General features: G+C 43.8%; 435 protein-coding genes, 11 tRNA genes, 7 rRNA genes, 1 other RNA gene and 7 pseudogenes (1 of these 461 only partly in view). 188 read left to right on the top strand and 273 right to left on the bottom strand.

Features of this window, described 5'->3' with window-relative positions; all coding sequences use genetic code 11:
* From AC20MK_RS02305 to AC20MK_RS02280, 6 genes are all read right to left on the bottom strand, one after another.
* Positions 1-1,609, bottom strand: partial view of a phosphoadenosine phosphosulfate reductase domain-containing protein gene (locus tag AC20MK_RS02305; RefSeq protein ID WP_487356397.1) — the 5' portion only. It extends 395 nt beyond the left edge of the window; only the first 1,609 of its 2,004 coding nucleotides appear in the window; it begins with the start codon at positions 1,607-1,609; the stop codon falls past the left edge of the window.
* Positions 1,610-1,713: 104 nt separating this feature from the next.
* Entirely contained in the window at positions 1,714-3,081 is a 1,368-nt protein-coding gene (gene gltA / locus AC20MK_RS02300) for an NADPH-dependent glutamate synthase (protein WP_487356396.1), read from the bottom strand.
* Positions 3,072-3,923, bottom strand: coding sequence for a sulfide/dihydroorotate dehydrogenase-like FAD/NAD-binding protein (locus tag AC20MK_RS02295; protein WP_487356395.1), 852 nt, complete (start codon positions 3,921-3,923; stop codon positions 3,072-3,074). The genes gltA and AC20MK_RS02295 overlap by 10 nt, the downstream gene beginning before the upstream one ends.
* A gap of 225 nt (positions 3,924-4,148) precedes the next feature.
* Positions 4,149-4,221 (bottom strand) — tRNA-Asp (locus AC20MK_RS02290).
* Between the two features lie 83 nt (positions 4,222-4,304).
* Positions 4,305-4,413, bottom strand: a tRNA-Tyr gene (locus AC20MK_RS02285).
* 302 nt (positions 4,414-4,715) lie between these two features.
* Positions 4,716-5,921: a methionine adenosyltransferase gene (locus AC20MK_RS02280; protein WP_487356394.1), complete on the bottom strand. Its 1,206-nt coding sequence runs from the start codon at positions 5,919-5,921 to the stop codon at positions 4,716-4,718.
* Positions 5,922-6,218: 297 nt separating this feature from the next.
* Here AC20MK_RS02280 and hisG point away from each other — a divergent pair, with 297 nt between their 5' ends.
* From hisG to hisB, 3 genes are read left to right on the top strand one after another with little or no spacing between them, the layout of a single operon-like run.
* The gene (gene hisG, locus AC20MK_RS02275; protein WP_487356393.1) at positions 6,219-7,073 is read left to right on the top strand and encodes an ATP phosphoribosyltransferase; all 855 of its coding nucleotides are present in this window, start codon (positions 6,219-6,221) and stop codon (positions 7,071-7,073) included.
* Between the two features lie 10 nt (positions 7,074-7,083).
* Entirely contained in the window at positions 7,084-7,824 is a 741-nt protein-coding gene (gene hisA, locus AC20MK_RS02270; protein ID WP_487356392.1) for a 1-(5-phosphoribosyl)-5-[(5-phosphoribosylamino)methylideneamino]imidazole-4-carboxamide isomerase, read from the top strand.
* Positions 7,825-7,849: 25 nt separating this feature from the next.
* Positions 7,850-8,425 carry an imidazoleglycerol-phosphate dehydratase HisB gene (gene hisB, locus AC20MK_RS02265; protein WP_487356391.1) on the top strand — a complete coding sequence of 192 codons (576 nt, stop codon included), beginning with the start codon at positions 7,850-7,852 and terminating at the stop codon, positions 8,423-8,425.
* A gap of 38 nt (positions 8,426-8,463) precedes the next feature.
* On the opposite strand, the gene AC20MK_RS02260 is transcribed toward hisB, so the two are convergent.
* The 9 genes from AC20MK_RS02260 to argC form a co-directional block, all read right to left on the bottom strand.
* Positions 8,464-10,566 (bottom strand): helix-hairpin-helix domain-containing protein, encoded by a 2,103-nt coding sequence (locus tag AC20MK_RS02260; protein WP_487356390.1) that lies wholly within the window; start codon positions 10,564-10,566, stop codon positions 8,464-8,466.
* A gap of 14 nt (positions 10,567-10,580) precedes the next feature.
* Positions 10,581-11,414: a DUF4130 domain-containing protein gene (locus AC20MK_RS02255; RefSeq protein ID WP_487356389.1), complete on the bottom strand. Its 834-nt coding sequence runs from the start codon at positions 11,412-11,414 to the stop codon at positions 10,581-10,583.
* Positions 11,411-12,550, bottom strand: a complete 1,140-nt coding sequence (locus AC20MK_RS02250; protein WP_487356388.1) for a radical SAM protein — start codon at positions 12,548-12,550, stop codon at positions 11,411-11,413. The genes AC20MK_RS02255 and AC20MK_RS02250 overlap by 4 nt, the downstream gene beginning before the upstream one ends.
* Positions 12,551-12,711: 161 nt before the next feature.
* A complete protein-coding gene (locus tag AC20MK_RS02245) occupies positions 12,712-13,227 on the bottom strand; it encodes a helix-turn-helix domain-containing protein (protein WP_487356387.1) in 516 nt (171 codons plus the stop codon).
* A gap of 75 nt (positions 13,228-13,302) precedes the next feature.
* Positions 13,303-14,661, bottom strand: a complete 1,359-nt coding sequence (locus AC20MK_RS02240) for an ADP-dependent glucokinase/phosphofructokinase (protein WP_487356386.1) — start codon at positions 14,659-14,661, stop codon at positions 13,303-13,305.
* Between the two features lie 8 nt (positions 14,662-14,669).
* Positions 14,670-16,130 carry an ADP-specific phosphofructokinase gene (pfkC, locus tag AC20MK_RS02235; protein ID WP_487356385.1) on the bottom strand — a complete coding sequence of 487 codons (1,461 nt, stop codon included), beginning with the start codon at positions 16,128-16,130 and terminating at the stop codon, positions 14,670-14,672.
* Positions 16,131-16,168: 38 nt separating this feature from the next.
* Positions 16,169-17,353 carry a bifunctional ornithine acetyltransferase/N-acetylglutamate synthase gene (gene argJ, locus AC20MK_RS02230; protein ID WP_487356384.1) on the bottom strand — a complete coding sequence of 395 codons (1,185 nt, stop codon included), beginning with the start codon at positions 17,351-17,353 and terminating at the stop codon, positions 16,169-16,171.
* A gap of 9 nt (positions 17,354-17,362) precedes the next feature.
* A complete protein-coding gene (locus AC20MK_RS02225; protein ID WP_487356383.1) occupies positions 17,363-17,827 on the bottom strand; it encodes a CBS domain-containing protein in 465 nt (154 codons plus the stop codon).
* A 21-nt stretch (positions 17,828-17,848) separates the two neighbouring features.
* Complete coding sequence (gene argC, locus AC20MK_RS02220) at positions 17,849-18,862, bottom strand: N-acetyl-gamma-glutamyl-phosphate reductase (RefSeq protein WP_487357042.1); 1,014 nt, start codon at positions 18,860-18,862, stop codon at positions 17,849-17,851.
* Between the two features lie 120 nt (positions 18,863-18,982).
* On the opposite strand from argC, the gene AC20MK_RS02215 reads away from it, so the two are divergent.
* Positions 18,983-19,411: a nucleoside 2-deoxyribosyltransferase gene (locus tag AC20MK_RS02215; RefSeq protein ID WP_487356382.1), complete on the top strand. Its 429-nt coding sequence runs from the start codon at positions 18,983-18,985 to the stop codon at positions 19,409-19,411.
* A gap of 26 nt (positions 19,412-19,437) precedes the next feature.
* Here the strand turns inward: AC20MK_RS02215 and AC20MK_RS02210 are convergent, their stop codons facing one another.
* The 6 genes from AC20MK_RS02210 to AC20MK_RS02185 form a co-directional block, all read right to left on the bottom strand.
* Positions 19,438-20,040, bottom strand: coding sequence for a TIGR00296 family protein (locus AC20MK_RS02210; RefSeq protein WP_487356381.1), 603 nt, complete (start codon positions 20,038-20,040; stop codon positions 19,438-19,440).
* Between the two features lie 19 nt (positions 20,041-20,059).
* Positions 20,060-21,304, bottom strand: coding sequence for a phosphoglycerate kinase (locus AC20MK_RS02205; protein WP_487356380.1), 1,245 nt, complete (start codon positions 21,302-21,304; stop codon positions 20,060-20,062).
* 143 nt (positions 21,305-21,447) lie between these two features.
* A complete protein-coding gene (locus AC20MK_RS02200; RefSeq protein WP_487356379.1) occupies positions 21,448-22,515 on the bottom strand; it encodes a phosphotransacetylase family protein in 1,068 nt (355 codons plus the stop codon).
* Between the two features lie 45 nt (positions 22,516-22,560).
* Positions 22,561-24,651: an acetate--CoA ligase alpha subunit gene (gene acs, locus AC20MK_RS02195; RefSeq protein WP_487356378.1), complete on the bottom strand. Its 2,091-nt coding sequence runs from the start codon at positions 24,649-24,651 to the stop codon at positions 22,561-22,563.
* Positions 24,652-24,797: 146 nt separating this feature from the next.
* The gene (locus tag AC20MK_RS02190) at positions 24,798-25,322 is read right to left on the bottom strand and encodes a dihydrofolate reductase family protein (protein ID WP_487356377.1); all 525 of its coding nucleotides are present in this window, start codon (positions 25,320-25,322) and stop codon (positions 24,798-24,800) included.
* Positions 25,323-25,483: 161 nt separating this feature from the next.
* Positions 25,484-25,690 (bottom strand): hypothetical protein, encoded by a 207-nt coding sequence (locus AC20MK_RS02185; RefSeq protein ID WP_487356376.1) that lies wholly within the window; start codon positions 25,688-25,690, stop codon positions 25,484-25,486.
* Between the two features lie 354 nt (positions 25,691-26,044).
* Between AC20MK_RS02185 and AC20MK_RS02180 the strand changes: the two genes are divergently transcribed.
* From AC20MK_RS02180 to AC20MK_RS02155, 6 genes are all read left to right on the top strand, one after another.
* A complete protein-coding gene (locus AC20MK_RS02180) occupies positions 26,045-26,365 on the top strand; it encodes a PLDc N-terminal domain-containing protein (RefSeq protein ID WP_487357041.1) in 321 nt (106 codons plus the stop codon).
* Positions 26,362-26,730: a hypothetical protein gene (locus AC20MK_RS02175; protein WP_487356375.1), complete on the top strand. Its 369-nt coding sequence runs from the start codon at positions 26,362-26,364 to the stop codon at positions 26,728-26,730. Before AC20MK_RS02180 ends, AC20MK_RS02175 begins: the two co-directional genes overlap by 4 nt.
* Positions 26,731-26,749: 19 nt before the next feature.
* Positions 26,750-27,112 (top strand): potassium channel family protein, encoded by a 363-nt coding sequence (locus tag AC20MK_RS02170; RefSeq protein WP_487356374.1) that lies wholly within the window; start codon positions 26,750-26,752, stop codon positions 27,110-27,112.
* A complete protein-coding gene (locus AC20MK_RS02165; RefSeq protein WP_487356373.1) occupies positions 27,109-27,456 on the top strand; it encodes a hypothetical protein in 348 nt (115 codons plus the stop codon). The genes AC20MK_RS02170 and AC20MK_RS02165 overlap by 4 nt, the downstream gene beginning before the upstream one ends.
* A gap of 103 nt (positions 27,457-27,559) precedes the next feature.
* The gene (locus tag AC20MK_RS02160) at positions 27,560-28,117 is read left to right on the top strand and encodes a flavodoxin family protein (protein WP_487357040.1); all 558 of its coding nucleotides are present in this window, start codon (positions 27,560-27,562) and stop codon (positions 28,115-28,117) included.
* Positions 28,118-28,264: 147 nt separating this feature from the next.
* Positions 28,265-29,968 (top strand): chloride channel protein, encoded by a 1,704-nt coding sequence (locus tag AC20MK_RS02155; RefSeq protein ID WP_487356372.1) that lies wholly within the window; start codon positions 28,265-28,267, stop codon positions 29,966-29,968.
* 2 nt (positions 29,969-29,970) lie between these two features.
* Here the strand turns inward: AC20MK_RS02155 and AC20MK_RS02150 are convergent, their stop codons facing one another.
* From AC20MK_RS02150 to cgi121, 3 genes are all read right to left on the bottom strand, one after another.
* Positions 29,971-31,263, bottom strand: coding sequence for a tRNA (N(6)-L-threonylcarbamoyladenosine(37)-C(2))-methylthiotransferase (locus tag AC20MK_RS02150; RefSeq protein ID WP_487356371.1), 1,293 nt, complete (start codon positions 31,261-31,263; stop codon positions 29,971-29,973).
* Positions 31,264-31,275: 12 nt separating this feature from the next.
* A complete protein-coding gene (glpX, locus tag AC20MK_RS02145) occupies positions 31,276-32,364 on the bottom strand; it encodes a class II fructose-bisphosphatase (RefSeq protein ID WP_487356370.1) in 1,089 nt (362 codons plus the stop codon).
* Between the two features lie 112 nt (positions 32,365-32,476).
* On the bottom strand, positions 32,477-32,986 hold the full coding sequence (gene cgi121, locus AC20MK_RS02140) for a KEOPS complex subunit Cgi121 (protein ID WP_487356369.1): 510 nt from the start codon (positions 32,984-32,986) through the stop codon (positions 32,477-32,479).
* Positions 32,987-33,251: 265 nt separating this feature from the next.
* On the opposite strand from cgi121, the gene leuS reads away from it, so the two are divergent.
* Positions 33,252-36,140, top strand: coding sequence for a leucine--tRNA ligase (gene leuS, locus AC20MK_RS02135; RefSeq protein ID WP_487356368.1), 2,889 nt, complete (start codon positions 33,252-33,254; stop codon positions 36,138-36,140).
* Positions 36,141-36,186: 46 nt separating this feature from the next.
* On the opposite strand, the gene AC20MK_RS02130 is transcribed toward leuS, so the two are convergent.
* Positions 36,187-36,795, bottom strand: a complete 609-nt coding sequence (locus AC20MK_RS02130) for a hypothetical protein (protein WP_487356367.1) — start codon at positions 36,793-36,795, stop codon at positions 36,187-36,189.
* Between the two features lie 240 nt (positions 36,796-37,035).
* Here AC20MK_RS02130 and AC20MK_RS02125 point away from each other — a divergent pair, with 240 nt between their 5' ends.
* From AC20MK_RS02125 to AC20MK_RS02115, 3 genes are read left to right on the top strand one after another with little or no spacing between them, the layout of a single operon-like run.
* The gene (locus AC20MK_RS02125) at positions 37,036-37,545 is read left to right on the top strand and encodes an ArsR family transcriptional regulator (RefSeq protein ID WP_487356366.1); all 510 of its coding nucleotides are present in this window, start codon (positions 37,036-37,038) and stop codon (positions 37,543-37,545) included.
* Entirely contained in the window at positions 37,542-38,330 is a 789-nt protein-coding gene (locus AC20MK_RS02120; protein WP_305064192.1) for a DUF7839 domain-containing protein, read from the top strand. The genes AC20MK_RS02125 and AC20MK_RS02120 overlap by 4 nt, the downstream gene beginning before the upstream one ends.
* Before the next feature lie 30 nt (positions 38,331-38,360).
* A complete protein-coding gene (locus AC20MK_RS02115; protein WP_487356365.1) occupies positions 38,361-38,891 on the top strand; it encodes a metallophosphoesterase in 531 nt (176 codons plus the stop codon).
* A 186-nt stretch (positions 38,892-39,077) separates the two neighbouring features.
* On the opposite strand, the gene AC20MK_RS02110 is transcribed toward AC20MK_RS02115, so the two are convergent.
* From AC20MK_RS02110 to AC20MK_RS02055, 12 genes and pseudogenes are all read right to left on the bottom strand, one after another.
* The gene (locus AC20MK_RS02110; protein ID WP_487356364.1) at positions 39,078-39,644 is read right to left on the bottom strand and encodes an RPA family protein; all 567 of its coding nucleotides are present in this window, start codon (positions 39,642-39,644) and stop codon (positions 39,078-39,080) included.
* Positions 39,645-40,925 carry a replication protein A gene (locus tag AC20MK_RS02105; protein WP_487356363.1) on the bottom strand — a complete coding sequence of 427 codons (1,281 nt, stop codon included), beginning with the start codon at positions 40,923-40,925 and terminating at the stop codon, positions 39,645-39,647.
* 109 nt (positions 40,926-41,034) lie between these two features.
* Entirely contained in the window at positions 41,035-42,867 is a 1,833-nt protein-coding gene (locus tag AC20MK_RS02100) for a cation:proton antiporter domain-containing protein (RefSeq protein ID WP_487356362.1), read from the bottom strand.
* A gap of 190 nt (positions 42,868-43,057) precedes the next feature.
* Positions 43,058-44,461, bottom strand: a pseudogene (mtbB, locus tag AC20MK_RS02095) ([dimethylamine--corrinoid protein] Co-methyltransferase).
* Positions 44,462-44,476: 15 nt separating this feature from the next.
* Positions 44,477-45,148, bottom strand: coding sequence for a dimethylamine corrinoid protein MtbC (gene mtbC / locus AC20MK_RS02090; protein WP_487357039.1), 672 nt, complete (start codon positions 45,146-45,148; stop codon positions 44,477-44,479).
* A 125-nt stretch (positions 45,149-45,273) separates the two neighbouring features.
* Positions 45,274-45,432, bottom strand: a complete 159-nt coding sequence (locus AC20MK_RS02085; protein ID WP_487356361.1) for a hypothetical protein — start codon at positions 45,430-45,432, stop codon at positions 45,274-45,276.
* Positions 45,433-45,444: 12 nt separating this feature from the next.
* Positions 45,445-45,741 carry a hypothetical protein gene (locus AC20MK_RS02080; protein ID WP_487356360.1) on the bottom strand — a complete coding sequence of 99 codons (297 nt, stop codon included), beginning with the start codon at positions 45,739-45,741 and terminating at the stop codon, positions 45,445-45,447.
* Position 45,742: 1 nt separating this feature from the next.
* On the bottom strand, positions 45,743-46,789 hold the full coding sequence (locus AC20MK_RS02075; protein ID WP_487356359.1) for a DMT family transporter: 1,047 nt from the start codon (positions 46,787-46,789) through the stop codon (positions 45,743-45,745).
* Between the two features lie 125 nt (positions 46,790-46,914).
* The gene (locus AC20MK_RS02070) at positions 46,915-47,565 is read right to left on the bottom strand and encodes a corrinoid protein (RefSeq protein ID WP_487356358.1); all 651 of its coding nucleotides are present in this window, start codon (positions 47,563-47,565) and stop codon (positions 46,915-46,917) included.
* A 41-nt stretch (positions 47,566-47,606) separates the two neighbouring features.
* A pseudogene (gene mttB / locus AC20MK_RS02065) lies at positions 47,607-49,103 on the bottom strand ([trimethylamine--corrinoid protein] Co-methyltransferase).
* 809 nt (positions 49,104-49,912) lie between these two features.
* Complete coding sequence (locus AC20MK_RS02060) at positions 49,913-51,535, bottom strand: methylamine methyltransferase corrinoid protein reductive activase (RefSeq protein ID WP_487356357.1); 1,623 nt, start codon at positions 51,533-51,535, stop codon at positions 49,913-49,915.
* A gap of 169 nt (positions 51,536-51,704) precedes the next feature.
* On the bottom strand, positions 51,705-52,340 hold the full coding sequence (locus AC20MK_RS02055; RefSeq protein WP_487356356.1) for a hypothetical protein: 636 nt from the start codon (positions 52,338-52,340) through the stop codon (positions 51,705-51,707).
* A 276-nt stretch (positions 52,341-52,616) separates the two neighbouring features.
* On the opposite strand from AC20MK_RS02055, the gene AC20MK_RS02050 reads away from it, so the two are divergent.
* Positions 52,617-52,931: a DUF6951 family protein gene (locus tag AC20MK_RS02050; RefSeq protein WP_487356355.1), complete on the top strand. Its 315-nt coding sequence runs from the start codon at positions 52,617-52,619 to the stop codon at positions 52,929-52,931.
* Positions 52,932-53,021: 90 nt separating this feature from the next.
* Here AC20MK_RS02050 and AC20MK_RS02045 read toward each other — a convergent pair whose 3' ends face one another.
* Positions 53,022-53,885 carry an RPA family protein gene (locus tag AC20MK_RS02045; protein WP_487356354.1) on the bottom strand — a complete coding sequence of 288 codons (864 nt, stop codon included), beginning with the start codon at positions 53,883-53,885 and terminating at the stop codon, positions 53,022-53,024.
* Between the two features lie 4 nt (positions 53,886-53,889).
* Complete coding sequence (locus AC20MK_RS02040; protein ID WP_487356353.1) at positions 53,890-55,191, bottom strand: Single-stranded DNA binding protein; 1,302 nt, start codon at positions 55,189-55,191, stop codon at positions 53,890-53,892.
* A gap of 210 nt (positions 55,192-55,401) precedes the next feature.
* Between AC20MK_RS02040 and AC20MK_RS02035 the strand changes: the two genes are divergently transcribed.
* On the top strand, positions 55,402-55,623 hold the full coding sequence (locus AC20MK_RS02035) for a histone family protein (RefSeq protein WP_487356352.1): 222 nt from the start codon (positions 55,402-55,404) through the stop codon (positions 55,621-55,623).
* A gap of 15 nt (positions 55,624-55,638) precedes the next feature.
* Here AC20MK_RS02035 and AC20MK_RS02030 read toward each other — a convergent pair whose 3' ends face one another.
* The 11 genes from AC20MK_RS02030 to AC20MK_RS01980 all read right to left on the bottom strand — a co-directional run bounded on the left by AC20MK_RS02030 (position 55,639) and on the right by AC20MK_RS01980 (position 64,382).
* A complete protein-coding gene (locus AC20MK_RS02030; protein ID WP_487356351.1) occupies positions 55,639-56,145 on the bottom strand; it encodes a COG2426 family protein in 507 nt (168 codons plus the stop codon).
* Positions 56,146-56,148: 3 nt separating this feature from the next.
* Positions 56,149-57,105 (bottom strand): replication factor C small subunit, encoded by a 957-nt coding sequence (locus AC20MK_RS02025; RefSeq protein WP_487357038.1) that lies wholly within the window; start codon positions 57,103-57,105, stop codon positions 56,149-56,151.
* A gap of 162 nt (positions 57,106-57,267) precedes the next feature.
* On the bottom strand, positions 57,268-57,600 hold the full coding sequence (locus tag AC20MK_RS02020) for a DUF4870 domain-containing protein (RefSeq protein ID WP_487356350.1): 333 nt from the start codon (positions 57,598-57,600) through the stop codon (positions 57,268-57,270).
* A gap of 12 nt (positions 57,601-57,612) precedes the next feature.
* On the bottom strand, positions 57,613-58,410 hold the full coding sequence (locus AC20MK_RS02015) for a Fe-S cluster domain-containing protein (RefSeq protein ID WP_487356349.1): 798 nt from the start codon (positions 58,408-58,410) through the stop codon (positions 57,613-57,615).
* Positions 58,407-58,997, bottom strand: a complete 591-nt coding sequence (gene rnfA / locus AC20MK_RS02010; protein ID WP_487356348.1) for an Rnf electron transport complex subunit RnfA — start codon at positions 58,995-58,997, stop codon at positions 58,407-58,409. The genes AC20MK_RS02015 and rnfA overlap by 4 nt, the downstream gene beginning before the upstream one ends.
* A 1-nt stretch (position 58,998) precedes the next feature.
* Complete coding sequence (gene rnfE / locus AC20MK_RS02005; RefSeq protein WP_487356347.1) at positions 58,999-59,610, bottom strand: Rnf electron transport complex subunit RnfE; 612 nt, start codon at positions 59,608-59,610, stop codon at positions 58,999-59,001.
* A 14-nt stretch (positions 59,611-59,624) separates the two neighbouring features.
* Positions 59,625-60,197 (bottom strand): Rnf electron transport complex subunit RnfG, encoded by a 573-nt coding sequence (rnfG, locus tag AC20MK_RS02000; protein ID WP_487356346.1) that lies wholly within the window; start codon positions 60,195-60,197, stop codon positions 59,625-59,627.
* A complete protein-coding gene (gene rnfD, locus AC20MK_RS01995; protein ID WP_487356345.1) occupies positions 60,190-61,119 on the bottom strand; it encodes an Rnf electron transport complex subunit RnfD in 930 nt (309 codons plus the stop codon). The genes rnfG and rnfD overlap by 8 nt, the downstream gene beginning before the upstream one ends.
* Position 61,120: 1 nt before the next feature.
* Complete coding sequence (rnfC, locus tag AC20MK_RS01990) at positions 61,121-62,482, bottom strand: Rnf electron transport complex subunit RnfC (RefSeq protein WP_487356344.1); 1,362 nt, start codon at positions 62,480-62,482, stop codon at positions 61,121-61,123.
* 13 nt (positions 62,483-62,495) lie between these two features.
* Entirely contained in the window at positions 62,496-63,968 is a 1,473-nt protein-coding gene (mmcA, locus tag AC20MK_RS01985; protein WP_487356343.1) for a methanogenesis multiheme c-type cytochrome, read from the bottom strand.
* Between the two features lie 9 nt (positions 63,969-63,977).
* Complete coding sequence (locus AC20MK_RS01980; protein WP_487356342.1) at positions 63,978-64,382, bottom strand: hypothetical protein; 405 nt, start codon at positions 64,380-64,382, stop codon at positions 63,978-63,980.
* A 212-nt stretch (positions 64,383-64,594) separates the two neighbouring features.
* On the opposite strand from AC20MK_RS01980, the gene AC20MK_RS01975 reads away from it, so the two are divergent.
* Positions 64,595-65,536, top strand: coding sequence for an FAD:protein FMN transferase (locus AC20MK_RS01975; RefSeq protein ID WP_487356341.1), 942 nt, complete (start codon positions 64,595-64,597; stop codon positions 65,534-65,536).
* Positions 65,537-65,584: 48 nt separating this feature from the next.
* On the opposite strand, the gene thpR is transcribed toward AC20MK_RS01975, so the two are convergent.
* A complete protein-coding gene (thpR, locus tag AC20MK_RS01970) occupies positions 65,585-66,136 on the bottom strand; it encodes an RNA 2',3'-cyclic phosphodiesterase (protein WP_487356340.1) in 552 nt (183 codons plus the stop codon).
* A gap of 139 nt (positions 66,137-66,275) precedes the next feature.
* On the opposite strand from thpR, the gene AC20MK_RS01965 reads away from it, so the two are divergent.
* Positions 66,276-67,157, top strand: a complete 882-nt coding sequence (locus AC20MK_RS01965) for a DNA integrity scanning protein DisA nucleotide-binding domain protein (RefSeq protein ID WP_487356339.1) — start codon at positions 66,276-66,278, stop codon at positions 67,155-67,157.
* Positions 67,158-67,179: 22 nt separating this feature from the next.
* Here AC20MK_RS01965 and AC20MK_RS01960 read toward each other — a convergent pair whose 3' ends face one another.
* Both AC20MK_RS01960 and rqcH read right to left on the bottom strand, forming a co-directional pair.
* Positions 67,180-68,223: an mRNA surveillance protein pelota gene (locus tag AC20MK_RS01960; protein WP_487356338.1), complete on the bottom strand. Its 1,044-nt coding sequence runs from the start codon at positions 68,221-68,223 to the stop codon at positions 67,180-67,182.
* A 49-nt stretch (positions 68,224-68,272) separates the two neighbouring features.
* On the bottom strand, positions 68,273-70,264 hold the full coding sequence (rqcH, locus tag AC20MK_RS01955; protein WP_487356337.1) for a ribosome rescue protein RqcH: 1,992 nt from the start codon (positions 70,262-70,264) through the stop codon (positions 68,273-68,275).
* Positions 70,265-70,414: 150 nt separating this feature from the next.
* Between rqcH and priS the strand changes: the two genes are divergently transcribed.
* The 9 genes from priS to AC20MK_RS01910 all read left to right on the top strand — a co-directional run bounded on the left by priS (position 70,415) and on the right by AC20MK_RS01910 (position 75,943).
* Positions 70,415-71,587 carry a DNA primase catalytic subunit PriS gene (priS, locus tag AC20MK_RS01950; protein WP_487356336.1) on the top strand — a complete coding sequence of 391 codons (1,173 nt, stop codon included), beginning with the start codon at positions 70,415-70,417 and terminating at the stop codon, positions 71,585-71,587.
* The gene (locus AC20MK_RS01945; RefSeq protein WP_487356335.1) at positions 71,577-72,296 is read left to right on the top strand and encodes a hypothetical protein; all 720 of its coding nucleotides are present in this window, start codon (positions 71,577-71,579) and stop codon (positions 72,294-72,296) included. Before priS ends, AC20MK_RS01945 begins: the two co-directional genes overlap by 11 nt.
* A 15-nt stretch (positions 72,297-72,311) precedes the next feature.
* The gene (locus AC20MK_RS01940; protein ID WP_487356334.1) at positions 72,312-72,590 is read left to right on the top strand and encodes a 50S ribosomal protein L44e; all 279 of its coding nucleotides are present in this window, start codon (positions 72,312-72,314) and stop codon (positions 72,588-72,590) included.
* A complete protein-coding gene (locus AC20MK_RS01935; RefSeq protein ID WP_135609606.1) occupies positions 72,587-72,772 on the top strand; it encodes a 30S ribosomal protein S27e in 186 nt (61 codons plus the stop codon). The genes AC20MK_RS01940 and AC20MK_RS01935 overlap by 4 nt, the downstream gene beginning before the upstream one ends.
* 11 nt (positions 72,773-72,783) lie before the next feature.
* Positions 72,784-73,581, top strand: coding sequence for a translation initiation factor IF-2 subunit alpha (locus AC20MK_RS01930; protein ID WP_487356333.1), 798 nt, complete (start codon positions 72,784-72,786; stop codon positions 73,579-73,581).
* A gap of 6 nt (positions 73,582-73,587) precedes the next feature.
* Complete coding sequence (locus tag AC20MK_RS01925) at positions 73,588-73,758, top strand: RNA-protein complex protein Nop10 (protein WP_487356332.1); 171 nt, start codon at positions 73,588-73,590, stop codon at positions 73,756-73,758.
* A complete protein-coding gene (locus tag AC20MK_RS01920) occupies positions 73,751-74,536 on the top strand; it encodes a proteasome assembly chaperone family protein (RefSeq protein ID WP_487356331.1) in 786 nt (261 codons plus the stop codon). Before AC20MK_RS01925 ends, AC20MK_RS01920 begins: the two co-directional genes overlap by 8 nt.
* A 9-nt stretch (positions 74,537-74,545) precedes the next feature.
* Positions 74,546-75,775, top strand: coding sequence for a TIGR00375 family protein (locus AC20MK_RS01915; protein WP_487356330.1), 1,230 nt, complete (start codon positions 74,546-74,548; stop codon positions 75,773-75,775).
* A 50-nt stretch (positions 75,776-75,825) separates the two neighbouring features.
* A tRNA-Ser gene (locus AC20MK_RS01910) sits at positions 75,826-75,943 on the top strand.
* A gap of 145 nt (positions 75,944-76,088) precedes the next feature.
* Here AC20MK_RS01910 and AC20MK_RS01905 read toward each other — a convergent pair.
* Positions 76,089-76,919: a YihY/virulence factor BrkB family protein gene (locus AC20MK_RS01905; RefSeq protein ID WP_487356329.1), complete on the bottom strand. Its 831-nt coding sequence runs from the start codon at positions 76,917-76,919 to the stop codon at positions 76,089-76,091.
* A gap of 220 nt (positions 76,920-77,139) precedes the next feature.
* On the opposite strand from AC20MK_RS01905, the gene AC20MK_RS01900 reads away from it, so the two are divergent.
* Positions 77,140-77,334 (top strand): YegP family protein, encoded by a 195-nt coding sequence (locus AC20MK_RS01900; RefSeq protein WP_487356328.1) that lies wholly within the window; start codon positions 77,140-77,142, stop codon positions 77,332-77,334.
* A 337-nt stretch (positions 77,335-77,671) separates the two neighbouring features.
* Here AC20MK_RS01900 and AC20MK_RS01895 read toward each other — a convergent pair whose 3' ends face one another.
* The 6 genes from AC20MK_RS01895 to AC20MK_RS01870 all read right to left on the bottom strand — a co-directional run bounded on the left by AC20MK_RS01895 (position 77,672) and on the right by AC20MK_RS01870 (position 82,329).
* Positions 77,672-78,646, bottom strand: a complete 975-nt coding sequence (locus AC20MK_RS01895) for a DUF5305 domain-containing protein (RefSeq protein WP_487356327.1) — start codon at positions 78,644-78,646, stop codon at positions 77,672-77,674.
* Positions 78,647-78,850: 204 nt separating this feature from the next.
* A complete protein-coding gene (locus tag AC20MK_RS01890; protein ID WP_487356326.1) occupies positions 78,851-79,879 on the bottom strand; it encodes a signal peptidase I in 1,029 nt (342 codons plus the stop codon).
* Positions 79,876-80,340, bottom strand: coding sequence for a SipW-dependent-type signal peptide-containing protein (locus AC20MK_RS01885; RefSeq protein WP_487356325.1), 465 nt, complete (start codon positions 80,338-80,340; stop codon positions 79,876-79,878). The genes AC20MK_RS01890 and AC20MK_RS01885 overlap by 4 nt, the downstream gene beginning before the upstream one ends.
* 43 nt (positions 80,341-80,383) lie before the next feature.
* Positions 80,384-80,869, bottom strand: a complete 486-nt coding sequence (locus AC20MK_RS01880; protein ID WP_487356324.1) for a signal peptidase I — start codon at positions 80,867-80,869, stop codon at positions 80,384-80,386.
* 67 nt (positions 80,870-80,936) lie between these two features.
* Positions 80,937-81,533 (bottom strand): TasA family protein, encoded by a 597-nt coding sequence (locus AC20MK_RS01875; RefSeq protein WP_487356323.1) that lies wholly within the window; start codon positions 81,531-81,533, stop codon positions 80,937-80,939.
* 262 nt (positions 81,534-81,795) lie between these two features.
* Positions 81,796-82,329 (bottom strand): DUF7344 domain-containing protein, encoded by a 534-nt coding sequence (locus tag AC20MK_RS01870; protein ID WP_487356322.1) that lies wholly within the window; start codon positions 82,327-82,329, stop codon positions 81,796-81,798.
* A gap of 533 nt (positions 82,330-82,862) precedes the next feature.
* On the opposite strand from AC20MK_RS01870, the gene AC20MK_RS01865 reads away from it, so the two are divergent.
* Entirely contained in the window at positions 82,863-83,801 is a 939-nt protein-coding gene (locus AC20MK_RS01865; protein WP_487356321.1) for an ATP-grasp domain-containing protein, read from the top strand.
* A gap of 18 nt (positions 83,802-83,819) precedes the next feature.
* Here AC20MK_RS01865 and AC20MK_RS01860 read toward each other — a convergent pair whose 3' ends face one another.
* Complete coding sequence (locus tag AC20MK_RS01860) at positions 83,820-84,629, bottom strand: protease inhibitor I42 family protein (RefSeq protein WP_487356320.1); 810 nt, start codon at positions 84,627-84,629, stop codon at positions 83,820-83,822.
* Between the two features lie 329 nt (positions 84,630-84,958).
* Here AC20MK_RS01860 and AC20MK_RS01855 point away from each other — a divergent pair, with 329 nt between their 5' ends.
* Both AC20MK_RS01855 and AC20MK_RS01850 read left to right on the top strand, forming a co-directional pair.
* Complete coding sequence (locus AC20MK_RS01855; protein WP_487356319.1) at positions 84,959-86,008, top strand: hypothetical protein; 1,050 nt, start codon at positions 84,959-84,961, stop codon at positions 86,006-86,008.
* 12 nt (positions 86,009-86,020) lie between these two features.
* Positions 86,021-87,178, top strand: coding sequence for an ABC transporter permease (locus AC20MK_RS01850; RefSeq protein ID WP_487356318.1), 1,158 nt, complete (start codon positions 86,021-86,023; stop codon positions 87,176-87,178).
* A 921-nt stretch (positions 87,179-88,099) separates the two neighbouring features.
* Here AC20MK_RS01850 and cofD read toward each other — a convergent pair.
* On the bottom strand, positions 88,100-89,020 hold the full coding sequence (gene cofD, locus AC20MK_RS01845; RefSeq protein WP_487356317.1) for a 2-phospho-L-lactate transferase: 921 nt from the start codon (positions 89,018-89,020) through the stop codon (positions 88,100-88,102).
* Between the two features lie 65 nt (positions 89,021-89,085).
* Here cofD and AC20MK_RS01840 point away from each other — a divergent pair, with 65 nt between their 5' ends.
* The 8 genes from AC20MK_RS01840 (at position 89,086) to AC20MK_RS01805 (ending at position 93,119) form a co-directional block, all read left to right on the top strand.
* The gene (locus tag AC20MK_RS01840; RefSeq protein WP_487356316.1) at positions 89,086-90,288 is read left to right on the top strand and encodes an HD domain-containing protein; all 1,203 of its coding nucleotides are present in this window, start codon (positions 89,086-89,088) and stop codon (positions 90,286-90,288) included.
* Entirely contained in the window at positions 90,285-90,647 is a 363-nt protein-coding gene (gene lpdD, locus AC20MK_RS01835) for a prenylated flavin chaperone LpdD (protein ID WP_487356315.1), read from the top strand. The genes AC20MK_RS01840 and lpdD overlap by 4 nt, the downstream gene beginning before the upstream one ends.
* A 2-nt stretch (positions 90,648-90,649) precedes the next feature.
* Positions 90,650-91,201 carry a UbiX family flavin prenyltransferase gene (locus AC20MK_RS01830; protein ID WP_487356314.1) on the top strand — a complete coding sequence of 184 codons (552 nt, stop codon included), beginning with the start codon at positions 90,650-90,652 and terminating at the stop codon, positions 91,199-91,201.
* A 159-nt stretch (positions 91,202-91,360) separates the two neighbouring features.
* Positions 91,361-91,437: transfer RNA gene (locus AC20MK_RS01825), tRNA-Pro, on the top strand.
* Positions 91,438-91,723: 286 nt separating this feature from the next.
* Positions 91,724-92,008, top strand: a complete 285-nt coding sequence (locus AC20MK_RS01820; RefSeq protein ID WP_487356313.1) for a ubiquitin-like small modifier protein 1 — start codon at positions 91,724-91,726, stop codon at positions 92,006-92,008.
* Positions 92,009-92,047: 39 nt separating this feature from the next.
* Positions 92,048-92,422: a fluoride efflux transporter CrcB gene (gene crcB / locus AC20MK_RS01815; protein WP_487357037.1), complete on the top strand. Its 375-nt coding sequence runs from the start codon at positions 92,048-92,050 to the stop codon at positions 92,420-92,422.
* A gap of 1 nt (position 92,423) precedes the next feature.
* On the top strand, positions 92,424-92,789 hold the full coding sequence (gene crcB / locus AC20MK_RS01810; RefSeq protein WP_487356312.1) for a fluoride efflux transporter CrcB: 366 nt from the start codon (positions 92,424-92,426) through the stop codon (positions 92,787-92,789).
* Positions 92,790-92,810: 21 nt separating this feature from the next.
* Positions 92,811-93,119 (top strand): DUF190 domain-containing protein, encoded by a 309-nt coding sequence (locus AC20MK_RS01805; protein ID WP_487356311.1) that lies wholly within the window; start codon positions 92,811-92,813, stop codon positions 93,117-93,119.
* A 3-nt stretch (positions 93,120-93,122) separates the two neighbouring features.
* Here AC20MK_RS01805 and AC20MK_RS01800 read toward each other — a convergent pair whose 3' ends face one another.
* From AC20MK_RS01800 to AC20MK_RS01790, 3 genes are all read right to left on the bottom strand, one after another.
* On the bottom strand, positions 93,123-93,383 hold the full coding sequence (locus AC20MK_RS01800; protein ID WP_487356310.1) for a YhbY family RNA-binding protein: 261 nt from the start codon (positions 93,381-93,383) through the stop codon (positions 93,123-93,125).
* A gap of 89 nt (positions 93,384-93,472) precedes the next feature.
* Positions 93,473-94,174 carry an RAD55 family ATPase gene (locus AC20MK_RS01795; protein WP_487356309.1) on the bottom strand — a complete coding sequence of 234 codons (702 nt, stop codon included), beginning with the start codon at positions 94,172-94,174 and terminating at the stop codon, positions 93,473-93,475.
* A gap of 273 nt (positions 94,175-94,447) precedes the next feature.
* Complete coding sequence (locus tag AC20MK_RS01790; protein ID WP_487356308.1) at positions 94,448-94,981, bottom strand: MogA/MoaB family molybdenum cofactor biosynthesis protein; 534 nt, start codon at positions 94,979-94,981, stop codon at positions 94,448-94,450.
* 313 nt (positions 94,982-95,294) lie between these two features.
* Here AC20MK_RS01790 and AC20MK_RS01785 point away from each other — a divergent pair, with 313 nt between their 5' ends.
* The 6 genes from AC20MK_RS01785 (at position 95,295) to pheS (ending at position 100,909) form a co-directional block, all read left to right on the top strand.
* On the top strand, positions 95,295-95,813 hold the full coding sequence (locus tag AC20MK_RS01785) for a 50S ribosomal protein L16 (protein WP_487356307.1): 519 nt from the start codon (positions 95,295-95,297) through the stop codon (positions 95,811-95,813).
* Positions 95,814-95,841: 28 nt separating this feature from the next.
* Complete coding sequence (locus AC20MK_RS01780) at positions 95,842-96,450, top strand: translation initiation factor IF-2 subunit beta (RefSeq protein WP_487356306.1); 609 nt, start codon at positions 95,842-95,844, stop codon at positions 96,448-96,450.
* Between the two features lie 111 nt (positions 96,451-96,561).
* A complete protein-coding gene (locus AC20MK_RS01775) occupies positions 96,562-96,774 on the top strand; it encodes an ATPase domain-containing protein (RefSeq protein WP_487356305.1) in 213 nt (70 codons plus the stop codon).
* Positions 96,775-96,831: 57 nt separating this feature from the next.
* Complete coding sequence (locus tag AC20MK_RS01770; protein WP_487356304.1) at positions 96,832-98,043, top strand: radical SAM/SPASM domain-containing protein; 1,212 nt, start codon at positions 96,832-96,834, stop codon at positions 98,041-98,043.
* A 67-nt stretch (positions 98,044-98,110) separates the two neighbouring features.
* Complete coding sequence (locus AC20MK_RS01765; protein ID WP_487356303.1) at positions 98,111-99,409, top strand: tryptophan--tRNA ligase; 1,299 nt, start codon at positions 98,111-98,113, stop codon at positions 99,407-99,409.
* Between the two features lie 18 nt (positions 99,410-99,427).
* Positions 99,428-100,909, top strand: a complete 1,482-nt coding sequence (gene pheS, locus AC20MK_RS01760; RefSeq protein WP_487356302.1) for a phenylalanine--tRNA ligase subunit alpha — start codon at positions 99,428-99,430, stop codon at positions 100,907-100,909.
* Positions 100,910-100,931: 22 nt separating this feature from the next.
* Here the strand turns inward: pheS and AC20MK_RS01755 are convergent, their stop codons facing one another.
* Genes AC20MK_RS01755 through larE form a run of 4 tightly spaced genes read right to left on the bottom strand, consistent with a single transcriptional unit; the run spans position 100,932 to position 103,894 of the window.
* Positions 100,932-102,071, bottom strand: coding sequence for a DUF362 domain-containing protein (locus AC20MK_RS01755; RefSeq protein WP_487356301.1), 1,140 nt, complete (start codon positions 102,069-102,071; stop codon positions 100,932-100,934).
* 3 nt (positions 102,072-102,074) lie between these two features.
* Positions 102,075-102,632 (bottom strand): DUF531 family protein, encoded by a 558-nt coding sequence (locus AC20MK_RS01750; protein ID WP_487356300.1) that lies wholly within the window; start codon positions 102,630-102,632, stop codon positions 102,075-102,077.
* A 3-nt stretch (positions 102,633-102,635) separates the two neighbouring features.
* Positions 102,636-103,070 carry a GNAT family N-acetyltransferase gene (locus AC20MK_RS01745; protein ID WP_487356299.1) on the bottom strand — a complete coding sequence of 145 codons (435 nt, stop codon included), beginning with the start codon at positions 103,068-103,070 and terminating at the stop codon, positions 102,636-102,638.
* Between the two features lie 2 nt (positions 103,071-103,072).
* Complete coding sequence (larE, locus tag AC20MK_RS01740) at positions 103,073-103,894, bottom strand: ATP-dependent sacrificial sulfur transferase LarE (protein ID WP_487356298.1); 822 nt, start codon at positions 103,892-103,894, stop codon at positions 103,073-103,075.
* 177 nt (positions 103,895-104,071) lie between these two features.
* On the opposite strand from larE, the gene AC20MK_RS01735 reads away from it, so the two are divergent.
* The 10 genes from AC20MK_RS01735 to AC20MK_RS01690 all read left to right on the top strand — a co-directional run bounded on the left by AC20MK_RS01735 (position 104,072) and on the right by AC20MK_RS01690 (position 112,034).
* On the top strand, positions 104,072-104,476 hold the full coding sequence (locus tag AC20MK_RS01735) for a hypothetical protein (RefSeq protein WP_270096125.1): 405 nt from the start codon (positions 104,072-104,074) through the stop codon (positions 104,474-104,476).
* A gap of 38 nt (positions 104,477-104,514) precedes the next feature.
* On the top strand, positions 104,515-105,639 hold the full coding sequence (locus AC20MK_RS01730; RefSeq protein WP_487356297.1) for a magnesium chelatase ATPase subunit I: 1,125 nt from the start codon (positions 104,515-104,517) through the stop codon (positions 105,637-105,639).
* Positions 105,640-105,653: 14 nt separating this feature from the next.
* Positions 105,654-107,276, top strand: a complete 1,623-nt coding sequence (locus AC20MK_RS01725) for a VWA domain-containing protein (protein ID WP_487356296.1) — start codon at positions 105,654-105,656, stop codon at positions 107,274-107,276.
* A gap of 64 nt (positions 107,277-107,340) precedes the next feature.
* A complete protein-coding gene (gene hpt / locus AC20MK_RS01720) occupies positions 107,341-107,913 on the top strand; it encodes a hypoxanthine/guanine phosphoribosyltransferase (RefSeq protein ID WP_487356295.1) in 573 nt (190 codons plus the stop codon).
* Positions 107,900-108,895: a diphthamide biosynthesis enzyme Dph2 gene (gene dph2 / locus AC20MK_RS01715; protein ID WP_487356294.1), complete on the top strand. Its 996-nt coding sequence runs from the start codon at positions 107,900-107,902 to the stop codon at positions 108,893-108,895. Before hpt ends, dph2 begins: the two co-directional genes overlap by 14 nt.
* Before the next feature lie 6 nt (positions 108,896-108,901).
* Positions 108,902-109,513 (top strand): METTL5 family protein, encoded by a 612-nt coding sequence (locus tag AC20MK_RS01710; protein WP_487356293.1) that lies wholly within the window; start codon positions 108,902-108,904, stop codon positions 109,511-109,513.
* A 74-nt stretch (positions 109,514-109,587) separates the two neighbouring features.
* Positions 109,588-110,301 carry an exosome complex RNA-binding protein Csl4 gene (locus tag AC20MK_RS01705; protein ID WP_487356292.1) on the top strand — a complete coding sequence of 238 codons (714 nt, stop codon included), beginning with the start codon at positions 109,588-109,590 and terminating at the stop codon, positions 110,299-110,301.
* 24 nt (positions 110,302-110,325) lie between these two features.
* The gene (locus AC20MK_RS01700; RefSeq protein WP_487356291.1) at positions 110,326-110,601 is read left to right on the top strand and encodes a DNA-directed RNA polymerase subunit L; all 276 of its coding nucleotides are present in this window, start codon (positions 110,326-110,328) and stop codon (positions 110,599-110,601) included.
* Between the two features lie 78 nt (positions 110,602-110,679).
* Positions 110,680-111,843 carry an O-phospho-L-seryl-tRNA:Cys-tRNA synthase gene (gene pscS / locus AC20MK_RS01695; protein ID WP_487356290.1) on the top strand — a complete coding sequence of 388 codons (1,164 nt, stop codon included), beginning with the start codon at positions 110,680-110,682 and terminating at the stop codon, positions 111,841-111,843.
* Between the two features lie 120 nt (positions 111,844-111,963).
* Positions 111,964-112,034, top strand: a tRNA-Gly gene (locus AC20MK_RS01690).
* A 52-nt stretch (positions 112,035-112,086) separates the two neighbouring features.
* On the opposite strand, the gene AC20MK_RS01685 is transcribed toward AC20MK_RS01690, so the two are convergent.
* Together AC20MK_RS01685 and AC20MK_RS01680 are read right to left on the bottom strand one after the other, a co-directional pair.
* Positions 112,087-112,305: a type II toxin-antitoxin system HicA family toxin gene (locus AC20MK_RS01685; protein ID WP_487356289.1), complete on the bottom strand. Its 219-nt coding sequence runs from the start codon at positions 112,303-112,305 to the stop codon at positions 112,087-112,089.
* Positions 112,298-112,504 carry a type II toxin-antitoxin system HicB family antitoxin gene (locus AC20MK_RS01680; protein WP_250868851.1) on the bottom strand — a complete coding sequence of 69 codons (207 nt, stop codon included), beginning with the start codon at positions 112,502-112,504 and terminating at the stop codon, positions 112,298-112,300. Before AC20MK_RS01680 ends, AC20MK_RS01685 begins: the two co-directional genes overlap by 8 nt.
* A 550-nt stretch (positions 112,505-113,054) precedes the next feature.
* On the opposite strand from AC20MK_RS01680, the gene AC20MK_RS01675 reads away from it, so the two are divergent.
* The 6 genes from AC20MK_RS01675 to AC20MK_RS01650 all read left to right on the top strand — a co-directional run bounded on the left by AC20MK_RS01675 (position 113,055) and on the right by AC20MK_RS01650 (position 119,610).
* Positions 113,055-114,143 (top strand): adenine-specific methyltransferase EcoRI family protein, encoded by a 1,089-nt coding sequence (locus AC20MK_RS01675; RefSeq protein WP_487356288.1) that lies wholly within the window; start codon positions 113,055-113,057, stop codon positions 114,141-114,143.
* Positions 114,140-115,234, top strand: coding sequence for an HNH endonuclease family protein (locus tag AC20MK_RS01670; RefSeq protein ID WP_487356287.1), 1,095 nt, complete (start codon positions 114,140-114,142; stop codon positions 115,232-115,234). The genes AC20MK_RS01675 and AC20MK_RS01670 overlap by 4 nt, the downstream gene beginning before the upstream one ends.
* Before the next feature lie 554 nt (positions 115,235-115,788).
* On the top strand, positions 115,789-117,051 hold the full coding sequence (locus tag AC20MK_RS01665) for a sulfurtransferase (protein ID WP_487356286.1): 1,263 nt from the start codon (positions 115,789-115,791) through the stop codon (positions 117,049-117,051).
* Positions 117,048-118,010 carry an L-histidine N(alpha)-methyltransferase gene (gene egtD / locus AC20MK_RS01660; RefSeq protein ID WP_487356285.1) on the top strand — a complete coding sequence of 321 codons (963 nt, stop codon included), beginning with the start codon at positions 117,048-117,050 and terminating at the stop codon, positions 118,008-118,010. Before AC20MK_RS01665 ends, egtD begins: the two co-directional genes overlap by 4 nt.
* Entirely contained in the window at positions 118,007-119,188 is a 1,182-nt protein-coding gene (locus tag AC20MK_RS01655) for an aminotransferase class V-fold PLP-dependent enzyme (protein WP_487356284.1), read from the top strand. The genes egtD and AC20MK_RS01655 overlap by 4 nt, the downstream gene beginning before the upstream one ends.
* On the top strand, positions 119,185-119,610 hold the full coding sequence (locus AC20MK_RS01650) for a SufE family protein (RefSeq protein ID WP_487356283.1): 426 nt from the start codon (positions 119,185-119,187) through the stop codon (positions 119,608-119,610). The genes AC20MK_RS01655 and AC20MK_RS01650 overlap by 4 nt, the downstream gene beginning before the upstream one ends.
* 142 nt (positions 119,611-119,752) lie before the next feature.
* On the opposite strand, the gene AC20MK_RS01645 is transcribed toward AC20MK_RS01650, so the two are convergent.
* Complete coding sequence (locus AC20MK_RS01645) at positions 119,753-120,130, bottom strand: winged helix-turn-helix transcriptional regulator (protein ID WP_487356282.1); 378 nt, start codon at positions 120,128-120,130, stop codon at positions 119,753-119,755.
* 71 nt (positions 120,131-120,201) lie between these two features.
* Here AC20MK_RS01645 and fae point away from each other — a divergent pair, with 71 nt between their 5' ends.
* The 3 genes from fae (at position 120,202) to AC20MK_RS01630 (ending at position 121,924) form a co-directional block, all read left to right on the top strand.
* Complete coding sequence (fae, locus tag AC20MK_RS01640) at positions 120,202-120,819, top strand: formaldehyde-activating enzyme (protein ID WP_487356281.1); 618 nt, start codon at positions 120,202-120,204, stop codon at positions 120,817-120,819.
* 204 nt (positions 120,820-121,023) lie between these two features.
* A complete protein-coding gene (locus AC20MK_RS01635; protein WP_487356280.1) occupies positions 121,024-121,608 on the top strand; it encodes a metal-dependent hydrolase in 585 nt (194 codons plus the stop codon).
* Between the two features lie 136 nt (positions 121,609-121,744).
* Complete coding sequence (locus AC20MK_RS01630; RefSeq protein ID WP_487356279.1) at positions 121,745-121,924, top strand: hypothetical protein; 180 nt, start codon at positions 121,745-121,747, stop codon at positions 121,922-121,924.
* A gap of 42 nt (positions 121,925-121,966) precedes the next feature.
* Here the strand turns inward: AC20MK_RS01630 and AC20MK_RS01625 are convergent, their stop codons facing one another.
* Positions 121,967-122,431 carry a phosphate-starvation-inducible PsiE family protein gene (locus AC20MK_RS01625; protein WP_487356278.1) on the bottom strand — a complete coding sequence of 155 codons (465 nt, stop codon included), beginning with the start codon at positions 122,429-122,431 and terminating at the stop codon, positions 121,967-121,969.
* A 211-nt stretch (positions 122,432-122,642) separates the two neighbouring features.
* Here AC20MK_RS01625 and AC20MK_RS01620 point away from each other — a divergent pair, with 211 nt between their 5' ends.
* The gene (locus AC20MK_RS01620; protein ID WP_487356277.1) at positions 122,643-123,323 is read left to right on the top strand and encodes a class I SAM-dependent methyltransferase; all 681 of its coding nucleotides are present in this window, start codon (positions 122,643-122,645) and stop codon (positions 123,321-123,323) included.
* Positions 123,324-123,367: 44 nt separating this feature from the next.
* Here AC20MK_RS01620 and AC20MK_RS01615 read toward each other — a convergent pair whose 3' ends face one another.
* A complete protein-coding gene (locus AC20MK_RS01615; protein WP_487356276.1) occupies positions 123,368-123,964 on the bottom strand; it encodes an IMPACT family protein in 597 nt (198 codons plus the stop codon).
* Between the two features lie 119 nt (positions 123,965-124,083).
* On the opposite strand from AC20MK_RS01615, the gene AC20MK_RS01610 reads away from it, so the two are divergent.
* The 6 genes from AC20MK_RS01610 (at position 124,084) to comE (ending at position 132,026) form a co-directional block, all read left to right on the top strand.
* On the top strand, positions 124,084-125,223 hold the full coding sequence (locus AC20MK_RS01610; protein WP_487356275.1) for an aldo/keto reductase: 1,140 nt from the start codon (positions 124,084-124,086) through the stop codon (positions 125,221-125,223).
* A 95-nt stretch (positions 125,224-125,318) separates the two neighbouring features.
* Positions 125,319-129,200, top strand: a complete 3,882-nt coding sequence (locus AC20MK_RS01605; RefSeq protein ID WP_487356274.1) for a PAS domain-containing sensor histidine kinase — start codon at positions 125,319-125,321, stop codon at positions 129,198-129,200.
* Between the two features lie 47 nt (positions 129,201-129,247).
* Complete coding sequence (locus tag AC20MK_RS01600; protein ID WP_487356273.1) at positions 129,248-129,481, top strand: cytochrome b5 domain-containing protein; 234 nt, start codon at positions 129,248-129,250, stop codon at positions 129,479-129,481.
* A 189-nt stretch (positions 129,482-129,670) separates the two neighbouring features.
* Entirely contained in the window at positions 129,671-130,924 is a 1,254-nt protein-coding gene (locus AC20MK_RS01595) for a cysteate synthase (protein WP_487356272.1), read from the top strand.
* 38 nt (positions 130,925-130,962) lie between these two features.
* Complete coding sequence (comD, locus tag AC20MK_RS01590) at positions 130,963-131,460, top strand: sulfopyruvate decarboxylase subunit alpha (protein ID WP_487356271.1); 498 nt, start codon at positions 130,963-130,965, stop codon at positions 131,458-131,460.
* Complete coding sequence (comE, locus tag AC20MK_RS01585; protein WP_487356270.1) at positions 131,457-132,026, top strand: sulfopyruvate decarboxylase subunit beta; 570 nt, start codon at positions 131,457-131,459, stop codon at positions 132,024-132,026. The genes comD and comE overlap by 4 nt, the downstream gene beginning before the upstream one ends.
* On the opposite strand, the gene AC20MK_RS01580 is transcribed toward comE, so the two are convergent.
* The 6 genes from AC20MK_RS01580 to AC20MK_RS01555 all read right to left on the bottom strand — a co-directional run bounded on the left by AC20MK_RS01580 (position 131,989) and on the right by AC20MK_RS01555 (position 138,697).
* Positions 131,989-133,272 (bottom strand): methanogenesis marker 16 metalloprotein, encoded by a 1,284-nt coding sequence (locus AC20MK_RS01580; RefSeq protein ID WP_487356269.1) that lies wholly within the window; start codon positions 133,270-133,272, stop codon positions 131,989-131,991. The two genes, comE and AC20MK_RS01580, sit on opposite strands and share 38 nt — an antisense overlap.
* Positions 133,273-133,292: 20 nt before the next feature.
* Positions 133,293-135,281, bottom strand: a complete 1,989-nt coding sequence (locus AC20MK_RS01575) for a monovalent cation:proton antiporter family protein (RefSeq protein ID WP_487356268.1) — start codon at positions 135,279-135,281, stop codon at positions 133,293-133,295.
* A 124-nt stretch (positions 135,282-135,405) separates the two neighbouring features.
* Positions 135,406-136,542 (bottom strand): hypothetical protein, encoded by a 1,137-nt coding sequence (locus tag AC20MK_RS01570; RefSeq protein ID WP_487356267.1) that lies wholly within the window; start codon positions 136,540-136,542, stop codon positions 135,406-135,408.
* Between the two features lie 98 nt (positions 136,543-136,640).
* Entirely contained in the window at positions 136,641-137,594 is a 954-nt protein-coding gene (locus AC20MK_RS01565) for a tyrosine--tRNA ligase (protein ID WP_487356266.1), read from the bottom strand.
* A gap of 91 nt (positions 137,595-137,685) precedes the next feature.
* A complete protein-coding gene (locus AC20MK_RS01560) occupies positions 137,686-138,417 on the bottom strand; it encodes a tRNA(His) guanylyltransferase Thg1 family protein (protein ID WP_487356265.1) in 732 nt (243 codons plus the stop codon).
* Positions 138,418-138,424: 7 nt separating this feature from the next.
* Positions 138,425-138,697, bottom strand: a complete 273-nt coding sequence (locus tag AC20MK_RS01555; protein WP_487356264.1) for a PRC-barrel domain-containing protein — start codon at positions 138,695-138,697, stop codon at positions 138,425-138,427.
* Between the two features lie 152 nt (positions 138,698-138,849).
* Here AC20MK_RS01555 and AC20MK_RS01550 point away from each other — a divergent pair, with 152 nt between their 5' ends.
* The 3 genes from AC20MK_RS01550 (at position 138,850) to AC20MK_RS01540 (ending at position 142,421) form a co-directional block, all read left to right on the top strand.
* On the top strand, positions 138,850-139,611 hold the full coding sequence (locus AC20MK_RS01550) for a ribonuclease H-like domain-containing protein (RefSeq protein WP_487356263.1): 762 nt from the start codon (positions 138,850-138,852) through the stop codon (positions 139,609-139,611).
* Positions 139,612-139,658: 47 nt separating this feature from the next.
* Positions 139,659-141,479 (top strand): excinuclease ABC subunit UvrC, encoded by a 1,821-nt coding sequence (gene uvrC, locus AC20MK_RS01545; protein ID WP_487356262.1) that lies wholly within the window; start codon positions 139,659-139,661, stop codon positions 141,477-141,479.
* Between the two features lie 252 nt (positions 141,480-141,731).
* Positions 141,732-142,421, top strand: a complete 690-nt coding sequence (locus AC20MK_RS01540; RefSeq protein ID WP_487356261.1) for a YkgJ family cysteine cluster protein — start codon at positions 141,732-141,734, stop codon at positions 142,419-142,421.
* Positions 142,422-142,423: 2 nt separating this feature from the next.
* Here the strand turns inward: AC20MK_RS01540 and AC20MK_RS01535 are convergent, their stop codons facing one another.
* The 7 genes from AC20MK_RS01535 to AC20MK_RS01505 form a co-directional block, all read right to left on the bottom strand.
* A complete protein-coding gene (locus AC20MK_RS01535; RefSeq protein WP_487356260.1) occupies positions 142,424-143,530 on the bottom strand; it encodes a TIGR04013 family B12-binding domain/radical SAM domain-containing protein in 1,107 nt (368 codons plus the stop codon).
* Between the two features lie 11 nt (positions 143,531-143,541).
* Positions 143,542-144,651, bottom strand: a complete 1,110-nt coding sequence (locus tag AC20MK_RS01530) for a site-2 protease family protein (protein WP_487356259.1) — start codon at positions 144,649-144,651, stop codon at positions 143,542-143,544.
* 27 nt (positions 144,652-144,678) lie between these two features.
* Positions 144,679-145,092: a DUF126 domain-containing protein gene (locus AC20MK_RS01525; RefSeq protein WP_172368254.1), complete on the bottom strand. Its 414-nt coding sequence runs from the start codon at positions 145,090-145,092 to the stop codon at positions 144,679-144,681.
* Complete coding sequence (locus AC20MK_RS01520; protein ID WP_487356258.1) at positions 145,079-146,266, bottom strand: phosphomevalonate dehydratase large subunit; 1,188 nt, start codon at positions 146,264-146,266, stop codon at positions 145,079-145,081. Before AC20MK_RS01520 ends, AC20MK_RS01525 begins: the two co-directional genes overlap by 14 nt.
* Positions 146,267-146,284: 18 nt before the next feature.
* The gene (locus AC20MK_RS01515) at positions 146,285-147,550 is read right to left on the bottom strand and encodes an anhydromevalonate phosphate decarboxylase (protein ID WP_487356257.1); all 1,266 of its coding nucleotides are present in this window, start codon (positions 147,548-147,550) and stop codon (positions 146,285-146,287) included.
* Positions 147,551-147,865: 315 nt separating this feature from the next.
* Positions 147,866-148,327, bottom strand: coding sequence for a DUF5806 family protein (locus tag AC20MK_RS01510; protein ID WP_487356256.1), 462 nt, complete (start codon positions 148,325-148,327; stop codon positions 147,866-147,868).
* Positions 148,328-148,453: 126 nt separating this feature from the next.
* Positions 148,454-149,635, bottom strand: coding sequence for a nucleotidyl transferase family protein (locus AC20MK_RS01505; protein ID WP_487356255.1), 1,182 nt, complete (start codon positions 149,633-149,635; stop codon positions 148,454-148,456).
* A gap of 245 nt (positions 149,636-149,880) precedes the next feature.
* Between AC20MK_RS01505 and AC20MK_RS01500 the strand changes: the two genes are divergently transcribed.
* On the top strand, positions 149,881-150,198 hold the full coding sequence (locus AC20MK_RS01500) for a cupin domain-containing protein (RefSeq protein ID WP_487356254.1): 318 nt from the start codon (positions 149,881-149,883) through the stop codon (positions 150,196-150,198).
* A 19-nt stretch (positions 150,199-150,217) separates the two neighbouring features.
* Here AC20MK_RS01500 and AC20MK_RS01495 read toward each other — a convergent pair whose 3' ends face one another.
* From AC20MK_RS01495 to AC20MK_RS01455, 9 genes are all read right to left on the bottom strand, one after another.
* On the bottom strand, positions 150,218-150,865 hold the full coding sequence (locus AC20MK_RS01495; RefSeq protein ID WP_487356253.1) for a metal-dependent transcriptional regulator: 648 nt from the start codon (positions 150,863-150,865) through the stop codon (positions 150,218-150,220).
* Positions 150,862-151,026 (bottom strand): hypothetical protein, encoded by a 165-nt coding sequence (locus AC20MK_RS01490; protein WP_172367511.1) that lies wholly within the window; start codon positions 151,024-151,026, stop codon positions 150,862-150,864. Before AC20MK_RS01490 ends, AC20MK_RS01495 begins: the two co-directional genes overlap by 4 nt.
* Complete coding sequence (feoB, locus tag AC20MK_RS01485; protein WP_487356252.1) at positions 151,023-153,050, bottom strand: ferrous iron transport protein B; 2,028 nt, start codon at positions 153,048-153,050, stop codon at positions 151,023-151,025. Before feoB ends, AC20MK_RS01490 begins: the two co-directional genes overlap by 4 nt.
* 186 nt (positions 153,051-153,236) lie before the next feature.
* Entirely contained in the window at positions 153,237-153,740 is a 504-nt protein-coding gene (locus AC20MK_RS01480) for a metal-dependent transcriptional regulator (RefSeq protein ID WP_487356251.1), read from the bottom strand.
* 97 nt (positions 153,741-153,837) lie between these two features.
* Positions 153,838-154,809 carry a formylmethanofuran dehydrogenase gene (locus AC20MK_RS01475; protein WP_487356250.1) on the bottom strand — a complete coding sequence of 324 codons (972 nt, stop codon included), beginning with the start codon at positions 154,807-154,809 and terminating at the stop codon, positions 153,838-153,840.
* A gap of 9 nt (positions 154,810-154,818) precedes the next feature.
* The gene (locus AC20MK_RS01470) at positions 154,819-155,187 is read right to left on the bottom strand and encodes an ATP-binding protein (protein WP_487356249.1); all 369 of its coding nucleotides are present in this window, start codon (positions 155,185-155,187) and stop codon (positions 154,819-154,821) included.
* A gap of 14 nt (positions 155,188-155,201) precedes the next feature.
* Positions 155,202-155,516, bottom strand: a complete 315-nt coding sequence (locus AC20MK_RS01465; protein ID WP_487357036.1) for a CGGC domain-containing protein — start codon at positions 155,514-155,516, stop codon at positions 155,202-155,204.
* A gap of 52 nt (positions 155,517-155,568) precedes the next feature.
* A complete protein-coding gene (locus tag AC20MK_RS01460; RefSeq protein WP_487356248.1) occupies positions 155,569-156,321 on the bottom strand; it encodes a DUF166 domain-containing protein in 753 nt (250 codons plus the stop codon).
* A gap of 109 nt (positions 156,322-156,430) precedes the next feature.
* A complete protein-coding gene (locus AC20MK_RS01455) occupies positions 156,431-157,090 on the bottom strand; it encodes an NAD(P)/FAD-dependent oxidoreductase (RefSeq protein WP_487356247.1) in 660 nt (219 codons plus the stop codon).
* An 85-nt stretch (positions 157,091-157,175) separates the two neighbouring features.
* Between AC20MK_RS01455 and AC20MK_RS01450 the strand changes: the two genes are divergently transcribed.
* Positions 157,176-157,532, top strand: a complete 357-nt coding sequence (locus tag AC20MK_RS01450) for a winged helix-turn-helix transcriptional regulator (protein WP_487357035.1) — start codon at positions 157,176-157,178, stop codon at positions 157,530-157,532.
* A gap of 144 nt (positions 157,533-157,676) precedes the next feature.
* Here the strand turns inward: AC20MK_RS01450 and AC20MK_RS01445 are convergent, their stop codons facing one another.
* The 4 genes from AC20MK_RS01445 to AC20MK_RS01430 form a co-directional block, all read right to left on the bottom strand.
* Entirely contained in the window at positions 157,677-158,402 is a 726-nt protein-coding gene (locus AC20MK_RS01445) for a hypothetical protein (protein WP_487356246.1), read from the bottom strand.
* Between the two features lie 152 nt (positions 158,403-158,554).
* The gene (locus AC20MK_RS01440) at positions 158,555-158,980 is read right to left on the bottom strand and encodes a peptidylprolyl isomerase (RefSeq protein ID WP_487356245.1); all 426 of its coding nucleotides are present in this window, start codon (positions 158,978-158,980) and stop codon (positions 158,555-158,557) included.
* A gap of 92 nt (positions 158,981-159,072) precedes the next feature.
* A complete protein-coding gene (locus AC20MK_RS01435) occupies positions 159,073-160,521 on the bottom strand; it encodes a hypothetical protein (protein WP_487356244.1) in 1,449 nt (482 codons plus the stop codon).
* Positions 160,518-160,934: a type IV pilin N-terminal domain-containing protein gene (locus tag AC20MK_RS01430; protein ID WP_487356243.1), complete on the bottom strand. Its 417-nt coding sequence runs from the start codon at positions 160,932-160,934 to the stop codon at positions 160,518-160,520. The genes AC20MK_RS01435 and AC20MK_RS01430 overlap by 4 nt, the downstream gene beginning before the upstream one ends.
* A 173-nt stretch (positions 160,935-161,107) precedes the next feature.
* Between AC20MK_RS01430 and AC20MK_RS01425 the strand changes: the two genes are divergently transcribed.
* Genes AC20MK_RS01425 through AC20MK_RS01405 form a run of 5 tightly spaced genes read left to right on the top strand, consistent with a single transcriptional unit; the run spans position 161,108 to position 164,180 of the window.
* Complete coding sequence (locus AC20MK_RS01425) at positions 161,108-162,055, top strand: DUF7287 family protein (protein WP_487356242.1); 948 nt, start codon at positions 161,108-161,110, stop codon at positions 162,053-162,055.
* Positions 162,052-162,567: a DUF7288 family protein gene (locus AC20MK_RS01420; protein ID WP_487356241.1), complete on the top strand. Its 516-nt coding sequence runs from the start codon at positions 162,052-162,054 to the stop codon at positions 162,565-162,567. The genes AC20MK_RS01425 and AC20MK_RS01420 overlap by 4 nt, the downstream gene beginning before the upstream one ends.
* The gene (locus AC20MK_RS01415; RefSeq protein WP_487356240.1) at positions 162,555-163,013 is read left to right on the top strand and encodes a hypothetical protein; all 459 of its coding nucleotides are present in this window, start codon (positions 162,555-162,557) and stop codon (positions 163,011-163,013) included. The genes AC20MK_RS01420 and AC20MK_RS01415 overlap by 13 nt, the downstream gene beginning before the upstream one ends.
* Positions 163,010-163,456 (top strand): DUF7266 family protein, encoded by a 447-nt coding sequence (locus tag AC20MK_RS01410; RefSeq protein WP_487356239.1) that lies wholly within the window; start codon positions 163,010-163,012, stop codon positions 163,454-163,456. Before AC20MK_RS01415 ends, AC20MK_RS01410 begins: the two co-directional genes overlap by 4 nt.
* Positions 163,437-164,180, top strand: a complete 744-nt coding sequence (locus AC20MK_RS01405; RefSeq protein ID WP_487356238.1) for a DUF7289 family protein — start codon at positions 163,437-163,439, stop codon at positions 164,178-164,180. The genes AC20MK_RS01410 and AC20MK_RS01405 overlap by 20 nt, the downstream gene beginning before the upstream one ends.
* A 174-nt stretch (positions 164,181-164,354) precedes the next feature.
* On the opposite strand, the gene AC20MK_RS01400 is transcribed toward AC20MK_RS01405, so the two are convergent.
* Positions 164,355-170,219 (bottom strand): VWA domain-containing protein, encoded by a 5,865-nt coding sequence (locus AC20MK_RS01400; RefSeq protein WP_487356237.1) that lies wholly within the window; start codon positions 170,217-170,219, stop codon positions 164,355-164,357.
* A 273-nt stretch (positions 170,220-170,492) separates the two neighbouring features.
* On the opposite strand from AC20MK_RS01400, the gene AC20MK_RS01395 reads away from it, so the two are divergent.
* A complete protein-coding gene (locus AC20MK_RS01395; protein WP_487356236.1) occupies positions 170,493-170,753 on the top strand; it encodes a hypothetical protein in 261 nt (86 codons plus the stop codon).
* Positions 170,754-171,115: 362 nt separating this feature from the next.
* On the opposite strand, the gene thiC is transcribed toward AC20MK_RS01395, so the two are convergent.
* From thiC to AC20MK_RS01350, 9 genes are all read right to left on the bottom strand, one after another.
* The gene (gene thiC, locus AC20MK_RS01390) at positions 171,116-172,399 is read right to left on the bottom strand and encodes a phosphomethylpyrimidine synthase ThiC (protein WP_487356235.1); all 1,284 of its coding nucleotides are present in this window, start codon (positions 172,397-172,399) and stop codon (positions 171,116-171,118) included.
* 448 nt (positions 172,400-172,847) lie between these two features.
* Complete coding sequence (gene aglJ / locus AC20MK_RS01385; RefSeq protein ID WP_487356234.1) at positions 172,848-173,774, bottom strand: S-layer glycoprotein N-glycosyltransferase AglJ; 927 nt, start codon at positions 173,772-173,774, stop codon at positions 172,848-172,850.
* Entirely contained in the window at positions 173,775-174,326 is a 552-nt protein-coding gene (locus AC20MK_RS01380; RefSeq protein ID WP_487356233.1) for a TATA-box-binding protein, read from the bottom strand.
* A 106-nt stretch (positions 174,327-174,432) separates the two neighbouring features.
* Positions 174,433-175,536, bottom strand: a complete 1,104-nt coding sequence (gene scpB / locus AC20MK_RS01375; protein ID WP_487356232.1) for an SMC-Scp complex subunit ScpB — start codon at positions 175,534-175,536, stop codon at positions 174,433-174,435.
* Complete coding sequence (locus AC20MK_RS01370) at positions 175,537-176,394, bottom strand: segregation/condensation protein A (protein ID WP_487356231.1); 858 nt, start codon at positions 176,392-176,394, stop codon at positions 175,537-175,539.
* Entirely contained in the window at positions 176,391-179,915 is a 3,525-nt protein-coding gene (gene smc / locus AC20MK_RS01365) for a chromosome segregation protein SMC (RefSeq protein WP_487356230.1), read from the bottom strand. Before smc ends, AC20MK_RS01370 begins: the two co-directional genes overlap by 4 nt.
* Positions 179,916-179,934: 19 nt before the next feature.
* Positions 179,935-180,711 (bottom strand): hypothetical protein, encoded by a 777-nt coding sequence (locus AC20MK_RS01360; protein WP_487356229.1) that lies wholly within the window; start codon positions 180,709-180,711, stop codon positions 179,935-179,937.
* 106 nt (positions 180,712-180,817) lie between these two features.
* Positions 180,818-183,484, bottom strand: coding sequence for an AAA family ATPase (locus AC20MK_RS01355; protein ID WP_487356228.1), 2,667 nt, complete (start codon positions 183,482-183,484; stop codon positions 180,818-180,820).
* A complete protein-coding gene (locus AC20MK_RS01350; RefSeq protein WP_487356227.1) occupies positions 183,481-184,938 on the bottom strand; it encodes a metallophosphoesterase in 1,458 nt (485 codons plus the stop codon). Before AC20MK_RS01350 ends, AC20MK_RS01355 begins: the two co-directional genes overlap by 4 nt.
* A gap of 184 nt (positions 184,939-185,122) precedes the next feature.
* Between AC20MK_RS01350 and AC20MK_RS01345 the strand changes: the two genes are divergently transcribed.
* Together AC20MK_RS01345 and AC20MK_RS01340 are read left to right on the top strand one after the other, a co-directional pair.
* Positions 185,123-185,986, top strand: coding sequence for a glucose-6-phosphate isomerase family protein (locus AC20MK_RS01345; RefSeq protein WP_487356226.1), 864 nt, complete (start codon positions 185,123-185,125; stop codon positions 185,984-185,986).
* Between the two features lie 86 nt (positions 185,987-186,072).
* On the top strand, positions 186,073-186,831 hold the full coding sequence (locus AC20MK_RS01340) for a DUF128 domain-containing protein (protein ID WP_487356225.1): 759 nt from the start codon (positions 186,073-186,075) through the stop codon (positions 186,829-186,831).
* A gap of 3 nt (positions 186,832-186,834) precedes the next feature.
* On the opposite strand, the gene recJ is transcribed toward AC20MK_RS01340, so the two are convergent.
* The gene (gene recJ / locus AC20MK_RS01335) at positions 186,835-188,220 is read right to left on the bottom strand and encodes a RecJ family nuclease (protein WP_487356224.1); all 1,386 of its coding nucleotides are present in this window, start codon (positions 188,218-188,220) and stop codon (positions 186,835-186,837) included.
* 20 nt (positions 188,221-188,240) lie between these two features.
* Positions 188,241-188,741, bottom strand: coding sequence for a hypothetical protein (locus tag AC20MK_RS01330; RefSeq protein ID WP_487356223.1), 501 nt, complete (start codon positions 188,739-188,741; stop codon positions 188,241-188,243).
* A 102-nt stretch (positions 188,742-188,843) separates the two neighbouring features.
* Here AC20MK_RS01330 and AC20MK_RS01325 point away from each other — a divergent pair, with 102 nt between their 5' ends.
* Positions 188,844-189,023, top strand: a complete 180-nt coding sequence (locus tag AC20MK_RS01325; RefSeq protein WP_487356222.1) for a hypothetical protein — start codon at positions 188,844-188,846, stop codon at positions 189,021-189,023.
* Between the two features lie 249 nt (positions 189,024-189,272).
* Here the strand turns inward: AC20MK_RS01325 and AC20MK_RS01320 are convergent, their stop codons facing one another.
* The gene (locus AC20MK_RS01320; RefSeq protein WP_487356221.1) at positions 189,273-189,668 is read right to left on the bottom strand and encodes a DUF1699 family protein; all 396 of its coding nucleotides are present in this window, start codon (positions 189,666-189,668) and stop codon (positions 189,273-189,275) included.
* A 257-nt stretch (positions 189,669-189,925) separates the two neighbouring features.
* Between AC20MK_RS01320 and AC20MK_RS01315 the strand changes: the two genes are divergently transcribed.
* Together AC20MK_RS01315 and AC20MK_RS01310 are read left to right on the top strand one after the other, a co-directional pair.
* Positions 189,926-190,582, top strand: coding sequence for an MBL fold metallo-hydrolase (locus AC20MK_RS01315; RefSeq protein ID WP_487356220.1), 657 nt, complete (start codon positions 189,926-189,928; stop codon positions 190,580-190,582).
* Positions 190,583-190,617: 35 nt separating this feature from the next.
* The gene (locus tag AC20MK_RS01310; protein WP_487356219.1) at positions 190,618-190,938 is read left to right on the top strand and encodes a ribonuclease P protein component 4; all 321 of its coding nucleotides are present in this window, start codon (positions 190,618-190,620) and stop codon (positions 190,936-190,938) included.
* 5 nt (positions 190,939-190,943) lie between these two features.
* Here AC20MK_RS01310 and AC20MK_RS01305 read toward each other — a convergent pair whose 3' ends face one another.
* From AC20MK_RS01305 to ffs, 3 genes are all read right to left on the bottom strand, one after another.
* On the bottom strand, positions 190,944-191,213 hold the full coding sequence (locus AC20MK_RS01305; RefSeq protein ID WP_487356218.1) for a hypothetical protein: 270 nt from the start codon (positions 191,211-191,213) through the stop codon (positions 190,944-190,946).
* Between the two features lie 38 nt (positions 191,214-191,251).
* Positions 191,252-191,336: transfer RNA gene (locus AC20MK_RS01300), tRNA-Ser, on the bottom strand.
* A 78-nt stretch (positions 191,337-191,414) separates the two neighbouring features.
* Positions 191,415-191,729, bottom strand: an RNA gene (gene ffs, locus AC20MK_RS01295) — signal recognition particle sRNA.
* 117 nt (positions 191,730-191,846) lie between these two features.
* Between ffs and AC20MK_RS01290 the strand changes: the two genes are divergently transcribed.
* A complete protein-coding gene (locus AC20MK_RS01290) occupies positions 191,847-192,086 on the top strand; it encodes a transcriptional regulator (protein WP_487356217.1) in 240 nt (79 codons plus the stop codon).
* 51 nt (positions 192,087-192,137) lie between these two features.
* On the opposite strand, the gene AC20MK_RS01285 is transcribed toward AC20MK_RS01290, so the two are convergent.
* The 8 genes from AC20MK_RS01285 to glnA all read right to left on the bottom strand — a co-directional run bounded on the left by AC20MK_RS01285 (position 192,138) and on the right by glnA (position 201,049).
* A complete protein-coding gene (locus tag AC20MK_RS01285; RefSeq protein WP_487356216.1) occupies positions 192,138-193,517 on the bottom strand; it encodes an ATPase domain-containing protein in 1,380 nt (459 codons plus the stop codon).
* Between the two features lie 104 nt (positions 193,518-193,621).
* Positions 193,622-193,891: an exodeoxyribonuclease VII small subunit gene (locus AC20MK_RS01280; RefSeq protein ID WP_487356215.1), complete on the bottom strand. Its 270-nt coding sequence runs from the start codon at positions 193,889-193,891 to the stop codon at positions 193,622-193,624.
* Positions 193,892-193,895: 4 nt separating this feature from the next.
* Complete coding sequence (gene xseA, locus AC20MK_RS01275; RefSeq protein WP_487356214.1) at positions 193,896-195,119, bottom strand: exodeoxyribonuclease VII large subunit; 1,224 nt, start codon at positions 195,117-195,119, stop codon at positions 193,896-193,898.
* A gap of 175 nt (positions 195,120-195,294) precedes the next feature.
* Complete coding sequence (locus AC20MK_RS01270) at positions 195,295-196,314, bottom strand: Coenzyme F420 hydrogenase/dehydrogenase, beta subunit C-terminal domain (protein ID WP_487356213.1); 1,020 nt, start codon at positions 196,312-196,314, stop codon at positions 195,295-195,297.
* A gap of 4 nt (positions 196,315-196,318) precedes the next feature.
* Complete coding sequence (locus tag AC20MK_RS01265) at positions 196,319-197,062, bottom strand: GltB/FmdC/FwdC-like GXGXG domain-containing protein (RefSeq protein WP_487356212.1); 744 nt, start codon at positions 197,060-197,062, stop codon at positions 196,319-196,321.
* 3 nt (positions 197,063-197,065) lie between these two features.
* Complete coding sequence (locus tag AC20MK_RS01260) at positions 197,066-198,577, bottom strand: glutamate synthase-related protein (RefSeq protein WP_487356211.1); 1,512 nt, start codon at positions 198,575-198,577, stop codon at positions 197,066-197,068.
* Complete coding sequence (locus AC20MK_RS01255) at positions 198,574-199,626, bottom strand: class II glutamine amidotransferase (protein WP_487356210.1); 1,053 nt, start codon at positions 199,624-199,626, stop codon at positions 198,574-198,576. Before AC20MK_RS01255 ends, AC20MK_RS01260 begins: the two co-directional genes overlap by 4 nt.
* A gap of 73 nt (positions 199,627-199,699) precedes the next feature.
* Positions 199,700-201,049, bottom strand: coding sequence for a type I glutamate--ammonia ligase (gene glnA / locus AC20MK_RS01250; RefSeq protein WP_487356209.1), 1,350 nt, complete (start codon positions 201,047-201,049; stop codon positions 199,700-199,702).
* Between the two features lie 320 nt (positions 201,050-201,369).
* Here glnA and hdrC point away from each other — a divergent pair, with 320 nt between their 5' ends.
* Positions 201,370-201,864, top strand: a complete 495-nt coding sequence (gene hdrC / locus AC20MK_RS01245) for a CoB--CoM heterodisulfide reductase subunit C (RefSeq protein ID WP_487356208.1) — start codon at positions 201,370-201,372, stop codon at positions 201,862-201,864.
* Between the two features lie 22 nt (positions 201,865-201,886).
* A complete protein-coding gene (hdrB, locus tag AC20MK_RS01240; RefSeq protein WP_487357034.1) occupies positions 201,887-202,777 on the top strand; it encodes a CoB--CoM heterodisulfide reductase subunit B in 891 nt (296 codons plus the stop codon).
* 56 nt (positions 202,778-202,833) lie between these two features.
* Here the strand turns inward: hdrB and AC20MK_RS01235 are convergent, their stop codons facing one another.
* The 11 genes from AC20MK_RS01235 to AC20MK_RS01185 form a co-directional block, all read right to left on the bottom strand.
* Positions 202,834-204,288, bottom strand: coding sequence for a DUF4139 domain-containing protein (locus tag AC20MK_RS01235; RefSeq protein WP_487356207.1), 1,455 nt, complete (start codon positions 204,286-204,288; stop codon positions 202,834-202,836).
* A 455-nt stretch (positions 204,289-204,743) separates the two neighbouring features.
* The gene (gene mtrH, locus AC20MK_RS01230) at positions 204,744-205,700 is read right to left on the bottom strand and encodes a tetrahydromethanopterin S-methyltransferase subunit H (protein ID WP_487356206.1); all 957 of its coding nucleotides are present in this window, start codon (positions 205,698-205,700) and stop codon (positions 204,744-204,746) included.
* Between the two features lie 14 nt (positions 205,701-205,714).
* Positions 205,715-205,942, bottom strand: a complete 228-nt coding sequence (mtrG, locus tag AC20MK_RS01225) for a tetrahydromethanopterin S-methyltransferase subunit MtrG (protein WP_487356205.1) — start codon at positions 205,940-205,942, stop codon at positions 205,715-205,717.
* The gene (locus AC20MK_RS01220; RefSeq protein ID WP_487356204.1) at positions 205,939-206,178 is read right to left on the bottom strand and encodes a tetrahydromethanopterin S-methyltransferase subunit F; all 240 of its coding nucleotides are present in this window, start codon (positions 206,176-206,178) and stop codon (positions 205,939-205,941) included. Before AC20MK_RS01220 ends, mtrG begins: the two co-directional genes overlap by 4 nt.
* 5 nt (positions 206,179-206,183) lie before the next feature.
* Complete coding sequence (gene mtrA / locus AC20MK_RS01215; RefSeq protein ID WP_487356203.1) at positions 206,184-206,909, bottom strand: tetrahydromethanopterin S-methyltransferase subunit A; 726 nt, start codon at positions 206,907-206,909, stop codon at positions 206,184-206,186.
* Between the two features lies 1 nt (position 206,910).
* Positions 206,911-207,234: a tetrahydromethanopterin S-methyltransferase subunit B gene (locus tag AC20MK_RS01210; RefSeq protein WP_487356202.1), complete on the bottom strand. Its 324-nt coding sequence runs from the start codon at positions 207,232-207,234 to the stop codon at positions 206,911-206,913.
* Entirely contained in the window at positions 207,231-208,040 is an 810-nt protein-coding gene (gene mtrC, locus AC20MK_RS01205; RefSeq protein ID WP_487356201.1) for a tetrahydromethanopterin S-methyltransferase subunit MtrC, read from the bottom strand. Before mtrC ends, AC20MK_RS01210 begins: the two co-directional genes overlap by 4 nt.
* A gap of 1 nt (position 208,041) precedes the next feature.
* Positions 208,042-208,761, bottom strand: coding sequence for a tetrahydromethanopterin S-methyltransferase subunit D (gene mtrD / locus AC20MK_RS01200; protein ID WP_487356200.1), 720 nt, complete (start codon positions 208,759-208,761; stop codon positions 208,042-208,044).
* Positions 208,758-209,663, bottom strand: a complete 906-nt coding sequence (mtrE, locus tag AC20MK_RS01195) for a tetrahydromethanopterin S-methyltransferase subunit E (RefSeq protein WP_487356199.1) — start codon at positions 209,661-209,663, stop codon at positions 208,758-208,760. Before mtrE ends, mtrD begins: the two co-directional genes overlap by 4 nt.
* Before the next feature lie 187 nt (positions 209,664-209,850).
* Positions 209,851-210,237, bottom strand: a complete 387-nt coding sequence (locus tag AC20MK_RS01190) for a DUF5402 family protein (protein ID WP_487356198.1) — start codon at positions 210,235-210,237, stop codon at positions 209,851-209,853.
* Positions 210,234-211,268: a U32 family peptidase gene (locus AC20MK_RS01185; RefSeq protein ID WP_487356197.1), complete on the bottom strand. Its 1,035-nt coding sequence runs from the start codon at positions 211,266-211,268 to the stop codon at positions 210,234-210,236. The genes AC20MK_RS01190 and AC20MK_RS01185 overlap by 4 nt, the downstream gene beginning before the upstream one ends.
* Before the next feature lie 92 nt (positions 211,269-211,360).
* Between AC20MK_RS01185 and AC20MK_RS01180 the strand changes: the two genes are divergently transcribed.
* Complete coding sequence (locus AC20MK_RS01180) at positions 211,361-212,170, top strand: sugar phosphate isomerase/epimerase family protein (protein ID WP_487356196.1); 810 nt, start codon at positions 211,361-211,363, stop codon at positions 212,168-212,170.
* A 13-nt stretch (positions 212,171-212,183) separates the two neighbouring features.
* Here the strand turns inward: AC20MK_RS01180 and AC20MK_RS01175 are convergent, their stop codons facing one another.
* The 4 genes from AC20MK_RS01175 to AC20MK_RS01160 form a co-directional block, all read right to left on the bottom strand.
* The gene (locus tag AC20MK_RS01175) at positions 212,184-212,594 is read right to left on the bottom strand and encodes a universal stress protein (RefSeq protein WP_487356195.1); all 411 of its coding nucleotides are present in this window, start codon (positions 212,592-212,594) and stop codon (positions 212,184-212,186) included.
* Between the two features lie 161 nt (positions 212,595-212,755).
* Positions 212,756-213,235, bottom strand: coding sequence for a Fe-S-containing protein (locus AC20MK_RS01170; RefSeq protein ID WP_487356194.1), 480 nt, complete (start codon positions 213,233-213,235; stop codon positions 212,756-212,758).
* Between the two features lie 42 nt (positions 213,236-213,277).
* The gene (locus AC20MK_RS01165; protein ID WP_487356193.1) at positions 213,278-213,940 is read right to left on the bottom strand and encodes an ABC transporter ATP-binding protein; all 663 of its coding nucleotides are present in this window, start codon (positions 213,938-213,940) and stop codon (positions 213,278-213,280) included.
* Positions 213,933-215,102 (bottom strand): ABC transporter permease, encoded by a 1,170-nt coding sequence (locus AC20MK_RS01160; protein WP_487356192.1) that lies wholly within the window; start codon positions 215,100-215,102, stop codon positions 213,933-213,935. The genes AC20MK_RS01165 and AC20MK_RS01160 overlap by 8 nt, the downstream gene beginning before the upstream one ends.
* A 311-nt stretch (positions 215,103-215,413) precedes the next feature.
* Between AC20MK_RS01160 and AC20MK_RS01155 the strand changes: the two genes are divergently transcribed.
* The 5 genes from AC20MK_RS01155 (at position 215,414) to AC20MK_RS01135 (ending at position 222,654) form a co-directional block, all read left to right on the top strand.
* A complete protein-coding gene (locus AC20MK_RS01155) occupies positions 215,414-219,538 on the top strand; it encodes a DUF7286 family protein (protein WP_487356191.1) in 4,125 nt (1,374 codons plus the stop codon).
* The gene (locus AC20MK_RS01150; protein WP_487356190.1) at positions 219,535-220,131 is read left to right on the top strand and encodes a sarcinarray family MAST domain-containing protein; all 597 of its coding nucleotides are present in this window, start codon (positions 219,535-219,537) and stop codon (positions 220,129-220,131) included. The genes AC20MK_RS01155 and AC20MK_RS01150 overlap by 4 nt, the downstream gene beginning before the upstream one ends.
* 59 nt (positions 220,132-220,190) lie before the next feature.
* Complete coding sequence (locus AC20MK_RS01145; RefSeq protein WP_270096031.1) at positions 220,191-220,601, top strand: HIT family protein; 411 nt, start codon at positions 220,191-220,193, stop codon at positions 220,599-220,601.
* 218 nt (positions 220,602-220,819) lie between these two features.
* Positions 220,820-221,251 carry a very short patch repair endonuclease gene (locus tag AC20MK_RS01140; RefSeq protein ID WP_487356189.1) on the top strand — a complete coding sequence of 144 codons (432 nt, stop codon included), beginning with the start codon at positions 220,820-220,822 and terminating at the stop codon, positions 221,249-221,251.
* Positions 221,252-221,475: 224 nt separating this feature from the next.
* Entirely contained in the window at positions 221,476-222,654 is a 1,179-nt protein-coding gene (locus AC20MK_RS01135) for a restriction endonuclease (protein WP_487356188.1), read from the top strand.
* A gap of 675 nt (positions 222,655-223,329) precedes the next feature.
* Here the strand turns inward: AC20MK_RS01135 and AC20MK_RS01130 are convergent.
* Positions 223,330-224,955 carry a DNA cytosine methyltransferase gene (locus AC20MK_RS01130; RefSeq protein ID WP_487356187.1) on the bottom strand — a complete coding sequence of 542 codons (1,626 nt, stop codon included), beginning with the start codon at positions 224,953-224,955 and terminating at the stop codon, positions 223,330-223,332.
* A 104-nt stretch (positions 224,956-225,059) separates the two neighbouring features.
* Positions 225,060-226,406, bottom strand: coding sequence for a Sau3AI family type II restriction endonuclease (locus AC20MK_RS01125; protein WP_487356186.1), 1,347 nt, complete (start codon positions 226,404-226,406; stop codon positions 225,060-225,062).
* 390 nt (positions 226,407-226,796) lie between these two features.
* Here AC20MK_RS01125 and AC20MK_RS01120 point away from each other — a divergent pair, with 390 nt between their 5' ends.
* The gene (locus AC20MK_RS01120) at positions 226,797-227,039 is read left to right on the top strand and encodes a hypothetical protein (protein ID WP_487356185.1); all 243 of its coding nucleotides are present in this window, start codon (positions 226,797-226,799) and stop codon (positions 227,037-227,039) included.
* 226 nt (positions 227,040-227,265) lie between these two features.
* On the opposite strand, the gene AC20MK_RS01115 is transcribed toward AC20MK_RS01120, so the two are convergent.
* From AC20MK_RS01115 to AC20MK_RS01070, 10 genes and pseudogenes are all read right to left on the bottom strand, one after another.
* Complete coding sequence (locus AC20MK_RS01115) at positions 227,266-227,739, bottom strand: hypothetical protein (protein WP_487356184.1); 474 nt, start codon at positions 227,737-227,739, stop codon at positions 227,266-227,268.
* A gap of 498 nt (positions 227,740-228,237) precedes the next feature.
* The gene (locus AC20MK_RS01110; protein ID WP_487356183.1) at positions 228,238-228,897 is read right to left on the bottom strand and encodes a hypothetical protein; all 660 of its coding nucleotides are present in this window, start codon (positions 228,895-228,897) and stop codon (positions 228,238-228,240) included.
* 235 nt (positions 228,898-229,132) lie between these two features.
* Positions 229,133-230,089, bottom strand: coding sequence for a protein NO VEIN domain-containing protein (locus AC20MK_RS01105; protein ID WP_487356182.1), 957 nt, complete (start codon positions 230,087-230,089; stop codon positions 229,133-229,135).
* On the bottom strand, positions 230,064-232,031 hold the full coding sequence (locus tag AC20MK_RS01100) for a DEAD/DEAH box helicase (protein ID WP_487356181.1): 1,968 nt from the start codon (positions 232,029-232,031) through the stop codon (positions 230,064-230,066). Before AC20MK_RS01100 ends, AC20MK_RS01105 begins: the two co-directional genes overlap by 26 nt.
* Before the next feature lie 5 nt (positions 232,032-232,036).
* Entirely contained in the window at positions 232,037-233,332 is a 1,296-nt protein-coding gene (locus AC20MK_RS01095) for a hypothetical protein (RefSeq protein ID WP_487356180.1), read from the bottom strand.
* Positions 233,333-233,931: 599 nt separating this feature from the next.
* Positions 233,932-234,048: pseudogene (locus tag AC20MK_RS01090) on the bottom strand (ISNCY family transposase); the annotation flags it as partial.
* Between the two features lie 23 nt (positions 234,049-234,071).
* Positions 234,072-236,348 carry a carbamoyltransferase HypF gene (gene hypF / locus AC20MK_RS01085; RefSeq protein ID WP_487356179.1) on the bottom strand — a complete coding sequence of 759 codons (2,277 nt, stop codon included), beginning with the start codon at positions 236,346-236,348 and terminating at the stop codon, positions 234,072-234,074.
* A gap of 66 nt (positions 236,349-236,414) precedes the next feature.
* Complete coding sequence (locus AC20MK_RS01080) at positions 236,415-236,909, bottom strand: hydrogenase maturation protease (protein WP_487356178.1); 495 nt, start codon at positions 236,907-236,909, stop codon at positions 236,415-236,417.
* A gap of 45 nt (positions 236,910-236,954) precedes the next feature.
* Complete coding sequence (locus tag AC20MK_RS01075; RefSeq protein ID WP_487356177.1) at positions 236,955-238,742, bottom strand: nickel-dependent hydrogenase large subunit; 1,788 nt, start codon at positions 238,740-238,742, stop codon at positions 236,955-236,957.
* Positions 238,742-239,812 (bottom strand): hydrogenase small subunit, encoded by a 1,071-nt coding sequence (locus AC20MK_RS01070; protein ID WP_487356176.1) that lies wholly within the window; start codon positions 239,810-239,812, stop codon positions 238,742-238,744. The genes AC20MK_RS01075 and AC20MK_RS01070 overlap by 1 nt, the downstream gene beginning before the upstream one ends.
* 174 nt (positions 239,813-239,986) lie before the next feature.
* On the opposite strand from AC20MK_RS01070, the gene AC20MK_RS01065 reads away from it, so the two are divergent.
* From AC20MK_RS01065 to hypE, 5 genes are read left to right on the top strand one after another with little or no spacing between them, the layout of a single operon-like run.
* Positions 239,987-240,217, top strand: a complete 231-nt coding sequence (locus AC20MK_RS01065; protein ID WP_270096024.1) for a HypC/HybG/HupF family hydrogenase formation chaperone — start codon at positions 239,987-239,989, stop codon at positions 240,215-240,217.
* A 1-nt stretch (position 240,218) separates the two neighbouring features.
* A complete protein-coding gene (gene hypD / locus AC20MK_RS01060; RefSeq protein WP_487356175.1) occupies positions 240,219-241,310 on the top strand; it encodes a hydrogenase formation protein HypD in 1,092 nt (363 codons plus the stop codon).
* Position 241,311: 1 nt separating this feature from the next.
* Positions 241,312-241,695, top strand: coding sequence for a hydrogenase/urease maturation nickel metallochaperone HypA (locus AC20MK_RS01055; RefSeq protein ID WP_487356174.1), 384 nt, complete (start codon positions 241,312-241,314; stop codon positions 241,693-241,695).
* Between the two features lie 21 nt (positions 241,696-241,716).
* Complete coding sequence (gene hypB, locus AC20MK_RS01050; protein WP_487356173.1) at positions 241,717-242,370, top strand: hydrogenase nickel incorporation protein HypB; 654 nt, start codon at positions 241,717-241,719, stop codon at positions 242,368-242,370.
* Between the two features lie 29 nt (positions 242,371-242,399).
* Positions 242,400-243,461 carry a hydrogenase expression/formation protein HypE gene (gene hypE, locus AC20MK_RS01045; RefSeq protein ID WP_487356172.1) on the top strand — a complete coding sequence of 354 codons (1,062 nt, stop codon included), beginning with the start codon at positions 242,400-242,402 and terminating at the stop codon, positions 243,459-243,461.
* 138 nt (positions 243,462-243,599) lie between these two features.
* On the opposite strand, the gene AC20MK_RS01040 is transcribed toward hypE, so the two are convergent.
* The 5 genes from AC20MK_RS01040 to AC20MK_RS01020 all read right to left on the bottom strand — a co-directional run bounded on the left by AC20MK_RS01040 (position 243,600) and on the right by AC20MK_RS01020 (position 247,548).
* A tRNA-Gln gene (locus tag AC20MK_RS01040) sits at positions 243,600-243,672 on the bottom strand.
* A 49-nt stretch (positions 243,673-243,721) separates the two neighbouring features.
* A complete protein-coding gene (locus AC20MK_RS01035) occupies positions 243,722-244,813 on the bottom strand; it encodes an OBG GTPase family GTP-binding protein (RefSeq protein WP_487356171.1) in 1,092 nt (363 codons plus the stop codon).
* Positions 244,814-244,863: 50 nt separating this feature from the next.
* On the bottom strand, positions 244,864-246,081 hold the full coding sequence (locus tag AC20MK_RS01030; RefSeq protein WP_487356170.1) for a molybdopterin molybdotransferase MoeA: 1,218 nt from the start codon (positions 246,079-246,081) through the stop codon (positions 244,864-244,866).
* Positions 246,082-246,128: 47 nt separating this feature from the next.
* A complete protein-coding gene (gene ilvE, locus AC20MK_RS01025) occupies positions 246,129-247,007 on the bottom strand; it encodes a branched-chain-amino-acid transaminase (RefSeq protein WP_487356169.1) in 879 nt (292 codons plus the stop codon).
* Positions 247,008-247,134: 127 nt separating this feature from the next.
* Positions 247,135-247,548: a hypothetical protein gene (locus AC20MK_RS01020; protein WP_487356168.1), complete on the bottom strand. Its 414-nt coding sequence runs from the start codon at positions 247,546-247,548 to the stop codon at positions 247,135-247,137.
* 297 nt (positions 247,549-247,845) lie between these two features.
* Here AC20MK_RS01020 and AC20MK_RS01015 point away from each other — a divergent pair.
* The 9 genes from AC20MK_RS01015 to AC20MK_RS00975 all read left to right on the top strand — a co-directional run bounded on the left by AC20MK_RS01015 (position 247,846) and on the right by AC20MK_RS00975 (position 255,937).
* Positions 247,846-247,920: transfer RNA gene (locus AC20MK_RS01015), tRNA-Arg, on the top strand.
* Between the two features lie 431 nt (positions 247,921-248,351).
* Positions 248,352-248,666: an Sso10a family chromatin protein gene (gene sso10a / locus AC20MK_RS01010; protein WP_487356167.1), complete on the top strand. Its 315-nt coding sequence runs from the start codon at positions 248,352-248,354 to the stop codon at positions 248,664-248,666.
* 342 nt (positions 248,667-249,008) lie between these two features.
* Positions 249,009-249,203 (top strand): hypothetical protein, encoded by a 195-nt coding sequence (locus tag AC20MK_RS01005; protein ID WP_487356166.1) that lies wholly within the window; start codon positions 249,009-249,011, stop codon positions 249,201-249,203.
* Between the two features lie 154 nt (positions 249,204-249,357).
* Complete coding sequence (locus tag AC20MK_RS01000; protein WP_487356165.1) at positions 249,358-250,149, top strand: hypothetical protein; 792 nt, start codon at positions 249,358-249,360, stop codon at positions 250,147-250,149.
* Positions 250,150-250,164: 15 nt separating this feature from the next.
* Positions 250,165-251,145, top strand: coding sequence for a DUF7490 domain-containing protein (locus tag AC20MK_RS00995; protein ID WP_487356164.1), 981 nt, complete (start codon positions 250,165-250,167; stop codon positions 251,143-251,145).
* A gap of 11 nt (positions 251,146-251,156) precedes the next feature.
* Positions 251,157-251,468 (top strand): DUF8060 family membrane protein, encoded by a 312-nt coding sequence (locus tag AC20MK_RS00990; protein WP_487356163.1) that lies wholly within the window; start codon positions 251,157-251,159, stop codon positions 251,466-251,468.
* Between the two features lie 174 nt (positions 251,469-251,642).
* A complete protein-coding gene (locus AC20MK_RS00985; RefSeq protein WP_487356162.1) occupies positions 251,643-252,737 on the top strand; it encodes a radical SAM protein in 1,095 nt (364 codons plus the stop codon).
* A gap of 288 nt (positions 252,738-253,025) precedes the next feature.
* Positions 253,026-254,699 carry an acetate--CoA ligase gene (locus AC20MK_RS00980; RefSeq protein WP_487356161.1) on the top strand — a complete coding sequence of 558 codons (1,674 nt, stop codon included), beginning with the start codon at positions 253,026-253,028 and terminating at the stop codon, positions 254,697-254,699.
* A 104-nt stretch (positions 254,700-254,803) separates the two neighbouring features.
* Complete coding sequence (locus tag AC20MK_RS00975) at positions 254,804-255,937, top strand: Glu/Leu/Phe/Val family dehydrogenase (RefSeq protein ID WP_487356160.1); 1,134 nt, start codon at positions 254,804-254,806, stop codon at positions 255,935-255,937.
* A gap of 51 nt (positions 255,938-255,988) precedes the next feature.
* On the opposite strand, the gene AC20MK_RS00970 is transcribed toward AC20MK_RS00975, so the two are convergent.
* The 7 genes from AC20MK_RS00970 to AC20MK_RS00940 form a co-directional block, all read right to left on the bottom strand.
* On the bottom strand, positions 255,989-256,924 hold the full coding sequence (locus AC20MK_RS00970) for a thiamine pyrophosphate-dependent enzyme (RefSeq protein WP_487356159.1): 936 nt from the start codon (positions 256,922-256,924) through the stop codon (positions 255,989-255,991).
* A 4-nt stretch (positions 256,925-256,928) separates the two neighbouring features.
* Positions 256,929-258,149 carry a hypothetical protein gene (locus AC20MK_RS00965; protein WP_487356158.1) on the bottom strand — a complete coding sequence of 407 codons (1,221 nt, stop codon included), beginning with the start codon at positions 258,147-258,149 and terminating at the stop codon, positions 256,929-256,931.
* A complete protein-coding gene (locus AC20MK_RS00960) occupies positions 258,149-259,060 on the bottom strand; it encodes a 2-oxoacid:acceptor oxidoreductase family protein (RefSeq protein WP_487356157.1) in 912 nt (303 codons plus the stop codon). Before AC20MK_RS00960 ends, AC20MK_RS00965 begins: the two co-directional genes overlap by 1 nt.
* Positions 259,061-259,200: 140 nt before the next feature.
* Positions 259,201-260,301, bottom strand: a complete 1,101-nt coding sequence (locus tag AC20MK_RS00955; protein WP_487356156.1) for an ABC transporter ATP-binding protein — start codon at positions 260,299-260,301, stop codon at positions 259,201-259,203.
* A 9-nt stretch (positions 260,302-260,310) separates the two neighbouring features.
* Positions 260,311-260,979, bottom strand: coding sequence for a molybdate ABC transporter permease subunit (gene modB, locus AC20MK_RS00950; protein WP_487356155.1), 669 nt, complete (start codon positions 260,977-260,979; stop codon positions 260,311-260,313).
* Complete coding sequence (modA, locus tag AC20MK_RS00945; protein WP_487356154.1) at positions 260,979-261,794, bottom strand: molybdate ABC transporter substrate-binding protein; 816 nt, start codon at positions 261,792-261,794, stop codon at positions 260,979-260,981. Before modA ends, modB begins: the two co-directional genes overlap by 1 nt.
* Positions 261,795-261,905: 111 nt before the next feature.
* Positions 261,906-262,328 (bottom strand): hypothetical protein, encoded by a 423-nt coding sequence (locus AC20MK_RS00940; protein ID WP_487356153.1) that lies wholly within the window; start codon positions 262,326-262,328, stop codon positions 261,906-261,908.
* A gap of 372 nt (positions 262,329-262,700) precedes the next feature.
* Between AC20MK_RS00940 and AC20MK_RS00935 the strand changes: the two genes are divergently transcribed.
* On the top strand, positions 262,701-263,108 hold the full coding sequence (locus AC20MK_RS00935) for a PaaI family thioesterase (protein WP_487356152.1): 408 nt from the start codon (positions 262,701-262,703) through the stop codon (positions 263,106-263,108).
* On the opposite strand, the gene AC20MK_RS00930 is transcribed toward AC20MK_RS00935, so the two are convergent.
* Complete coding sequence (locus AC20MK_RS00930) at positions 263,094-263,792, bottom strand: HAD family hydrolase (protein ID WP_487356151.1); 699 nt, start codon at positions 263,790-263,792, stop codon at positions 263,094-263,096. The genes AC20MK_RS00935 and AC20MK_RS00930 overlap by 15 nt on opposite strands.
* A 111-nt stretch (positions 263,793-263,903) precedes the next feature.
* Positions 263,904-264,299, bottom strand: coding sequence for a response regulator (locus AC20MK_RS00925; RefSeq protein WP_487356150.1), 396 nt, complete (start codon positions 264,297-264,299; stop codon positions 263,904-263,906).
* Between the two features lie 447 nt (positions 264,300-264,746).
* On the opposite strand from AC20MK_RS00925, the gene AC20MK_RS00920 reads away from it, so the two are divergent.
* Entirely contained in the window at positions 264,747-265,019 is a 273-nt protein-coding gene (locus AC20MK_RS00920; RefSeq protein WP_487356149.1) for a hypothetical protein, read from the top strand.
* 6 nt (positions 265,020-265,025) lie between these two features.
* The gene (locus AC20MK_RS00915; RefSeq protein WP_487356148.1) at positions 265,026-265,376 is read left to right on the top strand and encodes a hypothetical protein; all 351 of its coding nucleotides are present in this window, start codon (positions 265,026-265,028) and stop codon (positions 265,374-265,376) included.
* Positions 265,377-265,382: 6 nt separating this feature from the next.
* Here the strand turns inward: AC20MK_RS00915 and AC20MK_RS00910 are convergent, their stop codons facing one another.
* The 9 genes from AC20MK_RS00910 to AC20MK_RS00870 form a co-directional block, all read right to left on the bottom strand.
* A complete protein-coding gene (locus AC20MK_RS00910; protein ID WP_487356147.1) occupies positions 265,383-265,808 on the bottom strand; it encodes a rhodanese-like domain-containing protein in 426 nt (141 codons plus the stop codon).
* Entirely contained in the window at positions 265,805-266,047 is a 243-nt protein-coding gene (locus AC20MK_RS00905) for a DUF2769 domain-containing protein (RefSeq protein WP_487356146.1), read from the bottom strand. The genes AC20MK_RS00910 and AC20MK_RS00905 overlap by 4 nt, the downstream gene beginning before the upstream one ends.
* A gap of 28 nt (positions 266,048-266,075) precedes the next feature.
* On the bottom strand, positions 266,076-266,768 hold the full coding sequence (locus tag AC20MK_RS00900) for a fibrillarin-like rRNA/tRNA 2'-O-methyltransferase (RefSeq protein WP_487356145.1): 693 nt from the start codon (positions 266,766-266,768) through the stop codon (positions 266,076-266,078).
* Complete coding sequence (locus tag AC20MK_RS00895) at positions 266,768-267,781, bottom strand: NOP5/NOP56 family protein (protein ID WP_487356144.1); 1,014 nt, start codon at positions 267,779-267,781, stop codon at positions 266,768-266,770. The genes AC20MK_RS00900 and AC20MK_RS00895 overlap by 1 nt, the downstream gene beginning before the upstream one ends.
* 1 nt (position 267,782) lies before the next feature.
* Positions 267,783-268,742 carry a beta-ribofuranosylaminobenzene 5'-phosphate synthase gene (locus AC20MK_RS00890; protein WP_487356143.1) on the bottom strand — a complete coding sequence of 320 codons (960 nt, stop codon included), beginning with the start codon at positions 268,740-268,742 and terminating at the stop codon, positions 267,783-267,785.
* 72 nt (positions 268,743-268,814) lie between these two features.
* A complete protein-coding gene (locus tag AC20MK_RS00885) occupies positions 268,815-269,516 on the bottom strand; it encodes a DUF2953 domain-containing protein (RefSeq protein WP_487356142.1) in 702 nt (233 codons plus the stop codon).
* Positions 269,517-269,548: 32 nt separating this feature from the next.
* The gene (locus tag AC20MK_RS00880; RefSeq protein WP_487356141.1) at positions 269,549-269,941 is read right to left on the bottom strand and encodes a GerW family sporulation protein; all 393 of its coding nucleotides are present in this window, start codon (positions 269,939-269,941) and stop codon (positions 269,549-269,551) included.
* Positions 269,942-270,063: 122 nt separating this feature from the next.
* Complete coding sequence (locus AC20MK_RS00875) at positions 270,064-272,244, bottom strand: ATP-dependent DNA helicase (protein WP_487356140.1); 2,181 nt, start codon at positions 272,242-272,244, stop codon at positions 270,064-270,066.
* Between the two features lie 45 nt (positions 272,245-272,289).
* Positions 272,290-272,919 carry a type IV pilin N-terminal domain-containing protein gene (locus AC20MK_RS00870; RefSeq protein WP_487356139.1) on the bottom strand — a complete coding sequence of 210 codons (630 nt, stop codon included), beginning with the start codon at positions 272,917-272,919 and terminating at the stop codon, positions 272,290-272,292.
* A gap of 309 nt (positions 272,920-273,228) precedes the next feature.
* Here AC20MK_RS00870 and AC20MK_RS00865 point away from each other — a divergent pair, with 309 nt between their 5' ends.
* From AC20MK_RS00865 to flaJ, 8 genes are all read left to right on the top strand, one after another.
* A complete protein-coding gene (locus AC20MK_RS00865; protein WP_487356138.1) occupies positions 273,229-273,405 on the top strand; it encodes a 4Fe-4S binding protein in 177 nt (58 codons plus the stop codon).
* Positions 273,406-273,545: 140 nt separating this feature from the next.
* Positions 273,546-274,250 (top strand): UMP kinase, encoded by a 705-nt coding sequence (gene pyrH, locus AC20MK_RS00860; protein WP_487356137.1) that lies wholly within the window; start codon positions 273,546-273,548, stop codon positions 274,248-274,250.
* Between the two features lie 208 nt (positions 274,251-274,458).
* Complete coding sequence (locus AC20MK_RS00855) at positions 274,459-275,754, top strand: FlaD/FlaE family flagellar protein (RefSeq protein ID WP_487356136.1); 1,296 nt, start codon at positions 274,459-274,461, stop codon at positions 275,752-275,754.
* The gene (arlF, locus tag AC20MK_RS00850; protein WP_487356135.1) at positions 275,744-276,181 is read left to right on the top strand and encodes an archaellum stator protein ArlF; all 438 of its coding nucleotides are present in this window, start codon (positions 275,744-275,746) and stop codon (positions 276,179-276,181) included. The genes AC20MK_RS00855 and arlF overlap by 11 nt, the downstream gene beginning before the upstream one ends.
* A gap of 49 nt (positions 276,182-276,230) precedes the next feature.
* Positions 276,231-276,734: an archaellum stator protein ArlG gene (gene arlG / locus AC20MK_RS00845; RefSeq protein ID WP_487356134.1), complete on the top strand. Its 504-nt coding sequence runs from the start codon at positions 276,231-276,233 to the stop codon at positions 276,732-276,734.
* A gap of 11 nt (positions 276,735-276,745) precedes the next feature.
* On the top strand, positions 276,746-277,441 hold the full coding sequence (gene arlH, locus AC20MK_RS00840) for an archaellum protein ArlH (RefSeq protein WP_487356133.1): 696 nt from the start codon (positions 276,746-276,748) through the stop codon (positions 277,439-277,441).
* Between the two features lie 23 nt (positions 277,442-277,464).
* Positions 277,465-279,114 carry a type II/IV secretion system ATPase subunit gene (locus AC20MK_RS00835; protein WP_487356132.1) on the top strand — a complete coding sequence of 550 codons (1,650 nt, stop codon included), beginning with the start codon at positions 277,465-277,467 and terminating at the stop codon, positions 279,112-279,114.
* A 9-nt stretch (positions 279,115-279,123) separates the two neighbouring features.
* Positions 279,124-280,779: an archaellar assembly protein FlaJ gene (flaJ, locus tag AC20MK_RS00830; protein ID WP_487356131.1), complete on the top strand. Its 1,656-nt coding sequence runs from the start codon at positions 279,124-279,126 to the stop codon at positions 280,777-280,779.
* A 56-nt stretch (positions 280,780-280,835) separates the two neighbouring features.
* On the opposite strand, the gene AC20MK_RS00825 is transcribed toward flaJ, so the two are convergent.
* From AC20MK_RS00825 to AC20MK_RS00800, 6 genes are all read right to left on the bottom strand, one after another.
* Entirely contained in the window at positions 280,836-281,831 is a 996-nt protein-coding gene (locus AC20MK_RS00825; RefSeq protein ID WP_487357033.1) for an isocitrate/isopropylmalate family dehydrogenase, read from the bottom strand.
* 16 nt (positions 281,832-281,847) lie between these two features.
* The gene (locus AC20MK_RS00820) at positions 281,848-282,708 is read right to left on the bottom strand and encodes a DUF7714 family protein (RefSeq protein ID WP_487356130.1); all 861 of its coding nucleotides are present in this window, start codon (positions 282,706-282,708) and stop codon (positions 281,848-281,850) included.
* A complete protein-coding gene (locus AC20MK_RS00815; protein ID WP_487356129.1) occupies positions 282,709-283,200 on the bottom strand; it encodes a LeuD/DmdB family oxidoreductase small subunit in 492 nt (163 codons plus the stop codon).
* 132 nt (positions 283,201-283,332) lie between these two features.
* A complete protein-coding gene (locus tag AC20MK_RS00810) occupies positions 283,333-283,509 on the bottom strand; it encodes a hypothetical protein (RefSeq protein ID WP_487356128.1) in 177 nt (58 codons plus the stop codon).
* On the bottom strand, positions 283,509-285,977 hold the full coding sequence (locus tag AC20MK_RS00805) for an oligosaccharyl transferase, archaeosortase A system-associated (protein ID WP_487356127.1): 2,469 nt from the start codon (positions 285,975-285,977) through the stop codon (positions 283,509-283,511). Before AC20MK_RS00805 ends, AC20MK_RS00810 begins: the two co-directional genes overlap by 1 nt.
* Positions 285,978-286,105: 128 nt before the next feature.
* A complete protein-coding gene (locus AC20MK_RS00800) occupies positions 286,106-287,239 on the bottom strand; it encodes a glycosyltransferase (protein ID WP_487356126.1) in 1,134 nt (377 codons plus the stop codon).
* Between the two features lie 226 nt (positions 287,240-287,465).
* Between AC20MK_RS00800 and AC20MK_RS00795 the strand changes: the two genes are divergently transcribed.
* Positions 287,466-288,446, top strand: a complete 981-nt coding sequence (locus AC20MK_RS00795; RefSeq protein ID WP_487356125.1) for a glycosyltransferase family 2 protein — start codon at positions 287,466-287,468, stop codon at positions 288,444-288,446.
* A 9-nt stretch (positions 288,447-288,455) separates the two neighbouring features.
* Here AC20MK_RS00795 and AC20MK_RS00790 read toward each other — a convergent pair.
* The 19 genes and pseudogenes from AC20MK_RS00790 to AC20MK_RS00700 form a co-directional block, all read right to left on the bottom strand.
* A pseudogene (locus AC20MK_RS00790) lies at positions 288,456-289,310 on the bottom strand (glycosyltransferase family 2 protein).
* A 25-nt stretch (positions 289,311-289,335) separates the two neighbouring features.
* Positions 289,336-290,280 carry a GDP-L-fucose synthase family protein gene (locus tag AC20MK_RS00785; protein ID WP_487356124.1) on the bottom strand — a complete coding sequence of 315 codons (945 nt, stop codon included), beginning with the start codon at positions 290,278-290,280 and terminating at the stop codon, positions 289,336-289,338.
* 1 nt (position 290,281) lies between these two features.
* Positions 290,282-291,466: a glycosyltransferase family 4 protein gene (locus AC20MK_RS00780; protein ID WP_487356123.1), complete on the bottom strand. Its 1,185-nt coding sequence runs from the start codon at positions 291,464-291,466 to the stop codon at positions 290,282-290,284.
* A gap of 50 nt (positions 291,467-291,516) precedes the next feature.
* Positions 291,517-292,737, bottom strand: a complete 1,221-nt coding sequence (locus AC20MK_RS00775) for a DegT/DnrJ/EryC1/StrS family aminotransferase (protein WP_487356122.1) — start codon at positions 292,735-292,737, stop codon at positions 291,517-291,519.
* A 15-nt stretch (positions 292,738-292,752) separates the two neighbouring features.
* Positions 292,753-293,682, bottom strand: coding sequence for a GDP-mannose 4,6-dehydratase (locus AC20MK_RS00770; RefSeq protein ID WP_487356121.1), 930 nt, complete (start codon positions 293,680-293,682; stop codon positions 292,753-292,755).
* A 93-nt stretch (positions 293,683-293,775) separates the two neighbouring features.
* Positions 293,776-294,555 (bottom strand): glycosyltransferase family 15 protein, encoded by a 780-nt coding sequence (locus tag AC20MK_RS00765; protein ID WP_487356120.1) that lies wholly within the window; start codon positions 294,553-294,555, stop codon positions 293,776-293,778.
* A gap of 199 nt (positions 294,556-294,754) precedes the next feature.
* On the bottom strand, positions 294,755-296,437 hold the full coding sequence (locus tag AC20MK_RS00760) for an FkbM family methyltransferase (RefSeq protein ID WP_487356119.1): 1,683 nt from the start codon (positions 296,435-296,437) through the stop codon (positions 294,755-294,757).
* A 112-nt stretch (positions 296,438-296,549) separates the two neighbouring features.
* The gene (locus AC20MK_RS00755; protein WP_487356118.1) at positions 296,550-297,596 is read right to left on the bottom strand and encodes a glycosyltransferase family 2 protein; all 1,047 of its coding nucleotides are present in this window, start codon (positions 297,594-297,596) and stop codon (positions 296,550-296,552) included.
* Between the two features lie 45 nt (positions 297,597-297,641).
* Positions 297,642-298,523, bottom strand: a complete 882-nt coding sequence (locus tag AC20MK_RS00750; protein ID WP_487356117.1) for a glycosyltransferase — start codon at positions 298,521-298,523, stop codon at positions 297,642-297,644.
* A gap of 21 nt (positions 298,524-298,544) precedes the next feature.
* The gene (gene rfbH, locus AC20MK_RS00745; RefSeq protein ID WP_487356116.1) at positions 298,545-299,858 is read right to left on the bottom strand and encodes a lipopolysaccharide biosynthesis protein RfbH; all 1,314 of its coding nucleotides are present in this window, start codon (positions 299,856-299,858) and stop codon (positions 298,545-298,547) included.
* Between the two features lie 23 nt (positions 299,859-299,881).
* Entirely contained in the window at positions 299,882-300,835 is a 954-nt protein-coding gene (locus AC20MK_RS00740; protein WP_487356115.1) for an NAD-dependent epimerase/dehydratase family protein, read from the bottom strand.
* Positions 300,836-300,839: 4 nt separating this feature from the next.
* Positions 300,840-302,642: a thiamine pyrophosphate-binding protein gene (locus AC20MK_RS00735; RefSeq protein ID WP_487356114.1), complete on the bottom strand. Its 1,803-nt coding sequence runs from the start codon at positions 302,640-302,642 to the stop codon at positions 300,840-300,842.
* Complete coding sequence (locus tag AC20MK_RS00730; RefSeq protein ID WP_487356113.1) at positions 302,642-303,847, bottom strand: pyridoxal phosphate-dependent aminotransferase; 1,206 nt, start codon at positions 303,845-303,847, stop codon at positions 302,642-302,644. Before AC20MK_RS00730 ends, AC20MK_RS00735 begins: the two co-directional genes overlap by 1 nt.
* 56 nt (positions 303,848-303,903) lie before the next feature.
* Positions 303,904-304,887, bottom strand: coding sequence for a GDP-mannose 4,6-dehydratase (locus AC20MK_RS00725; RefSeq protein WP_487356112.1), 984 nt, complete (start codon positions 304,885-304,887; stop codon positions 303,904-303,906).
* A 4-nt stretch (positions 304,888-304,891) separates the two neighbouring features.
* Entirely contained in the window at positions 304,892-305,662 is a 771-nt protein-coding gene (gene rfbF / locus AC20MK_RS00720) for a glucose-1-phosphate cytidylyltransferase (RefSeq protein WP_487356111.1), read from the bottom strand.
* A 46-nt stretch (positions 305,663-305,708) separates the two neighbouring features.
* A complete protein-coding gene (locus tag AC20MK_RS00715) occupies positions 305,709-307,154 on the bottom strand; it encodes a flippase (RefSeq protein ID WP_487356110.1) in 1,446 nt (481 codons plus the stop codon).
* Positions 307,155-307,305: 151 nt separating this feature from the next.
* Entirely contained in the window at positions 307,306-308,340 is a 1,035-nt protein-coding gene (gene gmd / locus AC20MK_RS00710) for a GDP-mannose 4,6-dehydratase (RefSeq protein ID WP_487356109.1), read from the bottom strand.
* Between the two features lie 139 nt (positions 308,341-308,479).
* Positions 308,480-309,847 (bottom strand): mannose-1-phosphate guanylyltransferase/mannose-6-phosphate isomerase, encoded by a 1,368-nt coding sequence (locus tag AC20MK_RS00705; protein WP_487357032.1) that lies wholly within the window; start codon positions 309,845-309,847, stop codon positions 308,480-308,482.
* A gap of 222 nt (positions 309,848-310,069) precedes the next feature.
* On the bottom strand, positions 310,070-310,465 hold the full coding sequence (locus AC20MK_RS00700; RefSeq protein ID WP_487356108.1) for a DUF5658 family protein: 396 nt from the start codon (positions 310,463-310,465) through the stop codon (positions 310,070-310,072).
* A gap of 166 nt (positions 310,466-310,631) precedes the next feature.
* Here AC20MK_RS00700 and AC20MK_RS00695 point away from each other — a divergent pair, with 166 nt between their 5' ends.
* From AC20MK_RS00695 to AC20MK_RS00675, 5 genes are all read left to right on the top strand, one after another.
* Positions 310,632-311,807 carry a M24 family metallopeptidase gene (locus AC20MK_RS00695; protein WP_487356107.1) on the top strand — a complete coding sequence of 392 codons (1,176 nt, stop codon included), beginning with the start codon at positions 310,632-310,634 and terminating at the stop codon, positions 311,805-311,807.
* 35 nt (positions 311,808-311,842) lie between these two features.
* A complete protein-coding gene (gene map / locus AC20MK_RS00690) occupies positions 311,843-312,736 on the top strand; it encodes a type II methionyl aminopeptidase (protein WP_487356106.1) in 894 nt (297 codons plus the stop codon).
* Between the two features lie 12 nt (positions 312,737-312,748).
* Positions 312,749-313,366 (top strand): hypothetical protein, encoded by a 618-nt coding sequence (locus AC20MK_RS00685; protein WP_487356105.1) that lies wholly within the window; start codon positions 312,749-312,751, stop codon positions 313,364-313,366.
* A gap of 95 nt (positions 313,367-313,461) precedes the next feature.
* Positions 313,462-313,749, top strand: coding sequence for a YunC family protein (locus tag AC20MK_RS00680; RefSeq protein WP_487356104.1), 288 nt, complete (start codon positions 313,462-313,464; stop codon positions 313,747-313,749).
* 9 nt (positions 313,750-313,758) lie between these two features.
* Positions 313,759-314,793: a THUMP domain-containing protein gene (locus AC20MK_RS00675; RefSeq protein ID WP_487356103.1), complete on the top strand. Its 1,035-nt coding sequence runs from the start codon at positions 313,759-313,761 to the stop codon at positions 314,791-314,793.
* Positions 314,794-314,819: 26 nt separating this feature from the next.
* Here AC20MK_RS00675 and AC20MK_RS00670 read toward each other — a convergent pair whose 3' ends face one another.
* Positions 314,820-315,383, bottom strand: coding sequence for a M48 metallopeptidase family protein (locus AC20MK_RS00670; protein WP_487356102.1), 564 nt, complete (start codon positions 315,381-315,383; stop codon positions 314,820-314,822).
* The gene (gene truA, locus AC20MK_RS00665; RefSeq protein ID WP_487356101.1) at positions 315,380-316,210 is read right to left on the bottom strand and encodes a tRNA pseudouridine(38-40) synthase TruA; all 831 of its coding nucleotides are present in this window, start codon (positions 316,208-316,210) and stop codon (positions 315,380-315,382) included. Before truA ends, AC20MK_RS00670 begins: the two co-directional genes overlap by 4 nt.
* A gap of 187 nt (positions 316,211-316,397) precedes the next feature.
* Here truA and AC20MK_RS00660 point away from each other — a divergent pair, with 187 nt between their 5' ends.
* Entirely contained in the window at positions 316,398-317,465 is a 1,068-nt protein-coding gene (locus AC20MK_RS00660; RefSeq protein WP_487356100.1) for a formate--phosphoribosylaminoimidazolecarboxamide ligase, read from the top strand.
* Positions 317,466-317,600: 135 nt separating this feature from the next.
* Here the strand turns inward: AC20MK_RS00660 and AC20MK_RS00655 are convergent, their stop codons facing one another.
* A complete protein-coding gene (locus tag AC20MK_RS00655) occupies positions 317,601-318,092 on the bottom strand; it encodes a hypothetical protein (RefSeq protein ID WP_487356099.1) in 492 nt (163 codons plus the stop codon).
* A gap of 44 nt (positions 318,093-318,136) precedes the next feature.
* Complete coding sequence (locus AC20MK_RS00650) at positions 318,137-318,742, bottom strand: hypothetical protein (protein ID WP_487356098.1); 606 nt, start codon at positions 318,740-318,742, stop codon at positions 318,137-318,139.
* Between the two features lie 49 nt (positions 318,743-318,791).
* Between AC20MK_RS00650 and AC20MK_RS00645 the strand changes: the two genes are divergently transcribed.
* From AC20MK_RS00645 to AC20MK_RS00615, 7 genes are all read left to right on the top strand, one after another.
* A complete protein-coding gene (locus AC20MK_RS00645; RefSeq protein ID WP_487356097.1) occupies positions 318,792-320,078 on the top strand; it encodes an ATP-binding protein in 1,287 nt (428 codons plus the stop codon).
* Positions 320,078-321,019, top strand: coding sequence for an aminopeptidase (locus AC20MK_RS00640; RefSeq protein ID WP_487356096.1), 942 nt, complete (start codon positions 320,078-320,080; stop codon positions 321,017-321,019). Before AC20MK_RS00645 ends, AC20MK_RS00640 begins: the two co-directional genes overlap by 1 nt.
* Before the next feature lie 122 nt (positions 321,020-321,141).
* Complete coding sequence (locus AC20MK_RS00635; protein WP_487356095.1) at positions 321,142-321,624, top strand: 3-isopropylmalate dehydratase small subunit; 483 nt, start codon at positions 321,142-321,144, stop codon at positions 321,622-321,624.
* Positions 321,625-321,726: 102 nt separating this feature from the next.
* On the top strand, positions 321,727-322,854 hold the full coding sequence (locus tag AC20MK_RS00630; protein ID WP_487356094.1) for an isocitrate/isopropylmalate dehydrogenase family protein: 1,128 nt from the start codon (positions 321,727-321,729) through the stop codon (positions 322,852-322,854).
* Between the two features lie 289 nt (positions 322,855-323,143).
* On the top strand, positions 323,144-324,715 hold the full coding sequence (gene ppcA / locus AC20MK_RS00625; protein WP_487356093.1) for a phosphoenolpyruvate carboxylase: 1,572 nt from the start codon (positions 323,144-323,146) through the stop codon (positions 324,713-324,715).
* 318 nt (positions 324,716-325,033) lie between these two features.
* Positions 325,034-326,389: an AAA family ATPase gene (locus AC20MK_RS00620; RefSeq protein WP_487356092.1), complete on the top strand. Its 1,356-nt coding sequence runs from the start codon at positions 325,034-325,036 to the stop codon at positions 326,387-326,389.
* Positions 326,379-327,224, top strand: a complete 846-nt coding sequence (locus AC20MK_RS00615; protein WP_487356091.1) for a DUF4435 domain-containing protein — start codon at positions 326,379-326,381, stop codon at positions 327,222-327,224. Before AC20MK_RS00620 ends, AC20MK_RS00615 begins: the two co-directional genes overlap by 11 nt.
* 6 nt (positions 327,225-327,230) lie before the next feature.
* Here the strand turns inward: AC20MK_RS00615 and AC20MK_RS00610 are convergent, their stop codons facing one another.
* The 10 genes from AC20MK_RS00610 to AC20MK_RS00565 all read right to left on the bottom strand — a co-directional run bounded on the left by AC20MK_RS00610 (position 327,231) and on the right by AC20MK_RS00565 (position 337,361).
* A complete protein-coding gene (locus tag AC20MK_RS00610) occupies positions 327,231-328,205 on the bottom strand; it encodes a DUF128 domain-containing protein (RefSeq protein ID WP_487356090.1) in 975 nt (324 codons plus the stop codon).
* A gap of 111 nt (positions 328,206-328,316) precedes the next feature.
* On the bottom strand, positions 328,317-329,996 hold the full coding sequence (locus tag AC20MK_RS00605; protein ID WP_487356089.1) for an ABC1 kinase family protein: 1,680 nt from the start codon (positions 329,994-329,996) through the stop codon (positions 328,317-328,319).
* 103 nt (positions 329,997-330,099) lie between these two features.
* Positions 330,100-330,399, bottom strand: a complete 300-nt coding sequence (locus AC20MK_RS00600; RefSeq protein WP_487356088.1) for a phasin family protein — start codon at positions 330,397-330,399, stop codon at positions 330,100-330,102.
* 106 nt (positions 330,400-330,505) lie between these two features.
* A complete protein-coding gene (locus AC20MK_RS00595) occupies positions 330,506-332,227 on the bottom strand; it encodes an ABC transporter ATP-binding protein (protein ID WP_487356087.1) in 1,722 nt (573 codons plus the stop codon).
* A gap of 37 nt (positions 332,228-332,264) precedes the next feature.
* Positions 332,265-333,008: a phosphoglycerol geranylgeranyltransferase gene (locus AC20MK_RS00590; protein WP_487356086.1), complete on the bottom strand. Its 744-nt coding sequence runs from the start codon at positions 333,006-333,008 to the stop codon at positions 332,265-332,267.
* Positions 333,009-333,016: 8 nt separating this feature from the next.
* On the bottom strand, positions 333,017-333,166 hold the full coding sequence (locus AC20MK_RS00585; RefSeq protein ID WP_172362231.1) for a 50S ribosomal protein L40e: 150 nt from the start codon (positions 333,164-333,166) through the stop codon (positions 333,017-333,019).
* A 523-nt stretch (positions 333,167-333,689) separates the two neighbouring features.
* The gene (gatB, locus tag AC20MK_RS00580; RefSeq protein ID WP_487356085.1) at positions 333,690-335,111 is read right to left on the bottom strand and encodes an Asp-tRNA(Asn)/Glu-tRNA(Gln) amidotransferase subunit GatB; all 1,422 of its coding nucleotides are present in this window, start codon (positions 335,109-335,111) and stop codon (positions 333,690-333,692) included.
* Positions 335,112-336,539, bottom strand: coding sequence for an Asp-tRNA(Asn)/Glu-tRNA(Gln) amidotransferase subunit GatA (gene gatA / locus AC20MK_RS00575; protein ID WP_487356084.1), 1,428 nt, complete (start codon positions 336,537-336,539; stop codon positions 335,112-335,114).
* An 8-nt stretch (positions 336,540-336,547) separates the two neighbouring features.
* A complete protein-coding gene (gene gatC / locus AC20MK_RS00570; protein ID WP_487356083.1) occupies positions 336,548-336,829 on the bottom strand; it encodes an Asp-tRNA(Asn)/Glu-tRNA(Gln) amidotransferase subunit GatC in 282 nt (93 codons plus the stop codon).
* Between the two features lie 256 nt (positions 336,830-337,085).
* Complete coding sequence (locus tag AC20MK_RS00565; protein WP_487356082.1) at positions 337,086-337,361, bottom strand: pyridoxamine 5'-phosphate oxidase family protein; 276 nt, start codon at positions 337,359-337,361, stop codon at positions 337,086-337,088.
* A gap of 127 nt (positions 337,362-337,488) precedes the next feature.
* Between AC20MK_RS00565 and AC20MK_RS00560 the strand changes: the two genes are divergently transcribed.
* Positions 337,489-338,250 (top strand): winged helix-turn-helix domain-containing protein, encoded by a 762-nt coding sequence (locus AC20MK_RS00560; protein WP_487356081.1) that lies wholly within the window; start codon positions 337,489-337,491, stop codon positions 338,248-338,250.
* 750 nt (positions 338,251-339,000) lie between these two features.
* Here the strand turns inward: AC20MK_RS00560 and AC20MK_RS00555 are convergent.
* Positions 339,001-339,168: a hypothetical protein gene (locus tag AC20MK_RS00555; RefSeq protein WP_487356080.1), complete on the bottom strand. Its 168-nt coding sequence runs from the start codon at positions 339,166-339,168 to the stop codon at positions 339,001-339,003.
* A gap of 219 nt (positions 339,169-339,387) precedes the next feature.
* Positions 339,388-340,233, bottom strand: a complete 846-nt coding sequence (locus AC20MK_RS00550) for a DMT family transporter (protein ID WP_487356079.1) — start codon at positions 340,231-340,233, stop codon at positions 339,388-339,390.
* 214 nt (positions 340,234-340,447) lie between these two features.
* Here AC20MK_RS00550 and hcp point away from each other — a divergent pair, with 214 nt between their 5' ends.
* The 7 genes from hcp to AC20MK_RS00515 all read left to right on the top strand — a co-directional run bounded on the left by hcp (position 340,448) and on the right by AC20MK_RS00515 (position 346,496).
* Positions 340,448-342,136 carry a hydroxylamine reductase gene (gene hcp, locus AC20MK_RS00545; protein WP_487356078.1) on the top strand — a complete coding sequence of 563 codons (1,689 nt, stop codon included), beginning with the start codon at positions 340,448-340,450 and terminating at the stop codon, positions 342,134-342,136.
* Between the two features lie 153 nt (positions 342,137-342,289).
* Positions 342,290-342,586 carry a hypothetical protein gene (locus tag AC20MK_RS00540; RefSeq protein ID WP_487356077.1) on the top strand — a complete coding sequence of 99 codons (297 nt, stop codon included), beginning with the start codon at positions 342,290-342,292 and terminating at the stop codon, positions 342,584-342,586.
* Positions 342,587-342,678: 92 nt separating this feature from the next.
* Positions 342,679-343,662 carry a radical SAM protein gene (locus AC20MK_RS00535; protein WP_487356076.1) on the top strand — a complete coding sequence of 328 codons (984 nt, stop codon included), beginning with the start codon at positions 342,679-342,681 and terminating at the stop codon, positions 343,660-343,662.
* Positions 343,663-343,675: 13 nt separating this feature from the next.
* Positions 343,676-344,005 carry a hypothetical protein gene (locus tag AC20MK_RS00530; RefSeq protein ID WP_487356075.1) on the top strand — a complete coding sequence of 110 codons (330 nt, stop codon included), beginning with the start codon at positions 343,676-343,678 and terminating at the stop codon, positions 344,003-344,005.
* 48 nt (positions 344,006-344,053) lie between these two features.
* Complete coding sequence (locus tag AC20MK_RS00525) at positions 344,054-344,263, top strand: hypothetical protein (RefSeq protein ID WP_487356074.1); 210 nt, start codon at positions 344,054-344,056, stop codon at positions 344,261-344,263.
* Positions 344,264-344,650: 387 nt separating this feature from the next.
* A complete protein-coding gene (gene trxA, locus AC20MK_RS00520; RefSeq protein ID WP_487356073.1) occupies positions 344,651-345,046 on the top strand; it encodes a thioredoxin in 396 nt (131 codons plus the stop codon).
* Between the two features lie 13 nt (positions 345,047-345,059).
* Positions 345,060-346,496, top strand: a complete 1,437-nt coding sequence (locus AC20MK_RS00515) for a methanogenesis marker 14 protein (RefSeq protein WP_487356072.1) — start codon at positions 345,060-345,062, stop codon at positions 346,494-346,496.
* Positions 346,497-346,543: 47 nt separating this feature from the next.
* On the opposite strand, the gene AC20MK_RS00510 is transcribed toward AC20MK_RS00515, so the two are convergent.
* The gene (locus tag AC20MK_RS00510; RefSeq protein WP_487356071.1) at positions 346,544-347,218 is read right to left on the bottom strand and encodes a DUF166 domain-containing protein; all 675 of its coding nucleotides are present in this window, start codon (positions 347,216-347,218) and stop codon (positions 346,544-346,546) included.
* Positions 347,219-347,469: 251 nt separating this feature from the next.
* On the opposite strand from AC20MK_RS00510, the gene tmk reads away from it, so the two are divergent.
* The gene (gene tmk / locus AC20MK_RS00505; protein ID WP_487356070.1) at positions 347,470-348,075 is read left to right on the top strand and encodes a dTMP kinase; all 606 of its coding nucleotides are present in this window, start codon (positions 347,470-347,472) and stop codon (positions 348,073-348,075) included.
* Here tmk and AC20MK_RS00500 read toward each other — a convergent pair.
* Together AC20MK_RS00500 and AC20MK_RS00495 are read right to left on the bottom strand one after the other, a co-directional pair.
* A complete protein-coding gene (locus AC20MK_RS00500; protein ID WP_157196784.1) occupies positions 348,072-348,263 on the bottom strand; it encodes a hypothetical protein in 192 nt (63 codons plus the stop codon). The two genes, tmk and AC20MK_RS00500, sit on opposite strands and share 4 nt — an antisense overlap.
* Positions 348,264-348,372: 109 nt before the next feature.
* Positions 348,373-349,080 (bottom strand): HisA/HisF-related TIM barrel protein, encoded by a 708-nt coding sequence (locus AC20MK_RS00495; RefSeq protein WP_487356069.1) that lies wholly within the window; start codon positions 349,078-349,080, stop codon positions 348,373-348,375.
* A gap of 45 nt (positions 349,081-349,125) precedes the next feature.
* On the opposite strand from AC20MK_RS00495, the gene AC20MK_RS00490 reads away from it, so the two are divergent.
* From AC20MK_RS00490 to AC20MK_RS00480, 3 genes are all read left to right on the top strand, one after another.
* Positions 349,126-349,818: a (5-formylfuran-3-yl)methyl phosphate synthase gene (locus AC20MK_RS00490; RefSeq protein ID WP_487356068.1), complete on the top strand. Its 693-nt coding sequence runs from the start codon at positions 349,126-349,128 to the stop codon at positions 349,816-349,818.
* Positions 349,819-349,957: 139 nt separating this feature from the next.
* Positions 349,958-352,165, top strand: coding sequence for a CDC48 family AAA ATPase (locus tag AC20MK_RS00485; RefSeq protein WP_487356067.1), 2,208 nt, complete (start codon positions 349,958-349,960; stop codon positions 352,163-352,165).
* A gap of 98 nt (positions 352,166-352,263) precedes the next feature.
* Positions 352,264-352,899, top strand: a complete 636-nt coding sequence (locus AC20MK_RS00480) for an RNA ligase partner protein (RefSeq protein WP_487357031.1) — start codon at positions 352,264-352,266, stop codon at positions 352,897-352,899.
* A gap of 5 nt (positions 352,900-352,904) precedes the next feature.
* Here AC20MK_RS00480 and AC20MK_RS00475 read toward each other — a convergent pair whose 3' ends face one another.
* The 3 genes from AC20MK_RS00475 to AC20MK_RS00465 form a co-directional block, all read right to left on the bottom strand.
* Positions 352,905-353,750, bottom strand: a complete 846-nt coding sequence (locus AC20MK_RS00475) for a geranylgeranylglycerol-phosphate geranylgeranyltransferase (RefSeq protein WP_487356066.1) — start codon at positions 353,748-353,750, stop codon at positions 352,905-352,907.
* A 16-nt stretch (positions 353,751-353,766) separates the two neighbouring features.
* A complete protein-coding gene (gene nadA, locus AC20MK_RS00470; RefSeq protein WP_487356065.1) occupies positions 353,767-354,687 on the bottom strand; it encodes a quinolinate synthase NadA in 921 nt (306 codons plus the stop codon).
* 97 nt (positions 354,688-354,784) lie between these two features.
* Positions 354,785-355,600: an aspartate dehydrogenase gene (locus AC20MK_RS00465; RefSeq protein WP_487356064.1), complete on the bottom strand. Its 816-nt coding sequence runs from the start codon at positions 355,598-355,600 to the stop codon at positions 354,785-354,787.
* A gap of 154 nt (positions 355,601-355,754) precedes the next feature.
* On the opposite strand from AC20MK_RS00465, the pseudogene nadC reads away from it, so the two are divergent.
* The 5 genes and pseudogenes from nadC to AC20MK_RS00440 all read left to right on the top strand — a co-directional run bounded on the left by nadC (position 355,755) and on the right by AC20MK_RS00440 (position 360,399).
* Positions 355,755-356,579, top strand: a pseudogene (nadC, locus tag AC20MK_RS00460) (carboxylating nicotinate-nucleotide diphosphorylase).
* Between the two features lie 101 nt (positions 356,580-356,680).
* Positions 356,681-357,943, top strand: a complete 1,263-nt coding sequence (locus AC20MK_RS00455; protein ID WP_487356063.1) for a COG1361 family protein — start codon at positions 356,681-356,683, stop codon at positions 357,941-357,943.
* 51 nt (positions 357,944-357,994) lie between these two features.
* Positions 357,995-359,101: an FtsZ/tubulin family protein gene (locus AC20MK_RS00450; protein WP_487356062.1), complete on the top strand. Its 1,107-nt coding sequence runs from the start codon at positions 357,995-357,997 to the stop codon at positions 359,099-359,101.
* Between the two features lie 138 nt (positions 359,102-359,239).
* Positions 359,240-359,929, top strand: coding sequence for an ABC transporter ATP-binding protein (locus AC20MK_RS00445; RefSeq protein WP_487356061.1), 690 nt, complete (start codon positions 359,240-359,242; stop codon positions 359,927-359,929).
* A gap of 26 nt (positions 359,930-359,955) precedes the next feature.
* Entirely contained in the window at positions 359,956-360,399 is a 444-nt protein-coding gene (locus AC20MK_RS00440) for a PPC domain-containing DNA-binding protein (protein WP_487356060.1), read from the top strand.
* Between the two features lie 70 nt (positions 360,400-360,469).
* On the opposite strand, the gene mreA is transcribed toward AC20MK_RS00440, so the two are convergent.
* Positions 360,470-360,835: an MreA family transcriptional regulator gene (gene mreA / locus AC20MK_RS00435; RefSeq protein ID WP_487356059.1), complete on the bottom strand. Its 366-nt coding sequence runs from the start codon at positions 360,833-360,835 to the stop codon at positions 360,470-360,472.
* Positions 360,836-361,006: 171 nt separating this feature from the next.
* On the opposite strand from mreA, the gene eno reads away from it, so the two are divergent.
* Complete coding sequence (gene eno / locus AC20MK_RS00430; protein ID WP_487356058.1) at positions 361,007-362,284, top strand: phosphopyruvate hydratase; 1,278 nt, start codon at positions 361,007-361,009, stop codon at positions 362,282-362,284.
* 27 nt (positions 362,285-362,311) lie between these two features.
* Here eno and AC20MK_RS00425 read toward each other — a convergent pair whose 3' ends face one another.
* The 5 genes and pseudogenes from AC20MK_RS00425 to AC20MK_RS00405 all read right to left on the bottom strand — a co-directional run.
* The gene (locus AC20MK_RS00425; protein WP_487356057.1) at positions 362,312-365,041 is read right to left on the bottom strand and encodes a DNA-directed DNA polymerase; all 2,730 of its coding nucleotides are present in this window, start codon (positions 365,039-365,041) and stop codon (positions 362,312-362,314) included.
* 87 nt (positions 365,042-365,128) lie between these two features.
* Positions 365,129-365,238: transfer RNA gene (locus tag AC20MK_RS00420), tRNA-Met, on the bottom strand.
* Between the two features lie 83 nt (positions 365,239-365,321).
* Positions 365,322-365,861 carry a hypothetical protein gene (locus AC20MK_RS00415; protein ID WP_487356056.1) on the bottom strand — a complete coding sequence of 180 codons (540 nt, stop codon included), beginning with the start codon at positions 365,859-365,861 and terminating at the stop codon, positions 365,322-365,324.
* A 130-nt stretch (positions 365,862-365,991) separates the two neighbouring features.
* Positions 365,992-368,067, bottom strand: coding sequence for an S-layer protein domain-containing protein (locus AC20MK_RS00410; protein WP_487356055.1), 2,076 nt, complete (start codon positions 368,065-368,067; stop codon positions 365,992-365,994).
* A 472-nt stretch (positions 368,068-368,539) separates the two neighbouring features.
* A pseudogene (locus AC20MK_RS00405) lies at positions 368,540-368,764 on the bottom strand (zinc ribbon domain-containing protein); the annotation flags it as partial.
* Positions 368,765-368,922: 158 nt separating this feature from the next.
* Between AC20MK_RS00405 and AC20MK_RS00400 the strand changes: the two are divergent.
* Positions 368,923-369,702 (top strand): ATPase domain-containing protein, encoded by a 780-nt coding sequence (locus AC20MK_RS00400; protein WP_487356054.1) that lies wholly within the window; start codon positions 368,923-368,925, stop codon positions 369,700-369,702.
* 252 nt (positions 369,703-369,954) lie between these two features.
* Here the strand turns inward: AC20MK_RS00400 and AC20MK_RS00395 are convergent, their stop codons facing one another.
* The gene (locus tag AC20MK_RS00395; protein WP_487356053.1) at positions 369,955-372,663 is read right to left on the bottom strand and encodes a cation-translocating P-type ATPase; all 2,709 of its coding nucleotides are present in this window, start codon (positions 372,661-372,663) and stop codon (positions 369,955-369,957) included.
* A 106-nt stretch (positions 372,664-372,769) separates the two neighbouring features.
* Between AC20MK_RS00395 and AC20MK_RS00390 the strand changes: the two genes are divergently transcribed.
* Positions 372,770-372,964 (top strand): pyridoxamine 5'-phosphate oxidase family protein, encoded by a 195-nt coding sequence (locus tag AC20MK_RS00390; RefSeq protein ID WP_487356052.1) that lies wholly within the window; start codon positions 372,770-372,772, stop codon positions 372,962-372,964.
* A gap of 81 nt (positions 372,965-373,045) precedes the next feature.
* Here AC20MK_RS00390 and AC20MK_RS00385 read toward each other — a convergent pair whose 3' ends face one another.
* From AC20MK_RS00385 to AC20MK_RS00320, 14 genes and pseudogenes are all read right to left on the bottom strand, one after another.
* Positions 373,046-374,341, bottom strand: a complete 1,296-nt coding sequence (locus AC20MK_RS00385; RefSeq protein ID WP_487356051.1) for a PAS domain-containing protein — start codon at positions 374,339-374,341, stop codon at positions 373,046-373,048.
* A gap of 56 nt (positions 374,342-374,397) precedes the next feature.
* The gene (locus AC20MK_RS00380) at positions 374,398-375,570 is read right to left on the bottom strand and encodes a cation:proton antiporter (RefSeq protein WP_487356050.1); all 1,173 of its coding nucleotides are present in this window, start codon (positions 375,568-375,570) and stop codon (positions 374,398-374,400) included.
* On the bottom strand, positions 375,571-376,062 hold the full coding sequence (locus tag AC20MK_RS00375) for a CBS domain-containing protein (RefSeq protein WP_487356049.1): 492 nt from the start codon (positions 376,060-376,062) through the stop codon (positions 375,571-375,573). It lies immediately after the preceding gene.
* A gap of 156 nt (positions 376,063-376,218) precedes the next feature.
* A complete protein-coding gene (locus AC20MK_RS00370; RefSeq protein WP_487356048.1) occupies positions 376,219-377,541 on the bottom strand; it encodes an energy-coupling factor ABC transporter ATP-binding protein in 1,323 nt (440 codons plus the stop codon).
* A gap of 19 nt (positions 377,542-377,560) precedes the next feature.
* Positions 377,561-378,343, bottom strand: a complete 783-nt coding sequence (gene cbiQ, locus AC20MK_RS00365; protein ID WP_487356047.1) for a cobalt ECF transporter T component CbiQ — start codon at positions 378,341-378,343, stop codon at positions 377,561-377,563.
* A gap of 106 nt (positions 378,344-378,449) precedes the next feature.
* Complete coding sequence (locus tag AC20MK_RS00360) at positions 378,450-378,749, bottom strand: energy-coupling factor ABC transporter substrate-binding protein (RefSeq protein WP_487356046.1); 300 nt, start codon at positions 378,747-378,749, stop codon at positions 378,450-378,452.
* Entirely contained in the window at positions 378,746-379,441 is a 696-nt protein-coding gene (locus tag AC20MK_RS00355; RefSeq protein ID WP_487356045.1) for an energy-coupling factor ABC transporter permease, read from the bottom strand. Before AC20MK_RS00355 ends, AC20MK_RS00360 begins: the two co-directional genes overlap by 4 nt.
* Positions 379,442-379,603: 162 nt before the next feature.
* The gene (locus tag AC20MK_RS00350; RefSeq protein WP_487356044.1) at positions 379,604-380,185 is read right to left on the bottom strand and encodes a cobalt-precorrin-7 (C(5))-methyltransferase; all 582 of its coding nucleotides are present in this window, start codon (positions 380,183-380,185) and stop codon (positions 379,604-379,606) included.
* Positions 380,182-381,198 (bottom strand): cobalt-precorrin-5B (C(1))-methyltransferase, encoded by a 1,017-nt coding sequence (locus tag AC20MK_RS00345; protein WP_487357030.1) that lies wholly within the window; start codon positions 381,196-381,198, stop codon positions 380,182-380,184. The genes AC20MK_RS00350 and AC20MK_RS00345 overlap by 4 nt, the downstream gene beginning before the upstream one ends.
* 61 nt (positions 381,199-381,259) lie before the next feature.
* Positions 381,260-383,071 carry a DNA mismatch repair endonuclease MutL gene (mutL, locus tag AC20MK_RS00340; RefSeq protein WP_487356043.1) on the bottom strand — a complete coding sequence of 604 codons (1,812 nt, stop codon included), beginning with the start codon at positions 383,069-383,071 and terminating at the stop codon, positions 381,260-381,262.
* Position 383,072: 1 nt separating this feature from the next.
* Complete coding sequence (mutS, locus tag AC20MK_RS00335) at positions 383,073-385,736, bottom strand: DNA mismatch repair protein MutS (protein WP_487356042.1); 2,664 nt, start codon at positions 385,734-385,736, stop codon at positions 383,073-383,075.
* A 100-nt stretch (positions 385,737-385,836) separates the two neighbouring features.
* Positions 385,837-386,223, bottom strand: a complete 387-nt coding sequence (locus AC20MK_RS00330) for a hypothetical protein (protein ID WP_487356041.1) — start codon at positions 386,221-386,223, stop codon at positions 385,837-385,839.
* A 309-nt stretch (positions 386,224-386,532) separates the two neighbouring features.
* Positions 386,533-387,702 (bottom strand): annotated as a pseudogene (locus tag AC20MK_RS00325) (PAS domain-containing sensor histidine kinase).
* 443 nt (positions 387,703-388,145) lie between these two features.
* The gene (locus AC20MK_RS00320; protein ID WP_487356040.1) at positions 388,146-392,357 is read right to left on the bottom strand and encodes an alpha-2-macroglobulin family protein; all 4,212 of its coding nucleotides are present in this window, start codon (positions 392,355-392,357) and stop codon (positions 388,146-388,148) included.
* Between the two features lie 95 nt (positions 392,358-392,452).
* On the opposite strand from AC20MK_RS00320, the gene AC20MK_RS00315 reads away from it, so the two are divergent.
* Positions 392,453-393,559, top strand: a complete 1,107-nt coding sequence (locus AC20MK_RS00315; RefSeq protein ID WP_487356039.1) for an RNA-guided endonuclease InsQ/TnpB family protein — start codon at positions 392,453-392,455, stop codon at positions 393,557-393,559.
* 221 nt (positions 393,560-393,780) lie between these two features.
* Here the strand turns inward: AC20MK_RS00315 and AC20MK_RS00310 are convergent, their stop codons facing one another.
* Positions 393,781-394,341, bottom strand: coding sequence for a flavodoxin family protein (locus AC20MK_RS00310; protein WP_487356038.1), 561 nt, complete (start codon positions 394,339-394,341; stop codon positions 393,781-393,783).
* A 767-nt stretch (positions 394,342-395,108) separates the two neighbouring features.
* Between AC20MK_RS00310 and AC20MK_RS00305 the strand changes: the two genes are divergently transcribed.
* A complete protein-coding gene (locus tag AC20MK_RS00305; RefSeq protein ID WP_487356037.1) occupies positions 395,109-395,285 on the top strand; it encodes a hypothetical protein in 177 nt (58 codons plus the stop codon).
* 9 nt (positions 395,286-395,294) lie between these two features.
* Here the strand turns inward: AC20MK_RS00305 and AC20MK_RS00300 are convergent, their stop codons facing one another.
* Both AC20MK_RS00300 and AC20MK_RS00295 read right to left on the bottom strand, forming a co-directional pair.
* Positions 395,295-396,086: an ABC transporter permease gene (locus tag AC20MK_RS00300; RefSeq protein ID WP_487356036.1), complete on the bottom strand. Its 792-nt coding sequence runs from the start codon at positions 396,084-396,086 to the stop codon at positions 395,295-395,297.
* 4 nt (positions 396,087-396,090) lie between these two features.
* A complete protein-coding gene (locus AC20MK_RS00295) occupies positions 396,091-396,987 on the bottom strand; it encodes an ABC transporter ATP-binding protein (protein ID WP_487357029.1) in 897 nt (298 codons plus the stop codon).
* Positions 396,988-397,175: 188 nt separating this feature from the next.
* Between AC20MK_RS00295 and AC20MK_RS00290 the strand changes: the two genes are divergently transcribed.
* Positions 397,176-398,891 (top strand): hypothetical protein, encoded by a 1,716-nt coding sequence (locus tag AC20MK_RS00290; protein WP_487356035.1) that lies wholly within the window; start codon positions 397,176-397,178, stop codon positions 398,889-398,891.
* Positions 398,892-399,170: 279 nt separating this feature from the next.
* Here AC20MK_RS00290 and AC20MK_RS00285 read toward each other — a convergent pair whose 3' ends face one another.
* From AC20MK_RS00285 to AC20MK_RS00265, 5 genes are all read right to left on the bottom strand, one after another.
* Positions 399,171-399,368 (bottom strand): helix-turn-helix transcriptional regulator, encoded by a 198-nt coding sequence (locus AC20MK_RS00285; protein ID WP_487356034.1) that lies wholly within the window; start codon positions 399,366-399,368, stop codon positions 399,171-399,173.
* A gap of 12 nt (positions 399,369-399,380) precedes the next feature.
* Positions 399,381-399,683: a DUF2178 domain-containing protein gene (locus AC20MK_RS00280; RefSeq protein WP_487356033.1), complete on the bottom strand. Its 303-nt coding sequence runs from the start codon at positions 399,681-399,683 to the stop codon at positions 399,381-399,383.
* A gap of 315 nt (positions 399,684-399,998) precedes the next feature.
* A tRNA-Pro gene (locus AC20MK_RS00275) sits at positions 399,999-400,073 on the bottom strand.
* 79 nt (positions 400,074-400,152) lie between these two features.
* The gene (gene ribB, locus AC20MK_RS00270) at positions 400,153-400,881 is read right to left on the bottom strand and encodes a 3,4-dihydroxy-2-butanone-4-phosphate synthase (RefSeq protein ID WP_487356032.1); all 729 of its coding nucleotides are present in this window, start codon (positions 400,879-400,881) and stop codon (positions 400,153-400,155) included.
* Complete coding sequence (locus AC20MK_RS00265) at positions 400,874-401,545, bottom strand: winged helix-turn-helix domain-containing protein/riboflavin kinase (protein ID WP_487356031.1); 672 nt, start codon at positions 401,543-401,545, stop codon at positions 400,874-400,876. Before AC20MK_RS00265 ends, ribB begins: the two co-directional genes overlap by 8 nt.
* A gap of 193 nt (positions 401,546-401,738) precedes the next feature.
* Between AC20MK_RS00265 and AC20MK_RS00260 the strand changes: the two genes are divergently transcribed.
* From AC20MK_RS00260 to AC20MK_RS00240, 5 genes are all read left to right on the top strand, one after another.
* Positions 401,739-402,617, top strand: coding sequence for an ion transporter (locus AC20MK_RS00260; protein WP_487356030.1), 879 nt, complete (start codon positions 401,739-401,741; stop codon positions 402,615-402,617).
* 31 nt (positions 402,618-402,648) lie between these two features.
* Entirely contained in the window at positions 402,649-404,229 is a 1,581-nt protein-coding gene (locus tag AC20MK_RS00255; protein ID WP_487356029.1) for a hypothetical protein, read from the top strand.
* 118 nt (positions 404,230-404,347) lie between these two features.
* Positions 404,348-404,794 (top strand): hypothetical protein, encoded by a 447-nt coding sequence (locus AC20MK_RS00250; protein ID WP_487356028.1) that lies wholly within the window; start codon positions 404,348-404,350, stop codon positions 404,792-404,794.
* A 313-nt stretch (positions 404,795-405,107) separates the two neighbouring features.
* Complete coding sequence (gene fhcD / locus AC20MK_RS00245) at positions 405,108-406,001, top strand: formylmethanofuran--tetrahydromethanopterin N-formyltransferase (protein ID WP_487356027.1); 894 nt, start codon at positions 405,108-405,110, stop codon at positions 405,999-406,001.
* Between the two features lie 100 nt (positions 406,002-406,101).
* On the top strand, positions 406,102-406,692 hold the full coding sequence (locus AC20MK_RS00240; protein WP_487356026.1) for a transglutaminase-like domain-containing protein: 591 nt from the start codon (positions 406,102-406,104) through the stop codon (positions 406,690-406,692).
* A 61-nt stretch (positions 406,693-406,753) separates the two neighbouring features.
* Here the strand turns inward: AC20MK_RS00240 and AC20MK_RS00235 are convergent, their stop codons facing one another.
* The 3 genes from AC20MK_RS00235 to mfnA all read right to left on the bottom strand — a co-directional run bounded on the left by AC20MK_RS00235 (position 406,754) and on the right by mfnA (position 410,672).
* On the bottom strand, positions 406,754-408,136 hold the full coding sequence (locus AC20MK_RS00235) for a TraB/GumN family protein (protein ID WP_487356025.1): 1,383 nt from the start codon (positions 408,134-408,136) through the stop codon (positions 406,754-406,756).
* Between the two features lie 8 nt (positions 408,137-408,144).
* Positions 408,145-409,248, bottom strand: a complete 1,104-nt coding sequence (locus tag AC20MK_RS00230; protein WP_487356024.1) for a CBS domain-containing protein — start codon at positions 409,246-409,248, stop codon at positions 408,145-408,147.
* A 284-nt stretch (positions 409,249-409,532) separates the two neighbouring features.
* A complete protein-coding gene (mfnA, locus tag AC20MK_RS00225) occupies positions 409,533-410,672 on the bottom strand; it encodes a tyrosine decarboxylase MfnA (protein WP_487356023.1) in 1,140 nt (379 codons plus the stop codon).
* A gap of 1,050 nt (positions 410,673-411,722) precedes the next feature.
* Between mfnA and AC20MK_RS00220 the strand changes: the two genes are divergently transcribed.
* Entirely contained in the window at positions 411,723-412,958 is a 1,236-nt protein-coding gene (locus tag AC20MK_RS00220; protein ID WP_487356022.1) for an ORC1-type DNA replication protein, read from the top strand.
* Between the two features lie 50 nt (positions 412,959-413,008).
* Here the strand turns inward: AC20MK_RS00220 and AC20MK_RS00215 are convergent, their stop codons facing one another.
* Complete coding sequence (locus tag AC20MK_RS00215; protein WP_487356021.1) at positions 413,009-413,563, bottom strand: signal peptidase I; 555 nt, start codon at positions 413,561-413,563, stop codon at positions 413,009-413,011.
* 200 nt (positions 413,564-413,763) lie between these two features.
* Between AC20MK_RS00215 and AC20MK_RS00210 the strand changes: the two genes are divergently transcribed.
* The 6 genes from AC20MK_RS00210 to AC20MK_RS00185 all read left to right on the top strand — a co-directional run bounded on the left by AC20MK_RS00210 (position 413,764) and on the right by AC20MK_RS00185 (position 420,349).
* The gene (locus tag AC20MK_RS00210; RefSeq protein WP_487356020.1) at positions 413,764-415,389 is read left to right on the top strand and encodes a DNA-directed DNA polymerase II small subunit; all 1,626 of its coding nucleotides are present in this window, start codon (positions 413,764-413,766) and stop codon (positions 415,387-415,389) included.
* Positions 415,390-415,477: 88 nt separating this feature from the next.
* Entirely contained in the window at positions 415,478-416,428 is a 951-nt protein-coding gene (gene twy1, locus AC20MK_RS00205) for a 4-demethylwyosine synthase TYW1 (protein WP_487356019.1), read from the top strand.
* Between the two features lie 165 nt (positions 416,429-416,593).
* Positions 416,594-417,838, top strand: a complete 1,245-nt coding sequence (prf1, locus tag AC20MK_RS00200) for a peptide chain release factor aRF-1 (protein ID WP_487356018.1) — start codon at positions 416,594-416,596, stop codon at positions 417,836-417,838.
* 22 nt (positions 417,839-417,860) lie between these two features.
* Entirely contained in the window at positions 417,861-419,564 is a 1,704-nt protein-coding gene (gene argS / locus AC20MK_RS00195) for an arginine--tRNA ligase (RefSeq protein ID WP_487356017.1), read from the top strand.
* 42 nt (positions 419,565-419,606) lie between these two features.
* Positions 419,607-419,888: a DUF1294 domain-containing protein gene (locus AC20MK_RS00190; protein ID WP_487356016.1), complete on the top strand. Its 282-nt coding sequence runs from the start codon at positions 419,607-419,609 to the stop codon at positions 419,886-419,888.
* A 50-nt stretch (positions 419,889-419,938) separates the two neighbouring features.
* Positions 419,939-420,349 (top strand): inorganic diphosphatase, encoded by a 411-nt coding sequence (locus tag AC20MK_RS00185; RefSeq protein WP_487356015.1) that lies wholly within the window; start codon positions 419,939-419,941, stop codon positions 420,347-420,349.
* A 92-nt stretch (positions 420,350-420,441) separates the two neighbouring features.
* On the opposite strand, the gene AC20MK_RS00180 is transcribed toward AC20MK_RS00185, so the two are convergent.
* A complete protein-coding gene (locus tag AC20MK_RS00180; protein WP_487357028.1) occupies positions 420,442-421,467 on the bottom strand; it encodes a CobW family GTP-binding protein in 1,026 nt (341 codons plus the stop codon).
* A 183-nt stretch (positions 421,468-421,650) separates the two neighbouring features.
* Here AC20MK_RS00180 and AC20MK_RS00175 point away from each other — a divergent pair, with 183 nt between their 5' ends.
* The 4 genes from AC20MK_RS00175 to AC20MK_RS00160 all read left to right on the top strand — a co-directional run bounded on the left by AC20MK_RS00175 (position 421,651) and on the right by AC20MK_RS00160 (position 424,605).
* A complete protein-coding gene (locus AC20MK_RS00175) occupies positions 421,651-422,691 on the top strand; it encodes a methionine synthase (protein WP_487356014.1) in 1,041 nt (346 codons plus the stop codon).
* Positions 422,692-422,926: 235 nt separating this feature from the next.
* The gene (locus AC20MK_RS00170; protein ID WP_487356013.1) at positions 422,927-423,670 is read left to right on the top strand and encodes an RAD55 family ATPase; all 744 of its coding nucleotides are present in this window, start codon (positions 422,927-422,929) and stop codon (positions 423,668-423,670) included.
* A gap of 12 nt (positions 423,671-423,682) precedes the next feature.
* Complete coding sequence (locus AC20MK_RS00165) at positions 423,683-424,165, top strand: hypothetical protein (protein WP_487356012.1); 483 nt, start codon at positions 423,683-423,685, stop codon at positions 424,163-424,165.
* A 20-nt stretch (positions 424,166-424,185) separates the two neighbouring features.
* Positions 424,186-424,605: a DUF3795 domain-containing protein gene (locus tag AC20MK_RS00160; RefSeq protein WP_487356011.1), complete on the top strand. Its 420-nt coding sequence runs from the start codon at positions 424,186-424,188 to the stop codon at positions 424,603-424,605.
* Between the two features lie 47 nt (positions 424,606-424,652).
* Here AC20MK_RS00160 and AC20MK_RS00155 read toward each other — a convergent pair whose 3' ends face one another.
* The 9 genes from AC20MK_RS00155 to AC20MK_RS00115 all read right to left on the bottom strand — a co-directional run bounded on the left by AC20MK_RS00155 (position 424,653) and on the right by AC20MK_RS00115 (position 432,408).
* A complete protein-coding gene (locus tag AC20MK_RS00155; protein WP_487356010.1) occupies positions 424,653-425,690 on the bottom strand; it encodes an EF-Tu/IF-2/RF-3 family GTPase in 1,038 nt (345 codons plus the stop codon).
* Between the two features lie 57 nt (positions 425,691-425,747).
* Entirely contained in the window at positions 425,748-426,704 is a 957-nt protein-coding gene (locus AC20MK_RS00150) for an RNA ligase (RefSeq protein ID WP_487357027.1), read from the bottom strand.
* Between the two features lie 24 nt (positions 426,705-426,728).
* Positions 426,729-426,917 (bottom strand): hypothetical protein, encoded by a 189-nt coding sequence (locus AC20MK_RS00145; RefSeq protein WP_487356009.1) that lies wholly within the window; start codon positions 426,915-426,917, stop codon positions 426,729-426,731.
* Between the two features lie 4 nt (positions 426,918-426,921).
* Complete coding sequence (locus AC20MK_RS00140; RefSeq protein WP_487356008.1) at positions 426,922-427,698, bottom strand: CBS domain-containing protein; 777 nt, start codon at positions 427,696-427,698, stop codon at positions 426,922-426,924.
* Between the two features lie 63 nt (positions 427,699-427,761).
* Complete coding sequence (locus AC20MK_RS00135) at positions 427,762-428,601, bottom strand: CBS domain-containing protein (protein WP_487356007.1); 840 nt, start codon at positions 428,599-428,601, stop codon at positions 427,762-427,764.
* Between the two features lie 45 nt (positions 428,602-428,646).
* Positions 428,647-429,594, bottom strand: a complete 948-nt coding sequence (locus AC20MK_RS00130) for a CBS domain-containing protein (RefSeq protein ID WP_487356006.1) — start codon at positions 429,592-429,594, stop codon at positions 428,647-428,649.
* Between the two features lie 178 nt (positions 429,595-429,772).
* Positions 429,773-430,549, bottom strand: coding sequence for a CBS domain-containing protein (locus tag AC20MK_RS00125; protein ID WP_487356005.1), 777 nt, complete (start codon positions 430,547-430,549; stop codon positions 429,773-429,775).
* Positions 430,550-430,600: 51 nt separating this feature from the next.
* A complete protein-coding gene (locus AC20MK_RS00120; protein ID WP_487356004.1) occupies positions 430,601-431,200 on the bottom strand; it encodes a CBS domain-containing protein in 600 nt (199 codons plus the stop codon).
* 86 nt (positions 431,201-431,286) lie between these two features.
* Positions 431,287-432,408 (bottom strand): OB-fold nucleic acid binding domain-containing protein, encoded by a 1,122-nt coding sequence (locus tag AC20MK_RS00115; RefSeq protein WP_487356003.1) that lies wholly within the window; start codon positions 432,406-432,408, stop codon positions 431,287-431,289.
* Between the two features lie 256 nt (positions 432,409-432,664).
* Here AC20MK_RS00115 and AC20MK_RS00110 point away from each other — a divergent pair, with 256 nt between their 5' ends.
* Complete coding sequence (locus AC20MK_RS00110; protein WP_487356002.1) at positions 432,665-433,294, top strand: RNA 2'-phosphotransferase; 630 nt, start codon at positions 432,665-432,667, stop codon at positions 433,292-433,294.
* 12 nt (positions 433,295-433,306) lie between these two features.
* Here the strand turns inward: AC20MK_RS00110 and rtcA are convergent, their stop codons facing one another.
* Together rtcA and AC20MK_RS00100 are read right to left on the bottom strand one after the other, a co-directional pair.
* The gene (gene rtcA, locus AC20MK_RS00105) at positions 433,307-434,302 is read right to left on the bottom strand and encodes an RNA 3'-terminal phosphate cyclase (RefSeq protein ID WP_487356001.1); all 996 of its coding nucleotides are present in this window, start codon (positions 434,300-434,302) and stop codon (positions 433,307-433,309) included.
* Positions 434,299-435,660 (bottom strand): NAD(P)/FAD-dependent oxidoreductase, encoded by a 1,362-nt coding sequence (locus AC20MK_RS00100; protein ID WP_487356000.1) that lies wholly within the window; start codon positions 435,658-435,660, stop codon positions 434,299-434,301. The genes rtcA and AC20MK_RS00100 overlap by 4 nt, the downstream gene beginning before the upstream one ends.
* A 1,020-nt stretch (positions 435,661-436,680) precedes the next feature.
* Between AC20MK_RS00100 and dnaG the strand changes: the two genes are divergently transcribed.
* Positions 436,681-438,186, top strand: coding sequence for a DNA primase DnaG (gene dnaG, locus AC20MK_RS00095; RefSeq protein ID WP_487355999.1), 1,506 nt, complete (start codon positions 436,681-436,683; stop codon positions 438,184-438,186).
* A gap of 197 nt (positions 438,187-438,383) precedes the next feature.
* Positions 438,384-438,671 carry a UPF0058 family protein gene (locus AC20MK_RS00090; RefSeq protein ID WP_487355998.1) on the top strand — a complete coding sequence of 96 codons (288 nt, stop codon included), beginning with the start codon at positions 438,384-438,386 and terminating at the stop codon, positions 438,669-438,671.
* On the opposite strand, the gene rimI is transcribed toward AC20MK_RS00090, so the two are convergent.
* Positions 438,668-439,189 carry a ribosomal protein S18-alanine N-acetyltransferase gene (gene rimI / locus AC20MK_RS00085; RefSeq protein ID WP_487355997.1) on the bottom strand — a complete coding sequence of 174 codons (522 nt, stop codon included), beginning with the start codon at positions 439,187-439,189 and terminating at the stop codon, positions 438,668-438,670. The genes AC20MK_RS00090 and rimI overlap by 4 nt on opposite strands.
* A gap of 90 nt (positions 439,190-439,279) precedes the next feature.
* Positions 439,280-441,127 (bottom strand): archaeosine synthase subunit alpha, encoded by a 1,848-nt coding sequence (gene arcS / locus AC20MK_RS00080; protein ID WP_487355996.1) that lies wholly within the window; start codon positions 441,125-441,127, stop codon positions 439,280-439,282.
* Between the two features lie 89 nt (positions 441,128-441,216).
* Here arcS and AC20MK_RS00075 point away from each other — a divergent pair, with 89 nt between their 5' ends.
* Together AC20MK_RS00075 and AC20MK_RS00070 are read left to right on the top strand one after the other, a co-directional pair.
* Positions 441,217-442,590, top strand: a complete 1,374-nt coding sequence (locus AC20MK_RS00075) for an FAD-binding oxidoreductase (RefSeq protein WP_487355995.1) — start codon at positions 441,217-441,219, stop codon at positions 442,588-442,590.
* Position 442,591: 1 nt separating this feature from the next.
* On the top strand, positions 442,592-443,662 hold the full coding sequence (locus tag AC20MK_RS00070; protein ID WP_487355994.1) for a (Fe-S)-binding protein: 1,071 nt from the start codon (positions 442,592-442,594) through the stop codon (positions 443,660-443,662).
* 6 nt (positions 443,663-443,668) lie between these two features.
* On the opposite strand, the gene AC20MK_RS00065 is transcribed toward AC20MK_RS00070, so the two are convergent.
* The 5 genes from AC20MK_RS00065 to AC20MK_RS00045 are packed head-to-tail and all read right to left on the bottom strand — an operon-like array spanning position 443,669 to position 450,048.
* Positions 443,669-445,198 (bottom strand): hybrid sensor histidine kinase/response regulator, encoded by a 1,530-nt coding sequence (locus tag AC20MK_RS00065; protein ID WP_487355993.1) that lies wholly within the window; start codon positions 445,196-445,198, stop codon positions 443,669-443,671.
* A 59-nt stretch (positions 445,199-445,257) separates the two neighbouring features.
* Positions 445,258-447,126: a YgiQ family radical SAM protein gene (locus AC20MK_RS00060; RefSeq protein ID WP_487355992.1), complete on the bottom strand. Its 1,869-nt coding sequence runs from the start codon at positions 447,124-447,126 to the stop codon at positions 445,258-445,260.
* Positions 447,127-447,137: 11 nt separating this feature from the next.
* The gene (locus AC20MK_RS00055; protein WP_487355991.1) at positions 447,138-447,773 is read right to left on the bottom strand and encodes an MBL fold metallo-hydrolase; all 636 of its coding nucleotides are present in this window, start codon (positions 447,771-447,773) and stop codon (positions 447,138-447,140) included.
* Positions 447,774-447,793: 20 nt separating this feature from the next.
* The gene (locus AC20MK_RS00050; protein WP_487355990.1) at positions 447,794-448,549 is read right to left on the bottom strand and encodes a TatD family hydrolase; all 756 of its coding nucleotides are present in this window, start codon (positions 448,547-448,549) and stop codon (positions 447,794-447,796) included.
* Between the two features lie 5 nt (positions 448,550-448,554).
* Positions 448,555-450,048: a 2-isopropylmalate synthase gene (locus AC20MK_RS00045; RefSeq protein WP_487357026.1), complete on the bottom strand. Its 1,494-nt coding sequence runs from the start codon at positions 450,046-450,048 to the stop codon at positions 448,555-448,557.
* Between the two features lie 786 nt (positions 450,049-450,834).
* Here AC20MK_RS00045 and AC20MK_RS00040 point away from each other — a divergent pair.
* The 8 genes from AC20MK_RS00040 to rrf (AC20MK_RS00005) all read left to right on the top strand — a co-directional run bounded on the left by AC20MK_RS00040 (position 450,835) and on the right by rrf (AC20MK_RS00005) (position 461,326).
* Positions 450,835-452,310 (top strand): 16S ribosomal RNA (locus AC20MK_RS00040).
* A gap of 211 nt (positions 452,311-452,521) precedes the next feature.
* Positions 452,522-455,447, top strand: a 23S ribosomal RNA gene (locus AC20MK_RS00035).
* 69 nt (positions 455,448-455,516) lie between these two features.
* Positions 455,517-455,637: ribosomal RNA gene (rrf, locus tag AC20MK_RS00030) — 5S ribosomal RNA — on the top strand.
* A 195-nt stretch (positions 455,638-455,832) separates the two neighbouring features.
* Positions 455,833-455,904 (top strand) — tRNA-Cys (locus AC20MK_RS00025).
* 123 nt (positions 455,905-456,027) lie between these two features.
* A 5S ribosomal RNA gene (gene rrf / locus AC20MK_RS00020) occupies positions 456,028-456,148 on the top strand.
* Between the two features lie 373 nt (positions 456,149-456,521).
* Positions 456,522-457,997, top strand: a 16S ribosomal RNA gene (locus AC20MK_RS00015).
* A gap of 211 nt (positions 457,998-458,208) precedes the next feature.
* Positions 458,209-461,136 (top strand): 23S ribosomal RNA (locus AC20MK_RS00010).
* A gap of 69 nt (positions 461,137-461,205) precedes the next feature.
* Positions 461,206-461,326, top strand: a 5S ribosomal RNA gene (gene rrf, locus AC20MK_RS00005).
* Together the 16S, 23S and 5S rRNA genes with 1 tRNA gene alongside form the textbook arrangement of a ribosomal RNA operon.
* The last annotated feature ends 47 nt before the right edge of the window (positions 461,327-461,373 follow it).

Raw genomic sequence — 461,373 nt, 5'->3', positions numbered from 1 at the left:
TTGCCTCCACAGTAAAGCCACCTTCCCTGCATGGTGAAAAGCCAGATGTCAACGTAATATTGAAATCGTCACTTACAATGGAAGGTTCGGTATCAATACCAAGTTCTCTTGCGAGCTTTAGCATTTTAGGAGGAAGTTCCTTCCACCGCCACATGCCGTGCCGCACATATTCATCAGATAGACCTTTGGACTTTGCCCATTTCAAAAGGAAACTGTTCCACCTGTCATAGATAGCAGGATGGAGGTCTTTCAGCCTTTCATACTCAGCAGACAGTTCCGCAGGGCAGAGGTAGCATCCCACACGTTCAAAACCAACATCATAGAGAGGATTATAATCGAGCTTCCTCCAATGGATATAAAGCCATACCTCAATGGCGCGCCAATCACGGATAGGGAAGATGTTCAACTGGTTCGGAACAAAGGGGTTCTTTTCACTGGCAGAGATGTTCGACCTGGAAAAGGATTCAAATTTACGCTTCCCATCGATGGTCAGACATACACCCTTATCCTCACTGCATTGATCAATGATAGCACCCGCAGGCCCAAGCTTACAGACCTTGCAGCACCAGCGGAAATCCTTTGCAGGAGGACCGAAGCTCTCAAGATTCTCCCAAAAGGCATCCTCGGCCTTTGATTCAATAAGTTCGATGCCCCTTTTTTCGCAATGGGAATGAACGAATTCCACGGTTTCCGGGAATTCTATACCAGTATTAAGGAAAAATGCCCTTACATCCCTGCCCTTAAGGGCACTTAGAGTAAGATCAAGAACAACAAGACTATCCTTCCCACCACTGAATGAGACATGCACCGGAAGTTTGCGGTGCTCTTTCTGGCTCGCAATTCCTTTGATGGTATTCATTGCATTCTTACCAATTTTACGCAAGTGAGGAAGATTAGCCGTAATGGCATCTTCGAGGGTTGCTACCCTGGAGCTTAACTTAAGGTCACTACTGGAGATCTTCCGGACCCTTAACACAGGACCATCTGCAGTTGCCATATTATCACTATCTACAAGTGAGATACCAGCTCCAACGAGATTACCGGACACAACTATCACAGGATCCCCTGCTTTTATATCATCGGTGAAACTTTCGATCAATTCAGAACTGACCTTTTTTCCATTCAGATGCATCTTGGTCTTTTTCAGAGTAACTTTCCTGCTTTTTACCAGACCATGGAATACTTGCGCCCCTGCTTCAGATATCTCGAAGCGGTGTTCCATCAGGTACATATCAAAAAGAAGAGTACCGATGTTCAGACCGTCCACTATGACCTGAGCAGTCTTATCCTCCCCGGAGATCTTGTTCAACAGAACCAGCCTTTCACCCAGAGGATCACAGCCAAATTCAGAAAGCAAAAGCTTGCCCAGGAGTTCACGTTCGTATGGGGAACAGAACCTTATGTCGCCAGGCCCGGATAACTTAATATCAAAGATCTCACCGTCGCAGACACCACACTTCTTATCAAGAAGAGGAACATTGCAATCCTTACACCAGTATATATGAGATGGCTCGTTAGATACTGGATTCCTTGAATGCTTCTTTTTGTCAACTACACCTTTTCTTGAAGGCATCTTATGAATTCGGGCATCGCTCTTTTTCAAATGCATTGAATTCAAGAATAGAACAGGGAGTTATTAAATACTTCCATATGGTCAGAGGCAAAAAACAAAAAAAATAGAGGGCAGATCAATATATCTGCCATTTATAGAACTTATTTTGAAAGGTATTTGTTGATGGTATCAGCAGCCAGCTTACCTGCACCCATTGCACTGATAACGGTTGCTGCACCGGTCACAGCATCCCCGCCTGCACAAACGCCTTCGATGGAGGACATACCTGACTCATCCACGACAATTGTGCCCCACGGAGTAACCTCGAGACCTTTGGAACCATCGAAGATGATAGGGTTCGGTGAAGTGCCTATGGCCATTATGACAATATCAGCATCGACTATGTGCTCGGAACCTTCTACTACCTCAGGCCGCCTGCGACCTGACTCATCAGGTTCGCCAAGCTCCATCCTGACACATTCGACACCATTGACAGACATGTTCTCGCCTTCGATGATACGCACAGGATTTGTCAATAAACGGAACACGATACCTTCTTCCTTTGCATGCTCGATCTCCTCGCGCCTTGCAGGAAGTTCCTCATCGCTGCGTCTGTATACAATGCTTACCTCATCTGCACCAAGTCTCAAAGCACTGCGTGCAGCATCCATTGCCACATTACCGCCACCTACAACAATAACATTGCTGCCTCGCTTTATTGGTGTGTCGAAACTATTATTGTATGCCTTCATCAGGTTCACACGGGTAAGGAACTCATTGGCGGAATAGACACCATTGAGGTTCTCGCCCTCGATACCCATGAACTTTGGCAGACCTGCGCCGGTTCCAAGGAAGACCGCATCGAATCTGTCAGTGAGCTGGTCAAGGGTCAGTATGCGACCGATAACGTAATCCATTTTGATATCAGCACCGAGCTTACGGATATAATCCACCTCTTCCTTTACAATGGCCTTTGGAAGCCTGAACTCAGGAATACCATATATCAGCACACCGCCTGCCTCATGCAGAGCTTCGAACACTGTGACTGAATGACCGGCCTTTGCAAGGTCGGAAGCTGCTGTCAGACCTGCAGGCCCTGAACCGACTATTGCTACGGCCTTACCAGTGGATGGTGCTACAACAGGGTCCTTTACGCCAACTTCCCGTTCACGGTCCGCACAGATCCTTTCGAGGCGACCAATAGCAATTGGCTCGCTCTTCTTGCCGAGGATACAGAGTTTCTCACACTGCTCTTCCTGCGGGCATACACGTCCGCATACAGCAGGGAGAGTATTAGTGGCCTTTATGATAGTGATAGCTTCCTGGAAGTCGCCTTCCTTGATCTTTGAGATAAAGCCTGGAATATCAATGTTAACAGGACAGCCTTCCACACATTTAGGGTTCTTACACTCGAGACAGCGTTCTGCTTCAAGTATAGCCTGCTCCTCAGTGTATCCTAAAGCGACCTCATCGAAGTTAGTGACACGCTCTTCAGGAGCTTGCTGCGGCATTTTAGGTCTTATTGACATTTGCAATCATCTCCGCAGCCTTTCTGGGACTTTGTGATAGCATCAGCTTCTTCTTTACGATAGAAGGACAGACGGCTCATCAACAGATTGAAGTCCACATCCTTTGCGTTGAACTCAGGGCCGTCCACACAAGCGAATTTGACCTCACCGCCAACATTGACACGGCAGCCACCGCACATGCCGGTACCATCGACCATTATTGGATTGAGGCTAACGAGAGTCTCAACATCATATGAGGCGGTAACACCTGCAACTGCGCGCATCATGATAGGAGGACCGATAGCTACTATCCTGTCGATATGTTCCTCACCATCAAGAAGCTGCTTGACAAGATCGGTCACGAACCCATGGTGGCCCTTTGAACCATCATCTGTGGCCACAAGGACCTCATCACTGGCAGCGATCATCTCATCTTCAAGTATGAGCATGTCCTTATTGCGTGCCCCAATGATGGAAATTACCTTGTTTCCAGCTGCACGATATTCTTTTGCCTGAGGATAGATAGGAGCGATACCAACACCCCCGCCAACAAGCACAACAGTACCGAGCTTTTCGATCTCGGACTCTTTGCCAAGAGGCCCTACAAAATCAAGAAGTTCCTCGCCGGCGCTCATCTTTGCGAGCTGTTTTGTCGTTTTTCCCATTTCCTGGAAGATAATGGTGACAGACCCTTCATCTGCGTTGTAGTCTGCAATTGTAAGAGGGATCCTCTCACCAGCTTCATCGATGCGAAGAATAATGAACTGACCTGCCTTTGCGGCCGCAGCCACATCGGGAGCCTGGATGTTCATCAGGTGCACATCCGGCACCAACTGACGTTTCTCTATTATTTTGTATGCCATGTGATCACTTTCATGCCTAGAGTCGGAAGTAAGTGTACTTTATAATATTATAATAATGTTTCTCGAAAACTGCCCATATTATATAAAAGTATCCTATAAACCAGAAAAACAAACCAGTAAGAAGTTCTAAGGTCTTGAACAAAAAAAAACAATGAGATAAATGTTAACTCAAAATTTACAAAAAAAGGATGGGGTCTACCGGCATTTTCAGCCGGTAAAATTGTACGCCCGAACCGGGATTCGAACCCGAGTCGGAGCCTCGACAGGGCTCCATGATAGGCCTCTACACTATTCGGACATTGCGTTTGATTGTTTGCTGTGTGAGCACACCCTTAATGCACTTCTTGGTATATATACCTTCCGCGAATTTAGGATGTTAAGTCCCGCCTCCCAGACTCGAACCGGGGACATCGCGGTGCCTGCGCGGTATGTGCGACAAGTCGCATATTCCATACTACAGCCGCGCACTCTACCACTGAGTTAAGGCGGGTCATACTGAGATCAGCATCATCCCATCCCACTAGTGTGAGATACAACCCCTCCATTACCACAATCATATTTAATCTTTTCGTCATATTGCCCATGGAAGAGAAAATATGGACATAATGACCCTCGAAATCGACAAAGAACAGATGGAATTACGGAAATTACGGGTGAAGTTGTGAAAGAAGAACAGATAGAATAGTAAAAAAATAACAAAAAGGACGGAACAAAAGAAAAAATGGGGCAGCTTGGATCGAAGATCGATCTTGCTGAGACCCACAATATCCAATATATACAGATATATCGGGATCAGAAAGTGTCAAGTTCGCCTTTGACCACCATATCAGTGATCTTGGTGATGTTCTCAAGCCAGTCGTCAATGACAACTTCCGCTTCAGACCTGATGGCAGCAAAGTTCGCACCATCTTCAGGGATGACCTGTGCACTTGCCACAAGAGGCTGATCGATAGGCATTCCGATCTGGGAGAGAAGCTTGATATGGACATCGCTCACTTCATCGACAGCACTGACAACATCCCTTGCCATCTGTGTAGAGAGCAGGTTGTAGATCTTACCAATGTGGTTGATAGGGTTCTTTCCGCTTGTTGCTTCCATGCTCATTGGCCTGCTTGGAGTTATAAGACCGTTGCTTCTGTTCCCACGACCTACTGAACCATCATCACCCATTTCAGCAGATGTACCTGTAACGGTAAGGAAAACGCAGTCACAGCCACCATCTACCTTATCAGCAGCATTGATGTGAGCTGAAACTGTCCTGTCGGTGTACTTGGTAGCAAGATCAAGGACGTATTCGGTCATCTCTTCCTTTGCATTTATGTAGTGGTCCATGTCATCGATGTGCCTGCCGACCATACCACAGCATATAGTAAGAGAGATATCATCGTTCTCCCTGAGACCCATGACCTTTATATCTTCCCCGATTCCAGGGATCTTCTTTTTCTTAAGGTCTGTCAAAAGCTGTCTCTCAGTGTTGTAGACGACCTGTTCAAGTTCAGAGAAAGGAGCATGGCCTACACCAAATGAGGTGTCGTTTGCCATTGGAATATGATCCCTGGTGAAAACATCCCTGAGATCAGAAGAACCTGTACCAAGCTTACAGTCAATGATCATATCACGCTCAAGGTCCATAGCTGGAATTGTATTACGGACATATTCACGTGCAGCCTGGAGGGCAACTGCCTCTGCAGGGATTTCCATACCATCGAATTCCATGGTAGCCCTTCCCACAAGAAGAGTGTAAATAGGCTTGAGGACCTCACCGCCTCCGAATTCAGGCCGGGACCTTCCTGCAACGATCTGAGTCTCATCTGTGTTGTGGTGAAGAATAGCTCCACACTTGTCAATGTATTCTTTACAAAGAGCACGGCTCACAGCTTCTGCGAGACCATCACTGATACTGTCCGGATGACCTATACCTTTCCTTTCAACAAGCTCGGTCTCCTGTTTTTCGATAGGAGTCTCATGGAGATGTTCCACTTTGATATTTCGGATCATATTTAGCCTCATTTGATAAGTTCGATAAATCAGATAGAAATGTGAAGATCACATGTCGGTTGGATTCAATCTATAAGATGAACAATTTATATATAATCATTACTACCCATGTGCACATTCATAACCTTCAGTAATAAGAGAAGATGATGAAAAAGGATGGAAATGGTTGCCAACATTCTCAATGCTACCATGCAATACTTATAAAGGATAAATGTGTTTCAAGACATAGACCCAAGAACAGTTCTATAATAGATAGAACAAAATACAACTAAACCCGTTCTGTGAGAAGGACTTCATATGATACGTATTGCAATACCTAACAAAGGAAGATTACACGAGCCCACCATACAGATGTTCAAGGAAGCAGGACTTCCCGTACTTGGTGGTTCCAACAGAAAGCTGTTTGCAAAAACAAATGATCCGGAGATCACATTCCTGTTCGCAAGAGCAGCAGACATTCCAGAATATGTCCAGGATGGGGCGGCTGATGTCGGTATCACCGGACTGGACCTTATCTCTGAGACCGAATCAGATGTAGAGATGCTCCTGGACCTCAAATATGGAGGAGCAGACCTTGTACTTGCAGTACCTGAAGAATCGGATATCTCATCGGCAAATGACCTTGAGGGAATGCGTGTGGCAACTGAATTCCCCGCCATCACTGCAAGATATTTCAAGAACCTCGGGATAAACATTGATGTGGTAAAGGTCAGCGGTGCATGTGAAATGACACCACATGTTGGCATTGCAGATGCCATTGTGGACATCTCCAGTTCAGGAACGACACTTGTGATGAACCATCTCAAGGTGATCGAAAAAGTGTTCTCATCATCCATATATCTCATTGCAAATCACGAAACGGCAAAAACGGAAGAAAAGATAGAACACATCAAAACAGCCCTTGAGAGCGTGATGCATGCAAAAGCAAAGCGATACTTGATGATGAACGCCCCGACTGCAGTGCTCGATGATGTAAAAGAAGTACTCCCAGGACTTGCCGGACCAACTATAATGAAGGTCGAATCCAAGGAAGATATAGTGGCAGTACATGCTGTCGTGGACGCAGACATCATCTTCGCCACCATTACAAAACTTAAGGCCGCAGGTGCTTTTGACATACTTGTAATGCCCATCGAGAGAATGATACCCTAAAGGTGACAAGATGAGCTTTGAAGTGATACCAGCAGTCGATATGAAAGGCGGCAAATGTGTGCAGCTCGTTCAGGGAGTCCCCGGAAGCGAGATGATATCCCTCGATGACCCCGTTAAGGTCGCCCTTGACTGGGTCTCCCAGGGTGCAAAGACACTACATCTTATCGATCTTGATGGTGCAATAGAAGGGAAAAGAACGAATGCACCCATTATAAAAAAGATAGTAGAGAAATGCAAACCACAGGGGATATACATCCAGGTGGGAGGAGGAATACGTTCCTTCGAGGATGCTGCAACATTACTTGATATTGGTATTGACAAGGTAATTCTTAGTACAGCTGCATTAAAGGATCCCGAACTTATCAAAAGGCTCTCCGATGAATTTGGAAGTGAACATATAAATGTGGCACTCGATTCAAAGAACGGAAAGATATCCATCGAAGGTTGGACAAAGGAATCAGAACATACAGCAGTGGAAATGGGAAGCCAGTTCGAAGAGAAGGGTGCTGGAAGCATCCTGTTCACGAACATTGACTCCGAAGGGCTGTTAAATGGAGTGGACCCAAAACCCACTGAAGAGCTTGTCAATGCTGTCACCATACCCGTGATCGCATCCGGCGGTGTGACCACCCTTGAAGATATTATCACACTGAAGAACACCGGTGCAGCAGGTGTTGTTGTGGGAAGCGCACTATACAAGAAAAAGTTCACATTGACAGAAGCAATAGATATCATCAGTGATGAAAATTGATCATCGAAACCGGCAGAGGAACAGCATGAGAAACGCAAAGATCGCACGCAAGACAAAAGAGACGGATATCCGGATGGAACTCGAGCTGGATGGCAAAGGTTCATCGAACATTGATACAGGCATCGGTTTTTTCGACCACATGCTTACCGCTTTTGCAAGACACGGAAATTTTGATCTGACCATCGAAGCCACCGGAGACCTTATCGTTGATGAACATCACCTGATAGAGGACACTGCAATAGTTCTTGGCCAGGCGCTCTCTGAAGCTCTCGGGGATAAGAACGGGATCGCCAGGTTCGGAGATGCACGCATCCCAATGGATGAGGCCCTTGCAGACGTTGTTCTCGACCTGGGAGGAAGGACCTACCTCGTGATGGATGCTGAGTTCGAATCCCCAAGGGTCGGTGAGATGAACACTCAACTTGTGAGACACTTCTTTGAATCCCTCACAGACAATTCAAAGATGAACCTGCACATAGCTGTCAAAGGTTACAATGACCACCACAAGATAGAGGCCCTTTTCAAGGCCTTTGCGTACGCCCTTCGCCGTGCTGTTAAGATCGAAGGCGAAGGTATCAAGAGCACGAAAGGTGTGCTTTAAAGCAACCTAACAAAACGGAAAAGCCGTATTATTACGGCTTACTTGAACTTTTTTTGCAATCTTTTATAGAAGTCCTGCTCCTGCCCATTTGACTTTCTTGACAAACGCTCTACTATGAGCTCAGGAGTGCTCTTTGCAACATAATTGTACCTTGGAGTCCTTTCAACCACAAGGTTCAGGTCCTTATCAAGCCCGCTTGCCTCAATGCCATCAACGCGTACATTGCATTCAGTGTTCTCAAGAATAAGTTCCGATAAATGGGACACAAAGATCGACATGCCGTCACCATTCTCAGAAAGCACCTCCAGTATTCCCGAGATTATCTTTGCAGAAGCTCCCGGCTCAGTAATGGATTCCAGTTCATCTGCCAGAACAAGCTTTGGAGAATCGTTTGCGACAACAGAGAAATCAATAAGCGTGGTCTCGAAAGCCCCTGCATCCAGAGTACCTTTGGATTTTCCAAAGTGATAGAACTCTTCCGTAAGACCGATCTCCATGTTCATTGCAGGAGTCGGGAAACCCATATGGGCAAGGATGACACACTGTGCCACCAATTCAAGCAGAGAGGTCTTTCCTCCTGAATTGACACCACTCAAAAGGACAACGCGGCTGCCATTCCCATCAGGGTCAGAGGAGGTATTGCCTACCGAATAATCGATGGGCACGACCGAACCATGGCGCGTCCTTATGAAAAGGTTCGATGCCGACTCAAGTGCAAGACCTGTTCCTTCAATGAACTCAGGAAGATGGAGGTCGAACTCCTTTGCAAAGCAACCTATCGAAAAGCCCACATCAAAATCAAGGGCCTTGTGAACCATTCTTTGTGCAACATCATGGAACTCTGAGAGCGTCTTCGCAATATTGCATTTGTGCCGAACCTTCAGTTTTTCCACTTGATTTGCGATCTGCTGCTTAAAGGAATACAGGCATTCAGGTTTCACTTCAAGGGGATGAGTGATCTCGTCCGAGAAAAAGGAATCAAGGGACAAGAGTTCATTCCTTTCAAGCTCCAGGTCCGCCACGATCTTCTCTTTTGCGGCCTTGACAACAGAACTGTAAGAATGGAACAGCTCTTTTTCGAGCAGGTCCTTGATCTCCATTTTCCCGTTCATCACCTTAAGCATATCCTGACCGCTAAGCGTGAGTTTGCTCTCCTCCAGACAGGAATTAAGAGTAACGTTAGCGGCATTGATGGCTTCTGAAACACAATTATCGACATTCCTGGAGATCATCATAAGACGATCGATACTGTTATCAGAACCCTCCCTGACATCCCCATCCTCATCTATAAGAGAAAGGGTCTGTTTTAATCTTTCAATATCATCGTCTGCAATATCTTCAAGGGAAGATATACCTGAACAGCGTAATATCTCGACCATCTTGATACAGCATTCGAGTGTGTTAAGGTTCCTCGCAAAGAAGTAGATCTCCTTCTCCGGCACTATCTGCCACATATTTGCTTTGCGAATATCAGGAATGAACTCAGGATCAACATCTTCAGGAAGGTCAAAGGACATGCACTTGTCATCGGCAGCAACAACATGCGAATAACCCCTGGCAGTATCAACGAACTCCCCCGCACCCTTCACGAACTGTACATCCAGAAGATCACCGAACATCTGCCGTGCAACCTCATACTGCTTGCTATCAGCGGTCAGAATTGCCCTGGACCTAACTTTAGGAGGATTGCATTTTACATCTAAGGCCTTTACGTTTGACAGAAGTGAGATAAGTTCTTCATTGTCCCCCAATACGCAAGCAGTCCTCATATACCCGGCAACATCCTCCCGAATATCCTCTATGAGTGCCTTTTTACTTGCAGGATAAGGGATATAGACATGAAGCTTATCCTTTGCATATCTGGTATGTGCGAACTGCTTGATGATATCCAGAAGCCTCTCATAGATATCCGAAGCTTCCTTTGTCTTAAGGAAATCTTCCATAGCAACGCCTTCGAACTGTGCACGCACTTCGTGCACCAGAGAAATAGCATACCTTTGCCCTACCCCTTCAACTTCGGAAATGCTTGCGATATCACCACTTAAAATAGCATCCATTGCCCTATCCTCCCCACCAAAATGCTCCTGAAAGCGTTTCGCCATTTTCTCACCAATACGCGGAATATCCTGTAACCCATTCATATTATCACCCATCTTCATGCAAAACTATCAAGGGTACAGCCGGCAATGCCCCTTTCAACCTTATAACGATCTCTTTTTGCCATCTTGCTCATTGAAGCAGAGCTCTTAGGCTGCATTTTCTTTGCAAGCCCATGATTTCTCCTTGAATCTATCATCTGGGAATTATAGTAGAGGTCCCAGAGCTCATCCACATCATCAGACCCTGATGTTGACCGAAGGCTTTCCACAAAGGATGCAGTGATCTTTGCAAACCTATCAAGTCCAATAAGATTGCCATTGCCCACCCACGCAGAATCATCTTTGATAACTGCCACGGGAACATCTGGATTCTTCCTGACAAGCCACCTGCAGAACATATCCGCGATATCGTGAGGAGTATCAATGACAACAGATAATATGCCGCCTTTAAGTTCCGGTCGTGCGAACATACACAACCTCTCATATGCCTTGCCCACCTCACGCATATAATTATAGTAGCGTTTTGCGATCTTGCCCTTCCCTGAATAAAGCCCATCAGTATCACCATTACAGGAAACCAGCAACCTCACAAGCCCGGCAGGATCACAATCCTTGTGCCTTAGAAGAAGATCTACATATCGCAGAGGATCGGGGTCGAACCTTGCCAGGCGAGGTTTCCTTTTTCCGAAGATCTCCCTGGATAAGAACTCTGACCCATAGGAAGGATCAAAGCCCACCATATTGATCTCACCCTCGATACCTGAAAGATCGAGTTTCCTCTTAAGCTCCCCCACATCGTTAGCAAATATCAGTTCAGAACCAGGATCATCTCTGAAAGCCAAACAAGCAAGCAACACTCCCTCCACACTGGACCTAAAAGCTATTATCATGAGCAGGCACCCATAAAAGAGGAAAGGTTCATCTGTCTCGAACCATTTATCGAAATGTAAGGTCTTGCACGGGAAACTACGACACCCACACGGGAAAGTTCCTGCTCGGAAACTATCGGACGGGCATGCAAGATCCGGTTGGCACTTATCGGCCCTATCCCGGGAACCAGAAGCAGATCGGACATTTCAGCGGAATTGATATCCACCGGAAAACGATCAGGCTGTGAGCGTGCAAGCACTTCCTTTGGGTCAGCATTTGAGAGATACCCATACTCATCGTAGATCTCATCAAAGTCGCTTGACCTGAGACCATAGTCCTTTAAAAGAAAGGACATCTGATACAACCTCTGCTCACGCCATTTAGGTGAAGGCGAGCCATTCTCTAGCGGAGTATCAGGCACAGGGTCAAAGCTCATAAAATAAGGTCTTCGCAATGCATACTTGTCCATGAACTTGTGAACCGTCTTCACGACCTCTTTGTCAGACTCAGGGACCGCACCCACCACGAATTGAGTGTCATTTGCACCAACAAGTTTTCCCATGCCGGAATATTCACTTCTTTTCTTCTCAATGAGGTCCCTTGTCCATTTCAGTCTCTGCAGAACATCGTTCTTATAATCGAAGTTCGGACATATCTCAGAATAATTAACAGAATTAGTGGTCTCAGCATTAACACCGAACTTATCAGCATGGTCTGCGATCTGCTCAAGCAGATATTTCGGAGTGCCGGGCATCACACGAATATTGATGTAACCTTTAAAACCCTGACCTCGCAACAGCTCCACCACCTCTAATTGCTTCTGCGAAGTATGCTCCGCATCCCCCATGATGCCGGAAGACAGGAACAGACCCTCGATGGCATTCCTTCTGTAAAATGACCAGGTGATCTTTGCAATTTCCTCAGGTTCAAGGGATGCTCTTTTGGTCTCACGCTCACAGCGATTCGGACAATAAGCACACTCCCCTGCACAGGAATTGGATAACAGTGTCTTATAGAGCTGTATGCACCTTCCATCAGGACCAAAAGCATGACAGACAGCACTCTGATTGCAACTGTCATATTTAGTACCCGCAGAGAGGATCTGCATTCTCTCAGATAAGGTCAGATGATGTTCGTTCTGTCTATAAGCACTCATTGGATGATAATTGGCACTTAATTATATAACCGACAGCCAAGCGAGGTGAAAGTGTTATTTAAATGAATGTCAACAAATCGTATAAAATAGAACAGTGCGAAATAATGTAATAATAGGCAGGAACAATGCAAAAAAGAAGAAAAATTGATAACGTTCAAAGATCATTTCTTGACATGAATATCAAGCTTGAGCTTAGTGACCGGTTCAAGTTTCTTCCATTCGATAGTTGTGTCCTCATCAAGCACACAGTTCTGAACTGATTTCTCAGAGAAGTCACCATTTATCTCATAAACATAAAGACCTTCTTCCCCATCTGTAGAGATAATAACTTCCCTATCGCCTTTCTTCTTCACCTTTATTGCAGCTACACCACGCAGCGCATCCAGAAGAGTAGTACCTTTTTCCACCTCAATGGACTTTGTCGGTGCAAAAGAGTTCATAGCAATATAGATATTATCCTTATTTGGTTTCAGCACATGAGTCTTCCCAAATATCCTGCGTTCAACAAGATCTGCAGCTTCCAATATCTTAACATGCTTCGCAGCAACCGGAACAGAGATCCCTAACGTCCTTGCCAACTCGGAGATGTGCATCTCCTCCCCACTAAGTAGCTCAAGCATTTTGATACGAGTATCACTCCCCAGTGCGCTAAAGACTTTGTTTTCCAATTGGCTCATACATGTAAATGGAAATATGACATATATAAGAATATCAGTCCCATTTTTAAGTACATACACAAAAAAATATTGGATTTAACTGTTCAAAAGTTCAACCCATCTCAAAAACGTAGCTGCCATGACCGTGTCCCCCAACCCGACAGTGGAGATAGGATCATCGCATATCAAAGTTGGCAGGATACAAACATTAAGGCCATCATATTTTCCACACGCCTCCGCACCTGACCCTATACAAGAGTTCACATGAGCACCAATAAGCGCTTGCACCCTCTCAACCTGCTCCACACCATATTCACTTCTGGAAAACTCACTTACGGAATCCTTAAGATCGGACCTAACCGGAAGTTTACCGGTAGCTGCAAAAAATGCAGCACACATGATCCCAAATTCCAGACTGTCCATCTCATGATGAAATGAAGATACTCCATCCCTAAAGACCGATACAATGAGATCACGCGTATGGACAACCATTTTCTTCAGGCCGGTTGCGCGAATACATTTCACACATGCTTCAACAATAATACTGGAATTGAGCTCCTGAAATCGATCTTCTGGAATACCATGGATCTCAAATAGCATACCTATTTCATCCTCGTTCATCCCAATACTGTCCACAACGCCCGAAAGTTCCGTAAATATGAAAACTGCCAGCTCAGAGATAGAAAAATGTCCAAGCTCGGCATGGACCAGCAGGTCCGGATTCAGTTGTTTCCAGCCCCTCATCAAAGACCGAGACTTATCAAACTTATCAACAGGACCAGAGCCATCAGGATAGACAGAACGAAGCTGATTAAAACCTGAGACCATCGCACCATTCGCAACTTTCACATATTCACGACTGTATTTTTCAAAAGCAGGAGATATATAGAGTTCAGTGTTCACATTATCATAAGTAGCAATGAACCTGTTCTCTCTCGGAACAGTGATATTCTTTCCGAAAAGCTCAAAAATAAGCCCTCTCTTAAAATCAAAGACAAAGTGGACGATCTTTTCCTTAGCACCTTTAACGGTACTTTTTATACCAACATCACTTTCTTCCGGAAAGACCACGCGCTTCCCCGACATCAACGGACGTATCGAACCAATATCTCCCACCGGATTAACGACAACCTCTTCTGCACCCATCTCGGACATAACGTTTGCCATGATAGCCATATTACCCCCAAGCCGTATCACCGCCCGCTCATAAAAATGCTCCATGAGAAAACTAAAAACTGACACATCCTGAATGAACCATTCCGCACCATTCCCTTCCTGCATACAGCCAACAAGACCTGCGAGAAGATCCGAGATCGAATTGATATCACCCGAAGATTTCTGAAGACTTTCGAATAGAACAGTGGGGTCCACTGATGCCAGCAATTCAGCGATATCTTCCCTGGTAATGGAATAGACAGCATCCAGGTTCATGTTGTAGCCGCAAAGGAACTTCATGCACCACCTCACTTAAGCTTTGAAAGAAATGCCACAAACGCAGTAGCTGATATCGCATCCCCTATTCCAACTGTGCCAACCGGTTCGCTTACGACCTTTGTAGGAATGACAAGCGCATCATAATATGGAGTGTAAATACATCCGTTCTCGAAGTCTTCCATGCTTGACATTCCACTTCTGACAAGGTGTTTCTCAAGCTTTAAAAGTTCCTTGTGACCTTCATCGGAAATGGGAACATTAAGACCTGCCTCCGTACTTTCAAGAGAGATTATCTCACCGAAAGATGCCTTTGCAGCTGCAACCGTTGATCCAAAAAGCAGGGCTGCTCGGTGTTCTTCAACAGATACAGGGCAGTCCTTCGATACAAGACATATGTAAAATCCAAGGGAATGGATGTGCACCCTTTCAAGTTCAAGCTCCCTCAAAAGTTTCACCGCACCTTCATAAAGTGAAATGATAGCATTCTCGCCCTTATTGATGACAGAATATGCAAGTTCCTCATAACCAAGAACGTTCAGGGCATTTGCAACCTCAACTGTATCAAGACCAAGGGAATGCACATGTTTCCGGACTATATGTTTGAGTATGGCCTTCCTGATGACCTTGTTCTGTATTGAAGTGAATTCCACATGTATACGTATGTCAGGATTCCCTTCCTTGAGCTCTTCGATGACATTTACAGCCTTCTCGACATAATCCATGTAAGTGGAACCGTCGTCATATTCTTCCCTTATCATCTGGTAACCTGCAAGTATAGCACCGTCAATATCCGCCTGCAACTGAGGTATCCTCTCGTAAAGCTCAGGATCCATCTCGATGCGGATCCACTTTGGTCGGGAAGAGATGATCAAACGATTATCCCTTGGGATCACGAAATGCTCTCCCGCAAACTTCACCTCCATTCCCTTTGAGAATTCCAGTATCCAGTTGACCTTTGGACTGTTATCAGGATCAAATGCCTCTTTAGGATGCTTGAGAACAAGCTTCCCGTCCTCCACCACAGGGAACAGCAGATTATCGGAATCAACAAAATACTCTGCCTGCTCCTCAGAAAGCCATGGTACATAGGTAATGACCTTTTCAATTCCCATGGATGCAAGAAGATTGGAGATAATTCCTGCCTGACCACCCATTCGTGCAGAATCAAAAACCAAATGATCAGTAAGCCAGTCATGGATGTCAGTCGTATTCGTCGGCACCTCTGCAGCCTTTCCATCACGCATAGCGATGATAAGTCTTGCAACAAGGTCAGAAGGAGAATCTACCTGGCGTGGATACTCAAAAACCTTCTCCCTAACCTCTGATATATCCACATTCATCAGCAGATGTTTAATATCCTCCGCACCTAAGTGCTTGATGGCATCGATATTACTGTTATAGGCAACAAATATTCCCCTGACATTTCCAATAGATGAAAGAATGTCCTCATAGGACTTACGATAAACAGATTCCCACTCCCCAATATCCATAAGATCACCTTCGATAAAAAACCGTCAAACCAGTCGTATCATGTAGTATATTCAGCATTGATCCTTACATAATCATACGTAAGATCACAACCCCATGCCTTCGCATTTGCACTGCCAAGGGCAAGGCCCACCATGATAATGACTTCCGAACTTCCCATTATAGATTCCAGCTTCTGCAGGTGTTCTTTATCTTCAGATAGGATCTTTCCCCCATCCACGAGATAAACGGTATCCGCACCATTGGAAAAAGCAAGAGATAACCTATCCTGATCCAGTTCAGCACCGGAATAGCCTGCCGCTGCGACCACTCTGCCCCAATTCGGATCCTTGCCGAAAATAGCAGATTTCACAAGCGGAGAACGTACGATGGCCTTTGCCACAAGGCGAGCATCCTCTTCGGAAACTGCACCGTTCACCTGTGCTTCGATAAGCCGGGTAGCACCTTCGCCGTCCTTTGCGATCTGTTTTGCAAGGTCCATGAGAACATGCTCAAGTCCTTCCTTAAATTCATTGATATCAGGAGAGAGACCTGTAGCTCCCGTAGCTGTCAGAAGCACCATATCATTGGTACTTGTGTCCCCGTCCACTACGACCATATTGAAGCTTCTGTCAACTGCCTCCTTGAGACATTCATCAAGCACATCCGATGAAAGGGCCGCATCGGTATAAACAAAACCAAGCATAGTTCCCATGTTAGGCTCGATCATGCCGGAACCCTTTGCGATCCCACCTATGCAGACACCACAATCAAGCTCTATCGCAGTCATCTTTGGGAACGTGTCAGTGGTCATTATAGCCCTTGCTGCCTGGCTGTTACCCTTAGGTGATGATACAAGACCGCTCATCACTTCATCGACATTATCACGTATCCAGTCAATATCGAGCTTCCTACCAATAACGCCGGTAGATGCCACTGCGACAAGGTCACTATCGACACCCAGTCTTTCAGAAAGGATAGAGGCCATTTCCCTTGCATCGGCGAGACCTTGTTCACCTGTAAAAGCATTGGCATTGCCACTATTTGCTATCACCGCTGCCAGTCTGCCGTTCTTACCAAGGGCTTCCCTTGTAACGATCAGGGGAGCAGCTATGACCTTGTTCCGCGTAAAAACACCCGCAGCATTCCCTTCAGCCACGATGATCGCAAGACCCATCTTTCCCGGCTTGATACCGAAGGCACGAACTCCTTTTACTGAACATAGACCGCTATCTTTCGCTTTCATAGCATCACTTTAAATACCTGCAAGACCGCGAATGATATCGCCGCGGGTTATAAGACCTACAAGTTCACCATTATCGACAACAGGAAGTCTGTTAATTTTGTGGCGGCTCATTGATCTGGAAGCATCCTCCACAGAACTTTCCGGACCTACCGTGAACACATCTTTTTCCATTATGTCGCTGACAGGTTTTGAACCAACATCAGAAAGCATCTTCTTGGTGTCTTCCCAGCTAATGAGCTCACGTATGGGTATCTCAATTATCTCGAAAGGACTTGGAAGCCAAAGCCCGCCATGTTCAGGGATGTTCAGCAATTTCAACAGGTCAACTTCGGAAACGATCCCTACGATCTTACCCTCATCAACAACAGGAACACCGCTAATGTTCTCTTTCTTCAACAACTGTGCAGTACTGCTAATAGTATCCTGCGGACTGCATACAATGACATTACTGCTCATAATATCTTTTACATTCATGATCATATCTCCTATCGTTATTTATGGGGATGTCGCTGCAATGCGAAGACCGGTGGTCTCATCAAAACCGCACATAAGGTTCATGTTCTGGATCGCCTGACCTGAAGCACCCTTTACCAGATTATCAATTGCTGAAACAACAACGATACGGCCGGTGTTGGCATCTACCTCAAAACCAATATCACAGAAGTTCGAGCCCTTTACAGCGCTAAGGGAAGGAATATCATCAACGACCCTTACAAAGGGCTTGTCCTTGTAGAATTCGTTATAAAGCTCACGTACATCCTCCAAAGACATCTTCTCCTTTGTGAAAAGATGTGCAGTGGTAAGGATACCGCGAATTGAAGGAACAACGTGCGGCGTGAAGTTCACATCATTAAAACCATTGTCTAACCGATTCAGTTCCTGAAGGATCTCTTCCCGATGCCTGTGAGTGGTCAGTTTATATGCCTGGACATTTTCTGCCATGTTAGGATAATGGGACGCCAGCGTAGGATTTATCCCTGCCCCGGAAATTCCGGATTTGGAATCGAATATGGCCATCTTGAGAAGTTTTGCAGCCGCAAGAGGAGCAGCTGACAGAGTTGCTCCTGTGGGATAACATCCCGGATTTGCAACGAAGGACTCATCCTTAACTTCAGGATGGAGTTCCACAAGACCGAAAACAGCATTCCTTGGATCAGCATGTTCCATGTTGTAGACCTGTTCGAAGACACTTGTCTTCAAGCGATAATCGGCACTAAGATCTATAACTTTAGTATCATCATCAATAAGCTCGGGAACTATGTTCATTGCGGTCCCATGGGGTACAGCTACGAAGACAACATCACATCTGCCCCTGATATCTTCAGGAGAAAGGTCCTCAAATTCAATATCCACCAGTCCGCGTAGATGTTTGTGAGTGTCACTTACCGCTTCACCTGACAAACGGCGTGACGTAGCCGTTTCAATATTGACATACGGATGGTTCAAAAGCAGACGCATCAGTTCACCGCCGGTATAACCGGAAGCGCCGACAATTCCTGCATTTATCATATCGGTCATGATGTTATGTATATTTCCAATACTAATTAAGGTTGTTATTTTCTAAATGAGAATAATTATCAACATTGACCAACATTACATCGAGGGCACTATTAGACTGAAGGAGATAAAATGAATATTACCAGAAAGATATATTTGGCAGCACCACTTTTTTCAGAAGCTGAACAGGATTTTAACAGGAAACTGGAAACTGCACTAAAAGGTCTCGGATTCGATGTCTTTGTGCCACAGGAAGATTCCAACGATACAGAAGCAGCAAGGGAAGAAATGGACTCCAACAAGATATTCCAGTTGAACCTTGATGCAATTGACAATTGCGATATAGTGGTAGCGGTCCTCGATGGTGGCAGTGATATCGATTCAGGTACAGCATGGGAGATAGGGTACGCATATTCAAAGAAGAAGACTATCATCGGCCTGAAAACCGATTTCAGGACACTGGGACCTGAAGGGCTTGTAAATCTCATGATCGGAGAATCCGCAAATGAGCTAGAGACGAATGTATCCGACCTTCTGGAAACCATGAAGAAATATAGATGAAAGCATTTCTTTCATCTACTCTATTTTCATTTACAACAGGAATTGAACTTCTCTTCCTCGATATCCCCACGGGACTCGACCTCTTTGAATATCTGTCCTTCGAACCAGTACATCTGTGCCCCGGAAAGCCATGCATCCTGTGGCAAGCCTGCCTTTAAACAGGTATGGTTTAAAAAGTCGATAGCATCAAAATCATTCTCCGGCGCGACCTGCGGAAGCAACAGACCCTGATACATCCCCATTTTCGCGATCAGACCATGACGACCGATTTCGATGACCTCAGGCAACTTCTCCGGAAGAACATCGATGAGTTCCGGTTGTGTCAGGACCGTGACCTCTACGATAATATCAGACATCTCGGAAATATCAACCATTGGAAAACGAGGGTCCCTTGTGGCCGCCGAGATCGCAGAATCTACAATAGCACTTCCCAAAACCGAATCCGCATAAGGATGACCGATGCACCCTCGCAGATCTCCTTTCTTCGTCAGCGTCACGAAAACACCACGTGATTCACCAAAAACCTCCGGCAGATCGATGACCTCTGACAACTCTCCATCTTTCAGAAATGACTCAATGGTATCCCTTGCAAGCCTTACGGCCTGTTCCCCTTCAGAAGCACTTAGCATATTAACCCCCACACAGATTTTATTCAAATTCCCTATATCTTTTTGCAGCAACCTTCAATGCCTCGATGCCAGGCAAAAGGTCCCCGGCAAGAAAATCAATACATGCCCCGCCGCCTGTGCTTATGTGTGAGAACATCTTCTCATACCCCATATTACGCACCTCGGCAGTAATGTGGCCACCGCCAGCAATTGAATAACCGGCTTGTGTTGCTGCCTTGATGATCTCAGAAGTACCTATCTCAAAGCCCTCTATCTCAGAAACGCCCGCAGGACCATTTAGAACAACGGTCTTCGCATTTTCGATCTCGCTTGAATAGGCCACAATGGTCTCAAGACCAATATCGTTTATTGGAAGGTTCGTCGAAGCCACATCATCGATATTTGCCTCGATACGTTCTCCATTATCATTAAGAGCAACATCCCTTGGAAAAACGAGCTTACCATCGAACTTTTCAAGTATATTTTTCGCCTTATCGATTTGGTCGAGATATCCCTGGGATTCGATGAACTTCATATTAGGTTCACCAATATCGACACCTGATGCAGCAAGCACTACATTTGCAACAACGCCTGTGACCAGCACCCTGTCGGCACCACCACTTGAAAGGACATGCTCAGCCACCTTGAGGGAATCATCGACCTTCGCACCGCCGAGAACAAATATGCACGGAGATTCAGAACCTTTAAGGCTCACATCCAGAGAAGTTATTTCCCTCTCCAAGAGACGGCCTGCCCCGGAAGGAAGAATTCCGGTAAAACCTGTGATCGAAAGCTGGGAGCGGTGGGATACCGCAAATGCATCGTTCAGGAAAATATCGAACAGAGGAGCAAGTTTTCGCACCATGTGGGTTCCCTGATGTTCATCAACAGGTCTTTTCAGGGTTTCCTCGGAATAGAAACGCACATTCTCAAGAAGGATAACATCCCCCTTTTCCATGGAAGCTATGTGCTCTCTGGCATGGGTACCAAAAATATCATCGACATAGGTAACCTTCCGACCCAGTGAACTGGACATCACATCAGCATGTAGTTGCATAGTAGTGAAATCGTTCTTTCCTGGTCGGCTCTGGTGAGCTAACAGCACTACCTTCGCATCCTCCAGGTCCCTAAGGGTCGGTATATGGCTTTTGATCCTCATATCATCAAGTATGCCACCGCCGGGGCTCATTGGAGAGTTCAGGTCCACCCTCACAAGAATTGTTCTATTCCCTATATCAAAATCGTCTATCGTGAGAAAATCTTTAGCAGTCAAGGTATTCATCACCGGTATTACTGATAATATAATCCTGATAATTTGAATTTGCAATTGAAATGAATGAGATGCACGACACTATAAACCAATCCATATTTATGTATATCCATCTGGGACCGTAATGGATGTTTTCAAATATATTAAAATGAAGAAGATCAAAGGCCGATCATTGACATCAGCTCTTTGACATCCACATTGTTATTGATAAGCTCTACCATGCGACCTAGCTTATGTTCACGCCTGAACCTTGCACGCCCTATTAGCCGCTCCATCCTTTCAATGGTCGACATCGTATCCCCTCGAACAAGGATCACAGGTATCTTTGCCTCATCCGCACTACCAAGCACAGCCGCACTTGGCTGAAGATTACCGGTCAGGACAAGACATTTCACGCGTGCCTCGATCGCAGCCATCTGAATATCAGACCGATCTCCCCCCGTGATCACAACAGAATTAGGAGTACGCCTAAAATACTTGATGGCGGAATTCACTTCCATTGCCCCCACAAGATAGTGATCCACAAGCACCTCGAGATTCTCAGAACCTGCGAGGACCTCTGCATGAAGGTCTTCAACTATCTCAGAGATAGGGACCGAACGAAGGGTAGTGTCCTTTGGAAGCACACCAATTACCTTGACCCCTTTATTTTCAAGGAAAGGTACCACCAGATCACGAACATGCTCAAGCTGGCCTTCATCCACTTCATTGAGAATGACACCTGCGAACATATCCGGGTCGTGTATCAGTTCAATATCAGAAAGGATGCGATCCACCGCATGTATGGATTCATATCGGGCGACCAGAAGGATCTTGGTCCCGATAATAGAAGCAACCTGCGGGTCGGACAGACCGTATATTGCCCCGCCACCGATGCCACCGGTACCTTCGATGAGAACGACATCCTTGTCCCTGGTGATCTCACCATAGGCGTCAATGATCGTCTTATCAAGATGCTTTTCGACACCTGCAAGTGCATCTTCCACAAGGTTGTCAGTAAGAAGGATAGGAGTGATGTTCTTAATATCATCTTTCAGGTCGAAGATCATACGCGCCTGTTCCGAATCCTCATCCGAGAGCACACCATTTACATCCACCAGCATATTACCCACCGGCTTCATGTAACCGACAGAGTATCCCTTGTCCTTAAGTATAATACCAATACCTGCACACAGGGAACTTTTTCCGGAATATTTCTCAGAAGAACTTATCAATATTGAAGCCACACTGCCCAACCTCCATTTCTTTTAATTTGAATAATGTCAGCATATTCATTCGCCTCCAAGTGTCAACCTTATGTCCATGGCAACACATCCCTGACCTTCAGGCAACACCATCAGAGGATTTATCTCAAATTCAAGTATATCAGGAAAATCCGTTACAAGCTGTGACACCCTGCAAAGAGTATCAACGATCGATGCGATATCAGAAGGACTTTCGCCCCTTACCCCTGTCAATATTGGATATGTTTTAATTGAAGATACCATCTTTTTGAGCACATCCACCCCAACAGGAGCAACGCTGAATGACACATCCTTAAGCACTTCCACGTATGTTCCGCCAAGACCGAACATAAGTAGTGGACCGAATTGCACATCCCTGTTCATACCAATGATGACCTCCTTACCACCAGTGATCATTTTCTGGACCTGTACACCGGAAACAACTGCGTGTGGCATGTAACGTCTCACATCCGACATCATCGTGAGGTATGCTCGCTCGACATCATCCGCATTCTCAAGCCCGATGCGAACACCCCCCACATCTGTCTTGTGTGAGATATCAGCAGAAAGTACTTTCATCACAACGGGATAGCCCATGCTCTCACATGCATCCAACGCTCCTTGCAATGTCTTCACATTGAGGGTTTCCACCACAGGTATGCCATAGGCCCTGAGAATATCAAAGGATTCGAGTCCGAGAGTACGTCTTCCATTTGAGATCGCATCGTTTAGCAGAGAAGATACGAATTCCTTATCGACATCGAAATTCTCAGGCAGAACAAATTCATGTTCCCTCATGATACCATAGTCACATAGAGCTGCCATGCTGACAACTGCTCTTTCAGGGAAAGGATAATTCGGAATATGATGATTGTTCAGGATAGCTTCACCCTCTTCGATCCGCGTACCGCCTACAAAACTGCACAAGATCGGCTTTTTCGTATTAGCACACTTCTCGGCAACCACTTCCGCAATGCTCTTAATTTCCGTCATTGCCTGCGGAGAAGTTAGAAGGATGACACCATCCACGTTCGGATCATCAAGGATCGTTTCAATTGCGAACCCGTAGATATCAGGACGAGCATCCCCCAAAACATCTACCGGATTATAAAGGCTGGCTGCAGGAGGAAGTTTACCCCGCAACTTAGCGATAGTGTCCTCATTAAATGATGAAAGGGAAAGCCCCGCGAACTGACAAGCATCTGCCGTCAGAATACCAAGCCCACCAGCATTTGTGATAATGGCAATGTTGCGCCCATCAGGTATTGGCTGGCTGGAAAAGGCACGTATGTGGTCCATTAGCTGTTCAACGGAATCGGCCCTGATAACATTGCTTTGGGAAAATGCAGCATTGTAAGCTTCATCTGAACCTGCGAGCGTACCGGTGTGAGAGGAAACCGCCCTTGAACCAACTGCGGTCCTGCCTGATTTTATTACAATGATAGGTTTCTTCCGCGAAACCTCGCGTGCGATCTCCATGAACTTCGGCCCATCCTTCACACCCTCAAGATAAGCAGCTATTACAGCAGTGTTTTCATCATCCTCCATTTCAAGCAGAAAATCGTTCTCGGACAGATCTGCCTTATTCCCAAGACTGATGAACTTCGAGAAACCCACCCCTCTTGCATCCGCCCAATCGAGGGTTGAAGTGCATATTGCACCTGACTGGGACATCATTGCGATGTTGCCCTTCTTGGCCATGGAGGCAGCAAAGGAAGCGTTCAGACCGGATGCCGTATCAATGATACCCAGACAGTTCGGCCCCACCATACGCATTCCGTGTCCTTTTACGATCTCAGCACACCTGCGTTCAAGCTTCGAGCCTTCGATACCTGCCTCCTTGAAACCTGCGGAAATAACAACTACGTTCTTTACTCCTGCCAGACCGCATTTATCAAGTGCATCAGGGACAAGCACAGCAGGAACAACAACGACTGCAAGCTCTGCTCCCCCGGGTACGTCCAGAATGGTTGGATAGCAGGGCAGACCGAGGATCTCATCGGCTTTGGGATTGATAGGGATTATCCTGCCACTGTAGCTTTCAAGCAGATTGTCAAGCACCGCCCGCCCCACTTTCCCCTCAGTTCGGGAGGCACCGATGACAGCCACAGAAGCCGGATCGAATAATTTTTCAAGCATTTTGGCACCTGTGAATTTCTAGATAATGTAAGCGATATAATGCCAGACCAGTATTTAATTGCTAATTAACTAACTAAATAATATTGAAAATACTGATAGATAATGTTTTTCTAAGAAAGAGCATTTATCGCATCAGTTAGAAAACTTTAGGCCAATGTTTCATAATGAAGCTGAACCATTCCTTTTTCATACTGTTTTACATCAAGTAGCTTCAGTTCGGTCTTATGTGCATATTCACGGAACAATGGAATCCCCTCGCCTAAAAGAATGGGCATTACCCCAATGATGATCTCATCGATGAGCTTGGAATCGAGAAACTCCCGGACAACTTCTCCGCCGCCCAGAATCCAGATGTCCTTTTCGGTTTCAGAGGATAGTTGTTCCACAAGCCCTTTAACAGAAATACTAGTAAATTTCACAAGGTCAGTATCCTCGAACTTATTGCTGTGAGTAAGAACATATGTTCGTGCGAACTTGTATGGCCATTCGATACCAAATGAGAGGATCATTTCATAGGACTTCCTACCCATCACAACAGCACCAATGTCCTCTATGAATCGGTCATAGAAATCATATCCGGGAATGTCGATAAGCCAATCCACGCTTCCTGACTTTGTTGCAATATATCCATCCAGGCTCATGGCAATGTATAGAATTTTCTTTTGAGACATTGGGTCAACTCCCATAACTTGTAAGGATAAATTATCTTCTCATTTAAATGTTAGGAACTTAAACAGTTCCTGAACTAACAAGACATGAAAATGAAAATGGGGTTCTCAAGCAATACAAAGTAGTGACAATGTTTTGCTGTATACTTTTTTGAGATATCCTTTTAGGGAAGACCATATGAAACACAAAGAATTGCAGAAACCGGAATAATATGTGTCGCCCCATGCTTTTCATCTTCCAATATAACATAATCTTCGTCTGCCCGAATTCTGCCTTTTCTAACTGCCCCCGTTAATAGGGTGACTTCTACAAACATTTCAAGATCAGATATATTATCAAGTTCTTCAATTATTGTCCATTTTGCACACATTCCCGATCATCCCCCAGCTTATATTATTCAGTTTTAGTACAGAACTATTGAGATCTTTTAAACTAATAGATTATTTGAATTATTCCTTTTTATATCTGCCCTATTATAAGCTTATTCGAATATAAGACATGTCAATGGGAAAACATATGCAATAATAGGCATAGTAGTGCTGTAGCCTTACAATTTTTTTACAGGCAAGTGAATATACTTTATCAGATTTTGGACATTATACCTATTTACACCGATCATTTTCATCTCAAAAACAACTGTTCTGTTTTTGTTGAATGACATATCCATAAAATTAATATAACGTTGAATTCTTTTAACTGTCAATCATATTGAATATATTTGACAATGGTAACTAGATTAATTGGAAGTGATGCGATTAATAAAATAAGATCAGAATGGACAGTCTCCGGACTTATTATATTCTTTACCATACTTGTTTTTACATTCTATGTGGGACAGCTATTGTGGGGAATAATTGCAATAGCGATTCTTTTCTGGATATTCATGTTATGTGACTGCCTCCAAAGGAACACAGAGGATTTTCCCCACAAAAGAGAGCATGAGAAATTGATCTGGTCGGTTGTGCTAATAGTCCTGAATTTCATAGGTGCAATTATGTATTATTTTCTGGTCAGAATGCAGAATAACCAGGAGAAAATAACATGAACAAAAAAACTGAAACAATATTTGGAATCGCCGGTGGCTCTATTGGAGTCATCATAGCAGCTGTCATATTTTATGTAGCCATAATCAATATCTGGCCAGGTGGAGGAACCATGATGTATGGCACTTCCGAAGTTTTCGGAATTTCGGATCCTTTCGTAGTAATGATGGGATTTGGCACAGTGACACTAATATTGGGATCGATGGGAATTGCCGGAGGAATTGTTGCTAAAACGGACAAGAAGAAAGGTGGGAAATTAATGTTAGCATCCGGCATACTTGGAATTGCTTTATTCTTCTGGATGTGGATCCTCCCGGGGCTATTACTTACGATTGGCGGAATAATAGCAATTCGAACCGGTGAATAAATGGTGTGAGAAATAACTAATGGAATCAAATCAAATGCACAGCAGTCCCTTTACGCGAGTTTTACATGAAAGTTTCCGAAAAATAGCCCTATTCCTATTTGCGCTTCTATGCCTGACAATAATATCAGGCGTTCTGATGTACTTTATCGAAGGGAGAACTGGCGGGTTTGCCAGCATACCAAATAGTATCTACTGGGCCATTACAACTCTTACAGCTACAGGATTTGGGGATATAGTTCCGCAAACAGGCATTGGAAGAGCAGTCCATTCGATCATTGCACTACTCGGATCAAGTATCATAATCGTACCGATCGTCATTGTAATTGCCGAAATTTACAACTCACTCTATAAAGCGATCTCAGGGGGAGCCGAAGAAAAATGAATCGAGACAAATACACTTCCGAACAAAAGGTATTCGAATCGCAAGCCCTAACAGATTCACGAATATGTCAGAAGGCGACCACATTTTTCGGCATATATTTTTTGATCGTGTTTGGTGGCATCGATGGAAAATATGAGAGTATCTTTTCCGCTGATCTCAATGGTAAAGCTGTGATCGTTGTTTATCCCGGAATATGTACTATTTCTAAAAATGATCAACTCCAGATCTCTGGAGAATGGCACAGTGGAAAGAAGATAGGAGTGGATGATCGTTATATTAAGGCCAGTCGGATAGAAAACATGAGTTTAGGAATTGTTTTTGTTGCAAATAAATCCATAATTTAAGATGCGACCAAGGATACACATAATCTTTGTAAAAATAGCTTGATCACATGATCAAAACCCAAAAGCTAATAATCCTACATTGCCTATGCAAATCAGTGATCATATGAAGATACTTGGAATATCAGGAAGTCCCAAACAAGAAGGTAACAATGAGACCATCATAAGAAACGTACTGGAAGTCGCAAAAAGCAAGGGTTTTGAGACTGACAGCATCATGATCTCACAGAAGAAAATAGCCCCATGTATTGCATGCGGAACGTGTGGACGCGGTGAGAAATGTCCAATCAATGATGATATGCAGGAAGTATATGGCAAACTTGCAGAAGCTGATGCAATAGTGATATCAACTCCGGTGTATTTCGGTGGCATGACAGCCCAGCTCAAGGCACTGTTCGACAGAAGTGTATTGCTCAGGCGTCAGGGTTTCCAGCTTCGTGGAAAGTTCGGTGCGGTAATGGCAGTAGGTGGCTCCAGAAATGGCGGTCAGGAAAAGACCATCCAGAACGTTCATGATTGCATGATGGTGCACGGAATGTTACCGGTAGGCGATGGGGCACACTTTGGAGGAATTGCATTAAAGCCTGTGGATGATGACGAGATCGGCATGAAGACCGTTATCGACACCATTGAGAACCTTTGTGCCACACTCAAAAAAGAATGATATATTAATTATTTATTAAATATAAGCATGCAGAGGATGTGCAATATTGCACATCCTTTGCGCCCCATGGAATTAATATCGAATATCACAGCTATCATGTGAAATTCGTGGACCATCATGTTCTCGAGATCGGACATCACTAAATTAATGCAACGCTGGCCTCACTTTGAAGATGGGGTCACCAATGATATTGCAATACTGATAGGAATATTCACAGGACTGACGATCGTAGCATACAACATTTGCCTGAAATATGCAGAAGAGATGTTCTGGAGCAATAGTGAGATCACGAGTAGCTATTTTGTGATACTCATCCCTGCAATTGGCGGATTATTGGTGGGCATCATAGTATTCCTTACCGGAGATATGCGTCGCTGCAATGTAGCGGAGGTCATTGAAGGAACTGCCTTGCACGGAGGGCGTATAAGGGTAAAGGATGCATTTCGGGAAGTTGCCTTATCAATAATATCCATTGCCACCGGAGGTTCCGTAGGAAAAGAAGCTCCCGGCATCCTTGCAGGTTCAGGTATCGGCTCGATATTCGCAAAGGCCCTGAAAGCACCTGACCATCGTTACAGGACATTGATAGGATGCGGAGCTGCCGGAGGAATCGCTGCTGCTTTCAATGCACCCCTTGCAGGTGTGGTCTTTGTTGTAGAGGTGGTATTGGGAGAGCTTGAAACAAGGACATTCATACCCATTGTCATATCAGCCGTATTCGCCACACTTGTAGCAAATCTGATCTTCGAGGTCAAGCCGATACAGATATCATACTACGGCCTTGTGGACCCCATAGGCGAATCTATCCTTTATCTTATACTTGGAACTCTTTGTGGCCTAACATCCGTATTATTGATACGTACCCTTTTCACAGTACATGACGGCTTTAGCAAACTTCCCGTCCACAGCGCATTCAAGCCTGCCATTGGCGGCCTTTTGGTAGGTTTTATGGGATATTTTTACCCCCAGATACGCGGAATAGGTTATGACGTCATAGCAGATGTACTTGCAAACAGCTTCACCATTCAGTTGCTTCTGGTATTATTCGTCCTTAAAATACTCGCATTCTCATTTACCATCGGTTCCGGTGGTGCCGGTGGTTCCATCGTACCATCGATGTTCGCAGGGGCCATGCTCGGCGGGGCTTACGGAACGGTAGTACACAGCATCTTCCCCACAAGCACCGCCGCTGCAGGCGCTTATGCACTTGTGGGGATGGGGGCGACACTTGCAGGAACAGCAAGAGCTCCCCTTACTGCCGTACTGATCCTCTTTGAACTTACACGGGACTACAACATAATATTACCGTTAATGTTGGCATGTGTGGTCAGCAACTCCATTTCGAACAGTCTTCACGAAGAATCGATGTTCACAGAAGTGCTCAAACGAAGAGGTTTCACGATACGCAGAGGAAAAGAGGTCAACATAATGGAAGCAATGTTCGTCAGGGATTACATGAGAACAAATGTCCATACGATATCAGATGAAGATACCGCGAAGGACCTCCTCGACCTTATGCAGTCAAGCCGGCACGCAGGATTCCCTGTCCTTGATGGCGATAAAAGGTTATGCGGAATAGTGACCCTCGAGGATATGAGAGAAAAGGTAAATTATGGAGAGCTTGACACCAGAATAAGTCAAATTGCAACCCATGATGTCATCTCAGCCTACCCTGACGAAACGCTGGACGTTGTACTGAAAAGATTTGCAATGAGGGACGTTGGAAGACTGCCCGTGGTCTCAAGAGATGATGACAAAACCCTTCTTGGCATCATCACAAGAAGTGATATCGTCAAATCCTACAACAAGGAAATAGTCACTCGTGTTCAGGAAAAAGAGATAAGGAAATGAGATCAGTCCAGAACACGCCCGAGGAAATATCCGGCGGTTGTGTCATATATCTCAACATTGCAGGAGGTTCCCGGAGAAACAGAACCTTCTGGAAGAACGACCGGTTTGTAGGATGTAGTGCGTGCCATAACCCCTTTGACCTTTGCATCCATTGAAATGAAAACCTTCCCCTTCCAGCCGATCATTTTTTTCTTTGAATCCAACTTAATGGAATCACAAAGTCTGTGAAGCTTATTCGAGCGCTCGACAACGATACGGGTATCAAGATTTCTATATTCAAGTGCTTTTGTAAGGGGTCGTGGAGTATAACGGGAGATGTTCACCTTGTCAGGCTTCATTGTCTTTACCCATTCAAGTGTCATGTTGAAATCTTCATCGGATTCACTGGGGAATCCTACGATTATATCAGTGAAAAGGGTGAGATCCGGAAAAGCATCCCTTAAGCGGGAAATTATGCCGTTGGTCTCTTCTATGGAATGATAACGGTTCATCTTCCTGAGGACATTGTCGGATGCGGACTGTATAGGGAGATGCACGATCTTGTATATCTTATCGGACCTGAAAACCTCGATGAGGTCCTCCAGGATAGGAGTTACCGAGAACGGGTTCATCATACCGACCCTTACCTTGAAATCTCCCGGGATAGCCACGATACGCCTTAAGAGCTCCGGAAGCAACACATCCCTGTCAGTGCCATACTGCCCATTATCCTGTGAGGTCAGCCATATCTCACGGCATCCCTCATCCACTGCCATGCGAACATCCTCAACGATGGATTCAGCATCGAAAGAGCGTAATTTGCCCCGGGCTATCGTAACTATGCAATAGGCACAGCTATAATCGCATCCCTGAGATATCTGGCAGATGTGTATGTTCGGATTAAAACGTGAATGAGCGGTCTTGAGAAATCCTTCCGGCTCGGAGGTTATCAGTTCCACCCTTTCGCGTGAACCGCCGTTACGGGAGTTCTCGATAGATCTCAGGGTCTGCCCTATCTTTGAAATGGAGTTCACACCAAGTATATGAGCATCGGGATTCCTCTCAAGTATAGTTTCGAGCTGTACCTGGGGCATGCAGCCGGTGACGACCACATCTATACCCTTATGCCCCAGGTCCTCGATCTTGTGAAGGATCTTCTGCTCAGTGGTATACTTAACAGTGCATGTGTTAATGACCACTACTTCGGCATCCTTCTCATCCACAAGCTCATACCCAAGATCTTTGACCGATGCGATCATGATCTCGGATGAAGCCTGATTTGCCGAACATCCATAGGTTGTGATGTGTGCTTTCATGTCAAGGAGCAATTACAGACGCAGAGGTGTCTGTTCTTTGTCACCGATATAGATGGAATCGGTCAGTTTTACAACACCGGAACTGCCCATGCAAATACTGTGTACCCTGGCATCCCCGCCACCGAAAAGGTTCACCTGGTTCAGGAACTGACCACTTGTGACCCCGGATGCTGCAAATATGAAATCTGTACCAGGAACGAGTTTGTCAGTATCAAGAATATCATTGATGTTATCTTCTGTGATACCCATTGTAGCAAGACGAGGCATCTTCTCTACTTTCTCTGCTGCGATATCTTCTTCAGATCCACCGTTGGCTACTGTCGGAAGGACGAGCCTTGCAAGGACCTTGCCGCCAAGGATCTTGATCGCAGCTGCGGTCAGCACAGCCTCACCAGAACCGCCTGAACCCATTACGACGTGGATACCTGAACCACGTATGGCTGTGGAAACACCTGGCATGAGGTCACCGTCAGAAACAAGGTTCACACGTGCACCTGTGGCACGGATCTCCTCGATCATGCTCTTGTGCCTGTCCCTTTCGAGGATGACAACTACGATCTCTCCGATATCCCTTTCAAGTGCCTTTGCAACGATCTCGAGGTTCTTTACGATAGGTGCATCAAGGTCTATCTTTTCATCAGGATGTTCCTTTTCATACCTAACCACATCAGGACCCACAACGATCTTGTCCATATAAACATCAGGACCATGGAACAATCCACCAGGCTCTGCCATTGCCATAACGGAGATGGAACCAGGTATACCGTCTGCGGTCAGGTTTGTCCCTTCAAGGGGATCGACCGCAATATCCACTACGATGTCACCTTTGCCTGTACCGACTTCCTCACCGATGAATAGCATGGGAGCTTCATCACGCTCACCTTCACCGATCTTGATAACACCTTTGAAATCAAGGGTGTTCATCATCCTACGCATGGCCTCTACGGAAACCTGATCTGCGTAGTTCTTGTCGCCTTTGCCCATCTGATATGATGCAGCAATGGCTGCAGCTTCTGTTACGTGGATAAGGCTTGGAAGTAATGCACATTCGATAGGACCTGCGCATTTTATCATGTTCTCTACTGTCTTTGGGTGAGGCAAAATATCATCTCCGATAAACGTATGTAGCTGACTAATGTTTCAAAACTATTAATGTTTTTCATTAAATTTTCATCAAGAACGAACATTGGTACAAATAAGGGTCGAAATAGACTTATTTAAGAACATCCACAAGAGCGACCCTCTCCAGGACCAGTTCAGGTATCCGGCCCTCTCCCACAGCTTCGATCTCAGCGTCAGTTATGGAGAATTGGGAAATGAGCTTCTCGTTCTTGGACACTGAATGTTCGAGCACATCCGAGGGCTCGACCAGTGAAAAGACCTTCTTAGCGGCTTCGCCTACTTTCTCAGGATCCCCCATTATGATGAACACTACGTCCAGCCTGCCCTCGGAAAGCCCAATGGAAAAAGCCTCTCCGATCTGCCTTTTGCCGGAAGCATAGCGCATCATCTCCACCCCGAGGTCCTTTGCAATATTAGTACCATTTTCCATTGCTTTCATTGCCTTTGAGATAGCATGGTCGATATGGGCTTTTCCAGCGATCTTGCCGGCATCCATTCCCTGTATTATCACATCGTGTTCGGATGCTATTGAAGAAAGACCTTTCAGGAACTTTTGCAGTTCATCTATGACCAAAGAGCCTTCTATAAGCTGGATATACATGATATGAGGATTGGATTTCCCTTCAATAAGTATGACGGTCAGCATATAAAGAAAACAATATATACTCAAAGGAAAGCGTTCTTTCCGCTTCTTTTATTTAGTTTGTCATTAATTAAACGGAATATAACTTATGACTGATTATATCAGAACTAGAGCTATTATCATATCTCCAATTTTCCATAGCAAAAGTCGCGGATACTAAGATCGAAGCTATGCATGATGTGTTCTCGAAATAAGATAAGAACTTGTTGGAACGGTGTTATTTATGCAACAGGATTATAATTCAAGCAATATTGAACAGAAATGGCAACAAAAATGGAATGAGAGCAAGGTCTTTGAAGCTGAAGCCGATGACCGCGACAAGTATTTCATAACTATACCATACCCTTACCTGAACGGAAATCTCCATGCCGGGCATACAAGGACATTCACCATCGGTGATGTCGTTGCAAGGTACAAGAGAATGCTGGGCAACAATGTCCTCTACCCAATGGGATTCCATGTGACCGGAACACCGATAGTGGGACTTGCAGAGCTCATTCAGAATCGTGACCCTGAGACAATGAAGGTGTATTCCCAGTTCCACGGCATACCAATGGAAACGCTCAAGGGAATGGACACTCCTGAAAAGATAGTTGATTATTTCAGTGTGGAAGCTGAAAGGTCCATGCGATCCATAGGATATTCCATCGACTGGAGACGCAAGTTCACTACCACCGATCCAAATTATAAGAAGTTCATCGAATGGCAGTTCAATCTGCTTTATGAAAAGGACCTCATCGTCAAGGGCTCCCATCCTGTCAAATGGTGCCCCAATGACGATAATCCAGTGGAAGACCATGATATCCTCCACGGAGAAGAAGCTACGATCATCGATTATACTCTTGTCAAGTTCAAGTATGATGGCATGATCATCCCATGTGCCACATTAAGACCTGAAACGGTCTTCGGTGTGACAAATCTGTGGATCAATCCTGATCTGGAACATGTTAAGATAAAAGTGACCTTTGAAGGCAATGAAGAGGTCTGGGTAGTAAGCAAGGAAGCATATCGTAAACTTACCTTCACGGACAGAGAGGTAGAGTTCATCGAGGATATCGATGCCAGGTCATTGATAGGTATCAAGGTCATGAACCCTCTGAACGATGCACAGGTCATTACCTTGCCGGCGTCCTTTGTCAAGGGAGAGAACGGAAGTGGTATCGTAATGAGCGTGCCTTCGCATGCACCATACGATTATCTTGCTTTGAGAGACCTCTATGACAAGGACCTGAGTGAATATGGGATCACTGAAGACCTGAGGGAACTCAAGTTCATTTCACTGATCAAAGTGAAAGAGTTCGGAGAATTCCCAGCAATAGAGGCTGTGGAACAGTTCGAGGTAAAGGACCAGGACGATCCCAGGGCAGAAGAGGCGACAAAGATCGTATATCGCCGCGAGTTCCATGGCGGTGTGCTCAAGGAAAATACGGGCAAGTATTCCGGAATGGCTGTTTCCAAGATCAAGGATGTCCTTACCAGGGACCTGATCGAGAGCGGTATCGGCGAAGTGTTCTACGAGTTCAGTGAACCTGTCGTCTGCCGTTGCGGCACACCATGTGTTGTAAATATGGTAAAGGGACAGTGGTTCCTCAACTATTCGAACCCTGAATGGAAGGACAAGGTCTACCGCTGTATCGAGAACATGGACATCATCCCTGAAGACCTCAGGGTAGAGTTCAACAATAAGGTTGACTGGCTCAAGGATAAGGCATGTGCGAGGAAGAAAGGTCTTGGAACACTTCTGCCCTTTGATAACCAGTGGCTTATTGAGTCCCTCGGGGATTCCACGATATACATGTCATATTATGTAGTTGCCAAGTTCATTGCAGCGGGAATTGAGACCGAGCAGCTCGTACCGGAACTGTTCGACCATGTGCTCCTTAAAAAAGGTTCATTGGAGAATGCTGCTGAAAAGAGCGGAATCGATGCAGATATTATCGAACAGATAAGTAGCGATTTCGATTACTGGTACCCTGTGGACCTGAGGTCTTCAGGAAAGGACCTGATACCGAACCACCTTTTGTTCTTCCTGTTCCACCACGTAGCTATCTTCGATGAGGATAAATGGCCACGTGCAATAGCCATCAATGGTTTTGTGTCACTCGAAGGAAAGAAGATGAGCAAGTCAAAGGGTCCCCTTCTTACACTAAATGATGCCATCACAAATTATGGTGCGGACATTTCCAGGATGTACATCCTTTCCAGTGCAGAACAGATGCAGGATGCAGACTGGAAGAACTCCGGAATCGAAACTGCCAGAAAGCAGATAGAAAGGTTCTATAATTTCTCAAAGGATATTATCGGATCCGGCATCCCAACCTGTAATATGGAGAACCTGAAAGGTATCGACAGATGGATGCTCAGCAGATTGCAGCAGCGCATACTTGAAACGAATGAAGCGCTTGATACGATCAGGACACGAAATGCATTGCAGAATGCATACTTCCTGCTGTTCAATGATATAAGATGGTATCAGAAACGTGGCGGAAGCGCTCTTCTTTGTGAGGTACTGGATGTATGGATAAGACTTATGGCACCATTCACACCACATATATGTGAAGAGATATGGGAGGCAATAGGCCATACAGACAATGATCTAATTTCATTGGCAGACTATCCGCAATATGATGAAAGTCTTGTGGACACACAGGCTGAATTTACAGAAGAGCTTATCAGCAGTACCCTTTCAGATGTTGATGAGATCATAAGGGTCACGAAGCTCACACCAAAGAAGGCAATATTGTACACTTCACCTGAATGGAAGATGGAGACGTTCAAGAAGGCCCTTTCAATGCAAAAGGAAGGAAACCTGAACCCCGGTGTACTCATAAAGGACCTCATGAGCGATCCGGACATGAGGCGCCATGGGAAAGAAGTACCTAAGTTCGCGCAGAAGGTCGTTTCGGACATAACGGCCATGAACGAAGAAAAGTTCGATACACTCTCGAACTTCGATCTTGATGAGAAGGTCGCACTTGAGGAAAATATGGAATTCTTCAAGAACGAGCTTGGATGCCCTGTTGAGATATATTCAGCAGATAATGCGGAGTATGACCCCGAAAATAAGGCAAGGTTCGCATATCCGCTCAGGCCGGCCATCTATCTTGAATGATGTGGAGGGGATCTACCCTTCACCACCTTTTTTTATGACCTTAGCCTTAGATCAGAGTTACCTGTTTTGTCTTTGGCACAAGACCACTAAGGTCGGACATCTCTTTGACCAAAGCAATGAGAACAGTGTTTGCAATCTTCAGTATCTCGCTTGATGTGGGATCCACTGCGATATTATATGCAGGGTCCGAATCAGGAATTTCGATACGATTGATGGACCTTCTCAAATCTTTCAGGTCCTTGCCCGCCAGATCCTCCACCTTAATGAGAGAACGGCGATAGTTCCTGATGTGGGATTCATTTATACCCATTAATTTCAGTTCTTCTTTAAAAACAGGTCTTTCAAAGATGGAAGTGGCAATATGAACGGCTACAGGAAAACGAATATCCTTATCAAGGGATTGAAAATGTTTAGCCATTACAGAATACAGTTCACTTTCGGATGCACCACCACTCTCCACACACACATATATCTTGGAGGGAGGGATCTCAACTTCCTTTAATTTATCCATATCACGCAATGCGCGAAGATAACCTGTGATAATAAGACGGTGCTCGTCAAGACCTTCTGCTTTGAGCTCCCTGCTTATGCCGCTTATGGATAATTGCTTTTTATCAAGTACCTTATAAATTTTTTTGTATAGATATTCAGCCATGCTTCCTAACCAATATTGATAACAAACTTGGATAAATGTATCGGTCAATCAGAGATAATGTTGCATATCATAAAAAAGAAGAGCATAAGACACTAAAATATGCACAATTAGTCATAACCCCACAACACCTTTATTTAGTAAAAGTTGCATATGTAAGTAAGCGTAGTGAATGAAAAAGTGGATTTTACCCGAAAGGATCTGCGAAACCCCCCAAACTTACCTTATAAGAGGTTTATAATAATGCCGAAAAGGACTCGAATTATAAATGACCCCTCAGAACTGGTTCCCCTGCTCCAGACTTTTCAGTCAAAAGAACATAAACAGGTGTTCAATCTCCTTTTAGAAGAATGGTTGACAAAAGGAGACATAGAAGAAAAAATGGGATTTGATGCAACAGAAAGCATCAGCATACTGAAAAAATGTGGACTTCTTGAAAGTCAGTGGCACATGCCGGAACCCGGTAAAATGCCCGAAAAGGAATATCATTCATCTTATTCTAAAGTTCAATCGAACTTCCAGTGTTCTTTTGAAGACCTGAGCGATATAATAATACTTACTTTCAATAAATATGAAGAGATAAGTGATCTCATAACCGAACTTGAAGAACTGGTAGAGAAAGGAAATCATTCCATGAGCAGTCTGACGCGTGCCATGAACAAAAATCCATTATATATTCGCTCTCTGGCCAGAAGATCATCAAAGCTTTCTGTCATGGGACAAAGGCTCAAGATGAATGAGGAAAATGAATGATAGATATTCTTCAAAGTAAAAGTGGTATCACCAAATTTCAGATACTTACAGAAGTTGCTGCACATCAGCCAAATGTTCGCCAGAAGGAGATAGCTGAAAAGATCGGTGTTACTCCCCAGGCAGTTTCTGAATATATAAAAGAACTTACCGCTGAAGGTTTTATCTTTTCTGATGGCCGCGTACGTTACAGGATCACTAAAAAAGGTGTTGAATGGGTCCTTGAAGGCGCAGCGGACATGAAACGTTATGCTAATTTTGTCATGAGCGATATCATCAGTCATGTTTCCACATGGACAGCCATTGCAGATGAAGATCTTGAAAAAGGGGATGACGTATATCTTCAGATGCGAAAGGGTTTACTTTACGTCAGCAAAACGAATATAACGAGTGCAACCGGCATAACCATATCTTCTGTTGAAAAAGGGGATGATGTTGGAGTTACGAACCTTTTGGGAATGATCGAACTTGAAACGGCAAGCATCACCGTATGCAAGATACCACGAAGTGAACGTGGCGGATCAAGAAATGTAGATCTTGAAAGACTGGAAAAACTTGCCAGTTCAAAATCATTTATTGCAGTCATTGGTGTCGAATCCCTTGTGGCATTGAAAAAGATAAACAAGGAACCCGATGTGATGTATGGGGCCAAAGAATCAATTGTGGAAGCTGCATTTCACGGATTATCATCCCTGGTACTTGCAATCGATGAAGAAGTACCCCAGATCATGAGCAGGCTGGAAATTGAAAATCTGGAATATGAGCTTGTAGACCTCACTGTTCAGTGAGGAAAAGCTGATATTTATGAAGGAATAAATATGAAAATACTTGCTATTTCTGACACACATCTTAAGGGAGGAGACATACCCCCCACTTACAGAAAATTAGTCGATGACTGCGACATGATTGTCCATGCTGGCGATTTCACATCAACCGAATGCTATAATGCATTTGCAGCCACAGGCAAACTTAAGGCAGTATGTGGTAATTCAGATGATCCCGAATTAAAAAGAATATTGCCCGAAAGACTTGTTTTTGAAACCGAGGGAATTAAGATAGGGATAGTACATGAAGGCTCACTATCCATCATGGATACGATCGCTTTGCGCTACCTGGCCCTTGAGATGGGGGTTGATGTCCTTATATTCGGACACATTCACAGACCACTGATAGAAAAAAGTGATGTCATACTGATATGCCCGGGGTCACCTACAAAGCCACGTCAATCGGACCCATCTGTGGTATTGATAGAGATCAATGATGGTAAAATATTGCCAAGGATAGTTGAGGTAGAAGGAAAAACATGCGGTTCCATCGATTTTTCACGGGATCTGGAGAACAATAGATAAGATCTATATTGACCAGGCTTTATTCTTCCTTACATTTTATATTTTTTATTTTGAACATTACATCAATGTTATGAAGAACTAAGCGCCTTTATCGCTAAATTTCAGGACCTAATGAATATCTACAGAATTATACCTAATAAGTATCAAAAATAGGAGAACTGCACAAAATGTGCAGTTGTTGAAATATCAGAGATCTTCTTTCAATGATCTCAAAGCTTCCCTGACCATCGATGAATAATGATCTTTATCAGTATTGTAGTGCTCTTTTGCTTTGACAACATTGGAATCCATACTATCAAGGTCCTTTATACGCTCAAGAGTTCGCCTTGCAGTATCCGCAACCCAAAGATCACGTGTTGTAACATCCACAATTGAGATAGATTCCGGCCTTACTGATGTAAAGACCGTACCCTCAGCATTTGTATAAGTGCTTGGCTTACCTACGATCGCTACAAAAGCAGGAGTTTCACATTCTGCAAGAGCCTGAGCAGCTTCCGGTTGATACTGACCTGCATAGATCATGAAAGAACCGGTTGGATCGGACACTCGACCTCTCCAATACTCGGAATCCGTACCAATGTCCTCTTTTTCTATGAGAGTACCCACAATGAAAAGGCGATTTACCTTTGCACCGGTAGGTGTCAACAGATATTGTGGTGAGTACTGATCATCCCCATCCTTGAATGTGAGATCGGATTCCCTGAATTCCTGTGCAAAAACGCGCCTTGAAACTTCCCTAACATATCCAGCCATTTAGATCATCTCCGCATCTGCGATCAGTTCATCAAGCATTTCCATATCCATCCCATCCTGCAGTTCAATTGAATCCACAAGAATATATCGATCGACCTTAGAGCCAGTCACAATGAAATAATTCCCAACTAATTTTAGCCTCATCTGATCAAGGACAACACCCTGATCAAGTGCATCAGCAGCCATGGAGATCGCATCATCCAGAGTAATACCACTTATCTGTTCAGCGAGCTCTCTTTTAAGGATAGATTCCTGTGCAGTGTTACCATCATCAAGAACTGCCTTGATACGTAGATCATAAGTACCATCTACTTTTCCATGCTCCATACAGGCACCTTTCGTCAGTGCCCTTTTACACTCAGGACAACGTTTTATCAACCCTGAACCTGACTGTACGTCCACCATTGCACCAGCAAATGTTATGGAAGAAGAAGCGATCTCAATTTCCTCATCAAGCTCTTCTATGGAACTGTTCTTGTTGAGAGTTACCGAAAACTTGTCATTCCATTCCTGTGCAACGACATTATTAAAAAGATAACTGCTACCCTCTGTGAGATCAGGCAGATCTGCACTTGTCCATTTGATGAATTTGATAGTACCGGTGCTGTCTCCGACCAATCCTACCTGAGATATAGATTCGTGGGAATTGTCCCATAACTGAGACACCTTTGCCCTAATAGATACCCATTTTCCATCTTCTGCAATATCAGCAACATTTACCACTGGCGCAGGCTGCCCGTCTCCGGCCCCACCCATCGGAGATGAAATTACTTCAATGTCCTCATCCAGTTCTTCTACTAAGGTATTCTTATTAAGAGTTACTTCGAACCTTCCATTCCACTCATTGCTAACAACGTTCTTGAAATAGTAGCTTTTCCCCTCTTCAACATCAGGGAGAGTATCACGTGACCATTTGATGAACTTTATTGTAGCGGTTTCATCGCCTATGATCCCTACCTGTGAAACAGATTCATGGGAACTGTCCCATAATTGTAAGACCTTTGCCTTGATGTTCACCCATTTTCCGCCCTCATCGATCCCATTGAGCTTAACATCGGGTGTTGACCTCGAATCAGGTGTTGATGACTGAACACCAAAAAAAGCATTTCTGTCGAGATCATGTTCTTTTAAGAAATATGTAATAACACTTCTGCGAGCTTCATCAAGAGGAACTTTGAATTTCGTCACAAGCTTATCAAGACGCTCTACAATTTCCTCAAGGGGTATATCTGCACCAAGTTCTAAAAATTTTGCTTTTATGCTCTCTGCTGTTTTATCCATATTATTTCCTCAAGCCTCTTGTTTGTTCCTGATAGAGAGGCAAACTAACTACATCCCTTGAGTATAAATAAGTAAAGGAAGCGGAGTGAAAGTAATAGCAGAGCTGAGATTACCTTCCTAAAAGATCCGCAACCACCTTTGCAGCATCCCCTTCACCAATGACGGTTACCATATCATCGAATTCGAGCACAAGATTCCCGTTTGCGATGAACGATTGATCGCCCCTTCTCACCATTAGCAGAAGACTAGACTCAGGAAGAGACAACTCTTTTATGGCTTTTCCTGCAACCTTTGGATTTGTGACCTTGATCTCGAGTATATCCCCGCCTTCACCTACTTCGCACATGGAGAACATGTGAGGCCTTCCAACCATATTATCGAGGAAAAGGGCAGTACTCATTGCAGGGCTCATTGCACGTATATCAAGGTCCCAGAAAGCATGCAGGTTTTCCATATTGTTCACCCTTGCAATGATCTGATCTTGTTTGAAACCGAACTTCGTCTTTGCGATCTGGCATACCAGAAGATTAGTATTATCCTGATCGGTACTTGCAACGACATATTTTACATTCTCAATACCGGCCTTTTTGAGCACGTTCACATCTTCCGCATCACCGTGTATGACACGAATTCCAGATTTCATAAGGCGTTGGCAATGTTCCTCGGATGATTCAACGACAACTACATTTTCGCCTCTTTTCTCAAATCTCTCCGAAAGTATTCTGCCGACTTCTCCTCCACCTACTACAAGGATCTCCATGGGTATCACTCCTAAAAACTTAGCAACATATTTTGACAGTAGACCTGTCATTAATACAGTAATGATAACAGTTAAAAATACCAGGCCTACAAGTTCTTGCCCGCCTTCAATATTTAAACTATTCAGTTTTATCGCAAAGTAGGTTGCAATGGATGCGGGTACAACACCCCGAGGACCAACAAATGAGATGAACAGTTTTTCATTTGTCCTGAAAGTAGTCTTTGCAGTACTAGCGAAAACGGAAAGTGGCCTGACAAAGAATACCAACAGTAATACAACAATGATCCCGGCAAGACCTATTCTGAAGATGTCCTCGAACTTCAGCATTGCAGCAAGGAGAATGAATATCAAAGATAGCATCATTAGCACAAGATCAGATTTGAATTCCTTCAGTGCGGTCTTGTAACGAATATTAGAAGTACCTACAATAATACCGAACAGAGCTACTGCAAGGATGCCTGATTCTGCGCCTAATGACTCGGATATTACAAAAGTTGCTATTACGGACGTAAATGTAACAAAACGGACCACTTGCTCGGAAAGTACAGAACTTGATAAAAAACGAGTAAGCAGAAGACCACTTGCAATACCCATAGTAAGACCTATCATCGTTCTGTATACTATAAAGCTCACAGCTTCAAATCCTGAAAGCTGGGAAATAATAACCTCGAACACAAGTGCAGCCAGAATTACACACGCTGCATCATTAAGCACCCCTTCAAGCTCGAGGGTTTTGCTGACCCTATGGTTTACTCGCACCTGCCTCACAACAGGAGTTATCACAGTTGGTCCCGTCGCAGTGACCAAGGCACCGAATACCGCAGATATCTCCAGTGAAAGACCGACTATATAGTGGGTGAAAAGTGTTGCGAAGATGAATGTGATGATCACGCCCACCGTAATAAGACTAAGCACACCCTGCTGGATAGACCTTATAGACTTAAGATCAATATGGAGACCACCATCGAATACGATCACTGCAACACACAAGGAAACTATTGCAGTAAGGCCTTCTCCAAGAAGAAAAGGGTCCAGAAGTCCAAGTACCTCAGGTCCTGCAATGATACCTTCTGCAAGCAGAAAAATAAGGACGGGCATTTTGAATAGCCTGCTTAGGCTTTGTGCCACAAGGCTCATGATCAATACCGCGAGTGCGACCTGCAACAGATATATGGATTCCACTTTAAAACTCCAGAAAGCATATTAGGCATCTAACTGATTAATGTTAATAGTGATAATGCAATTAAAATATAAATCTGTTTCCAAAAACGACTAATATAATGGCGTTGAAACCAAATAATTTTGAAAAAACACTGCAAAAAAGAAAAGGTAAAAAGAAGAAAGGGTAAAACCCCATCTACTTTTATTGAAATTATGCGATTGTGTTCCTGAAGGTGTCACAGCAGTTGATGTCGATGCCGAGGAGTTTCTCGATGTTCATCTTAGCTGCAATACCCTTTGCGCAACCTGGAACAGAGGTGATTACACCGATGTCGAGGTCTTCTCTGATCTCTCTCATGACGTACTCGTCGGAAAGGTCTGCATTTTCGACACCGAGCTTCTTTGCTACGAAGTCCTTTGCTTCTCCGATCCTCATGTTCTTTGAGAACTGCATCCTTGCAACAAGGTCACCAGCTGCTCTCATACCGGTCATACCGGAAGCCATGATGTGTGCGATTGGCATACCGAGTGGGTCGCCAACACCGATCTATATTCCATCTACGCCGCCGATCTCAACAATTGCCTTGCTTGCCCTTGTTACTGCATCTATTGGAGGGGTCTCAAGCATTGGGATACCGCCGACACCCATACCCATATCTGCGTGACATGGGATGCTTGCTGCTTCGACAGCTGCTTTTGTGAATGTTACTGAGCGACCCATGTTCCATGCGGAGGTCTTGCTGGTGTTTGTGTTACATACAGGACCGAAGGTGTTAGCTCCTGCCTTCTCAGCAAGTAATACCTGCTCGTGTGGCCAGAGACCTGCAAGTCTGGTACCATCGTACTCAAGGTCACCGTGCATACCGAGAACGAGTTCTCCTGCCATACCTGCGTTGATGTACATGTTAGGGAACTCTTTTCGGAGTGCCTCGATAGCATTAAGTGATGCGTACATGTCACCGTCGCCAGCTGCACCGATGGTATCGAAGTTGACACCGTCAGAGCCGACTGCCTGGAGTTTCTGCATGATCCAGACCATGTCACGGATTCCGTGGTCACCAGCTTTCTGGATAGATTCCTGAGCTTCAGAGATCTTGAAAGCTTTCATAAGGTCGCCTGGGTTCTCGAAAGGACCATCAGGAGTGTAGTACAGACCCATGTTTGGCATTGCACCGTAGAGCATAGGAATAACCATGTTCTGCTGGCAAACTTCCATTGTCTGCTGTTCCTGGGAGATAACTGGCTTGACTGGCTTGAAGCTGTAGTCGATGTGACCGAGCTCCATTGTGTCTGCGCCAAATGCACGCTCGTGGATCATTGAACCAACGAGTCTGCTTGCAGGGATACCTACACCACTGTTACCCTGGTCACCATCGATCCTGATAGCACCGATGTCGTGTGTTACTGGAACTTCAAGTCCAGGCTCTACACCGACGATCCTGCCAGGAGCAGTGATGATGTCAAGCATATGGTCCATTTCATCTTCGGAAAGTGCTGGGATGTTACCAAGGTCTGCTGCGTCAGCACAACCTGCTTCGATATCAGCCAGTATGTCTTCCTTGGTCATGAAGATCTTCTGACCGTCACCCATTCTTAAGAAATATTCTGTTGCCATGTTTACACCTTAGAATTATAAGAGAAGCTCTTTTGCCTTTGCGACAGCTTCACTTGCATTTTCTGCATAGCAGTCTGCGCCACATTTCTTTGCCCATGCGTCTGTTGCTGGTGCGCCACCGACCATGACCTTTATGTTGTCCCTCATGCCGTTCTCTTTGAGAAGCTCGATGACTTCTTTCTGGCCCTGAAGGGTTGTTGTCATAAGTGCGGAAAGACCGACCATGTCAGCGTTGGTTTCCTTGATCTTGTCAATGAAGTTCTGTACAGGAACATCCCTGCCAATATCGTGGACTTCAAAGCCTGCTGCCTGAAGCATTGTTGATACGATCGCCTTACCGATGTCGTGAACGTCACCCTCGACGGTACCGTTTACGATTACACCGAGCTTTTGGGATGCGCCTTCGCCGCTGGCTACAAGCTCGTCCTGGAGCAGTTCGATACCAGCAGTCATTGCGTCTGCTGCCATCATGATGTGTGGAAGGAAAAGCTTTCCTCTCTCGAAGAGTACACCGACTTCGTTCATACCTGCTGCGAGACCTTTGTCGATAAGTTCTACTGCTGGAGCCTGGCCCTTTGCCTTCTCTACTGCAGCTACTACATCATCTTTCTTGCAAGTTACTACCGCATCGGATAGTGTTTTGAATATTTCTTCGTTTGTCGTTTTAAAACCTCCTTTGAAAACAATTCTATGACAATCCCAAAGGGACTTATAGAAAATTGAAAGTGTAGTTGGGGCGGATACGCTGAGGCATATACCCCATCGTTTACCCAAAAGTCCAACTACACATATATATTTTGTGTTTCGAGTCCTTAGAATTGGGACACGAATGTCCTTGCCTGCCACAGTGCAATCAATGCAATGATAATGACTGCAACCATCCAAGTGTATTCTGCTGCTGGTACAGGGGCGGTGGTCATATCAAAACCAGGACCATAGTAAGCAACTGTTAGATCGTTCATTACTCCCATATCAAAACCTCCTTATACATACTCCAGACATGCATCTGATGCACGAGTCTTTCCGAAATCTGTGATGACATATTTGTGTAAAAGGAAACCTTTCTTATACACACCATCTTCATCTACTTTAGATTCCACAGTCTTGAGCATACCACCTGAAGCCAGCTCAAGGATATCGAAATTAAGTGAGTCTCTGCCGAAATTGTTGTTCATGTTGTATTCTTTCTGCATCTGTACAACGATCTCGTTGTTCCAGTGTTCTTTCTCATCAGAGAATAGCTCAAGCAACCTGAATTTTATTGGGCGTAGTCCAGCCATATTATTCACCTCTCAAAGATTCCATTTCACCTGTTTCTTCGGAGATCATTACAAAGCTACCGAGGACACAAAGTGCACCACCGATAAGTACTGTCCATGCTGGCACCTGTGCCATGAATAGATACATGAAGATCACAGCACAAAGACCGTAAAGGTTTCCGATACCCTGTCCTCTTCCAACACCGATAAGTGGGAAGGATTTATACCAGCAGACATAGCAGAAACCAAATGTGATACCTGCGAATCCAAGTACTAGGAGTGCCAGTGGGGTGAATGCCTGAAGTGCATACTCGAGGATTGGATAACCAGCAATTGCAGCAATAGGTATAAGAATTACCCAGTACAGGAGGTTCTCACCAAGGAATCTGATTGTAATTCCTACATCAGGTTCTGCGATGTCGAGACCCTTTCCAGCAATAGCGCCTTCAATACCCCATCCGAGTGCTGCCATCAGTCCACCAATATATCCGAGGTAGCTGAGATTTCCAGCTGATATCTCAGCGATTGCTCCACCGACGAAGATGGTCAGACCACCAACGATGATTACAAGGATACCCATCCAGGCTCTCTTGGAGATCTGTTCACCATACCATTGTCTTGCAAGGATGGAACCGATCACAGGGTATGTCAAAGCAGCAACTGCTGCGAATCCTGCACCGATAAATCCTATAGCGATAAATGAACCAAGAATTGCAATTGGTCCACCAAAGATAGACGCAAGGAAGAACCATTTACTGCATGGATGGAATTCCTTTAACGTTCTCTTCATCTCACCGAACTTACCAAGATATCCATTCCATATAAGAAGTGCAACAATAACAGTTAACGCATTGAACGCAGATATCAAAAGAGCGACAACAACGGTTGCCATTGAACCACCGTGTGTTGCATCAATATCTACCCACATTGCATCAAATGGAGGTACTGCCCAGATAATTGTACCAGGAATATACCATATACCCCATAAGATTGCACAGAACAAAGCCCACATGTAACCCTTGTTCATTTTACGTTTATTTTCCAATTTCTTCAATTCTCTTATATCCAAAAGGACTCCTCCTCCAACTCTATTATAAGAATAATAATAAATACAAATATATAATAATTAATAATGAATTCTAAAGAAAAGAAAAAGGGGTCCGAGCGAACCCCTCATCTTCCCATAGAGTAGATTTACTCAGCTGCTGCTTTACATTTGACGACTGCGTCAGTTGCGTTCTCAGCATAGATGTCTGAGCCGATCTTGTCTGCCCAGTCCTGTGTGACAGGTGCGCCACCGACCATGGTCAGGACAGTGTCACGGATTCCAGCTTCCTTAAGCTGTTCTTCGATCTGCATCTGAAGGACCATTGTTGTGGTCATGAGTGCGGAAGAACCAACTACAAGTGGCTTGTGTTCCTTGACTGCCTCTACGTATGTCTCGATTGCAACGTCCCTGCCGAGGTCAACTACCTTGAATCCAGCGATCTTGAGCATTGTTAAAACAATGTCCTTACCGATGGAGTGGATGTCACCTGCGATGGTACCGATTACGATGGTTCCTTTAGATGCTGCTGCGCCACCCTGTGCTTCAAGAGCAGGGGTGAGGATTGCAACACCAGCGCTCATTGCTTCAGATGCTGCAATGACGTGAGGAAGGAAGAGAGTACCAGCTTCGAACTGGTCGCCTACTTCGTTCATACCTGCGGTAAGACCATCCTCAATAAGGGAGACGATATCGACCTTTGCATCGAGTGCTTCTTCACAAATCTCTTCAACAAGCTCGTCATCGAAATCCATGACTGCAGCTTTTGCTTTCGCATTAATTTCATCCTGTGTAACCATTTTTAAAACTCCTTTATTTTATGTAATAATTATATTCCAATTTACATACCTGCTCTGAACGCAGCATCTGCCTTGTCCATTACAGCCTTCATGTCTGCGAGAAGATCGTTGTCGATTGCCTTGACTTCATGGTTCTTCATGATGTCGAGGTACTTCTCGTGTGCAACGGTTGCGATGTCCTTGGAACCTGCTGCTTCCCAGTCCCCGAACATGTCCCTGTCAAAAATCTCAGGAGCAGAAACGAGACCGATGTTGTTCCTGGTTTCCTTGTGTGCAAGGAAATTGTTACCGATTCCTACCTTCTGGATGGATGCTACAGCGAGTGTCTCGTCTGATACTGGAACACCTTTCATTGCGGACTTTGTCATCTTGATGATGTCGCTGTCAATAACCAACTGCTCCATGGAGAGGGTCATACCGAGCTCGAGCATACCTGCACCGTAGATGGTGTTACATCCTGCGAATGCTGGAAGGAGGGTGGTCATTGTCTTTTCGTGGCCTGCCTGCTGGTCTGGGACCTTTGCATCTGCCTAAGTACCTGCAACCCAGGTTGGAAGACCATAGAACTGACCGAGCTTACCTACTGCAGCACTGATGATACCAAGTTCTGGTGCACCGACTGGAGCTGTTCCTTTCTTCAGATCGAAGGTTGTGGTTGAGCTACCGTAGTATACTGCTGCGCCTGGCTGGACGAGCTGTGCGAGTACGATACCTGCAAGGATCTCTGCGTTGTGTGTAACGAGTGTACCTGCCCTGAATACTGGGGAGGATCCACCGGACATTGCCATACTGAGAACGTTTACTGGCATACCGAAGCGTGCACCTTTGATGATGACCTGGCATGCGTTGTCACTGAGCTCGAGTGGGCTGGTTGGGCACAGAAGCATGGAGAAGATAGGTTTCTTGCGTGCTTCCTCGGAGTCGCCACCGTAGTATGCGTCAACAATACCTTTGTAGTACTCTACGTTCTCACCGACAGGGTCGATGTGGTGGTAGTGTTTTGAGGTGCTTGCTATAGGTGTGAATGTCTCGTGGACATCCTGTGCTCCCTTACCTGCCCAGTCCCTTGCGGAAACGGAGAGTGTGAAGTAGCTGATCTCATCGAGGTAGTCAACGAGCTTTGCGGAATCTGCAATGTCCTGCTCAACGGAGTCGACTGTCTCGTACTTGCCAGGTGCTACATAGTTGCACATCTTGACACCGGTACCGAAGTTAACCCAGTGGACCTTACCCTTGTGCTCCATTGCAACATTGTTCTTCTTGTCGCGACCGTGGAGGATAAACCTTGATGGTGCGTCCATAAGTGCTCTGTTTACAAGGTACTCAGGGATCTTTACTACCTGGGTCTTCTCGTCGACTTCACAACCAGCTTCCTTGAAGATAGCCCTTGCTTCTGCGTCAGATACCTGGACACCAGGGTTAAGGAATACTTCCATTGAAGCGTAGTGGATAGCTCTGAGGTCATCCTCGGAGAACAACTCTAACTGTACACCTGAAAGTGGTGATCTAGCTGGATAGAATGTTTCTGCAACTGCCATTTTCTTTACAACTCCTTTATTTGTCTTTTTTAGTAAGATCGGATCGATCCTGGAACGAACGTCCCCGATCATAATATCGGCAAGTCTTTTTTATTCGGACAAGATCACAAAGATCACAGCACCCATAAGGGTGTCCGAATGTGGCGGAAATGCCAACATTATATTGCTTCGATATGAAACCCCGCAAGACAGATCAATGACCTGTTACGAACAGCGTTTCATATAGCGCCTTGCAACATCTGATGAAAAACATCACTAACATGCCAAGATCCGCATGGAACCTATTAGCAATTGTTAACTTTATCATCCACCATCAGTTTTCAGACGTAACTCCGCTTTTTACTGTAATACCTGCTTTTCAATACTCGCTTATATATTTATTGGTTAGCAACTGCAAAAATATATATGACAAATTACCCTTAAACGGACAATTTCTAAATAATTACAACTTCAATATTTTTAGAATATAGCCTAAATCAAGCATATTTGCTCAGGCACTAAAAGAAGTGCCAGTCGTGGTTTTCTGGAAAAAAACAACATCAATAGAAGCTAAAAAGATAAAATACAAGAATCGTGACAAAATAACACAAGAAAAATTGCCCCTATTTGTTGTATCTACACATGTGCTAATCCACAGGTACGCACACTTTACAATATTAATCATAATATATCAAAATATGTTTTAAATGAGGTGTTGTTTAAAAGCAAAACACCGAATGACAGAAGATTTAAATACAAAGAAGAGATGCTGCCGCAACTACATATTAAAAAAAATAAAAAAAGAATTGAATACGCATCTAGAAGCGTATTCAATGTTTGACAGTGATATCCTTATAGTGAATTGCATCTACCGGACAAACGGCCACACACCTTCTACAACTGGTGCCAAGACATCTTTCACTATTATAATTTGCATAGAGCTCGCCATCGCGCTCAATTATCTCAATAGCATCCTCAGGACATTCGACCTCACATTGACTGCAGCGGATACAATCAGGAGCATGTTCTTCGATGATTATACCAAGTTCTCCGACTATCTGAAGCCCGCCTACGCCAACCTCATCGATATCCTTTGCAACCCTCTTCTCTATACGCGGATTTATGAAAGTTTCCGGCAGAGGAGGTAACTTGTACATTTCAAGCATCTGGTTGTACATCTCAATAGGCATACCCTGGGTCCAGTAAGAAAGCTCACACACATAGATATTAGAGAAAACCGTACTTGTTGCCATCATCAAGTGGTCCGCGGTGATCTTATGGGCCATCTCAATAACCTCATCGAGCTTGGACTCATCAAGAACAAGGTCCCTTGCAAGTGCAACTGAAGTGTTCCCGAATTGTACTATATTATGTGCAAAATTAGGACAGGAACCCAATTTTCTCGCCTTGTCCGCATCGACATAAGCACCCGTTGCGCCGGCCATATACATATTATCAAGGTCACTATAAGCAGTACCTGATTCGATCATAAGGGTAAGTTGTGCAGCCCTTATAGCACCAATAGCTTTACCTGCCTCTTCAATATCCTTTTCAAATATCTCGATATCCTTATCAAGGAAAAGCTTACCATTGGGAAGCTTAGGTATTTTCTTCATAATACCACATTCCAGTGCAAGGGCCAGAGCAGAAATTACACCAGTACCCGTCACACCTTTTGCAACAACATCAGAAGACTCTTTGATCTCCCCTGTAACAGGATCTATCAAATGCCCCTTGCGCTCGGTCATGGACTCATCGAGAATAGTGACCCTCCACAGCCCATCCTCGACATTTACATCTGATATAGCACCCGGACTTGCCAGCATTCCACATTTGATACCCTGCCCTTCAATGGCAGGACCCGCTGCCGCACTACCAGTTATGATCTTATTACCCACCTTGATGGCCATCTCTGCATTGGTACCATAATCAGTTACCATCGAAGGAGTCTCCTTGTCCATAAAGTCGGTCTTGATCATCATAGCAAGAGCATCTGCACCGATCTCATGTTTTATCGCAGGAGGAACTATAATGGTACAGTTTGGAAGGTCCATTACACCTTCGAACAGTTCGTTTGCAGGGAAGACCCTTGCATCCCTGACCACATTCTCAACACCCAACTTTTTCTGCTTGTTCTCACCTGCATAAGCAAGGTCTCTTATCTCTATGTTCTGGAAAAGGGAGAGCTGTATAGGATTTCCACAAACAGCAATTCTTTTAATGAGAGAAGGATCAACACCGAACTCATCAAATATCCTTTTGACAGTATCCAACATTATCTCATTGGCCACATCTGCTCCGATCTGAATAGCGAAATCCAGATGATCCATGACATTTCCACCAGGTAGCGGATGTTTCATGGTAATAGCCGTCTTTAGAACCTTTTTAGATTCCAGATCGATCAACTGGGCACGAAACCCACTTGTTCCCAAATCCAATGCAATACCATACATTTTGATTACCTCTGATATAATAATACTTTCAGTTCAATATAATAATAATGCATTAAAACAAAAGATTCAATGCTATATAAGGGCTTTGTATAAACCATACAAAACCGGTCGTACGATACCTTAAGCAACAAAAAAAAGAAATAAAAAAGAGAAAGTGATTAAATGACTTTCAGTCACACTGACAACATTCAAAATTGAATCCAAGAAGGAATGAACCAGTGCCATGTTCGCTTTCAAGACCCATGCGTTCCTTCAGATACTCATCAGTAGGAGGAGAAGGAGAAGCAAGTATTGCATTACAGACATGGGATAAACATTCGACCTCATCACATGGTTTTGGTGGCATAACGACCACAAGGGGATCCGATTTAGAATTGAGTGCTGTCAGGAAACCTTTATCGTATACCACAATATTGCCGATTACAAGAGACTCAGCGTCCTTTTCAAAGGACTGTAATTTCTCAGGATCATTAATATCTTCGCCAACCACCTTATCCTCATGCATAAGAAGAACATTAGGCCCACAAGGCCATTTATATTCCATTGTGGTCTGGAAAGGAATAATAACATCACTCTGCAGGACGGCCTTCACTCCTTTGTTGTCACCCCTGCCAAGTCCCATAAGAGTCATTTGATCTGCTTTTTCCTCCAGTTTTGCTATGACCTTTCTGTCCTCATCATTAAGAACAAGTGTTTTGCCAACTCCGGTCATGCACTCCAATCCTTCCCTTACCATCTTGATGATCTCATCTTTTTCCATGCCAATCCCTTCCCTGCCTGCAATATCAAATAATTGTGATAACAAATGTATTTTGAGAAACACAAACGCTTTGAATCTATTTTTGTATTTTTATTTAAGCATATTGAACAATCACTAGGGATATTTAACCTTTTGGTAATGAAAATAACTGCTGAAACAAATATAGAAAAATACAGGATCTGGATCAGGTACTGAACATAATGGTTTTGTGACATCCTTACAAAACCTTATATAGAAAGTTCAAGATACATTTAATTGAACATATCAACAAATGAAATTTGTCAAAGCACATATTTTATTAAACCTACCAAGAGGGATACCATGACAGATATCACTGTAAACTCAAATATATGTGGATTCACCCACAAGATCCATGGAACAAAGGACGGTAAGAATGTTACGATCAAAATTGAGACAGATTGTCCAAAAGTAAAGAACATTTCCGATCTTGAAGTTTCAATGATGCAAATGTTTGGTATTAAAGATAATTATGTCATCGGTAAAGCACAGGAAGGAAACTGTTGTGCCACCTGCATAGTACCGAGTGGAATACTTCATGCATGTAACCTTGAACTCGAACTAATATCACAAAGCCTTGCAAAAAAGGTCAAAGATATAAATATCGAATTTAAGTGAATCGATACATATCAAAAAAGTGATACATTAAAGATAGTACACTTGATATAATAATATCAGACCATCAATACAATATGTCAGAATGATACCTTATGATATGAGCTTTAAGATACCTGCCTTTGGCTCATAGCATTGCCCTTTTGCAAGTAATGACCTTACTGCTGAATCCACTGTTCTTTCATTAAGCTGTCTGGAAACTGCAACCGATAGAAGTTTGGCATAATCAACACCTCTACCATTATCAAGTTCGTTCATCAGTTCCAGAACGAGGGTGTCAATATCCTTTTCATCAGATGTGTCAGAAAGCAGATCAAGGGAAACTATACATTTCTTTACGACTGATCTAATTTCATTAAGATAACTTTCATCAACGCCATAGTGGCGGATAGCCATTCCAATTCCCTCTGAAAGCACAGGAGCTATTCCAAGACCCCCCATACATTCATCCATGGAGTCAATATTGCCACATGCCAGCAATATCTTAGAAAATGCATCCAGCCTGTCAAGCGTCAATTCTGCAGTATCCAATATCCACCTGTTGCGCGCATCCTCATCTGCAATATTGATCTCCTCAGGTCTCAGAGATATGACCACAGGACCATCATCCGGCTTATAGGACCGGACCTTGCCAACAATAGAGACGTACTCAGGAGGCTCCACAGATGAAAGGAATATCGCTGCATCGGACTGATACTGTCCTGCATATACAGTAAAGGCCCCGGAAGGATCAACAACGCGAGCCTTCCAGGTATCAATATCAGAGCCAACATATTCAACCTCGGTCAGAACCCCTGTGATAAAAACGCGGTTGACCATTACACCACCCGGAGTCAACAGATAATTTGGCGTGTGCCCATCAGAGGATATCGCCTCATCCACAGTGGAATGGATCGTAGAACTGGAGTCATTAAGCTCTTTTGCAAACATCCTATATGCTATTTCACGATCTACCATACTATCACTCCACCCCATCCAACCTTTTAAGAAGAAGAGGTACCCTTTTTTCAATATCAGACTCCGGCACCCATACGGCCTTTGTCACAAAAGTGACCCCGAACTCGATTCGAGATGTATTCCCACGAACTCCGAGATAACGCCCTGTAAGAACACGTTTCATATCCTCAAATATCGCATTCATTGACATGGTCTTACCCAGAAGAGAGAAGGATTCATGAAGAGATTTCCCATAAACGACCTCCGAGAGTTCCCTGTTCAGCATCACGAGGACAGAACCTGTCCCGTCATCGAGGATCAGTTTGATCCTCATATCCTGCAAGCCATCAACAGCCCCATGGGAACGGCAAACGTTCTTTATGACCACCCGATTACAGACTGGACAGCGTGTGATCAGACCTGAACCCGGCCTGACAGAAACAATATTGCCCTCTACAGCAACATCGAACATACCTTCAGCCTGCAAGACATTAGAGATGGGTACTGGTTCAGGAGGTTTGTTCAATGCCAACGGATCGAACGATAGATCTTCATCAGCACCAACCGATTCAACTGGAGTGGAACTATCAAGATGTATCGATGGCACCCCACGATACATACGCACAGATGCATCTTTAAATCGGATCATCGAACCGATATCCATACCTTCCAGAGGAGACCACGAGACAAAAGGCAACCTACCGGTCTCATCCGCCAGAACACCTTCAATGATTGTAAGATATTCACCCTTGACCTCCACGTTCCGATGATACAGGTCAATGATCGCAGCCACCGAACTAATAAAAAGATCAGAAGGACCCACATCGATGAGCTTCTTTACAGGGGTAACAGACAATTCAGAAATATCCGGAAGGGAACTATCATCCAGCAATATGACCTCGGAATAAGCACTGATACTTACTTCCGCACGATTATGCCAGTTCTTGACACTTGCATTACTTATCCTCACCGCATCCCCGGCATTCAATGATAGTTGTTTCCATGATGTGAAGGGACTTAATCCAGACCGGTCCGCAAGAACACCGGAGAATATGGTAGTTCTTTTACCTTTCAGATCAACGGCCTTTTCACCGATATTAAGGATGCGGGCCTCCAGAGAAACTCCTTTGTCACCTATAGAAAGGTCTTTGATATCAGTCGTAACAGGATCTAATGAACGGAATTTTTTCAGTATCGTACGTTTTGCTTCACTGATCGGAACACGATACTTGATCAGCAAATTAAATTCATCTTCGACCCTGGACCTATCGATATTAGCAAGCGCCTTTGTTAGTTCCTCAATATGAGGCGCATATTTCTCATCCATAATATTCTCCCTTTTTAGTGAGACAGTACACATAATCTAAGCATTTCTTCCATAAATAAGATACACCCACAGATATTATGACCCCGAATATTAGAAAGAACAGGCATAAGTAGCTTTTTTCATAATACAAACTTATATATATATAATTATTCAAGTCAAGAGCATATATTCAATTAAAAAGAGATAAGAAAGAAATAAGGGGATTAAAGAATGACAATACTACCATTGGCTTCCGTAGAAAGATTGATACGCAGTGCAGATGCAGAAAGAGTTAGTGAACCTGCAGCAACCGCCCTTTTGGAAATAATAGAAGCATACGGGATCAAAATCTCAAAGGAAGCAATAATATACGCCAATCATGCAGGAAGAAAAACAGTAAAAGAGGAAGATATAAAACTGGCCTACGAAATGCTTACAAAGCCACGCGATTAAACCTTCCCCTATATTTTAATTCAATATCTCAAGGGCACCCATACCGGCCAGAGTTACAAGGGTCACAACAATACCTGCGATCAACAGTCCTGCAAATATGGACAATAAAGCTTCTCTGAACTTGATCCCAAATACGAAAGCTGCTGCACAGCCGGTCCAGGCACCTGTGACAGGCAAAGGGATGGCAACGAACAACGTCAGAGCAAGTGGCCCATACTTTTCCATACGCTCAGAATGCTTTTGACGTGTCCTTGTGAAAAGCCATGTGAAGAACACATCCCCTACTTTGAACCGTCTCAAAAAGGTCGAAACGGGTTCCAGGAAAAGTAAAAGCGGGATCACAGGGATGAGATTTCCCAACACCGCTAAAAAGTAGGCTTCTATCGGACCTATCCCATAGACACCAATGGCTATCGGAATTGAACCACGTAGCTCAGAAATGGGCAGAGCACTCAGGATGATGGTTGCAAACCAGGAAGGGATGCTTACAAAAAGCTCAAGTAACTGCTCCTCGAAAGGCATTCCTTATTGCTCCTCCGCCAGTGCGAAATGAGCCAGTAGAGCATCGAGCTGTATCCTTTCATTGGCACCTTCGGTGAGCCTGAAATCGACCTCACCTATCATATCCATCAAGGCCACCAGTTTCTTACCGGAAACATCCATATCAAAGATGGCACGATATATCTGACCTACAACATCTTCCCCTGAAAGACCTTTTTCGAGCATTAGAGAATCAAGTTTTTTGCGTGCAGATATGAAGTTTCCTGAAAGAGCTGTTTTCAAAAGTTCGGTTATCTCTTCCGGATGAGCGGTAGCAGTTATTCTGTATATCGCATCTTTATGGATGGTAGTATCGAACAATGCTGCAGCCTGAAGTGCATTTATTGCTTTCCTCATATCACCCTGTGCAACATACTTCAAAGCATCCATCCCATCATCGGCGATGGTAAGGCCCTCTTTTTCAGCCACATGGCGACACCTCTCACCAACAGAATCGTCTGCAAGGTGACGGAACCTGTAAACCGCACATCTTGACTGAATTGGTTCGATTATCTTTGAAGAGTAATTGCATGAGAGGATGAAACGACAGTTACTGGTATATTTTTCCATCGTACGGCGCAGAGCTGACTGTGCATCAGAGGTCAATGCGTCGGCTTCATCAAGGAAGATTATCTTGAAATTCGCACCACCAATAGGAGAGGTTTTGGCAAAGTTCTTTATCTTGGTCCTGACCACATCGATACCACGCTCATCCGATGCATTAAGCTCAGTGAAGTTCTCACGCCAGTCATCTTTAAAAAGTTCCCTTGCAATTGAGACTGCAGTGGCGGTCTTGCCTACTCCCGGAGGACCTGAGAACAATAAGTGAGGAAGATTTCCAGACCTTACATAGGATATCAGCCTTTCAGTTGTCTCTTTTTGACCTACGACATCTTCAAGCTTAAAAGGCCTGTATTTTTCGATCCATATCTCTTCTTTTATTTAGAACCCTCCATTCAATTGCGAATTGGATTAACGATGCAGGAATAAGGTTGATAATACTTTTTAATCTTTCGTGAGAAAGACCATAGTTCGTAAAAAATAAACAAAGGTCATGTGCAAAGTGCACATGAAAATTGGAATTGAGACCGGAAAGATCCGGACTCACTGATAAACATAGTTGTATGCGATCCTTCCAATGACAGGTACTTTGAGCCTTGAACCCCTCCATGCCATGAACATGAACAATGCCCAAAGGAAAAGGGAAAAGAAACCTGCAAAATCTGCAAGTAACCAGCCAACGTATGGAACCCATGCAATGAGGAAGACGATAGCAGTAAGGATCATGAAGACCATTGCTGACTGAATTGCATGGAAACGAACGAACTTATTCTCCTTTTCAACGAAAAGGAACAAAACGCCGGTCATCCAGAATCCAAGATAGCACAATACTGCCACAATGTTCTCGTTGAGCCCTATAGAAGTCTTATATGTCATTCAACTCACTCCTTATCTCATTTCAATACATTTCTGCGGACATTTCTCAACACAGATCCCACAAGCAGTACATTTATCCTGATCCACTTCTGCAAGGAATTTCGTGACCTTGATAGCATCTTCAGGACAGTTCTTCTCACAGATCTTACAACCAATACATCCAACTTCACAGACAGCCTTTACGACCTTACCTTTGTCACATGAATTACACTGGACATGAACTTGCTCAGAGTCCTTTGCGAACATCAGTATATCGTTGGGACATGCTGAGAGACAAAGACCACAGCTTGTACAGAGGTTCTTGTTCACAACTGGAAGGCGGTTCTCGTCAATGGAAATAGCACCGAATGGACACGCACGAACACAGGTACCACGGCCCATACATCCGTAATTACAGCCTTTTTCACCATCTGAAAGCATGATAACAGCAGTACAATCTTCAATACCGACATAATCGAACCTGTCGACACAGCGGATACCACCACCACATCTGACATATGGGAACTCCTTCTCGGATTCCGAGACTTCCTTACCAATGATAACACCGATCTCCTTGGTAGTCTCAAAACCTCCAACAGGACACCCATCAAGAGGTGCATCCTCAGCAACTACCTTCTCTGCAAAATCCGCACATCCTGCATAACCACAAGCACCACAATTTGCACCTGGCAGTATCTCAACAACCTCCTCCACAAGAGGATTCGTCTCGACCTTGAACAGCTTTGATGCCGCGATCAGCATGATACCTATAACAAGACCAAGACCACCAAGGGTGGCCATTGCCTGAATTACCAATATAGTCAGACTCATAAGGGGATCACTCCAAAGTAGTTAACAAATGCCATGGACAGCATTGTCGCAATAAGGAACGCATGGGGCAAACCACGCATTGATGAAGGAACGTTCACAAGGGTAGTCCTTTCCCTGATACCGGACATCATCAACATTACCAGAGCATAACCAATACCTGCGGAAACACCGAAAACGACACTCTGTATGAAAGAGTATTCATTCAGAACATTGAGCAATACTACACCGAGAACTGCACAATTTGTCGTAATAAGAGGCAGGAAGATACCAAGTGAACGATAGAGTGATGGCACATTCTTCCTTACAACGAACTCTACAAGCTGTACAAGTGCTGCGATTACCACAATGAAGCTAATAAGATCAAGGAACTCTAGCTTTAGCGGAACAAGCACAAAGTTATAGATCAGGAAGGACACAGTGGCCGCCAGCGTCATTACGAAAATGACAGCTCCGGACATTCCCGCAGCACTCTTTGTATCCTTGGTCACACCTACAAAGGAACACAGACCAAGGAACTGTATGATAAGGAAGTTCTTGATGAACACACCATCCATGAATATCTGGAAAAGACTTACATCAGCAGCCATATTAGCCACCTCTTGCAAGCTTCTTTGCTCTTATGTGATTTACTATTGCCATGAGAATACCTATTGTCAAAAATGCACCCGGTGACAGTATCATGAAGGTTATAGGATTGATAGGAATGCTTACAAGCTGAGTTCCAAAGATCGCGAGACCGCCGGTTCCGAGAAGCTCCCTTATCCCACCGATAAGTACCAGCACAAGAAGGAAACCTGCTGAACTTCCCAGCGCATCGATCAATGAGTAGAACATATTGTTCTTATTGGCATAAGCTTCCGCACGACCGATGATGATACAGTTCACGACTATCAGAGGAATGAACACACCTAATGCCGCAAACATCGACGGGAAATAAGCTTCCATGACCATATCTACAATGGAAACGAATGTTGCTATTATCAAAATGAATATCGGCAATCGTACAGAAGCAGGAATCTGCTTTCTCAGACCTGAGACCAAAAGATTGGAACAGATCAGAACAAATGCTGTCCCTGCGGACATACCGATCGCATTGTCAATGGACGTGGTAACTGCCAGTGTAGGACAGAGACCCAATACCAGACCAAATACAGGATTATCTTTTGTAATTCCACGAATAAATTCACTTAAGGGATCCATATATACACCTCCTTTTAGGCCTCTGCCACTTTAATGTCTTCAACCTGTCCATTCAGGGCATCTACTACTGCCTGCGAGGATATCGAAGCACCTGTGATAGCGTCAATAGCACCACCTGACTTTGAAAGGCTGAGATCTGCAACCTTCACATTGTTAAACTGGCTCTTGAAAGATTCTTCAGTGATCTTAGAACCAAGTCCAGGGGTCTCAGTGTGGGACATGATGCCTATACCGGTGATTGTGTTGAACGAGGAATCAACACCGCCTGCCACTTCGATCAGTCCCTGAGATCCCACTTGTTTTCTGAAGAAAGCATATCCCACGAGATTACCGGAACTATCCTTTGCACGATAATAGAGGATCTCCTTGTCCCCTTCATCATTTATGACAGTGTCACCATAGACCGGCTCGAACTCTGCTGCTGAGGGCATGATCTCCGCAAGAGTAGCGGTCCTTGCTTCTGCATAGTTCTTCTTCAATTGTTCATTCGTAGGCACAAAGGTCACAGCCAGAAGGGCTGAAGCAATGACCGAGATCAATACCAGTTTACCTATAATTATTACAATATCTTTGTTGGAATCAGTCATCTAAGAACACCTCCAGACGGTCCTTGAAAGGTATCTTTGAAACAATACTCCTATACTTACGCTGTAAGAATGTCTCAGTACCATATGATGCCGGAAGGGTACTGTTATCGATAAGTGAAGCAACACAGTTTGCAAGGAACAGACCATAGAAGGTCCCATCCACATAGTTTGCAAAATGTCCATATACAACTACAAGAACACCACAAATGATACCATAGATCACACGACCGTTCTTTGTGGTGGGTGAAGTTGAAGTGTCGGTCGCTATGAAAAGAACACCAAACACCACAACCCCAAGAACAACATAGGACAGACTGTCACCCAGTAAGAATGCAAGCAGTACCGTTGTCACAAAGAAAGCCACAGGAATTCTCCATTCTATATACCTGCGGAAGATAAGGACCACACCTGCCAGTAAAATGAAGAACGGTGACACTCCAGCCATTACCCCTGCTCCACTCTCAAGGACCAGCTCAAATAAGGCACTTGTCTGAGGATAGGAGGCAGGAGCCATTATTGAACCCCATGCCAACGACAGGAAAAGCCATGCTGCGAGGACCGGATTGAAAACATAGGAACCAATGCCCCCAAAAGCATGCTTGCCAATACCAACAGCAAAGACAGTTCCGATCATAGGGATCCAGAGGGGAACTTCCGGCGGAATTATCATAGCAACCATCAGACCGATCAACACTGCATGCCCATCGGCGATAGTCATCTTCTGACCAAATGCTTTCTGTATAGCTGCTTCGGTCGCTACCGCTGCAAAGATACTTGCAGCAACCAGCCCTATGGCAGGAAGACCGAACAAATATACGGACAAAAGGACCACAGGCATAAGAGCAAGGACCTTTGCCCACATTATCTTCTTAAAAGTGATATTCTCTTTCTTATGAGGTGGAGCTGAGATAGTAAAGGTCATATTAGTTACCTCCGCTACAGCCGCAGCCTAATTTCAGATTCGCAGGAGATTCCTTTTCAGGCAGGTCTTCGTATGCCTTTTCAATGGAATTCTTTGCATATCTGATAAGCTGTAACAAATGTATCTTGGAAGGACAGACAGCTGAGCATCTGCCACATTCCACACAATTCAAAATATTCATCTGTCGACATTCATCGAAACGACCCTGGTCTGCAAAAGCAGTGATTCTGCTTGGAATAAGGTCCACAGGACAAACGTCCGCACATCTTGCACAGTGAGTGCAGTCAATTGACACGTCCCTTATGACCTCATCCGCGGACAGGACCGTAATGGAGGTTGTCATCTTGGTGACCGGGACATCGTCGGTGTACTGCGCCACGCCTGTGACCGCACCATTTGCAATGAGCTTGCCCGTTTCACCCATGTAGCCACCACATGCATCGATGACATCCTTGAAAGGAGTACCGATCTTGACCAGGATCTTCTTTGGACTATTGACCTTGCCGGAAACGGAAACTACTGTTTCCATGTACGGTCTGCCTTCGTGCACTGCATCATACAATGCTTTTGCAGACTTCACACCACAGATAGCAACACCTACATCCGTAGGATCACAGCAGATGGAGACCCTCCTTCCGGTCAGATTATAGGTCAAAAGGTCAAGGATCTTCTGACCATAGATGCGTTCCTGGGAAACCACTATGATATCAGAATCCATGTCCTTGAAGTAATAGCTGAGTTTGCGCTTACCCATCAAAGGAGCAACTGTCAACAACTTGCCATCGACCCTCAGGTGGTCAAAAGCACTAATTGACTCAAGGTCATCATTTCTTAGCACTACCGCGCCTTTTGAAGCCCCTGCGGCCTTCATCAGTAACTTCAAAGCATCGATCATCTGCGAAGCATACTGTGCAGAGGTATCATAATGTCCACCGATCCATTCCGAAGAAGTTGCGTTTATCAGAACTGTATCGATCTGCTTACCTTCCGGCCTCAGGACCTTATGTGTGGGAGTACCGTAGTGTTCTACGATACCAGCATCCTTGATCACATCCACGAGCTTTGATGCAGAAACATCCTTTACAGGTGTAAAGTCAACACATTCGACAGCTTCAGAAGGCTGTATGATAACACTGTTCACTTTAGTTCCATTCGGATTAGCAGCCTCTTCGATAGAGATAACCTCTCCGCAAACACTTGAATGGATGGAAGCTGAATCATAACAGTCACACTCCCCGATCTTCTGTCCCATTGACACCATATCCCCTTTGCTAACAAGAGGTGTACAAAGACACCCATCATGCTGTTTCAAGGGAATTATGATCTTTTCAGGGATCTTTTCCATAACATATACATTCGTCACGACAATCAACTCCTTAGAAAGCAGGCTCCCTTTCAACCTCAGGAGGCTTTGCTCCAGGAATGGTCACGCCAATATCCTTTAATGTGAAATCAGTTGGCGGGTCGGTCTCTGCAGGATCCGAAATGAACCCAATGGACTCCCAATCGATAGCATCTGCAGTTGAACCATGACAATCAGCACAAGCAAGAGGATCTGCCAGACCTACTTCCGAACTTGCGATATTATGACTCAGTTTGTAGTAAAGCTCAACTGTTCTAAGAACTGCATTCGGATAATCTGCAGTATCATCGACATCACCATCAAAGCTTCTCATCTCATCGGCGGTTACAATACCATCACCATTGGAATCTGCAGCCTTAACATCTGACACAGGTATAGCATCACCGAGTTCCATGCTGGTATTTGGTGAACTGACGATCTCATTGTTAATTCCAGCGTCCCACCAGATACCCGTCACAACATTGAACGGTTCAAGAAGAACACCAGCTTCGCCCCTGCCATCAATTGCAGGCAACTCATGCTCTTCAACTCCATTGGACCATGCAAGGACCGGTTCGAAGCTATCATCCTTGTAGGAATCAACCCTTTCCCCGTTCGACCAATCAAATGAAGCAAGTGGGATCACACCACCAAGATCTCCACCCGGAAGGGCTGGAATATGACAGGACTCGCATGCCACGGTCTCGTGTGCATCGACTATCGGTCCATGTGAGATACCTTCATGGCAACCAGGATCATCGCAGCTCTTCGTTTCTGCCTCTACCTCATGTATATTTTCAAGGTCCTGCTTAACGAACATACTGGACTGAGATATCTCGTGACATTCCACGCAATTGACATCTGCATGTGCATCGAATTTGTGGTAATCCTCTGATGCCCATGTAACAGCAGTGGTCTCCACATTTGTAACATGACAATTATCAGAACAGGATTCCTTGACAGGTGCACCATTAACAGAGTCGTGGAACAATAACAACAATGGGAGTGGGGTCACAGCATTTCCTACATAAGTGATCTTGCGGATAGTATCCTGTTGCACCTTAACATTTGCAGCTTCCATTGCTGCAGCATTCGCGTTTTCAAAATCGCCTGCAGCAAACAACTCAGCACGAGCATCAAAATCATATTCTCCATACTGCTCATGACAGATCATACAATCTGCATCCACACCATACTCATCAAGCTCTCCGCCGCCGGGATGATAAGCACCAAACTTCTTCACCCATTCATCTTCACCTTCGACCTCGATATCAAAATTGGTCAGTGGGTCCCATTCCCCAATATCCATCTGGATATGGGTATTGGTAGCCACATGGTCAGGTGCTGTAAAGTGACAACCACCACAGCTTGCATCTGACCATTCTCCCTCGGTCATATAGTGAGTAGCAATAGCTTCATTGCCACTATATCCCATGCCGGCAAAAACGCCTGCAAAAGCAAAGATGAAAATAGCAGCTCCTAATAGAATTATCTCTAACCTTGCCATAAAAACCCCTCATTTATCCTGCGCCACATCCTCCAACTCTTTGAGCACGACCTCAATGATGGTCGATAAGTGCTGTTTCTCCAGGACGTTCATGTCATCGGAAACATACTTGTGCAGCTCAAAGGTTTTGGGAATCTCACGTACATTAAAATCGAAAATTTTGTCTAAAAGTCCTTTCTTTGGAGTTATACCCAAAAAGTTAACATCCAGGCGATTTCCAACCTTATGTGCCTTCACTTCGATCTTGTCCAATAAAGAACCGGATTTGACATAGATCATCTTATGATCAGCACCAAAGTTCTTCTCAATCCCTTTCCAGCCATACTCTTCAATGATCTGATGGATAGCAACTGCAAGGTATTTGTCCTTCCCAACAATACCTCCCGAAGCCATTCCTGCATTAGAATCACTCATACTGACACTTCCTAAATGAATAATAATTAACATCTGACGAATTAATATAATTGCCAGAATCACTGATTGCCAATATTTATATGTTTCGAAATAAGCTTAATATCAAGCACATCTATCCCTACGCCATGGACATGAAAACGGCTTTATTGTTTGTATTAATCGTTATAGTTTCAATATCCCTTCCACACCTATATAACAATCAAGAGACTGATTTGTTACAAAATACCCCGAACTTTTACACCGACAGTCGCAGCATAATGGACACCACGGTTACAGTTGCAATCTATGATTCTGACGCAGAACATGCGGTACAAACTGTGGAGAAAGCTTTTGGAAGAGCCACCCGAACCGACGAAATAATGAGCAGCTATAAGAATGACAGCCAGCTCAGCCTACTAAATGAGAACAACAGGCTTGAAGACGCTTCAGAAGAACTATTGTTCGTAATTGACCGTTCCATATATTACTCCAGCATAAGCGACGGTGCATTTGACATAACAATAAAACCGATACTTGACCTGTGGTCAGGCAAGTTCAGCCCAGGTGGAACTTACCAGCCCCCAACCCAGGAAGAGATAGACACCACCCTGGAACTCGTTGACTACAAAAATATAGTCATTGAAGGAAATACCATCTCCACAGAACCCGGAATGAAGATCGTTCTTGGAGGCATAGCAAAAGGGTATGCTGTTGACCAGGCAATAGGATCCCTTATCGATGACGGAATAGAAAGCTGCTTTGTGGATGCCGGCGGAGACGGACGTTATATCGGCAAAAAACCAGATGGGAGCAGCTGGACCGTAGGTTTACAGAACCCTGACAAACAAGGCGAGTTCATAACTGTCATGCAACTGGAGAACATGGCCGTTGCCACAAGTGGGAACTATGAACGATATTTCAGTGATGCTGCAAAGGTATCCCATATATCCGACCCAAGAACAGGACATTCATCCCAGGGACTCATAAGTGCAACAGTCATCGCAGAGACCACAATGGATGCAGATGCCCTTGCAACCACAGTGTTCGTACTTGGCGAAAAGGAAGGACTGGAACTTATTGAAAGCCTCGAAGGTATCGAATGCCTGATCATCACAGCAGATAAAAGGATACTTAGGTCCAGTGGATTCGCAACATACGAAGATACAGAGATCTGACATGGAAAGGGTATGAGACACCATACCCCAATTCTTTTATTATGTAGCTTATTTTCGTCCTAACAAGGCCTCATGCATGGTCTCATAAACAGGACCATAGGGAGTAAGAGTACTTTTCATCAAAAGGACCTTATCGACCCTTATTTCACCAAGGTCCACATCTTTAAGCTTTTCAAGTACAGCCAAGAACCCCTCCATCTGATCCTTAGGCATGAATTTGATACGTCCCAGAGTTGCATGGGCAGTAAATTCCCTTTTATCTTTGTCGAGATCGAAACTTGAAAGACTGGCTTCCACATCCTCATGGAGTTGCTTGAAATTTCCTTCAGCCCCAAGCCAGACGACCCTGGGAGAGCGGAGGTTGGGAAAAACACCAACCCCTTTGATGTTAGCATTAAATGGCATGCATTCAATGCCATCCAATGAAGATGCGATCTCCGACACCATATCATCTGAAACCTCACCAAGGAACTTCAGCGTAATATGTATTAGTTCAGGAGAAACAAGCTTTAGCTTAAACCCCTCAAATGAAGAAAGAATATCAATAAGTTCCCCACGTACAGAAGACGGAAGGTCCACCGCAACAAATAGTCTTGACATAATTAAGAATAGAACACATCTTTCTGTTAAATATTACTGTCAAACTAATTTAAGTAATTGTTTTGACTATAATATATATATATATCAGGAATGTACATAATAAATAACACACAATGATTTCGTAATTCAGAGGAATGATATGACTAATATGGACACAACAGGAATTCTAGCAAAACATGCTATCAAGATCGCAGAAGAACTCTGCTCCCCTGCCATAATAGTATCTGGAGATTTCGACCTTGCGGGCATTGAGACCAATATCCCCATATATTATGTACCCCGCCGACAAAAGAGTATCATCGATAACCTCATATCCGACAGTCTGGAAGACGAAAAACGACTGAAGAACATCCTGGAACCAATGGCAAGAGAAGCCAGCGGCAATACCCAACATATCGAACAGGCTGCTGCCATCGAACATATCATAGGTGAACTTCGAACGGGAACTATCGTAGGTATCATACAGACCAGAGAGTCAGGTGCCATCGTAACCCACGAGGTATCACAAAGCCCGCTCATTAGAACCCTCCAGGAATGTGAAGAAAGGGTAGATCCCGAGGTCATGCGTGTAGCTTTGGCAATTGCATTTGACATTGCAGCCTCTGGAAGAGAGGGCCATAAGATAGGAACGGCATTCATACTGGGGGATACCGAAGAAGTATTGCAGCGTTCCCACCAGATGATACTCAACCCTTACGCAGGCCACAAGGACGAACATCGCAACATACTGGACAAGAAGAACTGGGAATCAGTAAAGGAATTCGCACTTCTTGATGGTGTGTTCGTCATTTCAGAAGATGGTATCGTCCAGGCTGCCGGCAGATACCTTGATGTAGATGCGAAGGAAATAGACATCGAACAAGGTTTGGGAGGACGACATGTCTCGGCTGCAGCCATTACAAGAGACACCTTCGCAATAGCAGTAACGATATCAGAATCCGGTGGAACCGTACGCATATATATGGACGGAAAGGAACTGCTCTGCCTTGATTATATGGAAAGACCATCCTTACAAAAATAAATGTGCGATGCTTGCGAAAAACTCATACCTTAAATCGCAAGATCGCTGCAATTCCACCAAGTGAATGCAATCTTTGACCGGGTTCGAAATCTGTGCTGAAAACTACCATGTTTCCCTGCGAACGTTCGACTTGCTGTATCAGACCGTCAATGTTGCCAGATTCCCTTTCAAGACGAAGCAGCTCATCCGCAACCAGAAGGGTTTCCACAGCACCGAAATCGATCGCTTGCTTCACCTCATCCATACCATAAGCGACCTTGCCGTCAAGTGCTATCTCTTTTAAGAGACTGTCCATGAGAGAGGATTCCCTTGCGATCCTTGACTCTTCCATGATACGATCAACCGCACCCCTTCGAAGGACTTCCTGGAAACCGGACATGCCTATGGAGGAAGTATCCTCAACAAGGATACCTGCCACAAGATCGGAGTTCTTAGAAGATGCATACTTCATGAAATCATCTTTAGTAAAACCAGGACCTGAAACCACTACCGACTCGGACCCGGTCATTGCATGGGTCAGCTGGTCGAGAATAGTACTGAAGAACACCTCTCGAAGCGTACCTTCCCCTTTACCGGAAGACTGAGTTATATGAGAGTACATCTCAATCCCATAATGGCGTACAAAACCAATGTCTGCATCCCCTTCTTCGATTGCCACGAGAATGACCTTGGGCCTTTTGGAAGATGCCTCCGCCTCATTAACACGTTCCAACTGGTCCTTTTTCCAGTATTTTGTGATGGAAAGGTTCGTACCATCTTCGATGTTCAACGTATGATAAAAACCCGCATCCATACCATGTTCAATAAGACCATGCACCCGCAGACGGTTAGAGAACTTATGGAACTCAACATCCTCGACCCTCACACCAAGACGTACGGTCTTCTTCTCGGCCTTTTCAGGTCTGAGCTTATCGGCTGCAGTATCCGCTTTCCTTTTAGTGAGAGAAAAGACCAGGTCACCCTTTTCGATGATATATTTCAGGTGCCACAGATCATCAAGCGTTTCCGGGGTAAGGGAGATCTCCCCTTCCCTGTTGTGTTTCAGGTCTCTTTTTGTTACCCTCATGATAATACCCAATATTGTTTCGGGACAATATATCCATAACGGAAAACCGTTATTTCCTTATGTCCGATTCACCCGGAGGAAGCATTCTTGCAATTCTGTCAGGGGATGCGATCTGTTTGACAAAGGAAGGGTCCTTCAGCTCATCCACATACATACGATATAACTTCTTAGAGATATCGTTCTGATTGAACTTGCCGGGCATGACCTCTATCACATATTTCCCATTGCTCTGTACCGCAGACAAAGGTCCACCGATCACACGCGTCTCTGCACCCAGGTCAAGACCTATGGCAACACCAACAGGAACATCCTTGTAATAGTTACGTTCACCCCGAATGATGAAAGAACCTTTCTTAAGATACTCACCGGATTCAGGTGTCTTTGATACCTGTTCAGGCTTTATCCAGTAACAATCACCACTGAACTGCCCGGATTTCCAGACACTTGAATAGGATACGACGAACCTTGCCGCTTCTTCAAGTGTGGTTTCAGGTACTTCCTTGCCTTCGGTCTTAATGACAGTTATCGGAGCTCCGGGAACCTGAGTATGGAAAACGATATCGCGTTTTTCCATATACTTCTTCACGATCTCCTCGTTCGTGTCAGAATCCCTTCCACCGATAACAAGGAAACCATCGGATGAGAAGAACCACCTGAACCGGTCATACCAGTGCTTTTTGAAGACAGCTTTTCGCCTTTTAGAAACTTTCTGTTCCCGCTTCTGCATTGCTCTTTTCGTATCTTCGATAGCGATCAAGGCCCCATCCTTTTTCTTGCTGATCTTCTTGGCCTTGTCATAATACATCTGAGCATTTTGAGGAATGGTCTTACGAATATTGATATTCGCATTTACGACATCGAGATCGATGACAACGTTCCCTTCAGCTGAATCGATGCTTACTATGGACTTCGCTGCAGGAATAGTATCTTTTGCTTTCTTGAGCGTATCCCAGATATCCTTCCAGGAATAACCCTTACCCCGGGCAGCTTCGAGAACAGAGAGAACATCTTCTACGGTCTGATAATTTCCATAGATGCTTTCGGCGATAAGTGTGTACTTTTCCGCATCCTTTTCAAATTTCAGAATGGCTTCCTGCTGTTTCCTCAGACGTCTCTCAAATACGTCCTCTTTTTCCTTCTTCTTAGAAACTACCTGTTCGATGACCTCTTCGGATGCCTTTTTGCCAAAGAACTCATCCAGAGCCTTGTTGAAAGAAGGATAGAATTCCTTTTCAGCATCGGAATATTGCATAAGCTCCAGAGGAAGTACATCCACTGCCTGCAACTCATCCTTCACAGTCTTTTTTATTATGCAGGGTCTTAGTTCATGGTTGACTATCGGAGCAAAAACGTCTGTAACAGCTTTGCTGAGTGCAGCCACTTCCTCAGGACTTGCATCCTTTGCAGAGGTATTCTTATCCAAACCTGCCCTTAGACAGACCTCTTCTGCAAGGACCCCCCCGAGATTATAACTTGTCGCGATGGTCCTGACAACATTTGAATCAGAAGATATGAAGCGCTCGGACATCACATTAGCATCGACATCAAGAGGACTTAGTTGCGCTTCAGGATATTCATATATCTCACCACTGCGAACACGCCTGCCCCTGAAGGTAACGGGTTTCATGGGCAGGATGATCTTTCGGTCACTGTTCAAAAGGACAATGTTACCACGTGAGAACAGTTCACAGACAAGGATGGTCTCAATACCCCCACGTATAACCCCGATCTCGATTATTCTGTCAAAATCATATTGCTTAATAGAAGTTATCCTTCCACCGAGGATATGTTTTCTAAGTAGCATTGGAAAAGCCTGCGGGGTTTTGGGGCTTTCACGCACATAATTGCTCATGTGTGCCCTTTTGCCTGCCTCTATCACCAGATTGTCCCGACCTTTTCCAAATATAAAGAGATTTATCCTGATCTCATCCGGTGCCGGCTGATATATCTTCCCGATCTTGGAATCGATAAGGGAACCTTCCCCCTCGCCAAGTTCAGATACAAGAGCAGCTACATCTGCACTCGTCATCTCCTGTTTCATAGAGGCTTATACCTTCCGACCGGACTTAAGGTTTATCCACCTGAGATGATCTGAAATTATCGGAGATCGTCCAGATTAAGCAATAAAGAAATAGTATTAATGCATCAATTGGTTGAAACCAACGATCACCGAATTATTGGAAAATGATACATGGACCTCAAAACCAAACATTACCTCAAATCGAAATTCCAGGAATATTACAGGACTGCTGAGATCCACCTACCTGCAAGGCTGCCAGAAAGAGAATGGGGAGTTATCTCTTTTGACGAGATGCCCGAAACCGTAATGAGAAGGCACAAGGCATTTGGATCTGCAGGCGAGGTTGAGGACTATCTTACCGGAATGGCACCTGCCCATGTATATTATTCCGTTGCCTATTACACGTATCCGAACGCTCCGACCATGAAAGAAAAGCAATGGCTTGCAGCAGACCTCATATTCGACCTTGATGCAGACCATATCCCGGGAGCACCCAATTCATATTCTGATATGCTCGAACATGTCAAAAAAGAAACATTGAAGCTCTATGATCTCCTGACAGACGATTTCGGGTTCAAGGAAGAGGACATCGGTGCGGTCTTTTCAGGAGGAAGAGGATATCACTTCCACATAAGCGATCCGCGTGTGCTCTCCCTTGAAAGTGCAGAAAGAAGGGAGATAGTGGATTATATCAGCGGAAGAGGACTGAACCTTGATAAGATCTTTGTGAAAAAAGGTATTAGTGGAGATGCTGGGAGTGAGAAGGCCACAATGAACGTATTTCCTTCCGAAGATGACGGAGGTTGGGGAGGAAGGATAAACCGTCACATGGTAGCATACCTGAGAGAACTGGCAGCAAAAGAGGATGCTGAAAAACTTTTCACCGGATTTAAGGGGATCGGGAAGAAAACATCAAAGCAGATAGTTGAGATCCTGAGGGACGAGGCTCAGGTAGATCTGCTCAAAAAAGGAAATATGGAATCTTTGTCGCGTGTGAACAAGGATATTATACAGACCCTTGCCGAGCGATCGGTCACAGAGCTTTCTGCAAGTGTGGATGAGCCGGTCACAGGAGATATAAAGCGCCTGATCCGCCTTCCGGGATCGCTGCACGGGAAGTCGGGGATGTGCGTCACATCGTTGTCAATCGCACAGCTTGAGGAGTTCGACCCATTGAACGATGCCGTTGTGTTTTCGGACAAGCCGGTAAAATTAAAAGTGATAAGACCTTTTGCCGTACAGATGAAAGGTGAGGACCTCTATGTTGAAGAAGGTGTGCAGGAACTACCGGAATATGCAGCAATCTACCTAATGTGCAGAGGTGCAGCAGAATATGGACCGTAATGAGCTTAAGAGCATACTCCGTGAAGAGAACAGTTCCGCATTAAGAGGATTACCCCATGGGTTCTATGGCCTTGTGGACAAGTATATCCATGAACTGGAAGGAGAGATAAGGCAGATCAGTAACCAGCGATCTCCCGAATCGAAGATCCTTGAAGATGAGCTTCAAAGTGCTATCAACGATGTGGAGACCATATTCATCAGGCGTATACGCAAAATAACATCGAGGGCGACTTCGAATGCGTTCTCCAGCAGTTCACCAAAGCAGGACCTTGACAAGCTCCTTCCTGAGGAGCAGAAGGTCTATGAAGCAACCCTTTTTGCGATACAGGTCGCAAGAGGAGAATTACTGGAACCCATACTGGACCCCACAGCAAGTTACAATGCAGAGAAGGCCGAACCAGTACAAACAAGGGTAACGCAAGAGAGCAATGTTGCTACAGATGATGTCAAAGAGAGACAAAAAGTAGCAGTCGCAGAAATTCCTGCTGGTATTGAAGACAATGGAAAGTCAGAGATAGCCAAAAGGAATATAAATGAAGAATACTTTGTTGTCCGAATATTGAAAGACCTACCGACATTCAATGCCGTAGATAAACGAAATTATACTACTCATGCAGAAGATGTTGTTGTTTTACCTGCAATGAACGCAAACGTTCTGGTAAAACGAGGCGCAGCTCATCTCATTACAAAGATAATAAATTCAAATTGATAGAAGGTGTAAATAATGAAAATTCCAAAGAGGTTCAGAACTTATTGCCCATCCTGCAAAACTCACACTGAACACATTGCAGAAAGAGTGAAGAAAGGCAAAGCATCAGCAATGACACATATTGCAAGGCAGAAAAAGAGACAGAGCGGTATCGGAAACAGTGGAAAGTTCTCAAAGGTTCCTGGAGGAGACAAACCAACCAAGAGAGTACAGCTCAAATACCGCTGCACAACTTGCAACAAGTCACACCAGAGGCCATGCTTCAGAGCAAAGAAATTCGAGTTTAAGGAATGATAATAATGACACAACCAAAAAGCAGATTTTTACGCGTAAAATGTAACGACTGCTCCAATGAGCAAGTTATCTTCGGTAGTGCAAGCCGCAAGGTCACATGCCTCGTATGCGGAAGAACACTTGCAGAATCCACCGGCGGAAAGTCAACAATTACAACACATATTCTGGAAGTCCTTGAATAAAGTGGTGTAGAATGGATAATAATAATTGGCCAGAAAGCGGCGACTTTGTAGTTTGTACTGTAAAGAACGTAGTCGACTTTGGGGCCTATACCACTCTTGAAGAATATGGAGGCAAGGAAGGATTCATCCATATCTCCGAGGTCAAAGCCGGCTGGGTAAAATATGTTCGTGACTACGTCAGGGAAGGACAAAAGATCGTCTGCAAAGTACTGAACGTAGATCCAAACCGACGTCACATCGATCTTTCATTGAAAGATGTGAACGAACACCAGAAGCGTGCAAAGATACAGGACTGGAAGAACGAGCAGAAAGCTACAAAATGGCTTCAGTTCGTAGCAGAGGACATGGGCACCAGTCAGGAAGAGATGGAAGGAGTAACGAAGACTCTGTCTGATGAATTCGGAAGTTGCTACATAGCTTTTGAAGAAGCTACCATCAATGGCGAAGAGGCTTTCGAAGGCATTGCTATCAGCAAGGAACTTGCTGAAAAGATAGTCAGTATCGCTCAAGAGAATATTAAACTTCCATTCGTAGATATCGCAGGATATGTGGACCTTACAAGCAACCTTCCTGATGGGATCGAGCTAATAAAGAAAGCATTGAAAGCAGCAGCAAACGTCAAAATGGACGATGTAAGGATAGATGTCACTTACACCGGTGCACCAAGATATAGGATCAAGGTAATCGCACCAGAGTACAAGACCGCTGAAGCTGCTCTGAAGAAGGCTTCTGAAAAAGCTATCGAAACCATTGAGAAGAAGGGCGGAAAAGGTATTTTCCACAGACATATAGAAACAGCAAAGGCGTGATTTTCATTGGGAAATAAGCTTCGAAGATGCCCCCAATGCAATATTTATACGCTGAAAGATAACTGCCCGGAATGTGGTGAGAGCTCAGGCAATCCCCTTCCGGCACGATTTTCTCCACTTGATCCTTATGGGAAATATAGACGAATCTCTAAAAGAAAGGAGATGGAACATGCGTGAAACAACCGTAATTCGCCTTAAGGAAGATATCCGACTGGAGAATGCCACACTTCTTGTAGGTCTCCCCGGAGTCGGGCATGTAGGTAAACTTGTTGTTGACCACCTTATTGAAAAGCTCGATGCTGAAAAGATATTTGAGATATATTCACCCCATTTTCCACCACAGGTAATGGTGAACGAAGAGAGTACTGTCAAACTCGTCAATAACGAGATATACGTTTGCAAAGCTAACGGAAATGACATAGTACTTCTTGCAGGCGATCATCAAAGCACTAGCACAGAAGGACATTACGAGCTAGGTACAATTTACATTGACATTGCTGAAGAACTCGGAGTGAAAAGGATATTCACCCTTGGCGGCTACCCCACAGGTCAATTGACACATACTGATGAGGTAATGGGCGCTTCTAATGATCTTGATATGGTGACAGAGCTCAAAGAGTATGAGGTCACATTCAAACCAAACGAACCCGGAGGGGGCATCGTTGGTGCTTCCGGACTTTTGCTCGGACTTAGCATGTTCAAGAACATCAAGGCAGCATGCTTGATGGGACTTACTTCAGGATACCTTGTCGATCCTAAGAGTGCACAGGCACTCCTCGCATTACTTAGCAAGATACTGAGCATCGAAGTAGATGTAAGTGAACTCGAAGAAAGAGCTAAGGACATGGAGAAGATCGTTGCGAACCTGATGGAAGCAAAGCAACAGCAACAGCAGCAACAACCGGAAATGTTGAGAGACACTGCCTCAGATGAAGATCTAAGATACATCGGGTAAGATGATCTAATGCAGATCAATGCTGATCTCCACATTCATTCAAAATATTCCATGGCATGCTCCAAGAATATGGAGCTGTCAACAATTTCTATTGAAGCAAGGAAAAAAGGAATTGACCTTGTTGCCACCGGAGACTGCATACATCCAAAATGGCTTGAAGAGATCAAAGGAGCCGCTACTGACAATGAGACCATTTCTATCAATGATACTCATTTCATCCCCACCACAGAGATCGAGGATAAGGACCGGGTACACCACCTTTTGATATTGCCATCTATATCCAAGGCCGAAGAGCTGGCAGAGGCCATGTCGAAATATGGAAACCTCGCCGTTGATGGCCGTCCCACAGTACGCCTTAACGGCTGCGAGATAGCACAGATGGCAAAGGACGTAGGTGCCCTTATTGGCCCCTGCCATGCGTTCACACCCTGGACGGCCCTTTATGCATATCACGATTCCCTTGAGAGCTGCTATGGCGAAATGACGGACTACATTTCGTTCCTGGAACTCGGATTGAGTGCAGACAGCGATTATGCGGACCGTATAAGCGAGCTGCACAGACTCACCTTCCTCACGAACTCCGATGCACATTCCCCCTGGTCCAACAAGCTCGCACGCGAATTCACAAGATTCGAGGTCCCGAGCATCGACTTCGAAGGACTTGAAAAGGCAATACTACGCAAGGAAGGCTACAAACCGACCCTGAACGTAGGATTCTTCCCGGGAGAAGGCAAATATAACGAATCCGCGTGCATCAAATGCTACACCCACTATACCCATGATGAATGCATAAGGCAGAACTGGAGATGTCCCGAATGCAGAGGGCAGATCAAGAAGGGAGTTCAGGACAGGGTGAACGAACTTGCAGACCTTGACCAGCCACAACACCCCGACCACCGCCCCGATTACATACACCTTGCCCCCCTTGCCGAGATAATAATGATGGCACTCGGCCATGCCAGCATCACCACAAAAGGTGTGACTTCCGCATGGACAGCCCTTATAGAAAGATTCGGTAACGAGGTCGCAGTCCTGCTTGATAGCAAAACCGAGCAGCTTGACATGGTAGACCAAAGAATAGTCGATGCCATAATGGCATTCAGGAACGGTGAAGTGATAATTCATCCTGGTGGCGGCGGAGAATACGGCCACATAGAACTACCAGATTCAAAGGACGAGGGAACGGAAACCCAACAACAAAATAAAACAAAAGCCCAGAGTTCCCTTTTCGATTTCTGATAGCTTTTACGACACTTATATATCCAATTAACACTATCAAACAGAACAGTGCCGAGGTGGCAGAGCGGACTAATCCAACGGTGTATTAATGCCGCGGAGTCTAAACGCGGCAGGCTCGAGACCTGTTTCTCCTAACGGAGTGCTTGGGTTCGAATCCCAACCTCGGCGTGCTATTTTAAGTATGGATATGATCACTTTCATTTTTCTTGAGTTCAGAAGAGAAGAAACGACGTTTTTTGAATTCAGTATTTAAACTGATTTTGACCAATTAAAAGGAATGTTAAGAGCTTGATGAATCTGCAGGCCACACAAATTATTGTTCAATATCGGAGTAAATTTTGATAAATTCGGCCATTAGTGTTACGATAATGGAAGAATAATACAACCACAAAAAGATCGCGAGAAAAGCACCAATTTTCGTATAAACGGTTGTGAAATTACTATATGAAATATATAAGCTAAAAAGATGTTTGCCAAGTGTAATGAAAAGAACAGTCAGAAATGAACCTATGACAATATACTTAATTCCGACCTTCTTATCAGGGAGGGTCATATAAAGATAAATAAAAAGGAATATGAGTACGAAGAAGGTTGCGATAGAGGAAATATATTGCATTAACTCCAAAGGCAACGGATGAATGATAGTGAGAACGTTTGAGATCACTACCAAGAATATCTCTGCAAGAATGCTTATTATCAGCAACAGGCTAAAGATAAAAACTGCGACAAATGAAGAAATACGTTTCTTGAACAATCTTTGAACCCGTCCTTTTTTAGAATCCAAGACTCCCCACATATGATCGATCGTTTTCTGGAACTGCAAGAAGATGTTGCCAGCACTCCAAAGGAAAAGTAAAGAACTGGTTATCAATCCGAAGGTAAGGGAACTTGTTTCCGGTAATTGATGGAAGAGCAGGTTTAATGAACTTATGATCTCTTCATCTGCAAAAGGTGAAACGTAATCGATAATTGTTGCCTGGAGCTGTTCAACTTTCAGGAACATTCCCCCCAGAGATAATGAAAATAAGAGTAGGGAAGGAAGACTGAGTATTAAATAGAATGAGAGAGCTGCACTGAAAGATGTCCCATCATCAGCGTTCCACCTTTTAATGGTTTGTACAGCCACATCCCTTGGTTTTCCCATAGAAAGTAATGAACTTATACCTACAATTAGTTTCTGATAACGTTCATTTTCAGGGTTAAAAAAGAAGAAACAATGTTTTTGCTTATTTTTGCCCCACAACCTTTCTGGACGAAAAGTATTTAAGCCAAACCGCACAAGAATTTAATGGGAGTAACACATCAGCGTTTTGCCGATGTGTAAAACATTGTAAATAGATCGTTTTACTGAAAAGGGGGAGAATATGCCAAAATTTGAAGTATATACTGACAAGAGTGGAAAATACAGGTTCAGGCTCAAAGCAAAGAATGGAGAGATCGTAGCAACAGGTCAGGGCTATGCGACCAAAGCGGGCTGCATGAATGGCATAAAGTCTGTCAAGAACAATGCCATTGATGCCGAGATAGTTGAGATCGAGACACCTTCTGAGGAAGAATAAGTTTTCATTCCGGATATCCGGAATGGATTATTTTACATCTATAAAATTTTTAACACTTTTTTATATTTTTGGATAGCACAGCCTGCATCCGCGAAAGTTCTTTTTCCTGAACTCACGGCAAGTATTACAATAAGCTCGGCAGCAATCGATCTCAATTATAGACATTGTTCCACTGATTAATTTTAGACCATATGCTGCAAATAGCTTTTGAGTTTACACAATTTGAAATTTTGAACTGAGAAACATAGAGAATCAAGAATAAAAAAGGAAGACAAAATTATCAAGATCCTGATTCTTGAATTTGTCCCCTAAAGTAAGATCCGATCACAATGATGCATTAAGTGCAGTCCGTATCCTGCACATCCGCACCGGCATTGAACCTGAAAATTATCCCGCTGTGGATCATAAAATAGACATCTTTTTGTGGATCATGTATAACCCTTGCATCCATGTCTACAGCAGCATCCACAAGGTCCTGAAGAGAGGATAAGCCCACCTCCATCAATGAACCTACCTCAACAGGAAGACTGCCTTTGCTGATGAAATCTTTGAACTTGGCATGTTCGCTTTCCACCTCCAACTGTCTGATATGTGAAAGAGGAACTTCATCCTGTTTCCTGATCAGACCAAATAACAAGATAAGAACAATGCTTGAAAAGAATGAAAGAATTGGGAGCACCAGCACTGAGATAGATGGTACATTTTTCACCTTTAGAGTCTCATAGTTATCAACAGTATTCCTAAAATCAAGATCCAGAGGAATCTGGTAGAATGAAGAACTGATAATAAGAGGCATGCTAAATTCTTCTACACCTTCGACATTCTTGCCGTTCACATTGCCATTATATGCTACATATGTGACAACTTCGACCTTTGCGCCCTGAGAGTAGCCGATCTCACTCTGCACATCCTTGATCTTTGATTGAATTTCAGGAACGTTCAAAGAGAAGTTATATGAGAACTCACCATTATCCCCGATCTTGAGCGGACCAGTGGCAACAGGATACTTCTTCTGCCAGAATACTTTGTCTTTCCCACCCACATTGCCAGTGGTGGTGGCAACTACGAATGTATCACAATCCACATCGATCTGTACAAAGTCCATAGAATCGATTGAGTATGTGAAAAAAACGTCCATGGTCGGAGATACGCTGAAGAAGTATGCCGGCTGGCCGGAATCCAGGATCTTACCCCGGGCATATATGGGATTTGAGAGAGTAACAGGTGCAGTAAAATCATAATTGGCTGAATGAGCATATGATGAAGCTATGACCCGCTCGTCATGGTATTGATTATTTTCACTATATTCCATACAGATCCAAGATACCGATAGAATAAGCAATACCCCAAGTACTACAGATATGATCCTGGTGTTCTGTAAAACCTGATTCCTGAGTTTAAGATATATTACATTCAGTTCGATCCCTCAAATATACCGTTTTGCAATCACACATAATAGTTTTGATAATACATATGAATTTATTGATTCTGCATGGCTGCCATATGAAATAAATTATCACATTAAATGAAATCTTCTCAAGCTTCGGGACACACGACGGAGCATCAAATTGATCCTAATTCCCTTTGTTTTTGTTCTCCTGAACCATAAAGGTGTGGAAAGGACGATAGCAAGAGATGAATAGAGAACTATAATAAAGAATGCAGGAAGATATGGATCAATCTGAGCCAGTAAAATGATCCATAGTACCGGCACTATATACGGTACCGAGGTCACGCCCACACCCATCGGATCAGATGAAGTCGTTACAACTGATTCATTCATTCGGGGAATCACTGAATACCACGGTTCGATAGCAAGTCTTTGAGTAGTATCATCAGGCGTTATCACTGAAACAGATGAAAGATAACCATTATTTTTGAAAACGTATTCTTCTTCAAGAGTAGTGTAACCATTCCCACCCAGGTTTGGAGCAACAAGTATCATCAAAAGCAGCATGGAACTCAATGCAACTCCTCCAAGTACCCTGCCATGTACGACATTAGGCATCACTCTCCTACTTTTCCTTTTTTCCCTTTCCATCTTACGGGCACTGACAGGATTACTGGCCTGGATTATCTTTTTCACCTCATCGAGGATCAAAACGGAAGCTGGCAGTATGATCGTTACTAAAAACAACAATGAGTTCTTGCTCGCAGCAGGAAGGTAACCTGCAAAGGGTATGACAAAGACCATCTTGCCCACAAGTTTGGACGCCGGGACCAGATAATCATCCTGTTCCTCGTTGGCATCACCCTTTGTCTGGAAGACACGCTCATCACCTTCCTCCATGGACATCACCCTGTGAGTTATCATTATGTTGGGGTCACCACCAGGATCCAGGAAACAGATCACATCGCCCAACTCGACCCCATCAGCTTCTGCAGAATTTACGACCACCATGTCGCCAACCCTCATCACAGGGTGCATGCTCCCACTTAACACAATGAGAAGCTGGGAAGAGCCTGTGATGATGGGAAGTATGAAGTTAGCCCCCACTAACAGAGCAAATATAAAAGCTACTGCCAGCAGGACGTTCTTCCTCATTTCACCACGTCAAAATATACATATTTCCTCGAACTGTCTTTCATGATAAAATCGATCATGAAAGGACCTTCGACATTCCCATCAAAATTTAGCATAACTTTTGAAGAGGAATTTTCATCAAGAGTGAAATCATCACAGTTGACCAAACTACCCGAGGGATCACTGCCAATGAATATAGAATCACCGTTTACTTTGATCAGAACAATATTGTTTACATCAACCATCGAGATATTCCATCCGACTTGTATCTTATCAATAGTTATTCCCTTGTATCCGTTATTCTCAATAGACATCCCATAGAGCTTCGACTGATCACCACTACCCGTAAGATGGACCTTTGAAACATCAACCTCAAGATAATCAGCCTGAGAGTACCACGTGCCCATCGTGACGATGTTGTCTGCACTGCATTCTACGTCGCTGAAATAGGAATAGGTACCACTAATTGAAGAGATGCTCATAAGCAACATCCCAAAAAGAACAAGTTTTACAAAAACGTTTATCTTAAACCCTCCTATATCCAATGATATTGTGTACTTCCTGCAAGATCATAGTTAAGGCAGGCAGGATTACAAGTACAATTAATCCAGTCCCAGTACTTGCAAAATGAACCAGCGCACCTATAAAAGGAATTTTGAAGAGTAATTTGCCAATCACATCCTCTTGTGCAACTCTGTAACTATCAGCTTCCCCATAAGCATCACCTTTAGTCCTAAAACCATCATCATTAACACCAACCATCCTATGAGTGACTATAACAGGTTTTTCAAAATATTCAAGCTTTTGATAATATGAAATAACATCTCCAACTTTAAGTTGATGTATATCGGCTTCTTTGACCACAATTATATCGTTTTCTGTTATTGTAGGCTCCATGCTGGCACCAGTGACAATCATAAAATGAAGGGGACCTACTGATAAAAAAGTACAAACTATAGGAGAAATAATTATGAAAAACAATATTGTGAATATAATATTATAAAGATTCATATGACAATCAGTTATTTTCGTTTTATAAATATAAGTGGGGCTAGACCCCCACATTTTAGATTGATATTTAGTTATCCATGTCCTGTTCAAGCTTCACTGTTATGTCAAAAACAGCGCTGTCACTCTGAATCACATTGCCCACATTTTCATCAACTGAGTAGCTCAATTTGAAGTTTCTTGTTTCGGGGCCTTCAAGCAAACCAAGGTTTATCCAACCTTCATTCCTAAGTTCTCTAAGTGTGCCACTGAAAACTGATTCCTCTGAACCGTCTTCTAGTTGTTCTACTATGACAACATCTAATTTTTTGCTCAATTCGCCATCATAAGTTCCAGCAGTTTCATCAACAGCAGCTTCTGGTGCGTTTTGATTATTTTCATTGTCAACAAGGTTTACTACTCTTAATGAAAGAATACCATTAATATTACCTTCATTAGTAATAGGAACCTCAGCTGAACAATAGTCCCCTGGGTATGTTGGGTTTACTACAAAATGACCAACTGCTTCTGCTTCAACATTATCTATGAGAAGGTTCATTGTCCCAGCAGTGAATGTGTTACCTGTACTTGTCTCTACGTCACTGAATGCTGCCCATGTGCCTGCACCAGCGGATGCTGCCACCACGCCAATTAAAAGAAGACTTAAAAATATGCTTTTGTTTACCATTTCGTATCACCTATATTATTTATAGATCAGAAACTTCAGGCAATATCCTGCAATGTTTCCGGTCGGATCGAACAGATGAGTCACCGGGAAGCCCCGTTACTTCATCGGTCTATCGACGACACCACAAGGGATTTTTTTGATATAGTTATTGGCGGATTACCGGGCATAATTTGCTGATAATGAGACATTACCAGTATCAATAGGCTTTGTTAATTAAAGAGTTAGTAATAGTTCGTTAACAGGATTAACGTGTGGATACCTCTCATATCCTGATCTTTTTCATGTGGGCAAGGTGGACAACCGATGAGATGAGGAATAACATATCCACGAAGAATAGCCACTGAATCGAAGAGAACCAGTCAAAGAATCCTAAAAATACAAGTAGGCTGCCAAACAGCACCACAATGCTCAGGCCCACGTAATAATGGCTCCAGGGGATGTTACCCTTTTCAACGGTCTCCAGATAAACACTAAAATTATTGGCTCTGTGTGTGAGTTCGACCCTGTCTGCCTCCCGGTCATATTTCACGATACCCATCGCCTCCATCTTTGGCAGATGGGTCTGGAGCAGGGAGACGTATATGCTCTTTCTCACTTTACTTGCAGGAGCAGTGGTTCCTGATTCCATCCGGGCTATCTCTTCTGAGATGGAGCGAAGGCTACTGCCACCATTGGTATTAAGGATCTCCAGAAAACACCTTCTGCGATCGTTCTGCAGCACGGAGAAGATGTCGCCCTTTGACAACTGTCCGCAATTATCACCACTGAGATTTAAGTCACCTTTGTATAAGCCCATGTACCACATCACCTTCCAATAATTCCAATCTAATAAAACGGATTTTGATGGATTGTGGAGCAAGCAGACGGCATCTAAAGTATCCACTAACACAAGCAAAAGTAAAGCACACCATACCGCAGATCCACATTAATTCATAGAGGAACTTCAAAATGAGATCCTTGTTGAATTCTGACTCAAACGGTTTTCAAATCGCTATCCACCACAATCTGATTATTACGAGTTAATTTTAGAATAAAATGAGATAGGTAATATATAAATTAGAGGTTTGTTTATGCTGTTAACGATTGTTAACCCATAAAAGAATTGAGACATATGAATAAAATTATATGCATGTCGAAATTTGGCTAGGAAAGAACAGAGACAAAGTAAAAATTTGAAGTTCAAGGTAGTGATACTTTTGTTTATTTGAGGAATTCCACAGACACAAAAAACCATAGATCTAAATCTAAATTATTTAATAATCATATATCAGCTATCCAAATCTCTTATATCCTCAAAGGATATTCCCGCCCTAAAACGAGGGATGAAAAATGAAAGGATGGATCTTATACAAGCATTCCGAGCTGGAATTGAAGCCGGAAACCTATGAAATAAACCAACTTCTTGAAGTTGCTGAAAAGAACAACATCGAGATGAAGGTATTAACACCCGAACAATTCGAGCTCATAGTCACAAGGGATGACCGAAAGAGCATCCTTTTGGATGGAGAGACAGTATCCCTTCCGGATTTCCTGTTGCCCAGAATGGGAGCGGAAACCTCATACTACGCACTGGCGATCATAAGACATCTGGAAAGTCTTGGAGTCCACACATTCAACTCGTCCCAGAGCATTGAAACCGTTAAGGACAAGCTTTATTCCCACCAGATACTCGCCAAAGCGGACATCGCGTTCCCGAAGACAATGCTCGCGAAACATCCTCTCAATGTCAACCTTGTTGAAGACCAATTTGGCTTTCCCTTGGTCGTAAAAGCCCTATCAGGTTCAATGGGAAGCGGAGTGTTCCTCTCAGGAAGCAGATCCAACTTCATTGACCTCATGGAACTGATACGTTCAACAAAGAGCAACGTCAATTTCATCCTGCAGGAATTCGTAAGTACCAGTATGGGAAGGGATCTTCGAGTCATTATCATTGGAGGACGTGCCGTAGCCTGCATGGAAAGGGTTGCAAAGGAAGGGGATTTCAAAGCTAATTTCTCAAGAGGGGGGATGGTAAGGTCCTTTGAAATGACACCTGAGATAGAATGGCTGGCTACTGAAACTGCAAATGTTTTCGGTCTTGAAATTGCAGGAATAGACCTGCTCTTCGACGGGGAACACTTCAAGGTATGTGAAGCGAATTCCTCCCCCGGATTCGAAGGCGTGGAAAGCTGTTGTGGCATAGACATCGCACAGGAAATGTACAACTTCATAAGAGTACGTCTTGGAATATTCCCGGAAGAGGAAGTGAATGAAGAAAATATGAATTAAAAGAGGTTCTCAAGAACCTCATTCCATCACATTGTCAACGGTGAACTCAAACGTATCAGTGACACCATTCACATTTACAGTATAAACGCCCTTTTCGAGCCCATAAACATCCAGAGGAATGTTCACTTCAAAAGGAACAAGTGCCTGAGTACATACCAGGTCCTTTGGTCTTTTGGCCTTCAAGGCAATATCAAAACCATTTCCAGTATTAATGATCTCAATGTTCCCCTCATCGATGAAAGTGCAACCATCGGGCAGATTCCCGATTGCGGTCACACTGATCTGAAGAGGGAATGATTCCATGACCATTATCTGAACATCATCCACAACAGCATCACCGACGACATATTCCACATCATTGTCATCGGATGCAAGCGTATCATCCAGAACGACTATACCCATACTGAAAGTATCCTCATCACCGGTCACGTTCTCCCAGGATCTCTTGTAAATAGCATTTATCTGATAATTTCCCTCAGATACAGCTTTGAGGGTCCATTCGTGCACACCGCCAGCACCCGGCATTGGCTCATCCGGACCTACGAACTCATCTTTTACCAGCACAATGCCTTCGGGGAGAGAAAGATCCCACGAAAAACCTGTTGAGGGATTCTCATTGAGCTTCAGAACTATACTGTCACCCATAATGAGAGAGATCTCAGTACTGTTCGCTTCTTCAGAAAAGACAGTTCCTGAAGCCACCGTATTATCGACATCTGGAGTTTCATCGATAGTGCCTGTATCCGTGCAGCCCATGGAAAATGCTGCCACCGTGACTGCAACGATTGTTAACAGTACGAGAATTCCCATTCCTGTATATCTTGTCATTGTAATATATCTCCTATATAGCAGAAATGATCCGTTCATATATATCCATATCTTAAACTACGAATTCGTTTAAAGCTATCCGACATTGATTATCCTGCAAAAGAATATAATAACCCAGGTATAAATGAGGTGATGATAATTTGCAGTTTATTGTGATCAAAACCACCTGCCCACATATGCAGCCACCACTTTGCCCATCCCAAAATTGTATAAAATGCTACATGGATACTTTATAAATACGATTAAGAGCACCTTTTTATTGAGTACGAAGAGGAAACGCCATGAAGTGTAGAAGGACCATACCTATCATATATTTACTAACAATATTTTTGGCATTGACAACCGCAGGTGCATCGGCTGCGGAGAGTGGTATAGTCATTCAGGAGATATACAGCGACATTGAGTCCTGTGATATAACAATAGCTTCTTCAAGAACGGTGGAAGATCATACACTGGAGGTACAGCTTTTACAGAAAGGCATAGCCATTGACAAGGCAACGATACCCATTGACAGGATCGAAGCGAACTCAAACATAATTAAATTCGTCCAATGGCATACCACTAGCACCCCTGACGGAGCATATCAGATAGATGCACAGATATTCAATGGAAAAGAAGAGGTATGCTCCACAGAATATGAGTTCATTCACGGTAGACAGATCATCCCGGATGTCATCTTTGAAGGCATGATCTCCAATTCCGAAGGTGTCAGCGCAGTGATCAAACCAACTGACGCAAGTCTGGTCGATATTGAATACATGCTAGTGGAAGGAAATGATATAATATATCTTACAAAGGACGAAAAGGTATCGATCCATACAAATCCATTAACAGTGAACAAAGGGTGGAACACCCTTCTGGCAAATAACAAAGAATATACAGGGCGTGTGAAAGTACGCATATCGGACCCGGTATCGATCATTGTGGCCACAGACACGTTCACATCAATGGATGATGCAGAGATCACTGACATATATAAGGATGAGATCGGTGCCAGTGCCACAATTGCCGGAAATTCACAAGTGCCTTTTGATGGATATGTTCGTTTCACAGTTTACAATGAGAACAGCGACGAGATCAGGGAGTCTGCGATCATGAGATCACCCATCCTCCTAACTGAAGATGACGAGACCGTAGAGACCATCTGGAAGAAACGCCTTACTGAAGGCAGGTACAAACTGGTAATAGAGATCATCGGAAACGATGGAGATGTCCTTGACATACAGGAAACAGTGATCGATGTCGAGAAAGTAACGGTATTTTCCAATGATATACCGGAAGGAACAAATGATGAGAACAGCACGCCATCATTCTTGATCGCGACCGCTTTGACAGCGATCGCTGCAGGAGCCATAGTGCTCCGCAGAAGACACTCTTGAAAAAGTGGTCATATGAGATATGAAGTATTCATTGCACTGAGACATTTAAAGAGCAGAAGGAGGCAATCCCTAATATCCATCAGTGCAATTGGGATCGCGGTAATGATACTGGTGGTCTCAAATGCCTTCATAGCAGGTTTCACAGAAGAGATATATGAGGTCACTGTTGAAAAACTCCCACATGTAGTCGTTTCACCTGATGAAGGAGAAGACTACATCCATTTTTATAATAGCATCTTACAAGAGATCGAGGATATCGAAGGGGTGAAAGCTGCATCCCCTTTGCTGCAAGGAGAAGCCTCATTTCGATACAAGGATAAAACACTTAATGGAATTATAATGGGAGTATATCCTGAAAAGGAAGAGAGGGTATCCCGCATATCACAAGATATGGTCGAAGGAAATTTCTATAACCTTGAACATACCAAGAACACGATCATATTAGGAGATGGTCTTGCCGAAGATCTGGAAGTAAGGGTTGGTGATGACATATCCGTCTCTTTTCCAACTGCAACCTCAACGTCATTTGAGGTCATAGGGATATTTGATACCGGCAGTCCTGCAGATGACCTGATCACATACACATCCATCAGGACCGCACAGCAGTTTTACGACTCAGGAGATGCCATCAATCTGATAAATATAAGGGCATCTGACTACAATAAGGACCAGGAGATCGCAGGTAAGATCAAGGACATGGGGTATGATGCACAGGGGTGGACCCAGACAAACCCGGAAATACTACAGACCATAGCCATTGAAACAACAGCCAATAACATAATGCTGGGACTCATCCTTCTGATAGCTTCTTTTGGCGTTGTAAGCACATTGAACATGACCGTTATGGAAAAGGTAGGGGAAATAGGCATACTTATGGCAATGGGTACACCGGCATCCACCATACGCAGGATATTCATCCTTGAAAGTGGGATACTGGGATTAATAGGGGCGATCATCGGATCAGTATCGGGAATAATAATAGCCCTGATGATAGGAAGCTATAGCGTCCCTGCGGATTTCTATGGAATAGAGAGGATACCAGTGATAATCAACAGTATGGATATCTTTATAACTGTTGCAGGAGTTTTTTTACTTAACCTGATCGCAGGAGTCTACCCTGCTCAGCGTGCAGCAGGATTAGATCCTGTTGAAGCGATCTCATCAAATTGAGAATAAAGTTATTGTTGAGCAAAATGGGCCTAGCACTTATTTAATAAGTTTATAATTTTACTAAAAAATTAGTAAAATTCCGGGTTTTAAGGCGCAACGTGTATATACAAGTAAGGAGTTCTTGCAATTAGATGAGCGGGTAACTAATTCTTTTCAAGTACCCCCCACTCCCCAACCCGCTCATATCACTTCATCCAACAAACATCTTATTGATGCTTTTTTTTACAATTGCTAAATTGAAAATAACATATTTTCAACTTACATGTTCGCAAAAATGAAGAGAACCTCTTCAAGAAGATCTTGGACACATATTAAAGGGAAACAATTACACCCATGCAGGCAATAGGATTGCTCGAGTCCATCAGAACCCACCATTGCCATCAAGCGAATCAAGCACCAGCGGACATATCGAAGTATCTTCAATACATTCCTTTTCGATGGTCAGCACTTCCGAAACAACGTATATTTTATCCAAAGATCCAGGAAATGGATAGGAACAGAAGGGAGGTTGACCATGATACTGACAGGATCATCAGACATTGGAAGCAAATTTGCATACACCCGATATACAGAAAGCAGTTCTTGTATAGAACCTGACTGAGACATGTCCTGCCCAACGTGCAATAAAATTATATCAGGTCGAATCAATTTCATCAAATCGAGAACAAAATTGGTGTTAAGCAAAATAGAGGCTCGACTTATCGACTAAATTTATTACTTTACTGAAAATTTCAGTAAATTTCCGGGTTTTAAGGCGCAATGTGTATATACAAGTAAGGAGTTCTTGCAATTAGATGAGCGGGTAACTAATTCTTTTCAAGTACCCCCACTCCCCAACCCGCTCATACCACCTTCATTCAACAGACAGCTTATTGATGCTTTTTTAACGATCGTTTAAATTGAAAATAACATATTTTCAACTTACATTTTCGCAAAAATGGAGAGGATCTCTTTTGACAGATCTGTACTTATTTCAGGAGACTTCATAAGCGTATTTGTAAAAACGACATCTACACCCATATTTTGAAATTGTTCAGTGGAAGCAGTATCACGATCATCGAGTACAAGGACATCAAGAAATTCACTATAACAGTCGGCAATACCTCTTGAGGATACATCAAACCCACGAGCACCCATGAGCTTGCCCGCCGGGCCGCTGACTGCTTCATTCCCAATGATAGGACTTACAGCAACCACTTTTTTCTTACGGAGTATCCTGGACATACCAGGAAGGGAAATGATCGGACCTATGCTTGTAATAGGGTTGCTTGGGCCTATGAGAACCTCATCGTCATTCTCAAGCGCTTCAAGCACCATCGGACATATGGAAGCATCTTCAATGCCTTCCTGTTCCACGGACAGAACTTCCGGTTCACCGTGCTGTTTTACCCAAAAATCCTGGAAATGGATACTACCAGAAGAAGTCTCGACCATTGTACGGACAGGATCGTCAGACATTGGAAGCACATTTACATTTATCCCATATACAGAAAGCAGTTCTTGTATAGAACCAGACAGGGACATTCCCCGCCTCAATAGATCCGATCTCATGACATGAGTAGCACGATCAAGATCACCTATCATCATACCTTCATCATGACCAAGCTCTTTCATAGCCTCATGGGTTTGGAAAGTATCATCTTTAACGCCCCACCATTTATCCCGATCGATCCGGCCAGACAGGAGATAGAGTATGGTATCGATATCAGGAGTGATCAGGTTTCCCGACACCCATACATCTTCAGCAGTGTTCACAACAACGGTCAATTCATCTTCCGGAACAATGTGCCTTAGACCATCGAGCAACTTAGGAGTACCGGTTCCACCTGAAAATATGATCATATGATATAACCTCAGTATTATGCATTAACGGAACATGATTATATAATGAGGTCTATTTAAAGGGTATGAAGGTTATCCGGGATCCGGTACACGGCTATATAGAACTGGACGAACTTATCTTACCGCTGATAGACACTCCGCAAGTGCAGCGTCTGAGAAGAATAAAGCAGCTAGGACTCTCGAATCTAGTGTACCCTGGAGCGAACCATACTCGTTTTGAACATTCCCTTGGAGTCATGCACCTTGCCACCATGTTGACCTCACAGATCGATTCCATTGAAAATGAAGAAAAGGAGGAGCTTCGTGCAGCAGCATTCCTTCACGACATCGGGCATGGACCCCTTTCCCACGTAACTGAGAGCCTGATCAAACAATATACCAGAGAACGACATGAAGATGTCAAACCGATCCTCAGGAAAGGAGAGATAGCCGAGATATTACAGGATAACGGCTTAGATCCAATGACCATCGCAGCCCACATAAAAGGCGAGACCGACCTTGGGAAGATAGTCAATAGTGAGATAGATGTTGACCGCATGGACTACCTTGTAAGAGATGCACATTATACCGGCGTGGCCTTCGGGCTTGTGGACTATGTTCGCCTCATACATGAGATGAAGTTCTACGAGAACAAACTTGTTGTCAACGCAGGCGGCCTGAAAGCTGCTGAATCCCTTTTAGTATCACGATTTCTGATGCACCCCAGTGTCTATTACCATCACGTATCAAGAATAGCTGAAACGATGTTCACAAGAGCAGTGAAGCACCTCATAGACAAAGGCAGTATTGATCCTTTCAAATTAAGAATGATGGAAGATGACACCCTATTTGAATTGATGAGAGCAGATGACGATTACGCAGGAGAGATAGCCAAAAGGCTTGACGAGAGAAGGCTCTACAAACGTGCCCTGCACGTAGGCCACGAAGTAGTAGGAGAAGGAGTAATGCGTTATCGTGGAAAGGTGGAAAGGGCCGAGGACGAGATAGCGGACATGGTAGGCATAGATAGTCGTGAGATACTGATAGATATTCCGAAAAAACCAGAAATTGCAGAAATGAAAGCATTGATCAAGATGAACGGAAAGATGGTGCGTCTTGATGAAGCATCCAACATCGTTGCAACCCTTGAAAAAGCACATTTTGACAATTGGAAGATGGGAGTTTACACTTTAAAGGAGCACAGAGAGGCTGTGGGTAAAGCAGCCCGCGAGTTCTTCGGTGCTAAAAAAGAAACCACACAATATCGTTTTAGTGACATTGAGGGATGAATTTGCCAATAATAACAAAACTAACAAGTCGGGGAGAACTTGTACTGGAACATAGGAATCTCGGAGATGACATCATAGTGACACTCACAGGAGGAGATGGACATGTGGGCGCAGTTGCTGTTGGGTACTATGACAATACACACGGACATGCATCCTCTTCAGTCATCACATTGCCCTCCCACAGAGATGATGCCATTGCACTTGATGCAGCAAGGAAGATAACTTCTGCCACCCATAACACGACAATCCTCACTGCAGGCATACATTTTCCGGACATAACCGATAAGGAGATAAGTGAAGTGCTTTCAAAGGCAGAGGAGCTTATTGATGACCTTATAACATCACTGAAGGAGATATAAAAATGGAGATAGTTATCGGCATAAGTGGAGCATCCGGTGCACAGTATGGCATTCGTCTTCTGGAAGTCCTTTCTGAAATGGATATCGATACCCACCTGGTCCTCACAGAAGCAGCAAAGAAGATACTCGGAGTGGAAACCGACTATACCCCGGAAGATATCGAGGGCATGGCCACCGCAGTTTACGATGAGAAGGATTTTACAGCACCCATAGCAAGCGGATCCCACCCTTTCGAAGGGATGATAATTGCTCCCTGCAGCATGAAAACACTGGCATCCGTGGCAAATGGGACATCTGATAACCTGATAGCACGTACTGCAGATGTTTGCCTTAAAGAAAGGCGTAAACTGATACTGATGACACGTGAAACCCCCCTTAGCGGGATACATATAGAGAACATGCTAAGAGCACACAATGCAGGTGCTATTTTGTTACCTGCGTGCCCGGGATTCTACAACAGACCAACCACAATGGAAGAACTTATCGATTTCATGGCAGGCAGAGCACTTGATCTGATGAAGATAGATAACAGCATATATCGTCGCTGGAAATGAAAAACTGGCTGCATAAACATGTTTACCATCCAACTTTCATAAGATCTGATGCCAAAAACAGGAATTGAATAGATAAGTATATCTACCATAACTGCTATTTAGGAAATCGTGTCATGAAAGACGCTGCATGCGAGGTTCTTTGCATGTGATTCACACGATGGGATAGTAGGGTAGCCTGGTCATCCTCGAGCGTTTGGGACGCTTGGACTGCGGTTCAAATCCGCGCTATCCCACCAGAATCTTTTTTGAGATTAAGTTTACAATTTTGCACATATAATTTATCTATAGCTATAATTTATCCACAATAGCATACATGCTTATTTTGCATTTACACTAAGACCTCAGTACGAGCTACAGCGTCATTAAAACCTCATTTTAGCCACATTACCATACGATCAACCCATGCACCATTAAGATCACATGGGACCCCCAAAAATTCACACATTTGAATTTTATGAGCATTAGAGGTCCAGCAGAAAATATTGGATAGTTTTATTAAATATGCAGTACACACAAATTGCCATGGCCAGCGTAAAAATAAAACTGTTCGCAAATCTCAGGGAGGCTGCAGGAGTTTCCGAAATTGAGCTTAAGGGAGAAAACATTCAGGAAATACTTGAGTCCCTTCTGAACAAATATCCACAAATGCAGGACCTTATTTTTAACGACGTCGGTGATAAAAAGGAGCTTCGTACCTATATCAATGTCCTGGTCAACGGTAACAATATACAGCACCTGGAAGGATCGAACACTGTTTTGAACGAGGACGATGAGGTCGCCATATTCCCACCGGTATCCGGCGGTTAAGGCCATTTACCGATGAGCAGAGCAGAACGTCCTCCATTAATGAGATCATCCAACCAGCTCATTGAGCTATCGGGAATTGCCACAGGAGGGTTTTTGGGTGCCATCTCAAGGTATCTTATAACCTCTACCACAGCATCACCAACAGGAACGCTTGCCGTTAATGTATTGGGGAGTCTGTTCTTAGGAATGCTGATGTACGACAACGAATACATCGGATATGTTGACCAAAGAACACGTTTGATCATTGGCACAGGTTTTTTAGGTTCGTTCACCACATTCTCCACTTTTGCAGTGCAGACATATTCCCTCGGAGGAACTCCTGCAATAGCGAATATATTAGCTAACATGATCCTGACCATTCTTGCAGTGTTTGCAGGCAGAGGCATTATCATACACATCTCAAGGAGGAGCTAAGATGACAGGAGGACTTGAAGATATCCTGCTGGTAGGGCTTGGAGGGGCCATAGGAGCTCCTTTGAGGTACATAGTATCCGGCATAGTGCCAAAGACCAGGAACATCCCCACAGGAACACTGCTTGTCAACGTCATTGGAAGCATAATACTCTCGACCCTTACATTTGCATCATCACAAAATATTAGCCTGCACCTTGTAAATATAGGAGTGCTTGGTTCATTCACCACATATTCTACGTTTGCATACGAAACTTCCAGAATGCTTGAAGAAGGAAGAACAACAGATCCGATATTAAATATAATCTTGAATATATCCCTGTGCATCTCAGGAGTGTTGCTGGGACATCAGTTAGCAAGTTTAATCTAATTTGAGAGAAAATTAGATAGCATGGCATCAAAAAATCTCAAGATATACCTTAATGAGAACAGCAAATTCGAGGGAAAGGTTGCACATGAGGTCATATTGGAACTGCTCAGGGGAGCTGGCATAGCAGGAGCAACAGTGCTTCATGGCATCGAAGGATATGGCGTGCATAACAAGATACACACTGCAAGCATACTTAGGCTTGGAACCCAGCTCCCACTAATAATAGAAGCCGTTGATTCAGAAGAGAAGATCAGGGAGATACTCCCAAACATAAGGAAAATGGTTCCTGAAGGACTTGTCACGCTTCAGGAAGTTGAGGTAATCCATTGAATATCAGCGGTAAAGTACCACTGAAGTTCCCCTTACATCAATGAGTGTTGCCTTTGTGGCCTCAACGAGGGTTTCAGCAATCGCATCGATCCCACCTTCATAAGAGGCACTTTTAAGAACTTTCACCTTTACGAGATGCCTTTCCTTGATATGTTTTTTCAATTCCACGATAAGCTGGTCAGTGACACCGCTTTTGCCAACATTGATGATCGGTTTGACATGAGTGGCTTCAGACCTAAGTTTGTATAGTTTTTCTTTATCCATAATGAACCTACAGAAAATTTATTTGAGTTATAGCTTTCGGCAGTACATGAGAACAGTACTTTGAAAGACAGATATTTTCAAGGAAACTGTCATTCAGTAGAGAGAATGTTAACATCAGTACCGTCTATCTCAAAATCGTACCATTTGGTTGGTTTTTGAGTGATACCCAATACCCTTATAGCATACCCTGAATCAGTTTCTTTTATCTCTATCATGCCATCGAACAGTTGTTTCAGAGTAGCCACCGTCTGAGGATCGTGCATCTCATCCTCGACCACAAAGATACCAAATGCTTTTGCGGCTTTGACACGTCCTGTATAAACATGCAAGAATCTGAAAACTGTTTGCAGATTGGAATACATCAAAATAGTAGATAATGAATTGATACATAGCCTCAGGCCAATGGACTTCTTCTGCACAAGGAAGTCCTCAAGATACTGACCCATCCTCACACCGATGCCAGTAAGATCCACCGGACTTGCCGCCCTCTTGATCATGTCCAGATCCTGCGTAGGAATACCAAGTGTTTTGGTAACACAGTCCACAATACCTATATTGGCATTCTCGACATCAAGATCATTAAGAGAGAACCATTCGAGGACGCGCTCTCCGGTCTCACGAGTAGAAACGATAATAGAAGCTTCGTTGTTCTTCAGGCCAGTATGAACGATCTTATTGAGAAGATCATCCTTTCCACACATAGGAGGACCTATCAACATAAGGTTAGTACCCTCCCTAATCCCTCCGATCAGGTCATCAAGTTCCTTTATACCTAATAAATACTCGACCATGTGTATATTCCTATGATGAATTCATCCCTGTCAACAATATGCGCAAACTCTGCACACGGATAGCATGTGCATTTTATTACAACTATTTAACAATGGCGTTGAGATAATAGATGTTTGCTTATGCGTACAAGCAGTACATGATAAAGAGAGATCATGTTCTTTCGCTTGCGACTACAAATGTATTGCAGTCATGACACTACCTAATAGTAGCATACCATTCTTTAGAGACCATACTATATAGACCCTATTATATAGACATGTTTTATAAATTCCTTATCTAATGTGTTTAACGATATGACCTGCCTCAGGGAGAATTATCTCAGATAGTGCCAGCTCAACAGCACTGGGCGACCCTGGCAAGCAAAAGACAGCAGAACCGCCAATAGTGCCTGCAACCGCACGCGTCAGTATGACAGCCGATCCGATCTGTTCAATGCTTTTGTATCTGAAGAGTTCACCAAAACCGGGCATTTGCCTGTCGAACATGGGCACTACGGACTCAATGGTCACATCGGAAAGAGTTAGACCAGTCCCGCCAGTAGTAATTACAAGATCTGCACCTTTTAATATCGCTTCAGTGACAGCTTCTTTTATGGCAGCTATTTCATCTGAAACAAGACAATAATAAACTAAATGATGCCCATTTGCTTCGACCAGGTCCATCATTATTTTGCCGGAAATATCATCAGCACCCACAGGAGATGTGCCTGAACCATACTTTTCATACCTTGAGGTCGAAATGGAGATGATAGCAAATTTAAAGGTTTTAGCTGCACCTTCCTTGTGTTGACTGGAGACAGTGTTCATAATTAAAGTAGGTATAATTAGATATATATGGATTTCCAGGAACGTTATTCCATATATAAATAGAACCGGTCGTTTCAAAAGCTAATTATACTTGATACGCCATAATGAAAAATTCATCAAAAACAATAGATTATGATTCTATTGATAAGACTTATAAACCCCTAAGTAGTAGGGGGATGCACCATTGACACATTAACAATTTAAAGAATTTCAAGACGCACTAGTCCAGGTCAGGACAACCTACCTGAAAAAGATAAGAATTTGACAGTGCGTTCTTAGATCATAATAATATATTTCAAGGAGGCTTAAACTCATGGTAAGAAAACCAGCAAGTATGTATAGAAATGTGAAATCACGCTCATTCACCAGAAGGAAATATATGGGCGGTGTACCAGGCAGTCAGGTCATTCACTACGATATGGGAAACAAGACCGCTGAATTCCCAATAAAGATAACACTTCTAGCAGATGAAAGATGTCAGATCAGACACACAGCTCTTGAAGCTGCACGTATCACTGCTAACAGAAAAATGACATCAGCAGCAGGCCGTGCTGGCTTCCACATGAAGCTCAGGGTCTACCCGCACGAGGTCCTCAGAGAGAACAAGCAGGCAACCGGCGCAGGAGCAGACCGTGTATCAAGTGGAATGAGAGCTGCATACGGTAAGAACGTCAGTACTGCTGCGAGGGTATCCGCAAGACAAAAGATCTTTACGATCTCAGTCAACAAAGAGCACTTCATCGTTGCAAAAGATGCTCTGAGAAGGGCTGGCCAGAAATTACCAACTCCTGTCACGATCATAGTAGATCAGGGCCAGGAACTGGTAAGATAATTAATTTCAATAACAAGAGGGTATCAAAATGGATGATTACGAAACGATGTTGAATAGGGCTATTGAAAATCTCCCTGATGTGGAAACTACGGACGTTCGTTTCGTAATTCCAGAACCCAGGATATTCATAGAGGGTAAGACCACAGTTCTGGATAACTTTGGGAACATCGCAGATGTTCTGAACCGTGACCCAGACCACCTTATGAAATACCTTACAAGGGAAATGGGCACAGCAGGTAAGATCGAAGGAAAACGTGTGATCTTCCAGGGAAAGTTCCCCAAGGAGAACATAAAGTCGAACATCGATGCATATGTGGAAGAGTACGTAATGTGCTCCGAATGTAACCGTCCTGATACCCAGCTTGTCAAATCCGACAGAATTATTATTTTAAAGTGTGCTGCTTGTGGAGCACATCGCCCTGTCAAGAAGAGGCGAACTACGATTGCCACACCACGTGACGCAGTTGAAGAAGGCGAGGAATATGAGGTAAGGATAGATGCTGTCGGTTCAAAGGGCGATGGTATTGCTAAACTTGCTAAATTTACCATATTCGTACCTGGCGCCACAAAAGGTGATGTCCTGAAGATCAAGATCAAGAGGATCAGTGGGAACCTCGCATTTGCAGAACGCGTTTAAACGCGTTCACCCACATCATCATTGAACTATTCCCTTGAAAACGATTATGTCCAATTGGACCATATCCAATAACAGATAATAAAAACGCTAATCGATTGCAAGAGGGTTTAGATGTATCGAGGTTCGACTTCAATACCACAGTTCCATGAACTTATTGGTAACGAAGCTCTCGACAATGATGTAATTCTCCTTACGGGAGAACTTGAAAGTGGACCTGCCACTTTCGAGATTCAATTTTTATACGAAGGCGTGATCGGAAATGGAGAGCTAAAGGCTTACATGACCATGGAAGATAGAATCGCGCATCGTTTTCAGCCCAGATGAGCAGACTCCCGGAGAGGATGCAACAAACCTATAAGATGATAATACGAGGACTCTAAAATGGGAAATGTGGACGAAAATACGGATGCACCCCAGGATAAAGAAGAGATAACAGTACTCTCCATCCCGGGACTTACCATCGATCTGAAACATCAGAACGGATTTTTACAACTTGAAGCGAAAGGACATTTACGCGGCATTTGTTCCCCTTTCCTTAAAAAAATGAACGCAACCCTTGAAGCTGAAAAACCGGCACTTGTAGAGAAGGACAGGGTAATTGCCTCCACATGGCTGCCCCCGATCCCCAGTAATGTGTTCAAACGTCTGCTATTCGCAGAGACCCAGATAGCTCTTGGGAAATACGTTCCTGAGACCGTTTCTTTTGAGATAACAAGGAACTGCAACTGCAAATGTGACCATTGTGTCATAAGCGGAGGAGAAGGCGACCTCGATACCGCCACCATCAAAAAGGCCATTGATGAAGCCCTCGATATGGGCGCAGTAGTCATCACTTTCACAGAAGGGGACCCGCTTCTTCGCGAGGATATATTCGAACTTATCGAATATGTGGACAAGGACAAAGCAATAGTCAACATCTACACCCCTGGCACTGAAATGACGCCGGAGGTTGCACAGAAACTAAAGGACATAGGACTTCACAACCTTCTGGTCAGCATATACTCCACCGTACCGGAAGAACACGATCAGGTAAGAAAACTTGAAGGTGCTTTTGAAAAAGCGACCGGGGCAATAAAATACGGATTGGATGCCGGACTTCTTGTTACAATGTGCACCCATGTATCCCCCAAGAACATGGAAAAGCTGGAATCTATGTACCTGCTCGCAAAGGACATGGGAGTACACGAGTTCTCCCTCTGGGAATCAGTTCCCAAAAGACCCGAGGACCCCATCATCACAGATGAGGACAGGGATCGCATAATGGAAATGTACCACAGGATCAATGCCTCCAAGGACGGACCCCGAATATTTGCGAATACCTATTTCGAAGGCGAAATGCTTGGCTGCATGGCAGGTCAACGCTGGTTACACGTGTGCGTGGAAGGTTCTGTTAAACCATGCCCATACATCCCGTTCAGCTTTGGCAATATACAGACCGACTCGCTAAGATCCATATGGAGTAAGGTACGCAAGGTCAGTGATTTCAAGGGAGAGAGACACTCCTGCCTTATGCAGGAGAAGGAATACCTGGAACTTGTATCAAAGATCCCTGAGGACGCCAGCAAACCTTATGATTTCAAGCTCATCCGGTAATGAATATATACGTTCGAATTCAAGAATACTGATATTATAAGCGGCAAAAAATTTACAGAGGCAGCACATGAATATGAAACTTGACCCATGGGGATCAGTGAACATCGATGATTACTCCAAACTATTCGATGAATTCGGCATAATGCCCTTTGAGGACATCTGCTCAGAACTCCCCGACCCCCACCGATACATGCGCAGAAAAATGATCTTCGGCCACCGAAGTTATGATCTGATCACAGATGCAATGAAGAACAAAGAGCCTTTCTCGGTCATGAGCGGTTTCATGCCGACAGGCGGAGGACATCTCGGACATAAGATGGTCATGGAAGAGATAATCTGGCATCAGAAGATGGGCGGAGATGCATTTGTAGGCATTGCTGACAGAGAAGCATATTCAGTAAGAGGCATCTCATGGGAAAAGTGTCGCCAGATCGGCATAGAAGATTACATTGTAAGCCTGATCGCCCTGGGATTCGAGCCGGACGGACATATCTACTTCCAGTCCGGATCCGAAAATGTGAAGGACCTTGCATTCGAGCTCAGTGCCAAGGCGAACTTCTCGGAACTCAGTGCCATCTATGGATTCAGTGGAGAGACCAATGTGGCCCACATGGTAAGTGCGATCTCCCAGAGTGCTGATATCCTCCAGCCGCAGCTTTCCGAATTTGGCGGACCCAAACCTACAGTAATTCCAGTTGGAGCCGACCAGGACCCGCATATGCGCCTCACCCGCGGACTTGCACATAAAATGAACATGTTCAGGATAGAAGGACGCGAGGACAAGGACAATAACAAGTTCTTCAGTGTACGTAGCAAAGCCGCACCTGAAGGTTCCCTTGCGGAGATAGCAGAACGTCTGCCCTGGGACACCAAGCTTTTCGAAGGACACATCGATGTCTACGGAGCAGATGACTATGGTAAGCTCCTTGAGACGGTAAGAGAGGTCGAGATCGAGAACGGAGGTTATGCTTTTGTACCACCATCCTCCACCTACCACAGGTTCATGTCAGGCTTGCAGGGCGGTAAAATGTCCAGCAGTGTTCCGGAAAGCCTCATCTCACTAAAAGAAGACCCAAAGCTGGCTGCAAAGAAGGTAAAACGTGCCAAGACCGGTGGAAGGGTGAGCCTGGAAGAGCAGAAAAAGCTCGGCGGTGAAGCGGACAAATGCTCAGTTTACGAACTATTGATGTTCCACCTTGTGGAAGATGATAACGAGCTGGCAGAGATATACGATGAATGTGTCTGTGGCAAGCGCATGTGTGGCACATGTAAAGCCCTTGCATCAGAGCTTATGGAAGAATTCCTGACAGACCATCAGGAAAAACGTGAGCTTGCAAAAGACAGGCTGGACGATTACGGATTATAAAGAAAGGACATGATCCCTATGACCGATTATAACCTTACAACCAATGACAAGAATGTGCTTATCGCAATGGATGAACTCTCATCCACTACTCCGGAAGAGCTTGCAGAAAAAACATCCATGAAAGTGGAAACTGCCATGCAATCCGCATTTTCGCTCTCAGAGAACGGACTGACAGAAGTGACCGATGTTGTCACCGAGCTATATTCACTCACCTCCGAAGGCCGTACCTATGCAGAAGAAGGACTGCCTGAAAGACAGATAATGAACTGTCTTTCTGAGCCGACATCCATGGATGCACTTAAGGAAAAGCTATCTCCAAAGATGGTGGGCATCGCAACGGGCTGGCTTCGCAGGAAGAATTGGGCGAACATCGAGGGCGGAATGGTGGTACCTACCGGAAATTCCGATATTGGCGAAGATGAGAAGGCCATTGCAAACTTCAAGGAAGAGAAACAGACCCTCGAAGAGATAGGCACGGACCAGAACACCATAAAGGACCTCGTTAAACGAAAGCTGGTATCAAAGACCGAAGACAAGGCCCGCACAGTGTCCATCACCGAAGAGGGTCACCAGCTGGTCAAAGCCGGTATCACCATTGAAGAAGAGATCACACAGATAACATCCCAATTATTGAAGAGCGGGGACTGGAAAGGAAAGAAGTTCAGACCTTACAACATACAGACCCCGCCAAAACCGGAATACGGTGCGAAGATCCACCCGTACCAGCGTCTTATCGACCAGATGCGCCAGATCTTCCTGGAAATGGGATTCACAGAGATAAAGGGCGATGTCGTACAAAGTTCATTCTGGAATTTCGATGCATTGTTCCAGCCACAGGACCATCCTGCCCGTGAAATGCAGGATACGTTCCACCTGGACACAACTTCAGACCTTCCGGAAGAATATACAGATGGTATACGCGACATGCATGAGCATGGAGGAGACCTGCAATCTACCGGATGGGGCGGGAAATGGAGCGATGACATCGCAAAACGCGATGTTCTGAGGACACACACGACCGCTGTAACCATCAAGTACCTTACAGACAATCCAAACCCGCCTGTAAAGGCGTTCTGTATCGACAGGGCATACCGCCGTGAGACCATCGACCCGACACACACCCCTGAGTTCGAGCAGCTCGAAGGAGTCATAATGGACGAGAACATGTCCTTTGCAAACCTTCTTGGATGTCTTGAAGAATTCTATCACAGGATGGGATTCGAGGATGTAAGGTTCAGACCCGGATACTTCCCATACACCGAACCCAGTGTCGAACCTGAAGTATACATCGAAGGACTTGGCTGGGTAGAACTTGGAGGAGCCGGAGTGTTCCGTAAGGAAGTTACCGAACCCCTGGGCATCAAACAGCCAGTACTGGCATGGGGTCTTGGCGTAAGCCGCGTGGCAATGTTAAAACTGGGACTTAAAGACCTGCGTGAGCTCTACCAGGCTGACATCGACTGGTTACGCAAAAGTCAGGTATGCCAGTTAAAGGACTGATAAGATAAGCGGGCATTCCCGCTTAACTTCTATTTCTTATTTTCATCAATACCTTTGCAAAAAGGGAGCGCTTCATTTCAACTGCACCTGAAGGACACAGCTCACGGCAACAATAGCATAGGATACACTTTTTCTTATTTATGCGCAACTCACCGTTTTCCTGCTCGATAGCTTTCGCAGAGCAGTTCAGAACACAAGCCCCGCAAAGGGTACATGAAAAAGGATCGATGAACGGTCTTATGGTGAACAGATTTCCAAAACGGCTCACAATGAAAGAAGGCATACTTCCAACAAGTGTCACCCCGGGCATTGCAAACTCGATCCTCGCCTCTTCAAGGGGCAAACCCACTACCTCAGGTTCATTATGACCGAATCCTCTATTGAGGGCAGCAACATTCGTAGGAACGGTCAGAGGGTCAAGACCGATCACCTTCGAAGCCACAATATCAAGGGAAACAGGATCGAAACTTGCCATCACAAGCTGAGAGTTCACAGGATGACCAAGCGCAGGACCGTTGCCTTCCATCCCAACAATCCCATCCATCACAGCAAGATGAGGCACCTTCACAGAATAGATATCCAAAAGAGCATCAGCGAACATGTCCAATTTCCCAAGCACATGTGCCTGTTTCCTGAACTTCAACGGAAGCGCCCCGAACATATTTTTCACAGCACCGGTGTACTTCGTCAGTTCATGGGTCTTGAGCTTGGGAAGAGAGATGACCACATCTGCATCCAGGACCGGTTTTGCATAATATATCTGTGAAAGCTGTACATAGTTCCCAACATCCACAGGAACATAACCTGAGATCTCAAAGCTCAAGACCTCTGCACCACCCCTTTGTGCAGCTTCCCTTATACCAGATATATCAAGAGCTTCATCAGTAACACCCGGATGACTTATACCGGCACCATCTCCCACAATAGGGACACCTCCTGCCTCAAGGACAAGTTCACACATAGCCTCGACAATGGCCGGATGTGTGGTCACAGCTTTCTCAGGAGGAACAGCTGCAAGTATATTTGGTTTTAGAAGGACCTTCGCCCCCGGAAAGACAATACTTTCCAGGCCACCTATGAGACCGATGGCCTCTCTGACCGCAGCCTTTGCATCCGAATAATCAGTACACTTTACAATGGATACCCGAGGTACAGATCCCATTTTTCAATATCCCCTGTTCCGTTTATCGTCCAGTTTCCTTCTGGTATTGACTATACCCATAATGTAAGCCGGAATGATACCCATGGCAGTACACGTCTCAAGGGAGATACCGTCACAGGTAATGTCAAGATGATGGTCCGTGAGGGAATACAGTTTCTTTGGAAGGCCTTTCCTGCCAAGACCAATGAGCAGAAGATAGGAACGGTTGCGCATCATACCTTCCGCGATATCTTCCGGCGTGACGGTGAACTTTTCCTCAGGCATGGAGGTGGTTACCACAGCAGTTCCGAACTGGGACTGGAAGCCTTTTTTTGGGAGATCGAAAATGAACAGACGGTTATTCTCATGCAATGCCTTTAGATATTTACCAGACCCGCCAATGGTGGTCTTGTCCATGACATATTCCACGAGTTCCTCAGGAGTCATCTTAAAGGGAAAATCAAAAAGACAGAGGGTCAGACCGTAAGCATAACAGATAGGCGCAGCCCTTGCGATCGCACGATAATGAGCATCAAGCACCTTTATTTTGTCATAAGTATTTATAAGACCAAGTGTTAACACGATTTAAACCTCTTTCAGTACCATACATAGAACATATTGTTTACAGTTGTCGTATCTGTCACATTCACGACAATCCTGCCATAAGCTCGCTTTTTCAGACATGGGAAGTTCCACAAAGCCCATTTTTCTGAAAAAGACAGGAGATGTGGTCCTTACATAAAGACGGTCATGAGAAACAGCCTCAATGAGCCTGGAGATCATTTTTGACCCTATCCCCAGTCCACGGTAGGTAGGATGGACTGCAATGGAATGGACTTCACAACATTCCTTTTCCGAAACTGCTGCCACTCCAACGATCTTGCCGTCCATTTCAGCAATTATGAAATCCTCCATGGGAACATCATCAATATCAAGGAAATATGTTCCCATGATACCTTCGACGGCTCCACTGTCAGATTCTTCCGCACCCCTTATCGACACATCGACATTTTCATTCATTTTCAGAGAACCTCATCCATGCTGCCACTCCTGAAACCCTCCAGATCAAGCGTCACATAGGGATAGCCCATTTCTTTCAAGCAGCTAAGGATCTGTATTCTATTTTCAATGATAATAGGAATATCTACGGGCTGTACCTCGATACGGGCAATATCGTCGTGCACCCTCACCCTCACAGAAAATATCCCCAATGAGTGAATGAGATCTTCCGCAGTTTCAATTTTTCCAAGGAGATCAGAGGTCACTTCAGTGCCATAGGGAAGTCTTGAGAGAAGACAGGAATTTGATGGTCTGTTAGCAACATCAAGTCCGAGATAGGATGCAATCTGGCGAACTTCTTCTTTACTCACATCGAACTCCACATAAGGGGTGAAGATCGAAGAGCCGGCTTCCTTCAGGGCTTCCAGCCCGGGTCGGCGACCGGTTATTTCGGAAGCATTTGTCCCTTCCATGATCACGTTCAAACCTTCCTCTGAAGCTATGCCGCTTAACCTTTTTACAAAGTGTTTCTTGCAATAATAGCATCTCTGAGGGTCGTTCATTCTTATACGCTCATCGGAGAGAATGTCATGGTCAAGGACAATGTGTCTTATCCCAATAAGTTCTGCTGTTCTTTTTGCATATTCAAGTTCACTTTGTGGCATTACAGGTGAATAAAGAGTGACCGCAAGAGCATTGTCCCCCAATGCATCAAAGGCCAGAGCAGCAAGTGTTGAGCTATCCACGCCTCCTGAGAAAGCAACAAGCACCTTTTCTTTCTTGGATATGGCCTCTTTTATAAGATCAATTTTATCAGAAAGTTTCAATTCTATTGAGGGGTCCACGCTAAATCCAAAGTACCGAAAAGATAAATAAGTAATGTATGAGGAAAAACAGGTTAGAACAGATTATTTTTATATTATCTATTTGCATCGATAAAATATATATCTTATTATGATGATAATGGTTATATTGCTTAGTGGACAAATTAGTGCATTACAATAAGAGAGAAGGGTGAAAAAGTGGATAATGAATGGGAGATAGACCTGAAATTACCGGATATATCTGCAATGGCCACACTGCTGGCAACTGCAACATGTTCTGCCATAATGGGAGCTGCCGAGATCGCTTACACGATGTTGTGGATCACAGCTGCGTATGAACGCCATGGGAAGGACTTCTTTATCGACCTTATCAATGCAAAGGCACTTACATGGACCGCAGAATTCGTTATTGTCGCGGGATCATTGATGTTGCTTTCTTCAATGATGTTCCTGATAACAATGTTCTACTCACTGATACAACTGAATGCTGTGAGGGATCCGAGCAAGAAGATCAGGATGAACGTAATATTCCTGCTTTTCATAATCGCAATGATATTGCTGTTCATAGCACTCATTTCAGCATTGATCCTGAGATATATATGATCGGAAAGACATACAAATAATCCAACAGAGGGGATATCATGAGCTTTACCAATATTGCAGGCACCATAAGAGAAGTGCCAAAACCGGTCGAAAAGAAGAGAACGACCTTTGATGAGATCCAAAAAACGGCTACCAAGACGAAAAGGGTAATGTACCCTATTTCCGGGATCGTAGGACAGGAAATGATGCTCCGGGCATTGATACTGAATGCCATCAATCCATCCATCGGAGGAGTTCTGGTACGAGGCCAGAAAGGGACAGCCAAATCAACCGCAGTGAGAGGATTAGCAGAGATCTTGCCGGAGATCGAAGTGATCAGCGGATGCAAATATAACTGTGACCCCCTAGACACAGACACGTTCTGCTGGGAATGTGTGGACAAACAGAGAAAGGGTCAGATAAAGGTGGAAAAGGTACCCATGAAGGTCGTCGACCTTCCAGTTGGAGCCACCGAGGACAGGGTCGTTGGAAGTCTTGATATTGAGAAGGCTGTGAAGGAAGGAACACAGGCCTTTGAACCGGGCATCCTTGCAAATGCGAACCGAAATATCCTTTATGTGGATGAGATCAACCTGCTGGATGATTTTGTAGTGGATGCATTGCTCGATGCTGCTGCAATGAACGTGAATACGGTGGAAAGAGAAGGAATAAGTGTCAGTCATCCTGCCAATTTCATAATCGTGGGAAGCATGAACCCGGAGGAGGGAGAGCTTCGACCCCAGCTTCTTGACAGGATAGCCCTTCAGGTGGAAGTTGAGGGAATTACCGATATTGAGCAAAGGGTAGAGATCATTGAGAGAAGGAACCAGTTCAACAAGGACCCGCAGGAGTTCAGAAGGGAATTCGAATCCGAACAGGAGAAATTGCGTGCCAAGATAATCAAGGCAAAGCAGGCAATAGGTAGGATATCCGCAACAAGGGACAATCTGCGAACAATTGCGAAGATATGTGTCGCTTTCAATGTTGATGGTCACAGGGCCGATATTATGATAGAGCGTACTGCACGAACAAATGCAGCCTATGAAGGCAGAGAGAGGATCACCAACGAGGATATCATAGAGGCCGCAGAGATGGTACTGCCTCACAGAATGAGAAAGAAACCATTCGAGGAAGAGGAGTTCAGTGCAGAACAACTTCGGGCCGTGGTTAACGGGTCTGTATAAGACAGGTATATCGAATGAAGGATCAAGTTACCGCATCGCGTTTGAGGAAAAGCCTTGACAGGGACTATGATGTCGGAGTATTCAATCCGGGCAGACCGGTAATGAGCGTTCGGCTGCCCCTTACAGAGCTATCTCAGATAAGTGGGGCTGATACAGAAGCAGTTCACAAGAAGCTCATTTCAGGAACATTGCCCATACAGCCGGAAGATGTGAAAGAGATATTCATAATCGCTGATAACGACCATGTGATAGTTGATCCGAAGGATTTTTTCGATTCTTTTAAGAAAGAGCCAGAGGTAGAGACCGTTATTGAGAAAGAACAGGAATTTACCAGGAATGATGACCATGCCATCATGAGGATAACTGTCCCTGAGAAAGCGGTCGAGGAAGAAGGCAAAGAGATCTTTGAAAAGGCAATTGATGGGGTAGAGGTCCACCTTGTTCCGAGGGAATATGAACCGACCATCGAAACGGGTCCAAAAAGGATAAAGAAAGAAAGTCCTGTACTTATCAAGAAAGCCAAGCAGACCTTGGTAGCAGATATACCCAGACCAAGGGAAGAGATCCCAGAGAAAAATCCAGAGGAAAGGCATACTTCGGAAGTATCGGAAATAGAAGTAACGGAACCAGAAGAGGAAGTATATATCCATCCAAAGGTCGAAGAGCCTGTCCCGATTTCTGAGACACGGGAAGATACTGCCGAAAGGAATGAAAATGAACCGAATTGTGCTTCTGACGATATACCAAAGCCCGAAAAAGAAGATCCTTTCGAAGATGAGAAAGCAGTGAGCAAGATACTTACGGATTTTGCGAAGAACAAGCAGAAGAAGAAAGTAGTTTCCGGAAGATTGAAATCCGGGAGACGGGCAGAGGTTCTCACCAAGGGTAAGCGAGGGCGGTATGTCAGGTACAAGATGCCCGGAGATAAGGTAACGGATATCGCCATTGCGCCTACTGTGCGTGCAGCGGCACATCATGCCAAGGACGGGAAGATAAGCATTAAAAAGAGCGATATCAGGGAAAAGATAAGGCGGCGAAGGATATCCACACTGATAAATATCGTTTTTGATACTTCTGATTCCATGGACGAAAAGGAGAAGATCAAGATAACCACAGATGTTGTGCTCGCCCTTCTCAAGGATGCGTATCAGAGAAGGGACAGGGTATCCCTTGTGACATATAGCGGAAGGTCGGCAGAACTCGTGCTGCCGTTCACTTCGTCAGTGGAATCTGCAAAGAGATATCTTGAGAAGGTGCCTTTCGGAGGGACCACGCCAATGGTCTCAGGCATACTCACTGGTGTCGAGACCATCCTTCAGGAATTGAAGCGTGAACCTTCAGCTGTGCCTATTATGATACTTGTGACCGATGGTACTGCCAACGTCCCATTGCATCGGGGAGGGAGCATAGAAAGGGAGCTGCTACAGGTCTGCAAGGGTGTTAATGATTACAGGATAAACATGCTTGTTGTCGATATCAGTAGAGATGGAAGTGAGCTTGCGGAAAAGCTGGCAGATGTTGCCTGCGGAAAATACTACCATCCAGTACTTTTAAGTAAAGAAACACTTTATTCTGCTATAAAAGGAGAGCGTGACGATCTGACAGATATTGCATCTTCTGCCTCTAATCTTCGATGAGGCGGGGTCGTTACCCCCGGGACTGCGAACGCGGTCATTTTTTAAACATAAAAGGCAGGATAACATGTTAGAAGTTCTTCAGGAATCACTCCGTAAGGCACCCATTGTGGTAAGAGGCGAATATCCGTATTTCATACACCCGATCTCAGATGGAGTCCCATCCCTTGAGCCGGAACTGCTGGATGAGATCACAGACCATATGATAGATATTGCAGGAACCGATTACGACAGGATAGTATCCATCGAAGCAATGGGAATCCCACTGGCAACAGCACTTTCAATGAAAACAGGAAAGCCTATGTCCATCGTCAGGAAGAGGGAATACGGACTTGAGGGCGAGGTAGTCCTATCACAGAGCACGGGTTATTCAAAGGGCGAGCTTTACATCAACGGAGTGAACAAGGGCGAGAATGTCCTTGTTGTGGACGATGTTATCAGTACCGGTGGCACATTGAAAGCCCTTCTTCCGGCACTTGAGAAGATGGGTGCGAACATCTGTAATGTTATAGTGGTCATCAGCAGAGGCGATGGTGCTGCACAGATGAGCGATATGGGCTATAATGTCAATACCCTTGTGAAGATAGATGTAGATATGAACGGAGTATCTATTCTGGAGGTGGCCGGTGAGCAGCAGTGAGCCTTTCGATTTTCAGATAGACCATATCATTGAGATGATAAAGGAAGTGCAACCTGAGATAATCGGGCTGCAATTTCCAGAGGGGTTCAAGAGACGTGCCCCTGCCATTGCTTCAGAGATAAGTGAAGCCACAGGTGTGGAGATAATCATTTCTGCAAATCCTTGTTATGGTGCCTGTGACCTCGACATACCCATCCTTGAGAACGTTGACCTGCTCTTCCATTTCGGACATGCTCAACTTGATGATAACAGGTATAGCGACAAGGTCATTTTTATAGAGACACGCTCCGATGCGGACGTCAAGGATGTTGTTGTCAAGGCCCTGGAAAAGCTCCAGGGGAAGAAAGTGGGACTTCTGACCACTGTACAGCATGTCCATAAGTTGCCGGAGGTTCGTGAGATCCTTGAGGCCAACGGCAAGGTTGTGGCCATAGGAAGAGGCGACAGTAAGATAGCATACGCAGGGCAGGTACTGGGATGCAATTTCTCGGCTGCCGACGACCTGGACTGTGAGGAGTTCCTGTATATTGGCAGTGGAGGGTTCCACCCGCTTGGGGTTTCGCTTGCAACAGGAAAGAGGGTCCTTATTGCAGACCCCTTCTCGAAGGAGGTGAGGGAGGTTGACCCGTCACTCATAATGCGTCAGCGTAGTGCGGCCATTGCAAAGTCACTGGACGCTGAGTCTTTCGGCATCATCGTTTCCAGCAAGCCAGGGCAGTACAGGATGGAACTTGCCAGGGAACTTAAAGAGCTTGCCGAGGAGAAGGGAAAGACCGCTTATATATTGATACTTGACCTTATCACCCCTGACCAGATGCTGCAGTTCAAAGTGGATGCTTTTGTGAGCACTGCATGTCCGCGGCTTGCTGTGGACGAGGTGGGAAGGTTCTCCGCACCCATGCTCACCCCGCAGGAATTCGAGATAGTTCTCGGTAAACGTGAGTGGGAAGACATGGTCTTTGATGAGATAAGGGGAGACTGACCGATCATGAAGCAACGCAAGCTCGAGATCCTCCTCGAAAAGATAAGGGGGTTCGAGAATCCTGATGTTACCCTGGAACAGTATCCTACCCCGGCCTTGCTTGCGGCGGAGATGCTTCATTTTGCGTTCATGAAGGGAGATCTTGAGGGTACGGTCTATGACCTGGGGTGCGGCACAGGGATGCTTGCCATCGGTGCAGCCGTCCTTGGTGCTGAGAGGGTCGTGGGATTCGATTCAGACCCGGGAGCACTGGAGATAGCTCGGGAGAATGCTGAGCTGATCGGTGTCGATGTGGAATTCGAGTGTAAGGATGTAAGACAGGTCAGAGGGCATGCAGATACCGTGGTCATGAACCCGCCCTTTGGTGCACAGGTAAAGGGAAGTGATAGGCCTTTCCTGAAAACCGCATTGAGAGTGGCGGATGTGACATATTCCATACATAATAGTGGAAGTCTGGCGTTCGTGAAGAAGTTCATTCAACCTGCGGTTATTACGGAATGGTACAATACTGGATTTCCGATAAAACGAACATTTAAATTCCATAAAAAAGATGTAGAAAGAATTGAGGTTGAAATTTACAGGATCATTACAGATAATTGCCAGAACGATCAAAAATAATTGCTGGCGTATTTAAATTGATATGAGGGATTCCTATTAGAATAAGAAACCGCAAGAAAACGACCAGAAGGAGTATGAAGTCCCTGGGTGAGAAGCCAGAGGTCGAAGAGGAAGTATTAGATACTGCCAGTAAAAAGGTAAAAGTGGCAGAAAAGAAAGTAGAGAAGAGGAAAACCGAGACCCCTAAGACTAATACGGAAGATGATCACGTGGAAGAGGAACAACATGGAGATAAGGTCCTGGTAATGCCCGGTGACATCATCGGCACTACCGAGGAATTTGAAGCAGGGGATAACACTTACACCGTTAGAGGTGACATTCTTTCACTTGCGACCGGATTCGTAATGGTGAACAAGAAGCGCAGGACCATATCTGTGAAACCGACCACGAGCACACCACCAACTATCAAGAAGGGTGACATACTCATAGGAACGGTTGTCAATGTGCGTGATTCCATGGCACTTGTGCAGATAGAGGGGATCAAGGGTGTCGTTGACCGTCAGTTCATCAAGCCCGGAGTCGCTGCCATCCATGTTTCCAATGTGAAGGAATCATACGTCAAGGAGATGTCAAAGGAGTTCGCTGTAGCTGATGTTGTTAAGGCGAAGGTCATCAACCTCGAGAATATGAGAATGACCACTTCCGGAAAGGAACTTGGTGTGATGGTCGCAACATGTGCCAACTGTGGAAGTACGTTGAAAAAGGATGATGAAGTATTGAAGTGTCCTGAATGTGGACGTACAGAGTCACGCAAGATATCTTCCGATTACGGAACCGGTATTATTTAAGTTCAACAACAAGGAGATTATAATATGGAACTTAAGATCTTAGAAAAATCTGATGATGAGATGAAAATGGAGATAGCTGGAGAGAGTCATACGCTCTTGAACATGCTCAAGATCATCCTTATTGAAGATGAACGCGTCCATACCGCGTCATATGATATGAAACACATAAACGTCAGTGAGCCTATTCTTTTCCTTAAGACAGAGAATGCTGACCCAATAGATGTTGTGAAGGATGCAGTGGCTAAACTGATCACAGATTGTGATGAGTTCACCACCGTTTTCAATAAAGCTGTGGAATGATATTTCCACACCTTTTTTATTATTTTGACCCATTAGTTGCCACTTTAGAACGAGAAGTGACCAAACAGAAGTGAGTATATGACACTTGATGATGCTGCATTGAAGAATTTCGGATTCATTGAACGCCCTACTAAGAATATGATCAATATCGATCCCCTGCAGACCGGAGGGATATTGACAGAGGATGCCAGACGTGCTCTGGTGGAATGGGGAGACGGATATTCCATATGCGATAACTGCGGAGGCGTTCTGGACCTTATCAAGAAGCCCCCTGTACAGGAGTTCGTCCACGAGGCCCTCCCGGAGTTCCTGGGAGTGGATCAGGCACGTATAACCCACGGTGCGCGTGAATCGAAGTTCGCTGTGATGCATGCCATTGCCCAGGAAGGCGACACTGTCATCCTTGACGGCCTTGCCCATTATTCCTCTGTTGTGGCAGCTCAACGCGCACGCCTGGAGATAAGAAAGGTCCCCAGTTCGGAGCGCCCGGACTATTATATCGATCCTGAAGGCTACGGAACCGCCATCGAGGAGACCATAAGCGAGACCGGAAAGGCCCCTGCGCTTGCCCTGCTGACCTACCCTGACGGCAACTACGGCAATCTTGCCGATGCCAAGAAGATAGCTTCCGTCTGCCATGAGTACGATGTCCCACTGCTCCTGAACTGTGCGTATTCCGTTGGCAGGATGCCAGTGGATGCAAAGGAGCTGGGCGTGGATTTCATTGCCGGGAGCGGTCACAAGTCCATGGCGAGCTGCGGACCCATAGGCGTGCTTGGCGTGAATGACGCTAATGGCGACTATTCCGATATCATATTCCGAAAGTCCCCGACCAACAAGAACAAGGAAATAGAGCTTCTCGGCTGTACTGCCCGCAGTGCGACCCTGATGACCATGATAGCCTCGTTCCCCGAAGTAGTGAAACGCACCCGGAACTGGGAAAACGAAGTTGCCGATGCGCGATGGTTCTCCGAAAAGCTGGAAGCCCTGGGACTCATACAGATGGGACAAAGACCCCACAACCACGACCTGATGTTCTTCGAAGCCCCCAACCTCTACGAGATCTCCACAAAGGTCAAGAAGGGCAGGTACTTCCTCTACAAAGAGCTCAAGAGCCGGAACATACACGGCATCAAAGCCGGCCTCACCAAGTTCTTCAAGCTCAGCACCTTCGAAGTCGGCAGAGAGAACCTCTCCTACATAGCAGATTCCTTCGACGAGATCATTAAGAAGTACGAGTGATGGTCTTTCATTTCCTTTCTTTTTTCGATCCATCCCACCAGTACCAACGCTGTTCAAATCGATTACAGAAGACCAAAACAGCTATAATATAAAACGGATAAAAGGATATAGAGAAGTTGTGCGACTGTGGTTTAGTGGTATGACCTGAGCTTCCCAAGCTTAGAACCCGGGTTCGAATCCCGGCAGCCGCATCTTTTATAATATTGATTATGTCGTTGATCTTGTAAGTAACTACCAAGATCGTCACTTTAAAACTCTCAAAAAATCATCCAGCGAAACATTCGATTGTTTGAGAATACTCTTAAGAGTTCCTTTTTTGACAGGATCATGTAAAGGAACTGTTACCGTATCACTTTCACGTTGCAAAAAGACATGGCTCCCTTTTTGCCTGACGACTACAAATCCAAGTTTTACCAGAGTCTTTATAACTTTCTGCCCGGAAATTATCGGTAATTCAGGCACTTGCAACATCCACCTTTGCAACTTCCCCGAGAATTCTGGCCTGCTCCTGAGTAACCTCAAGCACAAGTTCAATAGCTTCCTTGATGTTCTCAAGTGCTTCTTCTCTAGTGTCACCCTCACTGATAGCTGCCGGAAGTTCCAGACAACGTGCAGTAAATCCACCTTCTTCTGCTGCCTCAAGAGCTATTGTGTATTTCATAATTATCCATCGTTGTTTCTGGTATATTAAAGTTAATCCAAACAGCATCTCTTTGTGAAACCTGTCAACCGGAGTATTGATACTATCTATTCCAAACCGATAACTCTTTTGAGGGAGGCTTCAAATTAGCTTTTCGCTTTAAGCTAAAACGGCTAAATAGTCCATTCTTTATAAATTTTGAATTTTCCCGGAGTTCGAATTCAACCCTCGCACAGAATGTCGGGGATATAGTTAACGTGAAAAAATCGAACTTTAACAATTAGAGTAGTAAGTCGAAGTGAGTTTGCATATACTTTTTAAAAAAATAGTGCTGAAACAGACTAAAAATAAGCTCTATAAATTAACAGATAAATTACTAATAGTATACTATACGGCTGTGTAATTGTAAATATTTTACTGTAAAAGGTTGGAATTTATATAAATTAAGAGTATACTTATTTAAGTATGTTTGATTTCTGAGATTTATTTTTAAATTTGAGGAGAAGTGGATGTTGTTAAGTTTTTGCTATATAATATATACGATATATTTCAATAAAAGGAGCGGGATAATATGGCAAATAGTTATAAAGATTTAAATAAAGCAAAGGCTAATAAAAAAGATGAATTTTACACGAAGTTAACTGATATTGAGTTAGAAATGAATCATTACAAGGATAATTTCAAAGGGAAAATAGTATTTTGTAACTGTGATGACCCGTATGAAAGTAATTTTTTTAAGTATTTCTCAATGAATTTCAACTATTTAGGATTGAAAAAGTTAATCGCTACTTGTTATGGGACTTCTCCTATTGTTTATACACAATTAAGCCCTTTCGATGAAGAAGGAGATGCATATGCAGTATCGGACGGTAAAAAGGCATATAAAATTGAGATAACTGAAGTAGAAGATTTTAATGGTGATGGTGCCATTGATTTGTTAGATGTAGAACAATTGATTAGAAGCGACAAAAATGTTTTAACAATACTAACTGAGGATGGTGATTTTAGAAGTGAGGAATGTGCAGAACTATTAAAAGAGTGTGACATTGTAGTTACTAATCCGCCTTTTAGTTTGTTTCGTCCATTCATTGTAGCTTTAACAGAAGCTGAAAAAGATTTCATCATCATAGGAAATACCAACTCTCTTACATATAAAGAATTATTTCCATTAATACGGGAAGACAATGCAAGAACTGGATATACTAATTTTAATAAAGGTATGTTTTTTGAAATCCCAGATAATTATGAAAAATATCATCACATTGAAAACGGTAAAAAAATTGCAAGAGTAGCTTCTTCGTGTTGGATTACAACCTTTCCAGTAGACAAGCACAAAGAATTTGTAACTCTATATAAGAGGTATTCACCTGATGATTATATAAAATATGATAATTATGATGCGATTGATATTAATACGTACACAGATATTCCTTGTGATTACGATGGAATTATGGGAGTACCAATAACATTTTTAGATAAATTGAATCCCGAACAATTTGAACTGTTGGGTGTGGGTTCGGGGAATTTCGCCAAAGAGTTAGGAATTACAAAGAACTACAGAGGGCGTACAGATTTAGCCTATACCATCGATGGGAAAAAGAAGTGTCCTTATGGAAGGATTTTAATCCGAAAAAAAATCTCTAAAGGAGGGGGAAAATGAAAATAGACTTACAGGAAATATCGATCCGTGATATAGCGGAAAAATATATAGATAATGCTGAAGAGGGTGTAGTTGGTTATAATGGATGTTTAAATATTCGTCCAAAGTATCAGCGTGAGTTTGTGTATGATGAAGGAAAACGTAATGCTGTAATTGAGACTATACGCAAAGGCTTTCCTCTTAATGTTATGTATTGGGTAAAGAATGATGATGGCTCATTTGAAGTACTTGATGGCCAACAACGAACAATTAGCTTTTGCCAGTATGTGGATAATGGGTTTTCTGTTCATATGGGTGATTATCCAAAGTCTTTTGCTAACTTAAAGGATGATGAAAAAGAGCAAATTCTCAGCTATAAGGTAATGGTTTATTTCTGTGAAGGTACAGATACAGAAAAATTAGCATGGTTTAGAATTATCAACATTGCTGGAGAACGACTTACCGATCAAGAATTACGTAATGCAACATATACAGGCCCTTGGCTCACAAATGCAAAGTCGATTTTTAGTAAATCAAATTGTGCTGCACACCTCTTATCAAAAAATTATGTTGGTGGTTCTCCTATACGTCAAGATATTTTGCAAACTGCACTTGACTGGATGAATAAGGGTGAAATAGAGGAGTACATGTCACTTCATCAACATGATCCCAATGCAAATGAATTATGGACTTATTTTAGAAATGTTATTGAATGGGTTAAACTCAATTTCCCCGAATATCGAAAAGAAATGAAGAAGGTACAATGGGGAAGTTTATATGACGAATTTAAAGATAAGTTGTATGATACATTGGATTTAGAAGAACAAATTAAAAAACTTATGATAGATGATGATGTTACTAATAAAAAAGGAATCTATATGTACGTTTTGACCAAAAAAGAGAAGCACTTAAATCTTCGTGCTTTTTCAGAAAGTCAAAAGAGTTCTGCATATGAAAGACAAAAGGGCATTTGTACTGATTGTCATAAACATTTTGAAATAACTGAAATGGAAGGTGACCATATTACGCCTTGGCATGCAGGTGGTAAAACAAATTCAAATAATTGTCAAATGCTTTGCAAAGAATGTAATAGAAGGAAATCAGGAAAGTAAACATTTGAAGATTGTGATACGGCTTTAAATAAAAGAAACAATTGGAAGTAGACAGTGTTTATTGAGTAAAATAGGATATATTAATTATAGTATGTGTTGCTAAGGCAATCTCTACTTTTTTTATTGTTATATTATTATGGAGGAACTGCTTAAATAAGATTATGTAGCACATATTATACCAAGGTAGTACCCAGCCGTCTAATCTCTCCCTAACATGAGCATTCAATATAAACGGTTTATCATTCATAGCGTTCTGCTTCATATAATGCAAAGTACCTTTAGAGAAACCCATCTTCTTCCATTCAGTATAGGACATATCACTGATCTTCTTCCTCAATAGCTCAGAATCATCTCTTTTCCCAAGCCTTCTATTAATTCTACTAATTATACTATCTACACCGGATGAATTGGAAATACAAATACAATCATCAATATCTTCAAAAAATGAATAATAAAGGGATTACTCATCTGACCCGGATGGATAAATCCAGAATCTAAAGATCTCTACTACCTAAACAACAAATATTATATAATTATTAAACCAATTTTACTGCATGGGGGAAATTGCAACTAAAGAATTAGCTGAGAGCTTGCATAAGTATAAGGTTATTGACATAAGGCCTATTGATGCTTATAATGGTTGGAAGGAAGGTGGGGAGGCAAGAGGTGGGCACATAAAGGGTGCAAAGACTCTGCCGTATAAATGGTTACACTATATTGACTGGATAGAGATCGTCAGGAATAAAGGGATCCTGCCGGAGGATTCTCTGGTCATTTATGGGTATGACGTGGATAGAACGGAAGAGGTGGCAAGGCAATTTGGAAAGGCCGGTTATCCTGATGTAACTGTTTACAACTCTTTTCTTGAATGGGCGGAGAAAGATCTGCCTATGGAGCATCTTGAAAGATATAGTCAACTGGTCTCAGCAGATTGGCTTGATCGATTGATCACTACGAATGAAGCTCCGGAATATGACAATGATAAGTTCGTGTTGTGTCATTCCCACTACAGGAACCCTGCCGATTATGAGAAGGGGCATATCCCGGGAGCAATATCCATTGACACAACCTCCCTTGAATATGAGGATAACTGGAATCGCCGCTCTCCTGAAGAACTAAAGGAGGTCCTGGAAAATGCAGGTATAACACATGATACCACGGTCATTCTCTATGGAAGGTTCTCCTCACCAAGTTATGATGATCCGTTCCCGGGAAGCAGCGCAGGGCATCTGGGTGCAATGAGATGCGCATTCATCATGCTCTATGCAGGGGTAAAAGATGTTCGCATACTCAATGGTGGCATTCAGTCCTGGCTTGATTCAGGCTATGACATCACCAGGGAGCCTGCTGAAAATAATAAGGTATCCTTTGGGGTCGACATTCCTCAAAGACCGGAGATCGTGGTCGATCTGGAAGAAGCGAAGGAGATCCTTGCATCTCCTGACAAGAACCTGGTGTGCATCAGAAGCTGGAGAGAATACATCGGGGAAATAAGTGGTTATCACTATATCGAGGAGAAGGGAAGGATACCGGGAGCAGTGTTCGGGGATTGCGGAACAGATGCCTACCACATGGAGAACTACAGGAACCTGGACCATACCATGAGCGAAGCTCAGGAAGTTGCAGAGATCTGGGAGAAGATCGGGATAGTTCCCGAAAAGCGCAACGCCTTCTACTGCGGAACAGGGTGGAGGGGGAGTGAGGCCTTCTTCAACGCCTGGCTCATGGGCTGGGACAACGCAGCGGTCTATGACGGGGGATGGCTTGAATGGAGCAATAACAAGCTTCCTTCGGAAAAGGGAGTGCCTGAACAATGATCATAGAAGATTTCATGCCCGAGATCGGAGAAAGTTCGATTCGGGATGAACTGCTGGCATGCCTGAGATCCGATCCTAAAACCCTTCCCAGCATGTTCTTCTACGACAGTCATGGGTCAGAATTGTTCGAGGAGATCACCAGATTAGAAGAATATTATCCCCCAAAGATCGAGATCCCATTGCTCAGATCAACTGCTCAGAAGCTGAAACAGGAGATAGAGGACAATGACCTCGTAGAGCTTGGAAGCGGGGACTGTTCGAAGATCTCAGTGTTCCTCGACGAAGTGCCAAAAGAGGTCCGCCAGACAATAGTCTATTATCCGGTCGACGTCTGCAAAGATGCTATAGAGAGATCCGCTTGTGATCTTCAGAATCGATATCCTGAAATGAAGGTCCATGGGATCACTGCTGACTTCCTCGAACATATCGAAAAGATCCAGGGAAAAAGAAAAAGGCTATTCTGTTTCTTCGGGAGCACAATAGGCAATCTCACTAAAGCAAGATCAATTGAATTCATGACCGAACTCGGCAGAGCCATGAACAAGAACGACAGACTTCTCCTTGGAATGGACATGGTAAAGGATATTGATATCATCGAAAGAGCCTACAACGACAGCCAGGGGATCACTGCAGAATTCAATAAGAACATACTGAAGGTTGCAAATGAGCATCTTGAGACAAATTTCGATCCAGAGGAATTCGAGCATCTTGCATTCTTCAATAGAGAACACTCCCGGATCGAGATGCACCTGAAAGCAAAAAAAGATATGGAAGTAACAAGCCCCATACTGAATGAGAAAATTATCTTCAAAAAGGGAGAGACGATACACACCGAAAACTCCCATAAATATACTGTTGATAGCATCAAAAGGATGGCAGGTGCTGCAGGGCTTTCCGTAGAGAACATCTTTAGCGATGATAAAAAATGGTTCTCTCTTGTTGAGATGGTGAAACGATGACAGATCTTGCAAAGGATTTCCCCATACTTGCACAAAAGGTGTACGGGAAAAGACTGGTCTATCTTGATAACGCAGCAACGACCCAAAAGCCGGACACTGTGATCGATACTATATCTGATTTCTATAGGACAGATAACAGTAATATCCACAGGGGAGTGCATTACCTGAGCGAGGTCTCAAGTGAAAGGTATGAACAAGCCAGAAAAAAGGTAAGCGACTTCATAGGTGCCCGTAACTCAAGTGAAGTGACATTCACTTCCGGAACGACCGGTTCCATCAATCAGGTCGCACGCTCGCTTGCACCTATATTGAGGGGGAACGAAGTTCTGGTGACCGGTATGGAACACCACTCTAATATCGTGCCATGGCAGATAGCAGGGGCAAAGGTAAGGTCAATTCCCATGGATGAGGATTGCGATCTGCTGATAGACTCAATGGAGATCACGAACAAGACTAAATTGATAGCCATAGCTCATGCCTCAAATGTTCTTGGTTGTGTAAATGAGATCAAAGAGATCACTGAAATTGCAAAGGATCACGATATCCCGGTCCTGGTGGATGCAGCCCAGTCAATACAGCATTTGCCCCTTGATGTAAAGGACATAGGTTGCGATTTTTTAGCATTCTCAGGCCATAAGATGTATGCATCGACAGGGGTTGGAGTGCTTTATACGAGCGATCGCTTCAGTGATATCATGCCGGCAATAGGCGGAGGGGGTATGATCGATAGAGTAAGTCTTGAAAAAACGACTTATCTGGAACCTCCTTTAAGATTTGAAGCAGGCACACCGGATATTGCAGGAGCAATAAGTATTGGTGCAGCAATTGATCACATGCAGAAAATAGGCATGGATAAAATAAAAAAGCATGAACATGAGGTATATTCCTACGCGAGGGACAAACTGCTGGAAATGGATAATGTGACGGTTTATGGAAATACCAAGGAGATGTGCGGAGCTGTCTCATTTAATCTGGATAACATTCACCATTATGATGTAGGATTGATATTGGACAAGATGGGAGTTGCTGTCAGGACCGGACATCATTGCGCCCAGCCATTGATGAGATCCCTCGGGATAGAAGGCACAGTTAGAGCAAGTTTTGCATTGTACAATACAAAAGAAGATGTGGACATGCTGGTCGAAGGGATAGAAAAAGTAGAGATGATGTACAAGTGAACGACGCTATTCAGGATGAGATCATAGAAGAATTTGATGGCCTCGAGTGGTTTGACAAATATTCCCTCCTCATCTCTTTCGGTAAAAAGCTCAAACCCATGGAGGAGGAGTTTAAGACCGAAGACAATTCGATCAGCGGATGCCAGTCCAAAGTTTGGATCAGAAGTTATACTGAAGCTGGCAAATTGAGCTTTGATCTCGATAGTGATGCCATGATAACTAAAGGGATCATTGCCCTTGTGGCCAAGGTAGTGAACGATCGGTATCCCCAGGAGATCTTAGATGCTGACCTGTATTTCATTGAAAAGATAGGATTGAAGTCAAACCTCTCGCCTGCAAGATCGAATGGACTGGAGTCGATCATCAATAGGATAAAGGAGGTAGCTGCAAACGAGGTGAATTTGAATGGTTTAAAGGATTAAGAAGGACACCTCATGGACATTGTCCACGAGGATACCCAACATAAAAGGGATTACTCATATGATCCCGAAACGCCTTCAACTACACCTGCAGGAGACTTGAAAACACCGACTTTAAGTTAAAAATCCTTTCCAAAAGGAGAGTTCAATCAATAATATTCAATATTTTTTTGGTCAACTCCGAACTTTGTTCCGTACATTCGAGGGCTGATCCATCAACGCATTCCTTATATGCAAATTCTGAAAGTTCGTAGAGCACCCTGTTCAAGTTCCTACCTTTACCTGTCAGATGGTATTCTATAGACAAGGGTGTCTTGGAAACGATCACTTTTTCTATCAGCTCGTCCTGTTCTAACTGACGTAATTTATCGGATAGGACCTTACTGCTGAGTTTGGGATTGCTTTTTAAGAATTCATTAAATTGTTTCTTGCCACAGAACAGGTCCCTGATAATATTAAGGGTCCACTTTTTGCTTATTAATCTGATTGCTTTGTCTATAGGGCTGAATTTCAATTCTCCCATGATCTCTCACCTGATTACCAATTGGTTAGGTTAAGTACTTAAATAACTTTTTGTAATTAAGGAGTGCAATTATGGCTTTGCAGATAGCCCTTATGATCTGGCTAAAAGCTGAGATATTATTTCAGAACCTTAATTGCAGGATACAGATCAGGGCATTTCTACAAAGTCCAAATGGAGATATAATCATGGCAAAAATTACAACAAGTCTTATTGGCGAAGCATTGGTAGGAGAAGGAGATGAGATCGCTCATATCGATATTGTAATCGGTACAAAGGGAAGTCCAGTCGAGACAGCATTCATGAACGCACTTTCATCACCAAGCCAGGGACATACCCCATTGCTTGCAGTGCTTGAACCAAATGTAATACCAAAACCTGCAACCCTTTTAGTGAACAAGGTAACTATCAAAAATGCAAACCAGGCTGTCCTTATGTTCGGACCTGCTCAGGCATCCGTTGCAAAGGCTGTAATGGACAGTGTTGCAGAAGGCGTGATCCCAAAGGAAGAAGCAGAGAATTTACTGATAATCGTTTCAGTGTTCATCCAGTGGAATGCAATAGACAAAGAAAAGATCTACGAGTACAACTACGAAGCAACAAAGCTTGCATTAAAGCGTGCTGTCGAAGGAACACCTACCGTAGATGAAGCAATTGCAAAGAAGGACTGTGCAGAACACCCATTCGCTTAAATGAAGACTTCCTGCGAGTAAGATCGCAGGACAGCCTTACTTTTATTTTTAAAAATTAATTCAGTTAAGGGATCGCTCTTCTGGCGGTCGGATACGCTGGCCCGCAGCTTTTAAAATTCTCATTATATTGGTGGAAAAAGAATTCAACATCCCACCAGCACACCCTCAGATAATCTTATACACTCAGAGGTCCTATCTTTTAATATGCCATATCCAGTTGAGCATGTTATATTCTTCGTGTTCTGCATCTGTGCAATAGCAGTCTATACAACCCTGCTAACGCTCCTTCGCAGAGATATTTCATCCAGGAATATCATGCATCTCCTGTTGCTACTGTTTGTAGGAGCATTCTTTGCATTGTACCCGGACATAATGGCCGTTTATAATATCCTTGTAAATGGTACCATAGAACATTGCGAGATCGGAACGATACCAACGCATTCACTGCTGTTCAGTTCTTCTGCGATCCTATTTGGAACAATTATTGGATATGTGGCATATAGGGAATTTGGCAGGGCTGTATATATGGGGCTTTTTGCCGAGGCTGCATCCCTTTCACATCTATTGCTGGATGACCTTGAAGGAGCCGACATACAGTATTTTTATCCAATATACAATAGAACGATCAGCGTGTTCGAGTATATGGATAACGGGTTAGCAAGTGCTGGCCTCATTCCTTATCTGCTGACATCCTATGCATATATCATCTTGATCTTCACTGTGATGATGTTGGCATTGTTTGCGTTGGATCACCTTGGTTTTGATTTCAGATACAGGTCCAAAAAGTGATCTCATCGTATAAGAGATATACAAAGGACTGTCAGAGCTATGCGGAACTAGCAACAACGCATTATTACTTTTAGTAATAATTGACGACATTGTTATATACTATTGTGAATAACTTATGGTTACAGGTGATAATACAATGAGTCGTGTAATTGGTCTAAATGTCCCTTCATTTACGGCTGTCGCAAGAAGGTTTGCAGACAGGATCTTTAATGCTATTTTTGTTAGTGGAGAACATTCCATGTCCATGGGTCTCTACAGTTGCCCGGGCAGTTCCTGCAGATCTTCAGTTGCAGAGAACATAGTCGATACAAATTAAAACATTCCTTCGATCCCATCAAAAAATAATGCAGTTAAGGGATCACTCATCTGATCCCGAACCTTTTTTAACTGAAACCTTAGGGAACTTGAAACTACCGCCTTCGTGCTCAGGTGAATACTTTATCGCCATCAAACGCACAATACCAAGTACAAGGATGAGTGACGAAAGAGCAAATATAAAATCGGATGTGAACTCTTTGGCATACATTCCCACAGCGATCTCGCGCATGACTATCAGTATGGTAGCATCGGTGACATAGGTCAGTTTGATCCTCTCATGTTCATGGTAATCGACAAAAGTGTTGAACAGGTCAATCAGTATGAAAATAGTGAGAACACTTGAGACCATATGATTAAAGCCTACATCCAGTGAAGTGAAGAGCGTTAACCTCAGATCGAATACGGTTTTAAGCATCCCTACGACCAGGGTCAACAAAAGTACGTAGAGGAATAACGTTGTGATCGAATCGATTATTTTTCTGAATATTTTATTATTGTCTATCATAATACTACCCTGAAGAAGGAGAAGGACCTTCTCTGAACCCTATATCAATTTCCAAATAAACAGAGTAGTATATAGGATTTATCAGCATAGAATATAGATTAAGAAATACAGTATATAGAATATATATGGAAAGGTGGGAAATATCCTTAAAAAGGGAGTCATAAATAATATCGTATATAATTGATAACAGGAATAAAAAAGAGGGCAGATCATGACCAATGTTACACAATTCACACCGGAACACTATGAGAAGAACATACACCGGACAATACCCCATTATTCCAGCTTCCAAAAGGAGATCATCGATCTCATCAGAACAACAAAACCTGATTGTGAGGTATGGCTTGACACCGGGTGTGGAACAGGGTCATTAATTGAGCTCGCAAATCAGACATTTGATGAGTGCAACTTTTACCTGAACGACCCTTCCGAAGAAATGCTGTCATATGCAAGGACCAGACTCGGGAAATATCCTACTGAAAGGTTCAATTTTACAAATTATACCACCGCAGACCTGCCACTATCCGAAGTCCCAAAATGCGATGTTGTCACAGCGATACAGTCCCATCACTACCTGAACAGGGAAGAAAGGGTAAACACCACAGCGAAATGCTACGGAATGCTGAAAAAGGGTGGTATTTTTGTAACGTTCGAGAATACTGCACCTGCGACAGAAAAGGGGATAGAGATCGTCATGGACCGATTGAGAAGGTTCCAGCTTGAATGTGGAAAGGAAAGTGTTGCTGTGGAAGATAATCTGAAACGATACGGAACCGCTTATTTCCCGATAACGATCGCCGAACATATTGAAATGCTAAAAGAGACCGGATTCACCACATGTGAGCTTTTCTGGACATCATACATGCAGGCAGGTTTCTATGCCATCAAATAACACAGAGCAATGAAACAAATATACCCCAGCCTCACAGCCATTGCTCATATTTTCACTATTTTCGCCCTGTCCTTTGTCAGATTGGTGAGCTTGTCTGCAAAACCATCTTCCTCACCCTTTCTCACCTTAACGGACAGTTCGACCACATCACTATAATCCTCCCCGGTGACCTGTCCATATTCCTCGGCCAGCCTTTTGACAGACTGCATATCAGAATAATCAAGGCGGACCACCAGGTCCACCATCTCATGGACCTCAACTATCCCCGCTTCCTCGATCGCAGCGACTGCTGTTTCCCTGTAGGCCCTTGAAAGCCCGCCAAACCCCAGTTTGATACCCCCAAAATAACGGGTGATCACGACCACAGTATTGCTCAACCCCTTAAGCTCCAGCACCTTGAAAACAGGTTTTCCCGAGCTTCCGGCAGGTTCTCCGTCATCATCATACTTCGCCACCAGAGCAGTTTCATTCTTTATAAGGTATGCCGAAACATTGTGATTGGCATCACTGTACTGTTCCTTGAGCTGATCGATAAAGGTCCTTGCCTCAGCCTCACTATCGATGGACCTCACATGACCTATGAAAGTAGAGTTTTTGAACTCTTTTCGGACAACTGCAAAGGAACCTACTGTTTTATACAATTCAACACCATCGCAAATAATGAATAGTAACAACATCAACCATTTAGAAAGACAGGATACATACAGATAGAGAACTATAACCAAGAATTAATTGATCATACATAAAATAGAGGGATTAGATGTTATATCGTAAATTTGGCAATACAGAGGAAAAGGTCTCTATACTTGGATTTGGTTGCATGAGATTTCCCGTCATCGATGGAAAAGAAGATCAGATCGATGAGGAAGAAGCGACCCGAATGATCGAATTTGCTATTGAAAAGGGGGTCAATTACTTTGATACCGCTTACCCATATCATGCGGGAATGAGCGAACCCTTTGTTGGAAAGGTACTTGCGAACGGTCATCGGGACAAGGTGCTCCTTGCCACAAAGCTTCCGTTATGGCTTGTCCAGACAAGAGAGGATATGGACAGATTCCTTGAAGAACAGTTGGAGCGCCTTCAGACAGACCATATTGATTATTACCTCATGCATGGATTCACGAGGGGATACTGGAACAAAATGAGAGAGCTTGGCATGTTCGAATTCATCGAGAATGCCATTTCCAGTGGAAAGATCAAATATATCGGATTCTCGTTCCACGACGACATAACGGTGTTCAAAGAGATCATAGATGGCTACGACTGGGATTTCTGCATGATACAGTATAATTTCATGGATGAGGACTACCAGGCAGGAAAGCAGGGACTTCAATATGCCAAACAAAAAGGCATAGATGTAGCCATAATGGAACCCCTACGAGGAGGAAATCTCGTACAGGTGCCTGAAACAGTACAGCGCATCTGGGATAGTGCCGAGATAGAACGGACACCTGCAAACTGGTGTTTCCAGTATTTGTGGGACCAGCCGGAAATAAGCATAGTTCTTAGCGGAATGAGCACTTTTGAGCAGGTGGAGCAGAATATAGAATATGCTGAGAAAGGAGAGGCAAATTCGCTTACAGATGATGACAAAGAAGTTCTCCAAAGGGTACGCAAGTTCTACAATGAGAAAATGGAAGCCAATTGTACTAACTGCAAATATTGTATGCCATGCCCATCAGGTGTGAATATCCCAGCTGCATTTACCTACCTTAACAGTGCCTCAATGTATGGCAATGTTGAGAAAGCGAGTTACCAGTACGGTCTGTTCGTACCACCTGAAGAAGCAGCCTCAAGGTGCACGGAATGTGGGCTGTGCGAAGAACATTGTCCACAGCATATTCGGATACGTGAGATGCTAAAAAGGGTCGTGGAAGTTCTGGAGGAAAACAATTGATAGAACACTTCATATATAATTGGAGTGAACTGTATATACACACTTGAAAATTAATATTGTTAATTGAGAAGTTCACCGAAAGGTAGGCAACAGCAATGACAGAAAACGATCGTTTTGTCTCTATTGAAGATCTAGTGAACAAAGGGGAAGAGAAATACAAGTTCCTCATAGAGAATACAAGTGATATACTCTACATAGTGAATTCAGAAGGAATTGTACTCTATATCAGCCCACAGATGAATCACTATGGACTCGATCCTGAAGACATACATAACAATTATTTTGATGAGCACATATATCCAGGCGATCGTGAAAGGCTCATTGATGAGTTCCATAAGATGATGGAAGATCGTAGAGCTTTTAATACAACGTTCAGATTGGTCGATAGCGAAGGAAATCCACATTGGATGGAAAACCTGCCACATTTCCAGAGCAATGAAGATGGAAGCTCAGCAGGTATCATTGGAGTTCTCAGGGATATAAACGAACATAAGCTCACGGAAGAGGATCTGCGGACATATCGCAAACACCTTGAAAAGCTTGTTGATGAAAGGACCGCTGAACTGACAAAGGCCAACGAGGACCTAAAGAAGGAAATCGAGGAACGAAAGGAAATTGAAGCTTCCCTGAAAGAAGAGAAGGCCCGTTCAGAAAGTATATTGCGTGTAGCTCCGATCGGAATTGGAAAAGTTATTGGTCGGAAGATATTGGAAATTAACGATGAAGTTTGTCGTATGACAGGGTATCAAAGGTCAGAAATGATAGGGCAGGATACCCGGAGATTCTACCTTTCCAATGAAGATTACAAAAAGGCCGGGAATGAGATATACCCCGATCTAACTGAAAAACGAATAGCTACTGTAGAGTACCCTTTCAAAAGGAAGAACGGAGAGATAACATATATACTGCTTAATTTTGCTCTTGCAGACCCTGACGATGCTTCAAAAGGGTATATTTTCACAATGCAGGATATCACTGAGAAAAAGCTTGCTGAAAGGACCATTCGAGAAAAGGAAGCAAAGAACAGAAGTATATTCCTTGCCACACCGATCGGGATCGGTGTTGTCTGGAATAGGGTATTCGAAGATGTGAATCAGGGATTCTGTGACATTGTAGGTTACTCAAGGGAAGAGCTCATCGGAAGGAACGTAATGATATGTTACGATTCCGAAGAGGAATATAATAAAGTTGGTACTAAGCTCATTAAGCTTATAAAAGACAGAACAACGGTAACTGTCGAAGCAAAGCTCAGAAAAAAGGAAGGAAAGACCATTGACGTGTTACTAACAGGAGCTCTGATAGATTCCAACAATCCCGAAGTAGGAATGACCTTTACCGCACAGGACATCACCGAAAAGAAAAGGACAGCACTGGAAAAAGAGAAGAAAGAGCAGCATATTCGGAGTATATTCCAGGCAACACCAACAGGAATAGGGATCACATGGGCACGCAAGCTCCTCGATGTCAATGATAAACTGTACAAGATGTTCGGATATACAAAGGATGAACTTATCGGACAGGATACTGAGATGCTCTATCCAAGTCATGAAGAATACGAACGTGTTGGCAAAGAACTGAAGAGAATTATCGATAGCAAGAAACCAGGTTTAATAGAATCACAATGGGTTTGCAAAAACGGGGATATCAGAGATATCTATATGACATTTGCACTTATCGATATTAATGAACCTTCAGCAGGGGTCACTTTTACAGTGCAGGATTTTACAGAGAAAAAAATTGCCGAAGAAGACCTGTACAGACTTAACCAATTCCAGCAGACCATCATTGAAAGTGCAGATGTATGGATAAATGTCCTCAACAAAGATGCAGAGGTAATTGTATGGAACAATGCTGCAGAGGCCATAAGTGGATATTCCAGAGAAGAAGTACTTGGGACCACTAAAATATGGGATCTCCTATATCCCGATAAAAAATATAGAGATGAGATATTCGCCACCGCCAATGCTATCATAAACGAAGGAAAGAAGGTATCAGGATTTGAAACCGCGATCGTAAGAAAGGATGGAAAAGAGCGTATAATATCATGGAATTCAAGGGACCTTCTTGATGAGAGTGGGGAGACCATAGGCTCAATTGCAATTGGAAATGACATCACCAGGCAAAAAGAAGCCGAGAAGATGAAAAAACAACAGGTTCATTTCATGCAGGAACTTATCGATGCCATTCCAGTGCCAATATTCTATAAAGACAAGGACGGGATCTACCTTGGATGCAACAATACCTTTGCAGAATTTACAGGCATACCAAAAGAGGACATGGTCGGAAAAGGTGTTTATGACCTGTACGAGCAAGATATCGCAGAGAAGTACAATAAGATGAATACGGAGCTTATTGAAAAGGGGGGTACTCAGACATATGAGTACTTCTTACCATCAGTTTCCGGGAAAAAACGTGCAGTTATTTTTAACAATTCGGTATTCACAGATATGGATGGTAACGTTGCAGGACAAATAGGTGCAGTATTCGATATAACAGAACGTAAAGAGGCAGATGAAGCCCAAAGAAAGCACTCCCATTTCATGCAGGAACTCCTTGAAGCGATCCCTGCACCTGTGTACTATAAAGATAGATATGGAAACTATCTTGGATGCAACAGGGCCTTTGAGACCTTTTCCGGATCAAAATGTGAGGATATGATCGGAAAGGACGCATATAAGATCTATGATGAGAAGCAGGCTGAAGAATACCATCATATGGACCAGGAACTTGTGAAGGACGGAGGTACACAGATATACGAATCTGATGCCGTTTACATAGGAGATAATACAGAGCGTAATGTCCTTTTCAATAAGTCCGTTTTCACTGACATGAATGGAGAAACAGCAGGACTCATAGGAGTTATCCTTGACATAACTCAGCGCGTGAGATCTGAAAACGAACTGAAAAAACAGCTTCATTTCCTTCAGGAACTGATGGACGCTACACCTGCACCGATGTTCTATAAAGACAAAAAAGGACTATACATCGGATGTAACAAAGCTTTCGAGGATATGACAGCTCACAAGAAAGATGAGATCATTGGAAAAACTGTATATGAGTTTTGTCAAAATGATCTTGCTCATAAATATCACGAAATGGATATGGACCTCATGACCAGTGGAGGGATCCAGATATATGAAAGTCAGATCGAAAACCCAGTTACAAAGAGCATGCAGGATGTGATATTCCACAAATCTGTCTTCACGGATATGAATGGAGAAACAGTAGGACTTATTGGATCCATCCTTGATATCACAGAACGCGTCAAGTCCGAAAAACTGCTTAAAAAATACTCTGAAGAACTTGAGCATTCAAATGAACTCAAGGATATCTTTACAGACATCATGCGACATGACCTTTTGAACCACGCAACTGTGATAAGTGGATATACATACATGATGCTTTCTTCAGAAGATGATGAAACGAAGCTGAAAAGATTGGAAAAGATCGATATCAGTACCAAGAACCTTATTGAACTCATTGAAAGTGCAGCTGCTTTTGCCAAACTGGAATCTACCGATGATCTGGAGTTTGAAGCCATTGATGTTGGTAATATGATAAATGGCATTATAGCCAACTTTGAGTATCAGGCAGAACAAAAAGGTGTGGATATCAGGATAGAATCGGAAGGGGCATGCACCGTACTTGCAAATCCGATGATAGAGGAAGTTTTCGTCAATTTCATATCAAATTCATTGAAATACGGACCTGACAAAGGGGACATAGTGGTCCATATCGAAGATGCGGATGATAATTGTAAGATCTCGGTCACTGATTCAGGTGAAGGTATTTCAGACGAAGACAAGCCATTGGTATTCGAGCGTTTCAAACGTGTGGGAAACAAGAGTATAAAGGGAAGCGGACTTGGACTTGCCATCGTAAAGAGGATAGTTGACCTCCATAAAGGAAAGGTTGGTGTGGAAGATAATCCGGAAGGAAAAGGTAGTATGTTCTGGGTCACATTTAAAAAAGCATAAATAATTATTAGGACATAGTAAAGATATAGAAAATTGGGAGGAATCAAATGGAAGAATTCACAAAAGAAGAACTTGCAAAATACAACGGCAAGGATGGAGAAAAATGCTATATTGCATATAAGGGGAAGGTCTATGATGTAACCGAGAGCATGCTCTGGGAGGATGGCGACCATCAGGGAATGCATGACGCAGGGATCGACCTTACCGTGGATCAGGAAGATGCGCCCCATGATGACGATGTACTGGAAGATTTCACAGTCGTGGGAACTTTAAAAGATTGAAACCTTCTCTTTTCTGAGGCTTTGATAGCCTCATTTTATTTTGTTCTGGGTAATAGACTCAAGAGAGTGCAGCATTTCTTTGAACGGTTGTGTCCGAAATGTACATTACCGGCCACAATAGATTCACAATAAGGCAAATTTTGCCCTTTTAATGAAAAGATATATAAACATATTTTCCGACTTGCAACCATGAACAAGTATATTGTGAAATGCCCCGGGTGCGGGGAGGTTCGTGACCCATACGCATTACACTGTCCTGATGATGATGCTCTACCACGTACCGAATACTTCAAAAAGCAGATCGAACCAACCGATATGCCTGGAATATGGAGATATTACGACTGGCTGCCTGTGAACGGCATAATCGAGAAAGGGTCCGGCAGACCTGTGACCTATAAAAGCGAAGGGTTTGCAAAGGAACTGGGATTGACCAACCTGAACATAACTTTCAATGGATACTGGCCTGAAAAGGAGGGTGCCATAAGAACATGCAGTTTTAAAGACCTGGAATCGTTCCCGACCATGCAGCGCCTCATTGAACACAATGAGAAGAGGGTGCTCGTTGTAGCATCCGCCGGCAATACTGCAAGGGCATTTGCCCATGTGGCATCAATAACAGGATATCCGTTATTGCTAATAGTTCCAAAGAACAGCACGCATAGGCTCTGGACAACTGAAGAGGACACATCTTCGGTCTGTACTGTAACTGTAGATGGTGATTACTACCAGGCCATTGCAATGGCGGAAAAGATAGCATCAAGGGATGGTTTTGTCAGTGAAGGCGGAGCACGCAACGTTGCCAGACGCGATGGTATGGGAACCGTGATGCTTGATGCGGTCCTCACGACAAAGAGCCTCCCACAGCATTATTTCCAGGCTGTGGGAAGCGGTACTGGCGGAATATCCGCATGGGAAGCATCCATGAGGCTCATAGAGGATGGTCGTTTCGGGAATAATATGCCACGTCTTCATCTTGCACAAAACCTGCCATGTGCACCGCTTTATTCAACCTGGACCGGGGAAAATATCAATGGGAACTGCCCGGAAGAGATGTACGATGATGTGCTGTTCAACAGAAAACCACCATACGGAGCAATCGGTGGTGTGAAGGATGCCCTTGATGACACAAATGGGATCATCTATGGAATAACGAACAAAGAAGCTGACGAGGCAAGAAAGCTCTTTGAAGAGAACGAAGGCATTGACATGTTACCTGCTCCTGCAATTGCCTGTGCAGCTATAATGAAGGCCTTGGAAAAGGGCGAGATAAAGGCTGATGAAAGCATTGTTCTGAACATTACCGGAGGGGGTCAGAAACGCCTGGAAGAGGAATTAACAACCCGGCAGTTGAGTGTTGATCTTGCAGTGTCCCCTGATGATGTGGATGCAGAGAACAAGATATTGGAGAAGGTCACTGAACTTTTAAAGAACAGAGGATGTTGAATGAACAATACCATCGATCTTAAGGTATGGTGATACAAATGGATGCCAGTGTAGCAGTATTTAACGGTATAAAGATGACAGGCGTGGACTTCGTGGTGAGTGTACCCTGTATTAACCTGAAAGAAATATTCCCCATGATCGATGACGATCCTACAATGCTACATATTCCAGTCACCCGCGAAGAGGAAGGTGTGGGCATCTGTGCCGGAGCTTACATGGGAGGAAGGATACCTGCAATGTTAATGCAAAATTCGGGCCTCGGGAACTCGATCAATGCTTTGGCATCATTGAACAACCTTTTTCATATCCCGCTACTCCTTATAATGAGCCACCGTGGTTGTGAGGGAGAGACCATTTGTGCACAGTACCCAATGGGACAAATGACACCTTCGTTACTTGATACCCTTGACATACCATACATCGTTCCCACCATCGATACTGTGGAAGACGCAATACACTATGCGTGGAGAATAGCCATTGAAAAAAAGAGACCTGTGGCAGTTCTTCTTGAGATCGGGTTCTGGGAGGCAGAATGAGACGTTTCGATGCCATTAAAGCGATAGTCCAAAAGGCAGAAGATAAGGATTCGCTCCTCATCTGCAATATTGGATACCCTTCCCGCGAACTACATGATCTGAAAGACAGAAGTGCGAACTTCTACATGCTGGGCTCAATGGGACTTTCATCATCCATCGGCCTTGGAGTTGCGCTTTCGGTTCCCGACAGACATGTCATAGCAATAGACGGGGACGGTTCGGTCCTTATGAACATGGGAAGTCTTGCCACCATTGCACATCAACAACCGGAAAATTACCTTTTGATAATAATAGATAATGGAGCCTACGGTTCTACCGGAGACCAGCTCACAGCCACAGCTCTTGGTACCGATCTTGCACTCGTTGCAAAAGGAGCTGGCATCGATGAAGTTCATAATACGTTCAGCGAAGAGGAATTCAGGGATAAACTAAAAAATGTTGACAGGGGAGTAATTGTGGTGCACGTTGATGCAGGAAATTCGAAAGTTCCCGTGATACACCTGACCCCTGAAGAAATAATCGAGAGGTTCATGTCCGAATGCGCTCGACCATCGATGTCATCCTGAAAGAACCATCAAGTATCTGTTCTTTTAACTTTTCGGATAATTCCAGAGCCCTTTTCTTATCAGACTGACGCAGGACGATAGGAACATTTGTGGACTCGCCACCAAGCTCAAAATTGATGGAGCCAAGATCCGCAGTGTAAACATCGGTCACACACAGAGTGGAACAAAGACCGCAATTGAAGCATGTGTACCTGTCAAGTTTTACCTCACCGTCCTCAAAGCTGATAGAAGCCATGGGACACATCTCCGCAGGTTCGCACAAAGTACAGCCAATGCATTCATCCGGGCTGAAGTCTATCATCAGGTCAGTTCCTTCCCATACATCGCCATAGTCAGAATAACCAACACATGCCCTTTTATCAACGGCCATTACCGACATCTTAAGCTGCCGGTCACGTTCCTTTATCGACTCGAGCACTGAATCACTTGTCACAGGAACAGGAACAGCCCAGGAAACGATACATTCCGGACCTGCTGACGTGAAGAAGCCGCCCATGTATTCAGGTTTCATCCCATGCATATCCGCAAAGGCCGTAAGGTTGGGTTTTTCCGCACTGCTGCGGGTCCCGGAGCCCATAATGAAACCTTCGGAGCCGTTCATAAGCATACGCGTTCCAATTCCAATGGATTCCAAAAGAGGATCGTTCTTGACCGGATTGATCTGGCCGCAACCGGAAATAGTAGCCTCTGTGAGCCTTGGGCCAAACTCCATGGCATGGAATATGCTGGCTGCCGGCTCGTCCGAAGTGTTCACGAATGCGGAATAGTTCTTGAAAGCATGCCTTGTACCGTAAAGCATAGCATACGGCATATCATCAAGGGTTACCTGTGTCTTGAACGATTCACCTTTATCAGTAACTACTTTGACCTCCACAGACATTCTTTCTGCAAGGTCACGGAAAAGATGACCTGCACCATAACGGGAGTCATCCACACTATGGTCTGTACCGAAAAGCATAAGGTCAAGGATACCCAGCCTTTCGTTCGGACAGGGGCCAACGTGTGCAGGCACACCATTCATATAGACTTCTTTTGCACGTAAGAAACTGTGTGAAGACTCCACAGGAAATGACAGGATCGCGTATGTGCCACTCATTATGGCACGCGTGGCTGCTGTCACGACATCCACATCTTCAGCTCTTATATCTTCCCCACTATCCACAAGGTCGCAGACCTGTTGAGCAGTAAGCACAACTGCATCTCCTTTTTCGATCTTGCGATTTATCTGTTCAATGCTTTGTTCCATGAGATCACCTGGTCATTCTGTTAAATATCCCCACCTACAAAGAGAGGTGTTACCTTTGATATCATTTCTGGTGAGCCCATGAGTACAAGCACATCGCCTGATCTCAGAACGAGATCCGCATCAGGATTCGCCATGATATCCGAACCCCTCCTGATAGCAAGCAATGTGACACTGTACTTTTTCCTGAGATCGAGCTGTAATAGGTTCTTGCCGACTGCAAAGGAGGATGCCCGTACTCTCAGATTGGTAATATCCATTTCCGGCAGGTCTATCTCCATGTCATAGATGCTCATGGCACCTGACAGTGTCCTGAACATCTCATACCCATCTGAGCGGATCTCCGAGATGAACTTCTCGATCTCGTCCTTGGGAACGAGGTAGCGCTTCATCAGACGCACGAATATTTCTATCGAGGTCTCGAATTCCTCAGGTATTACCTCGTTGGCACCCAGCTCATAGAGCGGCTCCATTTCCTGAAGATATTGAGTACGTGCGATAATATGGATATTGGGATTCAGCTTACGTGCCAATGAAATGGCCCTTCTTGTACCTGCAGGATCAGAGATACAAACTACCATTACCCTCGCGTCCTTGATATCCGCATGTTCCAGAACACCCTGCTGGGAAGAGTCACCATAATAGATGAGCTCGCCCTTTAGTTGCTCCTTCCTGACGGTCTCAGGGTTCGTGTCAAGGATAAGATAAGGAATGCCTGCAACCGTTGCAGCTTTTGCAACTGTCCTGCCATTAAAACCAAATCCTGCAATGATAAGATGGTCTTCCAGATGACCCTCCTTGTCAAGTACCGGCATCATTTTACGGGAGTGAAAGCCACATTTCATTTTTGAAGGGATGGGAAGGTTAACAACTTTGTCCGCGACTTTCGGGGACAGGGACATCACAGATGATGTGACTGCCATAGTAAGAATAGAGACCACAAGGAAAAGCTGATAGACATCATTGGTGAGCAGACCATACTCCACACCGAAAGTGGAGAGAACGAAGGAGAACTCACCTACCTGTGCAAGACCAAGTCCTGCCATTACAGCCGTATGCAAAGGGAAACCGAGCAGATACGAAGACATTCCTGCAATTACCGATTTGAGCATTAATACACAGACTGCGACAAGTATGAACAGAACAGGATCATTCAGGAAATAGCCAAGGTCAAGCAGCATTCCTATGGATATGAAAAAGAAGCTCATGAAAATATCACGGAACGGGATGAGGTTACTCAGTGCCTGATGACTATATTCGGATTCGGAGATGATAAGCCCTGCAAGGAATGCCCCCAGAGCTAGGGACAGACCCAGACTCGATGTTAGCCATGCGACAGAAAGACAAATGACGATTATACTGAGAAAGAACAGTTCAGGATCCCTTGTCTTTGTTATCTGGAAAAGTACTTGTGGAACGATCCATTTTGCACTTGCAAAAACAAGAATTATCAAACCAAGTCCTTTTGCGATGATAGGAATAAAAGCAGCATCCGACATGGAGCCAGCACCTGCAAGGAATGGAGTCAGAAGTATCATTGGTACGACAATGACATCCTGATACAATAGAACTGCAAGTGAAAAGCGACCGTGAGGTGCCTGAAGTTCCCCGCGTTTCTGCAACAGTTTGAGCACTATGGCAGTACTGCTCAGAGAGAAAAGAAAGCCAATGAAGATCGATTCGCCTATCCCGTAACCCAGGTAGTTGGCAATGAAAAAGACAGCAATAATTGTTAGAAGGACCTGAATAGAGCCTCCGAATACAACCGCTCTTTTGATCTTCCAGAGATCTTTAATTGACAGCTCCACACCTATAGTGAACAAAAGAAGGACGATGCCCATCTCTGCAAGCACTTCCACCTCTTCGACGGCATCAATAAAGCCATAGCCATGGGGACCTACGAGTATTCCGGTCATAAGAAAACCGACAATAATGGGGATGTGAAGGCGATGACATAAGTAAAGGATAACTATGGATAGACCAAATATTATGGTAAGATCGTTTATTATCAAAGATATCAACTCGTATTTCCCTTTTTTATATAATATAAACTATAAGAATTCTCTAGAGCAAAATCATAAAGAGAAAGCAAAGAAATGAAAGATCGTACCGGTACAAAAGTACCGGGAGTTCAGATCAAATATTGTCCACACTGAGAAGGCTTGCGAGTTCCAGACCTTCGCTACCAAGCTCCGAAAGCTGGTCGAACAGATCGGTCTTGCTCACATATTTTTCAGTGCGAGTACCATCGTTCTCCTCGATCTTTATAGTGATCTCATCCTTAGAATAACCCCTTTCAAGACACTCGTTTATAAGTTCTGTGAACTGCTCGGCGATAAGTTTCAAGCAATCGAATATCTGATTGTTCATGATAGCATCATCGCCATCAAGCACTAATTTGACAAGAGTGTTTTTTTGGATGCTGGAACTAATGTGTTCTTTAAATGCATCGAGCAAAGCTAGCACATGTTCCGATTTCAGGGACTGCATTAAAGTAGGGTCTGCAGTCACCTCGTTCCCATCGTAATGTAATATAAATGAGTGGCCATCCATTTCAACCTTGAAACGTTTGGTGGCTTTCTTATTCTCAAAACTGGCAACAGCCCGACCATCATCAAATTCCAGGGATGTTAACATGAAATCGGATACTTCTTCCAGTTTGACCTTTTCTTCTTTGTAAAATATGCCAGACTTTATCCACGTAGGCAGGAAAAGAGTGCCATATACACCCCTTATGGTTAGCAGGTCATCCTTGAAAGTGAGTTCAGACTCGTATTCCATTCCTGCGACCGTTGATGAAAGTTTCCCACTAAGAGCACCCCTGTTCATTGAAGCGAAGAACCTGTCTGTCGTCCCATAGATGCCACCTTCAAAAAGAGAATTGAGACTCGACAGTATCTGTCTGCTTGCACCCAGATTCCCATCTTCGATGCTATTATTGATGCTCTCGATCTCAAATTGCATTGTCTTTGTACTTCTATTGAAAGAAGCATCACACTGATCAAAAACAGAATTCCTGTAATCAAGGATCTCTTGCATATCAGAATCTTTTGTCAGACCGTTTATGAATTCAAGAACCTTACTATTAATAGACTCGAGCTCATCGACCCCTTTTTCCAGAGAGATACGCCTTCTGTAGAGATCGTCGTTCTTTTCAATGGAAGCGTTCTCTATCGGAAGGACCTTTCTTGATGTATCAACGAAATTCTGAATATCCTTGATAATATCTCTTTGAAGAGGGAGGTCGGTAGAGTCCTGAAACGTGTATTTCATATTACTCCCCATCTTAACATATGTTCATTGAATTAATTGTTAGAGTGCAAGCATTAAATAGGTTGTGTAGGCAGAAACGAATTTCTGCCAAAATATAATCAGTCAAGAACTGCACGAACCGGTTCGAGTATCTCATTGAGGTATTTAGCCGCACCGTTCTTCAGGTCCATTGGGTGAAGACTGCCGTCTGCAAACACTTTTTCAAGCTCAGCATAACTCTTGCAGACAAGGTTACCGCCGAACTTTTCCGGTCTTTCGAAGACCATCTCATCATAGCGTGGGCTTATGTGGTACTTGAACAACTCAAGGACCGGATTGTTCTCAATATCCTCTGCGGGACAGAATGCTTTCTTGAACTTCTTTTTGAGAGCTGCTTCATCATCGTCAACAGAGATGTAGTTCTCATTTGAAGAGGACATCTTCGTACCGTCCAGTCCGAGAAGGATAGGTGTGTGGATACAAAGAGGTGCCTTAAAGCCAAGTCCAGGAAGACCTTCTCTTGCAAGCATGTGAATCTTCCTCTGGTCAATGCCACCAACTGCAACATCGACACCAAGAAGAGCAATATCCACTGCCTGCATGATCGGATAGACCATCTGGGACACCTTTGGGTCTTCCATCTTCCTACCCACCTCGTCCATGCTTCTCTTTGCCCTGTTGAGTGAAGTGGCCTGGGTAAGTTTGAGAACATTCAGCATGTATTCAGGAGATAACTGGAAATCAGAGCCATAGACGAATTTCGTCTTCTCCGGATCAAGGCCAAGTGCAAGGAAACATTCCTTGTTGTAATCAGCGGTCTTGCGTACTTCTTCCATTGTCCCTTTTTGATTAAGGTAAGCATGAACATCCGCAAGAAGGACCGTGATCTCGAATCCGGCTTTCTGGAGGTCGAGTAATTTGTTAACAGTAAGAACGTGACCCATGTGGATCTTTCCGCTTGGTTCATAGCCGGTATATGCTGAAGGATGTTCCTTTGTCCCCAACAATTTAGTAAGTTCCTCTTCCGTAACTATTTCCTGCACGTTCCTTTTTATAAGATCCATCTTTTCCATGAATTCACCGCTCTAAATAATCCGTAATATTAGGATTTTTATGAATAATAAAACATTAAAGTTAAGCTATCCCAATATAGGTTACGATACATCAATAACCTATAAGATGTTTTTTCAAAAGGTCAGTACCTTCTTCAGAAGAGAATTGTGGCACTTCCCAGTCCTGGACCACTTTTTTCCTTGTACTTGATCTCATTTCCTTGCGTACAGGGTCAAATCCGGCTACATCGTAATCGTCCTTATAAACGAGAACCCCTCTGCGTTGCCACGTGGGAACCTTATCGAGATTTATGCCGCGCTGGAAGAGCAATTCATGTATGGCCTGTGCCTTCTTGCCCTTAATGGCCGAGGCCGCATCCTTTTTACTCATACCTTCCGAGAGCAAAGTGTAATAACCGTATGAACTGACACAGTTCCTCCACGCCTCGCTCTGCCTCCAGATAAGATATTCAGCAACATACTCCTTGGTTACCGGAACTATCCTCGAATCGAAGGATACAGGTTCATCAAGGCCCATCCTGATGGTAAAAGCACTGCTAAGATAGCTGGATATGACAGAATCCAGTTTCTCGACCCGCCCTTCAAAAGGCAGATCAAAGAAGAGGATACTTGCCTCATCAGAAAATGTGTACGCCAACGCTGCATTAATTCCACTTTTTTTGAAAAAAAGCTCAAGCGAATCTGCCATTGCAGATGCGAACTTTTCATCATACGGCTTTTCACATCCAAGCCGGGAAAGTGTATTTTTAAATGTTCTGCCATCTACACGTACGATCACAGGCGGAATGCAGCGAAGATCGGAATAGATCTCCCGTTTTTTCATAATAACATCAATCGTCTTTTGCTTCCTCTTTTACAGGCTTCTTGAACCTGCTGACGACATCACGGATAATGACGATGTCCCCGGTTGTGACCACCCAGCGGTACGGAAGGATAACGCCTCTTGTCTGGACATCAAAAATATCACGATTGATGTCTGAAAGAGCAAGCCCCGAAACAATTCTTTCATCTACATCGAAGACGAGGTCGTTCACTTTACCCACATATGTACCCTGGTTCGTATACACATTTAATCCAAACAGTGAAGTTATATCTGCGCGCATGATAGTCCCTGTTGTATTCTTAATAATAAATATAAGTTATATGTTGATTCTATATATAAAATGTGTATTCTTAATGTTAAATCCTTCTAAAGAAATGGCAACTCATCATCATTAAATAGAAGTATAGCTGAAAGTCCAGTGGAGCAAACAAAATGCTTACAAGTACTTACACACACATCCCCGGAATTGGAAAAACTATTGAAAAACGAATATGGGAGAGTGGATATTGCACATGGGACGAGTACCTTGAGCATCAGGATGAAATATCCATCCCAGCCACCAGGAAAGAAAAGATAGCAAATGGCATAGCCGAATCTAAAGAACACCTGGAACAAAAGGATTTCGAATATTTCGCCAACTGCCTCCCAAGTGCAGAACAATGGAGGGCATTCGAGCACTTCTCCGATTCGGTCGCCTATGTGGATATAGAGACAACCGGACTGTCACCTTCAAGTTCCTACATCACAGTGATAGGAATATACGATGGCAAGGATGCGAAAACATACGTCAAAGGTATAGACCTTGAAGAAGTCGTGGAAGAGTTACAGAAATACGAACTGCTCGTATCGTTCAATGGTGCCCGTTTTGACCTGCCCTTCATACAAAAGGAATTCCCACAGATAGAGTTCAACCAGCTTCACATAGACCTGATGTACCCCCTAAGGCGTATCGGCCTTTCCGGCGGCCTCAAGGCAATTGAGAAGAAACTGGAGATAAACCGAACCGATGAGACCGTAGGGATCACCGGATTCGATGCTGTGAGGCTCTGGCACGAATATGAACGCGGTAATGAAGCATCCCTGGAGCTGTTGCTGGAATATAACAGGGAAGATATCGTCAACCTCAAGACAATAATTGAAAGAACGTATCCTCAGTTCGTTGAGAGGACATTCCAGAAGACCCTCGGGAAATGACAGCAAAGGTGCAGCCCTTCCTGCTGTGACCGGAGGGAACAGCAAAAATGAGACCGGACATATCCAACATCCCTGACCTGCCGGGCGTCTATCTTATGAAGGACGTATCCGACAACATCATCTACATCGGAAAGGCGAAGTCCCTTAAGAAAAGGGTCAGCCAGTACTTCCAGTCCAGCAAGAGCCATTCCTCCAAGACAATAGCAATGGTCAGGAAGATCGCGGATATCGACTACATTGTCACGGAATCTGAGGTCGCTGCACTGATACTCGAAGCGAATCTGATAAAGAAGAACAGACCGCACTACAACATCGCCCTGAAGGATGACAAGCGTTATCCTTACGTGAAGGTCACTGTCAATACTAAATTCCCTAAGATATTCATGACGCGCCGCAGGCTTATGGACGGCGCCCTCTATTTTGGCCCCTATACGAACGTTAAACCTGTCAAACAGACCCTTGAGATGATCTCACAGATATTCAGGATAAAGAGGTGCAACCGTAGAATAGACGGCAAAGGAAAAAGGCCCTGCCTGAACTATCATATCGACCGCTGTTATGCTCCATGCAATGGCTCGATCTCCCCTGAAGAATACCGCAATAATGTGATGGAAGCTGTGAAGTTCTTTAAGGGTGAGACATCCGGCATAATAAAGGAGCTTCAGGAAAAGATGAACGCTCACGCCTTGGCACAGGAATATGAGAGTGCTGCTGTCATACGCGACCAGATAGATGCTCTGAAAAGCCTTTCCCAGCAGCAGACTGCCACTGCGGGAAATGACGACAGCGACATAATTGCAACTGCCTCTGACGATGAGACCGTTTTCGTACAGATCTTCTACATCAGGGATGGTAACATGGTCGGTAAAGCCGATCTGTCGCTTTCCAGAGGAGATGCCACCGGCAATATAGCCCGTGTCACAGAGGAATTCATAAAGCAATACTATCAGGATGCTCCCGTGCCACCTGAGATACTTGTGCAAAATCCGATACCTGAAAAGGAACTCGTTATCAAATGGCTTTCTGAAAAAGCAGGGAGAAGTGTGCAGATACAGGTACCTCAAAGGGGCAACAAGAAAAGATTGATGGAAATGGCCGAGCAAAATGCCCAAATGACCCTGGAGCAGTCACACCTTAAGCAAAGTGATAAGGAACAGGCACTCAAGGCACTGTTAGAGCTCAGGAATGCACTGTCACTGTCCACATTGCCTGCACACATCGAAGGTTTTGATATTTCCAACATATCGGGCACTGATGCCGTGGGTTCAATGGTGGTCTTTGAGAACGGCATACCTGCAAATAGCAAATACAGGCATTTCAACATAAAGACGGTGAAGGGAATAGATGATTTTGCCATGATGGCAGAGGTTGTAAAACGCAGATATACCCGACAGAAAGCCGAGAAAGACAAACTTCCGGACCTCATCCTCATAGACGGAGGTCCCGGACAGGTCGGTGCCGCAATGGGTTCTTTAAAAGAACTGCAACTCGACATCCCGCTTGTGGGACTTGCGAAAAGATTCGAGCATATCATCGTGCCCAGGGAAGGCACCGATGAGGTTGTGATACTGCCCCACACATCCGAAGCGCTCAAGATGCTCATGCGTGTAAGGGATGAGAGCCACAGGTTCGCCGTATCATCCCACAGAAGAAGACGCAATGCAAGGCTCTCCCACTCAGAACTGGACACCATACCAGGTATCGGAGCCTCAAGAAAGAAGGCATTGCTGAACCATTTCAGTTCTATTGAGCAGATACGCCATGCAACCGTCGAGGAGCTTACCGTAGTGGATGGTATCAGTAAAGGCCTTGCCGAAAAGATCGTTGCTCATTTTAATAAAGAGAGAGTTGAAAACCAGTCTGCTTGATCTTTTTTACTGCAATATACGACACTTCATCGCAAACAAGTACCGTTCATTAGAGATATTGGTGCATCAATTTACACATATCATTTGTACCACAATTTTAAAATAATGCAGAAACTGGCATCCCTTTGTAAAAAAAGTGAGAGAACGGTATTCTGATATGAAGATTTGATAAGGAAAATACCATAATTAAGATTAAGGAACACAACGTTCAAAGAACAAACTCATGATAAAGAGCAGTTGAGGACCTTTAAAATGATAGACGAAATGATAAGGGAAACGGAAAAAGAGCTCAAAGCGTTGAAAAAATATCCCGATGCAAAGCTTATTGAGATAATAAAAGAGGTCGGGTTCGAGTGCGATCTGTGCGGAATGTGCTGCACAAGACAGTTCAACGACCATGTGTTCCTGCTGGAAAAAGATGTAGAAGCGATGAAACAGATAGACGGGTCCCTTATCACCCCTGCACCATACTATGAGTTCTGTGATCAGAAAGGAAATTTTTACGTTTCCGGATACTCACTGAGAACAAAAGAGGATGGAAGTTGCGTTCTTCTCGAGAACAATAGGTGCACCATCTATGATAAGAGACCTACCATATGCAGCCTTTATCCGTACATGCTCCACCGGGAGACAGATGAAGAAGGAAACCTTGACTGGCGACAGATCTCCGGTCTGGACCAGCATGGATGTTATCATAGTGAGATCACGGATGAGGATGCGAAAGAGATAGCATCCGATATTAAAGGATACGAAGAAGCATACCTTGAGCAGCAGATAGCTTTCTTTAAAAAAGTAAAGGAACATTTCAAAGAGAATTGCTTAAAGCATGTAAAATCTGTCTATGATCGCCAGATGCGAGCCTTTGAAAAGGGAAAAGAGATAATCGTTTACGTGTTCCACAACAACGGATTGGAGCTTTGCCGAATCTCAAAAGGGGAATGATATCACTCATTCCAGCTACCGTTGAGCTTACCATCTTTTGCCATCTTACCCAGCACCCGATTAACAGTATCGCTAACATGTGAAGGAACGATGTTCTCGTAGGGTGTTGAAGGTAAAGGAGAAAGGTAATGCGCTCGCACTTTTCCACCTTTTTTGCTTATCCATTTTATCTGGTCAAGTGTGCTTTGCTGGTCTTCTTCGGTCTCATTGGGAAAACCGAAGATGAAGTCCACTACCGGTATGATATCATGCTCAAAACTCCGTTCAACCGCGATATTGACATCCTCGGAGGTGTGTCCCCTCAACATCTCTTTCAACATACTGTCACTTCCGGATTGGGCACCCAGACTTATCGTTCTGTTACTGCAGTACTTATCGATAAGGTCCAGCCCTTCATGTGTGACGAATTCAGGACGTATTTCGGAAGGAAAAGTTCCAAAGAAGATGTTCTTGCTCTCCATGGAGCTCAGCTTCGAGAGCAGTGCTTCCACCCTGTCGAAACGTGGCTGGATACCATTGCCGCCATAGGCAAATGCGTTTGAGGAAGTAAATCGCAGGTCGTTGTAATGTTTGGCGAAACTGACAATGGAATCGATGCTTCGATGTCTCATCTCGTGTCCGAAAAGCCGGGGTGTCTGACAGTATTTGCAATTCCAGGGACATCCCCTGCTTATCTCTAGGGGTGAGCGAATACCTTTCGGGTCGAAGCATGGATAATTGTCGAGGTCCACATGCTCACGCTTTCCCGTAAGCACGACCTCACCATTGTATTTGTATCCTATCCCCCTGACCTTTGAGACATCCCCCCCTTCAAGGAGCATATTTACAAGATGCGGAAGGGTCTCTTCACCTTCCCCTATAACGACAAGATCGAAGTGCTCCAGAGTGTCCTCAACAGAACCTGAAGGATGCGGACCACCTGCTATACAGATAGTACCGGATGGTCGGGAATCCACCTCTGCGTACACATTCTCTTTTTGTTTTGTGGCAAAGCTATAGATCATGATGCCCTCATGCATCTCTTTTACAAGTTTGCCTTCGGGAATAAGGGGGAGAAGAGCTGCAAGGCTGCAAGTGTTCTTCTGCATCAACCTGAAACATACATCCATCTTTGTTAACCTCAAGTAATTACCAGTGTAAAAGGCACCAGAGTAAAACACAGCAGACCAAGTATGAAAGTCCCGATCCCCAATGCCATTCTCCTGTTGTCAAGCCTAATATCATCATTTAAGGTCCTTGGATGGCCTGCCAGTGCAAAGATCAGAAGGAAAATGGACCAGAACATCCATATCCCGCCATTTTGCTGAAGCACGAAAATGACATAAAGTCCGAGACTTCCCAAAATGAAGGGCATTGCCATGGAAACATGCTTTGCACGTTCCCCGAGCATTGCACGGACTATATGACCACCATCGAGCTGACCCGAAGGTAGCAGGTTCAACACGGTCACCAGCATACCGACCCAGCCTGCAAATGCCACAGGATGCATAGTCTCGACAGTATTGCCGGATATCGTATCTATAGCCTGGAACAGAAGGGGGACCTGTATATCGAGCACCATATTACCGGGTGTTACTACGTACTCCACAGGCGGTAATGACAACCCGATGAAGGTCACTATAACAGAGGCCACAAGACCCACGAGTGGGCCTGCAACGGCCACATCGAACAATGCTTTCCTGTCAGGTATGATACCCCTGTGTTTGATAACAGCACCCATTGTGCCAATTATAGTAGGAAAAGGAATGAAATATGGCAATGAGGTCCGCATGCCGTGCATCTTCGCGGCCATGTAATGACCCATTTCATGGGAACCGAGAACGAACATTATGGCAAGCGTAAAGGGAAGTCCTTTGGTGAACTGAGAGGGATCGGTGAAGATATCCACCCCGAACATCGTAGCACCTGCGAACATCGTGGTGAATACCGTTGCTACGGCGAGCAGGACATTGATCCATATACGCTCAGGGACCTCTCGTATAGGAGAGACGACCAATACAACTTCCCCGAGTTCCTTGTTAAAGGATAGCTTATAGCCCTTGGCTGTTAACTTCGGCCAGAGATGTTGATATACAATCTTGGGTTCGATCTGGGGAACACCGTAAAAATGAATCTCACTATCGACATAGTCCACTTCATAGGCTTTGAAGAATGGGTGAATGTCATCATAGAGGTCCATGACCATGGCCTCTATTTCTGCATCCTCTGGATCTTTATTTCTTGAAGACATTACCTTTATTGTTCCCCACGTCTGAATTTATCTGTCCATCAATTCAACGAAACCGCCGGTACTATCGACCTTCACACGATCACCGTTCTTAAAAATGGTGAAAGGGTCCTTATCGAGCCTGTCCACGAGAGGGATATCGGAGATGATAGCTCCCACTGCCACTATCGGTTCAGAGTCGATGTTTATCATTGCAGCAGGGGATACGTTGTTCTTTTTCAACTGGTAGATCACATAAGAACCCACGGTAGAACCTTTTCCATGCGGGAAAACAAGTATCCTGTCCTTGATACATTCTCCGTAGATAGCATGACCGGGGTCAACAACTACTCCTGTTTTCGGGTCAACGTTACCTAAGAAGGAGAGGGCATCCTCTGACAGAAGTACCTCACCTTCCGCAACTCCCCTTGCAATGGTCCTGCATTCGATCTTAATTGTCACCACCTGCCTTTTTGATACATGTTTCCAGACTTCCGATCTTTGCAGGGACCTTGCACATTCCCGGAACGTATGCAAGTGCTTTGCCTGAATTGACCATCATGCAATTGTGACCTTCCGTTGCAGGGGAGACGACCATACAGGTATCACACAGAACCTTTGAGCCACTCTCTTCTATCCTTTTCACAACATCGGGATATCTTTGGGCAACCTCTCTTGAAGTACATACCCAGAGTTCCTTTTCTATCTTTTTGCCTTCCAGCAGATCGGCGATCCTGTTCAATTCCTCAGGAGAACAGTGTGGGCAGCCGATCGCTACGATGTCGCATTCCAGGTCATCCTCATTGCCAATGATGGTACCATAGACCTCATCGAGCTGATCCCTCTGAATGGTGATGGTCTCATCGGGCCTATCAAAACGGACCTGCTTTGCCTCAGGTGTGACACCCTCCACATGATACAATGCAACTGCTCCGGAGGCCGCCATTGCAGCACCCAACCCTTTAAGTTCATCTGAGGTGGGTGTGGAGGCCAGATGGAACATAGGTACACGATTACCGATCTCCTTGCCTGCAATATAACCAAGGGCACCATAATCAGAACCAGAGAGCTCATGGTCCACGACCACGGAGACCGTAGGAACACGGTTCTCATCAAGATGGTAACCGTAGTTCGCGGTCTTCCCGACCAGTGCAGCAGATAATGCGGACGGACCGCCTTCACGATTGGTGCGTGCACCTATCACCGAATTCGCATAGGAGACGGCCGAAGACTCGCTCCATGCAAGATGGTCGCCACAGGTCGCCGAGAAACCTTCGAGATAGTAGGGAGTACAGGTGCACTTTGAACGTATCCCGAGCTTTTCATAAGCAGCTATGATCTCCAGCTGTTTTTCCGCAAATTCCGGCTCGATGCCCATCTCTTCCCACCGGACCATGTCCATGCCTGCGGGATTCAATATTGAAGGGACCTTTACCGTCCCTTCGAGATCGGATATCCATTCAAGGCCGGCATCCCCTATCGTCTTGTAGGACACGCCTGCTATCTGGGCGCTCTTGACAGGGATCAGACCATCGGCACCATAGATATCTCCAAGTGCAACAAGGATCTCCATGGCCTTGCGCAGGGTCTCACCCTGTTCGCCGTCAAGTATATTCTCTTCTTCTGCTGTCAGATACATTATAATTTCCTATAGTTATCATTCGGGCATCTTTGCGCGCTCGAATATCTCTTTTTCTGCAAGGACCTTTGTGGCATCTATGCCCATCTTGGTGGTGGTCCCATCGGGAGAGCCTCTCGGATCGAGAGAACTTCCACGCACGTTCGGGATTATCATGACATCGAGGTCAGCTTTCACCCTTGTTGCAATGGCAAATTCCACATCCATCATATTGAAGATATCGATATCCTCGTCCACTATAACGACATGCTTAAGGCTGGTATGGGCTGCAAATGCCGCCATGATGGCGTTCTTGGCATCGCCTTCGGTCTGTTTCTCGATCTGGACGACCGCATGGAGATAACAGCAGCCGCCTTCCGTCAACACTACGTTCTTTACGGTCGTGACCTCTGCCACTGCATTGTATATCTTTGGCTCGTAAGGCACGCCCATCATGAGAAGATGCTCTGCACCTGCTGGAAGAATGCCGTGATAGATAGGGTCCTTCCTGTGCATTATCTTTGTAATTGTGATCACCGGTTCCTTGCGTACAAGGTCATAGGTGCCTGTGATATCAACGAAAGGTCCTTCATCCACCCTTTCGGTGGGGTCTACATAACCTTCGAGGATTATCTCAGCATGTGGCACCTTCACACCGTTCTCACATTCGAACAGTTCCACAGGAGCACCCCTAAGAGCTGCTGCATACTCGAATTCCTTTCCTGCCGGAACACGGGTGGTGGAAGCGAAGGTTATCGCCGGGTCAGCACCCAGCACGATGGCTACCGGTAAAGGCTCGTTGTTCTCAGCTGCCTTTTTGTGGAGTACATAGGAGTGGCGTGGAGGAACGAGGCGTGCTGCCAGCTTGTTCTTACCCACGACCATAAGTCTGTGGATGGAGGCGTTCATCATCCCGCCATATTCGGAAACGACGACTCCAGCTGTGATATAAGGACCACCGTCCTTCTCAAAGTGTGTCATCAGAGGAAGCTTTGAAAGGTCCACATCATTCTCAATGACCTCCATGGTAGCAGAGGTATCTACTATCTTTACTTCCCCATCCGGCCTTATATCTGAAAGCCTCTGTATAATACCGTCCTTTGGGACACCGAACATATCGGCAAGCTCATCCCTTGAACCCAACAGGTTCATGATGGCCTTTTGTCCGTCAATATCGTGGAACAGTATGGGAGCATTGCTCTTCTTTGCAAGTCTTGGTGCTTCGAATACTTTCGAAACCGGCTCTGTGACCTCAACTAACCTGCCACTGGTTCGTAAATGGTCGATAAAATCTCTGAAGCTCATTGTATCGATGTATAAGAAAATGTCTCATGATAAATACATTGTCGTACTTTTCACTTTTCTTGTCCGGCAGATGTTATGGAACACAAAAAAGAAAATGTTGGCAAGGAAGGAAGAAAATGTTGTCAAAGGAAGGAGGTTGACCCAATTAAACATCACAATTTTTGGGAAATCAAGATGTAAAGGAGTTGTAATGGGTTTTTTGTGCGACAACATCTTCGAAGCAATTGTTAGAATTGCCTTATCCCATAAATAGTATCGTTTTTAGATAATGCATGTTATCTTAAATGATAACTGTTTGCAATGTACTTATACCACTCAATAGTCCAGAGACTCATTGATCCTGTGAAGAGTATCTGCCACAAGCATTTGCACATCTGTCATATGGTCATCGGAGATCTCGCCGCTCTCGGTCTCTATGAGAAGCTTCAGGTCGGATACGATCTTGTGTATTATCTGTATCATCTCCTCCTGTCCGATGAGCCCGGCATAGTAGGCATAAAAGAAAGTTGTACCGCTTCTCTCGATCTTGTGCTTGAAAGCAGCATGTGCATTGGACACTTCCTGCCTCGTATATGGCTCATCGACAAAAGGAACAAGCTCAGGCAGGTTCTCCCCTATCCAGGTCATCTCGGAACGGTTCGAGAGATTCTTGAAATCAGCACACAAACGTGCAATTACCCATTCACGTGCAGTAAGATGAGTGGTCTTCTTCAGAAAACGTGTGACATCAGAGTAACTTTTGTTCTCCAATTTAGTGAATTTCTCATATTTGTTCAAAATATTCCCTCGAAATACCTATGTTCAGAAATGTATTGCAACCAGATAAATACTTTCCTGCACAGATATATTGTATCTCACATATAAGAACAAAATATCAAACTTGATCCATTCACTTCCTACAAATCATTCATCCTTAAACAGTTCTTTTCGAATAGAGGTTGAAGAAGTGCCATTATCAAGGTAATCAGCAAGAGGAACTACCTCACAAAGCTCTAATATCTCAGGCTCAAGTTCGAGTTCAACCCCTTTTCTCTGGAATACAAGGAAATGAGTTTTCCTTTTCCTGAAATTTTCCAGCATTTCCCTCATATCTTCAGCATTGCGATAGTATCGGGTTTTGAACAAACGGTTCGCAGTATCTGCCCCGATAATGAAAGTGGCATTCTCGAAAAGGTTGACTTTCTGAACGAATAGGGGAGCCACAGTCAGGAGAATACCACCAAAAAAGGCCTCATCCCTGTACTTACTGAGAGAATCCAGCCTCTCCTGAAGCGATATGAGGTCTATGGGCGGCTTGTCCACGTTTGTGAGAGATATCTCAAAGTGAACCTTCTTCCCCAATTTATCAAAAGACTGCTCAGCCATTTGAATATGATTCTTATGGCAGGGATCGAAAGAACCTGAGAATATAACTTCCGGCTTTTCAGTAACATCTTCACTGCCCAGGTCGAATTGAACAACATCGGACACAAGGTTCAGGCTGTTCATTATATTATTAGGAAGGGTAAGCATCTGAGCCACTTCTTCAGAAGCGGTTGCTTCCCTTTCCTCAACGACCTCATCCTCATGTAAGAGATCTTCAAGAAGCATATTCCCGGCCCAACCGCACTCTTTTGCAATGGAATCGACTATGGCACAGGTTGCAAGGAACTCTTCTTCTTCCCTTGACCGCTCTTTTTTGAGTATGAGTGTCCTCACGAAGGTCTTATCGAAGGACTGTATAGCAACGAAGATCTTATGTTCGCGCCCTTCACGCTCAACATCACCCACAGAAAGTTTACATGAAGCAGCCACACCCATCAAAACTTTGTCTTTCACCAAGTCGCCATTGGCTGTAAGAGATAAAGCACGGCGGTATGCAGCCATGGCCATGGACCTTACAGTTACAGCTGAAGCATATTTCACGGGTTTTTTACCTATCAGTTCATCGAGGGCTTTAGAGCTATATGGTACGAGAGCTTCAAGAACCGTAGCAGAACCGCCCCCATACCTCAACAATTGGTCAATGGCCCCGGCACCGCCTCCTGTTACTGCAAGAACGAGCTGACAGGGGTGCTCGTGTATATGCATGATAATATCACGCAAACTGTCCACCTCCTTTGAACAGGGGTCGTTCATATCCTATTTTCATAGGACAGAGGTCTGTATGGAACATAAGATAAAGTTATTGATGATCGGGGAGAAGGTCTGATCATCCACCATATACATGAATCGGTGGGTATCGCCACTGGGCTTTAAATTCAAGCCTTGAATCATGCAGGCCTTGGTAACTGACAATGTAAGGGTACCTTAAGGTGTCCTTTTTATTGATCGAATCCATGAGGAGTACCATGGAAAAAAATAATATATATAACCAAATACCAGTCGATCTAACCCATGAAGTGTTCGAGCCTTTGGTAGATCAAAGTGGGGTATTGATCGAGCGTATCGTTTCAAAGAAACATGTGACCCCAGAGGGACAGTGGTACGATCAAGATCGCAGTGAATGGGTCATGGTGTTGCAGGGGGAGGCGAAGTTGATGTTTGAAGATTCGGAGGTAGTGCACCTCGGTCCTGGCGATCATATTAACATTCCTGCCCACTGCAAACACAGGGTCATCTGGACCAGTGACACGACAGAGACCCTCTGGTTGGCGGTACATTATTGAGCTAAATTAGTTATCATTCTCATTCGATCCTTACGAATATGCTCTCCGCGATCTCCTTATCGACTGCATACCTCGTATGGTTCAGGTCGAAAACATACGAAGGATATGACTGGACAAGGTTCACAGGAATACCCGGCAGTACGCCCATTGCCAGCATCTTCTGCATCTTTTCCTCTTCCTTCATATTGAAATATGCGATCTTGCCCCTCTGCCCTTTCTTCAGCAATGAAAGGGGGGTAACGACCTGCTCCAGCTCATCCCTGGCTTTCTTGCAACAATCCCCTTCAGGTATGGGTTTGCCATGAGGACAGGTACTCGGATGCCCTAAAAGGGTGCATACATTATCATCAATGCCCCTATGGAGTATGTGTTCAAACTCACATGCAGAACTATGCACGTACTTGTCCTTTGTGTTCAGCACATCCACCAGAAGTCTCTCGGCAAGACGATGTCTCCTGACAACCAATCTGCCATTTTCGGCACCTTCTTTCGTAAGGCTTGTATTTGCATCGGAAATGATGATATTGCCGATCTCAAGCAGTTCCTGTATCTGTGGAGATGATTCGTTCAGCCCGAGGGACCCCAGACTCACATGAACCATATTATTTTCATTTGTGCAGATCCACATCCTTTCCAGGACTTCCTCTGCATCTTCACTTATTTTCATTTGAACAGCCCCCTTACGAATTTTTCCAGTTTGGTCTCCGGTGGTATCTCATACCCGCATTTCGGGCAGCGTTGCAGATTACATGAACTGAACCTGCCACAGCTTGTACATTTCGACCTGTCGGGCTCATCGAACTCAAAGCTACAGAGGGGGCACTTCATAGAACCACCCCGAATGTAGTTAGAACATAGTTCACGACAAAGCCTACTGCAAACGCACTTGGGAAGATGAATGCAGCCATTCCGAGAGCTATCTTGATACCTCTTTCTTTCACAGTGACCATGAACTGTGCTATACATGGCATGAACAATGTCAATGTGATGGCAGCAACAACGATGTTAATATCACTCAGCAGCCCTGCGTTATACATATCGAACAGTCCGGCAGCACCGAAATCTCTCCTGAAGAAGCCGAACAGGAACATTACCCCTGCTTCTGCAGGAAGGCCGATCCACTGTGACGGATAACTGAAGAGTTGGACCGCCAGCTCGAACATACCGGTAAGCCTTCCTATCCATATGAGCACACTTGCCACAACGAACAGAGGCAATACCTCAAGGAAATACCATTGCATCCTCGAATATGTCTTTATGAGCACATTTGACAGCTTTGGAAGTCTCAGGGGTGGCATCTCCATGAAGAAACTGGGACTTGCACCTGGCAGGACCTTTGATGAAAGATATCCCACCACCAGCAGCTCCAGACAGATCACAACCGCCCATATGAACAGTGCCTTACCACTGAACGACAGTATACCCAGGATAACACCAAGCTGTGCGGAACAGGGTATTGCCAGGGACAACAACATGCTCGTGATGATCCTTTCCCGTTTTGTCTCGAGAGTACGGGTAACCATGGTAGCCATGGTGGAACAGCCGAAACCCAGTACCATTGGAATTACAGCCCTGCCACTCATGCCCATCTTCTTGAAAGCACGGTCTATGAGCATTGCAAGACGTGGAAGATATCCCGTATCCTCGATGATGGAGAACACAATGAAGAATGCACCAACAAGCGGCATGATAAGTGCTATTGAATAAGTCACAGCCTGTGTGAATATCCCATATTCGCCTACGAAAAGGTCCTGTATGACCGGATATGGCACAGCAGCATTGAAACTCTCGATGATCCAGGGATTTATCATTTTCCCGAACAGGGTACTTTCAAGATAATCCACAACCGTTCCTGCCGCAAAACCGCCTACGAATTTGTACAACCCGAAATAAAGCACCAGAAGCAGTATTGGAATTCCGGTTACAGGGTGAATGAGAAGGCCATCGATGCGTTCCCTTAGTGATGATCGGGAACTCTTTTCAACATCTTCTGTAAGTGTATCATCCCTTTTTCCTGTTGTCATGACATTCTCAACAATATCATTTACGAATGCCTGTCTTTCTATGGTCAGGACATAATTAAGAGGTTTATTGTACTCTTTTTCAGTTCCATCTATTATCTTCTTGATAGCATCGACATCTTCGCCTTTCTGAGAGACGGCATCAAATGCCACCCTGTCGTTCTGAAGCAGCAATTGAGCAAGCATCTTTTTCGATATGCCGTATTCAGCCTCTATCAGTGAGGATATACTTTCGATCGCATAGTCAAGTCCCCTGCTATACACTACCTTGCTATCGACATGCTGGAAATTGTAGTTAGATATCACTTCTTCGAGCCTTTCCAGCCCTTCCCCTTTTATTGAGGTCGTGCAGATGACCGGAACACCCAGTTCCTGCTCAAGCCGGGAAGCATTGATCTCAATGTCTCGCTCGGTCGCTTCATCCATCATGTTCAATACAAGTATAAGGGGAACTTCCGCTTCGATAAGCTGAAGCGTAAGGGGGAGCATACGCTGGATGTTCTTCGCATCCACCACATGCACATAGACAAAAGGATCGTTGTCGAACAGATAGCTCTGTGATACACGCTCCTCCTCAGTGATAGGTAGTAATGAGTACATCCCCGGCGTATCTATTATCTCGTATTCCTTCCCTCCGATCCGTCCATTTCCCTTACTTATCGACACAGTGGTTCCCGGATAATTGGAAACTATCGCATAACTGTCCGAAAAGTGATTGAAGATGACACTCTTACCCACATTCGGATTCCCCACAAGGATTATCCGTTCAAGGTCGCTTCGGGTCTCATCTTCCTGACCGCAGCAGCGTTTCTTTTTTAGTATAGATAACATTTGTACACGAGCCTCCAAAATTTAGGCTATCCTAATATATTGGTGACTAGTTAACCATAGTATATAAATTTTGGCATACCTAACATATTAAGCATGGTTTAAATTTGAGAAACCGAATAGAAATGGAACCAATTAAGCCCAAGAACAAAAAAGGATATGCACTGCCATCTTAACAGGCAGGATGGCTCAAGATCGATCCTTGCACCCTTTTTTGATATCTTTGCCAAAGGAGGAGGACATGTTGTTTTTCTTCCTACAATTGGCAATCTCGCCTTTTTCACAGAATTCCTTAAAATTGAGGAAGAACTTTGGCATTTCCTCCCTGCAGTTCACAAACTCGCTGAACTTTGTGAGCTTTTCAAGGGTCTCAGGGGTTATGACATGCTCCATCTTGCAGGCATCATCGTCTGCGGTAACTTCATCCACACCAAGGAGGACGAGGAACTCATGCAATACACTGAACTTTTCCTTCGTGCTTCTCGCAAGCTTTCTTCCTTCAGCGGTGAGAGTGACACCGCCATACTTCTCGTAATTGATGAATCCTTCCCTTGTCAGTTTTTTGAACATTCCCGTGACACTGGACGGACTTACATCAAGGAATCGTGCGATATCTTTTACCTGAGAATAGCCCTTTTTCTCAATAATGGTATCAATAGCCTTAAGGTAGTCTTCAGTTCTCTCCGTAGTCAAGCATATCCAACCTTTTTAGGTACATCAAATATAATGAAGATACAATGTTTGTTATTTAAATAGATTATGTAAGAAAAAATAGAGGACGAAATGAATATCAGTCCAATTTACGCATGACTATGGAACCATCCCTCATTGTTACCTTGACATATTGTTCTTTCTCTTCACCGGCCTCATATTTGTTATACAGCATGGACTCCACCCTCCCTGCACCGGTCAACTTTCGAACAATGGAGATGTCCTGACCCCCCACCCGCACTTTTTCGGCAGGAGGAGCAGGTGTCACTTTCTTCTTTGAATAGATCGCACCACCGAGCATACCGGCTCCGACATACCCCTTAGCATCATTGAAAATGAGAGTTCCGGCTTTCATATAAGCACCGGAGAATTCCCCCACAGTACCTTCTATCACAACAGAACCACCATTCAGATGAGCACCAGTGTTGAGACCGGCATTCCCCTGCACACTGACAGTACCCCTTTCCATGAGAAGCCCTGTTCCGTTGTAAACATCGCCTTTTACAATAATTTCTGCATCGCAATCACATCTCGAGGCAAGTGTTCCCCGCAAAATACCATCATCGAGGATAAGTTTCCCATTTACCGCATCGAACTCGTTCCTGCAAAGTTTGTTGCCGCCACTGCCACACAGAAGTTCAGTGATGGAAATGAACTTACGGTATACCTCAACATCGGACACTACCTCGATGATGTTCCCAAAGGGCTGCTCAATATCGCCTGTAATGTAAAGCGAGCCTGCGGACATCCCCATCCCTGCTTCCGGCCCCACATCCCCTTCAACGAAGATGTTACCGGCAGCTTCGGTCTTGCCGCTACCTCCGAAATGGGCAAGGTCAGCTCCAAGAGAGTAGGCTAAACGATTTCCAACACTCCCTTTGATGTGGACATCATTTCCTTTCTTAAGCTCGTCCACAAGTTGCTGATAGGTATATTCCGTACCATTCTGACCAGGTATGACCGCCGAGGGTTCCAGCTCATTCTCATACCAGTAGAAATTGAACGTATAATCGCATACGTTATCCGGTACAGACGTCAGTTCAAGTTCCATTTACAGCTCTCACCCATGGATAAGTTGAGGCAGACAGCGTGTGCAGACCCAAATACTTTCCATCTTGTGCCTCATAGGCAGGAGGTACCTTTCATTTTCTCCGGCACCGCAACTGAAACAAGAGATGGATATATCCGTTTTCTTTGGCTGAGCCTCTGCCTTTTCAACATTGAACTCCACTGTCTGCCTTTCCTCTATTGTGATAGCACCCTCAGGACAGACACCTATACAGAATCCCATACCATCACAAAGATCTTCAGAAACGACCTTTGCCTTTCCGTCAATTATCTGTATAGCGCCTTCGGCACAGGGTGAAACACATTGTCCGCAGCCAGTACATTTATCTTCATCTATCTTAACGATCATTCTTTTAACCATTCTCTATATCTCCTTTAGTGATGTGTTCCTTCAACAATTTCGATACCTGCATCAGTGATGGTCTTCTTGATAGAATCAATGTGCGGGCATTCTGGATAGTTCTTCATGATCATGCATGAGCTAAGGTGGATAACGTCGATATCGTGTTTTTTCAGGGAACGCACCAGTCGGAAGACCCTTCTTCCTGAACAGCCACCGCATGTGAAGAATGCGATCATCTCAGTATTATCATCGTAGTCTGCAAACTTTACTTTCCTGGCATTGAACGCCTTTAAGCACCCAACTCCGGGACATGCTTCAGAAACAGTATCGCATCGTAGTACTGCTATCTTTTTGGGTATTTCTTCAGTAATGATATCACCTTATTTTCAAGTGCATTCTTCACTCCTTTTTGAAACCCGAAGCTTCTTCCACACTTCCCCTTATGATGTACCCGGCTTCATGCAATATCGTATCTTTCAGTTGGGTATCCTTGTCCATACTGGCAGTACATGGGTACGCATGATGTGCGCTGGAAACGATCTCTTTATAATCGTCTATGTCTGTCCACCTTAGTTTTTTTGCAACATACCATGTGGAACCACAGGGTGCATCCCTGAGCACCTGCACATGAGAGAATATCCTCCGATCAGGATCGATCTCGATCTTCAGCAGGGGTCTCCCAAATCCCATATCAACGAATTCATCGATAAGGGGCTTGCCTGTTTTTGTCAGTGAACAGAAAGGTTTGGGGAACTCACAGTCTATTCCAGCGGATTCCAGCTTTTCTTTGACCTGCTGCACGAGTCCTGCAGGTGCAAGTTTTGGCACTTCCACAGGTGCTATAACTGCCTTTGCCTTAGCATTGGCTGCTATTTCAGGAAGCACCGAAAAGATGTCGGGATGCAGGTCCATGGCTATGAGGAGATCACATTCACCCACATTTTTCGGGATGTGATCGGAAGGATCATCTATGAACTCAGGAAGATCATCAGGGAACTCATAGATATCAACAATACTATCAGCATGGGATCTTTTCATTTCACGGCAATGGTCACACAGATCCCCGCACGAGGTACAGAAAGTGCTTGAGTTGACGATATTGCCTATGACCTTTTTTCCGAACTCACCATTATAATAGAAACTTATCCTCATTATTAACCCCCTTAAGCCATCAGGAATTGGGTTGCTCTAAAAACGATATGAAATGGAAGAAGAAAAAAGGGCTTTTGGAAGCCCTCAATTTATGAAAGGTCCTAACAACTTAAAGCCCGACTTCCTTCTTGAAGGTGTCAAGTCCGATCTCTTCAATGACCTTTCCAATACGCTGTTTCTTTGCATGTGACTTATAGAATGAAATGATGGTGTCAACGAGTGAAAGAACCTCGTCCTCATCAAGTTCTTCAGCGATAGTATCTGCAAGGCGTGGTCTAAGACCTGCACTTCCTCCGACCATTACAGTGAATCCCTTAGGAGTACCCATTATCCCAATATCTTTAACGGCATTCTCTGCACATGAGTTCATGCAACCGGACACACCGATCTTGAGCTTTGATGGAAGCTCCATCCCATGGTATTTCTCATCGAGTTTGATCCCAAGCCCGACAGAGTCCTGCTGTCCCCTCTTACAGAATGTGGTTCCCGGACAGATCTTAACACTTCTTACACAAAGCCCTATTGCTGCTCCTGGTTTAATCCCAAGGTCATTCCAGGCATTGTCCAGGTCATCTTCCTTGAGTCCAACGATGGCAAGTCTCTGTGCTGATGTGACCTTAATTGCAGCAGCTCCGTATTTTTCAGAAACATCTGCGATCTTCCTGAGAAGATCAGGCGTTGCAATACCACCAGTAATATGTGGTGCAATAGCGAATGTTTCCTTGTCTCTCTGAACAATAGCTCCCTTTTCAAGTATATCTTTTGACATTTTTTGATCACTCCAATGATATCTTTTTGTTATCAAGTATATTTGAGATACTTCTATATATAATGGCAGTTTCTTGATGGATACTATGAAGGACTGTACCATCTACAAAACGATCGATATCATTGGCAAGAGGTGGACTTTGTGCATACTTCTTGAGCTGTACAAAGGGAATAACAGTGAAAAACGATTCAACGAACTTAAGAAAAGAGTTGCAGGCATTACCCCGAAGACCCTTTCCACAAGGCTGAAGGAACTTGAGGAAGACGGCCTTGTTAAAAGGACTCTTGATGAGAACACTGACCCCATGGTATACACTTACTCCCTATCAGAAAGTGGAGCAGAGTTCATGGAGATCATCCAGTCCATCAAAAAATGGGGTCTTGAATGGAAATTCGAGAATAAAGCATGCGGGCTTTCAAAATGCAAGAACTGTAAGTTATGAACGTATCTATATCAAAGGGCTCCGCAACCACAACCTCGGCTCAGAAGAACGGACATACGTGCTTTGAACTCAGCAAGGTCCCTGCATTTAATTATCTTCATTTTTTGCCCTCCAGGGATAGTTGAATTAAAAAAAGGGCAGGGATCACATCCTGCCAATAATATCAAATATGGGTATCAAGGGCCTGATGACATCCTCGCATTCAGCGTTTTCCACGCACAGTTTCCTAAGACCGTTACATTTATTGATCAATTTACGGACATCATTTGTAGCGACATCATTTATCTGATCTGCCATATCGAGGATGTCCTTGAAGTCCCCATCTCTTTCGGACAGGTTCGCTTTGAACGTATTAATTTCATCTTCAAGTACCGGTTGAACGGCAGCTCTGAAAACCCTCAGGCAATTATCTGTGAAACCACATTCTACTTCCCTATTCATATCACATTCATCATCTATGATCTCCATAGCTGACACTTTTGCGAACAGGTGTGAAAGAATGGTCCTCTGTTCTGTCAGATACTTTATGAATGTGAACTTCAGCTTATGGCTGTTTGACGTCTTTGGTTTTAACTCAAGGGTGACATAAGGAAGAGCTGAGCGGTATGCAGCAGTGAATTCATCCACTTTCTGAGGATAAAATCTCTGTAACAGGTCAAGAACTTCTTCAGACCATTTCTGATATTCCACAGAAAAGATTTCTTGTGACTCTTTAGCTTCGCCCACAGGTGGGAGTATTCTGTATTTCCCTTCCGCCTCATTCTCGTTCTTTTCAAATTCGAGGAATGGATACATTTTAGCAGGAAGATCTTCGATCTCATTGAGCACAATACTTGCTAGCCTTACACGATTGAACGTCTTTCGATCCATGTTACACCTTATATTTAGCTACGTAGTAATATAAAAAAAGGAACAATACCAGGGCAAATTTTCAATAAAGGATATGAATACCCAAGAACTTGAAAATATCCTTGTATTGCCCCACTTTATTCTTCAAGAAGAAAGAATGGATACTATCTGTATCACTCTTCTTCTACTGTTAATTTGGTCATGATGTCGTTCTGCTTGATAGCATTGACAACATCCATACCTTCGATGACCTTTCCAAAGACAGTGTGTACACCATCAAGGTGTGGCTGAGGAGAGTGAGTGATGAAGAACTGACTTCCGCCAGTGTTCTTTCCAGCATGCGCCATTGAAAGAGCGCCCTTTGTATGCCTCTTTGGATTTATCTCACATTTGATAGAGTAGCCTGGTCCACCGGTACCATTACCTTTTGGACATCCTGCCTGGATCATGAAGTTAGAGATCACCCTGTGGAAAGTAAGGCCGTTGTAAAAGCCCTGCTTAATAAGCTTCTCAAAGTTAGCAACTGTTTTAGGTGCATCCTTTTCAAAAAGTTCGAGTACTATGGTTCCTTTATTTGTCTCAATTATTGCTTTTTTCATTATTGGTCTCCCTTCGGAATTATGGCAATCCATAATTTAAGGGTTTCCGTGTTACTTATTGAAAAAATAAAAACGGACCATGTTGCTCAATTTCATGGCTTGTCTGTAATTTTCAGGTCATGTGTCTTGATTTTCATATGGATAGTAGAATTCGTGTCGATGATATTCATTTTGACAAACTGTGGTGTTGAATTTAGGGAAACGTTCATTGTTACAGTAATTGCACCATTTCCGGTTTCATTCAATGTTACGATCTCGCTTTTCATCTTCTCAAAGAATGAGATCCAGATATCTTTTGTTTCAGGATACAGGTTTTTGACAATTGTCACAGCCTCCGTATCCCCCTCCACAATAGTCTCCGTGTCGGCAGTTATGTACATCTTTTCGAGATCGTTTCCAACTTTCTGGCAATCCCCTTCAAGCACAACCCCCCAAATTTCCAATTCAAGACTTCCGTTCGTTCCTGACACGGAAATTGGCGGTTGGATCTTAAAAACCGCACCATCGTCCTGTTTGAGGATAACAGCACCATTCTCATAGATGTAGCTTTGATCCACCATAAAATTGTAGTCCGAATGTATCTTGAAAGTACCTCCACCAATACGGGAATCATCAAAAATATATGAATTATCTGTTTCCGAGTATGTGAGATTTGTAACACCACCGCTTGTAACATATTCGAATGCCTCCGATGAGTCTGCAACGTGATTGTAGTTCACATAATCAAAGATGTATGCCCCACCGATGCTCATGTAATGCTGAACAAGATCAAACAAAGGTGCAGAATCTCCCTTATTGTATGTAGTCCCATTTATTGTCACTGAATCATCACTCTTCAATTCAAGAGATGTAGCATTTGTAAGAAGATCGAGATAAACGTAGTCATCATCATGAACGTACAGCTTCGGATCTGGAGTGGGGGCGATTTGATAAACCCTTATGCCCTTGTTTTCCCATACCTCAGCAGGAGATCCATACCGAATATTAATTGCAAGGTCTTTCTGAGAAGATTCCCCTGCATAGAAATGGATCCATCTGTCATGGGTCGTTGTCCTGAGCTGGACATCAAAAGGGTCATCCAGTCCTGCATTACTGGTCGTCGACGTTTCTTTTTGCAAGAACTCGAATTTAAATGATGTGATAGGATTTGACGTATCCGCCATATCATTCACAACCATCCCAAATTGATACGGATCATCCGCTCCCGCAATATTCGAAACATGTGTAGAAATTATAAGATCCCCTTCAGTTTCGTTCAGTTCCAAATAGCCAATTGATCGGGAATTAGCAATAAGAGGCACATCTTCGGTTCCAAGATCAATGATCAGTGATCTTGGGAGAGAATCGGTCAATTCGCTCTGGAGTTTTAGATTCCTGAAGTTGTCTGACATCTGTTTACTATGTTCAGCTTCTGCATCGCCTTCATAGATAGGGACCCAAGTAGAAGTTACTACCGATAAAAAAGTGACCATTATTGCCAGCAGAAGTACAGCACCAACAACAACAGATACCGCATTATCATCCTTTAAAAATAGCTTCATATTAACAACTCCTGTGATGGGAGATGAACTATTTTCAAGCCAGTATTGTTCGTGTCAAGGATGATCAGCGTCCCGATATTCCATTCATTTGTTTCATTGATAGGTGAAGATGAATTGATAGAAACTTCCTGATCCCCCCCTATGAACTTCATGTCCTTTACTTTAATGGGTTCTCCCCCCATATGGTAAATATCAATGGTCGAACCGTTTAGGCGGACCGCAATATCTGTGTGCGGGACATCTGGTGGCGGACTCAAGCTGAAAATAGCAGAAGCTAGTATTGCGCTCATGATCACTGTTATTGCCACCATCATGATAGTTCCAACAACATCTGAAACAGCACGTAGATCGCTACAAATTGAGTTCTTTGAATAGTGGCTATCGGTCTTTTCCCACTTTATTTGCCTGAGCATGATACAACCTAAGGATTTTCAAAACACACTAATTTAAAATTAATATATTTTATTTTATAAATAGGTATACATATTTGTAAAATGGTATATTTGGCATATTTTTTTCGAAATATATCGGCAAGTACTTACATAGTGTATTTTATATAATGATGTGTAAATATATGGTGATAAGAATGGATGATCGCGGTCAAATTGCTCTTGATTTCCTCATTGGAATGGCTCTATTTTTAATTGCATTTACTTTTACGATGCAGTTTGTACCGGGTTTGTTCGTATCTGATTCTACCGATGAGACTGGCATTGCTTTTACTGCATATCGCACTGCTACGGTCCTCAGTGAAGATCCAGGCTGGTGGGAGAACAGCACCATAAGAGGCACGGATTGGGAAGATCATGTGTCCAACGCAACAAGAATAGGGCTTGCAGTAGATACTATTCCGGAAACCCGACTAACGGATACAATAAATCTTCTGAGCATGGATAAATCATTGCAGTTCATGCAAATGGATGAAGACACCGTGGTAACGAAATTAGGTCTTTATGATAATATCAATGGACTACATATCAGATACGGCTACAACATCTCCCTCAATCAGAACGGAAACCCTATTTTACTGAACGATACTTTGTTTGTCAGGGGAGAGATAAATACGGATTCTGTGGATGTATTCAAAATAGAGCGTCTTGCATTAGTGGAAACGGGTACATTTGTCGAGTATGATGCCCATTCAATTTATTCCAATGGAACTTCGGACACTACAAGAATATCTATAAGCGAGTCACAAAAAGGCAAGATGGTAATTGACATAAACAACTTTACGACAACTTCGCCAAATTCGAGCTTCGTAAATATATCCATGGACGGAACGCTATTGAACGGATCAACTGATTATGTTGTTTATCTTAAAAATAGTAGCAATGGGTTTGGACCCTATTCACCCCCCATTATGAGCGATAATACGCTTCGTCTGGAAATTTATCCAATGACTTTTGAAAATTCGAGCCTTGTAGACATCGAGTTCGATAATGTTACCTTTGTATCAGGATCAGCAGTGGAATACACAGACAGCAAAGAACCGTTCTATGAACTGGCACAAATGATGGTGAAGGTCTGGAAATGAACGATAAAGCACAACTATACACTCTTGAAGGTCTTATTGCAGCAGTCCTGGTCACTATAACATTACTGGCTGTTGCACAAAGTTCAGTGGTGATCACTCCTCAAACGGATAATTTCCTTGAAGTGCAGATGAAGCAGAAAATAAATGATGCACTTGTGATACTCGATGTAACCCCTGATAATACAATTGAGAATAACCTGACGGAATGCGTTGCCAGCTGGAACACGAGCACAGAAGCATCTTACGGAAAAGATCAACTTGGGACACTTGATAACCAGTTAGCAATAATGTTACCGAACCTCATGTATAATGTTGAATTTGCTTATGTGGAAAATAACAGTGTAGTAGTGAAAAAAACTGTATTCAATGGCGCCCCCACAGAGAATTCGATCACTGCGAACCGACTTGTGACGTTGAGCAATTCAACTGTGAACTCTTATGGCGGAACATGGGTGGTAGCCGACGATGAACTCAAAGTAGTGGAAGTGAGGTTAACTGCATGGCACGTATAATTAAAAATGAACAGGGGCAGTGGATCATGCTCTCAGGTCTTGTGATGGCTATCGCCCTGGTCTTCCTTGTAACCCTCATGAACAATGCGGCAGTTACTGGTTACCATTCATCCAGTAATGTATTGGAATTTCCAAAGGATGATATAAGGGATCTTGTATCCCAGTCAAGAGAGGCTACATCTCAGGCAGTTCATATTGCACATCAGATGAACCAGTCATCCAGTCAGACCATTCCAGAGATCACCACTTCTATTATTGAAGATTTTAGCCGCCAGACAAGTTTGCTGTATGCATCACACGGCCAAACGGTTGCTATAAGTGTATCGAACATCACAACGAACAATTCAACATCAGCTTTTGGAGATATGGTCTGGTTGAACATCAGCTACAATGATGGTAATACATTCTATTCTTCAGAACCAGAGATAGTGGAGATCAGAGTATGAGATTATTTTTCAAAAATGAAAAAGGAGTATCTTCTACAACCGGTTATCTGTTGTATTCGACTATATTCATAATGTTCTTCGCAGCCATCTATTTGAGTGTGAACGGTGTTTTGCTGGAAAGACAAAGTGATATTGTAGTCGAAGAGGGATTCAGTGACATAGGGAATATGCTGAGCACCACCCTCACCGATATGTACCTTATCGCACCGGAAAATGGCAGGATCGATACAAAGTACATGATACCAACGACCATTGGAAATGAATATTATACAATAAATGCGGACGTGGCCACCACGGACCAGATAATAGAAGTGGAATCCCAATCGTCTCAAAGGAAAGTAGATGTAACGATCAGCGGGATCGCGAGTACTGTCCCGATCAACGGAACTGCCATGAGTGGTGAAATGGAGCATAGGATCAGTTATGACTCAAGAAGACAATGATAGAGGAGATAAAGCCGTATCTGAAACAGTAGGATTCATTCTTCTGTTCGGCGTAGTTGTAATAGGAATGAGCTTCATTTATGTAGCGGGCTATCCCATATTAGAATCGAACATGGACTCAAGCATCTTCCAAGGAGCCGAACAAAGTTTCATTGTCATTCAAAGTGACATGAAAATGGTCTCTTTTGACCAGACCCCTGTTAAGAACATGAAACTCAAGCTTCATTCAGCAGGAATGTGGATCGATGGTACACCCACCATGGAAATATCTTACAATGGGACGAGTACAAATTATCCCATAGGAAAGATCGAATACGTGAAGGGGGAACGGTCTTTAGCTTATGAGAACGGTGCTGTAATGGCCCAATATGATACCGGGTCGAAGATCATGCTTTCTGACCCCCGGATCTACTCAACGGTTATTGGAGGCGATGACATAACCACCATTGGTCTCGTGCAGGTCAATGGTAATGGCGGTTCATCGGGAAATTCTGTAATTACTTTGAAGATGGAACACAATGACACAGTTCTGACAAGAACAGATGTGCCTGTTGATGTAACTCTGGAAATGAACAGTGATTATGCATATGTATGGAGAGATCACTTTGAAGACATAGGGTTTACAACAGATCCCGTAAATACTAATACCACCCATCTTGAAGCATACAAGAACGATACATTCCTGATAATAGGCCACAATATAGTCGACACCATAATCACTTGAATATGAGTGTCACCGGAATAAATAACAGAAGTGATGTGGTAATTTAAAGCCACATCCTCATCCTTTTTTAGAATTGCCATCGATCATTGAACGATATTCCTTTGAATGAGATATCTGCCAACATGATTATGGTCTGAACCATTCGTATTATCAAAAAAAAAAGTAATAACGTTTTCATGAAAGCGTTATTACCCCTTTTGGTCTTATGTACACCGTAGTATCATCAGAGACTGAATTGTTCCCATTGCTTCCTATGGCTTTGATGTTTGCAGTGCCTGCCATCATGCTCATCAGGTTTATTTGGTCAGACCCACTGACAGTTATGTTCATTGGATTTTCAGTTCCATTGAACATGCCAATGCTTGAATATATCTGCATGTTGGCAATGGCCGGGTTCCCATCAGAATAAAAAGCTTTCAGGTCCAGTATCGCATCTTCCCCAATAAGCACAGTTGGAGATTCCGGGGCAATCGAGATATCCCCAAGAGAGACATAATCCACCTCTGCACCAAAACCACCAATGCTGGTTTCGCCTGGTAGTGAGATATCGATGTCAACATATGTACCATTTATATCCGCGAAATTCAATGTCGATGTGGGCAATATGATCGGAATTGAACCTGCACCCTCCACTTTAAGTTGATAGAATACGCTCCATAGATCACCTGGCTCCATATTCGGGAGGCTCCAATTGATCATATCTCGATCTCCGGCACGGGTAAATTCCGGTTCAGCAGTTCCTGTACCGGGATACGTTGGAAGGACGAAACTCGTCAGGTTCCCTTCGGTGGAATTGCTGCTGTTTGCAATATATGTTGCCTTTGCAACTGATAGTTCTGAGATATAATTATGTGGAATATGGATCGAAAGAGACGGACCCTCCACGGTGAATGATATTATCTCAGAAGCAATTCCTTCAAATATTGATTCCAGAACCGTGGAATTCGGAGCAAAGTAGTACTCCCCCCCGGTCATGGATGCTATCTCCATCAAGACAGGATCAATTTCCGATTCATTCTTACCAAGTCCAACCGTATAAATTGTAGTGTTCTTCTCCTTTGCACGCTGTGCCTGTTCCAGTAAAGAGCGAGAACCGGCATTGTCTATACCATCGGTCATCAGTATTATTGTGCTGTTCTCTTCAATGTCCTCAAGTTCATTATTAGCCTCATAAAGACCTTCATCGATCGCAGTAAGACCTTCGCATTCCATACCATTGACGGCAGTACGAAGGTGGGAAACGGTATCGTTCTTAAGACTTGAAGCAACCCAGGCAGACCAGAGATTCCAGTAAATTTGTGGGCTTAACGTTTCCGGATAAGCATTATTAAATGCAATATCAAAATTCTCATAATCTGAGCTGGATTTATCGTTGACTTCAAATGGCACTTCCCATGAACTACCATCCCATTTATGGATATTAATATCAGGATTATATTCCCCCCCATCATCTGATGTCACGAGGAAGGTCGAGTTTGAGTTAGGATAGGATTCCAGCTTAACCCATTTGACAGTATAATCAATATCCTGTGCTCCTAATTCTGAATCCCATGAATTACCATCCCATATCCTGTACTTGGGAGTGGAGGAGTTGTCACCCCAGACGATCATACCCTTCTCACTCTGGTCTTCAAATGCTACATCAAATGCACGCGTGTTATTTACACCGCAATCATTTTCCACTTGCAACCATGAACTAGAACTCGAATTCGAAGCCCATGAACTTCCATTCCAAGTGTTTACGAAAATATCCTCTCCATTATCCTCCATGCCCAAAATAATATTGTCTGAATTTGGATCGGCTGCCATTTTAATCCAGTGTACACGGTCAGAATCACCAGAATCGAAATATATATCTGTTTCTGAACTCCATGAAGAGCCATTCCAGGTTCGGGAATGAATATAGCCGCTTGTATCCGACCAGGCAACGATAGCTTCCCCACTTTGCTGTTCGTACATGACATCAAAACACTGGTAATCCCTATCGAGTGCAATGTCCGTTATAGTGACTGAATCATTCCATGAATTACCATCCCATACCTGTGCGCGTATATCGTACTGATCATCGAGGGTCACAAGTACGATCTCATCTGAATCTGGATCTGCCTCCATGACCACCCAACATACATTTCCATCACCTGTATACCCATTAATGGGTTGTTCTGAAGACCAGTTGTTCCCATCCCAAACAACATAGTTAGGGACATCGTCTGAGTCTTTATAGACCACTATGGCCTCGGAAGATTGTTGCTCGTATGCAATATCAAATCCCCTTCTTGTCTCAATATCAAGAGTTGTGGAAAATTCATGAACTGGCCTCCAGCTTCCATCATATACCTGGAAGTTAGCATCACGTTGATCATCCACCGTACCCAGTATCAGTTCACCATATGAGGGTGAAGATTCCATTGCAAGGTAAGTGATATCTCCTTCAATGTAATTGGCAGAGTCTTCCAATGACCATGTGTCCCCATTCCATGTACGATATAGGGGAGTTGCGGAGTTGTCAATTCCATAATACACTGCGATAGCATCTTCTATTTGAGTTTCAATAGCACTCACATTTACCGTAAATGCCGAGTCATTGATCTCACCGGATGTTTTTTCGACAACGAGCTTATAATCAGTATTCGCCTCAAGGACTGAGGATATATTTATGGGAGAAGTGCCCCCTTGAGTGGAATTCAGCACATCTATACCCTCATAGAGCTTCAGGTCCATCACGGAAGCATCGTCCCAGGTGAGATCGAACGTATAGGTAGCCCTTTCCCCAACAGTGAAATATCCAACCCACTGGCTTCCATTACGCACGTAGGAAGACTGGTTAGTAGTTAAATTAAGGGAATCCTCACTATAGAGAACAAGTCCTGCTTTGTCCCCTTTGCCATCATCAAAATTTGTAAGGAAAGCAGATGAAGCTATCTTTGTCGCACTCTTTTTGTCAATATAGGAACTCAGATCAAAAGTCGTTGGTGAAGAAGATAGAACCCCGACAGTCCAGTTCCCGGTCTCAACGACCTCGGAGTCATTATCAGGATAGACATACGACAAAGGCATCAACCATATATATTCAGACATTTCACCATTTGTGGAATTTGGGTAATAACCAGTTGTGTCCATCCATTTGCCATAGGCATGTCCTGAAGGGCTCACAAGGTAAAGAGAAAGGTCCTGTGAAGTGTTGGTCCAATCAAGCTTGACCTTCAGATCATTCACATTCTCATTGACAGGAAATGTTTCTTCATAGTAGTTACAATAGGTACTAGTATTGAAAATAGATGGAGTTGTACTTAGTGAGAATTCATCGGGAGATACTGCAATAGGTACTCCATTAGCTGTGAGTCTTACATTTCGGATTGCATTATCCCCATCATTGTCATCTGGAGCCGTAAAATTAATCGTATTAGAACCACTTGATATCATGGAAGTTATATCAAAACTCAAAGTCTCCCAGCTCTTGTTCTCGGTACTATCGAGGGGGATCACCACATTGTTAATTTGGAGCTTGCACTTTGGAATATCCAGATCCCATGCATCAAAGGTCAACCAGTACGGACCGCTTATATCCTGCAGGGAAGTCGTTACACCCTTTGCCTCATACCTATAAGGGGTGAAGCCATCCTCGCCATATACGATTGAAGTTACATCATAATCTGAGAGGTCCTGTGCAATTGTGTGGTAGATCTGTTCAAGTTCGGCACCCGTAGGTGCATTATAGTAAGTACCGCCTGTTTCACGGGCAATACATTTCAGAACGGGCTCATCAAGACTATTCCCCAGGCCGATGGTATAAATGGTGATGCCATTGGAATTTGCAACATCTATTGCGGCAATCCCATCCTGGTCAGCACCTTCATTGCTCTTACCATCCGTCAGCACAATAACTACTTTATTTGCAGAAGAACGCCCCTCAGACATCAAGATATCATTTGCATGTGCAAGAGCATCTCCCATTGCCGTCATCCCATCTGCAATGTTATCATCAATGACTGATTCTATCAGGTATTTGTTGTCAGATGAATTTAACAGGGTCAGATTCAGGTCCACTGTACTGTCGTCTGAAAAAGAAACAACACCTACCTGACTGTTGGATACAAGATAAGAAGTGAATTGTTTTGCAGCGTTTAAGGCATCGGTAAGTGAATCCCTCATACTACCCGAACGATCGATGACAAGAACAACGTCTATTGGAGCGCCTGCATATGAATCCGGGTCCATACTGCCGGACCTGTCCAGCACAAGCACTGCGGTTCCGGCATCTCTTACAAACGGAATATTACCTTCTACTGAGACCACAGTGGTAACATTTACAACGCCCCCGGTGATCACATAACTGGGTTCTGCAGTAGTATAGGATGTTACGAAGGGAGAGCTGGTAACTTCAACATATGAAGTTGCATTGATGGAACCGTTCGATACAATTATGCTGCAATTCCCATCAAGATCGCCACTGACAAAGTTTACATTGATCTCCCCGAATGAGTCCGTAGTTGCATTTAAGGTAGCACCCGATTGATTTCCTATATAGATCGTTCCAAGAGATGTATTGGTGTTGTTCAATTGAACGTTAACATTTGGAATTACATGGCCCCAAATATCACGTGCTGCTATGACAATACTTGCGTTCTTGTTTCCGGTCTGGTTTTGGGTCAGCACTGTTGAAGGATAAGTGTACGTCTTAAAATGCGACAGTTCTCCATGGGTGAAACTCAGTTCTGCTGTTGAATTAATGTTAGTAGTACCTGATTCGTTCTCGTAAGTGGCCGTAATAGAAATGTTTTCAACATAAGGCGTAGGACCTATTTTTGTGGTCGCTATGCCGAATTTATTCAGCGGGATACGGGTCGAGCCTGAACTCGGGCCTGTAAAATAGATCAGGTCCTTTATGGGACCTACTCCAGGTAATATCGGATTCAGGGACTGGTCCACAGGTTGGGCTCCAAGTCTGTAATAATCTTCATAGTTAGCATAACAACTGGACGGGGTAGTTGAGAATAATATTGATTGCGCCTGGTCCGCCAGACCATTCACTTCAAAAGCGAGATAAAGTCCGGTTCCAAAGACAGAAACGTTCACGGTATTTGCACCTGCGCGTCTATCCGTCCTGAAAATCGTAGATGCAAGACCATTCAGATCTGTGATGTTGGAAGCAGGAGATACTTCCACAGAATTGTAGGCATTCGGACTATTATAAGAGGTACTTTCCGGGGGCGTAGCCGTAAAATTAACTATCCACCCATTTACCGGATTGGAGTAAAAATCATAAACCCTTGCCAGTATAGCAGAGGTGGTATTTACGACCTGTTCGTCATCATACGTTATGCTGAGACGGTATGGGTCCCCAGTGGAATATTCCAGAACCGTGGAGTTCAAGACCGCGTCTGAAGAAACATTGAAAATGATACTGCCAGGATATTCAGAATAAACATCCATCCTTGCAAAAGCTTCGCCTGTGGGCGTATTGCTGATGAGGACCTCGGCATTGCTTATGTTGATAGATAATTGGTTACCCGGGGATGTGGAAAAGATTGTGCTTGGTTCCCTGGGGTTGCCTTCTACATCCAGGATCGTCATATTCACAGAAATATCAGCTGTGGTGTTCGTATTTCCGAATATGTCATAGGCTGTAAGATCAATGATAGAGCTCTCGCCAACGGTCAATGATGAAGCTGATACATTCAGATCGATCGATGAGATCGATGCCGGTAGATACGTCACATTGGCTTCAGAAATCGTACCCATATGATCTGCGGAAAGATTTGAGAGACCGGATCGTGTGGAATTAAGCCAGACAAATGCAACCCCCGTGGCATTAGTTGTTGCATTTGATCCGGAAAGGGTTCCCATGTCTGCACTGAAATTAACCAGTTCGCCTGACAGGGGGGTCATATTGTTTGTAAGAGTTGCCGAAACAAGGACATACTCCCCTACCTGTGCCGAAGTATCACTGGCTGAAAGCTCCAGTGTTACGGCCATTGCAGGAGTTGTGAATAAAAATAATAGAAATAGAATACTCGCTAACTTTGCTGATGTTCTCATGATCTACCCCAAATTGTGTACCACCATTAACATGTATGTTAAAAGTATATAAAAATGATGAATAATAATAAATGAATTTTAAACAACTGCAACGCAGGCAGATCAAACGTTGCAAATCTTTGACCATTTATGTGCGTGATCCCATTATTTTGCGGTTTTATTTATATAATAGCTCAATAATTGGAAAAACTTAATACAGATGCCGTATTCAATATAGATGTTTACCAAAATCATTTTATATGTGTAGGGGTTGTTAAAATGGGTGTTACTAAAATGATTAATTCAATTCTTGAAATGATAAAGAATGTTCCAGAGGGACAGGAACTGTCAGGTTATATCTATTTGCTTGACGGTGCATCATCCTCTATCATTTGGTATGATAACATTACAGATTGCAGCCAAGTGGAAGAAGACGATGTTACTTGGTTGACCTTCAAATATGAAAATCCTGACTATGGATCATCGATCCTTGTAGTTCAGAAGGCGAATGTATCAAAACTTGACCTTTCGTACGTAACAAAGACACCATACTGATTTTAGTATGGGACAAAAGATAATTGGAAATATTTATTACACCATTCTACACCAGAATGGTGAATAATATCTTATTTTTATGATATTTGGACAGGGCATTACTAGCTGTTGCTGTGTCTACTAACTGTTGCTCCATCCTACTAGCTGTTGCTCCATCCTACTGGCTGTTGCTCCATCCTACTGGCTGTTACTCCATCCTGCTGGCTTTGCTCCATCCTACTGGCTGATACTCAATCCATAGCTGATACTCAATCCCAATAGCTGCGACTATGTATAGCCATATCAGAAATAAGGAGAATTAATTCTAAAAATAATATGAAAAAAGAATTCAAAAAAAGAAGTTAAAAGTAATGCCAATGGCATTACTTTGCAAGATCGTAGTTCTGGTTGACGATCTTCACAGCACAGAAGTCACCGCACATTGTGCATGCATCTTCATCTGCTGAAGCTCTCTCGGTTCTGACCTTTCTTGCAAGTTCTGGGTCGAGTGAAAGATCGAACATCTTCTTCCAGTCAAGGTCTCTGCGTGCCCTAGCCATTGCAAGGTCCTGATCCCTCTTTCCGAGCTTGACCATGTCACCAACGTGTGCTGCGATCTTGGATGTCTGGACACCCTCGATTACATCATCGATGTTTGGAAGTGCAAGGTGCTCTGCAGGGGTTACGTAGCAGAGGAAGTCACAGCCGTGTGATGCGGATGTTGCTGCACCGATAGCTGTTACGATGTGGTCTCTTCCTGGGGAGACATCTGTTACAAGTGGACCGAGCATGTAGAAAGGCTTGTGGTCGCTCATGGACTTCATGAGTTTAACGTTCATCTCCACTTCATCGAGTGGTACGTGACCTGGACCTTCTACAATCACCTGAAGATCATACTTGTCGTGTGCTTTCTGTGCGCACTCTGCATTGATGATGAGTTCCTGGATCTGTGCTCTGTCAGTAGCATCGTGGACTGCACCTGCGCGCATTCCATTACCTGTGGAGAGAACAACTTCGTGTTCCTTAAGGATCTCACAAAGGTAGTCGAAGTCAGCGTAAAGTGGGTTTTCCTTCTCGTTGTGGAGCATCCATGTTGTCATGAAAGCGCCGCCACGTGAACAGATACCACCATAGCGACCATGTGCTTTGAGTCTGTCGAGAACAATGTTGTTGATACCGGTGTGGATAGCCATGAAGTTGGTACCCAGCTTTGCCTGTGATTCAGTTGCGTTCCAGAGATCGTCCTCTGTCATGTGGATGATTGAACCGTCTCTCTTTGCAGCGCCAATGAAAGCCTGGTAGAGTGGAACTGATCCTACAGAAAGGTCGATTGCGTCACATACTTTCTTTCTGATGCCAAGGAAATCTCCACCTGTTCCAAGCTCCATAAGTGTGTCAGCGCCTGCAGCTTGTGCAGCTTTTGCTTTTGCGACTTCCATGTCCTCATCGACAATATCTGAGGAAGCACCGATTGATGCATTTACTTTTGTTCTCAGACCTTCACCAATACCACAGAGTGTGACATCCCTGTATGGAGAGGTTGGGATTACGATCCTACCTGCAGCGATTCCACGCATAATGTATTCAGGATCTAAACCTTCATTCTTTGCGACTTCTTTCATTACGTCCGTAATTTTACCAGCTTTGGCCTCAGTTACAATTGACATGATTAAACCTCGTGATTAGTTATCCCAAAAAAGAAGGTATTTTATTTAAGTATTGTCACAAAATGAACTTGAGAGCCAATCAAGTAAAGTTGAATATATAATGATCGATCTCAATTATACTAAGGCACCCAGGTCCAAAAATAAAAGGATTCCAAAAATAAAAGTGTCTTTACATACCGTTTGAAGTAGAAGACAATGACCACGGCAATATTATTACAAATCCATAAAACCCAAAAACTCAAGTTTTGTTGAATATTTATAAAGAAAGATTACTTGAGTTTGGTAAAATTTTCATATAGATAACATCATTGGAGATTATAGCACATAAGACCGAACATTGCCAAAGCATGATAGAGATAATAGAAGAAGAACAAAAAAACAATAGAGGTATGATCAAAGGATAATAGACCATTATATTATAGTAACGTGAAAAATAAGTGAATCGGTTTCACTCATCTCTTTTTCTGAGCATACGCATTGTTTCCCTGTGGAGAGAGACCATAAGATCGCTCAACATTCCGAAAATGAACATCTGAATTCCAGTAAGGATAAGCAATGCCGTCAAAATGGTCATTGGAATGCGAGTTACCCCGTTCATCCACTCGTTTATCACATACAGACCAACAGCAATACCCGAAAGTGTTAATCCGGTACCTAATAATCCAAAGTAGAACATCGGATTGTGCAATCTTGCCATCCTGATTATGGTCTTACCGATCTTCAACCCATCCCTTAACGGATTGAGCTTTGTATCCGCCGAGGAATGCCTTGCAACATAAGTGATGGGAACAACCTCGACCCTCATCTCGTGCTTAACACACTCCACCGTTATCTCGGTCTCGATCTCAAAACCCATTTCGTTCAGAGAAAGATTCTTTATCACATGGCGTGTGAACCCGCGATATCCTGTCAGTATATCCTCCAGCCAGATACCGTACGCAAACCCGAAAAGCTTGTTGAGTACCCGATTCCCTGCCAGATTCAATCTTGTAAAAGCACCGGATTCAAAATTGGCCATCCTGTTCCCGAGGGTCTGGTCAGCGCGGCCATCGAGTATAGGCTGGAGCACAGCATGAACATCACTGGCAAGATAAGTACCGTCACCATCTATCATGATGGTGTAAGGCTCTTCGATCAGCTGGAATGCTTCCTGAACAGCCTGCCCTTTACCCTTACCTTCCTGAACTATCACCTTTGCACCGTTCTCTTCAGCAAGCTGTCGAGTATTATCGGAACTATGGCCATCTATAACAAGAATGTTCTCAAACCCTTCGGATCGGAAATCCTTGATAAGCTGTACAATGGTAGCTTCCTCATTCAATGTGGGAATGAGGATACAAACATCGTTTTTGTCCAGTGAGGTTGGAATATTCATTTACAGAAGTCCCATGTTGTCAAGCTGCTGCCTTACAACTTCAACTCCTTGCTCACAGTTCTCAGGTGATTTTCCACCTGTGACCACAAGTTTGCCGGAGCTGAAAATGAGTACTACTACTTTTGGATCATCGATCCTGTAAACGAGGCCTGGGAACTGCTCAGGCTCATACTCGATATTCTCAAGACCAAGTCCTATAGCAATTGCATTGAGATTGAGGACAGCCTTAAGGTCCGCGGAAGCAACAATGTTCTGTACAGTGATCTCCGGGTCTGCAAGGGTCTCTATTCCAATACCGTTGAGCTTCTTTGCCATATCACCAATGACAGTGTGCACATCAGCAACGTTCTTAGCACCGGTACATACGACCTTACCGGATGTGAATACAAGGAATGCGGCCTTTGGATCAGTAACACGATAGACAAGCCCCGGGAATTTCTGCTTGTTATATTCTGCACCCTCGAATTCCGCTTCGATCTTTATGAGGTCGAACTCTTCAGCAAGTTTAGTTGACGCGACCACATTTTCTATTTTGATATTATATTCCGTCATATTCTTTGACCTTCAATATTATAAGGATAGGTATATTCGCAAATACAGTATATATACTTATACCCTTTCCTTTATATATGCATTTAAAAACTATATCAATGAAAAGTCAGTCTTCGAGCTTCTTCAATCCATCGATGATAGCATCGTATTTTTTGCACACCCTCTCAATGAGATCACCCTCGATAGATGAATGGGTAGGGACCAGGATCTCAGCCCCTTCGGTAACGTCCATGCCCTCACTTGATGTACCATAGTCAGGTGCTATGACCACCCCGTCTGTTGAGATACCAAGGCGCAGATCACTAACTATCCGTGCGATCATGTCTGTTGCCGGCCTGACCTTCTTACTGATAACAAGTGCTTTTGACACATACCTCTCCCTCATTTCCGTAATGAGTTCGATGCTCTCTTTCACCCTTTCCGGATCAGCCACGTTCTCAAGTAACTTTATAGCATCGAGGAGATCCTCAAAGGTGGTAGACCGCACCTCGATTATCTCACCGTCATAATTATTTGTTACATTCTCAGCGTAACCTTTTGTTATTACGAGCTTATAAACATCAGCAAGCTCATCCAGTTCTTCTTCAGTAGGATCATAGGCATTGATCGTCCTGTAGTCCTTTATACCACAAAGGTCCACAAGGGACCTGTACATCGGAGTAAAACCAATGAACTTACGTCCAAGCCACCTATCAAGACCTTCCTTACCGCTTTGCTGGCGTGAGAGTTCAACGATCTTTTTCTTGATAGATTCCGGTTCGTTCCTATCAAGACCGAAATAATCCGCAAATAGCGGAGTAGTTTGAAGAAGTTTGGTCCTCCCGTGAGGAACTGCCTCAATGAAACCCCTGTCCTTAAGTTCCCGAATATGATCATAAACAGAATTGCCCCTCATATCGACTAGTTCAGACTGGACAACGGGTTGATGATAAGCAACCATGGAAAGCGTACGAAGTATCGGCGCTTTCAATTCCTTTGGTGCGATGGGACTTATAAGATCAGTATATTTTGGTTTGACCTGCATGACATAACGTCCGCCAAGGTCTATGATCTCCATTCCGGACTCGCGTGTCGAGTATTCTTCCATCAGTGACTGGATCACAGGTGCGACATTCTTTGCTGACCTATTGATGACCTTGGCAAGCGTCTGTGTATCAACAGCTTCCCCTGCCGCAAAAAGTACGGCTTCTATGATCTCTCTATCGCTCATTTATTCCTCTTCAAATAATTCAATGACAGATGGGGGATGCACAAATAGTTCCCCGAAAAGTTCTTCCTGTGCCAACAATACCTTTTTCTCAGTAGCAAGGAACAGCAGTGAGATATACGTCATCAATCTTTCCGAGCGGCTTCCGGACCAGTCTACAAGGTCTGAGAACATAACTTCATCCCTTGTTTGGAACAACTCATCCAGGTAAGTAGAAAGAGTATCCACCCTACCGCGTATATCCTCCTCATGCGCTATCCCGAGCACATCATCTGTAGTGACCCTGTCAAGCACTTCAATGCGACGGCGCAGGCGACGGTCCTTCCTTCTGGTCTCGACCTTTTCCGCCTTCTTAAGTTCAGTAATAAGCTCTTGGAGGGTGACCGGACGGGTTGCAGTACGGCGTATCGGAAGCTTTGGCACCGGATACTCCTCGATGTCATAAAAATCCATGTCATCGTCCAGGAGATCATCATCCAGTACCTCTTCTTCCTGAACGATACCTGTTGATTTCATCCTGAGAAGAATAGATGCATATAGAAGGGTCCTTCCCGATATCCTCAGGTCCATTATCTTAAGATCTTCTATATATGCCAGAAACTTATCCGTAACTTCGACAATATCAATATCCCAGGGATTGATATCCCCGTTCTTCGCAAGGGTGACGAATATCTCCACAGGTTCACAGAGAACATCATCGGATATCTCTATCTGAGATTCATCGACACCAAGGGAGCGAAGGGTCTCCAGGAACTCAGGGTCAATGGAACTACTGGATATACTGACGATCTCATCGATGCCAGCGCCTACTTCATCCATGATTGCATCGATCCCTTCAGGCTCCTCTGGAATATCGTTCAACGTAATTTCACACCCGTAATGCTCGTGATATTGTTCTCCTGCATAGCCACACCGATAGTACGCTCAGCCGCCTCTATCATCGGCTTACGCAGGGACACGACGATAAACTGTGCCTTACCCTTTGCCGTTTTAACACGCTGCGCCACACGGTCGGCGTTCGCACCATCAAGGAACATATCAATCTCATCGAACGCATAGAAAGGTGCAGGGCGATACTGCTGGATAGCAAAGACAAATGCCAGTGCAGTAAGACTCTTCTCCCCCCCGGACATCGCTTCCAGACGCTGCAGGGTCTTCTCCTTTGGCTGTGCCCGCAGGGTCAGTCCGCCATTGAACGGTTCTTCGTTATCATCGAGTACAAGTTCCCCGGTACCATCAGAAAGTTCATGGAAGATCTCCTTGAAAGGCTCGTTGATACCATGGAAAGTTTCCATGAAAGCATCTTTCTTGAGAGTCTCATACTGATCGATACGAGAAAGGATCTGCTCCCGCTCGTTAAAGAGAATGGCCCTTCGGGTCTTAAGGTCCACGACCCTTCCATCGACCTCATCATATTCATCGATGGCTCTCATGTTAACAGGCTCAAGACGCTCCATTGCCTTCTCGATGGAAGCTATCCTTGTGCTAACTGTCTCATAATTAGGAACATCCTCGACCTCTTCGATGCCACGCCTCACAAGTTCTTCCTTCAGGTCCTTTGTCTGGTCCACAAGAGCATTGCGGGTAGCTTCCAGCACCATCATAGCCTTGTCCGCATCATCGAGTTTTGATCTAACGGAAGCAAAGTCCTTCTCGGCCAGATTGTATTCGGTCTGCTTAAGAGCACGTTTCTGCTGCATATCCCTGAGCTCTTCGGTCAGTTCCATCTCACGCTTCTGCTTTTCCTCGAGATTGGACTCAAGTTCAGCTATCTTAGCCTTGAACTCAGCAACACGTTCCCGATGCGTGGATTTCTTCTCTTCCATCTCCTTTATGAGCTGACGATCATCTTCTATCTTCTTGGAAGCATATTCATGATCCAGGTTCAAAGCATTGATATCCGCCTCTATATCGCGTATACGTCCGTCCAGCCTGCGCAATTCCTCGTCGATACGATCAGCCTGTTTATTAAGCTCAGGAACTTCAGAATCAGACAGTTTCTCATCAAGGACAGCGATCTCAGCTTCAAGTTCTTTGGAACGCTCATCCACTTCTGCCTTCCTTGAAGCGACCTGTTCCATCTCTTCACGAAGCTTGGTCCTCTCACCCTCGATCTGCCCAAGTTCGGCGTTCTTAGCTTCAATGAGCTGCGTAAGACGTTCAGCCCTGCCACCGATCTCTTCAAAGATCATTTCCTTCTTAGAGATATCTTTTTCAAATTCGTGGATCTCACGTTTGATATCAGCAATATGCCCCTCGACAGCGTCCAGCTTCTTGATCGCCGTATTGCGCCTGGATTCAAATTCGGTAAGCTGCTCTGCTATCTTGAACAATTTATCCTTCTCGGCAGCCGCAAATGAGAGTCCGGAATTTCGGGCCGCTGACCCACCGGTCATAGCACCGCTTTTCTCAATGACCTCCCCTTCGAGGGTGACCATACGAAGGCCGCCAATGAGACGACGTGCGTTCTCGAGAGTATCCACGATAAGGGTATCTCTGAAAACATACCAGAATGCAGCTTCGAACTTATACTCAAAATCGATAAGATCGATAGCATAGCCTACCACACCCTTCCTGTCAGAAAGGTCCTTGTACGGCCTCCTCGATTCCATCTTGCTCAACGGAAGGAAGGTCGCACGTCCCCCACGCTGCTGTTTCAGGAACTGGATAGCCCTTGATGCATCCTCATCGGTCTCAACGACCACTGCCTGCATACGTCCCCCGGCAGCAACACTGAGAGCATTTGCATATTTCTGATCGACACTTCCAAGTTCTGCTATTGTCCCGTATATTCCGGGAAGACCATGATGCTTCTTCTCGGCAATGATCATGTCAACGGCTCTTGAATAATTACTGGTGTCCTCCGCAGCACGTACGCGCGCCTCAAGCAACGCATAGTCCTGCTGGTGTTTGCGTAATGTTACATCAAGATCAGTAACAACGCTCTTTATCTGGAAACGGTTACTTTCAAGATCATCAAGATCGCGCGTATGTGCATTGATCTGTTCCGTGAGCTTCTCTATATCATACTGTGCAGACTTCGTATCACTGTCCGAGGACTCGGATTTGCCCTTGGCATCAGTTATCTCGTTCTCGATATCCCTTACCTCAGCAGACTTCCTCCTCAACGAATCCAGCAAACGGTCTTCCTGACGCATAAGTTCGCTTTTATCGTTCTTCACGGTCTCAAGTTCGGACTTGAACACGGAAAGCTCATCACGCGTCTGTGCGAACTTCTCATCCACATCAGATATCCTGCTTTGCAGGATCATTCTCTCGGTCTTCCTTTCAGAGATCTCGGAGAGAATACTGTCCTTACGAAGCGACTCCTCGGACAGCTTTGAATCAACATCGTTTATCTTGTTCTTAGTCCCCTCGATATCAAGGAACGCCTTCTTGCGTCTGGAATCAATATCCTCGATCTCATTGTCTGCAAGCTCGATACTATTGACACATCGGGAAACTTCACCCTTTATCTCCTCTATGTCCCTTTTTACCTGTATCTGCTCGTCCTCACCCATCCTCTGGATCTCGGATGTGAGCTCAGTGAGCTCCTTCTCGATCCCTGCAAGCTTCCCCTTCCTCTCCTCGATGGACAATTGCAGCTTTTCCTGCACTTCTTTCTTGGAAGAGATATCCTTGTCGACATTCTCAAGTTCAACTTTTGCATCCTTGAGCTTGGAAAGAAGTACGAAACCCTCGAACTTCATCTTCTCCTGCTTGAGCGCCTGATACTTGACCGCCTGATCGCGTTCTACCTTGAGCTTTTCGAGCTGTTTTTCCACTTCCTCGATCAGTATATCCGCCCTTTCAACGCGTTCCCTTACGATCTCAAGTTCATTGAGCGCCCTGTCCCTCTTGTTATCGAACTCAGCAACACCGGCTATCTCATCGATGATCTTACGCCTCTCGTTCGGGGTCATTGTAATGATTCGGGTAACATCTCCCTGCATGACAACATTGTAGCCTTCCGGAGTCACTCTTGCCTTTGAAAGATAATTATGGACCTCAGTGAGGCTCACAGCCTTGCCGTTAAAATAGAAGTAGCTATAATAACCATTATCAGTCTCCCTGATCTTTCGACTTATGGCAACCTCATCGGCATCCACCGGCATCTCACGGTCAGTATTATCGAATTTAATAGTGACCTGTGCAAAATCAGGCCTTTTTGCCTTGTCACCATTGTATATCAGATCAGTAAGTTTTTCAGCCCTTAATGTTCGTGAGTTCGAAAGACCAAGAACGAAAAGGATACCATCGATGATATTTGATTTGCCGCTTCCGTTCGGACCGGAAATGGTAGTAAAATCATCAAAGAAGGGTATCTTAACTTTTTTGCCAAAAGATTTGAAATTTATAAATTCAAGTTCCTTAATATACACAACATTCCTCGGTAATGGATTATAAAGATCTTCTGCGAGTCGTTGTGATCACCGTATCTTCATCATCACGGTCTTCCACAGTCTCAAGTTCGGTCTCAGAACGCCTGCGCAATGATTCCCCTTCTTCAGCGACAATATATTCACAGTCATCGTTCTTTGGGGAGGGAGGAGCACTTCTTTCAAATGGGGACCTCATATCACTTGCAACAATGTATTCGGAAGGAATACTATCCTGCTGACTCTGCACTGGCTCTTCTGCCTTAATTTCACGGATTTTCATATTGATTTCGTTGGAATTAATAAGGTTGCCCCAGTTCGAACCTGAAGAGGTCTTTGGCACGGTCGGTCTTTCTTCCTGAGCCTTTAGATCAGGAACTGGTACCTCAGTTGCGGGCCTTGGAACTGACCTCTGACCAAAAAGAGAGTCGGTAAGACGAACTTTGGTTTCAGGAACCGCTTCCACAGGTTTTTGTGCCGAAACATCAAAAGCCATATCAGTTATGGACTTTGCAAATCCTGTATCTGATCTTGGAGGATCTTTCCTAAGGGACCTCAACTGGGATTTCTGGTCGAGAAGTTCATCCATCATTCCACTCATATTACTTGAAAGTTCCTTCACGTCCTGCTCGATCTTGTTGAGCCTATTGTTGATATCAAGGTCGTTCTTTAGGTCATTACGAAGTTCCCTCATGATAGAATCACGAAGAGTTGTGCTCATAATCTCCATATCGCCTTCCTTTTCAACTAGCTTCCGCTCAAGCCTCTCTATTACAAAGTCTCTGTTCTCGGCGCTCATTGGATCCCTCGCAAAACGTTCATCCCTCTAAGGTCAAACCATTATCCTGGCTTTAATAGGCTAAAAACTATAATATATCTTATGGTTGCATCCCTTTCGAAAAATATCATTTACCGGATATTGAAGAGCTATTTGTGATAGGATCTTTCTCAACGACAAAAACGTGGTCTGCTGAATCTATCAATGATTCATCGTGGGACACTATCAATATCTGACCAACCCCGATATTCCTCATCATATCGATAAGTTTGATCAACTGATGGACATGACCACGGTCAAGGAAAACAGTAGGTTCATCAAGGATCAGTGGCGGCAGCTCTGTAGTGCCCGTACTTCCCGGCGCGTGTGCCAGTAAACGGTATATAGCACATCGGAGGACAAGATTGAATATTGCCCTCTCCCCTCCGCTCAACAACTTAGGTTCAAGAGGCGTGCCGTCCTTCTCGTATATAGTCAGATTGTATTCCGGATCAAGGCTGATATGAGAATAGGCATTGTTGGTGTACATAAAAGAGAAGATCTCGTTCAGTAACCTGTCAAGAGCATCAATGTTCTTTGCACGAAGCTCCACACGAAGACGCAGATACATCGTTTCAAGCTCCTCTGCATCCCGATAGACTGCTGCAAGGAAATCCTTCTTGTTCACCAACATCTTCTGCTTATTCTTAAGCTCGTTCAGCCGCCGGATATCCCCTTCCACCCGCCCGATCTCCTTGTGGAGTTCACCCTTACGCCTATCCCGCACATCCATCTCAGAAACGATCCCATTATATGCACTTTCATACTGAGATCTATCTGCCTGGAGCTTCTTCAGATCAACATCCCCCAATGCCTCATCGAGTTTAAGGATGCGTTGCCTACGTTCATTTATCTGCGACTCGAACAGTTCTATCTTTTCCAGTCCGTTTTTCACCCCATCATGAAGACGGTTGATGTTAGTTTGTATATCCCTGACCTTCAGAAGATTGGAACGTATCTGCCTTGCAGCATCCAGTTTATGCAACAACTTCCCATGTAGTTCCTTTGCAGCAGCTTCCTCACTTTTAAGAGACTCAGCCCCACTTTTCAGCTCAGCTATCGAACGCTTGCATTCATCCATCTGTTTTTCAAGATCGAGTACCTTGTCAGCCTCTTCCTTAATGGAACTTAGATGCTCCCCTATGCCCTTCTCAATGGAAGTGATATCGTTCTTCTTAAGCAACAACTGTTTTTCACTCTCAGCTATCGATTTTATGATATCCCGCACAGTCCTTACACGTTCCACTTTTACCCTGATCTCTTCCTGGTCCGCCCTTATCAGTTCCAGCTCATGGACAAGCTCGGTTTTCTTTTCCTCATCCCCAGCGGTCTCTTCGCATACTTTTGAACCCTGAAGGTCCTGCCCGCATGTAGGACAAAGACCCTTGCTAAGAAGGTCTTTGCTCTTCTGTATCTTTTTCTCAAGTTCCGCAACCTTGACAGATATTTCTTTTTCTTTACCATGAAGCTGTGTCTGTTTAAGGTTCAAAAGTTCAGAAATATCATCAATACCATCCAGCTTATTTTCCGCAAAGCCAAGCTCTTTTGCATCAACGTACCTATTTTGGATGATCGACCCGATCCGCTCGACCTCTTCCAGGCACTTTTGAACATCCTTTCTGGCAGATTCCACCTTATCTTCCCGGGTTCGTATGCTACCAACCGAATTTTTCAGTTGTTTGTTCAGATTCAGGAGGAAATTGTTTTGTGCCGCCTCATTGTTCAATGAAAGTTCTCTTTGTTTGACAACAACGCCAAGCCCATCTCGTGCGGAAACTTCCTGCTTTTCAAGATCAGTAACAAATCCCTCGATATCAGTACCATCTACGACCCCTAGAATTTCGAAAAGGGAGGCATTGGAACTATTAAGGGCCAAAATATCATTGTTCCCGGAATCCACCTGCCCCCTGGACCTTTCGATATTGGCATGCTCCTTTGAGATATTGGCCTTAAAGTCCTTGATCTCAGCATCTGCATTTTTCTTCTGTTCCAAGGTATCAGAATACTTCCCTATCCGGTCACCAATGGATTCGATCAGCTCTTTTGCGCGTTCTTTTTTTGACCCAAGCTCTGCAACCGCTTTTTCGATCCCGGTCACTTCGGTCCTGAGGCCGTTGAGGACCTGATAAGGTTTTGAATCTTCAAGAACCTCAATATCAGCAATATTATCCTTAAGGCGCGCATCAGCCTCCCTCTGGTGTCTTCCAACACCGACCCTTGCACTGCTTGCGCGCTCCCTGTATTCTTCGAGTTTGCCTATCTGAAGAAGGTCATCGATCATACGCTGCCTGTCCTTTGTCTTGGCATTGATAAGTACATCTATTTCACCCTGCCTGATGTACACACAGTTGGTGTAGGCCTCCTCATCCATTTTCAGAAGTGCCTTTACGGCCTCATACGTCTGATTTGCCTGGTCCACCATCACCTCATCATTGACCTTGAAAACAGACCTGTTGTTCGATGCCTTCCCGGACCTTGCATCTACCTTGTACCCCTGCTCGATACTGTAATCATTCCCCTGATCCTCAAAATCCACAACTATCGATGCTTTTGTAGCCCCTTTTCGAACAATGTCCGAAATAACGAAATCCTTTGAAAGAGCACGACTTCCGAAAAGCCCGGTAAAGCAGGCTTCCAGCAAACTGGATTTACCACTGCCGTTCACACCGGAGACAACAGTAACACCATCATCGAAGGTGATATCAAGTTCACTGTAGCTCCTGATATTCTCAACCCGTACTCTTTTAAGCTTCATAGATAATCCCCCAGATTGTACTGACGTGGTTTTGCATGCACATCCCCCTTATCCACGGGCTTCTTTTCAGGGTCTTCCGGGGCTTCATCATCAGAGTCTTTCGCCTTTTCGCCATCACAAGAAATTTCAATCGTGCTTTCTCCGATCATATCGGTATCTTGAACTTCCGAGATATGTTCGGAGATATTATCGGAGACATATCTTTCAGCCGGTTCAGCTATTGTTTCGCCATCGCGAGTTTCTTTATCCACATCGATTTCGGCCTTTCCGTAATCAACCACTGCCTGAGAGCTGCCCTGAAGAGCGACATTCAAAACAGGAACTGAAAAATCGATGGTAGATAGCAAAACACCTATTTTGGACTCCGTTTCAAGATCCACCTTTGTCTTCGGAACTGAACTGTCCCTTACCACCTCATCGATGAGGATACCGCCACTGGTAAGCGTCATGTTCTTTATTTCCCTTTTGACAGCTTCGTCAGGGTCCGAGAAAGAGACTTCGACATCCATTTCTTCCGAGACTCCCTCGCCATGCCGCATATCCCGTATGCGCGTCACAAGGGCTTCCTGTTTTGCAAGGAGGTCCTCTATCTCATTATAAGAGATGGATACATCGGAATTACCTGAGATATCCAGGAAGACTACCTTTCCGGCAACATCGTAGCCTTTGATAGTATTGATGATCAGTTCGTAAGCAGCATCTTTTTCCCTGAGCTCCACAGGAATGAAAAGAAAGTCCCTTGTGACTATATTACGCCGGCTTATATCGAGACCATCGTCGTTGATAGTAATGATGTTATAGGTTCGGGGCTCGCTCTCTGAGGCACTGTTGCGTTCAGTGCTTCCACAATAGGTAGCCCATGTGCTGCCAACCTTTGTTTTTTCATGCTTATGGTAATCGCCCAGAAGTATGGCGTGAAGATCAAATGGGAGGGAGCTTATCACATCCTCACAATCCCATTCCCCAAATGGGAACGGCGCCATTAGCTGATGCATGACGAGAAGATTCCATTCCCCGCAATCCTCAGCAGTGAAATCGGAATAATCATAAAGGGGTATCTTAGATCGTGGAACATTATCGATACCGTAAATAGCAACACCGTCCATCAGAAATGGCTTAGTGCCAAGTCTTGATGCAATTTCCATGCTCTCGAAAAGGTCCAGCCATTGGGTGTGCTGTTTGCTCTCGTGATTACCTACGATGGAGAGAAAAGGGATTTTCTGTTGTTTTAATTTGGAAAGGATCCTGATAGTATCAAGAATATCCTCCAGTGTCGGGTTCCTTGAATCGAAAAGATCGCCTGCATGGACAACAGCATCCACTTTCATATCAATGGCATCATCGATCACACTGGAAAAGGCATCGATGAAATCCTGCCTGCGTACCTCACTATGATATTGACGATAACCAATATGAGTGTCACCAGTGTGCAGTATTCTGATCTCCCTCTCCATGCCCCATTGTATGTTCTTTTGTATCTTAAGGTTGCTGTTTTAGTGGCATTGCGCCCCTTTGATTATTATTAATTATGAGTTAAATTTAAAATGTATTATACACCTATTAAACAATAGAAAGCGGGGAATGTGGCCTTTGAACAGCTTTTGGCTGGCTGCAGCTTTTACTTGAAAAGGTGATATAATGGGAGATAAGGTAGAATTTGGGGGAGTGGAAATGCAGCCTGACACAGGGATATTGCATGAGATGAATGTGGGAAATGTGACTGCGGTACAGCTCTTGACTGGCCACAGCTGTTACTTGAAAGGTGATATAATGGGATATACTATTGAATTCGGGGGAGTGGAAAGACAGCCTAACATACGGATGTTACATGATATGAAAGAGGTCGTTTATGACCACGAATGGTTCAGATCAGTGGATGATATGGAACTATACTATATGTTCAGGCATCTTTCATTGTCTGAGGAAGACTTGAAAACAATAAACAAGGCCCATCTTCGTTATGATATTACAGTGATCCCACCGAATATGCTCGGATGTGAGTTCGTCAAGACCGCTGGCCATTATCATCCAAATGTACCGGGACAGGAGATATCCTACCCTGAGGTATACCAGGTGCTTGAAGGCGAAGCGACATACATTCTGCAAAAACATGTGGGAGATGACGTTGTGGATAAGGTAGTCATCAAAGCAAAAAAAGGCGACATTGCACTCATCCCCCCTGATTATGGGCATGTGACGGTAAACGCTTCCAACGAGATCCTTAAAATGGCAAACTGGGTCTGTTGTGATTTTGCCTCCAGTTATGCACCTTTCAGAGATATGGAAGGAGGGGCCTATTATCTGTTAGAGTCCGGATTCGTGAAGAACCACCGTTATGAGAACCTTCCAGAAATAAGGTACATAACTCCCACAGACATCCCTGAGTTTGGCCTTTTCTGTGGCAGGGACATGTACGAACTTGTGAATGATACTGAAAAACTTGAATTCCTTAAAAGTCCACAGAATTTCACAGGTATTTTTGAAAGTATTATCAATGTCTGATAATACAACTTTCTTTTTTTCATTGTAGCCCAGACACAAAACTCTAATACAGTAATTTCCTTACTTTAGAGAAACGAGAGCTACCTATGATCAAACAACCCAATCGCGTACAATTCACATCCTCCCGCATTGAAGACCTTATGTACAGGACAACTTTTGATCCGGTAAATATGACTGGCGAACTGATAGTGAACCTGTCCCTTGTAAAGGAAGAAGATCTCGAAGCCGTTCTGGAAGTATATAACCTAGTCATCAGAAGCGGATTATCGGTCAGCCCTTTCTTGAAGATAATAAAAAGCGGAGAGACCATCGGTGATCTGAAGATAGCACAAGGGGATGTTGGGATTGCCACTGTGTGCAGCATAACCATCGACGGAGTCCTTTTGAAGGGCGGTGTTATGATAAACCCTCGCTTTGGAGGAGTAGTACAGATAAAGAACGGGCAACCAGTTCGTTTTACTGATGTGGTCACTTACGCAAGTACCACCATTGACCCCCTTGAGGTCCTCATGTCCCAGGACATAACATCGGTCACAAAGATGCTGAGAACAGGTTCCGGCAAGATCCTTGCAAATCTCAGGGAAGCTCCCCTGGTGGCAAGGGATGATATCGACCATATCCTTTCAGACCTGATGGAAGCTGGCCTTAGCGGAATAATGGAAGTGGGAGAGCCAAACACTCGTGTGCTGGACGTTCCTGTTGAACGTGACCATTTAGGCGTTGTTGTTATTGGAGGTACCAACCCCATGGCAATGGCAAAGGAACAGGGCTTTGAGGTCCGCACCAGTGCAATGTCAGCGCTAATTGGCATTGACAGTATGAAGCACATCGAGGACCTTATCTAAACCTTATCTTTTTAGCTGCTTGCCAATAACGGCATCAAGCTTCTTTATAAACTCTTCTTTTGCACTTTCAGGGATAGTAGCTCCGGCTGCAATGTCATGCCCGCCCCCTGCACCATTGACTTCTGCAGCGGTCATTGACATGGCCTCTGACAGATTGAGCCCTTTGCGTATGAGGTCCTGCGTACCGCGTGCCGACACTTTCACACCATCCTTCGCGTCTGCGAATGCGATTATGGGCAGATCCCGATTACCGATAACAGATGTGCTCATGCCTGCAATAATACCCACGATGGTCTCAAGTATGCTCGAACCAGCATCAAAATACTGAAGATTGTCGAGCTGGGTCACACCCTGCTCTTTGACGAACATCAGTCCATTGACAAGGTTCTGCCTGTGCTCGCTCAGAAGTTTCTTTGCAGATTCATATGCTTCACCCCTGTCACCCATACACACTGCCAATCCGATATCAGCGTGACCATATCGTGCAGTTGCATTCAGCAAGGTGGAATATTCGGAAGCATCCCTCATCTCAGTACCTTCCTTTTCATTGGTGAGCAGATACACTTCCCCGATCAGGCGCTCGATCTTGTAGGAAGGAAGACCCGCACGCAGGCAGTACTGGACAAGGGCTGATACGATCTTCTGTTTATCCATCTGCTCAATGTCGATCCAGCGTCTCCAGCGTTCGTCCCCGCCAAATTGTATCCCAAGGTCATGAAGGAATCCTATACAGGCATCTTCATTGCCGGTGAGTCCGGGCAGATATGGGTCTGATGCGAACTGGAGCAGTTTGAAGACCGGACGGGTCTGTTTCCCAAAAAGCATTATATCCTTTTCAAAACTGAGAACACCAGCCTGGGCACCCTCTTCGAGAATATATCGGTTCAGACCAGTAAGATGGCCTTTTTTAAGGTGCTGAAGGTCCCCTACTGCGCCCACAATGGCAAGGTCTGCAAGATCTTTATTGTCCCCGAGGGCATTTGCTAAGATATAGGTCATTCCAGAACCGCTAAGCTCGTATGAGCCATTGAAGCCATAAAGATGAGGATTCAGATGATGTTCCATTTCACCCCTTGGCTGGTGGTGATCAGCGATAACCGCATTTATTCCGTGAGAATTGAGAGAGTCGATCATCCCGCTTCCAAGGTCAGTAAAAATGACAAGTTCCGGATTCAGATTCGCTATTGATTCGATCTCCACCTCATCGAGCTGTTTTACAAAATGGATGGAATGTTCGATCCCTGCCCTCTCCAGTGCTTTACAGATTATCCCGGCGGAGGTCAGACCGTCCGCATCGATGTGTGAGACCACATATACAGAACCCTGGTCTTTAATTATGGATGAACATTCCATAGCTTTTGACCTGATCTCCTGAATTCTTTCCAACATTTATAGATCACCTTGCATAATTACTCAAGAATTCTTTCGCCGCCTCTCCATTTAGCGGGCTCGATAAGATAATGTCCTTTCTTCCTTTCCATTTCAGGATAGGTCTGTATCTCTTCTACCGTGTATTTCAAAGATGTTTCATCGTGGTATCGTTCCCTCAGTTCATCCCACGGAATAATATGTGCTTTTCTGGACTTTCCGACACCCATCCTTAATTCGACCGCCAGATAGCCTGTACGCCCTGACCTTCTCAGAAAGTCAGATATGCGGTCTATCTGGTGAGCACCCTTTTTATCAACTGTGAAATGCTGGGTAAAATAAAGTGCGTTTGCACCCTTTTCCACCGAAATGCTCTTGCATTCTATACCCAGGTAGTAATCCGGGTTAAGGGAATCCACCAGCACATCCAGGAACTGCGGTGTGAATCGGTGCTGTTTGAGCCTATGTGCGATCCCCCTTACATCAGTATCTTCAAAAAAAGCATTGAAAGATAGTACAAGTTCCCTTTCGAATTCTGTCATGTGTTTACCATATGAAATTTGTGATTAGATATTGTTGTCCTCTCATATATTCCTTCTTCCACCGGCGTTACATTGATGTATCAGGCTTATAATGTAAGTACAATGAACAAAAAAACAATGGAAATCTTGCTGGCTATTGGTTCGGTCGTTGTATTCGTAGTGCTTCTCATAATGGTCCACGCAACGGGCATGGAGCCACAAGGATATGGTTTTTTAGGAGCTTTAGCGCTGTTCGTACTGACAGTATCCCTTGCAGGCATTAAATTGACAAATATAGAGTAAGACATTTCAAAATAGCTGATCACACATTTGCTTCAATAGTAGCTATCTTAACTATTGAATATGGACCAGGTCCCATTTTAGATATAATAAAAACACTTGACATCAATTAGAGGTCATGTGGACTGGTAGTTCAGAGATCTTGTGAATGAACAGTAAAAATAATAATGTGAAAAGTGTGGGGAGAGGTCGGTATAAATACCGACCTTCTTCTTGGGGGTTTCGTTTTTTTCGTTTTTCAAGTGCAGTAAATTACTGCTTCATCAGGAATTCAATGAAATCAGGGCTAAGCCTGGTTTCTCTGACCATCTTCTCATTGATCTCTTCTTCAGAGATACCATCGTCGCGGTACTCCTTTATTCGATCATAGACGCCCTGAGAGACTTCGGAATATTCGTTGATATCCTTTCTGTGGCCCCATACATCGCCTTCGAGAAGATTTATGCCCTGCATTTCAAGATACATCTTTGCAGACTTGGATATGGTCTTCTTGTATGAACTTGGAATGTGAAGTGCTTTGACACTTGGACATTTTTTAACAAGCTCGAAAATATCTGTGTTTGACGGCCTGAATGCAAGGTGTACGATCTCTTCGTTTTCGCTTAACGTCTTAATCTCTTCTTTTGAACTTACGACTCTAATCTTCATTATTTGACCCTTCCTGTTTTTCGATTGTGCCGTTATTATTTTGAGTGTTACGTAAAAATCTGAATATACAACACATCTATTTGTATATACACAACCTCTTCTATATAAATATTATCAGTGTTATTTGTAAAAAATTACCATATCGAAATAAGATATATATTTTAGGGAATTCGGCAGTTTTAAGATATATTGTACCATTAATGTCAGCATAAGTTCAGAAGATGCATATTTGACAGAACGTTTCAGGAGACCAGACCATGAAAAGCACAACAATTGGTAATGTATCAATAGAATGGCTAGGCCATGCCGGATTCATATTGCGCGGGCAGAAAACAGTGATATACATTGACCCATATGCAGTTCCAGATGAGATAGTTCCTGAAGATGAAGCTGACATCATACTTTTGACGCACGAGCATTTCGACCATTGCGACCCAGGTTCCATACGGGCGGTCCGCGGAAGCATGACAACGACCCTGATACCGGAAAAGATGTCACTAGAGTTCAAAGGCGATGCACGCAGGATCATTGAAGGAGATGAACTCTCAGGAAATCTGGCAATAAAGGGAGTAAATATAGAGGTCGTGCCTTCCTACAATCTGAATAAGCCTAACCATCCCCGAGGGGAAGGCGTAGGCTATATAGTTGAACTTGAAGGCATAAGGATATATCATGCCGGAGATTCGGACCTGATCCCCGAAATGGCCGAGATACATGCAGATGTTGTGCTTCTGCCAATAAGTGCGGATTTCACAATGAGTGAGGAAGAAGCAGCAGATGCGGCCATAGCCATAGGCCCAAAGGTTGCAATTCCCATGCATTATGGCCTTGTCGAAGGTACTGATGCAGACCCACAGAAGTTCAAAGAGCTCATCAATGCAAAGGATCCTAACATCGAAGTTATAATTCTTTAAAATGATGATGTGTATACACAATAGGTAATATGTACATGTCCCGAATGAAAAAGAAGCAAAAGAATATTATTAAAGATGTGGCAACTGAGAGGATCGAACGCCTTTTCAAACTGGCAGCCGAGGAATACAGCTCCAACCCCGAAAGAAGCGACAGATATGTACAACTGGCAAGACGTATCGGCATGAAATACAGGTTACGATTCCCAGCTTCCCTGAAACGTAAGATGTGCAGGGAGTGTAGCTCATACCTTGTCCCCGGAAGCAGCTCAAGAGTGAGGCTTCATGGAAGGTACATGACCATAACATGCCTTAAGTGCGGGCGAGAAGTGAGGATACCATACCATTTGAAAGAATAAAACGCTCAGATCCCGGCGACCAGATTCAGCAGTTTTACAATAAGATATACTCCAACGAGCATCCCAATTCCCATTATTGCGAAAATAAGGATGTTCCTGAGTACCTCGTTCTTTTCAGAACCTGCACGTATTCCGAATGCACCACAGGTGCCACCTGAACAACCGCCACAACCATCAGACTTACTGCCCTTTTTTTTCACAGGCACTTCATTGAGTACAGGGATTATCAGTTTACCATCGACCATTATCTTAACCTGCCATTCCTCTTTGACCATCGTTAGAAAAGATATAGTTAACAAAGAGGATAAAAGAACGACGAGAGGGGGATTCGAACCCCCGAGGTGCCGGGCACCACAGGATTAGCAATCCTGCGCCATACCGGGCTTGGCTATCTCGTCATTAAGAGTTATTTTCACGCCAATGCGATTCCATAAAGGCAATAGCCTTATTTAACGCTTTTCGTTAGAAGTATAAAGTGGCGGGCATACCGCGAGTTGCTGTAAATCACAGACCCAAATGATCTGTGACCTCTCCTCCACCCCGCAGCCCTCCAAGCGACAAATGTCAATGGTAGGTCTGCTCCCTTCCGGGCCTCGACTGGTTCCCACTGCAAAGATAGGCGAACCAATTCTCCAATTGGTCCTCCTACCAACATCATCCAAGCAGGACGGGGCTTCTACGTTGAGATCACAGGTTTGGATATGATCAAAACAACTTCTTTTGGCTTCGTCCCCCGCATATCGGCGATTTCGGGTTACAGGTAACGCCGGCCTACCCAGACTAGCCCGCCACGCATACATATGCTTTACAGGTAATAAAAGTATTCCTACCACGCCGTTGCAACAATGGAAGAACAACTGTACGAATATAGTTATACGATGTAGTAGTAAACTGTATATGGTGAGAAAATGGAAGAACTAATGGGTTTTGTTACCGGAAACAAGAACAGACAGAAATTATTGGCCTTACTCGAATCCAGGGGAGAGCTGGAAGGAGCACGCATCGCTAAGAACATGCATATTGCAAAAATATCTGCTGATAAGATACTCGAGGAACTTGCCGCAAAGGAGCTTATCGTTGAGGAAAGTGGAGTTTACAAACTCACAGAACTTGGCACAACGGTCGCAAGGACCGTACTATCAATATAAAAATAAAAGTAGTATTATGCTACTTTTATACCTTTTTTACAGATTTGCCGTTCAAGGCAACACATCACACTGAAGCTTGATGCCAGTGTCAGAGATCGTATATTCCCGCATGATCAGACCATGGCGAGAACCTTTGGATTTCAGTATCCTCAAATACCTTTTGAACTCATTGGAGCAGAGTATCTGTGTAAGCGTTATCACAGTGTCCATGATAAATGATGCTTCATTGCTCATGATCCTGTCCGTCTGCGGTTCCAGTTCTGTTGTAAAAACAGAGGTTACGCCCATGCTGTTGAGATAATTTGTAAGGCTAAGCAAGTATCCACGAAGTTTGATATCATCGGGGAATGTGATCTCCAGATTGACAAGGCCGTCCAGAACGATACGTGTAATACCAAGTTCATCTATGAGCTCCTTTAGCCTTATTGCATGTTCCGCAGGATGGATCTCCTCAGGATTGGAATGAATGAAACGTAATTGCCCGGAATCCACATACTTTTGCATATCCCAATTGAACTTTGCCGCTTCCCTGATGATCTGTTCCGGCCTTTCACCATAGGATACTATCACCCCATTTTCACCATTAACGAGACCTTCCATCATGAAACTCCATGCGAAGATCGACTTGCCCGAGCCAGGCTCACCTGCAACGAGCATACTGCTCCCTGCAATTATACCTCCATAGAGCATAAGATCGAGATTTTCCACCCCAGACCTTATCTTTGTTTCAGCTGGACCATCAACTTTAGAACTTACCAGGCGGGGATAGACGACGAAGCCTTCAGAACTTACATCATAACTGTAATCCCTGGCAGTGCTTATCCCCCTCTTCTGGAGATCCAGCCCCAGCATCTTAAGAACTCTCATCTTATGTGCAGTATGATAACCGGAATTCTCCTTTGACAGGTAAATGATACCATCAGTAAGATGACTTACCACAGACCCATGTATCTGCTCCTCCAGAAGTTCACCTGTCAGCATCACAAGAGCATTCGATTCCTTGAGCATGGAGTCAAGCGTATAGAAAAAACGCCTTCTTTCCTGTTCAACAAAGCCAAATCCCATAGGAGTTATAGGATCAATGACGATGCGGCCAGGATTTTCTGAGGCTATAACATTTCCCATTTCGATCAACGTGCTCAGCGGGTCCTTTTCAGCAGCCTGCCTGCTCAAAGGATGGATACTGACATTCTCGAAAAGGAACGGGAAAACAGACTGCAATTTCTCGAATTTTTCAGATGTCTCTGTTGTAAGCGGTATGTACAGCACTTTCTCCCCGTTCTTTGCGGCATTTGAAAGCATCTGAAGTGCCATTGTGGTCTTACCGACCCCGGCTGTACCGGCAACAAGGATAGTCGAGGGAGTTCTAAAACCACCAAGAATCTCATCAAGTCCCTCAATACAACACGGCAAATTCTGAAGTTCGGACATTATAATTTTGTATATGCATAAGCATTACTTATACTTTCTCGAGTTCAGCACTTACCCGTGCTACCACCAATACTGCCAGTAACACGATATATTGCAATATCTTCTCACTTATCGGACCCATCGAATGGTCCTGTTACAAGCTTTCCGCTCCTTTCCATCAGAACCTCGACCTTCTTTTCGGAATCCTCGATCTTCTGGTTACAAAGCAGTGCCAGTTTCATACCTTTCTCGAAGGTCTCAATACTTTCATCAAGTGTAAGCTGCCCTCTTTCAAGCAGATCCACGAGATGTTCTAGCTCCTCCAGAGATGCTTCGAAAGTCTGTTCTTTTTCTGTCCCCTCTTTCTCGGATTTGGCCTTCTTTGTAGTTCCCATATTATCACCCTTCGTAATGCAGGTATTTCTTCCTGTCATGGATTATATTTTCAACCTTACACTCAAATATGCCGTCATTGACAATAACATCCAATTGCGCGTTCTCCTTCAGCTCGCTGACACTTGAGATGGATACCTTCTCTTCAGGGTCTAAAGCTATACTATACCCCCTTAGCATCGTGTTCAGGGGACTTACAGCATTGAGCCTGGACGAATGGAATTTAAGTTCCAGCGCTTTATTCTCTATTGTCTTTCCCATGGAAGAGGTCAGTTTCATAGTAAGCTCATCCAGATACTGCGAATCCTGCATCAGCATATCCATTATATGCTGTGGCTCCAGTTTCTTCCGGGCATACTCCAGCCGACCCTTCCCTTCTGAAATAACGTGCCCCACCTTATTCTCCAATCGGGAGGACAATGTTGCAAGATGCCTTTTTACCTCATTCTGGTCCGGTACCACAAGTTCTGCCGCAGCAGAGGGGGTCGGAGCACGCAGGTCAGCAGTAAAATCAGCAATTGTAAAATCCGTTTCATGCCCAACAGCGGAAACTATCGGTTTTTTGGAATCGAAGATAGCCCTTGCGACCACCTCTTCATTGAAGGACCACAGGTCCTCAAGGGAACCACCGCCCCTTCCCAAAATGATAACATCGACATCCGTCTGGTTGAGCAGTTCAATTGACCTGACAATACTTTCCGCAGATCTCTCACCCTGAACGAGGGTAGGACTTAATAGGACATTGACCGGATACCTGCGGCCGATAACATTCAGAATATCATGTATCGCAGCTCCCGTAGGAGAAGTTACAACTCCGACCCTCAGAGGATATTCAGGGATCGGCATCTTGTGAACATCACTGAAGAGACCTTCTTTCTCAAGCTTGTTCTTAAGCTGCTCATAGGCCTTGTATAGCTCGCCCACACCATCAGGACGAATGTCCTGAACATAGAGTTGATACTGCCCGCGTACCACATACACATCCACTGAACCGAATACCAGAACCTTCATGGATGATTCCAGCTCGAACCGGAGATTCCTATTCACAGACTTGAAGCTGACACAACTTATCTGACTTTTTCCATCCTTGACAGTAAAATAATAATGACCTGAACTGTGCTTTGTAAGATTGGAGATCTCCCCCTGCACCCAGATCTGATTAAGTTTAGGATTGTTCGACAGAGTGTTCTTGATGAGATTGTTCAGTTCTGTGACAGTATATGCGGGCATTGTTCAAGCCTCCATCATGAAGTACGATTAGGTCTTTTTCCTATTAGTATATAGAGCGAGTGGGTTGAAAGTAATTTAAGTATGGATATGTAAGTAAATAGGACCAATAAAGAGATAAGTGAGACATGGGTCAAATAAATAAGAAGAAGAAATATCAGACAACTGTCCGATATTATCAACTCATGCCCTTTTTTGCTTTTTTCCCAGCTAGCTTATCGAGGAGTTCAATGTCGACCTCATTAGACACATTGAGAGTTCCAGAATCAACTGCGCTCATGAAGAACTTATTTCCAACAGGCGTCCGGATGATAAGTGTCGTCCTTCCCTTTGGACTTCCCATAGAACCTGCAGAAATATCAGCGTAAGTACTAGTAAGGTCAGTACATATCCCGCACCCCGGACGAATACAATCATCCAGTTCAGAAAGAGGTATGATATGGATATCGCCATCTTCGGTCGTTATCTCCAGTTTTCCAGGAACATCCAGACGTTTGATATCCCATGGATCGAGATCCAGGTCCTCCCTGAACTTTCCTTCGACCATTTTTTCGTAGTCGAATGTTTCAGTACAGAACAAGCCCATTATAAGGCGGATAGAATCCCTGAACGGCCTAATCAGATCATGCTCACTGTTTCGCATCTTATTTACAGCCTCGACCACACAGGGAACTCCCACTACCGCCACATTACGAAATTTCTTCATGATGACAGCTTCTTTCAATGCCCAAAGAAGTGGAACCCACCAGTTATAGCGACTGCCTGCTTGACGGACAAGCACTTCCTTTGAAGTTATCACAGTTGACCTTGGTTTAAGTGACCAGGGATCTTCAGATACAGTTATGACCGCATCCACAAGCCCCTCCTCAAGGGCATTTGCAAGAATAGCAGAGACCGCACCGCCACTCTGCCTCCTCTCAACTTCGAAATTAGCAGAAGCGTCCACAATATCGATATAGTTCCCGAGACCGCCGACCTTTAGGTCACCTTTCCTGGGACATACCTCATAACACGCACCACATTGTACACCATCAGTTGCTGATTTGCAATAGCCATCATTCAATGGGTGTGTTGAATTGACCCCAGTCTCGAAAAATAAAGAATCTGCCGGACAAACAGCAACACACGCACCACAACACGCACATTTACCAGAATCCCACACCTCATCTTTGAGATATGTGTAATTTTTGTCATACATATTATCACTCCCAGGTGTATTTGTCTGCGAAAGGTCGGCTGCTTGCCGGAACGATGCAGGCGTAATTATCATCAAGTAGCTCTTCGGGATCAATATCGAAGTATTTACAGAATTCTTCCACATACGGCCTGATAATTTCCAGCTCAGCTTCACCAAATCCTGTTTTCATTGCACCGATACCGAGAAGCTCATCTTTTACATCCCCGCGGATAATGATCATACCGCCGTGAATACCACTTCCTATCCCCCTGTCGATCATGGCTTTATCATGCCCCAGACCAAGGACAAGGATAAGACCTCCTGCCATATATTCACCAAGGAATGCATGTGAAATACCGCCGACAACAAGTACAGGACGAGAGTTTTCAGCATATTGTTTCATGTGTATGCCGCCACGATAGCCAATGTCCCCTTTTACAAATACTTTCCCACCACGCATGCTGTGAGCAACGGCATCCCCTGCACAACCATGGACTACAATGGTTCCTGCATCCATGGTATTACCGGGTGCATGGTCACAATTTCCGTGAACGATACAAGTAGGGCCGCTCATGAACATACCGAGGTCCCCACCTACGGCACCGTTTATCTCTATTGTTACATCACTTTTTAGTCCATCAGCAATGAAACGCTGACCTACAACGTTATCTATAACGATCTCATTAGCACCGTTCTTGACAGCATCCCTTATTTTTTTATTCAAGGGCGTGTAATGCATACCTTTTGCATCTATTACGATCATATTCATATTTCAGGCCCCTACCGGTTTGACATTCAATACGTCCAGTGTCCCTTCATCCAGCATATATCCACGCAGACGACTCCTGTTGCTCCTCAGACTTTCGATGCTGTTGATCCCCGCAGCACCCATCAATTCACTAAGTTCAAGTGTCCATGAACGGATGAGATTGGCAACGTGTTCAGACTCAACTTCAGGATCAAGCCTGTTCACGAGGTTTTCCTGTTGAGTTGCGATACCCCAAGGACACATGCCCCTGTAACAGTTCCCACAAACACGACATCCCATTGCAATAAGCGAAGCAGTTCCAATATAAACAGCATCTGCCCCAAGAGCTATTGTTTTTGCAACATCGGCACTGTTCCTTATTCCTCCACTTGCAATGACCGAGATCTTGCCCCTGATGCCCTGATCATTGAGCTTCTGGTCAACACTCGCAACAGCTGCTTCTATGGGGATACCCACGTTGTCCCTGAAAACTTTTGGAGTTGCACCACTGCCTCCACGGAAACCATCAATTACGACAGCATCCGCCGATGAACGTGCAATACCTGCTGCTATCGCTGCAACATTATGAACTGCCGCTATCTTTACGAATACAGGTTTTTTCCATTCAGTCGCCTCCTTTAAGCTCCTGACAAGTTGTGCAAGATCTTCTATGCTGTAAATATCGTGATGTGGTGCCGGGCTGATGGCATCACTACCCAGTGGGATCATGCGGGTGCACGATATATCCTTACATACTTTTTCACCTGGCAGATGACCGCCAATCCCTGGTTTTGCACCCTGCCCGATCTTAATCTCTATCGCAGCACCCCTTTCAAGGTAGTTTATATCAACTCCGAAACGGCCGGATGCCACCTGAACGATCATGTTATCCTGATACGGATAGATCTTCTCATGCAACCCACCCTCCCCGGTTCCCATGAAAGTACCGGTTTTAGCTACTGCTTTTGCAAGGCTTAATTGTGCGTTCAAGCTAATGGCACCATAGCTCATGTGCCCTATCATGATCGGCGTGTCAAGTTTGAGATTGGGGGTCAGTTCAGTTAGAAGTTCCACATCCCCATTATCTTTTTTCTCGATCTCGAGCATAGATGGTTTCTTCCCGAGATATGTTCGAAGTTCCATTGGTTCGCGTAACGGGTCAATGCTCGGGTTAGTCACCTGACATGCATCAAGTACAAGGCTGTCAAAGATCACAGGATACGGTTTAGCATTCCCCATACCAGCAAGGATTATCTTTCCGCTTCTTGCTTGATTTATGATATCCTCCCTTGCTTCGGCGGTCCATAAGGGATGGCTACGATAATCCACAGGATGTTCTTTTAGAGAGATGGCATCCCTGGGACACATGGAAATACAGTAATGACAAGCAGTACATTTTCGGGAATCGATAATGATCCGGTCATCTTCTTTGTGAAAGACACCGTATGAACAGTTCTTGATACAACGCATACAATGCATACACTGTTCACGGTCGATACTGACCTTGTATTTCAAAGGAACGCTTCCAAGGCTCATGCGATCACCCTTCCAATGACCGGTTCGCCAGCTCTTGGCATGTGAATGTTCTGTACTTCAGGGTCCATTACGCGAATTGCCGCCTCTTCGCTTGAAATGTATAATCTATCCCCGCTCTCCCCTACGACCAGTGGTCTGAGCTTGATCCTGTCAGTGAATCCGACAATTCCTTCATGAGTAGCTACGACTATGGCAAATGGACCGTTCATAAGGGCAGGACCATAGGTAAGACGTATTGCAAGATTTAGTTCACGCTCTTTTTCCGGCATGTTGTCGATCTCATCCCAGAATGAGGGAGCAAGTGCTTTTACGATAATGTCCTCAGGCAATCCGTGTCTTCTTCCGAGAAGGTCGAAAAGGTAAGCTACGACTTCAGTGTCTGTGAACATACTACAGGTGTAGCCATGACTTTCTACATACCTGCGGTTAGTTCCGTATGATGTGATCTCACCGTTGTGAACAACTGCCCAGTCAAGAAGATTGAATGGATGCGCTCCACCCCACCATCCCGGAGTGTTGGTAGGATAGCGATTATGTGCTAACCAGATGTAACCTTCATAATCTTCGATACGATAGAAGTTGGCGACATCTTCCGGCCAGCCAGCTGCTTTGAATACTCCCATATTCTTTCCAGAGGAGAATATCAATGCCCCTTTGATGTTAGAGTTCGTTTCCATTACGATATATTTCATAATATCGTCTTCGGGGCTTGATGTGCCTGTTATCAGGTCACCATAAGGCTTGAAGAAATACCTCCACGGAATTTGGCTTTTTTTGAGTCCATCCTGCTCGTATGTAGGTATTGCTTCCTGGTGTACGATACGACCCCATTTTTGCAGCATTTCGTCAACTTTTGATTTTGGTTCAAGGAGATTGTTGAAGAATACGTGGATAGCATAGCAGTCCTCAAAATCAGGATATATGCCATATGCTGCATAGCCAGCTCCTTCCCCACTCCCCCTTTCGTTCATAAGACTTAATGCATCCCGAATACTGGAACCATTCATAAGGTCCCTGTTTCTATCGATCACACCTATTATTCCACACATTTGGATCACCGTTCATCAAGGTATTCTATTTGTTAGTATATCGTAAAGTGGTAATGAGTGAGGACCAAGGCCCTCACAATATGCTAAGGTACGTATCAAGTTCCCATTGATGTACCCGTGCCTTGTAATCATTCCATTCTGCATTCTTTGCAGCAAGGTAGTTTTCGAATACGTGATCTCCCAGAGCATCCCTGACAAAATCACTTTTCTTCATCTCATCTATTGCTTCTTTCAGATCACCGGGAAGAGAAAGGATACCCATATCTTCACGTTCATTTTCTGTCAGTTCGAAAATGTTCATTTTGAGCGACTCACCCGGATCGGTCCTTTTCCTTATCCCATCAAGTCCTGCTTCTAACATCACTGCAAATGCAAGGTAGGGATTACATGAGGGATCCGGACAACGTAGCTCTACACGTGTGCCTTTACCCCTCACAGCAGGAATACGGATAAGAGAGCTTCTGTTGCTTGCAGACCAGGTTATATAGGTAGGTGCTTCATATCCTGGCACAAGCCGCTTGTATGAATTAACCACAGGATTTGTGATAGCTGCAAACTCACGGATGTGAGCCAGCAAACCTCCCATGTAATAATGTGCATTGTCTGAAAGTCCATCTTCAGAATTGGGGTCATGAAAAGCGTTGTTCCCATCATCGGTCATAAGGGACTGGTTTGCATGCATTCCTGAACCATTCTCACCATAGAGCGGTTTGGGCATGAATGTTGCATAATAGCCTTTGTGATATGCAATGGATTTGACAACATACTTGAAAGTTACAACATTGTCTGCTGTTTTCAGTACGTCTCCGAACCTGAAGTCGATCTCGTGTTGTGATGGTGCAACTTCGTGATGTGAAGCTTCTATTTTGAAGCCCATGAGTTCAAGAGCATAGTCTATATCTCTGCGAACATCCTGTGCTCTGTCAAGGGGTGCAAAATCAAAGTAGCCGCCATTGTCGGTAAGTTCGGTAGTGGGATTTCCGTGCTCGTCCAATTTGAAGAGGAAAAATTCCAGTTCAGGACCAACGTTCATGGTGAAACCCATGTCATGTGCTTTTTGCATTGATCTTTTGAGGATGAACCTTGGATCACCTTCAAAGGGAGTGCCATCTGGAAGTTTTACATCACCGATTATACGTGCTACTGCGCCTTCGGATGGTCTCCACGGAAGTATGTTGAAGGTCGTTGGATCGGGCACTAACATCATATCAGATTCTTCGATACGCGTGAAGCCTTCGATAGAGGAACCATCAAACATCACCCCATCTTTGAACGCATCTTCGAGATCTTCTGAGGGGATCGCCCAACTTTTGATAATTCCCAACGTGTCCGTGAACTGCGTCCTGACAAATTTCACATCACATTCAGTAACTGATTCCAGTACTTGTTCCTTGGTCTCCATTTTATTAACAGCTCTAGCCATATCTACACTTCCTTTGAGGGATACAGAAACCTTTTTCCGTATTATATTATTTAAATTTTTCTATTCGAACGCAATAAATGCTTCTTTTGTAGATGAGATAAAGACAGATCTAATGAGAGATAGTATCCATGAACAAAATTCCCCCTTGTTCCGCTTTGTGATTCTATCGACAAACATGAACTGATAGAATTATCACTCCTTAGTAAGATTATGACTGTAACTTAATATAAATTATTCTCAGATAATCTTATAAGAACAGAAGATCAGCTTGTAAAATGCAACGACATCTTTTATTAGGTATGAAAGGATAAATCATTTCAATGTCTGCTACAAATGGATCAACTTTTCTATCCAGACTGGATAAAACGGGAAATGATATTCTCAAATGCATGCATTGTGGCGTTTGTACCGGCAGTTGTCCGTCAGGAAGGCATACGAGCCTGAATGTAAGGAATTTGCTCAGGAAGGCCCGCAAAGGCGAATCTGTGCTTTCTGATGATACCCTTTGGACGTGTACAACATGTTACAATTGTCAGGAACGTTGCCCCAGGGGAATAGATATTGTTGATGCTATTTTTGAGATACGTGCGATAGCAGTACATGAAGGGATCATCCTTCCGGAACATCGCACCGTGGGTAAATTGCTGGTCGAGCATGGACATGCAGTGCCCATAAATGCTGAGAACGAAGCGAAGAGAGAAGCACTTGGGATGGATGCTTTGCCACCTACAGTACACAGTTTCCCGGATGCATTGAGTGAAGTTAAGAAGTTGCTTGCCAACTGTAAATTCGATGAGTTGATGTCAAATGAGTGAATCTGAAAGGAAGGAACACGAAATGAACAAATTGTCGCTGTTCCTCGGCTGTGTGATCCCTAATCGCTACCCAGGTATTGAAAAAAGCACAAAGCTATGCCTTGAGAAATTGGATATCGATTGTGTAGATCTTGAAGGAGCTTCGTGTTGTCCGGCACCAGGGATCCTTCGGTCATTCGATAAGACCACATGGCTTGCCCTATCCAGCAGGAACATCTCATTGACAGAAGATCTTGGACGGGACCTGCTCACTATTTGCAATGGATGTTATGGGTCCCTTGCCGATGCAAATCATGAATTGAAAGCCGACGAGGGCCTTAAGGAAAGTGTTAATTCCCATCTTGCAGCCATAGATAGGGAATTTAAAGGTACACAGGACATTCGCCATATTACGGAGTTCTTGTATCAGGAAATAGAGCCCGAGAATATACGTGAGCTTGTCACACAACCCCTGGAGATCAGGGTTGCAGTGCATTATGGCTGCCACCTGCTGAAGCCGTCAAAGGGGCGGGTAGGCATGAGTGTGGAAAGGCCTTCTTTCTTTGATGAACTTGTTGAAGCCACAGGTGCAGTGAGCGTGGATTATACTGATAAGATGGAATGTTGTGGTGCAGGCGGAGGGGTCAGGTCTGCTTTGAGTGATGAGGCCCTTGCCCTCACAGAGCATAAATTGTCAATGATAGAAGCAGCAGGGGTCGATTGTATTGTCAATGCATGCCCGTTCTGCCATATGCAACTTGATGTGGGACAGACCGACCTTAATGAAAGAGATGGTACCTCCCACAACCTTCCTGTGCTCCACTACACGCAGCTTCTGGGATTGGCTCTTGGTTTTTCAGTGGAGGAATTGGGTATCGACCTTAATGCCGTTGTAAATACTGATTTCTTTGAAAAGATATTGTCAGATTCCTGATCTTTAAGAAAAGAAAAAGTGGTGGCCTGAATAGGCCACATTTCTTTCAATATTTTTCAATAGCTATACTCTTCTGTGTATGTGATGGTAGCACTACTGTCCGCCGGGACTGTCAACTGGAATTCAATAGTATTCGAATCTTTCTTTGTGTAAGGATGTGAATTGGATATCATTTCCCAATCTCCATTCAGGTGTTCTACCACTGTGATCGTGGCATCCTCTGACTTGTGGTTACGCAACTCTATTATGTTGCTTACACGGTACATGCGGTCTGATATCTTCTTGTACTCGCTCCTTTTTCTTTCTCCGACTATGTCAAAGGCATATCCTACTGATATGCTCACTTTTTCATCAGCAGGCGTGTGGTCGATGGAATCTTCTCCAAGGAACTGGAGGTGGTTCTCAGAATCTGCTTTGTAAACCCTGGCAATACCTTTTGGCAGTGGCATCCCAAGGCCGCTGGCTGCAGAATTGTTCATTACAAGGGTGACCCTGACCTTATCTTCCCGAATGCCGTCATACAGATACTGTTTGTTGACCGGTATATTGTTCGCGGAAAGAAGTGAGATCTGTTTTATTTCGTTGTCGTTCAGGTTAGTGACCCGATCCAGACTATACATGTGGTACTCGAAGAGCGATTCTTCTTCGAACTGCTGCCCCTCTGCGTCCATTGCCGCCATAGCGTAATAGAATCCACTGGATGTTGGTATTTCTTCAGCCAGTTCCCTGTTAATGTCTCCTGCAATAAGCTTGAGCTTTGCATCATTGAAGTTTGCCCCTGCCTTGTTATCGATGGTCACCCAGCCATCAATGTCGACCATATTGTCATCCGGATTGCTTTTTATGATATAGTTTGCTTTCCAGCTCATTCCACCGGTCAGGTAGGATGTTGATATATCACGCTTTCCGGAAACAGGGGAGTAGACCTGCCACACCAGTGTGGGCTTGGTTAACAGTCCTGCAATGTCGGGATACTCTATCTTTGCAACCTCTGAAAGTGTAACAACTCCATTATCTGTTTTAAGTATCAGACCATCCCCGTGGCTCAGCAAAATGCCTTGATATTCATTTCCTTCGGGATCGGTGACGGAGATATCTCGGTCGATGTATTTGTCAAGCAGTTTGCTGTTGCTGACGAGGTCATACTCATAATTCTGCTCTACTACAAATACATCCAGATTTTCCGGGTCTTCGAATATTACTGATGTAGGGTCGATTTGAGATGCTACATCGCTGTATTGCACATGATTGTATCCGTTCTTGAGGGTGATACCCCTTTTTTCCTTGACAAGTGCAAGGTCCTGGTCATAGACTGTGACCTCTGTACTGCCGATCATCGGGCTTGCTGATGCAAGTTCGAACAGAAGGTCAGAGGGATGGGTCTTTGTTACGACCGATGTGTGGGATATGGTCTGTGTGTCCTCATTTTCAATGGCATTTGGTGCCAACGCTATCATGCCTGCAATGAATATGGTGGCAAAGACAATAATTAGAAATTTATTTCGATTCATAAGGCGTAATTAAGCCACACAGTACAAATAAATATGTTGGCACGGAATTATTTTTATAAAGAGCGCCCGTTATTTATCATAGAAATTACTTTTGGAGCTTTAATATATCAGGATACAGAGGAATGCTGACCATTGCGTTCCTGTTCAGATTCTGTTTCTTCTGCCATGTCAATTATCTCCCGAATAACAATAGGCCAAGTAACAGTATAATTGCAAGACCTATTATGATGGCAAAAATGAGAGTAGGTAAATTTTTTTGATCCATAGGTGTAATAGTACTAAACAGTATAAATAAAATAGAATCCCCCGTACTATTTTTCTAAAGAAAATCATTTATGCAGGAATAATTACTTTTGGAGTTTTACAACCCTTATGAACTAGAAGAGGAAATAAAATACAGATCAAGAGGTTAGAAATAAGTTAATAAAAAAAAAAGAAAATGAAAAGCTGGTTGTTTAGACCAGCTTGTTGATTGGGTGGTTCTCATCCATGATCTCAAGACCGAGTTCTTTTGCGGTCTCTGCAAGGATGATATCTACCATTGCGGTTGCAGGATAGACTGTGTCGGTGTTCTCGATAGGACCGAACAGCTGGAAGTTAGAACCGAGTGTCTGTGGGACAAGGTTCGTTCCGATATCTGCTGGCATGTAAACTGCCTTACGCTCCTCTTTTGTTCCGAACTGCTTCTTGTAGTCCTTCATCCAGTCCCATGCGGAAGCAAGGTTGTGGTATCCGCCACCTACAGGGAGACCGAAGTGACCCTTTACAGCGATTACTGCTCTCATGGATGCACCAGCACCAGCTCCGAGTGGAGTTGCAGCTACATCGATGAGTGGTTTTGTGATCCCACAGTCCTTTGCGATGTCGAGCATACCCATGGTCTGACCTGGACCGCCGGTCTCAAGAACCTCAAGCTTTCCTTTTACAGTTGGGTCTGTTGCGTTGAACGCAAGGACGATGGAAGCATCGATGTCACTCTTTCTGATAGCTTCGACCTCATCGTCGTGGATACTACCGTTGATGGAGTTGTAGATAGCCCTGTCAGCTACACCGATCTCTGTAACGTATTCTGCTGCTGCAGCACGTACTTCGCCTGCGGATGAGTCGATAAGGAAAGGTGTCTTGTCATCTTCTGCAACGAACCAATCGATGTACTTCTTGATAGCCTGTGGTGTTTCACCGACGATCTGGTTAACACATGGGTTACCTGTTACATCGGTCATCTCAAGCATGTGGTTCCAGAGATTGTCTGCTGCTGTCTTGTCGAAAACTCCCTCATCTTCGTCGGTCACGATCTTATGTCTGTTGTAGAACATTGAACCGATGAGAATTGTTGGGTACTGCCCTGGCTGACCGCCGAACTTTACGCCACCAACCTCGAATACTTCCTGTTTCTTGTCAAATTTAAACATGTTATTACCTCTTATCAGATGAGTATCGGAGAGAGTGAAATGTAGATCAAGAATATCAATATACCAGCTACTGCTCCGTACATTATGCCTATATCCCTACCTAATTTCTTTCCGATCCTCTGTGCGATCTCACTGTTTACGAATTCGATCTTCTCGTCGATCAAATTGAGCTTCTCAAGAACCTCATTGAAATCTGCAGGGTCTGTTACAACACTTGGTGTTGTGTTCTTTGCGTCGCTCATATTACACCACCTACCTGCCAGATGATCAATGGGAGTATAAGTACCATCAGAACTGCGAATCCAAACCCGACAATGAAGCCGGTTGCAGCTGTGGCATTAACTCCGGAGTCGAGCTTCTGGTTCCTTGCGATAAGCTGAGCCCTGTATCGAATTCTATCGACAACGTTATCAATGGCACCCATCTGTGGGCTGATTACCATTGGGACTCCCTGTCCGGATTCTATTTCTTCTGCCATGTCAATTACCTCCCGAATAACAATAGGCCAAGTAGTGACAGCGTAATTGCAAGACCGATCATGATACCTTCGACCTTACCTGCGTGTACGCCTGCGTGGTACTTGTTCCAGTTACCGGCAACGACCATTTCTCTGTCAATATCAAGGATCCTGTTCCTGATAGTTGCGATCTCAGCTGCCATTGGCTTAAGTCCGCCAGCCTCTTCCTCGCCTTCTCCGCCAGCTTCGCCGACTTCGACGACCATAGGATCAACATCAAGTGCTCCAGGGTCTTTTGCCACACATTCTTTGATCTTTGCAACGATCTGTCCCATATCTTCGGTACCGATCATGTCGATCATCTCTACCTGCTGCTGAAGTCTTTCGACTGCTGCATCAGTGAGGTTCTCAACATAAGGAATAGCACCTGTCGCACCCACAATACGGTTATCACTTACACCGTTCTTGTGGACCATCATGAACGCTTCACCGGTAATGTGTCCTTTGACTTCGGAACCGGTAATGATCACGAATCTGATGTTAGGGTTTCCAATGATCTGTGCAACGACCTTCTCAAGACCAAGGTTCTCTGTTTTACATGGACCTGTAATTGCAGCCCCTGCTTCAAGTTGTGGGCCGCCTGGAATGTGTGATCCACAGGTGATAACAGCAACGCAGTTCTTTACGTCCCCTACCTCGTATTCACCTTTTAGGGTTGGCCAGTCTACTGCTGGTTCTCTCTTATCTACCATATTATAGACCTCCGATCAAACTGAGGATGTATAGTGTCAATGCTATCATACCTGAGAAGACAAGACCGACTACAACACCATAGAAAGTGTTACCGAAGAAACCTGCTTTTAATGCTGTATCTTCCCTTCCGGGGAAGGCGTTCAAAAGCTTCCTGTCAGGTGAGAGTGAATTGACCAGATCGTCAGCGATCTTATCAAGTTCATTGACCTGTTCCATGACAGGGTCCATTGAGTAACAGATGATGTCCTCACGTTCTGCTGCCAGAACTGATGTAAGTGGGTCCAATACAAGATGTGCTTCTGGTGCTACGTGTACCATGCTCATTCCAATTCCTCCTCAGTAGGCAGAAGACCGGTTCCAAGAACCTTATATGCGTCTCTGTTAACGAGTTTGACATACTTACTGAATGCAACGTACCATATGACAACACCGATCAATATAGATGGAACAGCGGATGCGCCATCTGCGACGGTTGCTACGATACCTGCAATTACCATTGCGATCGCACCTTTCTCAACAGCGGTCATCAATGTCCTGTCCTGAGTTTCATCAGGACCAAGGTTCGCATTGAATGGATGGAGAATTGCCATACCACCAGCGATGAATATCACTGCGATATATCCGGTTGCTACAACTGTTTCCAGTACTGCATCGAACATGAAGGTACCTGTCATTGCGACACTAAGGCCGATGATGGTAAGCGTACCTGCAGCAGCGATCTCTGTCATGGACTGTTCCATAATAGGAATGCCCATTCCAAGGACCTTGTTAGCGAGTACACCAATGATAAGTCCGATAATTGCTGCTGTAATAACTGCTACGATAGGTCCGGCAATGCCGCCTACTGCAAGTCCGAACATGGATGCAACAACACCCATACCAAGTGCCATCATACCAATGGATGGTACACCGGTACCAAGACCGTAACTTGCCACACGCCTGACAGCTGAACTACCCCAAACGATAGCACAGATAGCGCCAAGCGCACCAAGGAATGCGAATGCGGGTGATGCAATGGAAAGGAAATGACCTGCGTATGCTCCTCCGAGACCTCCGAGAGCTCCCAGAGCGATCAACTGATTCTGTGGAATGCCACCTGTGGCTTCTCCACCAGCTCCTCCTGCGGACATATTAGAGACCTCCGATAGTGATTATACCAACGAAAGCACACATCAATGTTGCCACAAAGGATGCAAGAACTGCCTTTGGCCATTTCTTGAACTTAGGGTCGTGGAAACCTTCGATGGTTCCTCCAATGTTGTATGAAGGAATAACAGCGTTCACGAAAAAGATACCTACAGCGAAAATACTTGCAAGTGCTACAAGGTCACTCTGGCTGAGACCAGTGCTGGTGCTCATGAGTGAGTAGTAGATAATTGCACCGCCAAGCCCACCAAGAGCTCCGCCGATAACACCACTTACGTATGAGACGGTTGGAAGTCCGTGTCCCTCAGTACCCTGTGAAACGTAGATGTCCTGCCTGTCCTTTGTGATAGGGTCATAGTCCACTTTTGCGGATGCTGGTGGTACACCAACACCATATACGTAAACCCATGTACCCACGATCATTGTAACAGCGATCATGATCATTGCACCGACTGCACCGGATGCAATAACAAGTGCGAAACTGTCAGATACTGCCATAACGGCCCCAGCGGTCACAAGCCCTGTAAGACCTGCTCCAGCAGCCAGTTGTACAGTACCGGTACCAATACCGGTTGCCTGTGCCATAGCTGCAGGTGCTCCACCTACAGGCACGAAGTGAACACTCCATGAAATAAGCATACCGCCAATGGTCACCATTGCGATGTATAAAATGTTCTCTGCGATAATTCCTGCTACATCTATCATGCAGCGACCTCCTCTTCTTCCTTGTAAGGACCAAATGCCTTACGTGCTGCTACTTCGATCTTTCTGTTCCAGATGATCATAAGTAACACCAAAATTGCACCTGCTGCAACTGAAAGCCATCCCATTGTGAGACTGAGAGCAGGGTTAAAAACAGCTGTTACCCAACCGCTTAAGAAAACGGTCATACCGAATGCAAGACCGGTTACTGGGCCACCGAACTTTGCACAGAACCATGAATTGTCGATACCATTACGAAGACCAGATTCTGCTTTCCTTACGATGTTACCGGAATTTGCAGCATTAAGGCCTGATCCGAACTCAACGTTCTGGAATTCACGCTCTGCACCATAGTGAACATCACCAGTGGATGAACCGATAGCTCCGACAGTGATTCCCCAAATGAACGCAAGAAGCGCAAGTGGGAAAGGATGTGCAAGAACGGCCACCATAATGTATGCTACAACAAGGATACAGAATGTTGTAATGAATGCATATCCCATCATCACTGGCGTATGTGATCTGAGAATATCAAGGTAGATTGGTTGTCTGAAACGTTTTTGACTTGCGGTACGGCCCATGTAAGCCGTAATACAATATGTTCCGTGTACTGCTGTAGCAACAAGTGCACCGACAGCGATAGCAAAGATCACAGACAGACTTGCGGTCATCAATACAGATGCCACGGTTCCGCCAATAGCACAGATCAATGCATTCGATGGTGGTTCACCAGAAATTGCTTTGTTGTAGATCCTATGTGGATACATCATCTGGGGTGCTAGCTGTACTTGTGAATTTGGGTTACTCTGAGATCCGACATCAGATTCGAGATCCTCAGTTGTGCCAGCAATAGTTGCGGCAGCGCCCATAAGTGCTAGAACACCCATGCCCATGAGTGGTTCCATTTATTTTCCTCCTTCGTAGTTCTAAATCAATAATATAAGTGCGAATAATATACACTATCTTCGATATTTTAGCCACATATTACGTAAATATGGCATAGACTAACGTAAGATGGACAGCATTAACCAAAATCATTCATAAACCTTTCGGAACTATTCTGTAAAAAAAAGGGTTCTGAGAGAATTATTATCATTCTCGCCTGTCGAACCTCAAAATATAAATATCAGGACGTGGCTGTTTGCCGCTTCCCCTGCCAAAATCCATGTAACAATTGCTGCAAAGCATACGTGCATTTACCGATGCTATCTCAGCAGTTCCAGGGATAAGGCGAACAAAAAGGAAAGAAGGATCGATCTCAAGGGATGTGACCGTTTCAGTAAGGTATTTGAGGATATGCTCTTCGAAGATCTCCAGATCATCCAATTGGAGCCCACGCGTATTTATTGTAACACCGCTGCAGCCACAGGGAAGGGCAAAAACATCCATTTCGATCAAGAAGACAGGTATACCCAGAAGTTCCCGAAGTTTGTTCTCCAATGCTCCACGTGCTTTCAGCATATCTTGTGTAATAGTCATGTTCTATCTCCTGATGGTCCCAATGGTATCGTACAACATTCTTCACCATCGTTGGAATATACCTGAATTACCTTCTCAGCAAGGCGCTTACAATAGCCGCATTTGTGACAGACCTTGTCGCATCTTTTCCATTGCTCGATTGCCCCTCTCAGCTCACTGTTCGGGATAAAGAAATTATCTTTCAGGTCCTTTACGCTATCCAACAGGTCCAGGAGGTTCCCGTCATAGCTCTCGTTAGCGTAAGCATCCACAGCATTGAGGATCCAGTTGACGAACTGTGTCCTGCCACCGATCTTGAATGTGTCCGTGATATGCCCATATTCCTTGAGGTCCTCCGGCCTTATCCAGGGGGATTTTATGAGCTGTTGCGGATCATTGATCCTCAAGGACAGGCACTTGAAGTAGTAATAATCATCAAGCACATTCGGCTTTGGACCCGGACCATTGGCGTGTGAGAAGAAATTGAAGTGCGCATACCTGAAGGGGCACTGGTACAAACAGGCCTCATTTACGAGCAGCTTCAGACCGCATGATACCGCATCCCTTATGGCTTCCAGTTTATCGAACTGCCTGTTCACCGCAGGATCGATGACTATGGTACTTGCTCCAAGCTGTTCATAGAACTCGGCCTTCTGCGGGGAGTCCACGAAAGAGAGTACCGAGACCACCACATCCATATCATAGTCCTTTGCAAGCATCTCCACAAGGAAGGGATCTGCAACAGTGATCGAATCTATCCCGATTCCGTTCAACTTATCGAAATACCAATCGATGGTACGGTAACCTTCCGGCGTAAGTTGCTGTCCACCCATGCAGGAACTGTTAAGGACTATCTCCATCTTCACGCCCCTATCATGCGCATAATCAGTCTGTATAGCGATCTCCTCAAGCTTCGGCGCACTCAGGTTGGTCCTGCCAGTGCCAATATAATCGGGAGACCCTGCCATATAGACAGCATAGATGTCATCGGATCCTGAAAGCAGGTCTTCAAGTCCTTCAAGATGACCTACATGGGGTACATACAGCTTCATTGAAACATCTAATCAGGTAAATTTAGATAAGGATTTTGGTTTGTCACCCCGGACCAAAATAGTTATTAGAGGCTATTTTCGTTCTAATCAATATGATCATAGGTGCATCTTCCTTTGCAGGCGGTCTTAAAGAGCTGGACCAACATGTTCGGTCCGTGGAACTCTATATGCCAAAACTTGGAGTGTATGAAGGAAATACCCTTCAGAAGGACAGACTGGAAAATATCCTCGATGAACTCTCCACATGCGATCTTGATACATCCATGCATGCACATTATTTTGCAGACGTTCCAACATATCCAAAGCCCCTTGTGATCGATACTGCGTCTATGAAAGCCATAGACTTCAAACTCATGGAAGAATGCATAGCCCTTGCAGGGAAGCTCGAAACAAGAGCAGTCGTCCTCCATCCCGGCAGGGTTGGTGAGGACAGACAGAGTTCCCTTGGCAGGATGACAGCCAATCTTAAAAGACTTGCAGCCTTTGCATCAGAGAACAATGTCATGCTGGGACTCGAGAACAAAGAGGCGACCGACCCCGGCAATCTCTGCTGTGAAGCCGGGGAACTGCTCAGAGTGGTCAATGAAGTGGATTCTTCGAACCTTGGAGTGACATTTGACATAGGGCATGCGAACCTGACCTGCGGTGGAGATCACGATAAAATGAAAGAGTTCATCAGGACCGTGTCAAAGGAAGTGGTACATGTGCATCTGCATGACAATTACGGAACATGGACCCCCAATTACGATGGAGATGAGCACATGGCACCCGGAACCGGCACTATCGATTATTCAGTGCTTAACTCACTAAAGGGTTACAAAGGGATCTTCAATCTGGAGGTGTTTTCCATGGAAGATGTCCTCGCAGGAAAAGAGATGATCGGAAAAGACATTAGTCTTTGAACAACATTTCTTCTTATAAACGGAATTCCGGAGGAACGACCAGAACGAGTATTGGTGACATCTGAAGGACCTTCTGTGTCACAGAACCCATTATCTGTTTTATTCCAGTGTGTCCACGGGTACCTATGACTATCCTGTCAACATTGTGCTTTTTTGCAGTCTTTACTATCATTTCTGCAGCATGCCCATCAACGATCTCCGAGATGATGTTCTGCTCATTACACCCTCTTTTGAGAAGCTCTTCCCTTACGCTATTGATCACATGCTCGGCGCCGGTCTCGCGCCAGGTCTTCCTACCAAGCCCCTTGTCTTCGACCACATGAACGATTATGACCTCAGAATCGTGTTTGCTTGCGATCTGACCTGCAACCATTGCAGCGTTTTCCGAATATCCTGACCCGTCAGTGGGAAGTAATATTTTCATATAATTTTTGGTTACTTTTTAAGTGTATTAAAGTTATTGGAGATCGACCTTTAGCATATCCATTCTATATTTTTTAAAGAATGGATCAAAAACAAAAAAGATCAATACAAATGTAAAGCAAAAATAAAACATCATGATAAAAATAGAGGAAAGAGGAGACTTTATCCCCTCTGAACTGTTTCGAGATGAGCTGCCACAATATCATCCAGACCCATTACAACATTTCCATTAGAGATGGTATAAGGAATGTTCTCTTTCGGATATTCCACACATGACCCCTGTATCCCTTCTCCGTTATTAGCATCAAAGGTAGTTCTGCATGAATCACAGACAAGCACCTCTTTGTCAAGGGAAAAACCAATTGACCCACATGGCGGACAGACGTTCGATCGGACAATTATGTCATCACCAAGCTTATAGGCCATAACTGCGATCTCGCCTGTTTCGGTACCCACCTTGAAATGAGTGTTCACGTTCTCCTCGATCGCCTGAACAGGGATCGTAACGATGTTGCCCGATACTTCCGGATCCAGCCACGTTGCTGCAATAAGATCAACGGCAACTCCTGCAACAGGTTCAACAGCAGCTTCTGCCTGGGCATCATTTTCAAGACATCCGGGTACGAACGCAAGCGCGATCATTATTAACAGTAGGGATCCTATCAATTTTAAATTCATTTTATATCATTCCTTTATTTTTCCATCTTGTAAGTTGATGATCCTGTCCGACATTCTGGCAAGATCGTGATTGTGTGTTATCATGACCACTGTCATGTCGTCCTTCAGGGAATTGAGAAGGGAGATTATCCTCTCCCCTGTTTCCTTATCCAGTGCTCCTGTGGGTTCATCCGCAAGCAGTATCTTTGGACTCATGACCAAGGCCCTTGCGATGGCGACCCTTTGTTGTTCCCCTCCACTGAGCTCAGACGGTTTATGGTCCAAACGATGGGAAAGCTCCACCCTTTCAAGGGCATCAAGGGCAGCACTATGACCCTTATCTCCTGCAAAGACAAGAGGCAAGGCAACATTCTCGTATGCGGTGAGAGAGGGAATAAGATGGAATTGCTGGAAAACAAAACCCACCGTCCTCCGCCTATAATCGACCATCTCTTTCCGGGATATCGTAGTTATGTCATCCCCGTCTATGAGAATGGATCCTCCTGTGGGTCTGTCCAGCATGCCGATCAGGTTCATCAGGGTGGTCTTGCCTGACCCGGATTGCCCCATGATGGACACAAATTCCCCATTTTCAATGTCCATATCGATGCCATGCAGTACTTCGACATCATTAGGACCTATTTTGTAGCTCTTTTTCAATCCTTTTGCATGGATCAGTCCGTTAGACACTCCTTAACACCTCCGCAGGGTCGATATTCAATGCCCGCTTTGCCGGGATTATGGATGCGACAATTCCCACCAGCACAGCCATAACGGAGACCAGAGGCAGGAGCTCCCACATCGGGAAAGGTTCAGCAAAGCCCAGTACAGGGGCAATTATGTAGGATAGCAAAGTTCCGGTCCCAAAGCCAATACTGCCCCCGATGGTTCCTATCAATGCCCCTTCCAGGAACAACATCGATATGATCTGATGATCGCTTGCGCCAATCGCACGCATGATACCGATCTCCCTTATCTTTTCGTTCACAGATGCAAGCATGGTAGATGCAACGGTAAGGGTACTCACAAGCAGGGTTATGATAGAGATCGCCATTGCAGACGTTTGAGTATGCTTGATCATGGCCATCTCACTCTGAACGATCTGGCTCATTGCCCTGGCCTCCACATCCGGCAGAGCGCCTTCGATCTGGAGGCTCATTTCGGATACCGGACAGTCGTTACAAAGGGCACGGACATCAATGCTGCTGACCTTTCCCTCTTTATCAAGAAGGGTCTGAGAGACAGAGAGGGGCATTATTATGTAGCCATCTTCCTCCCCACCCGTGCTCTCAACAATACCCACCACTTCAAATTCCATGTCAACGCCATTCCCTTCAAGGGTAATGGTGGAGCCAGTATCCAGACCCAGTGGTTTTGCTATGTCCGAGCCAAGCATTACTTCCGTTCCATTGGGATCGGATAGCCATTCCCCATTTACTTTCCACCAAGATCTGAGATTTTGTTCCTGTTCCACATCAACCCCCATCACTATGACATTTTCGTGTCCAAGTCCTGCAACACCATACAAACGAGGTGCCACCACCCCCAGATTCGCACTGTTCTTGATATCGTACATTCTGGGAATATCAGCCTCCAATATGTAGTTATCACCAGTGGATATCGACCCGAGAGATGTCGAACCTGCTATCAAGGGTATCGAATTTGTCTGCGGCCTTACGATGATATTAGCACCGAAATTGTTCGATTCTTCGTAAAGACTTTCAGTCGCAGCCGAAAACGTTGTAACGACCGCAACCATGGCGGATGCTGCAACAATGATCCCCAGGACTGCGATCGCAAGTTTAGTTCTCCTCCGGAAAACGTCTTTTAACACAACAGAATATAAGCGCATAAAATTATATTGAGAAGATAGCTACATCAATGCAAGTTACGCGGTAAATATGGCCCCTAAGCAAATTCCCCCATTTTAGAGGAACTAATGGACCATGACGATCTTTCTGGAATGAACAAATTCAACAGCATTGCAGCTTCCACCCCCTGTCAGAAATGAATGGCGAGATGAATATACCACATTTACTTTATAAATAATATTATTACAAAAAATAATGCTTTTACTATTAAATATTTATTTAAAGTAGAAGAAGTATGACCATCTGCAAATGATCAGTTCCCTAAAAGAAGGAACGTCTGGCAGGTGGTGCTATGAAAAACGATGCCTTTTCACTACAAAAGAATGCACAGAGCCTAAGAACGAAGTTAGCTGCATGCACCCATGGTGCGCTCATTAAAAGGCCAATAGCATTCATACGCAATAATGATGCATACATACCGTTCTCTGTCATCGGTATCTTTGTGATCCTGGGTGCAGTGTTCGCATCTGCATATTTTTTACAGACGGACTATGAGATCGCACAAACAATATACACCACCGAAAGGACGGACCCTGAAACAGCAGCCCTAGGTTTTGCGTCTGCCGACCTTTCAAGGTGCCTTAATTATGCAGGCATGGAAGCTCTTCAATGGAAAGGGGAACATCCCATAATACAGCCCTTAAGCGCGTCTGCCAGATCGTCCTCGGAAGATGACTTCATACTGACCGCTGTGACCCATGACCTCGAAGCAGGAGATACATTGAAGGTGAGGATAGAACTGCCCTCTGATGTCTGGCAAAGCATATCTTCCATATGGAAGGACCAGAGCATAGTTCTCAAAGTGAAAGATAGCAACGGGAAGATCGTATGGGAAGTGAACCATGGTGAAGCTGTCAGTTTCTGGAGAAAGGTGTCCTTCGAAGAACTTATCCCATTACCAAAGGATATCGATCCCGGATATGGAACTATCGAACTGGAATGCGGGACCAATGTAAAAGCAACCGACTGGTTCAGCATAGCAATGGACCCTGTCAAGGATATCACTGCGAAGCGTTTCAATGAACTGATAAACGGTAACTATCAGAATGAAACATATGTGTATGGCAGATATGCCATCAACATCGAGCCCGACATCAAACCCCATCAGATAATTATAGAGGGCATCAATGGCACCCTTGACAGACAGATCGAACATGTTAATACTACCTATATTATCTACCACACTTTCTCAATCAAGGATCTGAACTACACATTCATCGACCTTGAGAACGGTGAAAGCGTCAGACGCACCATGGACGTTTCCACCCTGGTGACATCCAGGGAGCCACTGCTCGAGGAGTTGACGAATGAGTACGAACGTTCCCTTAACAGTGCCGTGGCATCGAACATCGTTCTGGGAACAATGAACATCCGCTCTTTTACCTACGGCCCCTGGCAGCATTATGCGAACGGACCACTGAACATAATCACCGACCCATCCCTTGCTTCCGCAGTGAACCTGGGCACAGTATATACCCAAAAACGTACTTTCGATTCAGTGGACCCAATGGAGCTTATGTACACCACCTACTATTCCGAGAAGGTCTTCCAGGAAGATCTACACGGGACCGCCAGTGGCTATGGAATGAACGGCTCTTCGAACCTGACAGATATATCGGAAGAACTTGCAAGCAGCGGTTCGTTCAGTGCTGATATTAAAAAGGAGGTCAGTAATTCCATGGATGATGACGGCACAAGTTTCGAACAGGTCGAAGAAAGGTCCCAGATAACCGTTTCTGCCACAGACTACATCCCGAGTGTAATTGATGGATGGGCATTCGATGACCATGCCTGGCAGGGAAAGGACAACGACCTTATACACAATGTGGCCCGGGAGATCTATTCTGCAGATGTACAGGCGCAGGTGGAGAGAGATGGATTCAATGGAACAGAAGCCATTGAAACAACAACATCCATCGAGATAACAAATTCCTCCCAGGGAATACAAACTATCGAGTGGGATGTTGCATACGACAATACGGGCACACATGCTGGAGCATTATATCCTTCCTACCCCTGGAAACATAGCATGAATGTCACCCACAGAGAAACCCTTACACCATCCATTGTTCCCCCAAAGGGGACCCTGCAAAGCTGGGAACTTACATCGTCCGGCATTTCGCTGGAATCGAATGTTGTGGAGGTCACAATAGTCCCTGCATCCAGGCACAGCGGGAATGATGAGCTTACCAACATGATGTATGAAGACGGATACCGCATGCATGAGAACCATTCATTTGACTGGACAATAGATTATGATGTAAAATATAGTATAAGGTCAGACTGGAAGATCGACTACACTTATTCCTACAGATATAAATGGAAAAAGTTCATAGGCTGGGGACATAACAACGCTGGGAAGTACAAGAAATATAAGACGGTCTATTCCACAGGAACCGGCTCAGCCACAGACCATGTGACGACAATAGTCACCAATTCCACCAAGCATACTGAGACCGAGACCGAGAACTTAAGCATCGTCTATCATAAACGCCCCCCGGCCGGCACCTACTCCGGCCTTGACAGATATTCCGACCCCATAGAAAGGGAGTATCGCATCACCACCATAGAAATGGATGGAAAGCAATTGGAGGACAAGGCTTGCAGCGATGCAGCGGACAAATATGCTGAGCAGTATGTGGATATCTACGAGATAGAGAGTAATTATGAGATTTTCACTGACGGCCACCATTTACCGCAATATACAATTGAGTGTGAGGTTCCCGAATGGATACACAGGAAGATGGCAGATGAAGTGCTGGAAATGTTCAGCTCGGTGGAAGCCGACAATCCCGCTGTGACGGTATCCCTGATGGATAACCTTGGCGAGGACCCCACCCAATTGAGATATGAAGCTGCCAAGGAGCTGGCCAAGGACCTTGAAGATGACACTGACCTATATGTGGACAAAAACTCCCACCTAACAGATGGAAAAATGCTTGCCAACAGCGATGCTGCACGCTACATTGCCAAGAACGAGGCATACCTGAAGCTGGAGAAGGAGATAAGGTCACAGAACAGGAAGTTGAACGCTGACCTTAATGGATACATACTGGAGAAATTGCAGAAAGCAGGTGCAGATATCCCGGGACTTGACGGGAATCTGCTAAGCAGTGTGACAGGTGGTTCGTTCTCCCTTTTCAACAACCCTGCCATATCCAGGGCCGGAGATGCCCTTGCCAACGACATGGGGATCATTGATACCATGACCATCACCTGCATGCCTGAAAGCAAGTACAGCTGGACCGAAGGAATGACGCTGGTAGTGGACCAGAAACCCAATTATCTTTACCATGACCCTGATTTTGATCTCAGCATCGGATATGAGCTTAAGGACCCGAAAGGAGCTACCATCTATCCCCTAGGAGTGAGGAACACCTGTGTCTTCTCCACCGGTATCGCAGACGATATTGCAGGGCTGCTCGAAGATGCCAGCAGCCCCGCCAAAGAGGCCACCTCACAGATTGTCAGCAAAAGCATTGCAGACCTTAATTCAGAAGTGAGGTCCCTTGAACAGAACCTCAGTGAGCAAGCCCTGACCCTTGATACGACCACCCTGGATACGCATGTGAACGGCCTTACACGCACATACAGCACAGAGATGAGGTACAGGATACCTGAAAAGATAGCGCAACAGGTGAACGATGATCCTGTGGTCAGTGCATGGATAGACAGCGGTTCAGTTGTGGCGATCACAAAGAATTACCTTGACGGACTGTCGAACCGTGAGATAATCAATGCATCTGCCAAGGGCAGCCTGCCCCTGGAAATGAGTGAAAGGTTGAAGGCTCAGGTAAGAAGGGACAATCCCCCTCTGACAGGCGATGAGATGGAAGCGGTGCTGAACCGCCTTGATACCGATGTGAGAATAGGGACCGCCGAAGGCGTAAGTGTTGTGATAGTGGATAATTCTGCAATGATCGATGCATCCTTTTCAGCGGTCAATGATGAACTACAGGGTTTGGTCGATGCTTCGTATGCACAGATTAACGAAGCAGCGGCGGAAAAAGTGGCTAAAAGACTGGAGAAAACAATGGAAGCGGTGCCAATGGGGCTGCCGGTGTTGCCGCCTAATTGGGTGTTTACTGTGAATGTGTGGACCTATGAAGTGGTGGGGAAATATGAGTACTTTAAGGTTACAGATGGGGATAATGAGGTCATTTTGAATATGGATGATGGGCACGAAGGACAGGTCTATGTGAGGGAAGATGTACCTATTTATCATCCATTTAAAGTAGAACATAATGGAAAACCAATTACTCTTGGTAAAAATAATCGAATTATTTTTGAATTTGAGGGATATGCAGCAACTATTGTAGGAACCGGACCAAAAGGAGTCGGAGATAAGATGGGAGCAAGAACTGAAAAATCCATAGGATATGATAATCTTTTAGATGAATACGAGGCTAAAATATGAAAATAAGAGGTATAATAATTGTTGCTTTTTTGTTGTTATTACCAACTGTTGTGACAGCATATGAATATCCATATGGAGAAGTGTACACTTATGAAGTATATTACAACGGAGAAATGCAGGGAGTGGATGCAGCTAAACCTGTTTTGAAAATTGGAGAACCATTTACAGTTGCTATTGAATTTACTGTTTATCAAGATAGTTTTGTGTATGTAGAACTAACAGAATTGGGAAATGATAACTTTGAAATTATCGAAGGTCCTACATCTCAATTGGGAACATACAATGAAGGAGACTTCTGCAAAAATAATTCTACATTAAGTTATGAATGGAAAGTTAAACCTACTGATAATTGGGCAGGCGGATCCATACCTTTAGATATTTACTATTCAATCATAGAACCATATAATACGGAACCTCTTGTAAATGCTGGTTTTACTGCCCTCTACCCATACATCTCCACCGAATACTACGAAGGCAGACCAACCCCCGAAGAACCGACAGAAACTGAGAATAAACAAACTCCGGCATTCACCCTCCCCTCAGCACTGCTCGCAATAGCATTACTAGCAACATACAACAGATACAGGAAATAATCCATTTCCGGCAGAATATTATAAATAAGTGGAACTGAACTATTATAAGGAGTCAAAATATGGATTGTCTGTTCTGCAATATAATAAAGGGAGATATCCCATCCCACAAGATCTATGAAGACGAGGAGACCTATGCTTTCCTTGACATAAACCCCTGTTCCAGAGGGCATACCGTGGTTGTCCCAAAAAAACACTACGACAGCTTTACCGATATGCCAACGGAAGATGCAGGTTCCCTTTTCGCCACCGTGAAAATGCTAACCGGGATGTTAGAGGATGCCATGTCAGCAGACGGCTCGAACGTCGGTCTCAATAACAAAGCTGCTGCCGGTCAGGTAGTGCCGCATGTGCATGTTCACATCATTCCGAGAATGGATGGGGATAATGGCGGTTCAATGCATTCGATAGTATCTGTCAGCGGTGCAGGGAACGATCTGGAAGAGCTGGCTGAGATGTTGAGGGTTGATTGAGGGTAATCCTCATTTTTTTGCATATCGGAAGATTATTTTGTTAATTCAAAGAGGATTATTTTCCTGCGGTCCTTTATTCTATCAGATCCATCCCTTATTTGATGAAACCTATAATTCAATTCCCCAGAATATTTTACAGAACCATTTCTTAATTGTTGAAACAAATGCAATGATTGGCCATTGTAGTACAAACCACCAAAAGGAATGAAATGTAGAACATGAAAAAAGAATACATTCGTGACGGCCGAGCCCCAATACCCAAGTCAGAGGTCACCTCCAGGGTAATGAGTGCGAATGTCGGCAAGAACACTAAGCCTGAGCTCATACTTCGAAAGGCATTAAGAGATATCGGCATCCCCGGTTACCGCATACATTGGAAAAGAGCAGTTGGCCATCCAGATATAGCCTATCCTGGTAGAAAGATAGCCATATTCGTCAACGGTTGCTACTGGCACAGATGCCCTTACTGCAACCTCCCCCTCCCGAAGTCCAACACCGAGTTCTGGGCAAACAAGTTCAAGAAGAATATTGAAAGGGATGCAGAGAAAAAACGTAAACTTGAAGAGGATGGATGGACCGTGCTAGTGTTCTGGGAATGTCAAATAAAGAAGGATGTCCTTGCTTGTGCCAAAAAGGTAAAAGAAGTGTAGGAAGGGAAATCTCATTAATCAATCTATTTTTGAAGAACATATTTAGAATCTTTATAGATTTTTCTAATGAAATCATCTTAAAAAAGTTCTAAATAATATGAGTAATAAAGTTTTAGAAGGTTCTAATGAAGATAAGACTTAACCAGACCTTTTGGATACCTAACCCTGAAATCAGGAAAAATAATGGACTCGACATAAAGTCCCCCGAAGGGTAGGAGAATTATTTGAAACTAACTAAAGGGAATTCTGAAAAACATATCGACATCAATAAAGGAATTTCATTTACCAAGACAACTAAAGGAACTATAAGAAGGGGAGTCATCATATTCCACACCAACCCATTCAAAAAAGACAAAACTGATACTCCCTGGGTTGACATCGTCAATCAGGCAGAGGGATGGGTAATATACAATGGTGATAATAAAAGCTTTTTGAAAAAGGCAGGAGAATCAAGTGGGAATAGAACAGTTGAGGAAGCCTTTGAATTGTATGGTTCACAGAATAGAGAAAAAAGACTCCTTGCGCCACCCATATTAATCTTCTCACAAGAGAAAATCAGTGGGAAAATAAAAGGATATAGATCCTTCATAGGGTATGGACTCGTAACAGACATAGACATCAGAACACAATACGAAAAGAAGACTAACAATGTCTTCACAAATTATGTGTTCAAGGTCGTTCTTTTCAACTTAGACAAAGAAAATGCCACCTTTGATTGGGAATGGATAGACAAGAGAAGGGACTCACTTGTAAGTGATGAGGATGCTTTAAAATATGCACCATCCGCCTGGATCGATTGGGTCGAAAGAGGTGAAACAGCTCTCGATGACTCAAGGCTGAAGATACATTGCTACAAGATTAAAAAAAAAGCAGAGCAAATCAATCTGACTAAAGCAGAACAGGTGACATTGGAAAAGGTATATTCTCACTATAAGGACAAAAAACACTATTTTGAAAGCCTAGCTTCTTTGGTAGCAAAAAGAATCCTTGGAGATGAGTATTCCAGAGGTTGGATCACCAAACGGTCTGGTGACGGAGGCATCGATTTTGTAGGCAGGCTTGATATAGGCAAGTTTGATTTTGGCACATCTCTCGTTGTTCTCGGACAAGCCAAATGTACAGAATCAGGAATAAGTGGCAGTGATCTCGCAAGGGTCGCAGCCAGGCTGCAAAGAGGATGGCTTGGAGTATATGTGACAACGCACTATTTCACAGAAGCCGCACAGAAGGAACTGCATGAAGATAAGTATCCAATAGTACTTGTCAACGGAAAGGCATTGGCTCAACAACTTGTGCTAATGGCCAATGAAGAGAACAAGGCCATTGAAGAGATATTTGATAGAGAGGATGAATGGTTCGAAGAGAACCTGAGTCCAAAAGACCCCTCAAAGATACTTGATTAATATGGATGAAAGCAATTTCGAATACGACATCAAATTAGAGAAAGAGGTTTCAAAGTTCTTAGAAATATACTTCTATAGAACAAAACTAGTCCGTGATTTCTAGAGATATGAATCAAAAGACGAACAAGATAGAAATGGAATGTTAGATTTTCCATTGGAAATCTAAAATGTCTCATTGTTGATGAAAAGGCACAAACCGATTATGTTAACGAAGATTTACCTACAAATGCTTTTGAAGTTGAAAGCATTGGAAAATATGGGAATCTAAAAACCGGGTGGCTTATCGATAAGAACAAAGAGACACAATACTATCTAATCATATGGATTTGGGGCAATAAAACTGAAGATTTCAAATGTGAAGATATAGCAAAGCTTGAATGCATCCTTGTTAAAAGAGATAAAGTAAAGGAATTTATAACCTCAAGGGGAATAATTCTAGACTTAATTCCAGAAATCTGCCAATATATACGTGAAAATTATAGAGACCATGATGACGAAATTGTGAGGCAAAATGAATTCAATTATTGACAATGTTACTTCACATACAGTCTTCAAAAAAAAGAAAAACCAATAAACATCGTCGTTAGAAAATATATCTTAAAAAAATTGGCTGATAGACGCCTTACCTTAGAAAAAAAGGGTAATGTCGTTAAAACAATCTTCACGACATGACCTTTACTTCAACTGTTTCACAAAATGATCACATGCATACAAGCCTGCTACTATCCTCACAGGAACCTTGTCCCTTTTAATAGCTATCTTGCGACCAGAGTTGTCTACCATTATATCATCTTCTGGGAAATGTCTATCGATAACTTCCTTCATCACATCCAAAGCCCTCTCAGGCGTGATATGTTCGGTGGTACAACTGCAAACATATGAGTTTTGGAGATCAACATGAGTCATATCGATAGTATTGAATGTACTATGAACATCTTCCTTGAAAGCTTCGAACCCTTCTATATCCTTAGCGATATCATCTACCTTGCATTCATCAGGCTTGCACATCAAGGCATTTTTCCCACTTCCCTGATGCAGCACACATGACCATTTGACCATTCCATTTTCGAAATCCGATGCATTGCTGTTGAGCTCAACCCTGAACCCCCTGATCTTGATATAAGGGATATGTGTAGCAAACTTGGCCTCTGCTTTCTTGGCTTTCTGCTCCTTCAATTCGTTCTTGGTACCTGTGAGATCTACAGAAGGTTTAGTGGCTGGTAAAGGTATGAACTCAATAGGAGGTTCAATTTTCTCTTTTTCAAGTATTGCTTTAGCTAGAGCAGATGAAAGTTTAGCACATACTGCATTACCCACTAAACGATATTTAGAAGATTCATTGTTTGCTTGGAACTGGTACGTGATCGGGAATGACATAAAAGAAGCAATCTCCCTTATCGTTGGGAGCCTGTAGCCCATATGCTTTCCGTCCTTGTCTAGAGCTTCAAATATCATAGATTCGCGTGTGGAGGCAGACCTAGTGGCCATAACTGTCCTACTTGGCCTATCCAGATTTTCAGGGAATGACATCTTACCCATGAATCCATGATCTTCTTTCAATCTCTTAGCCCTCTTCCATTCAAAATCTGCTACACGGCTATCATAGAAATGGTCAGTAAGATCATCTGCATTTATCGAGAATCCATAGTTAGGGTCCGTTATAGTACCATTTCTGTTGTTCTCGAATGGGTTTCTAAGTGATTCCAAGACATTCTCAATTTTCAACCAACCATCGGGCCCATCACATGTTGTTTTTGGCATCGGGAAATCACCACACATGAACCTCTTCCTGGTCTGAGGTGCACCATAGTCAGCTGCATTGAAGACATGCCTCTCCTTCATAGTAAGGTTAGGACCCTCCCCAGGAAGGCCTAGCTCCTCCCAAGTGTACTCCTCTTTGATGTAGTTGCCAGCGTTTGGTACATTCTCAAGGATCCAGTATTTGAGCACACCTTTGCTTTTCTTCCATGCAATGATACGAAGATAAGCCTCAATAAGTTGAATACCAAGGGTTTTGTCTGCCTTCCCAGCACGATTTGAGCCAGAAAATGACACACAGGGCGGACTACCTATTAACACATCCACATCAGGAACGTATTTGTCTATCTTCTCTGGCGTATCCAGTTCAAGGATGTCCAACTTGGTAGTCTTGCAATCTGGATGGTTGAGATGATGTGTATCTATTGCAGGCTGCCAATGATCAAGTGCGAACACCAGGTCGAAATCGTTCTGGCGGAAACCTTCTGAAAAACCTCCACCACCGCAGAAAAAGTCTGCTACCTTTAGTCTCCTTACGGGCATATTTCTAACAGAGGTCATTAACCTTAATATATCTTGTGATCGGAAGAAAATTAATGATGATATAAAAACTTCATTTTTTATTTACCGCATAATGATACACACGTCTATTTTTCGATCTGCTCCTTTAGATAACCAGAGTTGAGCCAGAAACTTTTCTTGACTAAATGTATCCCAGCAGGAGTTTCACATGTATCCTCTGCATTACGGGCATGGGGCCTAACATGACACACTCTGCCCTCAGCCTTCTTTGGAAGATCATGGGACCTTCCAACCTTAATCCTTTTCACGGTCTCTTGCCAGACCTTCTCCACCTCTTTTAGGTCCTCATATGGAATATTCCAGAACATTCCCTTCTTGAAGCTGAGAACATCATCCTCATCATACTGGAAGACCATAAAGAAGAACTTTTTATCCAATGTTTCTAGCAGAATAGAGTCATCCCAATTCTCTCCCACAAGTTCCTTGTACTTGAAGTAAGGGAAGGACATATCCTCTTTTGGAGTACCATTTTTCTTGAGCCTTATCGTCTTGACAGTGATATCACCTTTCTCGAACTCCTCGATCTTGTTCTTCTTCACACCGAGCATCCTTGCCGCCAAATCCGCATAATAGTTCTTTGCATCTGGATTCAAACCTTCGCCAACAGCATCATGTATCTCTGTGACGGTTTTTCCGGAATGGTCGATCAATCTATCCAGAATTATATCCTCAAATGTCTTATTGTTTGCAAACTCATCTATTGATTTAATTGCGGGTTCAGTCTCACTACTTGCTGATATTATATGGTTGACATAGCTCTGCTTAAGGCTGAATGCTCTTTGTTTGGCTAGAATATCTGAGAATGGCTGTTCTCTCAGGCTCTTGCTATTAACGCCTTTAGTACAAGCTCCCAAATATATGGTGTCACCTTCTGAAAGTTCGTGTGCCTTCCCAGCCCTTATCTTGCTGATGATAAGTTCCCAGTCATCCCTTATCATTTCAAAGTCCTTTTCGCCATAGTCCCACAAGGTGACGAGCTTTATCACATAGTCAAGACGGCTGACATTCATTTCATAGAGATAGAATATCAGCAGAAGTAGTGAGCTTTTATAGAGGAAAGAGCTTGTTCCCCACTCTTCATCAACTACATCCATGTAGTTTATCATGCTCAGTACAATTCGTTCTTTTGCTCTAACCTTACCACTCTTTAGCTTCTTCATGGGGCTGACCTTAAGCTCAACACCTGCTTCTTTGAAATCAGCGTCCTTACTTGAGTTAGGTTCATAATAAAAATAATTGCTTTCAAGATATTGTCCCAAATGCCCTTTGTTCCGGCCGCAACCTTCAATCCCTTTTTCAGCACACTCGACTTCAATATCACTGAACTTTTTTCCCACCAGTAGTTTAGCGTATCTCAGGATATCTACTGGATCAGTTATATCGTATGGTAATTCGAGCTCTGATTGATTCATCAGATTACATATTGTGGAATCTATATAAATATTGTTTGCATGTTGAGTCCGATTGAGGGGAGGAATTTAATCAAGAAGTGCTTCTGGGTCAATGCAGGTTTCCGAAGGAGCGAATCGAAAAACATCTTTGTTGCATTACATTCCAGATCAATCTCGACAAGTTGAATGCTCATGCGAAGTAGATGGTAGAGAGTTGGCATGCAATCTAAGAGTAACTTCAATTGATTCTGATAGTTTGATTAGATTCCATAGCATTTTATTCATTGCCAAAATTACTGATGAGTGCGAAAATTATTTAGCATATATACTATATTAATTATTAAAGCCGTTGAATTTTATACTTGTCAGACACATTTTATTTAAAGAAATGAAATTTATGTAGGAATTTATATGACAAAAAAAGATAATCTAAAAAACTGGATAATCGAAGCATTAAAAAATCATGACGGCACAGCATCTATAGTAGAGATATGTAAATTTGTCTGGGATAATTATGAAGTTGATTTAAGAGATTCCGGTGATCTTTTTTATACTTGGCAATATGATATAAGGTGGCAAGCTACGAATTTGCGAAAATCTGGAGTTTTGCTTTCAGCTGAAGTTAGCCCTCAAGGAATATGGGAATTGGCTTGATTTTTGGAAATTTTGTATTATATATAGCAAAATGTCAGGACTGATAACCCGTTTACTCTCAATGCTTATGTGAGAGAGATTAGAGACTTGGGGACTTTGTTGATAGTGAGCATATAACAAAGAATTAAAAGGATAGAAATAAGTTTTAAATTATTCATTAGGAATATAAGCTCAGGTTTATTAGATTTTAAGCAAGAAGCTGAGCCTACCTGAAGAATGATTTAATTCACCTTTTCACAACTAATATCCTAACACTTTCTTCTTCATGGGAAAATTGTGATATATTCTCTTTCAAATCTGTATCCCAATTGTCAGATTTAAATTGTGCTGATAATTTGGCAGTACTAAGAGCTGACACATCAAGCCATTTATCATTTTCTTTGAGAATCTCCTCTAAATCCTTTCTGAGAGGATTTTTCGCAAGAGGGAATTTTATTGAGTTAGTAATCTTGACTTCCAAAGCTGAATCATTTCCAATAAGCTTTTCACTATTGTTAAGCTTGCTTAATTTGATAACTTCAACTTTCAGTTCCTCAATATCTTCCTCAATTTCTTTTTTCATGTATACAAGTCTTGCATACTTATCAATGATTTCTTCACTTAAAAGATTAGTATCTGATGAATTATTTTCTTGATCGTCTAGTACCAATGAATATTCAACACTTTCATTTAAATTAATCATTAATTTAGCTCCTTTCAAAAGTAGATTACAGAACAAATTATTTAAAAGTAAGGCATTTAAGGTAAAAGTAATATTTATTATGATGTTTTATACACTTCAAATCACATTCTTCTCATCCCAATACAAAATAATTATCATAATTTCCTTACTTTTTTTATCATACTGATTATTAACTGCGATAGTCTCCGCCTTATTCATACGTTCCAGACATCGACTCGCAATAATCATTTCCTGCTCCAGATTCAACAAAAACCCACAGTTAGCGGTTGAGAACTCGTTCATTGATTACAATACTGGGGAAGAGTACAATGACTTTTCTCAACTGACATCCATCAAGAAAATCATCTGCAATGGAAAGAAGGCAGAGAAATACATTAAGCACTGTAATATACCAACCAGTGTTCAGTTTTTGTCAGTTCATTCATCAAGTCCGATGAACACAGCAGAAATTCCTGAAAAAATATCAAAGTGGAAAGAAGCAATATATCTTCAGTTCTGAAACTTCCCTTTTTGATTTCAAGGATAGAGAGTAAAAGTCTTTGTTGCAAAGTTTAAAAGTCTGCCTTTGTTAATTACTATATTTATAGGACCTTCCCCCTTGTTCTTTTTTGAATAGTAGAAATGAAAATCTCCATTTAATCCAATATCTGGGAACTCTTCAAGTTCGTGCCTACCATCCCTACCACTTTTTCTTATCCTTTTATTTATTTCAAGAGCATCAGCAGGATAGAGATTATTTAAAGCCAAAAAAGAAAGTAGCCTTTGTCTTTCTATAAAATAACCTTCGAACTTTAGAATATCATCGACCTTAAAATCTTTTTTTACATTTGCCCACAGCCAGGATACCAAATAGTATTCGGTTTCCTTAGAAGTATCATAAAGCCAACCTGGAATTTCTTTTCCATCTTTACAGAAACTTAGCTCAAAAGCGAATGTTGGCAATGACCTTTCGGAAACATCTGTCTTTACATAGTCATGAGCACATTTAATATCCACCTTCTTGTCCTTTTGATCATCGAAACTGAGAATGCAGTCCTTACCTTTCAATTGGTCTTCTTTATTTTCAAACCATTTTGGTTGTTCGCTACATATTTCAGGATAAAGTCGTGCTTTCAAAAACTCAGTAATAATTCTTTCAGATTTCATATCATAGGTTCTATTTGACATTATGTCCATATGATTATATTTATCATGTTAACATATAATGTTTTTGGACTTTGGCAATATTTTGTGACTATGTGGAGATCAGATAAAAAAGTGAAACTCAAATGTTAATACATAACCTTGACAAGTATGTTAAGATTGTATTTTTGATTAATTAGAGGATTTCTACAAAGCTCTTTTTTGATGTAAAAATTGCAGTTTTGTCCAAACGAATTATCCATGAAAAAGATGAATAAATGCATCCAATTTAAACCATGTTTTTGACAAAGTGCCAATTAACACATGATTTATCCCAGTCTGTTGATCCTGAAAAAATGGAAGCATGTGGATTAGAGATAATAATCGGGTTATAATCAGGCATATCAATTTGCAATCTGTCTACAAGATACAAATAATATCTACTTTTAAAACGTTTGGCCGTTTCAAACTCGTTTCTTGTCAAAAAAAAGTTTTGTCCATTGATATACGATTTGACTTCAATATACCTGTCATGGATTAAAGATGAATCTTGGTTATATGATAGAATATCAAATCCTGCGGTAGTATCTATGTCAGAAATTCTTTTAATTGAATCAGCCTTTTTTGCAATTCTCTTTTGTTCATATGACACTACAAATTCTTCTGCAATAAGACCATTTTCTTCTTTCCTTCTCAAATCTTCTTTCAATTCTTCAATCGTTTTTTTCCGTACAATTTCTGTAATCAGTTCATGTGTCAGATTAAAAAGTTCATCATCAATCAAAAAGATTGATTCATCAATATTGCCAGCATGGAAATAACCAAGGTCCTTGAGCAAATTTCTGAGCCCTGAATATTTAAAAGCGATTGAACTCTTGTTTATTACATATTTTCCGAGGTCAGTATCATATTTCACTTTTTCTTTCAATAGAAAATCCGAGTATTCTTCATTGTTAGCCAAAGTCTTGAATATTGCAACAATAAGGTCCTGTTTTTTATTTGTAGAACTTCGAAATATTTTCCCTTTTTCTTGTAGATGTAATGTGTCGCCTTGTCTATCGATGAATCTTATTCCGATAAGTAGTGCGAGTATACCTGAAGTAGGAATACGAAAGAAATTTATGTTATTTAGGCAATGTTTTTCAATATCAGACTGCTTAGTTCCCTCTTCAGTAATCCTCTGGACAACATATTCAATCTCATCAAATGATCCGAGATCGTCATTTTTCGTTATTTCGTTCGACATAGTCTTTAATCAATTCTTTAATGTCATCGTTAGCAAGCTCATCATTCAGTACATTGAAGAATAAGGGTATTTCCTGGCTTTCTATTGACTCGTTCATCCGTCTTTCCTTAAATATCAATCTGGCATGAATAGTTTCATCTATTGATTGCTCGCTAGTAAGATAGTAATAATTTGTTTCATCTTTTGGCTTCAACCCATACCGGTGGATACGATCCTTTGATTGTATGAACTGACCCGCATTGAAATTCCTTTCAAGATATATGGCGTTATGACATGCCTTATGCAAAGAGATACTTTCTGAAACCGAGAACGGGTTTGCTAATAGAACCTTGAATGAGCTATCTGAATCATGGAACTCATTTATTATTGATTCTCTGGTATCTGCATTTCTATCATTTTCATCATTATCAACAGGAACTTCCCCATATATCGCTTTAGAGGATATTCCAATTTCATCAAGATATGACATGAGGTCAAGAATGTTCTGAACAAAAATAGTCCAAATAATCACTTTATTTCCATCTTCAATTATTGGTCTTATAAGATTCTCTATTGCAACGAATTTTGCTGGTTTTTCCAAATGATCATAATTTGAAATCTTTAACAAAAATTCAGAATCATCAATCATAAGACCATCAGAAAGTCCTTGTTCTCTATAATACTCCTCAAGCGGTCTCTTGAGTAAAGCAGGGTTGGTTGCTGCCTGCATTAAGCGAATAAGCTTAGCTCTGGTAACATTATTCTGAAAAGATAGTGATTGCGTATCCCCTTGAAGAGATGCAATGTACTTCTTCTCTACGAATTCATATATCTCTCTCTGGATAGGTCCCATTTTTACACTAATTGGTTCGTTTTCTATAGGATTAGGAATTCCTAAATCGGCCTTTTTTATTCTTATATAAAAAGGAGAAATATTGTTTATCAATGAGGGAATCCTCTTGTCAGAAATATTAGAAGACATTTTCTTGAGCTGACTCATATTATATCCAATTATATCATTGGTCGGCCAGATGAACTTAAACAGATTATGTAAATCCTGGAACCCATTTGGTAAAGGAGTACCAGTAAGAACAACTCGTGAGCGACAATACCTTGAAAGTGTAAGAGCTGATTGAGCAATTTTACCCCCATCTACATTTTTGATCTTGTGTGCCTCATCAAGAACTACCATAACCCTATTCATTCGAAGGAAAGCAGCAACATCATCAACAAGATTCATTAATCCTTGATATCCAATCAAAGTTAGTTCCGAAGTTTCCTTTGAATATAGATAACTCATTTTCTCTTCTTTGCCCAATGTACCCAATAACCTTTTCGAATATGGTTTTCTGCCGAAGCATTCTTCAAATTCGTTTTCCCAGGGACCAAAGGAACTAAGTGGGCCAACAACAAGTATCTTGTCAACCTTTTTAGGGTCGTCATCAGGAAGGTTCTTTAGGTAAGTGTATGCTCCATAAACGATACTTGTTTTACCGGCTCCAGGAACAGAAAAGTTACATGCGTTCTGTGAAAATGCCAAGTGATATGCAGACAATAGTTGTAGAGGATACAAAGTTCTTTCTGGTAGGTACGTGCTCAAAGAATCTGAGAATTTTTTGAAATCGTCTCGATCACATATATTCTCTTTGATTTCTTCAGCTTTCTTTGAAAAAATTGTGAAATTTTCTTCTTCACGATAATACTCTTCCATTACATGTTGCATTTTTTGAGTATGGTCTTCTGAGAGCCCATACCTACTCAAAAGCTTATGAATCTTCTTCAAGACAATTTCTTTATCATCTAGCTTAAATGGAACTCTAATTGTGTTCCCATCTTTTACTGAGGCATGAAGAAAATTAAGAAGGAATGATTTTACTGAGGCATCAGACAATGCATCTTCAACATCACCTGACAGAACATAATCACCATTCTCTTCATCCAAATCCAAGGTTATTTTTGGCATCGTAATCAGCACTTATAATCATTAATTGCTTCAATGTATTCAGAGGAATATTTGTTGATTTCTTGAAGGATAATAACAAGCTCTTCGTTTGTGAAGAATTCTTCTGTTTCCATGCTCACGGATTTTAATGCATTAAGTGCTCTTTTAGAAAGTTCTAATGGTTTGTTTGCATCGTTCAAATCCCGGAGTTTGCTTTCTACATTGTCTAAATTATCTTTAAGAACTTTTTCTGCTTCCTTTTTCCAGTCTCTATCTCTTGCATGGAGAATCTTAGATAAATCTTCATCAGGATTTTCATCTCTATATTCTTGTACTGGTTTTTCAGGGATTTTTCTGACCGAGTTCTTGTGATTTTCTAAGAACGAACTCCATAATTCTTTTGATTTGCAGAAAATGCTTCCTTTTTTACTAGGTTGTGCTATGATTCTAAAATCTTTACCTTCATGCCTCGCGCGGATGTAATCAAAACACAAAAGTGTCAGTTCATTTAAATCCATCTCATCATAATCCCAATCAACCATCTGTGAACCGCTTCCTTCATACCTTTTCAAGTATCTGCTGAGATCAACGAAGGGTCCTTCAGTCTTATCGAGACGAGTATAAATGCCATCGTAGTTGAGATATGTCAAGTATTGCTCCATGAGATTCATTGTTCCAATCCACTTTTTGATTTGACTCTCATCTTCAAGCATCATATTTGCTATATCTGAGGGTGAAAAACCATATCCAAGCAAATCTTTGATTTTCAGATATTTCTCAATAGGATTATAGTCAAGTTTCTCGTCTTCACCCATCTGATAAGTGGTCTCTAATCTTTGGATTTCTTTCGGATCCGCATCTTCTGGTAATATTACTGATATGAAATATCTGCAATTTTCAACATCATTTCCTTTCTTTCGCCAGTTTTCTCTTTCTGCATAAATTTTATTGAGAAGCATTGATCTTCTATTACCATCAATAATTATCCCATCTGCTGTCACAATACCATAGTTCTTCTGTCCATTCTCAACAAGATTTTGTTCTGTCATCTTGTTTCTGTCTTTCTTTGAATCCCAGAGGAACTTCTCAACAATTTTCTTATGGACTGAGTCTTCTGCATTTATTTTGTAGTATTGCTTTTCAAAGCTCTTCACAGAACTACCAATCCTACCATTATACTTATTGTAGATTAGATAGTCTAGAGGTATCTTGTAAGCATTGAATTCCTTCATTTCCCCTTTGTACCTCATGCGGATTCCCGTCATGTACGGGCCTTGTCCCTTCATTTCGTCCAATTTTTCAATTCTGAGTGATTTGTCCATCTTTTACGACCTTCTTTGATATTTGAATACGACAGATGTGTTGCTATTTTCAATTAGCTGAATGACGTTGATATTTGAAATATTATATATAGCAAATTTAATTAAAGATACAATTCAATGAAATTATTTATGATTATCTTGAAATTAGCAATTACATTTTTAAATAATACATATAGATTCTATAAAAATTACATAATCGTATATAAATATTTTTATTTTAAATTGTTTGATTTATTCCAAAACAATTCAATCATATCATTCCCGCATAGCATAAACTCAAAATCGATTAAAAAATATAAAAATTAAAGATAAGGGTAGCTCCCACTCACGTGTTATTCTTGAAAGCTGCAGACTGAGCATTATATGAAACATATCAAATATTGAGCCTTAACAAAAAAAAGGAGAATCAGAGATGGAAACGCGTAAGGCTAGTCACATCTCTTATCAAAGGCCATACCACTTTTGGATTGTAAAGGTCTTTTAAAAAATCAATTATAAATGACCTGTTAGTTTTCTCGGAAAAATTATTGAAAAATAAGATTGCTATGAAATAATGAAATAGTCCCGCCCAGCTTATTAACAAAACAATATAGTCCTAAAATTGTCCATTTAATATGATTATGTACTCGTTCGCATTCACTCCCATGTGAATGATCTTCATCGAATCTATCGTGTTCAATGTTCTTGTTTCGCAGGTGCGTACCTGCTTGTTTTTCAGTATCTAATACCATTGATGTTTTCAAGAAGTTCCTTCAGAGGACCCTGCAACCACCACTTGTCCCAAAGAAACTCCTCCATCGCCACAGGGAATTTTCTTATGTGTAATAAATTCAAACCCGGCATCCTTAACGACTTCACTTATCCGGGCTGTTATGTGTTCGTTGTATGCAACTCCGCCACTGAGTCCTATAACATCAATGTTCCTTTTTTTAGCAGATGAGATGGCAAGTTCTGCAACCCCGACTGCAAGTGCATCTTCTATGGAATATGCCAGATCACAAACTGCGTATGTATCGATCCTTTCGTATAGATCGTATAACAAACTGGTAGTATCAAGCACGCCTCGTTTGCACCTAACAGGCAGATCCACGATATGTAAACTCTTTTTTGCAACTGATTCCAGCTTCATTGCAGGCTCACCCTGGTAACTGCGATAATGGGAGACACCAAGAAGTGCTGCTGCACTATCAAGTACCCGCGCGGCACTACTCGTCCTAACCAGGTTTACACCTTTTTCCAACTGGGCCAGTACAATGTTACGTTCTGATCCCCCATGCTTAAAATAAAGAGGTAGGTCCCTCAATTCTTTCGGCTCAAGAACATCATGCAGCATTCCCAGAAGCATACGCGAAGGATATGTTGCAGCCATATCCCCACCAGGCATTGGCTGCTCCATAAGATGGGCAGTTCTCTCATAACCAGAATAAGTGGCTTCAAGGACCTCTCCACCCCATATTGTTCCATTTTCCCCGTAACCTGCACCGTCAAGAGCAATTCCAATGATCCTCGAATCGACAGGCAAAAGGTTATCCACCATTAGCGACACGATATGTGCATGATGATGTTGCACGAAAACCGTGTGATCTCCACCTTTTTCCTGTGCGAACCGTGTGGTATTGAATTCCGGATGTAGATCACAACCCCATAACACAGGCTCGATCTTCGTCAATTGTCCTAAGTTCAAAACAACCTGCTTATGATACTGATCAGTCTCAAAGTGCCTTGTGTTCCCAATATATTGGGAAATATATGCATTGTTCTTCTTTGCCAGGGTAACAGTATTATTTAGTTCGGGACCCACACCTATCGCCGGCTCTATTGGGAACGGAAGTTCTATCCTCTCAGGTACAAAACCACGCGATCGTCTTATAAAGGCCATTCTACCATTAACGGACCTGATCACCGTATCATCTGTCCTGTTCCTGATAACATAGTCATGAAGAAGATAATTATCTGCTATCCTATCGAGATGGGACAATGCCTCCCCATTATCGGTCACCATTGGAAGACCTGGAAGATTTGCAGATGTCATCACGTAAACATCCGTATCACTATTATCGAACAGAAGGTTATGTGTGCCTGAGTAAGGTAGCATCACACCTATATTATGCAGATCGGGAGTAATGTGACTCGATATTGAAAGATCATCCCTTTTATCCAGGACAACTATCGGACGCTGCCTGCTGAGCAACAGGGAACTCTCGTCTGTATCGATACTGGCAAAAGAACATGCCGTTTCAATATCTTTTGCCATCACTGCAAAAGGCTGTGCAGGACGATCAAGAGAATTCCTGAGCTTCAGGACCGCACTGTCTGAAGTAGCATCACATACAAGATGGAATCCACCATATCCTTTGACTGCAACGATCGATCCATCATCTATGAGTTCAGCACATTTGATGATAGCATCATGTCCGGAAGCAAGGACATCACCGCTTCCATTAGTAAATGAAAGGACAGGACCACAATCTGGACAACACGTGGCCTGTGCATGAAATCGTCTGTCAGAAGGCAGCTTGTAGTCAAGACCGCATTCCTGGCACAGTGGGAATTCAAGCATACTGGTATTTTCCCTATCAAAAGGAAGAGAACTTACCAGAGAATATCTCGGACCACAGTTCGTACAGGATGTAAAAGGGTAATGATAGTGCCTGTCTTTGCTATTATACATGTCCTGCAGGCAATCGGAACAGATCGCAGTGTCAGGCGGGATGATGGAGTTGGCATTTTCATCCTGTTCACTGTTAAGTATAGAGAAGTCAGAAAAACCTGATACAGGAAAGACCTTCGTTCTTATTTGGTCGATCAGTGATAGTGTTGGCATCTTAGAATAAAGGTCGTGGAGGAAACGTTCAATATCCTTTTTATCTCCTTCGGCAACTATCTCTACTTCATTACCTGCATTTTTCACATAACCGCAGAGTCCGTTCTCTATTGCGACATTATATACGAATGGACGAAAGCCAACACCCTGAACTACCCCGCTAACATTGATCTTTCTGCATTGAATTTGCATCTTTAATGTACCTGGTCCAAAATAATATGAATAGATCCCTTGGAAAATACACTCAGTTTTTTAGCCTTAAGATGTCCCTACCATTTCCTCAATAATATACGGGATCACCCGCTCCACTGCATCAAGAACCTCCAGACTAAGACCCATTGATGGCTCTTCCTTTATCTCGCCGATCTCGATCCCAAAAACGATGATCTCAGGAAGGTCCTGAACATGTTTACCAATGGACAGGATATCAGATATACTGATATCATGAGCAGAAAAAATTCCAATGTGTTCATAGCCTTTATTCAAAAGTTCCTCAAGTTCAAAACGAAGAATTGAACCTCTTTTCGTATTTCCACTGCCAACCATTGAATCAACAATAATTACCTTATCAGCACCTTCCAGCAGGTTCAGGATATCTAGGCCACATACACCGGCATCCAGTATATCAATATCCTCCGGAATACCGGACTCCATTTTTTCGAGAGCCTCGACAACCCGAACTCCAACACCATCGTCCCCCATTAGAATATTCCCACATCCGATTATGCGAACAGATGGATCAAATTCAGACATTTCGGCCTCCGGCATATATTGATCATATGATTAAATATAATATTCTCACAACAGTCTGAATGTACCCGGAGGGTTCTTCCCAGTTAGATCTATGGTGTGGACAGCGCATGTGATACAGGGATCATAAGACCTTCCCACATGCAATATACCGGTCGGATTACTGAAGTCAACTCCCAGCCAGTTATCAACTGCAGAGATCCTGCACCCTACCAGTGCCTGTTCAAGGGGACCGGGTACTCCTTCACTGTCCCGAGGGCTCAGATTCCAGGTACTTGGTGTAACTATCTGGTAATTGGCAACCTTTGAATCGCTGTCTGTTATGAGCCAATGTCCCAGTGCACCCCGGGGAGCTTCACAAAGACCCATTCCCCTGGAATCACTGGACGTTGACATATCAATATCCACCCGGAATCTTCCATTCGGATCAAGGTCTGTTGATATCCATTTGATCATTTCATTGGTAATAATGAACAATTCCTGCATGCGTGCTATCATTCTGGTAAAGCTGTTGAAAGGAGAATATCCATTTTCCCGGAACATTTGTACAAGACCCGTGACAAGTGGCTCTTTCATGATGAGCAGGCGGGATAACGGGCCTACCTCGCAGGGGATGCCGTCATAACGCGGAGCTTTGGCCCAGGTATATTTCTCCTCTGAGAAATTCTGATAATTGATCCGATCAGGATCTGTGAAAGGTTCGGTAGTCCCCTCATACGGATGCTTGTAACCGTCATAATCGTCATAGAAGGCATGTTTTACGCTTTCTGTGACCTTATTTGAATCAAATTTATGGAACTCTAAAGAGCTGGTCATAAAACCGGAAGTCTGGAAGCGATCGCCGGAAGGACTTGTCGGGTCATAGCCCTCATGGTCCACATCATAGAATCCGCCATATGAAAGAAAGCTTACTTTTGAAAGGTCACTATAACCACCCATTTTATCGTGCTTGAAACTGATCGGAAGTCCCAGCGATCTTTCACCTATAAGTTCCGAACCGAATGCTGAATAGAGCTCTACATCCCCCCAGCCATTTGAGCGCGAAAGATCATTCGTCTGAAGTGAGTTTTCAATCAGGTCATTAAGGTGTTCAATAAGGAAATCAACAGCTTTCTTTGGGGAAGACGCTTTATAAGTGTTCTCAACCCAGTCCTCAAAGGGCATCCTTATTGCATTGGTGTTTAAGAAATCGATCACCTCTGACATGATCGATGACAGAGCCTGAATGTCCGAAGCTGTTGGATCGTTTGTAACTCCTCCGGGATACATAACGGTCTGATGGGGCATTTTACCACCGATCACAGCACCGGCATCGTGTAATCTTTTCTTCATCGGTATAACACCAACATAGGAACTCCCCGGAGGAATGGCTTTTCCACCGATCTTATAGCTGATCGGGGCAAATCGTCCCAGCAATTCTTTCCATACCGAACCTCCCAGGTCACCAAAAGTGGACAGCACATCCCCATAAGCGGGATTTGCAAGGTCCGGACCCCATAGGATATAGAAATGAAGTAAATGGTTTGAGATCGTGTTCAGGCCCTGATTGATGTTCCTTGCAACAAGTGCATCCTTTGGAACAGACTGGGCAACACCAAATAGCTCATCAAGTGCATTAACTGCAGATATCGAGTGTGCAACCGGGCATACACCACAGATCCGCTGGGAAAGGAGAATTGAATCCCGAGGGTCCTGACCACGATATATACGCTCAAAACCCCTGAATATCATGTTGGAACTTCTGGCCTCCTTAATGATTCCGTTCTCATCGACCTCAGTATCCAGCCTTAAGGGCCCTACGACCCTTGTAAGGGGGTCAACTGTTACGCGAACCATTATTGATCAGCCTCTTTCTTTTTTTTACTTTTCTTACTTGAATACAGAGGTCTTGCATTATCAGGGAAATCCGGCTCCACGCATGCAATACATGGAGACCCCACCTGAACACAGTAACTGTGCCCATCATTCCATTTACGCAGTGCGCAGTCAGCATGTGCAAGGAAGGCCTGACATCCCATTTTCAACAGGCATTTTTCCCCACCCACACAACGATCGAATTCCTTGTTTTTGAAGAATTCCTTACGTGGACAGTCCTTATGGACGTTATGATCCGGTGGGAAGAACACCTTTGGCCTGCCAAATTCATCCAGCACCTCAGGCAGGTCATCGGGTATCTTGATATTCCCGGATATAATTGCACTTAAAGTAAAGATTATCCAGTCAGGATGAGGAGGGCACCCAGGAATATTGATCACAGGTTTATCTATTCCAAGAGCCTTCAACATCCCTTTTGATGGGTCCTTCTTCGTGAAAGCGACACCCCTGTAGTCCAGAATATCAACTATGTCGCTACTGGCTGTATTAATACCTCCATATGCAGCACAGGTACCCACAGCTATTATAAGGTCAGCATTCTGGGCTGCCTTTTTGAACATTTCCTTGCTGCTACGGTTTCCGGACATGAAATATTTTCCTGAACCTTCCGGACCATTTGCGATCGCACCTTCTACCATCAGAATATAGTTTCCTCTTTCACTGATCTCATCGAGCAGGATCTCTGAATTAAGTTCTGACGTATTGGCAGGCTCACCATCCACAAACAGCCCCTGATGTGCAAGGAATGCTTCATGCCGTTCCAGATATATGTTGAGTATCTCAAATGCCTTTAGTAGATCTGGATTGGCAGCATCCAATAGAGACTCAGAACAGCCAGTACATTGGGCTCCCTGTATCCATAGAACATGGGTCTCAGGAAAGTCAGTATCCCCCAGAGTATCGTTCTTATAGTTCTCCAGAAGCTTGAAACTTCCGCCCGACCCCCTTGCCTTAAGGAACTTGTGCCAGTCCATCCTTAAGAAATCCAGATCATTGACACTAACATCTGAATTTGTATTTCCCTCACTCAAGTGACCACCTCAGTATGAATGATTTTTAACATCGATCCTGATAGTCTCCCACTAAAATTGATCGAGATCCCCCATCTCACTATAGTAGTTATTTTACTTCCAGATATAAATATCAATCTACATGATTGGTAGCAGGCAATACATATTAAATATAAAAGATCCCTTTTTTATAGTATGTGCATAGCCATTCCGGGGAAAATAACTTCGATCCTGAATGAAAATACGGCTACTGTGGATATCGGGGGTATAAAGAGAAAGGTGAACCTTGATCTTATAGGGGGAGCTGATAGTTCGCTCATAGGCAAGCATGCACTTGTTCATGTCGGGTATGCCATCTCATTGATCTCTGATGAAGAAAGCGAAGAAATTCTCAAATTATTAAGAGATCTGATGGACCCCAGTTGATATGATGCAAAATATTGAACAAAAGCTTATATCAAGAATCAATGAACATGCCACACCTCTTCGAATAATGCATGTGTGTGGCACCCATGAAAGGACCATATCAAAATACGCGATTCGCGATATAATCTCTGAAGACGTTCAGTTGTTAAGCGGTCCGGGATGCCCGGTTTGTGTAACCCCATCAGAGGACATAGACTTTGCAATTGCCCTGGCAAGGTCCGGAAAGGTGATCACTTCCTTTGGAGATATGATGAGAGTCCCGGGCACCCTGGGAAGTTTATTCGATGCCAGATCGGATGGATGTGATATTCGTATGGTCTACAGTATCGATGATGCCATAAAGATCGCAAAAGATAACCCTGCCCTTGACATTGTATTTTTTGGAATTGGGTTTGAAACTACTGCACCATCCAATGCTGCTGCAATATTAAGAGGACTACCTGAGAACTTCAGTATTATCACATCCCATAAACTTATGCCTCCGGCAATGGAGATCCTCACACAGGATACGAACGTAGACGGATTCCTGGCACCAGGACATGTGTCAACGATCATTGGTACAGATCCATATGATCCCATCTCAGAAAAGGGATTTCCAATTGTTGTAACTGGGTTTGAAGTTCTCGATGTTCTACTCGGCATAGCCATGGTCCAGGACCAGATCAGAACCGGCAGGTCTTGTGTGGAAAATGCATATCCACGCTGTGTGAACGTTGAGGGAAATCTCAAAGCCCGGGAAATCATGTATCACGTCTTTAAGAGGACCGATAGTAACTGGCGAGGAATTGGCATGATCGAAAATTCCGGCCTTGCTCTGAAAAAAGAGTTTGAGCAATTCGATGCTGTAAATGTTCATGCTGACATCTATGACAAGACCTCTCATGAGAAAAGAGCTTACGAGATCGATGATCATGAAAATGATCTTTATGAAGGCTGTATCTGTGCTGAAATATTAACAGCACGTGCGCAACCTTCCCAATGTCCGCTCTTTGGCAGAAGATGTTCTCCTGAAGATCCGGTCGGAGCCTGCATGGTAAGCCTGGAAGGCACATGCTATAACTGGTACAAATATACACGTAACAAAGGAATATAAGATGCATGAATATTCACTGGCTTGTGAGATATTTGAGACTGTAATTGCAACAGCACATAATAATAAAGCATTGGCAGTAAATTCCATAGAACTGGAAATAGGCAGACTTACACATGTGAACGCGGACCAGTTATTGTTCTGCCTTGAGGTTCTATCCCGGGATAGTATTGCCAAAGGTGCAAAGATCGATGTGAATTTCGTATCACCATGTGGAGAGTGTGAATGCGGATACCGGGGAGATGCCGGAGTTTCAGATAACGTTCGTTGTGATGATCAGCCACCCCTTTATGAATATGCAGGACAGACCTGCCCTGCATGTGGCAAGTTGCTTCAGCTGGTAGGTGGAAATGATCTCATTGTTCAGACGATAGATATCGAGATATGAAATTAGAAAGGGGTATTATCAATGCTGATGCACGTAGTAAATATCAACAAAGATGTCCTGAAAGCCAATAATGAACTTGCATATAGCAACAGGAAACTTTTAGTTAAAAACAAAATATTTGCCATGAACATCATGGGAGCCATAGGTTCAGGCAAGACAACACTCATTGAAGAGGCTATAAATTCACTCAAAGAGCGTTACAGAATAGCGGTCATTGCAGGTGATGTGGTAGCACAGATGGATGCATCCCGTTTTGAAAAACTTGGTGTGAGAACTGTAGCTGCAAACACCGGACGGGAATGTCATCTGGATGCAAAACTTGTCGAAAGATCATTAGCAAATATAGATCTTGAAGATATTGATATTCTGTTCATTGAAAACGTAGGGAATCTCATCTGCCCTGTGGACTATAAACTTGGTGAACACGTCCGTGTGGTGGTCGTAAGTGTAAGTGAGGGAGATGATACTGTTTTGAAGCATCCGATGATATTCAGGACCTCTGACCTTGCCATCGTGAACAAAGTGGACATCAGTGAAGCTGTATCTGCTGATCCTTCAAAAATGAAAGCTGACATTGAGCAGTTAAATCCATCAATACCCATACTGCTAACCTCTAGAAATGACAGGATAAGCATTGACAGATGGATAGAGTACATCGAATCATATCTTAAATAAATATGTTCTTGTTTCTGATAGTGAGGACCATGTCAAAAGATAAAATCATAAGGATGGAACACGGAGCAGGCGGAGAGGCAATGCAAACACTGATACGTGACGTGATCCTCAACAACATAACTAACAGATCAGCGGGACTTGTAGGGCTTGACGATCTCGATGATGGTGCAACGATAAACATCGCAAGTAACATTCATGATAGTAAGAGATCTGATGAGATCGTGATAACCACAGACAGTCACGTGATAAAACCACCTTTCTTTCCAGATTCCAACATTGGTAGGCTTGCTGTTTCAGGCACTGTTAATGATCTTGCAGTAATGGGAGCTGCACCTCTTGCCCTTACATGTGCAATGGTCGTGCCGGAGGGATTTGAGCTTGATTCTTTTGAGAAAATAATCAGATCCATGAACGCAGCTGCAGAAGAGGTGGGCGTTCCTATCATAGCAGGTGATACAAAAACGGTAGATAGAAACGGACTTGATTCCATTATTATCAATACTACAGGTATCGGGATCGCGGATGAAGTTATAAGGGACTGTGGTTTATGCGCTGGTGACAGAATAATCCTTACAGGCACCATAGGTGACCACGGAATATCACTTCTGGCCCATAGGGAAGGATTCGATCTTAGCACTGATCTGGTATCTGATGTAGCTCCCTTATGGAATATGATAAGGTCAGTTATTCCAATACGAACTATCGAAGGCAAGCCTGCAGTATCAGCCATGAAGGATCCGACACGTGGCGGACTTGCCGGTGCACTGAACGAAATGGCTCAAAAAAGTGGAACAGGAATTATTATTGACCAAAAGGACCTGCCTATAAAAGGATCAGTATTATCTGCCTGTGAAATGCTTGGCATCGACCCTCTTGAAGTAGCAAATGAAGGTAAAGCGATCATTTGTGTAAAGGCTGAAAATGCAGAAGAAGTGCTATCAATAATTCGTAAGCATGAGTATGGTAAAGATGCTGCGATCATAGGAGAGGCAACAGATTCGAATTCAGGTAAAGTCCTGATGAGAACAACAATTGGAAGTATGAGGTATGTGGATACACCCACAGGTGATCTGATACCAAGGATCTGCTGAAACATGAATTTAATTCTACTTCCTTTTTTGAAATATTTTCAAGTTCTTTAATTACAACACTACCAGAATTGTAAGCAGTGTTGGTTCGAAATATCATCAAGTGTGCACTAAAAAAGAGGACTGCCAACAGAAATATAGTAGTCCCGCCCGGATTCGAACCGGGGTCTCAAGCTCCAAAGGCTTGAAAGATTGACCGCTACTCAACGGGACTTCACACCTTGCATAGACATAATAATACTTATTTGTTATGCAAAAAAGGTTTATTTCTGGATGATGAGGGTCAGAAGATCCCCATCTTCAAGATAATGGTCAAGGCCGGCACGCTGACCGGGGTGTTTGGCTGAAGTACCCCATACCTGGGAATACCTGAACTTATCCCTGAAATCGCGGTGCAGACGTTCACAGATATCACCAACGGTAACGCCGTCCGTCACGATCAGAGGCTCATCCATGTCAGCAAGGCCGCCTTGAGGTTTCAGATATACCCTGATGAAATCCAGGGAATCATATATCAGGTCCTTCACAGCTTCGAGGTTCTTCTCCTCATTAGCGGAAATGAACGTTGCGCCAGGGAACATTTCCTCCATCTTACCGAGGATCTCCTCATTGGCAAGATCTACCTTGTTCACGACAATTACTGAAGGAACGTATACCCTGTTACCCATGATAACATCGATAAGCTCGTCCACATTGATGTTATCCCTTATCAGGACATGCGCATTATGGATCTTATATTCACCAAGTACTGCCTTGATAAGATCATCAGTGAGCTCCAGCTCCAGCGTGGTACTTATGGTGACCCCGCCACGGTCCTTCCTCTTGATAACGACATCAGGAGGAGTAGTGTTCAACCTTATCCCTGCATCATAAAGCTCCTGTATGAGCACTTTATAATGCTCGGGCTGGAAAACATCCAGCAGGAACAGGACCAGATTGGAATTACGCACAACAGCTATGACCTCTCTCCCACGGCCACGACCACTTGCCGCACCCCTCACCAGACCAGGCACATCAAGCACCTGAATGGTCGCGTCCTTATAGTCCAGCACACCGGGAATGACATCAAGGGTGGTAAACTCATAGGCACCTACTTCTGAATTAGCGCCTGTGATCTTGTTCAGTAACGTGGACTTACCTACAGAAGGGAAACCCACAAGAGCAACAGTGGCATCACCGGACTTCTTCACAGAATAACCTTCACCACCGGATTTGGTAGAAGCCTTCTTCACAACCTCTTCCCTTAAACGTGCGAGTTTAGCTTTCAATCTACCTATGTGATGTGAAGTAGCCTTATTGTAAGACGTCTTACGTATCTCGTCCTCAACTGCCTGAATATCTTCCTGTATGCCCATCTGTTCCCTACCACAACTTCAATATAAAAAAGAGTTTCCTTAGGAGAGCCTCATTTGAACGCACCGTCAAAAAGAGTTAGCTCAACTTCCATCCCTTTTTTGACCAGAGGAACATCCGCCGGGATCTCAATGAAACCATCCGCATACGCAAGGGTAGTGATGGCCGCCGAGGACCTGCTGGCCGAGAACACCTCTCCGCCCTCCAGCCTGACCGCCAGCAGCTCATGCCGGTTGCCGGATATTACATCCTCACCAAGGACCGCATTAATGGTCTGCTTTTTAGCCATCGGAGCATTCAGGCTCCTCCTGATAAGAGGCAGTATGAACTCATAGAATACAGTCAGGCAGGACGTGGGATGGCCCGGTAAGGCCACGATGGGAATCTCATTTATCATACCCAGGATCACCGGTTTGCCCGGCTTGAAATTAAGGCCGTGGGCAAGAACGGTTCCCCTCTTCTCAATGATCTCGTACATGAAATCATCAGGACCCGCAGAAGTGCTGCCTGTGGTCAGAACAAGGTCACATTCCCTGACCGCCCTTTCCACTGCATCCCCTACTGCATCCCTGTCATCCCTGACAATGCCATAAGCAACAGCATCCACTCCGGAGCCAACAGCCACCGCATGGAGCGAATAGGAGTTGGTATCATACACCATCCCCGGTTGAAGCTCTGTGCCGGGCATGGCAAGTTCATTGCCCGTGGAGATTATTCCCACCTTCATGGTATTGACAGAGACCTCACGTCTGCCGATGGCTGCAAGCACACCAACCTCCCGGGCACCCAGGGTCAGACCCCTGGAAAGCACCCGCTCGTTCTTCGAGATATCGGAACCTGCCAATAACAGGAACTTTCCAGCCTTCACAGAGGTCTTCACGGCAACGTAGTCGCCCTTGAGTTCAGTATCCTCCACCATCACGACAGCATCAGCACCATCCGGAATAGGACCGCCTGTTGCGACCTCCACGGCCTCCATCTCACCGACACTGTACTGCGGAGGCATACCCACCGGAGAAAAGCCTGCCAGCTTTAAACTGACAGATACATCCCCTGCAGAAGCAACATCCTCAGAACGCACAGCATAGCCATCCCTGAGTGACTTATCAAATCCGGGCACATCGATAGTCGATACGATATCCTCTGCCAGAACCCTACCTGTTGACATCTCGATGGGAATGGACACTGTATGTGTTCTGACCTTTACCCCTTCGAAAAGCTCTCTCGCATCTTCGATGGAAAGAAGGTCCCTCAGTATTTTGCGTGACATTGTAAGATCGATCTAAAAAGAAAAGAAAGGGAGATGATCCTTAAGGATCACTCAAAGATAGGCGTGCCAACACTGCCGGTAACTTCCTCAAATGCTGCAACTGCGACCTTTGTGATAGGACCGACGGAACCATCACCGATCGCGCGACCGTCGAGCAGTGTGATAGGTGCTGCCTCTGCTGCTGTACCTGTAACGAAGATCTCGTCTGCAGTGTACATATCGAAAAGGCCGAGGTTCTGAACGATTACCTCATACCCGCGCTCTTCAAGAAGCTCGATAGCGGTTGCCCTTGTGATACCTTTCAGATTGTTGATGGTCGGAGGGGTGTAGATCTTGCCGTTCTTGATAACGAAGATGTTGTCACCGGAACCTTCGGAGACGAAACCGTTCTGGTCAAGGAAGATAGCCTCATCGCCACCCTTTGCGTTCGCTTCGATCTTGGCAAGGATGTTGTTCAAATAGTTCAATGATTTGATGTTAGGGGACAGTGCGTCAGGGGCATTACGCCTGATACCTACTGTGATGGCTTTAAGTCCGACCTCATATAGGTCGCCATACATTGCACCCCATTCCTGTGAAACGATGTATATGCTTGGCTTTGGGCACTTGCGTGGGTCAAGACCAAGATCGCCGATACCACGTGTGACGATAGGGCGTATGTACGCATCTGTGAGGTTGTTCTTCCTCAATGTCTCGAGGATGGCCTCTGTCATCTCAGCTTTTGTGATAGGAACTTCAAGAGCGATCGCCTTTGCTGAATCATAGAGCCTGTCAACATGCTCCTCGAGCTTGAATACAAGTCCGTTGTATGCTCTGATACCCTCAAAGACACCGTCCCCATAAAGGAAGCCGTGGTCATAAATGGAAACTGTTGCTTTGTCCTTTGGGACAAACTCGCCGTTGTAATAGATCAGTAATTCGCTCATAATGGATCCTCATTGAATATACCCTATAAGGGGTACGTTTTGTAAGTATTGTTCCCAAAATGTATCGCTAATATATATGAATATTTGTAGCACTTAAACTCTGGAGAGAGTTAAGCAGCCAACGAGATCATAGTTTTGATTCGCAAAACTCCCTGAATATTAGATTGTACTCACGCACACTCATCAAAAAGAGTATACATATGAATGGCATCAAGGTTAATAAATTTGCAGATACTGGAGATACATAAGTAAAAATTGCCAGAACCAGGGCAATGAAGACGGTCTGCGAGAATGAATATCCCACAGCAGCCTTTTTTGCCCCATTCTTTAACGCATAGACCGCCCAGTATCTAATATCTATTATATACCGGAGTGAGAATGTGGAATTAATATCAACCTTTTTTATTGCTTTTAGAAACGACTGTTTTCTGATGCCAAATACCTTCCCGGATGAAAAGATAGCAAGTAAAAGTATAATTACAAATGCAAACCCACCGAGTATTAGTTGATCAAAAAGAATAAGAGCTGTTGCCAGAGCCATAAGGATCCCAAAAACAGAAGGAAGATAACTTATCTTATGTTTAACAGAGTGTATCAGATTATAAATACTCAGAGCTGCAAAGAAAATAATACCAATGATCAGAATTGGTTCATCCATGTGTATAACCTTACTTTTTTGAATCTAAATTCAAACAGACCAAATCATTGCAAATAAATAAGTCTGTTGACAAAATAATTTCAGTTAGCTGATATTAAACGCACAAATTATGCTCCTGTACAAAAGGCTTTTATGCATAAAGAGCCATGTCACATCTCATCTGCCCAGAATAACAATTTTGGGCCCGTGGCTTAGCCAGGATATAGCACCGGGCTTCTAACCCGGGGGTCGTGGGTTCAACTCCCACCGGGTCCGTTAGAAATGTTTAGAAAGTCCAAAGCAGATATCAATATTTCATAAGAATGAGGTATCTGTTTGGTTATCTTTTTTTTGTACATAATCTCAGTAATTAGCGTACGCTCTTGGCCAGAAATTAAGCCGAATATACCAGCATTTAATTTCTCTGAAGCCCGGCACAAATTAAGCAGCCCTACATCGGCTGGGAGAATTAAGCCAGGCAACATCTTTATTTCGTTAAAGCTTGAGTTTTGAATTTCCATCTCGTCCAAATGTGTACAATATCAACCAGCTACATCATTATGAGCATAATGACATTATAAAGGGATTCGCAAAGTTCATATGCTATTATGACATTAGTATATAATAGGAGCTATGTGCGATTTATGAATTTGGGGTACGGGGGTACGTTCAATGAATGAAAGTCGTGGTGGTGTTGGCTCTACTATATGATTAAATGGAGGAGGCGTAGCTGTCTCCCTCCATCCCCTCTGGAAACTTTAGGTGGTGTGGGTACGAAACGTGATAAATTAGAAATAATGGCGGACATACTGAAAGTCTTAAAAGAATCTGAAGTAACGAAAACAAGGGTAGTCTATAGTGCAAATTTAAATTTTAAAAGAGCAGATCAATACCTCGACTCGATGATACAGATGGGATTAGTGGAAAAACCATCCAACAAATACAACATTACAGAGACTGGCAATAACTATCTCAAAATGATGAGTAAAGTTAATTCGATCATTGTCGACCAAAACTTTTGAGCATATCTATTATTGATCGAAACACTTGACCAGTTGAATTCTTTTTGCTACTCTTCTATTTTTAACTATAAGGCAATCTACATTAATTAGAAAGGAAGGCAGAATAAATTGACATGAACAATTTCGATTCAACCTACATAGTGCGTATATCGCGGCAGCGATTGCGGTCGTGGTAGGTACGGGCTTATTAATGCTTTATTTCTACCTGGATGCAGTGAAATCGAGGAAGGACGAGTGATATCACCATAAAGCCATTCCATAAAGCCATTCCATACTGCCAGGACAGACAACATTTGTACTTCGTGGAAGCTTAAGTAAAGCACATGGTTAAGTGTCTATTTAATGATAGGCCAAGCACCATTATGCAATGAATACAAACATCTACACCACGGCCTCATGGGCTGGAAATGTGATGCTTATCCTGAAGAAATTCCTGCTGAGACATTCTGGGGAAACGTAGATCATCACAAGCCATACAAGAGATATCAAGGCCCTTTAGTCACTAATGTTTACATTTCATTCAATTTTGTAAAGTAAAAAAAGTGAGATTCGTTATATGCCAGATCTATGTATGGTCACCATTGACATGCTAATTTGTAGCACAAAACCCAAATCATCCGGCAACTGATAATATTTATATATAGGCCGTGTTAATTTTGTTACATATAATAAATTTCAAAGAGGATATGTCATGAATAAAGCTTTAGGACTAATATTAATCGTTTTAGCGATCCTTGCATCTGGTTGTGTATCTACGACGACCATGACGCCGGTAGGGTCAGAAGATCTGATCGTGAGTACAGAACCGATAGTTATCAAGGAATTTCAGGAACAGGACATCTCTGTGCTAGTGTTCAACAACAATACCACTCAGCCCGTTGATTCAGTAAGTGTGGGTTCTTTTGATTCCTTTACAATTCTCGGACCCATCTCAGAGATGAACATTCCTGCAAGTAAGCAAGCCACTGTTAATGCCAGGATCGTAGCCCCTGCATTTGATTCAGTTGAAAATACTACGATGCTGACCTTATCATATGCATCAGGCATGGATGAAGAAGAAAAACCCATAATCCAGACAAAGACCGTTCCGGTCCAGACCGTTGTCCTTCCGGACGCTAAACTACAGTTTGTGGGTTTTGCACAGGGCATGGATAAGCTGCGTGCGGCTCCTCCGGCTTCCAGTTGGGAAGCTACAAAGGGTGACAATGTTACTGTAACGTTCTCGATTAAAAATCTTGGGCAAACCACAATAGACGGAGATACATTATTTGTGCTTGTTGATATTGAGAACAAGCAGATAGGGGGTAATGCGACTTTCAACATAACCCAGGCAATGGCAAGGAGCGGTACATCCTATACCCGTGGTATTGAGCTTCCGATCCTTGAAGATGCTCCCAACGGGGAGACTGACGTATACGTAAGACTGATGAAGGGAGATTATCTTCTTGATACCCAGTCCCTTGTCCTTAAAGTAAAACTTTGAACAGGATTGATTCCCATGGGATTTGAGATTTCGAGATCTAAAAGATCTCTCATTTTACTTTTTATTGGTATCAGCTTGATCCTGACCTCATTTTCCGGCTGTGTTGAGACTCCAGGGGACCTCTATAAGGAGTATGATGAGATCTTCATCCAGGACATTGATGTGATGGCCACTTCCCAGGGAGAAGGTTCCCTCCTGACTATAACACCCTATATACGGAACGACGAGAGTGATGACAGTTCGATGCTTTCTGTAAAGATCAATGTAATTGATCAAAGCACACAGCTGATCGTGGCTGGAAAAGATCTGGACATGGGCTATGTAAAAGCCGAATCGATGGTTTACAATAGTGCATCCCTTCAAGTTCCGGAGCCAGGGGAATATATGATCGAAGTTCAGCTTTTTGAAGATGACAGGCTTCTGGATGCAAGGAATACTTTCGTTACCGTAAAAGAAAAGCCTCCTGCTGACCAGCCGGCTAACATAAAGCTTACTGATATGAACCTTGTGATCACCAAATTCGTGAGCACAGATCAAGAGGCAGTTGTAGATGTCTCTCCTGGGATCTATAATGAGGGAGGGGATTCCAAGTCCCTGAATATGGTTGTAACCGCAAAAGCAGACCCTTACAAAGTATATACCGAAAGTGATAATCTCGGCATCATCAAAGGTTCGAGCCGGGTCAGAGGAAACGTGCGTTTTATCCTCCCAAGGAATGCCGAATACACATTTACAGTTGTTGTGGAAGAAAACGGACAGGAAGTTGTCACGTCTGAAAACCCGAAGCCGATAAAACTGGATGAGATCTACAGGATAGATGTTACCAAAACGTATCCTCTTGTGGAAGAAGGTACACCAGTGGTCGAAGATGAGGCAGCAGAGATGCCAGTGGATGAGACACCTGGATTCCAGAGTTTGATGACGCTCACAGCCGTCCTACTGGTATATGGGATCATTAATAGAGGGATGCTAAGCAGTAAAAAGCATAGGAAATGAAGGGGGAAAATATGACTGAAGAAGATGACAGGCTTAATGTAGAAGGAAGGGAAAGCGAAGGTTCTGCAATGGAGGATCCGAAGGTAAAAGGAAGAGCTCCAAATGACAACAATGACGCATCTTTCAAAAAACTCGTGAATGTGTCAGTGGTGATCGTTCTTGTTGCTCTGATATTCATCGCCCTTTTCTCCTTCTTTTTTAATATGCAGGAGGCAATAGTTGCCCTTTTCCATCCCAGATATCAAGCACTTATGCAGGCAGCCTTTAGTCTGGTAGTCCTATTTATGGGCATTTACATGATCCGTATGTTCTTGTCAAAATAAATGGCCTGTATTTTTGAAGATGATCAGGAGTGCAGAGAGTTTTGGAAACCTGTGACTTTGGTCATGGGCGGAACGATCCTCACCTCTTTTTGTGACCTCTTAGGAATATTCATGGAGTACAGGATCTTCTTTTAATTTTTCATGCTGCAAAGGTCTGTTACCCATAGCCTTTGAATGCCGGAACATCAAAATGGGACCGTAAACCTTTCAGCAGAAGCTATCAGATCTACCTATATGGGGAATCCTAAGTTTCTAAAGCGCTATTTCAAAGTAGAAAGGGATGAACTGCCAGCTCGTTTCAGGATCGTTAAGAGCATTCAGGCAGACTTCGACCCATCGGCTTCTGTTGAAGACCTCTGGAAGGTCCATGATAGTGCAATTGGAAAGTACAGGGAATTATTGGAAACTATCGATTCAAATGGAAAATATATTGAACTCCCTGAAGCCACCCCTTCCCTTCTTGATCTGAAGATCGAGATCGCGGAACGTATACTTGAGAATTGTCATATGTGCGAGCGAAGATGCGGCGTAAACCGCAGAGAGGGTGAGAAGGGATTCTGCAGATTGCTTGAAACCTCCCGATACGCCTCTGAATTCTTACATATGGGAGAGGAACCAGAGCTTGTACCCTCACATACGATCTTCTTCACAGGGTGTGTTTTTGCCTGTGTTTACTGTCAGAACTGGGACATAGCCACCCGTCCTGAAACCGGAAAAGATGTCGATCCTGAAAATTTGGCCAGGATCATAAGAGAGCGGCATTATGAGGGTGCAAGGAATGTGAACTTTGTGACCCCTACACCCCATGCCCATTCCATTCTGAAGATCATTGACAGGGTTGTTGTGAACACTCCCATGGTGTGGAACTCAAATATGTACCATTCCAGGGAAGTGGCAAAACTACTCGAAGGTGTGATCGACGTATATCTTGCCGACTTCAAATATGGCAATGATGACTGCGCAAGAAAGTATTCCAAAGTGAAGGATTATCTTGAGGTGGTCAAAAGAGACCATGAGATAGCCTATAAGGACGCAGAGATCATTATCAGACACCTGGTATTGCCCGATCATCTGGAATGCTGCACAAGACCTATCGCAAAATGGGTGGCAAGTAACATTCCGGAAGTGAGGTTCAATCTGATGTTACAGTACACGCCCTACCACAGAGCTTCAAAATATCCGGAGATAGATCGTCGGCTCACATCTGAGGAGAAGATACTTGCAATAGAGATAGTAGAGGAAGCAGGCCTTGAAGATGTCCTGATCTGACAGAGCCCAGGTTCGTATCATGCCCTGGCCCTTTTCCAAATAGCTCTGAGCTCTTAATAGGAGAATGACAACTCCATGAATAAAGCCCCTTATTTCATTACGAAACTTTTACTTCTGCGATCCTGTTTTTACTTCTTTTTCTGAAATTGTCTTCAAGTACCAAATGCCAGAGCAGATGGAACATGAGGAAAAGATGCTAAAACGAGAAGAAACAAAGATTGAAAGGGGATGAAGAAAGGTGGCAAGTCATACTTCGGATGAACGTATCCACCAACAGGGGATGATTAAATGGGGAAAGAGATTGCAGCATTCGATTACGAAGAGGAGAGAAACAAGTTCAATTGGGATATTCCTGAAGATTACAATTTTGTTGATGTCCTGAGGGCAAGGGCAAAGGACAGGACCAAGTTACTGGCAATCACCGAGCATCCGGACGGGAGGGTCGAGAAAGTAGCGTACTGGAAAGTATGGGACAATGCCATGAGGTTTGGAAATGTCCTTCAGGACTCAGGCATTCATAAAGGAGATCGTGTCCTGGTGATCCTTCCCCGGGGAACGGATGTTTATGCTGTAAGTTTCGGGATTTGGGTGATAGGCGGCGTTGTGGTTCCCGGCACGATCATGCTCAAGGGTAAAGATATAGAATACAGGATCAGGGATGCAGGGGTCAGGGCTTTGATAACAAGCGACCCGGCGATTGCTGATGAAGTGGATGCCATAAAGGACAAGATCCCGGCCATCGACCTTTTCTTTTCAGGCCAAAGGGAGGGATGGAGAGACTATACACAGGAAATTCGTTCTGCATCAGGGGATCTGAAAATCGAACCGCTCACTGCAAGTGATCCTTTAGCCATCAACTACACCTCCGGGACCACGGGCGCACCAAAGGGGGTATTGCATACCCATTCCTTGATGTACTGCTTCGACAGGCTGAACAGACACTATTGGTGGAATACAGGGTCTGACGAGCTATGCTGGGCGACAACCGAACCCGGTTGGGCAAAATGGTATTGGGGACCATTCGGAGCTGTTTTGAATGCAGGGGCCACCAACTTCCATTACTCGGGCAGATTTGAACCTGAAAAATGGTTCGAGTTGCTTGAGAGATGGAAGATAAACAGGGCATGTCTGACCCCAACTGAGCTCAGGGCCATGGCAGCGATAGAGGATGCGGACCTTAGGTACGAGCTGAAGGATCTGAAGGTGATCTTAACTGCCGGAGAGCCCTGCACCCCAGGCATCATTAAGTTCTTCGAGGAAAAGTTCGGGGTATCCGTGCGAGAGGGATACGGACAAACTGAGACCTGTGTCATAGCCTGCAATTTGCCCGGAATGGACATAAAACCCGGGTCCATGGGCAGGTTCACACCCGGAGTACAGGGGGCGATCGTGGACCCTGATACGGGTGAAAGGTTACCCCCAGGTGAAAAGGGAACGATTGCGGTTCCAAGGGACCATACCATGCTTTTCAAAGGATATCATAACAAACCAGAAAAAACGGCAGAATGCTTCCTTGGAAACTGGTATTTGACCGGAGACCTTGCAATGATGGATGAGGCCGGATATATATGGTTCGAATCAAGGACAGATGATGTCTGTATAAGCTCGGGGTACAGGATCGGCCCCTTTGAGGTTGAAAGTGCAGTGGATTCGCATGAGGCGGTCCTTGAATCTGCCATGATACCGAGTCCGGACCCGATAAGAGGGGAGGTCGTTAAGGTTTTTGTTGTCCTGAGAAAGGGTTACGAACCCTCCAAAGAGCTCATTGAGGATATCCAGCAGCATGTCAAGGGGATGACAGCCCCATATAAGTATCCACGGGAGATCGAGTTTGTCAGGGAACTTCCAAAGACCATCAGTGGCAAGATCAAACGCAAAGAGCTCAGGATCACCGAATTTGAGATGAAAAGGGATGTGATCGAAAAGCTAAAGGAAAAGGACCTGTGGCAGAGAGCGGATTAAAATAAAGATAGAAAAGGCGGTCGAACGGCAAATATTATTATCCCAGTAGCGCGAAAATACATATCATGTTGTGTGGATCAGGGGACTCTTAGGGAGGGGTTGATATGGAAGATATCTTTCGATTTGCGGATGAACTTGGACCGAGCAAGATCATCCATATATACGAGCCGTCTGTTGGATTGAAGGCGGTGTTGGTGGTGGATAATGTGGCAGCTGGGCCCTCCATAGGAGGGGTGCGCATGGCCCCGGATGTTAGCACAGAGGAGTGTTTCCGTCTGGCAAGGTCCATGACACTGAAGAATGCTGCTGCAGGTCTTCCATATGGCGGAGGTAAGGCTGTTATCTATGGTGACCCGAAGATGGCCACGGAAAAAAAGATAGAGCTTATGAGAGCTTTGGCTTCCTCACTGAGGGAGATCAAGGAATACATCTTTGCTCCGGACATGGGCACGAATGAGGATTGCATGGCCTCTGTGAAGGATGAGATAGGCAGGGCCGTGGGGCTGCCCAGGGTGATCGGCGGAATCCCCCTGGACGAGATAGGGGCTACCGGATGGGGTGTCAGGCATGCCACTGAAGTGGCCCTGGAGTTCTGTGACTTCAAGCTGGAAGGCGCCCGAATCGTGGTCCAGGGTTTTGGTGCAGTGGGTAAGAATGCAGCCCGTTTCCTTGCGGAAATGGGTGGGTCGGTGGTGGCAGTGTCGGATTCCTGGGGCACCATATACAACCCTGAGGGGCTTGATGTTGATGCATTGATCACCTTGAAGGAGGCCGGAGGAAGTGTGGTCGATCATTTTGAAGGGGAGAGGCTTGAGCGTGATGCGGTCATAGACATTGATTGTGACATATGGATCCCGGCAGCCCGGCCGGATGTGCTTAATGAGGACAATGTACATCGCCTGAGGGCAAAGCTCGTGGTCGAGGGTGCCAACATCCCCATCACCCATGGTGCGGAAAAATACCTTCACGAAAAAGGGATCATCTGTGTCCCGGACTTCATTGCCAATGCAGGCGGAGTGATCTGCGCTGCCATGGAGTATGAGGGAGCCAGCGAATGTGCAGCACTCCAGATTATAGGAGAGAATGTGCGTATCAATACCAGACTGGTGTTGGAGGAAGCATCATGCAAATGTATACTTCCCAGGGAAGCCGCCATGGACCTTGCCCTACAAAGGATCCGCAAAGCCATGGGTTATAGACGATGGTCCCTGTTCTCGTCCGCCCCGGGATTCGTATAATGACCAAATGGGATGAACGGATGGGATCATTCTCCGGGAATGAGTATGGAGTTAAGGAAGGAGATTGTATTTTCTCCAGTACTCATCCACCATCTCCTGGATACTTTTCAGTTCATCCTCCTGTCTCACAGGTTTAAAAAGATGGGCGAATCGTTCCTGCTCTTTCAGGTAGTCTTCCACAGGCCTGAATTCCTTTGGAACGAATGTATGTTCCACCTTGCCATGGACAGACTCCTTTAAGGGCCAGATCCCTGTCTCGACCGACAGCTTTGCAAGACTTACGGAGTGAGAGGGATCGAATCCCCATCCTGGCGGGCAGGAGGAATGGGATATGAAGAGTTTTGGACCCTTGTACTGCTCTGCTTTTCTGAACTTGTTCATCAGGTCAACAGGATAGGCCGGCGAGATGGTTGCAAGGTAGGGAGGTTTATGACTGTTCCATATCTCGAACAGGTCCTTCTTTTGAAGCTGTGCGCCAGCTGGTCTTGCCTCCCCCGGCGGGCTGGTCGCTGTCCTTGATGCAAAGGGTGTTGCCCCCGATTGCTGGAATCCGGTATTTCCATATGCCTCATTGTCATAACAGATATAATAGAAGTCCAGATTGCGGTAAATAGCCCCGGATGTGGACGACAGGCCCATGTCATATGCAGAACCGTCCCCGGTCAGCACGACCACCTTCAGGTCCTCTTCCGGATCCAGCTTCCCCTTTTTGATCAATATATCCAGGGCATCCCGGACCCCCTGGGCTCCGGCAGGTGCACAGGCCATCGCCGTATAGAGCCAGGAATTCCTAAACGGTGTGAAGGGATATATGGAAAGGAGGGTAAAACAGCTTGCAGCATTCACGATAACGATCTTTTCCCCCAGCGCCTTCAGGCAATGTCTAAGGGTCAGGAGCCCACCACAACCTGCACATGCGGGAGTTCCTGATAGTATGTTCTCCTCAGGAGGTATTTCCCTGATGGACCTGATGGGTATTTTATCCATATCTTTATCCCTTCCCTGCGATTTCCTTCAATCCTGCCATTTCTTTCCACTCATTCTCCGTATACAGGAGATGTGGCGTTTCTACAATTCCAGTATCCGCTGCTATGGTCATTTTGTCAAAGATGAACTCGAATTCTTCCGGGCTGATGTTCTTTCCCCCGAGCCCTCCAATGAAGGATAGCAAAAGGGGTCTGTTTGCCTCATTGTACAGGCAACCGGCCATCTCAGAATATATGATCCCACCCTTGCCTATGCTGATGTTCTGGTCTATGACAGCCACTGCCCTTTTCCCTTTCAATGCATTCCTTATATCAGGCTCCGGAAATGGTCTCAATACCCTCAACCTCAGTAACCCGGCCTTAAGCCCTTTCTCCCGTGCTCTTTTCACGGCAGCTTTCCCGAGGGTGGAAAATGAGTTTATCATGACAAGGACATATTCGGCATCTTCCAGCATATATTCATCAGTGGTGCCGTATTTCCTGCCAAATCTCTGCTCGAAGTCCCCGCACACTTCCTTGTAGACCTCAAGGGCATTCTTACTTGCAAGGTGCATTTGGTATTTGAAATAGGAATAGAACTCCCCGCCAAGGACCGCCACGCCCTGGGCCATGGGCTGAGCTGGCTTGAAAAAGGCATGTTCCGGCTGGTATTCCGGCAGGAAACCTCTGACGGACTCCACATCCGGGACATCCACAGGTTCTCTGGTAAATGAGAGGTAAAAACCGTCCATGTTCACGATGACAGGCAAGAGCACCCGCTCATCCTCGGCCAGTTTGTATGCCATCAGTACCGAATCAAGTACCTCCTGGCAGGTCTCGCAATGGACCTGTAAGAATCCCGAATCCCTGATCGCCAGAATATCGTTGTGGTCAGGCCCCAGAGTGATCGGTGAGGACAATCCCCTTGATACATTCACCATCACCAGAGGGACCCTCCATCCTGCCACTGTATAGATCATCTCAAATCCATACAACAGTCCCTGGCTGGATGTGGCCGTGAAGGTCCTGACCCCTGTGGCTGAAGCAGCACCTGCTGCCGTTACCATGGAATGCTCCGAGTCCATGGTAACAAACCTCGCATCCATGGCCCCGTCGGAGATCCACTTTGCAATTGTCTCGATGATCTCCGTCTGGGGAGTTATAGGATAGGCCGGAATATAATCCACTTCTGACAGCCGCACTCCCCAGGCAGCTGCACCGTTGCCGGTCAACATCTCTTTTCCCATTATCGTTCACCTTCCTCTGCCTGGGAGTGCATCTCCCGCACATCATTGATGGCCTTTTCCGGACATTCCCTGGCGCATATGAGACATCCCTTACAGTTTTCGTAATCAGCATAAGGATATCCGCCCTCATTTACATGGATACAACCCTCGGGACACCTGGCAACACAGGTCATGCACCTGGTGCAGAGGTCATAATCCCAGACAGGCCTGAATACCCGCCAGTTCCCCGTTCTTCGCAGGGGTGTATTGCCGGTTGTATTTATGGCAGGACTGGAAACAAGAGCTGTTTCGAAAGGTATGTTGATGACATTCTCCCCTTCCCGTATGGCCTCAGTGGTTTTCATTTGTACCGGGACCAATGCATCGTAACAATAAAGTGCAGCCTCTATATTCTTCTCAAGAAGTCCCCTGTCCGATATTATTCCGGACAGCTCCTTTTCCAGGGCATCCCTTAAGGCATCCTCTCCAATACCTGCGATACTGGAAGCAACAGCGGCTGCAAGGCTGCTGAGGACGGGCTTTCCGATCATATCAAGGCCGATCTTTGTCAGGTCCAGTGTTACCACATGATCTGCGATACTGTATCTTTCCTTTGTTTCCACAGCACTCCGGGGTGTGTTCACAAAAACGACACCCCCATTTTTAAGCCCCGATAAAGGCATTGCCTTAGGATCTGAAAGGAGGGTTTCATCTATAACTATCACAATATCAGGATCTGAGATCAAGCCCCGCTCCATGATGTTCTCTCTGGATATGCGAGTAAAGGCAGTGATCGGTGCCCCCCTTTTCTCGGCACCATATAATGGAAAATCCTGTACATTGTAACCTTCCAGAAATGCAGCTGTACCGAGTACTCTGCTGGCAACCTTCGCTCCCTGGCCACCCCTGCCGTGGAATCTCAATCTGAGCATAATAACTCCCCAACATCTTTAGGATTTTCTGTCTATAAATATCCTCTCATCCCTTGTCTGAGCTATAGGGTAGATGAGATCAGGGTGTTTTTAACAGGCTGGCCGACCAATGTGCAGACTTTTTCGTGAGATCTTTGACCTCACTCAAAGACCAGCACATCCTTCGCTGCGATCTTAACAATGACATGTGACCCCCGAACACCATCCAGAAGCCTTGTCGGAACATCACATAACAGGACCACATTGCTTCCTTCAATTTCCACTGCCATCAGCTTGCTGCTACCCTTATCCGTAACATCAAGAACAGTGCCTGCAAAAACGTTGCCCTCATCAGAGAGCAAACCCTCATCATAGGCCAGCAGATGTACGTTCTCCGGCCTTACCCCCCAGGAAACTTTTCCTGGACCGGACACCTCCGAACTTGTGACAAATTGCAGACCTCTGCCTTCAAGAACAAAGCCTTCAGGAGAACTCCCCACCACATCCCCATCCTCAAAGATATTGCTGACACCCACAAGTTCTGCCACATCCCTGTCAACAGGAGAATAGAACACTTCCCTTGGACTGCCTGACTGGTGGACCTGTCCCTCATGAAGGACCACGACCCTGTCTGCAAGCGAGAACGCTTCCTCTGGACTATGGGTGATGAACAGTACAGGGATGCCAAGATCATTCTGAATGGTTTTTATCCTCTCCCTCAGTCGCATCCTTACCACCATATCAAGGGCAGAGAAAGGCTCATCCAGCAACAGAATATCAGGACTCGGTGCAAGTGCCCGGGCAAGGGCTACCCTCTGTTTCTGACCTCCCGACAACTGAGAGGAATACCGCCCCTCCAGGCCCTCGATATGCAACAGACGGAGCATTTCGAACAATCTTTCCTCCTTCTTTGCCTTATCCCAGCCCTTAAGGCCATAGACGATGTTCTTCCCCACATCCATATGCGGAAAAAGGGCATAGTTCTGGAAAACATAGCCCGGCCTCCTGTACTGCGGCTGGAGATCCACACCCGAATCGCTATCATAGTACGTTTTTCCATTGACAACGATACTTCCGCACTCAGGGGTTTCCAGCCCTGCGATACATCGAAGGGTCGTGGTCTTACCGGAACCGGAGCGACCAAAAAGGACCACCAGCTCATCCCCCACCTCAAAACTGACATTAAGAGAAAAAACATCATCCTTGCTGCCCTTTCTGCCACGGGACCCATACTTCTTTGACAAGCTCACTTTTACGCCCATTTAACCACCTCACACGCTCCAACGGTCCACGAACTTTGCAGCCAGTGCCATGGATACCAGTGAAACAACGACCAGAGTGATGACAAGAATGTTTGCAAGAGTATCATTGCCTGACTGGAACGCCGTATAGATGGACAACGACATGGTATTCGTTTTCCCCGGAATGTTCCCTGCGACCATAAGGGTCGCACCGAACTCTCCCACAGCCCTTGCAAAACTTAACACTATGCCTGCAAGTATGCCTTTTTTGGCAAGGGGCAGGGTGACAAAGAGCATGGTCTCAAGCTCACTGTGCCCGAGGGTATAAGCCGCATACTCCAGTTCACGGTCCACCGCACTGATAGCAGAAGTAGTGGTCTTCACCATAAGAGGAAGGGACACAACAAAGGCCGCTATCACCGCAGCATGCCATGTAAAAAGCAGTGACCAGCCCGTCATCTCAAAAAGAAAACCACCTATTGCACCGTTCTTGCCCAACAGAACAACAAGCAAATAACCCGTAACTGTTGGCGGAAGCACGAGCGGAAGGGTAACCAGAATATCAGCTAGCCATTTCCCCCTGAAATCCCTCCTCGCAAGGGCATAGGATATGAGGATACCGAGCACAGCAACGAGAGAGGTGGACAGAACGGCCACCTTTAAAGTGATCGATAGGGGGATCAAGGCATCTTCAAGCATCAATTATCATCCATTACAGTAAAGCCATATTTTACGAATATATCTTTTCCCTCATTAGAAATAACATAATCGATGAATTCCCGGGAGGTATCCCTTTCATCTGAAGATGAAACGACTGCAATAGGATAGCTTATACTGGTATTTAATGGGATTTGTGCAACAACATCTATCTTATCCATATCCGAGGCAATCGCATCGGTCATATATACAAATCCCGCATCGACTTCCCCGCTCTCAACATAAACAAGCACCTGTTTCACACTCCCCGCATAGATGAGCTTTTCACTTACATCGTCCCACAGAGAAGCTACCTCAAGTGCACCTTTCGTATATCTGCCCACAGGTGCGATCTCCGGGTCTCCAATGGCTATCTTTGTAACTGAAACATCCGCAAGGTCTTCGAGGGATCCTATACCATTCCCATTTGCCTTTGGAACTATCATCACAAGAGAGTTCTCAGCAAAATCATGCCTTGTGTCAGCATAGATCAGATCCTCGGACCCAAGGAGGTCCATATGCTTCTGTGAGGCCGAAGCAAAAACATCGATGGGAGCACCGGCTTCTATCTGCATACGCAGGGTACCTGACCCTGCCAGATTAAGAATTATATCGATATCAGGATGCGTCTCTTCAAACTTGCGTTCGAGCTCGGTGAAACTTTCGGACAAGCTTGCTGCGGCAGAGACAGTGACCTCTGACCTCGCATCCGCATTAGATGATGACGATCCCAAAAAGGCACCCCAGCCCGTAACTAAAAGTGCCAATACCAATATCACTATGACAGATATGCCCATTAATGAATGATTTTTGCCCATACAATACCTCTGATCGCCATAATAAACCGTTATGTTTAGTAGAACATAACGAAATGAGATTAGATTGTTTGTATAAAAAATTTATTGTCAAGCGGACATAAGAACTAAAACTTAATACTGCCCGATCAGTTTTGCGACCAGCCTGTGAACACCATGCATGCTTAGGTCCTTTCCAAGATACAGCATAGGACACCTGCCAGTGTAACATTGATGATCCGCACAAAGTTCTCTAACAGCAGGAGTATCCGTTTTCCAGTGAACCCAGGTATTGACCACACCTTTCTCGAAAAGGCCTTTCATGGCATCTGCGGGTTCGGTCTTTGTCAGTCCTATCACTGCATTTTCCACGCCTTCCGGGGCCTCACCTATAGATTTGATCGCATCTAGCGCAGGTCTGTCAGAAAGATCGATATAATGAACCGTTTTTCCCTTCTTCCTGAGTTCCTCGACCGCCCATTCCATTGCAGGCTTGGTCCTATCACTAACAAGAATGAACTCATCTGTATCCCAAAACTTCGAATAGGTATTTTCCATTATAATAACTCCCACAATTGAAAACTATACAGATATCTGTACCAAACAAAATGATCTGAATAGAGTACCTTAAATAATCAAGGATGTTGACACTTAAAAGACCTTCTATTTGTTCCACTATGCCTTTAAAGTATGGATATTTGCCTATTATCCATAGTCACCCTAGATCACAAAAGAACAATTCACACAATGAGATAACTCCACTGGAAATAAGGGGGTCTAAACGCTAACATCATTACATTCTCATTTATGGATAGTGCGTACCTAACATTCACACATTTGCTTTTTTATAAACTACCTTCAGAGAAGGTAAGATGTAGTGAATACTTAAAACATGCACATCCTATCAAATAACTGAATGGATGCGATACAATGGAAAAGATAAAAGAATTCTTCAAAATGGACAAGCTCGCAGAATACATCGATATTGAGCTCCTGGAAGTCTCGGAAGGCTACGCAAAAGCGAAGATGGACATCCAGGAACACCATCTGAACGGAGCGGGTATCGTTCATGGGGGAGCAATATTCACCCTTGCAGACTTCGCATTTGGAGCCGCTGCCAATTCCCATGGCACAATCGCATTTACAATAAATGCCAACATATCCTTCGTAACTTCCACAACATCCGGGACCCTGTATGCCAAGGCCCACGAGAATTCAAAGAACCCAAAGATAGCAACCTATACAGTGGACATTACGGACGATGAAGGAAATGCCATAGCAATATTCCAGGGAATGGCATACAGGAAAAAAATGAGTGTAGATTCATTCATGAGCTGAACAAAATTTCAGGCGTAAAGCCTCAACAGATTCCATTTCCATATGATCAAGTCCAAGCAGGAAATCCCTTAGCATTCGATGGTCATCCACTAACCTGTCGGCGTTTTTCAGGCTTTCCTTACTGACATAGGTCGGAACGGCCAGACAGAACATACCTGCCCGATTTGCAGCCTCCACACCCATTGCTGCATTTTCCACAACAAGACATTCACCTGCATCCAGCCCGAACATATCAGCAGCACTCAGAAAAGGATCGGGAGCAGGCTTACCATTACCCACATCCTCGCCACTTATGACAACATCGAAAATACCACCATAAAGACTATTGATAATATCCTGCACTATATTCCGGTCAGCCCCGGAAACCACCGCAAGCATAAAACGCTCTTTCAAGATCGGAAGACTCTTGAGCAGCTCACCAAAAGCTTTCAGTTCTACAATTCTGGAAAACTCATCCCTGTATCTGCTTATCAGCCCATCTACATCAAAGTTCAGAAGATCGACACCATCTTTCTCCAGCAAATAGCTTACGATCTCCACTGTCTTTGAGCCTTCCATATTATAGACATCCTGAGCATCCATGGAAAAACCCATTTCAGCAAAGACATGACTCAAAGCTTCCGTGTGATAGGGCATAGAATCTACCAGCACCCCATCCATATCGAATATCAAAGCTTTTAGCACAATTAACACCTGGATAGAACCTTATTGCAGAACACCAAATACCAGAAATGGATACAAGATAAATAATAATCGAACAGGAAAATGAAAAGCGATAAAACACCAATAGAAGATTTACTTTAACCTTACTTCTTTTCCATGTTTGTGGAGGGCGATCTCAATATTGGATTTGAGGTCCTGTTCTTTGAACGGTTTAGAGATATAACCATAGGGTTCTGCTACCTTAGCCCTCTCAAGTGTATTATCATCAGTATATGCTGTAAGGAAGATCACAGGAATATCGAACTTGATGCGGATCTCATTTGCAGCTTCGATACCGTCCATATCGCCTCTCAGCATGATGTCCATTAGCACAAGATCAGGATAAAAAAGATCTGCTTTAGTAATTGCATCCTCTCCGGAGGAAGCGGTACTAGGCACTGAATATCCCAGGCTTTCGAGCTTGTTCTTAATACTCAACGCCACAATATTCTCGTCCTCGACGACTAAAATGCTTGTTTCTTTATTCATGCGCCCTTTATACCCCATTTTTTGCCAAACATGACCCTAAACGCTTTAACATATGCATCATCCGTGGAAATTCTGCAACTACCAATAATAAGCGTATTCAATAATTGTGAACTTAACAAAGTAGTTTTTTTGATCCCAATACATTTTCAGAGAACTATACCAGTATACTAGTATCAGTCCCGATTAGTATAAAATAATTTTCATTAACTGAGCATAAACACATAGACCTTTACTAAATCCCCCCACAAATTGATGGGAATTGTTTAGGAACATATCATCAATAATAATTTCAGAAAATGTGAATCAACATTCCTAAAATGGAACTATCAGCATTGACAGAATATCGAAAGCTTCTTTATAAGATATTTCATAAATGAAAAAAAGAGATCATTATCTTAAAGAGATTAACAAAATTTGTATAAACAGGTAGTTCATCTTTAGATAGTGATGCCGGAAAATATAGAAAACACCCCATTGACATCCTGGAATCCAGAGATCAAAGCCCCATCCATTGACGATAGCTCATATATCCACCCACAAGCCATTGTGATCGGAGATGCGAACATTGGTAAACGAGTAATGGTATCCCCCTTTGTATCCATAAGGGCCGATGAAGGTAGCCCCATCCACATTGGCGACGACAGTAATGTTCAGGATGGAGTTATTATTCATGGCATGAAGACCATTGATATTAAAGGAAATCCAATTAAAGCAAATTAGGTGAATGTGGAAGGCAGACCATATTCAGTATATGTGGGAAAAAGGGTTTCAATTGCCCACCAATCACAGATACACGGCCCGGCTGCAGTCTGTGATGATGCATTTCTCGCAATGCAGACACTGGTATTCAATGCAACCGTTGGCAAAGGCTCCGTGCTTGAACCTAAGTCTGGTGCCTTTGGCGTAGATATCCCTGAGAACAGGTATGTTCCTGCAGGAATTGTGATCACCAAACAGGAAGATGCAGACTCTCTGCCGGAAATATTCGAAGGATATTTTTTTGAAAATACAAACAGAGAAGTAGTTAACGTGAACATCGAGCTTGCCAAGGGATATACGGAAAAGAGTGAAAGATAAAAGGGATCAAGTCACGTAAGGATATTCCATTGACATCCAGGCAGTGATCCCACCTTTCATATTATAGACATCCGTATAACCGGCCTTGACAAGGGTCTTACTTGCCCTGACACTTCTTGACCCTGTACGGCAATAGACCAGAATGACCTTGTCCCCTGGAACTTCATCCAGCCGCGACCCCAGTTTTGAGACCTCGATGTTCACTGCACCTTCGAGATGGCCTGAATTGAACTCACTTTCTGTGCGCACATCCAGAAGGAAAACATCTCCCTTATCGAGCATATCTTTAGTCTCATGAACGGATACATCCTTATAGCTCACATCTACCCCATTTTTATTTGACGCAAATTTACCATATCCGATACCTAAAGCAATGCATGCAATTACCAGTAAGATCACCAACATAGTGATATTATTTGATAGAATGCTCATTTAGTATCGCCCCGGCAAAAGAAGTCTCCTTCGAAGCCAAACTGATTGTAAACATAACAGTCCCTGCAAAGACATTCCTTTTTTTCCGGAAGCGGGCGATCATTGCCACGTGCGCAGAACATATAGCCATCTCCGGGGTATGAAGCACAACGTTTGCAGTTACAGGCTTTAGAATGGTGGAAGGAGGGACAGACCCCAAAATATTTCCCACCGGACATCCTTTTTTCAGTATCTGACATTCACAACCCCCACATATAGAGAAAACATTTAATTTTCCTTAAGGACCTTTTTCGCAACCAGTCCCAAATGGTCCTCATGGAACGGTGCGAGGTCGTGTTTCTTAATAACCTTGAATTGGGTATCGAAGTCCTTTTCCAGTTTGTTCACTTCCTCTTTGAAGACCTTGGAAGGATTAGCCACAGTATCAATACTTCTGGCCTTAATGGAAAGCAGCAGATGCCCATCTTCCTTAAGGAACTGTCCCGCATTCACCGCAGCGATCTGTGCCTGATTGGGCTGGGCAACGTCCTGAAAGATCACATCCACCTGTTCAACGATATGAGCATAGAGATTCGGACGGGAGGCATCTGCAAGTATTGGCACGATATTGGACCTTGTATCACAGAGCTGGATCAACTCCCGCATGGTACGTGGAGAGAACTCCACCGCATAGACGATACCATTTGGAAGCATATCTGAAACGTGGCTTACGGTAGTGCCGGATGCGGCTCCAAGATACAGGACCCTTGAATCACTTTTTATTGGCACCTTCATCTTCTTGAGGACCATTGCCGCGAGTTTGCTCCTGCGGGCATCCCAGGCACGATATTCCTCACCTTCTGATTCCAGCAGATTCTCACCATAGACGTTCGAGCCGGGGTTGGCATTCTTTGTGGCCAGTATCTTCTTACCGCCCTTTCGAACCTCGAATATACCCTCTGAGATCTCATTCACATCCATTACCTCTCGCCTCCTTTCTTTTTACCCTTGTATCCTTTGCCAGCTGGCTTTTGTTTAACAGGAGGCTTGGGATTGGCAGCTTTTATGGAATTCACCTTCTTCTCGAGGTCCACCTTTATCTCAGGATGCAATTCACCGGAATAAACATCCATGCGTGCTGCCAGACTTATCTTTGCAGCCAGCACACGTGCGATCTTACCCCTCTGCCACCAGGGGGAGTTCTTGACCAGAGGATTATTGAATATTATACCGTGCTTTGGAGACGGTGCCCGCCCACGGAGATGTTTGAAGAGTGCCCTGTTGGCACCCATGACCTGAACCGTGCTCGATGGCAATTGAGAAAGCCTTGCCAGGCCACCGGTCATGCTGATGAGCCGGGCACCGATAAGAGAACCCGCGATCAATGTGACGTTCGGTGCCATTTGTTCCATGTTCCTTACTATACTCGCTTCAATGCTGTGCCGACTGTCATAAAGCTCACAGGCATTGGAAGCAAAGCCCTTTATAAGCTCCTCATCGGCAGAAGGGAGTTCAGAACCCATGGAAGAGGTTGCCTTTTCGAACATAGGATGTTCGGCAGGAACGTTGTTGCGTGAGCCGAACTCGCTAACGAAACGTGAAAGCGGTTCAGAGCTTAGACCCAATTCCGGAAAATGAAGACCATACCATTCGGACAGACGCTCGGAAAGTACGTTGACAACATCATCGATATCATCCAACGCCTCTACCGCCTGGATTATTTGCATATCCGGAGTATTCGTCCTCGATATCTGTAACTTCGCAGCACGAATTGACACATCCCTTAACAAGGAATTGTATTCCTCATCGTTCTCCACGAAACCGCATTCAATTGCCACTGCTCGAATATCGAAACCACTGTAGGGAGAATATGCGACAGCATCCTTCTGGAGCAGCAGTTCCGCAAGCTCATCAACATCCTTGTTGAAAGGTTCACATTCACTGACACCATCGTAACCAATGGTCAGTATACCATACCAAGTAATGATCTTCAAATCAATCCTTCCATATCATTGCACCGGAATTGTTCGCTTTAGTAAGGACAACGGTGCCGCCCCCTGTCTCATCAAGGAAATGTTGCACTTCATCCCTTATTTGTTCAGCCATACGTCTGTTATCAATGAATCCAAATACTGCAGGACCAAAGGAGCTCATCCCTGCCCCACATGTGCCAAGGTCCTGCATAAGTTCCATAAGCTCCCTTACTTGCCGGGATTGCAAAGCAACCTCACGCTTCTTGAAACCAACATTCTGTAAATGGTCCACTGCAAACCCGAAGTTCTCGATATCGCCTTCGAGTATAGCAGGCAGCATCTGCATCAGCACCACATGACAGACTTCCTGCACTTCGCTCAACGGTATGGGACATTCCTTTTTGAAAATATCAACCTCTTGCGAATCATGTGCACCAATAGAATCGGGGATTGCGAGAATGATATCCCAATCCGGAAGATCATGTCTGAAAACCACAGGAGCCGGTGTTGCTTTGCTGGCAGAGGAAGGAGAGAAAGAACCTTTCTCACTGAACTTATGCCCGACATCCACAAGAAAGCCACCGTTCTCAAAGGAGGCGACTCCAATACCAGAAGTACCGCCCCTGCCAACCGCAATGGCAAGTTCCCTTACGGTCAGCCCGAGACCATATAGCTCGTTCACTGCCGCTGCCGCACTCAACGCGGACTGCGTCCCGGAACCAAGACCCACATGGGCGGGCATATCCTCTTCGACATGTATGAGGACACCCTCCCCCTCAGGAAGAACGGCCTTTGCCGCTTCGACCATACGGTCTGCAAAACTGGAGTTACCCTTCACTTCGACCCCATCCGCCTTTTCAGCAGAAAGCACAATATTGGGATGGTCAAGGGTTATCCCTATACCGCCATCTATTCTGCCGATCTCTGCATTCAGATCTATCAATGATAAATGCAATCTGGATGGAGACCTTATTTTGATCATGGTCGGTTATCTGTGTTCATATTATTAAATACCTAACACTATTGAAAAATGAGGGTGTTAAGCCCCGGAAAGTTAACTGGAAGAATATCTGTTTTTCGCAAACCACCAGCCGGTCTTCAGCACCTTTACATTGAATATGAACATCAAAAGCGGAGGAATAAAAGAACCGATCCTGAAACGAATTGAACCTGAAAGATGCATATCGAACGCCTCGTCCATGAACACCGGATATAAAGAATAACTGAAACTTCGGGACCTTCCCCGAATTATGGAAGCCAGCGTATGCAGATAGCCGCACAATATTCCCGTGTCAGCAGGGTCAGGCAACCCATACGTAAGATCGAATGCGAGATCCCTTATGTGTAACTGAAAAAGAAGACCTTTCATCAAATGGAGGAACTGCCCCTTTATAGCATAACCTTTCCTTGCCATTTCATACATATTTTTCAGAGGATGATCTGGGTCCTCCTTTGGAGTATCTTCCCCTGTCGAAGTGGTACCCTTTGTTGGAGTACCGTCCCCTGTCGAAGTTGTACCATTCGTTAGAGTGCTCTCCTCTGTCGAAATTGTGCTATTCGTGACAGGGACCTCTTTTGTGTCAGATCTACCTGAAAAGTTGTAAGACAGGAACATCCACTTCAAACTGAAATTGCTTCGGACACCGGAAAGACCACCATTAACATCAAATGCTACAGCTATCGGTGCCAGCAGGATCAGTGCCAGCAAGAAGATGACGATCAGAACCATTACGTAAAGGAAGAAAATAAGTTCCAAACTATCACTTGCCGATAAAAGAAAAAGGAGGTTTATTCAGCATCCTCAGATGCATCCTTATTTTTATCGTCCTTTTTCATTTTGCCCTTTGCAGACCTTATCTTTTCGTAAACTCCGGGAACTGCATCAAGTAGCTTGCCAAGATCACTGTTTCCGGAAAGGGTCATCAGCTTTACCCCTTCATCGGAGACCACGAGAAAAGCAACGGGCTCGATCTTAGCACCGCCTCCACCGCCACCTCCGAAACTGGATTCAACGCCATCTTTGGAGCCTTCGCCCCCGCCGCTTCCAAAGCCAAAGGAAACCTTGGTAATAGGAAGGATGGTTTTATCCCCGGCAATGACCGGTTCACCAACAACTGTTTTAGCACTCACCAGACGTTCAAGTTCACTGGTAACCTCTTTCATAACATCTTCAAGACCCATAAATAAACCCCCATATTAGTTCTGAGACCGTACATATTCAAATGAAAGATAACTATGAATATCTATGTTGATGAACAGTTAAAAATTTAGCCCCATGAGAAAGGAATAGAACAGAACCGAAGTTACTGCTCTTCGTTATCCACAAAGAAGTTCATGAGCGAATACTTTACTTTTTCAGGCTCAACATCCACGAACTCACTTCTCTCTGCCGGGGGGAACACTTCGAATACCGAGAACTTACCGAACCTCTTCTTTGAGTCCGTGAGGAACCTCCCATCAAGAAGGATGCGAGCACCATAGTCGGTAGGAGAACGTACCACGCGGCCCATTGCCTGTCTGATCTTACGGATGGTGGGAACCTGGATCGCAAACTCCCAGCCTGCACCGTAGCCGAAGACATGGTCATACGCAGATTCCACTGCATTCATCCTGTCATTGAGTGCAGGATAGCCGACCCCTACGATTATAACTGTGCGGCCGCGGCCATCCCTATAATCAATTCCTTCGCTCAACGTACCCCAAAGGTATGAGAGCAAAACTGCTTTACCGTTGTCCTCCCCTATTGCGAAGAACTCTTCCCGCACATCCTGTGAGGATACGCCTACCTCATCAAGGAATACCGGCACATTGACAAGGGGTTCGATCTTTGAATAATAGCGTTTGGCCTCAAATGCACTCTGGAAAAAGAGAATGACATTACCCTTTGAATGTTCTATGGACTCCAGAAGCACCTGTTCCAGAAGTTCAGTTACATGCCTATCATCACGGTTCTTGGCAAAGAGCGGAGGGATCGAAACTGCGATGGAAAGCCTTTTTTCTTCAGGGAAGGAGGTCCCGTAGGACATCTCACACGTATCCCTCGTGATACCCAGGGTCTTCTTCACCATATCGAAGGGATGAAGCGTTGCTGACATGAGGATCACCGAGAAAAGAGAATTGAAGAGCGGTTCGGTCACGTTCTTCGGGATACATGTGAAAAGCTCCACACGCCCGTATATATCATCGTTCATATCCCTGCGGACGTTCAAAATTGGATAGTAGTTAAGATTGTGGGATAGTTCGATATAAACTGACATGAAATCCGCAACATTCCTTATATGTGAACGTTTCATGACACTGCTCAGGCCTTTCTTGTATTGGTCCCGATATGTCTCGTCCAGTTTGGCACCAAGCGCACTTGCTTCTGAAAGCAATATCTGTATATCGCCCTTCTCACCAAAATCTCCCTTGGCCTGACGGAGGAACTTACCGCGCACAATGTCATTGCGTTCATAAGGATCGCTTATGCGCATATCATACCAGTTCTTCCGGACACGTTCACGTTCACCGAACTTGAACCTTGAATTGTAGGTCTCCGAGATCACATCAAGGAAGATCTTGAAAATATCGTGTATATTATTATCTGCCAGAAGGTCACTGTTAGCTTCGAGTTCAGCCATTGCTTTTTCAATTGAATGTTCGGTAAGGGATAAAGAGGAATGTGACCTTGCGGCAGATTCGAGATTATGGGCCTCATCAAAAATGACAATGGTCTCCTGGGGCTCTTTTTCGATCCAGCCCAGCACCGTTGAGAAAATATCCGGATTCAGAACATGATGGTAATTGCATATCAGCAGGTCTGCGTGCTTTAGCTCCCTTTTCACCAGCTCATACCCACACATTCCATCCTTGATAGCATTCTCATTGATCTCCTCAGGAGAGCGTACTTCTTTGTAAAGCCAGCCTCTGAACTTTTCACTATCTGAGCGTAGAACCTCATAAAGATCATTACACGAGCGGTCACGAAGACCTCTTGCCTTCTCTTCCACAGCATCGATCTCTTTTGACAATTCATCCCTAAGGGTCACGAATGCCGGGTCATGGGACTTCTTGTAACTGTCCCGTGCAGAGTTCAGTTCCTGCCTTTTAAGATAGATCTCCCTCTCCGTCTCCATCAGCTCAAAGGTGTTCTCCCTTTTAACAGAACATTCCTCATAATCAGCTTCCTGGGGGCACATCGTGGTCTTGCCTTTTATGACCGCGACCTTGACATCCTGAACCTTTTTTATGTCACGTGCCTCATTGATGAACTGTACCATCTGCTGGTGCACATTGGTAGCGATAATGACGGTCTTGCCTAACATCTTACCAACATGAAGTGCCGGAACAAGTGCACTAAGTGTTTTACCGGTCCCGCAGGCTCCTTCGAACAGAACTAACTGTTGCTGCATAAGGGCACTGTGGATACGGTCCATTGCTTCCTGTTGATTAGGATAGCATGAATTTTGCGTAAAATATTTCATGAATGCAGGCTTGTCGCTCATCGCGTTCCCTATGATGTTACCATACTTTAATAGTATTGATTAAAATTATTCGAAAGGTCTTACATACACAACATCTTCGCAGATCACACGTTCTGTCAAACCATCGAATATCTTTACCGTGACAGTTCCCCCATCCTTGAAACCGTAATTATTGGAAGTGTCGAAATAGCCATTTACACTTACATGAACAGTGGAAGCATCTGTACCATTTATACTGTCATCCCCATTCAACACCAGGATCTCGCCTGCTGACCACAGTCCATCATCGATACATGGATTATTGCTAATATATGTAAAGCATGAACCCTCCGGCGTAAGGTCAAAATATTTCGCAGTGAGTTGCCCATAGACCTTGAACCCACCATTGCCTACCTGACCCACATAACTGCTACCCTCTCCACTGAGAACCACAAAGGTAGAATCAAGATCAAGAGGATCTCCACCCTTGTGTTCAAGTATAACGAAATTCTCTTTGTACTGCACCGCATTCGGAACACCACCCAAAGCATCGTTCACTTCGATCATCGCCACAGGAGTGGAAGAAGACAGGGATAGAATAGAACCGGTGCTTACAACAGTTGTTGCCACTGCGCCTGCAAGGAGAACTGTCATGATCACCAACAGAACTGCTCCAATTGCAGGTGCCACTGCATTATTATTTTTTATGATCGCCACCACAGGATCCACCGAACAGCAGACATCTTGAATATATTAAACGGTTTCGTCAAAAAATAAGATTGTAATGATAATTTGTCTGCAGACACCTTATTAGAATGAAGTATTATATGGAGACTGTTTTTACATGATCCCAAACACTGACGCATATTAGAGAACAAATATAAATTGCAGAGGAGAAGCGCAATTTTTCAAAAAATAGAAACTTTTTTTGGATAATCGATACCTTTTTATCTAACTTATTTAATGGGTATATTGCAAATTTTGCACTCATATAATTAGATTCAAATTTAATAGGAGAAATGAACAATGGTAGCAGTAATTAACAGAGACGAATGTGTAGGATGCGGAGCATGTGTAGACGATTGCCCATCTGAAGCGATCTCAATGGACGGAGAGAACATCGCTTTAGTGAGCGCTGACGACTGTATTGACTGTGGTGTATGTGTGGACAGCTGTCCAACAGACGCTATCTCAATGGAATAAGCTTACTTATTCCATTACTATTTTTATTTTTCATATTGATAGGTTCTTTTAACATCGACATAATGACCGAGCTGTGCTTCGATCTTCCACAGAGTGCCGATAGATTTAAACCATTGACAACATTATGATGAAAGATCATCATGCTAATCGTATTATCAGTAGGCGGGTCCATACTCGCAAAAGATCTTGACCCTAAGCATTTCTCCGCATATGCTTCAGCATTGAAAGAACTGGCACGTAAACATCAGATCGTGGTAGTGACCGGTGGCGGTGTTGCTGCAAGGAACTATATTGATGTTGCCCGAGGTGTCGGAGCCAATGAAGTAGTATGTGATTTCATTGGAATTGATATCACGCGCTTAAATGCACAACTTCTTATCGCTGCACTTGGGAACACCGCTTATCCGGAACCACCGACCACATATAAGGAAGCAGAATCTGCCCTTGCATCAGGAAAGATCGTTGTGATGGGAGGAGTCATACCCGGTCAGACCACTGATGCCGTATCAGCCATTCTTGCAGAGTACCTGAACGCAGATATGATGGTAATTGCAACATCTGTTGACGGAGTCTATTCAAGTGACCCCAGAGAAGACCCCGATGCCAAGAAATTTGATGTGATGACTGCAAAGGAACTTGTCGGCATTGTGATCTCAACAGAGATGAAAGCAGGCTCCAAGTCCCCGGTAGACCCTCTTGCCTCAAAGATCATCGAGCGCTGTAATATCGACACCATCATTATGGATGGAACCGATCCACAAGACGTTCTTGAGGTCGTACTCCAGGAAGCTGTCAAAACCGAAAAAGTAACAGGCGTTCGTCTGGGAACACGCATAATTGGGTAAAAGGAGACATCCGCTCTTTTTATCTTAAATATTATTTTATTTTAAATAGGTTATATCTTAAATATTTATTATAGGATCTGCAATATCAAAGTAGAGTTTATGTTTTGGTATTTTTTTGGAAATATATTTATATAATAGACTGATACAATGTATATTATATATATGTCTAATTAATATAAAATCATAATTAAAACAGTCCGTGAAAAAAATGGCGGGATTAAATAATACTCTGAAGAAGCTCACCAACGGAATTCTTCGAAAAAAAGGGAGCAGCGAAATCGAAGGGTCACCTTTTGGAGCACAAGCGTCTCCATTTGATGCATCTGGCTCCCCTTTTGCAGCAGACACTCCTAATTTTGGTGATGCAAATAATTTCCCCGGGGGAACACCATCGGGACCATCCTCAGCTCAGCCTTTCGGACCTCCGGGTATGAACGCGAACGAATCTGCATCACAAGCTCCGGTAGTTGATGACAAACGTGTGGATGAGAACGCGGACAAAATAAAGGCACTCGAGAACAAACTGTCAAAGATAGACGTGGCGATCTCATCAGTACAGAGAGAGAATCAGGACGTTAAGACGACTGTTGAGAAGATCGATCAGAGTGTGCTTGAACTATTATCATTGTACGAGATAGTTTCAAATCAGGTTAATCCATTCGTAGGCGATGAGCAGAACAGTACTGCAACCATCGAGCGATTTGACAAAACTGAAAAGAGGGTATCAGAGGTAGCCGATTTTACCCTGATGCTCAAAAACGAGATCGAAGCCCTTCACCAAAGTATGAAAATGCCTGGAGTTTCTGTTGAGACAGAAGCCAAGATGACCGACATCGAAACGAAGATGGATGTCTTTGCGGACGCGCTTATAGCATTACAGGAAAATATCAATGATATTTCAGGGAACCTCAAGGACTTTTCAGAAAGATCCCACCAGATGGAAACGAACATCATTGATATGGCACAGACCACAACTATATTTTCAGAAAGGATCGAAGAACTTGAGAAACTTGACCTTACGGAACTGGAAAATAAACTGGAACAAGCGTTTCTCGAAAGGACACAGCAATCCGCAAACTCCAATACATCTCAAAACTCAGGGTCTAATAACTGGAACAATGGAAATGAGGGAGACTCTGAAAGGATCCCCCTGGTCCGCCTGGAATCCATCAAAAAGAATCCCATGAGCGTGGTCATTCTGCTAAACTGGATAGAGTTCCTGATGGAGCGGGTCGGCAGAAATAACCTCATGGACGCCCTTGATTATTACGTTGATATCGAATGGATAAGTGAAGAGGTCCGATTCGAGATAATGGCCTATGCCAGAGGAATTGATTATTATGTGGAAAAACCCACATGGAGACTTTTACCGGAAGACCACACAAAATCACTTCTTTTCATCGAACGGCTTTGTGGACGTAAGATAGACAGGACCATGCTCAGCATGACCGACAGAGAAATGGCAAAGGTGAAACACGGATTGGAGGAACTTTATGGGATTTGAGACTACGGTCGTGATCTCAATATTCTTCATATCCGCCCTTGTTCTTGGAACACACTCCTATGCTGTGATGAGCACTTCAAATGATATTGTTACTGATGCTGAAGACGTGAAATATAATATGCAATATCAGAAGCTTAACAGCGCAATTGAGATAGATTCAATGATATTGGACAATACGAGCTCAACTTTGAATCTAACCATTACAAACAATGGAAATATTGTACTTGATTCTGATGAAATGAGCATCCTCTTAGACGGAAGAGTGATCAGCTACACATATACCCCTAACACTGAAAAATGGTATCCAGGTGAAACAAAGATATTTTCAGTAGAGGATGACTCTGGAGACACAGACAAAAGAGTGAAAGTTGTGACAAATATTGGTATAATTGCATATAGAACTGGTCATCCGGACATAGCCGCATAAGTTAAAGATAAGTAATCGGATTTTTTACTCCCATCCTTAAGGTGTATAAATGGCATTCACAAAAAAGTTACATATTTGCACTTTTGCTGATGACAGAAGAGCAGAGACTGCAATTACGCACATGATCTTTTTCATAACTGCGATACTGATAGCCATGACAGTTGTAGCGATAATGACATCCAATGTTCAATCCCTTACAAGTGCAACTGCATCAAACAGTAAGGTGTTGTCCGAACAGCTAAAAACGGATATTACGATCATAAGTGATCCTGAAATGATACCTTATAACACCACCACAAAGCAATACACATTCTATGCCAAGAACACTGGAAAGACCGAACTTGATACTGAATATATGGATATATTCGTCGATGGGCTATATGTATATCCCGATGAGCTCGATATTTCACTGTTCGACCAGGACGTGCTTTGGCGACCCGGGTATCTGCTGATGATCAATGTCACGGTCACTGACACATTAAGTGATGGAGACCATCGACTGCTTATAGCCGCAGAGAATGGTAAGTCAGATTCAATGGATTTCAGAATATAAGAGAGGGAAAAATGTCAACAGTTTATTCTTTTGAGATCCAGAGTGATGAATTAAACGACAAACTTGGAGGAGGATTCCCAAAAGGCTCCCTCGTAGTTATCGAAGGCGGCAGTGGTGGTGGAAAAAGTACCATATGCCAGCGTATAACATACGGCCTGATAGAAAAAGATACGAGTGTCACATTCGTCTCGACCCAACTGACAACAAAGGGATACATCAACCAGATGTATTCCCTTAATTACCCCATAGCATCACATCTTTTGAAAGGAAGACTGCTCTACATTCCGGTCATGCCATTAGTACAGTCTGCAAAATCGAGAATTGATTTCATTGAAAGGCTGATGGGTGCAAAAGAGCTTTTCGAAAAGGACGTGATCGTGATAGACACGATATCCTCACTAATAAAGTACAGCGCAAATACTGAAAAAAGCCTGGAACTCATCTCATTTTTCAAAAAGCTCAACGGGATGGGAAAGGTCATTATACTGACAATAGAACCAAGTGAACTTGGAGACGATCTCGCATCCATGTTCCGCTCTTCCTGTGATGTCTACATGACATTAAAATCGAAAGCATTGGGTGCTGAAGTAAAACGTAAGGTAGTTGTGAACAAGTTCACTGGTGCAAAAGGACCTGTTGGGCAGATGATAGGCTTCAGGATAGAACCAAAGGTCGGGCTTGTAGTGGAAATTGCATCTGTAGGCTGAGGCCATGAATAGAGGTGTTTTAAGTGGAACCTGAGTATCAGAAAGCATTACAAAGAAACCCACATCTTGGGGTATATATCAAAGGCTTTGTAAACAGAACAGGGCATCAACCGGAATTTGTTGCTGGCCTCTCAAAGGAACTGCAGGACGAAGAATATGTCAACGTAATTTTTCCCGTTGGAGACCCGGTCTTTATTCATATTTATGGAACTCCGGAAATGGGAGAGATAGGATACTATTCAATTGAACCCTTACTTAACGATCTTGAAAAAAAGAAGTATGATGCAATAATGGACCTGATCCTTGAAAGATCGGCAAACGAACCGATCCCGGATAACGAGGAAGAACTTAAAGACCTTATTGTCAAACTTTTGAATAGCGCGATCAATGTTGGTGCAGGTGGGCAGATCGGTGAAGAAAAAGTGAACATCATCGAGAAGATACTGCCAAAAACGAAAACCATACCTGTAACACAACAGGAGCTCAACAATCTCCAGTATCACATCGAAAGGAACATTATCGGATCCGGCCCAATTGAACCGATAATCAGAGATCCATATCTTGAAGATATTCATAGCATTGGAACAGTCGGTGTTTTTATCGTACATAAGATATTTGGAATGATGAAGACAGACCTTTCCTTCGGAGATGAGGCAGGACTTGACCAATGGCTCAGGAGTATGAGTGAAAGGATAGGAAGACCGGTCAGTGATGCAAAACCAATTGCGGATGGTGCACTGCCGGATGGTTCCCGTATCAACATCATCTACAGTCTTGATGTCAGTAAGCGTGGTAGTAGTTTTACCATGCGTAAGTTCAGTGAAGTTCCTGTAAGTATCATAGAACTTATCATGTGGGGAGCACTCAGTTCTGAAATGGCCGCTTACATGTGGATGTGTCTTGAGAATGGAATGAGCATATTCTTTAGTGGTGAAACTGCTAGTGGAAAGACCACCATGCTTAATGCTTGCCTTCCTTTCGTGAACCCTACTGCCAAGATATTCACAGCAGAAGATACAGCAGAGGTTCAGCCCCCCCATCCGGTATGGCAGCAGTTGATAACACGTGAGGATGGACCACCCGAATCGAGGGTTGACACTTTCGCCCTTCTAAAAGCGGCTCTAAGGTCCAGACCGAACTATATCATCGTTGGTGAAATTCGTGGTGCAGAAGGAGCAGTAGCTTTCCAGGGTATGCAGACAGGTCACCCGGTATTGGCTACTTTCCACGCATCTGCAGTAACAAAGATGATACAGCGTCTAACAGGTGACCCCATAAACGTTCCAGTTACCTTCATCGATAACCTCAATGTCGCGATGATATTGTCCGCTGTATATCGTAAAGGAAAGTTCCTCAGGCGTTGTCTCGCAGTTGAAGAGATCGAAGGATACTACGAAGACGCCGGCGGCGTTGTTACAAGAGCTGTATTCCAGTGGGACCCGGAAACCGATTCCCATACCTTTAGAGGCTTGAACAACAGTTACATTCTTGAGAACAAGATAGCCACACAGCTTGGATATGAAGATAAAAGGGATATTTACAAGGACCTGATGTTAAGGGCAAGGATACTGGACGAAATGAATGAGAGAGGCATCAAGGATTATTATGATGTTCTCGAAATAATTGTGAACTTTTATAAGCATGGTGTTGACGGATTGCCATTTGCAGTATGAGGAATATAAATGGACTTTCTAAAGGCATTCAATGCAATGGAAATGAACCCGAAGGACTATGCAAGGAAAATTGCAGCTCCAGTAGTAGCTTTTGGGTTCATATTCTCAATTGTAATTTATGTGTTGTTGCCTGACCTTTTCACAGGGAACACAGCGTTGATCCCGGCATTTCTCCCTGTGATCTGTATAATTTTTGTGTTCTATTATCCATTCTCCGTACTTGGAGGAAAGGCCGCCCAAATAGACAACAATATACACTATTACATTACACATATGGGCGTCATCTCAACTGCAGAAACACCGAGACTTGATATAATCAAGATCGTTTCCAAGAATGAGAGTTATGGATTCCTTGCAAAGGAAAGTGAGAAGATATACGACCTGGTCACGGTATGGAACATGAGCTTGGCTGATGCATGCCGTTTTGGTTCGAAGAGAACACCATCTGTCCTTTATGAGGACTTCCTTGACAGATTTGCCCATGGGCTTCAGTCAGGAGAAGATATACAATCATTCCTTAAAGCCGAACAGAACGTGGTAATGAATGAATACGAATCAATGTATAACAGTGCCCTCTACGCTGTAGAAGTTATCAAAGAACTGTTCATATCCCTTATCATGGCGCTGATATTCCTTGCGTCCTTTGCAATAATCATGCCGGTCATAACCGGAATGGATGTAATGATGCTAATGGCAATAGTTGTTGTTGTTTTCATTGGTACTGATATGGTGATGATAGCATTCACAAGATCAAAGGTACCAAAGGACCCTATCTGGCAACAGACAAAGATATTGACAAAATCAAAGATCAAACTTTACCAGTCGATCCCGATATCAATTGCAGGATGTATCGTTGCAGCCATTGCAGTCGTCTTATATGGAAAGCTCGACCTGCCCATTGCTGTTGCCGTGGTACTAACACCTCTTTTCTATATCGGCCATGTTGCATCAGATATAGAGAAGAATATCAAAAGAAAAGATGAGAACTATCCTTCCCTTATACGTTCCCTCGGAAGTTCCGCAGGTGCAAGAGGGGGACTTATAGATGAAGCACTCAAAGCCCTGCGAATACATGATTTTGGTCCCCTTACCAAAGATGTGAACTCGCTTTACAAAAGATTGAATACCCGCGTGGATAAAAAAAAATCATGGAACTTCTTTGCAGCCAATACAGGAAGCAATCTTATCCAGCGTTTCAGTGGCATGTTCGTTGAAGCCACTAACCTCGGGGGACAACCGGAGATCATCGGGGATATGATAGCCACCAACTTCCACCGTATTGTGAATCTCAGGAAAAGGAGATACCAATCCGCATCAAGTCTTGTGGGAGTGCTTTACGGACTTACAGGTGGCATAGGATTCACACTTTACATTTCTATTGGAGTGGTCGATCTGATGCAGGACATGTTCTCAACGATGTCCATGCCTGATAATATGGGGATGGGGATGGTCATAAACCCGGACATCGGTAACATAGAGGTGCTCTCTGCAATGATATTGCTCATTATGGTATCACATTCGCTAATGTCGGCCCTCCTCCTGCGCTTCGTTGATGGTGGACACATCCTAAGGGCAACAAAGGACTTCGTGATAATGGTCTGGGTATCAGCACTCAGTGCGGTCATCACAATATCAGGAGTTGGAGCCTTGTTAGGAACTGGCTGAGAGGATCTTTCAAAAAATGCGAACCCCTTGGAAATAAGGGGTTACAATTCTATTTTTCAGAGATTGTTCCGAATGTGATCAGCCATCAATTTACCTACATCGGAAGTACTGGAGTTGCCACCAAGGTCAGGAGTGGTAATGTTCTCCTTTATGCTGAATTCCACTGCACTCTCTACCAGAGCCGCTTCCCTTTCATAGCCCATCCATTCAAGCATCATCTTCATACTGAGGATAGCCGCAATCGGATTAGCGATACCCTGTCCTGCGATATCCGGAGCACTGCCATGTACAGGTTCGAAAAAAGCATATTTATCACCGATGTTCGCACTTGGCACAAGCCCAAGGCTACCAACAAGAGCTGCCGACATGTCACTGAGTATATCACCAAAAAGATTTGTGGTCACCACCACATCATACCTTTCCGGATATGACATCAGACTATATGCCATGGCATCCACAAGCATATCACTGTACTCCACTCCCTCAGAAGCAGCGACCTCCCGGCAAACACCAAGGAAAAGGGTATCGGATTTCAAAACGTTGGATTTGTGCACGATGGTTATCTCATTCTTTCTCTCTTTTGCAAGTTTACAGGCACTTCTTGCAATGCGCTCGGACCCTTTCCGGGACACTACACGCTTTGTATATGCCACATCATCGTGTATCTCTTCGATGGAGGAATACATCCCTTCGGTGTTCTCCCTCACGATCACAAGATCAAAATCATTCTTGCCTGTCACACCAGTCAGCCCGGGAAGCGGTTTTATCGGGCGGATGTTAGCATACATATCAAGTTCTTTACGAATGGTAAGAAGAACACTTTTGTAGTTCGGGTCAGGAGGAGTGGTGATCGCACCGAATAGTACACAATCACAGCTTTTCAGTATTTCAAGATCATTCTCATCAATGGCAACGCCACATTTTTCCCATTTACCATATCCAAGTTCAAGCGGGACCTTCTCAATGGGAAGGTCAAGCGCATCAAGAACCTCTACTGCCGCAGGAATCACCTCTTTCCCGATACCATCGCCTTCGACTATCGCAACTCTCATTTTTCCAACCATAAGATCATGCCCTTTTCTTTGCAATATCAAGTGCGAGGTCCCTGACAGCCTCTGAAACGAAATACTCCGAAGCACCCCAGTGGACCACTACCCCTTCCACATCATTGATTGTGACCCTGCCTGACTTCTCAGAACGGCAGCATCGGGTTATGAAAGGTTTTGTCGGTTTGAAAATGTCGGACTTGAAAGGACAGATGTTCACCATTGAATAACTTATATCAGGAAAACGCGTCTCAAAAAGTTGTTTCGATATCTCACAGCCAACAAGCAATGCACCATCCTCCATGACAGTATCGCAGTCAAGGAACTTGCCCTTCAGACCGGAACACGAACATGGGAACACAGTGTTCTCACCCTCGAACTGTGAAAGGTCAATGACATTCTCGGTAAAACGAACTCCGAGGTCCCCGAAAATGCCACTCGTTTCGAGCCGTCTTACAACATGGGAAAGCCACGAAGGGACCGGAGGTACGACATCGACTATCTCGATCTCCACGATCTCAGATAATGACGGGGAGTGGACAAAGGTCACGTGATTATCAACACCTGTGAAGATCACAGTGTTCACATCACCTTTGCACAGTTCCACCGCTGTGTCTATAAGAAGGGTCCTGTCCTTTATGTTCAGTTGAGGTCCATATTTTATGACCTGTCCCTTCGAAGCGATAAGCTCAATGCTCTCAATTTCACGCAGAAGTTCAGTTCCTTTCTTGTTCACATGATAAACGGAATATTCGATCTCGGACTCACTTATTTGATCTTCAACGATCATATAGTCCGAAAGGAAATAGATAATATCCTCGTGCACTTCATCAGGAGATATACCGGTCACACCGACACACTTGTACTCATCAGGAAATATCATTTATTGGTCCTTTTTCTGCAACGCTTTCCTGTGCTCAACAAGGCCGCCATCTGTCAGGATCTCAAGAAGGAAATCAGGAAGCTTGTTGCCCTTGAAGACTTTACCGTTAACGGTCACCAATCCCTCGTGCAGATCGACCTCAACAGTATCACCTTCATTGCACTCAATATCGGCCTCCATGAGAGGAAGACCTACATTGATAGCATTACGGAAGAAGATGCGACCAAAGAACTTAGCGATAACGCAGGAAACACCCGCATATTTTAAAGCAAGCGCTGCCTGTTCCCTTGAAGAACCACATCCAAAATTGCTTCCTCCAACGACCACATCGCCTTTATGGACCTTCTTCGAAAAATCAGGATCGATGCCCTCCATCGCATGGTCAGCGAAAACCTGCATATCAGTTGTCCTGAGATACTTACCAGGGATAATGACATCAGTATCGACATCATCGCCGAATACCCAAGCTTTTCCTTTGATCTTACTTTCCAATGTTGTCACCTGAGAGTAGGTTTTACACAATGATATTAGTAAGTAGCGGAAAAAAAGAAAAAGAATGGAAATGTAATCAGATGTTGGTCACATATCGGGAATGGTCTTCAGATATTCCCTTACCTTAGGACCTTAGTCCTCATTACAGATCGCAAAATCAATTACCGCCTGCACATAACCGAACTTGTCACCGGTATCGTAGCGCTTCCCTGCAAATTTGTACGCATAGACCTTCTTTGTCAGATCATGATGGTTGGCCCAGCAAAGCACTAAAAATGCATTGCTGGAAGATGCACAAAACCTGTGCATCAGACCTCTATCACATTTCCATCAAGTACATCCCTTTCACTGACATCTACTTCTTCCACGACACCACCAGAGGTGATCTTGTAAGGTCCAACAGGCATGGTGACGAACTGGGTCTCCCCTTCAATTGGTCCCTGTGTGGAATATGGCACTGTAAAGGAGTAAGTTCCATCCGAGACAGTTGACTGGGAGTATTCGAAGGTCCTGCCAATGTTGGTCAGTATGGTCGTTGAGATCACAACTTCCTCACCTTCCGGTGCTTCACCAACGATCTGTGCACCCTCAACATACTCGAAGATCTTCACATATCCGGAATCTTCCAAAGCGAGATCTCCTTCAAAGAGCGCATTGTAAACGTTCTTGTAACCGATCTCTGCAGAGTTACCAACAGGAGATTCATAGACCATACGATATTGTTCAAGACCCCTCGCGTCAAAGATATGGAGACGTGATTCCATGGAATTGAAATACCTTGGTCCCGGTACTGTCTGTGTGCCCATATCTGTCTGTACAGGAATGTAATAATCGTTGGTATCAAGGGTCCATGCAGCCATTGCATAGAACTTACCGGTTGCCATTTCCACATCAGAGACGATGTATCGTGCGCCTGCTTTATCAGGGTCAGGGTGTATTGCCTCAAGAACTGCGGTAGCCTCTTCTTCGGACTGTGCTGTGAAGAATGTGGATGCACCCGGCATGTTCTCTTCCTCCATGCTGTTCCTGCGTCCTCCAACTCCCTGCTGGAACGGATTAGCATTCGGGATACGGTGTCCGATCACTTCTATCCAGTGGCCATAGTCCCACCATGACATCACACCGTATGCAGTATCAGGATACTGGTAGCTCTCGCCTTTTGCAGGCACTTCATAGCTCTCGTAATAATCCAATCCAGGGTCAGGAGTGTTAGAGTTCAGCCACATTGTAGTTTCGATCCAGTAACCATTGGGACCACCTGTATACTGGGACTGTTGCATTGACATGTTGTAACTTGGATACATGAAGACCAGTATGATGACCAGAACTGAGAGTACGTGCCAGATCTTGATGTTCTTGATGTCGAATTTATTCTTTGATCTGAGATCCTCAAACAGGCCTTTCCAGCCTGCAAGTTCCAGAACCTTGATACCGACATATGCAGACAAGATTGCAGCATTTACTGAATAATAATATGCAAAACGGTTCTGCTGGAGCATGGCCCATATGATCATGAATGTCCAGACCAACAGGAATGTTCTTTCGGGAGTGTTGTTGTTCTTGAAGGCTCCATAACCGAGGAAGACTATTGCTAAGAGCGATATGTATCCAAGGGTTGTGAAGTTGCCCCAGAAAGGAGCGAAGGAGAACTGCCCGCCCATGGATAGTAGGGGAGAGGCTTCGGCTATGGTGAGGCCACCACCTGTACGCATGAAGTAGCTGAAAACACTTGTAATCAGTGCATAAACTGATGGTGACACCAACTTTGCAATTGTGACCCCAACGATAGATAAAACTGCTATCGTAGCAGGATAATAATATGTTTTAAGATTTCGTTTCTTCATTTCGATGGAAATAAATGTGAGAGCAGGAAATGCAACAATTCCAGCAAGCAGTCCTTTCATAGTAAGTGATTTAGTTTCAATGAAAGGAGTCATTGAGACCATGATCAAAGCAATAGCAAAACTGATAATTCCAATGATCGCAAGATAATCGGTTGAACGCCCTTGCATATGATCAGTTACGTGCTGTATCGTAATATAAACTCCAAGAACAAAACTGAAAAATATTGCACCGATCCATGCAGTAGAATAAGCTCCAAGAGATATACCCATAAGTATAATGTAGGGGAATACTTGTTTTAATGCAGCATAATCCCCATTTTTGAGACTTTCAAATGTGATCTCATTTTTCATTGCCTTCTTTAGTGCAATGATCAGGAACATGGCCACAATTGTGGTGAGAAGTGCTTCTGCAATATGGTGATCATTGAATCCTATTATTGATCTTGATAAGAACTGACCGGGTGAAATTGCAATTAGTAAAGCTGCAAGCAGTCCTGTTTTTCGATCAAATATCCATTTTGCAGCAAAGTAAATTGGAATTACTACCAGAGCGCCTAGTAGAGCTGGATAGTATGCACATATGGTTTGTATTTGTTCCGGGCTTGGGTTACCTAATGTGATCACCCATATAAATGTTGCAAGGACCATATCAAAAAGAGGTGCAAAAATCTGATGTGTTCCTCTTGGATATTGGGTATATGCATCGAACCAGAGCATATGGGGATAATTATGCAACATAGATTCGACATTCCTGAGATGATACCAGGGATCATTGCCACCAAATCGAATAAATCCATTTGACAGGAATACACTTGATTCTGCCCTCACCCTGATATAAAATGCCATTAATATGGCCAGTATAACCATCAGGGAGTATGGCAAACTGTTTTTCAATTTTTTATCTACTGATTTTCCTGAAGTTTCTGAACCCATGCTTAAACACCTGCAGAAAGATAAATGGAGACATAATAATTTATTTAATTCCAGAATGTTTTGTTAGTAAATATTATTCAAGGGAACAAGATGTAATGCACGTGATATAAAATAATCTGAAGTTATATTTACTTATTTATTTTTATACGAACATCAGCTATTTGTTCCCATTTGTGTTCACTTCCATATATTATTAATTTCAGTGCGGCAGTAAATAATGCAAATTGGAGCTGTATAAATGAATAAAACGTTATGATAATACTTCTTATTCGAGAATCTTGCTGTGTTTTCGCAGGGTCGCTCAAGAATTTTCCGATACTGGAATAGACGGATATTGCATATGTCACAACAATAATAAGATAGACAAGCATAGTGAAAATCGTATCTACAAAATTTGCATACAAAGAGAGAAGCGAAATAATAATAGATACTACTAATGAAAATGGAAGTATCAAATGAACTGCGAATTCTGCAGGAAATATCTTTGTTCCAAATTCACCATATTTCTTGTTGAATACGATGCCACGATGCCTCCAAAAGGATTGGACCAAACCCTGCGCACGCCTTTCTTTTTGTTTCATACGTGATTTGTTTGAAAGTGGTATATTCTCATAGAAGATCGCTTTCTGGACATACAATGTTCTGTACCCTTTTTTTATCACCTGAATTGCCATTTCCGTATCATCTGCAACTGAATTTTGCGAAGGGGCTTCCAATACTTCCTTTTTGAAAGCCATGAAGGGGCCATTGAATATCATAGTCGATTGCATATTACTTTCAGCCAAGCGGATCATGTCGAAAAAATCACGGTATGACTGTTCGCCTTTATGAGAGGTAGTATCGTTTGGATCAACAAGTACCTGTTTTCCAGTCACAGCACCAACATTATTATCTGAAAGATATGGCATTGCATTCACTAACACATTCTTGTCCAATAAAGCATCAGCGTCCGTGATAACTATGACATCGCCACTAACGGCTTTGAATGCCTCTGCAAGTGCTGCAGATTTCCCCTGCCTTTCAGTTTGTCTTATTGTCCTTATTTGATCAAAACCTTCTGCGATCTTTACAGTATCATCTGTTGATGCTGAATCGATTAGGATGATCTCGAGTTTTTCAGAAGGATAGTTTAATTGAAGGGTGTTCTTTATTTTATCTTCAATTACGACAGCCTCATTGTATGTTGGAATAATCAATGACACATAAGGCCTGAATGAGAGTTCAGATCTAATGCTAGGCCCTGTGTTTACATATTTAGTCAATTCCTTACAATATCGTAGAAAATATATACTGATCATTGAAGTTATTGTTAGCACTAGTAAGAGTGTAAATTGTATGATATCCATAAGTACATCTCAACCGATTTAGATATTGTATCCTAATATAAACATCATCTACGTCACTTTTATATTTAATTAATGCATTGGTTGCGAAAAAAAGGTTAAAGTGCCATCAACTAGGTTTCTTAACAAAATTCGTGAGATAGATATGAGCAATGTTATTAAAAATTATGATGATAAAAAACTGATTTCGTGCATCGTTCCTATTTTAAATGAAGCGGAAAATATATCTGATTTTATCCATAGTTTGTATCAGCAAGACTATAGACCTATTGAATTAATACTTGTTGATGGTGGCAGTAATGATGGTACTATTGAAATTGCTAATTCTTCCATTGATGATTTAACTGATAAATTCTTTCAAATGAAATTATTATATGAGAAGAATTTTGGAACTATTTCAAGCCCCGCAAACGCACGAAATATAGGTCTTGATGTTGCATCTGGAGAATTTGTTTTTTTCATTGACAGTGATACTTGTTTCATTAACGAAAATACAATTAGTTCTGCAATCTCAGAAATAAACAATAAAGATTTTATTATAATCTATTTTAAGCCATTAATTGATACTAAATTGGAAAAGTACATTTCAAAAACTATGAATGCAGATGGCATTGTTATTTATAGAAAAGATTTAATTGAAAATATACGTTTCATTCCGACATTGGGTTTTGGTGAAGATCAAGAGTTTAATTATCGTTTGTTTGGAACTTTTAGTTTGTCTTCTCAAAATCCAAATGAAATCTTTATTGGTAGACATTATCCACATACAAAAAAGGAATTAAGAAAACAAAATGAGTGGTATGGAAGAACCATTTTAAGATATCTTAATGTACTGTACCCTATTAACAAAAATGAATTTTTGAAACAACTTGCATTTGTTATTTACAATTTATCTTTAGCTATATATCCGCTTTTTGTTATATTGAGTTTAATTATCTCATTAAAACTGACAGTTATTATTTTTATGCTTATTTTAATACAAATTTCGATGAGGTTTTTTAGATATGGATTTAGCACTCTTGATGAATACATATTCCTAATTTGGTATTCATTTTATAGTGGGATCTTTTTCACAAAAGGCTTAATCTCAAACGTTTACGCCAAAAATATCATTGGCAGGACATAAGTACTTGTTTCACATGATGCGGTCCTTCAAGAAACAACCCCAAGAATTCGATTTATTTATCTCGTTTAATCTCGTGATTGCATATCTTAAATTACCAGGCTTTAGTTGTCTTGCATACAACTTTAAGTTATCAAAAAATAGGCTTCTTTGATCAATATTAAATTTGTCAATATATTTTTGTGAAATTGAAAGCGTCTCATCGGTTTGTACAGATCTTGTAGTTTCATTGCATGTTATTGCATCTGGATGTTGTCTAAATTGAGTGAAACTTGTTTCAATCAGCTTCATTTTGCATTCAGAACCCACCCTAATGAAGTAATCATAATCTGATGCATAGTTATAACTTATATCAAAATAACCAACCTTATCCATCACTCTTCTTCGTAAAAAGGATGCTGGCTGGAGTATTGTTAAACAGTATCCCCGCAAAACAAGATATTCAAAATCGAATTTGGGCAGATATAACGTATGCAAAAATTCCCCATGTTCATCAATCATGTCAGGATATCCATACACTACATCCAGTTCTGAATCGTTGGTGAATTCCCTGACTGCCAAATCAACTATCCCAGGATAATAAAGGTCGTCGGTATTCAAACATGCCCATATGTCGCCGGTTGCGGCTTTTAACCCCTTGTTGATAGCATCATACATGTTCTTATCTTTGCCCTGGATCAATTGTATGTTGGCATTATGCTATTCTTTGAATGATTCTACCAACTCCACCGTCCTGTCCGTACTGTTGCCATCTATAATGATATGTTCTATCGAAAAGTCACCTTTCTGTTGCAAATGTACACTTCTCAGATTGTTCTCAATATACCTTTCTGAATTCCGAGAGGGGGTTATTATAGATATTTTCATGAATTACACCGTCTAAGGAAAGAAATTAAATGGATTGTTGTATTTCGCAATATTCGTGGTAGACTTTTGTAATCCCATCTCTCAACGAAATATGTGGCTCCCATCCCAAGCTATTTATCTTTGAAACATCAAGCAATTTCTGAGGGGTGCCATCTGGTTTAGAGGTGTCATAAACAATACTACCTCCATACCCAGTGATGCATTTGATCATATCTGCAAGTTCCCTTATTGTAAGATCTTTTCCAGCGCCTATATTAACAAATTCCCCAATGTCAGATGCATCGTATTTCTCCATTAGATGAATACAAGCATTAGCTAGATCATCCACATGCAAGAATTCACGCTTTGGAGTCCCTGTGCCCCACACAACCACTTCTGGCTGATCATTTATTTTCGCTTCATGGAATTTGTGGATGAGTGCTGGCATAACATGAGAATTTTCTAGATCGTAGTTGTCGTTGGGGCCATACAGGTTGGTTGGCATAACCGAAAAAAAGTTTGACCCGTACTGTTGATGGTAATGTTTGCACATCCTTATACCTGTAATCTTTGCAACTGCATATGCTTCATTTGTAACCTCAAGTTCACCGGTTAGCAAATACTCTTCTTTCAAAGGTTGGAGTGCAAATTTGGGGTATATGCAGGATGAACCCAAAAATAGCAGCTTTTTCACATTGTGTTGGAAAGCTGCATGAATTACATTGGCTTCGATCATCAGATTCTCATAGATGAACTCTGCGGGATATGTGCTGTTGGCAAGTATGCCGCCTACTTTTGCAGCGCATAAGAATACATATTCGGGTGTTTCCTCTTCAAAGAAATCATTGACACTATTCTGATTTATAAGATCAAGTTCAGAGTGAGTATGCGTAATGAGATTGTTGTAACCTTTGGATACCAGTTTTCTTTTTATAGCTGAACCAACCATTCCACGATGACCTGCGATGTAGATCTTAGATTGTTTATCCATATCATATCCCCTTTAAACTTTCATTAAAGACATCCATCATGTTCTCTGCATAATGATCCCATGTGATATTCTCTTCAACAAATTTCCTTCCATTCAGATGTAATTTGTGCCACAGTTCATCATCTGAATATAACCGTATTAAACTCTCTGCGATCTTTTGAGGGTCCTTCGGAGGAACCAGTATCGAATTGTACCCATCGGATAGAACTTCATGTGCCCCTGCCCCGGTTGAACAGATAACAGGTGTCCCGCATGCCATGGCTTCGAAAACAGCCAGGCCCCAAGTTTGCGGATAGTTAGGGAAGACAAATACATCTGACATAGAGTACAAATCAATGAGCATTCTTTCCGAAACAAAACCATGAAACGTTACATTATCCTCCAACCCATACTCCCTTACATTATCATATATTTTTGAAGCATACTCAGGGTCCCTTTTATCACTGCCAACATGATGGAATTCAAAACGATTACCTTTATCTTGAATAATTTTCAATGCAGTTATCAGATCTTCAAACCTTCTCCATGGAAAAAATATACCATTTGAAAATATCACAAGGTTTTTATTTTTTCCCCTGCTTTTAAATTCATAACTACCTATGTCAAGTCCACTCCTCACAACGATTGCCTCACGCCCATATGTGTTTTTTACTTTGTCCTTATTCCAATTATCTAAAACAACGATTTTATCAATTTTATTGATGTAACGTGTTACGAACCACCTTTTAAGGTGCATTCCAAGAAGATGTGAGCTGCTTTTTTTGAATCTGTTGCTTCTATCATCCAGTGGCAGATCATTCATCATCCAGACTACCGGCTTATTGTATTTCCTCTTAAAATGTGGGACCACAAAATAGGTAAGGTAATCATGAACATTCAACAGGTCCAGATTATCCTCAAATAAATTAAGAAGATCTGTGATCTTTTTATGAAACCCTATGGTAGCAGAATATAGTTTCCCTAGTAAACCACTTGAGCTTGAGTTACCTGATTCATTGTCTGTTTTAATCAGATACGTTACATTCAAATTATCTAATAATTCAGGGAAACATGTTCTGTCATTATAGTAAACGGAGTACAAAAAGATCTCATGACCCTTGTTCTGTAAATTTCTTGCAAGCTCAATTGCCTGCCTTTGTGTCCCTCCACTGATATTCAGATCCCAGACAACAATTCCAATTTTCATGTAGAATCCCCGTAATACGTTCAACTGCACATAGAGTTAAAGCTTAGTGTTTATTTATCAATTAATATCGATTCAAATGCTTCTATCACATAATCCAAGTCTTTTCTTTCTAAATACTGATGACAACCTATGTAAAATGCATTTTGTCCCACATAATTTGCAACCGGCAAAATTCCCTCGTATTCAGACCTTAAGTGCTTAAACACCGGCTGTTGGGTTGGAAGACAACCAAAAAGGGGTCTGTTTTCTACGCCCCTTGATTCCAGTTCATTTCGTATCCACTTTCTATCGAACTTGCAGTTTTCCTTCAGCATAATCGGGTATGCTAAGTAACTTACGTTTTCATCAAAGACGGGGAGGTATAATACATCTTCGAACTTTTTCATTTTTTCATTCAAATAGCTGACATTGTTTAGCCTTTGCTGGAATATCTTATCTGCCTGATTCACCTGCGAAACTGCTAGAGCTGCTGGGAACTCTGTTGTCTTAAAATTATATGAAACATATTCAAATGTGAAGCGTGGATCATAATCCCCCATATCCGCATATTTTGCGGCTCCAGGACATATGCCCCTGTTTCTAGTACATATCTCACAACTGCATAATCTACCATTGGATTTCAATTGTTTCATCAACTTATACAGTTGAGGGTCATTCGTTGTTACACAACCCATTTCTCCGGCCTGGATATTATGTGCGATATAAAATGAAAAACTTGACAACAGACCTAGAGAACCTGCCTTTTTACCTCGGTATATGGAACCATGCGCCTGTGCAGAATCCTCAAACACGAAGAGTGAATGCTTTTCTGCGATTCTGTTGATCTCATCCATATCATTTAGGTAGCCCATCAGATGAACTGGCAAGATGCCTGCAAACTCATCTGGAGATTCGGAAATGGTTCTTTCAAGCTGTTCTGTATTTAGCTTGAATGTCCTTTTATCGATGTCCACAAAAACAGGTTCGAAGCCGGCAAGGATTATCGAATTTACTGTGGAGACATAGGTAACAGGGCTTGTGATGACCTTTGCTCCTTTTTTAGCTTTGGGGAAGCGTGTGTCGTACAACAATGAAAGTAATCCAATAATCAGAGCAGATGTTCCTGAACTTACAGCCAAACAGTATCTTGTACCAACATATTCAGCAAAGAGATGTTCAAACTCTTTTACCTTTTTCCATTCAGAGATTCTTCCACCATTTAAAACATCGTATATTGCCTTCTTTTCTTCATCGTCGATATTAAAATCTCCAACCGGGATTCGTACGCTCATATTCTGCTCCTCGATTTAAGTCCAAAAATCCAATACGTCCTTTACGGTATCTTCTATAGAAAATTGTTGCTTCCAGCCTGTGTCCCTCTTCAATTTATCATTGCTTCCCACGAAGTCCGGAACATCCAATGGCCTGAGTTTATCTTTATCCACCAGTACCTTAATATCATTTCTGGACTGCACGATCATTGATTCCAGTATGCTGTTAATTGCAACCGACCGACCACTACATACATTGTATATTTCTCCAATACGTCCTTTTTCCATGATTGCAGCGTATGCTGATACAACGTCCCTGATATCTGTAAAATCTCTTTTAGCATTGAGATTTCCAACTTTGACATTATTCTGCTTACCTCTTTGAATATCAACTATCTGTTTGGCAAAATCTGGAAATACAAAACCCAATGGCTGGTATGGACCAGAATAATGGAACGTTCTCGTAAAGAGAATGTTTAAGCCGTATGTTTTATGGTATAACAATCCAACTTCTTCCTGCATCTTTTTGCTCAGACCATATGGGCTAACTGGATTTAAAGAATAGGTTTCCTTAATCGGCATCATATCCTGTGGCACCTTCCCATATTCTTCAGCTGAACCTGTAATTAATATTTTACAATCCAATTCAAGGTTTCTAACTGATTCCAGTAGATTAACGGTTCCCATCACATTTGTTTGAAAAATGGGTCCCGGGTCATTGAATGAGTTGTGAACGGTAACCTGTGCTCCAAAATGAAAAACGCATTCGGGCTTGCACTTCTCAAGGACACATTCAATTGACCTGATATCGTTAACATCACATTTTAATAATTCTGCATCTGCAAAATCATCTTCAGGTACTTTAGTATGATAGGTCCCATATATTTCATACAGCTGATCTTTTGCAAGTTGATTGTACAGATGGAAACCTGCCAATCCTGTTATTCCAATTATTAATACTTTCATTTCAAGTACCCAATTGAGTATAATATTGTTATGAATATGTGTTATTAAATGATTTACGATTATCTCAATAGATATTACATTTAGACTTATTGATCAGCGATGGAAACATTTTATGAGCCTTCTGTACAACTTTGAACGCCTTTTTAGAACAGTTGATGTTTTCCAGACTGGTGAGAGGGTTTTCATGAAATTCTTTTTAAGCCGCCCTGACATAGCAACATTCAATGAATAATTATTAATAAATTCTTGATGCTGATATGAAATATCACTGAATTTGTGGACCTTGCTCTTTGGCACAAACATTGAAATTCCAAGTAGATGTATGGGGGCATCCCCCCATCGATGTTTGTATATCCCGCCATTTCGATCCAGGTAATCGAAATAGTTCATATAATTATTAGAACGCCAGAAATTCAAGTTTGAAATCTCAAAGTTCGTGTAATAATAACTCATATCCCACTCCCCATTTACCATATAATCCTGCAAGAATTCAGGTTGGATGTCATTATGATTAATATATTCCATTGTTGTTTCCCACAGACCCTTTACAACATCAGGATGCTCTTTGAGTACATGGATATATCCATAGACATAGCTATTTATTTCCATGAACTCAAATACATCATATTCAATTTTATCTAACAAAAATGAATCAGTATCCAGTCTCCAATAATACGTGTAATCCTCAAAAGCTGGATGCTGGTATACGAGACCACTCATAAAACGGCACATATGACGATACCCTATTGGGAATTCGAAGCCGTCTGCATAGACATATTCTGGGACATCCTTCACATCCAAAAATTCAGGCACTTCGAACCGTATTTTTTCAAATTGTATACTTGATTTCGTGGACCTGCGTACATCATCCATCAACGTATCAGTAAAGTCCTCATGGAAAACAATTACAGGGTAACTGAATTTATCATTAAAATTCTCATCTAAAAGAGATAAGCTGTGCTTTAGCTCATTGATGTCCTTTGGTTTAGACCTGGATAAATAAAAAATCACAGCTCTGACAGGATTTATATGACCTTGAGATGTTTTTTCATTGACTATGATCCCACCCTCCTCAATATTTGTATCTTGCTATGAAATTTTCATTGATTCTCAGAATTGTTTTAAAATTATTGGGTGTTAACAAAGTTCCATCGATCGTTTCTAAATTGTAACCACGTTCACTGAACCATACAAAAATATCTTTGGCACCATACGGATACACATGCAAATTTAATGGCTGTATCTCTAAAAGAATCATTGGTTTACAGGTAGATAAAAACTCAGTGCCCCCTTGTAATATCCATAGCTCAGCACCTTCCGTATCCATCTTGATGACATCAACTGAGGGTTTCCCTGTTTTCACCCACCAGCTATCTAGGGTATCAACAGCCACCTCTATTGATTGTTGCACCCCCATTCCCCTACGAGTGTCTATTAGGCCATTGCCCATAGACCAATCAACATCCGGTGTTTCCTGACAAACAAAGGATGCAGTTCCGGCTTCGTTGCTTAATGCTTCTTTGAAAAGGGTGACCTTATCTTCTAGACCATTTATTTCGATTGTCCTTTTAAGCAAAGAACTCTGGAAAGGACCTGGTTCGAAGGCATATATTTTCACATTTTCTATTTCTGAAACCACATTCAGTGTCATAAATCCAAGATGGGATCCTATATCCAAGAATGTCGGATGGCTGGACTTTTTGAGATCAGATATTATTATTCCTGTTATATCTTCATCATATGTCCAGTCTTTATTCTTCATTAAATTTGCACGAACTCCATCTTTATTGTAAAAGAAATTAAATCCTTTATAATCAAAAATATCTATTTCAGGCGTACTGGTAACTGATTCTTTTTTTCGAATCCGATTACACTTTTCTGAAAGATTTGATAAAAACTTGATTAATTTCATTTTCTTGATTGCAAGTTTTGTACGATAATGGATATCTAATGAAAAATTGCTCATACATCCACAATGCCAGTATGGGATGTCATTAAAGAAGTGTACTTTTTCCTTTGGAAGGAATATGGAGGCTGCAAGCAATGGAATAAAGAGTTCACAATTGTAAGACCCTTTAATTGAGCATTTAGAATCAATGAAGTTATAATAACTTTTAAAATCTGGATTTCTCCAAAAATCGAGCTTTAAGATGTCAAATCCAGAAGCACATATATGAGAACTGTTTTCGAGATCCCCCAGGAGTTCATAATAGAAAGAGGGGGTGATGTTCTTCTCTTTTACATATTTTTCAGTTATTTCACATTGTTCACAGGTTGAACCATATTTAGTTTTAAACGTATCGATTGTTGAATAGAGATATCCATGAGTATGCATCAAAACAAAAGGGTCATAGTCAATCTTTCCAATTAAGAAGGAATCAGGATGCAAACTCATTACGTACTCATAATCATTAAGTACAGGATGCATGTAGACTCGTGTGCTTAATATATAAGAGCAGTTACAACAAATATCAGTAAAACCTTTTTCGTGGTAAGATTTTTCTTTTTCATTGGATTTGTGTTGCATCACTTCAATCTTCTCAAAAAGAATAGTTAATGAATGGGATTTGTTAATTCTCTCAATATCCTTATCATCAAGTCCGTTATGCAAAACAATAATAGGATATTTTTTTATAGAAATAAGATTCGTTTCAAGAAACTCCAAGCTGAGTTCAAGGTCTTTTATCTCTTTGTTATGTGAGACTGAATATATGATGGCAGCTTTTGGTGCATCACTATTATTGTGTTTATTCATAGTACCTACACTGTTTTTATATTATAACGAATTATATTTTGCATATTTATGAAACCTGGACCATACATTTGATATTCTTTCAGGTTAACACTTTTTTAACTTACTTTTCGTTTCAATTATTTATATTTATCTCTTTAATGAAAATCCTTAACATTTTAAATCGTGATATAATCGTCTTATAAGAGAGTTCATTTCTGGAGTGTGCATAATAAATACTTAGGTAGATTAAATATGGCAATTTTACGATTAAAGGCGGTAGAAAAATCGTGCTTGCCAAAGCTAAACTCTTAAGGTTCAAATTATCAGGTAATTTTTTAAGCAAAGGCCATTTGACATTATCACCATTAAGATAAGGACGTACTTTTGTCCTATGTGACAATAACATTAACAATGCTTCTTTGTATGTGTGGTCTATCAGGATTTTACCATTGACACCATATTCCCTTTGCAAGTAACGGATCACATCATCACAACCCTCAAAGAACTCAAGGATATCCATTCTGACAAAGTATCTTTCCTGATATTCTATAACCGGTAAATTCAGGAATGTAAGGCGAGAGCTCGGATTTAACATACTGACAAACAGTGGTATGTTTATGATGATGTTGTCTTTGAACTCTTTTTCGATCGCATCAAGATTTTGCTTGTTCAACCGAAGAACCGAACTTGAAAAATATCCAAAAGGAACTGTTGACAAGGAAGTTATATAAGTGGAAAAATCAATGTCTTCCTTTTTAGGATTCTCTTCATTACTCTCAATAAGTGCTCCATAAATTGTGAAATAGTTAATAGGTAGTATAATGCAGTCTATATTACTATCATTATAGGAAGGAAGACGTCTAATAAGGCTATTGAAGCCTTCACACAATATAACATCGTCATCCGAAATTATCCAGATAAACTCGCCAGTAGCATTTTTGATACATTCCAGAAGATTCCCACCAAAACCAAGGTTCCCATGGTTCTTGTGATAATTTACATTATCACCTAATATCGATTGATTCATCCGGGAATTTGCATCATCAGAATTATCGCAGACCAGCACTTCAATCCGATCAGGATATCTTGAGAGAGCGGGCAACAAAAAAGACTCATACAGATTCTGGAGCTTGTCCGGTCGGTTATATGTAGGAATGCAGATGCTCAATAGTTTTTTCATAACAACACCAAAATATTTTAACCATCATATTTAAGGAATGAAGGTTCAATCAAACAATTCATTGACATCCATTTCTTTTGCTAACAATCGTTCCCGAATTGAGTCATGCATTGCTGAGACATCATCTTTTTGAAGATTATTTTCAATATCCCATAGGCGTAAATATAAGCTCATGAAAAGGTGAAACCTGTAATAAGCATGCATAAACCCCAGATGCCCCTGCCTATAGGTACCATGGTAAAAGTAGTCTATCAGGATACTTTTAAGACTTATTGAGAGCATTTTTATGAAAGAGTATTTATCCCCTCTATTGTAAAGTAACATTGCATTTACGTCATTGTAAGTTCCATGTTTCACCTCGGTCCAGGAAGAATCATAGTCTCTGAACTGGTAAAACATTAAATTTACATCCTTTGATCCTCTCAGAATCCTTTTTTTGTTGCAGACAACCTTGCCTTCCTGATGTATGATATTATCGGTATAGTTTATGCTATCTCTTTTTGAAAAACGAGGAGATTCAAGGCCCTTTATACTTTTCTTTGCATTTCCCCACACATATAGGTGTTTTCCAGCAGTTATGCTGACCCTTGCAGTGTAGATCACATCATGTGTCTTTTCATTGGCTACTTTCGAATAGAGGGATAAAAGTTCATCTGGAAAGTATTCCCCGCACAGTGCTCTTAGCATGTATTCGGTATCGATGTTATTCCAGACTTCGTTCATGACCTTTGGTCTTTCAACGAACCCCTCATTATCGATTCTTATATATTTAACCCCATATTTTTTGCAGACTTCGAGAGTGTCATCAGTACTGTAATTATCAATTACAAGTATTTTGAACTTATCAATCAAATTCTCAATGGCATAGCCTATTCTCTTCTCTTCATTGTAAGCAAAGATACAAACGGTTAGATTATCACTTAACATCGCATACTCTCTAGATTAGTTCTAATTTTTTTCAATAAATTCATCTATCACTTTGAGCATGTAATCAACCATAGCAGGTTCAATTCCCGGATAAACACCGATCCAGAAAGTGTTGTTCATAATATAGTCGGTGTTTGTAAGCTCTCCGTGTACCTTATAAGTGATATCTTCAAAGCAGGGATGTTTTGTGATATTACCGGCAAAAAGCGCCCTTGTAGCAATCTTATTATCTTCCAGATATTTTACGATGTCATTTTTAGTAAAATTGGCATTATCTCTGACAGTTAACAATAAACCAAACCAACTGGGATCGGCGCCCTCTTCAGTCTTGGGTAATATGAAATACTCCTCGTGTTTTTTAATTCCATCGTAAATATTTCTAAAATTTCTTTTTCTTTTTTCCACAAATGAAGGCAATTTTTTTAATTGTTCGACGCCAATAGCTGCCTGCATATCGGTCAATTTGAGATTATATCCAATGTGACTATATATGTATTTATGATCATATCCATATGGAAGATCACCCAGTTTCCACTCAAACCGTTTACCACAACAATTATCATGTCCGGATTCACACCAGCAGTCACGCCCCCAATCTCTAAAAGAGAGTATCAATTTTTTTAACTGGTCACTGTTAGTGGCCAAAGCACCACCTTCACCCATAGTTATGTGGTGAGGTGGGTAGAAACTGAAAGTAGATATGTGTCCGAAAGTCCCTGTGTATTTTCCATTATATTTAGATCCCAATGCATCACAATTGTCTTCTATTACCCACATATCATATTTTTCAGCGATTTCCATAACTGCATCTAGATTGAAGGGATTACCCATTGTGTGGGCCACAAAAATGGCTTTTGTCTTCTCAGAGATCGCATCTTCTATTTTCTGGTATTGGATATTATATGTTCCAATGTCCACATCCAGAAACACGGGTACAAGATTGTTTTGTATGATAGGGGTCACTGTCGTTGGAAAGCCTGCACCCACAGTTAGAACTTCATCCCCAGGCATCAATCTCTTTTCTTTGAGTTTCACTGAAGTAAGGGCAGAGATTGCCAGCAGGTTCGCAGATGAACCAGAGTTTGTCAGTAAACAATGTTTCACGCCTAAAAATCGGGCAAAGTCATCTTCAAATTGTTTTGCAAATCTTCCGGTGGTCAGCCAAAAATCCAGAGCTGAATCTACAAGGCTTATCATTTCTTTTTCATCGAAGATCCTTCCAGAGTAAGGAATCTGCGACTTACCTGGAACGAATTCATTTTTTTGATGATAAGACAAATAATACTCTTTAATTTTATCAAATATTTCAAGTTTAAGTTTCTCTTTTGGATTCATTCGCAACTCCCGATTTTGGTATATTAGCATAAGTATTTTTCTTTGAAGCATTGAAGCTTGAACCATTCTATGGTCTCTTCAAGTCCTTCTTCCATATTATACCTAGGGTTCCACTTAAAATCTCTGCAGATCTTTTCAATGTTAGCTTCCCATTTTTCACAATCATGGTCTCTCCCAGAAAAAGTATTCCATTCGACGACGCTGGAAGAAGACGTCAAGTCCAGAATTTTATCAACTACATAGGACACACTTTGGCTCGTCCCTCTCCCGAGATTAAATGTTTCTCCTTTATTTTTTGTTGCAACAGAAATACCCTTTAGATACAGGTCCAAAACATCTTTGATATAAATGTAGTCTCTAACCGAACAGGAATTTGACAATTTAAGTGTTTTATTCTGTAACGCATTAGCAATTACGTAAGGTATTAATCTTCTTTGGTCATCAAATGGTCCAAATGGGGAAAAGAGTCTGAAGTTCATTATTGGTTTATCTTTTGTCTTTGCAATAAAACTCGCATATTGGGTTGAAGCACATTTTGAGATCCCATATACATTTATCGGTTCACAGACATCGCTTTCTTTCATGGGTTCGGTTTTAGGTCCGTATTCTGATGAGCTTCCTGTGTTTATGAGGCAATTGTAATCGACATCATCACATGCATTAATGAGATTGATGGTGCCAAACAGGTTATTCTCGATCACTTCCTTTTCAGGCGCATGGATACCCCCATAGATTCCAAGGGTGGCCAGGTGAAAAATGACATCTGGTTCGATCATTTTCATGGTTTGTTTCAGTTTGTCCTTGTCCAGAAGATCAACACTATGCTCATGAACTGAATTCAGAATGTCATATATTCTCCACTTATCGGATGTGTTCCTTGTGAGAATATGGACTTCAAACCCTTCACTTACAAGTTTTCTCACAAGATTTGAACCAACAAAACCAGTTCCGCCTGTAATAACTACTCTTTGAGACATGGCATTACTCATCAATTGGATTGATTAGCATCTCTTTTCGGAATTCATCCCGGTCAAGGAAAGGATAAAGGTCCTCAAGTGGTTTTGATACCATTGTACCATCATCCAGTTTTTCCGATGCCACTGTGGGTATAATTAATTGGTCTCTTGGAGTCATTATTTCACATATGACCGGGCCATCATAATCCAAGACTTGTTCCAACACATTGTCCAGATCATGATTTTCGCTAACACGGAAGAATTTTATTCCATAAGCATTTGCAATCTTCTCCGAATCCGGGAATGACACGCCTGAGATTGAACTTTCTCCGATGAAGCGCTTGTCAAAATATTTTTCTTGCGTGAATCGAATTGATAAATACCCATCATTGTTTAAGATAAAGATCTTCAAAGGCAAATCATAGTGTACCACAGTCTGCAGTTCCTGGATATTTTGCTGAAGTGATCCATCTCCAGTAATACACATTACTCGCTTTTTATCCAGTGCTACACTAATCCCTATACTTGCGGGCAAGCTATACCCCATCGTGGCTAAGGCACCTGATGTTATATACCTCATACCCTGTTTAATTTTGACCCCCTGCGATCCTGCATAAAAGGCAGATCCGGCATCTGTGACCACCACATCATCAGTGCTCAATTTTGTTGACAGTCGGTCTATGAAATAATATTTATTAATTTTTCCTTTTAAATCTTCATATTCTGGCAAACATACTGGATATTTCTCTCGCCATGATAGGCAGGTACTTAACCATTTTTCATCAATGTATTCTTGATGTCCGTTAAATTGTTCAGATAACTTGTTGATAAATTCTTTTGCATCACCCTCTATTAACAGATCAATATCGATCGTATTTTTTTTGTGGGACGATATATCGATATCTACTACTACTATTTTAGCTTCTCTTGCAAATTGGGAATATTCGTAACCAATTTCAGCAACTGGAAGGCTGCTGCCTATTATAATTAACAGATCTGAATTTTGTATGGCGAGATTTCCGGCTCTGTCGCCTTTTATTCCGATGCGTCCCACATATTGAGGATGGTTACTGTCAATTATATCAACTCCTAAATATGTTGTAACGACCGGTATATTGAATTTAGATATGAAATCCAAAAAATCATCAATTGCACCTGCGATTCTGACCCCTTGCCCTGCTAATATCACGGGTCTTGAGGCCGATTTCAAGTGCTGGATTACACCATTCATGCCATTGTATGAAATTTTTAGTGAATTGTTATCAGGTGGTATAAACCCTCTTAATTTCGCAGGTTCAATTAAGGATCCTTGAACGTCTAATGGAATGTCTAACCACACCGGTCCAGGTCGTCCGCTTTTTGATAAGTAAACTGCTTTTTCAAGATGATATCTGATTTCTTCAGGATCATTTATGATTGCTGCATACTTAGTAACTGATTCAACAATAGGTAAAATATTAACTTCTTGAACACCAAATTGCCTTAAGCCAGGGATTTTAGCATTGTATATAGTTTCTCTCCTCTTCACTTGACCTGAAATGAATAAACATGGCACAGTATCCATCCATGCTCCGACAAGTCCGGTCAGAGCATTTGTAGCTCCCGGCCCTGTAGTGAAATAGCCAACACCAAAATGACCTGTCACTCTTGCATAAGCTTCCAATGCCATGGATGATGCTTGTTCGTGGTGACAACAAACAACATCTAAATCTTTATTGCATGCAACTCCATCAGTAAGATTCATTATGCCCCCACCTGTGAGCATAAATACATGTTTTACTCCTATGTCATGTATGAATGTTGCAATGAAATCAGATACACGTATCATTAATGATTCTCCATAACATTCTCTAAACTTTCTACCGCATTTCTCATTCTATCGAGTCCAATCTTTATATTTTCAATACTGGTGGCATATGTTAATCTTACGTATCCTTCACCGTATTTTCCAAAGTTATTTCCTGGCAAAATAGCAACTTTGGCTTTCTCAAGAATAAAATCTGCAAATTCTTCGCTTGTCATTCCAGTTTGAGTGATATTTGGAAATACGTAGAAAGCTCCATCATTTTTTAGACAATTAATACCTGGAATACTGTTCAAACCGTCAACAAGCAGATCTCTACGTTCTTTGTACACTTCTATCATGTGGCGAATTTCCGTTTGATCACCTTCAATCGCGGCAATTCCAGCACGTTGAATAAACGGTGGTGTGCATGAAACTAAAGTTTGTATCAATAATCCCATCTTTTCAATCACGTTCTCTGGGCCAATTGCTACCCCCAATCTCCAACCGGTCATTGCAAATGCTTTGCTAAAACCATTTGCTACGATAGTTCTTTCTTTACAGAAATCATTTCTCGATGGACTATAAAATTTAGTATTTTCCCCATAGATCATTCGGGAATAAATCTCATCGCTCATAATGTAAATATCGTTTTCCTGAGCAATCTTATATATCTCGTCCATTTCTTCAGATGTCATCATAGATCCGGTAGGATTATTGGGTGAGTTGATTATGATAAGTCTTGTATTTGGAGTTATTGCTTTTCTCACATCTTCAGGATTCATCCTGAATCTGTTTTCTTCTCTTAGCGGTACTCTTACAGGTATGACATCACAGAGTTTTAATACCGAATAGTATGTAGGGAATCCTGGATCTGGTACAATCACTTCTTCGCCTGGATTAACCAGACATTTTACTGCAAGGTATATTATTATATTTGCCCCAGGAGTAACAAGTATCTGGTCAATGGATGGGGAGAAACCTCTTGAGAATGCCGTAGCTTTACTTACAACCTTTCTAAAATCATAAGTTCCCATTGAATTAGTGTAATGCGTATCCCCATTCTTCATGGACGTATACGCAGCATTAATTATGTGTTTTGGAGTATCAAAATCAGGATCTCCAATTTCAAAATGAATGATATGCTCGCCACGTTGCTCCAATTTCTGGACGTTATCCAGAACCTTGAACATTGGTTGCCCCTCAATATCATACGCAATTTTTGAAAGTGTTTGGTTTGCATCAGCCATAAATTCACCTCCTTATGTGACCCAATTTGCATATATCATATGCGTTAGACGTATCTTTAAATTATTGTTTTGTACCATTCAATTGTCTCAACCAATGAAGAATCCAACGTATATTCTGAACTCCAACCAAGTTGTTCTTTAGCCTTTTCTGCCGAAAGATATTGATTCCGGATCTCATTATTAGCTTGGTTCATGATCGTTGGTTCGATGTCAACTTTCATTATACCGACAATATTATTCACGAGTTCCAATACCGTAACCTGAATCTCAGTACTAAAATTATATGCTTCTCCGTGAATACTTGTATCTGAAAGCATTTTCTCTGCAAGGAGCATGTACGCAAGCGCACCGTCTTTCACATAGAAATAGTCACGAATGAACGTCCCATCGCTGCGTATGATCGGACTTTCCCCATTTAGCAAAGAACGTATCGTGCCTGGGATGATCCTGTTGAAATTAAGGTCTCCGGGACCGTAAAAGTTTCCACATCGTGTAACACAAACAGGCAACTTAAAGGTATTGTAATATGTGTATGCAATAAGATCCGCACAACTTTTAGAAACATCATATGGATGCGTGCCCTGCAATGGTGTACTTTCATCATACGGCAAATGCTCTTGTTCCCCATATGCTTTGTCACTGGAAGCAATCACTATAGCCTTAATAAGCGGGGACCTTCGACATGCCTCAAGCAGATTGTATGTTCCCCTTATATTGGATTCAAACGTAGACAAAGGATTGCGATTTGCTATTCCTACGATCGTTTGCGCTCCCAGATGGAATACCACTTCAATCTCATGCTCGTTCAATGCACGTTCTAAAAGCTCGTAATCTTCGAGCTTACCATGGACTATCGTTAAATTATCTTTGATATGATCAAAATCCTTGGAGTTGCTCCACAAGATGGATTTAGGCACAATATCTCGGGCTAATGCAATAACATTGGCACCTTCGTCGATCAAGAACTTGGTTAGCCATGATCCCACTAAGCCGGTCGCACCGGTAACAAACACATTTTTATTTTTCCAGCTGAAATTCATATGTTCACCATATGACCCATGGTCTATTATTTGAGTTCCATTGCTTGTTTACTTCTTCTACTTCTTTGTAAGTATCGATGGCTTGCCAGAATCCTTGATGATCATAGACTGCAAGTTCTTCATCTTTTGCCAGCTTAGGCATAGCATCACGCTCAAAATTAGATTTCTCCGTTAGATAATTGAAAATCTCAGTATTTAAAACGTAAAATCCGCCATTTATCAAACCATCAGTAGATGGTTTTTCTGCAAATGAGGTTGCGATTCCAGATTCTTCTACTTCGAGAACACCGAAACGAAATTGTGGTCTTGTTCCTGTTACAGTAGCAATTTTATTCTTTGAACGATGGTATGATAAAAGGTCGGATATATTGAGATCTGCCAGGCCATCGCCGTAAGTTAAAAGGAAGGATTCATCGTCAATGTATTTTTCTATTTTTTTGACACGCCCACCGGTATCTGTATCATCACCAGTGTCTGCAAAAGTGATATTCCAATTTTCCATAGCATGTGCATGGTTCGTCACTTCACCTTTTCCTTCACCCATGTGTAATGTAAAGTCATTGGCAAACCATTCAAAGTTCATAAAATACTCTTTGATCATGTTGCCTTTATATCCAAGACACAGTACAAAATCATTGAATCCATAATAACTATAGGTCTTCATTATATGCCAGAGTATCGGCATTCCACCGATTTCGACGAGTGGCTTAGGTTTATACTCAGTTTCTTCCCTCATACGAGTTCCTTTTCCGCCACAAAGAATTACGACTTTCATATCATCCCTTGTATTTAATATCTTATTTATCCCTATCCCATGTAAATTACAGCCATTTAGGCCATCCTACATTCATTTGAGTGAATAGGAGTTTCAATTCATTCTGTAGAGTTCTATCGAGTTTTAATATTAAAATTCCATACATGACTCCACCCAAAACAACCGGTATAAGGGTCAACCATACACTGGATAATGCCACAAACATACGATAGACCCCTAAAAACAAAGACATTATAACTGATGCTATTAATATGTTTAATAAACTATTAAATTTAATCTGTATATCCATCATATGAGATAATATATGCCATGCCAGAAAAGCATTTAATAACATGGTTATAAGAGTTGCAATCGTAGCTCCCAAAATGCCCATCATTGGGATTAATATGGCATTTAGCACAATATTTGCCGTAGCAGCTACTGCAGTTACCTTGAATGCATCTTTTTGACGATCCAATGACCCTATGTATGTTATGAACAAATATTGAAAAATATTTACCATCTGTACAATTAGTAGTACTATAAGGGCAGAATATCCATTTATAAATTCTGCACCATAGAAAAAATACAGCAACCTATCACCCAAAAGTACACCGCCAGCAAACACAGGTATAGCTAACATTAACGAATAGATAACCGCTCGAGAAAGAGATTCTTCTATCAACTCCGTGTCACCCGATACGCCCCAACGACTAACCTTAGGAAATAGAACTGCATTAAATTCAGCTGTTGCAATTAGCACAATGGAAGTAAATTGGAATACCACCCTATAGACCCCTACATCCGCATTCTGTAGATAGTAACCTATCATGACAGTATCTACATACGAATATAGTATAACCCCACTTGACGTCAGGAATAACCAGAAAGAGAAAGAAGAAAGCCTTTTGATATGGTCCCAGCCAAACCTCACCAGATGCAGATTCAAAAAACGCAACGAGATGATGCCACCAATCAGCATCCCTACTATAAACCCACCCACCAACCCAGCAGCACCGAACCCTAGGAATACAGCAATGACCTGAGTAAAAACACAAGATACATTTTTGAGGAAGTTGCTTGTTGCATGCACTCCCATCTTATTGCATCCAGCGATACCACTCTGAACAACTCCAAATAATGAAGATATTATTAATGCCAAAAGAAACAAGGTAAATAATCCAGCGTCATTTATATCCACAAAATATTCGCGAAATGTGATAAGAATAAATAAGATCACAATCGTTAGCATGAACCTTAGCACTAAGAATGCACTGAAGTATGCATTTTGCTCCATCCCCTCGCTAATGCGCTTCACTGCAGCTCCACCAATACCCCCATCAATGAACAGACCAATGATGCCGAAATATGCAAGAAATAGGAAATACACACCCAATACACTTGCACCCACGGTGTGTGCAAAGTACATCGTACTGAGAAAACCAATCAATGTAAATACAACCTGCCATGTAAGTGAAACGATAGTCTGCCGCTGTACCTCTCCTATACCCATGATGCGGGTAAAAATCGTGTTTAAGTTGAACATGATGCAACTCTAACTTGAGCAGAATTCATTTCAGCCATTGCACAGAATGCATTTCTTTGACGATCCAGCCACTTTGCATTATATTAAATGGCATATCACATGATTCAATATACATGTATTATAACCTCTTTAGATCGTACTCGACCATCATCTTTGCCAGTTCCTCGACCCCAATCTTGGTTACCCATCCTAACTTCTCTTTCGCCTTTGTTGGATCCCCGATTAGAATGTCCACTTCGGTTGGCCTGTAATAGCTTGGATCGACCTCAATGAAAACATCGCCACTGGCAGCATCCACTCCAACCTCTTTCACACCTTTGCCCTGCCACTCAATCTCGACCCCTACTTCCCTGAATGCAAGTTCCACAAACTTCCTCACAGAATGTGTCTCACCTGTTGCAATCACAAAATCATCAGGCTCTTCCTGTTGCAGCATGAGCCACATGGCTTCCACATAATCCCCGGCAAAGCCCCAGTCACGTTTTGCATCCAGGTTGCCAAGGTACAACTTCTCCTGCATCCCTTTTTTTATATTTGCAACTGCCATTGTGATTTTCCTTGTGACAAATGTCTCACCACGAATGGGAGATTCGTGATTAAAGAGGATGCCATTGCATGCGAAGATTCCGTATGCTTCCCGGTAGTTGATGGTTATCCAGTAAGCATAAATCTTGGCGGCTGCATATGGACTTCTTGGATAAAAAGGGGTGGTTTCGCTCTGTGGTATTTCCTGAACTTTCCCATAGAGTTCGCTGGTAGAGGCCTGGTAGAATTTTGTTTTATTTTCCATGCCAAGTATGCGTATAGCTTCTAGGAGCCTCAGAGTTCCGAGAGCATCAGAGTTTGCCGTGTATTCCGGTGTTTCAAAAGAGACCTGAACATGGCTCTGAGCAGCCAGATTATAAATTTCATCAGGTTGAGTTTCCTGAATAATGCGTATCAGATTTGTCGAATCGGTCAAGTCACCATAGTGCATGAAGAAGTTCACATTCCTCTCGTGAGGGTCCTTGTAGAGGTGATCGATACGTGCAGTATTGAATGAGGAAGATCTTCTTTTGATTCCGTGTACAATATATCCTTTATTAAGCAGGAACTCTGCAAGGTATGCCCCATCTTGGCCTGTTACCCCTGTAATTAATGCAACTTTACCCATTTTTAAACTCCACATATAAATGCATTTAAATTAATTATACTCAGAAGATTCATTAACTTATATAAATATACAATATCAATAGTAAAACAACTATTTTCAAAATGTGTTTGTTGATTTCCTAAAATCAATTTACTGAGGGTTATTGTCGCCCATAATCATCATCAAACCGAACAATATCATCCTCTCCAACATACTCCCCAAGCTGAACCTCGATGATCTCAAGCGACAACTTCCCGGGATTTGATAACCTATGCCTTATACCACCCTTTATGAACGTACTCTCCCCCTGCCGCAGGAAATACTTCTCGCCATCATTCTCAACACAGGCCATTCCTTCAACAACTACCCAGTGTTCGCTCCTGTGGTGATGCATTTGAAGGCTCAGTTTCTTGTTTGGCAATACAATTATGTTCTTGATCTTATGCCTTTCCGAATTTTCCAGAATAGTGTATGAACCCCAGGGCCTGTACACGGTCTGGTGGAGTTGTACCCTTTCATCCCCCTTGTACTTAAGAGCAGATACAACCTCTTTCACCTTCTGACTGCTTTCCCTTGGGCAAATGAGAAGTGCATCTGGAGTATCCACAACGACCATATCTTTGACATCGATCATTGAAACGATCTTTTTGGGTCTCGAATAAATGAGATTATCAGATGAATTGACCAGCATGTCATCGCAGTTGTAGATGACATTCCCATTTCCATCTTTTTCGAACTCATTGTAGATCGCATCGAAGTTTCCGAGATCGTTCCATCGATGGTCAATTCTTACAGTGGCCACACAGCTGGATCTTTCCATGATACCATAATCAATTGATGTTGAGGTGACATTGTCATATACCTTATTTATGTCCTTGTAATTTTCAAATGCATCAATTACTTCTGGTGCATGAGTTTTTATTTCATTAAAGAAAACATCCGTGTCGAAGAGGAACATCCCGCTGTTCCAGAGATAGCCTTCTTTGATATATTTTTCAGCAACCTTAAGGTCGGGCTTTTCCTTGAACTCTGAGACCTTATATCCAACTCCAAGAGATTCACCAGGTTTGATATATCCATAACCTGTTTCTGGTGCTGTCGGGGAAATACCAAAGGTTATCAGATACTCAGATGCAAGATCTTCTGCGCTTGCAATGGTTTCCATTGCCTTGGTATCGAGAACATGGTCCGATGAAAAAATACCAACAACAGACCTTCCAAACTTCTTAGTGATCTCCAACATCCCATAGCATATCGCAGGAAGAGTATTCTTGCCTTCGGGTTCAAGGAGAAGATTTTCAATTGGGAGTTCATAACCCAGTTCTTCAATCTGCCCGATAACAAAGAACTTTTGGGATTCATTTGTTACTACGAATATCTCGGAGATATCGGACACTTCAAGGCATCTGATAACAGTGTCCTGGAAAAGTGAAGATTCGTTCAGTTTTAAGAACTGTTTAGGGTATTTTTCGCGGCTTAAGGGCCAGAGGCGTGTTCCCGAACCACCTGCAAGGATAATTGATTTTATGTTCTCAGCTCCTTAATTAAACCTGTTAATGAAATAGATCGATCAAAGATCACAATAAATGCATAAATATTGACTTAAATTAATAGAATAACACATATTAAGTTCTTTTGTACTAATACCCAATTGAGAACAAAGGGTCAAATTCAAAACCGAAATAAGTACAACTGAATTAATATCAATTGAGAGATCAAAAGGCAAGAGTTACTACAATAACAAAGATTGTTACAACGACCCAATACCCAACAACTGCAATATCCCGAAATTTCCCCATATTACCAGAAGATTGTTGATCACAAGAAAAATACCAACAAATGTGATCAAGTTCTTCATCATTGCCCAGAGATCGTTCTTTTGCTTATCACAGGACGAAAGTGAGCCCTTATAGATCCAGTAAACTATAAGGACAAAAACCAATTTTAAAGCAAAAAGCGCCCACAACCCGAACTCTGCTATTACCAAAGCTATAAACCCATTTGCTTCAACACCATAATTAAGGGCTTTGGCCGTGGTTATGAAGTCGCCCATCACATAGAATACAAGGATGTAACGGATATCGTAAAGGAAATCATTGAATTCTTTTACAGATTCCAGATCATGTGTGGAAAAAACTTGTTGCATAGATAATATTATCCCATGTTCATCGTTATGTACCGGATGTCCACATATCAAGTGTTGATGTCCACACCGTTTTCAATGATAGCGTCTGAAAGCGGTATTGAAAAACATAAGCCCCTTGAATGACAAAAACTGCAAGCTTATGTACTAGTACAACAATCCCAATAATATGGAACAGAAAGAAAACAACATGGACATAACCCCTCAGCTTGCAGAAAAGGGATGTGATGCTTTCCTGATAATGGGGAACTCGAATAATGCAGATGTGTATTACACAACACATTTTCTGGCAGCGGACCCATTCACATACATACAGACAAAAAATGGAGAAGAGACCCTTATCGTTTCCAGCATGGAACTGGGCAGAGCGAAGATAGAGTCCCGTGTCGAGACCGTGCAAACAATGCAGGAATATGGATTTCATGAAAAGCTGAAAGAAAGGAAAGATGGTGAGCTCGCATACTGTGATTGCCTGGCATCGGTCTTCCAGAAAATGAGTGCTAAACACATCATGGTGCCGCGCGATTTCCCACTCTTCACTGCCCAGACACTGAAAGAACTGGGGTTCACTATCATTCCTGAGAAGAGCCCTTTCAAGCAGCTGAGGACAAGGAAGGACAAGGAACAGATCGAGAGGATAAAAGAGGCACAATTTGCTTGTGAGAAAGCAATGGAAACTGCCATTGGTATGATCGCAGGGTCTGAGGTAAAGGAAGGCGTCCTATACAGTGATGGAGTGGCCATAACCTCTGAGGCCATACGTGCTTCCATCGAACACACCCTTCTGGACCATGGATGTGAAGCAGAAAGCACGATCGTCGCCTGTGGTACAAAATCCGCAAACCCTCATTGGGAGGGAGAGGGAGAGCTCCAGGCGAACCAACCCATAGTCATTGATATATTTCCCCGCAACAAAAGAAGTCGCTATTTTGCAGACATGACACGAACGGTCCTTAAAGGGGAAGCTCCTGAAAAACTAAAGGAAATGTATGAAGCCGTCCATGCAGCACAGAAAGCAGCATTTGCAGTCTTAAGACCAGGGATCCTTTATAGTGATGTGCATAATGCCGTCTGTGATGAGTTCGAAAAGAGAGGTTATGGCACATTGAGAGATGATTCTAAGGCAGGGTTCATTCACTCGACAGGACATGGTGTAGGATTGGATATACATGAATTACCTTCTGTTTCTCTGCAGGAAGTAGAGGTAGAGGAAGGACATGTCGTTACCATAGAACCTGGACTCTACTATCCAGAGCTTGGCGGGATAAGGATAGAAGATATGGTGGTCATAACCGCTGATGGTTTTGAGAATCTGACAAAAATGGAAAAGGAATTTGTAGTTTGAACATTTACCCTAGTATCAAAAGCTGGTGCACACATATGGATGAGAAAATTGAGGATATTGAAGAGATCATTAGCAAATACATGCAGGCAGGAGAAATACTCTCAACTGTGAGAAGGGAAGCAAAGGAGAAGGTAAAGATAGGCACGACCCTTCTGGAAGTTGCGGATTTTGTCGAGCAGAGGACCATCGAACTTGGAGGGTTCCCTGCATTCCCATGTAACATTTCAAGGAATGATGAAGCTGCCCATGCCACTCCATTGATAGGAGATGAAACGGTCTTTGCAGAGGATGTGGTAAAACTTGACCTTGGTGTGCATATTGACGGATATATTGCAGATTCGGCCATTACGGTCGACCTTACGAATGAGAACTCCGACCTTGTAAAGGCTTCCGAAGATGCGCTATATGCAGCCATTGATATAATCAAGAACGGGATCAATACTGCAGAGATAGGGGCTGTCATCGAGGATACGATCACAGGACATGGCTTCAAACCCATTGCAAACCTTACAGGCCATGGTGTCGGCCAATATCTCGCACATGTACCCCCCAGCATCCCAAATCGCCATATTGGCCAAGGGGTGACGATCAAAACAGGAGATATCTTTGCAATAGAACCTTTTGCCACCGATGGTGCAGGAAAAGTTGCAGATGGGACCCTGACAGAGATATTCCAGGTCATTGGACACAAACCGATACGATTGCCTGCGGTCAGAAAAGTCCTCAAGGAACTGGAGCAGTACAGAACTTTGCCTTTTGCCAAAAGGTGGCTCAAGTCGGATAAGCTAGATTATTCATTGTTGCAACTTGAGAAAGCAGGCATTCTCACATCCTACCCTGTCCTAAAGGATGTTGGTGGCGGGTTGGTATCACAAGCAGAACATACGGTCATCGTCACTGACGATGGTTGTAAAGTGATAACCAAGTAAGGATAGGATAGAATGCGGTATATTCCGACATTGTTGCTGGCATTGCTCACCGTAGCCATGATAGCATCCCCCTCATCGGCCTTCGAATGGAAGAACACAATTGTCTTGGAAGAAGATGGGATGTCATGGAGCTATGAAGAGAGCTATTCCGGTGAAGATGTCGGAGCATTTCGTTCTTATGCGGACAAGAACGTTGGGAATGGGGATGGACATATCAGTGCATGGGAACTCATGAAGCTGGACCACCGTATACGCAGTAGGCTTTATGGTTCACTTGGAAAGGAACTGGATGTGATGTTCGACAATTCTGCAAAGAATGTAAACGTTTTTGAGGTGGATGCAGAAATATCCAGAAGTGTTCTGGGAAGTACTGACAAGACCGATAGTATCAATAACAGATATTTTGTCACATACACTTTTGAGAAGGATATTTTCGAGCTGGGAGATAGTGTGAGCTTTGATGGAGAAGCAAATACCGACCTGACCATCACATTGCCTGCAGGAATGGAAGTGATTGCCACCGAAGGCATTGAGAGCCGGTTTGTTGAAACCGTTGAAAATAGTACAGTGATCAGTGGTCATTTTGGAATTGAAGGTTTGGCAACGGTTGAGTTTAGCAGGAAAGACTGATGGAAGGATGCATTCGGACATATTCCACCATAGGCCCTTGTTAATGCGACTATCCTATCAAAACATTAATCTAAATTGAAATTGTCTTTTCAATCATGATCATAGAACAGATACCACTCGAAAATGGTACGGCCATTGGCCTTAAGTTCGACATGGGGAATGCTCCACTGCTCGTTATAAAGGCTGACAAGGGATTTGTGATGTGCGGATACCTTGACACTGAGATAGCAGAAAGGTTGGGCGACGTTGCCGCCAAGGTCAGGGGAGTTAACGAGCTTGAAGATGTACTGCATGCCGAAGTGATCGATGTCACAGGGCATGCGAAGGCACTTGGTGTTAAACCCGGCATGAAGGGACATGAAGTCCTTGAGCTGATGTTCTGAAAAGTTCTCATGTTATACGCTTTTGAACTGTCAGGGGAACACGAGGACCTGCCTCGAGCAGAGGTTCTCGCCTGCCTTGACCTTGTGGAATTAAAATATAGAGAGAGGGAATACTTTGAACACTGCCTTGTTGTGGATATTAAAGGTGAGCCACAGGAAGTATTACACAAGCTGAGGGAAGTGGCAAAAAGGATCGCTATGACACACCACATACTGAAGGTCATAGATGTCTGCCCCACAGAGATAGAAAGCATAGTCGAGGTCGCGGAAGGATGCGATGTTTCTGAACACCTCGATGAAGGACAGAAGTATGTGGTGCGGGCAAAACGGGTCAGGCACAACACGACAATCAAATGTGTTGATATCGAAAGACGTGTCGGAGGAGCCATCTACCGAAAGGGATTCAATGCAGATCTAAAGGACCCTGATGTGGAATTCCGAGCCATCCTTTCTGAAAAATGCATTTTGGGCAGTGTTATCGCTTCAGTGGACAGAAGTGCCTACGAAGCACGGGCACCGCATAAGAAGCCATTCTTTTACCCGGGGGTCTTGCGTCCACGTGTTGCACGGGCTCTTGTGAACATGGCATTGATAAAAGAGGGAGATGTTGTATTCGACCCGTTCTGCGGAACAGCGGGGATACTCGTTGAAGCAGGTCTTGTGGGAGCCACTGTGCTCGGACTGGAAGTTCGCTACAAGATAGCCGTTGGAGCAGACATGAACCTTCGACACTTCAATGCAGACCAGACCATGATGATGGGAGATGCCTGTAAAGTGCCCCTTGTGGATGAGTCGGTGGATGCTGTCATTGCTGACCCGCCGTACGGAAGGTCGGCAAGGATAGAGGGAGAATCCTTGCAGCACCTCTACGAACACTCATTTGCTGAGATGTTCAGGGTCTTGAAACCGGGAAAACTGGCCATAATCGTTTCAGAGATAGATGTCACTGAGCTTGTGGAGAAGGCAGGTTTTACCATAAAGGACAGATACTTGCAAAGGGTACACAAAAGCCTTACACGCAGGATAACGGTACTGCAAAAATAAAGGGAATTTATACCGGCTTTTCAGCATCAATTGGTCTTTTGTATCAGGTGCCAGTATGCTGAAAGCTGGCGGTCATATTCTTTCCGGTCCGCATATCTTGAATCAATGACATTCCAGAAACGGCGGCTGTGATTTAGTTCGATCAAGTGTGCCATCTCGTGGAAGACCACATATTCAATGAGAGATTCGGGCAGATGCATCAGATGCCTGTTGAGGTTCACCCTTTTCTTTGAACTGCAACTACCCCATTTGGTCTTCATTTTACGAAAGCTCACTTTTTCCGGCATTACCCCGAGTTCATCAGAGATGTTCTTGACATGAGACATCACAATTTCCCTGAAAGCTTCCTCCGACCTGTTCAGAAGTTGTTTTGAGGAAGATTCATGAAGGGTATTTGTATATTCCACATGTCGCCTGCATATCCACAACTTGTGCTTACGGAGAAGTTCTTCAGGTCTTTCGAAATTTTGAGGGACCGATAACTCCAGTTTGCCATAACTATATTTCAGTCTTGGAGCCTTCACCCCACCATAGTTCAGACTATAAGGAATATCCAGCCCATTGAGATCAATAGAATGTTTTGCACTCATAGTAGTTCATCGGAAGATCCTGAAGGGAACAGATGACTGAGTACATCTGCCATTACCCTGTAGCGAACAAGATGGTCGTGCACACGTTCACGTGCCCTTCGTATCGCATAGCCATCTTCGACCCATTCGAGAGGGATGGGATACTTCACATCCATAAGGACCAGACCATAAGCGTGCGCCGGTTCAAGCCCTTCTTCGTATGATTCCGGGTCCAGCATCTGAGAAAGCCACTCTTCATCACGGACCCCGCTACCCACCATCATCAAAGCAGCCACTATCTTGCGGACCATATTCCAGAGGAAACTGTTAGCTTCGACGTCTATGCGGGTCAGATTGCCACTGACCCTTACGTCAATACGTTCAACGATCCTGACTGTCCTCTTGACTCCTCCCCTGGAAGTACAAAAATTAGCAAAATCATGAGAACCAATAAGAAGCTTTGATGCGGAGCGGATCTTGGAAATGTCGAACTGTTCACCATACAGTATGTAACGATAACTGCGACTTAAGGCATGTCTGCGGGGGTCAAAATTATCAGGAACTATCGCATGGGCCCATGCCCAGACAGTGCCTGGTAGTTTGGAATTTATCACACGGGGCATTGCAAGGTTAGGTGCATCTGTATCGAATGCCACTACCTGTCCCATGGCATGTACACCTGCATCAGTTCTTCCTGAACTTATAAAATTAGCCGATCTTGGATCTTCTATGATCCCAAGTTCTTTCAATACTTTGAAAAGTTCGCCTTCCACGGTCGGATCATTAAGCTGGACCTGGGACCCGTGGAAATTCGACCCTATGTATGCGATTTTAAGTGCAACTCTCATGGAATCACTTATGGCACATATGGAACTTTCACTATAATATAGTTCCGATTTAAATTAGTAATTTCTATATAAATGAAGGACAATCGGAAAATACTAAAGATTTAGGATATTTCTATCCATTGTTTATTTATGCCGTAAAGTTAAATAACAGATAATACAATTTGTTGTAAATTTTTGAGGCGAAACTATGATATCAAAACAACAAATCTCTGAGATAATCAGCAAATATGATCTAAATGATCTTGCTATTGCAACTGTTTGCTCACACTCAAGCCTCCAGATATTCGATGGAGCACGAAAAGAGGGACTAAGAACAATAGGGATTTGTGTGGGCCAGCCACCACGCTTTTATGATGCATTCCCAAAAGCGAAACCTGACGAGTATATTGTCGTGGAAAGCTATTCCGACATATCAAAGATAGCGGAAGAACTTGTCAGCAAGAACGCTATTATAATACCTCACGGTTCTTTTGTTGAATATATGGGTACAAAGAGTTTCGCCGAGTTAGCCGTACCAACCTTTGGGAACAGGGCAGTACTTGAATGGGAGTCTGACAGGGACAAGGAAAGGGTATGGCTTGAAGGTGCAGGCATACACATGCCTAAGATCGTCGATCCTGAAAAGATCGAAAGCCCGGTAATGGTCAAGTACCATGGTGCAAAAGGTGGCAGGGGATTCTTTATTGCCAAGGACTATGAAGAGTTCAAGGAGTATATTGACCCTAACGAGAAGCACACCGTACAGGAATTCATTGTCGGTACACGTTATTATCTTCACTACTTCTACTCCCCAATAAGAGAAGAAGGATACAAGTTAAGCGAAGGAATACTTGAGATGCTCAGCATGGACCGCAGGGTCGAGTCGAACGCTGACGAGATATTCAGGCTCGGGTCCCCAAAGGAACTTGAAGACGCAGGCATTCACCCTACATATGTAGTTACAGGAAATGTTCCCCTTGTCGCAAGAGAATCCCTTTTGCCACGCATATTCGCACTTGGAGAGAAGGTCGTTGAGGAGTCCATAGGTCTGTTTGGCGGTATGATAGGACCATTCTGTCTGGAGACTGTGTTCACCGACAAACTTGAGATAAAGGTCTTTGAGATCTCCGCCCGTATAGTCGCAGGTACCAACATATACACATCAGGATCCCCCTACTCAGACATGATCGAGGAAAATCTTTCCACAGGAAAGAGGATAGCACAGGAGATCAAGTTGGGAGCCAAGACCGGTAAGCTGGACCTCATTTTGTCATAAGCGCCCTTGCATTTTTCATAAGCGCCATTGATACGGCTGTCAGCCAGAGATCAATGGCATATTTTATATTTTATCATTGTAACGATGAAGGGTGCATTACAAAAAATGTAGTATTGCAACCATTCGTGTACTGATTCAAAGAGGCCGATCTCTTTGTTCAGCCATCTCTGAGATCTCACCGAACAACTCTGAAGTTTCATTTATCATCTCAAGGCTCTTTTCCAGTGCTTCAAGGTCCAAGATCTGCGAGTTGGTTTCTACGAAATCCCCAAAATTGTAGGACCGTTGCAGGAAATCCCTGTATTCGGCCATTACATCCTGCAGGGAAGGAGAAACTGAAAAACTGTCCAGCTCAGAAAGAGATCTCTCTGAATCTTCTTTCAAGGCCCTGCCAGATCCTTCCATCAAAACGGTGTTTCGCTCAGAAGTCGCGTTCTTTATATTGCCATAATCCTCAAGAATGATACCGGTAGAATTAGCTGCCCATTTTAAGAACTGAAGGTCTGCCCTGGCCTGAGATATCGATTCCCCAAGCTCATCCACATCATTACCGATATCCGTACACCCACCTGCCACAATGGACAGAACTAGGCATGAAATGATCAAAAGATACTGATGGGTAACCATGTTCACAACTCCACTTATAATAAATAGCCAATATATTAATTTTTTTATATATAAGTATTTACCAATGCCTGTACAATAAGCATAGCTAACAGAGCTGAAAAAGGAACTGTTAGATTATCCAGCTTTTTTGACCTCAATTCAAGATACATCCCTGCAATCCCACCAACTATCGAGAGATACCCCACAAGCGGATAGCTGAAAATGATAGCACCAAATAGCCCTGCAAGGGTACCTTCCACTGTTTTAGAGGAACTCCCATAGCACATCTTCCCATGTACCCCGAAGATCGTTGAGAGCCCGTCTCCCAGGGTAAGCACAATTATGGATGCGTAGCAAATGCCTTCGTCCAAACGGAAGGAGAGAAGCAGGAGGACAAGGATCGAGATCAGATATAAAAAAGGTGCTACTGCAAAGCCCTCTGATTCGCTTTCACGCCAGAGGGAAGAGAAGAAGGAACATTCTTTTAATGCCGGTTTGATGAGCTCTGTAACTAAAAAAAGAATGAGAAGGGCACTTACTATCCCCAATGCAACATTCTTGCCAAAGTAGATAGCTATCAATGAAAAAAGAGACCCACCGATATGCACTGCTTTTCTTATTGGCAAATAAGAACGGACCTTTTGCACACTGCATATGAAATATTCTGACATGAGCTCACCAAAGAAAAATGATATATGTTTAGTTATTGATTAGAACTAAATGATAAAACCAAAGGATGCCATTAATGCCGGTGTTGTGAAGAAGCAATACATACTAGGCAGGAGAGATGATAACGAGGAGGGAGTTCTCAATATCGGGAGATACCTCGCCCTTGACCGTTCTTCAGGCTCCCATGTTGCCATTGATGCTCTCAAACCCCATGCCATCCTCATATGCGGAAAGCGTGGATACGGCAAATCCTATACCATGGGAACCCTGATCGAAGAGATGGCATTGCTTCCCCGGGAGATCAAGCAGAACATAGCATCCCTTGTCATTGACACCATGGGGATATTCTGGACACTTGGCAGAGGCAACGAAACCCAAAAGGAACTGCTCAAGGAGTGGGGATCAGAGCCAAGGGGATTCGATGTCAATGTGTTCGTGCCTGCGGGACATGTGGATGAATATACGAAACGGAATATTGACGTCATACCTTTTTCAGTCCCTGTTGCCCACTTGCAGGGATATGACTGGTGCGATCTTTTCAATATAGAGGAAACCTCCCCCCTTGGAGTTCTGCTCGTAAGGACCATTGAGGACATGCGGGAAACAGGAAAGGAGTTCTCCCTGGAGGATGTTGTCAGAAGTATAAATGAGGACGAGCGTTCGGAAGATATCACGAAAATGGCGGCAGAGAACTATTTCAGGACAGCTGCTTCCTGGGGGATCTTTGAGAAGAACACAAACGGTCTTTCAGAGCTTATCAAAAGCGGCTCCACTGCCATACTTGACGTGAGTTCCATAGAGAACAACATCGTGCGCTCTGCTGTTGTGGCGATCATTTCAAAGGACATCTATGCCAGACGCCTGCAGGAGAGGCGCACTTATGAGAGAATGAGCATGGGGGACGGAGAGGTCGCGCAGGAGATGCCCATGGTCTGGATGTTCATCGATGAAGCGCATCTTTTCGTGCCTTCTGAAGGGGAAACCCTTGCATCCGAGGTCCTTATAAATGAATGGGTGCGTCAGGGAAGGCAACCGGGATTGTCTATAATATTTGCAACCCAGAGACCTGCGGCCCTTCATAAGGACATAATCTCCCAGTCGGACCTTGTGATGTGCCATAGACTTACAGCAAAGGACGATATAGAGGCCCTGGAAGCCATGCGTCCGACATATATGAGAGAGAACATAGGGGATTCCATAAAGAAAATGGGAGCAGAGCGAGGGATCGCTTTTGTGGTGGATGATACTTCAGAGAGCACACATCTTGTAAAAGTGAGACCAAGATACAGCTGGCATGGCGGAAATGAGCCAAATGCATTGAACCGGAGGGATATTTAATGGAACTTAAGAAAAGCGCAGATATGGTAATTAACACCTGCATGGGTGCAAAGAAGGGTGAGACAGTCCTCATTGTCACCGATACATGCACCGATGAGATGATCTCAAAGGCACTATATGATTCCGCAGTGGATGCGGGTTGTGAGGCCATATTGCTCACAATGGAACCCAGACAACAGCACGGTGCTGAACCGCCTTCCCTTGTGGAAGAGGCCATGAAGAACGCAGATGTAGTTCTTGCCCCGGCCTCAAAGTCACTGACCCATACTCAGGCGCGTAAGAAGGCCTCTGATAATGGTACCCGGACAGCTACGATGCCAGGGATAAATCTGACCATGATGCAGGAAGGAGGGTTGAATGCAGATTATGAGGACATCGGAAAGCTTGCGGACGAACTGCTTGAGAAGCTCAAAGGATCGAAGGAGGTTCGCATCACCACTGAGAAGGGAACGGACCTTGTCCTTGATGTGGAAGGCTGTGAATGGATGGCCGACACAGGAATGTGCCATGAGAAAGGTACCACATCCAACCTTCCGGCAGGGGAGATGTACATCGCCCCGAAGGATGTGAACGGCAGGGCAGTCATCGATGGTTCCATGGGAGGGATCGGGTTACTGGACAAACCATTGATCGTGGATATAAAGAACAGGTCGGCAGTGAGCTTTGAAGGAGAAGGTGCGGAGAAGCTCGAGGCCATGGTGGAGAGCGTGGGTCCTGACGGGCGCAATATTGCAGAACTTGGCATAGGCATAAATCCTGCAGCACGCCTCATCGGAGTCATCCTCGAGGATGAGAAAGTGGGAGGGACGATACATATTGCCCTGGGAGATAATTCCACCTTTGGAGGGGATGTGAAGGTTGACCTTCACCTTGATGGCATAATCACTGGGCCAACGGTCCTTGTCGACGGGGTTGACCTGAATGTCAAACGTTTTGCTTAAGGGAACTGCACCAACTTTTTATACCGGCAGTGCTATGCCGGTAGAAAGTACTTAAATAACTAAACGTTATAATCAGAGCATAGGATATCGCATTTATATTTAGAATATCACCGGTGATCATAATGAAAGGAAGAGTTTGGAAATTCGGAGATGACGTGGATACTGATGCAGTCATCCCGGGCAGATACCTCGTGATGAACACACCAGAGGAACTTGCCCCATATACTTTTATTGGCGTACGCCCTGATTTTGCAGGGAATGTGAAGGAAAACGACATCGTTGTTGCAGGCAACAATTTTGGCTGTGGTTCTTCAAGAGAACATGCACCTATTGCCCTTAAGGGATCAAAGGTAGGTTGCGTCATCGCAAAGTCGTTCGCAAGGATCTTTTTCAGGAACGCCATCAATATTGGTGTTGCGCTTCTGGAGTGCCCTGAGACCGACAAGATCGATGATGGGGATGAGCTTACCGTCGATATTGCATCTGGCATTATTGAGAACCTTACAAAGGGTGAGAAGTACCAGGCCACACCTTTACCTGATTTTGTCCGCGGGATCGTAGATGCCGGCGGTTTAAAGGAATACACAAGGCAGATCATTGACTGATCTTCCCATTCCTTGTTTTTGATTTGATATTTTGTTGAGCTTTTTGTTGACCGACTAAAATATAAAAAAATAGATTATACATAATTAATAAGGAGGAAAAATATGGCACAATATAAAATTCCGGTCCTGCCGGGTGACGGTATCGGCCCTGAGATCATTGCTGAGGGTAAGAAGGTAATCGATGCAGCTGGAGAGAAATTTGGATTCGATGTTGACTGGATAGAGTACCCACAGGGTGCTGACCACTACCTTGAGACAGGAGAGCTTATCTCCGAAGATACTCTCAAAGAGCTTTCAGCATATGATGCGATATACCTTGGTTCCATAGGGGACGACAGGATCGAACCTGGCGTGCTTGAGAAAGGTATCCTGCTCGCTGCAAGGTTCTACTTCGACCAGTACATCAACCTGCGCCCTATCAAGCTTCTTGAAGGCGTCTGGTGCCCGCTCAAGGACAAGACCCCAGCAGACATCGACTTCACTGTCGTAAGGGAAAACACCGAGGATTTCTACATCGGTATTGGCGGACGTGCAAAGACCGGAGCTAGCAAGGACCTGCTCGAGGTCTCAAGGACACTGTACTCTGCAAAGTTCGGACTCGACATTGAGACCGACAGCGAAGAGATCGCATACCAGATAGGCATGATCTCAAAGGAAGGTACCCAGAGGGTCATTGACTACTCCTTCGACCTTGCTGAGAAGAGCGACAAGCACGTTTCATCCGTTGACAAGGCGAACGTCCTTTCAGACATCTACGGATTCTGGAGAGAGGAGTTCAACACCATCGCAGCTAAGCACCCTGATGTCAAGACAGACTTCAACTATGTCGATGCTATCACAATGTGGTTCGTCAAGAACCCTGAGTGGTTCGATATCGTGGTCACACCTAACATGTTCGGCGACATCATCACTGACCTTGGCGCAATGGTACAGGGCGGTCTCGGACTCGCACCTGGAGGGAACATCAACCCTAACGGGACCAGCATGTTCGAGCCTATACACGGTTCAGCACCAAAGTACAAGGGACAGAACAAGGTCAATCCTATCGCAACCATCTGGGCAGGTTCAATGCTCATTGAGCAGCTCGGTGAGAAGGAAGCAGCAGATGCCATCGTCTCCGCCATCGAGAAGAACATTCTCGAAGCAAAGGTCCAGACCTACGACATGGGCGGCTCAAACACTACCACCGATGTTGGTAGCGATATCGCAAGGATCCTACTCGAGATGTAAATTAACATCTCACTTTTTCATTTTTGCCTTCACGTCAGATTTGGCGTGGAGGACCTTTTATTTCTTTCAAATATTCGCCGACTAGAGCAATTTCAAACTGGGACCAGCATCAGTTATAAGTTACTAAATTAGACCGAAATCTGCTGAGATCCATCAAACTGAATTTTTATTCGTTATCTTTTTTCATTATCAATTTTGTACATTAGCAACAGGAATGCTTAAATTCGATGTTAACCATTCCCCAGATGTTGGTTAACAATCGACTTTGAATATAATAGGTGACCTGAAAATGAAAAGAAGTGATATGTTCCCTAAGATAATGTGCACCCAGCATCCTGATTCGGTATCAAGATACATACCGATCCAGGAAGAAGTGGATGAAGCTGTCGAAGCTGCGGTAAAATATGAATGTGACGAGTATATGCCGGATTATGAAGGAAAGGCAACTCCATACCATCAAAATGTACAAATCGTTTCAAAATTTTTAGAAGAGACCGACATAGTCCCAGGAGAACATTTTCACATCACCCCACGAGTGCCCAGTGCATCCCAGGAAAACAGCTTTCGCCAGATCATGGTCATGATGTCAATTGCAGAAGCAAACTATAATTCCCACGAGTTCTCGAACACACAGGCCATAACCGAATTGATACATCCAATGACAACTGCAACAGAGGAGATCATTGAATGCCAGAAACACATGGTTGAAGTAGGCGAACTTGCGAAAAAGGAATTCCATTTCGAGATGGAAACTCCTCTTGTGATCCCACTCATCGAGGATGTGCAGGGCTTGCTCAATGCAGAAAAAACCGTGGAGAACACCATAAGTTCGACAGAGAAACTACTCGACCGGGACCTGGACAGATACAGGGTATTTATGGGAAAATCCGATTCGGCCCTTTCTTTTGGTCATGTAGCAAGTGCGCTTTCATGCAAATATGCGATAAACGATCTTTGTGAGCTTGAGAAGAATATTGATACGAACATAGGGATCATATTTGGAGCCGGCACACTTCCATTCAGAGGACACCTGAGCCAGCAAAATGCAACCAACTTCTTTGAGGAATATAAAGGGATCAGTACGATAACCTTGCAATCTGCAATAAGACACAATCATTCCGAAAATGAATCAAGGAACCTGATCAAATATGCCAAGAAGAAACTGTCGGGTTCACCAGCAAGATATGACCAAAATGACAAGACCGATCTGGTCAATATGGTCGCCACCCTTGGTTCAAGATATAATCAGATAATACAGCACATAGCCCCAACAATAAGCCAAATCTCTACCCTGCTGCCACAACAAAGGGATAGGTTGATGCATGGAGGCAGTAACGGATACTCAAGAGAAGTTGCGGAAATAAGTGGCATAACCTCCCTTTGCCGTAAGGATATTGCAGAAAGTCTAGAGAAGAGCATCCCTTCAAAAAACCTTAATTTCCCAAGGGCAATTAAATTTACAGGGGCACTTTATTCGATTGGATTACCACCTGAAGTGATCGGATTGGGAAATGCCTTAGAAGACATTCAAAAAACAATTGGTGAAGATGCATTTGAAAATTTGATCAGTAAATATTACCCATCAATGGAATCGGATATTAACTTTGTTTTCGGATATCTGGACCTAGGATCTGCAAATCGGTTCTTGCCTGCATTTGCCCAAAGGTCCCTGCAAAAAGATATAGATGTACTGAAAGATCTATTTAATGTGAGTGACCATTGTGAACCATCCTACAAGAAACTTCTAGAGATAATACAGCCGGAACTCATAAAAACCGATGAAGATATAGATGAAAATGTATCTCATATCATAGGGTCAACCCTGCTTCAGATGGCAAAAATGAGAAGAACACTTGGATAAGCTCAACGATCTTTAACACTAACAAAAACTATGTCGCTAACGCCCCTGCACCCCCTCGTCTGGGGAACAATAACATTCATCATGGGAATCCCTATAGCCTATTTCATGAGTGAAGAAGCCCAATGGAGATCCGCGATAAAAAGAGCGTTTTTGATAGCACTTGGATTTACCATTGGTGCAACCATTGGCTATTTTTATCCGTGACCAATTTATCACCCATTAAAGCAAACTATATACAACAAAAACAAGATATTATAAATAATCGGGACTAATGTTGTAGTAGCATATTCGTTTTCAGAGATACTTTGGGGAGCTTTCATGAAAATAAAGAGGATCGTTGTTAAGAACCTATTTGGAACGTTCGACCATGATGTTCCGTTGAACACAGAAGAGCATATCACCATTCTTCACGGACCGAACGGTATTGGTAAGACGGTCCTACTTCAGATATTGAACTCACTGTTCCGTTCTAACTATTATGAGCTTTACCGCATTCCATTTAGCAGGCTCGAGATCGAGTTCAGTGATAAGAGCAGGCTTTTAGTAAGGAAGAAACTGCATCTGGATGAACTTGGGCCCATCAAAGCTGAGAACAGCAGTTACCGTGAACTGGCATTCGAATGGCTTAAGCCCACACATAAAAAGGTCCGTTACACGGTCAAACCTATTGATATCGAAGAGGTTTTCTCGACACCCAAGGTCGAGCACATGATACCTGAGCTTGAGAAGATAGATGATAACACCTGGGTGCATTTCACCACGCAGGAGAAGCTCACATCAGAGGAGGTCATGAACCTTTTCAGTGACAAGCTCCCACAAAAGAGAAAGGATGAACCTGCGTGGCTCAGGGAAGTGCTGGCTTCCATCAACATATGTTTCATTAAGACACAACGTCTGCTAAGTATTTCTTTCTCCCAATCCGTAGAGACAGAAAGAAGGACCTCCGTCATACCTTCCGTTATAAGTTATTCCGATGAACTTGCAGATTCCATGCAGAAGAAACTTGCAGAATATGCAGCCCTTTCGCAATCCCTTGACCGCACATTCCCTTCGAGGCTACTAAAAGCGGAAAGTAAACATTTGGATACATCCATAGAAGAACTAAAGGTCGAACTTACCGAACTGGAAGATAAAAGAAAACAGCTCATAGATGCCGGATTCATAGAGTCGGAAGGTGGTCTTGACATAGAAGAGATCACAAATATCGATGAGAGCAACAGGAATTTCCTCCAGCTTTACATAGAGGATGTCAAACAAAAGCTCAGCGTATTCAATGACCTTACTCAAAGGATAGACCTTTTGATAAAAATAATCAATTGCAGATTCCTTTACAAGAAGCTCTCGGTCAGTAAAAAGAACGGGTTTGTTTTTACAACGGCAGAAAATATGCCCCTTTCGCCGACCAAGCTCTCATCCGGAGAACAGCAGGAACTTGTACTGTTCTACGAGCTGTTGTTCCATGTGGACCCTGAGGCTTTGATACTTATTGATGAACCCGAGATATCACTCCATGTCCTATGGCAACAACAGTTCCTGAGAGACTTACAGGCAATAACCCAGCTCGCAGGTTTTGATGTCCTGATAGCCACACATTCGCCACAGATAATCCATGACCGCTGGGACCTTACCGTTGAGCTTAGAGGACGCGATAATGAAGAGATACTTGACAGCTGACGATATAGCGAACAACGTTCGAATGATGCGAACCCAGTTCAGGGGAAGTGTCTTAATAATCGAAGGCAGTACCGACATGAGGCTCTACCAGCGCTTTGTGGATGATAAAAGATGTAAGGTCCTCCCCGCAAATGGAAAAGAAAATGCCATCAAGGTCATACAGGTCCTTAAACGTTCAAAGATAGAAGGAGTTCTGACCATCGTAGATGCAGATTTCTGGTGGGTTGACGGAATAAGGAACAAGAATGCTAATGTGCTTGTCACCGACACCCACGACCTTGAGATGATGCTTATTGCATCAGAAGCACTTGATAATCTTCTAGAAGAATTCACATCACCGTACAAGGTCGAAGCGCTTCGTATGCCCATAAGACAACTCTTGCTCTATACAGCAATGCCATTGGGGCTTTTCAGATGGCTTTCGTCCTCTTCCAAAGATAAACTGTCCCTTAGGTTCAAGGATATCGATTTTGATAATTTCATGGAAGTACAGCCACTATCGATAAACATCAAACGTCTCATACGGGAGGTAAAGGTCAACTCACAGGGACATTCCATTAACGAGAGAACCATACGCAAAAAGCTTATGAAGATGCTTGATGAGGATCACGACCCCTGGCAGATATGTTCCGGCCACGATGTTGTAGAGATACTGGCATTCGGACTCCGGGAGATCTTTGGCAATTTGGATGCACGCCATGCCAATGAAGGCATAATAGACAGAACCCTGCGGCTTGCCTATGATATAACAATGTTCAAGAAGACCGAACTATATAGTTCGATATTGAATTGGGAAGAAGAGAACGTACCTTACATCGTCCTCACTGAAGCTTGACCAATATCAGAGCTTTGACATCTCCTTATAGTCCAGCACTTTTGAGACAGGACTTGTTGAGACCGGGATACCTGCTTCCTCTACAGCAGAGATCATGTTCACGCCAACGCCCACAAGAATACCGGATAAACCCTCTTCCACCGGAGCACCACATAGATCATAAGCTGAAGAGCCAATGTTCATTATATTGCCTATTCCGGAAGCCTCAAGCTGATGCAAGACATCCGTTGCTTTTTCAACTGCGGAAGATGGAATTGTGCGTATGTTGGCAAGGATGCGACCGTTACCCGTATCAAGCACGTCCAGAACTGAAGTTGCATGCCTTATCATGAATATCTTTACAGGATCAATGGAAGTACCGGAGTATGAGATCAGGTCCCTGAACTGTAAAGGGTCGTTGTGCTCCATTTCCAATATGCCCCCATATGCAGGTTTTACAGGGATACCGTTTCTGAGAAGTACACCGTCATATGTAATGCTGCAAACCGTCGCTATGCCCACACTGCCTTCAGGCACATATACCCCGGAATCCGAATCCTCTTCGAATATCTTGATGTTAGGACTTATGCACATGCCACCCGATGCAGCATATTTCATGACATCGAGAGCATTATCGAAGTCGTCCTTGTCCAGAGTGGAAAGGTTGACTATCACATTGCCTTCTTTGGAGATGGGATCATAATCGGTCTTATAGATGAGCTCTTCGATCCTTGTGATAACAAAGCCCAGACGGTCACCTATAAGGGCGTCATCGAGTTCCTTCCTGCCGGAAGGGGTGATGGTACGCCCGTTGTAACCGTGTTTTTCAGTAAAGCCCCTTTCATCAAGTATCCTTAAATGATAGCGTACGGCACGTTCGCCTAGATTGTAACCACGGCTTTGAAGCTCATCGGCAATGTTCCTTGCACCTATGGGTTTATCGCTCTCGCTAATAACACGCATGATCTCAATTAATTTACGCTCAATCTGTGGATCGGTCATTTATAGGCACCTGATGTGGATTATAGGTCACAGCAATATCTATTGACATTGCTAATTTAATAAAAGCAACGGGTATATACCGGACATCAACTTAAAATTAACCATTGCCGGTTATATCTTTCCTGTTTTTAGTATATAAACCATAAGCCATATGCCCATGAAAGCGGCCACTGAAAATCCCATTAAGCCAAAAAAAGGAACACCCCAAATATATGGTTCCATCCCTGTCTGAATGATAAGGGAGGAACCGACAATAATGGCAGATATAATGAAACTGAATGCAAGGCGGTTGCTCGAGGAACTTATTTCCGCAACTATACGGTCCATCTCATGAGGATCGAATTTGAGATTGAGATATCCTTTTTCTGCTGTTGCAAGTATATGAGATATCTGTAATGGCGCTTTATGCAACATCCTTGCCGTCTGCCAGAGATCACTGTAAAGCAATTCTGCCATCTGCTTTGGTTTTAGACGATTGCGCATGATCCCCTTCGCATAAGGTTCAGCAACAACGGTCACATTGAAATCAGGCACCATCTGTAATGCGAACCCGCTGACCGTCATCACACCTTTAAAGAGCAATGCGATATTTGGAGGGATGCGGATCCTGAATTTTCGCAGCAGGGTCATCATTTCAGCGATCATTTCAGGAGTGTCAAGTTGTTTTAAGGACCTTCCATAATATTTGCTCAGGATGTAACCATATTCTATTTTAAAGGAATGGACGTCCAGTTCATCAGGAACCATTCCAAAGTCCCTCATCACTTCAAGATATTGTGTGACATCCTCCCTGGTGATGGCAAGAAGAGCATCCACAAGGAGGTTCTTCATCTCATTGGATATGCTGCCCACCATTCCAAAATCAAGAAGACATATACGCCCATCTTCCAGTATCAGAACATTCCCGGAATGCATGTCCGCATGGAAGAAGCCATCCTCGAATATCTGTTTCATGAAAGCCTTGGTTCCGTTCTCCGCTATCTTGTAACGGTCCAGACCCATTTCTTCGAGGGTGTTGAAATTATTACATTTGACGCCATCGATATACTCCATTGTAATTACACGTCGAGTACTGTATTCCATATACACATTTGGAATTACAATGTCAGGATCATTCTCGAAATTCCTGCGGAAACGTTCAATATTCCGGGCTTCCTGCGTGTAGTCCATCTCGGCATGTATGGAGTGATAGACCTCGTTCACAACATCCACAGGACTGTATAGTTTTGCTTCCTCAACATGCTCTTCTGCAAAACCTGCCATGCTGTAAAGGATATCAAGGTCAGACCTTATGACCTTACGGATACCCGGTCTTTGGACCTTGACAACTACCTCAGTTCCGTCAAGAAGTTTAGCACGATGGACCTGGCCGATGGAAGCCGCAGCAATAGAATTACTGTCAAATGAAAGAAAAATGTCCTCTATCTTTTCCCCAAATTCTTCTTCGACTACCCTTTCCACCTCATCAAAACTAAAAGGTGGCACTTCGTTCTGGAGCTTAGCAAATTCCTCAGCATACTCCTTGGGAATAAGGTCCTGGCGCATGCTCATGAGCTGACCGAATTTCACATAGGTAGGACCAAGTTCTTCCAATACCTGTCGTACCCTTTCAGGCCCGGAACAAGGACGAGGAGAGGGACCAAAGTGACCTTTGAATCTGGATCTGAAAGAACCAAGTGGCCTGATGCCCATCTGGTCTACAAAATAACCGAACCCATACTTTATCAGAGTATCAATGATGATCCCATAGCGTTTTACCATGGAATACTTGCGTAGCAGTTTGGTGGACATTCGCGATCCGGCCTGTGATCAAAATCTATACGGTAACCTACTGTGAAGTTGCACTGTATAAAAAAGTGATTAAATGATTGAAGACGAATTTATTCGTCTTTCATCACATCTTCTTTATCAGAGTTTCAAGATCTTCGATCTTCTTATGGAGGGCTTCGATCTCTTCTTTTGTAGCAAGATCGGCCTTGCCAAAGACGTCCTGCACTTTATCAGAAACTGCCTCTTCGAAGTCCTTCTGCTGTTGTTTTTGCTTTTCGATCAGATCCTCTACGAACTTCTTACCTTCTTCCTTGTTAAACTCCCCCTCCTCAACAAGGTTCTTTACGAGCTCGTCGACCTTCTCTTGAGTAATGGCATACATCCCTAAGCCAAAAAGTCCCAATTTCTTTATGCTATCGATCATCAAATTACAACCTCCCATATAGAGTTTAACTTTTTTATGATATATAGTTTGTTAAAAAACAAAAAGAGAGAAAAGAAGAAGAGATGCTCAAAGCAATAAAGGAGCATTATTGTTCTGCAAGACCTTCAAGTGTGTTCTCAAGGTAGGTTGCACCACACATCTCAATGAACTTTCCGCAAACATCCCTCGCATCGCCATCCATAATGATCGAGCCATTTTCAAAAAGCACTGCACGGTGTGCCACTTCCTTGACAAAGTCCATGTGATGACTGACAAGTACGATGGTAGTTCCAAAACGTGCGTTTATTCTTTTCAGGGAGTTTGTCACATCCCTTAATGTCACAGGATCAAGGTCCCCGAAAGGCTCATCGAGCATGAGGAACTCAGGTTCTGTTGCAAGGGCAAGGGCAATATAAGCCCTTACATGTTCACCACCACTTATCTGGTAGGTGGTCTTGTCAAGAATGTCCAGTGGAAGGTCAAGGGCTTCAAATACCGGAACTGCATATTTGTCAACATCGGTATTTGGTATAACAGGGAACAGTTTGGAATAAACATCCATTGAAAGACGCATACTGTTCAATGTGTTCGTTCTTTCGACCTCACCCATGTCCGGAAGGATGTAGATCTTATCAAGCATCTCATCGGAGATACCCAGCTCTTGTGCCTTCTGATGTGCAAATTCAAGTGCACCATGCATCTTCATGCTCAGCCTGAACCCTATCTGCTGGCGTACTGTGGAATGCGGAGAAAGTGAGAATTCCTGATGCATTATGCTGATCTTCCTCCAAAGTTCCAGGCGCTGTCTGGTATAACTGGATATGTTAACCCATGCATCTTCATTCAAGTAGGAAACTGAGCCTTCCTTTGGCTCTTTCAGCCCTTCCATTATTTTCAAAAATGTGGTCTTGCCTGCACCGGAAGAACCTATGAAACTTACGATCTCGCCTTTATTTATCGCAAGGGATTGGTCTTTTATATTGAGGACCTCACCGACACGCATCAGGACCAGTCTTTTAGAGATGTTCTCTGCCCTTATGCAGGGACTCTTTTCAGGCAGTTCTGAGAGCTTTTCCTTTGGTTTAAGGTCCTTTAAGAAGTTCTTAAGTACAGAACCCGGTTTACCGTCATCAACGACCTTGCCATCTTCGATGTATATGACCCGGTCTGCAAGATAAGCATGTACTTCCGGAAGATGTGAAACTACTATTATAGGAATGTTCAGCCTGTCCTTAAGCTTAAGAATAACATCCATGATCTCCTGCTTGGTATCCGGTCCTGTCATGGTGACAGGTTCATCCAGTAACAGAAGACGAGGCTGTGCTGCAAGCTGACGGGCAATTATCAAACGCTGTTTTTCACCGCCGCTTAGCAGACTTGATGAATGGAGGGCCTTATGGTCAAGGCCTACCAGCCTTAAGTATGCCATCGCTTTCTCATACAGTTCATCGTAAAAAGTTGCATCCGGTTCAGGCATGCCTTCATGGCCTGCATATTCAATATTAAGCCTGCGGATTATATTCTCAATGGCAGGGCCTGCCCATAATCCAAAATTGCGCTGAAAATGAATAGCTGTACTTTTTCCGAGTAATTTTTTCCCTTCTGCGCCCGAAAGTTCAGTTATTACAGAACCATCAATTTCAATGCTGCCACTATCGAATGGTTCGGCCCCTCTCAATATCTTGAGGAGAGTGGTCTTTCCACTGCCGCTCTTTCCTGTTATGCCAAGGATCTCGCCATCTGCCACATCAAAACTTATTCCATTGAGGATGCAGAGTTCATTTTCGCCAACTTCATAATTCTTTACAATATCAGAAACTCTGAGCATAAGTGAAAACTCCGTTAGAATTCAGGAGATCATTAGATCATTTCTTGATAGCAGAAACAATTTCTTCTATCTTTTTCTTGACATCGTCTGTCTCTTCGACAATTGTACCGGTCACGATCATGTCGGCACCTGCATCAGCACATATCTTTGCGGTTTTACCGTCACGGATACCGCCGCCAACGATAAGTTTGTTGTCACCAAGAACGTGTTTTACCGTACCTATGGTTTCAGGAGTGATCGGGCGGTCTGCACCTGAACCCGCTTCAAGATAAGTATAATGCATACCCATGTATTTGCCTGCAAGAGAATAAGCAGCTGCAAGCTCGGGTTTGTTGCGTGGAATGAGTTTTGCATCGCCCACCCAGCCAACGGTACCACCGGGCTCGGATATTATGTAGGCCATGGAAATAGGCTCTATTCCGGATTTATAGACAATAGGGGCGCCCATAACCTGATTCGTAATGATATAATTGATATCACGTGAATTAAGAAGGCTCATAAAAAAGATAGCATCGGCATGAGTGCTCACGCCGCCGGCATTACCCGGAAAAAGAATAGTAGGAACATCTACCTGTTCCTTAATTTTGATCAGGGTCTGATCCAATGCCACGCCACCGGCTCCTGTGGAGCCGCCGATCAGTATGGCATCTGTACCTCCAGCTACAGCCGCTTTTGCAATCTCTGCTGCAGCTTCCGGAGATTGTGATGCCGGATCGATAAGCGTTAAGTGAACTGTACCTTCGCGCTCTGCGATATCGTTGAGGTACTCTTCCACTTGCATTGTTAGGATCAGCCTCTTCTGACTTCCTTGTTCTTCACACGTAGATTTGTGTAACCGCACTTTCTGCATCTTGTTGCCCTAACAGCATTGCGGGCACTGCATTTCATACAGATCTTCTTATTGAGGATCCTTTCTTCTGCTTCTGGGAATCTTGCCATGTTCTCACCTTGATTAATATTATTGAATACGTATGATAATATGTTAGTTAGAATCCGATATAAATCAATATACCGGCTGGCTACATACATTTCAAAACATATAACTGTTTTGGGATAGACAAAGCACAGCAACAAAATAAATTATATAAGATCTCAACTAAATGCAACAAATAATAAAGAACAAAAAAAGAGATGAATGGCAGCGACCAGACTCCGGCAGACCGGAGTGAAAGCAACTTCCCCAATAGACGACTCCCCAAAGTCACTCTGAAAGCGATTGCGGTGATACCTTGTATGGTTATGGGATCTTACACCCAATACGCACATCACCTCTGATCTACTGCCCCACCATATCACTAATGATATGGTAATATTAAGTCTGACTCCATCATATTAATACTTACTCTAAATTTACAGAAGGTACAAATATATTTTACATTGTTATTAACTGCTGAGGTAAAATAATTAAGTTTTATCAAAAAAAAGAAAGAGACGGGAAAGAAAAAGAGAAGACCATCAGGTCTTACTCTTTGAGTGCCTCAACAAGTAACTCGCGTGCCTGACGTGCATCTGCACGCCCTTTCGTCTTTTTCATTACCTGCCCAACAAGGAAATTGAGGGACTTTTCCGCCCCACCAAGATAATCCTGAACAGCAGCTTCGTTCTCAGCGATAGTTTCAGAAACGGCATCTGTTACGACATCACCTTTCACCTTAAGGAGACCTTTGTCAGTAACGACCTCTAGGGGAGTGCCGCCATTATCAAGAATGGTCCTGATGACATCAACTGCGCTCTGCTCTGTGACCTTATCCTCCACCACGAGCTTGATGATCTCAATGATATCGTCAGTTGTGAACGAATCGACACTCAGATCTCTGTAATTCAGCTCACCCTTAAGCACATCGGCAACCCAGGTACCTGCCACACGAGGATCAACAGCCGCTGCAACCACCTCATAGAAATCCGCCACACGAATATCAGATGTCAGTGCTTTTGCGTGCATCTCGGAAATATCGTACTCTGAGATCAGCCGGGCACGTTTCGCATCAGGCAGTTCAGGCAGCTCCTCACGAATAGCAGGAGCCCAGTCAGAGACCCTCATGGGAACGAGATCAGGTTCAGGGAAATAGCGATAATCATGTTCGCCTTCCTTGGTCCTCATGGAGATGGTAACTCCCCTTGCCTCATCGAAGTGACGGGTTTCCATAACGACCTCGCCACCCCTTCTCAAAAGGTTCTTCTGGCGCATGATCTCGTAGAGGATAGCACGTTCTGCACCCTTGTGGGAGGAGATGTTCTTGACCTCTGCCCTCTGGCCACCCATGACAGAAACATTGGCATCCACCCTCATGGAACCTTCACGGTCGCCATTGAACACATCAAGGTAATCAAGGATATTCCTCAGCTTATCGAGGTATCTGCGTGCTTCTTTCGGACTTCTCATATCCGGCTCTGAAACGATCTCTATAAGAGCCATTCCTGAACGATTATAATCAATGAGGGTTCCCTTTGATTTATCAATACTACCTATATGCACGAGCTTTCCAGGATCTTCTTCCATGTGTGCGCGTGTGATCCTCACCACATGCTCCCCATCCTCACCCTCGATAACGACCTTGCCGTTCCCGACGATAGGGAAATCATACTGGGTGGTCTGGAAGCCCTTTGGAAGGTCAGGATAGTAGTAGTTCTTCCTGTGGAACTGTGTCTGCTCCACAACCTCGCAGTTTAGGGCCATCCCTATCTTAATGGCAGATTCAACTGCCTTTTTGTTGATAACAGGCAGTGCCCCTGGAAGTCCCATACAGATAGGACAGACATGTGTGTTCGGTTCAGCATCATGATATTGAGTGGAACAGCCACAGAACATCTTGGTATTAAGATTGTTCAACTGAACGTGCACCTCAAGCCCTACCATTACGCCATCAGGATTTTCATATACCATTTAAGCCACCTCCCCTGGTCGTGCTTTATTATGATCGGTGTTCTTCTCGAACGAATATGCAGCACGGATAAGGGTCGCCTCATCAAAATGATTTCCTATGATCTGCAAACCTACAGGCAGACCATCAGATAAACCACATGGAACCGAGATACATGGAACTCCCGCAAGGTTCATCGGAACAGTGTTCACATCGGTCAGGTATTGGGACAATGGGTCCTCAACCTTCTCACCTATCTTGAACGCAGGCAATGGCATAGTAGGGGCCATAAGGACATCGAACTTTGCGAATGCCCTTTCAAAGTCCTGCTTTACAAGGGTTCTCACTTGCAGTGCCTTAAGGTAATACCTGTCCTGATACCCTGCAGACAACGCATAAGTACCAAGAAGGATCCTGCGCTGCACTTCTTTGCCAAAGTTCTCTGCGCGTGTCCTTGATGCCATGACATGCCAGTTCTCGCCCTCGTTCCTCGGACCGTAGCGAGTACCATCGAAACGTGCAAGATTGGATGAAGCTTCGCTCATGGCTATGGTATAGTAAGCTGCAAGGGCATACTTCGTGTTCGGCATGGAGACCTTCTCCCAGGAAGCGCCCATTTCCTCGAACTTGTTGATCGCATCCCACACAGCCTTCTCAGTGCCGCTGTCAACGCCTTCGCCGAAATACTCATCCGGCACACCGATCTTAAGACCCTTCACATCATCGACCAGTGCAGCCCGATGATCGATCTTTTTGTCAATGGAAGTGCTGTCACGAGCATCATACCCGCCTATCACATCCATAACGACTGCGATATCCTCCACACAGGTCGCCATTGGACCTATCTGTTCGAGGGAATTCGCATATGAGATAAGACCGTAACGTGAAACTGCACCATAGGTCGGTTTAAGGCCCACAACGCCACAGAACGCAGCCGGACATCTCACAGAACCGCCTGTATCGGAACCAAGGGAGATAGGAGCTTCACCTGCTGCAACCACTGCGGCACTGCCACCGGAAGAACCTCCAGGAACCCTCTCAGTGTCCCACGGATTAAGAGTGACACCATAGCAGCTTGACTCGGTGGATGTACCCATGGCGAACTCATCCATGTTCGTCTTGCCTATGATGACCGCACCAGCTTCTTTCAATCTCTCGATAACATGTGCATCATAGGGAGGTACATAACCTTCCAGTATCTTCGAACTGCACGTTGTTGCAAGCCCTTTTGTAGAAATGTTATCCTTGATAGCAATAGGAACCCCGGCAAGAGGACCAGCGACTTCACCTTTGTCTACCATCTTTGCAGTATCCAGTGCACCATCAGAGGTACAAGTGTATCCATTGATACTGCTCTTTTCGATGATCTCAAGGTATGAAGCGGTCACATCTTCTGCGGAGGTCGCAGCAATTTTCTCTTTAACATCAGAAATGCTTAACCATTTAGTCATTCTCCACCTCAAATGATCCTCGGCGCTTTGATATAGCCGTCCTTCTCTTCAGCAGTGTTCGTCAGCACATCTTTCTGGTCAAGTGACGGGGTGACAACATCCTCCCTGAATACGTTCATGATATCTGCCACATGGTATGTAGGCTCAACACCTTCAGTGTCCACTTCGTCAAGCTGACCAAAATAATCCAATACAGAACTTAACTTCACAGCGTAGTCTTCTGCCTCAGCATCATCTATCGCGATGCGGGCAAGCCATCCTACGTGTTCTACCTCGTCTTTTGTGATCATAAGGAATTCCTCAGATAATTGGAATAATAAAACATAGTGTGTTCTAATATGACTGATAGAAATCAAGTACTTAATATTAATATGTTGGGTCTGGTGAGTTGGTTAATATAGTAAATTGTAAAAGGACCATATCATCAGATGTCAGAAGGATATCAATAAGATCGACCGAAAAAAGAGGAGACTCCACGAAGAATCACTTGACATTTAAGGAAATGACAAGATCCTTTGTGGAGACAGAGATGAGAAATAACTGGATTTAAAGCAATTTACCCCCTGCATTCGGGCCCGGAGAGCAGTTATAAACATCTGTCACATTCATGACAAGAAGACTTTTTACCGGAGCCTGTGCCATTTTAGAGTGGACGATCTCCTGTATCTTTTCAAATTCGTGACCACTTGTCTTTAACTCGACATCGCCTTTGATCTGGAAAGAACTTTTCGTTCCAGGCACCCAGAGATAGATGGAAACCTTTGGATTCTCCAGGACATTTGAGAGTGTCTTTTTCATGAAATTATCTGTGAGTGTTACCATTTTGATCACCACAGATACTTAATACATGCATGTAAATATAGTAAAATGTTATAAAAGTGTACAAGAATGTATCCTGACACATATTCCTAACCAGAAAAGAATTAATTCCCCAGGAGATCATGGCATTATGAGCAAACAAAAAGTGACACAAGAAGATATTTCCTTGTTGCATGAGGAGATCACCGGACTTCGCTCGGAACTTAATAGATTCAGGAGTGAAGTTGCCGGAAGTCAGACCAATTCATTGTTCAATGAGTTCAGGAACCAGTGCGCTGTAGAAATACTCAACGGATCTTTGGAGAATGCCTATGAGATCATCGGGAACGAAGAGAAGGACTGTCCGATGCGTACAAAATGTATACCGGTTTTAGTTAATTTTTTCGAGGATCTGGTGGACCATACCAGAAAAGGACAGGTAACTGATGAAAATATCGAAAAGATGCGTAGAAACTTTGATAAAGTGAAGGATTTGGCACCATTCGATCACTGTCCCAACTGTATTCAACGAGCTGAAGGATATTTCGACCAGCAGGTAGGGATGTTACAGACAATAGGAGTCTACCGAAATGAGAGTACCATGCATTTGCAGGTTCAGGACCTCCATGAAGAACAGGTATCCAGCTTGATAGGGGACCCGTTAAGCAGCGCAGTACGCATCCAGATATTGAAAGCATTGTACGACGAAGGAAGATCGTTCACCGAACTTTCAAAGATCACAAAACTTCGGGGAGGAAACCTTCTCTTCCACCTGGAAAAACTGCAGAACAGAGGAATGATCCGACAGCGTGGCGAACGAGGTGAATACCAGATAAGTGTGCAGGGGTATGAGATACTCAATTCCATAGCTGAACTTGTGGGAAAAATAGGTGTGAATTGTAGCAAAATATGATCATGCAGTCATCTACAAGAGAGGATCTGGAGTCAGGGCAGATATCACAGATAGAAAAAGAAAAAGGAAGAGAATTGGACCATAATGCCCTATTTTCAACAGAGATCCATCACTGACCAGACAAATTTCTCCTTTTGAGCTACTTTTTTGATATAGGTCAAATGTTGCATCTTTTAAAAATCGAGTTCATGAAATGCAATTGATATTATGTGATTTGAATATTCGAATTGATTCCTATGATGAGTATGCTCACGAAATCATTGGCTCGATAATATATAAGTAGTAGTATTACTGATTTTTAATTAGGAATGGAAAAAAGGTGGTACTTATTATGAAAAGATCGAACTTCAGACTGGAACTTGTGGATTCCATATGGGGAACCATTAAACTCTCCTTTGTGGAAGTTGAGGATGAGTCCGAAAAGCCTCCTTAACACAGCCTCACCTTAGGCAAAACCATAACAAAAGCATGGTTGTATTGTGAAATAAGGGAGAAATAAAAAATATCCATTCAGGAAATTTCCCGAACGGATGGTTTCACAGGATGAGTTGTAACAATGTATGGATCACAGCGTATCCTGCTTCTTATCTATTCTAAAAAGACTACTGTGATCTATTTTACCATCTGCACTTACATTTATGGAAAACGCCAACGCAGAATCACTATTCTCGACCGGCTGTAAATATAGCAAGGTCATATCTTCCATGTGATCACCATCTTTTCAAAACTCCTCATTTTATAATACCCCCATTAATTGGACCTATTGTAGCCGTGTCCGGAATAAATGCGATACAATCGATTTCTTTTAATGCTTCCATCCTCTTTCACCACAGAAGAAAAGACAACCGCAGGATCACTTCCCTTTTGTGGACTATACAGCAAGACATTGTTCAAAAGATTTTCACATTTCTCAACCATATTATTACCCTCCAAATACTGAATTTCATCCTCACCACTTCTAAAAGTGGTACAGGAAGACCTAAAAGGCAGGGAATGTACAGACTTACGCTTTGTAGGTTTCAACATACCCCCAAACTAACCTTAAAACTAAGTTAGCTATCTCAGTATATATAGTATTGTAAATGGATAACTTGTGTTATCTGAAAAGCTAACAATTTGTGCAATATATTCAGACACTTACAAAGAAATAAAGACGATAGCCAACAGAGCCAGGACCACACCCATCCATTGCTTCAGGGCAAGTCTTTCCTTCAAGAATATCCATGCAAGAAAAACAGTGCTTCCGGGATAAAGGGATGCAATGACCGTGGCGATATCGACCCTTCCGACCTGAGAGGCAAGTGCGAAGAAGAGATTGCCTCCGGCATCGAATATTCCTGCAAGGATGATCAGCGGAAGGGCTCCACGAGTGGGCATTCCCTGTGACTTAGTGAGAATTGAGATCAGCAATATAGTTATGACCGAAGATAACTTGGCAACCGTAAGAGGCCAGAATACAGCATCCTCACTGAACATATCAACCGAAATAAAGAAGATGCCAAACCCTACCCCTGCCAACAGAGGTAGCACGATGTCCTGTCTTCTTATATCACAATTATCATCGCTGCTGCCTATCAGCCACATTGCCACAAGGGCCACCATGAAACCCGCCATCTGATAGTTCGAAGGCAATCCTTCCGTAGCAGCACCATATATCACCGGCAAAGCCACAGTAATGATAGCAGAGACAGGAGCGACCACTCCCATCTTCCCCTGCGAAAGGGCACGGTACAAAAAAACAAGACCAAGGCTTCCTGCCACACCTGCAACAAAGCCCCAGAAGATACCACCACCCTGTGGGAACTGTTCTGAGAAAACGATGGCCAGTATTGGAAGCAGTATCAGACCTACAGCCTGCATTAGAATTACAACAGAGTACTCACTGGTACGCTTTGAGGCAAAACCGCCTCCGAAATCAGCCGCACCCCATGCTGCAGCTGAAGCAAGACCTAAGAGAATGACAAGGAACTCAGCGGGGATCATTTTAGTAACTCCTGATAAAGCATCGGGCCTTTCCGGCTAAATTCCCTCAGTTCTATAAATAGATTCTCACAAGGAAAAAACAAGGAATCGATGCCAGGACATTGTTCACTGATAGCAGGTATCGAACAGGAAACTGGCCCTATATATAGCAGTATCATTAATGTAGTTAATATCCTAATGATACTTAACTGATGCAGCAAAAGGAGAGAAAAAAATGTATTGCTATCAATGTGAAGAAACCATAAACGGACAATCCTGTACCAAAGCCGGAGCATGTGGAAAGACAGCGGATGTCGCAGACCTTCAGGACCAACTTACATATATCCTCAAGGGGATCGCATACTATAATCAGAAAGCAAGGCAGAATGGGATAAAAGACAAAAATGTCGATAGATTCCTCATGAAAGCACTGTTCTCAACTGTCACCAACACCAATTTCAGTTCAAGTGACTTCAATAAGTTCATCAAGGAAGGCATCTCACTGAGGGAGAGCATCAAAAATAACCTCACAACAAGGAACATCGACCTTGGAGAAACAAAGGACCTGTCCTTCGGGGAAAAGGTAAAAGCAACTCTTGGAGTAAGCCATCCGGAAACAAGGTTCAACATCCCGGAAGCTGCGATCATCAATACTGAGACATTGAGGACAGCAAGCGTAGGAGTTCTTAACACCCAGAACGAAGACATCAGGTCCCTCAGGGAACTACTGGTCTACGGTCTGAAAGGACTGGCTGCATACGCACACCACGCAGAGGTCCTTGGATACACCGAAGAAGCACTTTCCGAATTCACCGAAAAGGCCCTTGCATCAACCCTTGATGACAGCCTGGGTGTTGACGACCTCGTAGGACTTGTCCTCGAATGTGGAAAATATGGTGTCAATGTCATGGCACTTCTTGACAAGGCGAACACATCCACCTATGGCAATCCGGAACCAACGGAAGTTTTCCTCGGCACAAGGAACAATCCGGGAATCCTCATCAGTGGACATGACCTCAAGGACATGGAGCAGTTGCTCAAACAAACCGACGGGACTGGAGTCGATGTTTACACCCACGGGGAGATGCTTCCTGCAAACTACTATCCCGCATTCAAGAAATATGACCACTTTGTCGGAAACTACGGTGGTTCATGGTGGAACCAGAAGAGCGAGTTCGAAACGTTCAATGGTCCCATACTCATGACGACCAACTGTCTCGTCCCTCCAAAGGACAGTTACAAGAACAGAGTATACACCACAAGCGTAGTCGGTTTCGATGGGGTCAAACACATCGATGCTAAAGAGGATGGCACAAAGGACTTCTCAGCCATAGTAGAACAGGCAGTCGCATGCAAAGCTCCTGAACAACTTGAAGACGGCACCATAGTCGGAGGATTTGCACACGCTGCTGCCCTCTCTGTGGCAGATAAGATCGTCGAAGCTGTAAAGGGCGGAAAGATCACACGCTTTATCGTCATGGCAGGCTGTGACGGCAGGCATAAGGAAAGGGACTACTACACCAAATTTGCAGAGGCCCTTCCAGAAAGTGCGGTCATCCTTACAGCAGGCTGTGCAAAATACCGTTACAATAAACTGGACCTTGGAGACATCGATGGCATCCCAAGGGTTCTGGACGCAGGACAGTGTAATGACTCATACTCCCTTGTGGTCATTGCACAGAAGCTCGCCGAAGCTTTCGGTCTTGAGGACATAAACGACCTGCCGGTATCATACAACATCGCATGGTACGAACAAAAAGCAGTACTTGTATTGCTTGCACTACTGCACCTCGGTGTCAAGAACATAACCCTTGGACCGACACTGCCAGCATTTGTATCTTCGAATGTACTCAACGTCCTCGTTGAGAACTTTAACATCGCACCCAACACAACAGTTGAAGAGGATCTGAAGAGGCTGCTATAAGCCTTTTCTTCCGTTCCCCCCATTCATCCATCCATTACTCCTTTTTTTATTTTTATATCATATCAAAAAGTTTCACTAATTCTTTTATACTAACATCGACCAATTTGTTAAAATGGGAAAATGTTCAACTTGAACAATTACAACAGAAACTGGATGCTACTACTTCTTATTGCAGCCATACTGTTCATGGTCGTCGGAACTGCAATGGTGCGGTTGGACCAGAACTACTATAATGGTCTGCAATTCCTGGCAACAGCAATAGCTTTCTTTACAACAGCATATCTTATCAAGGCCAGAAAGGTTGATATCGAGAGCGATAAAGATGGTAATCGCACCACATTCATGGCAGGCTTTATCATCACAGTTATTGCCTTGAGCATTAAAGGACTTTTCTGGGCGGTAGGAATTGCCGTATTCATAATAAGTATATATAACATATACAAAAAGTGAAATGATCCAATTGACGATAACTTTCGAAAAACTGATATATCCCGGTGGCAATAGCCAGCGAAGCATAAAAGACAAAAAAATGGCGATCAACGATGAAACCTGAAACAAAAGCTGAACTCCTTGCTATTGGAAGCCTTGACATAGAACCATCCCTTCTGGGTAAGATAACGGTACCTACTGCCGGCCCCGGAGCAGGGAAGACCGCTTTTTTCTTCCGTTCAGGCAACCAGAGGGTCAGGCTGGCTTTGAACAAGGAATCCCCACTCAAGGCAGTTGAAGAAGGAAATGAGATAGTCATATTGAAAGATGGAAAGGAACTTGCAAGAGGGCAGATAGAGGAAGAGCTCATGCACTGCCCTGACCAGGCATATATCAATATGACAGAGAAGTGTATCTACGACTGTAAGTTCTGTCCGGTCCCTAAGCTGAGCGGCAAAGTGAAGACAATTGAAGAGATGACAGAGCTTATAGGGAAAGCAAATGCCAGCGGGAAGATGAAGGCTATTTCGATAACATCCGGTGTGGAAGAATCAGCGGAAAAGGAGCTCGAAAGAGCACTTGAGGTTGTTGATGCGGTGAAGAAGTACAATGTGCCCATAGGTGTCGCCATCTATGCGACCCCGGATTCCAACAAAAGATTGAAAGCTGCCGGTGTGGAAGAGATAAAATATAACGTCGAAACAATGGACAGACCGATCTACAAGGAGGTCTGTGGAGACCAGGACCTTGAACCTATACTGGATGCACTAAGGGAAGCTGTGGAAATGTTCGGCAAGAACAAGGTCTGTGCGAATTTTCTAATCGGTCTTGGGGAAACCGATGAAAGTGTTGAAAGAGGAATACGGGAGCTGGCTGCAATTGGGGTCGTGCCCATATTGAGACCTGCGAGCAAGCATCCATTGCGTGAGGGAGAAGTGTTCATTGAAAGGCCTTCAAAGGAAAGGTTGCTCAAGCTTACAAAGCTGCTTCGTGAGGTACTGGACGAATACGGCCTCCGTGCTGACACTTTCAAGACAATGTGCCTTCCATGTACAGGCTGTGATCTGAATCCACACAGTGACCTCGTAGAAGAATAACTTAAAGGATGTCATGACACCTGAGCAAGATGATGCCATATTCGAGGCATCCATAGAAATGACCGAGAAGGACCTTGAATTTGTAAAAACTCCAATGTCAATGGAAAGCATTGTTAGCACATTCAAAAAGTATGACCTTCGATACATCGTCATTTTTTCGGATAACATGTTCTATGTTGCACAACAGGACCTGCAGCCTTATCACCCCATGTATGTGGATGACTCATATCCCGAGGACATTGAGCTGATATTCGACCTCATGACCGTTGAGAGAATACGAAAAATAGAATATATCAACGGAGTGCTCAAGAGGAGTCCCATAGAAGAACATCCTGATGCTTGAGTACACGATAAGATATAATACCAATCAGTTACAAACATGAGGAACAACATGATAGAAAAATTATATAAGAGGCCTACCACATACGTCATTATACTCGGATTGATCATAACAGTGTACCTTTTCATTGCCTTATTGAATTTTGCGGATGAAGGTAACCTTGTAATGGTACTATTGACAAGTGTTTCCATAGGGGTTGTAGCATTCTTTATCACAAGGACCTTGAGCCACCAGAAACAGATCGATATTTACAAAAAATGAACATTTTTTCTTGATCAGGTGGACAAAAGCCTTACACATAATATTCTTACAGTTTGGCTCGAGGTTCACAGCTTTCTTTTATTTTGAGACTGCCTTTTTTGCCGCACACATCATCTTGAAGAAAGTGTCCTTTATACTTGCTATTTTATCACAATACGCTTTCACTTATTCACCCTTCTGGTATCTTGCCCAGCACCTTTGAAAGAAACTAAATGTATGACAATTCGCGGTTGTGTGCATTTTATGGAAAACCATCCAAAACTTTAAATGTTTTAGTAACATTAATCTATACCAACACAAGAACACATTATCTAATGTGATCACTTTAGTACCAATACTATCATAAAATTGAAATGAGGTCCTCACAAAAAGATACAGGTGAGCATTATGGATGATTTAGAGAAGATCAGACAACAACGATTGGAAGAGATCAAAAAGGGCCTTGAGGCTAAAGCGTTCCCGGATGCACCCATACATGTTACGGATGCAGATTTCAATGAGTTCATATCAAAGTACCCCATCACTGTCATCGACTGCTGGGCAGAATGGTGTGGACCCTGCAGAAAACTTATTCCCATTATTGATGCCCTTGCAAGAGAATATCAGGGAAAGATCGTTTTCGGGAAATTGAACACCGATGAGAACCAGACGATCTCAAGGAATTTTAATATAACAGCCATCCCAACACTTTTGGTCTTTAAAAACGGAAAAGCTGCTACCCAGATAGTAGGAGCACTCCAGAAAGAACAACTCGTTGAACGCCTTAACAAATTAATACAGTGACCGGAAGGAAACTATGTCCCACAAACCAAGAATTGCAGAAAATCCCGGTGTCCGACTCCTTGACCTCAAATCAAGCTCAAAACCATTTTTCATAGTTGCTTCTGTGGAAGTTGGTAACACCACTACGAAGTGTATACTCACAGCTACCAATATGGATGAAGGTAAGACATATCTTGTCAGCAAAACAGTGAAGATGACAAGGGATGTCAGGCCACCAAAGGAAGGAGAGACCATTTTTGGCAGAACTCTCAATGGAATAGAGCTTACACGCGAATCGGTATCAGAACTTGTCAAGAACACATTGACAGAGGCAGTTAAAAAGGCAAACCTTGACATAAAGACCGATATCAATTTCGTTGTTCGTTCAACCGGGGTTGTTGCCGGGTTCGATACTCCCGATGAAGTAGGAGAGTTCATAAAAGCGCTTGCTGATGGCTGTCTTCTGGCAGGAGTACCTCCTAAGAACATGACCCCACCAATGGGAATTGATAACATACCCGACAAATTCCGAAAACACAGCAAACTTGACAAAGTGTTCTTTGACGGTGCTGTTGCCAGTGTACTACCACCAACAGGAGCCACCGGAGTGGAGATCGTTGCAAACGAAATGGAGGGGGAACTTGCGACCGCAGGGATCAAGGAAGGTGCCAAATGGGTGGATGTGGATTTCCGTAACCCCTGCATGTCAATGGACTTTGGTACTACCCTGGATGGCAGGATAATCAGCCCCGATGAACCCTATGCAAAGACCATTGGTAATTTCTGTGGATTTGCAGGTGCCATCCCGGATGCCATGATAAAAGGCACCGGCGCAGTAGATAAAAAGGTTGGGACCGCCCTTGATGTTTTCAAGGACGTACATGCAGATAAGCTCACATTGCTTCTGAAAGGCAAAAATATACATGAATACGCAAAGAAAGCCCTTGAGTACATCATAATCGAAAAGGTTCCTGAAAATAGGAACCGTTACGGAAGTGTACCGGTAAACCCTAAAGCTGCAAAAGAGATCGATGTAGTGCTTATTGGCTGTGACGTGGGAGTGAACGGTTCAGACTTCGATAAATTATCAGAGATCGGCGGCGAGATATACGATAAATTCGGTCTGAAAGTGCTTTTTGCTGTCATTGATGAGGTAATGGCACAGGTGATCTACCGACTTGTCAGCGTTGCAAAGGAAGAAGGACTCGTTTTCCCGGAAACCACAATAGGTATCACCGGAAGAGCCGGCATCAGTGGCGACAAAGCAAAGCTTACACTGAAATACCTTGATAAGCTCGGCCTTCACGAGAAGATAGAGGAGAACGTTGTGTTCGTTGATGACGGCCTTGCAAGAGGGGCAGCGGTCATGGCAAGGTGTATGAACTCCCTTGGAACCACATTCAATCCACTCGGAGGACATCGCGGCGGAAGATGTATTCTCGGAAACAGGATCAAGCTTCAGAACAAATAATAAAAACGGCAGACATGCAAATGTCTGCAGGTAATATTTTTATTATTTTATAGGTCCGTATCGACCAGTTTCTTGATTGATTCTTCTATTGCTTTTTTGTGAAGCTCGGATGATTCATGGATTCCGCCCATGTTCCCACGAACCGCACGACAGGGGTATTGTGATATCAACAGACCTGCCTTTGCGCCGGCTTCTTCAACAGGCGTACCCACAAGAGCATCTGCCATAAGCCAGGTACTGCCGCAGGGTGCTCCCCGGATGACATTGACCTTCGAGATCTTACCGTCCTTTACCTCGACATCGAGAACAGGGTTTCCAAAAAAGCGAGTAAAGGAGTCCGTACTGGGATCGGTTGCAATGTTACAGCAAATATCATCGACCTCAATGAAGATACCATACTTTGAAGAGATCTCCTCCAGTTCCCGGATCGGTGCCTTTGCCGCACCCCCGGGAACTATCAAAGCACCTACACCTGCCTCACCGGCCATTTTGGCGATCTGTGGTGTGATGTCAGGGTGCAGCGAGTAAGTGATGATGATGTCAGCATCGAAGACCTTCTCGTTAAAATCAAGTTCTGAAAAGAACTCATCGGGCTCATCTATAAGCTCCGGCAGGTGTTCAGGAACCTCTGCTACGATCACTTCCAGATCCGACCTGGACCTAACGGTCTCGATAAGCCGTCTACCGTATTTTCCACGTACTATAACTCCCAGTTTTGTCATGTTCAATACCTTGACAATGTTATTGGATAGCGGTATATTAATATTGTTTGCTTTACAATCAAATAACTGTATAAATATTAAGGTGATCAAATGGATGATATTGACCAGTCAAAGGTATATTTCAGATGTAATGTGTGCGACTTCGTCTTTCAGGCAGATCCTAATTTTTTCCCCATAAAATGCCCGCAGTGTGGAAGTGAAAGCACCTCAAGGACATAAATTTAAAATTGTAAGGATACATGTAAACCCCCATGAAAGGAAAGCTCATAACACTGGAAGGAATAGATGGGTCCGGAAAATCTACCATTACAAGCTTTCTGAACTCCCATCCGAGCTTTGCCAATGCGGTGTTCACAAGAGAGCCCACCACGAGCTGGATAGGGGATGCTGTTTACAAGGCCATCCAGTCGGACACCGATGAACTTGCCGAGCTTATGCTTTTCACTGCAGACCATGCAGACCACATTGAAACCCTGATAAGACCTGCAATCGAAGAAGGAAAGATAGTTGTTTCGGACAGGTATTCGGACAGTCGTTACGCCTATCAGGGCGTTACACTGAAAGAGAGAATGGAAGAGCCCATGGAGTGGATACAGATGATCCACAGAGGCTGGACCATTGTCCCTGATCTCACATTGCTTTTTGACATCGACCCGGCCGTTGCGGTACAGCGATGCGGCAAAAGAGGGGAACAGACAAAGTTCGAGAAGATAGACCTCCTCAAAGGGGTCAGAGAGAACTACCTCAAACTTGCAGAAAAGGAACCTGAAAGGTTCGTTGTCATAGATACGGACAGGGACTTAAAAGAAATAGAGAAAGATGTGTTGCAAGCAATCACATCGATCATTGAAAGTTAAAGATCGTTAGAGTCTGCGAACTTTACAAGAAGTTCACCGAACTCACGGACGTGTTTTGGATTCAGGTTAAAGCGGCTTCTTTTCTGGCCGCTTCTTTCCTTTGCGACCTCTACATACTCATTTTCGTACTTTTCGCTTGTTGCAAGAGATATTGTAAGGTACCAGCCGCCACCCATCTTGATCTCCATATATTCTTCGCTGTCACTTACTTCTGCATTTCCTTCGGTTTCACTTACAACTTTATTTTCTTCTGCCATATTGATCACCCATATTCAATGAAAATTGAACATTTATACATTACCTGACCATCGTCATGGGAATGGAACCATTATGCAATCCGGTTGCAACCAATGCACCTTTGATACCAATAGCTTCCAGTTGCCTAATATCTTCCAAATCCCTTACGCCTCCGCCAAGGAGAACATCGTGGTCAGAAACATCTGCTATAAGACTTAAAAATTGTGCATCGAATCCTGCTGAGGTTCCCACCATATCCATGTCAAGGAATATTATGTCATTTATCTCCAGACCGTTCAGCACCTTTACGATCTCAAAGGGATCTTTCGGCATCAAAGGGTCAGATGAGAGGATATTGCCGTCCTTCTTGTCAATGCTCACATTGATCTGCGAAGGGTATGCAGCAGCTATCTTGGTGATGGAATCCAAAGATGCGGTCTCTGTGCCCAGTACAAGATGCTCTGCAAGCTCTGAAACCTCGGCAACATCTTCAAAGGAACTTATCCCGGGATCCAGCATCGTTTCGGAAAGCTCTGAAACTCCCCTTATCACATCAAAGTTCATGTTTGGCTCACCCTGCCCCTGAAGTCGGTTAAGGTCTGCGATATAGACCTCGGCAGGACGCAGTTCCCGAACGATACCAACCGGGTCCGATGTTGTGCAGACATTACTGATCTCGTGTACCGGACGATATTTTTGCCGGTCCCCTCCCTGCGCATGGACAGCATTACGGTTATATACATCAAATACAAAGACGGTTCGAAACATATTAAATTGATAATTTATCTCATCTTATAAAAAAGAGGCTAATACATGAAATTACTCGTAAGTCCGATCAACACTGAAGAAGCGGTAGCTGCACTCAACGGAGGAGCAGACATAATCGATGTAAAGAATCCAAAGGAAGGTTCACTGGGTGCTAACTATCCATGGGTCATCAAGGGAGTAAAGGACGCTGTTGAAGCTAAAAGGCCGATCAGTGCCGCACTGGGAGACTTCAACTACAAGCCAGGTACCGCAGCCCTTGCAGCATACGGAGCTGCTGCTGCAGGTGCAGATTATGTGAAGATAGGCCTTTATGACATCACCACCGCAGAGCAGGCACACGAAATGCTTTCCGGCATAGTTGAATCCGTAAAGGACATGGACGTCACTGTTGTAGCTTGCGGATATTCCGATCACGAGCGCATTAACTCCATCAACCCGAAACTTCTTCCTGAAATTGGTGAGAAAGCAGGCGTTGACCTTGTTATGGTCGATACCGGCCTCAAGGACGGACGATCCACATTCGAGTTCATGAGCGAGGAAGACCTTATCGAATTCGTCAATGATGCACACTCCCGCGGACTTGAGACCGCCATTGCAGGAACCATCAAGTTCGATGACATTCCAGCATTGAAACGTATCCAGCCAACCATCATTGGTGTACGCGGAATAGTCTGTGGCGGAGACCGCAGCACTTCAATTAAACAGGAACTTGTTGAGAAATTGAGAAGTGAGATCTGAAAAGGTCTCTTTCTTTTATTTCCAAAAACACTTTTTTAAAACATTTCTTTTTTATACTAGTACTGTGAATTTTACTCTAGTGGATCTTAGCGCCACTGATTAGATCAATACTACTTTTTAATTGAGCAAGGTGATCAGGATGTCCGAAGATATCACAGTACGTGTTGCAGAAGCAAACCACCGTGATGCAGGAAGAGGGATTGCACGACTTCCAAATGCCCTTATGCAGATTATCGATGCAAGAAGCGGAGATGTCATCGAGATCAAGAACAAGAAAAATACCTACGCAAGGGTATATCCGGCAGGTACGGATGATGAAAAAAAGAGCATTATCCGTATCGACGGGAATCTTCGCAGCAATGCGAGGGTCGGTATCGATGATCAGGTGACTGTAAAAAAGATACTTGAGAAAGAAGCTGAAAAGATAACTCTCGCCCCGACCCAACCTGTTCTGAGCGAAAGGATGTCACGTTCCGTGCACCTTAGTTTAGAAGGAAGACCTCTTGATAAAGGCCAGCGCATTCGTGTGGAGAACATAAATAACCCTCTTATTTTTATGGTAAAGGCCACCAAGCCCCGTGGACCGGTAGTGGTCACACGAACTACCAAGATAGAGATAGTTGAGCCTATTAATGAAGCGGATGCAGGGCAGGAAGTGTCCTATGAGGATATCGGGGGGCTGAAGCGAGAACTCGGCTTGATGCGCGAGATGATCGAGCTACCTCTGCGACATCCTGAACTTTTCGACAAGCTTGGAGTGGACCCTCCCAAAGGGGTTTTGCTCTACGGACCTCCGGGTACAGGAAAGACAATGATAGCCAAGGCCGTGGCAAACGAAAGTGAGGCAAATTTCATACCCATAAGCGGACCGGAGATCATCTCGAAATATTACGGGGAGAGTGAACAGAAGCTTCGCGAGATCTTCGAGGAAGCTGAAAAGGAAGGACCTTCAGTGATCTTCATTGATGAGTTGGATTCCATTGCACCGAAAAGGGATGATGTTGTAGGTGAAGTGGAAAGAAGGGTCGTGGCCCAATTGCTTACGCTGATGGATGGATTGACGAGCAGGGGAAAGGTCATAGTCATTGCTGCAACCAACAGGCCAAATTCCATTGACCAGGCACTGCGCCGCGGAGGGCGTTTTGACAGGGAGATAGAGATAGGTATCCCTGACAGGGGAGGAAGGTTACAGGTATTGTATGTTCACACCCGAGGGATGCCGGTCGAAGAGGAACTTGACCTTGAAGGCATTGCGGATATCACCCATGGTTTTGTCGGAGCTGACCTTGCATCTCTTTGCAAGGAAGCGGCAATGCATGCACTGCGCAGGATGCTCCCGAGGATAAGTATCGAAGAGGAGATCCCACCTGAGATAATGGAAACTCTCGAGGTGACAGAGAGCGATTTCATAGAGGCACACCGCAATATAGAGCCTTCTGCCTTAAGAGAGGTCTTTGTGGAGATACCCCACGTGAAGTGGGAAGATATTGGCGGACTCAATAAAGTGAAACAGGAACTGATAGAAGCAGTTGAATGGCCTCTTAAATACCCCGAGATGTTCACTGCCCTGAACACCACACCACCAAGGGGGATCCTTTTGTTCGGACCCCCTGGTACAGGCAAGACCCTTCTGGCAAAGGCAGTTGCAAATGAAAGTGAGGCGAATTTCATTAGTATCAAAGGACCGGAACTGCTCAGTAAATATGTGGGCGAATCTGAAAAAGCGGTAAGGGAAACTTTCAGAAAGGCAAAACAAGCAGCTCCGACAGTTGTTTTCTTCGATGAGCTTGATTCAATGGTGCCAAAGCGTGGAATGGGGGCCGACCAGCAGGCAACAGAACGCGTTGTCAGTCAGATACTGACCGAAATAGATGGTATTGAGGAACTGAAGGATATAGTCATAGTGGCCGCTACTAACAGACCGGACATGATCGATCCGGCCCTCTTGAGACCGGGCCGTTTTGACAGACTCATCTACGTAACAAGTCCTGATAGAGAGGAGCGTACCAAGATACTTGAGATCCACCTTTCAGGCAAACCTATTGCAGAGGATGTCAGAGTTGAAGAACTTGCTGAACTTACCGAAGGGTATGTGGGAGCGGATATTGAAGCCATCTGCAGAGAAGCTGCAATGATGACACTTCGAGAGGCCATAAGGCAAGGAATGACAAGGGATGAGGTCTATGAAACTGCAAAGAACGTTGTCATTCAAAGATCACACTTCAGCACAGCGATAAGAAGAGTGAGAGCTTCGACATCCCCGGAAGGAATGAAGATATATGACGAAATGGCACGAATGTTCTCGAATTCGGATACAGATGAAAAGGACCTAAGGGAAAAGGCATAAGTCGTTGGCCTAATAGTAATTAATAGGGGGAGTAAGTTACGTTGAAACAAAGATTTGTTTTAGATACGACCGCTTTGACCGATCTTCAGACACGGGAGATGCTGGAGATAGAGGACCTTTGCCAGGGAATGAGGGCAATACTTGAGCTTATTGCGGAATCAAGGCTTCATTTACAGATAAGTTGTTATGTTCCTTTTCCATCGGTATATAAAGAGCTCCATGAGTTTGCAAAGAACAATGGCTGCGATGATGAGATCATTGCGATGATAGATACGTGGCTTGTCAAAAAGACACCGGACAGGCATGAGGTGAAGATACCATCCCATATTTTCCACGAATACGTCTCCTATATGCGAGAACGTATCAACAAGGGCATGACCGTGGCCGAGGAAGCCATCAGGGAAGCTTCGATGCAATGTCTGTCCCTTGAATCGGATATAGAGGGTACACACAAGGTAGAGGATAATACCGATCGCGAGGTCATTGGACCCATTGTAGGTAAATTCAGGAACAAGTACCGTTCAGCACTTCGTTATGGGATCCTTGATAGTGCACCTGACATCGATGTACTGCTCCTTGCAAAGGAACTGGACGCAGCGGTCGTTGCAAGCGACTACGGCATTCAGAAATGGGCAGAACAGCTCGGAGTAAGGTTCGTGCCTGCGAATACGTTCCCAATGATGTTGAAGGAATATTTGAGACATACGCCTTCGGATGGAACTCATCAGAAGTGAATCTTTCAGGCACCCACGATAAAGGAAATGAGTGCAAAGAGCATTGCGAACTTAAAAAGTTTTGATGAGCGTGCAGCATCCTTTTTCCCCAGTATCTGGTAAACCGCGATAAGGAAGAAGATGTCTGCAATGGCCACGACGAAAAGATATTGTTCATTTAATATGGATTGGAGGTAAGGCAGCGGACTTGCAAGCATGGCCGTAAAGCCGAATGCTGCTGCGACATATGATGCTTTTTTGGCCCCTATCAATATCGGGAGTGTCCTTGCACCATCCTTTTTGTCACCCTCGATGTCCTCAACATCCTTTACGATCTCACGGGCAATGGTCGCAAGGGTCGCCAGAAGGAAAAGGACAACCAATGCCTGAAGTCCTGATATGCCGAAGACCGCACCGCCAAAAAGGAAGGTCGAGCCAGTGAGATAGCCTACCGAGGCATTGCCAAAGAAAGGAGTGCGTTTCAGGCTCTGTGCATACAATATCAGTACTATAGAATTGAACAGGGCTATGATACCACAAAGGGGGTTCACCAGAAATGCCAGTGCTATCCCTGTTATGAACAGAAGCAGCGAAAAATAAAGGGCGCTTTTCAAGGAGAGCTTACCGGAAGGGATCGGCCTTGAGGGTTTGTTCACTTTATCGATATCAATATCGAAATAATCGTTCAACCCGTTACCAGCTCCTGTAACGAGGAAGACTGTGGCAAAGATAAGTGAAGTATCGAACAATGATAGCGATACGTAAGGGGAAGCGGAGGAGAGAATATTATAAGCTATCAGGACACCAATGAGACCGGCAAAGGCTGCCATTGCACAATTTCCTGCACGCATAAGTTCGAGATAGGCTTTCATTCATTATTCTCCTTAATTACCTGTTGCGTTTTACTTCCAGCATACGATCAAGAGCACGCTTTGCACGTACCTGAATTTCCTTTGGAACGGTCACAACTGTCTCCATGTTCTCAAGACAGCGAAGGACAGAACTTAGATCTATCATTTTCATGTCCGGACAGAATGTGAATTTTGAGACAGGGTAGAATCTCTTATGAGGATTGTCAGTCTCAAGCTGATGCAATATACCCTGCTCCGTGGAGATTATGAATTCGTTATTTCCGGAGCTTTTCACGTGATCGATCATTCCAGTGGTACTGAACACATGGTCTGCTTTTTCCAGAACCTCTGAGCGGCATTCCGGGTGGGCCATCATCTCTGCCCCCGGATGCTCGTTCGTTGCAAGATCGACATCTTCTGCAAGGATCTGATTATGCGTGGGACAATAGCCATTCCAGGGAATGATGGTCTTATCGGTGTGTTTTGCAACGTATGCTGCAAGGTTCTTGTCAGGAACGAAAATAATTTTGTCCGAATCGAGCGAATTTACAACTTCCACTGCATTTGCAGAGGTGCAGCAGATATCACTTTCTGCTTTGATGTCGGCTCGTGTGTTGACATAACAGACGACCATGGCACCGGGATGTTGCGCCTTCAGTTCACGCAGTGATGCGACATCCACCATTGCCGCCATGGGGCAATCGGCATCTGCATCAGGTATCAGAACTGTTTTTTCAGGAGAGAGTATGAACGCACTCTCTGCCATGAAGCTCACGCCACAAAAAACGATAACTTCCGCATCTTGAGCTACCGCTTCCTGACTCAGCCCCAGTGAATCGCCTACGAAGTCTGCGATATCCTGCACTTCATCCCGTGCGTAGCAATGGGCCAAAATAACAGCATTGCGTTCTTTTTTTAATGAATTTATCTTGTTGATGATAGATTGCCTGTCCTGCATACGACCACTTGTTTTTCCGTTCTTTATTATTTATACGCGACTTCAACGGACCGGCATACAATATCCGGGTATATGATAAACGTTTTTCGGCATGCGGTCATGTACCGACCTGAAGGGGATCGGCTATCTTCTTCAATGTGGAAATTGCAGATAAGGCTGCCAGATAACTTGTCTTGGGGTTAGTCGGCGCCGGCACGTTCTCCACTCTTGTTGTGAACATACCGAACTCGCCTTCAACGGTTATCTCGTGTATGTTCCTTGTGAGCGCAGGGTTTGCGACTATCTTTACCTTTGTCTTGTCAAAACCAATGCCTGCAATGCTCAAAGATGCTGCAACATTGACATTTGCAGGAAAAGCCTTTACAGCCTCTGATGCCATGCCTTCGAAAAGTACGGTCTTCCCTTTGATACTGTCAAGATCAATGTTGTTCTGGACGATGTACGGAGCACCTTCAAGACTTCTCGGGTGCTTCTGGGTAGTCAGTGTAACTGAGTAAATAGAAGCTGCAGATGCGGATTTTAATCCATCCAGCCCAACGATGGCACCGGATGGGAAATAGACCTTACAGCCATTTTCCTTTGCAATATCGAATGTTGTATCGAGAAGTTTTTTGTCTGCAAAAGCACCGACACTGATGACCATTACGTCACATTTGGCGTGAAGGGTGGTCGGAACTACATCATACACTGCCTGCTGGGATGCACATTCCACCACCAGGTCAACGTGCTTTACCATTTCCACTATCTCAAGCACTTTAGGTTCAGTGTTTTTGAGCTGTTCTTTCAAATCAATTAGTGACTGTTCATGCCTGTCATACACAGCATACAGTTCGACACCGATGTGGCCTGAATCGATAGCTTTACAAAGCTCAGTACCGATCGCACCACACCCGAATACTCCGATCTTTAGCATTCTGGACTCCTGCAACGTTATTTTATGATATTGAAATGTAATAGTAATATATCTTAATTATCCTGAACATCGTTCGAGAGACTATCCCGACAACGTAGGGTTCAAACACGCTAAAAGCATATAAACCTCTTGAAGCATTGATATACATGGTAATATGATACTGACCAGCGAAATTGAAAGATTCATTGAGGAAGACCTTGGAGCAAATGACATTTCCTGCACCCTTGTTCCTGAAAAAGAGATCAAAGCGATCGTTTTTGTGAAACAGGATTGTGTCGTTGCAGGCATTCCGATCGCACAACGGATATTCGAGTACTTTGGACTTGACTCATCCACAAAACATAAGGACGGAGATAAATTAGCATCAGGAGAAACTATTTTTGAGATATCCGGTAATGCGGTATCTGTACTTCGTGCGGAAAGGATAGTTCTCAATTTCCTGGGACATTTGAGTGGCATCGCAACCAATACTAGGGAATATGTCGAAACGGTCAGACAATACTCAGACGTGAAAGTGGCTGGCACAAGAAAGACAACGCCTGGAATAAGAAAGTTCGAAAAACTTGCCATAATTGCCGGAAGAGGCGACCCTCACAGATTCGATCTTTCTGAAACTATTATGATAAAAGATAATCATGTTAACATGATGGGACTTGAAAATGCCATAACTTCAGCAAAGGAACTTGCAGGCTTTACGCAAAAGATAGATGTTGAAGTTGAATCCGTTGAGAACGCTGTTCTCGCTGCAAAAATGGGAGTCGATATCATAATGCTCGACAACATGTCACCAGGACAGGTAATATAGGTAGTTGAAGCGCTAAAAAGTGAGGATCAGAGAAATAATGCAATCCTGGAGGTTTCAGGCGGGATCGACCTCTCAAATATATCAGAATATGCCAAGACGGGAGTGGATGTCATTTCTGTGGGATCGCTGGTACATAAGTCGCAATGGATAGATATCAGCCTTGAATTTGTGTAAAAGATCAAGATCGATGTCATAAACTATTTATTGCATTCTTATTGTATTGATACTGGAATAGTATATACTATAACGCAATTCATTTCTGTGTTGAGGGAATTATGGTTCAGTTCAAAAATATGTGTTTGTTAATACTTACATTGGCACTGGTATCTTTAGTTTTTACGGGCAATGCCTGTGCTAAAGATATAGTTTTCAATGGGAGTATTCAGGAAGGGGATGGATATCAGATCAATACCATCGTTATCGATGTGGCCGAAGTTTTTGTGAGCGCTGAGTCTTGCGTCTTCAAAGTATATGACGAAGGAGACCTTGAACACGATAAGCTGATCAGTATAGATGATACCATCACCTTTACTGCAGAAGGGGAGACCATTGAGCTCACATTGTTATCAGTCACAGGAGGGACATTACCCCAGGCAACTGTTTCCATCACCATTACAGATGATGATGCTGTCTACCTGAAGCAGGTAGTAGATGGAGGTCATGAAAAGGCAACATTCCCTGGGACCCCTTCACTGGAGATCATAAAGGAAGTTAGCAGTTATACTGTTGATCAGGGAGAGGTCGTAACTGTCAAAGTGACTGCCAGAAACAAAGGCGATGGGAAGGCTACCGAGGTAAGGTTCTCAGACCCAAAGCCAACAGGATTTGTCCTCCAGGAGATCCTTCTTGAAGAGACAGGCCAGATGACCATCGACAAATACGAGACAAGGACCATTTTTCTTTACAAGCTTCAGGCAAACGAAGCTGGAACATTCGAGTTCCAGCCCACCAGGGCCTCATATTCCAATGAAGCAGAAATGGATTTTCCCGAAGCGGTATCTAACATACCAGTGGTAACTGTAACTGATACGGGTAAAAATGCCAAAAAGGTTGCTGAGCTCGAGTTTTCCACATCCATCGAAAGTAGTAGTGTAAAAAGGAACGATGAAGTGGAAGTTGTCATTAACATCAAGAACCAGGGAGATTCTTCTGCAAATGGGGTCGTACTGAACATCCACCTTCCTGAAGAGATTGAGTACAAAGGCAGCAACTCCAACATCGAGATCATCAACGGAGTGCCAAAGGCTTATCTGGAGACATTTGGACTGAATCAGGAAAAGGAGATAAAGATCCAGGTAAAACCAACAGAATTGGGTACTTATACCATTACAACCGATTATTCATATCAGTATGAAGATGGAGTCAGCCCGGACCTCCAGGAAGTGACGGGTGAATTCACCACAAGTACGATCGATGTGGCCAGAGGGGATCTTGATTCAGTGATCGAGCAGCCATGGTATGTTATTGCAACTCCCTTGTTGATCATTCTCGCTATTGGAGGGTGGTTGTTCCATCGGTCCAGACAGTACAGGTTCTAATCAGTCACGATTTCATAATATATTCAGTTTCATCAAATATGGAGGAATTATTTGCTCAATATACTGATCGTAGGAAATGGTCAATGTGGTAACCGTATCCTTGATGCGATAAACAAAGAGGCTTTTGGTGGTAAAAGCAAATTTGCGAAATTCTATTCACAACAAAAATACAAAAGCAAGGTCGAAACTATCGCCATCAATACTGCGATAAACGACCTGAAGGAATTGAGTTTTACCAAGGCCAAGGACAGGATACATATTCCTCACTTGCATGGTGTTGGTGCTAACCGTACTCTTGGTAAGAGCGTATTCGAAGATAATAAATCCCATATAATGCGCAACATAGAGGAAAGAGGAAATTTCGATGTGGGATTTGTGATTACTTCCGCATCCGGCGGGACCGGATCATCTTTCACACCCCCCCTTATCAAGGAGATCAAGGAAAAACATGATTTCCCGGTATATGCTGTCGTTGTCCTGCCGTTCAGAGAGGAAGGCACGCTCTACCTCCAGAATGCAGCATTCTGCCTGAAAGAGATACGTGACAGTGGGGTCGATGGGATCATACTTGCTGATAACCAGTTCCTCAAGCAGATCGGAGGAAATGTACAAGCTGCATATAATAGCATCAATGACATGATCGCAAGACGCATCCTTTTCTTGCTTGATGCGCTTGACAGTGAAATGATGATGGTTACCGACCTTGGTGACTTCAAAACAGTGATGAGCGGAGGAGCAGGCCTTGCTACGATCGGGTTCTATGAAGCTGAAAAAGGAATGAACATCAAGACCACCATCCAGAAAGCATTATCACCAAACGGCCTTTTGTTCTCGACCGATGTTTACAAAGAAGGTAGCAGGGCCATGGTCATCATCAAAGGGGATAAATCATACCTGAGCATCGATGAGATATCATCAGAAGTGGAAAAACTGTCATCATCCGTTGGCCATGTTTTTAAAGGCATTATCGTCAGGAAAGGCGAAGCTCCACAAGTACTGGTCGTCCTTACCCTTGAAGCAGCAGAAGAGCTGGAAAATCTCTATTCAGTTGCAGTAGATGCGATCCATCAGGAACGCGAAAAGAAAACAAGAGTTGAAGAACAAAAGGAGATTGATAAAGCATTCTCAAAGATAGATGGACTCGAACCCAACTATTGACCTTAAATGATATCCTTAACAGGATATTCACCCTCTTTTTTATAAGCTTAACAAAACCGATGGTGGTTTGTGCATACCATTCATTATAAATGATCCAGCAAGATAAATGGTAAATAATAGAGCAAAAAGCAGGTGAAAATGGCTGATAGATCCAATATAATCGAGATCAGAGACCTGACGAAAACCTACACTGATGGATTAGGGATCAAAGCACTTGACGGACTTAGCCTTAAAGTCAAACGTGGAGAGTTCCTCTCTATAATAGGACCTTCAGGATCAGGCAAAAGTACATTGCTGCATATGATAGGTATACTTGACACGCCAACAAGCGGGACCATCTTGATAGATGGCGAAGATGTTACGACCATGTCGGACAAGGAACGTTCCAATGCACGTAACAAGATGCTTGGATTTATCTTTCAGTACCATCATTTATTACCCGACTTTTCAGCGCTCGAGAATGTTATGATGCCTTTACTCATATCTGGAAAAAATAAGGCAGAAGCCAGAGAGATAGCAAAGGAACTCCTTAAAGAGGTAGGACTTGAGGACAGGATGGATCACAGGCCAAACCAATTGTCAGGAGGACAGAACCAGAGAGTTGCTGTTGCCAGAGCACTTGCCAATAGTCCAATGATCGTAATAGGGGATGAACCTACAGGAAATCTTGACAGCAATTCAAGCGATAAGATATATGAGCTTCTCAGGAAGCTAAACCGGGATTATGGACAGACGTTCATACTTGTGACGCATGATGAGAACATGGCAGCTAAAACCGACCGTATCATTCGTATTGTTGATGGAAGGATCGTAGATGATAAATTTTAATTTAAAACGTTTTATCAGGTGAAAATATGGAATATTCAAAAGGAAATATTGGTAGAGTATTTACTGTAAGGATCGACACTGGAGAAGACCTGCTTCAGGAACTTGAAGGTATTGCAATAAAAGAGAACATCAAGGCTGCAGTATTCACTCTGCTTGGCGCTGTGGCCAAAGTGAACCTTGTCACAGGACCTAAAGAGAATATGATCCCCCCTGAGCCCATGTGGGTCAACCATACTGAACCACAGGAAGTGATAGGTGTTGGGAATATATTTACAGAAGAAGGCAGACCTAAGATACACCTTCATACCGCTGCAGGACGCGGCGATAATGTCAATGTCGGCTGCTTGCGCGGAGAAAGTGCAGCATTCATGGTCCTTGAGGTCTTCATCATGGAAATAGATGGCATGGAAGCTATGCGTGCATTCGATGCCACCAAAGGCTTTTCCCCGATATCATTCGGAAAGAACTGATCAAAATAAATAGAAATTACCGTAACTTAACTCCCCGGCGGGAAGTCTCCTTGCGTAGGCGTGGACTGGTTCACTCTACTAAATTACGTAGGCTCTTTACAACTTCCAGCCTTTTCTCATTTTCTTTTATTATATCAGATTCATATTCTTTCAGGATCTCAGTGAAATCCATATTGAGGGAGTAATATTTTGCAGGCCTTCCTCTGCATTTGGTCCTCTTCTCGTTCTTTTCCCCAACCCAACCACGTTCACACAGAGGTCGCATAGCCACGCTTACCTCTGGTTGCCTCAGGCCTGTGACATTTTCTATATCCTGTGAACTTAGCTCACATCCATTAAGTAGGCAGGCAATTGAAAGTGCTTCAATTCTCGAAACGTTAATGCTTTGTAATAGGGATGATACCTCATACCCCTTCTCATCTATAAAGTTAGACATCTCACTCACCATGCAGAATAATAGTACTTAGATGTTTATATATTTATGCTGTGCATAAGCAATTCTCCTTAAATATGGTATATAAAGAACAGTGCAAAAGGCTCACAAAATGCGGTAACAATATATACTGTAATGTACGATTTGACCATAGAATAACCAAATGGTGAAGACATGAACTCTATCAGCGAAGAAGCAAAATACACAATTCAAAAAGTGCATGCCAGAGAGATACTTGATTCCAGAGGAAACCCTACGGTAGAAGTAGATATTTACACTGGATGCGGATTTGGAAGGGCGAGTGTTCCTTCCGGAGCTTCCACAGGTTCTAATGAAGCCCTTGAGCTAAGGGATAAGGATGCTGACCGGTACAACGGGAAAGGTGTTTTGGACGCTGTAGACAACGTTAATAAGACCCTTGCAAAAGAGCTTTTGGGAATGGATGCTCGTAACCAGCGTGAGATAGATGAGCTGATGATCGCACTGGACGGCACTGAGAACAAAAAGACCTTTGGGGCTAACGCCATTCTGGGAATTTCCATGGCCACTGCAAAAGCAGCAGCTGATTCCCTTGGAATTGCCCTTTATCGCTACCTTGGCGGCACCAATGCTTTTGCATTGCCTGTTCCAACCATGAACGTCATCAATGGCGGAAAGCATGCAGGGAATGACCTTTCCATCCAGGAATTCATGATACAGCCAAAAGGTGCTGACACTTTCTCAAATGCATTGAGGATAGGAGCTGAGACATACCATGCTCTTGGTAAGGTCCTTGAGGACAAATACGGCGCTTCTGCAACAAATGTAGGATACGAAGGCGGATATGCACCTCCGATCTCAACGACTGCCGATGCACTGGACGCACTCGTAAGTGCAATTGAGGAAGCCGGATACACCGAATCAGAGATCAGTATAGGACTTGATTCCGCTGCATCCGAGTTCTTCGACGGAGAGAAATATTTCATCGATGGAAAAAAGATAGCTCCTGCTGAACTTGTGGACTACTACCTTGACCTTATTGAAACATATCCGATCCTTTCAATTGAGGACCCGTTCCACGAGGAATCATTTGAGGACTTCGCAACCCTTACGAGCGAGGCATGGGACACGATCATTGTCGGAGATGACCTGTTCGTTACAAATGTAAACCGTCTGGCAAAGGGTATTGAGATGGAAGCAGCAAATGCACTTTTACTCAAGGTCAATCAGATAGGCACGATATCTGAATCATTCGATGCTGCAAATCTTGCACAGAGGAATGGTTACAGCGTTGTTGTAAGCCATCGCTCTGCAGAGACAGAAGATCCAATGATAGCTGATATCTCAGTAGCCATTGGCGGAGACCTGATTAAGACAGGGGCGCCTGCAAGAAGTGAGCGCACTGCAAAATACAACCAGTTGCTCAGAATTGAAGAAGATCTTGGGGATGCTGCACGTTATGTGCAGCTCTGATCTTTTTTTAAAATTAATTTTTTAAATTTAGAAATCAAAAAGTGAGCTTTGCGTTTTTTGATCTTCATTTGTTGAGGCTTCTTTTGTCCTGATGACCTTTTTCAAAGGCATCTTTTCTTCCACAGAACTGTCAAAGTCAAAGAGACCTTTTTGCTTTGAATCATGGTTAAGGGTAGCCATATCAACGCCGAAGACACTGAGGATACGTTCCACAGGGGGCAACATCTGTTTCTGTATGTAGTAATCCACATCCAGCGGAACATTGTTCTCACGGACATAATCGGGATCCTCTGCACGATCTACGAACAAACCTCTTCCGGCAATTATCACAAAAGGAATTCGCTCACCAATGGAAGGTCGAATACCGGTACGCCTCTGGATATTCTCGACCACCGTCAGATGTGGCTGTTTGTTCTTATAACTGGAAGGGCTTTTGGAGAAATTCTTTGTAAGCACCAGGTCTTCAAAGAGATCGGCATCTTTCTTTACATCGAGATTCCTTACCCTGTCCACAAGGTTCCTCACATGCTCCACAGAGCCTTCGATATCCCCTTCCTTAAGTACGAGTTCCAGCACTCTGTTAAGCATCTTGGAGGTCAGTTCACACCAATCCCGCCGTACAGTCTCCAGCCCTTTTACCTTGATCGAGTCAGTCCAGCCATCGTTCGTAGGTTCAAAGATCCATTGTGCGTATCTTTTCTTGGCAATTAGCAGAATACGTTTTGCAGCAGCTTCAAATTCCAGCTCCATGGGATCAGGCAAGGATGCAGTTACTATACTTGCAACTTTTTTCCCAACAAGGGCTGAATCATCAAGTGAGAAAGTACCCTCCTCGAACTCCAGATCCTGATCGTTCTTACAATGTACGAACACACTGTCAGTATCGCCATAAGCGACCGAGAGCTTTACGATCTTATCATCACCCTTAAGCTCATCGACCTCATCCAAGAGATAAGCTTCATTGCCTCTGAGGATGACCTTTCCTATGCGATTACACACAATATCTTCCGTTCTGGCAATGTTCCCCCTACCAATGCTGGTCACAGAATTTGCCATCTGCAAACTGTAGAGCCTGGCACGTGCATATCCTGAATAGCCATAGAAACTGTTAAGAAGAATCTTCAAAGCAAGTTGCGTCGCATCAAGGACCTGATATTCACCTTCATCGCTTGCCTGCTTCATAAGCTTCTTTGTCTCGACCCTCTTGTCAAGCAAAGCTTCCAGAACAGAAGGAACGATACCTTTGAACATCTCGGGTTTTACAAACTCACCTTTTGAGGGAGACCTTATCACTTTATCTTCCGGATACTTCCCAGGGGTAACCACCGTGGTATAGCAAAGGTTGTGCGCCATCATGATGGTTGGATAAAGGGATTTATAGTCAAGTACTATCACGTTCTTATGCAAGCCCTTCTCCGGTTCGAGAACTGCACCCCCTTTAAGCTCCTCATTCTGCTTTCGCCTCAAAGCAGATGTTTCTTCATCAGGTTTTGTGGACATCACACGCCCCTGTTTGCCGAATTCGGTCAACAGCATATGTTCGACCATATTGGTCTGCCCGCCACTTACAGTGTCCTGGAGAAGTACTCCGCTGACCCTTGAAAGAGCTATATACTTGTCCAGAAGTTTAAGGTCCAGGAGGAGATCAAGAGCAAGTTCTGAGTCGCGCCTTGAATAGTCAATGAATTTTCGTATCTTTTCACCGGAATCATTCCAGTGCTCTTCCATGTCAGCCGCATCTACATCGAGTTTTTCCCTATTGAGCAGCTCTTTGGAGACATTGCGTAATGTATATCTTTTCAAGCTGAACTGTTGCCTGATAAGAGGAAGAGAATCAACTACTACCCTCCCAGGAATGGGCACCATCGTGCGGGTCACGACCTTACGATAGCTAAGTGCCCGGGAATCCCTTCCAACAGCGGAATTGATGTTAGAACCTGATTCGTTCAGGAGCTTTACCCTGTCTGTGATATAGGGCACATCGAAATCGTTTATGTTGTAACCTGTGATCACATCAGGATCATAGTCCCTGAATATCTCAAAGAAACGGTTCAAGAGGTCGGACTCATCCGGCAACATCTCGACATCTTCATCAACGCCATCCACTTCCTTCATTACAAGAACAAGGGTCTTGTGGCCTTTGTAAGCCGGCTCAAAGGCGAAACTTACCATGATGACAGGTGAAACTTCAGGTGTCGGCATTCCGCCATCGTATGGAAGACATTCAATATCGAATGCCATATATTTCAACGAGGAATTGGCAATTTTCTGCACCTCGGATATATTAGAGGTCCTTATAGTATGATCACACAGTATCTTCCCATTCGAAACCGGTTCTTCCATTTCCGTTGATACCCAGCCCATCCCCTTGAAGCCCTTGTCGATAAGGAAACGGTTCCTGAAAAGGATGTCAGTCTCATATATACCATTGACACCAAGCATGGATGCCACATCATCCCTGATCTCAGGCACATTGCCAGGATCATAGGTAGTGATCTTGAGTATGTGCTTTTTGGTTTCCTGATAACCTATTGGTTCGAACCTTTCAACGATCTCAAAGGTCTTTACACCCTCGAAACGTTCCATGATCTCTTCCCCGAGCTTTTGCAGGTCTCCTGAAGCACTCAAATAAAAATAAGGCTCAAATCCAGGAACCAGACAGCAAACACTTTCCCCAGCTTCCGATCTCCCAAAGATCCGGATTATAGGTTGGTTATCCTCGCGAAAATAGTCTGCATCCAGAATTTGAAAATTCATGGAACTACTTAACGTGGAAGGATAATATATGCTTTATCATCAAAGTAAAGATATGGGCACATATCTTAAAAAATAAGAAAGGCAAAGTGCCCGGAGCGTGACTCGAACACGCGACCTCCAGATTTCTCAGGAGATTTGGACGCACGGTTAAATATTCCCTATGAGTCTGGCGCCCCAACCAACTAGGCTACCCGGGCATTGCAGCACCTACATGGACATAGTATTATTAAAGCGTATCGATTGAATAGCTTATTTTACAGATATTAAAAAAGTAACCGGATCAAAATCCGGTTGCTTTTGCAAGGTCCAATACAAGTTCAGCATCATCAGTATTGCCTATTACAAGGAAAACGAAGTTCTCATTGCTCCAGACATAGTGATACCTAGCTGCCTCTTCCCCGCCCATGGTCACATACTTAGTGACAAGTGTAGCATCATGCTCATTGAAGGACACTTCAGCGAATCTCTCCCCCACAGCAAGAGGTGTGAAACCTGCCTTGTACTGTGTGATGAAGTTCTCTGCGCTCTCCTTACCATCCATCTCGACGCCCACGATCCAATAATCCACTGAATCAAGGTTGTAGAGACCCTCAGATGCATTCACAACACCCCCTACATCAGCATATTCCGACCTTATGTCATCGACTTCAACCGCATGTACACCAAGGTACTCGAAGCCTTCAGGAACTGTTTCCAAAACTACCCCATCAATGCTCAGATCAGGGGTTTCAACTGTAGGACCGGTTGGTTCTGCCGGATCCGTGCAACCAGACACTGCCACAAGAAGCAATGCGATAAAAGGTATCATTAATAGTTTCATATTCATCTTAAAGACCTCACTGTCTAACAATGAGATAACAATAAGACTATTGGTATTTTAAATTATCGACAAACGTGTCAAAAAAAAGAAAAGTTAAGAAGGATTTTCACCCTTCTTAGATCTTAGAAAATTAGTTCCTTCTTACGAAGTATGCTACTGCAAGGAGACCTGCAATTGCGAATACTGCTTCGAAGCCTGGAGTCTCATCGACTGGCTCTTCATCGACTGGCTCTTCTTCATCGACTGGAGTTTCCTCATCGACTGGAGTTTCCTCATCGACTGGAGTTTCTTCATCGACTGGAGTTTCTTCATCGACTGGAGTTTCCTCATCGACTGGAGTTTCTTCATCGACTGGAGTTTCGTCAACTGCGCCTTCGATTGTCATCTCAACCATTGGGAAGTACCTAACAGCAGTAGAGTCTGCAACTCTTAAGTTGAGACCTTCTGCAATCTCAACTACACTGTCCTTAGTGAGAGTGATAGTGCCATCGTTAGTCATCGTGAGTGAGGAAGTTCCAATAGAAACGGAATCAAACTCGCCGAACTCATCACCAGAGTCGATCTCCATTACTTCATCGGAAATTGCCCAGTAGCCCTCAATGATAGCAAGACTGTCAACCTGACCCTGGAATACTTCCTTGACGTGCACAAGCACAAGAGGTACATCAGTCTCGCCTGCAACATCTGCTTCGTAAGCATAGACGCGGTCTGAGGTTGTTGTGGAAGCTGCATCGATCACATCGTCATCGAGGAATGTACCGTCCTTTGAAAGCTCGATCCATACCTTGTTACCTTCAACATCGATCTGCTTTGGTGTGATTGCAAAGCCTTCACCGAGTTCGATGGTCTGGCCAACGCGTAATGTCATCTTGTCATCAGAATCGACGATTAACTTGGAAAGTATATCAGGGTTTCCAGCGATTGGAACATATTCCTTTGCGAAGAAACCGATCTTGTCATACTCGCCAGCAAGTCCAGCGCCAGTGCCGTCCATGTCGTATGTACCAAGGTAGGTAGCATCTTCAAATGAGACATTCTGAATAGTTGTTGTGTAAACAGCTGCAGATGCAGCAATAGTTCTAGCAGGAGTACCAGTAGTGGTTATAGACAATGTTTCAGAGGAAACATTTGCATCAAGGTCATAGTAGAAGCCAGCAAAGTTAGCTGAGGTCCAAGTATCTGTATTTGCATTTGATGCTGTTTTAACCTCTCCTCTTACTTCATAGGTACCTGGAGCGGTGTATTCCTTTGCGAAGTAGAAACGAAGTTTAGTACTATCATCAGCGACCCTGATGGATAATCCTTCTGCAAGATCGACAACTGTGTCCTTTGTTAAACTCAAAGAATTTTCATTCTTAAGTGTAAGTCCGTTAGCTGTGCCAAGACCGTTAGAAAGACTGTCAACCTCGAACTCGCCAAATGTATCATCGGTCTCGAGTTCCCTTACTTCATCGGAAATTGCCCAGAAGCCCTCAACGATTGCAAGACTGTCAACCTGACCCTGGAATACTTCCTTGACGTGCACAAGAACGAGTGGCACATCGGTCTCGCCTGCAACATCTGCTTCGTAAGCAAAGACGCGGTCTGAAGCAGCAGTAGCGCTTGCATCGATTACATCGTCATCGAGGAATGTACCGTCCTTTGAAAGCTCGATCCATACCTTGTTACCTTCAACATCGATCTGCTTTGGTGTGATTGCAAAACCTTCACCGAGCTCGATGGTCTGGCCAACACGTAATGTAATTTTGTCGTCAGAATCGACGATCAACTTGGAAAGAAGTGAAGCATCCTGGTTGATTGGAACATATTCATCTGCGAAGAAACCGATCTTGTCATACTCGCCAACAAGTCCAGCTCCAGTGCCGTCCATGTCGTATGTAGCAAGGTAAGTAGCATCTTCAAATGAGACATTCTCGATGTTTGCGTAGTACTTCAATCCACCAGCTTTGATAGTTCGTGGATCGGTTACGTTAGCAGTACCATTGAAGATACGAATTGTTTCTGATCCGACACCATCGTCAATATCATAGTAGAATGCTGCAAAGTCTGTGTAATCTGTCTGGATAAATCCAGCTGCTGTAATATCAGTGAGATTGTCGCCATCAAAGACAACACTGCGAATCTCAACTGAATCTGCTGCGCTTGCTACTGAAACAAAGCTCAGTACCATTAAAGCAGCCATTAAGATTGCTATAAAGCTTTTCATTATTTTCCTCCATTATTTAATGTATATAAGTTAGTGAGTCAGAATCAAGATAAACGAATTATCGAGTATCATTCTTTCAAACAATGCACAAATACGTCCATTGCCGAAAGAGTCATCATCACCCTCTGAATCCCGTCATATTGGATTACATCTGTCTAATAAGAGAATTGCCTATTAAATCTTTTGTGGTCTCATTTAAGAGATTTATAGCGAGGCACTGTTAAATATCGAAGCAAATTACGGTAAATGTCGAATAAAAACATGCCAAATTGATATAAAAGGGCATAATATGGCCCATTTGGGTTCGTAAATTGTCGATTTATCACACATGGTCCATTTAACTCTATTTTTAGCCAATCGATATTAAGCCACCTTCAGTGAACTACTTCACGCTTACGCATGGAGCTTCCTGTTTCATTCCTTGAACCATCGTTCACAAGTCCACAGGCCCTTCCCCTCGTTCCGAAGGTGCTTAAATTCCAATTAAGTTCTGTTTGTCAAGTGCAAACTTCTTAATGTTAATAGCGGCATTAATGTCCCTATCGTGTTCTATTTTGCACTCTGGACAACCCCATTTCCGATCTGCAAGTGTAATATCTTTATTATAATATCCACAAGCATTACATATCTTGGTAGAGGGGACAAATTGTCCGATACGCAAAATGGTCTTTCCATACCATTCTGCTTTAAAAGATAAATTTATATGTGCTTCATGTATATTATAAACAAAGAAAAAAAAACCCAATTTGAAATCATATATGTGTTATTTACCTATAATTGTTTAAAATATGCGCGTTTGGCATACCAACTTCAATGCAACGTGTACATTATATAAAGCGAGGAGTGAAAAGATAAATGTTCGAAGGTTCAGATTCTGAAGAGATCTCAATGGAAGACGAAATGAATAGGGTCAAGACCGGGATTCCCGGATTTGATGAACTATGCGGAGGCGGAATAATTCGTGACCGCACATACCTTATATCAGGCACCTCAGGAGCCGGAAAAACTAACTTTTCAGTGCAGTATATATATAATGGTATAACAAAATATGGCGAGAACGGCATAATCGTTGCAACCGAAGAAAGACCAGAGCAGATACGTGAGAACGTAATGAAATTCGGCTGGGACCTTCAAGCCCTGGAAGACGAAGGAAAGCTCGTTATCATCGATGCATGTTCTACCAAGATCGGAATCCCATCACAGGAAAAATATGTCGATGTCAGACCATTCGACACACGTTCAATGATGGACCAGATCATCGCAACACAGGAAGAGATCAACGCCAAAAGAGCCCTTATCGATTCCACGACCTCGATCAGCTTCTATCTCCATGACCCTGCAAAGATACGTGTGGAACTGCTAAAACTTAGTACCACACTGGAAGTAATAGGACTTACCTCACTAATGACATGTGAGATCATAGATGAAAATAGCCCTGCAAGGTTCGGTGTGGAAACTTTTGTAACAGACGGGACCGTTGTGCTTCATTACGCCATGCACGATAATGTCCGCACACGAACCATGGAAATATTCAAGATGCGTGGTTCAAATCACAGCAAGAAACTCCACCCATACGACATCACTCCCGAAGGTTTTGTAATACACCCACACGAAGAAGTGTATACATCCTTCTGAAAATACAGGAAAGAAATATAACAACAACAGACATCCCAATTAGGGATGTCTTTGCTTTTCTTAAAGACCCTCATAGGTCAGGATACATCTCTTCATTACCACAATCAATACATTTGTAGATCATAAGGTCGCGCCCGTAATTATCTCTCTTTTTAATATTCGGTGGCCTCCAGCGATTCATCCTACCCTCACACATCTTACACCTATAATTCATTTTGATCACCTATACAAGAAATTCAATTATATTATCATTCAAATATCTTTTTTAAAATTATTCCATTGGACTTCCCGATCTACCGGTAAAACCTTCTTGACCAACTCTGCCATCACCATGGTCATAAAAGCAGCAGATATTGGAATGAACCAATCCATCAAACTCAAAGGCACAAGGTCGAACAACTGCCCAAGGGGCCTTACATACATCACACCCATGGTCAACAAGAACGTACTTGCCACCCCTACAAGCATAAGTTTGTTAGTGAAGACGCCCACACTCAAGAAAGAAGATGTCAATGACCTGAACACGAACGGAATGAAAAGGATCATACTAACTATCGTTGCAAACGTCAGCGTACGAGCTTTCTCAAGATCACCGACAGGATCGGAAAGTACGAACACAAGGAAACAAACGACCCCCATAAGAGCAGCTATACTGACCACTAGCATCAGATTTCTTCTATTGAGTATCTTCTCCCCAGGTCTTCTCGGACTTTCATACATCACCTCATTTCGTACCGGATCAAGTCCAAGCGCTATTGCCGGCATGACCTCATCGAACATATTAATGAACAGTATCTGCAATGCAAGCAGCGGTACAAGGTCAAATCCTAAAAGGATAATACCCAGCATAATGAGGATTATCTCAGTAAAATTCCTCGAAACAAGGTATGTAGTAAATTTCTCAATATTCTCATAAATAGTACGACCGCGTTTCACAGCCTCCACTATGGTCCCAAAATTATCATCCTGCAATACCATAAGGCTGGACTCTTTAGCAACATCCGTACCTTTTATCCCCATGGATATACCGATATCCGCTCTCTTAAGTGCAGGAGCATCATTAACGCCATCCCCTGTCATGGCAACAACATGACCCCTCTTCTGCAATGCCTTCACTATCCTCAACTTCTGTTCAGGCATTACCCTTGCATAAACACTGATACCCTCGACAAGCTGGTCAAACTCCCCATCATCAAGGGACAGAAGCTCACTTCCGGTAATTGAACCATCTTTGATAATGCCATGAAGCCTTTCATCCATCCCATCCAGAGAACCATGATAATCAGCCATCAACCCTATCTTTTTCCCTATGGCTTTGGCCGTCTCCTCATTATCGCCTGTTATCATCACGACCCTGATACCTGCACGCCTGCATAGGACTATTGATTCCTTAGCCTCTTCCCTCACAGGATCTATCATTGCCACAAGGCCCAAGAAAATAAGGTCATTCTCAGAATCTTCAACTGCCATACCTTCAGATAACTTCCGATACGAAACACCAAGTACACGATACGCAGACCCTGCAAGCCCATTATTCTCATCAAGTATCCCTTTAACGTCCGCAGCACTCAGATCATGAACACCATCATCCCTCTCTATCGAAACACATCTGTCAAGAACAAATTCTGGTGCCCCTTTGCAAAATGCCAACCTGCCCTCAGGGCTTTCATGAATGGTTGTCATGAGCTTTCTTTCAGAAGTGAACATGATCTCATGTAACTTCTCATATTCATCCTCAAGATCATCTTTCCATAGCCCCGCTTTAGCGGCAGCGACTATAAGTGATACTTCGGTAGGATCCCCTGAAATTTCCCATTCCCCGTGCCTTTGGACCAGTGAGGCATTATTGCATAAGGATATGCCCTTGAGCAAGGTCCCAAGCGCCTTGTTCTCATTTAGATCTGCTTCCATATCATCTTTTAGAAAGGTACCTTCAGGTTTGTACCCTGTACCAGTCACATCAAAGAACTGACCGTTGACGAATAATTTCTCCACTGTCATCTCGTTCTTCGTCAATGTTCCTGTCTTATCGGTACATATCACAGTGGTGGAACCCAGGGTCTCGACCCCCAGCATCCTTCTGACAATAGCATTATGTTTTGCCATACGGTTCATGCCATAAGCAAGCGTTATGGTCATGGTAAGGGGCAGCCCTTCAGGAACAGCAGCCACTGCCAGTGCAAGAGCAATGATAAGCATCTCCTCGAGCGGTGCACCTGTGGCATAACCCAGAGCAAAAGTGAGACCAGAAGCAACAAGGGCAATGATAGCCAAATGTTTTGAAAGCTCGTTGATCTTTTGCTGAAGGGGGGTCATGACCTCCTCTTCCTGTATCATGGAAGCAATACCACCCAACTGGGTCTGCATACCGGTAGCCGTGACAACTGCTTTGCACTTGCCGTGTACTATCTGAGTACCCGAAAAAATAAGATCTCCTATACCTTTCTCGATAGAGAAGCTCTCACCGGTTATTGCGGACTCGTCCACTTTCAGCCTCAAAATCTCAAAAACAAAAGCATCCGCTGCGACCTTATCACCTGTCTCCAGAACAAGGACATCCCCCACAACGATATTCCGGGTAGGAACCTCTGCCACAGTACCATCCCTGACAACATGGGTTATGGACTGGACCATCCTTTTAAGTGCTTCCATGGCCTTTTCAGCCTTATATTCCTGAACAAAGCCAAGAACAATAACGAAAGCAATTAAAAAGATGATGACACCAAAGTTAACAACCTCATCTATCATAAGAGAGATCACAGCCGCTGCCAGAAGTACCCAGACGATAAAATTGGTGAACTGCCTTAAAAGTACTTTTGCAGGTGTGACCCTCGCTTTTTCCTGAAGCTCATTAAAACCTGATACATCTAGCCTTTTTGCCACATCGGCCTCAGAAAGACCTGATCTGGAACTACCCACTTCAGCAAAAACAGACTCTATATCAGCATTTTCATATCCCAATGAAACACACACCCCAAATTAAACATGTTACAATAGTATTTCTTCATTTGCCATCAGATTCAAAAATAAGCTCAGAACATCCCCTAATCTCCATCTAGGTAAACAAATGGAAGGCAAAGCAGCATTTGTGACAGATGAATCGGAATTAGGGCAGATCTTCCAGTTAATGCTAGAAAAGTTCCCGTTCATGAAGGAACTACCAAAGAACCCGGACAATGTCCTCATAAAAGTAGAGCCAACAAAAGCTTTCTTCCTTGACTATGCCGTTGAGTTTGGGTTCAGGTACGAAGTCGATTACTGACTTCGCACTCCATCTTTTGGTCTTATTTTGCAATGCCAACATTTACTATCAAATCTACCCCGATGAGCCTAACTTACACGATCAGCATCCGCTTTCCTTGCGTTCTGTGATATCCTGGATAACTCCCTGATAATCGGTCACTTTACCCTCATTATCCCGCTGTATGAAAGTTTGTTCTTCCACCCATCTGATATCGCCTGAACGGGTCAATATACGATATTCCTTCACGAACATCTTTCCCCCTTCATTGCATATATCTGAAAGTTCGAGCTGAACCTCAGGCAGGTCATCGGCATGGATAATGTTCCCGTAAAGAAGATCACCCGAGAGGAAATCATCCACATCATAGCCGAACTGGGTGATGTTATCAGACACGAACTCCACCGGCCACATCTCCTTTTCATCATCCTCACCGGCCTTCCAGAGAAAAGCGACCACCGGGCTATGATTTACTATCGTTTCAAGTGCCTTTTTCCTCGAAAGGAGGTCGTACTGCTTCACCAGAGCCTCTTCCAGTGCGATCTCGCTCACCTTTTGTTTTGTGATATCCTGCACGATGCCCTGGTAATGTGTCACATTGCCGTTCACATCCCTTTTGATAAAGGTCTTCTCATTGACCCACAACAGTTCCCCTGCCTTTGTCAATAAACGATACTCATGGGTGTAATCATCATATCCTTCCCTGGACCTCTGCTCAAGCTCGTCTTTAACAGCATTGTAATCGTCCGGATGGATCAGGTCCCCATAGACGATCCTTTCAAGCACGAAATCCTCTGCACTATACCCAAGTCTTGAGACATTGGCAGAAGCATAATCAGCAGGCCAGAACTCTTCCGCCCTCCAGAGGAAGACCATGGTAGAACTATTGTTGATTATATCCTCAAGGTCCTTCTGTTCCCTCAGTGCCTTCTCACACAACATTTCATTGTTCTTCTGGTCAGTGATATCAAAGATAGTACCCTGATAATTGGTCACAGCACCATTCTCGTCCCGCTGAAGATATGTCCTTTCATCGACCCAGCGAATATCCCCTGATGCCAGAACGATACGGTATTCCTGATCGAAGAAGCTCTTACCTTCCAAACGGCTTTTTTCGAGGGACAGTTGAACTCGCCCCAGATCTTCACCATAGACAATATCAGCATAATGAAGCCTTCCGGAAATGAAATCCTCCACGGTATAACCTAACTGGGTGACGTTTGCAGAAACATATTCCACTGGCCACTTTTCCTCAGGAGTGTTATCTGCGGTCCATAAGAAAGCAATAACAGGACTATGATCTATTATATTTTCAAGTATCTCCTTCCTGTCAAGAACCTTTTCCAACGGACTTTTCCCCGATCTATTGCCAGTTTCTTTCGATATGTTCGATCCCATACATAACCCCCTATTTTAATGATCAACTTCTCTAATAACTTATTAGACGGACGAGTTTAAGTATTGTTCGAATTTGCTCTGTTCTTAAGCTGTATGGCCTTCTTAAGGAGTACCGGTGATACGAAGATCGAGACCACCACCATCAAGACGATTGCTGAGAATACTTCATCCCCTATTATCCCCATCTCTTTTCCTATAGATATCAATACAAGTTCCACCCCTGCCCTGGGCATAACACCAACCCCGAATATAAGACTGTCATAATTATCAAAACCTATCAGGCGACTTCCCAGAAAACCCCCGATCAATTTCCCCAAAAGAGCAAGTACAACAACAAGTATGGAGAAGAGGCCTATTGTTTGTAGGGTAGCAATATTAAGGGATATTCCAATAAATGCAAAGAAGATAGGAACAAAGATACCATAAGCAAGCCCTGTGACCTTACTTTGCACATGCTCGATCTTCGCATGGGAAACATCTGAGAGCATCACTCCCCCAATGAACGCACCTATCACAGCATGAAGACCAAAGACCTCTGCAAGGTACGCAGAGAAAAGGGCGATCACTATCACGAACGCAAATATCGATTCCTTGACATGCATCTTATGGATCTGATCAAAAAGCCTGGAAAATACCCATTTCCTTAAGGAAAGCATTATCGCCACAAAGGCAACCATCTTCACCAATATTATTAGAACTTGCAGCACGGAGGGAAAGTGTTCATAGGTTGCCATGGTCACCACAATGGAAAGGAGAAAGATCCCTATGATATCATCAAATATGGATGATGTCAGCATCATGGAACCTGGTTTGCTCGAAAGATAATCCATGTCGATAAGAGTCCTGACCACCACACCGATACTTGTGGGACTGAAAGCAACCCCTATGAAAATGCTTTCAAGGACACTTAAATGGAAATACACACCAATTGCCGCTCCAAAAGAGAAAGCAACGATTATCTGAACTAATGTGACAACAGAAGCTTTCGCAGAGGCCTCTTTCAGATCACGAAGATGGACTTCCTTGTAACCTGCTGTGAACAAAAGGAAGATAGCACCCATTTCAGCAAGGAACTTCAGTATTTCTGATCCCTGATGTATCAGAAGTGCACCTAACACCATACCGGAAAGCAGTTCCCCAAGAATTGAAGGAAAACCTGCCCTTTCAAATATTTCACCAAAAAGCTTAGCCAGTAGAAGTATGAGCAGAATATGAAGAAGGATCTCCATTCAATATGAACCCCTTAACTTATACACTTCCTTTATGATATCGGGTTTACAGATTATACCAACCAATTTTCCGTTTTCAACGATACAAAACCTATCAAGCTTATGCTTGAGCATCATATCTGCAGCAGCACAAAGATGTTCATTCGGAGATATTGAGACCGGGTGTGGGATCATGATGGCTTTTGCAGTATCACCCTGAAAAACAACTGCATTCAAGTGAGTGTGCTCCAATCGGGGAGCCCTGTGCACCAGAAGGATCTTCAATATAGTATCCTGATCGATCGTTCCCACAAGGACATTATCTTCATTTACGACCGGATATGTGTGAAAATGGTATTTGTCAAATGTTTCAAGGATCTGGTCAATACTATCATTTTCTGAAATGGTTACAAGGTCCTTTGTCATAAAATCTCTTATAAACATCTCATTACACAGTTCTGCAAATGAACGTTCACTACTAATACGATCTTTATCCCCATCATTATCAACCACAGCTTTAAGCCCCCTTCAAAGCTATTTTTGTAAAAAGAACATTACAATAAAAAGAAGGCATCTTATCTTACAAATATTGACCCCATTAAAAAAGAACGAAGAACACAAATTCTTGAAAAAAACATAGAAAAGTTAAAAATAGAAAAAGAAAGGAGCTTAGATGCCCAGATCTTCCCTCTCTGAATTTACAAGGGATAACTGTATAGCTATACCACTGCTTTCTGCATATTCATCAATACGTTTGACAGCATGCTCGATCATTCCACCTGATGTCAGTATCATAGATCTCTTGCCACAAAGTGCCATAAGGATTGACTTATCGATAACACCCGATGTTATTTGAAGATCGATAAGTTGTTTATCTGCAAGGCTCTTGCTCTTCTTACCCATGGCCCCGATAGAATCGATATCTTCCTCAGCCATTATCCTCTTAAAAGGACCTGCATCGTATTTGTCCATATCATAGATGAATATGCCACCGGACTTGATACCATGTCGTGTCATTTCCGCAATCGCATGGCCTTCCGGATGGATATGGAGCACCTTTGCATTGACTGCTTCATAAGGGCTGTTTATCGCATATTCACCATGCAATATGCCAAGGTTCACAACATCGCCTTCCTTGACATCAGGAGAAACTTCTATCCACATGAGTTCAGGTGGTTTAAGGGAATGTACAAGTTCAGGAACACTCGTAGGAAACTTGTTACGAGTTGCAAGGTTCCTTCTCTCAAGTTCATTGTATATTTCAAGTGTACGAGGTTGTCTTAAATTCGCTTTCTTTAAAAGCTCCATGTCTTTAAAAACATCTTCAGGAGCACCTTCACCTATCACATTGCCCTCGTTCATGAAATAAACATAATCTGCCCAGCTGTATGCAAGTTCCACATCATGAGTAGAAATTATCATAGTGGTGTTGTTCTGATTCAACTCATTCAACAGATCAAGGATCTCATCCGCACCCACAGGATCGAGGTTCGCAAGAGGCTCATCAAGGATCATTACCTCAGGTTCCATTGAACAAACACCTGCAATTGCCACTCTCTTTTTCTGTCCACCACTTAAATGATGAGGAGGCTTGTTCCTGAATTCGGTTATTCCTATGTATTCAAGGGTTTTTTCCACAAGTTCATCAACTTCTTCTTTTGAATGGCCCAGATTGGTGGGTCCAAAGCCTACATCCTGATAGACCGTGGGGGCAAATATCTGGTCATCTGAGTTCTGGAAGACAATGCCAACACTTTTGCGTATCTCACGCAGGGACTTAGAATCATATTCCATGGGTTTTCCATGGAAGTGAACAGTTCCCTCTTTTGGCTTAAGGGTTCCATTGAGCAGCATGAAAAGGGTTGATTTGCCAGAACCGTTCTTCCCGACAAAGGCTATTTTCTGACCTTTTTTGATCTTTACATCAATACCTTTTAAAGCCTGTGTTCCATCATGGTAGGAATACTTCAAACCTTTAGTTTCCAATATCATTTTATTACCTCAACAGACCTTAAAATATAGAATTAATTCTTGTTAAATACCACAATATCAATACCACAGCAAAATAAGTGCAGGTCAAGACGAGCTCATTAGCTCTGATCGGTCTTTTTTCCTCAAAGAAAATAAGTTTGCCATCATAACATCGGGCACTCATGGAAATGAATATCTTTTCTCCCTGTTCCCACGACCTTATGAAAAGGGTTGTGGAAAGCATTGCAAGTGAAGTCAGGGAAGTACGCCAGTCTTTGTAACCAAGCCTGACCGTCTGTGCATACTTGATACCCCATGCAACTTCGAGGAAGACAAAGATGTAACGGTACATCATCATGGATATCTCAATAAAAGAATCCGGCAATTTTGTAGCTTTAAGAACTGAGAATAGTTCCACCATGGGTGTGGTCAGTGCAAGGAAGAACAGACAAGACATACCACTAAGTGTTCTCGAGAACACTAACAATGCCATTTCAAGACCGCCTGTGTTCACTCCCAAATGGTAACTAAAAATATCAAAGCCAAAGAGTTCAGTACCTGAACCGAAGAAGAAAGCTATGATAATAACACTCAATAATACGAAAACAGCAGGTGCAGACAAGACCTTTAGATAAAATTTGAGCGAGGTCTTCCCAAAATGAACTGTTGCGAAGCTCATACACAATGCTATAGCAAAAGGTGGAATGAAAGACTGTGAGGAAACACCTACAAGAACACCAAACATAACAATAGCTATCTTAAGCCAGTTGTTACGATACCTTAAGGGACTCACAAGTGCATAATCATCAAGAATATTTGTCATATTGTGTTCACACCGTTACATTCGTTTTGTGTTTTTTCTTCATAGAACAAAGAACTAAAATAAAAAAGAATCCCCAAGAAAAAACGAAGGAGGGGAAAGAACAGTCTTAATTAGACTGTCCTTTACCTTTATAGTAACCGAAGAAATATCCAAGAACTACTGCACCGATAGCTGCCTGAAGTGCAAAGAGCAGGCTTTCAGTTTCTCCTCCTGGTGGCTCGAATTTCAGAGAGTCAACAAATGTACCTTCTGTCCATGGAGTGTATTCACTGTCAATTTCGGCAATTACATCTCCAGCCTGACCATCGGCACCGCCAAACTCGGAATCCGGATTTGCTGCCATGCCATAGAAGAATGATGCTATGAACAGTACTGCTATTACTCCAAATATAACTTCACCTTTCACTGCCCTGCCCCCTTGATCTTATTGAGAACTGATTCTGTGATAACATTAAGCTCCACAAGAGCATCGCTCTTTACCTGTATGACATACTTGAAGATAAGAGCTGTCAATGCACCTTCCATGATAGCCAGAGGCACCTGGGTTGTAGCGAACACAAGCAAGAACGCTTTAAGTGAAGCAGCCACTCCACCTACTTCCGCCGGGAATGCCAGCGCAAGTTGTGTAGCTGTCACAACATATGTTGCCCAATCAGCGAATGCTGTGGCAAGGAAAACAACGACATAGAAATTGATATTGGCTTTCATGCCTGCTTTATAGATCACATATGCAAAAACAGGACCAATGATACCCATTGATGCAACATTTGCACCAAGTGTTGTAAGACCGCCGTGAGCCAGGAAGATCGACTGGTAAAGCAAGACAATTGTACTCAGGACCGCTGCTACAGCAGGACCAAAGAGGATAGCTGCCATGCCTGTACCTGTCGGATGGGATGAACTACCTGTGACAGATGGCATCTTCAAAGATGAAAGTACGAATATGAATGCTCCTGCTACTGCCAATAATGGTAATAGCTCGCGCTTTTCAGATACAAGCTTGTTAAGCCTGTACATACCGAAGAATATTACCGGTATAGAGAATACAAACCACAATTGCCACCATGGTGATGGCAAGAAACCCTCGAATATATGCATGATAGTTACTCCTTTTACAAATTAATATACTTATAAATTAATTGAACTTAAATCAAGGTAACTTGAATTAAGACATAGGTAAAAAGAAATAGATGTATATATAACTATAGATAGTAACTGTTATCTTTTTAGATAACATAATGTTGATCCAACTTCAAGGGCTCATCCCACTACAACCACACAATGCAAAACTGACATCGCCTTTGGCGGCTCATCTACAGTGCCTCCTGCAATGCGTTCTTCGGGATAGCCAAAGTTCTCGCACACATAGAGCCTGGCATCAACGCCCATCTCCTTAAGCACTTCTGCCACTTCCGCCACACCAAACGTATCTGCGGGAAGCATGAAGATATCCTTGCCCAGTTCAATTTCCTGAATAAATGCTTTCCTTGCAGGAGCAGGGTCTCTGCCATGAGCGGTTATTGCAGTGATGTTGGAAAGACTGACACCTAAACGTGAGCATGCGACCTGTATCGAAGAGATGCCCGGGATTATCCTGTCGCCTTCCCTTGCAAATTTACCAAGCCCTGAGAACATGGGGTCGCCGGTCGAGAGAACAACAGCATCTTCTGGCAGTTCATGCAAGGCCTTGTAGTCCTTGATAAGATGCGCTTCGCCTTCAATATATGGCTCTGCGAGTTCAAGGGAGCGCTTTGAACCATACACTACCGGAGCATTACGTATGGCTTCGATGGCCTCCAATGTCAGCATGTTCGGTCCGACACCGACACCCGCGATTATCATTCCTGTTCCCCGCTGTCCATGAGGACTGTGCCGTCCCTGTCAACGACCACGATCCGTGCGCCTTTACCCTTCTCGACTGTCCTTTCAAAGGCGCGCCTGATGTGTTCCCCTTCAGGCTCCACTTCTATCATCTCTGCGACAGTGGCAAATCCGCTGTCCTTGAGCATGTCAGGGTCTCCCCATTTAAGGACAAGACCAGGAAGCCCACAGATAGCCACTTTACCAGTAGCTGCTTCCATGAATTCGGAGATACGACTGCCAGCAAGAACTACAGTGTAGTCCGGGAAAAGCATTGTAGAATAACGAATACCTATACGACCCGTTGTGAGAACAACCTTGGCAGCATCGCGTATGAGGTCACTCTTCATCTCACCAAGATGATCGTTCCAGGGTTCAACAAAGCCGGTGGTTCCAAGAATAGAGATACCGCCCTCAACACCTATACGACTGTTCAGCGTCTCCTTTGCGATCTCAGCCCCTCGGGGCAAAGAGATCTCCACACTGGCACCCTTGATGCCGATCTCTTCCACAGCTTCCGCAACAGCATCGATTATCTGCTGCATTGGCTTTGGATTGATGGCAGGATAGCCTTTTTTCGACTGAAGACCGCCTCTTGTAACGATACCTATACCTTCGCCTGCGGTGATAGTGATCTTGTCCGACTCCACTGCCCTTGCCTCGAACTCAAGCCCGCGAGTAATATCGGACTCATGGTCGTTCTTCAATTTAACTGCCACAGCGTACCCGTCCTTTGCTTTAACATCCATGTGGGCACGAAGTCCCACAGGTGTCGGGACAGATACATGTTCTATTTCTTTCTTGAGTGACAATACTGCAGCTTTGGCAGCAACAGTTGCAGTGGTACCTGTGGTATACCCTCGTTTCAGAATAGAGCCATCACTGAGAACCACCAGCATACCGCTCATTATCCCTTCCTCGAGCTCGTCGCCGGGTATATTTGATCTATTGATCCACTCTTGCGGGACCTTTGATTTATTAACTGGATCGATAATTGACATTGTCAGTAATTCCATATTAGTTGGTTATAAAAGTTACCGATAAAAAACCAAAGACTCATCCTGTCCTCTTGAACAATTTGTCAAGTTCACCCTTTGTAAATGAGATAACGGTCGGACGCCCATGAGGACATGTATATGGGTTCTCCGCCATGTCCAACTGCCTGAGCAGGTTCTCCATCTGCTCCATGCTGCAGCCTGCTCCTGCCTTTATAGCTGCACGACACGCCATGGTCTTGCAGAGAGTATCGAACATACCTGTATCCCTCTTCACCTTGCCACTGGAAAGCACATCCATGATGATGTCATGTATCAGTTCGGTGTTCTCCAGCTTACCGAGAAGGGAAGGAATGGATGTGACAACATAACTGTTAGGACCGAATTCGGATATAGCAAATCCCATCTCTTCAAGAAGGGGGATATACTCATCCAAGAGCACCTTTTCCTTAGAGGTCAGGTCGAGCATTACAGGAGTGATAAGCTCCTGCCAGCCAGAGCTGTTGCCATCCCGTATCTGTTCATACATCACCCTCTCATGGGCAGCATGCTGATCGACTATCATAAGCCCATCCTCAAGCTCCACAATAATGTAAAGCTCATTTACCTGCCCTACTATCCTCGCCTTATCAAGTCCTGTGGATACTCTGTCAGGCTTCTTTTCTGTCCTTGAGATCACCCTTTCCGAGCGTTTCAAACGTTTTTCAGTATCCCTTGCACTGGCATGATAAGGCTCATCTGCTTCCTTTGCTACTGGAACGCTCACACTCGTACTCGCAGAGGACATTACTTCAGTTCCGGTCTTGCTCTCCTCACTGAAAACAGCCTGTACCGGTTTGTTTTCCGGCAAAGATACCTTGGGGACAAGATCGTCCGCCTTCAAAGCGTTCTCAACAGCAAGAATGACCGCATCAGAGACCTCACGTTCGTGACTGAGTCTCACATATCTTTTTGCAGGATGCACATTGACATCCACCTCATGCAGATCAAGTTCCAGATCAAGAACTGCGACCGGATAGCGTCCTTTGGGGATGAGGTTGTAATATCCAAGTCTCACTGCATTGCTTATGCTCTTTGAGGATACGCCTCTGCCATTTATGAAAAAGAACTGCTGGTCAGTGCCACTGCGGGTGACTTCCGGTTTGGAGATATAGCCTGAGATGTTCACAATATCCGACCTGAACTCCACAGGAACTATCTTCTTTGCAATATCTACCCCGAGAAGATGGATGATACTGTCGAGAACATTGCCGGATGTGGGGGAACGCACAAGGACCTTCCCGTCACTGATGAGAGTAAAAGAGATATCAGGATGCCCGAATGCATGCCTTGTAACTATATCGGTTATGTGTGCAAGCTCTGTTCGCAGACTTTTGAGATATTTCTTCCTTGCAGGGGTGTTGTAAAAAAGCGATTCCACAGAGATACTTGTACCCGGAGCAGCGCCCACTTCCACCACATTCTCCACCGACCCTCCGCTTATAACTACCTTTGTGCCGGCGAGCTCAGCCTTTTGCCGGGTCATCAGATAGACCTTGGCCACCGCTGCAATGGATGACAGGGCCTCGCCCCTGAAACCCAGGGTCAGTACTTCCTCAAGGTCCTCTATTTGGGCTATCTTACTGGTGGCATGTTTAGTAAAAGCAAGGACAGCATCCTCGCGAGGCATTCCGCTACCATTGTCGGTGACAGTGATCAGCTCGGTCCCGGCAGCCACCACCTCGACCCTAATCTCAGTGGCCCCTGCGTCTATGGCATTGTCCACAAGTTCCTTGACCACCGAAGCAGGACGCTCGATGACCTCACCCGCTGCTATCTTATTGATGGTCGCCTCGTCGAGAACACGTATCCTATCACCCTTCTCTCCGGTCATCTTATTCCCCGCCCTTACCTGCCTTTTTCTGCAATTCACTTAACTTGTTCAGTGCCTCGAGGGGGGTCATACTATTGACATCAAGCCCTTTCAGCTCCTCAACAACAGGATCAGGCTCAGCTACAGGTGCAGACGAGCCCTCCGGGTCGAACAGCATCAGCTGAGTGTATTGTGCCGACCTCTTCTTCCTGCCTCTCTTCGAATCACTTTCCTTGCTGATGGCACTTTCATCTTCAATATCCTGCAGGACCTCCCTGGCCCTCTGTGTCACCTTATGAGGCACACCTGCAAGTCTCGCAACATGGATACCATAACTCTTATCGGTGGCACCGGGAACGATCTTTCGGAGGAATACAAGATCATCGCCATCTTCCTTCACCGCGATATGATAGTTCTTCACCCTTTTCAAACTGGAAGAGATGTTGGTGAGCTGATGGTAATGGGTGGCAAAAAGGGAGCGTACGCCTACCCTGCCCTTATTATGAATATACTCGACCACAGCCTTTGCGATACTATAGCCATCATAAGTGCTCGTACCCCTGCCTATCTCATCAAGGAGCACAAGGCTCTTTGGGGTCGCATTGTTCAATATATTGGCAAGCTCCACCATCTCCACCATGAAGGTACTCTGTCCGCTTGCAAGGTCATCGAAGGCACCGACCCTTGTGAATACCCTGTCCACAATGCCTATGGAAGCATGGGAAGCCGGAACAAAGGAACCTGCCTGGGCCATGATAATAATAAGAGAGACCTGGCGCATGTAAGTGGATTTACCCGCCATGTTAGGTCCTGTTATCAAAAGGAACTGTTCATCCACACAATCCATTTCCGTATCATTGGGCACGAATCCGCCACGTACGGTCTTCTCCACCACCGGATGTCTGCCCTCACGGATAAGTATCTTGCAATCGGAGGTTATGTTCGGCCTCACGAAATTATTGTTCACCGCAACTTCCGCAAGGCTCGCAGTACAATCCAGCTGCCCTATCAGAACGGCTACCCTCTGCAGATCGGATGCATGGGAAGCGATCCTGGAAGTGATCTCAGTGAACAGTTCATTCTCAAGCGCGGTTATCTTCTCATCTGCGGAAAGGATGACACCTTCCCATTCCTTGAGCTCAGGAGTGTAGAACCGTTCAGCATTCCGCATCGTCTGCTTTCTAATATAATCCTCAGGTATCTGTGCGATGTTGGACTTTGTGATCTCGATGTAATATCCGAACACTCTATTGTAGCCGACCTTAAGCGATTTTATACCGGTCCTGTCACGTTCTTTTTGCTGGAACGAAGCGATCCAGGTCTTTCCGCCAGTGGACATGCCCTTGAGCTCATCCAGTTTCTCATTGTAGCCAGACCTGATCATGCCGCCTTCCCGAACACTTACAGGAGGCTCTTCCACGATGGCATCATCGATCAATTTCACAATGTTTTCAAGCTGGTCGAACTCAAGAAGACCATCTCTGATATTCCTGAGCATGTCACATCCGGGATCATCTCCCATACTTTCGACTATTTGCGGCACTGAACCCAAGGAACGTTTCAAAGCGATAAGATCGCGGGCATTCGAGTTACCGTAAACGACCCTGCCTATGAGACGTTCTATGTCCTTCACAAAGGACAGATGAGAGCGAACATCGAACCTCAGCATGGTATCATTTGCCAGACATTCCAGCGCATCCAGCCTGTGATCGATGGAATCGACATTAATAAGGGGCTTTAAAAGCCATTTCTGAAGCAACCTGCCGCCCATTGGCGTTTTGGTATCATCGAGCACCTTCAATATGGAAGTATCGTTCCCTTCCCCACGCACGTTCTTGACTATCTCCAGATTTCGCAGGGTGATCGAATCAAGCATCATGAACTCTGAATCCGAATAGGTGCTCAGCTCACTTACATGCCCGAGTTCCCTCATCTGTGTGGTGAACGCATAATCAAGTGCAGCTCCCGCAGAAGATATGGCGTAGGGCAGACCGGCACAGCCCATGCCTTCGAGTGTGGAGACATTGAAATGCCTTTCAAGAAGCTTCCTCGAAGAATCAATATCAAAAGCCTCATCCTTGAACTCATGTACCAGCACATTGAGCTCCTTAAGCCTCTCAACAAGCCTTTCATCGGAGAACATCGACCTTGAGATGATACACTCTGAAGGCCGCATCCTTGCGGCCTCGCTGGCTATCCTGTCATAGGGAGGAGTATCAGCGAACTGTGTGGTCAGGAACTCGCCTGTGGAAACATCCAGAAATGAGACCCCGTAATCCCCATCTCCACCTGAAATTGACATGAGATAATTATTCGACGGGTCCGTGAACATCGAAGTATCGATAGCAGTGCCAGGCGTTACAACCCTGACCACCCCACGCTTGATAATGCCCTTTGCTTTTTTAGGGTCTTCAAGCTGCTCACAAATAGCTACTTTGTAGCCTTTCTTTACCAAACGCGGCAGGTAATTATCGAGAGCATGATAAGGGATACCTGCAAGGGGCATTTTCTCACCCTCAATGTCCTTGCCCCGCGTTGTAAGTGTTATCTCAAGTTCTTTTGCAATGGTCTTTGCATCCTCTCCAAAGGATTCATAGAAATCCCCCATTCTGAAGAAGATAAGTGCATCACTATGTTGCTCCTTTGCATCATAGTATTGTTTCATTGCAGGTGTTAGTTTGATCATTCTTACTCTGCAGTGAGTTGGGCAGGGGAATTTATGAGTTTGTTGGTAATCTCACCATCCGACTGTAAAATTTCACCAAATGTTCATAAGAAAATGAGACTTATCCCAATTTCTGCATCAATATGTAACCCATCCCTGAGGTGTATATAGGCATTACCAGATACCTTATCCCTATGTCCGTGAAGTATTGTGTAACTGTCATCGGGAAGAAGCCACCATAGACCATTCCCAGATCGATTGCAAGATTTATGACAAGCCATACAGTACCAAGAAGTACGCCTTCCCTGAAATAATCCGTTTCGACACCTTCAAAATACTTTATCGCAAGCGCAACGCCTACAAACCCACCAGTTACTATCATGATGGACTTGAAGAAAGTCTCTGCGATCAGGAAATCCCCTTTCCTGTCCACAAATGCAAAGGACACTATGAAAGGTATCAGCCAGACAATCAATCCAAAAAGGACCATCTTCAGATATTTGTTCAATTCTACAGACCCCCTAAGATCAGCTATTGTTCAATGTGAATTATCTTTTACCGATACTATATAACAGCTCCCGGTTTTTGCTCTGTGGAAACCATCTTCTCTGAATTCAACTGATAGGCTATGAACTTAATAAAAAGAGATTGCCATATATGTTTGTGCTACAACACAAGTGTATGAATTGTTCTGCCTATGTGCAAAAAAGTCTATATATTAAGTGAAAAAGGAGAAATGTATTGATACACAACCTTGAAAGCATGCCAAAGTCATGTGTCTAATTATAGTGAGGATATCTACAAAGCTCAAAAAATATTATTCAATATATGGCTGTTCTTCATATTGTGTTGGGCTTGTAGGAATTGTAAATGAAAATGTTGATCCATTTCCAACTTCACTTTTTACCTGAATGTCCCCACCATGCATTTCAATATACTTTTTGACTAAAGCAAGTCCTTTGCCAGTCCCACCATATTTTCGGGTAGAGGATGAATCAAGTTGCTAAAATGGAGCAAATATTAATTCATGATCAGTGTCGGAAATTCCGACACCATCATCTGAAATGAAGAAATGTATTGTATCATCATGCTTTTTGGCCATAATGGATACGTTCCCGTTTGCAGGTGTGAATTTAATTGCATTATCTAGAAGATGGTACAGAACCTGTACTAATTTCGTTCTATCAGCATTTAGTTCAATATAATTGCCCTCAATATTTTCTTCGATATCGATAAATTTCTTGGTTGCTTTAGCCTGCACTAAAAGTTTTGATTCAGCAATTATCTGGCCTAGATTTGTTCTTTCGGGGCAAAACTCTATTTTACCGAGTTCAATTTTAGAAAGATCAAGGAATCCATTGACTAACTCTAAGAGGCGCTGCTCACTTTCTAAAATATTATTAAGATAGCTGGATTGTTGTTCATTCAGGTCTCCAGCAACTTTGGAATCCAATAACTGTGAAAAACCAATTATTGAATTAAGAGGAGTTCGCAGCTCATGACTCACGTTAGACAGGAAATCTGATTTGATGCGATTTAATTCATCTGCTTCTCTTTTTGCTTGCAATAGCTTTCTTGCCTTTTTGCGTTCTGCTATATCTCTTATAATCAAGAGTTTGTTATATTGGTTCTTGTAAAAGAATGAACTTACACTGATCTCTACAGGTATCTCAGTGCCATTCTTATGAATTACATTAACTTCCAATAGTGTTTGCTCGTTGGATGCTCTTTTATCTTTTATCAGAGCTAACTCTTTTTTGGTGCTTACTATGTCTTCAATACACAATTTCAATAGCTCATCTTCGTTATAACCTAATATTTTTGTGGATATTTTATTCGTATTTAGAATAGTACCATCGGACCCTATCACACATATTAAGTCATTACTGCTATCAAAGATATTCGATAAATTTTTATTAGATTTAGCTAATTCCAGAGATTCTCTCTCTGCTAGAGCATACAGATCATAGGAAAGACCAGAAACCATGATCAATAAGATCACAGCTGTTAGGAATACCTCATCCAACTCAAACGCTTCATATGCGTAAAAATAATGCATCAGATATTCAAACAGATCTAATTTTGTAGATAGGACACCCGTTACTACTGTTAAGAATAGAATTATCAATAAATGCCGATAAACCTTATGAGACAGATCTGATGTTCCCACTAAAATTCCCCACTTCAATTAATTTAAAAAGTTTACTAAACTTTTATTGGTTATACCGATAATATTATAGTAGTAATATACATACTCAGATATATAAGATGTGCCTTTGAAAACAATGTTCTCGGAATTGCTTCCATACTGACGATTTCTTGAAGAACTCTGAAAGGACCATCTTCCCAGGCTTTGTCTGGTAACCTGTTTCCTGAAGTACCTGACCTTGAACAAAAAAAAGAAAAAATGAGAGATAGATATATCTCCCATCAAACAACGGTCACGTTCATACCCTTCGCTTCCGCCTTTACCTCCGGACTATAGTATGAGTACGCACTGCTCTCCTGCACCATTGCCTTGACCGGGAACATTGCCCTCATATTCAACGAGAACTCCATTTCCTCTCCAGGCATCATCTCATCGATGTAAAGGATCACCTTGCGACCGGCGATCTCATAGCGGGTGATGGTGCCGTCTTCCTTGAGTTCCTCAAGGCTTGCAGCGACCGGAGTGAAACCTGTGGGCACTGCAACATCCACTATCATCATTCCGCTGGACTCAACGACACCCCTTATGCCAGGCATACCATTGTATTTCAGGCGGACATCGACCTTTACGACATCATCGACTTCCACATCCGTTGAATCGTAGTCAACATCAAGCTCGATCTGTTCCTGCTCTATGATCTCAGGCAGGATCACATTGAACCTTCTGACAAGCTGATAGTTCAGCTCACCGGTCCCTGAAAGCTCCATCTCGATTACTTCAACGCCTTCCGGAACCTCAATGATGTTCACAACATCGTAATTCTCGGAAGTGATCCTAAGGCCCTTGAGTTCCAATCCATCCCCGCTGACAGTAATATTAGCATCCACATCTCTTCCTGCAACCGCTGCCGCCGTCATCAATGCCCTGAAGGCCATGACAGTATCCTGCGTGCTTGAAAAACCGCCATTGGAATTACGCTGGGCTGCTATCCATTTCAATGAGGAGCTTGCCATGGGGTCATTCGTTTCGATCAATGCAAGTGTGGCATAGGCTGTAGTTTCAACGTTCTTGCTTGAGATAGGGTGGAAACCATAGCCACCATACTCGTAAGGCTCAGGCAGGACATCATCGTATCCCCAATACACGCCATTTTCATCCTCTTTTGCCAGCTCAATAAGTCTTTCCATGGACTCGGCTGCCCTGTCGCTCTCAAGCTTTTGGAGAGCAAGGGTACCTATGGCAAGAGCGTATGGATCGTCCTGCTCATCAAGTTCCGCTTCCAGATAGCTTCGGGCATCTTCCATTACAGCCGGAGCAGCATAGCCATATTCATCGAGTGCCAGTGTCACATAGGCTGTGAGTGCATAAGTGCCGCTCACACCTCCCATCATATCCTCATGGATAACGAAGCCGACAACATCCCAGGAACCGTCCTCTTTCTGGTGTGAATCTATCCACTCCGCTGCTTCCCTTACAACATTCTCGTCAATGGTCGTCAGGTCCCTGGCGCCACTGAACTGGGAAAGCACAAAGGATGTTAGCCACAGACTGCCTTCGCCATCGCTCTCTCCAAACGCAGAGAAGGAGCCATCCGAATGCATAAAAGTGAGCTCTCTCTGATATCCGGTAGTGATGAACGTCAAGGCTTTGGCCTGTACCTCAGGATTCTGCTGACCGGTGGCCTTGAGATAGCGCAACACTTCAACATCGGTGGAGAACAACATCATGTTCTGTTCACCGCATCCGTAAGGCATGCCCAACAGGTCATCAACCCCACTTATGGTCTGGGCCACAATGCTTGGAGTAAAGCTCAGTATCACTTTCTCGGAATCCTTCACGATGGCATCAGGCAATGTTGCATCCAGCTCAATGCTACCGTTCTTGAGGATACCGTTATCCACTATCTCCCTGGTAACCCCTTCCGCCTCGACAATGATTGTCTTACGGATCGCATCCGCTTTCTCAGTGGTCTGTCCTGTCAGTTCAACTGTCTGCACCCCGACCTCGGTAGGACGAATGGTGAAACTTACATGGGTCACACTATTGGCATCCACGCTCACTTCAACGACATCATCACCTACCAGCTCGAACCATTCTGCACCGGAAAGGGTCAGCCTCACATCCTGAGGCTTGTCGAGATAGTTGTACACCTGCACCTGAACCGGGAACTCCTCCCCACGAATAACAGCATAGGGCAGATCAGGATCGATAAAGAAATCCTGGAACACCGTAAGTCCTGCTTCGGATATTCCAATGCCTTCCGGACCAGAAGATACTGCATGAAGTCTCCATGTGGTGATGGAATCAGGGGCATTCAGATCAAGGGCTGCCAGTCCTTCATCATCGGTAAGAAGATCGGGCATCCAGATCCATGTTTCAGGGAAGAACTGGCGTACTCGCTCCACTTCCGCAAGCTGCTCCCCTGAACCTGCTTCATCGTCCATTACAGGCGCATCAGCAGGTATCTCCATTACGGCTTCATCTACAACCATATCCTCCATTTCAAACATTGCTCCTGCAAATTGAGCAAACATCAAATCTTCGCCAGTTTCTGATCTTGGTATCTCAAGACCGCCGGATGCCAGCACTATCACCCCGGCCTCATCAAGAACATCATAAGCGGTTGTCTGATATCCGAAATACTGAGGATGCGCTTCAACCTGAGGTTCCATAAAGCGGATCTCAAGCTCATCGAACACCTGTTTCAAATTCAGCCTTCCCTCGCTCAATGCATATACGGATTCGTCCACAATGGAAAGTCCTATCATGGACTTGGTGCCTGCATCCAGCTCTACCGAGACAGCATCACCAGGTGTCACAGTTTCCTCATCGAAACCTGTGGAAAGGTCTACCTGCGTGCTGAATTTGACATCGAAGGGCAGGCTGTCGGCGGAAACCTCATTGTTAGGATTTATTATGTATGCAACGACCTTTGCCGATGGGCTCATCTGTGGCGTCACAGGGATGTTTATCTGATCTTCATCACTGGTCGCAGAGTACACAGTCCTGCCGTTTGCGAAAACATCATAGAATACCATTCCCTGGTTAGTTGAATAGACCTTGAACGAGATCACATCTCCGACTTCCGGTATGCCTTCACTTATCTGTCTCAAATGCAGGAAGCTAGCACTTGGGGAATAGACCGAATTCAATGTACTGCGAACTTCGACTTCTTCTGAAACAGCATGTAGTTCAACGCCCACAGCATCCTCGGGTATCTCCAGTGTCACCAGAACAATGCCGTTCTGTGTCTTGTAGGTCTCTTTGATCTCGTCATAGTTGTAATTGTCATCTCTGAAATTTGCAACAAGGGTCACCTCTTTTTCAAGAGGTTCTCCTCCGGGGTCCTTTGTTACGAGAAGGACCTGAAGAGGCATTCCCGGTTTGATGGAACTGGATTCCGGGATCATTTGCAGAAGTAACGGATGCTGTGCTATGGTCAACAGTTCGGTACTTTCTTCACTGTTCCCACCGGTGTCGGTCACGGTCACATTCAGCATGACACTGCCCTGTCCTCCGGCTCCAAAGGTGCCTGCCACATATCCAACAGCAGGAAGTGCAAATTCCACATTTCCGTCTTTAAGAGGGGCATTGGACGTTGAGTATTCTTCCCAGACGCCTATGTATCTGGAAGCCTTTACCTCAACAGTTCCTTCAACGACCTTTCCAAAGAAATAGTTAGCAGAGACCGTGCCTGTAATAGGTTCATCGGCAAGGAACCAGCTTTTTTCAGTGGAGGTTTCCAGGTCGAACTTGGGGAGGACATATTTCTCCACCCTGATATCGACTTCAGACATAGAGCTACCTGATGTCGCCTTCACCTTCCATGTTCCAAGGTTCAGCTCGGATGCAAGCGGAAGGTCAAAGTAAGCAACCCCATACTCATTGGTGACCAGATCGTCCTTGAAGATCTTCACTCCCTTTGCATCAGCGATCTCAACGGTGGTGTTCTGAACTACAGGAACAAGGTTGTTGTTCAGACTGAGAAGACGTACATGTATGGTCTGCCCGGGTTTGTAGATAGGTTTGTCAGTTTCGATGAAGATCGGATTGTTCTGCACCACCTTAACGGTTGTAGTAAAACCCTTTTCCGCGCCTGCGGGTGTTGCGGTCAGCGTATAACTACCCTCTTCTACATCCGGCACTTCGAACTTCGCCACACTGTTACCGGCTTCGGAGGTGGCCGCCTTTACCAATGGGATGATGTCGCCTGATGCACTGGTAAGGGTATACTCGATACCCCTGCTGACCGTTTTATCATCAAGGAAAGCAGACATAGTTACAGAACTTTCCCCGCCTGAGAACAGTGATTTTGGTACAAGCAGCAGATATTCGTCCTCTTCGGAATAGGTCCCTCCCTCATCATAGGAGAGCGCTTCATTGGAAGAAGTTTGAGCTTTTTCATCGTCCTGCCCGATACATCCTGCCAGCAGGATGCACGATAGCAAGACCAGTAAACAGAATCCTTTTTTTGTAACCCCGATATATTTCATATTAATTGGTGCAAGGAGACCACCCATTTAAATGAGTGGATGAATTGCACCCTCCCTCCTTTTGTCGTTAATTTTTTAATTATTGAGTTTAATATATGAATGTGGATAGAACCATTAAACTGAAACTTGAGATGCCGAATGAAGGCAAAGAAAGCCTCAAGCAGACAGTTGTACTTTTCGACCAGGTTTTTAACGAGGTTGCTGAATATGGTTTCCAAAATCATACTCATTCGAAAGTATCTATCCATTATGCTACTTACAAAGACATTAGAGAACAGCACCCCGAACTGCCGTCTTCGCTGGTCCAGGGTGCAAGAGACGTTGCGTGCGAAGCCCTCAAAGGCGTCAAACTTAAGACATGTCCAGAGAGTTATCCGTACTCGGCGATTCGGTACAATAAAAGAGTTGTTACGATTCGTATGCAACATAATAGTGCTACGATTGCATCGATTGATGGTCGTATCAATGTCTCTTTCAATATACCAGAATATTACAAACAGTACCTTGGATGGGATATTAGGAGTTCCACGCTTAGATATGACAGCAGACAAGATGTTTTCTATCTGCATATCACACTTCGTGCTGAATCTCCTAAGCCAGTCGGTAATACTGTTCTTGGTATCGATCGTGGGATTGTTAATGTTGCAGTCTGTTCCAATAATGTCTTTTTCAATACGAGCAGCATCAAAAACACAAGAGCTAAATATGCACATCTCAGGAAGGAACTCCAGTCCAAAGGCACCAAATCTGCTAAACGTCTTCTTAAGAAGATCAGCAGAAAGGAAAGACGGTTTGTGACGGATATTAACCATTGTATTGCCAAAGATATTGTCAATATGCCCTTTGATGTGATTGCTCTTGAAGACTTGACCAGCATTCGTGTTCAGAAACGCAAAGGTAAGGACTTTAACAGGAAACTTAATAATTGGAGCTTCTACCAACTTGAACAATTTATCCGCTATAAAGCCGAAGCTGTGGCTAAACAAGTTGTTTCGGTTGACCCTCGTTTCTCCAGCCAGAAGTGTTCCAAATGTGGACACACTTACAAGGGTAATAGGGATGGGAGTTCTTACCGTTGTCGTAATTGTGGTTTCCAGATACATGCTGACCTCAATGCTGCTCGAAACATAGCTCAGGCAGGTATATCTTGCCTGAGTAGGTTGTCTGTCAATCAACCGAATGTGGAAATGAGAACTACTTAAGTTGTAGTTCAATGATTTATCTGCAAGCCGCCCGTTTCAACGGGTGGTAATTGACCTTGACACTACCTTTGTTCAATTATTTTTTGATATGTAAGAAGAAGATTGTTGCCAATTGCGTATAAACTTAGCTTAAACTTCGAAACTGTTCGAACCTATGGCTATCACAAAAATGTCAATATAAAAAAAGAGAAACTCCGGCAGCATACCGGAAAAATTAAACATCAGTCAACTAAGTGAAGCCCGGCCTGTTTTGCCTTCTCCATCAGTTCCGCATCCTTTCTCACAGAACCTGGCAGGTCATATCCGGCTGCAACAAGCCTGTCTGTGACAGCCATACCAAAGAACAGCTTCAGGAGATTCCCGAACTCATCAAAGACGTTCTCATATGTCGATTTGTTAGGATCTCCCTGTGCCCTTACGAGAACAGCGTTCTTCCCCACAGGTAACCTTGGTTTAAGCTCTGCATCCACAAGAGCATAGCAACGATCCAAAAACGAGCGCATCTGCCCGGTGAACTGATCGAAATATATAGGAGAGCCGAACACAAAAGCATCCGCTTCTTCCAGCTTCTTGTAAACGTCCGTCATATCATCCTTGAGCTTGCAATCGGCCATCACATTACAAAGCCCACATCCCTGACAAGCCCTGAAATCCAGTTCATTGATATAAATGGTCTCTGTTTCAGCTCCCTTCTCTGCTGCCCCTTCAAGCACTTTCTGTACAACTACATCCGTGTTACCGTTCTTATGCGGACTTCCTACAATAGCTAATACTTTCATCATTTCACATCCCTAATAGTAGAATAAAGATGGATAATGATCATGCTTAAAGTTATCTTAAGAGTTGAAGATTTGGGGATTATTGAGAGAAACGATCCTTATATTTTGAAGCAGGGTTTGAGATAATTTTATATGCTAGAATTCAACTTAAAGGATGTGGGGTTCAGAAACATGGGGTTTGATCAAAGAATTGATTCAAGAATTGTCGAGCTAGTAAGCAAGAATCAAAAAAATATTAACATATTAGTTATTCTTTTGTTCATAATGATGGTAGGAACAATAATAGCATCAAATATTAATCCGATATATACACCTATGGGAGCGCTGGGAGGACTCATTTTTGGCCTTAATATAACATATCACATTTTCCAATGATGTGATTTATTTATCCTACTTCTCTATACTTTTTTAGAATTAATGTATTATTCTAGCAAATAATTAAATTTTTAGAAGAATGGTATTTCTGTCTTTGATTCGGTTGTGCATATAACTCATACCAACTCGTACACTTTTTACTTTATATATCCCCGATTTTCTGTGCGAAGGATGAGATTTGAATCCACAAAACCATCCAGGTCTTAATCTTAATCTCTCTTTTAATTTTGTTAAACTTAGTAGAAAAATAAAACTTAAAAAACTCCTATACTTCTCTTTTTACTCTTGTGTTTGTTATATTTTATATTTCTTCATTCTAACCTCTTTACCTCTGGTAGAATTAAAATATAACAAGATCATTGTCATTTTCAAAGATCAAATGTCGGAACACACCAATGCCCAACAAAAAAGAAACCGAAGAAGACCCATGCGAGCTGACCGAAGAGGAACTCGATGAACTTCTGATAAAAACTGCAAAAAAGGAGATAAGGTCTGATTACAGACGCAGTCTTGGATGTGAGAGTAGCCGTAGATGCATGGACACGAAAAGCTCGTCCTCAAAGAAAAAGTGAGTGTTGATCTCAAACGACCAGTCTTTTCTTCATCAGATTTACCGACACTACGAAACCTATTGCACAGACGACCATTATCCACAGGAGATTTGTCAGCAGGAACCATCCCGGTGCTCCGAAGGTCAGTGCTCTTATTATGATCACAACGTGTGTCAGTGGCAATATTGCCAGTGCGATGTACTGGACGATCTCAGGCAGTACGTTGAGGGGGAAGAACGTTCCGCTGAAAAGGAACATCGGCGTGATGAAAAGCAGTATGGGATAATTGATGGACATTATGTTCGGGGTGACTGCTGCAATGCACATTCCAAGGCATGCGAAGAGCAAGCCTGCAAGGAAAGCGAAGGGAATGATAAGCAATGAATGGGGAAAAGTGATGAGCCCGAACAGTGCAATGACAGGAAGCATCAATGTGGCACTTATTGTGCTTCGGGTGGCACCCCACAGCAATTCTCCGATTATGACATCCTCGATGCTCAGAGGGGTTGCAATGATGGCATCGAAGGTCTTCTGGTAGTACATCCTCACATAAGAGCCATAGCTGCACTCGAAAAAAGCACCATACATCACAGAGACCGAGATCAGTGCCGGGGCTATGAACTTTGCATAGGGTACACCGTCTATCTCTTCTATGAACAGGCCCAGACCGAAGCCCATGGCAAAGAGATAGAGCAGAGGCTCGATGAAAGGAGGCAGGAAATTCAATTTGACGTTCTTCATGAAAACATCCTTGTTACGCCGCCAGACCTTGAAGGCTCCAGATGTTAATTCCGGGGGTTTGAAATACATGCCTATGTCCATCTTCTCACTCCCTGAGCTTCCTTCCCGTCAATTTCAGGAAAACGTCCTCAAGTGTCGCAGCGCGGGCAGTGACACTTGTCAATTTACATTCCGACAAGAGATGGTCGGTTATCTCCTGCGGCTTATCGGTATATATCTGGATGTCATCCCCGAGCACCTCATAGTTTGCCTGATGAGCTTCAAGGCAGGAGATGATATTAGGATCTTTATCGGTCTCGACTATTGCAGGACCAATGTGTTCCTGAATGAGATCTGTGGGGCTGCCTTCAACGAGTATCTTCCCATTGTCCATGATGACAAGCCTGTCACATAATTGAGAGGCCTCTTCAAGATAATGTGTTGTGAGCACGATGGTGACGCCCTGTTTCTTGAGACCTTTGAGCTTGTCCCACATAAGATGTCTTGACTGCGGGTCAAGTCCCACCGTCGGTTCATCGAGTATCAGCAGTCTTGGTTTGTTTATCAGTGCCCTTGCAAGCACAAGGCGCCTTTTCAGGCCGCCTGAAAGCGAGTCGGTCATGGTATCCCGTCTTTCTTCCAGATGCACGAACTCAAGGAGTTCGTCCACTCTTTTTTTAGCCTCATCCTCGGGGATGTCAAAGTAACGCGAGAAGATCAAAAGGTTCTCATAGACCGTAAAATCAGGATCAAGATTGTTCTCCTGAGGGACAACGCCCATCTTGAACTTTATTTCCCGCTGATGAACGTTCACATCCATACCAAATACTTCCAGTGTGCCCGATGTCATTGGGGAGATACACTGTATCATACGCATGGTGGTCGTCTTGCCCGCACCATTGGGTCCCAGAAAGCCGAACAGCTCCCCTTCATCGACAGAAAAAGCAACGCTATCTACAGCCGTGAAATCATCGAATTCTTTCCTGACATCCTTGCCTACGATAACTGGAGGAATGATATATCACCAATCTTTTCTTTGAATGATTATTGTAGTTGAGAATTGATATATGTTTTCTTATTTTTCGAACAAAAAACTTACAGCAAAAAACAAATAAAATAAAATAATATGTGCATCGTATTATTTTATTTGATGATATAATATTTCAAAAATAAAGAGAAGGAGCAAAAAATATGGGATGGTTTGATGTGGTGGCTGGTGTCTGTACAGGCGGACTTTATACTGTTGGAAAAGCGATTTATCAGGCAGGAAATGCAGCGGAAGATGCAGGAGACGCTGCTGAGCAGGCGGGCCTTGCCATTGCTGTAATAGGCACAACGATACAGTCGTTGGGAGAAGAACTGAAATCTTTCTTGAAAGAAACTGAAGAGCTCATTACTATACGCAGGTTGAGTCCCAGAGATGAAGATGAGCTATGGGATGAAGAAAAAGAGAGACTTGACGATCTTAAAGCCGAAAAAAAGCGTGTTGTAGATGAATTAAAAAGCCTTGGTGTAGATGACCCGGATAATTTTTCATTTGATTTTTGGGAAATGTTCTATGATATGGAAAATGTACTCAAGAAGTTCCAGTTGATCGCAAGGATAGCTGCGGTAAATGCTGAGATAACAGAGATATTATATCAGGAACCTGGAGTTCTGACCACTGGTATCTACAACGCAAAAGAGGTCCTTGAACGCTTAAATACAATTGAACAACCTCTGATCGAGGATATTCTCAAATCCGTTGATGACAACTTCGAAGTTACTGAGGAATTGCTTAAAGAGGTCAAGAAGCTCTTTGTCACAAGAGAGAGAGTCCCTATTTCAACAGCAGAACTTGGACCTGAAAAGATACAAAATATTGAAGCTCTCGAACTTGACAGAAGATATTATTTAAATATTCTCCAGCGCAAAAAAAAGGTAGTATCCGGACTCCACACCGTCATGAACGATATGCCTGCCACGAATTTTGAGTTCACTGGCAGCATGATCCATATGAACCGGAAAATGACTTCGGATCATGTAGTGGATGACAGTATTCTGGATGACAACATTTTAGATAATGTCGAAGTCATTGATGATATCAAAATTGATGATGACATAAAGATCGATGTGGGTATCGATAAAATAGACGATATTAAAATTGCCGGTGATCCTGACAAATTCTCCGGACTCACAGGTGAAGCCAGAAGAAGAAATATGAACATCGTCGGTGCGACTCTGGAAGATAAGAACATATCTGACAAACAAACTCCCGCACCGAATATGAATTCTGCCGGCTCTACTGATCCTACTGATCCTAAAAGGTCTACCCGGGCTGACAGTTCTGCCTTCAATGCCCACTCTTTTGCATCTGAAAATATGAAATTCCAGATGGATAAAGAGCAAAAGTTCACCGGTGCCAACATGCAGCCCCATGGTGCCAGAATTTCAGCATCCCTTGCCACAAAATTCGATGGCTACCAGAGGAATTACGATCTTCTGAAAGCCCAAGCTTCATACTACGATCACCAATTGCTAAAGCTCGAACGGAAGAAAATGAGATTTACGCATGAGATCGTTGATAAGCCCGGATTGATACCCCAAACACTGGATGAAGTAAACGAAATACTCGAGAACGTCAGAACAGATCAGCAACCCCGCATCGATAAAGTGCTTGATAATCTGAACAACAACCTTGAGACATTGAACACCAAAGTGCTTGAGACCCTGAACGATAATCTCGAAGAATCAAAGTCCACTCTGGCAAAAGCCAATGACACTATGGAAACTGTACAAAAAGCATTATCCATACTTGATTTTGATACAAAGTATATCAAATATGGTGCAGTGGCAATTGGGGGGCTAGTCGTGCTTAATTTGTTCGTTGGATTGATAGTACTGACGAGAGCTGCATTTGGAATTTAAGATAGATAAAAAGATGGTCGAACTATATGCTTCAAAGAAATAACAGTTATTCCAAAACTGTTGTACCATTTTAAGCATAATCAGTTCATCACATGGCTCATTACTATTTTGCGTGAGTGAGCCATAACATCTTGTGAACTTGTCTTTATTCTATTTTTTTTAGAATTCATGAACTATTTCTTCAATACTTGCCCTGTGGGAATTCTGAAAGAGAGTAAGATAAAATTCGAAATGATTTGGTTTATTCATCCCAAAACATTTTATTCATCCCAAAACACCTCATTCATCATCTAAAATAAATACATCTTCTATGGTTGAATCAAAAATCTTTGCAATGGTATAAGCTAATTTCAGGGAAGGGTTGTACTTTCCCTTTTCCAGAAACAGAATGGTTTCTCTCCTGACACCTACTTTTTTTGCAAGCTCTTCCTGAGTAAGATCATATCTGGCCCGGAGTTCTTTGATCCTGGTTTTCACACAACTCCCTCCTTATAGTTCCTTTGAATTGTAGTAGCGACCAAAACTTATCATCGATATAAGCAAAGTGAAAAATAATATTATTATAGTTGCAGGTGTTTCCAATTTGAACAGATCGAAAATATCACCATAAAGGATCACTCCCATTTCCAACATCAGCACAATAACAGTTCCCTGTGCAGCTTTTCCCGCCACGTTTTCTGTCCTTTCATCCTGCCTAGGCTCTTCAGATCTTTTATTCTTTCTATTGAGAATTAAAAATCCTATCGCTAATCCAACGATTATCGGTACAAACTCGACTATCTCCACTGCCATTATGTGCTTCCCCAAAGTTATCTAATTCAAACTTAATATTAGATACATACAACATATGCCATTTATATTTAATGACGTCTTGTTTTTTAAAAATGTAGCTGAAAGAAAGGTCGAGGAGAAGTACTGAAAAAAGAGAATCCTGCAATACCTTTCGGGAATTTAGAAGTAACAGAATCAATCAAATGAAAATTAACCAAAGTCCGCTTGATTCTGATTGTAAATCAGAATTCCTCATAAAATCTTCGATTCGCGTAATCCCGAAACAGACCCACGTTAAAGAAGCAATATAATGTGAGTCAAAAAAAAATTGTATGATGGGGCCGCGGAGATTTGAACTCCAGTCGCAAGACCCCCAGCCTTGCAGGATGGACCAGGCTACCCTACGGCCCCACGGGGTCGATTAATAGTAAGCACTTTCAGTATATGATTCTTTCTGAAAAAAGAGGTGAAAATGGGTTAAATTAAGGCTTTAAGCCTGCTCCCATTGCTCGTATGCGTCAACTATCTCCTGTCCTTCGAGGAAGACCAGATTGTGCAATTCAGCATACTCCTTTGCATCTTCTTTTGACAATGCTCTGCCGTTGGAATCGTCCAGCATCTCACAGACCACCATTGCAGGGGTCACGTCTGCCATCTTTGCTATTGCAATGGAAAGTTCGGTCTGGCCTTTGCGGTCATGGACCAGACGGTCGGCTGCACGCAAAAGGGCAACATGGCCGGGTGTCCTGAATTCAGAACCAAAACTTACATCCTCGCCTTTCATGCACTTTTCAGTGATATTTGCAAGCTCGTTAATTGTCAAGGCCCTGTCGTTGTCAGGAATGCCTGTGCGTGTTTTCCTGTGGTTCACCCAGATGGAAAATGAGGAACGGTTGTCATAAGCAAGGTCTCCGCCTTTCTCGACAGTGTTTCCAAGAGCAGGATTGGACCTTGCTTCATCACGCAGAACATCGGATATGAAGGGAAGGCCAAGCTTTTGTGAATTTTCACCATCAATAGCCACGCAAATGAGTCCGCCGCCATCTCTGCGCATCCAGCGCACATCATCGGGGGTCACAGCAGAAGCGGTGATCACAAAATCGGTTTCACCCTCTCTGCTGTCTGAATCGTAAATAAAGAACATTTCCCCGTTCTGTGCGGCCTTTATCGCATTCTTGATATTATCAGTGTAATTTTCGTTTGTCATAGGATCACTCACATGCACTGCGGTCTTCGATCGTAATCTTCACTTCATCCCCGTCACTTAGTTCCAAGGTCTTACGAAGATGAACAGGGGATATTATCTCCAGCAGATCGTGGGGGTAATGGCTGCGTTCGGGGGTCACAACGGCTCCCCTCACTCCTTCCACCTCCACAAAATAACAATTACAGCCTCCAAAAGTGCGCTGCCCGTCAGTAAAACCGGATATGGAAATGATATTTTTCAGGTTTTTCCTTTTCAGTATGTCTGCACTGTGACTGGTAAGCCTGACATTAAGAGTACCCGGATAGGGCTTAAAATCCAATTTCTCTTCGAACTGTGATCTGTAGCCGTCCTGTGCAATGTAATACTGCCCTTCCCCAAGACCCGTTATCACATGCCCATAAAGCTCAATTTTATCTTCATCGCCACAGAAGATGTGCTTGTAATCACTGAACTCACTCTCAAGCCATGTTCGCCCCTCTTCTGTAATGGATATCATCTGGCCTTCAGGAATGATCAGGCGATCGATCAAACCCTCTTCCTCAAGCTGTTTTAGTATCCTTGCGGCTGTTTTGGAACCTGTGGAAGTGTATCTGGTGAACTCACTTGATGATATCTTTACAGGTTTCTTAAGTGCGCCCAGAAGAGCCAGATGTTTCAAAGAGTTGATGCGATGCATTTTTGGTACCTTTTTGTTATCCTGCCTCAAATATGAGATGCATCTCAAATATGAGAAGGAAAGAAAATAAAGCTTTTGATTAATATATGGTCATTATTCGGAATGATTTATATTATAATAAAGAGATTTGTTTTCAGGTTCCTAAAATATATAATAACGGAACACAACTCATGATCATTATATAGAGATTTGAATGATGAACAGATGGAACAGGGATTCGGAAAACCGTTCAGAATGTGGAGGGTGGCGCTCATACCTGTACAAATACATCTTTGAAGCCAGCACCCCTATCGGAAGATACTTTGACATAGTCCTCATAGTGGCGATCATACTGAGCGTCATAGTCGTTATGCTGGACAGTGTTCATTCAATAAACTCAATTCATCATCAAAAGCTCTACATGGCGGAAATCATCTTCACCATCCTTTTTACAATTGAATATTTCCTGAGGATGATATGTGTAAAAAGCAAAGTCCGCTATGCCACCAGTTTCTTTGGGATCATCGATCTTCTGGCCATCGTACCGACCTATCTTAGCCTGTTCTTCCCCGGAAGCCAATACCTGCTGATAATCAGAGTGCTACGCTTGCTCAGGATATTCAGGGTGCTCAAACTCGTTCAGTACATCTCGGAAGCAGATCTACTGATACAGGCATTAAAGGATAGTAGCAAGAAGATCACCTTGTTCATGTTCACCGTAATCAACCTTGTAATAATACTGGGCTCAATGATGTATGTCATTGAAGGTGAACAAAGTGGGTTCACAAGTATTCCGCGAAGCATTTACTGGGCCATAATCACCCTTACAACCGTCGGATACGGTGACATTGTTCCCATTACCGCCCTTGGACAGGCACTTGCATCCGTTGTGATGATACTGGGATATTCGATAATAGCGGTACCTACGGGAATTATCACGCATTCTATCATAAACACCAGCATGGCAGCCAGACCTATAATGATAGGCGAAAAAACGAAGGACGTTGCCCTTAACATCGCCTGTCACAATTGCGGATTGCAGGGTCATGATACTGATGCTTTTTTCTGCAAGAACTGTGGAGCAAGACTATAAGAATAATATTAAATTCAACCAGTGATAAAATATGGACATATTGATTACAACGATCATAGACAGTTTAATTGTCATCGGTCTCACCGCTGGCATCCTTTTTTTTGATATTTTCATACGAAATAACCTTAAGATGGACCTTTCCCAAGCTGCTCCGGATCTTACAATGGCCGCATTCGCAATTCAAATATCCGTTATAGCAGCCCTTCTGATATCCGATGTCACACCCGACATCGCAATCGATTCGATCATTCTTGTATTTTTTGCTTTCCTCTGGGTCATAACAATATGGCAAAGCTCAAAAGGAAGAACAATGAATCACAATCTTTCGTTCATAATTGGTTCAGTAGCATTTGCGGTCTCAACGTCCCATCTCATGAACCTTCATGACCCGATCATATTCAGCGTGGTCATAGTAATTGCAACCGTTCTGGGATATGTGGCAGCAATCATTACAAGGAACCTCTACAACGAAAGGATAGTACACAGATTTGAAGTAATGATGAGGAAGATCACCTCATACGATCTTATCGAAGCTTCATCAAAACACATTGCCAGAGATGCCGATGATCCTCTTTCAGCTGCTGTTGACAGTATCAGATGTGCAATTCGGAACAATGATGAGGACATCTTCAAAAAGGGATTATACAAGATAACCATTACAGCAAAGAATCTCATGACAGGTGGCAGGGACACTACCGCCATTGCAAACCATATGAATTTCCATTTGCTCGAGATGGGCTTTATTGCGGCCTCAAGGGACGAAAATGCGACAAAATGTGTTGTTCGTTCCATCGGTGTTATCGGGAAGGCCGCTTCAAATCACGGAAGCCAGGATGGAGCTGTGCGATCATTAACATCATTGACTTCCCTTTTCGATGTTGTTAAAGGAACAGCTTCAACCCAACTGAACCAACAATTTGTAAGCTCCATAGGGGATATTATGGAAGCTGCTGCAGGGTCGGGACAGGAAGAAGCGGTTGAAAAAGGGTTGTTGCTGCTCAAAGATATTGGCAACAATGCAACCTTTGCACAGGACACTTCGACCATGATAGCCGTAATAAAACAGTTGCTGGAACTGGCGAGAATATCAACAAGGTATGAACGCGCGAATTACAGCCGTCTTATAGTTCTCACAATGCGGGATATCGGTATTCGTTTTATTCAGGAAAAAACTCAGGAAGGACAGGATGGTTTCAAAATATTGGTGGGTTCTTTGCGTAGCATGGGAAAGTTCTTCGACCCTAAAGATGCACTGGAAGTCATCCGTACAATGCAGGACCTTGGTGTAATAGCTGCACGCGATTATCGTGAAGAGGAGTCGTTACAGGTCATTCATGAAATGAACGATGTTGCCCTTGCTGCTCTTAAAAATGACTATGGGGAACTGATGCAACAGACCGTTGTTTCAATGAGGGATATCTGTCTTGCTGCAATGCGTTCAGAACTTGAGGGACCTGTGAAGACCATTGCAAAGCTTTTTTCCAGAATGGGAAAACAGGGACAGTTTGCCGTTATTGTACAAGATGCTGTCATGGATATAGGCGAGCATCGCAGTCATGACGATAAATTCTACATCCTTTTTTTGCGAACCTATGAAGGCACAGGGGAGTGAACTTTCTAAACAGAAGAGTATATGTATAATGCATTGCAAATATTTCGAATCCAAAGTGAAGTTGTTATTAATATATTTCTGTATTTATATGTAATATCTTCAAAAAGGAGAAAGCTGCATGAAAAAAATGATCACGTTGATACTAGTATTTGCGATAGCAGTATTGAGTTCTGGATGCATGGATTCCGGAACCATGAGCAAATACGATATTTATATTCAATTGTACGACAATGATGTAGAAGAATATAACCCTGTTATCAATGAACTTATTGAAAAACAGGAAAACTACACTGCTGCGTATGAGGCTTACATCGATGCATCTGATAAGGATACGAAAGAAAATGAACTCGATGAAGCATTGGATCAACTGATAATTGCAGAGAATAATTACAGATCCACTGCAAACAATATATACAGGCATCTTAACGAATTTGAGTCCTTTGTGATATCCAATGAAGATACACTTGAACGCAAAGGTGTTGACACAGTTCAGCTTAAAGCGGATATTCAATCTTGGAAAGAAGAGATCAGATACAATCTCGACCAGTTCCAGTTGAATTTGTGAAGATGGTAGCCATCATTGTGGAGGGATGGCAATTCTTTTCATGATAACCAAAGACTACACTGCATTTTATAGAAGGTCACTCTGGACATGCTGCTTTAGAAGATTCAGGAAAGTTTGACGTTCTTCCACAACTTCATATCTTTGATACTGGAATGAAGCAGATATTTCTTCAGACCAATCTTTTATTGCATTCAAATAAAGCTCTTTTTCATATTCTTCCTTGGAAATATATTACCTATCGCTATGGACACAACATATATGTATTGTAATCGTATTGTAATTCATACTAAAATTCAATCATGTAGGTGTTGTAATGGAACTAAATGGAGTAGAGATCGAAGATACATTTGCAGAGGCATTCCCAATCAAAATTTCACGAATACTGATCACAGCCGCAACAAAGCGCTGGGCAACTGTTGCAGCACAGGAAGCAACAGGATTCGGAACATCAGTCATTGGATGTCCTGCTGAAGCCGGCATTGAGAAGTACGCGGATGCAAGCGAGACACCAGACGGCAGACCAGGTGTTTACATACAGATATGCACCTTCGGATTCAAGTCCCTTGAAGAACAGCTTTTAGAGCGTGTCGGTCAGTGTATCCTCACAGCACCAACAACCGCAGTGTTCAACGGTCTTCCAGATGCAGAGAAGCAGTTCGATACCGGACGCAAGCTCAAATACTTCGCAGATGGAACAGAGTCCGAGACAGAGGTTGGCGGTCGCAAGATGCACGTTATCCCAATGATGGAGGGTGACTTCCTGGTAGAGGACACACTCGGTGCAGTGACCGCTATTGCAGGTGGTAACTTCTTCATCTTCGGTGACACACAGATGACAACACTTACCGCAGCAGAGAACGCAGTCGATGCGATCGGAGCTGTTGATGGTACCATCACACCGTTCCCAGGCGGAATCGTTGCAAGCGGTTCAAAGGCAGGCGCAAACAAGTACAAGTTCCTCAAAGCAACTGCAAACGAGAAGTTCTGCCCAAGCATCAAGGACAAGGTAGAAGGCTCAGAGATCCCTGCAGACGTTAACTGCGTCTATGAGATCGTTATCAATGGTCTTGACTTCGAATCCATTGCAAAGGCAACCGAGATGGGAATCAGAGCAGCTGTTGCTGTTCCTGGTATCAAGAAGATCACCGCAGGAAACTACGGCGGAAGTCTCGGACCACACAAGTTCAACCTTCATGACCTTTTCTAAGGTCAACCATTTTTATTTTCTTTTTTTAGGTCCTGTTCGTTTATAATTTCCGTTCATAATGTTCTATCATATTTGTTCATAATGATGGCAGGCTGATAGTATGCAACAATATCTACGCTCCACAGAGATAATCGACTGGGAACACCCCCAAATTCAAAAGCTTGCAAAAGAGCTTGCATTGGAAGCCGAGGGCCCTGTTGAAATTACAAAAAAATGTTTTGAATGGGTAAGGGATGAGATATATCACAGTCATGATCATTGTTTGAACCCTATCACCCTGAAAGCTTCCAAGGTACTGGAAGCAGGAACCGGTTATTGTTATGCCAAAAGTCATCTTCTGGCAGCTTTGCTCAGGGCAAATGGCATTCCCGCCGGATTATGTTACCAGCGTCTTAGCAGGGATGAGAATGGAGAACCATTTTGCCTCCATGGCCTGAATGCTGTATATCTGCCGGACATAGGTTGGTATCGTATAGATGCAAGGGGAAACAAAAAAAGTGTGAATGCACAGTATGCTCCGCCTGAAGAGATGCTTGCCTATGAGATAAAAGTAGAAGGTGAAGCCGATCTGCCGGAGATATGGGCAGACCCACTACCTGTTATAGTCGATCTTCTGACAGTATATGACAACTATGAAGATGTCTGGGAAAATCTGCCGGATATTCCATTGATAGAACAGACAAAAAAATGAAGAAAATTAAAAGGTCAAAAAATGGTTGGATAGATCGAAAAATGATCTATAATTAAACCTTTTACAGACCTATCACTGACAGACCTGCGCTGATTATATCTCTTGGATCGAGACCTGTTATCTGTACCATCACATAGACACCAAGGAATGTCCCTATGGTACTTCCTACATTGGCAAGTGCGGCTACAAAGACAACTCTGAAGAAATTGTTCTTCTGAAGCTCTTTGAAGCTCTCAAGTTTTACCATTTCCTTCAGATCAGCGGTAGTTGGACTCCTTTGTTTAGCTTCCATAAGACCTGCGAACCATCCGGCAGCCATCATTGGATTCAGGGATGTAAGCCATGCCACAAGAAATGCAGTGATAACCGAATACGGATGACCTTTTGCAAGAGCAGCTCCTGTCGCGCTGAGGACACCATTGATGATGAACCACCATCCAAATGCCAGCAGCAAAAGTTCGATAGGTGTTCCTGACATGATGATCAAAACGAATGTTGCAAGGGCTATTCCCACTATTCCAATGCCAATTATCTTCATGAAGCTGAACCGTTTTTGAGGCAATTCCGTCAGTGAAGAAACAGGAGGTAGGGACTTGGGGTCCTTAAGGTATCTTTCAACACCCTGCCTGTGGCCTGCACCCAATACTGCTATTATCTTCTTGTTGCCACCATTGGCTAGTCTTAAAAGATTTCCTGCAATATAGGCGTCCCTTTCATCAATGAGTACTGTAGCCGCATTCGGGGAAGCTTTACGAAGCTCATTGATAAGCGTACTTACCATGTCCTGATCGGTAATATTATCAATGTCTATATTCTTGGAGCCGCCAATTCCCAGAGCTGAAGAAACAAGTGCAACTAGCATATTGAATTTTTCAAAGAGGCTCATCTTGCTCCAGAAACGCTGCAGTGTGAGCTGTATATCACGGTCAACAAGCGCGACCTTGGCCCCATTGGCTTCTGCTACATCGATGGCAGTTATCATTTCAGCACCTGGCTGAACTCCCATCTCATTGCCGATCTTCTTCTGTACGTATGCCAAAAGCAGGTGCACCAGGAAGTAATAGATCTTTCCGCCACTCAGGATATCCTTGATGGGAAGGTCCGAATCTTTTACCTCCCCTTTAAGCGAATCATATCTGCCTTGGCAGAGCTCGACTGCCACAATATCCGGCTTTTCATTTTCAATAGCGATTGTTACTTCATTGACGCTCTTCTCTGAAACATGGGCTGTGCCCACAATTATTATTTCAGAGGGCTTTGCTTTGGCAGGATCAACCCTTTCCGTTGAAACAAGGGAAGGTGTCTGTGAAAAAGTGGCACCTCCATTAAGGGAAGAAGCTGAGCCTGAACCTATATCGTAATTATAACCAGAAGCAGCAGAACGGGAATCGGTCATCAACTGACTTTCCTTTAACTGTACTTCTTTATCTGTCGAACTTTCCATTGTTCACATCACTCGTTCAATAATGTCATAGTATGCATCAGATCGGTCCTGGAAAGAATACCTGCCACAGAACCATCTTTATCTATCACCAATACCCTGCCGATGTTATTAAAACTCATCAGCTTGAAAGCATCGGAAGCAGTCGCCTCTAATGGTACCGTCACGACATTACTTGTCATTAGATCGGATACCAACACACTGTAACGTTCCAGAGGTATTACCCTGCGCACATCTGTAAACGTTATAATACCTTTTAAAGTATTACGTTCCATCACCGGATAGCCCATGTGTTTTTTTTCGAACATGAACTGTGTCAGTTCATCAATTGTCATGGAAGGTTCGACAGAAATAACCTCTTTTGACATAACATCCTTAACAGGTATCTTTTCAAGTATGATCGTAACAGCTGTGGACCTGTCTTCTCCTGATGCACCCATGTAAACAAATATTGCAATAAATATAAGCCAGGGATTCCATGGATTCGAGATCAAACCCAAAAAACCGAGAAAGAAAGCAAACATTTTACCTACAGATGCTGCTGTGTGAGTGGCCTGTATATAACTCATCTTTCTTGCAAACCATGCCCGAAGAATACGTCCTCCGTCCATTGGAAATGCCGGTAGCAGATTGAATATGCCAAGAACTATGTTGATGGAACCGAGCATTTGTATGATCCTGAAAACAACATGATCTCCAAATGTAGCGAACGTATCAGCCAGGAAAAAATTGAGCAGCAGCAGTGATGTACCTATAATGAAACTTACAAGAGGGCCTGCAAACGCCATTTTTGCTTCCTGAGAAGGATCCCTTGGGATCTCTTCCATTGAAGAGACACCACCTATCAGGAACAAAGTGATATCTGTTATCTTAACACCATATTTTTGTGCCAGATAGGAATGTCCCAACTCGTGAAGGAGCACACATCCGAAAAGAAGAACTGTTGTCACAAATGCTAGCAAGTATCCTAGCGACACCGGTCGAATATCACTAAAACCAAAAGGTGCAGGATTTGATGCAAATATAAATGCAAAAACTGGAAGCACCAATAGGAATGTGATGTGTATTTTGATAGGAATACCAATAATAGTCCCAAGTTTGAAAGAATTTTGCATAACTAAATTCTCATCTTTATGATATTTAGTACTATCTGGTTGTTCTCATAATTTCTGTAATACTGTTTCTGTCGATGGTCACCATTGAATGGTCTAAATTTGCCTTACAGAACACTTTCACCCCGCTTGGCTCAACTGTATATATGCTCAGATCATAGTTAGTATTAGACACGGATCCCGGTGGTACACGTCTTTACAAGTTTCAAGGCTAGGTATCATCGATCCATCCCCTCATCCGTGAAAAAACAAAAAACGATATTGAAAAACGATTAATTTAATTTTTTTTACTTGACTGCTTTTGCAAGGTCCTTCAAAAATAGTTCTATCGTTCCATTTTTGATGTGAGGCATTATAACGAGCCTGAGAGCGCGGGGTTCACGTGTAATAGATACATGCCATCCATGTTCATCAAGCAATTTTTTTCTTACAAGATCAGCTTCAGGAACATTCAATGCAACAATATTTAAAACTGGATCTATAACAGTACCTATACCTAATTTGTCTGCACCTTCAACCAATTTTTCTGTGACAGACATACAGTCTGAAACAACTTTTTTGTAACCTTCTCTTCCAAGGTGTTTCATGACAGCATAAGTTGAAGCCACTGCTGCACCACTTCGAGTTCCTGTTAGCGAATATTGTTTGTTGACACTTAAATAAGGTGTGTGTATCTCAAGACATTCAAAATATTCAGGTTCTTTGAACAAAAGACCACCTGAAGGGATCGTGCTAAGAGCCATTTTATGAGGATCTATTGTTATTGAAGTTACGCCTTCAAGTTTAAAATCATAGGAATAATCAAGATCCATAAAAGGAATTACAAAACCACCAAATGCTGCATCAACGTGCAAAAAAATATCATTTTCAATAGCTAATTCTGATAGTTCATTGATGGGATCGAGCTGACCAAATTCTGTAGTACCTGCAATACCAACAAGACCAATTGTGTTTTGATCAATAAGCAATCTTACAGAACCCAGGTCAACTTTAAGCAAATTATCAAGAGAAGCTTTTCTAATTTCGATCCCTGAGAGATTTGCAACTTTATCAAATGAAAAATGAGCTGATTCAGGAACTACTATGTTAGGCATTGAAATATCACGGCGAAAATTTTTCATGGACCTTATTGCTTGTATGTTAGATTCGGTTCCTCCGGTTGTAAGATAGCCAGCCTTTTCAGGAGATTTTTTATGATGCAGCATTTCTCCAAACATACCAAGAACTTGTCTTTCAAGATTGAACGTACCAGGGAAAAGACCTGGATCTCCCATGTTTGACTCTATGAATTGTGTATGTGCTAAGACTGCAATTTCATGTGGATAAGTACACATTGAACTTAGAACACGCTCATAACTTGTATCAGCGGATTTGGCTTTTTTAAGAAATGCTAATATTTCTTCTTTTGTTTTGCCCTTTTCTTCCATGAATTCTCAAGCTAATTACATACAACCTGTTTAAAATGATTGTGTTTAAAATTTTATAAAATAGAGATGAATATGCTTAATTCATAGATGAAGTTCTAAAATTTAAAGTTTCATTAATTTACTACGATTAACACTTTGATCTGTTAAAGTTATGAATTATGATTTACAAAGTTAAGACTTCAAAAAAAATTGAATTTTATTATGTAACAATATTTTAGGAAATAGTTGTATGGTTTTTCAAATGTCTGATTTTTTACAGAATTTAACCAAACTTAAACTTGAGGAACTCTAGGGGTCACCCCATTGTTTCGACTGGAACGTTTAAGTCAATTTTGGGAATTTGGTTCTAAACTTCTGGAAAGGTTTATTAACTATTAATTATATCTTTACAACACCTTCTTTTTTTAGTATTATAAAAAATATATCTCTTATTTTTTTTCTGCACTCCAGTTGAAACCATAGGGTCACGGTCCTTTATATACTTTCCAAGCGAAACAAAGGGGTGTACTTCCAAGCGAACTCCTTTTAATGTATTTTGTTATAAAGCAATATAGAAACTTTTTTTGGCTAAACTTTGCTTGACATCGTTTTCATTTTTATATAAGCATTAATATAGAAAGTTCCAGCCGAAACAAAGGGGTTTTAACCATAAATGTTAATAACCTACACTTCCATTGCATCAACTGGAAATTATAAAGTTCACAATTGTTTGGGTTGAAAGTGTTAAAAGTAATTTAAAATGTTCTTTAAAAGTGTTATCTAAAGATCAATTATGGTAATATTATACTATCATAAAAAAGGAAATCTTTATTTGTAACTCTTTTTGTGGATTGTTATATTATTTTTATTCTTTAGTTCACAACAAAATTGTAAGACTAAAATTTACATCTTCAAAAATTAAAATTACTGTAAATAAATTAAATGTAGATATGAAGTAAATTCGATTAAACATTCACTAAACAAATAGATGTTTATTAGCATCTTATCATTAAAATCAATGTCTTTCATGATCATTATTAATAAGTCTAAACTTATTGGAAGGTTCAAAATATGGAGAATAAATCATTAGGTGGATTATTTGAAGATTTATTACAGAGTGAATCACTCTTTAAAAACAAGGAAGTTTTGAGACCTTCTTACACACCTGCTTCACTACCTCACAGGACCGAACAGGTAAACAATCTTGCTACTATCCTTGTTTCTGCACTTAGGGGAGATACTCCTTCAAATATTTTGATCTATGGGAAAACAGGTACAGGTAAAACAGCTGTTGCACGATATGTTGGTATCGAACTCGAGAGGAAAAGTGAAGATCTGGATGTTCCATGTTCTGTACTTTATCTTAATTGTGAGGTTATCGATACACAATATAGGTTATTGGCAAATCTTGCTAAGCACTTTGGTGAAGATATTCCAATGACAGGATGGCCTACGGATCAAGTATTTTCAAAATTCAAAGAAGCGATCGATTCTAAAAAGCAGGTCATAATGATCATTCTGGATGAGATCGATAAACTTGTGAAAAAGGGTGATGATGTTCTTTACAACCTTTCCCGTATAAACACCGATCTAAAAAATGCAAAGGTCAGTATGATAGGTATCTCAAACGACCTCAAATTTACAGATTTTCTCGATCCAAGGGTGAAAAGTTCACTTGGAGAAGAAGAGATCATTTTCCCACCATACGATGCTGAACAGATAAGCGATATCCTAAGACAGAGAGCATCTATTGCGTACAAGGAAGATGTCCTTGATGAAATGGTCATTCCTTTGTGTTCTGCTTTTGCAGCACAGGAACATGGTGATGCAAGACGTGCACTGGATCTTCTCAGAGTTGCAGGTGAGCTTGCTGAACGTGAGAACCAGGATCGTGTAGCAGAAGAGAATGTCAGAAGAGCTCAGGAAAAGATCGAGATAGATCGCATAGTTGAAGTGGTCAGGACACTTCCGACACAATCAAAACTATCCCTTTATAGTGTAATGGTACTGAGGGATAACGGACACAGAAATGTTACTACAGGAGAGGTCTACAACGTTTACCGTCAGCTATGTTTAAGCGTAGATATGGATATCCTGACACAAAGAAGGGTCACTGATCTTATATCTGAACTGGATATGCTTGGTATTCTCAATGCAGTAGTAGTCAGTAAAGGACGTTATGGAAGGACAAAGGAAATAGTATTGAGCGTTCCTATCGAAAGCACACGTCGTGTTCTTCTGGAAGATTACAGGTTAGGCATGCTCGCAGGCTTCAAACCGGTGATCACAGCACAGATGCATCTATGATGCATCAATTTTTAATTTGTTGTAAAAAAAGTAAAAAAATGTAAGGATAATTAGGATATGAGCAGTCTCAGATGACCCAGATATGGTATCCTGAACTGTGCTGTGCCTATTATCCATTCTTCTTTAATAGGTTCATAATAGCTTATCTGGCCTTGCTGGTCATAATAGATGTTTGTTATTTTATTGTCACCTTTTGTGATATAACCGCTGTGAGGAGCTACAGGACCGTTAAGCCACATAGGCTCTCCCTCTTCTACATAGTACATGGCCCGGTGTATGATAGGTGTTATTCCTTCCTGACCATAAGGACGGTATAGAATAACATCACCCTGCATTTTAAATGAAACATGTTCTGTGGAAGTATCCTGATTGGTTATTATCTGTGTCCGATCAATACTTTTTATGAAAATAATGTCACCGATCTGCATATTTGGTTCCATGCTGCCGGACTCGACCGCAACCATAGGTGTCCACATTCCAAAAACGATCTGTGATATCACTGCAAAGGCCATTACAGCAAGAAGCACGGATGCAAGATCTCTTGTAAGGGAGATCCAGAAATTCTCACTTGTTCTAAATGTGTGAAATGATTCTTGTAAGGTCATATTGATCCAAAAGAAGAAAGTATCTGATTAGTTAAAAGAATATTGTATTTGGTCTTTATCTATTATCTTCGTACGCAGCATTTTTATTTGTAGGAATACTTTTGTTACCACGGCTCAAATTTTGCTCAGTATATTCGTAGTTTCGTCAATTTCGATCCGAGCTTTATTTTCAGTCCCATCGTTTAAGTTCAGGCCATATTATGAAAGATATCAAGGTTCAGGAAGTCTTTTTGGAAGCAGGTTATCAGATAAGCCCTAAGGCCGTGGAAATGATCGCTTTACATAGTGCACCGAATGACCTTATTTCCTATATACTCGAAAATGTGGATGAATCTCTTTTTGTCATTGAAGCTGAACATATTGATGTTGAGAGTTTTGAAAAAGAATATCCGGACCTTCCAAAGGAATGTCTTGATGAGGTTCCGTGCTCCGATGATACTCCGACATCTCCAGTATCCTCAGTTCCTTCCCCCCAATCCAATGCACGGTCTCCATCATCCTCAACACCTTTTCCAACATCATCTTCAGCCACTTTAAGGGATGAAAGATGTTTTAGTGACTCCACTGGAGAGGTGAACAATATCAATATCATGTCTGACATCACAGATATGTCGACCTGTGTTGGTGAATACATGGAATTTGTCCAGTATTTCAGGAACCGTTACACTAAGCTAAGTAATATCATACGTGGGAGGGTCACCGCCCGGCCCATTGAAAGTCTTAACAAGAACCGGAAACAAAGTGGCGGGATAAGACGTAGCGGCGGAGGAGATTATAATGAAGCATCTATCATAGGGATGGTCTCTGAGATAAGGACCACTGCCAATGGTCACAAGATGCTACAATTAGAAGATCCCACAGGTTCATTTCCGGTGCTGGTGCATCAGGCGGAAAAGGACCTGTTCGAGGAAGCAAGCAAACTCGTTCTCGATGAGGTCATCGGTATCACCGGCTCAATGACCAATGATGGCAGCCTTCTGATCGCGAAAAAACTGGTACTTCCAGACCTTCCGAACATCTCGAACAGGAGAGAGGGTACCTGGGGTAAAGCGGTCTTCACCTCGGATGTCCATGTAGGTAGCTCTACTTTTCTTGAGGAGGAGTGGTGCGGTTTTCTTGACTTCCTTAACGGCAAGACCGATAATGAGCAGCTGAAAAAGATGTCGGAGGAAATACGCTTTCTTGTGATCGCAGGTGATCTTGTTGATGGTATCGGCATATTTCCGGGACAGGAACATGAACTTGATATACTTGACATCTATGACCAATATAGAAAAGCTGCTGAGTATTTCGATCAGGTACCTGAACATATCAAGATCATCATTTCTCCAGGTAACCACGATGCTGTCAGGCAGGCAGAACCCCAGCCACGTTTTCCGGAGCGTATAACTTCTCTTTTCTCTGACAGGATAACGTTTGTGGGAAATCCTGCACTTGTCGACCTTGATGGTGTCAAGGTCCTGATGTACCATGGACGTTCCATAGACGATCTGGTAGCATCTGTTCCGGGAGTTTCCTATCAGGAACCTGAAAAGGCCATGGTGGAAATGATAAAGCGAAGACACCTTTCACCAATATATGGAAGCAGGGTTTCCATTGCACCGGAAAAACAGGACCATTTCGTCATTGACCCTGTACCCGATATACTGCATTGTGGTCACGTACATACTATTGGTGTTGGCAACTACAAGAGTGTCCTTCTTATAAATTCAGGCACATGGCAATCCCAGACAGAGTTCCAGAAAAGGGTCAATTTAATGCCTACACCTGCAAAGGTTCCGGTGGTGGACCTCTCCACCCTCAGGACGACCCTTCTTCAGTTCTAATGATATCATCACAAGGTCTGAGAAAGGATTTAAGTAATCTTTCTATTTCCGATTACTATATATACTGCGACAGGGAAGTATGCATCAAATGTCTTTAAAAGATAAGGAAGATCTGATGGACCTTCCTGAGATAACTGATTTTGAAACCTTGCTAAAAAAGCAAAAGTACAGTCTTGCAGGCACCCATTCGGCCGTTAAGACCTGTCTTTGGCTTAGCCGTTCAATAAAGGATCAAGGCGACTGCTATAAATCAAAGTTCTATGGCATAACCTCTCATTGTTGTTTGCAAATGACACCAACATTGAGATGCAATCAGCGCTGTTTACATTGCTGGAGGCCCACTGAGGTCGAAGTATCTCTTCCAAAAAATTGGGATTCTCCAGTGGAAATAGTGGGGTCATCAATCAAGGCCCAGCGCAAACTGATCTCAGGTTTTGGACATTCAGCACCAAGAGAGCGCTGGGAAGAAGCCAATGAACCAAAACATGTTGCTATTTCCCTTTCTGGTGAACCTACATTATATCCGTATCTTCCTGAGCTCCTGGAAGAGTTCAAAGGCCAGGGCTTTAGTACATTCGTTGTCAGTAACGGCACTGTTCCTGAAATGATGGAAAGGATAGAACCTTCACAGCTTTATATGAGCCTGGATGCGCCTGATAAAGAGACGTATGAAAAGGTCTGTCTACCGAAATCTCCTGCACTGTGGGATAAGATCAATCAATCCCTTGAGATCCTTGGAACGAAAAGCAACAGAAAGGCTATTCGCATAACACTTGTCAAGGGTGTGAACATGTTCGATCCGGCAGGTTATGCCCGACTCATAGAAAAGGCGGACCCGGATTACATTGAGATAAAAGCATATATGCATCTTGGCTTTTCCAGAAGCCGTCTTCCACGTGAAGCCATGCCTGCACATGATGAGGTTCTGGAATTTGCAAAAGAGATCGCTGGTCATATTGGATACAGTATTGCGGATGATGTGGAGATCAGCCGTATTGTCCTGCTTTCGAAGGACGGAAAAGTTTCGGACCTTGAATAAAATTCAGACAAAGGTTATGTAACCAGTCATAACCTATATTTATATCCTTGTTCACATAGGTACATCTGTATAGCTAATAGCATAAATGTTCAATGTAGAACATGATCATTAGGTTGCAAGATGCAACTATATCCTAATTGATCCTAATTATGGAGTATTCCTACAATGGTTGACCAATCTTCACATCAGAAATACGAGTTTAAAAAGAAACTGGAATCGTTAAGAGGAAAAAAAGGTCGTGGAACCGAGCTTATTTCTCTGTACATACCTCCTGATAAACAGATCTCAGATGTTGTATCACAGCTTAGGACCGAGCATAGTCAGGCTTCCAATATCAAATCCAAGCTTACCAAGACCAATGTGCAGGGAGCTATTGATTCTATCATGTCAAGGCTCAGGTATGCAACGGTCCCAGAAAATGGGATAGTTTATTTTACTGGTGCGGTAGATGTTGGTGCGAACAAGACCAACATGGAGACCACCATTGTTGAGCCACCACAGCCTATCATAACTTACAGATATCACTGCGATTCGTCTTTTTTCCTTACCCCATTGGAAGAGATGCTAAAGGAAGCAAAGACCTATGGTCTGCTTGTATTGGACAGGCGTGAAGCTACGGTTGGTCTTCTCACAGGTAAACAGATAGAAGCATTCCGTAATCTGACCTCCACTGTACCAGGCAAACAGAGAAAGGGTGGTCAGAGTGCTCACAGGTTCCAGCAATTGAGACTTATTGCCATACATGATTTCTACAAACGTATAGGAGATGCTGCAAGTGAGGTCTTCCTTACAGTAGACCAGAAAGATTTCGAAGGCGTGCTTGTAGGTGGTCCGTCACCCACAAAGGAAGAGTTCGAATCAGGTAACTTCTTCCACCATGAGATCGAGAAGAAGGTACTTGGTCTTTTCGATGTCGCATACACCGATGAATCCGGTCTTTCCGAACTCGTGAATGCTGCGAGCGAGAGACTTGAGGACCTTGATCTCATGGTCGAAAAGAAACTGATGCAACAGTTCTTCAGGGAATTGGTATCGGATTCCGGCAAAGCGACCTATGGAGAGGACAATGTACGCGAGAACCTCATAATAGGTGCCGTGGACATATTGCTGATATCCGAGGACCTCAGAGCTGTAAGGGAAACTGTCAAGTGTACTTCTTGTGATTATGAGAGGAAGACCAGCCGCGAGTTCAAGCCCGGGGATAGCAGTTCTCCTACCGGTAATTGCCCTAAATGTGGTGCTTATCTTGAGATCACTGAAAAGGTGGATGTCGTTGATGAACTGTCTGAGATGTGTGACCAAATGGGCACAAGAGTGGAGTTCATATCCACTGATTTCGAGGAAGGTTCACAGCTTTTGAAAGCATTTGGCGGCGTTGTAGCGATATTGCGTTTCAACACAGGTATCTAAAGTTAATTTAAAGGTGATCATCTTGTTTTTGGATTTTATAGATCAGGTTACAAGTATACTGAACGATGCTGTCAGATCAGCAGGTTTTGAAGCGGAAGATATGGAGCTTGGTCCTTCACAGCACGCAGACCTCTCTTCAAGAATAGCATTCAGGTTAGCTTCTGTTGCAAAGCAGAGTCCCAAGGATGTTGCTGAGAAGATAGCAGGCGAAATTGTGATACCTGAAGGCTCTCTCGTAGAGAAAGTTGAGGCATTGGGCCCCTATTTGAATATCTGGGCAAGCCGTAATTTCATTGAGGGCACAGTTCTGGCCATAAGGGAACAAAAAGAGGCCTTTGGTGGCAATTTCTCTGAGGGCAGGATATTGCTCGAGCACACATCAGCCAATCCTAACGGTCCGTTGCATGTGGGTCATATAAGGAATTCCATAATCGGTGATACCCTCGGGCGTATCCTCAAACGTGCAGGATATGATGTAGAACTTCACTATTATGTTAATGATATGGGTCGCCAGATAGCAATAGTTTCCTGGGCCCTTGACCGTTTCGAATTTGATGAGAGCTCCAAGCCTGACCATGCCATTGCAGATGTTTACATAAAAGCAAATGCGGAGCTCAATGCTCATCCTGAAAAGGTCGCTGAAATAGACAAGCTCATGCAGCTTGTTGAAAAAGGGGATGCAGCTACCATCGAGAATTTCGATAAAGCGGTCGGTCTGGCAGTTTCCGGAATCAAGGAAACGCTCAGAAAGATGAATGTGGCACATGACGAGTTCCCGAAGGAATCCAGTTTTATCAGGTCCGGCGATGTTTCAAGGATAGTTGAAGAGATAAAGGCCACAGGTCGTACAGAGATCGACAACGGTGCACTTGTTGTGGACCTTAAGGACTACGGCTTCGAAAAGACACTGGTGATACAGCGTACTGACGGTACATCCCTTTACACCACACGTGATCTTGCATATCACGAATGGAAAGGTGAACGTGCGGACAGGATCATCGATGTGTTCGGAGCAGACCACAAATTGATATCCGGTCAGCTCAAGGCCACACTCAATGCAATAGGCAAGAAAGAGCCCGAGTTCGTTATCTTTGAATTCGTATCCCTTCCGGAAGGCTCAATGAGCACAAGAAGTGGTAAGTTCATCAGTGCCGATGACCTGCTGGACCAGATAAAGACACAGGCGTATGAAGAAGTGAACAAGCGCCGCCCGGAGATGCCTGATGATTTCAAGGCAGATGTGGCTGAGATCGTGGGTATTGGGGCTGTCAGATACGATATTGTAAAAGTATCACCTGAAAAGTCCACAGTGTTCGACTGGAAAGAAGCCCTTGATTTTGAAAAGCAGGGCGGGCCATTCATTCAGTACTCACATGCACGTGCATGCAGCATTCTCCAGAAAGCCAGGGATGAAGGTCTCTGGAAGCCGGAAGAACCTATCAATGCTGCTCTTCTTGTGGAAGATTCTGAAGTTGCTCTCATTAAGAAAATGGCAATGTTCGACAACATGCTCGATCAATGTGCAAAGGACCTCAGACCTCACACGCTTGCTATCTATGCAAGAGAACTTGCTGATGCGTTCAACCAGTTCTACCGCTTTGTATCTGTCCTGAACGCAGAGGATGAAGAATTACGTTCAAGCCGTATTGCTCTGGTAGATTGTGCAAGAATGGTCCTTGCTAACACTCTGGATACTCTTGGACTGGGCGCACCTGAATCCATGTAAGTTCGAATAAGTGTCATTTCATATAAGTAAGGAGAATGGAATATGGAATTATATTTGTACATTCTCCTGTATCTTTTTTTAGTGAACACATATTCTTTCTGGCTGATGTACTCTGACAAAAAGAAAGCTATTAAGAACAAGTACAGGATACCGGAAAAGACCCTGTTCAGGTGGGCATTGCTGGGTGGAAGCATAGGTTCCATTGCAGGAATGCAGAAGTTCAGGCACAAGACCAGGCACTCGCAATTCAGGATCGGGATGCCACTGATATTTATCGTGGAAGGCTATCTCTTTGCTGAGTATGTTCTTCCATTTTTGAAATGAGCCTTCGTGGTCCAAAAAGTGTTTTAAAAAAGAGTGCTTACCTTATTTGAATGCGTATAAGGATAGAGACCCCCAAATTCAGTTTTTTCAAGTACCATAAAGTGGGAGAGGAATACAAAAGAGTGTTCTTTTCGCCTATACCTACGATCTTCAATTACGGTTTCATTGAAGGCACAGTAGGTGCCGATGGGATGGAGGAAGATGCCATCGTTCTTGGTCCACTTCTTGTTCAGGGCACTCTTGTGAGACTGGATAGTGCAGATGGTGTTGTGAGATTCGTTGATGATTCTCTAAGAGATGATAAAAAACTGTTCTTTTCCGGCAGCAATACATATTCTGCCATACTTTTCAGTACATATTTCAGAACATACGCATTGTTCAAGCGTTTTCGTTATCTGATATTTGAAAGAAGGCTTGCTGAATGCAGATTTGAAGGTATTGAACTTTTCGATAAGGTCTAAAGATACTGATAATACTGATCTATAATAAATAAAGACTGAAGAATAGATGAAAGAATAAAAAAGTGGAAAGGCAAAGGGAGTAAGGCTCTCCCTTAAAGGATATCGATGGTCTGAAGGTTCTTGACCTTATTTCCAAAAGGTATGCCTTCTCGCTTGAGATACTCCTTTATCGTGGTCTCAACGATCTTCACAAGTTCTTCCTTTTCCACATTCGTGACTGCTGAGAGGAACTTCAGGGTGCAATCCTTGCCTTTTGTTTCAAAGAACTCTATGTTTGGTACACTTTCGGAAGATGTGATACTGGCCTTCATGAGGGTTTCCGGGTATTCCAGTGCCATCTTGATGTGACCAACAAAATCCGGATTGAGCTTCTTGATCTGTTCGCCAATGGAAGTCAGAGTAGCGATGGCATATTTTTCTGCCTTTTCAGCTTCCAGTTCGCAGTCCTTTATCGTAAGTTCGCCGGAATAGGAGCTTACCTCGGAAGCTTCAATGGAATTGATGTTCTCCCTTACTTCCCTTTCCTTGCTCTGACCTGACAGCAGGTCTATGAGCCTCTGGAACTTTTCATCGGCTTCCTTTGCAGAGAACTCGATAACCTCTGCTTCGGGATTGAGACCTTCCAGGAAATTCCTGACCTCTGCGATCTTCTCTTTCTCTGCTATATCGACCTTGTTGATACAGAGGATATCGGCATCTTCTATCTGTGTCTGAATGAACTTGGGTGTCTGTTTTATTTCCGTATTGAACCTTGTTCCATCCACAATGTTGACGATGGGTGCAAAGCTTAAGTTCTCGATCTTCATCAGTGCAATATCGTCCTTTATCTGTCTCGGGAAAGCGATACCTGTAGGTTCGATGATGATAACATCTGGATGGAATTCATCGGAAAGGTTGCTCAAAGTATATTCCATGCTTATCTTGAGAGTACAGCAGATACACCCGCTTGTGAGTTCTTCCGTAACGATACCGGTACTTGAAAGGGTATCACCATCAAGGCCTATCTCGCCTATTTCGTTCACTATTATTGCTATCTTGTGTCCTGTATCGCTAAGATGTTTTCCAAGCTTCAACAGAGTAGTGGTTTTGCCGCTTCCGAGAAAGCCGCCTATTATCATTATTTTCAATTATTTCACCAGCGTGAGAATGATACTTTTTAAAAGATAATTGTTCAAGGTCAAGACTGGGTTTAAACTTGTGAGTCTTTACTTATAAATCTTGCAGATATCTGGCTATACAAGGAATATTTTCCATATTCTCATTTCGCTACTATTATAAATGATACTTACAGTAGAGTAGCTATGACAGACCTGATCTTTGATGATATTGGAAGTTTTCCGTTACCGGAAGGTGTAACTAAAGAGTGGATGGCGAACGCCTTTTCAAAAAGGGATAGTGATGAGCAGCTCTTCAATATCATAGGATCAGCGTTCAAACAGAAATTAGATGCAGGTGTGCAGGTCGCAACATATCCGCAGTTCCAGGACATGAACGAGCAGTTCCTGTCCATAATCAAGGACCCGGAATGTGTGGAAGAGCCTTTCAAGGTCAAGGAAGAAAGCGCACGCATCCTCGAACTTGAGATCCTGGAGAAGACCGCCGCACAATACAAAGAGGAAACAGGCGATAAACCGGATGTCCGCGTCTGCGTGACAGGTCCTCTTGAACTTTACCTCAAGGATTTCGGGGGAACCCAATATACCGACATCCTGGATACGCTTGCAGTCAGCATCGATCGTTTTATCAGTAAGGCCATCAGGTCCGCAAAGAACTTCAACATAAGAACGATCTCCATCGATGAGCCAAGTATCGGTATCAATCCACAGGTGATGTTCGAAGATGCTGAACTGGTGAAAGCTCTGAGCCTTTCGACCGCTTATGCAGGCAAACAGTATGTAGATGTGGAAATACATTTACATTCACCATTGCATTACAAGATCGCATGTGACACTCCGAACATAAACGTAATAGGTGTGGAATCAGCAGCTAATCCTTCCTATCTTGACCTTATAGACAAAAAAGTGCTTGAAGACACGGATTCTTTCCTTCGTGTAGGTATCGCAAGGACCGATATTTTCAATCTTGCTTCGGTTCTGAACGAGAAATACAATACAAATGTTTGGAAAGACACCCAGTATCTGCCTGAGATCGTGACAGAAATGGAGACTCCGGAGATCATTGCAAAACGCCTTGAGAATGCCCATTCTATATTTGGGGACCGCATAAAATATGTTGGTCCGGACTGTGGAGTTGGCTCATGGCCCACACAGGAGATCGCCTGTCAGTTGCTGAGCAATGTTGAAGAAGGTATCAGTATTTTCCAGAACAAGTATTTGTCCTAAACAAAAAAAAGTGCAGGAGCATACAGCTACCTGCAAAATTTTTGGTCTTTTCATTGAAGGCAGTGCATCGACAATTTTTATTTGTTTGATCAATCTATTGTAAACAGTAACTTATTAATGCAATCAAACAGTAACGTATTAATGTAATTAAATACTAATTTAGTTATTAATTAACTACTAGTTTAACATATTGACAATTTGGGTTATAATAATTTATTATTAATTGGGGTTTATTATGAGAATACCATCTGGAATTGAAGGTTTGGACGAAATAATTCAGGGCGGACTTGTCACTGATCGTGTCTATCTGTTGAGTGGACCTCCTGGCGGCGGAAAGACTACTTTTGGTATGCAATTTCTTGCACAAGGAGCCACTTTTGGAGAAGTCGGCCTTTATGTGACACTTCTCGAAAGCCCGCAGAATGTCATCAATGACATGTCTAATTATGCAATGAACATAGCAACTTTAATAAAAATGAAAAAGCTGCTTTTCGCTGACCTTGGTCCAAGAATGGAATACGGTTACATTGATGAGCTTCATGAGGTCATCAACTCGGACTATGAAGTAGGTTATTCATCGGTCGAAGGGGAAGCACCATCACCAGCCATGGTCTTCAAGGAAATTGCAGCATATGTTTCAGAGTATAATGTAAAGAGACTTGTAATAGATTCAATGTCAGCCATACGCTTTAGTACAAAGGATCACTCCCTGGAAGAAAAGGAAATGGGACGCTTTATCAGGAATCTTAAGAACCTTGGGTGTACGACGATCATTCTTTCTGAAATGACCGATCCTAATGCCTATTCCACTGAACAGTTTGCAGCGCATGGTGTGTTATTCCTTCATAATTTCCTTTATGGAAAGAGAATGACCCGAGCATTACAGGTCATTAAGATGCGTGGCACAAAACATCATTGTGATATGATGGAAGTTGAATTCACTGACAAGGGTCTGGCGGTAAGATCTGCTCTTGTGTAAAGAGTGCTGAAAATGGACCTAAAGAATAGGAAAGACAAACTTACACTTGCTGAGCTTAAGAAAGCCGAGCTTGAAGATAAATCTTACAACCTTGGATTAGAGGTAGGCTATAACAAGCATTCAGAGATCGGATGGGTCAAGGAGAACCTGGTAAAGCTGAAGACCCTTTCAGAAAGTCTTGGTCTTGGAGATGTGATCTCTGCTCAATATCTTTATGGTAAACAGCAAGGAGCCCTTGCCAGGGAGAAAGGGCTTAAGATCGATGCTTTTCAGAAGGCAGAACAGAATGAAGAACCTTCCATAACAATTGATCTGATCGCTGCACCAAAAAAAGAGTTTGATACTGTATATCGTGAGCAGGCTCCAAATAATAAATTGTTCGCCCCTGTTGACCGCCCGAAATTCCTCAGTAATCCTGAATGTACTTCCTTGACAAAAGCTATTGATCGGCCTACGAATATGGATGGTTTTAAACCATTGAGGCCGAGAAAATAAAAAGTAGCAAAGGTCTGACTATGTCCCAGCTTTCAGAAGAACTCATAGCTCCCTGTGGCATGAACTGTGGGACATGCATTGCTTTTTTTGGTCATACGATGAGTGGGGGCAAAAGAAAAAAGAGATGCCAAGGGTGCAGAGCAGAAAACAAAAGTTGTGCTTTTCTAAAAAAGAAATGCAAAAAATTGGATAAACACGAAATAAATTATTGTTATGAGTGCCAATTCTTCCCTTGTGAGCACCTGAAAATACTTGATGAGCATTACCGTAAGAGGTACAATATCAGCCTGATAGACAATCTCATCTTCATCAAAGAGAAGGGCATGGACCTTTTTTTAAGAGCACAGGAGGACGAATGGAAATGTCCGGAATGTGATGAAATGATGTGTTGTCATAAATACACATGTCTTAATTGCGGTTTCAAGAGACCAAAGAACTGAAACTGCTAATTGATGGAAAGAACCGTTTTTAAAAAAGAAATGTGGTTTTATGCTATGTAGCCATATCCCACAAATCTCTGTTTATCATCCAGATTGCAGATTATGAACCTGTCAGACTCATTGTAAGCCAGTAATTTCGATCCTGAGAGAGTAAGCACACATTCAGCATCTGTTGTGGTCCTTTCAGCTTCCTCTCCGTTGATGAGGATCTTTTCAATTCGCATTGGTGCTGACTGTAAACCTACGAAGATATGAGGAACATCTCCTACTGCAAAGCCCTTTGAGAAGGGTGTGAAATGACATTTGAGTCTAAGGTCCTCTGTAACTTCTTCCTTTTGTGAGAGCACAAAACCTCTCTCAACATCCTTTGATTGCACGTTCTTGAGTGCAAGTCCAACTCTTGCACCTGCAGGTGCAGTTTTTGTATCATCATCATGCATCTGAATGGAACGGATCTCTATCTGTTTATCACTTGGGAAAGCTATCAGTTTATCCTTTGCATTAATAGTTCCCTGGTCCACGACACCAAGAACAACACATCCGATACCGGTAACATTGAATGTCTGATCGACGACCACACGTGGGGGAAGCTCGTTCAATTCTTCAAGTTCTTTATCGACAACCTCACCAAGGTTGAATATCATTTCCTTGAGCTCTTCCATTCCTTCAAAGGATGTTGTGGAAACAGCAATGTATTCCCAGTTCTCAAGAGCTGTTCCTGCTGTTAATTTCATTACTTTCTCTTTCAGCTCATCAATGGCAAAAGGATAAGTTGTATCTGATTTTGTCAGAACGATGATGCCGTGCTTATAGCCCAGAAGATCCAGTGCAATGATACATTCTCCCGAATATAGATCAAGCCCCTCAGGAGGTATGCACAGAACAGCAATATCAGAAAGATTAAGAGCGGCCATCATTGGTTTAACAGCTACAGGATACCCGGTTGCATCGATGGTTGTCAGAATTTGACCGCTTTTCTTAAAATCATACATTGTAAAATCTGCTACTGTTCCCTTCTTCCCTAATTTTGCAGCAAGGGTGGTCTTTCCGCTTTTTTCGCTTCCGATGATAGTTATTTTTGTCATATATTATCACACTTTTTGTGTACACAAATACTTATTGTGATATATGCTTTTTTGAGCTTACCATGTTTCTCCCTTCCACATGGAAAGCGTCTTATCATTGGTACTCTTGTTCAGCTTCTTTATTTTGACAATAAATTCATGACCTGCCACTTCAGGTTCACTGAAAATAGCTTCCATGCCTTGCCGTTTTAAATATTCCTTGAACTTTGAAACGGTCTCAAGGTTTGAGACCCTCATCTGAACTTCATCGGCTATACGGCCACCATTTCCTATACTGATGATAGAATCTATCATGGGGTAAAGTATGCTTCTGCCAAGTTGCAGGCAGCGCTGGTCTATATCATCACCTGTCTCTTCCCACTCAACTGCTTGAAAACCTTCGCGCACCACTCTGGAGAACAGATAGTCCCTGCCGACATCATTGTAGAACTTGAAAGCATGTCTCAGGTCTGCACAATTGCTTTGCGAACAGGTATATTTTAAAGGTGCTATCTCCATCATGGGATCTTTGATAACAACGCCTTCGTGTTCCATCTTCCCAAGTTCCCTGATGATCTCACTTATCCTTAGAGGAGCTTCTTCCTTTGGAAATTCGCCAAATAGCCTGACCTGTTCAAATCCGTATTCCTCTGCAAGTTGCCTTCTCTCATAAAGCGGAAGGGGGATGCCAGTATGCTTATGTCTTATATCGAAAACAAAAAGTTCAAGGGATGCTATATTGTAGATCTCCTTTGGGATATAAGGATTGTCAGGACCTACCATCTCGCCGTGGAGCACAAGTTCCGGATGTTCTTCAAAAAAATCAATATCCAAGAACTTCTGTGCTCTTTCAGTGGAATAAGGGCAAACATAACCACCGCGGGTTATGGCAATGATCTTCCCGTCAACTGTCACGATGCGCACATTAAAACCGTTCATCTTCTCTTCGACACAGACTGTCTCGACATCAGAAAAATGAGCTTCTATTGTAGGCTTTAACAGCATGGCCCGCCGTATCTTTGGAAATCCTCTTATAAGTTCAAAACAGCCATTCTTTTGCTACAGAACTGATCCGCTGTCAATATAAGAAGCAGATGTATCAAAACGGAAAAGATGCTGATGCTCTCCCCAGAGCTGCAAAAGCTCACGCTTTTGTAATAATTTCTGGAGTTTGGATACGGGCAGGTCCAGATAATCTGCAGCTGCCCTCACATCCAATATGATACGATCAGCATCATCAGGTCTCATTATTTCACTGTGCAAACGCACTAATAATGTTTCTTCTTGTAATGAAACCTACCATGTCTCCTTCAAGGTTCACTACCGGCAAACCACCGATCTTCTCCTTGAGCATCATCGCTGTAACATCCGACATCAGAGCGTTGGATTGCACGGTCTTGACACCTCTTTTCATGATATCTTCGACAATGAGGTTCTTGATACGTGCATCCTGCTGATTTCCAGAAACAATATCTCTGAAAGCACGCATTGACTTAGCGATGTCCTGCTCAGTGACAATACCTACAAGTTTGCCATCCTCAATAACAGGGAACCTTCCAATATCCTCATCAAGGATTATGTGTCTGATATGGCTGACCCTGTCTCCAGGATGTACGGTTATAGGGTCCTTGTTCATTATTTCAGCAGCATAACCATCGATCTGACTATTGCTCAGCACTTCATTTGGTGTAACCCAACCGAGAATCTTCTCATTCTCGCTTACAATTATGATACCGCGGTTCTTTGCCATCAGTATAAGTGCATCGTCCACATCCATATCAGGCAGGACCTTTACGAATTTATCTGAAACAGCGGTTGCTACATGGAGTGAAGATGCAGGTTTAGCCCCCTTTTTTCGTGTACCAAGTTCTTTAGTAATGCCTCTCATTGTAAGTATGCCGATAAGATTATCGTCATGCTTTACCAAAAGGCGACGTGTGGCCTTCTTTTCCATAACATCAAGCGCATGGGATATCGTGTCTGCTTTATCAATAGATATCGGTTCTACCATTATGTCCTTCACTTGCATTCTTCTCACCTCTTTTATTTCGTGACGCCAGATCACTAATCTATTTAATCTCTCAAATATCCATCAAGCTGCTCTCATGATATCTGTTCTGCTGACAATACCGACGATCTCATCATTTTCAGCAATAGGAATACCGGTGATGTTCCTATCCACCATGATCTTTGCAGCTTTTGTGATATCATCCCCAACATCCAGTACAGCAAATATACTGCTCATTACATCCTCTGCCACAAGAGGGACAGTCTTGACATATCTGTATATTTTCTCACCACTGGGCTCTGATTTTCTTGCCATCTTTATGTTCTTTGAAGGAAGCTCCCCTGCATTATCTGCAAGTACCTGCAGTGCAAGTTCTCTTGTCGTTATAATTCCAACCGCTTCCCCGGCATCATCTGTAACAATAAGCTTACTGACATTGTTACTCTCCATTTCATCTATCACATGGTTGAGAGTGTGATGCCTATGGACAAAAATAGGATCTGCCGTCATGATCTCACCCAAATTCTTCTTAACAGGGACCTCAGACATGCAGCGAACTATATCCACTCTTGTAACAATGCCCACAAGTTCTCCATTGTTGAGCACAGGGATGTTATTGATATCGTTATCGACCATCAATGCCGTTGCTTGAGAAACAGATGCATCTTTATAGATAGTAACAGGGTCTTCTGTCATTATCATCTTTACAGGAACCTTGTCAATAGGCCTTCGTCTCCACATTGGTTCTGCCTGGGCCAGGCGTCTTCCAAGATCGGATTTGGTAACGATGCCTATCATCTTGTTGCCTTCCACGACAACAATTGTGCTTATCTTATGTCTAAGCATCAATTTCCTTGCATGTGACACAGGCTCTTCCGGTTCCATAACGTATACCGGCGAACTCATGATGTCTGATACATTCATATCTCATCCTCCATTGTTTGTTAGTTATTCCTGTGGAAATAAAATTCATTCAGCTATTGCTCTTAGGATATCCCTCTCTGTGATTATACCACAAAGCTCTTCGTTATCGATAACTGGCAGGGATCCAATACCATGTTCGAGCATGAGGCTGCTCGCTTCTCCGAGGTCTATGTCAGAAGTGGTCCATACTACGTCCTTTGAGACCAATGAACTGATAGGAACATCCATTGCTTCATGGAAATTACCGGTGACCAAATTATCAAATACCTCTCCGCTTCCTAAAAAGTTCATAATGGCCGATGCATTGACAACCCCTATGAGTATATCGTTCTTTACAACAGGAAGTCTTCTAAAGTTGTTCTTGACCATCACTTTAGCAGCATCACCGATCTTCATATCAGCAGACGCCTTTTCCACCTTTTTACTCATGTGGCCGGCAACTGACATATTAGTGGGAAGTCCGCTTGCAAATGTTAAGAAGTCCTTCTCAGTGCATATTCCACAAACATGATCTGTACTATCAACTACAGGCAGGCTTCCTATGTTGTGCTTCAGCATGAGCTCAAAGGCTTCCTTGATATTGCCAGTGCTATGAATGGACACTACGTGGGGTTGCATTATCGAACTTATATTAGCGTTGATAGCAGCTAGCAAGTTCCCTTTATATTTATTCTCAATAAGTTGGTTCTTATCTCCCCCAAGGAAATCGATTATGTCAAAAGATGTAATGATACCTTCAATTTTGTTTGTGCCAGCGTTTGTGACAGGAATATGTCTGAACTTCCTTTCTGTCATTATCTTGATGGCATCTATGATCTTTGTCGTAGGCGGGATAGTGATAACATGCTTAGTTGCCACAGACATAATATCCCCTTCATGCTCTGATATCTTCGCATGGAAATCGAAAGCTCTCTTATCCATTGTTTCATTAGCAGCAAACTGAACAGGATCCTTTTTCTTGCTACCCACAGGGCCGTTGTTTTGAAGTTTCATTTTATCCTCCTTATTTTTTTCCAATAATTAAGTATTCGATCGGCTGTACGAATTTTGGAATAAACAAAAAGCCATCCAAAAATATTGAAAGGTCTGTGGTTACAGTCCTAATTGTCTAATTTTTATTTTCTTGATAGGTTCGCCTCAGTTATGCTAAGTCATAAAGCGGGATCATAACTCATAAAGAAGCACGCAGTATATCGGTCCGGGCCACTATTCCCATTACCTTTCCATCATTAACAACCGTCAGTCTTCCGACATCATAATGGAGCATCTTTTCAATACACTCTTTTACACTGGTATCAGAAGCCACTGTATAGGCAGGAGTTGACATTATCTGTTCAACTGAAGGTACGTCTTTGGATTGTGTTTGATGTGTCTCACCAATGGCTGGCCTGAGAAATCCGGATCTTATGATATCCCTTATAGTTACCATGCCCTGAAGTTCATGAGCATTGGTGACCACAGGTAGACCGGAACAATTCGATGTAAGTAGGGTCGGCCATATTTTTGTAATAATATCATGTGGATTACAGCTAATGACATCAGTTGTCATGACATCAGCTGCAACTTTATTATTTACTTTATGAGATCCGATATTTGCAAGGATATCTGAATTGCTTACCATTCCGACTATCTCTTTATCGGTCTCTGAGGCCACTACTGGACAGAGCCCCACATCTGATGCAATAATAAGTCTTGCAGCATCCATGATGTCTGTTTCTTGTGTTATAAGCGGACAATCATTCACGAATCCCTCAATGGTTACATTGGAACGTGTGGATGCGATGTTGAGAATATCCTTAGCTTTAAGGATACCAACCATCTTTCCATTGGCATTGGTTACAGCAAGACCTCTAAGAAAATGGTCTCTAATTAACTGCCGTGCATATGTCATGTTGTCGTGCTCTTTAACACTAACAGCATCCTTGGACATAATTTCGTTGACTTTCATATAAAACCCCCGTTCATATGAATCAGACAAAGAATTTTCTTCTTCATCTTCTTATTCTTCTTCATCTCTACAATCTTCGCATAGTATAAGACCGTTAAATTGATTTAGATCATCTACATGTGATCCACACCTCTGACATACCCCCCTTTCAATGTCAATAGCTTCAACGACATCCTGTTCTCTATTTATCTCTATAAGGTCTTCCAGAATTGTGTTCAGGACCGGAGATACTGTAAGGATGTCCCTGTCGGTAACAAGTCCTACGATCGCCTTCCCATTTGTGACCGCAAGCCTTCGAATATGGAATTTCACCATCATTTCAGATGCTTTAATGGCACCTGTATCTGGTTTCACTGTTAGAATGGGTGATGACATTATTTCTTCAGCATTTACGGTGTGGGGCATGGCATCTTTTACCATTACCTTACATACCATATCTCTTTCAGTTATAATGCCTGTAGCTTCACCATACTTTGTGATGATGACGCTATCAATATTCTGTTCATCCATAGCCTTGGCTACTTCAAGAGCTGTGCTTGTCACGTCAAGGATAAAGACATCCTTAGTCATTATCTCATGAACGGCAACATCTTTCAGGGTCTCTTTGATAGACCCGTCCGCCTCAATGTCCCCTTTGGTCACCACGACCATAAATATCACCCTCCTATGCTACTAATTGAATTCCCATATTCAATTACATAAAAATTCTACTTTATAGCATATATAGGTGTTCATTTTTACTTGATTGTTATCCTTGTACGGTTTCCGGCACTTAGTTCTATATCCTCGTATCCGGATTTTGAGTATGCATCAATTATTTCGATGGGGGTTTCAATGTCCAGTTCATCTACAAGAAGGGCATGATCTCCCCACAGAGCAACCCGAATACGGCCGGTATCATCAGATATATAGATGTTCGAGACCATATTACTGGTTCCATCATCTCTCTCAAACTCTCTGAGTTCCCCAAGACCGGAAACAAATCCCTTTATTGAGTAGGATTCACCGGGTATGATGTCGGTTATGGGTGTAAAGCTCTCTTTATACTCGACATCTGCTTCGGTCTTTCTGAGAACACCATGGTTTCCGATCTGTAATTCGACCTGCTGACTGAAATTATTAGTTCTTGCATATCCGTTGATGATCTCAACAGCATCATCAAGGTTCAGGGAGGCGGTTGAATCTACCTTATCGTCCCACAGCGTCACGCGTATCTTTCCGGTCTCGTCACCTATCAGTATGTTCATGACGCGCCCGGGATTCCCATCTTTTTTCTGGAAGTTCCTGACATCAGAGATATCCAGAAGCTTTCCTGAAATATTGATGTCTGACATGCCGTCCTTTATATCAGCTATCTTCTGTGACTGCATGTTGACCTCTATTTTCTGGTCGGTCTGACGCATCAGGCCATATTTGCCGATGTTTATCTCTGTTCCGGAATAGCCATCCTTTGCGTAACCTGTGATCTCCAGACAGTCTCCGACCTCAACGCTACCGTTCTTGATGATATCTGCACGGTCATCCCAGAGAGTGAGTTTTATGGAACCTGTTTCGTCTGCGACCTTAACAGTCCCCACTCTGCCAATGGTACCATCGTTCCTATTGAACTCGCGTACATCAAGAACAGAGGTTACCTTTGCCACAAAGCTCACATTACCTATCTCAGGAGTTATATCCTTTATTTTGATGATATCCTTTACAGTATCTGTGACCCCAAGATCATGAGCAACAAGCATTGCTGCTGTCTTCATATCACAAAGACCGCTCATTTGGTCTACTTTTTCATCGACCCTCTTTCTAAAATCGTCTTCGCTGATAATGCCTCCAAGCTTATTGTAGATCTCAGTTATCTCGTCCATTGATGACACCTGTAAATAGTATTAAAACGGGTCCGTAAGAATTATCCAAAACTTATAGGAAAAAGATAGGGCTATTTCCTTGTTTTGTAATAGCATAGGCCCCGGGTAAGTTTAGTTCGATATGATATAACCCTAACGAAAGGTAGGTCATACATTATATTGAAGAAATTCGTTCTTATCTTCTATTATGCGCTTTCTGATCCGTGGATGTAGATAAAGTTATATTAAGTATAAAATGCATTTGCATTTAGATAGCATGATTCGCAAGTGTAATGAGCATGGATACTTCAGGGGCGAGTTTTGTCCGGATTGTGGTGAGAGCGGAAGGTATGTACTGGACGATGAACGTGAAGAGCGTCTCGGAAGGTTCATTTCAGGCGCATTGAGGCACTTTCCCGATGATGTTGGGCTCACTATGGACGAACAGGGCTGGGTCAATATGGACCTGCTCTGTGACATAATGGACCGCCGCTACAAATGGGCGACAAGGGAACGGCTTATTTCTCTGATCGAATCCGATCTGAAAACTAGGTATGAGATAAAGGGTTCCAGGATAAGGGCAAGATACGGTCATTCCGTTAATGTGGAATTGGACTATCTTGAAACTGAGCTCCCATATCTTTACTATGGTGTCAGTCAGGAAGAGGTTGATATGCTTCTTGATACTGGTATTGCCCCAATGAGACAACGTTATGTACATCTTAGTACAAGTTATGGGAAGGCGATAGAATCAGCTTCGGTCCATACTGAGAATCCGGTAGTGCTTGAGGTAGATGTGGATGAGGCACAAAATGATGGATTGCATTTCATGTTGGTCAATGAGGATATTGTGCTAACGGATGGTGTTCCACCGGAATATCTTAGCGTTGTGGAAACTGAGGAATAAGCTTTTTGAAGCTTATTCAATTGAAATTTCCACTATGCCTTTTCTTTTTTCAGTCTTGAACTTTATATCAAGGAATTGTTCTGTGACCCAGATGTTGGTCCTTGTATGGTCTGATATTTCTTTTACAGTAAAAGAACCGCCTTCAGCAAGTCCGAGATAGGGGATGAGCTGGTCTGCAAGATGAATGTCAACGGAAGAAGGGGTTAAAAGTTCATCCAGGAGAGATGTAGCAGCATCACTGCCTACCTTTTCTGCTGTTATTCCTCTTTTACCGGGTACAAAAGAGCCTTTCATTCCACAATATAAGGTTATTCCACTACCAGTGGATTGAAAGTCAGTACGGAATGTTTCTATTGAACATTCATAGCCGGCATCTTCAAGAACGGCCCTTGCTTTGTCAGCCTGCCTCTGTGCAACATGGTCAGGCAGATTGGAGCAATGCGATATTCCATGAATGATCCCTCTTTCTTCTGAAAGCTCATGAGGCACTAAATGTGAAGGCTCGATCATTGCATTAACACTACCTCCGCCACGGGGGTAGTACCCTCTTTTTAAAATATCGATGTTGCATCGGTAGCCCATTTTCGAGAGGGCATTGAGTGTGACATTATTGAGATAATCGATACTTGGTGACCATGAAACATCAGTTCCCCCTCTTATCTCAAGTTTGACCTTATTTTCAGAATAAGCAGCAATGGGCATTATGCATTGTAATAGTAAAGCTATACTTCCCGCAGTGCCGATATCAATGGTATATTTACCCCCCCTTATTTCCTGTGGAAAGAATGCAATATCCGTTGATCCTATCTTAACTCCTTCTACTTTTGCATCACACAATAAGGCCGCTGTTCCTATTGCTTTTACATGCTGGGCTGAGAGTCCGGGGTTTGGCCGGTCTTTACGTATGTTCTTTATGGATGTTGCTTTTCCAGTAACAGCAGAAAGTGCTATGGCGTTTCTGACTATCTGTCCGCCGCCTTCTCCATAGGAACCATCGATATCGATCATGTTCTTGCCTTTATTTTCCTGAAAGCGTCTTTAACTGCATACATAAGAGGGTCTACAACGGTAGATACCGGCGGTGCGTAACAGGTTTCAATTGAAAGCATTTCTTCAACTGTTGTCTTCTTCTTTATCATGAAAGTAAGGCTGTCAATTCTTTCTTTTACACCGCTTTTTCCGATCATCTGTGCACCTGTAAGTAGATCATCACTGAAAATAAGCTTTATGTGGATATCACTGCTGCCTGGGAAGTAAGATGCTTTTGTCACTCCTGTGGAGTAACCTGTGATGATATCGATGTTTTCTGCCCCTGCTCTTTTACTTGTAAGACCCACCGAGCCTATGAGGAGATCACCTGCAACGTAGATACTGGGGCCCAGAAGAGGCTTAATGATGGTATCTTTCCCACAGATGTTGTTTGCCATTATGGTGGCCATGTGTCTTGCAGCAGGGGCGAGTTGTACAAGTGTTCTTTTGTTGGTGATGAAGTCTGTTATCTCACAACAATCTCCGCCTGCAAATATGTCGGTTGAAAGATCGCCGTCCACAAATGCCTGAAGGTGTTCGTTCACGATAATACCTCCAAGTTCTCCTGTGGAAATACCTGCATTTTCTGCAAGCTCGACATCAGGCAATATTCCTGTGCTTATTATAATAATATCCGCTGGTATTCGTTCTCCTGAAATTAGAACGCTCTCCACACTTTCTTTTCCTTCGATACTATCCGGAACATTGCCTGTGATGAGGGTCACACCGACAGACTTGAGGTATTCTGAAACTATCTCTGCCATATCAGGATCTATAAGACGTGAGAGGATCGCAGGACCGCGGTTGATCAGTGTTGTGTTTATCCCTCTTTTTGCTATACCGGCAGCGGTCTCAACACCTATTGCACCGGCACCGATGATGACCATGTTCTCAGCAGAAAGAAGTGCATTTTCGATTTTCATACCGTCTGCAAGTGTTTGCAGGGTGAATACTCCATCCATTCCTATATATTTCTGTAAGGGCTGTGGTATACGCTGTTTTCCACCGGTAGCGATTACAAGTTTATCGAACAATATATTGGAGTTCTCAAGCTCTATGGTCCTATTGGGGATATCTATTGACAGAGCCTTGGTTTCAAGCTCTATATCTATTCTCATCTTATCAAAGAAGTCAGGAGTTTTGACAATAAGGGAATCAAAATCATGTACTTTGCCTGACAGTTTGAAAGGTATCCCACATTCACTGTACGATATGTGAGCATCCTTTGAAATGACTATGATGGAAAGGTCCCTGCACCGCTTTACATGTGTAGCAGTAGTAAGCCCGGCAGCACCTCCGCCTATGATGGCAAGGTCATATTTTCTAATATCTTTCATAAAGACAGTTTCAAATGCATCTTATTAGGGTTTTGGCATTTGATGAGAACAGTATCTGATAAAGAACCAATGATAATAGAACAGTAAGATAATTGACGAGCGAGTTTGGGGAGTGGGGGGGTTATTGTAGTAAAAAATAATGTGTCCCGCTCGTCAGCGTCCCTATTATGTTATTGTATTTAAACATGTTGATTCATTGCGACATTCTGGCTACACATCTTACAAATTTAAAAATGGTTGCTGTGTTTGATTTTATTGAACATATCATGTTTATGTTGTTATCTTTATATATTAAAGAGGATGCTGTTATGTATTTAATTACAGGTACTTTATAACATCATAATGATCCTTAAAATAGTTTTTCGGGCATATTTTTGAAATCGTGGTGCAGAGGTATTTCAGAAAGACCCAAAACCACAAGGTTATTAAAGTGTAAGAACTAATTAGCCTATTGTGATTGGAATAATATCACACTAAAACTTAATTAATTTATCAAATATTCCATTGGGTGATTTATCCAATGGAAATAAACAGATTACCAAAATAAGATCTGGATCATTGTGGTTGCGCCATCACTTTATGCGCACCATTATCACATATTACAAGCAGAAGGAGCAGTCGAGAGAGTCAGGCTTATTCATATTATAGGAATTGGACAAACGGCACTTTATAATTTGTGTCAATTGTCTATAGCTATTCAAAGGTTCGATATCAGCATACAGAATTATTCGCATGAACAGATGACACATCCATGTGCAATTGATGCACGAGGGGATTTTGGGATGTCTTATATATATGTGGATTATCTGGATAGTTGATGGCTTACTTGATAGTTCAAACTATGGGGAATTTGTTTGAATTGATGGTCAATAGACAATATCTGACATAGTACATGCAGCCGAAAATCTTCTTTCTACTCTTGAGATCCTATTTTGTAGTATGCATAATTGATCCTGTTTTTGGTCTGTTTAAACGTAGATTCTGCCTAATATGGCAACTACTGTATAAGAAGGAGATAATATGCAAAATACAGACACCACTAAATATATCATTCATTCAAAGATCAGCGCTGACGGAATAATCGAGCGTCCTGATATTGTAGGAGCTATTTTTGGCCAGACAGAAGGTCTGCTCGGTTCGGATCTGGACCTGCGCGATCTTCAAAAGACCGGCCGTATCGGAAGGATAGAGGTTGCAGTAGGTGCAAAGGGCGGTAAGACCAAAGGTAATATCTTTATACCATCCAGCCTCGATAGGGTCGAGACATCTATTCTTGCAGCATCCCTTGAGACCATTGACAGAGTAGGTCCATGTACGGCAAAGATCGAGATCACACAGATCGAGGATGTTCGTGCAACCAAAAGGAAACATATCATTGAGCGTGCAAAGTACATTCTTACCGACATGTTCGATGAGAACCTTCCGGAATCCCAGGAGATCGCAGACGAAGTTCGTCAGTCAGTACGCATTGAAGAGATGGAGTACTATGGAAAGAACAAGATACCATGTGGTCCAAATGTGGTCGAGTCCGATGCAATCGTTGTTGTTGAAGGCAGGGCAGATGTTCTGAACCTTTTGAGATATGGTATCAAGAACACTATCTGTGTAGGCGGCACCAATGTACCACCTGAGGTTGCAGAGCTCACAAAGAAGAAGACTGTAACTGCATTCACAGACGGTGACCGTGGTGGAAAGCTCATCATAAAGGAGCTTCTACAGGTTGCAGACATTGATTACATCGCACGTGCTCCTGACGGAAAGAGTGTCGAAGATCTCGTTCAGAGGGAGATCGTACGCGCACTGAGGCAGAAGATACCGGTCGAGCAAGCTCTTGAAAATTACTCTATCAAAACAGATGTTAAACCTGAGCAGATAGAAAAACCTGCTAAAGGTGGCAGGGTCACACGTATTCCAAAACGCAAGGAAAGGCCAACGAGTGAGGTCTCTGCATCTGTTGCTACCAAAGTTGTTAACAAACCTTCCATGTCCGAAGAGAAACCGAGGGTATCAAGAGCAACGAGGGTGCCCAGGGAAACAACGGCATCCAGGGCAACAAGGGCACCAAGGGAAACAACGGCATCCAGGGCAACAAGGGCATCCAGGGAAACACCTGCACCCAGGGAAACAAGGGCACCCAGGGAAACGAGAGCACCCAGGGAAACAAGGGCACCTAGAGAAACACCTGCACCTAGGGAAACAAGGGCTCCAAAAGAAGTGAAGCCCGCAGTGCTCTCTCCGCAGGCACTTAGGTTTAAACCACATTCTGATGCACTGAATGGAACCCTTGGAGCAAGGCTTTTGGATTCAAAGGATGAGATCATCGAGGAAACTGCAGTTCGTGATCTGGTCAACACGCTGAAAGAGAACGATGAAGGGATCAAGAGCGTTGTCTTCGATGGTGTCGTAACTCAGCGTATACTGGATATCGCATCTGACAAGGGCATTGAGAACCTTATTGGTGTGAAAAAGGGCAATATCGCAAAAAGCCCTGCAAGTGTCAATGTTCTGACAGCATCTGATTTTTGATCCTCTAAGGGTCAAATCTCTTCTCTTTTTCTCTTTTTCCCTCAATAGAGCATTATTAATCATAAAAAATAAATCAAAAAACATTTATATGATAAATAGGAACTGCTCGTCCGCGAATAATGGTTTTATTTGAGTCTTAAGTTTACTATAATGCAGCGCACACAAAGAGTGTGGTGTAAAGAAAACGGACTAAAACCATGCAAAAAGATGAATTGATTCAGTTGCATACATTATTAGCTCAGATAAAGAGACATCTGGAATGTCAGAGCAGTGATTATGATTTTTCTGAATATAGATCACTGTCAATAAGTCCTGTTCATATCCATCGCAGTAAAGCAGATCACAAACATGCCATATTTGTACTTGGAAACCATCTTGCTTCGATAATCTCAGAAGATGAACTTTCAGGTATTGGCAGAACATCTGTAAGAATGCAGGAATTTGCAGAGCGCACTGGAAGGCACTCCCCTGTCAGTAATAATTAAATATTGTCAGGCAATTGGAACTTGGTCTCAGGAAGTGAAGGCACTTCAAAAGAGATGTTCTTGGAGTGATTGGTCCATGACCTTGGGGAAAGTTGTTTTTTCATGATGATCCCGCTTTCTCCATCCGAATAATAATCGTGCTCGATCCAGCAAGCTATAAAGTCCATTTTCCTGTACATCTGAATAGCTTTATCGTTGCTGCTCCTGACCTCCAGGGTCGCAGATCTTATACCCTCATCTTTGAACAGGTCCAGAATAGAATTAAGGAGCTTTTTCCCAACACCCATGTTCTGCCATTCTTTTTTCACTGCCAGGGAGAATATACGGCCTTCGTTCGTTTCAGACCGATAGCCCATGACAAAACCAATGACCTTATTGCCCATGGTTGCAACAAGAAATCCTTCATCGTTCATCTCATAGAAGTTCATGTAAACGAAAGGATTGTGTTCTGTAAATGCTTCCATTTCAATGGCCAGAACCTGTTCAAAATCCTGGGGCATAAAATTTCTGACTATCATTGTCTTTTAGTAGGTATCTCATTATAAAAAAGAATATTGAAAGAAGTAATAAGAAAAAGAGAAAAAAGGCCTTAAAAGCAAATTAATGCCTTAGTTAGCCTTTTTTACATGTCTGAGGTCCACAGCTACCCCTCGTGAAGAGTCTACCATCTCTTCTCCACTCATCATAGCGCGTCCGACACCTATTGCTTTACTGCCTGTGATCATAACCTCATCTCCGGGTCTGATATCCTTGTCAGCAGCAACAACTCCAGGTGCGAGCAATGAGCCCCTTGGAAGGAAATCATCTATGGTCACAGTATAACCTGAGTACTCCTCGGAATCTGAAAGCAATCGTATCCCTGCAACGGTAAGTGCGAGTGTACCATACTGCGGTATCATTGTGGCTATCTGCTCTTTACCAATGAATACCTGATGTTTGGGGAATGGCGCTTTTATCTTTGCACCGTCAGGTACGACCAGCTTACCGGCACCTGAACCGAACTGGTAGTCTGCAATAGAGCGCATCATGTCGATCCTTGATCTGTTCTGTTTATAGTCCTTTTCTGACACTATCTCAGAAAGGGTCTTTTTCAGGTTATCAAGGGAGTCGTATGATGACACGTTCCCTGTACTTGTATAAGTGAAATCGATGGAAAGCTGTTCTGAGACTATCTCGCATATTTCCCTGTAAGCTCCTTCCACATGTGCTACGACATGGGAATAGCTGTGCTTTGAAAGATAATCCCTGAGGCAGGCGGATACCCACTTTATTTCTTCAGCATCCCAGTATCCTGTCACAACAGTATCATAATGTGCTGCAGGATAGGTCATCTCAAGTTCCCTGGGTACGATTCCGAGCGGGGAGGTGAGGATCACCTCATGTACGAATTTCCTGTACTTTCCCAATGATTTTATAAACTTGTTATGGGAATTGGATATTGAATATGGTTTCTTTGCCGAGCAGGGAAAAAGCACGAGTATTTCGGATCCAGGAGGCGTATATCTTTCCTGTATCCTTTTTGCAAACCTGACGACCTCAGGCCTTGTCATGGATTCAGAAGTCGTTGCGAGCATCTGGTTGGACCTGGCAATAGGGGTGTGACTTTCTATGTAGTCGTATTGGGAATCGGAAAGTCTCAAAAGGGCTGCAAGCCATGGCTCTGCTCTACACTGTCCTTCAACGTATTCGCGAAGGTTGCCCGAGCGTATCCTTTCCCTCGCCAGGACTATCTCTGCTTCCAGCATGTTGCGGTTGTGTCTGCTGATCAGCTCTGCCCTATCAGCTTTAGGCATTGCCCTTAGTTCCTCTATGGTAATAGGTGCGCATACTTCACATCTGCATGGCAGCTCTGTCATAGAATCAAGGAACTGTTTGCCGGCAGTTGTCATGTATATATCGCTATATCCGGCTATTATTGCCTTTGTGTCATCGACAATATCTATTCCAAGGTAGACGAGCATTGCAGCATTTATAGGGGTACAGAGGTTAGGCAGGTAAATAGCGGTATCAGGAGCTACACTATCTTTCAGATCGATAAGTCTCTCCAGGAACTTTCTCGCATTGCCTTCTAAAGAACCTGCACCTTCCATTACGTAGAGGTCAGCCTTTTTCACATCCACACCTTTGCGGAAGATGCGACCTATGGGACCTGTGGCTTCGACTTCGGTTCTCTCCGAGATCTTCATAACCACATCTTCAGGCACTTCTAAGGTCAGGTCCTGATGAGGAAGTATGATGATGGTCTCATCCCCGACCTCTTCGCGGATCTTCCTGATCCTTTCCTCTGCTTCTTCAATAGAGATGTTCCAGATGGAGCCTGCATCTGTTATGGGGGAATGGGCATCGTTAAGGGATGCTGTATCAATTATATATGGCGTCCTTACTGGTTTTGGAAAGAGTATTTTTCCAATTCGGGCAGCGCCATCCCGTTGTTCTACCTCAAAGTATGATGTCATGTTTCCCTAATATGCTTAAGTAGATGTAAATCTTTTCTACTCAACATAAGTACCCAAACGTTTATTTTTGAAAAGGGTTTCAGGTTAAGATGATGCTCGCTAAAGAACTTGAGGAGATCCTCGGGAAAGAGAATGTCTCTACCCGAAGGTCAGAGCTTTACTGTTATTCCTTTGATGCCTCCGGAGTAGAAGGACTGCCGGACTTTGTTGTAAGGCCTACGACCACTGAACAGGTGGCTGCTGTGGTCAGAGCAGCGAACAGGTCGAACACTCCTGTCGTTGCAAGGGGTGCGGGTTCAGGTCTTTGCGGCGGTGCGGTCCCGGTTAAAGGGGGCATTGTGCTGGATATGTCCTCAATGGACAACATTCTTGACATTGATATTGACAATCTTCAGATAACGGTGGAACCCGGTGTAGTTCACGAAGAACTTAACAAGGCACTGAAGCCGTATGGTTTCTTCTTCCCGCCTGACCCCGGGAGCACTGCCATGTGTACCATAGGTGGGCTCATGGCGAACAATGGAAGCGGGATGCGGTGTGTGAAATACGGTACCACAAGGAACTATGTTCTCGATCTTGAGGTAGTAATGGCCGATGGCAGAACAGTCCACACTGGGTCGAAGACTTTGAAAACAGCTTCAGGGTATGATCTGACCGATCTGATGGTAGGTTCTGAAGGCACTCTTGGTATCATCACCAAGGCTGTGCTCAAGGTACATCCTCTGCCCCATGCCCGCAGTGTCATACTTGCATCCTTTGACAATACCACTCTTGCCGGCAAGGCTGTGGTAAAGGTGCTCTCATCTGGGATCATACCCTCTGCATGTGAGATCCTTGACAGTACTGCCATAAAGGCGGTCAGGAGTTTCGATCCTTCCGTGGAACTTCCCGATGTGGGTGCTATCCTCATGATAGAAGTGGACGGGATGGAGAATGCGGTCAGGGAAGAAGCTGATCTTGTGGGGGAAGCCTGCCAGGAGCTGGCGTCTGAGATAAAGGTCGCAGAGAGTGGAGCTGAAAGTGAGGATCTATGGAAGGCACGCAGGCTGGTGGGGGCTGCCATATCAAAGATCGATCCTAAACGTACCCGTATCTATATCGGGGAGGACATTGGGGTTCCAATAAAAGAACTGCCGGATATGCTCGAATATGTGCGTTCGCTTTCAGCAGAGTTCGATATTCATATCATGACCTATGGGCACATCGGCGATGGGAATCTCCATACCGGAATGGCAATTGATATGCTCAGTGAGGAAGAAATGGAAAGTGCACATGCTGTGGCGGACAGGATATACAGGCGTGCGATCTCTGTGGGCGGGACTGTGAGTGCCGAGCATGGGGTGGGGAAGGCACGCGCGATGTATATGGAACTGGAACACCCAACCTCTCTTGAGGTAATGCGGCAGATAAAGAAAGCCCTTGATCCGAAGGGGATACTGAATCCGGGTAAAATGGGGCTTTGATATGCAGGAAGATAAGCAAAGGTCGATACTCAAATGTGTCCGTTGCGGGACATGCCGTAGCATATGCCCGGTCTTTGAAGAACTTGGTTGGGAATCCTTCAGTACGAGAGGGCGTATGCTTCTTGCAAAGGGCATCTCAAAAGGGATGGATGTGGATGAAAGTATGATCGATAGCATCAATACCTGTACCACATGTGGACTGTGTGAGCAGATGTGTCCTGCAGGAGCAAGGCCACCTGATGTCTTTGAAGAGTTACGTCGCGACCTTGTCAGGATGGGCAAGGTCAAAGACTCACAATTGGAATTGTATAATAATACCCTTCTTACAGGAAATCCCCTTGGTGAAAAGAGGTCTGGTACGAGTTCTATACTGGAGCAAAGGGATGTTCCAAAGGTGGCAGACTATGTATATTTCGTAGGGTGCCTTGGTTCATATAGATTCAGGGAAGGTGCTCTCAGGACATATGATCTTATCAAAGATATAGGGGTGACCGTACTTTCCGATGAGGTCTGTTGTGGTTCTCCGCTACTCAGGACCGGATTCGATGCGGATGAGCTTATACGACATAATCTTGAGCAGATCGAAAAGACCGGTGCGCATACCCTCATAGCCAGTTGTGCAGGGTGCTATAATACGTTCAAGAATGATTATCCCGACAGGTTCAATGTTGTTCACATCACTGAATTTTTGGCGGAACATATTGATGAATTGGGTCTTGGAAGGCTGGATCTTACGGTAACTTATCACGATCCTTGTCATCTTGGCAGGGCAAACCGGATCTTTGATGCTCCCCGAAAACTGATAATGGCTGTCTGTGACCTTAAAGAGATGAGGACCAACAGGGAAAATGCCAGATGTTGCGGAGGGGGTGGGGGAGTTAGAAAAGGCTATCCTGAACTTTCGGCCTCAATTGCTAAAAAGAGGATAATGGATGTTCCCGAGGGTGTGTATTATATTGTGACATGCTGTCCGTTGTGCAGGACGAATCTGGAGCAGGTAAGCGATGTGCCGGTAATTGATCTGCTTGACCTATTATATATGGCAAAAAAGGAAGGGACGAAGGCCGTCTAAGTTCATTTATTTGCAGATGGGGCCTTTATCAACGAATGCAGGCAATTTGACATGGATCTCAGTGCCCTGGTCCACTTCACTGTTTACCCATATGGTGCCTCTATGCGCTTCGATTATCTTTTTACAGATGATCAGTCCATAATCCTGACTACAGTAACAGATATCGCATTCTGTCTTTTCTTCAGGGGCCTCACTGAATATATGAGTAAGCATCTCTTTTGGAATGCCTTTTCCTGTATCTTTTATGACGATGTGTATGTCCCCGTTCTCTTCTGAGGCAAGGATGGATATCTTCCTTCCTGAGGGGGTATATTTGATAGCATTACCAAGCAGATGCATCAATACACTTTCTATGTACTTTGCGTTCCCGTTTACCGGGGAGAGCGAATCGGAAATGTCGGTGGTGACCTCGATCCCCTTCTGATCGATCTGGGGGAACATGTCCTTTTTGATCATTTCAAGTACTCTTTTGATATTAATAAGACTGAATGTGTATTTTATAGTCTCGTTCTGCATTTCACTTACATAGAACAGGGATTCTATAAGATGTTGCAGGCGTTCTGAATTTCGGACCACCGATTCCATTGTCTTTTTTTGATGCTCGTTCAGGTCCCCCAGTCTTTCATTATAGAGCAGGTCACTGAAGCCTTTTATTGATATCAGTGGTGTTCTTAGTTCATGGTTGATGTTTGCCAGGAATTCATCTTTCAACTTGTGGGAGATCTGGAGCTTTTCGTTAGCCTTTGAAAGTTCTTCTTCAATATTTTTCCTTTCAGTCGTGTCTTCCCCTGAACGAATTATCCCTGTGATGTTGCCTTCATCATCTTTCAATAATACATCATGCCAGAGGATTATGCGTTCGGAAAACGTGCCATCCGCATTTTTAGTCACTACTAAACGTTCGTAATATTCAGGCGGTTCGGCTTTACCGCTCAATGTATCAAGCAGATCCTGTTTTCGGCTCTCACGTTCGTTTTCCGGAATAAAATCTATCCAGCTTTTACCGCGAATATCCTTTTTTTCCCAGCCAAAGATATCACAGGTCTTCTGATTTGCGAACACTATCTCTGTGTCCGTGTTGATTATAACAATGATAGTGCCTGCTGCATCGAGATATTTATACGCCTGGTTCCTTTCCTGGATTATTTTTTCCTGCAGTTGTTTTATTTTTAACAGGGATTGCACACGGCTTAATATTTCCAGATTACTGAAAGGTTTGTTGAGAAAATCGTCTGCACCTTCTTCAAGGCTTTTTATCTTTTCTTCCTTTTCTTCCAGTGAGGTCAGCACGATGATGGGTATGAGCTTTGTGCGTTCATCGTTCTTCAATGTCCTGCAAAGCTCATGGCCCGTAATGTCTGGCATCATGGTGTCAAGTATGATTATATCAGGACTTTCGTTAATTGCGATCTCATGACCCTTGCGACCGGAATATGCCTTTATAAATTCATAGTCGGAGCTGAGTATGGCTTCCAGCATTTCGACATCATCATTTTCATTATCGATGATCAGTATTTTCGATATTTTTCGGGTCATGTTCCTTCTATGAAGTTATGGAATTCAGCCTATCGATAATCTTCATATTATAAAAATTTTCATCTTTTGGGCGAAAACATGTTCTTACCTTTTCGTGGTATAAGGCAATTCCAGGTATTCCCGATAAGGTCCTCTCGGTCTGCATTTTTCAATCCTTCGAAGATAAGGCCATGGTTTTTCGGATCACGGTAATGCATTATTGCTCTCTGTATGTTCTTTTCCCTACGGGAAGTGGCCACATAGACCGTTTTTCCTGTGAAGGGATCAAGTCCTGTGTGGAACATACAGGTTGCTACTGTCATCGGGGTTGGTATGAAATCCTGTACCTGTTCGGTATATCTGTCAGTTGCTTTGATGTACTCTGCAAGTTCTATCATATCATCCATTGTACATGCAGGGTGGCCTGACATAAGGAACGTTACAAGATACTGGTCTTTGTTCAGTCTCTTGTTGGTTTCCTTAAATATCTTGGCAAATTTCTCGAATACTTCCCTTCCTGGCTTTTTCATGCAGTCTGTGACCGACTTTGAAAAGTGTTCAGGTGCTATCTTCAACTGACCGCTGACGTGGTATTGACAGAGCTCTGTGATATATTCAGGGTCCTGTAAGGCGAGGTCATATCGGACTCCATAACTTACAAAAACGCGCTTTACTTCCGGCATTTCCCGAAGCTGGCGCAACATCTCGATATTCTCTTTGTGGGATGTGTCCATGGAGGGGCAGGGTTCAGGGTAAAGGCAAAGTTTGTCCTTGCAGACACCCTTTTTCTCCCAGTTCTTGCATTTCATGGCATACATGTTAGCACTTGGTCCGCCAACACCTATTATATTGCCTTTGAACTCTTTCATTCTTGTCAGGAGCTCAGCTTCATGCAATATGGAGTCAATGCTACGGCTCGTTATCATTCTTCCCTGATGTTGTGCTATAGCGCAGAAAGAACAGCTTCCAAAACAGCCTCTGTGAGTTGTTATTGAAAATCGTACAGTTTCAAGGGCAGGTACTGGCTCTTTGTATGAGGGATGTTCCCGTCGGGTGTAAGGTAGGTCATAGACATGGTCGAGCTCTTCCTGGGAAAGCTGTCTCATTGGGGGGTTCTGGACGATGGTCGTTTTTGGATGAGGCTGGACAAGGGTGCCCCCTCTTACTGGGTCCTGTTGGTCATACATCAGCTTGAATGCTTTTGCATAGGTCGGCTTGTCCTTTGATACTTCATTGTAGGAAGGCATTTCCACATAAGGGAAAGGTATCTGGTCGTTCTCTTTCGCTTCCTTCCATTTCTTTACCTCAAGTTTCCATGTTGTCCCGGGAATATCATTTATGTTCTTGATATCTTCTCCTGAATCGAGCCTTCGGGCGATCTCGGGGGTTTGCAGCTCTCCCATTCCATATACAAGAAGGTCTGCGGGCGCATCGGCTAGTATGGATTGCCTTACTTTGCCGGACCAGTGGTCGAATTCAGCAAAACGCCTGAGGGATGCTTCTATTCCACCGATGACTATGGGTACGTCAGGATATGTCTGTTTTAATCTGTTGGAGTAGACAACGACTGCACGGCTGGGGCGAAGTCCTGGTTTTCCACCAGGGGAGTACATGTCCTTTGGACGTGGTTTGAGTGCAGGGGTGTAGTTGCTGACCATTGAGTCAGTGTTCCCTGAAGTGACTGCGAAGAAAAGCCGGGGTTTTCCCAGTTTGGTGAAATCCTTTGTGTCCTCCCAGTTCGGTTGGGCGATGATCCCTACTTTGAATCCTGCATCTTCCAGGACGCGTCCTATGATGGTCGCACCAAAACCTGGGTGGTCCACATAGGCATCACCTGTTACAATGATTATGTCAAGCTGATCCCATCCGCGGCTCTTGATGTCTTTAATATCCATTGGGAGAAAGCGGGATGTATCTATCTTTTTCGGGTTACGTTTTTTCTGTGACATGTGTTTGTCCTTTATCGGTATGCTCTTGACATCTGTAGTGATAAACGTATCTGCTTGTTCACGTCATCACTGGTAACTGGGCCGTGTCCTGGGTAGAGGGTGATCACATCCAGTTCTGTTAGTTTTTCTATGGATGCTGAAAGCTGGTCCAATGAGCCGCCGGTAAAATCGGTGCGGCCAATTCCTCCATTGGGGAATACAGTGTCACCTGAGAAAAGGCTTTTCGACTGTGGCTCGTAGAGTGAGATCCCTCCTGGGGTGTGACCGGGGGTGTGAATGACCTCCAGGGCTTCGGTTTCGCTTATCTCTATTATGTCACCGTTCTCGTAGAGGATGTCCGGGTCGATGTCCGGAGCTGGTGCGGAGAATAGTACGGATACACTCTCTTCTTTGCTTTTCAGGGCTTGAGCGTCATCTTTGTGGATGGCGATGGGTGCATTGCATATTTCTGCTACTGATTTAGCTGCGGCGCAATGGTCGAAGTGCGAGTGGGTCAGTATTATCAGTTCGATGTTTTCAGGTTGGGTGTGCTCTTTTATTTTTTGTATGAGCCTCTCGGTATCCATTCCGGGATCGATGAGTATCTTTTCGTTTATGAGGTATGAGTTGGATGCGTATGGGGATGTGTTTATGCTGATGATCTTCATTGTTTGACTCCGGGTGTGTTTTAGATGCCAAATATCTTTTTTGTGTTCCTGAAAGTGGCGTTTGCAATGGTCTCAATATCTGTACCTTTTGCTTCTGCTATTACTGAGAGGTTGTCCAGTACGAATGCGGGTTCGTTCCGACCTTTGCGAGGGGACAGGTAAGGGCTGTCGGTCTCAATGAGCATTTTGTCAAGGGGGACGGTTTCTGCTATTTTACGGTGGTGTTCTGAAAAACAGACTATTGTTGGTATGGATATGTAGTATCCTGCATCGGTTATCCTGGTGGCTGTTTCTATTGAGCCTCCATAGCAGTGGAAGACGACCTTGTCGAGGTCCTTTACCATTTCAAAACAGTCTTCTTCGGCTTCCCTTCCGTGAATCACGAGTGTCTTTTCGTATCTTTCTGCTATCTCTATTACCTTACGGAAGTACTGTTTCTGGTTTTCCCTTTCCTTCTCTTCCTTATGGTAATGATAGTCAAGTCCTGCTTCTCCTATGCCTACTGCCTGTTCTGCATGCAGTTCCAGTTGGAGGAGGATCGAATCGGCTACTTCGTTGCCGTAGTGGGATACTACCAGAGGGCTTAGGCCAATTGTAGGATAGATAAAATCATATTCGCTTGCAAGTGCGAGTGTTGCCTGGTTCGTTTTCAGGTCAATTCCCGAGTTGACCATTTTAACAACACCCGCGTTGCGTGCTCTTTCTATTGTTTCGTCACGGTCACGGTTGAACTTCGGGAAGTCAAGGTGACAGTGTGAGTCTATGACCTTTAGCATGCTCCTCATGTTTTGAGGAGCATGTTAATAGCTGTTACGAGAGCTTCGACGGATGCGAGGACAATGTCAGCGTTTGCTGCGCGTGCGGTCACTATCCTGCCCTTGTCGTCCTGTACTCCGATTATCACTTCTGCAAGGGCATCGGATCCACCGGTTACGGCTTCGATCTTAAAGTCGTGGATGGTCACTTTTGTGTGCTGTCCGATAAGGGTCTCAACTGCTTTTAGTGCAGCGTCGACTGGTCCCACCCCTACGTTGGATGTTACGCATTCTTTTCCGTTGAAGAGTGCTTTGACAACTGCGGTGGATGTGGTTATGTTACCGGTCATGACACTGACCTCTTTCAGGTCTATAGCTGGCATTCCTTCAGGTCTGCCGAGGATATCGAGTGCTATCGTGTAAAGGTCTGCGTCGGTTATGCGTTTGCCTTTGTCTGCAAGCATTTTGACCTTCTGGATGATCGCATCGAGCTGAGCCTCTGTTGGCTCTATGTTCGCAGATTGAAGGGACCTTAGGACAGCGTGCTTTCCTGCGTGTTTTCCGAGTACTATCCTGCGAGTGTGTCCGACCATTTCAGGTGTCATGATGCCTGGTTCGAATGTATCGGAATTTTCGAGGACACCGTGGGTGTGTATGCCGGACTCATGGGCAAATGCGTTCTCTCCTACAACAGGCATGTGAGGAGGTATTTGAACGCCTGTGTAACGTTCGACCATTCGTGCGGTCTCTACGATATACTCGGTATTGATGTTCGTTTTTGCACCGTATATAGAGTGCAGGCTCATTACTGTTTCCGCAAGATCTGCATTTCCGGCACGTTCTCCCAGTCCGTTGACGGTGACCTGTGCCTGGCTTGCACCGGCTTCTATTGCCATGAGACTGTTTGCAACGGCAAGTCCGAAATCATTGTGACAGTGGGTGTCTATGGGGATGTTTATGTCCTTGTCCAGCTCGCTGATAAGGCGATACATGCCGGAGGGTGCAATCACTCCCACTGTGTCGGGGACGTTGATGATGTCACATCCTGCGTCTTCGACTGCCTTGTATACTTCTATCAAGTAGTCAAGGTCTGTGCGGGTTGCATCCATTGCAGAGAACATGCAGCGCATGCCGTGGTCCTTTATGTACTGTACGGCATTTACTGACATCTCAATGACCTCTTCGCGACTCTTTTTGATGGTATGTATCCTCTGGATGTCGGATGTGGAGACAAAAGTATGTATCATTCCCACGCCTGCATCTATACATGCATCAAGGTCTCTTGTTAGTACGCGTGCAAGGCCACATACTTCTGATGTGAGGCCTGCGTTTGCGATGTTGCGAACAGATTCCATGTCTCCGTCAGAGGCTATGGGGAATCCTGCTTCTATGGTATCCACTCCAAGTTTGGAAAGCTGATGAGCTATCTCGATCTTTTGCTCAGGAGTTAGGGATACGCCGGGGGTTTGTTCGCCGTCACGAAGGGTAGTGTCAAAAATGCTTATCTTTCGGTTTCGGATGGGTTCATCGACGTAAAAATCGATCCCTCAGTTGTGTATTTGTATCCATAATGATCAGTAATATGACATTATTAATAGTATAAAAAGAAAACGACTTGAAGTATTTTATTACTTTGAATGGTATGTATATTTTTCAATATACTAGTATTAGTAGAGTGTTCATATATTTTCAATTGCTGATCTTTGTGAGCTTACGCCGGAGAGTTTCATATCTTCCGAAGTAGAAGGCACCAATTAAGAAAGAAGTTATTCCTATTATGGTAAATTTGTTTGAGATATCAAGGGCATATGTTCCTGCAAATATCTATTCCATGTCATGTACCAAAAATGGATTTATATAAACCCATGTCAAGCATTGTCACACTACATATAAATACGAGAGCGTAGTGTTAGGGGTGCTCTCATTGAGCTGATCTGTGCCATTTTCGGTACGATCAGGATGAGGGTTCAAAAACGTTTATGCTCTTCATGACTGGATTCACATTCTCAAAAAATGTGTTCATGCGTTCCGATTCGGAACGTATATATAGCATGGAGGAGTTTAAGGAACTCCGCACAATGTGTGGAATTTCAATCACCTTCAATTCAAGATCATTGGTGGAGACCTGAGCTTTTCAGGTCTGACGTTGAATTTGGCAGTTCGATTAATTCTGACTGATAGTGTAAATCTATCTATCGAGAACTAATCGAAATTGTGCATGAATAAGTAACTCTCTAATTCACTTTAGAGTGTTCTTTTCCGACAATTTTTAAGTTTAACTTCCAATTAGTGTGCTTTAACAACAAACTCTGGTTGATCCTGCCAGAGGTTACTGCTATCGGTGTTCGACTAAGCCATGCGAGTCATATGTTCTTCGTGAACATGGCGGACTGCTCAGTAACACGTGGATAACCTGCCCTTAGGTTCGGCATAACTCCGGGAAACTGGAGATAATTCCGAATAGGTCAAATATGCTGGAATGCTTTTTGGCCAAAAGACCTCGGTTGCCTAAGGATGGATCTGCGGTCTATCAGGTAGTAGTGGGTGTAACGTACCTACTAGCCTACGACGGATATGGGTTGTGAGAGCAAGAGCCCAGAGATGGATTCTGAGACATGAATCCAGGCCCTACGGGGCGCAGCAGGCGCGAAAACTTTACAATGCGGGAAACCGCGATAAGGGGACACCGAGTGCCAGCATTTATGTTGGCTGTCCACATGTGTAAACGGCATGTGTTAGCAAGGGCCGGGCAAGACCGGTGCCAGCCGCCGCGGTAACACCGGCGGCCCGAGTGGTAATCACTTTTATTGGGTCTAAAGGGTCCGTAGCCGGTTTGATCAGTTCTTCGGGAAATCTGACAGCTCAACTGTTAGGCTTCCGGGGAATACTGTCAGACTTGGGACCGGGAGAGGTAAGAGGTACTACAGGGGTAGGAGTGAAATCTTGTAATCCCTGTGGGACCACCAGTGGCGAAGGCGTCTTACCAGAACGGGTCCGACGGTGAGGGACGAAAGCTGGGGGCACGAACCGGATTAGATACCCGGGTAGTCCCAGCCGTAAACGATGTTCGCTAGGTGTCAGGGGCGGTGCGACCGCTTCTGGTGCCGTAGGGAAGCCGTGAAGCGAACCACCTGGGAAGTACGGCCGCAAGGCTGAAACTTAAAGGAATTGGCGGGGGAGCACTACAACGGGTGGAGCCTGCGGTTTAATTGGACTCAACGCCGGAAAACTCACCGGGGGCGACAGCAAAATGTAGGTCAAGCTAAAGACTTTACCTGAATCGCTGAGAGGAGGTGCATGGCCGTCGTCAGTTCGTACTGTGAAGCATCCTGTTAAGTCAGGCAACGAGCGAGACCCGTGCCCACTGTTGCCAGCATGTCCTTCGGGATGATGGGTACTCTGTGGGGACCGCTGGTGCTAAACCAGAGGAAGGTGCGGGCTACGGTAGGTCAGTATGCCCCGAATCTCCCGGGCTACACGCGGGCTACAATGGTTGGGACAATGGGTCCCTACACCGAAAGGTGATGGTAATCTCTTAAACCCAACCGTAGTTCGAATCGAGGACTGTAACTCGTCCTCGTGAAGCTGGAATCCGTAGTAATCGCGTTTCAACATAGCGCGGTGAATACGTCCCTGCTCCTTGCACACACCGCCCGTCAAACCACCCGAGTGAGGTATGGGTGAGGGCACGGACTTAGTGCCGTGTTCGAACCTAAATTTCGCAAGGGGGGTTAAGTCGTAACAAGGTAGCCGTAGGGGAATCTGCGGCTGGATCACCTCCTAAGCAAGATCCGCACAAAGCGGATCGCCGCTATCAGTCAGAAATCGATAAACTGCCAAATTCAACAAACCACTTTCAATGATTACAATCATCAAGTGCACCAGGCAAGTAACGTTGCCCGGGAAGGATGGATGTGCCTGATACCCCATATCAGGTACTATGAGATCATGTATAAGTATTACATATCAGACGCTCACTGGACAAAGTGAGATGGACTCTGGTAATTATGCCGTCAGGTGGATGGCTCGGCTCAAGCGCTGATGAAGGACGTGCCAAGCTGCGATAAGCCCAGGGTAGGTGCATGGAACCTATGAACCTGGGATTTCCTAATGAGACCTCTTAGCACATTTGTGCTGATCAGTAATGATCGGGAACGCCCCGAATTGAAACATCTTAGTAGGGGCAGGAAGAGAAATCGAAGAGATGCCGTTAGTAATGGCGAATGAACACGGCACAGTTCAAACTGAATCCCTCCAGTAATGTGAGGGAGATGTGGTGTTGTAGGAACTTTCTAAGATTCCGACCTTTTCTTAGCTGAACTTTTCTGGAACGTTAGACCATAGAGTGTGATAGTCACGTAAGCAATGAAAAGAGGAATTGGAAATGTTCCTGAGTATCGTGTGTTGGAAATCACGCGAGAATTTGGGAGGCACCAACTTCCAAAACTAAATACGTCTTGAGACCGATAGCGAAATAGTAGGGTGACCGAAAACTGAAAAGTACCCCCAAAAGGGAGGTTAAAAGTGCCTGAAACCTGATGGTGATGGAGCGATATGGCATGAAAGGATCTTTGGTTCGAAGGAATCAACCGCGAGGTTGTAGTACGAGTTCCAATGCCGATGTCATATCATACGTTTTGAAGAACGGGCCAGGGAGTGTAACTAAGTGGCGATGGCTAACCTTTTATCTGGGAAGCCGAAGCGAAAGCAACATGCGTGCAACCTTCGGGTGAGACGCGGCGTATACAAGTGCGTGGAGTCACTAAGTTACGACCCGAAGCCGGGTGATCTAGGCGTGGGCAGGTTGAAGCGTGGCGAAAGCTACGTGGAGGACCGCAAGCGGTATTGATCTGCAAATCATTCGTGTGACCTGCGTCTCGGAGTGAAAGGCTAATCTAACCCGGCATCAGCTGGTTCCTTCCGAAACATGTCGTAGCATGACCTAACTGGAGATAGTCGGTGGAGTAGAGCACTGATTGATGGTCCTGGGGAAGAAATTCCTCACCCGTCTGTCAAACTCCGAACCCACCGTCGTCGTAGAAGGTTGGAGTCCGGACTACTGGGGTAAGCCTGTAGTCCGTAAGGGAGACAACCCAGCCCGTGGTTAAGGTCCCTAAGTGTCGACTAAGTGTTAATACTAAAGGGCGTCCCAAGCCCTAGACAGCTGGAAGGTTAGCTTAGAAGCAGCTATCCTTTAAAGAGTGCGTAACAGCCCACCAGTCGAGGTTTGGGGCCCCGAAAATGGACGGGGCTCAAGTCGACCACCGATACCACGGAGTACCGAAAGGTAATCTTGTAGGAAGGCGTTGCGTTTGGGTAGAAGCAGGGCTGTGAAGTCCTGTGGACCGAGCGGAAACGAAAATCCTGGTAATAGTAGCAGCATAGTTAGGTGAGAATCCTAACCGCCGAAGGGGCTAGGTTTCCTCGGCAATGATCGTCAGCCGAGGGTTAGTCGGTCCTAAGTTGTACCGTAATTCGAGTACATCAAAAGGGAAACAGGTTAATATTCCTGTACTATTCAACAATAAAACTGACGTTTTGGGGCAGGCTGAGCGGCGCTGTCGCGCCGTTTAAGCATCTAAATCCGTGGAGAGCCGTAATGGCGAGAAGCGGACGAATATGTTATGACGAAAGTCGGCTGCACCCCGGAACCCGTGAAAAGGGAGTTGAATATCCGTACCGAGATCTGACACAGGTGCCCCTAGCTGAAAAGGCTAAGGCGTGTCGGAATAATTTGGCTAAGGGAATTCGGCAAATTGGCTCCGTAACTTCGGGAGAAGGAGTGCCTGCCGTGAAGACGGCAGGTCGCAGTGACCAGGGAACTCTAACTGTCTAATATCAACATAGGAGATCGCAAACCCGTAAGGGCTAGTACGATCTCTGAATCCTGCTCAGTGCAGGTACCTGAAACTTCGGTTCAACGGAAAGAAGGGCCTGTAAACAGCGGGGGTAACTATGACCCTCTTAAGGTAGCGTAGTACCTTGTCGCTTAATTGGCGACTTGCATGAATGGATCAATGAGAGTTCTACTGTCCCTAGCCAGAGTCCGGTGAAGCTTACATTCTAGTGCAGAGTCTAGAGACCTCTAGGGGGAAGTGAAGACCCCGTGGAGCTTTACTGCAGCCTGTCGCTGGGTTGTGATTTTGGATGTACAGTGTAGGTAGGAGACGTCGAAGCCGGTGCGCCAGCATCGGTGGAGTCGCAATTGGGACACTACCCTTCCAAAGTTACGACCCTCACTCCGTGAGGAGGACCCCGATAGGTGGGCAGTTTGCCTGGGGCGGGACGCCCTTGAAAAGATATCAAGGGCGCGCAATGGTTAACTCAAGTGGGTCGGAAACCTACTGAAGAGTGCAAGAGCATAAGTTAGCCTGACGTGATTCAGCACAGTAGTGGATCACGAGACGAAAGTCGGTTCTAGCGAACCTTTATGTCCCGCTTGGTGCGGGCTAAAGATGACAGAAAAGTTACCCCGGGGATAATTGAGTCGTTGCCGGCAAGAGCACATATCGACCCGGCAGCTTGCTACCTCGATGTCGGTTCTTTCCATCCTGGCTGTGCAGCAGCAGCCAAGGGTGAGGTTGTTCGCCTATTAAAGGAGATCGTGAGCTGGGTTTAGACCGTCGTGAGACAGGTCGGTTACTATCTACTAGAGGTGTATGTGGTCTGAGGGTAAGTTGCTTTTAGTACGAGAGGAACAGAGCAACGGCGCCACTGGTCGATCGGTTGTCTGACAAGGCACTGCCGAGCAGCTACGCGCTAAGGAATAAGAGCTGAATGCATCTAAGCTCGAAATCTAACCTAAAAAGAGACCACTTTAAGGATTCCGGTAAAAGACCGGATCGATAGGAATGGGATGTAAGCACCAAGGCAACGAGGTGTTCAGTCCGCATTTACTAATATCCGTGCCTCATCTGTCTCGCTTTGTCCAGGCGAAATCTGATATGTAATACAATATACGTGATCACAATCCGTTAATTTGAATGAGTATGGCGGCCATAGCGGTAGGGCCACTCCTGTTCCCATCCGAACACAGAAGATAAGTCTACCCACGTTGTCTACTGTACTGAAGTACGAGAGTCTTCGGGAAATCTACATCGCTGCTATGCTCACTCTATCCAACTCTTTTCTTGACTGATCTTTAACTCAATAGTCGTGACTCTAATTTTCAGCATTTTCAACGATTATTAATCTCATTTCTAATTGTTTATCATCTCTATCGAATCGCATTTCATACTGCCAATATTGACGCAAGGTAAAAGTTTATATGCAAGTTTCACCTACTAGAGACTACATTCCTAATTGCCAAGGTGGCGGAGCGGCTACGCAATCGCCTGCAGAGCGATACCATTCCGGTTCGAATCCGGACCTTGGCTTCATTAATAATAATAAGGTCCTACTTAAAATCCTGACCTCTTGAGCAAGGCCCAAAGGTCGCGCGCTCCAGAAGCGCTGATCTGGATTTGGACCTTGGCTTCATTCATTGATAATAGTAAGAGTATGGCGGCCATAGCGGCAGGGCAACTCCTGTTCCCATCCGAACACAGAAGATAAGCCTGCCCACGTTGCTTACTGTACTGAAGTACGAGAGTCTTCGGGAAATCTGCATCGCTGCTATGCTCACTCTTATTAATCTGCTTTTCTTGATCGTTTGATGAACTAATAATACCCTTTCGTGACGAGTGTCACATTCTCAAAAAATATGGCGTCACCTCCTGATTAGGAAAGTATATATACGATGGCGTTGTTTAAGGAAATCCACTCAATGGGTGGAATTTCAATCACCTTCAATTCAAGATCATTAGTGGAGACCTGAGCTTTTCAGGTCTGACGTTGAATTTGGCAGTTCGATTAATTCTGACTGATAGTGTAAATCTATCTATCGAGAACTAATCGAAATTGTGCATGAATAAGTAACTCTCTAATTCACTTTAGAGTGTTCTTTTCCGACAATTTTTAAGTTTAACTTCCAATTAGTGTGCTTTAACAACAAACTCTGGTTGATCCTGCCAGAGGTTACTGCTATCGGTGTTCGACTAAGCCATGCGAGTCATATGTTCTTCGTGAACATGGCGGACTGCTCAGTAACACGTGGATAACCTGCCCTTAGGTTCGGCATAACTCCGGGAAACTGGAGATAATTCCGAATAGGTCAAATATGCTGGAATGCTTTTTGGCCAAAAGACCTCGGTTGCCTAAGGATGGATCTGCGGTCTATCAGGTAGTAGTGGGTGTAACGTACCTACTAGCCTACGACGGATATGGGTTGTGAGAGCAAGAGCCCAGAGATGGATTCTGAGACATGAATCCAGGCCCTACGGGGCGCAGCAGGCGCGAAAACTTTACAATGCGGGAAACCGCGATAAGGGGACACCGAGTGCCAGCATTTATGTTGGCTGTCCACATGTGTAAACGGCATGTGTTAGCAAGGGCCGGGCAAGACCGGTGCCAGCCGCCGCGGTAACACCGGCGGCCCGAGTGGTAATCACTTTTATTGGGTCTAAAGGGTCCGTAGCCGGTTTGATCAGTTCTTCGGGAAATCTGACAGCTCAACTGTTAGGCTTCCGGGGAATACTGTCAGACTTGGGACCGGGAGAGGTAAGAGGTACTACAGGGGTAGGAGTGAAATCTTGTAATCCCTGTGGGACCACCAGTGGCGAAGGCGTCTTACCAGAACGGGTCCGACGGTGAGGGACGAAAGCTGGGGGCACGAACCGGATTAGATACCCGGGTAGTCCCAGCCGTAAACGATGTTCGCTAGGTGTCAGGGGCGGTGCGACCGCTTCTGGTGCCGTAGGGAAGCCGTGAAGCGAACCACCTGGGAAGTACGGCCGCAAGGCTGAAACTTAAAGGAATTGGCGGGGGAGCACTACAACGGGTGGAGCCTGCGGTTTAATTGGACTCAACGCCGGAAAACTCACCGGGGGCGACAGCAAAATGTAGGTCAAGCTAAAGACTTTACCTGAATCGCTGAGAGGAGGTGCATGGCCGTCGTCAGTTCGTACTGTGAAGCATCCTGTTAAGTCAGGCAACGAGCGAGACCCGTGCCCACTGTTGCCAGCATGTCCTTCGGGATGATGGGTACTCTGTGGGGACCGCTGGTGCTAAACCAGAGGAAGGTGCGGGCTACGGTAGGTCAGTATGCCCCGAATCTCCCGGGCTACACGCGGGCTACAATGGTTGGGACAATGGGTCCCTACACCGAAAGGTGATGGTAATCTCTTAAACCCAACCGTAGTTCGAATCGAGGACTGTAACTCGTCCTCGTGAAGCTGGAATCCGTAGTAATCGCGTTTCAACATAGCGCGGTGAATACGTCCCTGCTCCTTGCACACACCGCCCGTCAAACCACCCGAGTGAGGTATGGGTGAGGGCACGGACTTAGTGCCGTGTTCGAACCTAAATTTCGCAAGGGGGGTTAAGTCGTAACAAGGTAGCCGTAGGGGAATCTGCGGCTGGATCACCTCCTAAGCAAGATCCGCACAAAGCGGATCGCCGCTATCAGTCAGAAATCGATAAACTGCCAAATTCAACAAACCACTTTCAATGATTACAATCATCAAGTGCACCAGGCAAGTAACGTTGCCCGGGAAGGATGGATGTGCCTGATACCCCATATCAGGTACTATGAGATCATGTATAAGTATTACATATCAGACGCTCACTGGACAAAGTGAGATGGACTCTGGTAATTATGCCGTCAGGTGGATGGCTCGGCTCAAGCGCTGATGAAGGACGTGCCAAGCTGCGATAAGCCCAGGGTAGGTGCATGGAACCTATGAACCTGGGATTTCCTAATGAGACCTCTTAGCACATTTGTGCTGATCAGTAATGATCGGGAACGCCCCGAATTGAAACATCTTAGTAGGGGCAGGAAGAGAAATCGAAGAGATGCCGTTAGTAATGGCGAATGAACACGGCACAGTTCAAACTGAATCCCTCCAGTAATGTGAGGGAGATGTGGTGTTGTAGGAACTTTCTAAGATTCCGACCTTTTCTTAGCTGAACTTTTCTGGAACGTTAGACCATAGAGTGTGATAGTCACGTAAGCAATGAAAAGAGGAATTGGAAATGTTCCTGAGTATCGTGTGTTGGAAATCACGCGAGAATTTGGGAGGCACCAACTTCCAAAACTAAATACGTCTTGAGACCGATAGCGAAATAGTAGGGTGACCGAAAACTGAAAAGTACCCCCAAAAGGGAGGTTAAAAGTGCCTGAAACCTGATGGTGATGGAGCGATATGGCATGAAAGGATCTTTGGTTCGAAGGAATCAACCGCGAGGTTGTAGTACGAGTTCCAATGCCGATGTCATATCATACGTTTTGAAGAACGGGCCAGGGAGTGTAACTAAGTGGCGATGGCTAACCTTTTATCTGGGAAGCCGAAGCGAAAGCAACATGCGTGCAACCTTTACGGGTGAGACGCGGCGTATACAAGTGCGTGGAGTCACTAAGTTACGACCCGAAGCCGGGTGATCTAGGCGTGGGCAGGTTGAAGCGTGGCGAAAGCTACGTGGAGGACCGCAAGCGGTATTGATCTGCAAATCATTCGTGTGACCTGCGTCTCGGAGTGAAAGGCTAATCTAACCCGGCATCAGCTGGTTCCTTCCGAAACATGTCGTAGCATGACCTAACTGGAGATAGTCGGTGGAGTAGAGCACTGATTGATGGTCCTGGGGAAGAAATTCCTCACCCGTCTGTCAAACTCCGAACCCACCGTCGTCGTAGAAGGTTGGAGTCCGGACTACTGGGGTAAGCCTGTAGTCCGTAAGGGAGACAACCCAGCCCGTGGTTAAGGTCCCTAAGTGTCGACTAAGTGTTAATACTAAAGGGCGTCCCAAGCCCTAGACAGCTGGAAGGTTAGCTTAGAAGCAGCTATCCTTTAAAGAGTGCGTAACAGCCCACCAGTCGAGGTTTGGGGCCCCGAAAATGGACGGGGCTCAAGTCGACCACCGATACCACGGAGTACCGAAAGGTAATCTTGTAGGAAGGCGTTGCGTTTGGGTAGAAGCAGGGCTGTGAAGTCCTGTGGACCGAGCGGAAACGAAAATCCTGGTAATAGTAGCAGCATAGTTAGGTGAGAATCCTAACCGCCGAAGGGGCTAGGTTTCCTCGGCAATGATCGTCAGCCGAGGGTTAGTCGGTCCTAAGTTGTACCGTAATTCGAGTACATCAAAAGGGAAACAGGTTAATATTCCTGTACTATTCAACAATAAAACTGACGTTTTGGGGCAGGCTGAGCGGCGCTGTCGCGCCGTTTAAGCATCTAAATCTGTGGAGAGCCGTAATGGCGAGAAGCGGACGAATATGTTATGACGAAAGTCGGCTGCACCCCGGAACCCGTGAAAAGGGAGTTGAATATCCGTACCGAGATCTGACACAGGTGCCCCTAGCTGAAAAGGCTAAGGCGTGTCGGAATAATTTGGCTAAGGGAATTCGGCAAATTGGCTCCGTAACTTCGGGAGAAGGAGTGCCTGCCGTGAAGACGGCAGGTCGCAGTGACCAGGGAACTCTAACTGTCTAATATCAACATAGGAGATCGCAAACCCGTAAGGGCTAGTACGATCTCTGAATCCTGCTCAGTGCAGGTACCTGAAACTTCGGTTCAACGGAAAGAAGGGCCTGTAAACAGCGGGGGTAACTATGACCCTCTTAAGGTAGCGTAGTACCTTGTCGCTTAATTGGCGACTTGCATGAATGGATCAATGAGAGTTCTACTGTCCCTAGCCAGAGTCCGGTGAAGCTTACATTCTAGTGCAGAGTCTAGAGACCTCTAGGGGGAAGTGAAGACCCCGTGGAGCTTTACTGCAGCCTGTCGCTGGGTTGTGATTTTGGATGTACAGTGTAGGTAGGAGACGTCGAAGCCGGTGCGCCAGCATCGGTGGAGTCGCAATTGGGACACTACCCTTCCAAAGTTACGACCCTCACTCCGTGAGGAGGACCCCGATAGGTGGGCAGTTTGCCTGGGGCGGGACGCCCTTGAAAAGATATCAAGGGCGCGCAATGGTTAACTCAAGTGGGTCGGAAACCTACTGAAGAGTGCAAGAGCATAAGTTAGCCTGACGTGATTCAGCACAGTAGTGGATCACGAGACGAAAGTCGGTTCTAGCGAACCTTTATGTCCCGCTTGGTGCGGGCTAAAGATGACAGAAAAGTTACCCCGGGGATAATTGAGTCGTTGCCGGCAAGAGCACATATCGACCCGGCAGCTTGCTACCTCGATGTCGGTTCTTTCCATCCTGGCTGTGCAGCAGCAGCCAAGGGTGAGGTTGTTCGCCTATTAAAGGAGATCGTGAGCTGGGTTTAGACCGTCGTGAGACAGGTCGGTTACTATCTACTAGAGGTGTATGTGGTCTGAGGGTAAGTTGCTTTTAGTACGAGAGGAACAGAGCAACGGCGCCACTGGTCGATCGGTTGTCTGACAAGGCACTGCCGAGCAGCTACGCGCTAAGGAATAAGAGCTGAATGCATCTAAGCTCGAAATCTAACCTAAAAAGAGACCACTTTAAGGGTTCCGGTAAAAGACCGGATCGATAGGAATGGGATGTAAGCACCAAGGCAACGAGGTGTTCAGTCCGCATTTACTAATATCCGTGCCTCATCTGTCTCGCTTTGTCCAGGCGAAATCTGATATGTAATACAATATACGTGATCACAATCCGTTAATTTGAATGAGTATGGCGGCCATAGCGGTAGGGCCACTCCTGTTCCCATCCGAACACAGAAGATAAGTCTACCCACGTTGTCTACTGTACTGAAGTACGAGAGTCTTCGGGAAATCTACATCGCTGCTATGCTCACTCTATCCAACTCTTTTCTTGACTGATCTTTAACTCCATAGTCG

It is taken from the genome of Methanococcoides sp. DA23 (genome assembly GCF_057593895.1).
The sequence above is the reverse complement of the archived record's forward strand: the minus strand, read 5'-3'. Positions and strand labels throughout refer to the sequence as shown.

Bases quoted from the DNA above. Each gene is read 5' to 3' on its own strand.
- AC20MK_RS01280 (WP_487356215.1), bottom strand. From the start codon at position 193,891: ATGGGAACTACAAAGAAGGCCAAATCCGAGAAAGAGGGGACAGAAAAA.
- AC20MK_RS01220 (WP_487356204.1), bottom strand. From the start codon at position 206,178: ATGGCAGAAGAAATAGAATCCGGACAGGGAGTCCCAATGGTAATCAGC.
- AC20MK_RS00670 (WP_487356102.1), bottom strand. From the start codon at position 315,383: ATGAGTGCAAAACATTCTATTGATCTCAATGGGCTGGATATTCCTTAT.
- AC20MK_RS00820 (WP_487356130.1), bottom strand. From the start codon at position 282,708: ATGATATTTCCTGATGAGTACAAGTGTGTCGGTGTGACCGGTATATCT.
- AC20MK_RS01120 (WP_487356185.1), top strand. From the start codon at position 226,797: ATGACAAAAAAAGATAATCTAAAAAACTGGATAATCGAAGCATTAAAA.
- AC20MK_RS00725 (WP_487356112.1), bottom strand. From the start codon at position 304,887: ATGAATTTCAGCTGGAAAAATAAAAATGTGTTTGTTACCGGTGCGACC.
- AC20MK_RS01940 (WP_487356334.1), top strand. From the start codon at position 72,312: ATGAAAATTCCAAAGAGGTTCAGAACTTATTGCCCATCCTGCAAAACT.
- AC20MK_RS00755 (WP_487356118.1), bottom strand. From the start codon at position 297,596: ATGAAAAAACTATTGAGCATCTGCATTCCTACATATAACCGACCGGAC.
- AC20MK_RS01210 (WP_487356202.1), bottom strand. From the start codon at position 207,234: ATGAGCATGGTACACGTAGCACCAGAAGCACATCTTGTATTGGACCCA.
- AC20MK_RS00880 (WP_487356141.1), bottom strand. From the start codon at position 269,941: ATGGGTCTTGAAGATGTTATGAAAGAGGTTACCAGTGAACTTGAACGT.
- AC20MK_RS01430 (WP_487356243.1), bottom strand. From the start codon at position 160,934: ATGCTCAGGCAAATAAAGTGGGAAAAGACCGATAGCCACTATTCAAAG.
- AC20MK_RS00510 (WP_487356071.1), bottom strand. From the start codon at position 347,218: ATGACAAAACTGGGAGTTATAGTACGTGGAAAATACGGTAGACGGCTT.
- AC20MK_RS01680 (WP_250868851.1), bottom strand. From the start codon at position 112,504: ATGAAATACACAATAGCTCTTGAGGCAGCAGAAGAAGGTGGATTTACT.
- crcB (WP_487357037.1), top strand. From the start codon at position 92,048: ATGAGATCATCCAACCAGCTCATTGAGCTATCGGGAATTGCCACAGGA.
- AC20MK_RS02150 (WP_487356371.1), bottom strand. From the start codon at position 31,263: ATGAAAGCACACATCACAACCTATGGATGTTCGGCAAATCAGGCTTCA.
- AC20MK_RS01935 (WP_135609606.1), top strand. From the start codon at position 72,587: ATGATAATAATGACACAACCAAAAAGCAGATTTTTACGCGTAAAATGT.
- AC20MK_RS01175 (WP_487356195.1), bottom strand. From the start codon at position 212,594: ATGAAAATATTACTTCCCACTGACGGGTCAGGATATTCGGAAAACGCT.
- AC20MK_RS00100 (WP_487356000.1), bottom strand. From the start codon at position 435,660: ATGAAAGATATTAGAAAATATGACCTTGCCATCATAGGCGGAGGTGCT.
- mreA (WP_487356059.1), bottom strand. From the start codon at position 360,835: ATGTCTAACTTTATAGATGAGAAGGGGTATGAGGTATCATCCCTATTA.
- prf1 (WP_487356018.1), top strand. From the start codon at position 416,594: ATGGTTGACCAATCTTCACATCAGAAATACGAGTTTAAAAAGAAACTG.
- AC20MK_RS01515 (WP_487356257.1), bottom strand. From the start codon at position 147,550: ATGAGCTTCAGAGATTTTATCGACCATTTACGAACCAGTGGCAGGTTA.
- AC20MK_RS00170 (WP_487356013.1), top strand. From the start codon at position 422,927: ATGAGAATACCATCTGGAATTGAAGGTTTGGACGAAATAATTCAGGGC.
- rfbF (WP_487356111.1), bottom strand. From the start codon at position 305,662: ATGAAAGTCGTAATTCTTTGTGGCGGAAAAGGAACTCGTATGAGGGAA.
- AC20MK_RS02210 (WP_487356381.1), bottom strand. From the start codon at position 20,040: ATGCTAAGTGCTTCTGAAGGGGAACAGGCCGTAAGGCTTGCAAGGGAT.
- AC20MK_RS00145 (WP_487356009.1), bottom strand. From the start codon at position 426,917: ATGAGACCTGATGATGCTGATCGTATCATATTGGATGTGAGGGCAGCT.
- AC20MK_RS01475 (WP_487356250.1), bottom strand. From the start codon at position 154,809: ATGGAACTTGAACTGACGTCTGTACCGGATAACGTATGCGATTATACG.
- AC20MK_RS01520 (WP_487356258.1), bottom strand. From the start codon at position 146,266: ATGTATCTGACAGCAGAAGAAGAGAATATACTTGACGGCGAACAGGGT.
- AC20MK_RS01310 (WP_487356219.1), top strand. From the start codon at position 190,618: ATGTCCCGAATGAAAAAGAAGCAAAAGAATATTATTAAAGATGTGGCA.
- AC20MK_RS02260 (WP_487356390.1), bottom strand. From the start codon at position 10,566: ATGAATGGGTTACAGGATATTCCGCGTATTGGTGAGAAAATGGCGAAA.
- AC20MK_RS00655 (WP_487356099.1), bottom strand. From the start codon at position 318,092: ATGGTTACCCATCAGTATCTTTTGATCATTTCATGCCTAGTTCTGTCC.
- arcS (WP_487355996.1), bottom strand. From the start codon at position 441,127: ATGACATCATACTTTGAGGTAGAACAACGGGATGGCGCTGCCCGAATT.
- AC20MK_RS00650 (WP_487356098.1), bottom strand. From the start codon at position 318,742: ATGTCAGAATATTTCATATGCAGTGTGCAAAAGGTCCGTTCTTATTTG.
- AC20MK_RS01380 (WP_487356233.1), bottom strand. From the start codon at position 174,326: ATGACGGAATATAATATCAAAATAGAAAATGTGGTCGCGTCAACTAAA.
- AC20MK_RS01630 (WP_487356279.1), top strand. From the start codon at position 121,745: ATGAGTCGTGTAATTGGTCTAAATGTCCCTTCATTTACGGCTGTCGCA.
- AC20MK_RS00135 (WP_487356007.1), bottom strand. From the start codon at position 428,601: ATGAATGTATCAGACATCATGAGTTCGCCGGTATACGTTATGGAACCG.
- hypD (WP_487356175.1), top strand. From the start codon at position 240,219: ATGATGCAAAATATTGAACAAAAGCTTATATCAAGAATCAATGAACAT.
- AC20MK_RS01265 (WP_487356212.1), bottom strand. From the start codon at position 197,062: ATGAATATGATCGTAATAGATGCAAAAGGTATGCATTACACGCCCTTG.
- ppcA (WP_487356093.1), top strand. From the start codon at position 323,144: ATGAAAAGAAGTGATATGTTCCCTAAGATAATGTGCACCCAGCATCCT.
- AC20MK_RS01830 (WP_487356314.1), top strand. From the start codon at position 90,650: ATGGAGATAGTTATCGGCATAAGTGGAGCATCCGGTGCACAGTATGGC.
- AC20MK_RS01460 (WP_487356248.1), bottom strand. From the start codon at position 156,321: ATGAGGATAAGTTTCTATTATAATGGTGAGTTCGGAAAAAAGGTCATA.
- AC20MK_RS02105 (WP_487356363.1), bottom strand. From the start codon at position 40,925: ATGGATAAAACAGCAGAGAGCATAAAAGCAAAATTTTTAGAACTTGGT.
- AC20MK_RS01805 (WP_487356311.1), top strand. From the start codon at position 92,811: ATGGCATCAAAAAATCTCAAGATATACCTTAATGAGAACAGCAAATTC.
- AC20MK_RS01900 (WP_487356328.1), top strand. From the start codon at position 77,140: ATGCCAAAATTTGAAGTATATACTGACAAGAGTGGAAAATACAGGTTC.
- AC20MK_RS00385 (WP_487356051.1), bottom strand. From the start codon at position 374,341: ATGGGATCGAACATATCGAAAGAAACTGGCAATAGATCGGGGAAAAGT.
- recJ (WP_487356224.1), bottom strand. From the start codon at position 188,220: ATGTTGGAAAGAATTCAGGAGATCAGGTCAAAAGCTATGGAATGTTCA.
- AC20MK_RS02110 (WP_487356364.1), bottom strand. From the start codon at position 39,644: ATGGCTGGATATGTTAGGGAAGTTTCAAGGCGCGTTTTTGCACAGGAA.
- AC20MK_RS00060 (WP_487355992.1), bottom strand. From the start codon at position 447,126: ATGTCACAGAAAAAACGTAACCCGAAAAAGATAGATACATCCCGCTTT.
- AC20MK_RS00530 (WP_487356075.1), top strand. From the start codon at position 343,676: ATGACACCTGAGCAAGATGATGCCATATTCGAGGCATCCATAGAAATG.
- trxA (WP_487356073.1), top strand. From the start codon at position 344,651: ATGGATGATTTAGAGAAGATCAGACAACAACGATTGGAAGAGATCAAA.
- AC20MK_RS00390 (WP_487356052.1), top strand. From the start codon at position 372,770: ATGGAAGGCAAAGCAGCATTTGTGACAGATGAATCGGAATTAGGGCAG.
- AC20MK_RS01355 (WP_487356228.1), bottom strand. From the start codon at position 183,484: ATGAAGCTTAAAAGAGTACGGGTTGAGAATATCAGGAGCTACAGTGAA.
- mmcA (WP_487356343.1), bottom strand. From the start codon at position 63,968: ATGGCAAGGTTAGAGATAATTCTATTAGGAGCTGCTATTTTCATCTTT.
- AC20MK_RS01945 (WP_487356335.1), top strand. From the start codon at position 71,577: ATGGACCGTAATGAGCTTAAGAGCATACTCCGTGAAGAGAACAGTTCC.
- AC20MK_RS01190 (WP_487356198.1), bottom strand. From the start codon at position 210,237: ATGACTATTACACAAGATATGCTGAAAGCACGTGGAGCATTGGAGAAC.
- AC20MK_RS01595 (WP_487356272.1), top strand. From the start codon at position 129,671: ATGAACAAGTATATTGTGAAATGCCCCGGGTGCGGGGAGGTTCGTGAC.
- AC20MK_RS00465 (WP_487356064.1), bottom strand. From the start codon at position 355,600: ATGCTAAAGATCGGAGTATTCGGGTGTGGTGCGATCGGTACTGAGCTT.
- AC20MK_RS01755 (WP_487356301.1), bottom strand. From the start codon at position 102,071: ATGGGATCTGTACCTCGGGTATCCATTGTAAAGTGTACTGATTATTCG.
- AC20MK_RS01395 (WP_487356236.1), top strand. From the start codon at position 170,493: ATGATTAATTCAATTCTTGAAATGATAAAGAATGTTCCAGAGGGACAG.
- AC20MK_RS01270 (WP_487356213.1), bottom strand. From the start codon at position 196,314: ATGTATGACAAAAATTACACATATCTCAAAGATGAGGTGTGGGATTCT.
- hypE (WP_487356172.1), top strand. From the start codon at position 242,400: ATGTCAAAAGATAAAATCATAAGGATGGAACACGGAGCAGGCGGAGAG.
- AC20MK_RS01160 (WP_487356192.1), bottom strand. From the start codon at position 215,102: ATGCGCTTATATTCTGTTGTGTTAAAAGACGTTTTCCGGAGGAGAACT.
- AC20MK_RS02280 (WP_487356394.1), bottom strand. From the start codon at position 5,921: ATGATCCGAAATATCAAAGTGGAACATCTCCATGAGACTCCTATCGAA.
- truA (WP_487356101.1), bottom strand. From the start codon at position 316,210: ATGAGAGTTGCACTTAAAATCGCATACATAGGGTCGAATTTCCACGGG.
- AC20MK_RS00125 (WP_487356005.1), bottom strand. From the start codon at position 430,549: ATGAAAGTCAACGAAATTATGTCCAAGGATGCTGTTAGTGTTAAAGAG.
- nadA (WP_487356065.1), bottom strand. From the start codon at position 354,687: ATGCAGGACAGGCAATCTATCATCAACAAGATAAATTCATTAAAAAAA.
- AC20MK_RS01035 (WP_487356171.1), bottom strand. From the start codon at position 244,813: ATGGGCATACAGGAAGATATTCAGGCAGTTGAGGACGAGATACGTAAG.
- AC20MK_RS01980 (WP_487356342.1), bottom strand. From the start codon at position 64,382: ATGAGTGATTCTAATGCAGGAATGGCTTCGGGAGGTATTGTTGGGAAG.
- AC20MK_RS01285 (WP_487356216.1), bottom strand. From the start codon at position 193,517: ATGTCCGAACTTCAGAATTTGCCGTGTTGTATTGAGGGACTTGATGAG.
- AC20MK_RS01400 (WP_487356237.1), bottom strand. From the start codon at position 170,219: ATGAGAACATCAGCAAAGTTAGCGAGTATTCTATTTCTATTATTTTTA.
- AC20MK_RS00250 (WP_487356028.1), top strand. From the start codon at position 404,348: ATGAAAAAAATGATCACGTTGATACTAGTATTTGCGATAGCAGTATTG.
- AC20MK_RS00540 (WP_487356077.1), top strand. From the start codon at position 342,290: ATGCTACTACTTCTTATTGCAGCCATACTGTTCATGGTCGTCGGAACT.
- arlF (WP_487356135.1), top strand. From the start codon at position 275,744: ATGGGATTTGAGACTACGGTCGTGATCTCAATATTCTTCATATCCGCC.
- AC20MK_RS00810 (WP_487356128.1), bottom strand. From the start codon at position 283,509: ATGCACAGGTTTTGTGCATCTTCCAGCAATGCATTTTTAGTGCTTTGC.
- AC20MK_RS00255 (WP_487356029.1), top strand. From the start codon at position 402,649: ATGGACATATTGATTACAACGATCATAGACAGTTTAATTGTCATCGGT.
- AC20MK_RS00055 (WP_487355991.1), bottom strand. From the start codon at position 447,773: ATGAAGATCATCAGCATAAACACATCCCCATACGCATCCAACTCATAC.
- AC20MK_RS00905 (WP_487356146.1), bottom strand. From the start codon at position 266,047: ATGTCAGATACTGAAAAAAGGATGTCCGGTGGGAAATATTTTGGGGTC.
- hypF (WP_487356179.1), bottom strand. From the start codon at position 236,348: ATGCAAATTCAATGCAGAAAGATCAATGTTAGCGGGGTAGTTCAGGGT.
- AC20MK_RS00600 (WP_487356088.1), bottom strand. From the start codon at position 330,399: ATGATCGATAGCATAAAGAAATTGGGACTTTTTGGCTTAGGGATGTAT.
- AC20MK_RS01570 (WP_487356267.1), bottom strand. From the start codon at position 136,542: ATGAAATACACGTTTCAGGACTCTACCGACCTCCCTCTTCAAAGAGAT.
- AC20MK_RS00555 (WP_487356080.1), bottom strand. From the start codon at position 339,168: ATGGTTGAGAAATGTGAAAATCTTTTGAACAATGTCTTGCTGTATAGT.
- AC20MK_RS00235 (WP_487356025.1), bottom strand. From the start codon at position 408,136: ATGGAAAGTTCGACAGATAAAGAAGTACAGTTAAAGGAAAGTCAGTTG.
- AC20MK_RS00780 (WP_487356123.1), bottom strand. From the start codon at position 291,466: ATGAAAATTGGAATTGTTGTCTGGGATCTGAATATCAGTGGAGGGACA.
- AC20MK_RS00730 (WP_487356113.1), bottom strand. From the start codon at position 303,847: ATGGCTGATGCAAACCAAACACTTTCAAAAATTGCGTATGATATTGAG.
- AC20MK_RS00660 (WP_487356100.1), top strand. From the start codon at position 316,398: ATGATATCAAAACAACAAATCTCTGAGATAATCAGCAAATATGATCTA.
- AC20MK_RS01110 (WP_487356183.1), bottom strand. From the start codon at position 228,897: ATGGACATAATGTCAAATAGAACCTATGATATGAAATCTGAAAGAATT.
- AC20MK_RS01020 (WP_487356168.1), bottom strand. From the start codon at position 247,548: ATGGCTCTGGCAACAGCTCTTATTCTTTTTGATCAACTAATACTCGGT.
- AC20MK_RS00310 (WP_487356038.1), bottom strand. From the start codon at position 394,341: ATGATGAAAGTATTAGCTATTGTAGGAAGTCCGCATAAGAACGGTAAC.
- AC20MK_RS01030 (WP_487356170.1), bottom strand. From the start codon at position 246,081: ATGTCACGCAAAATACTGAGGGACCTTCTTTCCATCGAAGATGCGAGA.
- AC20MK_RS00775 (WP_487356122.1), bottom strand. From the start codon at position 292,737: ATGAGCGTACGAATCCCGGTTGGAGATTTTAATATCGACGATGAAGAA.
- AC20MK_RS01730 (WP_487356297.1), top strand. From the start codon at position 104,515: ATGAGCTTTACCAATATTGCAGGCACCATAAGAGAAGTGCCAAAACCG.
- AC20MK_RS00765 (WP_487356120.1), bottom strand. From the start codon at position 294,555: ATGGATGATGTACGCAGGTCCACGAAATCAAGTATACAATTTGAAAAA.
- AC20MK_RS02040 (WP_487356353.1), bottom strand. From the start codon at position 55,191: ATGGATGAGAAATATGCGCCTCATATTGAGGAACTAACAAAGGCGCTT.
- mtrA (WP_487356203.1), bottom strand. From the start codon at position 206,909: ATGGTAGATAAGAGAGAACCAGCAGTAGACTGGCCAACCCTAAAAGGT.
- AC20MK_RS00750 (WP_487356117.1), bottom strand. From the start codon at position 298,523: ATGTTAAGTGATAATCTAACCGTTTGTATCTTTGCTTACAATGAAGAG.
- AC20MK_RS00425 (WP_487356057.1), bottom strand. From the start codon at position 365,041: ATGAATTTTCAAATTCTGGATGCAGACTATTTTCGCGAGGATAACCAA.
- AC20MK_RS01490 (WP_172367511.1), bottom strand. From the start codon at position 151,026: ATGAAGTGCCCCCTCTGTAGCTTTGAGTTCGATGAGCCCGACAGGTCG.
- AC20MK_RS01290 (WP_487356217.1), top strand. From the start codon at position 191,847: ATGGAAGAACTAATGGGTTTTGTTACCGGAAACAAGAACAGACAGAAA.
- pyrH (WP_487356137.1), top strand. From the start codon at position 273,546: ATGCTAATCGTATTATCAGTAGGCGGGTCCATACTCGCAAAAGATCTT.
- dnaG (WP_487355999.1), top strand. From the start codon at position 436,681: ATGCAAAATACAGACACCACTAAATATATCATTCATTCAAAGATCAGC.
- AC20MK_RS01155 (WP_487356191.1), top strand. From the start codon at position 215,414: ATGAAAAACGATGCCTTTTCACTACAAAAGAATGCACAGAGCCTAAGA.
- hdrB (WP_487357034.1), top strand. From the start codon at position 201,887: ATGAACAAATTGTCGCTGTTCCTCGGCTGTGTGATCCCTAATCGCTAC.
- map (WP_487356106.1), top strand. From the start codon at position 311,843: ATGGATGAGAAAATTGAGGATATTGAAGAGATCATTAGCAAATACATG.
- AC20MK_RS00455 (WP_487356063.1), top strand. From the start codon at position 356,681: ATGGTTCAGTTCAAAAATATGTGTTTGTTAATACTTACATTGGCACTG.
- cgi121 (WP_487356369.1), bottom strand. From the start codon at position 32,986: ATGTATATCCAGCTTATAGAAGGCTCTTTGGTCATAGATGAACTGCAA.
- AC20MK_RS02115 (WP_487356365.1), top strand. From the start codon at position 38,361: ATGAAAATACTTGCTATTTCTGACACACATCTTAAGGGAGGAGACATA.
- AC20MK_RS00565 (WP_487356082.1), bottom strand. From the start codon at position 337,361: ATGGTAACACTCACAGATAATTTCATGAAAAAGACACTCTCAAATGTC.
- AC20MK_RS01095 (WP_487356180.1), bottom strand. From the start codon at position 233,332: ATGGACAAATCACTCAGAATTGAAAAATTGGACGAAATGAAGGGACAA.
- aglJ (WP_487356234.1), bottom strand. From the start codon at position 173,774: ATGAATATTCCAACCTCACTGGACAAAAACGATGTTTGTATCCTCATT.
- AC20MK_RS00590 (WP_487356086.1), bottom strand. From the start codon at position 333,008: ATGCAAGTGGAAGAGTACCTCAACGATATCGCAGAGCGCGAAGGTACA.
- AC20MK_RS01780 (WP_487356306.1), top strand. From the start codon at position 95,842: ATGGATGATTACGAAACGATGTTGAATAGGGCTATTGAAAATCTCCCT.
- AC20MK_RS00165 (WP_487356012.1), top strand. From the start codon at position 423,683: ATGGACCTAAAGAATAGGAAAGACAAACTTACACTTGCTGAGCTTAAG.
- AC20MK_RS00695 (WP_487356107.1), top strand. From the start codon at position 310,632: ATGGAACAGAAAGAAAACAACATGGACATAACCCCTCAGCTTGCAGAA.
- pscS (WP_487356290.1), top strand. From the start codon at position 110,680: ATGACACTTGATGATGCTGCATTGAAGAATTTCGGATTCATTGAACGC.
- AC20MK_RS01450 (WP_487357035.1), top strand. From the start codon at position 157,176: ATGAAGGACTGTACCATCTACAAAACGATCGATATCATTGGCAAGAGG.
- cbiQ (WP_487356047.1), bottom strand. From the start codon at position 378,343: ATGACAAATATTCTTGATGATTATGCACTTGTGAGTCCCTTAAGGTAT.
- uvrC (WP_487356262.1), top strand. From the start codon at position 139,659: ATGAGACCGGACATATCCAACATCCCTGACCTGCCGGGCGTCTATCTT.
- AC20MK_RS00700 (WP_487356108.1), bottom strand. From the start codon at position 310,465: ATGCAACAAGTTTTTTCCACACATGATCTGGAATCTGTAAAAGAATTC.
- AC20MK_RS00965 (WP_487356158.1), bottom strand. From the start codon at position 258,149: ATGGGAAAAGAGATGTTGACCGGCAACGGTGCAGCTGCCTGGGGAGTG.
- hpt (WP_487356295.1), top strand. From the start codon at position 107,341: ATGTTAGAAGTTCTTCAGGAATCACTCCGTAAGGCACCCATTGTGGTA.
- AC20MK_RS00940 (WP_487356153.1), bottom strand. From the start codon at position 262,328: ATGGAAAATACCTATTCGAAGTTTTGGGATACAGATGAGTTCATTCTT.
- AC20MK_RS00770 (WP_487356121.1), bottom strand. From the start codon at position 293,682: ATGAAAGTATTAATAATTGGAATAACAGGATTGGCAGGTTTCCATCTG.
- AC20MK_RS01965 (WP_487356339.1), top strand. From the start codon at position 66,276: ATGACTAATATGGACACAACAGGAATTCTAGCAAAACATGCTATCAAG.
- mtrD (WP_487356200.1), bottom strand. From the start codon at position 208,761: ATGATAGATGTAGCAGGAATTATCGCAGAGAACATTTTATACATCGCA.
- AC20MK_RS00350 (WP_487356044.1), bottom strand. From the start codon at position 380,185: ATGATAATCGCGGGTGTCGGTGTCGGACCGAACATGCTGACATTGGAG.
- ilvE (WP_487356169.1), bottom strand. From the start codon at position 247,007: ATGAGCGAATTACTGATCTATTACAACGGCGAGTTTGTCCCAAAGGAC.
- AC20MK_RS01420 (WP_487356241.1), top strand. From the start codon at position 162,052: ATGAACGATAAAGCACAACTATACACTCTTGAAGGTCTTATTGCAGCA.
- AC20MK_RS00610 (WP_487356090.1), bottom strand. From the start codon at position 328,205: ATGACCGATCCACAGATTGAGCGTAAATTAATTGAGATCATGCGTGTT.
- AC20MK_RS01440 (WP_487356245.1), bottom strand. From the start codon at position 158,980: ATGAAAAAAGCAATAATTGAGACAAATAAAGGAACCATAGTACTCGAA.
- rnfD (WP_487356345.1), bottom strand. From the start codon at position 61,119: ATGACCTTTACTATCTCAGCTCCACCTCATAAGAAAGAGAATATCACT.
- hisA (WP_487356392.1), top strand. From the start codon at position 7,084: ATGAGCTTTGAAGTGATACCAGCAGTCGATATGAAAGGCGGCAAATGT.
- AC20MK_RS02070 (WP_487356358.1), bottom strand. From the start codon at position 47,565: ATGGTTACACAGGATGAAATTAATGCGAAAGCAAAAGCTGCAGTCATG.
- AC20MK_RS01305 (WP_487356218.1), bottom strand. From the start codon at position 191,213: ATGGTCAAAGAGGAATGGCAGGTTAAGATAATGGTCGATGGTAAACTG.
- AC20MK_RS02045 (WP_487356354.1), bottom strand. From the start codon at position 53,885: ATGGTAGATCGTGAAATAGCATATAGGATGTTTGCAAAAGAGCTTAAT.
- AC20MK_RS00140 (WP_487356008.1), bottom strand. From the start codon at position 427,698: ATGCAAGTGAAGGACATAATGGTAGAACCGATATCTATTGATAAAGCA.
- AC20MK_RS00630 (WP_487356094.1), top strand. From the start codon at position 321,727: ATGGCACAATATAAAATTCCGGTCCTGCCGGGTGACGGTATCGGCCCT.
- AC20MK_RS00240 (WP_487356026.1), top strand. From the start codon at position 406,102: ATGCAACAATATCTACGCTCCACAGAGATAATCGACTGGGAACACCCC.
- AC20MK_RS00175 (WP_487356014.1), top strand. From the start codon at position 421,651: ATGACAGACCTGATCTTTGATGATATTGGAAGTTTTCCGTTACCGGAA.
- hypB (WP_487356173.1), top strand. From the start codon at position 241,717: ATGCTGATGCACGTAGTAAATATCAACAAAGATGTCCTGAAAGCCAAT.
- AC20MK_RS02225 (WP_487356383.1), bottom strand. From the start codon at position 17,827: ATGAATGTAAAAGATATTATGAGCAGTAATGTCATTGTATGCAGTCCG.
- AC20MK_RS02160 (WP_487357040.1), top strand. From the start codon at position 27,560: ATGAAGATACTTGGAATATCAGGAAGTCCCAAACAAGAAGGTAACAAT.
- AC20MK_RS01550 (WP_487356263.1), top strand. From the start codon at position 138,850: ATGCTTACAAGTACTTACACACACATCCCCGGAATTGGAAAAACTATT.
- rnfG (WP_487356346.1), bottom strand. From the start codon at position 60,197: ATGACTGATTCCAACAAAGATATTGTAATAATTATAGGTAAACTGGTA.
- AC20MK_RS00560 (WP_487356081.1), top strand. From the start codon at position 337,489: ATGAGCAAACAAAAAGTGACACAAGAAGATATTTCCTTGTTGCATGAG.
- AC20MK_RS00300 (WP_487356036.1), bottom strand. From the start codon at position 396,086: ATGGACATAGGCATGTATTTCAAACCCCCGGAATTAACATCTGGAGCC.
- AC20MK_RS02175 (WP_487356375.1), top strand. From the start codon at position 26,362: ATGAACAAAAAAACTGAAACAATATTTGGAATCGCCGGTGGCTCTATT.
- AC20MK_RS00305 (WP_487356037.1), top strand. From the start codon at position 395,109: ATGCCCAACAAAAAAGAAACCGAAGAAGACCCATGCGAGCTGACCGAA.
- AC20MK_RS00440 (WP_487356060.1), top strand. From the start codon at position 359,956: ATGGAATATTCAAAAGGAAATATTGGTAGAGTATTTACTGTAAGGATC.
- hisG (WP_487356393.1), top strand. From the start codon at position 6,219: ATGATACGTATTGCAATACCTAACAAAGGAAGATTACACGAGCCCACC.
- mfnA (WP_487356023.1), bottom strand. From the start codon at position 410,672: ATGGAAGAAAAGGGCAAAACAAAAGAAGAAATATTAGCATTTCTTAAA.
- AC20MK_RS01455 (WP_487356247.1), bottom strand. From the start codon at position 157,090: ATGTCAAAAGATATACTTGAAAAGGGAGCTATTGTTCAGAGAGACAAG.
- AC20MK_RS01555 (WP_487356264.1), bottom strand. From the start codon at position 138,697: ATGCGCGCAGATATAACTTCACTGTTTGGATTAAATGTGTATACGAAC.
- mutS (WP_487356042.1), bottom strand. From the start codon at position 385,736: ATGATCAAACTAACACCTGCAATGAAACAATACTATGATGCAAAGGAG.
- leuS (WP_487356368.1), top strand. From the start codon at position 33,252: ATGCAACAGGATTATAATTCAAGCAATATTGAACAGAAATGGCAACAA.
- AC20MK_RS02190 (WP_487356377.1), bottom strand. From the start codon at position 25,322: ATGTCTCAAAAGAAAATTCTATACATTGCCATGAGCCTGGATGGATAT.
- mtrC (WP_487356201.1), bottom strand. From the start codon at position 208,040: ATGTCCGCAGGAGGAGCTGGTGGAGAAGCCACAGGTGGCATTCCACAG.
- AC20MK_RS01560 (WP_487356265.1), bottom strand. From the start codon at position 138,417: ATGAAAAAACGGGAGATCTATTCCGATCTTCGCTGCATTCCGCCTGTG.
- arlH (WP_487356133.1), top strand. From the start codon at position 276,746: ATGTCAACAGTTTATTCTTTTGAGATCCAGAGTGATGAATTAAACGAC.
- AC20MK_RS01675 (WP_487356288.1), top strand. From the start codon at position 113,055: ATGGCAAATAGTTATAAAGATTTAAATAAAGCAAAGGCTAATAAAAAA.
- AC20MK_RS01340 (WP_487356225.1), top strand. From the start codon at position 186,073: ATGATCAAACAACCCAATCGCGTACAATTCACATCCTCCCGCATTGAA.
- AC20MK_RS01885 (WP_487356325.1), bottom strand. From the start codon at position 80,340: ATGAGCATCTCTTCAATTAGTGGTACCTATTCCTATTTCAGCGACGTA.
- AC20MK_RS00605 (WP_487356089.1), bottom strand. From the start codon at position 329,996: ATGTCCACCAAACTGCTACGCAAGTATTCCATGGTAAAACGCTATGGG.
- AC20MK_RS00495 (WP_487356069.1), bottom strand. From the start codon at position 349,080: ATGTTTCGAACCGTCTTTGTATTTGATGTATATAACCGTAATGCTGTC.
- rnfA (WP_487356348.1), bottom strand. From the start codon at position 58,997: ATGGCTGCTGATGTAAGTCTTTTCCAGATATTCATGGATGGTGTGTTC.
- AC20MK_RS01180 (WP_487356196.1), top strand. From the start codon at position 211,361: ATGATCATAGGTGCATCTTCCTTTGCAGGCGGTCTTAAAGAGCTGGAC.
- AC20MK_RS01800 (WP_487356310.1), bottom strand. From the start codon at position 93,383: ATGGATAAAGAAAAACTATACAAACTTAGGTCTGAAGCCACTCATGTC.
- flaJ (WP_487356131.1), top strand. From the start codon at position 279,124: ATGGACTTTCTAAAGGCATTCAATGCAATGGAAATGAACCCGAAGGAC.
- AC20MK_RS00760 (WP_487356119.1), bottom strand. From the start codon at position 296,437: ATGAATAAACACAATAATAGTGATGCACCAAAAGCTGCCATCATATAT.
- AC20MK_RS00855 (WP_487356136.1), top strand. From the start codon at position 274,459: ATGGCGGGATTAAATAATACTCTGAAGAAGCTCACCAACGGAATTCTT.
- AC20MK_RS02295 (WP_487356395.1), bottom strand. From the start codon at position 3,923: ATGGCATACAAAATAATAGAGAAACGTCAGTTGGTGCCGGATGTGCAC.
- modA (WP_487356154.1), bottom strand. From the start codon at position 261,794: ATGGGCAAAAATCATTCATTAATGGGCATATCTGTCATAGTGATATTG.
- AC20MK_RS01145 (WP_270096031.1), top strand. From the start codon at position 220,191: ATGGATTGTCTGTTCTGCAATATAATAAAGGGAGATATCCCATCCCAC.
- AC20MK_RS02085 (WP_487356361.1), bottom strand. From the start codon at position 45,432: ATGGGAGTAATGAACGATCTAACAGTTGCTTACTATGGTCCTGGTTTT.
- AC20MK_RS00075 (WP_487355995.1), top strand. From the start codon at position 441,217: ATGATGCTCGCTAAAGAACTTGAGGAGATCCTCGGGAAAGAGAATGTC.
- AC20MK_RS01960 (WP_487356338.1), bottom strand. From the start codon at position 68,223: ATGAGGGTAACAAAAAGAGACCTGAAACACAACAGGGAAGGGGAGATC.
- mtrE (WP_487356199.1), bottom strand. From the start codon at position 209,663: ATGGAACCACTCATGGGCATGGGTGTTCTAGCACTTATGGGCGCTGCC.
- AC20MK_RS01850 (WP_487356318.1), top strand. From the start codon at position 86,021: ATGAGATATGAAGTATTCATTGCACTGAGACATTTAAAGAGCAGAAGG.
- AC20MK_RS02245 (WP_487356387.1), bottom strand. From the start codon at position 13,227: ATGAGCCAATTGGAAAACAAAGTCTTTAGCGCACTGGGGAGTGATACT.
- AC20MK_RS00515 (WP_487356072.1), top strand. From the start codon at position 345,060: ATGTCCCACAAACCAAGAATTGCAGAAAATCCCGGTGTCCGACTCCTT.
- gatB (WP_487356085.1), bottom strand. From the start codon at position 335,111: ATGGTATATGAAAATCCTGATGGCGTAATGGTAGGGCTTGAGGTGCAC.
- gatA (WP_487356084.1), bottom strand. From the start codon at position 336,539: ATGACTAAATGGTTAAGCATTTCTGATGTTAAAGAGAAAATTGCTGCG.
- AC20MK_RS01325 (WP_487356222.1), top strand. From the start codon at position 188,844: ATGAACAAAAAAACAATGGAAATCTTGCTGGCTATTGGTTCGGTCGTT.
- AC20MK_RS00480 (WP_487357031.1), top strand. From the start codon at position 352,264: ATGCTGGAGATAGAGGACCTTTGCCAGGGAATGAGGGCAATACTTGAG.
- AC20MK_RS00115 (WP_487356003.1), bottom strand. From the start codon at position 432,408: ATGGACGAGATAACTGAGATCTACAATAAGCTTGGAGGCATTATCAGC.
- AC20MK_RS00280 (WP_487356033.1), bottom strand. From the start codon at position 399,683: ATGGCAGTGGAGATAGTCGAGTTTGTACCGATAATCGTTGGATTAGCG.
- AC20MK_RS00220 (WP_487356022.1), top strand. From the start codon at position 411,723: ATGGAGAATAAATCATTAGGTGGATTATTTGAAGATTTATTACAGAGT.
- AC20MK_RS00640 (WP_487356096.1), top strand. From the start codon at position 320,078: ATGGAACTTAAGAAAAGCGCAGATATGGTAATTAACACCTGCATGGGT.
- AC20MK_RS00525 (WP_487356074.1), top strand. From the start codon at position 344,054: ATGATAGAAAAATTATATAAGAGGCCTACCACATACGTCATTATACTC.
- AC20MK_RS01425 (WP_487356242.1), top strand. From the start codon at position 161,108: ATGGATGATCGCGGTCAAATTGCTCTTGATTTCCTCATTGGAATGGCT.
- AC20MK_RS00445 (WP_487356061.1), top strand. From the start codon at position 359,240: ATGGCTGATAGATCCAATATAATCGAGATCAGAGACCTGACGAAAACC.
- AC20MK_RS02130 (WP_487356367.1), bottom strand. From the start codon at position 36,795: ATGGCTGAATATCTATACAAAAAAATTTATAAGGTACTTGATAAAAAG.
- AC20MK_RS01260 (WP_487356211.1), bottom strand. From the start codon at position 198,577: ATGAGCCTTGGAAGCGTTCCTTTGAAATACAAGGTCAGTATCGACCGT.
- AC20MK_RS00740 (WP_487356115.1), bottom strand. From the start codon at position 300,835: ATGTCTCAAAGAGTAGTTATTACAGGCGGAACTGGTTTTGTTGGTTCA.
- AC20MK_RS00585 (WP_172362231.1), bottom strand. From the start codon at position 333,166: ATGGCAAGATTCCCAGAAGCAGAAGAAAGGATCCTCAATAAGAAGATC.
- argJ (WP_487356384.1), bottom strand. From the start codon at position 17,353: ATGAAAGCGAAAGATAGCGGTCTATGTTCAGTAAAAGGAGTTCGTGCC.
- fhcD (WP_487356027.1), top strand. From the start codon at position 405,108: ATGGAACTAAATGGAGTAGAGATCGAAGATACATTTGCAGAGGCATTC.
- AC20MK_RS01105 (WP_487356182.1), bottom strand. From the start codon at position 230,089: ATGTCGAACGAAATAACGAAAAATGACGATCTCGGATCATTTGATGAG.
- mtrG (WP_487356205.1), bottom strand. From the start codon at position 205,942: ATGAGCGACGCAAAGAACACAACACCAAGTGTTGTAACAGACCCTGCA.
- comE (WP_487356270.1), top strand. From the start codon at position 131,457: ATGAGACGTTTCGATGCCATTAAAGCGATAGTCCAAAAGGCAGAAGAT.
- AC20MK_RS01785 (WP_487356307.1), top strand. From the start codon at position 95,295: ATGGTAAGAAAACCAGCAAGTATGTATAGAAATGTGAAATCACGCTCA.
- AC20MK_RS00410 (WP_487356055.1), bottom strand. From the start codon at position 368,067: ATGAAAAGCTTTATAGCAATCTTAATGGCTGCTTTAATGGTACTGAGC.
- AC20MK_RS01905 (WP_487356329.1), bottom strand. From the start codon at position 76,919: ATGGGAAAACCAAGGGATGTGGCTGTACAAACCATTAAAAGGTGGAAC.
- AC20MK_RS01350 (WP_487356227.1), bottom strand. From the start codon at position 184,938: ATGGAGAGGGAGATCAGAATACTGCACACTGGTGACACTCATATTGGT.
- AC20MK_RS00160 (WP_487356011.1), top strand. From the start codon at position 424,186: ATGTCCCAGCTTTCAGAAGAACTCATAGCTCCCTGTGGCATGAACTGT.
- AC20MK_RS00990 (WP_487356163.1), top strand. From the start codon at position 251,157: ATGACTGAAGAAGATGACAGGCTTAATGTAGAAGGAAGGGAAAGCGAA.
- AC20MK_RS00675 (WP_487356103.1), top strand. From the start codon at position 313,759: ATGTTATACGCTTTTGAACTGTCAGGGGAACACGAGGACCTGCCTCGA.
- AC20MK_RS01065 (WP_270096024.1), top strand. From the start codon at position 239,987: ATGTGCATAGCCATTCCGGGGAAAATAACTTCGATCCTGAATGAAAAT.
- AC20MK_RS01610 (WP_487356275.1), top strand. From the start codon at position 124,084: ATGTTATATCGTAAATTTGGCAATACAGAGGAAAAGGTCTCTATACTT.
- AC20MK_RS01665 (WP_487356286.1), top strand. From the start codon at position 115,789: ATGGGGGAAATTGCAACTAAAGAATTAGCTGAGAGCTTGCATAAGTAT.
- AC20MK_RS00635 (WP_487356095.1), top strand. From the start codon at position 321,142: ATGAAAGGAAGAGTTTGGAAATTCGGAGATGACGTGGATACTGATGCA.
- AC20MK_RS01080 (WP_487356178.1), bottom strand. From the start codon at position 236,909: ATGTCTGAATTTGATCCATCTGTTCGCATAATCGGATGTGGGAATATT.
- modB (WP_487356155.1), bottom strand. From the start codon at position 260,979: ATGCTTGAAGATGCCTTGATCCCCCTATCGATCACTTTAAAGGTGGCC.
- AC20MK_RS02030 (WP_487356351.1), bottom strand. From the start codon at position 56,145: ATGCCTTTCGAGGAGCAGTTACTTGAGCTTTTTGTAAGCATCCCTTCC.
- AC20MK_RS00320 (WP_487356040.1), bottom strand. From the start codon at position 392,357: ATGAAATATATCGGGGTTACAAAAAAAGGATTCTGTTTACTGGTCTTG.
- AC20MK_RS01655 (WP_487356284.1), top strand. From the start codon at position 118,007: ATGACAGATCTTGCAAAGGATTTCCCCATACTTGCACAAAAGGTGTAC.
- AC20MK_RS02185 (WP_487356376.1), bottom strand. From the start codon at position 25,690: ATGTGTGCAAAATGGACAATAATTGAAGAACTTGATAATATATCTGAT.
- gltA (WP_487356396.1), bottom strand. From the start codon at position 3,081: ATGTCAATAAGACCTAAAATGCCGCAGCAAGCTCCTGAAGAGCGTGTC.
- AC20MK_RS01920 (WP_487356331.1), top strand. From the start codon at position 73,751: ATGCGTGAAACAACCGTAATTCGCCTTAAGGAAGATATCCGACTGGAG.
- AC20MK_RS01360 (WP_487356229.1), bottom strand. From the start codon at position 180,711: ATGAGCGCCGAGAACAGAGACTTTGTAATAGAGAGGCTTGAGCGGAAG.
- AC20MK_RS01840 (WP_487356316.1), top strand. From the start codon at position 89,086: ATGAAGGTTATCCGGGATCCGGTACACGGCTATATAGAACTGGACGAA.
- mutL (WP_487356043.1), bottom strand. From the start codon at position 383,071: ATGACCGGAGAGAAGGGTGATAGGATACGTGTTCTCGACGAGGCGACC.
- AC20MK_RS00260 (WP_487356030.1), top strand. From the start codon at position 401,739: ATGATGAACAGATGGAACAGGGATTCGGAAAACCGTTCAGAATGTGGA.
- AC20MK_RS00490 (WP_487356068.1), top strand. From the start codon at position 349,126: ATGAAATTACTCGTAAGTCCGATCAACACTGAAGAAGCGGTAGCTGCA.
- AC20MK_RS01620 (WP_487356277.1), top strand. From the start codon at position 122,643: ATGACCAATGTTACACAATTCACACCGGAACACTATGAGAAGAACATA.
- rimI (WP_487355997.1), bottom strand. From the start codon at position 439,189: ATGATAGTCAGAAATTTTATGCCCCAGGATTTTGAACAGGTTCTGGCC.
- eno (WP_487356058.1), top strand. From the start codon at position 361,007: ATGAACTCTATCAGCGAAGAAGCAAAATACACAATTCAAAAAGTGCAT.
- AC20MK_RS00935 (WP_487356152.1), top strand. From the start codon at position 262,701: ATGGAAAAGATAAAAGAATTCTTCAAAATGGACAAGCTCGCAGAATAC.
- AC20MK_RS01255 (WP_487356210.1), bottom strand. From the start codon at position 199,626: ATGTGTGGAATAATAGGTGTGATCGATAGAAACAGGGACCTTATGAAT.
- AC20MK_RS01185 (WP_487356197.1), bottom strand. From the start codon at position 211,268: ATGAAGCTGTATGTACCCCATGTAGGTCATCTTGAAGGACTTGAAGAC.
- argC (WP_487357042.1), bottom strand. From the start codon at position 18,862: ATGATAAATGCAGGAATTGTCGGCGCTTCCGGTTATACCGGCGGTGAA.
- AC20MK_RS01075 (WP_487356177.1), bottom strand. From the start codon at position 238,742: ATGGTTCGCGTAACAGTTGACCCCCTTACAAGGGTCGTAGGGCCCTTA.
- AC20MK_RS01605 (WP_487356274.1), top strand. From the start codon at position 125,319: ATGACAGAAAACGATCGTTTTGTCTCTATTGAAGATCTAGTGAACAAA.
- thpR (WP_487356340.1), bottom strand. From the start codon at position 66,136: ATGTCAAGACTATTTGTTGCGGTGGACCTTCCGTCTTCTGTACGTGGG.
- AC20MK_RS00925 (WP_487356150.1), bottom strand. From the start codon at position 264,299: ATGAATAAAGAAACAAGCATTTTAGTCGTCGAGGACGAGAATATTGTG.
- AC20MK_RS01140 (WP_487356189.1), top strand. From the start codon at position 220,820: ATGAAAAAAGAATACATTCGTGACGGCCGAGCCCCAATACCCAAGTCA.
- AC20MK_RS00910 (WP_487356147.1), bottom strand. From the start codon at position 265,808: ATGAGCATTCTATCAAATAATATCACTATGTTGGTGATCTTACTGGTA.
- AC20MK_RS01915 (WP_487356330.1), top strand. From the start codon at position 74,546: ATGCAGATCAATGCTGATCTCCACATTCATTCAAAATATTCCATGGCA.
- AC20MK_RS02125 (WP_487356366.1), top strand. From the start codon at position 37,036: ATGCCGAAAAGGACTCGAATTATAAATGACCCCTCAGAACTGGTTCCC.
- AC20MK_RS01875 (WP_487356323.1), bottom strand. From the start codon at position 81,533: ATGGTAAACAAAAGCATATTTTTAAGTCTTCTTTTAATTGGCGTGGTG.
- AC20MK_RS00735 (WP_487356114.1), bottom strand. From the start codon at position 302,642: ATGATACGTGTATCTGATTTCATTGCAACATTCATACATGACATAGGA.
- AC20MK_RS00985 (WP_487356162.1), top strand. From the start codon at position 251,643: ATGCCGGAACATCAAAATGGGACCGTAAACCTTTCAGCAGAAGCTATC.
- AC20MK_RS00380 (WP_487356050.1), bottom strand. From the start codon at position 375,570: ATGGAGATCCTTCTTCATATTCTGCTCATACTTCTACTGGCTAAGCTT.
- AC20MK_RS01880 (WP_487356324.1), bottom strand. From the start codon at position 80,869: ATGAATCTTTATAATATTATATTCACAATATTGTTTTTCATAATTATT.
- AC20MK_RS01320 (WP_487356221.1), bottom strand. From the start codon at position 189,668: ATGAAGATTAGAGTCGTAAGTTCAAAAGAAGAGATTAAGACGTTAAGC.
- AC20MK_RS01700 (WP_487356291.1), top strand. From the start codon at position 110,326: ATGGAACTTAAGATCTTAGAAAAATCTGATGATGAGATGAAAATGGAG.
- AC20MK_RS00980 (WP_487356161.1), top strand. From the start codon at position 253,026: ATGGGGAAAGAGATTGCAGCATTCGATTACGAAGAGGAGAGAAACAAG.
- AC20MK_RS02215 (WP_487356382.1), top strand. From the start codon at position 18,983: ATGAATATTACCAGAAAGATATATTTGGCAGCACCACTTTTTTCAGAA.
- AC20MK_RS01670 (WP_487356287.1), top strand. From the start codon at position 114,140: ATGAAAATAGACTTACAGGAAATATCGATCCGTGATATAGCGGAAAAA.
- fae (WP_487356281.1), top strand. From the start codon at position 120,202: ATGGCTTTGCAGATAGCCCTTATGATCTGGCTAAAAGCTGAGATATTA.
- hisB (WP_487356391.1), top strand. From the start codon at position 7,850: ATGAGAAACGCAAAGATCGCACGCAAGACAAAAGAGACGGATATCCGG.
- pheS (WP_487356302.1), top strand. From the start codon at position 99,428: ATGACCGATTATAACCTTACAACCAATGACAAGAATGTGCTTATCGCA.
- AC20MK_RS00370 (WP_487356048.1), bottom strand. From the start codon at position 377,541: ATGATATTGGAAACTAAAGGTTTGAAGTATTCCTACCATGATGGAACA.
- AC20MK_RS01770 (WP_487356304.1), top strand. From the start codon at position 96,832: ATGGGAAATGTGGACGAAAATACGGATGCACCCCAGGATAAAGAAGAG.
- AC20MK_RS00620 (WP_487356092.1), top strand. From the start codon at position 325,034: ATGAAAATAAAGAGGATCGTTGTTAAGAACCTATTTGGAACGTTCGAC.
- lpdD (WP_487356315.1), top strand. From the start codon at position 90,285: ATGAATTTGCCAATAATAACAAAACTAACAAGTCGGGGAGAACTTGTA.
- AC20MK_RS00795 (WP_487356125.1), top strand. From the start codon at position 287,466: ATGAGCAATGTTATTAAAAATTATGATGATAAAAAACTGATTTCGTGC.
- AC20MK_RS01535 (WP_487356260.1), bottom strand. From the start codon at position 143,530: ATGGATGTATGTTTCAGGTTGATGCAGAAGAACACTTGCAGCCTTGCA.
- tmk (WP_487356070.1), top strand. From the start codon at position 347,470: ATGAAAGGAAAGCTCATAACACTGGAAGGAATAGATGGGTCCGGAAAA.
- AC20MK_RS00180 (WP_487357028.1), bottom strand. From the start codon at position 421,467: ATGATAATAGGCGGCTTTCTCGGAAGCGGCAAAACCACTACTCTGTTG.
- AC20MK_RS01870 (WP_487356322.1), bottom strand. From the start codon at position 82,329: ATGGGCTTATACAAAGGTGACTTAAATCTCAGTGGTGATAATTGCGGA.
- AC20MK_RS01890 (WP_487356326.1), bottom strand. From the start codon at position 79,879: ATGAGGAAGAACGTCCTGCTGGCAGTAGCTTTTATATTTGCTCTGTTA.
- AC20MK_RS01860 (WP_487356320.1), bottom strand. From the start codon at position 84,629: ATGACAAGATATACAGGAATGGGAATTCTCGTACTGTTAACAATCGTT.
- AC20MK_RS01100 (WP_487356181.1), bottom strand. From the start codon at position 232,031: ATGCCAAAAATAACCTTGGATTTGGATGAAGAGAATGGTGATTATGTT.
- AC20MK_RS01495 (WP_487356253.1), bottom strand. From the start codon at position 150,865: ATGAAAATAAGTGAAGATGCAGAGGAAGTCCTGGAAAGGATGTGGATC.
- AC20MK_RS02015 (WP_487356349.1), bottom strand. From the start codon at position 58,410: ATGAGTCTGACTATATTGGTAATTCAGGCAATGGCCACCCTTGGTGGT.
- AC20MK_RS00265 (WP_487356031.1), bottom strand. From the start codon at position 401,545: ATGCATCGCATCAACTCTTTGAAACATCTGGCTCTTCTGGGCGCACTT.
- AC20MK_RS01540 (WP_487356261.1), top strand. From the start codon at position 141,732: ATGATAGACGAAATGATAAGGGAAACGGAAAAAGAGCTCAAAGCGTTG.
- rfbH (WP_487356116.1), bottom strand. From the start codon at position 299,858: ATGAATCCAAAAGAGAAACTTAAACTTGAAATATTTGATAAAATTAAA.
- AC20MK_RS02255 (WP_487356389.1), bottom strand. From the start codon at position 11,414: ATGATAATAGCTTTTAGGTCCAGTGTGGAGGGAGTGTTGCTTGCTTGT.
- AC20MK_RS00960 (WP_487356157.1), bottom strand. From the start codon at position 259,060: ATGCTCAGATTGAGATTCCACGGCAGGGGTGGCCAGGGAGCGAAGGTT.
- AC20MK_RS00890 (WP_487356143.1), bottom strand. From the start codon at position 268,742: ATGATCAAAATAAGGTCTCCATCCAGATTGCATTTATCATTGATAGAT.
- crcB (WP_487356312.1), top strand. From the start codon at position 92,424: ATGACAGGAGGACTTGAAGATATCCTGCTGGTAGGGCTTGGAGGGGCC.
- AC20MK_RS01530 (WP_487356259.1), bottom strand. From the start codon at position 144,651: ATGTCTTCAAGAAATAAAGATCCAGAGGATGCAGAAATAGAGGCCATG.
- AC20MK_RS01405 (WP_487356238.1), top strand. From the start codon at position 163,437: ATGACTCAAGAAGACAATGATAGAGGAGATAAAGCCGTATCTGAAACA.
- AC20MK_RS02050 (WP_487356355.1), top strand. From the start codon at position 52,617: ATGACAGATATCACTGTAAACTCAAATATATGTGGATTCACCCACAAG.
- AC20MK_RS01895 (WP_487356327.1), bottom strand. From the start codon at position 78,646: ATGGAATATAGTGAAAATAATCAATACCATGACGAGCGGGTCATAGCT.
- AC20MK_RS00230 (WP_487356024.1), bottom strand. From the start codon at position 409,248: ATGCAAAATTCTTTCAAACTTGGGACTATTATTGGTATTCCTATCAAA.
- AC20MK_RS00955 (WP_487356156.1), bottom strand. From the start codon at position 260,301: ATGGGCGTAAAAGTGAGCTTGTCAAAGAAGTATGGGTCCCGTGGCAGA.
- AC20MK_RS02250 (WP_487356388.1), bottom strand. From the start codon at position 12,550: ATGAGTGCTTATAGACAGAACGAACATCATCTGACCTTATCTGAGAGA.
- AC20MK_RS00595 (WP_487356087.1), bottom strand. From the start codon at position 332,227: ATGCTCAGAGTTTCTGATATTGTAAAGAATTATGAAGTTGGCGAAAAT.
- AC20MK_RS00485 (WP_487356067.1), top strand. From the start codon at position 349,958: ATGTCCGAAGATATCACAGTACGTGTTGCAGAAGCAAACCACCGTGAT.
- hdrC (WP_487356208.1), top strand. From the start codon at position 201,370: ATGTCTGCTACAAATGGATCAACTTTTCTATCCAGACTGGATAAAACG.
- acs (WP_487356378.1), bottom strand. From the start codon at position 24,651: ATGCTTGAAAAATTATTCGATCCGGCTTCTGTGGCTGTCATCGGTGCC.
- AC20MK_RS01125 (WP_487356186.1), bottom strand. From the start codon at position 226,406: ATGAATCAATCAGAGCTCGAATTACCATACGATATAACTGATCCAGTA.
- AC20MK_RS02170 (WP_487356374.1), top strand. From the start codon at position 26,750: ATGGAATCAAATCAAATGCACAGCAGTCCCTTTACGCGAGTTTTACAT.
- egtD (WP_487356285.1), top strand. From the start codon at position 117,048: ATGATCATAGAAGATTTCATGCCCGAGATCGGAGAAAGTTCGATTCGG.
- feoB (WP_487356252.1), bottom strand. From the start codon at position 153,050: ATGTTATCTATACTAAAAAAGAAACGCTGCTGCGGTCAGGAAGATGAG.
- AC20MK_RS00550 (WP_487356079.1), bottom strand. From the start codon at position 340,233: ATGATCCCCGCTGAGTTCCTTGTCATTCTCTTAGGTCTTGCTTCAGCT.
- AC20MK_RS00065 (WP_487355993.1), bottom strand. From the start codon at position 445,198: ATGACCCGAAAAATATCGAAAATACTGATCATCGATAATGAAAATGAT.
- AC20MK_RS01415 (WP_487356240.1), top strand. From the start codon at position 162,555: ATGGCACGTATAATTAAAAATGAACAGGGGCAGTGGATCATGCTCTCA.
- scpB (WP_487356232.1), bottom strand. From the start codon at position 175,536: ATGAGCGATAGAGAGATCATAGAAGCCGTACTTTTTGCGGCAGGGGAA.
- AC20MK_RS02060 (WP_487356357.1), bottom strand. From the start codon at position 51,535: ATGTATGGTATTGCATTGGATTTGGGAACAAGTGGGTTTCGTGCCCAG.
- AC20MK_RS00685 (WP_487356105.1), top strand. From the start codon at position 312,749: ATGCGGTATATTCCGACATTGTTGCTGGCATTGCTCACCGTAGCCATG.
- AC20MK_RS02080 (WP_487356360.1), bottom strand. From the start codon at position 45,741: ATGGCTGGACTACGCCCAATAAAATTCAGGTTGCTTGAGCTATTCTCT.
- AC20MK_RS01315 (WP_487356220.1), top strand. From the start codon at position 189,926: ATGAAAAGCACAACAATTGGTAATGTATCAATAGAATGGCTAGGCCAT.
- AC20MK_RS01600 (WP_487356273.1), top strand. From the start codon at position 129,248: ATGGAAGAATTCACAAAAGAAGAACTTGCAAAATACAACGGCAAGGAT.
- AC20MK_RS01005 (WP_487356166.1), top strand. From the start codon at position 249,009: ATGATAGGCCAAGCACCATTATGCAATGAATACAAACATCTACACCAC.
- AC20MK_RS02240 (WP_487356386.1), bottom strand. From the start codon at position 14,661: ATGAAGTTCCTTTGCGGCTACAACATGAACCTGGATGCTGTCTATTCC.
- AC20MK_RS02035 (WP_487356352.1), top strand. From the start codon at position 55,402: ATGACAATACTACCATTGGCTTCCGTAGAAAGATTGATACGCAGTGCA.
- AC20MK_RS01150 (WP_487356190.1), top strand. From the start codon at position 219,535: ATGAAAATAAGAGGTATAATAATTGTTGCTTTTTTGTTGTTATTACCA.
- glnA (WP_487356209.1), bottom strand. From the start codon at position 201,049: ATGGCTAGAGCTGTTAATAAAATGGAGACCAAGGAACAAGTACTGGAA.
- AC20MK_RS01330 (WP_487356223.1), bottom strand. From the start codon at position 188,741: ATGACAGAATTCGAAAGGGAACTTGTACTATCTTTCAATGCTTTTTTT.
- arlG (WP_487356134.1), top strand. From the start codon at position 276,231: ATGGCATTCACAAAAAAGTTACATATTTGCACTTTTGCTGATGACAGA.
- AC20MK_RS01410 (WP_487356239.1), top strand. From the start codon at position 163,010: ATGAGATTATTTTTCAAAAATGAAAAAGGAGTATCTTCTACAACCGGT.
- AC20MK_RS00155 (WP_487356010.1), bottom strand. From the start codon at position 425,690: ATGACAAAAATAACTATCATCGGAAGCGAAAAAAGCGGAAAGACCACC.
- AC20MK_RS00415 (WP_487356056.1), bottom strand. From the start codon at position 365,861: ATGAAACTATTAATGATACCTTTTATCGCATTGCTTCTTGTGGCAGTG.
- AC20MK_RS00120 (WP_487356004.1), bottom strand. From the start codon at position 431,200: ATGGTCGTGGTGACCAAAGGGGACATTGAGGCGGACGGGTCTATCAAA.
- AC20MK_RS01235 (WP_487356207.1), bottom strand. From the start codon at position 204,288: ATGAATCGAAATAAATTTCTAATTATTGTCTTTGCCACCATATTCATT.
- AC20MK_RS00920 (WP_487356149.1), top strand. From the start codon at position 264,747: ATGCCGGAAAATATAGAAAACACCCCATTGACATCCTGGAATCCAGAG.
- AC20MK_RS00355 (WP_487356045.1), bottom strand. From the start codon at position 379,441: ATGCATATATTCGAGGGTTTCTTGCCATCACCATGGTGGCAATTGTGG.
- priS (WP_487356336.1), top strand. From the start codon at position 70,415: ATGGACCTCAAAACCAAACATTACCTCAAATCGAAATTCCAGGAATAT.
- xseA (WP_487356214.1), bottom strand. From the start codon at position 195,119: ATGCCCGCATATACTGTCACAGAACTGAACAATCTCATCAAGAACACT.
- AC20MK_RS01710 (WP_487356293.1), top strand. From the start codon at position 108,902: ATGAAGCAACGCAAGCTCGAGATCCTCCTCGAAAAGATAAGGGGGTTC.
- AC20MK_RS00875 (WP_487356140.1), bottom strand. From the start codon at position 272,244: ATGAGCGACAAGCCTGCATTCATGAAATATTTTACGCAAAATTCATGC.
- twy1 (WP_487356019.1), top strand. From the start codon at position 415,478: ATGTCTTTAAAAGATAAGGAAGATCTGATGGACCTTCCTGAGATAACT.
- AC20MK_RS01580 (WP_487356269.1), bottom strand. From the start codon at position 133,272: ATGGAACAAAGCATTGAACAGATAAATCGCAAGATCGAAAAAGGAGAT.
- AC20MK_RS02155 (WP_487356372.1), top strand. From the start codon at position 28,265: ATGCAACGCTGGCCTCACTTTGAAGATGGGGTCACCAATGATATTGCA.
- comD (WP_487356271.1), top strand. From the start codon at position 130,963: ATGGATGCCAGTGTAGCAGTATTTAACGGTATAAAGATGACAGGCGTG.
- AC20MK_RS00900 (WP_487356145.1), bottom strand. From the start codon at position 266,768: ATGGATGTGAATGAGATCTCAGAGGGTATATTCGAGGTTCGAAAGGGC.
- AC20MK_RS00315 (WP_487356039.1), top strand. From the start codon at position 392,453: ATGAATGTGGATAGAACCATTAAACTGAAACTTGAGATGCCGAATGAA.
- AC20MK_RS00865 (WP_487356138.1), top strand. From the start codon at position 273,229: ATGGTAGCAGTAATTAACAGAGACGAATGTGTAGGATGCGGAGCATGT.
- AC20MK_RS01790 (WP_487356308.1), bottom strand. From the start codon at position 94,981: ATGAACACTGTCTCCAGTCAACACAAGGAAGGTGCAGCTAAAACCTTT.
- AC20MK_RS01725 (WP_487356296.1), top strand. From the start codon at position 105,654: ATGAAGGATCAAGTTACCGCATCGCGTTTGAGGAAAAGCCTTGACAGG.
- AC20MK_RS01775 (WP_487356305.1), top strand. From the start codon at position 96,562: ATGTATCGAGGTTCGACTTCAATACCACAGTTCCATGAACTTATTGGT.
- AC20MK_RS00475 (WP_487356066.1), bottom strand. From the start codon at position 353,750: ATGAAAGCCTATCTCGAACTTATGCGTGCAGGAAATTGTGCAATGGCA.
- AC20MK_RS01765 (WP_487356303.1), top strand. From the start codon at position 98,111: ATGAATATGAAACTTGACCCATGGGGATCAGTGAACATCGATGATTAC.
- pfkC (WP_487356385.1), bottom strand. From the start codon at position 16,130: ATGGATATTGGGGAGTGGGAATCTGTTTATCGTAAGTCCTATGAGGAC.
- AC20MK_RS01565 (WP_487356266.1), bottom strand. From the start codon at position 137,594: ATGGAAAAGATGGATCTTATAAAAAGGAACGTGCAGGAAATAGTTACG.
- AC20MK_RS01865 (WP_487356321.1), top strand. From the start codon at position 82,863: ATGAAAGGATGGATCTTATACAAGCATTCCGAGCTGGAATTGAAGCCG.
- AC20MK_RS00290 (WP_487356035.1), top strand. From the start codon at position 397,176: ATGGGATGGTTTGATGTGGTGGCTGGTGTCTGTACAGGCGGACTTTAT.
- AC20MK_RS01345 (WP_487356226.1), top strand. From the start codon at position 185,123: ATGGGAGATAAGGTAGAATTTGGGGGAGTGGAAATGCAGCCTGACACA.
- gatC (WP_487356083.1), bottom strand. From the start codon at position 336,829: ATGATCACAAAAGACGAGGTAGAACACGTAGGATGGCTTGCCCGCATC.
- AC20MK_RS01055 (WP_487356174.1), top strand. From the start codon at position 241,312: ATGCATGAATATTCACTGGCTTGTGAGATATTTGAGACTGTAATTGCA.
- AC20MK_RS00970 (WP_487356159.1), bottom strand. From the start codon at position 256,924: ATGGATAAAATACCCATCAGGTCCATCAGGGAAATACCTCCTGAGGAG.
- AC20MK_RS00110 (WP_487356002.1), top strand. From the start codon at position 432,665: ATGATTCGCAAGTGTAATGAGCATGGATACTTCAGGGGCGAGTTTTGT.
- mtrH (WP_487356206.1), bottom strand. From the start codon at position 205,700: ATGTTTAAATTTGACAAGAAACAGGAAGTATTCGAGGTTGGTGGCGTA.
- cofD (WP_487356317.1), bottom strand. From the start codon at position 89,020: ATGATCATATTTTCAGGTGGAACCGGTACTCCTAAGTTGCTCGATGGT.
- hcp (WP_487356078.1), top strand. From the start codon at position 340,448: ATGTATTGCTATCAATGTGAAGAAACCATAAACGGACAATCCTGTACC.
- AC20MK_RS00400 (WP_487356054.1), top strand. From the start codon at position 368,923: ATGTTCGAAGGTTCAGATTCTGAAGAGATCTCAATGGAAGACGAAATG.
- AC20MK_RS00190 (WP_487356016.1), top strand. From the start codon at position 419,607: ATGGAATTATATTTGTACATTCTCCTGTATCTTTTTTTAGTGAACACA.
- AC20MK_RS01795 (WP_487356309.1), bottom strand. From the start codon at position 94,174: ATGGTCGAGTATTTATTAGGTATAAAGGAACTTGATGACCTGATCGGA.
- AC20MK_RS01930 (WP_487356333.1), top strand. From the start codon at position 72,784: ATGGATAATAATAATTGGCCAGAAAGCGGCGACTTTGTAGTTTGTACT.
- AC20MK_RS00070 (WP_487355994.1), top strand. From the start codon at position 442,592: ATGCAGGAAGATAAGCAAAGGTCGATACTCAAATGTGTCCGTTGCGGG.
- AC20MK_RS00185 (WP_487356015.1), top strand. From the start codon at position 419,939: ATGCGTATAAGGATAGAGACCCCCAAATTCAGTTTTTTCAAGTACCAT.
- AC20MK_RS02165 (WP_487356373.1), top strand. From the start codon at position 27,109: ATGAATCGAGACAAATACACTTCCGAACAAAAGGTATTCGAATCGCAA.
- AC20MK_RS01170 (WP_487356194.1), bottom strand. From the start codon at position 213,235: ATGATCGCGCTTGCGTTCGTACCCGGATGTCTTGAAAATGATGCCCAG.
- AC20MK_RS00130 (WP_487356006.1), bottom strand. From the start codon at position 429,594: ATGAAACTTCAAAACAACGGCCCTGTGGGTAGCAAGAAAAAGGATCCT.
- AC20MK_RS01470 (WP_487356249.1), bottom strand. From the start codon at position 155,187: ATGGTTAAAAGAATGATCGTTAAGATAGATGAAGATAAATGTACTGGC.
- AC20MK_RS00050 (WP_487355990.1), bottom strand. From the start codon at position 448,549: ATGCTAAAGGTCATAGACTCACACTGTCACCTTGACTTCCCGAAGTTC.
- AC20MK_RS01000 (WP_487356165.1), top strand. From the start codon at position 249,358: ATGAATAAAGCTTTAGGACTAATATTAATCGTTTTAGCGATCCTTGCA.
- AC20MK_RS00090 (WP_487355998.1), top strand. From the start codon at position 438,384: ATGCAAAAAGATGAATTGATTCAGTTGCATACATTATTAGCTCAGATA.
- thiC (WP_487356235.1), bottom strand. From the start codon at position 172,399: ATGTCAATTGTAACTGAGGCCAAAGCTGGTAAAATTACGGACGTAATG.
- rtcA (WP_487356001.1), bottom strand. From the start codon at position 434,302: ATGATCGATATCGATGGTTCCTATGGAGAAGGCGGCGGACAGATAGTC.
- AC20MK_RS00210 (WP_487356020.1), top strand. From the start codon at position 413,764: ATGAAAGATATCAAGGTTCAGGAAGTCTTTTTGGAAGCAGGTTATCAG.
- AC20MK_RS00825 (WP_487357033.1), bottom strand. From the start codon at position 281,831: ATGAGAGTTGCGATAGTCGAAGGCGATGGTATCGGGAAAGAGGTGATT.
- AC20MK_RS00680 (WP_487356104.1), top strand. From the start codon at position 313,462: ATGATCATAGAACAGATACCACTCGAAAATGGTACGGCCATTGGCCTT.
- AC20MK_RS01635 (WP_487356280.1), top strand. From the start codon at position 121,024: ATGCCATATCCAGTTGAGCATGTTATATTCTTCGTGTTCTGCATCTGT.
- AC20MK_RS00645 (WP_487356097.1), top strand. From the start codon at position 318,792: ATGATAAAACCAAAGGATGCCATTAATGCCGGTGTTGTGAAGAAGCAA.
- AC20MK_RS00785 (WP_487356124.1), bottom strand. From the start codon at position 290,280: ATGGATAAACAATCTAAGATCTACATCGCAGGTCATCGTGGAATGGTT.
- sso10a (WP_487356167.1), top strand. From the start codon at position 248,352: ATGATTAAATGGAGGAGGCGTAGCTGTCTCCCTCCATCCCCTCTGGAA.
- rnfE (WP_487356347.1), bottom strand. From the start codon at position 59,610: ATGGATCCCTTAAGTGAATTTATTCGTGGAATTACAAAAGATAATCCT.
- gmd (WP_487356109.1), bottom strand. From the start codon at position 308,340: ATGGGTAAAGTTGCATTAATTACAGGGGTAACAGGCCAAGATGGGGCA.
- AC20MK_RS00975 (WP_487356160.1), top strand. From the start codon at position 254,804: ATGGAAGATATCTTTCGATTTGCGGATGAACTTGGACCGAGCAAGATC.
- AC20MK_RS02020 (WP_487356350.1), bottom strand. From the start codon at position 57,600: ATGACATATAAGACTTCTATAGGGCTCAACGAGAACATTGTGGCAGTA.
- AC20MK_RS01705 (WP_487356292.1), top strand. From the start codon at position 109,588: ATGAAGTCCCTGGGTGAGAAGCCAGAGGTCGAAGAGGAAGTATTAGAT.
- AC20MK_RS01625 (WP_487356278.1), bottom strand. From the start codon at position 122,431: ATGATAGACAATAATAAAATATTCAGAAAAATAATCGATTCGATCACA.
- AC20MK_RS00805 (WP_487356127.1), bottom strand. From the start codon at position 285,977: ATGGGTTCAGAAACTTCAGGAAAATCAGTAGATAAAAAATTGAAAAAC.
- AC20MK_RS01130 (WP_487356187.1), bottom strand. From the start codon at position 224,955: ATGCCCGTAAGGAGACTAAAGGTAGCAGACTTTTTCTGCGGTGGTGGA.
- AC20MK_RS02180 (WP_487357041.1), top strand. From the start codon at position 26,045: ATGGTAACTAGATTAATTGGAAGTGATGCGATTAATAAAATAAGATCA.
- AC20MK_RS01745 (WP_487356299.1), bottom strand. From the start codon at position 103,070: ATGAATGAAAATGTCGATGTGTCGATAAGGGGTGCGGAAGAATCTGAC.
- AC20MK_RS01435 (WP_487356244.1), bottom strand. From the start codon at position 160,521: ATGAAGCTATTTTTAAAGGATGATAATGCGGTATCTGTTGTTGTTGGT.
- AC20MK_RS00215 (WP_487356021.1), bottom strand. From the start codon at position 413,563: ATGACCTTACAAGAATCATTTCACACATTTAGAACAAGTGAGAATTTC.
- AC20MK_RS01500 (WP_487356254.1), top strand. From the start codon at position 149,881: ATGGAAAAAAATAATATATATAACCAAATACCAGTCGATCTAACCCAT.
- AC20MK_RS00535 (WP_487356076.1), top strand. From the start codon at position 342,679: ATGAAACCTGAAACAAAAGCTGAACTCCTTGCTATTGGAAGCCTTGAC.
- AC20MK_RS00500 (WP_157196784.1), bottom strand. From the start codon at position 348,263: ATGGAGATCAAGATGGGTGGCGGCTGGTACCTTACAATATCTCTTGCA.
- AC20MK_RS02120 (WP_305064192.1), top strand. From the start codon at position 37,542: ATGATAGATATTCTTCAAAGTAAAAGTGGTATCACCAAATTTCAGATA.
- AC20MK_RS01820 (WP_487356313.1), top strand. From the start codon at position 91,724: ATGGCCAGCGTAAAAATAAAACTGTTCGCAAATCTCAGGGAGGCTGCA.
- AC20MK_RS00995 (WP_487356164.1), top strand. From the start codon at position 250,165: ATGGGATTTGAGATTTCGAGATCTAAAAGATCTCTCATTTTACTTTTT.
- rqcH (WP_487356337.1), bottom strand. From the start codon at position 70,264: ATGAAACAGGAGATGACGAGTGCAGATGTAGCTGCTCTTGTATCTGAA.
- AC20MK_RS01645 (WP_487356282.1), bottom strand. From the start codon at position 120,130: ATGGGAGAATTGAAATTCAGCCCTATAGACAAAGCAATCAGATTAATA.
- AC20MK_RS00715 (WP_487356110.1), bottom strand. From the start codon at position 307,154: ATGGGTATAGGAGAGGTACAGCGGCAGACTATCGTTTCACTTACATGG.
- AC20MK_RS01445 (WP_487356246.1), bottom strand. From the start codon at position 158,402: ATGGATCGAAAGACGTTCAATCGTGTAAGGCTAGCAAGTATTGTGCTC.